This is a genomic window from Streptomyces sp. SS7, assembly GCF_037993025.1.
GTDB lineage: Bacteria > Actinomycetota > Actinomycetes > Streptomycetales > Streptomycetaceae > Streptomyces.
Window position 1 is genome coordinate 3,639,774 of sequence record NZ_CP141223.1, and the last position, 452,538, is coordinate 4,092,311.

General features: G+C 70.5%; 443 protein-coding genes, 4 tRNA genes, 12 pseudogenes and 2 riboswitches (2 of these 461 running past the window's edge). Of the genes and pseudogenes, 152 read left to right on the top strand and 307 right to left on the bottom strand.

Translation table 11 applies throughout. The features are described 5' to 3' along the window. Window positions 1-230: the 3' portion of an aldehyde dehydrogenase family protein gene (locus U5640_RS16585; RefSeq protein ID WP_340376566.1), read on the top strand. It extends 670 nt beyond the left edge of the window; 230 of the gene's 900 nt are visible here — the last part of the coding sequence; its start codon lies beyond the left edge, outside the window; the stop codon is at window positions 228-230. Between the two features lie 414 nt (window positions 231-644). Here the strand turns inward: U5640_RS16585 and U5640_RS16590 are convergent, their stop codons facing one another. Then, window positions 645-1,052 carry a hypothetical protein gene (locus U5640_RS16590; RefSeq protein ID WP_340376567.1) on the bottom strand — a complete coding sequence of 136 codons (408 nt, stop codon included), beginning with the start codon at window positions 1,050-1,052 and terminating at the stop codon, window positions 645-647. Between the two features lie 59 nt (window positions 1,053-1,111). Between U5640_RS16590 and U5640_RS16595 the strand changes: the two genes are divergently transcribed. Next, window positions 1,112-1,819, top strand: coding sequence for a uridine kinase (locus U5640_RS16595; protein WP_340376568.1), 708 nt, complete (start codon window positions 1,112-1,114; stop codon window positions 1,817-1,819). Between the two features lie 227 nt (window positions 1,820-2,046). Here the strand turns inward: U5640_RS16595 and U5640_RS16600 are convergent, their stop codons facing one another. Continuing rightward, a complete protein-coding gene (locus tag U5640_RS16600; protein ID WP_340376569.1) occupies window positions 2,047-2,829 on the bottom strand; it encodes a SigE family RNA polymerase sigma factor in 783 nt (260 codons plus the stop codon). 564 nt (window positions 2,830-3,393) lie between these two features. Here U5640_RS16600 and afsQ1 point away from each other — a divergent pair. The 4 genes and pseudogenes from afsQ1 to U5640_RS16620 all read left to right on the top strand — a co-directional run bounded on the left by afsQ1 (window position 3,394) and on the right by U5640_RS16620 (window position 7,378). Continuing rightward, entirely contained in the window at window positions 3,394-4,071 is a 678-nt protein-coding gene (gene afsQ1, locus U5640_RS16605; RefSeq protein WP_199844574.1) for a two-component system response regulator AfsQ1, read from the top strand. Further along, window positions 4,068-5,573: pseudogene (locus U5640_RS16610) on the top strand (HAMP domain-containing sensor histidine kinase); the annotation flags it as partial. The gene afsQ1 and the pseudogene U5640_RS16610, both read left to right, overlap by 4 nt. A gap of 924 nt (window positions 5,574-6,497) precedes the next feature. Further along, window positions 6,498-7,049 (top strand): VanZ family protein, encoded by a 552-nt coding sequence (locus U5640_RS16615; protein ID WP_340376570.1) that lies wholly within the window; start codon window positions 6,498-6,500, stop codon window positions 7,047-7,049. A gap of 128 nt (window positions 7,050-7,177) precedes the next feature. Continuing rightward, window positions 7,178-7,378, top strand: coding sequence for a PspC domain-containing protein (locus U5640_RS16620; RefSeq protein WP_067248775.1), 201 nt, complete (start codon window positions 7,178-7,180; stop codon window positions 7,376-7,378). A gap of 101 nt (window positions 7,379-7,479) precedes the next feature. Here the strand turns inward: U5640_RS16620 and U5640_RS16625 are convergent, their stop codons facing one another. From U5640_RS16625 to U5640_RS16725, 21 genes and pseudogenes are all read right to left on the bottom strand, one after another. Beyond that, complete coding sequence (locus U5640_RS16625; RefSeq protein ID WP_340376571.1) at window positions 7,480-7,857, bottom strand: ATP-binding protein; 378 nt, start codon at window positions 7,855-7,857, stop codon at window positions 7,480-7,482. A 138-nt stretch (window positions 7,858-7,995) separates the two neighbouring features. Next, window positions 7,996-8,532 (bottom strand): annotated as a pseudogene (locus U5640_RS16630) (adenosine deaminase); the annotation flags it as partial. An 87-nt stretch (window positions 8,533-8,619) separates the two neighbouring features. After that, the gene (locus tag U5640_RS16635) at window positions 8,620-9,834 is read right to left on the bottom strand and encodes a tyrosine-type recombinase/integrase (RefSeq protein WP_340376572.1); all 1,215 of its coding nucleotides are present in this window, start codon (window positions 9,832-9,834) and stop codon (window positions 8,620-8,622) included. A gap of 53 nt (window positions 9,835-9,887) precedes the next feature. Continuing rightward, window positions 9,888-10,076 (bottom strand): helix-turn-helix domain-containing protein, encoded by a 189-nt coding sequence (locus U5640_RS16640; protein WP_340376573.1) that lies wholly within the window; start codon window positions 10,074-10,076, stop codon window positions 9,888-9,890. A 7-nt stretch (window positions 10,077-10,083) separates the two neighbouring features. Beyond that, complete coding sequence (locus U5640_RS16645; RefSeq protein WP_340376574.1) at window positions 10,084-10,527, bottom strand: cell division protein DedD; 444 nt, start codon at window positions 10,525-10,527, stop codon at window positions 10,084-10,086. After that, entirely contained in the window at window positions 10,524-10,772 is a 249-nt protein-coding gene (locus tag U5640_RS16650; RefSeq protein WP_340376575.1) for a hypothetical protein, read from the bottom strand. Before U5640_RS16650 ends, U5640_RS16645 begins: the two co-directional genes overlap by 4 nt. Before the next feature lie 144 nt (window positions 10,773-10,916). Continuing rightward, a complete protein-coding gene (locus U5640_RS16655) occupies window positions 10,917-11,123 on the bottom strand; it encodes a hypothetical protein (protein WP_340376576.1) in 207 nt (68 codons plus the stop codon). Window positions 11,124-11,131: 8 nt separating this feature from the next. Continuing rightward, entirely contained in the window at window positions 11,132-12,928 is a 1,797-nt protein-coding gene (locus U5640_RS16660) for a DNA polymerase (protein ID WP_340376577.1), read from the bottom strand. Window positions 12,929-13,440: 512 nt separating this feature from the next. Further along, window positions 13,441-14,121 (bottom strand): FAD-dependent thymidylate synthase, encoded by a 681-nt coding sequence (gene thyX, locus U5640_RS16665; protein WP_340376578.1) that lies wholly within the window; start codon window positions 14,119-14,121, stop codon window positions 13,441-13,443. Between the two features lie 72 nt (window positions 14,122-14,193). Further along, window positions 14,194-14,628: a hypothetical protein gene (locus U5640_RS16670; RefSeq protein ID WP_340376579.1), complete on the bottom strand. Its 435-nt coding sequence runs from the start codon at window positions 14,626-14,628 to the stop codon at window positions 14,194-14,196. Between the two features lie 160 nt (window positions 14,629-14,788). Next, the gene (gene nrdJ, locus U5640_RS16675) at window positions 14,789-16,840 is read right to left on the bottom strand and encodes a ribonucleoside-triphosphate reductase, adenosylcobalamin-dependent (RefSeq protein WP_340376580.1); all 2,052 of its coding nucleotides are present in this window, start codon (window positions 16,838-16,840) and stop codon (window positions 14,789-14,791) included. Then, a complete protein-coding gene (locus tag U5640_RS16680; RefSeq protein WP_340376581.1) occupies window positions 16,837-17,400 on the bottom strand; it encodes a hypothetical protein in 564 nt (187 codons plus the stop codon). Before U5640_RS16680 ends, nrdJ begins: the two co-directional genes overlap by 4 nt. After that, the gene (locus U5640_RS16685; protein ID WP_340385152.1) at window positions 17,397-18,206 is read right to left on the bottom strand and encodes a metallophosphoesterase; all 810 of its coding nucleotides are present in this window, start codon (window positions 18,204-18,206) and stop codon (window positions 17,397-17,399) included. Before U5640_RS16685 ends, U5640_RS16680 begins: the two co-directional genes overlap by 4 nt. 528 nt (window positions 18,207-18,734) lie before the next feature. Beyond that, the gene (locus tag U5640_RS16690) at window positions 18,735-19,136 is read right to left on the bottom strand and encodes a DUF3310 domain-containing protein (RefSeq protein WP_340376582.1); all 402 of its coding nucleotides are present in this window, start codon (window positions 19,134-19,136) and stop codon (window positions 18,735-18,737) included. Beyond that, complete coding sequence (locus U5640_RS16695) at window positions 19,133-19,333, bottom strand: hypothetical protein (protein ID WP_340376583.1); 201 nt, start codon at window positions 19,331-19,333, stop codon at window positions 19,133-19,135. Before U5640_RS16695 ends, U5640_RS16690 begins: the two co-directional genes overlap by 4 nt. Then, the gene (locus tag U5640_RS16700; RefSeq protein ID WP_340376584.1) at window positions 19,330-20,031 is read right to left on the bottom strand and encodes a topoisomerase; all 702 of its coding nucleotides are present in this window, start codon (window positions 20,029-20,031) and stop codon (window positions 19,330-19,332) included. Before U5640_RS16700 ends, U5640_RS16695 begins: the two co-directional genes overlap by 4 nt. A 344-nt stretch (window positions 20,032-20,375) precedes the next feature. Then, window positions 20,376-20,828 carry a hypothetical protein gene (locus tag U5640_RS16705; protein WP_340376585.1) on the bottom strand — a complete coding sequence of 151 codons (453 nt, stop codon included), beginning with the start codon at window positions 20,826-20,828 and terminating at the stop codon, window positions 20,376-20,378. 34 nt (window positions 20,829-20,862) lie between these two features. After that, entirely contained in the window at window positions 20,863-21,678 is an 816-nt protein-coding gene (locus tag U5640_RS16710; RefSeq protein WP_340376586.1) for an AAA family ATPase, read from the bottom strand. Window positions 21,679-21,704: 26 nt separating this feature from the next. Further along, window positions 21,705-22,490, bottom strand: coding sequence for a PD-(D/E)XK nuclease family protein (locus U5640_RS16715; RefSeq protein ID WP_340376587.1), 786 nt, complete (start codon window positions 22,488-22,490; stop codon window positions 21,705-21,707). Beyond that, entirely contained in the window at window positions 22,487-22,990 is a 504-nt protein-coding gene (locus U5640_RS16720) for a hypothetical protein (RefSeq protein WP_340376588.1), read from the bottom strand. The genes U5640_RS16715 and U5640_RS16720 overlap by 4 nt, the downstream gene beginning before the upstream one ends. 410 nt (window positions 22,991-23,400) lie before the next feature. After that, on the bottom strand, window positions 23,401-23,904 hold the full coding sequence (locus tag U5640_RS16725) for a hypothetical protein (RefSeq protein ID WP_340376589.1): 504 nt from the start codon (window positions 23,902-23,904) through the stop codon (window positions 23,401-23,403). Between the two features lie 510 nt (window positions 23,905-24,414). On the opposite strand from U5640_RS16725, the gene U5640_RS16730 reads away from it, so the two are divergent. From U5640_RS16730 to U5640_RS16845, 24 genes are all read left to right on the top strand, one after another. After that, window positions 24,415-24,732 (top strand): HNH endonuclease, encoded by a 318-nt coding sequence (locus U5640_RS16730; protein WP_340376590.1) that lies wholly within the window; start codon window positions 24,415-24,417, stop codon window positions 24,730-24,732. Between the two features lie 84 nt (window positions 24,733-24,816). Then, complete coding sequence (locus U5640_RS16735) at window positions 24,817-25,116, top strand: hypothetical protein (protein WP_340376591.1); 300 nt, start codon at window positions 24,817-24,819, stop codon at window positions 25,114-25,116. Window positions 25,117-25,188: 72 nt separating this feature from the next. Then, window positions 25,189-25,368, top strand: coding sequence for a hypothetical protein (locus U5640_RS16740; RefSeq protein WP_340376592.1), 180 nt, complete (start codon window positions 25,189-25,191; stop codon window positions 25,366-25,368). Beyond that, a complete protein-coding gene (locus tag U5640_RS16745; RefSeq protein ID WP_340376593.1) occupies window positions 25,365-25,796 on the top strand; it encodes a hypothetical protein in 432 nt (143 codons plus the stop codon). Before U5640_RS16740 ends, U5640_RS16745 begins: the two co-directional genes overlap by 4 nt. Window positions 25,797-25,808: 12 nt before the next feature. After that, on the top strand, window positions 25,809-27,374 hold the full coding sequence (locus U5640_RS16750) for a hypothetical protein (protein ID WP_340376594.1): 1,566 nt from the start codon (window positions 25,809-25,811) through the stop codon (window positions 27,372-27,374). A gap of 12 nt (window positions 27,375-27,386) precedes the next feature. Next, on the top strand, window positions 27,387-28,805 hold the full coding sequence (locus U5640_RS16755) for a phage portal protein (protein WP_340376595.1): 1,419 nt from the start codon (window positions 27,387-27,389) through the stop codon (window positions 28,803-28,805). Window positions 28,806-28,846: 41 nt separating this feature from the next. Next, the gene (locus U5640_RS16760; protein WP_340376596.1) at window positions 28,847-29,368 is read left to right on the top strand and encodes a hypothetical protein; all 522 of its coding nucleotides are present in this window, start codon (window positions 28,847-28,849) and stop codon (window positions 29,366-29,368) included. Between the two features lie 61 nt (window positions 29,369-29,429). Further along, window positions 29,430-30,524: a hypothetical protein gene (locus U5640_RS16765; protein ID WP_340376597.1), complete on the top strand. Its 1,095-nt coding sequence runs from the start codon at window positions 29,430-29,432 to the stop codon at window positions 30,522-30,524. Window positions 30,525-30,528: 4 nt separating this feature from the next. Beyond that, the gene (locus tag U5640_RS16770; RefSeq protein ID WP_340376598.1) at window positions 30,529-31,095 is read left to right on the top strand and encodes a hypothetical protein; all 567 of its coding nucleotides are present in this window, start codon (window positions 30,529-30,531) and stop codon (window positions 31,093-31,095) included. Between the two features lie 12 nt (window positions 31,096-31,107). Next, window positions 31,108-31,437, top strand: coding sequence for a hypothetical protein (locus tag U5640_RS16775; protein WP_340376599.1), 330 nt, complete (start codon window positions 31,108-31,110; stop codon window positions 31,435-31,437). After that, window positions 31,434-31,841 (top strand): hypothetical protein, encoded by a 408-nt coding sequence (locus U5640_RS16780; RefSeq protein ID WP_340376600.1) that lies wholly within the window; start codon window positions 31,434-31,436, stop codon window positions 31,839-31,841. Before U5640_RS16775 ends, U5640_RS16780 begins: the two co-directional genes overlap by 4 nt. Further along, window positions 31,838-32,224 (top strand): hypothetical protein, encoded by a 387-nt coding sequence (locus U5640_RS16785; RefSeq protein ID WP_340376601.1) that lies wholly within the window; start codon window positions 31,838-31,840, stop codon window positions 32,222-32,224. The genes U5640_RS16780 and U5640_RS16785 overlap by 4 nt, the downstream gene beginning before the upstream one ends. 79 nt (window positions 32,225-32,303) lie before the next feature. Further along, window positions 32,304-32,885, top strand: a complete 582-nt coding sequence (locus tag U5640_RS16790) for a hypothetical protein (protein ID WP_340376602.1) — start codon at window positions 32,304-32,306, stop codon at window positions 32,883-32,885. Window positions 32,886-32,960: 75 nt separating this feature from the next. Then, window positions 32,961-33,215, top strand: a complete 255-nt coding sequence (locus U5640_RS16795; protein WP_340376603.1) for a hypothetical protein — start codon at window positions 32,961-32,963, stop codon at window positions 33,213-33,215. Beyond that, window positions 33,215-33,622 carry a hypothetical protein gene (locus U5640_RS16800; protein ID WP_340376604.1) on the top strand — a complete coding sequence of 136 codons (408 nt, stop codon included), beginning with the start codon at window positions 33,215-33,217 and terminating at the stop codon, window positions 33,620-33,622. The genes U5640_RS16795 and U5640_RS16800 overlap by 1 nt, the downstream gene beginning before the upstream one ends. Window positions 33,623-33,690: 68 nt before the next feature. Continuing rightward, the gene (locus tag U5640_RS16805; protein WP_340376605.1) at window positions 33,691-39,183 is read left to right on the top strand and encodes a transglycosylase SLT domain-containing protein; all 5,493 of its coding nucleotides are present in this window, start codon (window positions 33,691-33,693) and stop codon (window positions 39,181-39,183) included. 16 nt (window positions 39,184-39,199) lie between these two features. Then, window positions 39,200-40,189: a phage tail domain-containing protein gene (locus U5640_RS16810; RefSeq protein ID WP_340376606.1), complete on the top strand. Its 990-nt coding sequence runs from the start codon at window positions 39,200-39,202 to the stop codon at window positions 40,187-40,189. 30 nt (window positions 40,190-40,219) lie between these two features. Then, entirely contained in the window at window positions 40,220-41,434 is a 1,215-nt protein-coding gene (locus U5640_RS16815; RefSeq protein WP_340376607.1) for a siphovirus ReqiPepy6 Gp37-like family protein, read from the top strand. Next, window positions 41,434-42,510, top strand: a complete 1,077-nt coding sequence (locus U5640_RS16820) for a hypothetical protein (RefSeq protein WP_340376608.1) — start codon at window positions 41,434-41,436, stop codon at window positions 42,508-42,510. Before U5640_RS16815 ends, U5640_RS16820 begins: the two co-directional genes overlap by 1 nt. A gap of 15 nt (window positions 42,511-42,525) precedes the next feature. Further along, window positions 42,526-44,052, top strand: a complete 1,527-nt coding sequence (locus U5640_RS16825) for a hypothetical protein (RefSeq protein WP_340376609.1) — start codon at window positions 42,526-42,528, stop codon at window positions 44,050-44,052. Between the two features lie 9 nt (window positions 44,053-44,061). Continuing rightward, a complete protein-coding gene (locus tag U5640_RS16830) occupies window positions 44,062-45,042 on the top strand; it encodes a CHAP domain-containing protein (RefSeq protein WP_340376610.1) in 981 nt (326 codons plus the stop codon). Window positions 45,043-45,051: 9 nt separating this feature from the next. After that, on the top strand, window positions 45,052-45,315 hold the full coding sequence (locus U5640_RS16835) for a hypothetical protein (protein WP_340376611.1): 264 nt from the start codon (window positions 45,052-45,054) through the stop codon (window positions 45,313-45,315). A gap of 65 nt (window positions 45,316-45,380) precedes the next feature. Continuing rightward, window positions 45,381-46,205, top strand: a complete 825-nt coding sequence (locus U5640_RS16840; protein WP_340376612.1) for a LysM peptidoglycan-binding domain-containing protein — start codon at window positions 45,381-45,383, stop codon at window positions 46,203-46,205. A gap of 17 nt (window positions 46,206-46,222) precedes the next feature. After that, window positions 46,223-46,537 carry a hypothetical protein gene (locus tag U5640_RS16845; protein ID WP_340376613.1) on the top strand — a complete coding sequence of 105 codons (315 nt, stop codon included), beginning with the start codon at window positions 46,223-46,225 and terminating at the stop codon, window positions 46,535-46,537. Between the two features lie 137 nt (window positions 46,538-46,674). Here U5640_RS16845 and U5640_RS16850 read toward each other — a convergent pair whose 3' ends face one another. The 28 genes from U5640_RS16850 to U5640_RS16985 all read right to left on the bottom strand — a co-directional run bounded on the left by U5640_RS16850 (window position 46,675) and on the right by U5640_RS16985 (window position 61,901). Continuing rightward, entirely contained in the window at window positions 46,675-46,845 is a 171-nt protein-coding gene (locus tag U5640_RS16850; RefSeq protein ID WP_340376614.1) for a hypothetical protein, read from the bottom strand. A gap of 156 nt (window positions 46,846-47,001) precedes the next feature. Then, entirely contained in the window at window positions 47,002-48,810 is a 1,809-nt protein-coding gene (locus U5640_RS16855; RefSeq protein WP_340376615.1) for a DUF6884 domain-containing protein, read from the bottom strand. 322 nt (window positions 48,811-49,132) lie between these two features. Continuing rightward, window positions 49,133-49,411, bottom strand: coding sequence for a hypothetical protein (locus U5640_RS16860; RefSeq protein ID WP_340376616.1), 279 nt, complete (start codon window positions 49,409-49,411; stop codon window positions 49,133-49,135). 12 nt (window positions 49,412-49,423) lie between these two features. Then, complete coding sequence (locus tag U5640_RS16865; protein WP_340376617.1) at window positions 49,424-50,794, bottom strand: DUF3987 domain-containing protein; 1,371 nt, start codon at window positions 50,792-50,794, stop codon at window positions 49,424-49,426. Window positions 50,795-50,809: 15 nt separating this feature from the next. Continuing rightward, the gene (locus tag U5640_RS16870) at window positions 50,810-50,998 is read right to left on the bottom strand and encodes a hypothetical protein (protein WP_340376618.1); all 189 of its coding nucleotides are present in this window, start codon (window positions 50,996-50,998) and stop codon (window positions 50,810-50,812) included. 108 nt (window positions 50,999-51,106) lie between these two features. After that, window positions 51,107-51,400, bottom strand: a complete 294-nt coding sequence (locus U5640_RS16875) for a hypothetical protein (protein WP_340376619.1) — start codon at window positions 51,398-51,400, stop codon at window positions 51,107-51,109. Then, window positions 51,393-51,623, bottom strand: a complete 231-nt coding sequence (locus U5640_RS16880) for a hypothetical protein (protein WP_340376620.1) — start codon at window positions 51,621-51,623, stop codon at window positions 51,393-51,395. Before U5640_RS16880 ends, U5640_RS16875 begins: the two co-directional genes overlap by 8 nt. 5 nt (window positions 51,624-51,628) lie before the next feature. Continuing rightward, window positions 51,629-51,970 (bottom strand): hypothetical protein, encoded by a 342-nt coding sequence (locus U5640_RS16885; protein WP_340376621.1) that lies wholly within the window; start codon window positions 51,968-51,970, stop codon window positions 51,629-51,631. After that, window positions 51,967-52,305: a histone-like nucleoid-structuring protein Lsr2 gene (locus U5640_RS16890; RefSeq protein ID WP_340376622.1), complete on the bottom strand. Its 339-nt coding sequence runs from the start codon at window positions 52,303-52,305 to the stop codon at window positions 51,967-51,969. The genes U5640_RS16885 and U5640_RS16890 overlap by 4 nt, the downstream gene beginning before the upstream one ends. After that, entirely contained in the window at window positions 52,302-52,589 is a 288-nt protein-coding gene (locus U5640_RS16895; protein WP_340376623.1) for a hypothetical protein, read from the bottom strand. Before U5640_RS16895 ends, U5640_RS16890 begins: the two co-directional genes overlap by 4 nt. 181 nt (window positions 52,590-52,770) lie before the next feature. Then, window positions 52,771-53,211, bottom strand: a complete 441-nt coding sequence (locus U5640_RS16900) for a hypothetical protein (protein WP_340376624.1) — start codon at window positions 53,209-53,211, stop codon at window positions 52,771-52,773. After that, a complete protein-coding gene (locus U5640_RS16905; protein ID WP_340376625.1) occupies window positions 53,212-53,697 on the bottom strand; it encodes a hypothetical protein in 486 nt (161 codons plus the stop codon). Between the two features lie 2 nt (window positions 53,698-53,699). Beyond that, a complete protein-coding gene (locus U5640_RS16910; RefSeq protein WP_340376626.1) occupies window positions 53,700-53,978 on the bottom strand; it encodes a hypothetical protein in 279 nt (92 codons plus the stop codon). A gap of 12 nt (window positions 53,979-53,990) precedes the next feature. Next, window positions 53,991-54,203, bottom strand: a complete 213-nt coding sequence (locus U5640_RS16915) for a hypothetical protein (protein ID WP_340376627.1) — start codon at window positions 54,201-54,203, stop codon at window positions 53,991-53,993. Between the two features lie 71 nt (window positions 54,204-54,274). After that, window positions 54,275-54,664 (bottom strand): hypothetical protein, encoded by a 390-nt coding sequence (locus tag U5640_RS16920; protein WP_340376628.1) that lies wholly within the window; start codon window positions 54,662-54,664, stop codon window positions 54,275-54,277. A gap of 63 nt (window positions 54,665-54,727) precedes the next feature. Beyond that, a complete protein-coding gene (locus U5640_RS16925; RefSeq protein ID WP_340376629.1) occupies window positions 54,728-54,982 on the bottom strand; it encodes a hypothetical protein in 255 nt (84 codons plus the stop codon). After that, on the bottom strand, window positions 54,979-55,440 hold the full coding sequence (locus tag U5640_RS16930; RefSeq protein ID WP_340376630.1) for a hypothetical protein: 462 nt from the start codon (window positions 55,438-55,440) through the stop codon (window positions 54,979-54,981). Before U5640_RS16930 ends, U5640_RS16925 begins: the two co-directional genes overlap by 4 nt. Further along, on the bottom strand, window positions 55,437-55,811 hold the full coding sequence (locus U5640_RS16935; protein ID WP_340376631.1) for a hypothetical protein: 375 nt from the start codon (window positions 55,809-55,811) through the stop codon (window positions 55,437-55,439). Before U5640_RS16935 ends, U5640_RS16930 begins: the two co-directional genes overlap by 4 nt. A gap of 2 nt (window positions 55,812-55,813) precedes the next feature. Continuing rightward, on the bottom strand, window positions 55,814-56,008 hold the full coding sequence (locus tag U5640_RS16940; protein ID WP_340376632.1) for a hypothetical protein: 195 nt from the start codon (window positions 56,006-56,008) through the stop codon (window positions 55,814-55,816). A gap of 9 nt (window positions 56,009-56,017) precedes the next feature. Then, the gene (locus U5640_RS16945; RefSeq protein ID WP_340376633.1) at window positions 56,018-56,362 is read right to left on the bottom strand and encodes a hypothetical protein; all 345 of its coding nucleotides are present in this window, start codon (window positions 56,360-56,362) and stop codon (window positions 56,018-56,020) included. Further along, on the bottom strand, window positions 56,362-56,529 hold the full coding sequence (locus U5640_RS16950; protein WP_340376634.1) for a hypothetical protein: 168 nt from the start codon (window positions 56,527-56,529) through the stop codon (window positions 56,362-56,364). Before U5640_RS16950 ends, U5640_RS16945 begins: the two co-directional genes overlap by 1 nt. A 95-nt stretch (window positions 56,530-56,624) precedes the next feature. After that, complete coding sequence (locus U5640_RS16955; RefSeq protein WP_340376635.1) at window positions 56,625-56,912, bottom strand: hypothetical protein; 288 nt, start codon at window positions 56,910-56,912, stop codon at window positions 56,625-56,627. Window position 56,913: 1 nt separating this feature from the next. Next, the gene (locus tag U5640_RS16960; protein ID WP_340376636.1) at window positions 56,914-57,213 is read right to left on the bottom strand and encodes a hypothetical protein; all 300 of its coding nucleotides are present in this window, start codon (window positions 57,211-57,213) and stop codon (window positions 56,914-56,916) included. A 70-nt stretch (window positions 57,214-57,283) separates the two neighbouring features. Further along, window positions 57,284-57,520: a hypothetical protein gene (locus U5640_RS16965; protein ID WP_340376637.1), complete on the bottom strand. Its 237-nt coding sequence runs from the start codon at window positions 57,518-57,520 to the stop codon at window positions 57,284-57,286. A gap of 86 nt (window positions 57,521-57,606) precedes the next feature. Then, a complete protein-coding gene (locus U5640_RS16970; protein ID WP_340376638.1) occupies window positions 57,607-57,831 on the bottom strand; it encodes a hypothetical protein in 225 nt (74 codons plus the stop codon). Window positions 57,832-57,856: 25 nt separating this feature from the next. Beyond that, window positions 57,857-58,153, bottom strand: a complete 297-nt coding sequence (locus U5640_RS16975; RefSeq protein ID WP_340376639.1) for a hypothetical protein — start codon at window positions 58,151-58,153, stop codon at window positions 57,857-57,859. Between the two features lie 2,116 nt (window positions 58,154-60,269). After that, a complete protein-coding gene (locus tag U5640_RS16980; protein WP_340376640.1) occupies window positions 60,270-60,626 on the bottom strand; it encodes an Lsr2 family protein in 357 nt (118 codons plus the stop codon). A gap of 90 nt (window positions 60,627-60,716) precedes the next feature. Continuing rightward, window positions 60,717-61,901, bottom strand: coding sequence for a helix-turn-helix domain-containing protein (locus tag U5640_RS16985; protein ID WP_340376641.1), 1,185 nt, complete (start codon window positions 61,899-61,901; stop codon window positions 60,717-60,719). A 135-nt stretch (window positions 61,902-62,036) separates the two neighbouring features. Here U5640_RS16985 and U5640_RS16990 point away from each other — a divergent pair, with 135 nt between their 5' ends. The 4 genes from U5640_RS16990 (at window position 62,037) to U5640_RS17005 (ending at window position 64,598) form a co-directional block, all read left to right on the top strand. Continuing rightward, window positions 62,037-62,411, top strand: coding sequence for a hypothetical protein (locus tag U5640_RS16990; protein WP_340376642.1), 375 nt, complete (start codon window positions 62,037-62,039; stop codon window positions 62,409-62,411). 484 nt (window positions 62,412-62,895) lie between these two features. Further along, window positions 62,896-63,408, top strand: a complete 513-nt coding sequence (locus U5640_RS16995; protein ID WP_340376643.1) for an NUDIX hydrolase — start codon at window positions 62,896-62,898, stop codon at window positions 63,406-63,408. Between the two features lie 162 nt (window positions 63,409-63,570). Continuing rightward, on the top strand, window positions 63,571-64,059 hold the full coding sequence (locus U5640_RS17000) for a hypothetical protein (protein ID WP_340376644.1): 489 nt from the start codon (window positions 63,571-63,573) through the stop codon (window positions 64,057-64,059). A 122-nt stretch (window positions 64,060-64,181) separates the two neighbouring features. Beyond that, window positions 64,182-64,598, top strand: a complete 417-nt coding sequence (locus U5640_RS17005; RefSeq protein ID WP_340376645.1) for a hypothetical protein — start codon at window positions 64,182-64,184, stop codon at window positions 64,596-64,598. Window positions 64,599-64,673: 75 nt separating this feature from the next. Here the strand turns inward: U5640_RS17005 and U5640_RS17010 are convergent, their stop codons facing one another. The 3 genes from U5640_RS17010 to U5640_RS17020 form a co-directional block, all read right to left on the bottom strand. Continuing rightward, window positions 64,674-65,387, bottom strand: coding sequence for a hypothetical protein (locus U5640_RS17010; RefSeq protein ID WP_340376646.1), 714 nt, complete (start codon window positions 65,385-65,387; stop codon window positions 64,674-64,676). 41 nt (window positions 65,388-65,428) lie between these two features. Beyond that, complete coding sequence (locus tag U5640_RS17015; protein ID WP_340376647.1) at window positions 65,429-66,361, bottom strand: hypothetical protein; 933 nt, start codon at window positions 66,359-66,361, stop codon at window positions 65,429-65,431. Window positions 66,362-66,614: 253 nt separating this feature from the next. Next, window positions 66,615-67,418, bottom strand: a complete 804-nt coding sequence (locus U5640_RS17020) for an adenosine deaminase family protein (protein WP_340376648.1) — start codon at window positions 67,416-67,418, stop codon at window positions 66,615-66,617. 113 nt (window positions 67,419-67,531) lie between these two features. Between U5640_RS17020 and U5640_RS17025 the strand changes: the two genes are divergently transcribed. Continuing rightward, window positions 67,532-68,293, top strand: coding sequence for an alpha/beta hydrolase (locus U5640_RS17025; RefSeq protein WP_340376649.1), 762 nt, complete (start codon window positions 67,532-67,534; stop codon window positions 68,291-68,293). A gap of 148 nt (window positions 68,294-68,441) precedes the next feature. On the opposite strand, the gene U5640_RS17030 is transcribed toward U5640_RS17025, so the two are convergent. After that, window positions 68,442-69,404, bottom strand: a complete 963-nt coding sequence (locus tag U5640_RS17030) for a LysR family transcriptional regulator (protein WP_067248785.1) — start codon at window positions 69,402-69,404, stop codon at window positions 68,442-68,444. Window positions 69,405-69,467: 63 nt separating this feature from the next. On the opposite strand from U5640_RS17030, the gene U5640_RS17035 reads away from it, so the two are divergent. After that, on the top strand, window positions 69,468-70,748 hold the full coding sequence (locus tag U5640_RS17035; RefSeq protein ID WP_340376650.1) for an MFS transporter: 1,281 nt from the start codon (window positions 69,468-69,470) through the stop codon (window positions 70,746-70,748). A 146-nt stretch (window positions 70,749-70,894) separates the two neighbouring features. Beyond that, window positions 70,895-71,920 (top strand): sigma-70 family RNA polymerase sigma factor, encoded by a 1,026-nt coding sequence (locus U5640_RS17040; RefSeq protein ID WP_340376651.1) that lies wholly within the window; start codon window positions 70,895-70,897, stop codon window positions 71,918-71,920. Here the strand turns inward: U5640_RS17040 and U5640_RS17045 are convergent. The 9 genes from U5640_RS17045 to U5640_RS17085 all read right to left on the bottom strand — a co-directional run bounded on the left by U5640_RS17045 (window position 71,804) and on the right by U5640_RS17085 (window position 82,242). Then, window positions 71,804-72,157, bottom strand: coding sequence for an STAS domain-containing protein (locus U5640_RS17045; RefSeq protein ID WP_340376652.1), 354 nt, complete (start codon window positions 72,155-72,157; stop codon window positions 71,804-71,806). The two genes, U5640_RS17040 and U5640_RS17045, sit on opposite strands and share 117 nt — an antisense overlap. Window positions 72,158-72,340: 183 nt before the next feature. Next, complete coding sequence (locus U5640_RS17050; protein WP_340376653.1) at window positions 72,341-73,624, bottom strand: thymidine phosphorylase; 1,284 nt, start codon at window positions 73,622-73,624, stop codon at window positions 72,341-72,343. Window positions 73,625-73,715: 91 nt separating this feature from the next. Then, window positions 73,716-74,108: a cytidine deaminase gene (locus U5640_RS17055; protein ID WP_133912759.1), complete on the bottom strand. Its 393-nt coding sequence runs from the start codon at window positions 74,106-74,108 to the stop codon at window positions 73,716-73,718. Continuing rightward, window positions 74,105-75,367: an ABC transporter permease gene (locus tag U5640_RS17060; RefSeq protein WP_340376654.1), complete on the bottom strand. Its 1,263-nt coding sequence runs from the start codon at window positions 75,365-75,367 to the stop codon at window positions 74,105-74,107. Before U5640_RS17060 ends, U5640_RS17055 begins: the two co-directional genes overlap by 4 nt. Next, a complete protein-coding gene (locus U5640_RS17065; protein WP_340376655.1) occupies window positions 75,367-76,482 on the bottom strand; it encodes an ABC transporter permease in 1,116 nt (371 codons plus the stop codon). Before U5640_RS17065 ends, U5640_RS17060 begins: the two co-directional genes overlap by 1 nt. Then, window positions 76,479-78,089, bottom strand: a complete 1,611-nt coding sequence (locus U5640_RS17070; RefSeq protein WP_067248806.1) for an ABC transporter ATP-binding protein — start codon at window positions 78,087-78,089, stop codon at window positions 76,479-76,481. Before U5640_RS17070 ends, U5640_RS17065 begins: the two co-directional genes overlap by 4 nt. Before the next feature lie 262 nt (window positions 78,090-78,351). Further along, window positions 78,352-79,404, bottom strand: coding sequence for a BMP family ABC transporter substrate-binding protein (locus U5640_RS17075; RefSeq protein ID WP_340376656.1), 1,053 nt, complete (start codon window positions 79,402-79,404; stop codon window positions 78,352-78,354). A 242-nt stretch (window positions 79,405-79,646) separates the two neighbouring features. Continuing rightward, complete coding sequence (locus U5640_RS17080; RefSeq protein WP_340385154.1) at window positions 79,647-80,717, bottom strand: BMP family ABC transporter substrate-binding protein; 1,071 nt, start codon at window positions 80,715-80,717, stop codon at window positions 79,647-79,649. A gap of 283 nt (window positions 80,718-81,000) precedes the next feature. Further along, window positions 81,001-82,242: an amidohydrolase gene (locus U5640_RS17085; RefSeq protein ID WP_340376657.1), complete on the bottom strand. Its 1,242-nt coding sequence runs from the start codon at window positions 82,240-82,242 to the stop codon at window positions 81,001-81,003. A 273-nt stretch (window positions 82,243-82,515) separates the two neighbouring features. On the opposite strand from U5640_RS17085, the gene U5640_RS17090 reads away from it, so the two are divergent. Continuing rightward, window positions 82,516-83,178 (top strand): class I SAM-dependent methyltransferase, encoded by a 663-nt coding sequence (locus tag U5640_RS17090; RefSeq protein WP_340376658.1) that lies wholly within the window; start codon window positions 82,516-82,518, stop codon window positions 83,176-83,178. Window positions 83,179-83,316: 138 nt separating this feature from the next. Here U5640_RS17090 and U5640_RS17095 read toward each other — a convergent pair whose 3' ends face one another. The 4 genes from U5640_RS17095 to U5640_RS17110 all read right to left on the bottom strand — a co-directional run bounded on the left by U5640_RS17095 (window position 83,317) and on the right by U5640_RS17110 (window position 88,474). Next, window positions 83,317-84,426 carry a hypothetical protein gene (locus U5640_RS17095; protein WP_340376659.1) on the bottom strand — a complete coding sequence of 370 codons (1,110 nt, stop codon included), beginning with the start codon at window positions 84,424-84,426 and terminating at the stop codon, window positions 83,317-83,319. Window positions 84,427-84,473: 47 nt separating this feature from the next. After that, on the bottom strand, window positions 84,474-85,412 hold the full coding sequence (locus U5640_RS17100; protein ID WP_340376660.1) for an N-acetylneuraminate synthase family protein: 939 nt from the start codon (window positions 85,410-85,412) through the stop codon (window positions 84,474-84,476). 13 nt (window positions 85,413-85,425) lie between these two features. Then, window positions 85,426-86,640, bottom strand: a complete 1,215-nt coding sequence (locus tag U5640_RS17105) for an N-acylneuraminate cytidylyltransferase (RefSeq protein WP_340376661.1) — start codon at window positions 86,638-86,640, stop codon at window positions 85,426-85,428. Window positions 86,641-87,148: 508 nt separating this feature from the next. Next, window positions 87,149-88,474 carry a DUF6716 putative glycosyltransferase gene (locus tag U5640_RS17110; RefSeq protein WP_340385156.1) on the bottom strand — a complete coding sequence of 442 codons (1,326 nt, stop codon included), beginning with the start codon at window positions 88,472-88,474 and terminating at the stop codon, window positions 87,149-87,151. 228 nt (window positions 88,475-88,702) lie between these two features. On the opposite strand from U5640_RS17110, the gene U5640_RS17115 reads away from it, so the two are divergent. The 5 genes from U5640_RS17115 to U5640_RS17135 all read left to right on the top strand — a co-directional run bounded on the left by U5640_RS17115 (window position 88,703) and on the right by U5640_RS17135 (window position 93,801). Next, window positions 88,703-89,689: a glycosyltransferase family 2 protein gene (locus U5640_RS17115; protein ID WP_340376662.1), complete on the top strand. Its 987-nt coding sequence runs from the start codon at window positions 88,703-88,705 to the stop codon at window positions 89,687-89,689. Beyond that, window positions 89,689-91,026 carry a polysialyltransferase family glycosyltransferase gene (locus U5640_RS17120; RefSeq protein WP_340376663.1) on the top strand — a complete coding sequence of 446 codons (1,338 nt, stop codon included), beginning with the start codon at window positions 89,689-89,691 and terminating at the stop codon, window positions 91,024-91,026. Before U5640_RS17115 ends, U5640_RS17120 begins: the two co-directional genes overlap by 1 nt. A gap of 111 nt (window positions 91,027-91,137) precedes the next feature. After that, window positions 91,138-92,136, top strand: coding sequence for a glycosyltransferase family 2 protein (locus tag U5640_RS17125; RefSeq protein WP_340376664.1), 999 nt, complete (start codon window positions 91,138-91,140; stop codon window positions 92,134-92,136). Beyond that, window positions 92,129-92,542 carry a GtrA family protein gene (locus U5640_RS17130; RefSeq protein WP_340376665.1) on the top strand — a complete coding sequence of 138 codons (414 nt, stop codon included), beginning with the start codon at window positions 92,129-92,131 and terminating at the stop codon, window positions 92,540-92,542. The genes U5640_RS17125 and U5640_RS17130 overlap by 8 nt, the downstream gene beginning before the upstream one ends. After that, on the top strand, window positions 92,539-93,801 hold the full coding sequence (locus U5640_RS17135) for an NAD(P)/FAD-dependent oxidoreductase (protein ID WP_340376666.1): 1,263 nt from the start codon (window positions 92,539-92,541) through the stop codon (window positions 93,799-93,801). The genes U5640_RS17130 and U5640_RS17135 overlap by 4 nt, the downstream gene beginning before the upstream one ends. A 58-nt stretch (window positions 93,802-93,859) precedes the next feature. On the opposite strand, the gene U5640_RS17140 is transcribed toward U5640_RS17135, so the two are convergent. The 3 genes from U5640_RS17140 to U5640_RS17150 are packed head-to-tail and all read right to left on the bottom strand — an operon-like array spanning window position 93,860 to window position 99,262. Beyond that, on the bottom strand, window positions 93,860-95,545 hold the full coding sequence (locus U5640_RS17140; RefSeq protein ID WP_340376667.1) for a hypothetical protein: 1,686 nt from the start codon (window positions 95,543-95,545) through the stop codon (window positions 93,860-93,862). Window positions 95,546-95,549: 4 nt separating this feature from the next. Continuing rightward, window positions 95,550-97,883 (bottom strand): glycosyltransferase, encoded by a 2,334-nt coding sequence (locus U5640_RS17145; RefSeq protein ID WP_340376668.1) that lies wholly within the window; start codon window positions 97,881-97,883, stop codon window positions 95,550-95,552. After that, window positions 97,880-99,262: a glycosyltransferase family 29 protein gene (locus tag U5640_RS17150; protein ID WP_340376669.1), complete on the bottom strand. Its 1,383-nt coding sequence runs from the start codon at window positions 99,260-99,262 to the stop codon at window positions 97,880-97,882. Before U5640_RS17150 ends, U5640_RS17145 begins: the two co-directional genes overlap by 4 nt. Before the next feature lie 312 nt (window positions 99,263-99,574). Here U5640_RS17150 and U5640_RS17155 point away from each other — a divergent pair, with 312 nt between their 5' ends. Next, window positions 99,575-100,684: an acyltransferase gene (locus tag U5640_RS17155; RefSeq protein WP_340376670.1), complete on the top strand. Its 1,110-nt coding sequence runs from the start codon at window positions 99,575-99,577 to the stop codon at window positions 100,682-100,684. 26 nt (window positions 100,685-100,710) lie between these two features. Here the strand turns inward: U5640_RS17155 and U5640_RS17160 are convergent. Beyond that, window positions 100,711-101,368, bottom strand: a pseudogene (locus U5640_RS17160) (TetR/AcrR family transcriptional regulator C-terminal domain-containing protein). A 70-nt stretch (window positions 101,369-101,438) separates the two neighbouring features. On the opposite strand from U5640_RS17160, the gene U5640_RS17165 reads away from it, so the two are divergent. Next, window positions 101,439-102,758, top strand: coding sequence for an FAD-dependent monooxygenase (locus tag U5640_RS17165; protein WP_340376671.1), 1,320 nt, complete (start codon window positions 101,439-101,441; stop codon window positions 102,756-102,758). Between the two features lie 9 nt (window positions 102,759-102,767). Here the strand turns inward: U5640_RS17165 and leuE are convergent, their stop codons facing one another. After that, window positions 102,768-103,406 carry a leucine efflux protein LeuE gene (leuE, locus tag U5640_RS17170; RefSeq protein WP_340376672.1) on the bottom strand — a complete coding sequence of 213 codons (639 nt, stop codon included), beginning with the start codon at window positions 103,404-103,406 and terminating at the stop codon, window positions 102,768-102,770. 30 nt (window positions 103,407-103,436) lie between these two features. Then, window positions 103,437-105,017 (bottom strand): methylmalonyl-CoA mutase family protein, encoded by a 1,581-nt coding sequence (locus U5640_RS17175; protein ID WP_340376673.1) that lies wholly within the window; start codon window positions 105,015-105,017, stop codon window positions 103,437-103,439. A gap of 62 nt (window positions 105,018-105,079) precedes the next feature. On the opposite strand from U5640_RS17175, the gene U5640_RS17180 reads away from it, so the two are divergent. Continuing rightward, on the top strand, window positions 105,080-105,922 hold the full coding sequence (locus U5640_RS17180) for a L,D-transpeptidase family protein (protein ID WP_340385158.1): 843 nt from the start codon (window positions 105,080-105,082) through the stop codon (window positions 105,920-105,922). Between the two features lie 217 nt (window positions 105,923-106,139). On the opposite strand, the gene U5640_RS17185 is transcribed toward U5640_RS17180, so the two are convergent. The 8 genes from U5640_RS17185 to U5640_RS17220 all read right to left on the bottom strand — a co-directional run bounded on the left by U5640_RS17185 (window position 106,140) and on the right by U5640_RS17220 (window position 113,272). Next, complete coding sequence (locus tag U5640_RS17185) at window positions 106,140-107,237, bottom strand: hypothetical protein (RefSeq protein WP_340376674.1); 1,098 nt, start codon at window positions 107,235-107,237, stop codon at window positions 106,140-106,142. Then, window positions 107,237-107,896 (bottom strand): RNA polymerase sigma factor, encoded by a 660-nt coding sequence (locus U5640_RS17190; protein ID WP_340376675.1) that lies wholly within the window; start codon window positions 107,894-107,896, stop codon window positions 107,237-107,239. The genes U5640_RS17185 and U5640_RS17190 overlap by 1 nt, the downstream gene beginning before the upstream one ends. A gap of 326 nt (window positions 107,897-108,222) precedes the next feature. Next, entirely contained in the window at window positions 108,223-108,993 is a 771-nt protein-coding gene (locus tag U5640_RS17195; protein ID WP_340376676.1) for a hypothetical protein, read from the bottom strand. 96 nt (window positions 108,994-109,089) lie between these two features. Next, complete coding sequence (locus U5640_RS17200) at window positions 109,090-109,725, bottom strand: RNA polymerase sigma factor (protein WP_340376677.1); 636 nt, start codon at window positions 109,723-109,725, stop codon at window positions 109,090-109,092. Window positions 109,726-109,886: 161 nt separating this feature from the next. Next, window positions 109,887-110,339 (bottom strand): hypothetical protein, encoded by a 453-nt coding sequence (locus tag U5640_RS17205; protein WP_340376678.1) that lies wholly within the window; start codon window positions 110,337-110,339, stop codon window positions 109,887-109,889. A gap of 120 nt (window positions 110,340-110,459) precedes the next feature. Next, window positions 110,460-110,852, bottom strand: coding sequence for a hypothetical protein (locus U5640_RS17210; protein WP_340376679.1), 393 nt, complete (start codon window positions 110,850-110,852; stop codon window positions 110,460-110,462). Window positions 110,853-110,999: 147 nt separating this feature from the next. Further along, complete coding sequence (locus tag U5640_RS17215) at window positions 111,000-111,551, bottom strand: hypothetical protein (RefSeq protein WP_340376680.1); 552 nt, start codon at window positions 111,549-111,551, stop codon at window positions 111,000-111,002. 128 nt (window positions 111,552-111,679) lie between these two features. Further along, window positions 111,680-113,272, bottom strand: coding sequence for a glycoside hydrolase family 20 protein (locus U5640_RS17220; RefSeq protein WP_340385160.1), 1,593 nt, complete (start codon window positions 113,270-113,272; stop codon window positions 111,680-111,682). Window positions 113,273-113,545: 273 nt separating this feature from the next. Here U5640_RS17220 and U5640_RS17225 point away from each other — a divergent pair, with 273 nt between their 5' ends. The 6 genes from U5640_RS17225 (at window position 113,546) to U5640_RS17250 (ending at window position 118,545) form a co-directional block, all read left to right on the top strand. Next, complete coding sequence (locus U5640_RS17225) at window positions 113,546-114,100, top strand: 2-oxo-4-hydroxy-4-carboxy-5-ureidoimidazoline decarboxylase (RefSeq protein ID WP_340376681.1); 555 nt, start codon at window positions 113,546-113,548, stop codon at window positions 114,098-114,100. Between the two features lie 253 nt (window positions 114,101-114,353). Then, window positions 114,354-114,734 carry a succinate dehydrogenase, cytochrome b556 subunit gene (gene sdhC / locus U5640_RS17230; RefSeq protein ID WP_079061657.1) on the top strand — a complete coding sequence of 127 codons (381 nt, stop codon included), beginning with the start codon at window positions 114,354-114,356 and terminating at the stop codon, window positions 114,732-114,734. A 5-nt stretch (window positions 114,735-114,739) separates the two neighbouring features. Continuing rightward, the gene (locus U5640_RS17235) at window positions 114,740-115,222 is read left to right on the top strand and encodes a succinate dehydrogenase hydrophobic membrane anchor subunit (protein ID WP_340376682.1); all 483 of its coding nucleotides are present in this window, start codon (window positions 114,740-114,742) and stop codon (window positions 115,220-115,222) included. 19 nt (window positions 115,223-115,241) lie between these two features. Beyond that, the gene (gene sdhA / locus U5640_RS17240; protein ID WP_340376683.1) at window positions 115,242-116,999 is read left to right on the top strand and encodes a succinate dehydrogenase flavoprotein subunit; all 1,758 of its coding nucleotides are present in this window, start codon (window positions 115,242-115,244) and stop codon (window positions 116,997-116,999) included. After that, the gene (locus U5640_RS17245) at window positions 116,999-117,760 is read left to right on the top strand and encodes a succinate dehydrogenase iron-sulfur subunit (protein ID WP_055632035.1); all 762 of its coding nucleotides are present in this window, start codon (window positions 116,999-117,001) and stop codon (window positions 117,758-117,760) included. Before sdhA ends, U5640_RS17245 begins: the two co-directional genes overlap by 1 nt. 167 nt (window positions 117,761-117,927) lie before the next feature. Continuing rightward, window positions 117,928-118,545 carry a Uma2 family endonuclease gene (locus tag U5640_RS17250; RefSeq protein WP_340376684.1) on the top strand — a complete coding sequence of 206 codons (618 nt, stop codon included), beginning with the start codon at window positions 117,928-117,930 and terminating at the stop codon, window positions 118,543-118,545. Window positions 118,546-118,552: 7 nt separating this feature from the next. On the opposite strand, the gene U5640_RS17255 is transcribed toward U5640_RS17250, so the two are convergent. From U5640_RS17255 to U5640_RS17275, 5 genes are all read right to left on the bottom strand, one after another. Beyond that, on the bottom strand, window positions 118,553-118,996 hold the full coding sequence (locus U5640_RS17255) for an SMI1/KNR4 family protein (protein ID WP_340376685.1): 444 nt from the start codon (window positions 118,994-118,996) through the stop codon (window positions 118,553-118,555). Between the two features lie 18 nt (window positions 118,997-119,014). Continuing rightward, window positions 119,015-120,499, bottom strand: a complete 1,485-nt coding sequence (locus U5640_RS17260; protein WP_340376686.1) for an FAD-binding protein — start codon at window positions 120,497-120,499, stop codon at window positions 119,015-119,017. 170 nt (window positions 120,500-120,669) lie between these two features. After that, window positions 120,670-120,933, bottom strand: a complete 264-nt coding sequence (locus tag U5640_RS17265) for a TM2 domain-containing protein (RefSeq protein WP_055632039.1) — start codon at window positions 120,931-120,933, stop codon at window positions 120,670-120,672. A gap of 292 nt (window positions 120,934-121,225) precedes the next feature. After that, complete coding sequence (locus tag U5640_RS17270; protein WP_340376687.1) at window positions 121,226-121,627, bottom strand: DUF2752 domain-containing protein; 402 nt, start codon at window positions 121,625-121,627, stop codon at window positions 121,226-121,228. Next, complete coding sequence (locus U5640_RS17275) at window positions 121,620-122,081, bottom strand: NINE protein (protein ID WP_340376688.1); 462 nt, start codon at window positions 122,079-122,081, stop codon at window positions 121,620-121,622. The genes U5640_RS17270 and U5640_RS17275 overlap by 8 nt, the downstream gene beginning before the upstream one ends. Window positions 122,082-122,258: 177 nt before the next feature. Between U5640_RS17275 and U5640_RS17280 the strand changes: the two genes are divergently transcribed. The 4 genes from U5640_RS17280 (at window position 122,259) to U5640_RS17295 (ending at window position 124,552) form a co-directional block, all read left to right on the top strand. Beyond that, the gene (locus U5640_RS17280) at window positions 122,259-122,669 is read left to right on the top strand and encodes a VOC family protein (protein ID WP_340376689.1); all 411 of its coding nucleotides are present in this window, start codon (window positions 122,259-122,261) and stop codon (window positions 122,667-122,669) included. 169 nt (window positions 122,670-122,838) lie between these two features. Further along, complete coding sequence (locus U5640_RS17285; protein WP_340376690.1) at window positions 122,839-123,246, top strand: hypothetical protein; 408 nt, start codon at window positions 122,839-122,841, stop codon at window positions 123,244-123,246. Next, the gene (locus U5640_RS17290; RefSeq protein ID WP_340376691.1) at window positions 123,243-123,761 is read left to right on the top strand and encodes a DCC1-like thiol-disulfide oxidoreductase family protein; all 519 of its coding nucleotides are present in this window, start codon (window positions 123,243-123,245) and stop codon (window positions 123,759-123,761) included. Before U5640_RS17285 ends, U5640_RS17290 begins: the two co-directional genes overlap by 4 nt. Window positions 123,762-123,781: 20 nt before the next feature. Further along, on the top strand, window positions 123,782-124,552 hold the full coding sequence (locus U5640_RS17295; RefSeq protein WP_340385162.1) for a TetR family transcriptional regulator: 771 nt from the start codon (window positions 123,782-123,784) through the stop codon (window positions 124,550-124,552). Between the two features lie 91 nt (window positions 124,553-124,643). Here U5640_RS17295 and U5640_RS17300 read toward each other — a convergent pair whose 3' ends face one another. Continuing rightward, window positions 124,644-127,049: an MMPL family transporter gene (locus tag U5640_RS17300; protein WP_340385164.1), complete on the bottom strand. Its 2,406-nt coding sequence runs from the start codon at window positions 127,047-127,049 to the stop codon at window positions 124,644-124,646. 168 nt (window positions 127,050-127,217) lie between these two features. On the opposite strand from U5640_RS17300, the gene U5640_RS17305 reads away from it, so the two are divergent. After that, the gene (locus U5640_RS17305) at window positions 127,218-127,907 is read left to right on the top strand and encodes a response regulator transcription factor (protein ID WP_340376692.1); all 690 of its coding nucleotides are present in this window, start codon (window positions 127,218-127,220) and stop codon (window positions 127,905-127,907) included. Continuing rightward, on the top strand, window positions 127,904-129,361 hold the full coding sequence (locus U5640_RS17310; protein ID WP_340376693.1) for a HAMP domain-containing sensor histidine kinase: 1,458 nt from the start codon (window positions 127,904-127,906) through the stop codon (window positions 129,359-129,361). Before U5640_RS17305 ends, U5640_RS17310 begins: the two co-directional genes overlap by 4 nt. 62 nt (window positions 129,362-129,423) lie before the next feature. On the opposite strand, the pseudogene U5640_RS17315 reads toward U5640_RS17310, so the two are convergent. The 6 genes and pseudogenes from U5640_RS17315 to U5640_RS17340 all read right to left on the bottom strand — a co-directional run. Then, window positions 129,424-129,674: pseudogene (locus U5640_RS17315) on the bottom strand (IS5/IS1182 family transposase); the annotation flags it as partial. Window positions 129,675-129,786: 112 nt separating this feature from the next. After that, window positions 129,787-130,503 carry an SIMPL domain-containing protein gene (locus U5640_RS17320; protein WP_340376694.1) on the bottom strand — a complete coding sequence of 239 codons (717 nt, stop codon included), beginning with the start codon at window positions 130,501-130,503 and terminating at the stop codon, window positions 129,787-129,789. 562 nt (window positions 130,504-131,065) lie between these two features. Further along, complete coding sequence (locus U5640_RS17325) at window positions 131,066-131,467, bottom strand: ATP-binding protein (protein ID WP_340376695.1); 402 nt, start codon at window positions 131,465-131,467, stop codon at window positions 131,066-131,068. Between the two features lie 118 nt (window positions 131,468-131,585). Beyond that, window positions 131,586-133,139, bottom strand: coding sequence for an ABC transporter substrate-binding protein (locus U5640_RS17330; protein ID WP_340376696.1), 1,554 nt, complete (start codon window positions 133,137-133,139; stop codon window positions 131,586-131,588). 186 nt (window positions 133,140-133,325) lie between these two features. Beyond that, the gene (locus U5640_RS17335) at window positions 133,326-134,888 is read right to left on the bottom strand and encodes a metallophosphoesterase (protein ID WP_340376697.1); all 1,563 of its coding nucleotides are present in this window, start codon (window positions 134,886-134,888) and stop codon (window positions 133,326-133,328) included. Window positions 134,889-134,890: 2 nt separating this feature from the next. After that, window positions 134,891-135,130, bottom strand: a complete 240-nt coding sequence (locus U5640_RS17340; protein ID WP_340376698.1) for a hypothetical protein — start codon at window positions 135,128-135,130, stop codon at window positions 134,891-134,893. Window positions 135,131-135,221: 91 nt separating this feature from the next. On the opposite strand from U5640_RS17340, the gene U5640_RS17345 reads away from it, so the two are divergent. Then, complete coding sequence (locus tag U5640_RS17345; protein WP_340376699.1) at window positions 135,222-136,523, top strand: D-alanyl-D-alanine carboxypeptidase; 1,302 nt, start codon at window positions 135,222-135,224, stop codon at window positions 136,521-136,523. On the opposite strand, the gene U5640_RS17350 is transcribed toward U5640_RS17345, so the two are convergent. Then, complete coding sequence (locus tag U5640_RS17350) at window positions 136,477-137,394, bottom strand: YihY/virulence factor BrkB family protein (RefSeq protein ID WP_340376700.1); 918 nt, start codon at window positions 137,392-137,394, stop codon at window positions 136,477-136,479. The genes U5640_RS17345 and U5640_RS17350 overlap by 47 nt on opposite strands. 122 nt (window positions 137,395-137,516) lie before the next feature. Between U5640_RS17350 and U5640_RS17355 the strand changes: the two genes are divergently transcribed. Further along, the gene (locus tag U5640_RS17355; RefSeq protein WP_340376701.1) at window positions 137,517-138,272 is read left to right on the top strand and encodes a decaprenylphospho-beta-D-erythro-pentofuranosid-2-ulose 2-reductase; all 756 of its coding nucleotides are present in this window, start codon (window positions 137,517-137,519) and stop codon (window positions 138,270-138,272) included. Window positions 138,273-138,275: 3 nt separating this feature from the next. Here U5640_RS17355 and U5640_RS17360 read toward each other — a convergent pair whose 3' ends face one another. The 5 genes from U5640_RS17360 to U5640_RS17380 form a co-directional block, all read right to left on the bottom strand. Continuing rightward, window positions 138,276-138,854, bottom strand: a complete 579-nt coding sequence (locus tag U5640_RS17360) for a 2'-5' RNA ligase family protein (protein WP_340376702.1) — start codon at window positions 138,852-138,854, stop codon at window positions 138,276-138,278. Window positions 138,855-139,035: 181 nt separating this feature from the next. Then, window positions 139,036-140,049 carry a tryptophan--tRNA ligase gene (gene trpS / locus U5640_RS17365; protein WP_340376703.1) on the bottom strand — a complete coding sequence of 338 codons (1,014 nt, stop codon included), beginning with the start codon at window positions 140,047-140,049 and terminating at the stop codon, window positions 139,036-139,038. Between the two features lie 108 nt (window positions 140,050-140,157). After that, window positions 140,158-141,612: a glycine hydroxymethyltransferase gene (locus U5640_RS17370; protein ID WP_340376704.1), complete on the bottom strand. Its 1,455-nt coding sequence runs from the start codon at window positions 141,610-141,612 to the stop codon at window positions 140,158-140,160. A gap of 31 nt (window positions 141,613-141,643) precedes the next feature. Continuing rightward, window positions 141,644-141,733: riboswitch (ZMP/ZTP riboswitch) on the bottom strand. Between the two features lie 191 nt (window positions 141,734-141,924). After that, the gene (locus tag U5640_RS17375; protein ID WP_340376705.1) at window positions 141,925-142,899 is read right to left on the bottom strand and encodes a helix-turn-helix domain-containing protein; all 975 of its coding nucleotides are present in this window, start codon (window positions 142,897-142,899) and stop codon (window positions 141,925-141,927) included. A gap of 141 nt (window positions 142,900-143,040) precedes the next feature. Beyond that, window positions 143,041-143,574 (bottom strand): 2,4'-dihydroxyacetophenone dioxygenase family protein, encoded by a 534-nt coding sequence (locus tag U5640_RS17380; protein WP_340376706.1) that lies wholly within the window; start codon window positions 143,572-143,574, stop codon window positions 143,041-143,043. Between the two features lie 219 nt (window positions 143,575-143,793). Here U5640_RS17380 and U5640_RS17385 point away from each other — a divergent pair, with 219 nt between their 5' ends. Then, window positions 143,794-144,645 (top strand): hypothetical protein, encoded by an 852-nt coding sequence (locus U5640_RS17385; RefSeq protein WP_340385167.1) that lies wholly within the window; start codon window positions 143,794-143,796, stop codon window positions 144,643-144,645. A 34-nt stretch (window positions 144,646-144,679) separates the two neighbouring features. Here the strand turns inward: U5640_RS17385 and U5640_RS17390 are convergent, their stop codons facing one another. Continuing rightward, on the bottom strand, window positions 144,680-145,468 hold the full coding sequence (locus U5640_RS17390) for a DUF3050 domain-containing protein (RefSeq protein ID WP_340376707.1): 789 nt from the start codon (window positions 145,466-145,468) through the stop codon (window positions 144,680-144,682). A gap of 222 nt (window positions 145,469-145,690) precedes the next feature. Here U5640_RS17390 and U5640_RS17395 point away from each other — a divergent pair, with 222 nt between their 5' ends. The 6 genes from U5640_RS17395 to U5640_RS17420 are packed head-to-tail and all read left to right on the top strand — an operon-like array spanning window position 145,691 to window position 153,576. Then, window positions 145,691-146,287 carry a hypothetical protein gene (locus U5640_RS17395; RefSeq protein WP_340376708.1) on the top strand — a complete coding sequence of 199 codons (597 nt, stop codon included), beginning with the start codon at window positions 145,691-145,693 and terminating at the stop codon, window positions 146,285-146,287. Window positions 146,288-146,315: 28 nt separating this feature from the next. Continuing rightward, window positions 146,316-148,463: an aminodeoxychorismate synthase component I gene (gene pabB / locus U5640_RS17400; RefSeq protein ID WP_340376709.1), complete on the top strand. Its 2,148-nt coding sequence runs from the start codon at window positions 146,316-146,318 to the stop codon at window positions 148,461-148,463. Further along, complete coding sequence (locus U5640_RS17405; RefSeq protein WP_340376710.1) at window positions 148,460-150,001, top strand: benzoate-CoA ligase family protein; 1,542 nt, start codon at window positions 148,460-148,462, stop codon at window positions 149,999-150,001. The genes pabB and U5640_RS17405 overlap by 4 nt, the downstream gene beginning before the upstream one ends. Before the next feature lie 32 nt (window positions 150,002-150,033). Further along, window positions 150,034-151,608 (top strand): AMP-binding protein, encoded by a 1,575-nt coding sequence (locus tag U5640_RS17410; protein ID WP_340376711.1) that lies wholly within the window; start codon window positions 150,034-150,036, stop codon window positions 151,606-151,608. Next, window positions 151,605-152,783, top strand: a complete 1,179-nt coding sequence (locus U5640_RS17415; protein ID WP_340376712.1) for an FAD-dependent monooxygenase — start codon at window positions 151,605-151,607, stop codon at window positions 152,781-152,783. Before U5640_RS17410 ends, U5640_RS17415 begins: the two co-directional genes overlap by 4 nt. A gap of 10 nt (window positions 152,784-152,793) precedes the next feature. After that, complete coding sequence (locus U5640_RS17420; RefSeq protein WP_340376713.1) at window positions 152,794-153,576, top strand: aminotransferase class IV; 783 nt, start codon at window positions 152,794-152,796, stop codon at window positions 153,574-153,576. A 76-nt stretch (window positions 153,577-153,652) separates the two neighbouring features. On the opposite strand, the gene U5640_RS17425 is transcribed toward U5640_RS17420, so the two are convergent. After that, a complete protein-coding gene (locus U5640_RS17425; RefSeq protein WP_340376714.1) occupies window positions 153,653-154,138 on the bottom strand; it encodes a carboxymuconolactone decarboxylase family protein in 486 nt (161 codons plus the stop codon). A gap of 65 nt (window positions 154,139-154,203) precedes the next feature. On the opposite strand from U5640_RS17425, the pseudogene U5640_RS17430 reads away from it, so the two are divergent. After that, a pseudogene (locus U5640_RS17430) lies at window positions 154,204-154,296 on the top strand (MFS transporter); the annotation flags it as partial. Window positions 154,297-154,397: 101 nt separating this feature from the next. Here U5640_RS17430 and U5640_RS17435 read toward each other — a convergent pair. The 5 genes from U5640_RS17435 to U5640_RS17455 form a co-directional block, all read right to left on the bottom strand. Next, a complete protein-coding gene (locus U5640_RS17435) occupies window positions 154,398-155,387 on the bottom strand; it encodes a malate dehydrogenase (RefSeq protein ID WP_340376715.1) in 990 nt (329 codons plus the stop codon). Window positions 155,388-155,694: 307 nt separating this feature from the next. Next, entirely contained in the window at window positions 155,695-156,603 is a 909-nt protein-coding gene (locus U5640_RS17440; protein WP_340376716.1) for a DUF2690 domain-containing protein, read from the bottom strand. Between the two features lie 283 nt (window positions 156,604-156,886). After that, window positions 156,887-157,339 (bottom strand): helix-turn-helix transcriptional regulator, encoded by a 453-nt coding sequence (locus tag U5640_RS17445; RefSeq protein ID WP_340376717.1) that lies wholly within the window; start codon window positions 157,337-157,339, stop codon window positions 156,887-156,889. A gap of 217 nt (window positions 157,340-157,556) precedes the next feature. Then, the gene (locus U5640_RS17450) at window positions 157,557-158,030 is read right to left on the bottom strand and encodes a DUF3017 domain-containing protein (RefSeq protein WP_340376718.1); all 474 of its coding nucleotides are present in this window, start codon (window positions 158,028-158,030) and stop codon (window positions 157,557-157,559) included. Continuing rightward, complete coding sequence (locus U5640_RS17455) at window positions 158,020-158,874, bottom strand: bifunctional methylenetetrahydrofolate dehydrogenase/methenyltetrahydrofolate cyclohydrolase (RefSeq protein ID WP_340376719.1); 855 nt, start codon at window positions 158,872-158,874, stop codon at window positions 158,020-158,022. Before U5640_RS17455 ends, U5640_RS17450 begins: the two co-directional genes overlap by 11 nt. Before the next feature lie 257 nt (window positions 158,875-159,131). Here U5640_RS17455 and U5640_RS17460 point away from each other — a divergent pair, with 257 nt between their 5' ends. Continuing rightward, window positions 159,132-159,743: a hypothetical protein gene (locus tag U5640_RS17460; RefSeq protein ID WP_340376720.1), complete on the top strand. Its 612-nt coding sequence runs from the start codon at window positions 159,132-159,134 to the stop codon at window positions 159,741-159,743. Window positions 159,744-159,823: 80 nt separating this feature from the next. On the opposite strand, the gene purH is transcribed toward U5640_RS17460, so the two are convergent. After that, window positions 159,824-161,401 carry a bifunctional phosphoribosylaminoimidazolecarboxamide formyltransferase/IMP cyclohydrolase gene (purH, locus tag U5640_RS17465; protein WP_340376721.1) on the bottom strand — a complete coding sequence of 526 codons (1,578 nt, stop codon included), beginning with the start codon at window positions 161,399-161,401 and terminating at the stop codon, window positions 159,824-159,826. Next, complete coding sequence (gene purN, locus U5640_RS17470; RefSeq protein WP_340376722.1) at window positions 161,398-162,030, bottom strand: phosphoribosylglycinamide formyltransferase; 633 nt, start codon at window positions 162,028-162,030, stop codon at window positions 161,398-161,400. The genes purH and purN overlap by 4 nt, the downstream gene beginning before the upstream one ends. 306 nt (window positions 162,031-162,336) lie before the next feature. Between purN and U5640_RS17475 the strand changes: the two genes are divergently transcribed. After that, window positions 162,337-163,119 (top strand): hypothetical protein, encoded by a 783-nt coding sequence (locus U5640_RS17475; RefSeq protein WP_340376723.1) that lies wholly within the window; start codon window positions 162,337-162,339, stop codon window positions 163,117-163,119. Between the two features lie 181 nt (window positions 163,120-163,300). On the opposite strand, the gene U5640_RS17480 is transcribed toward U5640_RS17475, so the two are convergent. Further along, window positions 163,301-164,926: a DUF6350 family protein gene (locus U5640_RS17480; RefSeq protein WP_340385169.1), complete on the bottom strand. Its 1,626-nt coding sequence runs from the start codon at window positions 164,924-164,926 to the stop codon at window positions 163,301-163,303. Window positions 164,927-165,118: 192 nt separating this feature from the next. Between U5640_RS17480 and U5640_RS17485 the strand changes: the two are divergent. Beyond that, window positions 165,119-165,913, top strand: a pseudogene (locus U5640_RS17485) (RNA polymerase subunit sigma-24); the annotation flags it as partial. Window positions 165,914-165,987: 74 nt separating this feature from the next. Here U5640_RS17485 and sucD read toward each other — a convergent pair. The 7 genes from sucD to U5640_RS17520 all read right to left on the bottom strand — a co-directional run bounded on the left by sucD (window position 165,988) and on the right by U5640_RS17520 (window position 175,283). Then, window positions 165,988-166,872, bottom strand: a complete 885-nt coding sequence (gene sucD / locus U5640_RS17490) for a succinate--CoA ligase subunit alpha (protein WP_340376724.1) — start codon at window positions 166,870-166,872, stop codon at window positions 165,988-165,990. Window positions 166,873-166,893: 21 nt separating this feature from the next. Further along, a complete protein-coding gene (sucC, locus tag U5640_RS17495; protein ID WP_067248994.1) occupies window positions 166,894-168,072 on the bottom strand; it encodes an ADP-forming succinate--CoA ligase subunit beta in 1,179 nt (392 codons plus the stop codon). A gap of 426 nt (window positions 168,073-168,498) precedes the next feature. After that, the gene (locus U5640_RS17500; RefSeq protein WP_340376725.1) at window positions 168,499-168,957 is read right to left on the bottom strand and encodes a hypothetical protein; all 459 of its coding nucleotides are present in this window, start codon (window positions 168,955-168,957) and stop codon (window positions 168,499-168,501) included. 147 nt (window positions 168,958-169,104) lie between these two features. Next, entirely contained in the window at window positions 169,105-170,046 is a 942-nt protein-coding gene (locus tag U5640_RS17505) for a hypothetical protein (protein ID WP_340376726.1), read from the bottom strand. Window positions 170,047-170,185: 139 nt separating this feature from the next. Next, on the bottom strand, window positions 170,186-171,349 hold the full coding sequence (locus tag U5640_RS17510; RefSeq protein WP_340376727.1) for a VWA domain-containing protein: 1,164 nt from the start codon (window positions 171,347-171,349) through the stop codon (window positions 170,186-170,188). Continuing rightward, on the bottom strand, window positions 171,346-173,817 hold the full coding sequence (locus U5640_RS17515; RefSeq protein WP_340376728.1) for a DUF5682 family protein: 2,472 nt from the start codon (window positions 173,815-173,817) through the stop codon (window positions 171,346-171,348). Before U5640_RS17515 ends, U5640_RS17510 begins: the two co-directional genes overlap by 4 nt. Window positions 173,818-174,152: 335 nt before the next feature. Then, a complete protein-coding gene (locus tag U5640_RS17520) occupies window positions 174,153-175,283 on the bottom strand; it encodes an AAA family ATPase (protein WP_340376729.1) in 1,131 nt (376 codons plus the stop codon). Window positions 175,284-175,440: 157 nt separating this feature from the next. Between U5640_RS17520 and U5640_RS17525 the strand changes: the two genes are divergently transcribed. Both U5640_RS17525 and U5640_RS17530 read left to right on the top strand, forming a co-directional pair. Next, complete coding sequence (locus tag U5640_RS17525; RefSeq protein WP_340376730.1) at window positions 175,441-176,802, top strand: SWIM zinc finger family protein; 1,362 nt, start codon at window positions 175,441-175,443, stop codon at window positions 176,800-176,802. Between the two features lie 41 nt (window positions 176,803-176,843). Then, window positions 176,844-178,472, top strand: a complete 1,629-nt coding sequence (locus U5640_RS17530; protein WP_340385171.1) for a DUF5691 domain-containing protein — start codon at window positions 176,844-176,846, stop codon at window positions 178,470-178,472. 117 nt (window positions 178,473-178,589) lie between these two features. Here U5640_RS17530 and U5640_RS17535 read toward each other — a convergent pair whose 3' ends face one another. Beyond that, window positions 178,590-179,006, bottom strand: a complete 417-nt coding sequence (locus U5640_RS17535; protein ID WP_340376731.1) for a cobalamin B12-binding domain-containing protein — start codon at window positions 179,004-179,006, stop codon at window positions 178,590-178,592. A 353-nt stretch (window positions 179,007-179,359) separates the two neighbouring features. Here U5640_RS17535 and U5640_RS17540 point away from each other — a divergent pair, with 353 nt between their 5' ends. Both U5640_RS17540 and U5640_RS17545 read left to right on the top strand, forming a co-directional pair. Next, complete coding sequence (locus tag U5640_RS17540; protein WP_340376732.1) at window positions 179,360-180,274, top strand: alpha/beta fold hydrolase; 915 nt, start codon at window positions 179,360-179,362, stop codon at window positions 180,272-180,274. Window positions 180,275-180,504: 230 nt separating this feature from the next. Next, window positions 180,505-182,064 carry a M23 family metallopeptidase gene (locus tag U5640_RS17545; RefSeq protein ID WP_340376733.1) on the top strand — a complete coding sequence of 520 codons (1,560 nt, stop codon included), beginning with the start codon at window positions 180,505-180,507 and terminating at the stop codon, window positions 182,062-182,064. Window positions 182,065-182,162: 98 nt separating this feature from the next. Here U5640_RS17545 and pcrA read toward each other — a convergent pair whose 3' ends face one another. Further along, window positions 182,163-184,658 carry a DNA helicase PcrA gene (gene pcrA, locus U5640_RS17550; protein WP_340376734.1) on the bottom strand — a complete coding sequence of 832 codons (2,496 nt, stop codon included), beginning with the start codon at window positions 184,656-184,658 and terminating at the stop codon, window positions 182,163-182,165. A 419-nt stretch (window positions 184,659-185,077) separates the two neighbouring features. Here pcrA and U5640_RS17555 point away from each other — a divergent pair, with 419 nt between their 5' ends. Together U5640_RS17555 and U5640_RS17560 are read left to right on the top strand one after the other, a co-directional pair. After that, window positions 185,078-186,157: an NlpC/P60 family protein gene (locus U5640_RS17555; RefSeq protein WP_340376735.1), complete on the top strand. Its 1,080-nt coding sequence runs from the start codon at window positions 185,078-185,080 to the stop codon at window positions 186,155-186,157. A gap of 96 nt (window positions 186,158-186,253) precedes the next feature. Continuing rightward, window positions 186,254-187,288 carry a tellurite resistance/C4-dicarboxylate transporter family protein gene (locus tag U5640_RS17560; protein WP_340376736.1) on the top strand — a complete coding sequence of 345 codons (1,035 nt, stop codon included), beginning with the start codon at window positions 186,254-186,256 and terminating at the stop codon, window positions 187,286-187,288. On the opposite strand, the pseudogene U5640_RS17565 reads toward U5640_RS17560, so the two are convergent. Beyond that, window positions 187,266-187,620 (bottom strand): annotated as a pseudogene (locus U5640_RS17565) (hypothetical protein). The gene U5640_RS17560 and the pseudogene U5640_RS17565 overlap by 23 nt on opposite strands. A 516-nt stretch (window positions 187,621-188,136) precedes the next feature. On the opposite strand from U5640_RS17565, the gene U5640_RS17570 reads away from it, so the two are divergent. Continuing rightward, entirely contained in the window at window positions 188,137-189,219 is a 1,083-nt protein-coding gene (locus U5640_RS17570) for an NlpC/P60 family protein (protein ID WP_340376737.1), read from the top strand. Window positions 189,220-189,282: 63 nt separating this feature from the next. On the opposite strand, the gene U5640_RS17575 is transcribed toward U5640_RS17570, so the two are convergent. Together U5640_RS17575 and U5640_RS17580 are read right to left on the bottom strand one after the other, a co-directional pair. After that, complete coding sequence (locus tag U5640_RS17575) at window positions 189,283-190,029, bottom strand: response regulator transcription factor (protein ID WP_340376738.1); 747 nt, start codon at window positions 190,027-190,029, stop codon at window positions 189,283-189,285. Then, complete coding sequence (locus U5640_RS17580; RefSeq protein ID WP_340376739.1) at window positions 190,026-191,318, bottom strand: PspC domain-containing protein; 1,293 nt, start codon at window positions 191,316-191,318, stop codon at window positions 190,026-190,028. The genes U5640_RS17575 and U5640_RS17580 overlap by 4 nt, the downstream gene beginning before the upstream one ends. A gap of 179 nt (window positions 191,319-191,497) precedes the next feature. Between U5640_RS17580 and U5640_RS17585 the strand changes: the two genes are divergently transcribed. Next, window positions 191,498-193,150: a PspC domain-containing protein gene (locus U5640_RS17585; RefSeq protein WP_340376740.1), complete on the top strand. Its 1,653-nt coding sequence runs from the start codon at window positions 191,498-191,500 to the stop codon at window positions 193,148-193,150. After that, on the top strand, window positions 193,137-193,415 hold the full coding sequence (locus U5640_RS17590; RefSeq protein ID WP_340376741.1) for a hypothetical protein: 279 nt from the start codon (window positions 193,137-193,139) through the stop codon (window positions 193,413-193,415). The genes U5640_RS17585 and U5640_RS17590 overlap by 14 nt, the downstream gene beginning before the upstream one ends. Before the next feature lie 7 nt (window positions 193,416-193,422). On the opposite strand, the gene U5640_RS17595 is transcribed toward U5640_RS17590, so the two are convergent. Then, window positions 193,423-193,956, bottom strand: a complete 534-nt coding sequence (locus U5640_RS17595) for a DoxX family protein (RefSeq protein WP_340376742.1) — start codon at window positions 193,954-193,956, stop codon at window positions 193,423-193,425. 158 nt (window positions 193,957-194,114) lie between these two features. Beyond that, window positions 194,115-195,404, bottom strand: coding sequence for a hypothetical protein (locus U5640_RS17600; RefSeq protein ID WP_340376743.1), 1,290 nt, complete (start codon window positions 195,402-195,404; stop codon window positions 194,115-194,117). A 202-nt stretch (window positions 195,405-195,606) separates the two neighbouring features. On the opposite strand from U5640_RS17600, the gene U5640_RS17605 reads away from it, so the two are divergent. Next, window positions 195,607-196,530 carry a DUF4429 domain-containing protein gene (locus U5640_RS17605; protein WP_340376744.1) on the top strand — a complete coding sequence of 308 codons (924 nt, stop codon included), beginning with the start codon at window positions 195,607-195,609 and terminating at the stop codon, window positions 196,528-196,530. Between the two features lie 26 nt (window positions 196,531-196,556). Here the strand turns inward: U5640_RS17605 and U5640_RS17610 are convergent, their stop codons facing one another. Then, a complete protein-coding gene (locus U5640_RS17610) occupies window positions 196,557-197,351 on the bottom strand; it encodes a class II aldolase/adducin family protein (protein WP_340376745.1) in 795 nt (264 codons plus the stop codon). A gap of 148 nt (window positions 197,352-197,499) precedes the next feature. Here U5640_RS17610 and U5640_RS17615 point away from each other — a divergent pair, with 148 nt between their 5' ends. Then, a complete protein-coding gene (locus tag U5640_RS17615; protein WP_340376746.1) occupies window positions 197,500-197,988 on the top strand; it encodes a pyridoxamine 5'-phosphate oxidase family protein in 489 nt (162 codons plus the stop codon). A gap of 34 nt (window positions 197,989-198,022) precedes the next feature. Here U5640_RS17615 and guaA read toward each other — a convergent pair whose 3' ends face one another. Next, window positions 198,023-199,603 carry a glutamine-hydrolyzing GMP synthase gene (gene guaA / locus U5640_RS17620; protein ID WP_340376747.1) on the bottom strand — a complete coding sequence of 527 codons (1,581 nt, stop codon included), beginning with the start codon at window positions 199,601-199,603 and terminating at the stop codon, window positions 198,023-198,025. A gap of 324 nt (window positions 199,604-199,927) precedes the next feature. Here guaA and U5640_RS17625 point away from each other — a divergent pair, with 324 nt between their 5' ends. Both U5640_RS17625 and U5640_RS17630 read left to right on the top strand, forming a co-directional pair. After that, window positions 199,928-200,209: a chorismate mutase gene (locus tag U5640_RS17625; RefSeq protein ID WP_067249054.1), complete on the top strand. Its 282-nt coding sequence runs from the start codon at window positions 199,928-199,930 to the stop codon at window positions 200,207-200,209. Between the two features lie 676 nt (window positions 200,210-200,885). Further along, window positions 200,886-201,929, top strand: coding sequence for an LPXTG cell wall anchor domain-containing protein (locus U5640_RS17630; RefSeq protein WP_340376748.1), 1,044 nt, complete (start codon window positions 200,886-200,888; stop codon window positions 201,927-201,929). A 99-nt stretch (window positions 201,930-202,028) separates the two neighbouring features. Here U5640_RS17630 and U5640_RS17635 read toward each other — a convergent pair whose 3' ends face one another. The 9 genes and pseudogenes from U5640_RS17635 to U5640_RS17675 all read right to left on the bottom strand — a co-directional run bounded on the left by U5640_RS17635 (window position 202,029) and on the right by U5640_RS17675 (window position 219,262). Beyond that, the gene (locus U5640_RS17635) at window positions 202,029-203,816 is read right to left on the bottom strand and encodes a GMC family oxidoreductase (protein ID WP_340376749.1); all 1,788 of its coding nucleotides are present in this window, start codon (window positions 203,814-203,816) and stop codon (window positions 202,029-202,031) included. Window positions 203,817-203,913: 97 nt separating this feature from the next. Then, window positions 203,914-205,674, bottom strand: coding sequence for a succinic semialdehyde dehydrogenase (locus tag U5640_RS17640; protein ID WP_340376750.1), 1,761 nt, complete (start codon window positions 205,672-205,674; stop codon window positions 203,914-203,916). A 175-nt stretch (window positions 205,675-205,849) separates the two neighbouring features. Then, window positions 205,850-206,608 (bottom strand): annotated as a pseudogene (locus U5640_RS17645) (serine/threonine-protein kinase); the annotation flags it as partial. A gap of 64 nt (window positions 206,609-206,672) precedes the next feature. Beyond that, entirely contained in the window at window positions 206,673-208,328 is a 1,656-nt protein-coding gene (locus U5640_RS17650) for a serine/threonine-protein kinase (RefSeq protein ID WP_340376751.1), read from the bottom strand. Between the two features lie 51 nt (window positions 208,329-208,379). Beyond that, window positions 208,380-210,173: a protein kinase gene (locus U5640_RS17655; RefSeq protein WP_340376752.1), complete on the bottom strand. Its 1,794-nt coding sequence runs from the start codon at window positions 210,171-210,173 to the stop codon at window positions 208,380-208,382. A gap of 59 nt (window positions 210,174-210,232) precedes the next feature. After that, window positions 210,233-212,113, bottom strand: coding sequence for a protein kinase (locus tag U5640_RS17660; protein ID WP_340376753.1), 1,881 nt, complete (start codon window positions 212,111-212,113; stop codon window positions 210,233-210,235). 170 nt (window positions 212,114-212,283) lie between these two features. Then, window positions 212,284-215,073 (bottom strand): protein kinase, encoded by a 2,790-nt coding sequence (locus tag U5640_RS17665; RefSeq protein ID WP_340376754.1) that lies wholly within the window; start codon window positions 215,071-215,073, stop codon window positions 212,284-212,286. Window positions 215,074-215,227: 154 nt separating this feature from the next. Next, complete coding sequence (locus U5640_RS17670) at window positions 215,228-217,348, bottom strand: serine/threonine-protein kinase (protein WP_340385173.1); 2,121 nt, start codon at window positions 217,346-217,348, stop codon at window positions 215,228-215,230. 207 nt (window positions 217,349-217,555) lie between these two features. Next, complete coding sequence (locus U5640_RS17675) at window positions 217,556-219,262, bottom strand: glycerol-3-phosphate dehydrogenase/oxidase (RefSeq protein WP_340376755.1); 1,707 nt, start codon at window positions 219,260-219,262, stop codon at window positions 217,556-217,558. A gap of 260 nt (window positions 219,263-219,522) precedes the next feature. Here U5640_RS17675 and U5640_RS17680 point away from each other — a divergent pair, with 260 nt between their 5' ends. Next, window positions 219,523-220,731 (top strand): nucleotide sugar dehydrogenase, encoded by a 1,209-nt coding sequence (locus U5640_RS17680; protein WP_340376756.1) that lies wholly within the window; start codon window positions 219,523-219,525, stop codon window positions 220,729-220,731. Window positions 220,732-221,374: 643 nt separating this feature from the next. Here the strand turns inward: U5640_RS17680 and U5640_RS17685 are convergent. The 4 genes from U5640_RS17685 to U5640_RS17700 all read right to left on the bottom strand — a co-directional run bounded on the left by U5640_RS17685 (window position 221,375) and on the right by U5640_RS17700 (window position 226,252). Beyond that, window positions 221,375-222,499 (bottom strand): GuaB3 family IMP dehydrogenase-related protein, encoded by a 1,125-nt coding sequence (locus U5640_RS17685; RefSeq protein ID WP_340376757.1) that lies wholly within the window; start codon window positions 222,497-222,499, stop codon window positions 221,375-221,377. A 104-nt stretch (window positions 222,500-222,603) separates the two neighbouring features. After that, on the bottom strand, window positions 222,604-224,109 hold the full coding sequence (guaB, locus tag U5640_RS17690; protein ID WP_340376758.1) for an IMP dehydrogenase: 1,506 nt from the start codon (window positions 224,107-224,109) through the stop codon (window positions 222,604-222,606). Between the two features lie 155 nt (window positions 224,110-224,264). Continuing rightward, window positions 224,265-224,852 (bottom strand): sigma-70 family RNA polymerase sigma factor, encoded by a 588-nt coding sequence (locus U5640_RS17695; RefSeq protein ID WP_067249722.1) that lies wholly within the window; start codon window positions 224,850-224,852, stop codon window positions 224,265-224,267. Window positions 224,853-225,640: 788 nt separating this feature from the next. After that, window positions 225,641-226,252: a response regulator transcription factor gene (locus U5640_RS17700; RefSeq protein WP_003948568.1), complete on the bottom strand. Its 612-nt coding sequence runs from the start codon at window positions 226,250-226,252 to the stop codon at window positions 225,641-225,643. Window positions 226,253-226,631: 379 nt separating this feature from the next. Here U5640_RS17700 and U5640_RS17705 point away from each other — a divergent pair, with 379 nt between their 5' ends. Further along, window positions 226,632-226,961 (top strand): WhiB family transcriptional regulator, encoded by a 330-nt coding sequence (locus tag U5640_RS17705; protein WP_055638477.1) that lies wholly within the window; start codon window positions 226,632-226,634, stop codon window positions 226,959-226,961. Window positions 226,962-227,044: 83 nt separating this feature from the next. On the opposite strand, the gene U5640_RS17710 is transcribed toward U5640_RS17705, so the two are convergent. Continuing rightward, the gene (locus U5640_RS17710; protein ID WP_340376759.1) at window positions 227,045-228,055 is read right to left on the bottom strand and encodes a LysR family transcriptional regulator; all 1,011 of its coding nucleotides are present in this window, start codon (window positions 228,053-228,055) and stop codon (window positions 227,045-227,047) included. An 81-nt stretch (window positions 228,056-228,136) separates the two neighbouring features. Between U5640_RS17710 and U5640_RS17715 the strand changes: the two genes are divergently transcribed. From U5640_RS17715 to U5640_RS17725, 3 genes are all read left to right on the top strand, one after another. Then, entirely contained in the window at window positions 228,137-228,805 is a 669-nt protein-coding gene (locus U5640_RS17715) for an MOSC domain-containing protein (RefSeq protein ID WP_340376760.1), read from the top strand. 96 nt (window positions 228,806-228,901) lie between these two features. Then, on the top strand, window positions 228,902-229,675 hold the full coding sequence (locus U5640_RS17720) for an SDR family oxidoreductase (RefSeq protein WP_340376761.1): 774 nt from the start codon (window positions 228,902-228,904) through the stop codon (window positions 229,673-229,675). A gap of 90 nt (window positions 229,676-229,765) precedes the next feature. Further along, window positions 229,766-230,470, top strand: a complete 705-nt coding sequence (locus U5640_RS17725; RefSeq protein WP_340376762.1) for an ester cyclase — start codon at window positions 229,766-229,768, stop codon at window positions 230,468-230,470. Window positions 230,471-230,564: 94 nt separating this feature from the next. Here the strand turns inward: U5640_RS17725 and groL are convergent, their stop codons facing one another. From groL to U5640_RS17745, 4 genes are all read right to left on the bottom strand, one after another. After that, the gene (groL, locus tag U5640_RS17730; RefSeq protein WP_340376763.1) at window positions 230,565-232,190 is read right to left on the bottom strand and encodes a chaperonin GroEL; all 1,626 of its coding nucleotides are present in this window, start codon (window positions 232,188-232,190) and stop codon (window positions 230,565-230,567) included. Window positions 232,191-232,335: 145 nt separating this feature from the next. After that, entirely contained in the window at window positions 232,336-232,644 is a 309-nt protein-coding gene (groES, locus tag U5640_RS17735) for a co-chaperone GroES (protein WP_039652762.1), read from the bottom strand. 213 nt (window positions 232,645-232,857) lie between these two features. Beyond that, window positions 232,858-233,634, bottom strand: a complete 777-nt coding sequence (locus tag U5640_RS17740; RefSeq protein WP_340376764.1) for a polysaccharide deacetylase family protein — start codon at window positions 233,632-233,634, stop codon at window positions 232,858-232,860. Beyond that, the gene (locus tag U5640_RS17745; protein WP_340376765.1) at window positions 233,631-234,563 is read right to left on the bottom strand and encodes a polysaccharide deacetylase family protein; all 933 of its coding nucleotides are present in this window, start codon (window positions 234,561-234,563) and stop codon (window positions 233,631-233,633) included. The genes U5640_RS17740 and U5640_RS17745 overlap by 4 nt, the downstream gene beginning before the upstream one ends. A 121-nt stretch (window positions 234,564-234,684) precedes the next feature. Here U5640_RS17745 and U5640_RS17750 point away from each other — a divergent pair, with 121 nt between their 5' ends. Further along, complete coding sequence (locus U5640_RS17750; protein ID WP_340376766.1) at window positions 234,685-235,896, top strand: methyltransferase domain-containing protein; 1,212 nt, start codon at window positions 234,685-234,687, stop codon at window positions 235,894-235,896. 19 nt (window positions 235,897-235,915) lie between these two features. Here U5640_RS17750 and U5640_RS17755 read toward each other — a convergent pair whose 3' ends face one another. From U5640_RS17755 to U5640_RS17770, 4 genes are all read right to left on the bottom strand, one after another. Next, window positions 235,916-237,178, bottom strand: a complete 1,263-nt coding sequence (locus tag U5640_RS17755) for a sigma-70 family RNA polymerase sigma factor (RefSeq protein WP_340376767.1) — start codon at window positions 237,176-237,178, stop codon at window positions 235,916-235,918. A gap of 47 nt (window positions 237,179-237,225) precedes the next feature. Beyond that, window positions 237,226-237,582, bottom strand: coding sequence for a YciI family protein (locus U5640_RS17760; RefSeq protein WP_340376768.1), 357 nt, complete (start codon window positions 237,580-237,582; stop codon window positions 237,226-237,228). 166 nt (window positions 237,583-237,748) lie between these two features. Then, window positions 237,749-239,092, bottom strand: coding sequence for an endo-1,4-beta-xylanase (locus U5640_RS17765; protein ID WP_340376769.1), 1,344 nt, complete (start codon window positions 239,090-239,092; stop codon window positions 237,749-237,751). Between the two features lie 81 nt (window positions 239,093-239,173). Then, on the bottom strand, window positions 239,174-240,223 hold the full coding sequence (locus U5640_RS17770) for a LacI family DNA-binding transcriptional regulator (protein WP_340376770.1): 1,050 nt from the start codon (window positions 240,221-240,223) through the stop codon (window positions 239,174-239,176). Window positions 240,224-240,351: 128 nt separating this feature from the next. Between U5640_RS17770 and U5640_RS17775 the strand changes: the two genes are divergently transcribed. From U5640_RS17775 to U5640_RS17785, 3 genes are all read left to right on the top strand, one after another. Next, window positions 240,352-242,670, top strand: a complete 2,319-nt coding sequence (locus U5640_RS17775) for a glycoside hydrolase family 3 N-terminal domain-containing protein (RefSeq protein ID WP_340376771.1) — start codon at window positions 240,352-240,354, stop codon at window positions 242,668-242,670. A 75-nt stretch (window positions 242,671-242,745) separates the two neighbouring features. Beyond that, window positions 242,746-244,254, top strand: coding sequence for a M48 family metallopeptidase (locus U5640_RS17780; RefSeq protein ID WP_340376772.1), 1,509 nt, complete (start codon window positions 242,746-242,748; stop codon window positions 244,252-244,254). Continuing rightward, a complete protein-coding gene (locus tag U5640_RS17785; protein WP_340376773.1) occupies window positions 244,251-245,192 on the top strand; it encodes a hypothetical protein in 942 nt (313 codons plus the stop codon). Before U5640_RS17780 ends, U5640_RS17785 begins: the two co-directional genes overlap by 4 nt. Before the next feature lie 332 nt (window positions 245,193-245,524). On the opposite strand, the pseudogene U5640_RS17790 reads toward U5640_RS17785, so the two are convergent. From U5640_RS17790 to tsaB, 4 genes and pseudogenes are all read right to left on the bottom strand, one after another. After that, window positions 245,525-245,761: pseudogene (locus tag U5640_RS17790) on the bottom strand (hypothetical protein); the annotation flags it as partial. Next, window positions 245,758-246,873 (bottom strand): tRNA (adenosine(37)-N6)-threonylcarbamoyltransferase complex transferase subunit TsaD, encoded by a 1,116-nt coding sequence (gene tsaD / locus U5640_RS17795; protein WP_340376774.1) that lies wholly within the window; start codon window positions 246,871-246,873, stop codon window positions 245,758-245,760. The pseudogene U5640_RS17790 and the gene tsaD, both read right to left, overlap by 4 nt. Then, window positions 246,866-247,402, bottom strand: coding sequence for a ribosomal protein S18-alanine N-acetyltransferase (gene rimI / locus U5640_RS17800; protein WP_340385175.1), 537 nt, complete (start codon window positions 247,400-247,402; stop codon window positions 246,866-246,868). Before rimI ends, tsaD begins: the two co-directional genes overlap by 8 nt. A gap of 29 nt (window positions 247,403-247,431) precedes the next feature. Beyond that, window positions 247,432-248,085, bottom strand: a complete 654-nt coding sequence (gene tsaB / locus U5640_RS17805; RefSeq protein WP_340376775.1) for a tRNA (adenosine(37)-N6)-threonylcarbamoyltransferase complex dimerization subunit type 1 TsaB — start codon at window positions 248,083-248,085, stop codon at window positions 247,432-247,434. Window positions 248,086-248,205: 120 nt separating this feature from the next. Here tsaB and U5640_RS17810 point away from each other — a divergent pair, with 120 nt between their 5' ends. Further along, the gene (locus U5640_RS17810; protein WP_340376776.1) at window positions 248,206-248,757 is read left to right on the top strand and encodes a hypothetical protein; all 552 of its coding nucleotides are present in this window, start codon (window positions 248,206-248,208) and stop codon (window positions 248,755-248,757) included. A gap of 136 nt (window positions 248,758-248,893) precedes the next feature. After that, entirely contained in the window at window positions 248,894-249,073 is a 180-nt protein-coding gene (locus U5640_RS17815) for a hypothetical protein (protein WP_340376777.1), read from the top strand. Window positions 249,074-249,480: 407 nt separating this feature from the next. Here the strand turns inward: U5640_RS17815 and tsaE are convergent, their stop codons facing one another. From tsaE to U5640_RS17840, 5 genes are all read right to left on the bottom strand, one after another. After that, complete coding sequence (tsaE, locus tag U5640_RS17820) at window positions 249,481-249,993, bottom strand: tRNA (adenosine(37)-N6)-threonylcarbamoyltransferase complex ATPase subunit type 1 TsaE (protein ID WP_340376778.1); 513 nt, start codon at window positions 249,991-249,993, stop codon at window positions 249,481-249,483. Next, entirely contained in the window at window positions 249,959-251,215 is a 1,257-nt protein-coding gene (locus U5640_RS17825; RefSeq protein WP_340376779.1) for an alpha/beta hydrolase, read from the bottom strand. Before U5640_RS17825 ends, tsaE begins: the two co-directional genes overlap by 35 nt. Window positions 251,216-251,351: 136 nt before the next feature. Further along, window positions 251,352-252,518 (bottom strand): alanine racemase, encoded by a 1,167-nt coding sequence (gene alr, locus U5640_RS17830; RefSeq protein WP_340376780.1) that lies wholly within the window; start codon window positions 252,516-252,518, stop codon window positions 251,352-251,354. A 527-nt stretch (window positions 252,519-253,045) separates the two neighbouring features. Next, entirely contained in the window at window positions 253,046-254,500 is a 1,455-nt protein-coding gene (locus U5640_RS17835) for an NAD(P)H-hydrate dehydratase (RefSeq protein WP_340376781.1), read from the bottom strand. Between the two features lie 47 nt (window positions 254,501-254,547). Continuing rightward, window positions 254,548-255,315, bottom strand: coding sequence for a helix-turn-helix domain-containing protein (locus tag U5640_RS17840; RefSeq protein WP_340376782.1), 768 nt, complete (start codon window positions 255,313-255,315; stop codon window positions 254,548-254,550). Window positions 255,316-255,554: 239 nt separating this feature from the next. On the opposite strand from U5640_RS17840, the gene U5640_RS17845 reads away from it, so the two are divergent. Further along, a complete protein-coding gene (locus tag U5640_RS17845) occupies window positions 255,555-256,220 on the top strand; it encodes a DUF4097 family beta strand repeat-containing protein (RefSeq protein WP_340376783.1) in 666 nt (221 codons plus the stop codon). A gap of 113 nt (window positions 256,221-256,333) precedes the next feature. Here the strand turns inward: U5640_RS17845 and U5640_RS17850 are convergent, their stop codons facing one another. The 3 genes from U5640_RS17850 to U5640_RS17860 all read right to left on the bottom strand — a co-directional run bounded on the left by U5640_RS17850 (window position 256,334) and on the right by U5640_RS17860 (window position 259,051). After that, complete coding sequence (locus U5640_RS17850) at window positions 256,334-256,705, bottom strand: holo-ACP synthase (RefSeq protein WP_340376784.1); 372 nt, start codon at window positions 256,703-256,705, stop codon at window positions 256,334-256,336. Window positions 256,706-256,732: 27 nt separating this feature from the next. Further along, on the bottom strand, window positions 256,733-258,133 hold the full coding sequence (locus tag U5640_RS17855) for a S41 family peptidase (protein ID WP_340376785.1): 1,401 nt from the start codon (window positions 258,131-258,133) through the stop codon (window positions 256,733-256,735). A gap of 222 nt (window positions 258,134-258,355) precedes the next feature. Continuing rightward, entirely contained in the window at window positions 258,356-259,051 is a 696-nt protein-coding gene (locus U5640_RS17860; RefSeq protein ID WP_340376786.1) for a PH domain-containing protein, read from the bottom strand. Between the two features lie 213 nt (window positions 259,052-259,264). On the opposite strand from U5640_RS17860, the gene U5640_RS17865 reads away from it, so the two are divergent. Then, window positions 259,265-259,552: a hypothetical protein gene (locus tag U5640_RS17865; RefSeq protein ID WP_340376787.1), complete on the top strand. Its 288-nt coding sequence runs from the start codon at window positions 259,265-259,267 to the stop codon at window positions 259,550-259,552. A gap of 5 nt (window positions 259,553-259,557) precedes the next feature. Here U5640_RS17865 and U5640_RS17870 read toward each other — a convergent pair whose 3' ends face one another. After that, entirely contained in the window at window positions 259,558-260,163 is a 606-nt protein-coding gene (locus U5640_RS17870; RefSeq protein ID WP_340376788.1) for an NAD(P)H-dependent oxidoreductase, read from the bottom strand. Window positions 260,164-260,277: 114 nt separating this feature from the next. Between U5640_RS17870 and U5640_RS17875 the strand changes: the two genes are divergently transcribed. After that, window positions 260,278-261,114, top strand: coding sequence for a helix-turn-helix transcriptional regulator (locus U5640_RS17875; protein ID WP_340376789.1), 837 nt, complete (start codon window positions 260,278-260,280; stop codon window positions 261,112-261,114). A 271-nt stretch (window positions 261,115-261,385) separates the two neighbouring features. On the opposite strand, the gene U5640_RS17880 is transcribed toward U5640_RS17875, so the two are convergent. After that, window positions 261,386-261,790, bottom strand: coding sequence for an ATP-binding protein (locus tag U5640_RS17880; protein ID WP_340376790.1), 405 nt, complete (start codon window positions 261,788-261,790; stop codon window positions 261,386-261,388). 116 nt (window positions 261,791-261,906) lie between these two features. Between U5640_RS17880 and U5640_RS17885 the strand changes: the two genes are divergently transcribed. Further along, on the top strand, window positions 261,907-262,743 hold the full coding sequence (locus tag U5640_RS17885) for a helix-turn-helix transcriptional regulator (protein ID WP_340376791.1): 837 nt from the start codon (window positions 261,907-261,909) through the stop codon (window positions 262,741-262,743). A gap of 8 nt (window positions 262,744-262,751) precedes the next feature. Beyond that, window positions 262,752-262,931 carry a DUF397 domain-containing protein gene (locus tag U5640_RS17890; protein ID WP_340376792.1) on the top strand — a complete coding sequence of 60 codons (180 nt, stop codon included), beginning with the start codon at window positions 262,752-262,754 and terminating at the stop codon, window positions 262,929-262,931. Here the strand turns inward: U5640_RS17890 and glmS are convergent. After that, window positions 262,914-264,761: a glutamine--fructose-6-phosphate transaminase (isomerizing) gene (glmS, locus tag U5640_RS17895; RefSeq protein WP_340376793.1), complete on the bottom strand. Its 1,848-nt coding sequence runs from the start codon at window positions 264,759-264,761 to the stop codon at window positions 262,914-262,916. The genes U5640_RS17890 and glmS overlap by 18 nt on opposite strands. Before the next feature lie 498 nt (window positions 264,762-265,259). On the opposite strand from glmS, the gene U5640_RS17900 reads away from it, so the two are divergent. Both U5640_RS17900 and coaA read left to right on the top strand, forming a co-directional pair. After that, window positions 265,260-266,513 carry a hypothetical protein gene (locus U5640_RS17900; RefSeq protein WP_340376794.1) on the top strand — a complete coding sequence of 418 codons (1,254 nt, stop codon included), beginning with the start codon at window positions 265,260-265,262 and terminating at the stop codon, window positions 266,511-266,513. A gap of 66 nt (window positions 266,514-266,579) precedes the next feature. Then, the gene (coaA, locus tag U5640_RS17905) at window positions 266,580-267,548 is read left to right on the top strand and encodes a type I pantothenate kinase (protein ID WP_340385177.1); all 969 of its coding nucleotides are present in this window, start codon (window positions 266,580-266,582) and stop codon (window positions 267,546-267,548) included. 13 nt (window positions 267,549-267,561) lie between these two features. Here coaA and U5640_RS17910 read toward each other — a convergent pair whose 3' ends face one another. From U5640_RS17910 to U5640_RS17930, 5 genes are all read right to left on the bottom strand, one after another. Continuing rightward, window positions 267,562-268,137, bottom strand: a complete 576-nt coding sequence (locus tag U5640_RS17910) for a hypothetical protein (protein WP_340376795.1) — start codon at window positions 268,135-268,137, stop codon at window positions 267,562-267,564. Then, a complete protein-coding gene (locus tag U5640_RS17915) occupies window positions 268,134-269,519 on the bottom strand; it encodes a hypothetical protein (protein ID WP_340385179.1) in 1,386 nt (461 codons plus the stop codon). The genes U5640_RS17910 and U5640_RS17915 overlap by 4 nt, the downstream gene beginning before the upstream one ends. Before the next feature lie 65 nt (window positions 269,520-269,584). Further along, window positions 269,585-270,418, bottom strand: a complete 834-nt coding sequence (locus U5640_RS17920; RefSeq protein WP_340376796.1) for an ABC transporter ATP-binding protein — start codon at window positions 270,416-270,418, stop codon at window positions 269,585-269,587. After that, complete coding sequence (locus U5640_RS17925) at window positions 270,415-271,278, bottom strand: zf-HC2 domain-containing protein (protein WP_340376797.1); 864 nt, start codon at window positions 271,276-271,278, stop codon at window positions 270,415-270,417. Before U5640_RS17925 ends, U5640_RS17920 begins: the two co-directional genes overlap by 4 nt. After that, window positions 271,275-271,835, bottom strand: a complete 561-nt coding sequence (locus U5640_RS17930) for an RNA polymerase sigma factor (protein ID WP_340376798.1) — start codon at window positions 271,833-271,835, stop codon at window positions 271,275-271,277. The genes U5640_RS17925 and U5640_RS17930 overlap by 4 nt, the downstream gene beginning before the upstream one ends. Before the next feature lie 293 nt (window positions 271,836-272,128). Between U5640_RS17930 and U5640_RS17935 the strand changes: the two genes are divergently transcribed. Both U5640_RS17935 and U5640_RS17940 read left to right on the top strand, forming a co-directional pair. Then, window positions 272,129-273,067, top strand: a complete 939-nt coding sequence (locus U5640_RS17935; protein WP_340376799.1) for a DUF389 domain-containing protein — start codon at window positions 272,129-272,131, stop codon at window positions 273,065-273,067. 153 nt (window positions 273,068-273,220) lie between these two features. After that, a complete protein-coding gene (locus tag U5640_RS17940) occupies window positions 273,221-274,003 on the top strand; it encodes an SAM-dependent methyltransferase (RefSeq protein WP_340376800.1) in 783 nt (260 codons plus the stop codon). Window positions 274,004-274,695: 692 nt separating this feature from the next. On the opposite strand, the gene glmM is transcribed toward U5640_RS17940, so the two are convergent. From glmM to rplM, 3 genes are all read right to left on the bottom strand, one after another. Further along, window positions 274,696-276,054, bottom strand: a complete 1,359-nt coding sequence (gene glmM / locus U5640_RS17945; RefSeq protein ID WP_340376801.1) for a phosphoglucosamine mutase — start codon at window positions 276,052-276,054, stop codon at window positions 274,696-274,698. A gap of 175 nt (window positions 276,055-276,229) precedes the next feature. After that, on the bottom strand, window positions 276,230-276,751 hold the full coding sequence (gene rpsI, locus U5640_RS17950) for a 30S ribosomal protein S9 (RefSeq protein ID WP_067249178.1): 522 nt from the start codon (window positions 276,749-276,751) through the stop codon (window positions 276,230-276,232). A gap of 44 nt (window positions 276,752-276,795) precedes the next feature. Then, window positions 276,796-277,239, bottom strand: a complete 444-nt coding sequence (rplM, locus tag U5640_RS17955; RefSeq protein WP_055632362.1) for a 50S ribosomal protein L13 — start codon at window positions 277,237-277,239, stop codon at window positions 276,796-276,798. Between the two features lie 340 nt (window positions 277,240-277,579). Between rplM and U5640_RS17960 the strand changes: the two genes are divergently transcribed. Both U5640_RS17960 and U5640_RS17965 read left to right on the top strand, forming a co-directional pair. Next, a complete protein-coding gene (locus tag U5640_RS17960; RefSeq protein WP_340376802.1) occupies window positions 277,580-278,452 on the top strand; it encodes a hypothetical protein in 873 nt (290 codons plus the stop codon). Between the two features lie 96 nt (window positions 278,453-278,548). Beyond that, window positions 278,549-280,558, top strand: a complete 2,010-nt coding sequence (locus tag U5640_RS17965) for a glycosyl hydrolase family 28-related protein (RefSeq protein ID WP_340376803.1) — start codon at window positions 278,549-278,551, stop codon at window positions 280,556-280,558. Between the two features lie 6 nt (window positions 280,559-280,564). On the opposite strand, the gene truA is transcribed toward U5640_RS17965, so the two are convergent. The 31 genes from truA to rpsJ form a co-directional block, all read right to left on the bottom strand. Further along, a complete protein-coding gene (gene truA / locus U5640_RS17970; protein WP_340376804.1) occupies window positions 280,565-281,422 on the bottom strand; it encodes a tRNA pseudouridine(38-40) synthase TruA in 858 nt (285 codons plus the stop codon). A gap of 129 nt (window positions 281,423-281,551) precedes the next feature. Next, window positions 281,552-282,046 carry a 50S ribosomal protein L17 gene (gene rplQ / locus U5640_RS17975; protein WP_340376805.1) on the bottom strand — a complete coding sequence of 165 codons (495 nt, stop codon included), beginning with the start codon at window positions 282,044-282,046 and terminating at the stop codon, window positions 281,552-281,554. 85 nt (window positions 282,047-282,131) lie between these two features. Next, window positions 282,132-283,154: a DNA-directed RNA polymerase subunit alpha gene (locus tag U5640_RS17980; protein WP_003966937.1), complete on the bottom strand. Its 1,023-nt coding sequence runs from the start codon at window positions 283,152-283,154 to the stop codon at window positions 282,132-282,134. A 119-nt stretch (window positions 283,155-283,273) separates the two neighbouring features. Then, window positions 283,274-283,678 carry a 30S ribosomal protein S11 gene (gene rpsK, locus U5640_RS17985; protein ID WP_010354218.1) on the bottom strand — a complete coding sequence of 135 codons (405 nt, stop codon included), beginning with the start codon at window positions 283,676-283,678 and terminating at the stop codon, window positions 283,274-283,276. Window positions 283,679-283,744: 66 nt separating this feature from the next. Then, a complete protein-coding gene (rpsM, locus tag U5640_RS17990) occupies window positions 283,745-284,125 on the bottom strand; it encodes a 30S ribosomal protein S13 (protein WP_055632357.1) in 381 nt (126 codons plus the stop codon). 217 nt (window positions 284,126-284,342) lie between these two features. Next, on the bottom strand, window positions 284,343-284,456 hold the full coding sequence (gene rpmJ, locus U5640_RS17995; RefSeq protein WP_004984509.1) for a 50S ribosomal protein L36: 114 nt from the start codon (window positions 284,454-284,456) through the stop codon (window positions 284,343-284,345). Between the two features lie 75 nt (window positions 284,457-284,531). Beyond that, the gene (infA, locus tag U5640_RS18000; RefSeq protein ID WP_003948620.1) at window positions 284,532-284,753 is read right to left on the bottom strand and encodes a translation initiation factor IF-1; all 222 of its coding nucleotides are present in this window, start codon (window positions 284,751-284,753) and stop codon (window positions 284,532-284,534) included. A gap of 259 nt (window positions 284,754-285,012) precedes the next feature. Next, the gene (gene map / locus U5640_RS18005) at window positions 285,013-285,849 is read right to left on the bottom strand and encodes a type I methionyl aminopeptidase (RefSeq protein ID WP_340376806.1); all 837 of its coding nucleotides are present in this window, start codon (window positions 285,847-285,849) and stop codon (window positions 285,013-285,015) included. Between the two features lie 103 nt (window positions 285,850-285,952). Further along, window positions 285,953-286,615 carry an adenylate kinase gene (locus U5640_RS18010; protein WP_340376807.1) on the bottom strand — a complete coding sequence of 221 codons (663 nt, stop codon included), beginning with the start codon at window positions 286,613-286,615 and terminating at the stop codon, window positions 285,953-285,955. Then, the gene (gene secY, locus U5640_RS18015) at window positions 286,615-287,928 is read right to left on the bottom strand and encodes a preprotein translocase subunit SecY (RefSeq protein ID WP_340376808.1); all 1,314 of its coding nucleotides are present in this window, start codon (window positions 287,926-287,928) and stop codon (window positions 286,615-286,617) included. Before secY ends, U5640_RS18010 begins: the two co-directional genes overlap by 1 nt. A 246-nt stretch (window positions 287,929-288,174) precedes the next feature. Then, a complete protein-coding gene (gene rplO / locus U5640_RS18020) occupies window positions 288,175-288,630 on the bottom strand; it encodes a 50S ribosomal protein L15 (RefSeq protein WP_003974249.1) in 456 nt (151 codons plus the stop codon). Window positions 288,631-288,632: 2 nt separating this feature from the next. Then, the gene (rpmD, locus tag U5640_RS18025; RefSeq protein ID WP_055632353.1) at window positions 288,633-288,815 is read right to left on the bottom strand and encodes a 50S ribosomal protein L30; all 183 of its coding nucleotides are present in this window, start codon (window positions 288,813-288,815) and stop codon (window positions 288,633-288,635) included. Further along, on the bottom strand, window positions 288,815-289,420 hold the full coding sequence (gene rpsE / locus U5640_RS18030) for a 30S ribosomal protein S5 (RefSeq protein WP_009190144.1): 606 nt from the start codon (window positions 289,418-289,420) through the stop codon (window positions 288,815-288,817). Before rpsE ends, rpmD begins: the two co-directional genes overlap by 1 nt. A 39-nt stretch (window positions 289,421-289,459) precedes the next feature. Further along, window positions 289,460-289,843 carry a 50S ribosomal protein L18 gene (gene rplR / locus U5640_RS18035; protein WP_055632352.1) on the bottom strand — a complete coding sequence of 128 codons (384 nt, stop codon included), beginning with the start codon at window positions 289,841-289,843 and terminating at the stop codon, window positions 289,460-289,462. 3 nt (window positions 289,844-289,846) lie between these two features. Then, the gene (rplF, locus tag U5640_RS18040) at window positions 289,847-290,386 is read right to left on the bottom strand and encodes a 50S ribosomal protein L6 (RefSeq protein ID WP_055632351.1); all 540 of its coding nucleotides are present in this window, start codon (window positions 290,384-290,386) and stop codon (window positions 289,847-289,849) included. Window positions 290,387-290,410: 24 nt separating this feature from the next. Then, on the bottom strand, window positions 290,411-290,809 hold the full coding sequence (gene rpsH / locus U5640_RS18045; protein WP_055632350.1) for a 30S ribosomal protein S8: 399 nt from the start codon (window positions 290,807-290,809) through the stop codon (window positions 290,411-290,413). A 214-nt stretch (window positions 290,810-291,023) separates the two neighbouring features. Beyond that, window positions 291,024-291,209 (bottom strand): type Z 30S ribosomal protein S14, encoded by a 186-nt coding sequence (locus U5640_RS18050; protein WP_003956452.1) that lies wholly within the window; start codon window positions 291,207-291,209, stop codon window positions 291,024-291,026. Between the two features lie 5 nt (window positions 291,210-291,214). Next, the gene (gene rplE, locus U5640_RS18055) at window positions 291,215-291,772 is read right to left on the bottom strand and encodes a 50S ribosomal protein L5 (protein WP_055632349.1); all 558 of its coding nucleotides are present in this window, start codon (window positions 291,770-291,772) and stop codon (window positions 291,215-291,217) included. Next, a complete protein-coding gene (rplX, locus tag U5640_RS18060) occupies window positions 291,772-292,095 on the bottom strand; it encodes a 50S ribosomal protein L24 (RefSeq protein ID WP_055632348.1) in 324 nt (107 codons plus the stop codon). The genes rplE and rplX overlap by 1 nt, the downstream gene beginning before the upstream one ends. A gap of 2 nt (window positions 292,096-292,097) precedes the next feature. After that, entirely contained in the window at window positions 292,098-292,466 is a 369-nt protein-coding gene (rplN, locus tag U5640_RS18065) for a 50S ribosomal protein L14 (RefSeq protein ID WP_003998823.1), read from the bottom strand. Window positions 292,467-292,566: 100 nt separating this feature from the next. Continuing rightward, the gene (rpsQ, locus tag U5640_RS18070; protein ID WP_067249205.1) at window positions 292,567-292,851 is read right to left on the bottom strand and encodes a 30S ribosomal protein S17; all 285 of its coding nucleotides are present in this window, start codon (window positions 292,849-292,851) and stop codon (window positions 292,567-292,569) included. Further along, the gene (gene rpmC / locus U5640_RS18075; protein WP_023547377.1) at window positions 292,851-293,075 is read right to left on the bottom strand and encodes a 50S ribosomal protein L29; all 225 of its coding nucleotides are present in this window, start codon (window positions 293,073-293,075) and stop codon (window positions 292,851-292,853) included. The genes rpsQ and rpmC overlap by 1 nt, the downstream gene beginning before the upstream one ends. Beyond that, window positions 293,075-293,494, bottom strand: coding sequence for a 50S ribosomal protein L16 (gene rplP, locus U5640_RS18080; protein ID WP_030788270.1), 420 nt, complete (start codon window positions 293,492-293,494; stop codon window positions 293,075-293,077). The genes rpmC and rplP overlap by 1 nt, the downstream gene beginning before the upstream one ends. A gap of 5 nt (window positions 293,495-293,499) precedes the next feature. After that, window positions 293,500-294,324 (bottom strand): 30S ribosomal protein S3, encoded by an 825-nt coding sequence (rpsC, locus tag U5640_RS18085; RefSeq protein WP_340376809.1) that lies wholly within the window; start codon window positions 294,322-294,324, stop codon window positions 293,500-293,502. Beyond that, entirely contained in the window at window positions 294,324-294,671 is a 348-nt protein-coding gene (gene rplV / locus U5640_RS18090; RefSeq protein WP_004571827.1) for a 50S ribosomal protein L22, read from the bottom strand. The genes rpsC and rplV overlap by 1 nt, the downstream gene beginning before the upstream one ends. A gap of 45 nt (window positions 294,672-294,716) precedes the next feature. Next, entirely contained in the window at window positions 294,717-294,998 is a 282-nt protein-coding gene (rpsS, locus tag U5640_RS18095; protein ID WP_023547380.1) for a 30S ribosomal protein S19, read from the bottom strand. A gap of 12 nt (window positions 294,999-295,010) precedes the next feature. Continuing rightward, on the bottom strand, window positions 295,011-295,847 hold the full coding sequence (rplB, locus tag U5640_RS18100) for a 50S ribosomal protein L2 (protein WP_007494772.1): 837 nt from the start codon (window positions 295,845-295,847) through the stop codon (window positions 295,011-295,013). Window positions 295,848-295,885: 38 nt separating this feature from the next. Then, window positions 295,886-296,305, bottom strand: coding sequence for a 50S ribosomal protein L23 (gene rplW, locus U5640_RS18105; protein ID WP_340376810.1), 420 nt, complete (start codon window positions 296,303-296,305; stop codon window positions 295,886-295,888). Continuing rightward, window positions 296,305-296,958, bottom strand: a complete 654-nt coding sequence (gene rplD, locus U5640_RS18110) for a 50S ribosomal protein L4 (protein WP_067249214.1) — start codon at window positions 296,956-296,958, stop codon at window positions 296,305-296,307. The genes rplW and rplD overlap by 1 nt, the downstream gene beginning before the upstream one ends. A gap of 8 nt (window positions 296,959-296,966) precedes the next feature. Beyond that, complete coding sequence (rplC, locus tag U5640_RS18115; protein WP_007384065.1) at window positions 296,967-297,611, bottom strand: 50S ribosomal protein L3; 645 nt, start codon at window positions 297,609-297,611, stop codon at window positions 296,967-296,969. 17 nt (window positions 297,612-297,628) lie between these two features. Further along, window positions 297,629-297,937, bottom strand: a complete 309-nt coding sequence (gene rpsJ, locus U5640_RS18120; protein ID WP_003948644.1) for a 30S ribosomal protein S10 — start codon at window positions 297,935-297,937, stop codon at window positions 297,629-297,631. Between the two features lie 473 nt (window positions 297,938-298,410). On the opposite strand from rpsJ, the gene U5640_RS18125 reads away from it, so the two are divergent. Continuing rightward, window positions 298,411-300,429 carry a hypothetical protein gene (locus tag U5640_RS18125; RefSeq protein ID WP_340376811.1) on the top strand — a complete coding sequence of 673 codons (2,019 nt, stop codon included), beginning with the start codon at window positions 298,411-298,413 and terminating at the stop codon, window positions 300,427-300,429. Between the two features lie 202 nt (window positions 300,430-300,631). Here the strand turns inward: U5640_RS18125 and U5640_RS18130 are convergent, their stop codons facing one another. The 6 genes from U5640_RS18130 to U5640_RS18155 all read right to left on the bottom strand — a co-directional run bounded on the left by U5640_RS18130 (window position 300,632) and on the right by U5640_RS18155 (window position 307,625). Then, window positions 300,632-301,771 carry an acyltransferase gene (locus U5640_RS18130; protein WP_340376812.1) on the bottom strand — a complete coding sequence of 380 codons (1,140 nt, stop codon included), beginning with the start codon at window positions 301,769-301,771 and terminating at the stop codon, window positions 300,632-300,634. Window positions 301,772-301,968: 197 nt separating this feature from the next. Further along, complete coding sequence (gene tuf / locus U5640_RS18135; protein ID WP_055632341.1) at window positions 301,969-303,162, bottom strand: elongation factor Tu; 1,194 nt, start codon at window positions 303,160-303,162, stop codon at window positions 301,969-301,971. A gap of 169 nt (window positions 303,163-303,331) precedes the next feature. Continuing rightward, complete coding sequence (fusA, locus tag U5640_RS18140; RefSeq protein ID WP_067249221.1) at window positions 303,332-305,458, bottom strand: elongation factor G; 2,127 nt, start codon at window positions 305,456-305,458, stop codon at window positions 303,332-303,334. Between the two features lie 39 nt (window positions 305,459-305,497). Beyond that, complete coding sequence (gene rpsG, locus U5640_RS18145) at window positions 305,498-305,968, bottom strand: 30S ribosomal protein S7 (protein WP_030788318.1); 471 nt, start codon at window positions 305,966-305,968, stop codon at window positions 305,498-305,500. A 3-nt stretch (window positions 305,969-305,971) separates the two neighbouring features. Continuing rightward, entirely contained in the window at window positions 305,972-306,343 is a 372-nt protein-coding gene (gene rpsL / locus U5640_RS18150; RefSeq protein ID WP_003948652.1) for a 30S ribosomal protein S12, read from the bottom strand. Between the two features lie 253 nt (window positions 306,344-306,596). Next, window positions 306,597-307,625, bottom strand: a complete 1,029-nt coding sequence (locus U5640_RS18155) for a glycosyltransferase family 2 protein (protein ID WP_340376813.1) — start codon at window positions 307,623-307,625, stop codon at window positions 306,597-306,599. Between the two features lie 127 nt (window positions 307,626-307,752). On the opposite strand from U5640_RS18155, the gene U5640_RS18160 reads away from it, so the two are divergent. Next, the gene (locus tag U5640_RS18160) at window positions 307,753-309,030 is read left to right on the top strand and encodes a glycosyltransferase family 39 protein (protein ID WP_340376814.1); all 1,278 of its coding nucleotides are present in this window, start codon (window positions 307,753-307,755) and stop codon (window positions 309,028-309,030) included. Window positions 309,031-309,049: 19 nt separating this feature from the next. Here U5640_RS18160 and U5640_RS18165 read toward each other — a convergent pair whose 3' ends face one another. Continuing rightward, the gene (locus U5640_RS18165; RefSeq protein WP_067249226.1) at window positions 309,050-309,538 is read right to left on the bottom strand and encodes a DUF1707 and DUF4190 domain-containing protein; all 489 of its coding nucleotides are present in this window, start codon (window positions 309,536-309,538) and stop codon (window positions 309,050-309,052) included. Between the two features lie 375 nt (window positions 309,539-309,913). Here U5640_RS18165 and U5640_RS18170 point away from each other — a divergent pair, with 375 nt between their 5' ends. Further along, window positions 309,914-310,783: a peptidoglycan-binding protein gene (locus tag U5640_RS18170; RefSeq protein ID WP_340376815.1), complete on the top strand. Its 870-nt coding sequence runs from the start codon at window positions 309,914-309,916 to the stop codon at window positions 310,781-310,783. Window positions 310,784-310,898: 115 nt separating this feature from the next. Here U5640_RS18170 and U5640_RS18175 read toward each other — a convergent pair whose 3' ends face one another. From U5640_RS18175 to U5640_RS18220, 10 genes are all read right to left on the bottom strand, one after another. Further along, window positions 310,899-314,795, bottom strand: a complete 3,897-nt coding sequence (locus U5640_RS18175) for a DNA-directed RNA polymerase subunit beta' (protein WP_340376816.1) — start codon at window positions 314,793-314,795, stop codon at window positions 310,899-310,901. Between the two features lie 94 nt (window positions 314,796-314,889). After that, complete coding sequence (rpoB, locus tag U5640_RS18180) at window positions 314,890-318,375, bottom strand: DNA-directed RNA polymerase subunit beta (RefSeq protein ID WP_340376817.1); 3,486 nt, start codon at window positions 318,373-318,375, stop codon at window positions 314,890-314,892. Between the two features lie 548 nt (window positions 318,376-318,923). Then, window positions 318,924-319,307, bottom strand: a complete 384-nt coding sequence (rplL, locus tag U5640_RS18185; RefSeq protein ID WP_340385182.1) for a 50S ribosomal protein L7/L12 — start codon at window positions 319,305-319,307, stop codon at window positions 318,924-318,926. A 149-nt stretch (window positions 319,308-319,456) separates the two neighbouring features. Continuing rightward, window positions 319,457-319,987, bottom strand: a complete 531-nt coding sequence (gene rplJ, locus U5640_RS18190; RefSeq protein ID WP_340376818.1) for a 50S ribosomal protein L10 — start codon at window positions 319,985-319,987, stop codon at window positions 319,457-319,459. 296 nt (window positions 319,988-320,283) lie between these two features. Then, the gene (locus tag U5640_RS18195; protein WP_340376819.1) at window positions 320,284-321,168 is read right to left on the bottom strand and encodes a hypothetical protein; all 885 of its coding nucleotides are present in this window, start codon (window positions 321,166-321,168) and stop codon (window positions 320,284-320,286) included. Window positions 321,169-321,317: 149 nt separating this feature from the next. After that, window positions 321,318-322,043, bottom strand: coding sequence for a 50S ribosomal protein L1 (gene rplA, locus U5640_RS18200; RefSeq protein WP_340376820.1), 726 nt, complete (start codon window positions 322,041-322,043; stop codon window positions 321,318-321,320). Window positions 322,044-322,125: 82 nt separating this feature from the next. Beyond that, complete coding sequence (gene rplK / locus U5640_RS18205) at window positions 322,126-322,560, bottom strand: 50S ribosomal protein L11 (protein ID WP_055631380.1); 435 nt, start codon at window positions 322,558-322,560, stop codon at window positions 322,126-322,128. 166 nt (window positions 322,561-322,726) lie between these two features. After that, the gene (gene nusG / locus U5640_RS18210) at window positions 322,727-323,599 is read right to left on the bottom strand and encodes a transcription termination/antitermination protein NusG (protein ID WP_340376821.1); all 873 of its coding nucleotides are present in this window, start codon (window positions 323,597-323,599) and stop codon (window positions 322,727-322,729) included. Window positions 323,600-323,679: 80 nt separating this feature from the next. Continuing rightward, a complete protein-coding gene (gene secE, locus U5640_RS18215; protein WP_067249250.1) occupies window positions 323,680-323,967 on the bottom strand; it encodes a preprotein translocase subunit SecE in 288 nt (95 codons plus the stop codon). 107 nt (window positions 323,968-324,074) lie between these two features. Then, window positions 324,075-324,147: transfer RNA gene (locus U5640_RS18220), tRNA-Trp, on the bottom strand. A 216-nt stretch (window positions 324,148-324,363) separates the two neighbouring features. Here U5640_RS18220 and U5640_RS18225 point away from each other — a divergent pair. Continuing rightward, on the top strand, window positions 324,364-325,590 hold the full coding sequence (locus tag U5640_RS18225; RefSeq protein ID WP_340376822.1) for a pyridoxal phosphate-dependent aminotransferase: 1,227 nt from the start codon (window positions 324,364-324,366) through the stop codon (window positions 325,588-325,590). Window positions 325,591-325,734: 144 nt separating this feature from the next. Next, window positions 325,735-326,766: an adenosine deaminase gene (locus tag U5640_RS18230; RefSeq protein WP_340376823.1), complete on the top strand. Its 1,032-nt coding sequence runs from the start codon at window positions 325,735-325,737 to the stop codon at window positions 326,764-326,766. Between the two features lie 49 nt (window positions 326,767-326,815). Here the strand turns inward: U5640_RS18230 and U5640_RS18235 are convergent, their stop codons facing one another. The 6 genes from U5640_RS18235 to U5640_RS18260 all read right to left on the bottom strand — a co-directional run bounded on the left by U5640_RS18235 (window position 326,816) and on the right by U5640_RS18260 (window position 329,346). After that, window positions 326,816-327,871, bottom strand: coding sequence for a UDP-N-acetylmuramate dehydrogenase (locus U5640_RS18235; protein WP_340376824.1), 1,056 nt, complete (start codon window positions 327,869-327,871; stop codon window positions 326,816-326,818). A gap of 40 nt (window positions 327,872-327,911) precedes the next feature. Then, complete coding sequence (locus U5640_RS18240; protein WP_067249261.1) at window positions 327,912-328,340, bottom strand: MaoC family dehydratase; 429 nt, start codon at window positions 328,338-328,340, stop codon at window positions 327,912-327,914. Window positions 328,341-328,345: 5 nt separating this feature from the next. Next, window positions 328,346-328,798 (bottom strand): MaoC family dehydratase N-terminal domain-containing protein, encoded by a 453-nt coding sequence (locus tag U5640_RS18245; RefSeq protein ID WP_340376825.1) that lies wholly within the window; start codon window positions 328,796-328,798, stop codon window positions 328,346-328,348. Between the two features lie 101 nt (window positions 328,799-328,899). Then, complete coding sequence (gene rpmG, locus U5640_RS18250; protein WP_003948671.1) at window positions 328,900-329,064, bottom strand: 50S ribosomal protein L33; 165 nt, start codon at window positions 329,062-329,064, stop codon at window positions 328,900-328,902. Window positions 329,065-329,154: 90 nt separating this feature from the next. Then, window positions 329,155-329,227: transfer RNA gene (locus tag U5640_RS18255), tRNA-Met, on the bottom strand. A 46-nt stretch (window positions 329,228-329,273) separates the two neighbouring features. Beyond that, a tRNA-Thr gene (locus U5640_RS18260) sits at window positions 329,274-329,346 on the bottom strand. 356 nt (window positions 329,347-329,702) lie between these two features. Here U5640_RS18260 and U5640_RS18265 point away from each other — a divergent pair. Both U5640_RS18265 and U5640_RS18270 read left to right on the top strand, forming a co-directional pair. Further along, complete coding sequence (locus U5640_RS18265) at window positions 329,703-331,004, top strand: amidohydrolase family protein (RefSeq protein ID WP_340376826.1); 1,302 nt, start codon at window positions 329,703-329,705, stop codon at window positions 331,002-331,004. Window positions 331,005-331,070: 66 nt separating this feature from the next. Next, window positions 331,071-331,727, top strand: coding sequence for an SDR family oxidoreductase (locus tag U5640_RS18270; RefSeq protein ID WP_340376827.1), 657 nt, complete (start codon window positions 331,071-331,073; stop codon window positions 331,725-331,727). Between the two features lie 26 nt (window positions 331,728-331,753). On the opposite strand, the gene U5640_RS18275 is transcribed toward U5640_RS18270, so the two are convergent. After that, window positions 331,754-331,975, bottom strand: coding sequence for a hypothetical protein (locus U5640_RS18275; RefSeq protein ID WP_340376828.1), 222 nt, complete (start codon window positions 331,973-331,975; stop codon window positions 331,754-331,756). Between the two features lie 98 nt (window positions 331,976-332,073). Between U5640_RS18275 and U5640_RS18280 the strand changes: the two genes are divergently transcribed. Next, window positions 332,074-332,346, top strand: a complete 273-nt coding sequence (locus U5640_RS18280; RefSeq protein WP_340376829.1) for a hypothetical protein — start codon at window positions 332,074-332,076, stop codon at window positions 332,344-332,346. Window positions 332,347-332,406: 60 nt separating this feature from the next. On the opposite strand, the gene U5640_RS18285 is transcribed toward U5640_RS18280, so the two are convergent. From U5640_RS18285 to U5640_RS18295, 3 genes are all read right to left on the bottom strand, one after another. Beyond that, window positions 332,407-332,802: a peptidoglycan-binding domain-containing protein gene (locus U5640_RS18285; protein ID WP_340376830.1), complete on the bottom strand. Its 396-nt coding sequence runs from the start codon at window positions 332,800-332,802 to the stop codon at window positions 332,407-332,409. A 94-nt stretch (window positions 332,803-332,896) separates the two neighbouring features. Next, on the bottom strand, window positions 332,897-333,433 hold the full coding sequence (locus U5640_RS18290; RefSeq protein ID WP_340376831.1) for a hypothetical protein: 537 nt from the start codon (window positions 333,431-333,433) through the stop codon (window positions 332,897-332,899). Between the two features lie 137 nt (window positions 333,434-333,570). After that, window positions 333,571-333,652: transfer RNA gene (locus tag U5640_RS18295), tRNA-Tyr, on the bottom strand. Window positions 333,653-333,878: 226 nt separating this feature from the next. On the opposite strand from U5640_RS18295, the gene U5640_RS18300 reads away from it, so the two are divergent. Continuing rightward, on the top strand, window positions 333,879-334,367 hold the full coding sequence (locus U5640_RS18300; RefSeq protein ID WP_340376832.1) for a YajQ family cyclic di-GMP-binding protein: 489 nt from the start codon (window positions 333,879-333,881) through the stop codon (window positions 334,365-334,367). Between the two features lie 104 nt (window positions 334,368-334,471). Here U5640_RS18300 and U5640_RS18305 read toward each other — a convergent pair whose 3' ends face one another. Next, on the bottom strand, window positions 334,472-334,738 hold the full coding sequence (locus U5640_RS18305) for a GlsB/YeaQ/YmgE family stress response membrane protein (protein ID WP_340376833.1): 267 nt from the start codon (window positions 334,736-334,738) through the stop codon (window positions 334,472-334,474). Between the two features lie 165 nt (window positions 334,739-334,903). On the opposite strand from U5640_RS18305, the gene U5640_RS18310 reads away from it, so the two are divergent. After that, on the top strand, window positions 334,904-336,154 hold the full coding sequence (locus tag U5640_RS18310) for an APC family permease (protein ID WP_340376834.1): 1,251 nt from the start codon (window positions 334,904-334,906) through the stop codon (window positions 336,152-336,154). An 82-nt stretch (window positions 336,155-336,236) separates the two neighbouring features. Here the strand turns inward: U5640_RS18310 and U5640_RS18315 are convergent. Further along, window positions 336,237-336,518 (bottom strand): annotated as a pseudogene (locus tag U5640_RS18315) (YccF family protein); the annotation flags it as partial. Window positions 336,519-336,645: 127 nt separating this feature from the next. Here U5640_RS18315 and U5640_RS18320 point away from each other — a divergent pair. Next, window positions 336,646-337,047, top strand: a complete 402-nt coding sequence (locus U5640_RS18320; protein WP_340376835.1) for a YccF domain-containing protein — start codon at window positions 336,646-336,648, stop codon at window positions 337,045-337,047. Window positions 337,048-337,067: 20 nt separating this feature from the next. Beyond that, complete coding sequence (locus tag U5640_RS18325; protein WP_340376836.1) at window positions 337,068-337,532, top strand: transposase; 465 nt, start codon at window positions 337,068-337,070, stop codon at window positions 337,530-337,532. On the opposite strand, the gene U5640_RS18330 is transcribed toward U5640_RS18325, so the two are convergent. The 13 genes and pseudogenes from U5640_RS18330 to U5640_RS18390 form a co-directional block, all read right to left on the bottom strand. Further along, complete coding sequence (locus tag U5640_RS18330) at window positions 337,522-337,902, bottom strand: hypothetical protein (protein ID WP_340376837.1); 381 nt, start codon at window positions 337,900-337,902, stop codon at window positions 337,522-337,524. The genes U5640_RS18325 and U5640_RS18330 overlap by 11 nt on opposite strands. A gap of 164 nt (window positions 337,903-338,066) precedes the next feature. Next, window positions 338,067-338,209, bottom strand: a pseudogene (locus tag U5640_RS18335) (YccF domain-containing protein); the annotation flags it as partial. Continuing rightward, window positions 338,206-339,072: a zinc metalloprotease HtpX gene (htpX, locus tag U5640_RS18340; protein WP_340376838.1), complete on the bottom strand. Its 867-nt coding sequence runs from the start codon at window positions 339,070-339,072 to the stop codon at window positions 338,206-338,208. The gene htpX and the pseudogene U5640_RS18335, both read right to left, overlap by 4 nt. Before the next feature lie 187 nt (window positions 339,073-339,259). Next, complete coding sequence (locus U5640_RS18345) at window positions 339,260-340,843, bottom strand: NADH-quinone oxidoreductase subunit N (RefSeq protein ID WP_340376839.1); 1,584 nt, start codon at window positions 340,841-340,843, stop codon at window positions 339,260-339,262. Next, a complete protein-coding gene (locus U5640_RS18350; protein ID WP_340376840.1) occupies window positions 340,840-342,414 on the bottom strand; it encodes an NADH-quinone oxidoreductase subunit M in 1,575 nt (524 codons plus the stop codon). The genes U5640_RS18345 and U5640_RS18350 overlap by 4 nt, the downstream gene beginning before the upstream one ends. A gap of 6 nt (window positions 342,415-342,420) precedes the next feature. After that, window positions 342,421-344,415, bottom strand: coding sequence for an NADH-quinone oxidoreductase subunit L (locus U5640_RS18355; protein ID WP_340376841.1), 1,995 nt, complete (start codon window positions 344,413-344,415; stop codon window positions 342,421-342,423). Continuing rightward, window positions 344,412-344,816: an NADH-quinone oxidoreductase subunit NuoK gene (nuoK, locus tag U5640_RS18360; protein WP_340376842.1), complete on the bottom strand. Its 405-nt coding sequence runs from the start codon at window positions 344,814-344,816 to the stop codon at window positions 344,412-344,414. The genes U5640_RS18355 and nuoK (U5640_RS18360) overlap by 4 nt, the downstream gene beginning before the upstream one ends. Next, window positions 344,816-345,517 carry an NADH-quinone oxidoreductase subunit J gene (locus tag U5640_RS18365; protein WP_340376843.1) on the bottom strand — a complete coding sequence of 234 codons (702 nt, stop codon included), beginning with the start codon at window positions 345,515-345,517 and terminating at the stop codon, window positions 344,816-344,818. Before U5640_RS18365 ends, nuoK (U5640_RS18360) begins: the two co-directional genes overlap by 1 nt. Beyond that, entirely contained in the window at window positions 345,514-346,116 is a 603-nt protein-coding gene (locus U5640_RS18370) for an NADH-quinone oxidoreductase subunit I (RefSeq protein WP_340376844.1), read from the bottom strand. Before U5640_RS18370 ends, U5640_RS18365 begins: the two co-directional genes overlap by 4 nt. Next, window positions 346,116-347,084 carry a complex I subunit 1 family protein gene (locus U5640_RS18375; RefSeq protein WP_340376845.1) on the bottom strand — a complete coding sequence of 323 codons (969 nt, stop codon included), beginning with the start codon at window positions 347,082-347,084 and terminating at the stop codon, window positions 346,116-346,118. Before U5640_RS18375 ends, U5640_RS18370 begins: the two co-directional genes overlap by 1 nt. Further along, window positions 347,081-348,364, bottom strand: a complete 1,284-nt coding sequence (locus tag U5640_RS18380; RefSeq protein WP_340376846.1) for an NADH-quinone oxidoreductase subunit C — start codon at window positions 348,362-348,364, stop codon at window positions 347,081-347,083. The genes U5640_RS18375 and U5640_RS18380 overlap by 4 nt, the downstream gene beginning before the upstream one ends. Continuing rightward, complete coding sequence (locus tag U5640_RS18385) at window positions 348,361-348,984, bottom strand: NADH-quinone oxidoreductase subunit B family protein (protein WP_340376847.1); 624 nt, start codon at window positions 348,982-348,984, stop codon at window positions 348,361-348,363. Before U5640_RS18385 ends, U5640_RS18380 begins: the two co-directional genes overlap by 4 nt. Further along, the gene (locus tag U5640_RS18390) at window positions 348,975-349,370 is read right to left on the bottom strand and encodes an NADH-quinone oxidoreductase subunit A (protein WP_340376848.1); all 396 of its coding nucleotides are present in this window, start codon (window positions 349,368-349,370) and stop codon (window positions 348,975-348,977) included. Before U5640_RS18390 ends, U5640_RS18385 begins: the two co-directional genes overlap by 10 nt. A 209-nt stretch (window positions 349,371-349,579) precedes the next feature. On the opposite strand from U5640_RS18390, the gene U5640_RS18395 reads away from it, so the two are divergent. The 9 genes from U5640_RS18395 to U5640_RS18435 all read left to right on the top strand — a co-directional run bounded on the left by U5640_RS18395 (window position 349,580) and on the right by U5640_RS18435 (window position 360,099). Continuing rightward, complete coding sequence (locus U5640_RS18395; protein ID WP_340376849.1) at window positions 349,580-350,755, top strand: sensor domain-containing protein; 1,176 nt, start codon at window positions 349,580-349,582, stop codon at window positions 350,753-350,755. A gap of 130 nt (window positions 350,756-350,885) precedes the next feature. Then, entirely contained in the window at window positions 350,886-352,286 is a 1,401-nt protein-coding gene (locus tag U5640_RS18400) for a sensor domain-containing protein (protein ID WP_340376850.1), read from the top strand. Window positions 352,287-352,484: 198 nt separating this feature from the next. Next, window positions 352,485-353,156, top strand: a complete 672-nt coding sequence (locus U5640_RS18405; protein WP_340385184.1) for a response regulator transcription factor — start codon at window positions 352,485-352,487, stop codon at window positions 353,154-353,156. Between the two features lie 274 nt (window positions 353,157-353,430). After that, complete coding sequence (locus U5640_RS18410) at window positions 353,431-355,383, top strand: 2-oxoacid:acceptor oxidoreductase subunit alpha (RefSeq protein ID WP_340376851.1); 1,953 nt, start codon at window positions 353,431-353,433, stop codon at window positions 355,381-355,383. Further along, complete coding sequence (locus U5640_RS18415; RefSeq protein ID WP_340376852.1) at window positions 355,373-356,425, top strand: 2-oxoacid:ferredoxin oxidoreductase subunit beta; 1,053 nt, start codon at window positions 355,373-355,375, stop codon at window positions 356,423-356,425. The genes U5640_RS18410 and U5640_RS18415 overlap by 11 nt, the downstream gene beginning before the upstream one ends. Window positions 356,426-356,565: 140 nt before the next feature. Next, window positions 356,566-357,420 carry an SDR family oxidoreductase gene (locus U5640_RS18420; RefSeq protein WP_340376853.1) on the top strand — a complete coding sequence of 285 codons (855 nt, stop codon included), beginning with the start codon at window positions 356,566-356,568 and terminating at the stop codon, window positions 357,418-357,420. A 131-nt stretch (window positions 357,421-357,551) separates the two neighbouring features. Next, complete coding sequence (gene rarD / locus U5640_RS18425; protein WP_340376854.1) at window positions 357,552-358,499, top strand: EamA family transporter RarD; 948 nt, start codon at window positions 357,552-357,554, stop codon at window positions 358,497-358,499. 39 nt (window positions 358,500-358,538) lie between these two features. Beyond that, window positions 358,539-359,003: a VOC family protein gene (locus U5640_RS18430; RefSeq protein WP_340376855.1), complete on the top strand. Its 465-nt coding sequence runs from the start codon at window positions 358,539-358,541 to the stop codon at window positions 359,001-359,003. Window positions 359,004-359,157: 154 nt separating this feature from the next. After that, the gene (locus tag U5640_RS18435; RefSeq protein WP_340376856.1) at window positions 359,158-360,099 is read left to right on the top strand and encodes a M28 family metallopeptidase; all 942 of its coding nucleotides are present in this window, start codon (window positions 359,158-359,160) and stop codon (window positions 360,097-360,099) included. A 25-nt stretch (window positions 360,100-360,124) separates the two neighbouring features. Here U5640_RS18435 and U5640_RS18440 read toward each other — a convergent pair whose 3' ends face one another. Then, window positions 360,125-360,913 (bottom strand): hypothetical protein, encoded by a 789-nt coding sequence (locus U5640_RS18440; protein ID WP_340376857.1) that lies wholly within the window; start codon window positions 360,911-360,913, stop codon window positions 360,125-360,127. Between the two features lie 398 nt (window positions 360,914-361,311). Between U5640_RS18440 and U5640_RS18445 the strand changes: the two genes are divergently transcribed. The 3 genes from U5640_RS18445 to U5640_RS18455 all read left to right on the top strand — a co-directional run bounded on the left by U5640_RS18445 (window position 361,312) and on the right by U5640_RS18455 (window position 363,603). Further along, the gene (locus tag U5640_RS18445) at window positions 361,312-361,455 is read left to right on the top strand and encodes a hypothetical protein (protein WP_340376858.1); all 144 of its coding nucleotides are present in this window, start codon (window positions 361,312-361,314) and stop codon (window positions 361,453-361,455) included. Between the two features lie 415 nt (window positions 361,456-361,870). Then, complete coding sequence (locus U5640_RS18450) at window positions 361,871-362,395, top strand: DUF6668 family protein (protein ID WP_340376859.1); 525 nt, start codon at window positions 361,871-361,873, stop codon at window positions 362,393-362,395. Window positions 362,396-362,412: 17 nt separating this feature from the next. Then, window positions 362,413-363,603, top strand: a complete 1,191-nt coding sequence (locus tag U5640_RS18455; protein WP_340376860.1) for an amidase — start codon at window positions 362,413-362,415, stop codon at window positions 363,601-363,603. On the opposite strand, the gene U5640_RS18460 is transcribed toward U5640_RS18455, so the two are convergent. From U5640_RS18460 to U5640_RS18475, 4 genes and pseudogenes are all read right to left on the bottom strand, one after another. Beyond that, window positions 363,593-364,597: an ABC transporter permease gene (locus U5640_RS18460; RefSeq protein WP_340376861.1), complete on the bottom strand. Its 1,005-nt coding sequence runs from the start codon at window positions 364,595-364,597 to the stop codon at window positions 363,593-363,595. The two genes, U5640_RS18455 and U5640_RS18460, sit on opposite strands and share 11 nt — an antisense overlap. Further along, a pseudogene (locus U5640_RS18465) lies at window positions 364,584-365,523 on the bottom strand (ABC transporter ATP-binding protein). Before U5640_RS18465 ends, U5640_RS18460 begins: the two are co-directional and overlap by 14 nt. 64 nt (window positions 365,524-365,587) lie before the next feature. Further along, window positions 365,588-366,889: a DUF2092 domain-containing protein gene (locus tag U5640_RS18470; protein ID WP_340376862.1), complete on the bottom strand. Its 1,302-nt coding sequence runs from the start codon at window positions 366,887-366,889 to the stop codon at window positions 365,588-365,590. 261 nt (window positions 366,890-367,150) lie between these two features. After that, window positions 367,151-368,161: a polyprenyl synthetase family protein gene (locus U5640_RS18475; RefSeq protein ID WP_340376863.1), complete on the bottom strand. Its 1,011-nt coding sequence runs from the start codon at window positions 368,159-368,161 to the stop codon at window positions 367,151-367,153. Window positions 368,162-368,597: 436 nt separating this feature from the next. Next, window positions 368,598-368,795: riboswitch (cyclic di-AMP (ydaO/yuaA leader) on the top strand. 3 nt (window positions 368,796-368,798) lie between these two features. Here U5640_RS18475 and U5640_RS18480 point away from each other — a divergent pair. Continuing rightward, window positions 368,799-369,269 (top strand): transglycosylase SLT domain-containing protein, encoded by a 471-nt coding sequence (locus tag U5640_RS18480; RefSeq protein ID WP_340376864.1) that lies wholly within the window; start codon window positions 368,799-368,801, stop codon window positions 369,267-369,269. A gap of 12 nt (window positions 369,270-369,281) precedes the next feature. On the opposite strand, the gene U5640_RS18485 is transcribed toward U5640_RS18480, so the two are convergent. Beyond that, complete coding sequence (locus U5640_RS18485; protein ID WP_340376865.1) at window positions 369,282-370,106, bottom strand: HAD family hydrolase; 825 nt, start codon at window positions 370,104-370,106, stop codon at window positions 369,282-369,284. A 273-nt stretch (window positions 370,107-370,379) separates the two neighbouring features. Here U5640_RS18485 and fahA point away from each other — a divergent pair, with 273 nt between their 5' ends. Both fahA and U5640_RS18495 read left to right on the top strand, forming a co-directional pair. Beyond that, window positions 370,380-371,591, top strand: a complete 1,212-nt coding sequence (gene fahA, locus U5640_RS18490) for a fumarylacetoacetase (protein ID WP_340376866.1) — start codon at window positions 370,380-370,382, stop codon at window positions 371,589-371,591. A gap of 196 nt (window positions 371,592-371,787) precedes the next feature. Then, a complete protein-coding gene (locus U5640_RS18495; protein WP_340385186.1) occupies window positions 371,788-372,726 on the top strand; it encodes a M56 family metallopeptidase in 939 nt (312 codons plus the stop codon). 397 nt (window positions 372,727-373,123) lie between these two features. On the opposite strand, the gene recQ is transcribed toward U5640_RS18495, so the two are convergent. The 15 genes from recQ to U5640_RS18570 all read right to left on the bottom strand — a co-directional run bounded on the left by recQ (window position 373,124) and on the right by U5640_RS18570 (window position 391,371). Continuing rightward, window positions 373,124-375,169, bottom strand: coding sequence for a DNA helicase RecQ (recQ, locus tag U5640_RS18500; RefSeq protein ID WP_340385188.1), 2,046 nt, complete (start codon window positions 375,167-375,169; stop codon window positions 373,124-373,126). Window positions 375,170-375,356: 187 nt separating this feature from the next. Beyond that, entirely contained in the window at window positions 375,357-377,006 is a 1,650-nt protein-coding gene (gene nuoN / locus U5640_RS18505) for an NADH-quinone oxidoreductase subunit NuoN (protein WP_340376867.1), read from the bottom strand. Continuing rightward, window positions 377,003-378,574, bottom strand: coding sequence for an NADH-quinone oxidoreductase subunit M (locus U5640_RS18510; protein ID WP_340376868.1), 1,572 nt, complete (start codon window positions 378,572-378,574; stop codon window positions 377,003-377,005). The genes nuoN and U5640_RS18510 overlap by 4 nt, the downstream gene beginning before the upstream one ends. Window positions 378,575-378,579: 5 nt before the next feature. Beyond that, window positions 378,580-380,493, bottom strand: coding sequence for an NADH-quinone oxidoreductase subunit L (gene nuoL, locus U5640_RS18515; RefSeq protein ID WP_340376869.1), 1,914 nt, complete (start codon window positions 380,491-380,493; stop codon window positions 378,580-378,582). Window positions 380,494-380,508: 15 nt separating this feature from the next. Next, the gene (nuoK, locus tag U5640_RS18520) at window positions 380,509-380,808 is read right to left on the bottom strand and encodes an NADH-quinone oxidoreductase subunit NuoK (RefSeq protein ID WP_067249406.1); all 300 of its coding nucleotides are present in this window, start codon (window positions 380,806-380,808) and stop codon (window positions 380,509-380,511) included. Next, window positions 380,805-381,659 carry an NADH-quinone oxidoreductase subunit J gene (locus U5640_RS18525; RefSeq protein WP_340376870.1) on the bottom strand — a complete coding sequence of 285 codons (855 nt, stop codon included), beginning with the start codon at window positions 381,657-381,659 and terminating at the stop codon, window positions 380,805-380,807. Before U5640_RS18525 ends, nuoK (U5640_RS18520) begins: the two co-directional genes overlap by 4 nt. Next, window positions 381,656-382,306, bottom strand: a complete 651-nt coding sequence (nuoI, locus tag U5640_RS18530; RefSeq protein WP_340376871.1) for an NADH-quinone oxidoreductase subunit NuoI — start codon at window positions 382,304-382,306, stop codon at window positions 381,656-381,658. Before nuoI ends, U5640_RS18525 begins: the two co-directional genes overlap by 4 nt. Beyond that, a complete protein-coding gene (gene nuoH, locus U5640_RS18535) occupies window positions 382,299-383,660 on the bottom strand; it encodes an NADH-quinone oxidoreductase subunit NuoH (protein ID WP_340376872.1) in 1,362 nt (453 codons plus the stop codon). Before nuoH ends, nuoI begins: the two co-directional genes overlap by 8 nt. Continuing rightward, complete coding sequence (locus tag U5640_RS18540; protein ID WP_340376873.1) at window positions 383,657-386,161, bottom strand: NADH-quinone oxidoreductase subunit G; 2,505 nt, start codon at window positions 386,159-386,161, stop codon at window positions 383,657-383,659. The genes nuoH and U5640_RS18540 overlap by 4 nt, the downstream gene beginning before the upstream one ends. Continuing rightward, entirely contained in the window at window positions 386,158-387,504 is a 1,347-nt protein-coding gene (gene nuoF, locus U5640_RS18545) for an NADH-quinone oxidoreductase subunit NuoF (protein WP_340376874.1), read from the bottom strand. Before nuoF ends, U5640_RS18540 begins: the two co-directional genes overlap by 4 nt. Further along, window positions 387,501-388,376, bottom strand: coding sequence for an NADH-quinone oxidoreductase subunit NuoE (gene nuoE, locus U5640_RS18550; protein ID WP_067249420.1), 876 nt, complete (start codon window positions 388,374-388,376; stop codon window positions 387,501-387,503). Before nuoE ends, nuoF begins: the two co-directional genes overlap by 4 nt. Further along, window positions 388,373-389,695 carry an NADH-quinone oxidoreductase subunit D gene (locus U5640_RS18555; RefSeq protein WP_340376875.1) on the bottom strand — a complete coding sequence of 441 codons (1,323 nt, stop codon included), beginning with the start codon at window positions 389,693-389,695 and terminating at the stop codon, window positions 388,373-388,375. Before U5640_RS18555 ends, nuoE begins: the two co-directional genes overlap by 4 nt. Further along, on the bottom strand, window positions 389,692-390,447 hold the full coding sequence (locus U5640_RS18560) for an NADH-quinone oxidoreductase subunit C (RefSeq protein WP_340376876.1): 756 nt from the start codon (window positions 390,445-390,447) through the stop codon (window positions 389,692-389,694). The genes U5640_RS18555 and U5640_RS18560 overlap by 4 nt, the downstream gene beginning before the upstream one ends. Then, entirely contained in the window at window positions 390,444-390,998 is a 555-nt protein-coding gene (locus tag U5640_RS18565; protein WP_055635348.1) for an NADH-quinone oxidoreductase subunit B, read from the bottom strand. The genes U5640_RS18560 and U5640_RS18565 overlap by 4 nt, the downstream gene beginning before the upstream one ends. A gap of 13 nt (window positions 390,999-391,011) precedes the next feature. Continuing rightward, entirely contained in the window at window positions 391,012-391,371 is a 360-nt protein-coding gene (locus U5640_RS18570) for an NADH-quinone oxidoreductase subunit A (protein ID WP_007383963.1), read from the bottom strand. 743 nt (window positions 391,372-392,114) lie between these two features. Between U5640_RS18570 and U5640_RS18575 the strand changes: the two genes are divergently transcribed. Then, window positions 392,115-392,912 carry a C40 family peptidase gene (locus U5640_RS18575; protein WP_340376877.1) on the top strand — a complete coding sequence of 266 codons (798 nt, stop codon included), beginning with the start codon at window positions 392,115-392,117 and terminating at the stop codon, window positions 392,910-392,912. A 77-nt stretch (window positions 392,913-392,989) separates the two neighbouring features. Here the strand turns inward: U5640_RS18575 and U5640_RS18580 are convergent, their stop codons facing one another. Next, entirely contained in the window at window positions 392,990-394,300 is a 1,311-nt protein-coding gene (locus U5640_RS18580) for a geranylgeranyl reductase family protein (protein WP_340376878.1), read from the bottom strand. Between the two features lie 97 nt (window positions 394,301-394,397). Between U5640_RS18580 and U5640_RS18585 the strand changes: the two genes are divergently transcribed. Both U5640_RS18585 and U5640_RS18590 read left to right on the top strand, forming a co-directional pair. Further along, on the top strand, window positions 394,398-394,913 hold the full coding sequence (locus U5640_RS18585) for a GNAT family N-acetyltransferase (RefSeq protein WP_340376879.1): 516 nt from the start codon (window positions 394,398-394,400) through the stop codon (window positions 394,911-394,913). 144 nt (window positions 394,914-395,057) lie between these two features. Next, a complete protein-coding gene (locus tag U5640_RS18590) occupies window positions 395,058-395,390 on the top strand; it encodes a PASTA domain-containing protein (protein ID WP_340376880.1) in 333 nt (110 codons plus the stop codon). Between the two features lie 4 nt (window positions 395,391-395,394). Here U5640_RS18590 and U5640_RS18595 read toward each other — a convergent pair whose 3' ends face one another. The 4 genes from U5640_RS18595 to U5640_RS18610 are packed head-to-tail and all read right to left on the bottom strand — an operon-like array spanning window position 395,395 to window position 400,135. Continuing rightward, the gene (locus tag U5640_RS18595) at window positions 395,395-396,090 is read right to left on the bottom strand and encodes a demethylmenaquinone methyltransferase (RefSeq protein ID WP_340376881.1); all 696 of its coding nucleotides are present in this window, start codon (window positions 396,088-396,090) and stop codon (window positions 395,395-395,397) included. 43 nt (window positions 396,091-396,133) lie between these two features. Next, window positions 396,134-397,360, bottom strand: a complete 1,227-nt coding sequence (locus U5640_RS18600; protein WP_340376882.1) for an acyltransferase — start codon at window positions 397,358-397,360, stop codon at window positions 396,134-396,136. Continuing rightward, window positions 397,357-399,720 (bottom strand): glycosyltransferase, encoded by a 2,364-nt coding sequence (locus U5640_RS18605; RefSeq protein ID WP_340376883.1) that lies wholly within the window; start codon window positions 399,718-399,720, stop codon window positions 397,357-397,359. Before U5640_RS18605 ends, U5640_RS18600 begins: the two co-directional genes overlap by 4 nt. 19 nt (window positions 399,721-399,739) lie before the next feature. Beyond that, window positions 399,740-400,135: a hypothetical protein gene (locus U5640_RS18610; protein WP_340376884.1), complete on the bottom strand. Its 396-nt coding sequence runs from the start codon at window positions 400,133-400,135 to the stop codon at window positions 399,740-399,742. 308 nt (window positions 400,136-400,443) lie between these two features. Between U5640_RS18610 and U5640_RS18615 the strand changes: the two genes are divergently transcribed. Continuing rightward, the gene (locus tag U5640_RS18615; RefSeq protein ID WP_340376885.1) at window positions 400,444-401,481 is read left to right on the top strand and encodes a chitinase; all 1,038 of its coding nucleotides are present in this window, start codon (window positions 400,444-400,446) and stop codon (window positions 401,479-401,481) included. A gap of 95 nt (window positions 401,482-401,576) precedes the next feature. Here U5640_RS18615 and U5640_RS18620 read toward each other — a convergent pair whose 3' ends face one another. The 5 genes from U5640_RS18620 to U5640_RS18640 all read right to left on the bottom strand — a co-directional run bounded on the left by U5640_RS18620 (window position 401,577) and on the right by U5640_RS18640 (window position 407,623). Next, window positions 401,577-402,236 (bottom strand): hypothetical protein, encoded by a 660-nt coding sequence (locus tag U5640_RS18620; RefSeq protein ID WP_340376886.1) that lies wholly within the window; start codon window positions 402,234-402,236, stop codon window positions 401,577-401,579. 20 nt (window positions 402,237-402,256) lie between these two features. After that, the gene (mqnC, locus tag U5640_RS18625) at window positions 402,257-403,456 is read right to left on the bottom strand and encodes a cyclic dehypoxanthinyl futalosine synthase (RefSeq protein WP_340376887.1); all 1,200 of its coding nucleotides are present in this window, start codon (window positions 403,454-403,456) and stop codon (window positions 402,257-402,259) included. Window positions 403,457-403,529: 73 nt separating this feature from the next. Further along, window positions 403,530-404,321: a prepilin peptidase gene (locus tag U5640_RS18630; protein WP_340385190.1), complete on the bottom strand. Its 792-nt coding sequence runs from the start codon at window positions 404,319-404,321 to the stop codon at window positions 403,530-403,532. A 34-nt stretch (window positions 404,322-404,355) separates the two neighbouring features. Next, window positions 404,356-406,044 carry a protein kinase gene (locus tag U5640_RS18635; RefSeq protein ID WP_340376888.1) on the bottom strand — a complete coding sequence of 563 codons (1,689 nt, stop codon included), beginning with the start codon at window positions 406,042-406,044 and terminating at the stop codon, window positions 404,356-404,358. A 730-nt stretch (window positions 406,045-406,774) separates the two neighbouring features. Then, window positions 406,775-407,623: a menaquinone biosynthesis protein gene (locus tag U5640_RS18640; protein ID WP_340376889.1), complete on the bottom strand. Its 849-nt coding sequence runs from the start codon at window positions 407,621-407,623 to the stop codon at window positions 406,775-406,777. A 285-nt stretch (window positions 407,624-407,908) separates the two neighbouring features. Between U5640_RS18640 and U5640_RS18645 the strand changes: the two genes are divergently transcribed. Together U5640_RS18645 and U5640_RS18650 are read left to right on the top strand one after the other, a co-directional pair. After that, the gene (locus U5640_RS18645; protein ID WP_003974443.1) at window positions 407,909-408,112 is read left to right on the top strand and encodes a cold-shock protein; all 204 of its coding nucleotides are present in this window, start codon (window positions 407,909-407,911) and stop codon (window positions 408,110-408,112) included. A 369-nt stretch (window positions 408,113-408,481) separates the two neighbouring features. Beyond that, complete coding sequence (locus U5640_RS18650; RefSeq protein ID WP_340376890.1) at window positions 408,482-409,183, top strand: methyltransferase domain-containing protein; 702 nt, start codon at window positions 408,482-408,484, stop codon at window positions 409,181-409,183. Between the two features lie 7 nt (window positions 409,184-409,190). Here the strand turns inward: U5640_RS18650 and chvE are convergent, their stop codons facing one another. From chvE to U5640_RS18680, 6 genes are all read right to left on the bottom strand, one after another. After that, a complete protein-coding gene (gene chvE / locus U5640_RS18655; protein ID WP_340376891.1) occupies window positions 409,191-410,285 on the bottom strand; it encodes a multiple monosaccharide ABC transporter substrate-binding protein in 1,095 nt (364 codons plus the stop codon). A gap of 333 nt (window positions 410,286-410,618) precedes the next feature. Next, the gene (locus U5640_RS18660; RefSeq protein ID WP_340376892.1) at window positions 410,619-411,110 is read right to left on the bottom strand and encodes a peptidylprolyl isomerase; all 492 of its coding nucleotides are present in this window, start codon (window positions 411,108-411,110) and stop codon (window positions 410,619-410,621) included. 278 nt (window positions 411,111-411,388) lie between these two features. Beyond that, complete coding sequence (locus U5640_RS18665) at window positions 411,389-411,679, bottom strand: barstar family protein (RefSeq protein ID WP_340376893.1); 291 nt, start codon at window positions 411,677-411,679, stop codon at window positions 411,389-411,391. Between the two features lie 3 nt (window positions 411,680-411,682). Then, complete coding sequence (locus tag U5640_RS18670) at window positions 411,683-412,279, bottom strand: hypothetical protein (RefSeq protein ID WP_340376894.1); 597 nt, start codon at window positions 412,277-412,279, stop codon at window positions 411,683-411,685. A gap of 175 nt (window positions 412,280-412,454) precedes the next feature. Then, complete coding sequence (locus U5640_RS18675) at window positions 412,455-414,380, bottom strand: AMP-binding protein (RefSeq protein WP_340376895.1); 1,926 nt, start codon at window positions 414,378-414,380, stop codon at window positions 412,455-412,457. Window positions 414,381-414,639: 259 nt separating this feature from the next. Beyond that, window positions 414,640-415,998, bottom strand: coding sequence for an acetyl-CoA C-acetyltransferase (locus tag U5640_RS18680; protein ID WP_340376896.1), 1,359 nt, complete (start codon window positions 415,996-415,998; stop codon window positions 414,640-414,642). Between the two features lie 102 nt (window positions 415,999-416,100). Between U5640_RS18680 and U5640_RS18685 the strand changes: the two genes are divergently transcribed. Continuing rightward, entirely contained in the window at window positions 416,101-417,426 is a 1,326-nt protein-coding gene (locus U5640_RS18685; protein ID WP_340385192.1) for a 3-oxoacyl-ACP reductase, read from the top strand. Continuing rightward, complete coding sequence (locus U5640_RS18690; protein ID WP_340376897.1) at window positions 417,426-418,313, top strand: MaoC/PaaZ C-terminal domain-containing protein; 888 nt, start codon at window positions 417,426-417,428, stop codon at window positions 418,311-418,313. The genes U5640_RS18685 and U5640_RS18690 overlap by 1 nt, the downstream gene beginning before the upstream one ends. A gap of 35 nt (window positions 418,314-418,348) precedes the next feature. On the opposite strand, the gene U5640_RS18695 is transcribed toward U5640_RS18690, so the two are convergent. From U5640_RS18695 to U5640_RS18740, 10 genes are all read right to left on the bottom strand, one after another. Continuing rightward, entirely contained in the window at window positions 418,349-418,702 is a 354-nt protein-coding gene (locus tag U5640_RS18695; RefSeq protein ID WP_340376898.1) for a hypothetical protein, read from the bottom strand. Window positions 418,703-418,772: 70 nt separating this feature from the next. Next, complete coding sequence (locus U5640_RS18700) at window positions 418,773-419,435, bottom strand: TetR/AcrR family transcriptional regulator (RefSeq protein ID WP_340376899.1); 663 nt, start codon at window positions 419,433-419,435, stop codon at window positions 418,773-418,775. Between the two features lie 38 nt (window positions 419,436-419,473). Further along, window positions 419,474-419,797 (bottom strand): DUF4229 domain-containing protein, encoded by a 324-nt coding sequence (locus U5640_RS18705; RefSeq protein ID WP_340376900.1) that lies wholly within the window; start codon window positions 419,795-419,797, stop codon window positions 419,474-419,476. A 102-nt stretch (window positions 419,798-419,899) separates the two neighbouring features. After that, window positions 419,900-420,424, bottom strand: coding sequence for a GNAT family N-acetyltransferase (locus tag U5640_RS18710; RefSeq protein WP_340376901.1), 525 nt, complete (start codon window positions 420,422-420,424; stop codon window positions 419,900-419,902). A 16-nt stretch (window positions 420,425-420,440) separates the two neighbouring features. After that, complete coding sequence (locus U5640_RS18715) at window positions 420,441-421,109, bottom strand: UdgX family uracil-DNA binding protein (RefSeq protein ID WP_340376902.1); 669 nt, start codon at window positions 421,107-421,109, stop codon at window positions 420,441-420,443. An 85-nt stretch (window positions 421,110-421,194) separates the two neighbouring features. After that, window positions 421,195-422,358, bottom strand: coding sequence for an aminofutalosine synthase MqnE (gene mqnE, locus U5640_RS18720; RefSeq protein WP_340376903.1), 1,164 nt, complete (start codon window positions 422,356-422,358; stop codon window positions 421,195-421,197). Between the two features lie 49 nt (window positions 422,359-422,407). After that, window positions 422,408-422,863 carry an Lrp/AsnC family transcriptional regulator gene (locus tag U5640_RS18725; RefSeq protein ID WP_340376904.1) on the bottom strand — a complete coding sequence of 152 codons (456 nt, stop codon included), beginning with the start codon at window positions 422,861-422,863 and terminating at the stop codon, window positions 422,408-422,410. Between the two features lie 119 nt (window positions 422,864-422,982). After that, window positions 422,983-423,639, bottom strand: coding sequence for a UbiX family flavin prenyltransferase (locus tag U5640_RS18730; protein ID WP_340376905.1), 657 nt, complete (start codon window positions 423,637-423,639; stop codon window positions 422,983-422,985). A 67-nt stretch (window positions 423,640-423,706) separates the two neighbouring features. Beyond that, entirely contained in the window at window positions 423,707-424,609 is a 903-nt protein-coding gene (gene mqnP, locus U5640_RS18735; RefSeq protein WP_340376906.1) for a menaquinone biosynthesis prenyltransferase MqnP, read from the bottom strand. After that, entirely contained in the window at window positions 424,606-426,063 is a 1,458-nt protein-coding gene (locus tag U5640_RS18740) for a menaquinone biosynthesis decarboxylase (RefSeq protein ID WP_340376907.1), read from the bottom strand. Before U5640_RS18740 ends, mqnP begins: the two co-directional genes overlap by 4 nt. A gap of 89 nt (window positions 426,064-426,152) precedes the next feature. Between U5640_RS18740 and U5640_RS18745 the strand changes: the two genes are divergently transcribed. Next, window positions 426,153-426,521, top strand: coding sequence for a PLD nuclease N-terminal domain-containing protein (locus U5640_RS18745; protein WP_340376908.1), 369 nt, complete (start codon window positions 426,153-426,155; stop codon window positions 426,519-426,521). 24 nt (window positions 426,522-426,545) lie between these two features. Here U5640_RS18745 and U5640_RS18750 read toward each other — a convergent pair whose 3' ends face one another. Further along, on the bottom strand, window positions 426,546-426,668 hold the full coding sequence (locus U5640_RS18750; RefSeq protein ID WP_340385194.1) for a DUF397 domain-containing protein: 123 nt from the start codon (window positions 426,666-426,668) through the stop codon (window positions 426,546-426,548). Further along, the gene (locus U5640_RS18755) at window positions 426,631-427,527 is read right to left on the bottom strand and encodes a helix-turn-helix transcriptional regulator (RefSeq protein WP_340376909.1); all 897 of its coding nucleotides are present in this window, start codon (window positions 427,525-427,527) and stop codon (window positions 426,631-426,633) included. The genes U5640_RS18750 and U5640_RS18755 overlap by 38 nt, the downstream gene beginning before the upstream one ends. A 140-nt stretch (window positions 427,528-427,667) precedes the next feature. On the opposite strand from U5640_RS18755, the gene U5640_RS18760 reads away from it, so the two are divergent. Then, complete coding sequence (locus U5640_RS18760) at window positions 427,668-428,249, top strand: hypothetical protein (RefSeq protein WP_340376910.1); 582 nt, start codon at window positions 427,668-427,670, stop codon at window positions 428,247-428,249. Here U5640_RS18760 and U5640_RS18765 read toward each other — a convergent pair. The 3 genes from U5640_RS18765 to U5640_RS18775 all read right to left on the bottom strand — a co-directional run bounded on the left by U5640_RS18765 (window position 428,246) and on the right by U5640_RS18775 (window position 430,456). Further along, window positions 428,246-428,902, bottom strand: coding sequence for a hypothetical protein (locus tag U5640_RS18765; RefSeq protein ID WP_340376911.1), 657 nt, complete (start codon window positions 428,900-428,902; stop codon window positions 428,246-428,248). The genes U5640_RS18760 and U5640_RS18765 overlap by 4 nt on opposite strands. Before the next feature lie 122 nt (window positions 428,903-429,024). Then, on the bottom strand, window positions 429,025-429,990 hold the full coding sequence (locus U5640_RS18770; protein WP_340376912.1) for a 2-oxoglutarate and iron-dependent oxygenase domain-containing protein: 966 nt from the start codon (window positions 429,988-429,990) through the stop codon (window positions 429,025-429,027). Next, entirely contained in the window at window positions 429,983-430,456 is a 474-nt protein-coding gene (locus tag U5640_RS18775) for a nucleoside deaminase (RefSeq protein ID WP_340376913.1), read from the bottom strand. Before U5640_RS18775 ends, U5640_RS18770 begins: the two co-directional genes overlap by 8 nt. Window positions 430,457-430,632: 176 nt before the next feature. On the opposite strand from U5640_RS18775, the gene U5640_RS18780 reads away from it, so the two are divergent. Beyond that, window positions 430,633-432,738 carry a hypothetical protein gene (locus U5640_RS18780; RefSeq protein ID WP_340376914.1) on the top strand — a complete coding sequence of 702 codons (2,106 nt, stop codon included), beginning with the start codon at window positions 430,633-430,635 and terminating at the stop codon, window positions 432,736-432,738. Next, window positions 432,738-434,291: a hypothetical protein gene (locus U5640_RS18785; protein WP_340376915.1), complete on the top strand. Its 1,554-nt coding sequence runs from the start codon at window positions 432,738-432,740 to the stop codon at window positions 434,289-434,291. Before U5640_RS18780 ends, U5640_RS18785 begins: the two co-directional genes overlap by 1 nt. A gap of 13 nt (window positions 434,292-434,304) precedes the next feature. On the opposite strand, the gene U5640_RS18790 is transcribed toward U5640_RS18785, so the two are convergent. The 8 genes from U5640_RS18790 to hemL form a co-directional block, all read right to left on the bottom strand. Beyond that, window positions 434,305-434,652, bottom strand: a complete 348-nt coding sequence (locus U5640_RS18790) for a hypothetical protein (RefSeq protein ID WP_340376916.1) — start codon at window positions 434,650-434,652, stop codon at window positions 434,305-434,307. A gap of 60 nt (window positions 434,653-434,712) precedes the next feature. Beyond that, window positions 434,713-435,795 carry a c-type cytochrome biogenesis protein CcsB gene (ccsB, locus tag U5640_RS18795; protein WP_340376917.1) on the bottom strand — a complete coding sequence of 361 codons (1,083 nt, stop codon included), beginning with the start codon at window positions 435,793-435,795 and terminating at the stop codon, window positions 434,713-434,715. After that, window positions 435,792-437,531: a cytochrome c biogenesis protein ResB gene (locus tag U5640_RS18800; RefSeq protein WP_340376918.1), complete on the bottom strand. Its 1,740-nt coding sequence runs from the start codon at window positions 437,529-437,531 to the stop codon at window positions 435,792-435,794. The genes ccsB and U5640_RS18800 overlap by 4 nt, the downstream gene beginning before the upstream one ends. Before the next feature lie 3 nt (window positions 437,532-437,534). After that, the gene (locus tag U5640_RS18805) at window positions 437,535-438,308 is read right to left on the bottom strand and encodes a cytochrome c biogenesis protein CcdA (RefSeq protein ID WP_340376919.1); all 774 of its coding nucleotides are present in this window, start codon (window positions 438,306-438,308) and stop codon (window positions 437,535-437,537) included. Between the two features lies 1 nt (window position 438,309). Continuing rightward, entirely contained in the window at window positions 438,310-438,897 is a 588-nt protein-coding gene (locus tag U5640_RS18810) for a TlpA disulfide reductase family protein (RefSeq protein WP_340376920.1), read from the bottom strand. Window positions 438,898-438,963: 66 nt separating this feature from the next. After that, on the bottom strand, window positions 438,964-440,256 hold the full coding sequence (locus U5640_RS18815; RefSeq protein ID WP_340376921.1) for a hypothetical protein: 1,293 nt from the start codon (window positions 440,254-440,256) through the stop codon (window positions 438,964-438,966). 170 nt (window positions 440,257-440,426) lie between these two features. Beyond that, window positions 440,427-441,131 carry a histidine phosphatase family protein gene (locus tag U5640_RS18820; protein WP_340376922.1) on the bottom strand — a complete coding sequence of 235 codons (705 nt, stop codon included), beginning with the start codon at window positions 441,129-441,131 and terminating at the stop codon, window positions 440,427-440,429. Continuing rightward, window positions 441,128-442,447 carry a glutamate-1-semialdehyde 2,1-aminomutase gene (gene hemL, locus U5640_RS18825; protein WP_340376923.1) on the bottom strand — a complete coding sequence of 440 codons (1,320 nt, stop codon included), beginning with the start codon at window positions 442,445-442,447 and terminating at the stop codon, window positions 441,128-441,130. Before hemL ends, U5640_RS18820 begins: the two co-directional genes overlap by 4 nt. 339 nt (window positions 442,448-442,786) lie before the next feature. On the opposite strand from hemL, the gene U5640_RS18830 reads away from it, so the two are divergent. Continuing rightward, window positions 442,787-443,413: a hypothetical protein gene (locus U5640_RS18830; protein ID WP_340376924.1), complete on the top strand. Its 627-nt coding sequence runs from the start codon at window positions 442,787-442,789 to the stop codon at window positions 443,411-443,413. Between the two features lie 313 nt (window positions 443,414-443,726). On the opposite strand, the gene U5640_RS18835 is transcribed toward U5640_RS18830, so the two are convergent. Further along, on the bottom strand, window positions 443,727-444,659 hold the full coding sequence (locus tag U5640_RS18835) for an oxidoreductase (protein WP_340376925.1): 933 nt from the start codon (window positions 444,657-444,659) through the stop codon (window positions 443,727-443,729). 80 nt (window positions 444,660-444,739) lie between these two features. Between U5640_RS18835 and U5640_RS18840 the strand changes: the two genes are divergently transcribed. After that, window positions 444,740-445,360 carry a TetR family transcriptional regulator gene (locus tag U5640_RS18840; protein WP_340376926.1) on the top strand — a complete coding sequence of 207 codons (621 nt, stop codon included), beginning with the start codon at window positions 444,740-444,742 and terminating at the stop codon, window positions 445,358-445,360. 218 nt (window positions 445,361-445,578) lie between these two features. Here the strand turns inward: U5640_RS18840 and U5640_RS18845 are convergent, their stop codons facing one another. Further along, the gene (locus U5640_RS18845) at window positions 445,579-446,196 is read right to left on the bottom strand and encodes a TetR family transcriptional regulator (protein WP_340376927.1); all 618 of its coding nucleotides are present in this window, start codon (window positions 446,194-446,196) and stop codon (window positions 445,579-445,581) included. 348 nt (window positions 446,197-446,544) lie between these two features. Between U5640_RS18845 and U5640_RS18850 the strand changes: the two genes are divergently transcribed. The 4 genes from U5640_RS18850 (at window position 446,545) to U5640_RS18865 (ending at window position 449,750) form a co-directional block, all read left to right on the top strand. After that, window positions 446,545-446,967 (top strand): hypothetical protein, encoded by a 423-nt coding sequence (locus tag U5640_RS18850; protein WP_340376928.1) that lies wholly within the window; start codon window positions 446,545-446,547, stop codon window positions 446,965-446,967. 104 nt (window positions 446,968-447,071) lie between these two features. Next, entirely contained in the window at window positions 447,072-447,476 is a 405-nt protein-coding gene (locus tag U5640_RS18855) for a zinc-binding dehydrogenase (protein WP_340376929.1), read from the top strand. Between the two features lie 89 nt (window positions 447,477-447,565). Then, entirely contained in the window at window positions 447,566-448,471 is a 906-nt protein-coding gene (locus U5640_RS18860) for an NADP-dependent oxidoreductase (protein WP_340376930.1), read from the top strand. A 292-nt stretch (window positions 448,472-448,763) separates the two neighbouring features. Further along, window positions 448,764-449,750, top strand: coding sequence for a hypothetical protein (locus tag U5640_RS18865; RefSeq protein ID WP_340376931.1), 987 nt, complete (start codon window positions 448,764-448,766; stop codon window positions 449,748-449,750). 404 nt (window positions 449,751-450,154) lie between these two features. Here U5640_RS18865 and gdhA read toward each other — a convergent pair whose 3' ends face one another. Further along, window positions 450,155-451,519, bottom strand: a complete 1,365-nt coding sequence (gene gdhA / locus U5640_RS18870) for an NADP-specific glutamate dehydrogenase (RefSeq protein WP_340376932.1) — start codon at window positions 451,517-451,519, stop codon at window positions 450,155-450,157. 263 nt (window positions 451,520-451,782) lie between these two features. On the opposite strand from gdhA, the gene U5640_RS18875 reads away from it, so the two are divergent. Beyond that, on the top strand, window positions 451,783-452,538 hold the 5' portion of the coding sequence (locus U5640_RS18875) for an SAM-dependent methyltransferase (protein WP_340376933.1). Its footprint extends 42 nt past the window's final position; only the first 756 of its 798 coding nucleotides appear in the window; the start codon lies at window positions 451,783-451,785; its stop codon lies beyond the right edge, outside the window.

Consider the following 452,538-nt stretch of genomic DNA (forward strand, 5'->3'; position numbering starts at 1 on the left):
CGCTGGCCGCGCACCAGGACGTCAACGCGATCGACCTCGCGGGCGCGGACGAGGTCCTGGCGAAGGAACTGGAGATCGCGGCGGCCGACAACCTCAAGCGGGTCCTGCGTCCACAGCCTGTGGACGACTGGACGGCGACCCCGGGCATCGACCGTATGACGGCCTTCCTGGAGACAAAGACGGTCTGGCACCCGACGGGCTCCCTGGGCGCAGGAGGCTCGTCCTACTGACCCCCGCCCGGCCTCCGGGGGGCACGGGGCACCGCGCGTCTTTCCTGGGGGGTGCGGGGAACCGCGCGTCTTTCCTGGGGGGTGCGGGCAGCCGCGCGTCTTTCCTGGGGGCGCGGGAGCCGCGCGCCTTCCGAGGGCGCGGGGAACTGCGCACCTTTCTGGGGGTGCGGGCAGCCGCGCATCTTTCTGGGGGCGCGGGGAACTGCGCGTCTTTCCTGGGGGCGCGGGGAACTGCGCATCTTTCTGGGGGCGCGGGGAACTGCGCATCTTTCTGGGGGCGCGGGGAACTGCGCATCTTTCTGGGGGCGCGGGGAACTGCGCACCTTTCAGGGGGCGCGGGGAACTGCGCACCTTTCAGGGGGCGCGGGGAACTGCGCGGCCAGTCACCACCGGCCGCGCGGTTTTCCACCCCCCTCAGCCCCCCACCACCTTCGCCACATCCCCCAGCACGGGAACCGCCCCGAGCGACCGCGCCTGAGCCACCGGCGCGGTCAGCATCTGCGAGGTCAGCGGCTGGAAGTCGGCGACCTGCGTGCCGACGCCGTTGTCGAGGGGGTCCACACCCGTGCCCGCCAACGGGTTGGGCTTGAGGCCGGTGAGCGCGCCGGTGACGTGGGGCAGCGCCGCGAGCGTGCCCCGCACCCCGGTCTGGGGGTCGACGTTCCCGAGCGAGGTCGGCCGGGTCCGCAGCACGTCGACGACGGGTTCGCCCGGCGCAGCCGACGCGGCACCGGCACCCGCGCCCAGCGCCACGCCGGCGGTAGCGAGGGCGGCGAGCACACGCCGGCCGGTGGGGTTCTGTGGGGAAGCGTGTCGAGCCATGAGTGCTGCCACCTTCTGCTGCGCAACGTGATCGGACCGCCACAAAGCGTAGGCGAGGTGTGACGCGCGCTTCAAAGCCGACCCGCGGGGTCGTACCGGGGCCGAAGGATGCCGCACACTGGTGTCCCGTGAGCTCCCAACCGCCCATACCGACCCGAGTCGTGCTGCTCTGCGGCCCTTCCGGCTCCGGCAAGTCCCTTCTCGCCGCCCGCTCCGGCCTGCCCGTGCTGCGGCTCGACGACTTCTACAAGGAGGGCGACGACCCGACCCTGCCGCTGGTCGACGGGAGCTCCGACATCGACTGGGACCACCCCGGGTCGTGGGACGCGGACACGGCCGTCGCCGCCATCGTGGAACTGTGCGCGTCGGGCCGTACCCAGGTACCGGTCTACGACATCTCGCTCAGCGCCCGCACCGGCACGGAGGCGGTCGAAGTGGGGCGGACCCCGCTGTTCATCGCCGAGGGCATCTTCGCCGCCGAGATCGTCGAGCGGTGCCGTGAGCTGGGGGTACTGGCCGACGCGCTGTGTCTGAGCCGGGGCCCGGTGAAGACGTTCCGCCGCCGTTTCCTGCGCGATCTGCGGGAGGGCCGCAAGTCGGTGCCGTTCCTGCTGCGCCGGGGCTGGCGGCTGATGCGGGCGGAGCGCACCATCGTGGCGCGGCAGACCGCGCTCGGCGCGTACGCCTGCGACCGCGACGAGGCGATGGGCCGGCTGGCGTCCGCGGCGGCGGGCCGCTGCGCACCGGCCGCGCGCACCACCGCCTGAAAGGTTCACTCGAACGAGGGACCGGCGCAGGCGGGCGGAAACGGGCCGAGCCTACGGACACATGAAAGCGGGACTGGATGGACCCCCCGGCCCTCCAGTCCCGCTTCCCCCGTTCCCCCCACGCCACCCCCCAGTGGCGTTCCCCCGTGTTGCGCGGCACCGCTGCCCGGCTTCCCCCGTCGGACCCCGGTACCGCTCCCCCCGTTTCCCCCGTTCCCCCGTGACCCTCAGGCGACAAGCTCCCCGAAGGCGTCCTCCTCGTCACGGCCGAAGCTGAGGACCTGGTCCTCGCGCAGCCGGCGGAGCGACCGCCAGATGCTGGACTTCACCGTGCCGACACTGATGTCGAGGATCTCCGCGATCTCCGGGTCGGTGCGGCCCTCGTAGTAGCGCAGGACCAGCATCGTCCGCTGGAGTTCGGGCAGCCGGGCCAGCGCCTGCCACAGGACCGCGCGCAGTTCGGTGCCGCGCATCGCGTCCGTGTCGCCGGGCGTCTCCGGCAGCTCCTCGGTCGGGTACTCGTTCAGCTTGCGGCGGCGCCACGCGCTGATGTGCAGGTTGGTCATCGTCCGCCGCAGATAGCCCCCGACGGCGGCCTTGTCGCTGATCCGCTCCCAGGCGCGGTACGTCGAGAACAGTGCGCTCTGCAGCAGGTCCTCGGCCTCGAAGCGGTCGCCGGTGAGGTGGTAGGCGGTGGCGTACAGGGAGGCGCGGCGCTCCTGGACGTAGGCGGTGAACTCCGCCTCCGTCAGCGAGCGACGCTCCCCCGTGTCCTCCCTGTACGCGGCTCCCCCGTGAGCCTGTTCCCCCGTGTCGACCACCGTCATGAACCCGGTGTGCTGACGCCCGGTGCCGCGAGCGCACCCCCGCCCTCCCCCACGCTCGAATCCGCTCGCGCGGGAGGGGCCCCCATCGACACCGGACTTCTCGGAACCCCGGCCGACGTTCACGTCGTGGAGACGCGTGACGACTGCGACTGCGGTGGTGCTCTTACCGTGCAGCGTGTTCATCTCGCGCCCCCCGTCGTGGACTTCCGGTGTTTCGTTCTTTGCGTTCTTGCCTGTGCCCAAAAGACTGCCGGGGCCACTTCATCGCCGTGTCCGCCGACTGTCACAGACCTGTCACAGGGGTCCGTCATGCCGACACCACAGGGTGTGCACAGTCGTCGGGGGTACGGTCGTCGGCTCGCTGCAGTGGGTGTACGCACCGACACGGCACGGCGCCGGGCGGCCCCGTGACAGCCCGGCGGCCCCGGACGGACCGGTGGCAGCCCGGCGGGGCTGGTCGTCCTGAGTGGTCTGGTGCCGTGTCCGCGGCTCGGCCGCGATGGCCGGCCGGTGTCCTCCGATCTCGCCGCACGCCTGGGTCCGCGGACCCGCGGCGAGCTGCTCGCCCAGGTCGAAACCGCAGGTCTGCGGGTACGCGGCCGACCTGACAGGACCCCCGGCACCGGCGTGCGCGGGGCACCTCCGACCCCCTCCGCACCGCCCGCGCCGCGGAATGCATCTCCCTGTGGCGTCCCAGCCCCGACCCACAGGTCGAACGACAGCCCCCTCATGGGCCAGAATGAGCCCGTGCCTTCCCTGTTGCTGATCGAGGACGACGACGCCATCCGTACGGCCCTGGAGCTCTCACTGACGCGCCAGGGGCACCGTGTGGCGACCGCTGCGAGCGGTGAGGACGGTCTGAAGCTCTTGCGTGAGCAGCGGCCGGATCTGATCGTGCTGGATGTCATGCTGCCCGGCATCGACGGGTTCGAGGTGTGCCGGCGCATCCGGCGCACCGACCAGCTGCCGATCATCCTGCTCACCGCGCGCAGCGACGACATCGACGTGGTGGTCGGGCTGGAGTCCGGTGCCGACGACTATGTCGTCAAACCCGTCCAGGGCCGGGTGCTGGACGCCCGGATCCGGGCCGTGCTGCGCCGCGGGGAGCGCGAGTCGAACGACGCGGCGGCCTTCGGCAGCCTGGTCATCGACCGCGCGGCGATGACCGTGACGAAGAACGGCGAGGACCTCCAGCTCACCCCGACCGAGCTGCGGCTGCTCCTGGAACTGAGCCGGCGGCCGGGGCAGGCGCTGTCCCGGCAGCAGCTGCTGCGGCTGGTGTGGGAGCACGACTACCTCGGTGACTCGCGGCTCGTCGACGCCTGTGTCCAGCGGCTGCGGGCCAAGGTCGAGGACGTGCCCTCGTCCCCGACGCTGATCCGTACCGTCCGCGGGGTCGGCTACCGCCTGGACGTCCCTCAGTGACGGAAACGCAGGAGGCGCACGGCGGCTGGTCCGCGGTGCGCAGGGGTCATCTGTCACGGCTCAGGTTCACCAGCCTGCGCCTCAGGCTCGTCGTCGTCTTCGGCGCGGTCGCGCTGACCGCCGCCGTGTCCGCGTCCGGCATCGCCTACTGGCTCAACCGCGAGGCCGTCCTCACCCGTACCCAGGGCGCGGTGCTGCGGGACTTCGAGCAGGAGATGCAGAACCGGGCGGGCTCGCTGCCGGGGCATCCGACGCAGGACGAGTTGCAGCACACCGCGGGGCAGATGGCCAACAGCAGCCAGCGGTTCAGTGTGCTGCTGGTCGGCGAGGACGCGAACGGCCGGACGGTGTACGGCAACTCCGGCGGACTGAGCGGCTTCTCGCTGGACGACGTGCCGAAGTCGCTGCGGACGGCGGTGAACCGCAAGCAGGACGTCACCGACGGCAACAAGTCGCCGTACCACCTGTACTGGCAGCGGGTCGTGGAGCACGGCACGCCCTATCTGGTGGCCGGTACGAAGGTGATCGGCGGCGGGCCGACCGGGTACATGCGCAAGTCGCTGGAGCCGGAGGCGAAGGACCTCAACTCCCTGGCCTGGTCGCTGGGGATCGCCACCGGCCTCGCGCTGATCGGCGCCGCGCTGCTCGCGCAGGCCGCCGCCACGACCGTACTGAAGCCGGTGCACCGGCTGGGGGTCGCGGCGCGGCGGCTCGGCGAGGGGCGGCTGGACACCCGGCTGCGGGTGTCGGGGACGGACGAACTCGCCGATCTGTCCCGGACGTTCAACCGGACGGCGGAGGCGCTGGAGAAGCGGGTCGACGACATGGCGGCGCGGGACGAGGCGTCCCGGCGGTTCGTCGCCGACATGTCGCACGAGCTGCGCACCCCGCTGACCGCCATCACCGCCGTCACGGAGGTGCTGGAGGAGGAGCTGGACGCGGAGTCCGGCAGCATCGACCCGATGATCGAGCCGGCCGTACGGCTGGTGGTCAGCGAGACCCGGCGGCTCAACGACCTCGTCGAGAACCTGATGGAGGTCACCCGCTTCGACGCCGGTACGGCGCGGCTGGTCGTGGACACGGTCGACGTCGCCGACCAGATCACCTTCTGCATCGACGCGCGCGCATGGCTGGACGCGGTCGACCTGGACGCCGAACGGGGCATCCACGCGCGGCTGGACCCGCGCCGGCTGGACGTGATCCTCGCCAACCTCATCGGCAACGCGCTCAAGCACGGCGGTTCCCCGGTGCGGGTGTCGGTGCGCGAGTCGGCCGAGGACGTCGTCATCGCGGTGCGCGACCACGGGCCGGGCATCCCCGAGGAGGTGCTGCCGCACGTCTTCGACCGGTTCTACAAGGCGAGCGCCTCGCGGCCGCGCTCCGACGGCAGCGGGCTCGGTCTGTCGATCGCCCTGGAGAACGCCCACATCCACGGCGGCGAGATCACCGCCGCCAACTCTCCCGAGGGCGGCGCGGTGTTCACGCTGCGGCTGCCGAGGGACGCGTCGGAACTGGTGGACCTGGGCGACCAGGCGGCGCGGGGCGGACCGGCCGGGCCGGGGGGTCCGGGCGCCGCACAGGGCGCGAAGGCCGGGGAGGTCCGGGAGGTCCGGGAAGGACAACAAGGGGGACGCCTGATGAACGTACGCCGTCTGCTCGCGCTTCCCCTGCTCGCCGGTCTGCTCACCGGCTGCGGGATCCGGGCCACCGAGGTGCCGACCGACTTCGGGGCCGCGCCCTCCCGGGTGCGCTGCTCGCTCAGCGAGCCGGACGTGACGACGCAGTCCGCGCGGGCGGGCGTGCCGGTGCAGGTGTTCCTGCTGTGCGGTTCGTCGCTGGTGACCGTCGACCGCTCGGTACGGGTCACGGACGGGGCGGCGGACGCCCAGCGGCGGGCGCTGGTGGCGCAGGGCCTGCTCGACCAGCTCGCCGAGTCTCCGTCGGCCGCCGAGAAGGAGGCCGGGTACACCACCGACGTGCGCGGGGGGATGACGGTCGGCGGTCCGGGCCCGAAGGACCCCGAGGACGCGCTCCGGCTGAGCGTGGCCCCGGACACCCTCACCTCGTACGCGCTCGCCCAGCTGGTGTGCACCTTCTCCGACTCGGCGGCGGCCGAGGGCGACGGCTCGGTCGTCCTGGGCGGCCCCGGTTCCGATCTCCTGCGCCGCTACGCGTGCACGGACGAGGTCCGCTCCCGGCCCGGCAGCACCGAACCGCCGTCGTCGCCGGTCACCGGGGGCTGAGCGGCGGCCGGCTCGTGCGGTCCGCCGCCGGTGTGGCGGACGCCTCACGGTGGCGCCGGCGGCGGTGTCGCCGCAGGTCACCGTCGGGCGGTGGGGGTGCGGCCGGCGGGGAGCAGCAAGGGCTTGCGGGAGTGCGGGCGGGGAGCCGGAACCGATCGCGCCGGGGGGTGCGTCTAGGGGGTCGTGCAGCGTCAAGGCTCCATCGGCGGCAGCGCCGCGTTCCGTCTCCGTGCGACCGGGGTTGTCCTCCTGGCCGCACATCTCGTGTTCGTGGCCTGGGTCACGCTGCGCCCCCGGGACGTGCCCTGGGTGCTGCCGACCAATCTGCATCCGTTCGCCGGGATCCGCGCCGACCTGAGACTGGGCTGGCCCGAGGCGGCCCGGCGGATCGGCGGCGGGCTGGGGCTGCTGGCCCCGCTGGGTGTCCTGTTGCCGCTGGTGCACGGCCGGCTCCGGGTCTCTCCGCTCGTCTCCCTGATCCGTACGGTCGCGGCGGGTGCCCTGTTGTCGCTGGCGATCGAGCTGCTCCAGACCGGGGTTCCCGGGCAGGTCGTGGACGTGGACTCGCTGCTGCTGAACACCGTGGGGGTGGCGCTCGCGCATGCCGCGGTGGTGCCGGCGGCCCGGGTGTGGCTGCGCCGCAGGGGGGAGCGCCGGAGGCCGTCGGCGGCCTTGTCCGAGGACGCGGCTCAGGGTCGGACCCCGAGGATTCCCAGGGTCGGCATCGCTCCGTAGGAGAAGGATTCTCGGGGTCGGGATGGCTCCGGAGAGTGACGCTTCGCGCTCTTCGGCTCCGTAGCGTTGAGGGCAGATGGGACGGCCGCAGGGGCCGCCTCTCCACCGACGCTCATGAAGGAGCCCAGATGTCCAGCCTCGCCCGCCCCACCCACGGCCGCATGATCGGCGGAGTGTGCGCCGCGCTGGCCCGCCGCTTCGGTACCTCCGCGACCACCATGCGTGTGATCTTCCTGCTCTCCTGTCTGCTGCCGGGCCCGCAGTTCCTGCTCTACATAGCGCTGTGGATCATGTTCCCCTCGGAGGACAAGGCGCGCGCGGCCTGGTGACCCGAGTGCACGGTGTGCACACCCGGGTCCGCTGGAGAACGCCGTCGGGGCGCGCCCGTCACTCACGGGTGCGCCCCGACGGTGTCATGTCGTCACCGGGTTCAGCCGATCGGCAGCCCGTTCACCGGCATCCCGTGGGTGGGCAGACCCTGGACCGGAAGCCCGCCGAGCAGCCCGGCGGCCGGCTTGGTCGGGCCGTGCGAGAGCGCCTGCTCGGCGGCCGGCTGTACGGCGGCGAGGCCTGCGGCGAGGGCCGGCTGGGCCTGCGAGAGCTGGGCCTGCTCCAGGGCCTTGCCGGTACCCGGCACCGCCTTGGTGACGTTCGTGACGTTCTCCAAGGGCAGCGAGCCGGTGACCGTCTCCAGCGCCTGCGAGGCGTCGGGGACGGCCGGGGCGGCGTGGGCGGCACCCGCGCCGACGGCGGCGATGGCGGCACCGAGGGCGGCGACGCCGAGGGTCTTGGCAGCAGACTGCTTCATGAAAATGCGTCCTCGAATGGGATACGGGGAACCGATCGGTCCACGACCGTAAACACGGAAAGGGGGAGGCCGCAAACATCGAAATGCGGACGGATGGCGGACACGCGCCCGCATCTCGCACCCGGGGAAATCGCGCGGTCAGTCCCCCTTGGGCAAGGAAGCGCTGGTGGAAGCCGTCTGCTGGAACAGCCATTCGGACTTGAGCTCGGCATAGCCAGGCTTGATCACGTCATTGATCATGGCGAGACGTTCATCGAAAGGAATGAATGCTGACTTCATAGCATTGACCGAGAACCATTGCAGATCGTCGAGCGTGTATCCGAATGCGTCGACAAGGTGCTCGAATTCCCGGCTCATGCTGGTGCCGGACATCAGCCGGTTGTCGGTGTTGACCGTGGCCCGGAAGTGCAGCCGCCGCAGCAGACCGATGGGGTGCTCGGCATAGGAGGCGGCCGCGCCGGTCTGCAGGTTGGAGCTGGGGCACATCTCCAGCGGGATGCGCTTGTCGCGGACGTAGGAGGCCAGCCGGCCGAGCTTCACGCTTCCGTCGGCGGCGACCTCGATGTCGTCGATGATGCGGACGCCGTGCCCGAGCCGGTCGGCGCCGCACCACTGGAGGGCCTGCCAGATGGAGGGCAGACCGAAGGCCTCACCGGCGTGGATCGTGAAGTGGTTGTAAACGAACCTAGACGCTCTCACCTGCGAAAACGCCGAACCCCGCTCTGACTCTCATCACAGAATCAGCACGGGGTTCGAGAGTCATCACGCGGCTTCGACTGCCATCACGACCGGCTTGACCGCCATCACCGTACGAGCGTGCTCCAGGATGGCCACCTCGACGGCATCCATCGTCCTCACGTGAGCATCCTTCAGCAAGTGTGCGTACGTCGTCTCAGTGACCCGAGTGGACTTGTGCCCCATCCACTGAGCCACCTCGTACAGCGGCACACCGCCCGCGATACAGACGGACGCGAAGTAGTGGCGGAGGCTCTTGGGCGTGTACTCGCTGCCCTCCAGGCCGGCCTTCTTCAGAGCCTTCGTCCAGTGATCGGCGTACGACTTGAACGAGATCGGGTGATCCCGGTACTTCGGACTCTCGAAGAGCCAACCATGCTCCCCCCAGGTCCCGAACTCCTCGGCGTGCCGCTCAACGGCCTGTTGGACGGTGTAGCTCAGCGGGGTCAGACGAGCCTCACGGGACCACTTCAGCTCGTCTTTGAAGGCTGCACCGCGGCTCTTGCCCTCGTTCTTCCCGTGGGTCGTGAGCTGCTGCCAGAGCTTCAGCATCCCAGGCACCGCCTCAAGCGATGTGCGGCTCACTGCCAGGCTCTCGCCAACTCGGGCACCCGAACCCGCCTGGATCCAGACCGAGGCCCGCAGAGGGCCCCACATGGCCTCGAAGAGCGCCTGGACCTCCCCAGTGGTGGGGATCTCCGTGGGCTTGACCTGACGAGCGATCGGAGTTGCTCGCCCTCGCTGTCTCTGACCCAGGGCCGGGTTACGAGGGATTATCTCCATCTCGTGTGCATACCGAAAAACAGTCTTCAGGACGACCATTCGGTGATGCGCCGTGGAGGCCGCATAGTTCTCGTCCTGCTTCCGCTTCCAGTCCGCTATGTCCTTGGACGTGACGCCACCGATGGGACGCCCGCCGAACGGCTTCTCGAAGTGGTTGCGATACGTCGAACGGTAGGACACCAGGGTGGACGGCTCCCGAGTGCCGGCGGCAATCCACTCCTCCCACACGTCAGAGAACAGGCGGCCGGTCTGCTTCGGGTCGATGTACGTACCGACCTGCTTGTCTCGCTCGACCTTCTTGGCGAACTCGTCGGCCTGGTCGTACAACTTGAAGGAGGCTTCGAGCTGCTTTCCGCCACGTCCGCCAGGAGCCCGGTAGCGAACCTTCCAGGGCTTGTGTCTGCAAGTCGGCTTCTTCTTCTTAGGGCAAGCACAGTCTTCTTTCCAGATGCTAGCCATGCCGAGAAACCCCCCACTGGGATTAAGTACCTTGGTGCTGACTCTCAAAACAGTTACATGCCGTCCGACTGAGCGTCAACCCATTGTTCTACGGCCCGAGTTCGGAAACGGACGTGCTTCCCGACCTTTACCGCAGGCAGACCCCATCGACGGTACGAGCCCATCAATGTCCGCTTGCTCACGGCAAGCAGCTCCGCCACCTCATCAGGGGTAAGGAGCTGATTCGAACCACCAGCAGACACAGTATTCCTAGCTGTTCCGAGGATTGAGAATCCGAGCTTCGGTTATTCGACCTTCGGTGTCATTCAAACGCCAGACGACGCGATGAACACCAGCTGCCTCAAGGCGAGGCATGCAGCGGTAGCAGGGGGCGCGGGTGACGTAGACGGTCCCGCCTTCGAGGTCTTCGCGCCTCGCATGAATCAGAAGGTTCTCTTCGGCATGCAGGGCGATGCAGTTGGAGTAGTCGCCCCCGGCCGGGAACTCGTCGTAGGACAGCCGTCCACGGGGGCAGGCCCCATCTTCGAGGCAGCCGGGCTTGCCGGGCACTGAGCCGTTGTGCCCACTCATCACCAGGCGCCCTCTGCGGTCGTACAGAACTGCTCCGACCTGAGACCGCGTGCAGTCTCCGCTGAGGGAGACTGCATCGGCCACTCGTAGGCGCCTCTCCTCCTTGGGGAGGCGCTTACTCACTCGTCGTCCTCCGCCAGGTGGTGAACGACCTCCACGGCCGGCGCCATCTCGGACACCCAGTAGTCCTGTGCCATCTCCTTGGCCATCTCGTAAGGGATGCCCGAGTTCAGGGCGGCCCGGAGCACGGTGCCGGCCACTTCGGCTACGGCGACTGCTGTGAGGGCTCGCTTCTCCAGCTCGGCCACGGCGAAGTCACTTTCGATGGACTTCATGACGGACTCAAGATCCTCGGGCTTGTCGTTCACTCGCACCTCTCCACGGCGTTGTTATCTGCGCATTCGGCACACAGGCCGGTTTGTACGTCGTCAAGGCTGAACAGCCCCACGGCGTCCTGGAGCTGGCACCACTCGCACAGCTCGATGTCTTCCAGCTCGGCTTCGTACAAGGGCTCACATCACGACGTAGGCGACAGGGACGGGGTTGGTGCCGGCCGTTTCGGTCCAGACGCGAGGCTCTTGGGCGTCGATCTCCGTTGCGGCCTCCTCGTAGGTGCCGGCGGCACAGCAGCCGCATCCGGGGTCACGGACGACGACGGGAATATCTCCGTGCTCCTTCAGTACCTTTTCGGCGTCCTCGATCAGTTCACTCAGCTTCAAACCGTCTCCTAGTGCTTGCTGTCTTCGAGGTCGAGAATTGAGCCCCATGAGCGCTCTCCGATCTCGCCCTCTGCGGGGACCAGGACGCCCTTGACCGTGAATTCCATGATCTCGGCGGCCTGCTTGGTCAGTTCTTCGGCTCGGCCCTTGGGGAAGGAAAAGACGATCTCGTCATGAATCACGAGCCGAATCCAGGGGGTGAATCCGGCCTTGTCGAGGTTGATCACAGCGCGGGCTGTGATATCCCGAGAGCCTGACTGGATGTAGTAGTTCAGGGCTGCGTATGCCCGAGTCCTGTCCACCGGGAGCCGGCGGCCGGTGACGGTGTAGATGTGGCCGTACCGTCTGGCCTCGGCCATGAGCTTCTTCGAGAGCTTCCCGACCCATGTGTAAGTCGAGTTGAAGGCGTCGATGGTCCTGCGGGCAACTTCTTCGGTCACGGCCGCGTTCGTCATCAGAGCCTTCCAGCCCCCGCCGAAGACGGTTAGGAAGTTCGCTTGCTTTCCGGTCTTGCGGCTCACTTCAGCGGCGTCGGCCGTGATCTGGTGGAGATCCTTGTCATTGAGGAATGCGTCCATCATGACGGGGTCTCGCGACTCGGCGGCGAGGAAGCGGAGTTCCATGTTTCCGAAGTCGATGGACACACTTACGTGCCCTTCTTCCGCGAGGAACATGCTGCGGACGTATCCCGTTCCTGCTGGGAACGTCTGGGCTGGCACGCTGCCCGTGATGCTCATGCGGGCCGTTCGAGCCTGGATTGAATTAATGGACGGGTGTACCCGCCCCTCGGCGTCCCTTCCGTTGAGCGCGTTTTCGAACCAGGTCTTCCGCCACTTTGCGGCCTTGGTCGCCTTCTTGACGGCTTCGGCCAACGGATGGTCGATGGAGTCCAGGACTTCGGCGTCCATCGAGATGTTTCCCTTGGCGGTCCGCTTCGTGAGCTTGAAGCCGAATCGCTGGAATGCCTCGATGAGTTGCTTATCCGAGTTGACGTTCTCGATTCCCCAACTACGGGCTACCTCGACCCACTTGTCTTCCTCGGCCTTCAACTCTGCGATACGCATTTCTGCATACGCTTCGTCGACCAGGTAGCCGGTCCGTTCCATCTTGGCCGTGACATGGGCCAATCGGTGTTCCCAGCCGATCAGCCCCTTCTTCTTCGAGCGCGCCGGCACCAGAGGAAGAAGGATGTGGAGCAGGCGGAACGCAAGGATCGGATCCATGCCCGCGTACAGCAGGTAGTCAGGGTCGAAGGTCTTGACGAGAGGCCAGATGGCTTCTTTCTTGACCTTGTACCTCTTGGCTATCTGGGTCATGGAGCCCTTGACCTCAGCAGCCAAAACCGCGTCGATGTAGAACTTCGTCAGCTCTTCGAGCTTGAGACCGGGCCCCGCCTCCTTGACCTGCCGGGGGTCGACCAGGTGAGCGAGGATCTTGGTATCGAACATCTTCGGGGCCAGCTCTTCGAGCGGGACACCGAGGCAGTGTTCGCTGACGTGCTGGTCGAAGGTGCCGTTGTGGGCGATGAGCCAGCGGGCCTTGCGGAGGGCCCAGATGCCGGCGGCCTTGAATTCGGGATGGGTCTCGACCGGCAGAACCCAACTCTCACGGGCGTTGCCGAACTGGGCCAGGCGGATCCGGAAGCCGCGGCCGGCGTTCCACCAGTCGAGTCCTGTTGTCTCCGTGTCGTAGCCCAGGACCGGGTTCGCGACGACGAAGTCAATGAATTTATCGAGGTCCCACGTGGTCTCAGCTACGTTGATCCGTACCGGCTGGTTCTTGATCTTGTAGGTTATGACCTGCATTAAGACCTTTCAGTTGTCTCCTTGCACACGTGTTCTCGGGCTGCGTCTACGAGGTCGAGCAAAAGCACTTCGTTCTCGTCGCAGCAGTCACAGCCGCCCTGGCCGAATGACTCATCACAGAGGAAGCAGAAGAGTTCAACTCCGCCGTTGTCCCACCCGATGACTTGGACCAGGCGCAGGTTCATCACCGGTGCATCACGCACCGCGCCGGCGCTTCCCCGGCCTTGGCGTATGTCCAGAGGCCACAGGGGGCCTGGAACCATGCGTACTGTGCGAGGGCCAGGGCGATGACGATCACGGCTGTTGCGAGGATCTTCACTCGCCCTCCCCGAGCAGGAATCGGAGCGTGACGTCACTCAAGCCGTTGACGGCATAGACCTTGATCTCCGCGTCCGGGTACCAGCCGAGCAGTCCCTTCAGGATGTTGCGAACGTTCCGCTCGTCCGTGGCGAATCGGAACCGGCCTCCGTGGTTCCAGCCGTATTCCGATGACTCGATGATGAACTGAGGTATCAGGGGGCAACCCTTCCGTGCGTGTCGAATGCAGCTGCCGTGAACGGCATCTGTTCCTCGAAGGCAGCTTCCATCTGGTCGGCAACCATCTGGATTTCGAGCTGGGGGAAGCTCGGCACCTTCGCGTTCTCCCTCTTGGTGCGCAGGCTGAGGAAGTGCATGAGGCTCCGCGCATTGCAGGTGACGTAGAAGGACGTGTAGATGTTCACGGGAAGCACCATGCGGGCGACTTCTCGGGCGACGTCCATTTCCAGAAGCCGCTTGTATGTGCTGTACGCCTCGGCGCTGATCCGCTTCAGGTCACCGCTGACGGTCATCCACTGCTTGTAGGTGCCGAGTTCGAACTGATAGGCACCGGGCTTTCCTACCTGGCGTAGGGGCCGACCGTCGGCCGGGACGTAGAAGGTCGGCGCGAGTTCCTTGTAGCGTCCTGACTCTTCGTTGTACGAAAATCCAGCTCTGTGACGAAAGAATTCGCGGGCGACGAAGATCGGAGCCTCGACGTAGAACGTGAACCGGGTGTGCTCGAACGGGCTGCCGTGCCGGTCCCGCATGAGGTAGTTGATCAGAGGTTCCACGGGGAGGTTGAGGTCCAGGCCGTCAGAGCCGATGGTGGAGACTCGGGCTGCTGCGGCCACATCGAAGTCGGTTGCATCGGACTTCATGAGGTCGACGTACATGTCAGAGCGGAACTGCATGGATCTCCAGGGGAAGGGGGGCCGGACTTTCCCGGCCCCCGTCGCGACGTCTGGCTAGCGGGCCTTGAAGGACCCGTCCTTCTGCCGCCACAGCGGCTCGCACTTGTCGCTGTCGTCCTGCGAGTTGCAGAACATGGCAGCCCAGTTGGCCTTCTCGACGAGGCTGCGGCCGTGCGGGCAGTCGTCATCCGCGACGGCCGGCTTCTTGGGCTGGACCTTGCCGCCCTGGAACTTCTTCGGCGCCGATCCGCCACCGGGGTTGCCTGCGCTGCCCTTGAACTGGCTGCGGGCGTACTCCGCGGCCTTGGCGGTGAGGTCGATCAGGCCCTCGGACTTCAGCGCGGTCAGCAGCTCGGCGCCGCGCTTCGCGGTCTCCTCGGCGCTGTGGCCCCAGACGGTAGGGGTGAGCCATTCCGCGTCGTAGCCGCTGGCAGCCTTGAGGGTGAAGCCGATCTTGAAGGGGGCAGGTCCGGCGGTGGGATCGGTCATAGGCGTGTTCTCCTTCGTCGGGGTCGGGTTTTCCGAGGGCTCATCCCAAGGGGACTTCTCCTCGAATGGGTCGGGGTAGGTCAAATGCTTTCCTCTCCTCATTTCTGATACTGACTGAGTCGCGTCACCGACTCAACTTTTTAGTTAGTGAGGAATGCCACTAGATTGGGCACGCTCCGCTCGCACAGATTTCGTCGTACGAGGTGTCCGTCGACTCCTGGCCCAGCTCGGCCACCAGGCGCTCGTACTCTGCGCGCGTGATGCGCTCGTAAGGGGCCTGGGCACGGCTCAGCTCGGGGAAGATCGTGCTTCCCTTCAGCCGGGGCATGAACTCCCGCAGGATGCTCGCCACGTCCTTGGTCGTGTACTGCTCCGGGTCCACGGAGGCCGTGTAACTCACCGCCTGGTCGGCCCAGTACCGCTGATACATGGCCTGCATGCTGAGCATCTGCTCAAGCGTGAGCTGGCCCGCATGCTCGATGACGGACGGGTCCTTCACCTGGTCGACGAGCGCATCCTTCGTCGGGATCGAGACGACGGCAGTGTTCGCCGCATAGATGCAGTCCTCGACCTGGTAGCCCTTGCTCCGGTAGTCCTCCACCTTTCGCTTCTCCTCCGGCTCCACCAGAGAGAAGCGGATACGACGAAGGAAGTAACTGCTGAAAGGAGCATGGATGCCTTCCCCCGAGGCGCCGGCCACCTTTGAGGTTGTGCCGGTCGGCGCTACCACCCTGGTCTTGATCGGGACCGGTACACGCAGTTGCCTGGCGTACTCGGCCGCAGCCTTGTCCACCTCGCGGGCCCACAGCGTCAGGTCGGTCTCGACTTCCCAGTCGTCCGGGGCCTCCGAGTAGCGGATGCCTCGCTTGGCCAGGTAGTCAGCGAGGCCCAGGTGCCCCACGCCGATCCTTCGGTACCTCGCGATGGCAGCAGCCGACTTCGGATCGTGGACCGGCGCGAACGTCGCCCTCAGCAGGTACCGCGTCATGAGCCGGTGAGCCTCGTCCAGCCCATCGAAGTCCGGCTGGCCGTTGTCGTTGACGAACTCCCCGAGGTTGACCGAGCCGAGACAGCATGGCTCGCCGGGAAGCAAGAGCGCTTCGCCACAGGGATTCGTCGTGAAGACGCCATCGACCTCCCCCTCAGCCGACAGAGAGGAGTTCCAGAAGCCTGGCTCACCGTTCTTCACTGCCCCGTCAGCGAGGGCGTTGAGGATGTGACTGGCGTCTTCGTCACCGTCGTACAGGGCTTTGAGGAAGCCGTCGTCTACCTCCACGCTGATGTTCGTCGTCCAGTGCTTCGACTGGTCGGCCTTGCAGGCCATGAACTCGTCGATGGCAGGGTCCGCCCAATGCATGATCGACATGCGGGCCGATCGCCTCACGCCACCGGAGACGATACATCGGGCAATCTCGTGATCGATCTCCATGGCATCCATGCCGGTGAGCGGAGTCCCGATCAGACGAACCAGGCCGGCGGGATCCTCGTCGTCGATCTCCACACGGCTGGCCAGGGTCTTCCCGACCTCGATCAGCATCTCGGCGAACGGCGCCGGGCCGCTCGCAGTCCCCCCGAACTTCCGGAGGGGAGCGCCCTTCGGCCGGACTCGGGAGACGTCGTAGACCCTGTCCACATGCCTGGTCGTCGGGTTGTGCGCGGTCCGGATCAGGTCGGCCAGAGCGTCAGCCCAGCCCTGCCGACTGTCCTCGACGGGGTAGGAGCCAGCCCAGCCCGCCGCGTACTGCTCGGAGAGCAGGCCCGCGGCCTTCATCTCCTCGTAGTCCTTGTGCCAGACGTCGCAGACGATGTGAACCTTCACCGGGATGGCGACGGCCGGGAATTCGTCCAGGTAGCGGGCCGAGTAGTTCGAGCCGACTCCTCCGCCTTCGGCGAGGCGAAGCAGGGTGAACGTGAAGTGCTCGGCCGGGTCCTGCGGATTCCATCCCGATGCCCAGCAGTTGTTGAGAGCGAAGGGCGTGACTCCGCTGGCCTTGAGGTGGCGGCCGGCCGGAAGAATCTTCCAGGACTCGATCAGCTCGACCAGGCGGTCACGCTCGCCCGGCTCGATGTAGCGGGGATCGACGAGGCTGAGGTTCCCGTCGACAACCCGGCGGACCGTCTCAGGCCAGGTCTCCAGCTCCCCGTTCGGCTTCTCACGGCGGTAGGTGCGCTCATAGACGGTCTGCGCGGTCTCGGTCTTCCAAGCGGTCATGCAGCTCCCTTTGCAGTTCTGATCGTTCGGTTCATGGCGAGTGCCAGTGCGTCAACGGCTCGGTAGGCGCGTCGCTCCTCGGCGTCGTCGGCCGGGGGCAGTCCGTAGACGAACTGGCGCATGAGCAGCTCCCGGTAGTCCGGGCTCAGCCTGTTCAGGGCCTTCGAGGCATCCATGCGCGCGGACATGATGTTGTCGGCGATGGTGCAGCGGGTGAGGTCGTCTTTCCTGCCGATCTGGGCACTGACCTCGTTGTCGGTGTAGATGAAGGACCGCAGGACTCCCCGGACCTCTTCGGGGGTGTAGTAGTACTGGTCGTCCATGAGGTCGCGGTAAGCCCGCTCCTTGGCGGCGTAGCGTCTGCCGGCGGTCCAGAACACCTTCCGGATCAGGTCTTCGTCGTGCTGGTACCGAGCGAGGATGTGTCGCTCTTCCAGGGCGTGAACGAGGATTTCTTGCTTCACGTCGTCGGCCTCGACGACAGCCCACTTCCCTGCGATCTCCCGTGCGACCCTGCCCGCCAGTTCGCCGAGTCGTTCCCAGTCCAGCTCTTGTGTCACGCCGCCCCCTTCGCCGCGAACGTCCCGCGCACCCCGCGCTTGATCTCTCCGAACCGCTGTCCCTCGACCACGAACGAGCCGTCGTCCTCGACCGGGATGGCGTGAGGAACCGCGTTGTACTTGCCGACGTAGAACAGGCCAAAGCCTCTCTGCCAGTTGGCCGGGCCGTTCTTGAGGTAGCCGGCCTTCCTCACGTCCATGAGGTGACCGACCTCGAAGCCGTAGATGGTCTTCAACTTGCCGTTGTGGCCGGTGGTGTGGGGCGAGACGGCCAGCCGGTGAGTGTGGCCCATGACCAAGCTCGTGCCTGCCTTCACGGCCTTCAGTCGGGCCGTGGCGCCCGGTACCTGGTTCATGCCGGGGCTCTCGTGCCCGTGGATGGCGACCCATCCGGGCGCGAAGTTGTAGTAGGGCTCTACCAGGTCCCAGCCGTGTGCATCGAGCTGAAGCAGGGTCTCCATCCGGTAGGCCACGTCCTCATGCCCGAGGGCCGGCGCCTTGCTGATGAGGTACTTCTCGGGGCGCTCGTCGTGGTTGCCCTTGAGGATCTTCTTCGGGCCGGCGAACACCTCGCTGACGGGCTGGATGAAGTTGTCCACGCTGTACTGCGAGTCCCGGATCACTCCGCCTGCGAACTCGGCCCTGGTCCCCGCGGACCAGCGTGAGGGGGCCGGGTAGTCGACACAGTCACCGATCTGGATCACTTCGTCAGGCTGATATTCGCCGATGAACTGGATGAGGTTCTTCAGAGCCCGCTTGTCCTCGAAGGGCATTTGCAGGTCGCTGACGACAACTATTCGCTTCAGGTGCCACGCTCCAGGTAACTCACAGCCTTAAGAAGCAAGACTGGATCGTCTTTCAGCTTTCCGATTGCCGTATTACATAGACCGCAGAGAAGCCCTCGAACGCGGCCGGTCCTGTGGCAGTGATCAACGGCAAGCCTTCTCTTACTGCTCTCAGACGGAATGGCGCAGATTGCGCATCTCCCTCCCTGCCGCTCTAGCATCGCTTCGTATTCTCGGGCGGTGATGCCGTACGCCCTTTTGATGTGAGCGGTATAGATAGCCTTGGAAGGGTTCACGCGGTCTGATGAATGGCGGAGCTTCTTTGAGCACTCGGGACAGTACTTGCGCGGGCGGCCCCTACTGGCTTGGTCACCGATGGTGCCGCATTCCTCGCAATTGAATGTCGCTCCCCTTATGCTTTTCGCCGCCTTGTTGCGCGCCGAAATCCTCTCCTGCGCACACTTCGGGCAATATTTCCGGGGCCGTCCTCTTACCGAGGTCTGGACGCCTATCGCTCCGCAGTCCTCACAGGCGTACTGCCTCACTCGCTTACTCGTCCTCCACGCGCTTCAGCTCGAATTCGATGTACCGAGCGGCCTTCTGCAAGTCCTGTGTGGCGTCGCCTTTACGGCCGGCGCGCATGATGTACTTCAGCGCGTTGCCGAGGTTGAAGTTGAAATGCTGCGTGATGTCGATGACTTCGATGCCGTTGGGAAGCCACGTGTAGTGACTCGGATGGTTGACCGGATCGTTGTCCGAGTTGTCGGCGGAGAACAGAGAGATTTCCTGGGGCGAGAAGCCCAGGGTTTCGCCGCTGGCGAACGTCAGCTCGTAGGGGAACGCCTCTTCCGGTACGACCTTCGTGACGATGGCACGCGCGTCCTGGAACCGCTCGGCGTATTTGGTTCCAGGCTTGGAGACGATGACTACCTCGCCGACCTCGTATGTCACGCGGCCTCCAGCTCGTCATCCCGGAAGAACGCCCCCAGCGTCTGGAATCCGGCCTCCGGGTGATCGAGTAGCACGGAAGTGGCTTCCTCGGTCTGGGCGTAGTTCACGCGCTCGATGATTCCGGTCAGGCCGGCCGTTCCATCTGACACGGAGGACTTCACGCGAACCCGTGTTCCGGGCTCCCACTTGCTCTTCACAGGCCGATCCTTTCTCGCAGGGCCTTGGGGCCGTGCACGTGCATGAATGAATTGGAGTCGTGACCGTCACCGAGGATGATGACCTTCGAGTTGAGCGCCAGATCGGTGGCGCGCTTCTCTGCGGCTTCTCGGCCGGGATCGTCGTCGTCGGCAACCTGGAAGACTGTCTGGAAGCCGAGGTAGGCAGGAGTGAAGTAAGGGCGCCAGGCCGAAGTGCCCTGGTATCCGGTGGCCGGGACGGCTGCCACAGCCCACGCCATCGCATCGAATTCACCTTCCGTGTTCACGATGAATGGGCTCGTCGTGATGAGTGCGAAGGTGTTGAACAGGCGTGGACAGTCGCCGGGGATCGTCAGGTACTTCCCGTGCTTGTGATGGGTCTCCTTGCGGAGCGGGGCCAGGTAATTTCCGGCCTCGTCCTTCACGCACTTGTCCTGGATGCAGCGGAAGCGCAGCGTGGCGACGCCATGAGTCCCGCCCGCCGGCCTGAGGTACGGGATGACCAGCGATCCCGTGTACTGCTCATGGCCCGTAAGAGCCGAACCGACGTAGCCGATTCGGAACTTCTCCGCGACGCTGCCCAGTCCGCGGGCCTCCATGTACGCCTCTGCGGGGCTTCCCTTGTACTGCTGGAAGTACGTCTTCGCTGCTTCCACCGAACCGGGAATGTGCAAACGTTTGTGCTTCTCTGAAGCCAATGCCTTCCTCGCGCTGGATTACGTCGTAAGAGTCCTCGGATACATCGCACACGAAACAGGACCAACGCTGTTTCTCTGTGTTGACCGAGGCGCTTGGGTTCTCTTCGGCATGTAGCGGGCAGAGGATCTTTTGCCACCCTGCCCGCTCCTTCACCTCGATGCCGTAGAAGTGCTTCAGCACTCCGGCGATCGGCGGCTTAGCGATCACTTGCCGGGGCCGGGGACGGCTCACCGACCTTGCGGGTAGTGACCGGGAAGTCGTACTTCCGGTACATGGAGACCATGAGTTCCTTCTCACCACGCCACTTGCGGTAATCGAAACTGGCGGACTTCTCAGCCACGGGTCATCCGGCCTTTCGCACTCGGCGTTCCTCTTGGAGGAGACGCTTCAGGTCGTAGTTCTCGCGTACCAGCTTCAAGAGCTGATCGAAGGGCATGACCGAATACGCTTCCCCGACGCTCTTGAACCGCGCCTTGATGACGACGGCCCCGTTTGTCGCGTGGGGGTTGTGATCCAGCTCCCGCTTCAGCTCACGCATGAATTGCGCGAGGTCGAACTTCTGGACGTTCTTCATCTCGAAGAGGAACGCCATGGGGGCGAGGGTGATGTCTCCACGGTCATTCACCCCATACAGGGTTCCGTGTCGCTGGATCTCTTCCGGATCGATGTCCGGGAAAGTCTCCCGGAGATGATCAAGGCCCTGCTTTTCCCAGCGGTAGCCCTTGTCCTTATTGGCCCTGGCGGTCGAACTCATCGCCCCCCTTCCCTTACTTTCAACATAGATCAGCTCCGTCACCGACTCAACTTTTGCGTCAAAGAAAATGTGTGACCTAGAACTCAGAGGAGATGTCGGTCAGGCGCATGTTCGCGTTGTTGAAGTCGTAGCTGCTGAACGTCTGCCCAGAGCTGTCCTCGAAGCCCTCGCGGTTCTTCACGGGCGAGACGTGCAGAATCCTGCCGTCCATGCCGTCGATTTCCTTATGGATCGTCAGAATCACGGAGGGAACCCGGCCGATCTTGCCCTTCACGCCGGACAGCGGGATCGGCTGTAGCCCGTCCGAGAACTCGCCCACGACGTGATGCAGGCCGAGGACATGGGCGTTGGTGTCCCGAGCCATCTCGCTCAGGTACTCGCACATGGCTTCCAGGCCGAACACGAACGACTCGGCGTCAGGCGTCGAGCCGCCGTCCACGTTGGTGATGTTGTCCACCACGATGAGATGCGGGTCCATCCCGAACACCTCGAAGTAGCAGGCGAGGTCACGTTCGATGTCCCCCGGCGTCGGCCGGGCCTCGAAGTTCCACCGGATCCACCAGCGCTTCCCGAGGTCGACGTGATACTCCCCGAACTCGTCGTGCACCAGCTTCCGCTTGATGTCCCTGACGTTCTGGCCGGTGATGATCGCCGTGGCCCTGGTCAGCTGAGTCGCGGCGTTGCTGTCGGCCGAGAAGTAGAGGACGGGCATATTGCCCGCCAGCGCGAGGTTCGCGGCGAAGATCGACTTGCCCGTGCCGGGCCCCGCAGCAACGAGCGACAGTTCGCCCCGCCGGAACTCGACCTCAAGCCTCCGCAGCCCAGTGAACGGCGAGTGGATCGGCTCGCCGGCCTCGCCTCTGGCCTGCTCGCTCTGGATCAGCGAATACATACGCACCCTCCCATGTCGTCACCCACTCAACTTTTGCTTGAAAAAAATGTGCACGCGTGTGCCACGTCGCAAAAACGGCAGTCGTAGCCAGGGTTGGCGGGGAAGTTCCCGGCCTTCACCCCGGCGTCCATCGCGGCGTACCGCTCACCCAGCTCGTCAGCGCTCACCTGGTTCAGCTTCACCGGCCGGGAAAGCCGTCCGTCCTTGGCGAGGTACCAGTCAGCATCGTTGACCTCCACGTCGTACAGCTCCCTGACCGCGATCCCGTACGTCTGGAGCTGGAACCGCGACTTCGTAGAGCCTGTCTTGAGGTCCCGAGGTCGTACGGCGTCCTTCACCGTGACGAGCTGGTCTATGTAACCGCGGACCTTCACGCCTCCCAGCTCGACCATGAAGTACAGCTCAAGTCCCGGCGTCCCATCCGGCGTCGTCCAGATGGCCGGCCTGTTCTCGGTGGCCCACTCGACATAGCGGGCCGTCTGCTGCTGGCCCAGGGCATAGCGCCGCTCGATGTCCTCACCGCCGCTGTAGCGGCCGGCGGACAGCCAATGGTCGGTGTTGCTCTCCTTGTCGAGGGCCTTGTTCGTCTCGTCCTCGTACTCGTCCGAGAAGATCGCCACGGCTTCCTCTGCACCCATGGCCCGATCGGCTCTCTCGAACGCCTCAGCAGCCGAGTGGAAGGCCCTGCCGTGAATGGACCAGGCCGCCGGTCGCGGTTCAACGCGCTCCACGCGCTGAAGGTAGAACCGCCATCCGCACTTCTCGTACTGCTCGGTCTGGCTGACCGACCTGGGCTGAGTCTCGATACTCAAGCAGATACCGCCTTCGCATAGCGAACGATCTTGAATGAATTGCTGCCTTCGATCCAGGCGTGTGGGTGGTCGAAGCTCTCACGCTCCAGATCGGTGAAGGACCGCGCGTTCAGGTCTACCTCAAGGGCCAGCGCTCGGGCGCGGCCATCGTCGTCCACCTGGTCGGAGGTGATGAGGTCTACGTACTCGACACCCGTCCCAGGCTGCCCAGGAAGGTGGGCATGCGTACTGATGATCAAGAGCCCCCAGGTTTCGTCATCCTCCGTGCACTGCATCTGAGTGCTTCGATTGATCAAGTCATGCAGTTCGGCACGCAGTTGAAGCTCCCTCTCAACAGATGCAAGGAACTCACTGAGAGTGCTGCCCCGCCTGAGCCCGTAGAGGTCTGGAAGCGCGTGCTCGTGTGGCACATCTTCCTTGGCACGTACGTGATGCGTGTTACCCCCGAGGACCACCTTCGGAATGGCTCCCGAGTCCTCAATCCCCAGCTCAAGCGCCACAGCGCCCCCCACAGTCCCCACCCCGAAGGGCCCGTACACGTACACAGATGCGGAGCCCGTGTGTTGCTCCTGTGAATCAACGTAGCAAGGTTAGAGAGCGGTTAACACCCCGAGTTTTCGCAGGTGAGAGGGCTTCGCGTACAACCTTTTCATCCGTTACAGGTTGTGTTGATCACTACCGGGAAGTAAGACGATCTCGGTGGGGATCAATCGGACAGAGTGGCACACGGCGGAACCATGGCATCCACTTACCATCACAGAAAGTAATGGCCAAGAGAATGCAAAGCCACATCCCAACCGGTCGGTCTGGCCGACCGGCCGAACAAAAAACCTCCCCTGGCCGTGTCGGCGGGGAGGTGTCAACCAATCCAGGAAAGGTGTAAACCAATCTAGTCGCGTAGAGCGAGCCGCTAGCCCTCCGCGCCAGGCTCAGCAGGAAGCTCCAGGGCGGCACGGTGCCTCTCGTCCTCCAGGAGATCGCGCCCCTCGGGCCAGCGAATGACCATGCGGCCGTCTGACTCAAGCCGGGGTTCCAACACCCAAGGCTCTCCGGGAACGTCCGGTCGCAGATTGAGGACCACGTTGCCTTCACGAATCAGGGCCTCAAAGCGCTCTGCCCCCTTGGCCTCCGCATCGCTGAGCGTCTTATCGCCAAGTCGACTGCGCAGAAAATAGAAGAGATCCCGCGCGCGATTAAGGCGCATGAAATCAATCCGTCGCGTTTCATCATTCGGCCACACGTGTTCAAGAATCTCCTGCGCCTGACTCTTGAATGGAGCACGCCGAATACCCATGAGCTTGAGCCGCTTATTAACTGCCTGGAACGAAACGTCAAACATCGCGGCAATTTCCTTATCGGATTTGCCGTTTCTGTAGAGTTTCAGCAGCTCGGGATTAGCCGGCAGCTTGGTCATGGACGTCGGTCTCCATCGTGCAAGGTTCGTGGACATGGCGCGTCGATCGTGCCTGAAGGTACTTCCAACTCGTCACCGTTTCAAGTGTCTTACTCGCGCTGACCTGGGGAGACGTGTTCAGAAAAGTTGAGTCTGTGACGTCCGTCTCACTCTGACTCATGGGTGTCAGCGGATCCACCTTTTGTCACCGACGTCTTTAGTGAGAGAGCGAGTAGAGCGAGCGAACGGACAGCTCAGAGAGATTTTTCGAAAGAGTGTTCGATGACAATTGACACACCCAAGGAATCGCCCTCTTTGGGGCAAAAGGGAATCGCAACGTTGTTGCGAAAGTGGATGCCGCCTACCCACGACCGTGCAACTTCAAACCAAGTGAACATCAGGTGAACGAGCCCTCACGGGTTCTCCTGTTGACCTCCCTGTTGAGATCCGTCTCCAGGAAGCGGGTCCAGGAGCGGCCCCGGCCGCCAGATCAGCAACCGGCCGGGGCCCCAGACATTGAAGGAGGGGAGCATGCCCAGAGCAAAGAGCGTCTGTCTTCGCAGTGGGTGTGTGTCCCCCACGGTTCGCGATGGCCGCTGCGCGGATCACCAGATTCGGAAGAGCTGGGATCGGGTCTCAGCCCGCAACGCCAGCAGGCCAACCGACTGGTCCAAGCGAAGGGCGCGGGTCCTGGCGCGCGACCGCTTCCGCTGCCAGCTCTGCGGAGCCAGAGAGCGGCTGGAAGTCGATCACATAGTCCCCGTGGCCCGAGGGGGCACATGGGAGCCAGACAACCTCTGGGTGCTGTGCAAGCCGTGCCACAAGCGCAAGACCTACAGCGAGAAGTAGTGACAGGTCCCTCCCTGGAACCTTCAAGATCACCCCTTTCCTAGGAGGCCCTTAATGGCACGAGGCGTAATTCCTGTCACTGGCGTGGACCGATCGGGCGTACTGCTGCCCAATCCCACGACCGGGGACCCGACCAACAACCACACCGTGGGCAACAACGGCCGCGTAGTTCTGCTCGTGCAGAACAGCGGCGGCACGGTGGCTCGAACCGCGACCTTCCACCTCGCTCGGACTGTGGACGGCTTCAGCGTCACTCCCCGGACCGTGAGCGTGGCGGCCGGGGCCACCAAGGCATGCGGTCCCTTCAACCCCAACGACTACGGCGATGACCTCCTCGTCGACGTGGACCACGCCGAGCTGAAGATCACCGCGATTCGGGTCTGACCCCCACGCGACCGAGCCCGCCCCTCGACTCCGGGGGCGGGCTCAATTCATTCATTCACGAACGGAGAGCGCATGAGCGCCTGCACCGGCCACTGCGATGACTGCCCCTACACCTTCTGCACCCCGCCGGCGCCGAAGGCGCCGAGGCCCAGCAAGGCACAGGAGCGCCGCGGCTGGCGTCAGGACGCGCTCTTCGAGCTGGAAGACCTCGGAGACATCTGGGGCATCGACACGAGCAAGGTGAGGCTGTGACTCGCGGACCACGGCCGAAGGACAACGCAGTCCGGCGTAACAAGCACGAGCACGCCCAGCAGCTCAGCAGCACTGCCACCGAGGGCCGTGCCCTCCCTGCTGGCCTCGGGATCAAGACGGCTGGAGCACGCCGCTTCTGGAAGACGTGGGCGACCTCGCCGCAGGCCGGTAAGTGGGCTGAGACCGACTGGGCCGAGTTGGAGATCACGACCAAGCTCGTGGACGCCCTGTTCCAAGGCGATCTGAAGTTGGCCGGTGAGATCCGTCAGCGCGTCGCCAAGTGGGGCGCCACCACAGAGGACAGGGCCCGCCTCCGCATGTCCTTCGACGAGGACCAGGACCAGGACGAGACCGCCGGCGACGAAGCCGCAGCCGTCGCATCGACCACAGACATGGATGAGGAGCTGTACCGACTCCTAAGCGAATAGAGGTGACCGCCCTTGCAGACAGGCAATCTGCCCGCAGGGGTCCCGGCACCGAATGAGACGCTCGGGTACGAAATCATCCGCTGGGCACAGAAATACATCGTCCAGCCTGATGGCGAACGAGCGGGTGAGGCTTGGCGCTTCACCAAGGAACAGCTTCGCTTTGTTCTGTGGTTCTACGCCATCAACCCGGATGGCAGTTGGCGCTACAGCGCCGGCACTCTGCGGAGGGCCAAGGGCTGGGGTAAGACGCCCCTGCTGGCTGCTCTCGCTATCGTTGAATTTATCGGCCCTTGCCGATTCTCCCACTTCAACGCTTACGGCCTCCCAGTGGCCAAGCGTGTTCCGCTGCCCACGGTGCAGATCGGCGCTACCGCGCTGGACCAGACTGACCAGACGCTTGAGATGATCCGAGGAATGCTCTCGGAGTCTCCAGCCGAGAAGGAATTCGGTCTGGACATCGGCAAGTCCGTGATCCAGTTCAAGTCTGGCAAGCCTGGCACGATCAAGCCGAAGGCGACAGCAGGACGAACGAATGAAGGTAACCGCCCGACTTTCGCCCTGATGGATGAAGTCCATCACTGGGTCGGAAGCAACGGTGGCCCTGACTTCTACCAGGTCATCAAACGAAACATTGAGAAGACCGCCTCTGCTGGTTCTCGATGGGTCACGACGACCAACGCGTACAACCCGAATGAGGATTCGGTCGCTCAGCAAATCCACGAGTCGGACATGGTCCGTCAGGGGTTCTGGCTGTACGACTGCCTTGAGGGTGACATCGAGCATGAGGAGCTGCGGGACGAAGCCAAGGTCCGTGCCGCGCTCAGGCAGGCGTACGGAGACGCGACCTGGGCCGACATTGACGGCCTGACTCGCACGATCCTCCACGACCGTACGACGCCGGACAGCACCTACCTGCGGTTCTTCTGCAACAGGATCGCCGAGTCCTCTGACGGCTGGATGAGCCGTTCCGAGTGGCTGGCCTGCCAGGACGACCAGGACCCCATCAAGCCCGGCGATCAGATAGCCGTCGGGTTCGACGGCTCGATCCGCGGCGACGCGACGGGCCTCGTCGGGTGCCGGCTCAGGGACGGAAAATTCTTCGTCCTCGGCCTATGGGAAAACCCCAGAGACCCGAATCAGCCTGACTGGGAAGTCGATGTCCTGGCGGTCGAGGCCGCCGTGCACACGGCTTTCAAGACGTACCGCGTCGAGTGGTTCTACGGTGACCCTCCCTACTGGCAGGAGAATCTAGGACGCTGGGCGCTGGAATACGGCGATGACTACGTATTCGAATTCTGGACCAACAAGCCCACGCGCATGGTCCAAGCCGTTGAGAGGTTCCGCACCGCTTCCATGGTCCAAGACCTGAAGCACGACGGAGACGAAGACCTCACCCGGCACATTCTCAATGCGGTGACACGTGAAGTCCCTCAGGGAATCCTGATCACCAAAGACTCTCCCCGCTCGAAAAAGAAGATCGACTTGGCGGTTTGTGCGGTGCTGGCATTCGAGGCCCGTGCGGACGCGATTGCTGACGGACGACTCAAGCAGAGGAGGCGGCGCGTCGTCGGATTCTAAGTGAGGTAATGCATGATCGTACCGCCCAATGGCTATACCGCCATGTCTCCGCCTTCCACTCCGAAGGAGTGGTTGCAGTACCTGTACGGGAAGCTGCCAGCTCCCAATTCGCCCGCCCGGATCTATTCGCGGTACTACGAGGGAGAGCAGCAGAAGCTAGCTTTCTCCCAGGCGCGATTCAAGTCCGCCTTTGCCGATGTCTTCGAACAGTGGCGAGACAACTTCTGCGGGATGATCGTCGATTCGACGAATGAGCGTCTGCATGTCGACTGCTTCCGTCTCCCTGACTCCCCCGGCACGGACAAGGACTCTCGCGAGTTCTGGCAGCGCTCCAGCATGGATGCCTTCTCCAACAGCGTCCACCTGGACGCGCTGATCCAAGGCGTCTCGTACGTGCTCGTGTGGGCGGACCGCAACGGCGATCCGACCATCACCCCCGTCTCGGGCGAGCAGATGGCCGTGCAGTACAAGGCCGGCTCGCTGACGGAGCTGGAGGCCGCGGCCCGCTTCTACCTGGACTCATGGGGCCGGCAGATAGCCACGCTGTGGACGGAGCGGTACGTCTACGAGATCCCCGTGGGTGAGACCGACTGGGAGAAGGGCACTGCTGCCCCCAACCCGCTCGGCGTGGTGCCGGTGGTCCCGTTCGCCAACAGGGTTCGGCTCGTTGGTGACCCGTACTCCGACCTGAAGAACGTCATCCCGATCCAGGACGCGATCAACAAGACGCTCATGGACGCGCTCACCGCATCCGAGTTCGCGGCCTTCCCCCAGCGCTGGGTCACGGGCCTGGAAATCCAGGAGGACGAGAACGGCAACCCCATCGAGCCGTTCCAGGTCGCGGTGGACAAGTTGCTCCAGGCCGAGGACCCCGGAGCCAAGTTCGGGTCCTTCTCCCCTGCTGACCTCAGCAACTATGCCGCGCTGGTCTCCCTCCTCCTTCAGCACATGGGCGCGGTCAGCCGGACCCCCCATCACTACTTCCTCGTCAACAGCGGCTCCGCCCCCTCGGGCGAGTCCCTGATCTCTGCTGAGGCCGGTCTCGTGGCCAAGGTCAGAGAACGAATGCTTCATTTCGGTGAAGCATGGGAGCGGGTTATCCGACTGTGTTTCGCGGTCAAGCGCGATAAGCGCCGACTCGCATACGGCATGGAGACCGTATGGAAGGACCCCGAATACAGAACGGAAGCCCAGCACATTGACGCCCTGCTCAAGCTGAAGCTGCTCAATGTTCCGGAGGAACAGCTTTGGTCTGACGCGGGTTACTCCGCTGCCCAGATCGAGACCTTCCGCGAAATGCGTAAGGAAGACGCGAAGGCAGCAGCAGAGGTTCAGAAGCTCGGACCTCAGCCGGAAACGGCACCGAGCGGCGCTAAGCCGCCTCAGGGCAATGCGGGCAACGTGAACCGCAAGCTCCACGAAACCAAGTAACGACCCGCCGAAATGGCGTGTCCATCCGAAATGGAATCACCATGAGCGACGAGCAGAACCCCAAGGGCCCCGACGACCAGAAGCCGGACAACGCGCCGGCGCCCACCGTCGAGTCTCTTCAGGCAGAAGTGGACAAGTGGAAGGCACTTTCCCGCACGAACGAGAAGCGGTGGAACGAGGCGTCCACAGAGCTGGACACCTTCCGGCAGGCGCAGATGACCGAGCAGGAGAAGGCCATCGAGGCCGCAAAGGCCGAGGCCCGTACGGCTGCGCTCTCCGAGGTCGGTACCTCGCTGGTTGAGGCGGAGATCCGCGCTCAGGCCGCGACTGCCGGCGTCACCGTGTCCACCGAGTTCCTCGACCTGAACCGATTCCTTGGGGAGAACGGCCGTGCTGACGCCGACAAGGTCAAGTCGTTCATCTCGTCCCTCCCGAAGCCCACTGCCAATCCGGAATTCCCTCAGCTCATGGGGGCCGGACATCACCAGGCAGGCGGCAACGACATTTCCACAATGGACCCGAATGAACTCGCAGACATCATCGCGGGCGGGTCGTTCCTCTAAACCCCTTACTTGAGAAAGCCCTTCGGTTAGCCGAGGGGCTTTTTTCATGCCCGGAGGCACCATGGCGCTTACCACGCATCATTTCAATCTCGACCCCAAGCAGGTCACCATCGCGGCTCTCGGTCTGCTCGACCGACAGCTGACTCTCGGAGGCATTCCGGCCCGATACTCGGAACTCAACTTCACCGGCGGGCTCGGTGACGTGATCAACGTGAACCGAGAGTCCCGAGGAATTCCGGTCGTGTCGCAGGGCATTTCTTCGCCGATCACCAACCCGATCACCGGCGACAAGAACGTGTTCGCTGCGGCCTCCGACCGGCCGCTTCCGACCGCCGACCGTAAGGCGCCGAACGGCTTCATCAACGAGTCCCGGTTCCCGGTCCAGCTCACCACGCTCGCCCAGAACGCTTCGACGCTCAGCATGGAACAGGTCGCGTTCGACCTCCGCCAGTTCGGCTCTCAGGTCCTCTCGAAGCTGACCCGAGGCTTCGCCGAGTACTTCGACGACACCACCGCGGCTTTCATCAAGGCGAACGTCACCCGGTCCGGCCTGACCACCGGCCAGAAGAACGCCATCGGCGGCGACGTGGCGGTCTCCATCCCGACTGCGGACGGCACCGCAGCGAACATGGCTCAGCGCGCTCTCGGCATCCGTACCGCACTGGTCGACGCCCGCATGGCGCTGAACATCGCCGACGTCCCCCAGTCCGAGCGGTTCCTGATCGCCGGCCCCGAGGTCGAGGCGATCCTTCTCAAGGACCCCGAGTTCGTGGCCGTGGACTACAGCGGCGACACGAACGCCCTGCGTCGGGCCGTCGTGGGCCGCATCTACGGCTTCGACATCGTGATCCACAACAGCTTCAGCCTGGAGATGTACCTCTTCCACCGGAGCGCTCTCCTCCTGGTCTCCGCGTGCCCCGCGATCCCGATGGGTGCCGTCAACGGCTCCACGCAGGACATCAACGGCATCGCCACCCGCATGCTCATCGACTACGACTTCGGGAAGAAGGCCGACACCATCGGCCTGGACACCATGTACGGTCTCGCGACCGTCAAGGAGGACCCCGACTTCAGCGTCCGAGGCACGGCCATCGGCGAGAAGTTCGTCAGGGGCCTGAAGATCAGCATCACCGAGACCGCTCCGTCGGGCGGCTGACCCGATGGCCTTCGTAACGACGGATGACGTGACGGCCCGCCTGGGGCGGGCTGTTGCCGACGACACGGAGGCCACCCGGATTGCGGCGTTCATCGAGGACGCCACCGCTCTGGTACTCGACTGGTGCGGGACCGACTTCGAGCAGCACCAGGACGAGACGTTCACGCTCCCCATCGCGGGGAGCGAGGTCGAGATCCCTCCTCGCTACCTCCCCGGCCTGAATATCGCGACCGTCGAACTCGACGACTACGAGCTGATGGCAGCGGACTGGAAGCTCGTGGGACGCGTCCTCTTCCTGCGCTACGGCATCACGGCTGGCACGGTCACCCTCACTGCTTCGTGGGGGTGGCCGGCCGTCCCCCATGTGATCAAGCAAGTCATCTGCGCTGAAGTCGTCCGATGGCTCGCTGTCTCTCCCGGAACGGTCCTGGAGAAGACCGGCGAACTCGAAGTCCAGTACTCCCAGACGGCCAACCATCCGGGGCTCTCCCAAGCAGCCAAGGACAGCCTGAGGCGCTACAGGAAGCGGGCTCGAAGCCTGGACCTGTGGCGTCACGTGACCCCCTTCTGACCTGGAGGTCACATGGCCCTGTTCAACGACCCGATTGAGATCCACCGGGCTCCCCTGGTCGGTGACACCTACGGCAAGCATCGCGACTGGGACCAGGCCGTGAAGGTCTGGGAAGGCGTTGGGGCCGCGCTCCCCTACCGGCGCTCGTACAAGCCCGACGCAGCAGTCAGGGAGACGAGCCGTACCCGGATCACGGTCTACCTCCCGGGAACTGTCGACTTCGACTCGGCCGATCGTCTCTTGATCGGCGGTGAGTGGTGGGAGTCGGACGGTGAGCCGTGGCCCTGGCGGCTCGGCTCGCGCCAGTACACGCAGCTCTACGCGAAGCGGGTGACGAAGTGACCGATCGCCCCATCTCCGAGCCGAAGCGCGGTAGACGCTGGACGAAGTCAATCCGGGATGGCGTCCTCTTCGAAACAGACGTCGGCTTCATGCTGCAAGAGATCCAACACGGCGGTAAATACCGGGAGTTGGCCGCTTATCACGCGGCGAAGATTGCCGCTCAGATCATCAAGGCGGCTCCCCGAGGTCCGCACAAGTTCACCGACGAATACTCGATCAAGAAGAACATCCACGCCAACGTGGAGAGGAACGTATCCGGCTGGATCGGTTACGTGACGATCGAGGAAAACCCCAAGGCTCGACACGCCTTGCTCCAAGAGCGCGGATACCGCACTCGCGATGGCAAGCGCCACGCAGGCCGCTTTTACATCAAGGGTGTCCTGGAGAGGCAGCGTGTTGAATGAAGGTTGACCCGATACCCCTCGTCGTCGACTACCTCAAGACCTGCCCCGGTATCCCGGTGGACGCGCCCACAGGCACGATGGTCGGTCGAGAGCCCGGCGATACCACGCTCTACATCCTGCACAGCGGCGGATACCGCCTGGTCCGCAACGCGATGGACAAGGCCGATATCTGGTACGACGCCTATCACCAGGACCGAGCCTCAGCCGCCGACCTGGCGTACCTGACCCGTGAATTTCTCCTTGAGGATCTGCCCGGCAAGGTGATCAACGGTGTCCAGATTCTCGACGTAATGGAAGTCTCCTCACCTCGCTACATGCCCGACGAAACCTCTCTTGAGGACGTGTACGGGGGCGAGGTCTCCATTTTCTACGTCGAAGCCTGACAGCCCGACCGAGCTAAACGGCTCGGCCTGACGGCCCCTACGGGGGCCGTTTTTGTTTTCCCTTCTTCAAGGAGCATGCATGGCCAATGACGCATCCAAGATTCGGTTCGCGCCGAATGGCGCCCTGTTCGTCGCGCCGGCCCCCAACGGTGGTGGTGGCACGACCCTCCCGACCGCCGTAGGCGACGGCGGTACGACTGCCCCGTCCGGCTACAAGTCCTTCGGCTACGTGAACGAGTCCGGTGTCACCATCACGCCGCAGATCAACACGGACCCGGTCACCGTCTGGCAGTCCGCGGTGCCGGTCCTCTACAACGTCAAGGACGCCTCGTTCAGCATCAAGGCAACCTTCTCCGAGGTCTCGAAGATCACCACTGAGGCATTCTTCGGTGCCACCTGGGTCCAGCAGGGCACGGCTGAGCTGTGGAAGCTGGACCTCTCCAGCGTTCCCGAGCTGACCGAGCTGTCGATCGTCGTCGACTGGCAGGACAAGGGCAAGAACTTCCGCTGCGTGATCCCGCGCGCGATGGTCTCGGACCGAGGCGCGATCACCCTTCAGCGGACGGCCAACCAGGAGTTCGAGCTGACCTTCGAGGCCCTCGACTATCAGGGGTCCCTGGGCTACATGCTCACCGACGACTCCAACGTGGACGACGCCTGATCTTCCGCCCCTGCCGGGGAGGGCTAAATTCCCCGGCCTCTCTCACCCCACCCCCTTTGCTTCCCTGGAGTCCCCATGTCTGTTGAGACTGTCGCCGCCGCTGAGTCCGAGGCCAACGAGGAGCCTCGCGTCATCGAGCACAAGGGCGTTGAGTACACGATCCCCGCTCCGCTCGACTTCCCCCTCGAAGTCGTCTACGCAGAGAACGAGGTCGAGATCGTCCGCCTGATCCTGGGCGAAGGCCAGTGGCCCAAGTACCTGGCCACCAAGCCGACCATCCGCGACTTCCAGGAGTTCTCTGAGAAGGTCAACGGTACGCCGGGAAACTGATGCTGGCCGCCCGCACCATACGGGAGCATCCCGAAGAACTTGAGGCTGATCTCTTGGAGTTCTTCGGGATCGATCTCCTCGACTTTTGGCGCGGACGGCTTTCCCTGCGTCGCATCGCCGTTCTCGTGAAATCACTCGGGCGCCGGCATGGCCGGTCCAGCCTCGCGGCCGTTCTCGACGAGTCCGCCGAATGGGCCACTTCTGACTATCTGCTCGCGCGTATCTCTGACGCGCTGGAGATGAGCAACTTCCTCTTCATCAAGGCGAATTCTGCTGATGACAACAAGCTCACTCCTCCCGATCCCATTCCCCGGCCTGGCGTCGATTACGAAGCCGAACAGCCGGAATTCGATTACTCCTCCGGTGAGGAGGTGGCGGGCTTCTTCGCCCAGATGAGCAAGCTCTAGGGGGCGAAATGAGCACGACTCCGCAGGGAATCAAGGTCGGTAACGCGTACATCGAGATCAATCCTCAGATGGACCAGGACCAACTTGCCCGGCAGCTGGCCAAGTTCGAGGAAGCGGTCAGGACCACCTACAAGCGGCAGTCGGACGTCACGAAGGCGTACGCCCGCCTTCAGGTCCAGCTCGAAGAGTGGGTCACGAAGAAGTACGGGGACCAGGCGAAAGCCCGCCTGGCCGTCGTCGCCGACGGCATCAAGGCCCGGAAGAAGCTGTCTCAGACCGAGTCCGCCGTTCTGCTCCAGGCCCTCGCCGAGGTCGAGAAGGCCGAGGTGGCGAGCGAGAAGCGCAAGACGGCCGTCAAGCAGGCCGCTGCCCGCCGCAAGGAGCGGATAGCCCTCGCTGCTCGTGACCTTGAGATCAAGTACGGGCAGGACGTTGCCAACGCCTTCACGGCCCAGATCGCCACCATGCAGGCCGGAAAGAAGAAGCTCACCCTCACCCAGATCGCCGAGACGAAGCGATGGGCTGAGCTGGAACAGGCCGAGATCCGCAAGGTTGCAGCCGCTCAGCGCCAGGCCCAGCAGGCTGCCATTCGTGGCGCACAGGTCGAGGCGGCCGAGAAGACGGCCGCGGCGACGAAGGCTCAGGCCGCGTACACCCGCACCTTCCAGCAGGTGAAGGCCCAGCTCCTCGAACAGATGCAGTTGGAGAAGATGCGGGAGCGGGCCCGCCTCGAAGGCGAGCTGGCGATTCAGACCGCCTCCGCTCGCACTGCTGCCATGCAGCTGGCCAACGCCCGGTCGAGTCTGGCTCAGCTCTCCACCCTCGCGACGCGAAGCACCACCACCGTGGCGTCTCGCTTCAAGAAGGTCGGCACCGAGATAGAGAAGGTCGGCACGACCGCCACCGAGCTGGGCAACACGCTGATGAACAGCGTCGTCACGCCGCTGGCTGCGGCGGGTACCGCTCTCACTGTCTGGGGCCTCAAGGCGGCCGACAACTTCCAGAACACTCAGACGTCGCTGAGGAACATGGGGCTGGCGCTCAAGGACGCCAACGACCTCATGAACAACCTGACGTCGTACGGCCTCAAGACGCCGTACTCGATCGGCGACATGCTCACGTACGGCACGCGGATCGCTCGTGCGGCCGGCGCCCACAACAAGGACTTCACCAGCGCCGATCCGAAGCGTCAGGCCAAGGGCTCGGCGGACGTCTCTCACGAGGCTCAGAGCATCGTCCAGATGATCGGTGACCTCGCGGCGCGAGGCGGCATCACGGACTCGTCCATGGTCCAGCGCGGCTACTACGCGATGGAAAAGCTGATGGACGCCGACCGCGTCTCGCTGCGGGACATGAAGCAGCTTGAATACGCGATCAACATGCCGGTCCAGGAACTCGCTCAGCTCCTGGGCTTCAAGGACGGCCAGTACACACAGAAGGAAGTCGACGAGTACAAGGCCGTCAACCCTGGCTTCCAGGCGAAGGCCGGCGACGTCTTCCCGGCCTCCGGTCAGATGCTCCGCGTCATGGCGAACGCCAAGACCACCGGTGGCGTGCGCGGCCAGGACATGGTCAAGAACCTCCTGTCCTACTGGAACGGCGACAAGGCGATTCCCGGCGGCAAGCCGGACAAGTCGCTGAAGGGCTCCGCCGAGCTGCTCGGTACCGCGACGTTCGGTAGCCGCCTGTCGAACATGAAGGAAGCCAGCCAGCAGGGCCTTCGCAAGATGTTCCAGGAGTTCAACCCGAAGACGGGTGAGCTGGAGTACACCGGCCTCGGCGAAGCCATCATGGGCAAGCGCGTCCAGGTCAAGGGCAAAGACGGCAAGGTCCGTAACGAGTGGCGTGGCGGTCTGCTCAACCAGGTCGCTGGCATCGGCTCCGACCTCATGGGCGAGAACGGCAACGGTGCTGTCCCCCAGCTCATGAAGGGCACCGTCGAGGGCCTGGGCACGGCAATCGACTGGATCAAGAAGTTCGCTGACGAGCTGGAGAAGCACCCCGAAGTAGTCGAGGCCGTCAAGCAGTTCGGCAAGCTCGCTGCCGTCGTAGCTCCGCTGGCTCTCGCCTTCGGTGCCACAGCGAAGATCTTCGGCAAGCTGATCAAGCTGTTCTCTCCGCTGGTCTCCCTGGGCAAGGGCGTCGTCTCTGGCCTGGTCGGCGGAGGCAAGATCGTGGGCCAGGTGGCGCGCGGCGTCCAGTCGGCATCGCAGGGAAACGGCTTCCTCAACGGCTACCGCGCACAGCGCGGCGTCTACAACCAGGGGGATACCCGGAGTCTCGGCCGCCGGGCCGTGGACCGTGTTCGAGGCAACAACTCCCAAGAAGAAACGTTGCGCCTCAACGCCACTCAGTACGAGGAGGCGATGCGGAAGGCCAAGGATTCGGTTGCCGACCTGAAGCGCAAGATCAATGAACTGAACCGGCAGAACCTTGACAAGGTCGCGAAGGAGGCGGCTGGCAAGGACACCAGCGTCCAGGCCGCCGCGGCGAAGGCCGAGAAGGCGACGGACAAGGCCGCGAAGGCAGTCCGCAACCTGAACAACGCCAAGCTCAATGCCCTCCGTGAGCAGGTGGCCGGCAGCACCGCCAAGGCCAACGGCCTCACCTCCGCGACGGGCAAGGCGAGTTCGGCCGTGAAGGCGCTGAACGGCAAGAGCCTGAAGAACCTCAAGGGCCAGTTCAAGGACGTCGAGGACGCAGCGGACAAGGCGTACAAGAAGGCGTCGACCCTCACGGGCGAGATCAAAACGCTGAACGGCAAGACGCTGGGCGGGGTCACCAAGGAGGTCAACAACCTCAAGGACGCCCTGAGCAAGACCAACGAGAAGGCGGTCGCGCTCAACCTGGCGCTCGACAACGTGGACAACCACAAGGGCGGCAGCAGCAAGAAGCCCAAGAAGCCCAAGAAGAACGCCAAGGGCGGCATCATGCCGGGCTACGCGCCCGGCGTCGACAACATCCCGGCCATCCTCAGCCCGGGTGAGGCGGTTCTTCGTCCCGAGGTCACTCACGCTCTCGGCGCTGAACGAATCAATCTGTGGAACAGCATGGCTGTCCGAGGCCAGTTGACCCGGAAGTTCGCGAAGGGCGGTGTCGTCGGCAAGCTCGGCCTGGACAAGCTGATCGACCTCATGAAGTTCCGGGACCTCAGCCCGGACATCCTCTCGTCGTTCGCGACGATGCGGATGGACAGCTCTTCGAAGGAGATCGGCGGGACAGCGCAACAGGGAGTCGTCGGCTCGGGCACCAGCGCCTCGAAGTTCGTCGGCGTCGACCTGGCGGAGAAGTTCACCGGCATCTTCGACTTCGTCACTCAGGACAGCTGGAAGTTCCTGAAGAAGCTCCCCAGCGGTATCGGTCAGATCGTCGGCATCCTCGGTGGGGCTCTGGCCCCGATGTCCGGTCAGTACTTCTGGGATGACGTGTGGAAGGGGAAGGGCAACGTCCTCGAACGAGGCGGGGCCTACCTCAACGACATGTTCTCGATGAAGACGCTGAAGGGGTTCGTCGAGAACCTGTTCGGAGGCGTCTGGGACTCGATCAAGAGCATCTGGAACGTCGGGTCCGACCTGGTCACTGACCCCGTCGGGACCGTCGAAGGCGCCGTGTCCGGTGTCTGGGATCTCGTCTCCGCCGAGTACGGCGGCATGGTCGACATGGTCAAGGGCCTGCGGGACATCGTCAACAGCCCACTCGACTACGCCAGTCAAGTCCTACGAGATACGTACTCGACCGCCAAGGAAGCCCTTCCGAACACGGAGGGGCTTTTTGATTTCTCGGGCTCGGGGCTGTCCTCGAAGAAGCCGGACATCTCCGCTCTCGTCGACGGACAGATGAGCACACCCGCCCCTACCGGGGACTCGGTGACTCGCTGGACACCTCAGGTCAAGAGGGCCCTGGCCCAGCTCGGGCTTCCCCAGTCGTACGCCAACCTGGTTCTTCACCGCATTCAGGTGGAGTCGGGAGGCAACCCGAAGGCCGTCAACAACTGGGACAGCAACGCGAAGATCGGCCAGAACTCGCGCGGTCTCATGCAGACCATTCCAGCGACCTTCGCCGCCTACGCCGGCCCGTACCTCAAGCGCGGCATCTACGACCCGATGGCGTCCATCTACGCCGGTCTCAACTACGCCGTGCACCGCTACGGCTCGAACTGGCCCAAGGCCCTGTCAGGGATCAAGGGCTACGCCTCGGGCACGAACGGCGCGGCACGCGGTTGGGCATGGGTCGGCGAAGCAGGCCCGGAACTCGTCCGCTTCAACGGCGGTGAGACCGTCCTGAACAACCAGGACAGCATGCTCGCCACGGTCAAGGTGCTCCGGGGCTACGCCTCCGGTACCGGGACCACGCGCACCACTGGTGTGGCCGCGGACGCCGAGAAGGGCGTGTCCTCGCTCAACAGCGCGGTGAAGAAGCTCTACGAGATCATCAAGCAGGCGTTCACCTCTGGCCGTATCGGCTCGGGGACCGCGAACAGCCTGAACAAGTGGCTCGACAAGGAGAACAAGCAGCTCCAGGCCCTCGTGAAGCAGCGTACGGACCTCGCGCCGAAGCTGAAGGAAGCGAACACCAAGCTGGCTGCGGTCAAGAAGGACGAAGCCGAAATGGCGTCGTCGATCGCGGACAAGTCCAAGGAACAGCGCTCGCTGACCTCGGTCTTCAACACCGACGGTGTCTCGGTCTCCTCAGCAGTTTCCGGCCTGAAGGAACGGCTGGCAGCGATCAAGAGCTTCCAGGCCAACGTTTCCACGCTGGTGAAGCGCGGCTTCTCGAAGGACATCATCTCTGAGATTGCCCAGGCCGGCCCCGAAGAGGGCGGCGCCATGGCGAAGGAGCTGCTGAACGCAACGTCCGCTCAGGTCACCGACCTGAACAAGACGTACGCGGCCATCGGTACTGCCTCGGATTCTCTCGGGAAAACGGTTGCGGGTAGCTACTACTCCGCCGGGAAGAAGGCGGCTCAAAGTCTTGTCGACGGCCTGACGGCCAAGGACAACAAGCTGAAGAAGCAGATCGAGGGCCTGGCCGATGAGATCACCAAGACCCTCAAGAAGAAGCTGCACTTCAACTCGAAGACGCCGGTTTCCTCGGGCCTTGCCTCTCTCCTCACCTGGCTCACCGGGGAATCACAGGCCGTCAAGGGCGGCGGGTCGACCAGCAAGAAGAAGACGACCCGGGTCACCACGTCCTATTCGACTGATTCCAAGGGCCGGAAGGTGACGACCGTTACCACCACGGTTACTGACCCGACAAAGGGCACCACAACCACCACGACCGAAAGGACCGTTGGCGGCAAGACCACGAAGACCACAAAGGTGAGCAAGGTGAAGGGCTACTACACCGGTACCCTCTCGGCTTCCCCTGGAATGGCTCTCGTTGGTGAGCGTGGCCCGGAGCTGGTCAATTTCAATGGTGGTGAGCGCGTCCACAACGCCCGACAGACGGCAGAAATAATGGGCCCTCGCTACGAGATCCACATTCACGAAGCCAAGTCTGAGAACACCACTCAGGCGGTCCTTCGGGCGATGAAGTACGCAGAGGTGATGGCCGCCATGTAATCGACAGGAGTGCTCAATGCCGATTCCCGCAAGGCCACTAGTTCCGGTAAACGGGGCATTCAATCAAAAGCCGAGTGTCCCGGTTCCGGAGGATTGGCAGAACACATACGTGTCGATCAGGGGCAACAACGGTCAGGGGGAGGAAATCCCCCTGACCGGCTTCCTGACCGCTGCCTGGCCGGCCATCATGCTCCAAGCGGGCGCGACCGGCCTTGACCTGCCCCCCTTCGAGCTGCACAGCGACGACTCCCCGAACCTGGACGGCTCCATGTTCAGGGGCGCCAGGGCCGCAGCCCGGCAGATCCTCTTGCCTGTCTTCGTCTACGGCATCGACCGCAAGACGCTGCGCAGCTTCAAGCGCCGACTGGCCAATGCCCTGAATCCCAAATCGGGTTACTGCGTCCTGACGTTCATCGAGTCGAGCGGCATCGCTCGACGAATCCAGTGCTACTACGCCGGCGGTATGGAAGGAAACGAGTCCGCGGACTCCTCGGGCTTCCGATGGATCTCCTACGGAATCCAGCTCGTGTGCACCGACCCATGGTTCTACGGAGACACAGAGATCGGCGCGAACTGGTCCTTCGGATCTGCTCAGCCGTTCCTCGGAAGCCACTTCTTCCCACTCACACTCGGCAAGGGAACTCCGTCCAACGGAACCCTCACGATCACGAATACGGGAGACATCGAAGCCTGGCCCGTCTGGACGATTACCGGCCCCATCAAGAGTTTCGAGTTCACAGGGCCTGACGGAACGAGCTGGGGGATTCCAGCTCAGGCCGGAGGCGCTGACGTTCTTCAGGCCGGCCGGACACTCACCGTGGATTGTCGCCCCGGATACAAAACCCTCCTGGACGACCAGGGAACGAATTATTTCCCGCTCATGTCGTCCGGTCCCTCTCTCTGGTCGGTGCCTCCCGGCACCTCGACCGGACAAGCCGAACTCGTCTCCGGTAGCGGAACGCCAACCGTGAAGATGACTCTCTTTCCCCGATATGCGACGTACTGACATGAGGTGTGCATGGGTTATCGAGTGGAGGTGCGCGACGCTGCACTCAACCGCATAGGCATTATCGACACCTGGATCTCGATGGATCTGGTGGTCCGGTATTGCCAGCAGGGCTCTTGGCAAATCCTCGTGGGGGCGGGTACGCCACAGGCTGACCTTCTCCAGAAGGGCGGCGGGGTCGCGATCTATCAGGATGACGTCGACCTCCCGATCCTCACGGGACAGATCGAGTCGTTTCAGCACTACTGGACCAACAGCCAACACACCTCGCTCGGCTCGCTCTACTTCGGCGGGAAGTGTGACAACAAGCTCGCGTACAACAAGCTCGCCTTCCCCGATCCGACGAAGGCCGCCACACAGCAGTGGCAGGCAGACGACAGCGGCCGGAAAGTCGCCGGGAAGGCCGGTCACCTCATCTGGTCCGAGCTGAACCAGGCGATGGGCCCCGGTGCCCTCACCAACCGCCAGGTGGCCGGCGTCGTCATCGGCGACGACGTCACGTTCGGCAAGGACGTCTCAGACAACGTCCAGTGGGACGTCATCGGCACGAAGCTCGAATCCTGGATCGACACCACGACCACCGGATACCGCTTCCTGTACGACCCCAACGAGAAGGCCGTCAACCTTCACCTCTTCACCCCTCAGGACCTCTCCGCGGACGTCCGCTTCAGCAGGGAGCTGGGCAACCTACGAGAGTTCACCTGGTCCCTGACGGCTCCGACCGTCACACGCGTGATCGTGGCCTGCCAGGGCGCCGGCAAGAACAGGTACCTGTACCAGCAGATCGACACCGACTCTGAGGCCGAGTGGGGCCTTCAGATCGAAACCTTCCTCGACCGGCGGGACCTGCCCATCAAGGCGGACCCGACGACGGGCCTGCCCGTGAAGGCCGACCTCTCCGTGACAGACGAAGACTTCGAGACGGCCAAGCAAGCCGTGCTCGACGCAGCCACCGAGGCACTCACCACCGGGGCCAAGAACGGAAATTTCCAGCTCTACCCGATCGATACCCCTCACATCAAATTCGGCCGAGACTACTTCGTCGGCGACATCGTCACTGTTTCCGTTGACGGCGTCGAATACACAGACATCGTGCGCGAGGTGTCCATCACCGTGGACCAGGGCGGACAGACCGAAACGGTGTCCCCGTCCATCGGTGAACAGGGCTCGGGTAACCCACTCAATCTCTACAAGACGGTTTTCGACATGCGTGAAAAGCTGCGCAGGCTAGAGGCGAGGATGTAATGGCAAACGAGATAAGTTACCCGTTCACCGCCGATAGCGCTGGTGGCGGTGCCCAGATGGTGACACAGGCTCAGTGGCAATACCTTTCACGACAGTTCGCCAAGGACCGCGTTGACTTCCGGCTTTCCACTGCCAGCCTCGCTTCATCAGACCTCCCGTTCTATGCCCAGGTGGTCAACGGAACCACGGTTTCCCTTACTCCGGGCAGAGCGGTGGTGGGCGGTTTCTATTACCAGCTCACTGCTACACAGTCGGTCACGATCGCCGCCAACACAGGCTCCCTTGCCCGCATAGACATGATCGTCCTTCGCGCGGACATGTCAGCCAGCGCAGTCAACCTGAAGGTCTTGCAGGGCCAGCCGGCCGCTTCACCGAAGTGGCCCACCCTCACCAAGTCCTACGGCGGCTCATGGGAGATGCCCCTGTACCTGGTCAACGTCCCCGCCAACAGCGGGGCGCTCTCCCTGACCAGCGTCATGCCCTTCGACCTCCCGGAACACGTTGCAGCACCGTGGAATGTCACCACGACCGCCGCAATGCACCAGGCGGGCACATTCGTCGTCGACATGGACAACAACAACACGGACACTCAGACCGAGTATTTCGTCGGCCGAGACGCGACCGCAGTCACACGCGACCTCGGAAAGCCCAGGACGTACACCCCGACCCTGACCAACGTAAACGCCGACCTGCCGACCGCGAACAAGACAGGGCGCTGGCGGTGGATCGCTCCGGGAATGGTCTACGTATCCATGTCCCTGGTCAATGACTACGAAGACACAGGAATTGTGGCCACCACGAGCAGTATCCGCGTCTCGCTCCCGGTACCGGCTTCCGGAGCAACAGGACAGCTTCTTCGAGGACTCATCTCCAATCCATTCAACGGCGGCAACCTGCCCAACCTGATGGAAATTCACGCCATGAGCGGAAAGTCCACCTCGGCACAGACCATTGCCACCCTGTACTACCCGAACTCGACAAACCTTGCTGAGGGCCTCGACGGCCTTCGCGCCATTCCACCTCGATCGGTTCTCACCATTTCCGGAGTGTACGAAGCGAACACCTTCGGCAACTAATTAGGAGGGTGCCTCATGGCACGAAACCTGTTCGGCGGGACAGCGGACAGCGTTGCCGAGGATGCAACCGGTGCCCGAGTGGCCGGCGCAGTAGGAACCGTCTGGAACGGTCCCAGCGCGGGCGCAGTGCAGCTCACCGACCTCACCGACGAGAGCGGGGCACCGCTCGACCATCTCACGGCCGACTCCAACGGCTACGTAGCAGCATTCTTCGGACCCGACGGGTACGAACGTGTCTGGGTCGACTTCGGGGCCGGGAAGGTCGCGCTGGTCTCCGTCACGGTCGGCGAACGACTCGACTCCCACCTCGTTGCCGTCGATCCCCACGGGGACAGGGCGTACGCGGACGGGGCTTTCGTCAAGGCGAGCACCGCCGGTTGGGTGGCGAGCGCCAACGCCATTCAGTCCGCCTCGAAGGGCGTCAGGGTCCCCCCGGCCTGGGGCGAGTTCTGGAGACCGAAGCGGGACGCCGCAAAGCTGGGAACCGGCAAAGCGACTGTCGCCGTTGTGGGCGGCTCCTCGGCCGCGGGCTTCTACGCCAGCAACCTCTTCACTAAGAGCTGGCCGGGCGTCCTCGCCACCAGCCTGCAAAGCGTCTTCGGCGATGGCGGAACCGGCTTCTACAGCGCTCTCATCAGCACTCAGGGCATCGGTGGAACCGACTCCGCAGCCATCACCCAGTGGACCGCCAGCGGCGGCCTGATCACTCAGACCGGCACCTGGAGCATCGGCGGAAATCAGGCCGGCCCCGGCTGGGGCTACCTCTACAGCAACACCAACGGGAACACCCTGACCTTCACCGTGCGAGGCACTACGGCCACGGTCTACACCCTCGGCTCCGACGGAACTCACTCCCCCTGGTCCTACTCGATCGACGGCGGCACAGCAGTGGCCGTCACGGACACCGGGACGACCGGCCTGGCGGTCCTCACGAAGACCATCACTGGCCTGTCCAGCGGAACGCACACGGTCAAGCTGACCCACACCGGAACGTCTTCTCAATACCTCGCTGTCTGCGGTGTCTCGGGCGAGAACAGCACGGGCGTGGTGGTCAACAACTTCGGCAAGCGCAACGCGTCAGCGAGTCACTACGTCACCCCGCTGAAGATCGGCTGGAGCGGAGGACCGAACTACCCGGCTGACTGCGTGGTCTACATGGTCAGCCCCGACGACATCATGAACGGCGTCTCGGCCGACACCTGGGCGTCCAACGTCCGACAGCACCTCTCGTACATCCGGGACGGCTCGACCGCCGTAGGCAACACGGACCTCGTCATCGTCCTGCCTCACATCGGAGCTTCCGACTTCTCGAACAACCGCTACCAGGACTTCGTGAACCGCGCTCACGGCTTGGCCGTCGCCTTCGAAGCCGCTCTCATCGACCTCTGGGGAATCGGGCGGAACTCGTGGAACTACTGGAACAGCCTTGGCTATTGGGCCAACACGGCATCTCCGGGCGCCGCCGGCACTGACGCCTACTTCATGTCCGACGCAGGCCACTCCTATTCCGCAGGAGTAATCAATTCGCTCCTCGCGAGCTAAGGAGGAATCATGGGAAACCCCCAGATGCCGCAGGTAATTGCGGTGGCCAAGTCCCAGGTGGGCTACAAGGAGGGTTACGCCGAAGGCGGTTGGACGAACGTCACGAAGTACGCGGCGGAAGTGCCTGGCCTCGGCTGGGCACAAGGCCAGTCCTGGTGTGCGATCTTCACGAGCTGGGTCGCCATGCGTGCGGGCGTTGCCAGCCTCTTCCCGCGAACCGCCGACTGCTCAGCGGCCGTTACCTGGTTCAGCAGTGCCAGCCGTTGGTCCTGGTACCCCGCTGTGGGCGCTCAGGTCATGTACGGAACCAGCGGCCAGGACCACACAGGAATCGTCTACGCATACGACGCCACTTACATCTGGACCATCGAAGCCAACACGAACGACAACGGCAGCTCCGAGGGCGATGGGGTCTATTTCCGTAAGCGCAAGAGGTCCGATGCGAACGTTTATGGATACGGGCTCCCGAACTATTCGGAAGGTATCACCACTGCCGAAGTCGCCAAGAAGGGTGTAGCCGGGTACAACTACGCGGTGTCCAGCCTCGGGCCTGGCCCGGCCTCTCTGGAGCCCGGTGGACTCATGACGACCAACCTCGTGGCCGACACGCTCTCGGTCAACGGCTCAGCCCATGCCGGCCGCCTGTTCGTTCAGCAGAACGACACCACGACCGTGGGCCTTGAGGTCATCTCCGCGTCGTCCTCGGCAACCAGCCTGGCTCTGTTCAAGGACGCCAACGGCAATGTGGTCTTCGAGGTCACAGGGGCCGGAAACCCGGTCTCCCGCGCGACCCACTACTTCCCGGCCGCGCTCCAGCTCGGCGCCACCGCCGCGGATCTGGGCGGCAGCGCCGGCGCGGTCATCTCGATGAAGAACGCCACGACCGCACCCACCACCAACCCGAGCGGCGGAGGCATCCTCTTCGCTTCTGGTGGCGCCCTCAAGTGGAGAGGCAGCAGCGGCACCGTCACGACCATCGCGCCTGCGTAAGGAGAGCCAATGGAGATTCAGGCTCTCTTCGCATACGCGGGAATGGGCGCTACCGCTATCGCAGCCCTCGTAATGACGAAGGCAGCATGGCGGCTCAATACGGCGAGGGTATGGAAAGAGGAGGCCGAAGCTCAAAAGGCGAGGGCTGACCGTCTCATGGAAGACCTGACGGAAATCAAGGAGCGGCTGACTCGGATCGAGGACGAGAACAAGCGTCTCGTCCAGATTCTGATGTCTCTCGACCCTGCACGAATCGCCGCTCTTCACGACTGACACAAGCCTATTCAGGGGCCGGTTATCTGACCGGCCCCTTTTTCATGCCCTGAAGGGGGTTCCTCATGAGTGGTGCCGCAGAGCTGATTCGCATAGCGAAGGCAGAAGTCGGCTACAAGGAAGGCTTCTCCAACGGCCACTGGGACAACAAGGAGAAGTACGCCGGCCAGGTTCCCGGCATGGCATGGGTAAGTGCTGGTGGCTACCCGTGGTGCGCCCTCTTCGTCTGCTGGGCCGCACTGAAGTCGGGGAACAACGACCTCTTCCCGCGTACTGCGTCCTGTGCCTACGCGCTCGACTGGTTCCGGCAGAAGGGCCGGTTCAGCGAGTACCCGGCCATCGGCGCTCAGGTCCTTTTCGGCCCGAACGGCGGGACTCACACCGGCATCGTCTACGCCTATGACTCGACCTACGTCTACACCGTCGAGGGCAACACCAACACCAGCGGTTCCCCGGAGGGCAACGGCGTCTATCTGCGCAAGCGCGCTCGACGCGACGCCTACACCTACGGCTACGGACTGCCCAAGTTCCCCGAGGGCGTGACCACCGCGGACCCTGCACTCAAGGGCAAGCCCGGCTTCACCTACGCGGCAAAGGCCACCGGGCCGGCGGCCAAGCACGCGGCCCCGAAGTCGACCGTAAAGAAGGTCGTCGTGAAGTCCGGCATGACGCTCTCCTCGATCGCCGTCGCAGCAGGCGTGACTCTCGCTTCGATCCTGACTGCCAACCCGAGCATCAAGGACCCCGACACCATCCGCCCCGGCCAGACCATCACCGTTCCTGCGAAGCCGTCGCCGACCGCGACGAAGAAGGCCACCCCGAAGGCCAGTGCCAAGCCGACCAAGAAGGCGACTCCCAAGGCCAGCGCCACCAAGTCCACCTGCAAGTGAGCCCCATAGGAGTCTCCATGAAGGAATTCATTGCTCGGCATGCCGTCCGCCTGGTCGGCCTGCTCGCTTCGATCACTCCCGTCCTGGTCGCGCGATACCCCGGCGTCCCGTGGGAAGCCCTGGTGGGTGTCGGCGCCGCGTTCCTCGGTCTGGGCGAGGTCGCCCAGCGCAAGCACGACACCAAGACTGCCGCCGCATGGGCCCTGGCCGAGGCTGGCCAGGTCGCCCTTCGGGAGATCGAGAAGCTACAGGACAAGGCCGCCACCGAGCTGCACGAGGAGCCGACCACTGCTGTCCCGCCGACTTACACGGCCTGGCAGCCCACGAACTGAGGTAGAGGGGTCTACCTCGGGTGAGAGATGAATCGCCCCCCAGCTTTCGGGCTGGGGGGCTTTTCTGCGTTCCGGCTATGATGCAACTGTGCGGCCCTGGATGATTCCACCTTCCAGGGCCGCTCTTCGTGGACGCGTCAGAACCGGGTCAGAACTCCATCAACGTAGCCGAGGGGCACGACGTCGGTGTGAGGCTCCAGCCCCTCAGGGTCGTCGCTGCGGTAGTGATACCTGCCTCGCTCGTCCTCGATCAGGGCCATGGGTTCCGCACCGCACTGTCGGCACTTCCAGACCTCGAACTCAGCCATCTGCGCCGAGGGATGCAGATCGCTCGGCCTGAGTACAGTCGCCAAATTTCTCCTCCCAACTTCCCTTACTGCTCAGATTCTGCCACTTACTGGCCAGATAAGAAAAGCGCCCTTGTACGGGGCGCATTCTTCTCTGCTGAGGCATATCGGATGGATTCACTTGCCCGTCCTCCGGTACTCCTCGCAACGGCGCTTCCAGTACGCCTTGGCCTGGTCCGTGTTCCCTTCCTCAGCCAGTTCGAGGAAGTTCGCCGGCACCTCGTAGCCGCCAGGCGGCATGGTCGCGGGTTCCTGGTCCTGGTGCTCGTTGTCCCTGGCCCAGAAGACCTGACTGGCCAGCGTGCACGTCTTGACCGACTCCCCCGTCTTGAAGTCGCTCAGGTCGTACTTGCCTTCTCCGATGTAGACGACCCTGACCTTCTGCCAGCGCTTCGGCTGAACGGCGTTGACCCCAGCCTTGCCGCCGTACCAGATGACCGGCTCGTTGCTACGGCCCCGGCTGGGGAGGTTCGGGATGTTGCGGAACTCCCCCCGGCTGTACTCCTCGGGCCAGTACAGCTCATCCGCAGGCTTCCCCCGGTCGTCGTACTCGACGAAGCCCTCAGGGGCCTCAGCGGGGATGGCCCACACATTCGACATGCTGTGAACCTGAGCGACTACCCGCCCCGTCTCCGGGTCCTTCAGGTGGTTCGTGCCGCTCTCGGACTCCGACCACTTCAGACCGACCAGAGGCCCGTTCTCGTTCACAGGCTGCTTGGCGAGCCCCCCGAAGTAGAAGAACCGTCGCTCGCCGCCCCAGGAAACGAAGTCACTCAGGCGCCGCTTCTCCCACTGCCTGACGGGCTCTTCCTGGTCCTGGTCGTTGTCCAGGGCCTCGCCCTCGTAGATGCCGGCGAGCTGCTTGAGCTGCTGTCCGATGCCTCCGGTTAGCGGCGCCTCTGCGTCCGGCCAGATTTGCCGAGCCGCCTTCACATACCTCTCTCCACCAAGGACGGTGACCTTCGCGTTCTTCATCCCCAGCTCCTCGACCTGCTTCTTCACGAATCCGAGCCGGACACTGCCCTTGTCGCCCATCTTCACGTCGTAATCCTCGATCTCCTCAGTGAGAGGGATGAGCCCGTACTTCGCACTGAGCACCATCGTGGGGCCGTCCATGACCTCAGCGGCCAACCGGCAGGCGGTGAAGTAGTTCCCGGTGTACCTCTCGTCCGCAGGGATCTTCCCCGGCTTCTGCGACTTCTTTCCGCCGCAGGCGATGACGACCAGGCGCTTCGGCTGCTCCTCGAAGCCTCCCCGGCCGTGAATTGCCTCCATGAAGCCCGCGGCTGTCAGCATCCCGTCGTCGTCCTTCTCGGGGGCCTGGTCCTCGTCGATCTCCAGGTACCCCGCGATGAGCCGCTGCGTCTTCTCGTGCGGCTCGGTGTAGTTGTCGAGGAACTTCTTCGCCGCCCGGCTGACTGCGCTGTGGTCGTGGTACTTCAGCCTGTCCATCTTCCGCAGCAGGTAGCCCAGAGCCTCGAAGCGCACCCGGCCGGACACGCCCGTGTTCGTCCATGCCATCTGGGATATGTCTTCCTCGACCTTCCCCGTCATGCTCTTGTCAGCGTTGAAGCCGCTCTTGTAGGGCGCGGGGAAGTGTCCAGCGAGGCTCTTCGGCATCTTGATCTCGTGCCGGATCTCTCGCGGGTCGTCCGGCTCGTAGTCCAGTTCATGGCGGCTCAGCACGGTCTTGGAGGCCATGACGTCGTTGCCGTTGTCGCTGTCGAGCCAGTTCCGGGCCTGCCTGATCAGCACTCCCAGGGCCGCGTTCGTGAGGGGGATGGTGCTTGATCGGTTCGAGTTGCCCATGCCCGTGGCCTTGCAGGCGTCCATGAGGTCGCGTTCGGCCTGCGTCTCCGCGTCCAGGGTCCGCGTCGCCCACTTCCGGAGCTGGGCGGGGACGTGGACCTCGATCTTGTCCGTCATGCTGATCTCCACTTCGGGTTCATGACTGTCGTTAAGAATGTTGAGTGCGGGTACATCGATGCGCCCCGTGCATACGTCGCAGTCGCATTCGTGGTGCATGCAGAAGCAGGCGAGTTCATCGCAGAGCCGGTCTGGACCGCGCCCATTCCCCTGGTCGAACCAAGTTGGATAGACCACGTGCTCACGCTCGTACGGATGGCCGTGCGGGAGGGGCCGGCCCATACAGTCGGCCCGAGAGTTGTCAGCGTTTTCCGGCACAAGAAAGGCCGCCCGGCACTTAGTGCACTGAAGGCGGCCTTCCGGTCGTTTCCTCAGGGTGTGTCTACTCAACCCAGACTTCCGTTTCACTGACGATGCGGATGCGGCTCGCGTCGCCGCCGGCCGCCTGTAGCGCCACCTTCATCACCTCCGGGTGAACACGGAGGACGGACACGCGCCCGTTCTGGGCGCGTGCACGGCTCCGAGTGACAGCCCTGCGCCGGCTGATCAGCTTGCGTCGTGTCTCCCGCTCTTCGCGGTCCAGCCGAAGCCATTCCTCCGCCGCACGCTGGGCGGCAGTCGAGGTCATCTTGCCGAAGTCGATGGGCTGTTCCTGGTGCATGGTGGGGCTTTCCTACAGAAGGGCCATGATCGGATTTGCGACAGGCGGAGTCGGCACCACGGCCGCAGCGTCCTTGCGCTGCTTCTTTCGCGGCTTGGATTCCTGTCCGATGACCACTCTAAGCTGAGGCTTGGTAGAAAGTGGAATCTTCTGTTCCGAATCGGAGGATTCCGGGATCTTGGTTTCAGCATCCTCGATCAGCCGATACATGATCGGCTTTGCCCCGCGTCCGGGCTGTTGCAGCTTGTAGACCTCGATGTCATCCATGCTCGCAACGGCCTCTTTAAGGCCCGCGGCATTGGTCCGCGTTCCCAGGGCTCGAAGCAGGATGGTGCTGGACGCCTCCCCGCCATGGCGACCGAGAATCTCCCTGACCAGGTCTTCCGTGGTCTTCATGGGCTTGGTGGACTGTTCGGCGGCGTCACGAACCAGCTGCTCGACACTCGCCATGCTCTTCTGCACGAAGGCCCAAGCTGCCTCGACGGCTCGCCTACTGATCTTCGTCTTCTTCTCGGTCACCGCGAGCACCGCCGCGATCCGATGAACCTGCTCGGCAGCCCGCTCCACGTAGACCGAGATCATCTCAGGCATCTCGGCCGCACGCTCTTCGACCTGGGCCCGGATCTCGTCGTACCGCTTGCCGGCCGCCTTGTCGAACGAGATGACACGTCGCTCCTGGGTGGCCCACTTGAAGGCATCCCTCAACGGCTTGGCATCGGGGAACACCGGCTTGTGGTCGTAGGGCAGGATCTTCGACCGCTCGACGATCACCGGCAACAGCCGGTTGTACGAGCCGCCCAGGGCCTCGCTCGAAGAGACGTACTTCGCCCATTCACCAGGGGTTATATGGGCGTGAAACCCAAGGAGGGGCTGAACAACGGTTACCTTGCCTTCCTTCTTGGTCTCGTTCGAGATCGCCTTTCCGTCCCAAGCCGTCCGGAAGAGCGTGCTGAACCGTCTGCACGCCTTCTGGGACTTGATGAGACCGGCCCACTCCTCCTCAACGACCAGAGCGCGACCGTCCATGCCCGTCTCGCTGCCCATCGTTTCCAGCTCCAGCTTGGCGAGCATGTTGACCAGGGCCGGCCCCGTAGAGATGCCGTCCTTGATTCGCGCCTCCAGGTAGCCGCCGATGACCGGGTGCAAGATGCCCTTGGCAGTTCCGAGGGCGTACCCCTTGCGTCCCAGGGCCGAACGGCCCGCAAGCACCGTCCAGACCACCACCGGACGGCCGTTGTCCAGGCGCACCTTCCGGCTAATCGCCGACGAGTACATGGACAAGCACGCGGCCCACACTCCAATCGGGTCCGCCTCACTCGACGGCATGGCCGCCTCAACGGCCTCGCCCAGGGGGCCGTACTTCATCGCCTCGAACGTGGTCACTTCCTGACTCCTCTCTTACGCGGACTTCGCGGCGAGCTGGCTGCTGCCGAGCGCTTCCGCGAACCAGGCCCGGAACTTCGTTCCGTGCTCCTCGCACACGTCGTACTCGTCGCCGAAGATTTCGAGCTTTCCGACCGCATCGCGCTCCTCTCCCTTCTTGTCGCACGGGTCGCACGTCACCGTCTTGATAACCTTTGTCGCCATTCCAAAAGGCTCCTTTGCGAATAGTTTCGAACGCTCGCCATTCCACTGCGAGCACCCATGACGAAGGGCCGGGAATTCCACTCCCGGCCCTTCGTTAAAGGTGTTCGTTCAGTTGGCCATACGTCGAGCCGCCGCTATCTCGGCACAGGTACGCTCGCCGTCGCGACGCAATTTCTCCACCCATTCCGGGTGAACGAACGTGTTGTCGTCGGGCCACCGCGGCTCGACTCCGTCCAGCCAGTTCGACCAGATTTCTGCTGTCTGCTCAGCCGCAGACGGGTGGTCGATTTCCCATAGCAGGGTGCGGAGTGCATGCGCGCGGTCCCCTCGCGGCTCAAACCCCGACCATGCGCTGTAATTCCTCGCGACGAGTTCACGGATGCGCTGAGCTTCTTCAGACACAGAGGACCCCCTTCAGCGCCATCCGGCCGGCCTGCCACTCCTTGGACGCGTGAGCCACCAGGAGCCGGGCGACCTCGCGCGGTTCGGCGTAGGCGCCGGCCAGGTGTCCGCAGTCGTGGAACACGGCGGTCAGAGACGCGAAGCTCTCGTCCCAGTCCGGCCGTTCAGCGGCGGCCCTGGCCCTGTCTTCCACGAGGGCGACGTCAAGCCAGAAGGTCTTCATGGCGCTCACTCGGCGGCCCCGAACTTCGCACGCTCCTTGTTGGGCATGTCCACGGGCGCCCACCACTTGAAGTAGGCGAAGCCCGCGAGGCTGCGGACGAACCGGGCCGGGAGAGGGACGATGCTGACCAGGCCCCGGTACACGAGCATGTCCAGCTCGGCGTCATCCGGGGTGTAGCCGATCGGGTCCTTCCCGGTGGCGTAGTAGTCGTGGCCTTCGAGGGCTTGCCCCTCTGCGGTGATCAGGGTCATGGCGTACTTCTCACTGCCGGGCGTCCACTCGACGACCACCCCGAGGTTGGTGAGACCGTCGGGGACCAGGCCCACGGCCACATGGGTGTGCTTCACGCATGTCCTTTCGCTTCGTTGTATGCCTCGATGACAGCCCGCGGAATGCGGCCTCGTGTGCCGACGAAGAATCCGTTCTCTGGGCCCCACTTGCGCATGTCCTTCATGAGCCAGGCCCGATGCGCCGCCTCTTTCGCAGACTCACGGCGCTGGCGGTCCCATTCCTCTTGCTGGGCCCGCCGCTGGGCCGCGCGCTTCTCCCGCTCCACATGAGCCGGGTAGTACGAATTGAAGTAACGCACTTCGGGCGGTGTCACTTCTCGCATGTCGTCCGGCTCTCTCAGTCGAGAGAGCACCATGAATTCTCGGACCAACGCGGGGTCCGGCTCGGTCACCTGACGCACTGCCCGATGTAATGAATCGAATAGGTCGTGCCGAACGGGATGTCGCTCAGCGCGAAACATCTTGCGGCCGACAACGCGGACTTCTCCGACTCGGCGAACACAACATGCCGAATGGTGTCGGGCAACTTCACGTCACACTCGACAACTACGTCCAGTTCCCCATGCTTCTCGGCACATTTCTTGTGACTGTGCTCGGTTTTCACAGTCACTTCGTGCTCGCCTTCAATGTCCGGCGACCACTCGATATAGGCCCAATGGGCTCCCTGAGGGCTCACGACTTCCTCATCTCGTTGAGGCACCGTTCCACCTTGCCCTCGGCAGCCATTCGGGCGGCCGAATAGTGCATGTGGGCGTGCAGCCTGGCAGTGAGGATGTCGAGAAACACCGTGCTCTCACTTCCGCGGAGAATGGCGTCTGCCGCTGCTTCCGCATACCACTGGTTCGAGGTGTATGCCATCACTCCGCCTTGAAGTCGATGGTGTCGATGATCGGGACGTACAGCCATCGGTCGGGGTCACGGGTACTGCGCTTGTGTGCGGCCAGAGAGGACTTCTGGCAGGCGTCGCACATGAACTCGTTTCCGAATGGCGTCTTCACGAGCGGGCCCCGACTCTCCGGGGAAAGCGGCTCCCCGGTTACCTGGGAACGCTTGTGGCATCCCTTGCAGACGCCTCCCCCGTCGATGCGCTCGAAGACGGTCACTGTCTTCGTGCTCCACCCCAACTTGCCCGTGTAGGTACGGGTCACGAGCCCGTGAGAAAGGGCCTCCGCCTTACGGAAAGCGTCCTTCCAGCGACCACCCCCAAGGATGTCAATCGGTGCCCCTCCCCACACCTCACACGTGTTGTGGTCATCGGTCTCGTTGGGGCATGCGAATACGTCGTATCGCCAACTCATTTATGCAGCCTTCCGAATGTCGGTCCAGTCGTAGAGCGCCAGAGGCGAGGGAACACCGTTCTCGACTTCGGTAACCGTCAGCCAGAAGTAGAGGCTGTGCCTCTTCTTCAGCTCCGCTTCCACGAACAACTTCGCCCGACCCTCGGCCTCAGCGCCGTTCTTGCCGTCCGCAACGACGGTCCATTCGGGGTCCTCGACCCCGTCGAACGCTGGTCCGCCGGCCCGAATGTCGAAGGTCCATACACCGTCCAATTGATGGCGGTGCGGTTCCGCACACTCGGTCTTGTGGTCCGCTATCGCGTCCTCGGCGTAGTTCACGTAACCGAAGACCCGAAGCATCGCCGCGTAACGCTCGGCGTCTTCACAGCTGTAGAACTCGATATCAGCAGCGCACCCAGAAGTGGTCACCGCCTCCACGAACGCCTCAGCGGCAGCGAGCTTCCGACCGAGTTCCTTGCGAACCCTCTTGGGATACTTGCGGGACATGACTACTTCTCCATTTCCAGAAGCATGCGGGCCTCTTCCACGAAGAGGACCCAGGTGTGTTGGGCGTCGAACGCGTAATCCGTATCCATCTCGTCGTAGTCGCCCATTTCCCAGTCCGCACAGGGCTGGTCATTGGGGTAGGGGTCGTAGGTCTTCAGGTTCTCCCTGAAGAACTCCTCACGGTCCTTCTCCCACTGCCCGTGAGCCTTGATCAGCCTTTCCAGCAAATCCACTTGCTCGGCACGCTGGCGCTTCATTCGCTTGGTGAACTTGCGAGACATCGCCATTTCCTCTCAGTCTTCGCCAGTCGTAATGACATCGACGAGCCATTCGTTATGGATTTCCCAGTGGCATCCCGGTGCAGGGCGCTCGCCGCGCCCGCCGCGCACGTTGTAGAGAATGCGGCCCCCACAATCGGCGCACGCATATGGCTTGCCGTCGATGTGCCGAATCGGCCCGCCGCATTTCAGACAGGGCACTACGTTCTTCGGAATCTGCTCGGACATTGCTTTCCTATCTGTCGGTTGCCCGTAGCGAACGGCCGGGAATTCCCGGCCGCCACCAAACAGGAACCGCGTCAGACGGAAACGGGCTCGGCCTGCTCCTGGTCCTCGTTGTTGAACGGGTCCGCGTCCGTCTCGTCGGGGACCGCGTAGCTCTGCCAGGCATCGGCCCCCTTGTGGTGGCCGGCCGCCCGAAGAACCTCGGTGAGGGCCTGCATCTGCCGGTCGTTGAGGCGGTCGCCTTCGTCGTAGGCCAGGCCCGTGTCATCGAAGACATCGGCGAAGTGCTGAGCGGCGACCACCACCAGCTCACGGCGGCGGCTCGTCGCAACCAGCTCCTTCACCTGTCCACTCAGCGCGTTCATGTCCTCGTGAAGGTGCGAGTTGGAGTGCACGAGAGCGGTGAGAGCGAGGTCTCGCATCTGTCGGCCTATGAGCCAGTTGGTGATGAACGGGATACGCATCGGGATCCTTTCGGGCATGAAAAAAGACCAGGGGAGTCCTGGCCTCGAAGGGGGAAGGGAAAGTCAGCTACTCAGGCGAGGGCTGGGCTCGATCAGGTAGGGACGCGATTCCGCGTAACGCTCGCAGAACTGCTGAAAGTCCAGCTCGGCCGCGAAGGGGAAAGCATCCCCATAGCCGTTGTCTTTGGCGAACGCGGACGAGTGCAACGGCCGGAGAGGCGGCCCATACTTCTCCTGCCACGGGTACCAGATGGAAATCTGGTTGGGCGCACACACCTCGAACACCGTGTCGTTGATGACGTGACGCCATTCGTTCACTCGGCCTCACGCTCCTTCAGGTTGTCGAACACCGCGATGGCCGTCATGCCGATCAGCCCGGCCTCAGGGCTCTTGTCGGTCATCCATCCACCACCGGCCATGAACTCGGAGAAGGCCATGTTGGAGTTCCACTCACCGCGCTCTCGCTTGAGCCTGAAGGCGACCCCCGCGGCCCGCTCCATGGCGTTCCCCGCGAACTCGATACGGTCCAGGTCGCTCCACTTCGCCGTGCCGGCGTGGTTCGTCACGTACTGCTCAGCAGCCTTGCGGGCGGCCTCCATGTCGAAGAGCACGTAGGCGCCGCACACTTCACAGGTCACGTCCTTGAGCTTCGAGGCGTAGACCGGCGAAGCCTCGAACACTCGCTTGTCACACGGAGTCATGTGTCCCGAGAAGGTGACGTGGACTTCCCCCGGGGTCGACTCACACCAGGCAACCTGAAACTCGACCTTGCTCACTTGCTGGCCTCCTTGATGCGGGTGGTGATCACGCTGTAGTCCGCCTGTCGACGCTCCACGTCGACAGGCGCGGGGCCGTCGAGGAACCCGCGCAGCAGCGCGGCCGTCTCGCCGTGATAGCCGATTCCCTCGTAGGAGTAGGCGGCATTGCCCATGTAGATGTTGGCTTCGGGGTAGTACGGGCCGCACTCAGCCGCCCAAGTGCCGTTCGCCCGGATCACAACGCGGTCGTACTCGTGCGAGGTTTCCAGGCCCTTGCGGTACTGCTCTTCCGCATATCCGGGAACCCTGCCGTCAAACTCCGTAGCGAAGTTCTCGGGGTTCAGGAAGTCCTCGGGCGGGAGGGCGTTGAGTTCGGAGTAGGGGCGCATTGTCAGACTTCTTTCTTGCTGAAGTGCTGGAACGTACGGATTGCCTGACGGCGTGAGAGCGTGCGGCCATCAGGCAACGAGCCCTTCAGGTGGTGCATCACGCTGTACCGGCCGGGAATGTGGTGCCGTCCCCACTTGCGGTAAATACGACCAACCGTGATCCCCTTGAACGGATTCACGAGAATGAGATTTCGCATGATTTCCCCTTAGGGGCGGACGTCGACTACGCCGAACTTCTCTACGGCATAGGCTTCCATGACGGTGAACATGAGCCGCAATTCCGTGTCTCCGAAGTCGATCACGTCGATTTCTTCCCACGTGGACGGCGTGCCGCCCTGCGAGTTGTCCCAGTTGTTGAACCAGTAGGTTCCCTCATCGGTCATCCGAGAGACACGGATCACCGAACGCTCACGCTCGTGCCATTGGAGCTGGTACTGTTCGCCGCCCTCCTTTCGCTCCCAAATGTGAAGCGAGTTGTAGCCGTAGTTGCCGCCACGGATGGCGAGCGGGTAGGCGTAGGGTTTGCTTTCCGGCTTCTTCTTACGAGGCATCACGTCGCCTCTTTCACAGTGGACTGGCAGGTGCGGGTGAAGGTCGCGAACTGGGAATCGGTGATCAGCCCGGACTCTCGCCACTCGGCAAGAAAATCGGTCTGCCCCTTGATCACGGGGACAGCGGCCTTTCCTCGGTTACCCTTTTCGAATTCGGTCTTACGCATCAAACCGCCTTTCTCAGGGAGTTGGGTTCTGTGTTGTCCGCACAGAGGCCGCGACGCAGGCCGGACCAGCGGCCGGCCTGGATCACGCTCACTGCCTACGGCCAGACTCGGGTGGGGTTCTTCAGAGGCCAGCCGCGCTCTATCAGCTCCTCGGAGAAGCTGAGGTGTTCGGCCCTCTTGCGGTTGACTAGCCGTACGGCATGCCAGTCCGTTGGCACCTCCGTCACGAGGCGCAGGATTTCATCCTTGAAGACGGTCATCTCGGCGCACTCGCTGTGATTCGGTCCGTCGAAGCTGCACACCATGAGCCATTTGAGATTGACGACGAACTGACAGCCGCACGGCCAGGAATTCCACCCGTGCCGAAGTTCTTTGGGCCCCATCTCAGGCCCTCCATTCCGCACGGCAGGGCTCGCACTCCCAGGTACCTTCGACCCAGGTCTTCGCGCACGAGTAGCAGTAGCCCTTATAGGCCCGCTCTCGACGCTCACCCTCGGCCTTGTTGATGGCGTCCAGGTGCGCTTGCCACACGGGCTTCTGCTCCTGGCACTCCCAGCACATGTAGCCGTACAGGGTCTTGCGCCTCTCGCGCTTACACAGCCAACAGGGCTCGTTGCGGTCTTTCATCATGTAGGCCGCCCACTCGTCTTCCTCGCGAGTCGACGGCAGGAAGTACACAGGCATGGTTGTCCTCTCGAAAGCGAAAGGCCCGTGAGCCATTCCACTGCTCACGAACCTTTCACCGACTCAACTTTTACGGCATGAAGAAGTTCGTCGGGTTGGACGGACCGAACAGGCCCGACCCGTCGAGCTGCCACTCGAACCACGCCACCTGATCACGCTCGAACAGGATGTCGCTGACCATCCGAGCGCTGACCTTGTGCCAGTCCGCGTCACCCTTGGACATGGCCCACCAGTCCTCACAGAGCTGGAGCGTGGTCCTCTTGCGCAAGTGCTCCATGAGGAGCTGCGCGTTCACGTGCTGTGCCATTGCGGCCTTTCGCACTACACCGGTTTCGCCCTAACGCTTACCGGATTCCACCGCGCCCCGAAGGGCGCGATAGGACCCGCCAAGTGTCAGACCAGGTCGAGAACGCAGGTGGCGGGGTTCTCGATCTGGTGCTGATACGTGCTGAGGTAGACCGCCGGCCGGGAGGGAACGACTCGCGAACGGACCTGGAGCCCTCGTGCCATCCAGTCCTGTGCGAGCGTCCCGGCTTCGTCTCCGAGGACGGTGTCAACCTCGTGCCAGACCGAGTGCTCTTCGTCGAGCACGGACACCTGAATCCAGAGCTTGAGCATGTGTGTTCTCCGTAGGTGTGGGCGGTCAGCGGGTCTCGGCGAGCCAGGAACAGGCGAGTTGGAAACCTTGCTCGCAGTCGTCAGCCTTGCTCTCGGTGAACCCATCGTTGAAGGCGCTCACGTGGGTCACGTTTCCGGCCTGGTCGACGACGAAGGACATCCCGCGCCCGTTGCCCTGCTTGCCCGCGTCCCAGTAGCAGTTGACCGAGTCTTCGGACACACACGGCTTGAGGTCGAGGGCGGAGTTCTGTCCGTAGGCAGTGCCGCCCGCGAAGGCGGCGACGGCCGCAACTGCGGCCAGGACGATTCCACGCTTACGCATGGGGTTCCTCGCTTCCAGAGAGGGAGCACGCCCGTTTTCGGGCATGCGTAGTACCCGACGCGGGCTTGACCCCGCGCCGGGTCAGCGCTGATTACCCCCAGCACCAGGGGAGTTGAGCGGTCACAGACGAGTGGAGATTCCACCCGTGGGCATCATGCGGGAGTGCTCACGCTTGGGACGCCCGGCCGGAAATCGGTACCCCGCCGCAGCACCTTCGGACACTTCCCCAACGGGGTTGCCCTTCTGGTCGACGTAGGCAACGCCCTTGCCGTCAACGTCCCTCAGGTCAACGCGAATGTCCATCCCGCCACCCATGTTGAGGTGACGGACAGCAGCGGCACGGGAGGCGTGAAGCCACCCGATCCGACGCTCGAACGCTTCGCGTCCGTCCTTCGCAGCAGCCGCCTTAGCGGCTCGCTTGCGTGCATTCTCCTTAGCACCCATCGGGCACCTCTCATTCGTACAACCGCATCCAACGTCACCGACTCAACTTTTGAGTGAAAAGAAACGCCGCGCCCGCCGCCGTAGCGACGAACGCGGCACGTGCCCACGCCGGAGCGTGGGCACGCCTAGCCACCCGGCGCACTAGGTGCGACGGGTGACGAACTCTGTGCGGGTTTGCATCCGACCGACACCCCTCCGGGGGCGCACGGGAGCACCAGGGACCGCAGCAATGCGCACACAAGGGTTCGGCTACATCCGGGGCGGGTCTCTCGTACCCAATCAGTCGCGCGGCGACCGATCACCCCTGCCTACTTCCTTGGGTGTCCTCCCTCACGTGTCCCTATGTAGCGTCAACCGGCACCTTGCCGCCCACGCCCCCGCTAGGGCGTCCCGTACGTGGCTGGATAGGCCACGGGTAGGGCAGGAGTAACCGCGACACCTCCCTAGGCCCGTACCGCGCATATTCCACTTGCGCCGTACACGCCATCCTTGGGATGGACACGCGAGACAGGGTCCCTGTCACCCTGTGTCGGAATGCCTCTCCGTCACAGAGTGACCGTGTGTGGTGGCCCCCGCTGTTGAGCGATTGAACGTGCGCTCATGTCCGCCTCCGTGTGTGTCGTGGGTGCGCCGCCACGGGGTGTGGCGACAGGCAGAACACTCCAGGATTTCCGTCACCGACTCAACTTTTGATTTCGGCGACAGAGTGAGCGACACAATTAATTAATTCAGACATCAGGGTAGGTATCACCCTGGATCAATTCGGGCAATGCAGGCTAGATAGGGGTGAATACCTGTGATGGGCGTCACATATAGGGGTGCTCATAAATACCCACAACATGGACACGTCTAGACCAATTCTAGGCAGTGGTCTAGCCCAATATGGAGTGGTGGTTTAGACCAGTGCGTTATGAGCCTGTTATTGAAAACGGCTGTTTGTAATCATCTTGCACACCCAAGCGTTATGAATTCGTGTCCGAATGCAGAGCGACCGCACTCATTGGATTCCCCGCAATGCGGGTCAATTCAGGCACTTACCCAATCTAACAATTCGCTATTCGCATTAGCAGGTCTAATCCATTTGCTATTTGCGATTCACGAATGCGTGGGCGCGAATGAATTTGCTATTCGCTGATGCGTGCTTTGCATTACACGCTGAATATCTGAGAGTCAGTCAGGGGTGCCCCCGCATGACTGTATTCATGAATTAATTCCCCCTCGAATTCATTCATTCACTCGGCTGTTTAGGCTGAATAGGGGGTAATCCATATATACATTCAGAAAGGACCCACCGGGGGTGCTGTCCTTCCAGCGTGTACGAGTATTAAATTTTCGAAGCTCTGTGCGTCCCGTAGACGGCCGCATAGCGGATGCTACCACACCAGGCCCCAACTGGCCCCTTCCAGGCCCGTACAGAGGCTCACAGTGGCTCGGAGGCCGGCCAACTGGCCTCGTCGCCCCCCCCACTCCCCCGCGATGAATGAATGAATTGGGTCAACAGGTGTGAGCTGGGCCTCAGTTGAGGTCGTGGACGTCAGAACATGCCCAGATTGACACCGACATCTTTTTTGGTGGGGGTTATATGCCCTCGGACGTACCCAACCGGGTTGGCTAGCCCCCTCCTCCAGAGAGGGGGCCCGCAATTCATTCACGGATAGCTTGTCTCAGGGGATCAGCCATTGGCCTTTTCGTAGGCTTCCTTCACAGAAGCCGGCACTCGACCCCGATCATTCACTTCGTGGCCATTTTCCTTGGCCCAGGCCCGGATCCTGGCTGTGTCTGCGCTGTTGGACGAAGCTGAGTTGCGAGACTTCTTCGCCGTGGCAGCAGAGTTCACGGAGCCTCGCACCCGTCGAGCGCTCTCGGCGCTCAAGTAGGGGTGTAGAAGCTCCAGCAGCCGGTCATGACTGGCCGAGGTGAGGTCGATTTCAACCCCAGCCCCGTCGATCAGGAGTGTGTGCGTCGTGATGTCCTCGGATTCCTCGCCGGTGACATCGTCTGTGTAGGTAATAACCTGTTTCTGGGCCATGCGCAGATTGTAGGGCCAACCTGGGCCCCTATTAGAACCAGAAGAGGCCCCGGCTTGACGGCCAGGGCCCTTCACGGTTAGCTCGGGCTGCTAACCAGCCAGACCAGCCCTCTTGGCCATGGTCATCAGCTTGGGACGCGCCCTCTGGTGAAGAACGAAGAGCACTCGGATTACCTCTCGGGCCATGGGATGGACCTCGGTCATCTGAGGTGCGATCAGGAAGGCTTTCTCAAGCGCCTCTTCCGCGCCGGCGTAGTCCTTCGTGTCGAGCCGAGCCCGAGCGATGTCGATGAACAGACGTCCCAGGCGGTTGGGCGTCAGAGTCTTCGGCGGAGTAGCAAGCAGAGCAGTGCCCATCTCGGCCGCCTTGTCCGGCTTCCCCAGCTCGATGTGCGCGGCCAGCTCGTACAGGGCCGTGTTCTCCTGCCCGAAGGTCAGGTTGTGCCACAGGACATCGTTCGGGATGTCTCTGGCGTACTGATGAGCCTTCCGAAGGTGGTCCGCGGCGGCCTGCTTGTCCTTGTGCCGAGAGGCCAGGACGATTCCTCGGAGGTGCAGGGAGCCCAGGGAGAGCGCTCGGGCCGGGGTGTCCCCGTTGGACGCGCTCTCGTACTTGCTGATGGCCCTCTCGACGATGGCAAGGCCATCGTCATACTGCCCGGCTGACTGGTAGGTGCCGGCCTCATTCCACGCCGCTGCCACCTCGGCTTCAGGATTCCACGTCTGCTGTGCCGCCCACGCCTGACGAGACACGATCATGTCGGCAAGGTCCGGCATTGCCAGCCGGTGAGCTGCCGCGTAGGCGCAGCCGTAGACGTCTGACACCTGAGTCCATGCACCGGCCTCCCCGGAGGCAGCCATCAGGGCCGTCGAAGTGACTTGCCCCAGGAGTTTCGGCAGCATGCCGAGCAGTTCCAGGTACTTGGTCTCTGCCCGCAGCTTCATGGCCTTGCCGACGTCGGCCGCCAATTGTGCGGGGTCAGGTACATCTTCCTTCGGGAGGGTGTACCTCCGCACTGCACCCCGGAGATCGTTGAGAAGGTCAGCCTGTTCGGATGGCCCAAGGTAGGGCTGTCCGTAGATGCGCTGGACCTGGACCTTCAAGACTTTGGCGATCCCAGCCACCACGGGAGGGGTGGCCGGCCGAAGTCCGACCTCGATCTTGCTGAGGTACGACAGGGAGATGCCAGCCTCACGAGCTAGCTTGCCCTGTCCGATGCCACGGGCCTTGCGCAGTACAGCGATGTTCTCGCCGGGTGCCGGGGTGCTCTCCATGGATTCACTGTTCCACGTCAGGCGCGCGACGTCCCGTCAGTTGCCTTGCGCTGCAACCCCGTTGTGCAACTCTTGTGTTAACTGATCTTGGTCTCTCGTAGTTGTCTAATCACAGGCAGCGAAGGGAGAAGCGTGGTGACGAGCGTGACGGATGAACTCGTGGGTGCAGGTGCTGAGGCCGGCACCTCGACCATCCCCGTGAAGGCGATCTCAGACGCCATCGACAAAGCATGGGCGATGAGCATCAGCACGTCTACCCGAGTGGAGATCGACGCCACGACGAACACACTCGTGGGATACATGCACCGGCTTCAGGGACAAGCCCTCGGCGAGGACCAGGACCGGGCCGCGTTGCAGATGCTTCGCATGGTCGAACGCCACCTGTCCATGGAAAAGAGGCCGACCAGCCGCACCCCGGCCCACGACGCCTTCGGCTACCTGAAGGACACCATCGTCTTCGCGTCGACTCTGCTGTCCCTCTACCAGAAGACTCATGAGCGAGACACGTAGGCGCTGGTGGCAAGGGCTCTGCTGGATGTGCAGGAAGCCCGACCAGCTAGTGACGTTCATCGGCCCCGTGACGGCGAACGGCATCAGCGCGCCATCCTTCGCCTGCGCAGACTGCATCGATTGGTCTCTCACGTACGTCCGCGCGTATGCGCACCACTGGGACCAGCGTCCCGCCTCATGACACCCGCTCTCGGCCGGCGTCCCCCGTCGTCGGTCGGGAGCGGGGCAAGACCTCCCCTCACCTGGAAACCGAGATCCGCATAATTTCGCGCCCTGGTGAGGGGAGCCCCTACCGAAAGCGAGCGAATGGCTTGTCCCGCTTCACAGGGCGGTTCCTGCGCTGGATGCCCTGAGTGCAACGTGGAGATCTATCTGCCTGCCCAACAGCCGTACCTCGGTGAGGGAGATCCAGGCGGAGACCTGGACGGGCACGAACAGCCCAGGCAACACCCGGAGTGACGTCCCCCGTAGATTGAGGAGCTGCATGCACAGGGACAGTGAGTTCCAGAGTCCCCCGCCCCGCCGTACCGGCGCGCTCGCCATCATCCGGAACGAGATGAAGGGCGTGCTCCTGGTCCAGAAGAGTTACAGAAACGGAGAGTGGGGGCTTCCCGGAGGCTTAGCCCACGCCGACGAGTACCCGCATCGTGCCTGGATGCGGGAGGTGGGGGAAGAGACCGGCATCTACATGACGCCCGGACGGCTCCTCGTGGTGGACTGCATGCCCCGCAACGAGGAGACCGGATCGAAGGAAGGCACCAACTTCGTGTTCGACGGGGGCACGGTGCCGAGTGACACCGAAATCCGGCTCCCTGACCCTGCTCCCGGCGAGTCCGAGCCCGAGCTGACCGACTACCGGTTCACCCCGCTTCATGAGCTGGGCCGATTCGTGGCCCCATACACGGAGCGCCGTATCCGGGCTGCCGTCGCTGTGCTGGAGTCTGACGACGCGCACGCGGCCTACCTCGTTGAGGGCCGGCCGGTCGTCAGCAGCTAGCGAACAAGCCCCCTGCATTGGCCGATGCCCCTTCGGGGCGCGGAGACTCCGGTTCGAGTCCGGACAGGGGGACTGCTCGCCCTGTCCGTCTGTGACGGTGAAAGACGGACAGGGCGGGTGCACTGCACTGCACCACAACTCTCTTATCTGAGGAGTGTGAGCATGACTGCACCCGTGATGGAAGCGGTGTCGGCGAGGTCGCTCGTCGACCCGGCGTTCTTCGCGCGGCTGAGCCGCCGAGTGGCCAAGAACAGCGGCCTGGACCAGGAGATGGCCGAGCGCACCACGGACCAGGCCCTCGCGTACCTCGCGACGTGCGCCCAGAAGCCCGAGGGCGCGGCCTCGCTCTTCATGAGCAGCGCCGTGGACCCGGCGTGGCACTCGTTCATGGAGTACACGCGGCCGTACGACGACTTCTTCGCCGGTCACGGCTGGCGGAAGGTGCACCACAACCCGTGTGACGGTGGCCCGGACGGAAAGCAGGTCTACCCGCCGGCCGCGGAAGTCCTCCCCCTCACGGTGGCAGCGATCGAGGCCGCCGGGTACCGCGTCGACCCCGACCTGTGGGTGGCCGGCGTGGACTGCGAGGACACCTGCGGCGACGACGGCGGCGGCGGCAACCCGCTGCCCAGCTGCGAGCACAGCATCTGATCCGAGCAAGATCGCCTAGGTGAAGCCAGCCCTCGCCCCTAGAGTGTCCGGGCGAGGGCTGGCCCCTGTCGTGGACGAGAACGAGGAGAGCGATGGCGCGCGATATAAGCGGAGAGGGACGGGTGACGATCTTCCCCTTCCTGCACGACTGGAGCACTGGATCCCGCTGCGTTCTCGCCTATACGACGACTGAGACAGGCACCATCGGAGCCGTGGGGGTCATCCCCATTGAGGGCAATGTGTTCGAGCCAGGAGACCTCTTCGCCATGGCTGGCCGACATGGCTTCATCGGTGAGTGGAAGGGGTCACACGAGCAACGCTGTGGCTGCTGGCTCGCGTGCACTGGCTACAGTGCTCGGTCAGTACCGAAACCGGGCACCATCGACGTTCAAGCCGAGTGGTCAATGGACATGGTCAAGTCCGTCAAGTTGGACAGTCCGTACTACGGGCACTTGCGAGTGGTGGCCGGCCGCTTCCATCTTCAGGACGAAGAGCTTCTGGCCCAGGCCCGTGCGCTCGTTCCTCTGCCTGTTGCATGAATGAATTAGGCTCGGCCAGGCCGAGAGGCCAGAAACCCCCCGCAGCTCGAATGCGGGGGGTTTCGTCATGCCCTGCTATATGGCCAGGGGCAACATGCCGTCCGCAGGCTGGCCGACCGACTTCTCGGCCACCTTCGCCTGTCGCTCCAGGTAACGCCTGGCCGTGCGAGGCGCCCGGTTCAAGACCTCACCCAGGTTGGCCGGGTTCACTTCCCTCCCGTCCGCGTTCAGGCAGGCAATCGCGGCCTGAACCTCTTCCTCGGTGAGTCCAGGACGGCCACGCCTCCGACGCGGCTTGTCGCTCTCGTCGTCCCCGGCCTCAAATTCGTCTTCAGGCTCGTCGACCTCGACTACGGAAGCGGTCGACTCAGGAGCAGCGGCCATGTGAAGCATGTGGAATGCGACCAGCGGCGGAATGGCCGAAACGGCGCCGACCAGGAGCCAGGACGTACCCATGTAGTCCTGCTCGATCAGGTGGGACACATCCTGTGCGGCCAAAGCGAGGCCGAGAGCGGCCACAGCTCCGGCCAGAGCGCTTCTGCGGTTCGGCAGTTTCAGCCGCTTGGACACGTCCGCGATGACCGCCGAGCATGCCGCGTAGACGGACACGCAGACCGGCATGAGAGCGGCCACATTGAAGGTCCAGTCCCAGATGGTCACGGAGTCCCACCCGGCCACTTCGGCGAGGTGTATTTCACCGGGGATGGACATGAGGAGAGCGGTCAGAAGGACGATGGGACGCCCGTACTTGAACACGGCCTTCGCGTACGGAGGCAGGTCGATGGACACAGTGGACACAACTGTCCCCTTCAGTTGGGTGGATGGTTTTGTCAGGCGGTCGCGAAACCGCGTCGGGACGTGCCCTTGACGGTTCCGGCCGCTCGGCGCTCACGGATCTGAGCGAGCAGAGAGGCCGCCTCGGAAGACTGGCCAACGGTCGCTGGCGCGGCCGACTGGGAGGCCGGGGCCAGACCAGCGCACTGGCCACAGATTCCGGTCTGCTGGCCACGAGGCAGCGGGTTGAAGCACTTGCCACACTCAGCCAGAGAGATGGCCACCACAGGGACGGGCGGCATCTTGCGGACGAGCCGGTTTTCGACCAGGCGAGCCGGGCTCTTGACCACAGCCGGAAGGCCGTCGGTCAGCTCGTTCCGAAGCTGGAGTTCCGACGCGCCACGGGCCAGCCACTCAGCAGCGAGCGGCGCCAGGCGGAGGACATCGGACGGCCGCAGAGCAAGCGCCGGCACAGCGATGCCCATGCGGTTGAGGACGCCAGCAGCTCGGCCAGTCTCCTCGTCGTTGCTCTGCGGAGCATCGCCCCCCGTCCCCTCAGCGGCCGACTTCTCGGCCTCCTCGGACGGCTCGGGGGTAGGGGGGTTCTTTCCCTGGTTTCTTTCCCCGAAGGGGTTGAGCCCGGAGCGCCGCGCTTCCGGGTCACCGGACTTCGGAGTCTCGTCCTTCGGAGCCTCGGACTGCGGAACGTCGAAGACCTCGACGGCCGTCGACCAGTGACCGCGCCCGTTCTGCTCACGGGTGCAGATGATGTAGCCAGCGGCCTGCAATTCCTTCATGGCGTTCGTGACGCGGCGCTGGCCCTCGGCCACGTCGGCAGTCAGCTCCTTCACTGTCGCGGCCGTGCGCTCAGGCTGCGAGAGAAGGAGGCCCAGGAGACCGCGGGCGGTCAGGCTGAGCTTGCGGTGCTGGAGGATGGCATTCGGGACAATGGTGAACCCGAACGCGTGATTGGTACGCTTGACCTGCATCGAAGACCTAGACCTCTTCGGTTGCACAGACCCCCGCGAGGTTGCCGCCTCAAGGGGGTCGCTTATTGGTGATGTAGTTGAGTGGGTGACGGTTGAGTCGGTGAGGACCGTAGCATGATCGACCGGCTTCCGGTCAACCCCTTACCGCGCAACCTGCCGGACTGATGTCGCTCTAGACCGTCGCGGGCACTCCGCGCCCTCGCAGGCTTGCGCCACCCCGCCGGCCCTCCGACTTTCCGGCCTGGCTGATCCCTCAGGACCCCCTCACGACTGCCAGCACAGAGCCAGCACCACACCCCGTCAAGCCGGGTTTCAACGGGTACGAACGAGTACGGCGGTACTGGGAGTCAGACAGGCCATACACCCGCTCTGAACTGCGAAAACATGAAAAAAGGCCCCCGAAGGGGCCTTGATCGATGTTCTCGTGGTTGTTCTCCCGCTTCAGGTACTCGAAGGCGTCGAGGTGGCGGGTGGGCGGGAAGCCGGCCTCGGCGCCCGCGATGTCGAAGCCGACGACGCCGAGATCCCGGTAGCGGTTGGCGAGTTCGGCGATCTCCAGGGCGCGGGCGGCGTGCCGCATCGCGGTGAGCAGGGCGCCGACGCGGATACGGCGGCCGTTGCGGCGGGCGTTGCGCTCGCCTTCCCGGAAGCCCTCGTCGACGGCCTCGACGACTTCCTCGAGGCTCAGTCCGGCTTCGAGGTGCTGCTCGGGGGCGTAGCGCACCTCGGCATAGACGACACCGTCCTCGGCGAGGTCCTCGGCGCACTCCCGCGCGACCCGGACCAGGGCGTCGCGGGTCTGCATCACACCGACGGTGTGCGAGAAGGTCTCCAAGTACCGTTCCAGGGAGCCGGAGTCGGCGGCCTCCCGGAACCAGAGGCCGAGCTTGTCGGGGTCGCTCTCGGGGAGGTGGGCGTACCCGGTCTCCCGGGCGAGGTCGACGATCGTGCCGGGGCGCAGCCCGCCGTCGAGGTGGTCGTGCAGCAGAACCTTGGGCGCCCGCCGGATCTGGTCCGGGTTGGGAGTGATGCCCGCCTGGATGCTCTGGCTCGTCATTTCCGCACTCTAACTCCTACGCGCGTAGATCGCCCGCCGCACCCCGCCGCCGATACGCAATGGTGACCGCCCGGACGGGTGGAGTACACCACCGCTTCTGACACTGTTCTGTCATGGCACAGCAACTGACGCCGGCTCGGACGGCCAGGCTGGGGAAGGCGATCGGACCGGAGCCGACGGCGGTGAGCGGGGTGGTGCTGCTGCTCCCGGGCGGCGAGGAGGTGTCCGAACGCAGACCGTCCCCGATGTGGGCGGCCGCCTCCGTGCGCGGCCTCGGGCGAAGACTCACGCGGGCCGGCCGGGAGGAAGGGCTGGTCACCCATGTCGTGCACTACCGCTACCGCGGCTGGAACGGCGGCGCGGCGCATCTCGCCGCGGACGCCACCTGGGCGGCGGACGAGGTCGTACGGCGCTACGGGGACGTTCCCGTGTGCCTCGCCGGGACCGGGATGGGCGGCCGGGCCGCGCTCCGGGCCGGGGGCCATGAGGCCGTCAACTCCGTACTGGCCCTCGCCCCTTGGCTGCCGCAGGAGGACGTGGCGGCGCCACCCGAACCGGTGAAGCAGTTGGTGGGGCGGCGGGTGATGGTGGTGCACGGGACGCACGACGACCGCAGCGACCCGGAGTTGTCCTTCCGGCTGGCGGCGCGGGCGAAGAAGGCGAACCGGGACGTGTGCCGGTTCGAAGTGCACGCGGACGGGCACGGGTTGCATCAGTACCGGGACGAAGTGCTGGCGCTGGCCGAGGACTTCGTGATGGGGGTGTTGTTCGGGAAGACGTTCTCCCGGCCTGTCGAGGACGCGCTGGCGGCTCCGCCGCCGTTGGGGTTGCGGATGCCGTTGGCGGCGGGGTTCGGGAAGTCGCTGCGGAGGTAGGCCGGGCCGGTTCTCGGGTGCGGGTGCGGGTGCGGGTACGTGGGGGCCGGTCGCACAGTTCCCCGCGCCCCGAGTGGGCCGCCGCTGGTGCCGTGACCGGAAAGGTTTGCCGGGCGCCGCGAGCCGGTGAACCTTTCCGCTCACGGCACTAGGTCGGCAGCAGGTTTCCGCGTCTGGAGAGCAGGAATCTCTTGAAGGCCGCCACCGGGGGTGTGTCCGGGTGGCCGTCCAGCCAGGCCACGCCGATCTCGCGGACCGCCCGGGGGGCCGTGACCGTCAGTTCGACCACACCCGGGCGGGCCACCGCCGGCGGGGGCAGGAGGGCCACGCCCAGGCCCGCCGCCACCAGGCCCCGCAGGGTCTCCGCCTCCTCGCCCTCGAAGGCGATGCGGGGTTTGAAGCCGGCCTCCTTGCAGAGGTCGTCGGTGATGCGGCGCATGCCGTAGTTGGGTTCGAGGGTGACGAAGGTTTCGTCGGCCGCCTCGGCGAGGCGGATGCGCCGGCGCGAGGCCAGGCGGTGGTCGGCGGGGACGACCAGGCGGAGCTTCTGCTCGTCGAGGCGGCGGGCGACCAGGTCGGGGGCGTCCGGGACCGGCGAGGTGAGGCAGAGGTCGAGCTCGCCCGCCCGCAGGCGCTCCAGCATCGCCTCGCCGTAGTTCTGGACGAGGCTGAAGCGGACCCGGGGGTGATCGGCGCGGAAGGCGTGGATCAGACCGGGGACGGTCTCGGCGCCCATCGTGTGCAGGAAGCCGAAGGCGACCTTGCCGGTGGCGGCGTCGGCGTCGGCGCGGACCTCCTCGGCGGCCTTCTCGATCTCCGCGAGGGCACGTTCGACCGAGGCGAGGAAGGTGCGGCCGGCCGGGGTGAGGGAGACCGTGCGGCCGCGACGGGCGAAGAGGTCGACGCCCAGGTCCTGTTCGAGACGGACCATCGCCCGGGACAGGGTCGACTGCGGGACCCCCATCTCCTGCGCGGCCCGGGTGACGTGCTCGGTGCGGGCGACCCCGGCGAAGTGGGCGAGCCGGGGCGCCAGCAGCCTCGACATGTCAGTCATGTCTTCTGTGTCACTGGACGGTGACAGATGAGCCCGTGACCTCTGCTGATGCACCATGGGAACGATTATGAAGAGTCTGTGCATTGGACGGATGAACGGGGGCGTCCGTAGTTTCGAGGCATGTCTCCCGCCAGTACCGGGGCGTCCACCGTCGTGGGCGCCGCCTCCTCCGTCCCCGTCGTCGACGACACCCGTATGACCCCCGGCGGCCCCGGCTACCGCCGGATGAGCCTCGCGCTCTTCCTCGCCGGGGTGGCGACCTTCGCCCTGCTGTACTCCACACAGGCGCTGCTCCCGCTGATCTCCGGTGACTTCGGGGTGGCGGCGAGCGAGGCGAGCTGGACGGTGGCGGCGGCGACCGGCGGACTCGCGCTGTTCGTGCTGCCGATGAGCGCCCTCTCCGAGCGCTACGGCCGCCGTACGGTGATGACGGCCTCGCTGGCGGTCGCGGTGACCGTGGGACTGCTGGTCCCCTTCGCGCCGTCGTTGGGCGCGCTGGTGGTGCTGCGGGCGGTGCAGGGCGCGGCGCTGGCCGGGCTCCCGGCGTCGGCGACCGCGTATCTGGCCGAGGAGGTGCGCCCGAGGGCCCTGGTCACGGCGATCGGGCTGTTCGTCGCGGGCAACAGCGTCGGCGGGATGAGCGGCCGGGTCATCACCGGCTGGGTCGCGCAGGAGTGGGGCTGGCGGGTCGCCGTCGCGGTGATCGGTGTGCTGGCCGTGGGCTGCGCGATCGCGTTCCGGCTGCTGCTGCCGGCGCCCCGGCACTTCACGGCGGGCTCGCTGCGGCCCCACGTCCTGGCCCGCACGGTCCGTGAGCACCTGGCGAACCCGCTGCTGTGCCGGCTGTACGCGATCGGCGCGCTGTTCATGACCGTCTTCGGCGGGGTGTACACGGTCGTCGGCTACCGGCTGACCGAGGCGCCCTTCTCGCTCCCGCAGGGCATCGTCGGCTCGATCTTCCTGGTGTACCTGGTGGGTACGGTGTCGGCGTCGACCGCGGGCCGGCTGGTGGGCCGGCTCGGGCGGCGCGGGGCCCTGTACCTGGCGGCCGGGACGACCGCGGCGGGTCTGCTGCTGTCCCTGGCCGACTCGCTGCCGATGGTCCTGCTGGGCCTGGTCCTGATCACGGCGGGCTTCTTCGCGGGGCACGCGGTGGCGTCCTCGGCGGTCAGCAGGACGGCCACCACGGGCCGCGCCCAGGCCTCCGCGCTCTACCAGTCGGCGTACTACATCGGCTCCAGCACCGGCTCGACGGTCGGCGCGCTCGCCTTCCACTCCGGCGGCTGGGCCGGCACGGTCGGCGTGGGCGTCCTGGCGGTCCTCGGGGTCGTGGCCATCACGGTGCTCGGCACCCGCGCGGCCCGCGTCGCAGCGCGCCGGAATCCGGTGCCCGCCCACTGAGCCCGCCGGTCCACCCGGACGACGTTCAGCGGTCCTGACCTGTGGGTTCGTCGGCTCGGCAGGCCGTTGTCAGTGGCCTGGGGTAGCTTCCGAAGTGCTGGGGCGCACAGGCGCGACAGGACGGCCACAGGGGTGGGTGGACCAGGATGAGTGACGGGACGGCGGGCGCCGCGACGGTCGAGGATCTCGATGTCCGGCTGGAGCGGCACCGGGTCGAGCTGACGGGCTACTGCTACCGCATGCTCGGTTCGTCCTTCGAGGCCGAGGACGCGGTGCAGGACACGCTGGTGCGGGCCTGGCGGAGCTACGACCGGTTCGAGGGCCGCTCCAGCCTGCGCTCGTGGCTGTACCGGATCGCGACGAACGTCTGTCTGGACATGCTGACGGCGGGCAACAAGCGGGCCCGTCCGATGGACCTCTCGGAGTCGACCCCGCTCGCCCGGGCGGCCCTGTCCCCCCGCCCCGACCACACCTGGCTGGAGCCGATGCCGGACGCGCGCGTGCTGCCCACGGTGGAGGACCCGGCGGAGGCGGCGGTGGCCAAGGAGTCGGTGCGGCTGGCGTTCATGGCGGCGCTCCAGCAGCTGCCGCCCAAGCAGCGGGCGGTGCTGATCCTGCGCGAGGTGCTGGCGTGGCGGGCGAGTGAGGTCGCCGAGCTGCTGGACACCACGGTCGCCTCGGTCAACAGCGCGTTGCAGCGGGCGCGGGCCACGCTGGCCGAGCGGGCGCAGGCGGGCGCGGACGCGGCGGTGTCGGACCCGCTGGACGAGGAGCAGCGCAAGCTGCTGGAGCGCTATGTGGCGGCCTTCGAGGGGTACGACATGGCCGCCCTGACGGCGTTGCTGCACGAGGACGCCATCATGACGATGCCGCCGTTCGACCTGTGGCTGACGGGCCACGACGACATCACGGGTTTCATGACGACGATCGGCTCGGCCTGCGAGGGCTCGCGGCTGCTGCCGGTCCGGGTGAACGGGCTGCCGGGCTTCGCCCAGTACAAGCCGGACCCGGAGAAGGGCGGCTTCAGCCCCTGGGCGATCCAGGTGCTGGAGATCTCAGACGGCCGCCTCACCGGGTTCCACTTCTACCTCGACACCCAGCGCTGGTTCCCCCTCTTCGGCCTCCCCCTCCACCTCGACGGGGAGTCCGACGAGGTCGAGCAGGGCGCGTAGGCCGGGGTCGGGCCCGCGCAGCCGTATCCGCCCTCCGGCCCGGCGGGCGGCGAGCTGGAGCCGGGCCAGCAGCTCGACGACGGCCAGCCCCGGCGGCCCGAGCCCGCTGACGTCACAGACGACAACCCCGCCGTCCCCGGCCGCCAGCAAGACCCGTACGGCGTCGGCGAGCCCTGCCACCCGATCGCGGGTGACAGGGCCGGTCAGGGCGAGTACGGGCGGTGTCGTGGGGTCCACGTGCGGTAGACCCCGGTGGGGCGCTCAACTCATCGCGGCGCGACGGCGACCTCAGTTCAAGGCAAAGACACCGGTGTCGATGTCCGGGTCGAAGGGGGGCGGGCAGCGCCGCCTTCTCGCCGCACTCGACGGAGATGAGGACGCGGTATGTGCCCTCTTCCCTCCGCAGGGGGACACCCCGGGTCAGGCGATGCGTTCCAGCACCACCGGGGACGCCGTGAACGCCGTGCCGGCGGGGGCGATGTCGTAGGAGCCGGTCACCGCCTGGAGGGCGTAGTCGAAGCGCTCCGGGGTGTCGGTGTGCAGGGTCAGGAGGGGCTGGCCCGCGGTGACCGTGTCGCCGGGGCGGGCGTGGAGTTCGACGCCCGCGCCCGCCTGGACCGGGTCCTCCTTGCGGGCGCGGCCCGCGCCGAGGCGCCAGGCGGCGATGCCGATGTCGTAGGCGTCGAGGCGGGTGAGGACACCGGAGGAGGGGGCCGTGACGACGTGCTGTTCGCGGGCCACCGGCAGGGCCGCGTCCGGGTCGCCGCCCTGGGCCGCGATCATGCGGCGCCAGACGTCCATCGCCGAGCCGTCGGCGAGCGCCTTCGCCGGGTCCGCGTCCTTCACGCCGGCCGCGTCGAGCATCTCGCGGGCGAGGGCGAGGGTCAGCTCCACGACGTCCGCCGGGCCGCCGCCCGCGAGGACCTCGACCGACTCTCGGATCTCCAGGGCGTTGCCGGCGGTCAGACCGAGCGGGGTGCTCATGTCGGTGAGCAGCGCGACCGTCTTCACGCCGTGGTCGGTGCCGAGGCCGACCATGGTGGAGGCCAGCTCACGGGCGTCCTCGATCGTCTTCATGAAGGCGCCGGTGCCGACCTTCACGTCGAGGACCAGGGAGCCGGTGCCCTCGGCGATCTTCTTGGACATGATCGAGGAGGCGATCAGCGGGATCGCCTCGACGGTGCCGGTGACGTCGCGCAGCGCGTACAGCTTCTTGTCGGCGGGGGCGAGGCCGTCGCCGGCCGCGCAGATCACCGCGCCGGTGCTGTCGAGGACGGAGAGCATCTCCTCGTTGGAGAGCAGGGCGCGCCACCCGGGGATGGACTCCAGCTTGTCGAGGGTGCCGCCGGTGTGACCGAGGCCGCGGCCGGAGAGCTGCGGGACGGCGGCGCCGCAGGCCGCGACGAGCGGGGCGAGGGGCAGCGTGATCTTGTCGCCGACGCCGCCGGTGGAGTGCTTGTCCGCGGTCGGGCGGGACAGGGACGAGAAGTCCATGCGTTCCCCGCTCGCGATCATGGCGGCGGTCCAGCGGGCGATCTCCCGGCGGTTCATGCCGTTGAGCAGGATGGCCATCGCGAGCGACGACATCTGCTCGTCGGCGACCTCGCCGCGGGTGTACGCGTCGATGACCCAGTCGATCTGCTCGTCGCTGAGTTCGCCGCGGTCCCGCTTGGTGCGGATGACGGAGATGGCGTCCATGGCCATGGCGTGCGTTCCTTCCGAGGGTCCAGAAAGTGTGCGGCCCCCCTGAGCGTGTCCAGCGATTCAGAGGGGCCGTACGGAGGTGCTTGGTTGCTTACTTGGTGAGGTGGTCCGGGCCGAAGGCCTGCGGAAGCATCTCGGCGAGGGGCAGGATGCCGGCCGGGGTCTCCAGCAGGAGCTCGGCGCCGCCGAACTCGTACAGCAGCTGGCGGCAGCGGCCGCACGGGACCAGGATCTCGCCCTTGCCGTCCACGCAGGTGAAGTGCGTGAGCCGGCCGCCGCCGGTGTTCTGCAGCTCGGAGACCAGCCCGCACTCGGCGCACAGGCCGAGCCCGTAGGAGGCGTTCTCGACGTTGCAGCCGGAGACGATCCGGCCGTCGTCGACGAGGGCCGCCACGCCGACCGGGTAGCCGGAGTACGGGGCGTACGCCCGGGACATGGCGTCCCGGGCCACCGAACGCAGCTTCTCCCAGTCGACCGGGGTCACTTGCCCTGTCCCTTCCGGTACGGCAGTCCGTCCGCCTTGGGCATGCGCAGGCGCTGGGCGGACAGCGAGAGGACCAGCAGGGTGACGACGTACGGGGTGGCGGTGACGACCTGGTTGGGGACGTCGTCGGTGCTGACGTACCAGACGAACATCAGGGCCGAGACCGCGGCGGTGATGAAGGCCGGGACGTACTGCTTCTTCCAGGCCAGGTAGGCGACGCCGACGACCAGCAGGATCGCCAGCAGCAGGATCAGCGCGTGGACGTTGGTGGCGCCGCCGCGCAGGTTGAGGCTGTCGGTGTAGCCGAAGAGCCCGGCGCCGAGGGCGAGGCCGCCCGGCATCCAGTTGCCGAAGATCATCGCGGCGAGACCGATGTAGCCGCGGCCGGCGGTCTGGCCGTCGAGGTAGACGTTCGACGCGACGATCGACAGGAAGGCGCCGCCGAGGCCGGCGAAGCCGCCGGAGACGATCACGGCGATGTACTTGTACTTGTAGACGTTGACGCCGAGGGACTCCGCGGCCACCGGGTTCTCGCCGCAGGAGCGCAGGCGCAGACCGAAGGAGGTGCGCCACAGGACGTACCAGGTGCCCGGGACGAGGGCGACGGCGACGACGGTGAGCGGCGACAGGTTGGTGATCAGACCGCCGACCAGACCGGCGAGGTCGGAGATCAGGAACCAGTGCTTGTCGTTGAGGGTCTCCAGCCAGCCGGACAGGCCGGGGACGTCGAAGGTGCCGAGCGACTCGATCGGCGGGGACTGCTTGGAGGAGCCCTGCGGGGCGTCCTCGAAGGTGAACTTCGACAGATAGCGGGTGACGCCCAGGGCGAGGATGTTCAGGGCCACACCGGAGACGATGTGGTTGACCTTGAAGGTGACGGTGGCGATGGCGTGCAGGACGGCGCCGAGCGCGCCGCCGACGATGCCGAAGGCGACGCCGGTCCACGGGCCCCACTGGTAGCCGGCCCAGGCGCCGAACCAGGTGCCGAGGATCATCATGCCCTCGAGGCCGATGTTGACGACGCCGGCCCGCTCGGCCCACAGACCGCCCAGACCGGCGAGGCCGATCGGGACGGCGGCGCGCAGGGCGGTGGACATCTGGCCGGTGGACGTGATGCCGTCCGCGCCGGTGATCAGACGGACCACCGAGGTCAGGATCAGGACGCCCGCGATGACCAGCAGGAGGACCGGCAGCGACATCCGGCGGCCGCCCTTGCCGGGCTGCCCGGACTTCGGCTTCGCGATGGTCGCGGTGCTCATCAGACCGCCACCTCCTTCTTGGTGTTCGCGGCGGCGGCGAGTTCCTCACCGACGCGCTTCTGCTGGCGGCGCAGGCCCCAGGTGCGGACGACCTCGTAGGAGATGACGACCGCGAAGACGATCAGGCCCTGCATGATCATCGCGATCTCCTTCTCGTACGGCTCGGGAGTCGCGTAGTCGAGGGCGGGGGACGCCTTGTCGAGGAAGGCCCACAGGAGGGCGGCGAGGGCGATGCCGCCGGGGTTGTTGCGGCCGAGCAGGGCGATGCCGATGGCGGTGAAGCCGACGCCGGTCGGGAAGCTCAGGCTGTAGGTGTGGGCGTCGCCGAGCAGCAGCGGCAGACCGGCGAGGCCGGAGACCGCGCCGGAGACGATCATCACGGTGAGGATCATGCGCTTGGCGTCGACGCCGGAGGCGGCGGCGGCCGACTCGGACTCGCCGGTGGCGCGCAGGTCGAAGCCGAAGCGGGTGCGGTTGAGGACCAGCCAGTAGACGATGCCGAGCGCGACGGCGAGGAAGACCAGACCGTAGATCTCGCCGACGTCGGCGCCCAGGTTGATGCCGGGGACCCAGCCGGACTTCTTCATGATGCCGGTGGTCTTGTTGTCGCCGACGAGCTGGCCGAAGACGTCGGGCAGGGTGAGGTAGGCGATGAGGCTGGTGGCGATCGCGTTGAGCATGATCGTCGCGACGACCTCGCTGACGCCCCGGGTGACCTTCAGGACGCCCGCGACGCCGGCCCAGATGCCACCGGTGAAGGCGGCGACCAGCAGCAGCAGCGGGACCTGGAGGAAGGCCGGCAGGTCCATGTGGGCGCCGACCACGGCGGTCATCATCGCGGCGAGGCGGTACTGGCCGTCGACGCCGATGTTGAACAGGTTCATGCGGAAGCCGAGGGCGACCGCGAGGGCGGCGACGTAGTACAGCGACGCCTGGTTGATGATCAGGACCTGGACGTCGGAGTAGCCGATCTGCTCCAGCATGAGCGTGTACGGCTCGATCGGGCTCTTGCCCGAGGCGATCAGCACGACCGAGGTCAGCAGGATCGCCGCGACGAGCGCCATGACCGGTCCGGCCACGGCGAGGAGCACGCGCTCCTTGTCGAACTTCTTCATCGGGCCTCGTCCTCCGGGGCGCTCGCTTCCTCGACGTGCTCAAGGTGTCCGGTGGCGGCACCCGTCATGGCCGAGCCCAGTTCCTCCGGGGTGATGGTGGCGGGGTCGGCGTCGGCGACCAGCCTGCCGTTGTAGATCACGCGCAGGGTGTCCGACAGGCCGATCAGCTCGTCCAGGTCGGCGGAGATCAGCAGCACGGCCAGGCCCTCGCGGCGGGCCTCGCGGATGCGGTCCCAGATCTGCGCCTGTGCGCCGACGTCCACGCCGCGGGTGGGGTGGGCGGCGATCAGGAACTTCGGGTTGTGGCTCATCTCGCGGCCGACGATCAGCTTCTGCTGGTTGCCGCCGGAGAGGGAGGCGGCGGTGACGTCGATGCCGGGGGTGCGGACGTCGAACTCCTCGACGATCCGGCGGGTGTCGGCCTGGGCTCCCTTGGGGTTCAGCCAGAAGCCCTTGGCGTTGGGCGTCTCGGTGACATGGCCGAGGATGCGGTTCTCCCAGAGGGGGGCCTCCAGGAGCAGGCCCTGGCGGTGGCGGTCCTCGGGGATGTAGCCGACGCCGGACTCGCGGCGCTTGCGGGTGGGCCAGGGGGTGATGTCCTCGCCGAGGAAGGAGATCGTGCCGGCGTCGGCGTTCTTGGTGCCGATCAGGGCGTCGATCAGCTCGGTCTGGCCGTTGCCCTCGACTCCGGCGATGCCCATGACCTCGCCGGCGTGGATGGTGAAGCTGACGTCGTCCAGGACGCGCTTGATCTCGCCGCCCTCGGGGGCCAGCGTGATGCCGCCGGTGGGCTCGGCCTCGGTGCCCATGGAGGCGCCGCCGCTGGCGTAGACGGTGAGGCCCGCGACCGTGAGGACGGCCTGGTCGGTGACCGTGGACTCGGCGGTCTCCGGGGTGGGCAGCTCGGAGCCGACCATCATCTCGGCGAGCTGGCGGGGGGTGGTCTCGGACGGGACCGCCGTGCCGACGGTCGTGCCGCGCCGGATGACGGTGATGTCGTCGGCGACGGAGAGGACCTCGCCCAGCTTGTGGGAGATGAAGATGACGGAGAGGCCCTCGGCCTTGAGCTCGCGCAGGTTGGCGAAGAGCGCGTCGACCTCCTGCGGGACCAGGACGGCGGTCGGCTCGTCGAGGATGAGGGTGCGGGCACCGCGGAAGAGGACCTTGAGGATCTCCACGCGCTGGCGGTCGGCGACACCCAGGTCCTCGACGAGGGCGTCGGGGCGTACCCCGAGGCCGTAGCGGTCGGAGATCTCCTTGATCTTCTTGCGGGCGGCGCCGCCGATGCCGTGCAGCTTCTCGCTGCCGAGCACCACGTTCTCCAGGACGGTCAGGTTGTCGGCCAGCATGAAGTGCTGGTGGACCATGCCGATACCGCGGGCGATGGCGTCGGCGGGGCTGGAGAAGCTCACCTGCTGTCCGTCGACGGCGATGGTGCCCTCGTCCGGCTTCTGCATGCCGTAGAGGATCTTCATCAGGGTCGACTTGCCGGCGCCGTTCTCCCCGACCAGGGCGTGCACGGTGCCCTTGCGGACGGTCAGGTGGATGTCGTGGTTGGCGACGACACCGGGGAAGCGCTTGGTGATACCCGCCAGCTCTACCGCGATCGTCGACTGTGCGGTGAGCGGAGGGCTGCTGGACGCGTCGATGGCGCACTCTCCTTGGGAAAGGGGCCGCTCTACGCGCGTAGCGCCCCTGCTTTAAATAGTGCCCGGACCTGATCGCTCATTTTCGGTCACGATCCGTTCCGAGCATTCTGCCGCGAAGGGGGCACGAGTACGCCGTGGTTCCCGTGCCCCGTTCCGTGGCCGTCACGCTGTCATCACAGCGCACCGTTGGCCAATGCCTCTGACCGGTACGATCCCCGGATCAGGAGGTCTTGACGGTGATCGTGCCGCTCTTGATGCCCTCTTCGGCCTTCTTGATCGCGGCCTGGATGTCGGCGTTGTCGGCGAAGGTCGGGTTGGAGTTCGACACGCTCACGCCGCCGTTCTCCAGGCTGCCGCGGACCACGCCCGTCTCGGGCTTGCCGTCCTCGACCGACTTGGCCAGGCCGAAGACCGCGCCCTGGACGTTCTTCATGGCGGAGGTCAGGATCGAGTCCTTGTACGCCTTGAGCGCGTCCTGCTTGTACTGGTCGGAGTCGACGCCGATCGCCCACACCTTGTTGGCGTTGGCGGCCTTGATGACACCCTGGCCGGACAGACCGGCGGCGGCGTAGAGGACGTCCGCACCGGCGTCGATCTGGCCGTCGGCGGCGCTCTCGCCCTTGTCCGGGGAGGAGAAGCCACCCTCGGCGGCGGTCTCGGTCAGGTACTGCGACTTGACCGTGACGCCCTTCTTGGTGTCCTCGACGCCCTGCTTGAAGCCGGCCTCGAACTTGTGGATCAGCGGCACGTCCACGCCGCCGATGAAGCCCACGACGTTCGACTTGGTGGCCTTGGCGGCCGCGACACCGGCGAGGTAGGAGGCCTGCTCCTCGTGGAAGACCAGGTCGGCGACGTTGGCGGCCTTGATGGTCTCGTCGTCCACGATGCCGAAGGTGGTCTTCGGGTACTTGGCCGCGACCTCCTTGACGGCCGGCGCGTAGGCGAAGCCGACGCCGATGACCGGGTTGTAGCCGGCCTTGGCCAGGCTCTCCAGGCGCTGCACCTTGTCCGCGTCGGACTCGTTGTCCTGCGGCTCGACCGCGGTGGACTTGTAGCCGAACTCCTTGTCGGCCTGCTCCAGGCCGGCGGTGGCGGCGTCGTTGAAGGACTGGTCGCCCTTGCCGCCGACGTCGTACGCGAGCGCGAGGCCCAGGTTCTTCTTGCTGCTCTCGGACGAGGAGGACGACGTGGACGAGCTTCCACAAGCGGAAACGGTCACGGCGAGAGCTGCGGTGGCAACACCCGCAGCCGCGATTCGGGACACCCGGCGCATGGAACGAGACTCCTTTGTGCAAGCGCCCAAACCAGGCGCTGGTTCCGCCGCAGCGTAACGCGCGTAGACCGGGAGGAAAAACCCTTCTGTCCGGTCCGTTATCGAGCTGTGGCCACAGTTGTAGTCCAGGTTACGTACAGCAGAACGCCCCCTGCGGGACGCAAGGGGCGCTTGGGCTGCAACGACGCCCGGAAGGGCGTAAGAGGCGGGCGGGGCCGGCGTTACGCGGCCCCGCCGGGGTGTTACTTGGTGTTGACCGTGACCTTGCCGTCGATGATGTCCTGCTTGGCCTTGTCCACCGCGGCGACGACGTCCGTCATCGCCTTGTACTTCGGGTTGGAGTCGGCGAATCCGACGCCGTCGTTGGAGAGGCTGCCACGGACCACGCCGGACAGCGGCTTGCCCTCGTAGACGGACTTCACGAGGTCGTAGACCGCGCCGCCGACGTTCTTCAGCGCCGAGCCGAGGATGTAGTCCTTGTACGTGGCGAGCGCGCTCTGGTTGTACTGGTCGGAGTCGACGCCGATGACCCAGACCTTCTTGGCGGCGCCCTCGCTGATCACGCCCTGACCGGACAGACCGGCCGCGGCGTACAGGACGTCGGCACCCGCCTCGATCTGGCCGCTCGCCGCGTCCTTGCCCTTGTCGGGGCTGGAGAAGCCGCCCTCCTGGGGCGTCTCCGTGAGGTACTGCGACTCGACCTTGATGCTCGGGTTGACCGACTTGGCGCCCTGGACGTACCCGGCCTCGAACTTGTGGATCAGCGGGATGTCCACGCCTCCGATGAAGCCGATGTGCGCCTTCTTGGAGGCCTTGGCGGCGGCGACGCCCGCCAGGTAGGAGGCCTGCTCCTCGTGGAAGACCATGTCGGCGACGTTCGTCGCCTGGACGCTCTCGTCGTCGATGATCCCGAAGGTGGTCTTCGGGAACTTGGCGGCGACCTCCTTGACGGCCGGCCCGTAGACGAAGCCGACGCCGATCACCGGGTTGTAGCCGGCCTGGGCCAGCTGGGTCAGCCGCTGGATCTTGTCCGCGTCGGTCTCGTTGTCCTGCGGCTCGACGTCCCGGCCGCCGATGCCGAACTCCTTCTCGGCCTTCTGCAGACCGGCGTAGGCGGCGTCGTTGAAGGACTGGTCGCCCTTGCCGCCGATGTCGTACGCGAGACCGATGCCCTTGCCCGAGTACTTCCCGGACGACGACGAAGCCGAGTCGTTCGCCTTGGAACCGGTGCTGGACTCACCGCAGCCGGTGGCCGCGACCGCGATGACCGCTACGGCCACCGCTGCCTGGGAGAATCTGCTCCTCCGAGATATCAGACGCACAGCAAGTACCCCTTCGCATCCCCACGGCGCCGTGACCGGCCCGCTTTCCCCTTGGTGGCGCCGTTCCGGGGGGCTCCCCAACAAGCCGAACCGGGTGGCGATTTCGGCGACAGTAACGCGCGTAGAAGGGGAGGGGAACGGGGTTGCTCGCTCCCGTTATCGATTCGTGCCGACCTTGGGGTGCAAGCGCGTCCTGGGCGTTACGGACGGGTGACACAAGGGGACGAAGAGGCACCTTCCGGTCACCCCGTCGTCCCCGCGGTCGGATACCGCCTCACGCGTCCCGCGTCGCCGCGTCCAGCAGGGCGGCGGCCGTGAACAGCTCCACGCCGACGGTGATCGCGTCCTCGTCGGCGTCGAAGTCGCCCTGGTGCAGATCGCGCACCGTGCGCTCGCCCGGCGGACGCACGCCGAGCCGGGCCATCGCGCCCGGGACCCGCTCCAGGTACCAGGAGAAGTCCTCGCCGCCGAGGCTCTGCTCAGTGCCCTCCACGGCGTCCTCGCCGCGCCGGGCGACCATCGCGTCCTGCAGCAGGGCGGCGACCGCGCCGTCGTTGACCACCGGCGGGACGCCCCGGACGTAGTTGATCTCGGACTTGGCGCGGTGCAGGTTGGCGACCTCGTCGATCGCCGCCACGACGATGTCCGGGGCCTGCCGCCAGGCCTCGATGTCCAGGCAGCGCACGGTGCCGGACAGCTCGGCGTGCTGCGGGATCACGTTCGGGGCGTGGCCGCTCTCGATCCGGCCCCAGGTGACCGCGAGGCCCGCCCGGGTGTCGACCCGGCGCGCGACCAGCGCGGGCACGTCGGTGACGACCCGGGCCGCGGCGGTGACCAGGTCGGTGGTGAGGTGGGGGCGGGCGGTGTGGCCGCCGGGGCCGTCCAGGGTGATCTCCAGCCGGTCGCAGGCGGAGGTGATGGCGCCCTCGCGCAGCCCGATCACCCCCGCGTCGACGCGCGGGTCGCAGTGCACGGCGATGATCCGGCCGACGCCGTCCAGCGCGCCGCACTCGATGGCGTCGGCGGCGCCGCCGGGCAGCACCTCCTCGGCGGGCTGGAAGATCAGCCGCACCGGGCGCGGGAGGCGGCCCTGCCGGTGCAGTTCGGCGAGCACGAGACCCGCGCCGAGGACGACGGTGGTGTGCACGTCGTGGCCGCAGGCGTGGGCGCGGTCGGGGACCGTCGAGCGGTAGGCGCACTCGGTCTTGGTGTCCGGGATGGGCAGCGCGTCGATGTCCGCGCGCATCGCGAGGACGGGCACGCCGGAGACCGGCTGCCCCTCCTCGATCCCGATGTCACAGATGAGACCGGTCCCGACGCTGAGCACGCGCGGCTTGAGGCCTGCCTTCTCCAGGCGGGCCTTGATCGCGGCGGTCGTGCGGAACTCCTGGTTGCCCAGCTCCGGGTGCATGTGCATGTCGCGCCGGAAGGCGACCAGCTCCGCACGGAGGGCTTCGGGCAGCGTGCCGGGCAGGGCGGCGCGCTTCGCGGGATCGGCCTCGGACTCTCGGGACATCAGTTGCTTCACCCTCTGAAGGGTAGGACGCCGAAGCGGTCAACTGACCCGATCAACAAAATTTCAACCTGTTGGAGGAAGAAAAGTTGGCCGCGCGACGCATGGTTGCCGTAGAGGGTGGGTAGACTCGCCGAATTTTCATCCGGCGCCGTCCCTCTTCCTAACCTCACCCATACCATGAGGAACGGCTGGGGCGCCTGCCGTGTCCACGTTCCGGAATCGTTCATCGGACGTTCGTACGAGCCGCCGCGCTCGCCGGTAGTGTGCGCGCCCATGACCGACCTGGACGCCGACTTCCTGCACGCCGCCCGCACCTCGTACGACGCGATGGCCGAGGCCTACACCGAGGAGTTCGCGGACGGGCTGGAGCACCGGCACCTGGACAGAGCGCTGGTCACCGGCTTCGTGGACCTGGTGAAGGAGCGCGGGGGCGGCGAGCCGGTGGCGGACGTCGGCAGCGGGCCGGGGTACGTGACCCGGCGGCTGCACGCGCTCGGGCTGTCGGTGTTCGGGGTGGACGTGTCGCCGCGCATGGTGGCGCTGGCCTCGCGGGCGCATCCGCACCTGCGGTTCCACGTGGGCTCGATGACCGGGCTCGACCTGCCGGACCGCTCCCTCGCCGGACTGCTGGCGCTGTACTCCGTGATCCATGTGCCGGACGCCGAACTCCCTTCCGTACTACGGGAGTTCCGCCGTGTGCTGGTCCCCGGCGGACATCTGCTCCTCGCCTTCCAGACCGGACGGGGCGAGGAACTGCACGTCACGGAACGCTTCGGGCACGAGGTCTCGCTGCGGTACTGGTTCCGGGACCCGGAGGTGGTGGCGGGGCTGCTGGGGGAGGCGGGCTTCGAGGTACTGGCGCGCGTGGTGCTGGCCCCGGAGCAGGGCCGCACGTATCCCCGGGCGTACCTCCTGGCGAGGGCGACCGGCGTGTAGCGGCGCGGGGGTGGAGGTCGCGGCCGATGGGTGGGTGCCCCCCTGGGGCGCGGGCGCTTCAGGGGCGCGGGCGCTTCAGGGGCGCGGGGAACTGCGCGACCGGCCACAACCAACCCGCAGCCGGGTGACGGGCCGCCGCTACGGCATCACCGCCGCCAGCCGATGCACGTCCCGCGCCGTCCCCGTGACCCCCGACAGGAAGCCCTGGGCCCTCGGGGACGCGTGTTCCGTCAGCCAGGTGGGGTCGATGTCGCAGACCGCCACGCGGACGTCGGTGCCGGAGAGGGCGAGGGGGAGGGTGTGGACGACGGTCGACGGAAAGCTGAGGACCGTACGGCCGATCGGGCCACGGCGGGCGATCAGTTCCAGGGGGAGGTCGGGGCGGACCACCTCCAGGCCCGTCTCCACGGCCAGCCGGTGGAGTTTGTCCGCGCTCTCGCGGCGGTGGGCGAAGTAGCGGGCCGCGCCATGAGCCCGGGCGAGTGCCCGGACGGCCTCCAGGTAGCGGTCGGCGTCCACCACACCGGTCTCGACCAGCGAGGTGCCGACCATGTCCGCGCCCTTGGTGACGCGCGGCGGCCCGAAGCGGGCCCGGGTCCAGGTGAAGGTGTTGGCGGTGACCGTGACGCCCTCGGGGACGTCCTGGACCGGCATCGCGGAGAAGACCTCGACCCGGGTGTCGGCCGACGGGGTGAGGCGGCGGCGGGCCGAGGAGGACACCGGGGCGAAGAGGAGGTCGCGGGGGCCGGGCCGGCCGCCCTTGCGGTGCCAGCGCACGAGGCGTTCGCCGCGGGCGAGCTGGCCGACGAACTCCATGGTCGCGGTGCCGTCGTCGACCACGACGAGATCGGTGGCCCTGGTGATGGTGAGAAGGAGCTGGACGTACCGGGAGAAGGGATCGCCCATGACGACCCGCCGGGCCCGGCGCAGCAGCGGGGCGAGCCCGCCGATCGTGCGGAAGGGGGCCGTGGTCCCGCCGCGGGCCTCCTCCCAGCGCACGGCGTGCCCCTCGTCGCGGGCCAGCTCGGCCATGCGCCGCAGCTGTCCGCGGGTCATCGGGTCGGTCGGGGACAGGACGACGAGGGTGAGCTCCGGGCCGGACGCCTCCGGGGCGGGCGACTGGGCGGCCGACTGGGCGTGCGGCCGGGTGTGCGCCCACTCCAGCACGTTCAGGAGCTGCACCGGGCTCTCGACGAAGGCGAGGGTGTGGGGGGTGGTGCCGGTGTCGATGCCGGCGCGGGGGCTCATCCTCGTACGACCGTCCCGTAGTGGTGGGTGTCTCGGACCCTGGTGGCTCAGACCGCGACCGGCTCGCCCGCCGCCGCGGCGATCTCCGCCTCCGCGACGACACCGCTGACGCGGCGGAGCTTCTTCATGGGGCCGAGCTCGGAGTCGTAGACCTTCTTGACGCCGTCGCCGAGGGAGGCCTCGATGGTGCGGATGTCACGGACCAGGCGCGTGAGGCCCTGGGGCTCGACGGAGGCGGCCTGGTCGGAGCCCCACATCGCGCGGTCGAGGGTGATGTGGCGCTCGACGAAGACGGCGCCGAGGGCGACGGCGGCCAGTGTGGTCTGCAGGCCGGTCTCGTGGCCGGAGTAGCCGATCGGGACGTTCGGGTACTCCTTCTCCAGCGTGTTGATCACGCGGAGGTTGAGCTCCTCGGCCTTGGCCGGGTAGGTCGAGGTGGCGTGGCACATGACGATGTTCTCGCTGCCGAGGACCTCGACGGCGTGGCGGATCTGCTTCGGCGTCGACATGCCGGTGGAGAGGATGACCGCGCGGCCGGTGGCGCGCAGGGCGCGCAGCAGCTCGTCGTCGGTGAGGGAGGCGGAGGCCACCTTGTGGGCGGGGACGTCGAACTGCTCCAGGAAGGCGACGGCCTCGGTGTCCCACGGGGAGGCGAACCAGTCGATCCCCTTCTTCTTGCAGTACGTGTCGATCTGGCGGTACTCGTCCTCGCCGAACTCCACGCGGTGGCGGTAGTCGATGTACGTCATCCGGCCCCAGGGGGTGTCGCGCTCGATGTCCCACTGGTCGCGCGGGGTGCAGATCTCGGGGGTGCGCTTCTGGAACTTGACGGCGTCGCAGCCGGCCTCGGCGGCCACGTCGATCAGCTTGAAGGCGTTCTCGAGGTCGCCGTTGTGGTTGATGCCGATCTCGCCGCAGATGTAGACCGGGCGGCCGGGGCCGACCTCGCGGGAACCGAACGTGCGCAGACGGGAGTTGGTGCTCATGGCGGAACGTTCCTTACCTGGTGGAGGTGGAGAGGGAGGGTCCGAGGATCCAGCCGGCGATCTCCCGGATCGCGCCGTCGCCACCGGGGACGGTGGTGACCGCGCGTGCGGCGCCGCGTACGACGTCGTGGGCGCTCGCGACCGCCACCGGCCAGCCCACGAGGGCGAAGCAGGGGAGGTCGTTGACGTCGTTGCCGACGTAGAGCACGCGCTCCGGCGCGATGCCCTGTTCCTCGCACCACTGCTTGAGTGCGAGGTCCTTGCGGTCGATGCCGTGCAGGACCGGGAGCTTCAGCTTCCGGGCCCGGGCCGCGACGACCGGGTTCTGTTCGGTGGACAGGATCAGGAGCGGGAGGCCGCTCCTGCGCAGGGCGGCGATGCCGAGGCCGTCGCCGCGGTGGACGGAGACGAACTCCCGTCCGTCGGAGTCGATCAGCACCCGGTCGTCGGTCTGGGTGCCGTCGAAGTCGAGGACGATCGCGTCGATGTCGTCCGCGGTCGGCAGACCGTCGGGGCGGTCGGCGTCGAAGAGGGGGGCGAGGGCGCGGGCCCGGGCGAGGTCGTGCGGGTCGTCGACCTCCAGGACCCGGGCGGGGTCGGTGCGGACGAGTTCCGTACGGCCGAAGAAGCGGTGCCGGTGCTCGCGGAAGCCGGCCGCGTCCATGGCGTAGGCGGCCCCGGTCTCCAGGAAGTCCTGGGGGCGGTCCTGGCGGCGCGGGCGGAAGGACTTGTCGTGGTTGACGCCGTGGCCGCCCTCGCCGCTGTCGTCGGCGTGGCGCCAGACGAAGCCGTGGAAGGGGGCCACGGTGACGGCCGTGTCCGCGCCCTGCTCGACGACCGCGCCGGCGACCCCGTCGACGTCCTCGCGGACAAGGAAGGGGCTGGTGCACTGCACGAGCAGGACCACGTCGACCGGGCTGCCGTGCAGGGCCTCGTGGGCGTCCATCGCGTGCAGGACGGCCGCCTCGGAGGTGGCGGTGTCGCCGGCGATGGCGGCCGGGCGCAGCACGACCTCGGCGCCGGCCTCGCGGGCCGCGGCGGCGATGGCCGGGTCGTCGGTGGAGACGACGACGTCGGTGACGAGCCGGGTGGCCCGGCACTCGCGCACGGCCCGGGCGACCAGCGGGACGCCGCCGACGGGGGCGAGGTTCTTCGCGGGCACACCCTTGGAGCCGCCGCGCGCGGGGATCACGGCGAGCACGCGGCGCCCCGCTGGGGAGTCGGACATGGGGGCTTCTCCTAGCGGTGAAGGACGATCACTCACGCCGCTCCCTCCCGGGGACGACGACCGAGCCCGACCACGGGGGCGGGGCGAGGGACGGGCGTGGCGGCGAACCCGAGGCGCCGGGCGGACATGGCGGCAGCCCCCCGGCGACGGGCGGACGTAGCGGCAGACCCCCGGCGACGGACGGGCGTGGCCGCGGACCCGCGGCTGCGGGCCGAGTCGCCGGCCAGCCCGAGCCCGCGAGCCGACGCCACGGCAGACCCGAGACACCAAGTCGGCCCGGCGGCGGACCCGAGCCCGCGAGCCGACGCCACGGCAGACCCCGGACGCCGGACGGACGTAGCGGCGAACCCGAGGCGACGGACGGGCGTAGCGGCAGACCCCCGGCGACGGGCGGGCGTGGCCGCCGACCCGCGGCTGCGGGCCTCCCCGGCACCAGACGCCAGCCCCGGGGCGGGGCAGCTCAAGGCCTGGGCGGCTGGTGTTCCGGCTGCCGCCGGACGGCTCCCGCTCACAGCTCCCCCATGCGGCGGATCACGGGGGCCACTCGCTGTACCCCGTGCCGGTAGGCGCCGCGTGCGGCGCGGCGGACGATCTGGCGGACCGGGCCGGGGTCCCTGTCGGAGGCGGGGGCGCCGGGCAGGGGGCTGCCGTCGGGGCCGAGGTGGTGGCGGGCGAGGATGCCGGGCAGATAGCCGGGCGCGGTGGCGGGCGTGTACCAGGGGGTCAGGGGCGGCAGTCCGCCGGGCCTCTCGAGCAGCTTGGCGATGCGCTCGCGGGCGGCGTCGAAGGCGGTGGCGTACGAGCCTCCCCCAGAGGGGGTACCCCCGGCCGCGACGCCCTGCCGGGCGACCCACTCCTCGTCGGGGGCGGGCCGGTGGCCGGCGTCGAGCTGGTCCCAGGAGGCGAGACAGCCGGAGCCGACGAAGTGGTGGTTGCCGAGGGCCTCGCGCACCCCGAGGTCGCTGAGGACGACGGTGGGGACACGGCGGTGGAGGGCCTCCAGGGCCGCGGTGGAGCTGACCGTGACGAGCAGGTCGGTGCGGTCGAGAACCTCGCCCATGTTGCCGTACACCAGGCGGAAGTTGGCCGGCGGGTCGAGCCGCTGGACCAGCTTCTGGTACGGCAGTTCCTCGATGTGCGTGGTGTGCTCGCCGGGCTGGGAGCGCAGCTTCAGCAGCACCTCGCGCTCGGGGTGCAGACGGGCGTGCCGGACGAGCCGGTTCAGCAGGTACGTACGGTCCTTGCGGCTCTCCGGCACGGACGGCTGCGCGGCGAAGACGACCGTGTAGGGGTCGTGCTCGCCGGTGTAGGCGGCGCCGCCGAGGAACGGCAGGGCGACCTCGGTCACCGAGGAGGAGTCGGCGCCGACCCCGTCGTAGACCGCGCGGAACCGTTCGGCGTCCTGGCGGGAGTTGGCGAGGACGAGGTCGGCACCGTGCCGCAGCAGCAGGCCGTCGGCGAGCTTCTCGTAGACGACGCCGACATAGCCGGTGACGACGACGGGGCGGTCCGCCCGGCCCTCCCAGACCCGCTTCAGGCCGTGCAGGACGGCCTGGACGCCGCCGCCGACGAGCGCGAGGACGAGGACGTCGTACGACTCCCGCGTCATGGCGCGCAGGAACTCGACGGCGGTGACCTCGCGCAGGGAGTCGGCGTGCACGCCCACCTCGGCGAGCTGACGCGGGGTGGGGGTGGCGCGGCCGCGCAGGAGGTACCCGTCGAGGACGGGGACGACCGGGTCGGCTTGCACCCCGCTTCCGAATCCGGGCACGATCCTGGAGGCGGTCAGCGCACCCCATTTCCATCGGGTGTCCGAGTCCGCGAGGACGGCAATCCGTGGGGGGGGTCGCAGTACTTGCTGGCACGCCGAAGACGCTAGAAAGCAAAACCCAGGGTTGGCCCAACCTCGATTCAACGAAAAGTTAACAGCAGCCCACCGGTGGCCGAACTGGCTCTCCGGGAGCGGTGCCGCACGCCCGGTGCACCATTCCGACACATTGAGTTCACCGCCCGTCTCCTCAACGGAAAGTTCCGTTGTCGGGGGCCCTCCTAGGATTTCGCCGTGCCAAAGCTTTCCGTGATCGTGCCGTTCTACAACGTCCAGCAATACGCGCCGGACACCCTCAGAAGCCTTCGTCTCAACGCCCGTCCGGACTTTGAGTTCGTCCTGGTGGACGACGCGTCGAAGGACGAAACTCCGGCCCTTCTCGAACGGGCCGTCGAGGAGCTTTCCGAGGTCGCCCGGGTGCGTTACGTCCGCCATGAGGAGAACGGGGGGCTGGCCACCGCGCGCAACACCGGACTCGACGCGGCGAGCGGCGAGTACCTGACGTTCCTGGACGGCGACGACTGGCTGGCGCGCGGGTATCTGACCGAGCTGGTCACCGCGATCGAGACGCTGGGCTGCGACTTCGTCCGGACGGACCATGTTCAGGCCACCGGCCGGGCGCGCACGATCGTCCGGCATCCGCTCGGGCGGCGCGAGGAGGTGATCAGTCCCCGGGAGGCGATCCTGCCGGTCGACCGCTCCACGTCCGTCGACTACGCCTACGCCTGGGCCGGCGCCTACCACCGCCGCCTCCTCGACCGCGGGCTGCTGCACTTCACGCACGGGCTGCGCACCGCCGAGGACCGGCCGTGGATCTGGAAGCTGCACCGGGAGGCGGAGTCGTTCGCGGTGCTGAACCTGCACGGCGTCTTCTACCGCCGCGGGGTCGCCTCCTCGCTCACCCAGATCGGCGACGCCCGTCAGCTCGACTTCATCCGCGCCTTCGACCAGGTGATCGAGGAGACCGCCGGGGACCGGGAGGCGGACCGGCTGCTGCCGAAGGCGGTGCGCACCTACTGCGCGATCATCGCCCACCATCTCGCGGAGATCGACAAGTTCGAGCCCGCCGTGGCCAAGCAGCTGCGCACGATGAGTTCGGCGGCCATACGGCGGATGCCGCAGGAGCTGCTCACCGACGTTCTCGACACCATGGACCTGCGCCGCTCGGCCAAGCTGCGGCGGCTCAGGCGCCAGATCACCAGCGCGAAGGCGGCCGCCTGATGGCACGCACCACCGGACAGACCACCCAGATCTTCTGCGCCTCCACGCTGTACGGCGCGGCCACCCTCGCCGCCGCCCTGGACGCCGGCTGCTTCCCGGCGGCCGGGCGGCGGCTGCTGCTGGTGTGCAACAACACGACGAACCCGGAGACCTCCCCGGCTCTCGACGAGATGCCGGGCTTCGCGCCCCTGCGCGACCGCTTCGAGAAGGTCCTGTCCTGGAACGAGGCGATCAGCCCCTTCCACCCGGGCGCCTGGACCCCGCGTCCCGACGACGTCCCGCTGTTCGAGCGGTACCTGCGGCTGCTGTGGGGGCTCGGCGCGGACCGGGTGGAGATCGTCCTGGAGTCCCTCCAGGTCAACCCGGCGCAGGCGATCGCCCAGGTGTTCCCGGGCGCGCCGGTCGAGGTCTACGCCGACGGCCTGATGAGCTACGGCCCGACCCGTAACAAGCTCGACCCGCTGATCGGCACCCGGGTGCGCCGGCTGCTCCACCTGGACCTGGTCCCGGGGCTCGTGCCGCTGCTGCTCACCGAGTTCGGGGTGCCCGCCGCCACGGTCCCGTCGGCCGCGTTCCTGAAGGTGCTCGGGCAGGTCGCCGACGCCGTACCCGGTCTGCCGCCGCTGCCGGACGACTCGGCGCTGCTGCTCGGGCAGTACCTCTCCGCGCTGGACATCATGTCCGCGCAGGAGGAGGAGGACCTGCACGTACGGATGATGCGGGGGGCGGTGGCCCGGGGGCACCGCTCGGTCGTGTTCAAGCCGCATCCGTCGGCCCCGGCCCGCTACAGCCGGATCCTGGAGACGGAGGCGGCAAGGCTGGGGGTGGACCTCACGGTCCTCGACGTGCCCGTGCTGGCCGAGGTGCTGTTCCAGCAGGCGCGGCCCGCGCTGGTCGTCGGCTGTTTCTCGACCGCGCTGTTCACCGCGTCGGCGTTCTACGGGCTGCCGGTGGCGCGGGTCGGCACCGGGCCGCTGCTGGACCGGCTGACGCCGTACCAGAACAGCAACCGGGTGCCGGTGGTGCTCGCGGACGCGCTCCTGCCGGACCTGGAGGAGCAGGACGCGATCATTTCGGCGGACCTGCTGACCGGACTGCCGGCCGCCGTCGGATTCGTGATGCAGCCGCAGATTCTTTCGGGTCTCCGTCCCGAGGCGGAGAATTGGCTGCGCGGCCATCTCGGTCCGCGCACCCAGCGTTACTTCAAGCGCAAGCGGCTGACTTCCCTGGGGCTTCCGGGCGGTATCCCGGAACGGCTGGCGTTCCTTCCGCACAACTCCACGGCCCGCCGGGTGGTACGGCGGGCGAAGGCACTGCGGAAGGTGATCAAGCGGTGATACTCCACCACTCGGTCCAATAAACCCGAAAAGATGAAGAGCAATGGGGAAGCCCGCTTTCGGACGGACGGAGTTGGGCCGCGGTTCACCCACGCTCCATAGCTTCCCCGAATGCTGCAAACAGCGCTCTCCCACCAACCGGTCGCCGTCCCGGCACCGGAACACCGGCCGCTGATCTCCTACGTGCTGCCGGTCTACAACGAGCAGGACGGCATCGCCGCCTTCCACACCGAGCTGACCGCAGCCCTCGCCGGCCGCACCGAGCTCGACTTCGAGATGGTGTACGTCAACGACGGCTCCGCCGACGGTTCGCTGGCGATCCTCAGGGCGCTGGCCGAGCAGGACGGCCGCGTGCGCATCGTCGACTTCGCCCGCAACTTCGGCCACCAGATCGCCATCACCGCCGGACTGGACGTCGCCCGGGGCGACGCGGTGATCGTCATGGACACCGACCTCCAGGACCCGCCGCGGGTCAGCCTGGAGCTGGTGGACGCATGGCGCGAGGGCGCGGAGATCGTGCACGCGCGCCGCCGCAGCCGCCAGGACACCGCGTTCAAGCGGACCACCGCCCACCTCTACTACCGCGTGCTGCGCTCCTCCACCGAGGTCGACATCCCGCTCGACACCGGCGACTTCCGCCTCCTCGACCGGCGGGTCGCCGACGAGCTGCGCAAGTACCGCGAGAAGAGCCGGTTCGTGCGCGGGATCGTCGCCTCGATGGGCTACCGGCAGACCGAGGTCGCCTTCGACCGCGACGAACGCTTCGCCGGCGAGACCAAGTACCCGCTGCGCAAGATGGCCAAGCTCGCCATCGACGGCGTGACCAGCTTCTCCACCGTGCCGCTGAAGATGATCACGCGGCTCGGTTTCGTTGTCCTGGCCCTGTCCACGGCCGGCATCGTCTACGCCCTCGCGATGAAGTTCTTCCGCCCCGACATCACCGTCTCCGGCTGGACGATGCTGATGGTCGTCGTGCTGTTCCTGGGCGGTGTGCAGATGCTCTCCCTCGGGGTCATCGGCACCTACATAGGCCGCATCTACAGCGAGGCGCAGGGCCGTCCGCTGTACCTGGTGCGCGAGGTGATCGGCGGTTCCCCAGCCGATGACTGAGACCACGGCCGGGATCCAGGCGCGCCCCTCCTCCCGGACCGTGCGCCAGCTGGTCCGCTACACCCTGATCGGCGGCAGCGGGGTCACCCTCGACCTCGTCGTCTTCCTGCTGCTGCACAACGGGGCCGGGATGGACGAGCAGTTCGCCAACGCGATCAGCACCACGCTCGCCATCACCAACAACTTCGCCCTCAACGCCCGCTTCACCTTCGAGGCCCGGGACCGGCTCGTCGTCCGCTTCCTGCGCTTCTACGCCGTCGGGCTGACCGGCATCGCCCTCACCGACCTGCTCTTCCTCGCCTTCACCGACGGCCTGGGGATCAACGCCAACCTCGTCAAGGTGGGCTCGATGCCCCTGGTCCTGGCGCTCCAGTTCGTGCTCAACAAAAAATGGAGTTTCGCGTGAACCTCGGCATCATCGGCGCCGGCGCCACCGGCCTCACCGCCGCCTGGGACGCCGTGCGCGCCGGGCATCAGGTGACCATCCTGGAGGCCGCCGGTGAACTGGGCGGGCTGGCCGCCTCGCTGGAGGTGGGCGGGGTGCCGCTGGAGCGCTACTACCACCACATCTTCCGCAGCGACAGGGCGATGATCGCCCTCATCGGGGAGCTGGGGCTCGGGGACGCGCTGCGCTTCCACAGGCCGACCACCGGGATCTACCGGGGCGGGAGGCTCATCGACTTCACCACCCCGTTCGACATGCTCCGCTTCCCGGAGTTCTCGCCGGTGGACGCGGTGCGCTTCGCGGGGTCGTCCGCGGTGCTGAAGGCCGTACGGAACGGCGAGCGGTACAACGACCTCACCGCGCTCGCCTGGCTGCGCAGGAGGGCCGGGAAGAAGGCCACGGCGGCCATCTGGGAGCCGCTGCTGAAGGGCAAGTTCGGGGACCGCGCCGAGCAGGTGTCGATGGCCTGGCTGTGGGCCCGCATCCACTGCCGGACCTTCGAACTCGGCTACGTGGACGGCGGGTTCGAGCGGGTGTACGCCGCCCTGCGGGACGGGATCGAGGAGCGCGGCGGGAAGGTCGAGTTCGGCAAGGCCGTCGAGACCGTCCGGCAGGAGGGCGACACGCCGGTCGTGACCTGCGCGGACGGCTCGACGTACCGCTTCGACCACCTGATCGTCACCACCCCGCAGCCCGCCTTCGCCAAGGCCGCGGGGCTGCCCGCCGAGGACACGGTGTGGAAGAACCAGTACCTGGGCGCCACGTGCTTCGTCCTCGAGACGGACCGCAGTGTGATCCCGTACTACTGGCTCAACATCAACGAGCCGGACTTCCCTTTCCTCGCGGTGGTCGAGCACACCAAGATGATCGACCCGTCGGTCTACGGCGGCCGGCACATCCTCTACGTCGGCAACTACGTCGAGCGCGAGGACTGGCGCTTCACCACCGACCCCGGTGAGCTGCTGAACGCGTTCGTGCCGTACCTGAAGCGGATCAACCCCGCCTTCGACCCGGCCTGGATCAAGGACTGGCACTTCTCGAAGGCCGGCTTCGCCCAGCCCGTGGTGACCCCGCGGTACCGGGCGCTGATACCGCGCCACGAGACCCCGATGAGCCGGGTCACGCTGGCGACGATGGCCCAGATCTACCCGCAGGACCGGGGGCAGAGCTACTCGGTGGAGATGGCCCGGAAGGTGACGGCCTCGCTCGGGCTGCGCTGACCGGTTCCGAACCTACGGAAGGGGCCCCGGTGCACACCGGGGCCCCTTCCGCGCGCGGCTACTTCAGCTTGCACACCACCAGCGGTGTCCTCGGCCTGAGCGGCGGGCACGCGTACGTCGCCTGTACGCGCCTGCGCAGGTCCGCGTCGACGGAGGCGAGCCGGAACCAGGCCCGGTCCAGGATCGCGTAGGGCGCCGGGTCGTGGTCGACGCAGTCGGCGTTCTCCTTGAAGGACTTCAGGTCGGCCACGTCCGGGATGAAGCGGGTGCGCTGCAGGAACGTGGCGATCGGGTAGCGGCACCGGGCCGGGTGGTCGACGTAGTAGACCGTGTCGCCGAAGGCCAGGTAGAGCACCTTGGCGCCCGCCGGGAGCTGTGCGCGCAGCTGGTCGGCGTCCCTCTGCTTGGTCTCGGCGTTGCGGTGGAACGTGGTGTTGGTCGCGGACACCTTGCCGTACTGGGCCAGGTGCGGGGAGCTCGGCCAGATCGGTCCGGCGAGCAGGACGACCCCGGCGAGCGCGACCGGTGCGAGGGAGCGCCGGGGCACTCCGGTGAGCCGGGTGTCGGCCAGCGCGGCCAGCAGGGCGAGCAGCCCGAGGGCCCACAGCGTCGCGGGGCGCTGGAGGCCGTGCGGCAGCCGGGTGTAGAGCGCGGGCAGGGTGCCGTAGAGCAGGGACACCGCGCCGAAGCACCACGGGGGCCGCGCGGATCCGCCCACCGCGAGGCCCCAGACGGCGGCGGCGAGGACGGTGAGCTGGACGGCGTGGTACGGGAACCAGTTGCCCTGGACGATCACCACGGCCAGCGAGCCGAAGCCGATGAGCACGGCGATCGTCAGCAGTTCCAGACGGCGGGCGCGGCCCTGGACGCGGGTGAGGAGGAGCAGCAGGGCGCCGGGAAGGAGCAGCAGCACCGGGGTGAGGACGGACCGGTCCGCGAGGAACTCGAAGGACCGGTGCAGGACGAAGCCCGGGCGGATGCCGGTGCGGCTGAGGGCAGACTGGTTGATCAGCGGCATGTCGTGCGTCCACTGGAGCTCGTGCGAGCCGGCCAGGACGCTCAGTCCGAAGAGCGCGAGGGCGCCGGGTACGGCGACGGCGGCGACGCGGATCGCCCGGCCGCGGTCGGCGGCCCACAGGATCAGGACGCCGAAGGCGGCGGTGGAGGCGGTGGAGTACTTCATCATCACCGCGAGGCCGAGCGGCAGCGCGGCGAGCAGGGCGGCGGGCCAGGCCCTGCGGACCCCGAGGGCGGCGGCGACGCCGAACACCGTCAGGACGACCGCCGTCCACTCCGGCTGGAGGAAGTCGGTGCGCGGGGCGAGGGCCAGGACGAGTCCGGTGGTGCCCGCGGTGAGGGCGGCCTCGCGCGGGGTGGTCCGGCGCAGGAGTGCGGTGTACAGGGCGAGGGCCGCGGCCGCCACGACGAGGGCGCCCTCGGCTTCGATGATCGTCTCCCGGACGGCCGTGCCGCCGGAGGTGGGCAGGTCCAGCAGGGCGATGAACCAGCGGTAGAAGAAGGGGCGGTGGGTGAAGACCTCGGACGGGGAGTAGCCGGCCTCGCCGCCGAGGCGCAGGGCGGCGAGCACGTACTGGAGGTCGCCCGTCAGGCGCCGGGTGAGGACCGTGTACACGACGGCCGCCGCGGCCGGGGCCGCGACCACCGGCCACCACAGGGGTGACCGGCGGGCGCGGGGGGCGGGCGGCGCGTCGACCGGGGCGGTCGTCGTCGCCGGGGGAGCCATGGGGTCAGCCGCCCAGGATCGTGCGCAGGTCGGCGGAGTTGGCCTCGGTGACCTTCCACAGTTCCTGCTGGCGGCCGTGCACGTCGGCGACCGTGCGGTCGTGGTCGGCGAGCAGGTCGCGGGAGCGTTCCACGAGGAGCGCGGCGAGGTTGCGGTCGTGCACCGAGACACCCCACTCGGGGCGGTCGATGTCACGTAGGAAGTACGCCATCTTGGGGTGCGAGATGAGGCTGATGATCGGGGTGCCGCAGCCGAAGGGGATCATGCCGGCGTGGCCGCGCATGCCGATGACGAGCCTGGTGCGGGCGTACAGGTCGCGAATGCCGTCGTTGTCGAAGTCGTACATCGGGATGACGGGCAGCGAGACGCCGTGTTCGCGGCGCAGGTCGAAGGCGATCTTCTCGTCGTCGAGGGAGTGCGCCACGCACTGGACGTCGGCCAGCTCACGCAGGCCCTCGACGGCCTTGGCCATCTGGGCGAGGAAGTAGCCGTAGTCGTGGCCGAAGCGCAGGCCGGCGCGGTCGTAGGCGGCGTTGACGAGGATGGTGTCGTCGCGGCGCACGGGGTCCTGCCAGCCGTCGACGAGTTGGCGGGTGACGGTGGTCGGGCAGGGCTGGAAGCGGACCTTGTCGTGGAGGTGGGCGGGGAGCATCGCCCGGACCTTCTCGATGGAGCCGTGGTTGCGCAGACCGAAGAACGCGGACTTCTCGACGAGGAGGCGCAGCGACTCGCGGAAGCGGTGGGCGCGGTAGGACTGGCCGTCGAAGGCGTTGAAGCCGACGGCGTAGACCGCGATCGGGACCTCGATGCCCTTGAGCATCTCGTCCGGGACGTTCCACTGCCAGGCGCTGTTGCCGTTGGGCATGGTGTCCGGGATGAAGAGACCGCCGCCGCCGATGACCAGGCCGCGGCGGGCGTTGACGCGCTCCAGGGCGTTCCGGTCGAAGAGGCGGTGGGCGTGCACGGAGTGCCAGCGGCGGGAGGTGGTGTCGCGATCGAAGCCGAGCCGGACGCTCTCCGGGAGCAGCTTGTCGCCGGCGTTGCCCTGGCGGTCCATGTAGAACGCGACGTGGGCGAGCTGGTCCTCGGGGCGGCCGGCGGGCTGGGCCGGGATGCCGGTGGTGCGCTGGTGCCAGATGCGGCTGGCGCGGTGGGTGGGGTCGACGGTGAGGCCGGCGGTGGCGTACTCGCGGGCCTGGGTGTCCTCGCCGTGGACCCAGGCGATCTGGGCGAGCCGGGAGAAGGCGGTGGCGGCCCGGTTGGGGGCGGCGCTCGCGAGGTGGAGCTGGGCCTTGGCCTCCTCGTAGCGGGAGACGCTCATCAGGGCGTTGCCGTACACCTCGTGCGGCCAGGCCTCGTCGATGGGCAGGTGGACCTGCTCCAGGATGTCGACGGCGGCCTGGAAGTCGCCGGCGCCGATGTGGGCGAGGGCGACCTTGCGGGCGGTGTCGGCGTCGCCGGTGCGCTCGACGTGCGGGGTGCCGTAGTGGACGAGCAGGTCGTGGTGGAGGGTGTCGCCGGCCTCCAGGTAGGCGGCGTGGAACTCGGCGTCGGTCAGCTCGAACTCGGCCCAGCGCTCCTGGGCGAGTCCGTAGCCGGCCTCGCCGCCCTGCCAGGGCTTGTGGCGGCCGGTGAAGTGCAGCACGGCGACGTCGTCGGGGACCGGGAGGTCGCCGGAGAGGCGGCGCTTGACGTAGTTGTACCGGGGGTCGAGGTCGACGAAGTCGCCGTCGAGGAGGGCGTTGAGGATGCCCTGGTCGTGCTTGTCGAGCTCGTACGTGCCGCTGCGGCCGATCGCGTCGATCTTCGCGCAGAACGCGTCGCTGAGGTACTCCTTCTGGATGACGAGGAGACCGCTGTTGAGCATGCGGGTCTTGTCGCCGTAGAAGAACTGCGGGACGGCGGCGAGGCCGTGGCGCAGCGTCAGGAGTTCGTCGACGGGGCCGAGGACCACCATGTCGGTGTCCAGGGTGATCACGGTGTCGTAGTCGCGGACGCGGAAGACGTCGAGGATGAAGTAGGCCTTGCGGACCAGGTAGTTGTCCTGGTCGCCCTTGACGTAGGAGTCGTAGTGGTCGGCGTCCACCCGGCGGAACCCGACGCGCGGGTGCAGGTCGCGGATCGCGGCGACGGAGGCGGGGCGCAGGCCGTCGTGGAGGACGAGGAAGTCCTCGCAGAGGTGGGGGTTGGACAGGGCGAGGGAGCGCAGCAGGACGAGGAAGCCGGGGAGGTAGTTCTCGTCGACGAAGCTCGCGAAGGCGATGCGGCGCTTGCCGGTGAGGGCGGAGGCGTCGGTGGCGGGGGCCGCCGGGGCGGGGGCCGGTGTGGAAGTGGTCATCGCAGGGAAATCCTCATGCCGGAGACGCTCTGGGCCCGTTCCATGACCCACGTCTTCTCGCTGCCGTATTCGTGCACGTTGGTGATGGCCAGCTTCATCGCCTCGGGGAGGCGGTAGGCGCCGCTCTCGTAGAAGTCGAAGCCGATCAGGTCGAGCGTGGGGCTGACGTCGAGGAAGTCGAGCAGCCAGAGCATGTTGAAGCCGGAGGTGGGGATGGCCGCGAACTGCTCGGTGGTCCAGCCGCCGATGGCGCGCACGGGCCAGCGCAGCGACTCGTCGTTGACGCAGGTCTGGGCGCCGGGGACCAGCTTGTTGCGGACCGAGTACTTCCAGTCGGGCGAGCTTCCGCTGAACACGAGCCGGGTGTCGACGGGCTTGTCCCAGTTGTAGTGGTGCTTGTGGATGGTGACGTGGATGTCGGTCCTGCTGCCGGTGTGCGCCGGGTCGATGCGGTACGAGTTGAAGCGCACGACGAGGTCGTAGGCGTCGATGTCGTGGCCGAGGCCGCTCTCGCCGACCGTGCCCGAGTTGGCGACGAGGCAGATCGACTTGCCGGCGATCCGGTTGCGGAACTCGCCGAGGCTGAGCCACTGCACGCCCCCGAACAGGGGGTCGGGCACCGGGCCGCGCATCCGGTTGCGGCGGGTGTCGGCGTACAGGGCCAGGGCCCGGGTCAGCTCGGGGGTGGGGCGGCTCTGCCGGGCGGTGGCGAGGTCGAGGTAGTGCGCGAGGGCCTCCTGGACCTCGTCCTCGCGGGCGCCCTCGCGGTCCATGGCGAGGAGCGCGCCGGCCAGCCGGGCCTCGGCGCCGCCCTGGTCGCCTGCGGCGTGCGCGGCGAGGCCGTCGGCCCAGGCGTCGGTGGCGGGTCCGGCGGCGAAGCGGGTGGCCTCGGGGACGGTGCGCTCCAGCAGGGTGAGCAGTTCGGTGCGGGCCCGGGTGGCGGCGTGGATGCCGTCGACGCGGGCGCGGACGCCGAAGCCGTCCTCCTTGGTGAGGTCGAGGTAGCGCTCGTAGGCCTCGGCGGCCTCCTCGGGCAGGCCGAGGGCCTCCAGGATCCGGCCGCGCAGCCGCCAGCCGGCGCGGGAGCCCCGGCGCAGGTGGAGGATGGTGTCGGTGATGGTCAGCGTGAGGTTCAGCTCGTCGTCGTAGGGGCAGACGACGGCCTTGTTGCCGACGTTGAGCAGGGCGTCGAGGACGTCGTTGCCGAGGGTGCCGCCGCTGCCGGTGGCGGCGGCCCTGGTGCGCCGGAGCAGGCTGCCGGCGGTGGGCGCGGGCGCGGACTGGTCCTGGACCGCCCAGGTGGCGAGGAGTTGGCGGAGCGCCTCGGCGACCGCCTGGCGGCGGGGGTCGAGGCTGCCGACGAGCTTGCCGCTGTGCACGGAGCAGGCGCGCAGGCAGTCGTCGAGCGAGACCGGGGATGGCGCTGACGAGGGCCTCTGCGGCCTGGCGTCTGACCCTCTGCTGCGGACCCTCGTCATGGTTCTCCTGGTCTTATGAAAAGCGTTTTGACGTACTGAAACCTGGTGAGGTTGGGAGAACGTAAGAAAGGAAAACGACGCTCAGGTGAACCCCTCGGAACAGAGGAGCGAATGCTGGGGCCGTCGAACAGAAGTTTCGCGGGTGACGCCATAGGGTCCACATAGACGGCACTCATCCGCATTCCCAGGGACACTCGCGTGACACAGACGGTCGTGAACACGACACAGGGGAGCCTCACGGTCGCCACCCCGGAGGCGGCCCCGCGCGGTGGCCGGCTGCGCGCGCTGGACGGCCTGCGGCTGATCGCGGCCCTGATGGTGGCCTGCTACCACTACGGCGGCCGGGGCGGCGACATCACCCGCGCCTGGGGCACCTCGGCGGCGCAGGTCTTCCCCACCCTGCACACGCCGTTCGCGTACGGCTGCCTGGGCGTCCAGGTCTTCTTCGTGATCAGCGGCTTCGTCATCTGCATGAGCGGCTGGGGCCGCCCGCTGCGCTCGTTCTTCGCCTCCCGGGTGGCCCGGCTGATGCCCGCGTACTGGGTGGCGGTGCTGCTGGTGACGGCCGTCTTCGCGCTGCCGGTGGTCGTCTACGACGCCGTCTCGCCCAGTGACGTCCTGGTCAACCTGACCCTGCTCCAGCAGCCGCTGGGCGTGGACCGGGTGCTGGGCGTGGACTGGACGCTGTGGGCGGAGGTCCGCTTCTACGCCCTGTTCGCGCTGTGCGTGGTGCTGCCGGGCGCGAACCGGCGCCGGGTGATCCTGTTCTGCGCGGGCTGGATCCTGGCGGCGGCGATCGCGCAGGGCGCGCACCAGCCGCTGCTCGACATCGTCCTCATGCCGGAGTACGCGCCGTTCTTCGTCGGCGGGGTCGGCCTGTACCTGGTGCACCGTGACCGCCGTGACCCCTACGCGTGGGGCATCACCGGGGTGAGCTTCCTCGTCGGCCAGCACTACGCGGTCCGCAGCCTGTGGAACGTCTCCGACCCGCACGCCTTCGCCCACCGCACCTCGTACGGCATCATCGCGGTCGTCGCCTTCGGGTTCGTCGCCGTCGCGGCGATCGCGCTGGGGTGGCTCGACCGGGTGAACTGGGGCTGGCTGACGGTGGCGGGCGCGCTGACGTACCCGTTCTACCTGGTGCACGAGCACCTGGGCTGGGTCGTGGTCGCGGCCCTGCACCGCCGGCTGGGCGTCCCCTCCGCGGCCACCTTCCTGCTGACGGTCGCGGGGATGCTGGTGCTGGCGTACGCGATGAACAGACTCGTGGAGGAGCGGCTGACGCCGAGGCTGCGGAGGGCACTGGCGGCGCCGCGCCAGTGAATTCCGGGTGAATCACGGGGCCTTTCTCAGGAAACTCCGCAGCGCGCCCCGATTCCCGCGATGACGATCTCCAGTCCCTCGTCGAAATGCGTGCCGTAATCGGCGAAGATCTCCGCGCCGGCCCGCGCGGCCAGCGGGAAATCGGCGAGCAGCCGGGCGCGCTCCTCGACGTCGTACCCCCTCCCGCCGTTCGCCGGGCAGCGGCTGTACGCCCTGCTCCTCGATGACGAACCCGATGGTGTACGCGTACGCGGTCGAGGTCGCCCGGACGGCCTGACCGAGGCCGAACCCGGCGGCCGTGAACAGCCGCAGGTTCTCCTCCATCTCCCGGGCGTGCCCGGTGCCCGTGAAGCGTGAGCCGCTGAACACCCGCGCGCCGTCGCGGTAGGCGAGGAGGGCCTCGCGCAGCCCGCGGTTGACCTTGCGGAGCCGCTCCTGCCAGGAGTCGGCCGGGTCGAGGGCGGTTCCGGCGACCATCCGCCGGTACATCTCGGTGGCCATCTCGTCCAGCAGCGCCTGTTTGTCCTTGAAGTGCCAGTACAGGGCCGGCGCCTTGACGTCGAGCTCCTTGGCGATGGCGCGCAGGGTCAGCCCGTCCAGGCCGGTCTCGTTCAGCAGCGTCAGGGCGGTGGCGGCGACGCGCTTGCGGTCGAGGGGGGCCCTGGGGGCTCGATCGGTGGTCACGGTTGACAGCTTAACGCCGTTAAGGGCACAGTCGTCGACGACAGCACTTAACAGCGTTAAGGAGATGGGGATGCGGCAGACGGACGTACTGATCGTGGGTGCGGGTCCCACCGGCCTCGCCCTCGGCATCGACCTGGCCCGGCGCGGCGTGGACGCGCTGGTGGTGGAGCGCGGCGCGACCCTCGCCCCCGGCTCCCGCGGCAAGGGCCTGCAACCGCGCACCCTGGAGATCTACGAGGATCTCGGCGTCCTCGACGCGGTCCTCGACGCCGGTGGCCCTTACCCGGTCGGCATGATCTGGCAGGACGGCGAGCAGGCCGGCGAGCACCGGATGTTCGACCCGGCCGAGGCCGGCGAGGAGGGCTCCCGCTTCACCGGCCCCTGGATGCTCCCGCAGTGGCGCAACCAGGAGATCCTGCGGGCCCGGCTGACGGAACTCGGCGGCGCGATCGTCTTCGGGCACGAGCTGACGGAGATCGAGCAGGACGCCGAAGGGGTCACGGCGCGCTTCGCCTCCGGCGGGCCGGTGCGCGCCCGGTACGCGGTCGCCGCCGACGGGGGCCGCTCGGCGGTGCGCCGGGCGCTCGGCATCGGCATGACCGGCGAGACGGTCGACCCGGACCCGCTGCTGGTGGCGGACGTACGGATCACGGGTCTGGAGCGGACCTGGTGGCACGTCTTCCCGCCGGCCGGGGAGGGCACGGGCTTCCTGGCGCTGTGCCCGCTGGCCGGGACGGAGGACTTCCAGCTGGCGGCGCAGTTCCCGGACGGCACCGACCTGGCGCCCCTGCTCGGTCCGGGCGGCGTCCGCGAGGTGATCGCCGCCCGGACCCACCTCGCCGCCGAGGACGTGACGGAGGTCCGCTGGTCCTCCTCGTTCCGTCCGCGCGCCGCCCTGGCGGACCGTTTCCGCGAGGGCCGGATCTTCCTCGCCGGGGACGCGGCGCACGTCCACTCCCCGGCCGGCGGCCAGGGTCTGAACACCAGCGTCCAGGACGCCTACAACCTGGGCTGGAAGCTGGGGGCGGTCCTGGGCGGGCGGGCCCCGGCGGCCCTCCTGGACACCTACGAGGAGGAGCGCCGCCCGAACGCCGCGGCCATGCTGGGCCTGTCGACGGCGATCCACCGGGGCGAGGCCCGCCGGGGAGCGAAGACCCGCCAACTGGGCCTGCACTACCGCGCGTCCTCCCTCAGCGAGGAGACCCGCCCGGCCCCGGGCCCGATCCGGGCGGGCGACCGCATGCCGGATCTGACGCGGAACGGCACCGACTGGACGGTGGTGCAGCAGGAGGACGGGGTGTTCCTGGTCCGCCCGGACGGCCATGTGGGCTGGGCGGGCACGACCGAGCGGGACGCGAGGGAGTACCGGGCGCGCGTCGGCTTTTTCTAGGGCGCGGCCTCAGGCACTCGCGAGCGACAGCTTCACCGCGAACCCGAGGAACAACGCCCCGGCCGCCGAGGTCACGCCCGCGGCCAGCCGCCTGCGCCGCCGGAACGCGTCCGCGAGCCTGGTCCCACTGAAGATCAGCAGCGTGAGATACAGAAAGCTCGCCAGCTGCGCGAAGGCGCCGAGGACGACGAACGACAGGGCCGGACAGGCGTATCCGGGATCGACGAACTGCACGAAGAAGGCGACGAAGAACAGGATCGCCTTGGGGTTGAACAGGCTCACGACCAACGCCCGGCGGAAGGGCCGCTCGTCGGCGACGGCGGCCTCCCCCCCGGCGGGGACGCGCGTCCGCACCATCCCCCACGCCGCCCGCAGCATCCCGACGGCGAGCCAGCTCAGATAGCCGGCGCCGGCGTACTTCACGATCCCGAACAGCACGGCGTTGGCCTGGAGCAGCGAGGCGACCCCGGCCGCCGACAGCGTCATCAGCACGGTGTCCCCGCACCACACCCCGGCCGCGGCGGTGTAGCCCGCCCGCACCCCGCGCCGGGCGGCGACGGAGAGGACGTACAGGGAGTTGGGTCCCGGAAGGAGGACGATCAGGACGAGGCCCGCGAGATAGGTGGGAAGGTCGACGACTCCGAACACGAGGACGAGTGTCGCACGGAGGTTCCCAGATCAGAACGCGTCGGCCGGGACGTACGTCCCCCACACCTCCCGCAGCGCGCCGCACACCTCGCCCACCGTGGCCCGGGCCCTCAGCGCCTCCTTCATCGGGTACAGGACGTTGTCCCGGCCCCCGGCCGCCTTCCGCAGGGCGGCCAGGGCCGTCCCGACCGCCGGGCCGTCGCGCCCGGCGCGCAGCCGCGCGAGCCGCTCCGCCTGCCGGGCCTCGATGGCCGGGTCCACCCGGAGCGGCTCGTACGGCTCCTCCTCGTCGAGCCGGAAGCGGTTCACGCCCACCACCACCCGCTCGCCGGAGTCCGTCTGCCGGGCGATCCGGTAGGCGTTGCGCTCGATCTCCTCCTTCTGGAAGCCGCGCTCGATCGCGGCGACCGCGCCGCCGAGGTCCTCGACCCGGCGCATCAGCCCGAGCGCCGCCGCCTCCACGTCGTCGGTCATGCTCTCGACGACGTACGAGCCCGCGAAGGGGTCGACCGTCGCGGTCACGTCCGTCTCGTGGGCCAGCACCTGCTGGGTCCGCAGCGCCAGCCGCGCGCTCTTGTCCGAGGGCAGCGCGAGCGCCTCGTCGTAGGAGTTGGTGTGCAGGGACTGGGTGCCGCCCAGGACGGCGGCCAGGCCCTGGACGGCGACCCGCACCAGGTTCACCTCGGGCTGCTGGGCCGTCAGCTGGACCCCCGCGGTCTGGGTGTGGAAGCGCAGCATCAGCGACTTCGGGTCGCGCGCCCCGAACTCCTCCCGCATCACCCGCGCCCAGATCCGGCGGGCGGCGCGGAACTTCGCGACCTCCTCCAGGAGGGTCGTGCGGGCCACGAAGAAGAAGGACAGCCGGGGGGCGAAATCGTCGACCTCCATGCCCGCCGCCACCGCCGTTCGGACGTACGCGATACCGTCCGCCAGGGTGAAAGCGATCTCCTGCGCCGGGGACGCGCCCGCCTCCGCCATGTGGTAGCCGGAGATCGAGATCGTGTTCCACCGCGGCAGCTCGGCCCGGCAGTAGCGGAAGATGTCGGCGGTCAGCCGCAGGGAGGGCTGGGGCGGGAAGATGTACGTCCCGCGCGCGATGTACTCCTTGAGGACGTCGTTCTGGACGGTGCCCGTCAGCCGGTCCCCCGCGATGCCCTGCTCCTCCGCCACCAGCTGGTACAGCAGCAGGAGCAGCGCCGCCGGGGCGTTGATCGTCATCGAGGTGGACACCCGGTCCAGCGGGATCCCGCCGAACAGCACCCGCATGTCGTCGAGGGAGTCGACGGCCACGCCCACCTTGCCGACCTCGCCGTGGGCGAGCGGGGCGTCGGAGTCGTGGCCCATCTGCGTGGGCAGGTCGAAGGCCACGGACAGGCCGGTCGTGCCGTGCGCGATGAGCTGCCGGTAGCGGGCGTTGGACTCGGCCGCCGTGCCGAAGCCCGCGTACTGGCGCATGGTCCAGGGGCGGCCGGTGTACATGGACGGGTGGACGCCCCGGGTGAAGGGGTAGCCGCCCGGTTCGCCCAGCTGTTCGGCCGGGTCCCAGCCGTCCAGGGCCGCGGGCCCGTACACCGGCTCGATGGGCAGTCCCGACTCCGACGCGCGCACCATGCCCACCACCATGCCGCTCCGTTCGCCCGGCGTCATCCGGGGGGAACATCTCAGGCATGCGGATGCGGAGATCGATCATCGCCCTGGCCGGCACGGCGGCCCTGGCGACCCTGTGCGGCTGTACCGTGCGGACCCCGGGCACCCAGGACGGCAGGGCGCGCCCGCCGGTCCGGGCCGGCGTCACCGGCACGACCCCCGACCCGGACCCGAGCGGCACCGCCCCGGACGACAAGCCGATCGCGGCCCGGACCCCCGGCACCCCGTCGCCCGCCCCAGCCGTGCTGTACCGGCGCGGCGACTCCGGGCGGGACGTGCGCGAACTCCAGGCCCGGCTGCGACAGCTCGCCTGGCTCTTCGAGGGGCCGACGGGCCGGTACGAGGCGTCCACCGAGGAGGCGGTGAAGGGGTTCCAGGGCAAGCGCGGGCTGCCGCGGACCGGGACGACGGACACCGTCACCTGGGACCGGCTGGTGGGGATGACGCGTGAACCGGGGCAGTGGGAGCTGTATCTGATGGGCGGTCAGCCCGCCGCGGAGCCCGACTCCCGGTGTCTGACCGGACGGGTGCTGTGCATCGACAAGACGAGCCGCACCCTGCGCTGGATGATCGACGGACGGACCGTGTCGACGATGTCCGTGCGGTTCGGCTCCCAGTACACGCCCACCCGCGAGGGGGTGTTCCAGGTCTACTGGAAGTCCCGCGGCCATGTGTCGACGCTCTACCACACGCCGATGCCGTACGCGATGTTCTTCAGCGGCGGCCAGGCGGTGCACTACTCGTCCGACTTCGCGGCCCGGGGCTACGCGGGCGCCTCGCACGGCTGTGTGAACGTACGGGACGAGGCGGCGGTCTCGGCGTTGTTCGCGCAGGTCCGCAGCGGCGACAAGGTCGTGGTGTCCTGGTGAGTTCGGGGCGCGGGCGGGACCGGGGGAACGTGTCCCGCCCGCGCCAGGTGCACGAGCCGTAGGTACGGGGGGAACCCCGGCTGCGTGCGAAGGCCGATGACCAGTCGGCTCACTTGTTACTGCGTCGCGGCTCCCGAAAACGTCACACCCGGCGCGAAAAAACTTCAGAGATCTGCGAAGTCGCAGGTCAGATGGGGTGTGTGGGAGTCGGGGGGAGTCAGTGGCGGCCGGTGCCGCCGTGCCCGCCGTTGCCCCCGTGGCCGCCGCCGTTTCTGTGGCCGCCGCCATTTCCGTGGCCGCCGCTGTGGCCGTCCGAGCCGGTGCCGCCGTCGTGGTCGCCGTCCCGGCCGTACCCCGTGCCGGCCGCGGCGCCCGGGCCGGCGGAGAGCCCGGCCGAACCTTCGTCGTAGGTGCCCCGGCCGGTGCCGCTGTCGTGGTCGCCCCAGGAGTTCCCGTGGTCCGAGTCGTCCTGACCGCCGCCCCCGTTCCGGCCGGGGCCGCCGTCCAGGACGTACGCGCAGTACGTCGGCACCCGGGACCGGCCGCCGGCCAGGCCCTCCAGGGTGCGGCGACGCTCGGTGCCCAGCGGCCGGCCGGCCTCGACGTCCCGGCAGGACGAGGTCACGCCCTGCGGCCACCCGCCGCGGGCGCCGGGTGCGGTGGCGGAGCCGTCCGTGCCCTTCGCCCTCCCGGTGGTGTCGCGGTCGGCACCGCCGTCGGGCGCCACCGCGTCCGGGGCGCCGTCGGAGGTCTCCGATGTCTCGGAGGTCTTCGGGGAGGGCGAGGCCGACTGATGGTCGGGGCTCGCGGCGCCGGAGACGGAAGCGCCGGGTTCGGGCCCGGCCCCGTCGAAGGGGCTCGGGAGCACTCCGCTGCCGGCGGCGACCGCGACCCCGCCGAGCATGCCGGCGGCCACGACGGCGGCCAGCCCGAGCCTCAGCGGGCGGCTCAGGCGGCGGTGTGCCCGTTCGCCGTTGCGATCGGCGCCGGTGCGGCCGCCGATACGGACCAGTCCGGCGTCGCCCGGATACGCCGACGGGTGTGACGTGGGCGACTGCTGTGACGTGAGGGACAGCGCAGGGGACTCACGGGCCGCCCGGGCCTCGCTGAAGGCCTTCAGGGCGGCCTCCTCACCGGGGAGCTCCTCGTCGGCCCGCAGCGGTTCGGCGCCCAGCGCGGAGAGTGCGGCCAGCGTTCTGGCGAGGCGTTCGGCCTGGTCCTGGGCTTCCGGGGCGACAGCGTTCTCGGGTGACTCACCGCGCAGCAGACGCTCCGCCGTCTCACGGTCGAGCCACCTGTCCTGCTTGTCGGCCATCACATGTCCTTCTGCGTCCGCGCGCTCGGTTGCGTCACACTCGCGGACGTTACCGCGCGCGAACGCGGCCCTCGCTGCGGAGGCAGGGCATCGAGCACCCCGGCGGTCTCCGGATCGTCGCCGAGCATCTCGGCGAGCTTCTTCAGGCCGCGGTGCGCGGCGGTGCGGACGGCGCCGGGGCGCTTGCCGAGGGTCTCGGCGGCGGTCTTGGCGTCCAGGCCCATCACGACCCGCAGCACGACCGCCTCGGCCTGGTCCTGCGGGAGCCGGGAGATGAGGTCGAGGGTGCGGCCGGTGGCCAGCGCCTCGATGGCCTCGCCGGCGGTGTCGCACTCGGCGGCCCGGCCGGTCAGCTCGGTCTCGTCGCCGCCGATCGCGGGGCGCCGGCCGCGCATCCGTATGTGGTCGAGCGCGCGGTTGCGGGCGATCCGGGCGGCCCAGCCGCGGAAGCGGTCCGCGTCGCCCCCGAAGCGCTCCAGGTCCCGGGCGATCTGCAGCCACGCCTCGGAGGCCACGTCCTCGGCGTCGAGGTCGCCGACGAGTGTGCGCACGTACCCGAGGAGCCGCGGGTGCACCGCGCGGTACACAGCCCGGAAAGCGGTCTCGTCCCCGTTCTGTGCCGCAAGCACCGCGGCTGTCAGCTCCGCGTCGTCCCCCACGTCGTGGTTCCTCGGTCGGTCGATGGTCGCGGTCGAGACCGCTGGTCGGTGCGGTGGACCGCAGGTCGTCGCGGTGGTCTGCCGCTTGGCCCGTCCGGCGCGAAAGGCACGTTACGACCTGAAAGCACCGCCCGTCCATGTCCGTACAACATGCAACTGACTCGTGATCCCGTCGGGGACGGTCCCGCACGGTACCCGGGGTGTGACAGAAAACGCACGCCCGGCGCTGAAGGAAGTACGGGCCGCCGCGCGGTCCGTGCCGCGCGACGGCCGGGGTCTCTCCTGTGGGGGGTGGCGACCCCGGTCGTTGCCTCGGCAGCGTGAGGCTACTGCTTCCCGGCGCTGCCCTTGGGGGTTTTCGCGGCCTTCTCCCGGCCCTTGCCGGTGGTGCCGTTGCCCTTGCCGTCGTTGTTGCCGTCGTTGTTGCCGTTGCTCCCGCCGTCATTCCCGCCGTCGTCGCGGGCCGGCGCCGTCTGGGCCGCGCAGTACGCCTCGACGTTCTCCTCGCCGCCCGCCGCCGTCACCAGCCGCTGCCAGGCCGTGGAGTCCAGCGCCCTGCCCCGGCCCTCGACCCGCTCGTAGGCGCGGCAGCGGGCCGCGGTGTCCTGCGCGGTCACCGGGCGGTCCCGGTCGGCGGGGGCCGAGGGGGCGGCCGGGGACGGGGTGGGCGACGGCGCGGCGGAGCGGCCCTCGGACGGGGGCGCGGACCGCTCCGGACGCCTGGCCTCGGCCGTGTCCTGCCCGGCGGACCCGATCGCGGCGAACGCGACCCCGCCGAGGACGAGGCTCGCGACGGCGACGGAGAGCGTCGCCCGCAGCGAGCGGGCGGTGGACCGGCGGGTCCGGGGCCGCCAGTCGTCGCGCCGACGGGTACGGGCGGTGTGCGCGCCCGCGTCCCGGGCGGCCCGGAAGGCGGCCACGGCCCGCTGCTCGCCCTCGCTGCCCGCGGGCGGCGCGACGGGACCGCCCGCGATGCGCAGAACCTCGGCGAGCAGAGCCTCCAGCTCCTGGTCGGCCGCGTCCGCCGCAGGACCCGTGCCGGCCGGGCGCGGACGCCGAGGGACCGGCTCCCCGCCGTCGTTCAGCCGTTCACCCATGTCCGTTTCCGTCTCTGTCCTGTGCGTACGTCTGTGCGTGCCGCCGATCCCCATGACTGTCCGGGTGGCCGTGGCCGGCCGTGCGGCCGTGGCCGTTCATGTCGCATCCCCCAGCGTGCGGGGTCCGTCATCCGTCACACCGTCGCCGTTCGCGTCCGTCACACCGAGCTGGCGGGCCAGGCGTTTCAGGCCGCGGTGCGCGGCCGTGCGGACCGCGCCGGGGCGCTTGCCCAGGACCCGTGCCGCGGCGGGACCGTCCAGTCCCACGACGACCCTCAGCAGCACGGCCTCCGCCTGGTCCCGCGGGAGTCCCCGGACCAGTTCCAGCGCCCGCGCGGTGGAGAGCGACTCCAGCGCCTGGTCGTGCGTGGTGTGCGGACCGGGCAGGTCCATGGCCACCTCGTGCTCCAGCGCCGCCGCCCTCGGCCGCACCCGCAGCCGGCGCAGATGGTCCAGGGCCCGGTGCCGGGCGATGGTCGCGGTCCAGCCGCGGAACCCGGCGCCGTCGCCCTTGAACCGCCCGAGATCGCGGGCGATCTCCAGCCAGGCGTCGGAGGCCACGTCCTCGGCGTCGTCCCCGACGATCCCGCGCAGATAGCCGAGCAGCCCCGGCTGGACGATCCGGTACGCGACGGCGAACGCGGTCTCGTCGCCGTCCTGGGCCCGCGCCACGGCCGCGCCCAGCTCCCCGTCGTACGCCTGTGCGCGCCGGGGTTCCCCTCCCTGGCCCAAGACTGTCCTCGTTCGTACGGAATTCGCTGGGGGTGGACCCTCACGGTCTTCAGCGCCGGGCCGCACAGAAATGTCACAGGGTGGGCCGTCCGCCCCGGTCGCGGACCGGCCCCGCACCCGGCCCTCCTGCACCGCGTTCTGCACCGCGTCCAGCACCGCGTTCAGACCGTCACCCGGCGGGAGCGGCCGTGCAGGGTGAGGTAGAAGGTCCGCAGGGACTCCTCGGGGGCGCCCGTCTCGAAGCGGTTGACGACCTTGCCGAGCGGGTTCCAGACCCGGCCGTCGGGCATCCGCACCCCGACCGGCTGCCCGAACCAGCCGCGCTGCGGCTCGTCCAGGTCCACCCAGGTGGCGCCGGCGCGGCGGACGAGCACCTCACCGACGTACGCGCCCAGTCCCACGAGCGTGTCGTGGGCGCGCGCCCGGTCGGCGCCGCCCTTGCGCAGCCCGTCGGCCAGGAAGTCGACCAGGCGCAGGCTGGCCGGGGAGTAGTCGAGGGGCAGCCGGTGCCGTGCGGTGGCGCGCTCGACGAACGCGCCGGCGCACGCCCGCATGTCCGCCGCCCCCGTCCCGCACGGGTCCGTCCCGCGCCGTTCTTCCGTCGTGCCGCCCATGGGCCGCCACCCTCCGCTCGGCCCGCCGGGCCCGCTCGGTCCGCGGGGAACCGGCTCGGCTCCCCGCTGTCCCAGCGGCCGGCGGCGCCGGAGCGTCACGGGTTGCGGACGTGTCGTCGGTCACGTGCGCAGGGCGTCCCGGCAGAGCAGCCGGAGCGATCCGTGGCCGCCGAAGCACCGGCGGGCCTCGTCGATGGGGTCCCAGAGGCGGCCGTCCGGGGTGCGGACCCAGTGGTCGCCGCCGGCCGCCCACCACTCGGCTCCGCCGTGGCGGACGATCACCTCACCGGCGTACGCCCCGAGTCCGCGCAGCACGTTCTCGACGGCCGGGTACGGGGTGTTTTCGGCGCGCAGGTCCTCGATCAGCCGGTCGACGCGCCACAGGCTCTGCGCGGAGTGGTCGAGGTACAGGCGGGCGCCCTCGCGCAGCGCGGACAGCGTGTCGGCCGCCCAGCGCACCGGCTGCACGGCGGCCTGGGGCCGGGCGGGGAACGGGTGAGTCGTCGTGGTCATGTACGGGAAAGCGTGGCGGGGTCATGATCCGTCACGCGGTTTCGGGCACCTTCCCGGAACCGGCCCGGAACCCGCACAGGAGTGAGGGTCGTGCGGTCGTACGGGCCCCTTCGGTGAGGAGCGCGCAGCGGTCGGCTCCCCGCCGGGTCAGGCGCGCCCGCGGGCTCGGCGGGAGACCACCGCCCGCAGGATGCGGCGGCCCTCCGTGGAGACGTCCAGGGCGCGGCGCAGGCCGGCCGGGCCGTGGGCCGCGAGGAGTTCCAGGACGGTGACCTGGCGGCGCAGCTCGGCCGCGACCAGGGGCGGCATGCCCTCCGTGCGGCCCGCGCGGCGGGAGTCGACGGAGTCGGCGTCCTTTGCCGGGTCGAGGAGACGGTGGATCTGGAGCGAGGCGACGGAGCAGGCGTCGGCCCAGACCCGTATCTCGGCGGGGGCCCGGCGGGCGGGGGCGGCGTCGAGCATCCGGCGGGCGAGCAGCACCGCCTCGCCGCCGTTCTCGCCGGACTCCAGTTTGGCGCGTATCTGTTCCAGCCCGCTGTCCCAGTCCGCGTCCGCACCGGTCTCGGCGAGGCTCGCCCACAGCGGCCGCAGGATGCCGTCGTCCCCGCCGAGCAGCGGCACGCACCGGTCCAGACAGGCCAGCCCACTGGCGGCCAGTCCGCGTTCGTCGGCCTGAGCGATCAGTTCCACCAGGCTCATCCACGTCTCCCTCGCCGGCGCGCCACCCTCACGGAGCCCGCACCTTCCCTTACTGCGTGCAACGGAGGAAGACTGTCACAGAGTGGATTTTCAGCCAAGGGGTGATCGACAGGCCGAAAAGCCCCGCCTCAGCCCAGCCGCCCCGCGAGTGTCCTGAACTGTGCCCAGCTGAGGGCCGGGGTGCGGGCGTCCCACAGCTTCTGCGCGGTGGCCCGCAACGGCATCCGGATCCCCGCCGCGACCTGGTCCTGGGTCTGGGAGTTCGCGAGGTCGCACCAGACGGAGAAGGACCCGCCGAGGATCTGGGCGTCGTACGCCGAGGACACCGGCGTCGTCCCGCGCAGCACCCGCGGCGTCCACTGCTCGTAGATCCGCCGGCCCGTCGGATAGACGAAGGTCTGCGGCTCGCCGAGGACGTAGTACAGGTACTCGTCGTTGTAGTTGAGCACCTTGCGCCCCGCGCTCAGGTACGCGGTCGGCACCCGCGCCCCGATCTCCTTGCCGGTCCAGTACGCGACCACCAGGTCGGAGGCCGGCTTGACGGTCGTGTCGCGGAAGAACCCGTCGTTCCAGACCCGCATGGTCCGGCCATGGGCCCGGACCGTGCCGGCGCGGTCGTTGAGCCACCCGGTGGCGAGGTCGGCGACGCCCGCCCCGGAGCCGTAGCGCTGCCGTGCGGCGGCGGCGAGCTGCGGGAAGGAGGCGGCCGGGTTGGACACGGTCAGCGCCTGGTACTCGTCGCCGCCGAGGTGCCACTGCGTGCCCGGGAAGAGGCTCGCGTACTCGTTGAGCAGGTCGTCGAGCAGCTTCGCGGAGGCGTCCTTGGAGATGTCGATGGCCCCGCGCGTGGCGACGCCGTTGACGTTGCGCAGCTGGAGCTCGGGGTGGGCGGCGAGGACGGCCCCCAGGTGCCCGGGCGAGTCGATCTCGGGCACGACGGTGATGTGCCGGGAGGCGGCGAGGTCGACGATCCGCTTCACCTGCGCCTTGGTGAGGTGCTGCGCGGCGACGATCTCGGGATGGGTGTCGGACTCGATCCGGAAGGCCTGGTCGTCGGAGAAGTGCAGGGCGAACTGGTTGTACTTCAGGTCCCCCAGCTCCCGGACGCGGTCCTCGATCCAGCCCGGCGAGAAGTACTTGCGGGCGATGTCCAGCGAGAAGGCGCGCTGCGGCTTGGCCGGCGCGTCCCTGACGACGCCCTCCGGCGCGGTGCCGCCGCCTCGGACCTCCTGCTTGAGCGTGCGCGTCCCGTAGAACACCCCGACGTCGGAGGGGCCGCCGACGGTGACCCGCCCGTCCCGCACGGTCAGGGTGTACGACTGGGTGCCACCGCTCCCGCCGAGCGTCAGCCGCAGATCCCCGGAGCGGTTGTCGCTCCGCTGCCCGGCGTACGACATGCCCAGCTCACCGGCGATCAGCCGGCCCTCGTCGGCAAGCCGCGGGTCGGTGACGACGACCCGGTGCCCGGCGGCGGGCCGCCAGCCGGGTCCGCGCGCCGCCGTGAAGCGCTGGACCGCCGGGATCGTGCGCGGGGCGGTGGACAGCGGGTACGTGCGGCTCGGGCGGGGGCTGGGGGACGGCGCGGCGGCGACGGACCGCTCGCCGCCGGACGCGGCCCGGGAGGTCTGGCCCGCCGCCGACGCGGCGGGTGCGCCGTCGTCCCCGTCGGAGGCCCACAGCCCCACGCCGACGCCGAGGGCGGCGACCAGACCGCCGGCTATCAGGGCCCGCAGGGCCACCTGCTCCCGGACCTTCTTCCGCGGCGCCGCACGCCGATGCCTGTGCCTGCTCACCCGGCCAACCGTACGTCGCCCGGGTGACGGGGGCGCGCCGACCGGGGCATCGCACGCGTCACCGAACGGTCACCGAGAGAGTCCACCAGCGGCTTCGAAACTCTCTCGTTCGAGTGAAATTCGGGCAAGCGTCGGACACCGGATGACCACTCCCGATAACGTTGCGCCACACCTTTCACCGCATCCCCTGCCACATCACTCGTGACGCGAGGATCCACGCTGCCTGCGCACCGTCTTCCCCACCTCACCGGCCGCCTTCCGATACCGGCGCAGACCCGGACACCCCCGGCCACCCCGGTGGACACCTTCAACACCGTCCCGGCCGAAGAGGCCCTCGCCTCCCTCCTCGCCTGCCTGCACAGCCCCTGCTGGGCGCGCAGGGTCGCGGACCACCGCCCCTACCCCACGGTCGACGCCCTCCTCGCCGCCTCCGACGAGGCGGCCTACGACCTCACGGCCGCCGACCTTGCCGAAGCCCTCGCGGCGGAATCCCTCCCCGCCCTCCCGGCGGATGCCTACGAGGCCGCCCACCTGGCCCTGGACGCGGCCCACGCGGCCTACGAAGCCCGCTTCGGGCACGTGTTCGTCATCTGCCTCGACGGCGTCCCTGCGGCCGAGACCCTGGACGTCGTCCTGGAGAGCATCCGGTCACGATTGACGAACGATCCGGAGGACGAACGGGTGGCGGCAGCAGAAGAACTCCGCCGCCTCGCGAGGCAACGCCTACTGGAGACGCTCAGGGGCGCGGGGCTGTAGTCGATGTGCGGCTACCGCCGCGTGGGCGCGACCAGCCACAACGATCCCGCACCCGGCAGATAACAGCACAACCCGCCACACACGCCGCACGGCTCACCCATACGCGTGCCAGTTTGATCACACAGGTAGGCCCGCTGTAAGCCCAGCGCCGCAGCGTGGCTACGATGCTGGGGGCCGGTGGACCGTACCCGGCCGGGCCCGTCCGACAGCACAAGCCGGCAGGCCCCAATCCCCGCTCCCGGAGGGTTCTTCCGTGCCGGCTGGAACGCTGTACCGCGGCCGGGAAGGAATGTGGTCCTGGGTGGCTCACCGAGTCACCGGCGTCCTCATCTTCTTCTTCCTGTTCGTTCACGTGCTGGACACCGCTCTCGTGCGTGTCTCCCCCGAGGACTACGACAAGGTCGTAGCCACGTACAAGACGCCGATCGTCGCCGTGCTCGAGTACGGTCTGGTCGCCGCCATCCTCTTCCACGCGCTCAACGGCCTGCGTGTCATCGCCGTCGACTTCTGGTCGAAGGGCCCGCGCTACCAGAAGCAGATGCTGTGGAGTGTCGTCGGCATCTGGGTCGTGCTGATGCTCGGGGCGATCTACCCCGTCCTCGGCCACGCCGCTCGTGAACTGTTCGGGAGCTGAGACCGATGGCCACCACTGAAACCACCGCGTCCGGGATCGGTCCCGTCGAGGGCCCCTCGATCTACAACGTCGACAACCCGGCGCCCCTCATCGAGGCCCCGCGCCAGCGCACCAGGAAGACCCCGCGCTCGACCCGCGGCAACTTCGAGATGGCCGCGTGGCTGTTCATGCGGCTGTCCGGCGTCGTGCTGGTCGTCCTGGTCATCGGTCACCTGCTGATCCAGCTCGTGCTGGACGGCGGCGTGTCGAAGATCGGCTTCGCGTTCGTGGCAGGCCGCTGGGCGTCCCCGTTCTGGCAGGTCTGGGACCTGCTGATGCTGTGGCTCGCGATGCTGCACGGCGCGAACGGCCTGCGCACGGTCATCAACGACTACGCGGAGCGCGCGAACACCCGGCTGTGGCTGAAGGGCCTGCTCTACACCGCCACGGTGTTCACCATCCTGCTGGGCACGCTGGTGATCTTCACCTTCGACCCGAACATCCGCTAGGCACGGGGTTACGAGACTCATGAAGATCCACAAGTACGACACCGTCATCGTCGGCGCGGGCGGCGCCGGCATGCGCGCCGCCATCGAGTCGACGAAGCGCAGCCGCACCGCCGTGCTCACCAAGCTCTACCCCACCCGCTCCCACACGGGCGCCGCGCAGGGCGGCATGGCCGCCGCGCTGGCCAACGTGGAGGAGGACAACTGGGAGTGGCACACCTTCGACACGGTCAAGGGCGGTGACTACCTGGTCGACCAGGACGCCGCCGAGATCCTGGCGAAGGAGGCCATCGACTCCGTCCTCGACCTGGAGAAGATGGGCCTGCCGTTCAACCGGACCCCGAACGGCACGATCGACCAGCGCCGCTTCGGCGGCCACAGCCGCAACCACGGCGAGGCCCCGGTCCGCCGCTCCTGCTACGCGGCCGACCGCACCGGTCACATGATCCTCCAGACGCTGTACCAGAACTGCGTGAAGGAGGGCGTGGAGTTCTTCAACGAGTTCTACGTCCTCGACCAGCTGATCACCGAAGAGGACGGCGTCAAGAAGTCCGCCGGTGTGGTCGCCTACGAGCTGGCCACCGGCGAGATCCACGTCTTCCAGGCGAAGGCCGTCATCTACGCCTCCGGCGGCTGCGGCAAGTTCTTCAAGGTGACGTCGAACGCCCACACGCTGACCGGTGACGGCCAGGCCGCGGTCTACCGGCGCGGGCTGCCGCTGGAGGACATGGAGTTCTTCCAGTTCCACCCGACCGGCATCTGGCGCATGGGCATCCTGCTGACGGAGGGCGCCCGCGGTGAGGGCGGCATCCTCCGCAACAAGGACGGCGAGCGCTTCATGGAGAAGTACGCGCCGGTCATGAAGGACCTCGCGTCCCGTGACGTCGTCTCCCGCTCCATCTACACGGAGATCCGCGAAGGCCGCGGCTGCGGTCCCGAGGGCGACCACGTCTACCTGGACCTGACGCACCTCCCCCCGGAGCAGCTGGACGCCAAGCTCCCGGACATCACCGAGTTCGCACGCACCTACCTCGGCATCGAGCCCTACACGGACCCGATCCCGATCCAGCCCACCGCGCACTACGCCATGGGCGGCATCCCGACCAACGTCGAGGGTGAGGTCCTGGCGGACAACACCACCGTCGTGCCGGGCCTGTACGCGGCCGGCGAGGTCGCCTGCGTCTCCGTGCACGGCGCCAACCGCCTCGGCACCAACTCGCTGCTGGACATCAACGTCTTCGGCCGCCGGGCCGGCATCGCCGCGGCGGAGTACAGCCAGAAGACCGCGACGTTCGTCGAGCTGCCGGAGAACCCGGCGCAGCTCGTCGTGGACCAGATCGAGCGGCTGCGCAGCTCCACGGGCACCGAGCGGGTGGCGACCCTGCGCAAGGAGCTGCAGGAGACCATGGACGCGAACGTCATGGTGTTCCGCACCGAGCAGACGATCAAGACGGCGGTCGAGAAGATCGCGGAGCTGCGCGAGCGCTACAAGAACGTCTCGATCCAGGACAAGGGCAAGCGGTTCAACACGGACCTGCTGGAGGCGATCGAGCTGGGCAACCTGCTCGACCTGGCCGAGGTCATGGCGGTGTCGGCCCTCGCCCGCAAGGAGTCCCGCGGCGGCCACTACCGCGAGGACTACCCCAACCGCGACGACGTCAACTTCATGCGGCACACCATGGCGTACCGCGAGGTCGGCGACGACGGCACGGATTCCATTCGTCTCGACTACAAGCCGGTCGTCCAGACCCGCTACCAGCCGATGGAGCGTAAGTACTGATGGCAACCCCTGTTCTGGACAAGGTCGAGGCGGAGGCCGCGGCGTCCCCCTACATCACGGTCACCTTCCGGATCCGCCGCTTCAACCCCGAGGTCTCGGCCGAGGCGGTCTGGGAGGACTTCCAGCTGGAGATCGACCCGAAGGAGCGTGTCCTCGACGGTCTCCACAAGATCAAGTGGGACCTGGACGGCACCCTGACGTTCCGCCGCTCCTGCGCCCACGGCATCTGCGGCTCGGACGCGATGCGGATCAACGGCAAGAACCGCCTCGCCTGCAAGACGCTGATCAAGGACATCAACCCCGAGAAGCCGATCACGGTCGAGGCCATCAAGGGCCTGACGGTGCTCAAGGACCTCGTGGTCGACATGGACCCGTTCTTCCAGGCGTACCGCGACGTCATGCCCTTCCTCATCACGAAGGACACGAACGAGCCGACCCGCGAACGCCTCCAGACGGCGGAGGACCGCGAGCGCTTCGACGACACGACGAAGTGCATCCTCTGCGCGGCCTGCACGTCCTCGTGCCCGGTCTTCTGGAACGACGGCCAGTACTTCGGCCCGGCGGCCATCGTCAACGCGCACCGCTTCATCTTCGACTCGCGTGACGAGGCCGGCGAGCAGCGCCTGGAGATCCTGAACGACCGCGACGGCGTCTGGCGCTGCCGCACCACGTTCAACTGCACGGACGCCTGCCCGCGCGGCATCGAGGTCACCAAGGCGATCGCCGAGGTCAAGAAGGCGCTGATCACGCGCCGCTTCTGACCCGCGGTCCCGTAGGTCCACGAGGGCCCCGTCTTCCGGTTTCGTCACCGGGGGCGGGGCCCTCGGGCGTTCAAACACCACGATCGGGTGAACGTGATCAAGAGGGACATCCGGGCGGCGTCCGGCCTACGATGATGCTCTCGACACCAGCCCCAAGGAGGCACGCGATGTCCGCTGCATCCGTCGAGCAGCCCTTCGACGACGAGCCGTTCTCCCTCACGGCCATCGCCGACGAGATCATGGAGCGCCATCCGGGCTACCGCGTCGAGATCATCGGAGGTCACCTCCTCGTGACACCGTCACCGGATGCCCCGCACGCCCGCGCACTGACGAAGCTCATGCGCCCCTTCATCACAGCAGGGCTCGACGACGGGGAAACAGAGGTCCTGCAGAACGTCGGTCTGTGGTTGCCGACCGGCGAGGAGGACTACGCCATCCCCGACCTGGTGATCGTGGACTCCGACATCGACGACCACCTGGTGGAGAACAACGCGTACGATCCGGCCCCTTTCCGCCTGGTCCTGGAAGTGACCTCCGGCAACTGGAAGGACGACCTGAGGACCAAGGTCGCCGCGTACGCCCAGGCCAGGATCCCGGTGTACGTCGTCGTCGACCGCAAGCACGAGCGCGTCCACGTCCTCACCGAACCGACCGTGGGCGGCTACGACAAGCACCAGTTCTACGCCCCCGGCCAGTCCCTCACCCTCCCCGCGTCCATCGGTGCCGAGGTCACCCTGGACGTGACGGAGATCCTCGCGGCGGGCCGGCCCAGGAAGAGCGACTGACCCCGCGTCACCAGGACGCGTACCACTCCGGGTCGCCGGTGGCCAGGCGGCGGCGCAGATAGTCCTCCAGGTCGTTGGCCACCCAGCGGCGGCTGTCGCTCTCGTGCTCCCAGACGAAGACGTCCGGCCGCTCGGGCTTCACGACGAAGCCGAAGAGGTCGCCCCCCGCGCTCTCGCCGAAGAGCAGCAGCGGATCGAACGGCATGTACAGCTCCCGGAAGTCGGCCGCACTCCTGAACTCCAGGTTCCGGTCCACGACTTCGCCGACGGAACAGACGATCCCGGTGCCGTACTTGTCCCGGGCCCCGTCCGCCGCCCTCCAGAACTCCTTCAGCGCTGCGGGCAGCGGGTGCCCCAGCACCACTTCGGCCACCCGCATCTGCTCCTCGCATCCGGGACCGTCGGCGAGGTCCACGTCCGACGACAGCGAGGAGATCAGCTCGGTCCACATACGGTGATCCTTCATGGTTCAGAAGACGCCCTGACCCGGGGTCAGGATTCCGTTCGGATCGTACGTGTGCTTCGCCCGCGCGAGGGCGGGCCAGGCGGCGCCGAAGTGGGTCCGCCAGTCGTCGCGGGTGAGCCGCATGCCGCCCACCGGGTAACGGGTGCCGCCGGCCGCGACGACGGTGTCGTAGGCGGCGCGGTTGGCCGCCAGGGCACGGTCGACGGCCGCGGCGTCGTCCGGCGGGACGGTGCGCAGGAAGTCGAAGAGGTGGAAGACGTCGTCGTCGGGGGTGCGCAGCAGCGGCGTCCTGAAGTGCTTGCGGAGCAGGGGATAGAAGAGGACCACCCCGCCGGGTCCCAGGGTGTCGGGGGTGAGCGCGTCCAGCAGCGGGGCGGCGAGGGCCGCGGCGGACCGGCCGGGGAACATCAGGTCGAGCCAGGGGTGGGCGTACGCCCACAGGCCCGACTCCTTCAGCACGGCGACGAAGGGCGCGATGCGGTCCAGGAAGTCGTAGTAGGTGCGGTCGGTACGGCTGACGGTCGCCGGGTCGTGGCGCAGGCCCCGCAGCAGGACCGTGTCGTCGGGCGCGGGGCCGACCGGTGGACCGTAGGCCGCGGCTTCGAGGACGTACACCCGGAACGCGCCCCCGGCGTCCGCGGAGACCTGGCCCTCCACGTAGGCGAAGCGGCCCTCCCGCACGAGGAGGCGCTGGTCCTCCAGGAAGGTGTCCAGGTCGTCGTAGGTCAGCAGGTAGTGGCGCACGGTCGCGGGCGCGGGGACGAGCCGTACGGTCGCCTCGACGATGACCGCGCACTGCCCGAGCCCCGCCAGCACGGCGTGGAAGAGGTCGGGGCGGTGGGTGGGCGAACAGCGGACCAGTTCACCCGCGCCGGTGACGACCCGGAGCTGGGTGACGTTGTCGACCTGGGCGCCGTGCTGGTGGCCCTGGCCGCCGAGGCCGCCCACGGACAGGGTGCCGCCGACGGAGAGTTCGAGGTAGTCGGTGAAGACGGGCGGGGTGAGGCCGTGGGCGAGGGTGGCCCGGGCGACCGCGCTCCAGCGGGCGCCTGCGCCGACGGTGACCGTGGTGCTCGCCGAGTCCAGGGCGCCGATGCCGGCCAGGGTCGCGGTCTCGATGACCAGGCCGCCGCGCGTCTGCGCCTGGCCGAAGGCGGCGTGCCCCTGGCCGCGCGGCGCGACGGGCAGCCGGTGGTCGTTGCAGAACCGGATCATGGTGACGACGTCACGGACCGAGCCCGGGCGCAGGACGGCCGAGGGGCGGTGGTGCACGAGGTGGCCGAAGTCGTCGGCCGCGGCGGTGAGCGAGGCGTCGTCCGTGACGAGGGTGCCGTCCAGCCGGGGAATCCTGGCGAGGCCGGCCGGCGGGGCGCCGGTCTCCTGCGCGGTCGCGGCCCAGCTCCGGGCGGTGGGGTCGAAGCCGATGACGGTGGCTCCGGCGAGGGTGACTCCGTGTAAGACGGTGCGCCGTGACGGGGTGCGGGACATGCGGATGCCACCTCTCGAGCCGCGCGAAGTCCTCAAATCCGCGCCAGCCTAGGACAGTGGGCCGCCGTCGTGCGGGGTTTTCGCGCCCCGGGTCGCGCCGGGGGTACGGCGAGGGCCCCGCTCCTCGAAGACTCGCAGGAGGGGGCCCTCGCCGTGTGCGGCGCCCGGGCTCAGCCGCGCAGGACGCGGCCCTGGCTGTCGGTGCGGTCGTTGCTCGTGAGGAACAGGATGCCGTCGATCAGGGCCCAGAAGCCCAGGCCGCCGCAGGTCAGGAGCTGGGCGATGCCGACGCCGACCGAACCGACGTAGAAGCGTCCGATGCCGAGGGTGCCCAGGAAGAGCTGGAGGATACCGGCGACGATCTTCGACTTGTCGGAGTACGGGCGGCCGAGCGGGTCGACGCCGTAGGGGGCCTCGGGGGTGGGGACGGTCATGAGAACTGCTCCTGGGACGACTTCGGGTGACCGGGCCTGCCGGCTCCGGACGGGGACTCCAGGAGGGATGCGACGTACTGCTCCTGCGCGTCGACGATCGTCGACGACCACGTCCGCGCACGGCGTGACCGCGCTCGAACGTCCCCCTGGTCAGGCGAGAGTAAAGAGACCAGTGGGGCGAAAGGGAGTAGCGGGGACTGATCGTTCCTGTTCTGTGATCAAAATCCGCCAACGCCGCAATGTTTTCGGACGTCAGGCGAATGACGGGGCACCCAAAGGGGTGGAAACGGGCCTAGAAGATGTTCCGGACGATCATCCAGGTCACCGCGACACCGAGCACGGCGACCACCCCACGGCCGCTGAGCCCCGGTCGCCAACTGCGGCCGTGCAGGCCCTCCCAGGCCCAGCGGGCGAGCAGGGCGAGGGCGAAGGGCGAGGCGAGCAGCAGGACCCGGTTGTCCAGCCAGGCCTGGTGGTACTGACCGTGCATCAGGTCGTACACCATGCGGGTACCGCCGCAGGCCGGGCAGAGCAGACCGGTGACCAGCCGGAACGGGCACTGCGGCAGCAGATGACCCGGCTGGTGGGGGTTGGTGCCGTAGAGATGGGCGGAGCCCGCCGCGCCGGCGGCCAGCACCGCGAGGGGTGCCGCCGCGGGGTGGCGCAGCGCGGACGGGCGCTCCGCATCAGCCACGCAGGACCCGCCCGTTGCCGTCCGTGGTGTTGTTGCCCGTCAGGAGCATGATCCCGTCGATCAGCGCCCAGATGCCGAAGCCGCCGCAGGTGAACAGCTGCGCGAGGCCTATGCCGACGTGGCCGATGTAGAAGCGGCCCACGCCCAGGGTGCCCAGGGTCAGCTGGAGGACACCGGCGACGATCTTGGACTTGTCGGAGTAGGGGCGCCCGTAGGGGTCGTAGCCGTACGGCGCCTGGGGGTCGCCGGTGTAGGTGCCGGGCGGCACATAGCCGGGGGCGGGGTAACCGGCCTGCGGGGGGTAGCCGGGCTGGGTCTGGCCCGGCTGCGGGTAGCCGTAGGGGCCGGGCTGACCGCCGGGCTGGGCCGCGCCGTACGGGCCGGGCGCGCCGGCGTTCGGGTAGCCGTACCCGGGCTGGGGCGGCTGGTAGGGCTGCTGCGGCTGTTCGGACAAGGCGAGTTCTCCCCGTGGTCGGATGAGCGGAACATCTGCGTGCAAGGTGGGTGCACGTCATCTTGCAGCAGAAAACAGGACCCGGAGAAGCCGGGGGTGGTCAAGACGGTGGTCAAGGAGGGACATCGTCGATCAGCAATCACCGATTCCCGGAACCCGGCCACCTATTCTGACGGTATGTCAGATGGAGAGTCCTACGAACTGCTCGGGTTCGACAACGTCCTGCTGCCCGTCGGTGACATCGGCGAGGCCGTGCGGTTCTACGAGCGGGCCGGCTTCGCGGTGGCGTTCCGGTTCGACGAGGGCGGGATCGCGCTGCTGAAGGTCGGGGCCGAGACACCCGGGATCCTGCTGCGGCGGGAGGAGGCACTGGGACACCGGCCGCCGCCCTGGGCGGCGCCGCGCGTCTGGCTGGAGGTGCCGGACGCGCGGGTGGCGGCACGGCGGCTGGCCGACGCGGGGATCGCGCCCCTCGATCCGCCGTTCTCCGTGGCGACGGGCTGGACCGTCGAGGTCGCCGACCCCTGGGGGAACGTCCTCGGGTTCGCCGACTACACCAAGCGGCCGGAGCTGGCCCGGAGACAGTGAGCCCCATGGGGCCGCGAGGCCGCGAGGCCGTGGCCGTGACGCAGCGACCGTGACGCAGCGGCCGTGACACCGTGACGCAGGTCCCATCCCCCGGTTATTGAACACGTTCAAAACTGGGCTACAGTCATCCCTGTCAGCGTTTTGAACGCGTTCAACAAAGGGGGACGCCATGGATCGCACCGTCATCGCCTACGTCATCTACCTGGCCGTCAGCATCGGTCTGACCGTCTGGGTGGCCCGCACCCTCAGCCAGAACGGAAGGGTCTTCCTCGCCGATGTCCTCAAGGGCGACGAGAAGCTCGCCGATGCCGTCAACCACCTCCTGGTGGTGGGCTTCTACCTCGTCAACCTCGGCTTCGTCGGCCTCTACCTGAGCGGCGACGACGCCATCGAGGACACCCGCGGCGTCTTCGAGGCCGTGTCGACGAAGCTGGGCGTGGTGCTGCTGGTGCTCGGCGCGATGCACCTGGGCAACGTGTACGTGCTCAACCGGATCCGGCGGCGGGGGGTCATGGAACGGGAGCAGCTCCCGCCGGTCGCCCCGCAGGGCTGGACCGCCCCGCAGGCCGGGGCGTGACCGCCGTGACCGCGGCGGCCTCGCCCGCGGACCGGGACACCACGGGGGTCCCGGTCCGCCGGCTCACCGTCCTGTACGACGCCGACTGCTCCCTGTGCGCCTTCGTCCGCGACTGGCTGGTCCGGCAGCCGCAGCTCGTCCCGCTGGAGCCGGTCGCGGCCGGATCCGCCGAGGCGGCCGCCCGCTTCCCCGGCCTCGACCACCGCGCCACCCTGGAGGAGATCACCGTCGTCGGCGACGGCGGCCAGGTCTACCGGGGCGCCGCCGCCTGGATCGTCACGCTGTGGGCGCTGCGCGAGCACCGGCCGCTCGCCCACCGGCTGAGCACCCCCGCGGGTGCGAAAGTCGCCAAGGCCGCGGTCCTGGCCGCCGCCAAGTGGCGCGGGGCGCGGCGCACGGAGGCCGGCTGGGGCGGCGGCGCGTACCACGGGACGGACGGCTGGTCCTTCGACCCCCGGCACGGCTGGACCTACACCCCGCCCTCCTGTGCCGACGGCTCCTGCGCGACTGACTAGGCTCTCTGTCCGTGTCCGCCATGAACGAGCCCGCCGACGAGGGCCGCGCCGAGCCCGCTCCCCCGGCCGAGCCCCGTGAGCCGTCCCCCGCGACCGGCTCGAAGTCCGAGCAGACCCGCGCGCTGATCCTGGAGACGGCGATGCGGCTGTTCCAGGAGCGCGGCTACGACAAGACGACGATGCGGGCCATCGCCCAGGAGGCCGGGGTCTCGGTAGGGAACGCCTACTACTACTTCGCCGGCAAGGAGTGGCTGATCCAGGGCTTCTACGACCGGCTCGCGGCCGAGCACCGCGAGGCGGTCCGCGAGCTCCTGGCGACGGAGACCGCCCTGGAGGCCCGGATGGCGGGGGTGCTGCGCGTCTGGCTGGACGTGGCGACGCCGTACCACGAGTTCGCGGTGCAGTTCTTCAAGAACGCCGCCGACCCGGACAGCCCGCTCAGTCCCTTCTCGGCGGAGTCGGAGCACGCGCGCGTGGAGGCGATCGCCGTCCACAAGGAGGTCCTCGCGGGCTCGAAGGCGAAGGTGCCCGAGGAACTGCGCGAGGTGCTGCCCGAGCTGATGTGGCTCGCGCAGATGGGCCTCGTCATGTACTGGATCTACGACCGGACGGAGGGCCGCGAGCGCAGCTACCGGCTCGCGGAACGGGGCGCTCGCCTCACCGCGCGCGGTGTGGCACTGGCCCGGTTCCGCGTCCTGCGGCCCCTCGTCCTGGAGATCCACGAACTGTTCACGGACTTCCTGCCCGGCATGACCAACGCCCTGCCGGACCCGCAGAGGAAACGCGGCTGACCGCCAGGGCCGGTCGTTTGGATCATGCCGCGCGTCGCGGGGTGGCCGAGAGGCCACGTCTGCCCAGCCGACCTGATCCGAACGACAGGCCCTAATTGACCTCCGACATCTCCGCCAGTTCCACGTCGTACACCAGCGGCTCGTCGGCGACGGTCACCTGGCGGGCCTGGGTGGTGTACGACGCCGCCGTCGCCGACAGCAGATAGGTGCCCGGCGCCGGGACGGAGAGGATGTAGGAGCCGTCGGCCAGCGAGGTCACCCGGTCCAGCGGGCGGCCGCCCTTGGACAGCAGGGCCACCGAGGCGTGCTCCACCGGATCGCCGGCCACGTCGCGGACGAAGCCGTGGACGACCGTCGCGGGACCGTCCGACGGGCCGGCGGAGGCGGTGGCGTCCTCCTCCTTCGGCTCGACCGCGAGATGCGGCAGCCGCTTGTCCAGCCAGGCGGGCAGCCACCAGTTGGAGGCGCCCAGCAGATGCATCGCGGCCGGCACCAGCGCCGTACGGAGGACGAACGCGTCGAGGGCGACGGCCGCGGCGAGACCCACGCCGGCCATGGCCGCGCCCGAGTCCCCGCTGAGGACGAACGCGAGGAACACACAGACCATGATCAGGGCGGCGGAGTTGATGACCCGGCTGGTCTCGGCGAGGCCGACGCGCACCGCCCGCGCGTTGTCGCGCGTGTGCACCCACTCCTCGTGCATCCGGCTGACCAGGAAGACCTGGTAGTCCATCGACAGGCCGAACAGCAGGGACAGCATGATGACCGGCAGGAAGGCGTTGATCGGCCCCTCCTTGCCGAGGCCGAGCAGCTCCAGGCCCCAGCCCCACTGGAAGACGGCGACCAGGACGCCGAAGGAGGCGGCGGCCGCGATCAGGTTCATCAGGGCGGCGGTCAGCGGGACCACCAGGGAACGGAAGGCGATCAGCAGGAGCAGGAAGCCCAGTCCGATGATCGTCGCGACGAAGAGGGGCAGCCGGTCGCCGGTGACGGTCGCGAAGTCCTTGGAGACCGCCGTGACCCCGCCGACGTGCGCCTTCACCCCCGCCGCGGGGATGACGTCGTCGCGCAGCCGGTCGATGAGGGTGTCCGTCTCCCGCGACTGGGGCGAGGTCGTGGGGACGACCTGGATGACGGTGACGCCCCCCGCGGGCGGCAGCGCGGCCGCCTGGGCCACGCCCGGCGCGTCCTCGATGCCCCGGACGAGCGCGGTCGTGTCGGTGCCCTCCACGACGACCTGCAGTGGACCGTTGAAGCCCGGTCCGAAGCCCTCGGCCAGCAGGTCGTAGGCCTTGCGCGTGGTGGTGGAGGCGTCGTTGTTGCCCTGGTCGGTGGCGCCGAGGCGCAGCGAGAACACCGGCAGCGCGAGGACGGCCATGACGACCAGCGCGAGCGCGGCGACCGTCCGGGGGCGGCGCTGCACCTGAACCGACCAGCGGACCGCGGGGCCGCTGGTCCGCTCCTCCTCCGGGCCCTCGGCGGCGAGGCGCCGCCGCTGCTTGCGGCTGAGCACCCGCGGGCCGAGGAAGCCGAGCAGGGCCGGCAGCAGGGTGGTGGCGGCGAGGACGCTGAGGACGACCGTCAGCGAGGTGCCGACGACCACGCCGTCCAGGAAGCGCAGGTCCGTCACCAGCATGCCGGCCAGGGCGATGCAGACCGTGCCGCCCGCGAACAGCACCGCGCGGCCGGAGGTGTTGAGGGCGGTGACCGCCGACTCCTCCGGTGCGACGCCGCGCAGGAGGCCCTTGCGGTGGCGGGTGACGATGAACAGGGCGTAGTCGATGCCGACGCCCAGGCCGATCAGGGACGACAGCAGCGGCGCCAGGTCGGGGATGTCGGTGACATGGCTGAGCAGCTGGGTCGAGAACAGTCCGGTGCCCACGCCGAAGACCGCCACGGCGAGCGGCAGCAGCATCGCGAAGAGCGAGCCGAAGGCGAGGAACAGCACGATCGCCGCGGCGACCAGACCCACCATCTCGGCGAGGCCGGTGGGCGGTTCCTGGACGCGCTGGATGGCCTGGCCGCCGAGTTCGACCTCCAGGCCGGCGCGCTCGGCGTCCCGCGCGGTGTCGACGACGTCCTGGACGAGTTCCTTGGGCACCGCGTTCGCCTGGTCGGCGAAGGTGATCTGGGCGTACGCGATGCGCCCGTCCCGGCTGATCTGCCCCGCGCCCCGCTCACCGGCGTAGGGGCTGGTGACCCCGCCGACGCCCTTCATGTCCGCGATCCGCTCCAGCGCGGGCTGGATCCGGGACCGCACGTCCTGGTCGCGGACGCTGCCCCCGTCGACCTTCCAGACGACGGTGTCGGTGTCGCCCGCGCGCGCGGGGAACGCCTTCTCCATCAGGTCGTACGCCTTCTTGGAGTCCGTGTCGGGGAGGGAGAACACGTTCGCGTAGTCCGTGCCCGCCGTCGAGGCCGAGAACCCCAGCCCGAACAACGCCCCCACCCACAGCAACAGGACCACCAGCCGATGCCGGTAGCACCAGCGTGCCAATGCCGCCACGATGCGCAACTCCTCACTCAAAGGTCGACGGATCCCCCGGGTCCTGTCCCCAAGGATCGGGGGCGGCGCGCCCGCGGGGACATCGCGGGACCATGACTCTCAAGGAACTCCAAAGGGGGAACCGGCCCGGTCGCCGGCGGGGCCGTCGATACTGGGGGCATGTCGACCGCCCCCGGCACCGTGCTGGTCGTGGAGGACGAGCCGAGCATCGCGGACGTCCTCGCCATCGCGCTGCGCTACCACCGCTTCGAGGTCATGACCACGGGCACGGTCCGTGAGGCCCTCGCCCTCGCCGACCGCACCCGGCCCGACGTCGCGCTGCTCGACGTCATGCTGCCCGACGGCGACGGCCGGGCGCTCGGGCGGGAACTGCGCGGGCGACGGCCGGACCTGGCGCTGGTGTTCCTCACCGCGCGCGACGCACCGGCCGAGATCGTCGGCGCGCTGGGCTTCGGGGACGACTACGTCACCAAGCCGTTCGACATCGACGTGGTGATCGCCCGGATCACCGCGGTGCTGCGCCGCACCCGCCCGGCGGACGTCCTGCCGCAGCGCCCCCCGCTGCGCTACGGCGACCTGGAGCTGGACGAGACGACGTACAGCGTGCACCGCGCGGGCCGCTCGGTGGAGCTGACGCCGACGGAGTACGCGCTGCTGCGCTTCCTGGTGCGCAACGGCGGCCGGATCGTGCCCAAGGAGCAACTCCTGCGCCATGTCTGGCAGTACGAGCACACCCCGCCGGAGTCGACGGTGGTCGAGACGTACATCAGCTATCTGCGGCGCAAGCTGGACACGCTGGGCCCGCCGGTGATCACCACCCGGCGGGGCGTGGGGTACGGACTGGCATGAGGACGGCGCGGGCCCTGCGGTGCGGGCGGGGCATGCACTCGCTGCGGGTGAAGCTGACGCTGGCGAACGTGGCGCTGCTGGCGATCGGGATCGTCACGGCGACCGCGGTGAGCCTGATGGGGATGCGGCACTACCTGCTGGACCAGATCGACAACGAGCTGGTCAAGACCCGGGACTCGATCGCCGGTACGGGGCTCACCCTGCGCAAGCTGGACTCGCTGTCGGCGCTGAGCTTCCTGCGCGACCGGACGGCGCCCGGGGAGGGCGACGAGGAGTCCGCTGCGGACACGGTGTTCACCGCCGTGGACGCCACCGGCCGGGCCGTGTCCCTCTTCGGTGTGCCGCCCACCGCGGCCCAGAGCGATCTCGCCGAGGCGGTGCGCGACCCGCACGCGCTCACCGTGGCCGCCGACCCGGGCGACCTGAGCATGCGCGGTGCGTCGTACCGGGTCACGGCCACCCGGCTCGGGGACGGCACCTACGTCCTGATGGCGACCTCCACCGAGGCCCTGCACCAGGGCATCGCCAAGGCGCTCCGGCTCGATCTCACCGTCGGGACCCTGCTGCTGGCGCTCCTCGCCTGTCTGACGCTGTTCAGCGTGCGGCGGCGGATGCGGCCGCTGGAGGACATGGTGGAGACGTCGTCGGCGATCGCGGAGGGCGATCTGACCCGCCGGGTGCCCTCCAGCCGGGAGACCAGCCTGGAGGTGGAGCAGCTGCGGCTCGCCTTGAACTCCATGCTCCAGCAGGTGGAGGCGGCGTACCTCACGCGCGAACGCAGCGCGGGCCAGCTGCGCCGGTTCGTCGCCGACGCCTCGCACGAGCTGCGCACCCCGCTGTCGGCGATCCGCGGCTATCTCCAGCTGTACGACCAGGGGATGCTGCGCGAGCCGGAAGAGCGCAGACGGGCCTGGGACCGGATGAACGGCGAGGTGGACCGGATGGGCCGGCTCGTCGACGAACTGCTCACGCTGGCCCGGCTGGACCAGCGGCCCGAGCTGCGGCTGCGGAACGTGGACGTGAGCCGGCTGGTACGGGACGCGGCCGAGGACCTGCGGGCGCAGCAGCCCGGCCGGCCGGTCACGGTCCACGCGGACGGCGCGCTGCTGGTGCGGGCCGACGAGTCGGGGCTGCGGCAGGTCCTGGGCAACCTGGTGGCCAACGTCCGCACGCACACGCCCGCGGAGGTCCCGGTGCGGCTCGGGGTGGAGCGCGCGGACGGGATCGTACGGCTGTCGGTGCGGGACGAGGGACCGGGCCTCGCGGCGGAGGACGCGGCGCGGGTCTTCGACCGCTTCTTCCGCGCGGGCGGCGGCGCGGGCAGCGGCCTGGGCCTGGCGATCGTGCAGGGGGTGGTCCGGGCCCACGGCGGCGAGGTGAACATCCACACGGCACCGGGCGAGGGCCTCGGGGTGACGGTGGAACTCCCGTCCCGCCCGAAGACCTGCGTCTGACCACCGACGACCTGGGGGTCGAGGGACGGCGGAGAGGGGTGGGCTGGGTTCTGTCTCCTTGGTCAGGGTCGGGTCCAGGTGAGGATGCCCGCGAGTGGCGGGCAGTCTGGTGGGCGATCGCGAGCTTGTCGGTTCGTGTGGCCGGGCCGCGGCACTGCTTGAGGCGGTTGATGCACCGCTCGACGGTGTTCCGCTGCTTGTATGCCTGGCTGTCGAAGCCGGGCGGACGGCCACCGGGGCGGCCCCGCCGCAGGCGATGCCCGATTTGGTCGGACGGCTGCGGGATGACCGCACGGATGCCCCGTCGCCGCAGGTGGCTGCAGACGCACGGCGGTCGACGCCAGCCACCCGGCAGGCTCCGCACTCCGGGCACTCCGCCTCGGACACCATGCCGGCGTGGACTCGAACAGCTCCGGACGTGGGTTCTACAGCTGTGGTGGTGTCATGGTGAATCGGGCGTTGACGGCGGCGTAGATGTGTTGGCGTTGGGGTTCGAGGTCGAGTGGTGCGGCGGTGCCCTGTTGGGCTGCGCCGTAGGCCATGGAGCGCATACGGGTTCCGGGGGCGGGTGGGTAGGGCTGTGCGTCTTCGGCTCCGATGTCGGCGAGTTCTACGAGTGCTGCGAGGGTGGTGCCGAGTGCTTCGGCGTATTCGCGGGCTCGTTGGACTGCTTCTTCGACGGCTTGTTGACGGGCTTGCTTGTGGGCGGGCGAGTCGGGGCGCAGGGCCCACCAGGGGCCGTCGACTCGGGTGAGTTCGAGGTCGGCGAGGCGGGTGGTGAGTTCGCCAAGGGCGGTGAAGTCGGTGAGTTCGGCGGTGATGTGGACACGGCCGTGGTAGGCGTGGATGCGTTCGCCTCGGCCGTGTTCCTTGAGTTCGGGGGTGATGGAGAAGGAGCCGGTCTCCAGTCGTTCTACGGCGTCTCCGTAGGTCTTGACGAGGTCGAGGGTGGTGGTGTTGCGGCGGGTGAGGTCGTCGAGGGCGGCGCGGCGGTCTTTGCCGCGGGAGGCGACGGTGATGCCGATGCGGGCGATTTCGGGGTCGACTTCGAGGCGGGCTTCGCCACGGACGGCGATGCGGGGGGCGTCGGGGGTGCCGTAGGGGACGGCGGGGCGGGGGGCGTCTGCGGGCGGGGTGGTCATACGTCCCACTCTGTCAGTTCTTGAACCGTTGGAAGTCCCTGAAGGAGTCCGCTGCGGGCGGGGCGGCCGCTCCGGCGGCGGGGAGCACAGCGGCGGCGGCACTACTTCAAGGAAGTACCCCGACAGGGCCGGCAATGCGCCCGATCCAGGGCACACCGCTGACGCCAATCCGGGTATTGCGATCTGGGACAAGCCTTATGTGCAGGGGAAGTTGGCTCTGCAGCCGGCTCGCGGCGGCCAGCGAGAAGGCCCTGGTCCTCGGCCCGGAGTCGACACCCGTCCGGTCGGGCCCGAGCGGAGGCGGGGTTCTGTGATCTGCCACAGCCGGGCCAGAGCCCCCATGACCGACCGCTCAGTGTGGAAGGCCTCGCGCTCGCGGGCGTCCGGCTCAGGGCCGCCGTGCCGATGAGCGGCGGGCGCGGGCCGCAAGAGGCTGCGGGACGTTGCGTTGGTGTTGGTGGTGCGAGCCCGTCCCGCGGCGACCTCTCGCGATGCCCTGTCACGGTCTGGTACTCGAACGCTCCGAGAAGCACCGCTCTCCCGGAACGCTCATAACCAGGGATCAGGTGGGTGTGAGGATCAGGGCCCATACCGTCTTGCCGTGGTGGCCTCTGCTCCAGACGCCCCACGTGGTGGCGAGGTGGGCCACCAGGTGCAGGCCCCGGCCGTGTTCCTCCCACTCGCCGACCGCCCGGGGCCGGGGTTCGCTGCGGTCCTCGTCGGAGACCTCGATCAGGCAGGAGCCGTCCGCGAGTGCGGTGACCGCCACCTCGAACTCCCGCTCGCGCAGCGGTCCGTGACGGATGACGTTGGTGGCCAGCTCGGACACCACGAGGACCGCGTCGGTGACCGCCCGGTCGTCGGGGCCGTGCCCCCAGTCGGCCAGATGGTCCCGCACCCGGCGCCGGGCCAGCCCGACGGACGCCGGGTGCCGGGGCAGCCGGAAGGAGTTGCGTCTCAGCACGTCTGCTCCTCACCCCGCGCACGGCTCCGTCACATCGCACCCCGACGGGTGACTGCCCGCGCGGGTGGGGACGCATGCCCGAACGGACCGGATCCGCGGGGCGGATGGGTCCGGGGTGTCAGATCCGGTCGAGGGACCACAGGCGGAACACGCCGTTGCCGTCGGCGAGGTAACGCCCGCCGCCGACGCTCGCGTCGGAGACGACGTACTCCTTGCGCTGCCACAGCGGGATCACCGGCACGTCGTCGGCGACGGTCTGCTGGAGGTTCTTGAAGTCGTCGGCGACCTGGCTGCGGTCGGCGTACCGCTGGCTGTCGGTGATGTACCGGTCGACGGCCTTGTCGCTGTAGCCGGTGTTCATCGTGGAGCCGGTGCCGACGAGCGGGCCCGCGTAGGTGTCGGGGTCGGGGTAGTCGGCGACCCAGCCGACGGCGTACGCGTCGAGCTTGCCGCTCGCCCACCGCTTCTGGAAGTCGGTCCACTCGTATCCCTTGACGTTCACCTTGAACAGTCCGGAGGCCTCCAGCTGCCGCTTGAGCTCCTGTGCCTCGGCCGCGGCGGCACCGCTGCCCAGTCCGTAGCCGTAGGTGAAGCCGACCGGAATGCTGACGCCTGCCTGTTGCAGGAGCGTGCGGGCCTTCGCCGCGCTCTGCCTGGGGTAGGTGTCGAAGAAGGACGTCGTGTGGCCCGTGAGGCCGGCCGGGACGAGCGAGTACAGCGGTTCGACCGTGCCGTCGTACACGGTCGCGGCGAGCTGTTCGCGGTCGACCAGCCAGGCCATCGCCTTGCGCACGTCCACCGAGTGCAGCGGCGAGGACGCGCGGGTGTTCAGGTACAGGTTGCGGGTGTCGGAGCTGTCGGCCTCGCTGACCCGCATCCCGGGGTCGCTGGCGTTGAGGGAGGCGAGGACGGCGGGCGGCAGCTGCCGGGACGCCACGTCGACCTCCTTGGCCTTCCACGCCTTCTCCAGGGCGTCCGGGTCGCCGTAGTAGCGCAGTTCGACGGGCGAGCCGGTCTTCGCCGCGCCGCGGTAGCGCGCGTTGGGTGCGAGGTCGGCCCGCTTGCCCTTCGTGTACGACGTCAGCGTGTACGGGCCGGTGCCGTCGACGGCGGTGCCGGTGCGCAGGCCGTCGGCCGGGTAGCGGGTGTGGTCCACGATCGAACCGGCGCCGGTGGCCACCTTGAACGGGAAGGTGGCGTCCGGGGTCGTCAGATGGAACGTGACCTTCAGGCCGTCCGTGTCCACCGACTTCAGGGTGGACAGCAGCGAGGCCGGACCGACATCGGCGTTGATCTTCTTGACCCGGTCGAAGGAGAACTTCACGTCCTCGGCGGTCACCTTGCGGCCGCTGGGAAAGGTCAGGTCGTCCCGCAGCTCGCAGATGTACGTCGTCAGGCCGCCCTTCGGGAAGGAGCAGCTCTTGGCGGCGTCCGGGACCGGTGAGACGCCGCCCGGCTCGTACGTCAGCAGCGACTGGAAGACGTTGTTGAACAACGCCCACGACCCGGCGTCGTAGGCGCCCGCCGGATCGAGTGAGGTGATGGTGTCCGTCGTGCCGACGGTGATGGCGGCTCCGCCGTCCTGCTGCGACGGCAGCAGCTGCCAGCCGCCCACTCCGGCGACGGCGAGAACCAGCAGTGCCACGAGGATCCGCATGCGAACCGAGCGCATGGTGATGTCCTGCCTCCCCCGGGCCACAGGAAGGCCCAGTACTACACAGAAAGCCACCCCCCTTGGTGGCGGGGCTCACCTAACCACACGTGTTTCAGCGGGCGGAAGAGGCTTCTGGGTAGGTGAGAAAGAACTTACCGACGCCGTGTTTCCAGCCGATTTCACAGCGAACTCCCAGACTCCGCCTCACGCCTGACGGGACGCCAGTTCGATCACCGTGACGTCCGAGGGCGCGCCCACGCGGGTGGGCGGCCCCCAGGCACCGGCGCCCCGGGAGACGTAGAGCTGGGTGTCGCCGTAGCGGTCCAGGCCGGCCAGGGTCGGGTTCGCCGCCGCGGCGATCAGGTTGCCGGGGAAGAGCTGCCCGCCGTGGGTGTGGCCGGAGAGCTGGAGGTCGACGCCGTGGCGTACGGCGTCGTGGATCTGGACGGGCTGGTGCGCCAGGAGCACGCACGCGCGTGTGGTGTCCCGGTCGCCGAGGGCCTTGCCGAAGTCGGGGCCCTGGCCCTCGCTCTCCCCCGCGATGTCGTTGACGCCGGCCAGGTCGAACCAGGGGAGTTCGGTGCGCTCGTTCTCCAGGGGGTCGATCCCGAGGCGGCGGACCTCCTCGACCCACTGGGCGGCGCCGGAGAAGTACTCGTGGTTGCCGGTGACGAAGAAGCTGCCGTGCCGGGCCCGCAGCCGGGCGAGCGGGGCGGCCGCCGGACCCAGGTCCTTCACGCTGCCGTCGACGAGGTCGCCGACGACGGCGATCAGGTCGGGCTGGGTGCCGTTGATCGTGTCGACGACCTTCTGCGCGAAGCCCCGGCCCAGCACCGGTCCGAGGTGGATGTCGCTGACGACCGCGATCCGGTAGCCGTGGGCGGCGCGCGGAAGCTTGGCCAACGGGACGGTGACCCGCTTCACCTCCGGCCCGCGCAGCACCCCGTAGGTACCGGCGCCGACGGTCCCCACGGCCACCGCGGCGGCCGCGCCGCCGACCACCCGGGAGACGAAGAGCCGCCGCGAGGGCGCACGGCTTTCAGCCGCTCCCGCCCCGCCACCCGGCTCCGCCGCCTCCGCCCGGGGCGACGGCCCGCCCGCGGCGGGAGCGGGTCCCGCAGCCGCCTGCCCGACCGCAGCAGGAACGGGTCCCGACGCCTCGGCCCGCCCGCCCGACGCACCCGCCTGCCCAACCACCGCGTCGGACTGACCGGCCGCCACATCCACCCGCCCTGCCGGCGCACCTGCCCGCCCGGCCGCCACATCCGCCTGTCCGGCCGCCGCGTCAAGACGCCCGGCCGCCGCGTCCGGCCGTCCCGCTTCGGCGTCCGCCCGGGGGGTCGGGGTGCCTTCCTGTACGGCGCGTGGGCCTTGGGCTGCCGGGGCCGCTGCCGCCGCCGGCTCCCGCTCCCGCTCCGGCTCGCGTGTCGGGCGCCCGGCGCCGGCCCGTCGGTCCAGGTAGCGGCGTAGCAGCGGTCGTACGATCTCGCCCGCGACGACCCCCAGCAGCAGGTAGATCGACAGGGCGAGCCACAGGAAGCCCGGCCAGGCCAGGGTGCGCTGGAGCCAGAAGGGGGCGCCGGTGCGCTCCGCCACGAGGGCGCCGATCGCCAGGGCCCAGCCGCCCGCGATCAGTACGGCGCCGCAGCGGCGCACCCAGCCGGGGCCGGGCGTGGTGTCACGGAAGAGCCTGCGCCACAGGTACCAGTTGGCGCCGACGAGGACCGCCAGGACGAGCAGCGCGAGCAGCGCGAAGAGGATCACCACGGCTATGACGCCCGGCGCAGTGCGCGCAGACCGCGCAACCCGATGACACCGATGGCCGTCCCCAATACGAAGGAGACGACGGCGAGCGTCAGGTGCACCCAGAAGTACGCGGTGGGGTGCCCGTCGTCGAAGGCGAGACCGCTGCCGTCCTTGACCAGATTCTTGACGAAAGTGACCCAGATGACCCAGCTCCACACCCCGAAGGCGAGCAGGAACCAGGAGAGGGGGCGGCTGAGCTTCATGGGTTCAGTATCGTCGTCGGGTGTCCGGTTCGATGACCGGGGTGGGGAGGGTGGCGGGACTTCCCGTCGCCTGCCCGGTACGTTCTCCGTCGTGCCCGCACCCATGAAGCAGACCGTCAGGCGATCCCTGCTGGTCACCGCAGCGTCCCTCACCTCTCTCGCGCTGGCCGCGCCCGTCTCCCTCGCCGCGCCGAAACCGTCCCCCTCCACGAGCCCGACTCCCTCGGCCACTCCCCCGGCGACCATGTCCACGGTCGGCGGCGCCCGGCTCGGGCAGGCCGGGACGCAGGTGGCGCTCGCCGGGGGCGCGCCGGTGGTGCCGAAGGACCTCACCGCGCGGTCGTGGATCGTCGCCGACGCCGAGTCGGGCGAGGTGCTGGCGGCGCACAACGCGCACTGGCGGCTGCCCCCGGCGAGCACGATGAAGATGCTGTTCGCGGACACCGTGCTGCCGAAGTTCCCGAGGACCACCCAGCACAAGGTGGTGCCGCAGGACCTGGAGGGCATGGGGGCCGGCTCCAGCCTGGTGGGCATAAAGGAGAACGAGACGTACTCGGTGCACGATCTGTGGCTGGGGGTGTTCCTGCGCTCCGGCAACGACGCCGTGCACGTGCTGTCGTCGATGAACGGCGGGGTCGCGGGCACGGTCAAGGAGATGAACCGGCACGCCGAGGAGCTCCAGGCCCTCGACACGCACGTGGTCTCCCCCGACGGCTACGACGCGCCCGGCCAGGTGTCCTCCGCGTACGACCTGACGCTGATCGCGCGTTCGGGGCTGCAGAAGAAGGACTTCCGGGAGTACTGCTCGACCGTCTCGGCCAAGTTCCCCGGCGAGACGAAGAAGAACAAGAAGGGCAAGAGGGTCCGGGGGACCTTCGAGATCCAGAACACCAACCGGCTGCTGGCCGGCGACTACGACATCTCGCAGTACCCGGGCATCGCGGGGGTGAAGAACGGCAACACGACCAACGCGGGCGCGACCTTCACGGGGGTGGCCGAGCGGAACGGGCGGGTGCTCCTCGTCACCGTGATGAACCCGGAGAAGAGCGACCACAACGAGGTCTACAAGGAGACGGCCAAGCTGTTCGACTGGGGTTTCGCGGCGGCCGGGAAGGTGACGCCGGTGGGCGAGCTGGTCCCGCCGCGGGGGGCGGCTCCCAGCGCGCAGGCCAGCGCGCAGCCGGGCGCGAACCCGTCCTCCGGCGCGTCCTCGGGGGCCGCCCGGGGCGGCACCTCGCAGCAGCCGGTGGCGAGCGCGGTGGCCGACGACGGCGCGCGCGGCATGTGGACCGCGCTGGGCATCACCGGCGGGGCGCTGGTGCTGCTGGCCGCCGGGGCCTACGTCGTCAACCGCCGCTGGCCCCTGCCGGATCTGGTACGCCGCCGCCGCTGACGTCTTCGTCGAACGCGCTGTCGGGTGCGCTGCCCGTGGCGGTCCAGGATGCGCTGTACAGGACCAGTTTCGAGGTGAGGTTGATCCACAGGAGCAGGGCGATCGGGACACCGAAGGCGCCGTACATGCTCTTGCCCGCCACGTTCTGCAGATAGCCGCTGAGCATCAGTTTGAGCAGTTCGAAGCCGACCGCGCCGATCAGCGCGGCGACGATCAGGCGGCGGCGGGTGGGCTCGACGCCCGGGAGCAGGGTCAGGACGTAGAGGAGGAGCAGGAAGTCGGCGAGGACGGCGATGGTGAAGGCGGCGATCCGCAGCAGGATGCCGCCCCAGCCCGCCTTGTCGATGCCGAGCGCGTCGATGATCCGGCCGACCAGCGCGGAGGCCACGGTGGAGATGGCGAGGGTGACCAGGACCGCGCCGCCGAGCCCGACCAGGATGCCCGCGTCCTTGCCCTTGCTCAGGACCGGGTTCTCCTCCTGGTCGGGCAGCTCCCACACCGCCCGCAGACAGTCCCGCATCTGACCGACCCAGCCGATGCCGGTGAGCAGCAGCAGGGCGCCGGCGATGAGGCCGACCGTGCCGGCGTTCTGCACGAGGTCGTGGATGTCGAGCTGGTCGGAGATCCCGGGGACCTGGTCGGCGATCTTGTTCTGGAGTTCCTGCTGCTGGGACTCGCTGAGCGTGGCGGCGGCGATCGCGGCGGCCAGGGTGAGCAGCGGGAACAGTGCGACGAAGCTGATGAACGTCATCGCGGCGGCGAGCCGGGTCCATTTCACCCGGTCCAGACGTTCGTACGACCGCCACGCGTGCGTGGCCATGAGGCGGGTGACCCACGGCCCGATGCCGGGAAGCTGCTTCAGCCAGTCCATGCTCCGACTCTGCCCTGCCCGGCGGGAATGACGCGAAGGGATGGGGGCGCGGGTACCTCGGATGCTGTGGGCCGTTTCAGGTAGAAAAGGGATGTTTCCCCTCTGAAGCCCCAGGAGTTGCCGTGCAGGACGCCTTCGGTCTCCCCCAGTCCCTCCTCGTCCTCGGCGGTACGTCGGAGATCGCGCTGGCGACCGCGCGCCGGCTGATCGCCCGCCGCACCCGCACGGTGTGGCTGGCCGGACGCCCCTCCCCCGCCCTGGAGTCGGCCGCCGACGGCCTGCGCGCGCTCGGCGCCGACGTCCGTACGGTCGCCTTCGACGCGCTCGACCCCGGTAGCCACGAGAGCGTCCTCGGCGAGGTGTTCGCCGCGGGCGCCATCGATCTCGTCCTGCTGGCCTTCGGTGTCCTCGGCGACCAGGCGCACGACGAGCGCGCCCCCGCGGCGGCGGTGCGGGTCGCGCAGACCAACTACACCGGCGCGGTGTCGGCCGGCCTGGTGAGCGCCCACGCGCTCCAGACGCAGGGCCACGGGGCGCTCGTCGTGCTCTCCTCCGTCGCCGCGGAGCGGGCCCGCCGCTCGGACTTCATCTACGGCTCCAGCAAGGCCGGCCTGGACGCGTTCGCGCAGGGGCTCGGGGACGCGTTGCAGGGGACCGGCGTGCACGTCATGGTCGTACGGCCCGGGTTCGTGCGGACACGCGGAACGGCGGGGCTGCCGCAGGCGCCGCTCGCGACCACGCCCGGGCAGGTGGCGGCGGCGGTGGAGCTGGGGCTGCGGCGACGCTCGGAGGTGGTGTGGGTGCCGGGGGTGCTGAGGGTGGTCATGGCGGGGCTGCGGCATGTCCCTCGGGGGGTCTTCCGGCGGCTGCCCGTCTGAGCCTCAGCGGGTCGGCAGGGTGCCCCGGTCCGCGTGTGCCGTCTGCGGCGGGATCATCGGGCCGCCGAAGGTGTACGCGCGCAGTTGCCGCCAGACCCCGTCGGACCCCTGTTCGTGCAGGGCGAAGCCGGTGCAGGACCAGGCGGCCTCGTAGCCGGAGAGGTCCTCGAAGGCCCGGTCCATGGCCTCCTCGTCGATGCCGTGCGCCACGGTGACATGCGGGTGGTACGGGAACAGCAGCTCGCGCACGAGCGGACCGGAGGGGTCCCGGACGAGCTGCTGGAGCCGGGCGCAGACCTCGGCGCCCTCGACGACCTTCAGGTAGACCACCGGCGACAGCGGGCGGAAGGTGCCGGTGCCGCACAGACGCATCGGGAAGGGGCGGCCGGTCGCGGCGACCTCACCGAGGTGGGCGTCGACGGCCGGCAGGTCGTCCGCCTCGATCTCCGTCGGCGGCAGCAGCGTGACATGCGTGGGGATGCCGTGAGCAGCGGCGTCGCCGAAGCCCGTGCGCCGCTCCTGGAGCAGGCTGCCGTGAGGCTCCGGGACCGCGATCGACACGCCGATCGTTACGGTCCCCACGTCGTCTCCTGTCGTCAAACCGGTGGTGGTGTCGTGCCGGGTTCGTACTCAGTCGTCTCAGTCGTACGGCTATCGACTGTACGGCCACGGCTGTGCTCTGGGCAGGCGCAGAGGAAGTGATGTGCAGCGCTCTGCCCGGAGGAACGGGAGTGCGGTGCGCCCCGGGTGCTCCCGAGCGCCTTCAGTGCTTCGCGGGCAGGAAGCCGACCCTCTCGTACGCCCGGGAGAGCGTCTCCGCGGCCACGGCGCGGGCCTTCTCGGCGCCCTTGGCGAGGAGCGAGTCCAGCGTCTCCGGGTCGTCCAGGTACTGCTGCGTGCGGTCCCGGAACGGGGTGACGAAGTCGACGACGACGTCCGCGAGGTCAGTCTTCAGGGCGCCGTACATCTTGCCCTCGTACTCCTGCTCCAGCTGCGCGACGCTCTTGCCGGTGAGCGTGGAGTAGATGGTGAGCAGGTTGCTGACGCCCGGCTTGTTCTCGGTGTCGTAGCGGACGACCGTGTCGGTGTCCGTGACCGCGCTCTTGACCTTCTTCGCGGTGGCCTTCGGGTCGTCGAGCAGGTTGATGAGGCCCTTCGGCGTGGACGCCGACTTGCTCATCTTGATCGACGGGTCCTGGAGGTCGTAGATCTTCGCCGTCTCCTTGAGGATGTACGGCTTCGGGATGGTGAAGGTCGCGCCGAAGCGGCCGTTGAAGCGCTCGGCGAGATCGCGGGTCAGTTCGATGTGCTGGCGCTGGTCCTCGCCGACCGGGACCTCGTGGGCCTGGTACAGCAGGATGTCCGCGACCTGGAGGATCGGGTACGTGAACAGGCCGACGCTGGCGCTCTCGGTGCCCTGGCGGGCGGACTTGTCCTTGAACTGGGTCATCCGGGACGCCTCGCCGAAGCCGGTGAGGCAGTTCATGACCCAGGCGAGCTGGGCGTGCTCGGGGACGTGGCTCTGCACGAAGAGCGTGCAGCGCTCGGGGTCCAGGCCGGCCGCGAGGAGCTGGGCGGCGGCCAGCCGGGTGTTGGCCGTGAGGTCCTTCGGGTCCTGCGGGACCGTGATCGCGTGCAGGTCGACGACCATGTAGAAGGCGTCGTGGGACTCCTGGAGGGCCACCCACTGGCGCACGGCGCCGAGGTAGTTGCCCAGGTGGAACGAGCCGGCGGTGGGCTGGATGCCGGAGAGCACGCGGGGTCGGTCTGAGGCCATGTCCCTCATTGTCTCAGAGAGCGGTGAGTGGTTTCGGTGCGTGGGGAGCCGCGGCGCCGTCGAGGCCGGTCACGCGGCTCCCCACGCCCCTGAAAGGCAGGGAACGGCTCAGCCGAGGTCGATCTCCGGGTACAGCGGGAAGCCCGCGACCAGGTCCGTCGCCCGCTGCGAGATCTCGTCCGCCACCTTCGCGTCCAGGACGTGGCTCGCCTTGCTCGGCGCGCCGGACTTCGTCGTGCCCTGCTCGGTGGTGGTGAGGACGCGGTCGATCAGGCCCGCGACCTCGTCCATCTCCGCCGTGCCGAGGCCGCGGGTGGTCAGGGCGGGGGTGCCGATGCGGATGCCGGAGGTGTACCAGGCGCCGTTCGGGTCGGCGGGGATGGCGTTGCGGTTGGTGACGATGCCCGAGTCGAGGAGGGCGGCCTCGGCCTGGCGGCCGGTGAGGCCGTAGGAGGAGGCGACGTCGATCAGGTTGAGGTGGTTGTCGGTGCCGCCGGTGACCAGGGTGGCGCCCCGGCGCGTCAGGCCCTCGGCCAGGGCGCGGGAGTTGTCGACGATCCGCTGGGCGTAGTCCTGGAAGGCGGGCTGCCGGGCCTCGGCCAGGGCGACGGCCTTGGCGGCCATCACGTGCGGGAGCGGGCCGCCGAGGACCATCGGGCAGCCGCGGTCGACCTGGTCCTTGAGGGAGTCGTCGCACAGGACCATGCCGCCGCGCGGGCCGCGCAGGGACTTGTGGGTGGTCGTGGTGACGATCTGGGCGTGCGGGACCGGGTCGAAGTCGCCGGTCAGGACCTTGCCGGCGACCAGGCCCGCGAAGTGCGCCATGTCGACCATGAGGGTCGCGCCGACCTCGTCGGCGATCTCGCGCATGATCCGGAAGTTCACCAGACGCGGGTAGGCGGAGTAGCCGGCGACCACGATCAGCGGCTTGAACTCCCGGGCCTGGGCGCGCAGGGCGTCGTAGTCGATGAGGCCGGTCGCCGGGTCGGTGCCGTAGGAGCGCTGGTCGAACATCTTGCCGCTGATGTTCGGGCGGAAGCCGTGGGTGAGGTGGCCGCCCGCGTCCAGGGACATGCCGAGCATGCGCTGGTTGCCGAAGGCCTGGCGCAGCTCCGCCCAGTCGGCCTCGGTCAGGTCGTTGACCTGGCGGGCGCCGGTCTTCTCCAGGAAGGGGACCTCGACGCGGTCGGCGAGGACGGCCCAGAAGGCGACCAGGTTGGCGTCGATGCCGGAGTGCGGCTGGACGTAGGCGTGGCGGGCGCCGAAGAGTTCGCGGGCGTGCTCGGCGGCGAGCGCCTCGACCGTGTCGACGTTGCGGCAGCCGGCGTAGAAGCGGCGGCCGACGGTGCCCTCGGCGTACTTGTCGCTGAACCAGTTGCCCATCGCGAGGAGGGTGGCCGGGGAGGCGTAGTTCTCGGAGGCGATCAGCTTGAGCATCTCGCGCTGGTCCTGGACCTCCTGGCCGATGGCGTCGGCGACGCGCGGCTCGACGGCGCGGATCACGTCGAGGGCGGCACGGAAGGCGGTGGACTCGGTGGACAGGCGTGCGGAATCGGCAGACATTCGGGACCTCCGGACATGCGTTCGGCGTTCACGGTTCGGCCCAGGCGCACGGCACTCTGCTGCTCACGGGCCGCTCCCCGATGGTCCGTCCCATCCCAGCGCGCCAGTCACGACCCGCCGTCAGCCTACCCGGCACGGGTGGCCGAGAAGGCGCCGCGTCCACCATCCGGTGGTGGCGGCCGGCTCACGGGGGCCGTCGAGACGGGCGGGCAGGGGTGATCTCAGCAGGTGATCCGAAGGGGATCGAGGGGCCCGCAGCTGCGGGCGATCGCCGGTGACCCTTGCGTGGTGATGCGCACGGCCGGCAGACGTTCACTGTGTCGGTCGGACCGCGCGGGGCGGGCGGCTCTCGCCGGGGGTCCGGCCGAAGCGGCTCCGGAAGACCCGGGTGAAATGTGCTTGGCTGGCGAAGCCCCAGCGATGGGCGATCTCGGCGATCGTCAGGTGGTGGGAGGCCGGATCGGCGAGCTCCTCGCGGGCCTTGTCCAGCCGCAGTTCCAGGATGTGGCGGGAGGGGCTGACCCCGGTCGGCCGGAAGACGCGGCTGAGGTGGCGGACGGAGATACCGATCGCTTCGGCGACCCGCTCCGCGCTCAGTCCGGGGTCGGCCAGATGCCGCTCCACGTAGTCCTTGGCCACCGCCAGCCGGGCCGGCGGGGCGGGCGTCCCCGAGCCGCCGCCGAGGCTCGGCGCGGTCAGCGTCCGGATCAGGTCCAGCACGGTGGCCTCGGTGTCTGCCGCGTCGTCGTTCCGCCGTCCCGTGGCCCAGTCGGCCAGCACCGCTCCCAGCGTCGAGACCAGCGCCCCCTCGGCGGCGGAAGCACGGCCGAACAGCATCGGCGCCGTCGGCTCCCTGGAGGTGCACCGCAGGGCGAACGTCTCGCGGGGGATGTCCACGAGCAACTGGCGCATGGGGGAGGGGAACCCGAACAGGTACGACCGGCGCGGGTCATAGAGGATCAGGTCGCCCGCTTGGGGGGTGAGACAGCCGCCCTCGTGGAAGAACACCCCCTGGCCCGCCGTCAGCAAGGAGACGAAGACGGAGTCCTTCGGCAGCGCCCGACAAGCCCGCCGGGTCCGCTCGATGACGTGTTCGTTGCCGGCGATGTCGGCCAGCCGCAGGTCGCCCAGCCCGACGTTGGTCTGCGTGGCCAGCAGACCCTGCGGGGAGTAGGACGAGCAGGAAAGGCCCACCAGGGCCCGTCGGTTGTGCTCTTCCCAGAAAGCGATGCGGTCCTCGGGGCCGACCGACTGCGTGGACACGCGGGAGACGACGAATTGGCTCAACGGAATCTCCTTCGCCGCTCTCCCCGGGCCATGAGGGTATCCGCTGCCACGGGCCCCGTCACGGGCCGCGGCCCGCCCCCTCGGCCGAGACGGTCACAGCACGCTCGCCCCGGGAAACCCGGCCGTGCCGAGGGATCAGGGTCACCGGAAGAGCGAGTCGACGTAGTCCGCGCCGATGCCGACCTTCTCGTAGTGGGTGCGGCACAGGTCGATGTAGTCGTGGACGTCGAAGTAGCCCTCTGGCTCTCCGTTCTCGTCCAGACAGATCAGCGGCCCCTTGACGATGAAGAACGCCTTCATCGGCTCGTCGCTCTCGTACGCCACCAGGGTGTGTCCCTCACCCGGCGACTCGTAGACGAAGTCACCGGCCTGTGCTGTCCAGGGCCGCTCCAGATAGCCCCACTTGCCGGAGATCGTGTAGGCGAAGACCTCGTGCGGGTGGTAGTGCCGGTTGACCAGGCCCGCTTCCTTGGCGCGCAGGATGTCGGCCCAGGAGTTGTCCTTGACGTTGATCCACAGCGGCCGTGATCCGACGGTCTCGCTCAACGGTGCGTAGTACCGGTCGTCGTCGGTGGCCACCTGGGACAGGTACACCTCGGGCAACGCGTCGGGTTTGAGGGAGTTCTGGATCGGTTTGAGGCCTTTCCAGAATTCGGACCTGGCTTCCTCGGGCATGCTCGGCTCCCTTTTCGTCGTGGTTGGCCGACAGTGAACCCGAGAACCGGGGAGAGGGTCTTTCCTCCGGGAGACATCGAGGATTGCCTGTTCGGGACATGCCTGCGCTGCTCGCTCAGCACGGGTTCTGAGCAGGCATGCCCAGAGATCGGTGAGAGCGCGGGCCCACCGGCCCCCCATGAGGTGTCGGTCGCCTACAGTCCGTTCGTGCTGTTCGGAATGGTGTGCGCGCTCGGCGCGGCGGTCTGCTTCGGTGCGGCGACGGTGCTGCAGGCGGTGGCCGCGCGCGCCGCGTCGGGTGGGGGCGGCGGGGAGGCGGCGCTGCTGCTGCGGGCGCTGCGGCAGTGGCGGTATCTGGCGGGTCTGGGGCTGGACGGGCTGGGGTTCGTCCTCCAGATCGCCGCGCTCCGGTCGATCCCGATCTACGCGGTGGCGGCCGCGCTGGCGTCGAGCCTCGCGGTGACGGCGGTGGTGGCGGCCCGGTTGCTGCGGGTGCGGCTGAGCCGGGGCGAGTGGGGTGCGGTGGCCGTGGTGTGCGCGGGGCTCGCCATGCTGGGGCTCGCCTCGGGCACGGAGGGCGGGGAGAGCGGACCCGCGGCGCTGGTGTGGGTCATGCTCGGCACGGCGGTGGGGGTGCTGCTGCTGGGCGCCGCCGGGGGGCGGCTTCCGGTGCGGGGGCGGGCGCTGGTGCTGGGCGTGGGGGCCGGTTTCGGGTTCGGGGTCGTCGAGGTGTCGGTACGGCTGATCGACGCGCCGTCCCCGGCGGACCTCGTCACCGATCCGGCGGTGTACGCGCTGCTGCTGGGCGGTGGCGCCGCGTTCCTGTCGCTCACCTCCGCGCTCCAGCGGGGCTCGCCGACGACGGCGACCGCCGGGATGGTGATCGGCGAGACGCTCGGGCCCGCGCTGGTGGGCGTGGTGTGGCTGGGCGACCGCACCCGGGAGGGCCTGGAGTGGCTCGCGGTGCTGGGGTTCCTGGTCGCGGTGGCGGGCGCCCTGGCCCTGGCCCGCTTCGGGGAGGCCCCGGAGGAGCCCGGGGCTCAGGCGCTTTCCCCGGGGGACGCCCCTTAGGTTCCTGCGTGGTGCGGGCGCGCCCGGCGGTGGGTCAGGTCATCGCCGCGGTGATGCCGTCCCACAGGCGGGACCTGGCCTCCAGGGCGACGGTGACGGTCTCCACGGCCTCCTGCCAGCGGCTGTCGTCGGTGCCGCAGAGGTCGCTGACCATCTGGAGGGCCATGGGGGTGTGTTCCTCGCCGTCGACCTCGATGTGACGGGCGAGGTAGTCGCGGAAGAGGGGGAAGCGGTCCGTGCCCTCCTCCTTGACGACCTGGTCGAACATGTCCGGGATCAGGTCCTCGCGGGAGAAGGCGAACACGGCGGCCCGGCAGTGCAGCGGGCTGTGGGCGATGATCTCGAAGGTCGCCGTGACGAACTCCGCCGCCGCGGCGGGCACCCGGGCGACGCGCAGGGCCGCCGGCAGATCGTGCCCCTCGCCGATGAGGCCGAGGAAGGTGTCGACGCGGGTGGTGTCGGCCCCGGCCTCGGTCATGGCGGCCCGGTACAGCTCGAAGTGGCTGGTGAAGCCGCCGTTCAGCTCGTCGCTCTCCTCGACCAGCACGATGTCGTTGATGAGCCGGCGGGCCACCGCCGAGCCGCGGGGCACCCAGGGCACGTCCACGCAGGTCAGCTCACGCTGGAGCGACGTGAGCAGGGACATGAAGTCCCACACCGCGAAGACGTGGTGGGCCATGAACGTCCTGAGGTGGTCCGGCCCGGATATCCGCTGGTAAATGGGGTGGGCTGTTACTTCTTTTCTGGCGGATTCCAGCACGGAACGAGCCCGTTCGATTCCCTCTTGTCCCCCGGCGGCCAGTTTCCAGTCGTACCTGGACATGAAGATCTCCTTCGATCTCGGACCGCGATCGTCCAACCATCCGAGCGTCGACGGCAAGCACTTTCCTGAATCCGGCGGGAATCACCCTCGATATGCCCCGACAGATGGCGGCAAGGGACCTGAAACGCCGCCAAAGAGCCGCGATTCGGACAGTCACAGGACGGACACAAAAAAATCATTGAATCTTTGAACGCGCTCGGTCCAGGGTGCGTACTCCACCCCGTGAGCAGTAATCCCGTCACCGTGACCGTGGCCTATCACGTGGTGCCGGGCCGTGAGGCCGACTTCCACACCTGGGGGTGGGCGATGCTGGGCGCGAGCGCCCGCCAGCCGGGTTTCCTCGGGGGCGGCGTCCTTGTCGATCAGGAGGCGGAGTGGCACGTCGTCTATCGATTCGCCACCGAGGAAACGGCTCTGGCCTGGGAGGTCTCGCCCGACCGGGTCCAGTGGGACGTCCGCACCCACGGCATCGCCGAACGGGCGGACCGCCATAGCGTGCAGGGGTCGAAGCAGTGGTTCGACACCCAGGGCCCCCCGCCCCCACCCCCCGGCCCACCTGCTCCGCCGACCCCGCCGGCGAAATGGAAACTGTGGTTCGTGAATATGAGCGCGGTGTTCCCACCGGTGCTCCTGTTCAATCTGATCGTGCTGCCCTATCTCGGCGGCCTCAATCCGTTCATTCGCACGCTGTTGCTCTGCCTGTGTGTGACGGCTCTCGTCACCTGGATTCTCATGCCGCGCCTTCAGCGTTTCTTCAAGAAATGGCTTTACCCACCGCTCCAGGCGCTGCGTGGGCGGCACAAACGACGGACCGTATAGGTTCGTGAACGACGAAGGAGGTGGGCGGGTGAAGACCCTGCTCATCGACAATTACGACTCGTACACGTACAACCTGTTCCAGCTGATCGCCGAGGTCAACGGCGAGGAGCCGGTGGTGATCCGCAATGACGCCGGCGATGCCGACGGGATCGACGCGTTAGACGTTCTCGGCGGTTTCGACAATGTGGTGGTCTCGCCCGGTCCGGGGCATCCGGGAACGCCCCGTGACTTCGGCATCAGCGCCCGGGTGCTCGCCGAGGCGGCCGTGCCCGTGCTCGGGGTCTGCCTCGGTCACCAGGGCGTCGCGCTCGGGGAGCGGGGCCGGGTGGCGCCCGCCCCACAGCCCCGGCACGGGCATCTGACCCAGGTGCGGCACGACGGCCGGGACCTGTTCCAGGGACTGCCCCAGCAGTTCACCGCGGTCCGCTACCACTCCCTCGCCGTGCACGAGCCGCTGCCCGCCTCCCTGGAGGCCACCGCCTGGGCCGAGGACGGCGTCCTCATGGGCCTCCGGCACCGCGAACGGCCGGTGTGGGGCGTGCAGTTCCACCCGGAGTCGGTACTCACCGAGTACGGCCACCGCATGCTGGTGAACTTCCGCAACCTCACCGCCGAGCGGGCCCGCCGCCCCCGCACCAAGAACACCGCCGTGCCCCCGTCCCCCGTCACCTGGCCGGCGATCCCCCGCCCCCGGCAGGGAAACCTGCCCGCCTACCGGCTGCACACCCGCCGGATCGCCGGAGCGGTCGACACCGAGGCCGTCTTCAGCCGGCTGTTCGCCGACTCGCCTCGGTCGTTCTGGCTGGACAGCTCCCGCGTGGAGAAGGGCCTCGCGCGTTTCTCCTTCCTCGGCGACGACAGCGGCCCGCTCGCCGAGTTCGTCCGCTACGACGTCGAGGCCGGCCGGTGCGAGATCGAACGGACCGGCCGGCCCCCGCGCAAGATCGCCGCGAGCGTCTTCGACTACCTCAAGCGGCAGCTGGCCAACCGCCGGGTCGACGCCACCGGGCTCCCCTTCGACTTCACCGGCGGGTACGTCGGCTACTTCGGCTACGAGACCAGGGCCGACTGCGGCTCGCCGGGCCGGCACCGCGCCGAGACCCCGGACGCCGCCTGGCTGTTCGCCGACCGGCTGATCGCGGTGGACCACGAGGAGGACTTCACCTACGCGGTCTGCCTCGCCGAGGACACCCCGCAGGCCGCCCGCGAGGCCGCCGACTGGCTGGAGCACACCGTCGCCCAGCTCACCTTCGTCGCCCCCGGCGGCCACCGGCCGCCGCCCGCCCCGGCCCGGCCCGACCTCGACGCCGCCGAACCCTGGCTGACGCGCGACCGGACGACGTACCTCTCCGACATCGAGGCCTGCCAACGGGAGCTGCGGGCCGGCACCAGCTACGAGATCTGCCTCACGAACGCGGCCCGGCTGCCCGCCCCGCCCGAGGCGTACGCCTTCTACCGGGAGCTGCGGCGCGTCAACCCGGCGCCCTACGCGGCCTTCCTGCGGTTCGGCGACCTAGACGTGGCCGGCGCCTCGCCGGAGCGGTTCCTGCGGATCACCCGGGACGGTGTCGCCGAGACCAAGCCGATCAAGGGCACCGCGCCGCGCGGCGCCGATCCGCTGGAGGACGCCCGGCTCCGGGACGCGCTGGCGGCGGACGCCAAGACCCGCGCCGAGAACCTGATGATCGTGGACCTGCTCCGCAACGACCTGGGCCGGATCTGCCGGACCGGGACCGTGCGGGTGTCCCGGCTGATGGCCGTCGAGACGTACGCGACCGTGCACCAGCTCGTCTCCACCGTCGAAGGCCGGCTGCGCGAGGGCACCGACGCCGTGGACTGCGTGCGCGCCTGCTTCCCCGGCGGCTCCATGACCGGCGCGCCGAAGCTGCGCACGATGGAGATCATCGACGGGATCGAGACCGAGGCGCGGGGCGTGTACTCCGGCGCCCTCGGCTACCTCGGGTGCAGCGGCGGCGCCGACCTCAACATCGTCATCCGCACCGCCGTGCTCGCCGACGGCCGGATGCACCTCGGAGCGGGCGGCGCGATCGTCCTCGACTCCGACCCGGTCGCCGAGTACGACGAGATGCTGCTGAAGACGGCCGCGCAGATGCGGGCCTACACGGGCGCCGTCCCGCTGACCGCCCCGGACGCCCTGGAAGAGGGCGCCCGATGACCACTCCCCAGCTCGTCCCGGCCCCCCTCGCCACCGCGTCCGCGCCGTCCCCCGACGCCAATCTCGCCGTCCGGCTCGCCCGGCTGGCGGAGCGGGAGGGGTGGGGTGGGCGGGCCGCGTTCCACCAGGGGCACCGGACCTGGACGCACGGCGAGGTGCACGGGCTCGGGGCGCGGGCGGCCGGGGTGCTCGCCGCCCACGGCGTGCGGGCCGGGGACCGGGTGCTGCTCGCGCTGCCCGACTCGATCGCCTGGGTGGCAGCCTTCCTCGGCGCCGCCCGGCTCGGCGCGGTGGCCGTCCTGGTCAACCCCGAACTGCCCGCCCCCGACCACGCGTTCATGGCCGCGGACACCGGTGCGGTGCTCTGCGTGACGGGGCCGGGGCTGGAGGACGACCGGTTCGCCGGGCGCGCCTGCCTCGGCGCCGACCAGCTGCTCGCGCTCGCCGCCACCGCACCGGCCGCCGACGGCCGGCCGGTCGGCCCCGGCAGCCCGCTCTACCTCCAGTACACGTCCGGCACGACCGGCCGGCCCAAGGGGGTCGTGCACACCCACGCCGACCCGGTGGCCTACCACGAACTCATCGGCCGGCCGCTGCTGGGCATCACCCCGGACGACGTCACCCTGTCGGTGTCCAAGCTGTTCTTCGCCTACGGCTTCGGCAACGCGTTCGTCTTCCCCCTGTTCTCCGGCTCCTCGGCCGTCCTGGTGGACCGCCGCCCCACCCCGGCCGCCGTGGACGAGCTGGTCGCCCGGCACCGGGTGACCCTGCTGTACTCCGTGCCGTCCGCGTACGCGGCCCTGGTCGCCGACCGGGGCAGCGGCCACGAGGCCTGCTTCGCCTCCGTACGGGCCGCCGTGTCGGCCGGCGAGGGCATGCCGGAAGGGCTCGGCGGGCGCGTCGCCGACCTGCTCGGCGCGCCGGTCCTGGAGCAGATCGGCTCCACCGAGGCCGGACACGCCTTCTGCGCCAACAGCCTCGGCCACAACCACCCGGGCACCGTCGGCCGCCCCGTGCCCGGCTTCGAGGTGGAGCTGCGCGACAAGGCCGGGCGCCCCGTCCCGGACGGGGCGGAGGGCGAGCTGTGGGTCCACGGGCCGACGGTCACCCCTGGATACCTCCACCGGCCCGAGGACAACGCCCGCACGCTCGTCGACGGCTGGCTCAACACCCACGACCGGGCGCGCCGCGAACCGGACGGGACGTACACGCACCTCGGCCGCGCCGACGACATGGAGATGGTCGGCGGCATCACCGTCTCCCCGCTGGAGGTGGAGGCCGTGCTGCGCACCCATCCGGCGGTGAAGGAGGTCGCGGTCGCGGCCGTCACCGACGCGGGCGGGGCGGGCCGGCTGCGCGCCTTCGTCGTCCCGGCGCGGACCCCGGCGCCGCCGGGCCTCCAGGAGGACCTGCTGCGGCTGGCCCGGGAACGGCTCGCCGCCTTCAAGGTCCCCCGCAGCGTCAGCCTCGTCCCCTCCCTCCCCCGCACCCCCACCGGCAAGCTCCGCCGCCATCTGGTCCGCCAAGGGGCCTGGTGACCGTGCCCAGCACCGCAGAGAGGAACCGTCACATGCCTCAGCAGCCCGTTCTCGCCGACCGCGGGTTCTACCTGGGCCCGATGCTGCGCCGGGCGGCCGAACGGCACGGCGCCGTGTTCGTCACCCTGGACCGCCCGCTGGACACCCACCCCGACCTCGGCACGGCCCTCAGCTACACGACCCTGGCCGACGTGGTCGAGGAGCTGTCGGGGTGGCTGTGGGAGGCGGGTGTGCGGCCGTCCGAACAGGTCGTCGTCCACAAGACGGACAACGTCGACATCGTGCTGCTGACCTGCGCGCTCTCCCGGATCGGCGCGGTGCCGGTGCTGCTGTCGCCGGGGCTGGCGGGCGAGGTGGTGGGCAAGCTGCTGGCCCGGCTGCAGCGGCCGTGGCTGGTCACCGACGGGGCCAGGCTGGACGGCCCGCTGTCGGGCCTGGACCTCGACGCCCTGGTGCGGCGCACGCTCACCGTGGCCGACACGCCCGACGCGGAGTCGCTGCGGAAGTACGCCGGCGCGCCGACGCCCCGGCCGGTGCGGCTGCACCCCCGGGAGCCCGCCCTGATCACCCACAGCTCGGGCACCACGGGGGTGCCCAAGCTCGCCGTGCACTGCGCGAACACCATGTGGAACCGGCTCGTGCCGCAGAAGGCGATGGGCTGGCCCACCCGCGGGGAGGTGGCTGCGCTGCACATGTCGTTCGTGCACTCGCGCTTCTACCATCTGCTCGGCGTCCTGCTCCACTTCGGCAGCCCGCTGCTGCTGATCACCGACCCGGACCCGGCGTCCGTGGGCCCCTTGCTGGTCCGCCACCGCCCGGGGATCGTCGAGACGCACCCCAACACGTTCGTGCTGTGGGAGGAGCTGGCCGACGCGCCGGGCGCGCCGCTGTCGCGGGTGAAGTCGTACGGCTCGACGTTCGACGCGATCCATCCGCGCACGGTGCGGCGGCTGCTCGACGCCTCGAAGCGCCGCTCGCCCTGGCTGATCCAGCTGTACGGGCAGAGCGAGAGCGGTCCGGTGGCGTTCCAGTGGTTCACCCGGCGTTCGGTGGCGCGCGCGGACGGCCGCCGGGTCGGCACGGGCATCCCCGGCTTCACCCGGGTCCGGGTGACCGGGCCGGACGGCGAGCGGCTGCGGCCCGGCACGCCCGGCCGGATCGAGGCCCGCACCCGGGGCCGCATCCTCACCTATCTGGGCATGCAGGAGCAGTACGACCGTCAGCTCACCGACGGCTGGTGGCAGATGGGCGACATGGGCTACCGCAGCCGACTGGGCGCGCTGTACCTGATGGACCGCGAGGTGGATCGGATCGACGCCGTGCACAGCAACCTCGAGGTCGAGGACACCCTGATGGACCGCCTGGAGGAGCTGCGTGAGGTGGTCATCGTGCCGGGCGCGGACCGTGAGCCGGTGCCGGTGGTGTGCGTACGCGGGGAGCGGCCGCTGGACCCGGAGCGCTGGCGGGAGGCCACGGCCGATCTGCCGAAGATGGCAGAGCCGAGGCAGTGGCGGTTCGAGGAACTGCCGATGACGGCCACCTGGAAGGTGAAGCGCCTGGAGATCACCCGCATGCTGGCCGAGGCGCGAGAGAGCGTCCACGCGTGAACCCCGTGATCGTGGTGGGCGCGGGTCCGGTCGGCCTGTCGGCCGCGCTGGGCCTGCGGGCGCGCGGGCTGCCCGTCACCCTGCTGGAGGCGGACCCCGAGGACCGCGCACGGCCGGGCAGCCGGGCCCTGTTCGTGCACCGGGAGACCCTGCGGCTGCTGGACGGCATGTCCCCGGGCCTGGCCGCCGAGATCGCGGAGTTCGGCCGTACCTGGCACACCCGCCGCACCCTGTACCGGGGCCGCGAGGTGTATGCGCGCACCTTCCCGCCCCCGTCCGGGCTGCCGCCGTTCACCAGCCTGCGCCAGGTGGACACCGAGCGCTTCCTGCGCGGGGCGTGCGAGCGGGCGGGCGTGGAGTTCGTCTGGGGGACGCGGATCACGGGTGTCTCCGCCTCGGACCGGGGTGTCGTCCTGACCGGCGAGGACGGGCGCGCGTGGAGCGCCGGGTACGCCGTCGCCGCCGACGGGGCGCGCTCGGCGGTGCGGCACGCGCTGGACATCCCGATGGAGGGCACCCGGGGCGAGGGCTTCCACGTGGTGGTGGACGTCGCGGACGTGCCGGGCGCCGAGCTGCCGCTGGAGCGGGTCTTCCACTACGAGCATCCGGGGGTCGGCGGCCGCAGTGTGATGCGGGTGCCGTTCACCGGCGGCTTCCAGGTGGACCTGCAGTGCTTCGACGACGACCGGGAGGAGGAGTACGGCACGGAGGACGCCGTACGCCGCTGGCTCCCCTCGGTCGTGGGCGACGGGTACGACGGGCGTGTCCTGTGGGTGTCGACGTACCGCTTCCTGCGCAAGGTCGCGGCCTCCTTCACCGACCCGCACCGGCGGGTGCTGCTGGTGGGGGAGGCGGCGCATCTGTTCCCGCCGTTCGGGGCACGCGGGATGAACAGCGGGATCGCCGACGCTGCGGCCGCGGCGGAGGCGATCGCCGCCGGAACCGTCGCCGCCGTGGACGGCTTCGCGGACGTACGCCGGGCCGCCGGGCTGTTCAACAGCGAGGCGGCCGGGATCGCTCTCGGCCATCTGCGTCCGCACCGGCGGATCGTCCGGCTGCGGCAGCGTGCGGCGGCGGCGCTCGCGCCCGTGCTGCCCTCGTGCGGATCATGGCTGGAACACGCCCCGTACGGTCCGCGGCACGGGGCGCCCGCGGTGGCGGGCGGCACGTACTGAGGAGGACGGGATGAGTGCGCCGGGACTGCTGAGCTGGTCGCCGGACGGCGGGCTGACACCGGTCCCGGCGGCCGGGGGCCCGCTGCTCGCCGCGGACTCGTGGCTGGTGCGGGAGGGCCGGGTCCGGGCGTACGACCGTCACCGGGAGCGTTTCCTGCGGGCCTGCGCGGAGTGCGGCGGGCCGGAGCCGCGCCGGTCGGCGGAGTTCTGGCGGGAGGTGACGGCCGCGCTGCCGCGCACGGGCGAGTGGTTCCCCCGGGTCGAACTCACGGCGGGGTCGAGGGAGTTGCGGTTGCTGCTGCGGCACGCGCCGCCGCTGGGCGCGGAGATCCGGCTGTGGGCCGTGGGCCAGCGGGACCCGCGCACCGCGCCCCGGCGCAAGGGCCCCGATCTCGACGTGCTGGCCGAGGTGCGGGCGCGGGCGGTCGGGGCCGGCGCCCAGGAGGCGGTGCTGGTCGGGCCGTCCGGGGTGGTGCGGGAGTCGCCGACGGCCGGGGTGCTGTGGTGGGAGGGGGACACCCTGTGCCTGCCGCCGTCGCGGCTGCCGCTGCTGCCCTCGGTGACGACGGCGCTGGTCCTGGAGCGGGCCGTGCGCGAGGGCTTCCGCGTCGACCGCCGGGAGCGGACGGTGGCCGAGCTGGACGGCCGCGAGGTGTGGACGGTGAACGCCCTGCACGGACTCCGCCCGGTGACGGGCTGGGCGGGGGCGGACATCGAGGCCGGCCCGGCGGAACGGGCGCCGGAATTCCGGGAATGGCTGGAGGGTTTGCGGGAGCCGCTGCCGGGAGCGTAAATGCGGAAAAACATCGGGCATCGACGCGGGGAAGTCGATGCCCGAATTGAGCGCACCTTTTTCGGCGATTACTTCTTCACTTCTTCGCGGGCTGATAAGCCCCCGGGACCATACGCGTGGCGATCGCGATGCGGTTGTACGCGTTGATGACGGTGGCCGCCCAGATCAGCGCGGCGAGCTGCGCCTCGTCGAAGACCCCGGCCGCCTCGGCGTAGACGTCCTCCGGCACGTGCCCGTCGGCGACGAAGGTCACGGCCTCGGTCAACGCCAGTGCGGCGCGCTCCCGTTCGGTGAAGAAGGGGGTCTCCCGCCAGGCGCTCAGGGCGTAGATCCGCTGCTCGGTCTCGTCGGCGGCACGGGCGTCCTTGGTGTGCATGTCGAGGCAGAAGGCGCAGCCGTTGAGCTGCGAGGCGCGAATCCTGAGCAGTTCCAGGATTTCCGGTTCGACTTTCGCGTCCTGTGCCGCGGCGACGGCGGCGGCGTGCAGGGAACCCATCGCCGAGGAGACGTCGGGGGTGATTTCCTTCAGGGCCACACGGGATATCCGGTCAGGGTTGCTCATGAGGTCGACTATATCCGCGAATTCGCATTCCGGGGCCGCTTCGGGGCCGGCCGGCCAGTACCTCCGTCAACTCCCAGCACCTCCAGGAGGTCAAGGGGTTCCGGCCCGCCGTCACCGGGATCGCGATCCTGCCGCTGATCGTGGGCATGGCCCTGGTCATCTCGTCCGGCACCGGCCGTCCATGCCCACCCTGACCCCGCGGACGCGCACGGGCCCCGCTCCGCAACCGGAACGGGGCCCGTGGCCGTCACGGAACCTCTCAGATGAGGCCGAGGCTGCGCACCGCCTCGCGCTCCTCCTCCAGCTCCTTCACCGACGCGTCGATCCGCGCCCGCGAGAACTCGTTGACGTCCAGGCCCTGGACGATCTCGTACACGCCGTCCTTGGTGGTGACCGGGAAGGAGGAGATCAGGCCCTCCGGGACGCCGTAGGAGCCGTCCGACGGGATGCCCATGGAGGTCCAGTCGCCCTCGGCGGTGCCGTTGACCCAGGTGTGCACGTGGTCGATCGCGGCGTTGGCGGCGGAGGCGGCCGAGGAGGCGCCACGGGCCTCGATGATGGCCGCACCGCGCTTGGCGACGGTCGGGATGAAGTCCTCGGCGAGCCACTTCTCGTCGTTGACGACCTCGGCGGCGTTCTTGCCGGCGACCGTCGCGTGGAAGATGTCCGGGTACTGGGTGGCGGAGTGGTTGCCCCAGATGGTCAGCCGCTTGATGTCGGCGACCGTCGAGCCCGTCTTCTTCGCGAGCTGGGTCAGCGCGCGGTTGTGGTCGAGGCGGGTCATCGCGGTGAAGCGCTCGGCCGGTACGTCCGGGGCGGCGGCCTGGGCGATCAGGGCGTTGGTGTTGGCCGGGTTGCCGACCACGAGGACCTTGATGTCGTCCGCGGCGTGGTCGTTGATGGCCTTGCCCTGCGGCTTGAAGATGCCGCCGTTGGCGGAGAGCAGGTCACCGCGCTCCATGCCCTTGGTGCGCGGGCGGGCGCCGACGAGCAGGGCGACGTTGGCACCGTCGAACGCGACGTTCGGGTCGTCGGTGATGTCGATGCCCTGGAGCAGCGGGAAGGCGCAGTCGTCGAGCTCCATGGCGGTACCCTCGGCGGCCTTGAGCGCGGGGGTGATCTCCAGCAGGCGCAGCTTGACCGGCACGTCCGCGCCGAGCAGCTGGCCGGAGGCGATGCGGAAGAGCAGGGCGTAACCGATCTGGCCGGCCGCGCCGGTGACGGTGACGTTCACGGGAGTGCGGGTCATGGCGTTCTCCGTATGACAGCTGTCGGTGGGGCGTCCCTGCCCCGGATGGGACGTACAAATGATCGATCTCTTGGTATCAAGAGATCGATCCAGCGGTCAGGCTATCGCGCATCCGGTATCCCGGACCGCCAGGGCGGTGTGGCCCGGCCCACAGACCCGCCCCCGGCACGGTCGAAGGCGGCCGCCGGTCCGGGAGAGGTGGGACCGGGCGGCCGCCGGGTGGGGGTACCGGGTCGTGCCGGACTCCCGTGGGGGTACCGTTCGCGTGCCCACGGCGGAGGCGGCTATTCCTGTACGCCGGACTTTTCTATCCGGTGCACCCCCGCGCCCCCGAGGCCAGCACCGCACAGGCCCTCGCCCCCTCGGGATCGCGTACGGCGATCATGGGCGTGTAGACGATCGTCTCGCCGGTGCCGGTGAGGGTCCCGGTCTCCTCGTGCGCGCCGACGGTCACCCGGACCACGTCCCCCGGCACCGCCCCCGTGATCCGGCCCCAGGCCGCGCCGCACGTCTCGCTGTAGCGGACCTCGACCACGGCCGTCCCGACCACCGCGCTCCTCGCCGTGGTCACGAGGTCACCGGTGCACCCCATCCGTTCGGCGTCCTTGCCCGTGCAGCCGACGCCCGCGCAGCGGACCCCCGGCGGCAGGGCCGGGCTCGTCCGGGCCGACGGCGAGGGCGGGCCGGAGGCGCCGGCCGTCCGCCCCGGGACCACGGCGTGGGTCAGCAGGAACGCGCCCGCGGCGAGGACCAGCACCCCGGCCGCCGCGGCGAGGTACCGCACCGGCCGCCGCGTACGCGCCCTGCGCCCCGCTCCCCCGGCCGGAGGTGCCGGCCGGGGCCGCGGGCCCGCGCCTGCGGCCGGCCGGGGCGGCGGCCCGAACGCCCCCGCGGCCCGGGCCCGGACGACCCGCGCGTCGTCCACGGTCCGTTCCTGGCGCAGCCGCGCCGTGCTCCAGGCCCGGTCGGCCGACGTCCAGACCGCGACGAGATCGGCCGACGGGGTGCCGGTGGCCTCGGCGAGGGCCACGACCGCGCCCCTGGGGGCGAGCAGCCGGCCGTCGAGGTACTTCTCCCACGCGGTCCTGCTGTACCCGGTCCGGTCCGCGACCGCGCCGACATCCAGCCCCGCGCGGTCCACCACCCGGCGCAGCAGTTCGGCGAACTCCCTCATCTGTGGGTCGAGTTCGTCCGGCAGGTCCCGCCAGCGAGCCATGGAGCCCCCTCCCTCCGCCCGGCGCCCTTTCGGTCACGTCAGGGGGTGTTGCGAAAGTCCCGCACAGCACCCACGGCGCCACGGCACGCCCTCTCGGCGCACCGGCCGAAATCCCGAGTACATCCCGTACGAGGGCTTTCGTCCGGCACTCCGAGAGCACGCACCGGACACCGCGGGCACCGCACAGGACTTTCGCGACACCCCCTAGCCCCGATGTCCAGACGATTCCGGACACAAACCCGAACGGCCGGCGTATCGGCACGAGGGCGGCACGGGACGCTGCTCAGCCGAAGGCCACGGCCCCGCCGACCACGGCCAGCAGCAGGGCGAGCAGCAGCAGGACCGCGAGGAGGAGGAGCCGTCCGGCGGAGCGGGCCGGCCCGGGTGGCTCGTCCGGCCGCTCCCACCAGGGGACGGTGGGGTTGTCCTCGTACACCTCACCGGGGTTCGCCGGGGCCGGGCGCGGCCAGGCCTCCACGGCCAGTTCCCAGCGCACGACGTGCCGTTCGGCGTCCGCGCCGGTCACTCCGGCGACCCGGCACAGCGCGGCGACGGCCTGCCGGGGCGGCGGCTGGACGGCGTTGAGATAGCGCTGCCAGGACGACTTGCTGTACGCGGTGCGGGCACCGAGCGCGGCGAGGCTCAGGCCGGTGCCGTCCTTGAGCTGCCGCAGCAGCTCCACGAAGTGCCGTACCTCCGGCGGCAGCCCGTCCGGCAGCGGCTGCCAGGCGCCCATCCCGCCCACCTCCTCCTCGGTCCCCTGGACGGGACGACACCGGACGCCCGCCCGGTTCCCGCCCCGGCCGTCGGGCGCGGCCCAGCCACGGAACGGTCACCTCCGTGCCACAGCCCACGGCACCCTGTTGAACGGCCGCTTCCCGCTGGGGCAGCGTGGAGACGCACCACGGCCCGTCCTTCCCGGGGGAGAGGACGGGCCGTGTGAGGTCTCGGGATCAGCTGCTGACGGTGAAGTGCAGCGTGTCCTTCAGGAAGGGGATCTGGAGCCAGGGATCCGGCTGGGCCATCAACGCCAGCAGCACGATCACCGCCCCCAGCACCCCGTACGTGGCGATGTCGGTGAACCGCGACCGCACCGCCAGCATCCCCACCCCGGGCAGCAGCCACCGCAGTACCGCGCCGGTCAGCAGACCGACGCCGATCATGATGGTGCCCGCCCGGAACTGGTCGAGCGCGGTCACCAGCAGACCGACGGCGACCAGCGTCAGCACGGCGATGATCGGCCACTGCCGGGCCGCCAGCGCGTCGCCGGCCGCGGCCCGCCCCGCGCCCTCGGGGCGCGCGGTGTCCTTGGTGAACAGCGGGAAGCGCCGGGTGTGCCGGCGGGGCACGCCGTCCGCGTCCGGCGCGCTGACGGGGTCCCGCACCTCGATGTCCTCGGCCTCGCCGGGGGTGTCGTCAGCCGGCACTGCGCTCCGCCGCCTCGACCACGTTGACGAGCAGCTGGGCACGGGTCATCGGGCCGACTCCTCCGGGGTTGGGGGAGATCCAGGCGGCGACCTCGCGGACGTCGGGGTGGACGTCGCCCTTGATCCTGCCCTCGGCGTCGCGCGAGACGCCGACGTCGAGGACGGCCGCGCCCGGCTTGATGTCCTCGGCGCGGATCAGATGGGCGCTGCCCGCGGCGGCCACGACGATGTCCGCGCGCTTGAGGTGCGCGGAGAGGTCACGGGTGCCGGTGTGGCACTGGGTCACGGTGGCGTTCTCGCTGCGGCGGGTGAGCAGCAGCGGCATCGGGCGGCCGATGGTGACCCCGCGGCCGACGACCACGACCTCGGCGCCCTTGATCTCGACGCCGTAGCGGCGCAGCAGGGTGAGGACGCCGTTCGGGGTGCAGGGCAGGGGGGCGGGCTCGTTGAGGACGAGGCGGCCGAGGTTCATGGGGTGCAGACCGTCGGCGTCCTTGGCCGGGTCCATCAGCTCCAGGATGCGGTTCTCGTCGATGCCGCGGGGCAGCGGGAGCTGGACGATGTACCCGGTGCAGGCGGGGTCGTCGTTGAGCTCGCGGACGACCGCCTCGATCTCCTCCTGCGTGGCCGTGGCGGGCAGTTCGCGCTGGATGGAGGCGATGCCGACCTCCGCGCAGTCGCGGTGCTTGCCGGCGACGTACTTCTGGCTGCCGGGGTCCTCCCCGACCAGGATCGTGCCGAGGCCGGGCGTCACACCCTTCTCCTTCAGCGCCGCCACACGGGCGGCCAGTTCTGACTTGATCTCGGCCGCGGTGGCCTTGCCATCGAGAATCTGGGCGGTCATGACTCCATCCTCCCGGATGACGGGCTCCCGGTTCCAATCCGGCCCCGGCCGGCCACGGCCCGCGGCGGGCGCGAGCGGCGGGACAAGTAACGCGAGCGGCGGGACAAGTAACTGGACAAGAAACCGGATATTGCTCAACGATTGACGTCACAGTGCCGTGGGCAGTACCGGGGGGACGCACCGCATCTCTGAATCTTCCTCCGCAGTGCGCCGCCCGCAGTCCCCCGCACTCGACGACCTACGGAGGAAGAAGCGCCATGAGTTTCGGCGACCCGAACAACCCCTACGGCCCGCCCCAGCAGCCGCCCGGCCAGCCTCCCCAGCAGCCCGGCTATCCGTCCTACCCGACCGCTCCCCAGCCCGGGTACGGCTACCCGACCGCTCCGCAGCCGGGCCAGGGCTACCCGCAGGCGCCGCCGGTCCCGCAGGGCTACGGCTACCCCCTGCAGATGCCGATGCAGATGCCGGGGCTCGTCACGACCGCCCGGGTGCTGCTGTTCATCCTGTCGGGCTTCCAGTTCCTGGCCGCGGTGATCTTCGGCATCCTCGTCGCGGTGGCGAGCAGCGCGGAGAACGACACGGGCCTGGTGAGCGGGGTGGTCGCCGCGGTCGCGGTGCTGATGCTGGCGCTCGGCGGCCTGTCGGTCTTCCTGGGCGTGAAGATGCGCAACGGCCGCGGCGGCATCCGCATCGGCACGATGATCTACGCGTCGCTGATGATCCTGGGCAGCCTCGTCAACATCGGACAGGGCCTCTCGCAGACGGCCGCCGCGGGCGCCCTCGGCGGCATCGTCTCGCTCGCCTTCGGCATCACGATCCTGGTGGCCATGATCAAGGGCGGCGCCTGGTTCAACCGGCCGCGGTACTGAGTCGTTCCTCGCCGGGGCCTCAGCGGGGCCCGACGCGCCGGGGCCGGGTCACGACGTGACCCGGCCCCGGCGCGTCGCGGTCAGTGGAAGAAGTGCCGCGTCCCGGTGAAGTACATGGTGATGCCCGCCTTCTGCGCGGCCTCGACCACCAGCTCGTCCCGGACCGAACCGCCGGGCTGCACGATGGCCTTGACCCCGGCGGCACCCAGCACGTCGATGTTGTCCGGGAACGGGAAGAACGCGTCCGAGGCGACGTACGCCCCGCGCGCCCGCTCCTCGCCGGCCCGCTCGACGGCGAGCTTGCAGGAGTCGACCCGGTTGACCTGGCCCATGCCGACGCCGACGGAGGCACCGTCCTTGGCGAGCAGGATGGCGTTGGACTTGACGGCCCGGCAGGCCCGCCAGGCGAACGCCAGCTCGGCCAGTTCCGCGGCACCGAGCGCCTCGCCGGTCGCGAGGGTCCACTGGGCCGGGTCGTCGCCCTCGGCCTGGAGGCGGTCGGTGACCTGGAGCAGGACACCGCCGTCGACGGGCTTGACCTCGACCGGGGCGGCGGGGGCGCCCGGCGCCTTCAGCACCCGGATGTTCTTCTTCTTGGCGAGGGCTTCGAGCGCCCCCTCCTCGTAGTCGGGCGCGACGATGACCTCGGTGAAGATCTCGGCGACCTGCTCGGCCATCTCCTTGCTGACGGGCCGGTTGACGGCGATGACTCCGCCGAAGGCCGACAGCGGGTCACAGGCGTGGGCCTTGCGGTGCGCCTCGGCGACATCCGCGCCGATCGCGATGCCGCAGGGGTTGGCGTGCTTGATGATCGCGACGCACGGCTCGTCGTGGTCGTACGCGGCCCGGCGCGCGGCGTCGGTGTCCGTGTAGTTGTTGTACGACATCTCCTTGCCGTGCAGCTGCTCGGCCTTGGCGAGGCCGGCACCGCTGCCGTCGACGTAGAGCGCGGCGGGCTGGTGCGGGTTCTCGCCGTAGCGCAGGGTGTTCTCCCGCGCCCAGGTGGCGCCGAGGAAGTCGGGGAAGCGCGACTCGTCGACGGGGGCGTAGGAGGAGGCGAACCAGGAGGCGACCGCCACGTCGTAGGCGGCGGTGTGCTGGAAGGCCTCGGCGGCGAGCCGCTTGCGGGCGGCGAGGTCGAAGCCGCCGCCCTGCACCGCGGCGAGGACGTCGCCGTAGCGGGCGGGGCTGGTGACGACGGCGACCGACGGGTGGTTCTTGGCCGCCGCACGGACCATCGACGGACCGCCGATGTCGATCTGCTCCACGCACTCGTCGTCGGAGGCGCCGGAGGCGACGGTCTCGCGGAACGGGTAGAGGTTGACGACGACCAGGTCGAACGGCTCGACACCCAGCTCGGCGAGCTGCTCGCGGTGGCTGTCGAGGCGCAGGTCGGCGAGGATGCCCGCGTGGACCTTGGGGTGCAGCGTCTTGACGCGGCCGTCCAGGCACTCGGGGAAGCCGGTCAGCTCCTCGACCTTGGTGACGGGGACGCCGGCGGCGGCGATCCGGGAGGCGGTGGAGCCGGTCGAGACCAGCTCGACACCGGCCTCGTGCAGCCCACGGGCCAGCTCCTCGAGTCCGGTCTTGTCGTACACGCTGACGAGCGCGCGCCGGATCGCCCGCTGGGAGCTGCTCTCTGCGGTCTGGGCGGTCACTGGATAACTACCTTTCGTCCCTCAATGCGATAGCCGTTGCGGGCGAGCCGCCCCACGACCTCGACGAGCAGCCTTCGCTCGACGTCCTTGATGCGCTCGTGCAGAGCGCTCTCGTCGTCCTCGTCCCGGACCTCGACCACGCCCTGGGCGATGATCGGTCCGGTGTCGACACCGTCGTCGACGAAGTGGACGGTGCAGCCGGTGACCCGGGCCCCGTACGCCAGCGCGTCACGCACACCGTGCGCGCCGGGGAAGCTGGGCAGCAGCGCGGGGTGCGTGTTGACGAACCGCCCCCCGTACCGGGCCAGGAACTCCTTGCCCACGATCTTCATGAACCCGGCGGAGACGACGAGGTCGGGCTTGTGCGCGGCGACGGCCCGGGTGAGGGCGGCGTCCCACTCCTCCCGGCTGCCGTGGTCCTTGACCTTCGTCACGAAGGTGGGCAGGCCGGCGCGCTCGGCGCGGGCGAGCCCCTCGATCCCGTCCCGGTCGGCTCCGACGGCGACGATCTCGGCCCCGTAGGCCTCGGCGCCGGTGGCGGCGATCTCGTCGAGGAGTGCCTGCAGATTCGTACCGGATCCGGAGACCAGCACGACGAGGCGCTTGGCCACGGACGGCTTGGCGGCCACGGGGAGAACCCTTTCTCGGGGAAGCAGCTGCGCACGGCCGGCGACGCCGGTCGGTCCGACCTGCGACTTGTACGTTCGTACGAATGCATCGCGCCCCCCGATACGGGGAAGCCTACGAAGCAGCCGACCGTCAGCAACGATACCGGCACACGAGGCGGCCCCCACGGGACGGGGGCGTGGCCGGAAGGTAGCGTCTGCGAGGAGCGGGACCGGGAACGCGGTGCCCGTGCGGTGCGTTCCCACTCCGAGAGCTCACCGAAAGCCGAAGCTGGACCGTCGTATCACCTAGGGGAAGACGCACACTTGATGCCGGACCGCAGCCTGCGACTCCACCCGCTCCCCCCGCAGCCCGTGCCGGGAGAGCGCGGCGCCCTGCTGCGTGAGCGCCCGTCATCACCTCCCGGGTCCGACAAGCCCCGCGGCTCTTCCGGGGGCGACGAGGACAACCCCTTCGCTCCTCCCCCCGAGGGCAGCCCCGACCGCCCCTGGCAGCCCCGCCGTCCGGCGAACGGCGGCGGCGAGGACCCGGCCCCCTGGGGCCCGCCGCCGGCCGGGGGCGGCTCCCCCGACGGCGACCGCTCCCCCTGGGGCGGCCACTGGAGCGACCAGCAGCCCGGCCGCTCCGACGGCGGCTTCGGCGAGCGCCCGGGCGGCGGCGGCCCGGAGGGCCCGACGCCTCCGCCCAACCCCCGCTGGGACCCCACCGACCCGGCCCAGCGCCGCGCCCGGTACGCGCTGCTGTCGGGGATGTGGGCCTTCTTCTTCGCCCTCTTCGGCTGGCCGTACGTGGCCCTGCTGCTCGGCGCCCTCGCAGTGAACTGGGGCATCAGCGCCCTGCGGACCAAGCCCCGCACCCCCGACCCCGACACCCCGGCCGCCCCCACGGGCCGCCCGCAGACGACCGCCGCCATCAGCGGCCTGGTCACCGCCTCCCTGGCCCTCGCGCTGGTGGCCATGACCTTCACCGCGCAGCTCGTCTACCGCGACTACTACACCTGCACCAAGGACGCCCTCACCAGCGAGGCCCGGCAGTCCTGCAGCGACCTCCTCCCGAAGGAACTGAAGGGCATCCTGGGCGCGAACGCGTAGGGGCACCGCCCGGCGACACCGATCCGGCCCGTACGTCCCTGCGGCCCGTGCGGCGCCCGAGGACGAGGCCCGGTCAAGGGTGATCGGGGGTCCGGGCGGCGGAATGCCCCGGCGGTGGCAGGACAGGCGGCGGGGGCGAAGCCCTTGCCCGGCCCGTGCGGTCTCCGAGGACGAGGCCCGGTCAGGGGCGATCCGGGGTCCGGGCGGCGGAATCTCCCGGCGGAGGCGGGACGAGCGGTGCGGGTGGGGCAAGCGGCGGAGGCGGGACAGACGGCGGGGGCGAAGCGAGCGGTGTGGGTGGGGCAGACGGCGGGGGTGGGGCAGACGGCAGTGGGGCAAGTGGCTCGTCCTCGTCCGCCGCGTCGCGAAGGGCAGCCCACCGCGCCTCCCGGGCTTCCTTGCCGTGCCACTCCGGATCCGCCCCGTCTGCCTCCACCGCATCGAAGTCGTACGGCTCCGCCACCGCTTCCCGCGCCTCGCCACGCCCCTCCTCCGGAGCGACCACAGCCGCCATCCCCGCGCCGGTCCAGGAGAACTCCCTGACCCCCCGCCCCCGCCATCTGCGCACCCACAGCCCCACCGGCACCCCCACCCCCACCACCCACGCCGCGGCCGCCGCCCCCACCTGCCAACCGACCGGCCCGAACCGGGCCATCGCCCCCACTCCCAGCGGCCCACCGGCCAACGTCCCGAGCACACCCACCACCACGGCGCACCCCACCCCCGCCGAGGCCACGGCCCCCACGGTCCGCCACCGCGACCACGCCTCCACCGGCGCCTCGGCCACCCCGCCGCTGGACCCGGCCCCCGCGGTCCCCACGCGCACCCCCACCACGACCCCGGCCAGCACCGGCACCACCCCGGCCGCCCAGTTCCACACCGTCCCAGGCCCCGCCTCCGGCACCGCCGCCAGCAGCGGAAACGGCGGCAGCAAGGGCGCCGGATCGGACCCCAACGGCGACACCACGTGCCCCACGCCCAGCACATAGCCGGGGCCCACCGCATAGGCCGCCCCCCACACCGCCGCGTTCGGCACCAGCGCCAGACACAGCAGCAGCACCGCGAACCGCCCCGACCACCCCTCCGTGAGCTGGAGGAAGGCCCCCCGGGCGGCGCCCGCGTGCCACACCGACGACACCGCCACCAGCAACGCCCCGCCCCCGACCAGGGCCACGGCGCCGGCCTGCGCCGCCCGCGCGGCCACCGCGATCCACCGCGGCCCCTCCCGCCGGGGCACCGCCCGCCCGAACAGTTCCACAGGCCTCCCGCACGCCGACCACACCCCCGCCCCCGCCGCGACCACGGCCACCGCCGGCACACCCGCCGCGGTCCAGCCCCACGAGGGCCGCAGCGCACCCCCGGCCGCGTACCAGGCCACTCCCAGCCCCACCACGAGATAACCGGCCACGACCCCCACCCAGGCGGTCCGCGGATCGACCGGCCCACGCCTGACCCCGCCCCGGTCCGCGCCCCCGCTCTCCCCGTCCCCGCCCACTTCTCCCTCTCCCTCCACCGCGTCCCGAGCGGCCCGGTGCACCAACCACACCGGAAGCATCAGCAGCAGCAACGGGGTCACCCCGACCGGTGCCGGCACCCCGGACAGCGTGTCGGTGCGCACCAGTTCCGCCCCGTGCGCCAGCAGCCACAGCGCGGCGGCGACATGCAGCGCCCCGCCCGGTCCGCTGTCCGGATACGGCGAGCTGATCCACAGCACCATCACCAGCACGGCGAACACCGCGAGCCCCAGCCCGGCGGCCAGCACCCCGCCGAGCACGGAGACCACGAGCCCCGGCGAGCGATCACGCATACGGGAGGAGAGCGAAGGCGGCGTCACGCCCGCCATGGTCCCAACGACACGCGCTTTACGGGCGTAACAGGCGAACCTTCGCCGTGTCACTCAATATACGTTTATGTTCTTTTTCGTACGAAGCAGCTCCCGGCCACGCCGCAAGCCCGAGGCGTACGCGTGAAGAACCCGACTCCACCCCGCACCCCCCGGCTGACACCCGCTCAGGCCTTCGACGCGCTCTACGCGTTCTGCGCCCCGGCCCTCGTCCGCCAGACCTATCTCCTCTGCGGCCGCCGCGAACTCGCCCGCGAATCCGTCGAACGGGCCTTCCAACTCGCCTGGCAGCGCTGGCCCGAGGTGGCCGTCGACCGTGACCCGGCCGGCTGGGTCCGGGCCGCCGCGCACGAGTACGCGCTCTCCCCCTGGCACCGGTTCCGCCCCCGCTTCCGGCACCCCGAACCCCCGCCCGCCGACGCCGCCGACCGCGCCCTGCTCGCCGTACTCCTCGCGCTCCCGGCGTCGTACCGCCGGACGGTCCTCCTCTACGACGGTGTCGGCCTCGATCTGCCGGAGACGGCGGCGGAGACGGAGGCGAGCACACCGGCGACCGCGAACCGCCTGCTGCACGCGCGGGAGGCCCTCGCCGCGTCGCTGCCCCAGCTGGCCGATCCGGCCGCGCTGCACGAGCGCCTCGCCGAGCTGGCCTCGGCGCAACGTCTGCGCGCGGCCCGCCCCGCGACCGTCCGGGCGGGCGGCGAGGCCCGCGCCCGCTTCTGGACCCGGGCGGCGATCGCCTTCACGGTGGCGATCATCGGCGCGACGGCCCTGACCGTGCACTCGGCCCCCACGCGGTACGACCCGCCGGTCCCCCCGGGCGCGACGGTCCGGGGAGTCCCCCCGGAGGCGGCCCCGGGCACCCTGTCGAAGAAGCAGACGGCGCTGCGGAAGAAGCTCCGTGCGAACCCGGCGAACGGCCCCGAACGCCTCGCCCCCCAACCGCGCTGACGGCCCCGGAAAAACGCGGTGGGCCCGCCCCCATCAGGGGGAACGGGCCCACGAACGTACGGCTGCGAGGCCGTTCAGCCGGCGAGGATCTCGCGCGCCAGCTTCGCCGTCTCGGTCGGCGTCTTGCCCACCTTGACGCCGGCGGCCTCGAGGGCCTCCTTCTTCGCGGCGGCCGTACCGGAGGAGCCGGAGACGATGGCGCCGGCGTGGCCCATGGTCTTGCCCTCGGGCGCGGTGAAGCCCGCGACGTAGCCGACGACCGGCTTCTTCACGTTCTCCTTGATGAAGGCCGCGGCACGCTCCTCGGCGTCGCCGCCGATCTCACCGATCATCACGATCAGGTCGGTGTCGGGGTCGGCCTCGAACGCGGCGAGCGCGTCGATGTGGGTCGTACCGATGACGGGGTCGCCACCGATGCCCACCGCCGACGAGAAGCCGATGTCACGCAGCTCGTACATCATCTGGTACGTCAGCGTGCCCGACTTCGAGACCAGGCCGATACGGCCCGGCTTGGTGATGTCGCCCGGGATGATGCCGGCGTTCGACTGACCGGGGGTGATCAGACCCGGGCAGTTCGGGCCGATGATCCGGGTCTTGTCGCCCTTGGACACGGCGTACGCGTAGAACGCGGCCGAGTCGTGGACGGCGATGCCCTCGGTGATGACGACCGCGAGCGGGATCTCGGCGTCGATGGCCTCGACGACGGCGGCCTTGGCGAAGGCCGGCGGCACGAAGAGCACGGACACGTTGGCGCCCGTCTTCTCCATGGCCTCGGCGACGGTGCCGAAGACCGGGATCTCGGTGCCGTCGATGTCGACGGACGTGCCGGCCTTGCGGGGGTTCACGCCACCGACGATGTTCGTGCCGTCGGCCAGCATGAGCTTGGTGTGCTTCATGCCCGTGGCACCGGTCATGCCCTGGACGATGACCTTGCTGTCCTTGTTGAGGAAGATAGCCATGGCTGTGGTGTCCCTCGTCCCTTACTTCGCAGCCGCGAGCTCGGCGGCCTTGTCGGCCGCGCCGTCCATGGTGTCCACGCGCTGGACCAGCGGGTGGTTGGCGTCGGAGAGGATCTGACGACCCAGCTCGGCGTTGTTGCCGTCCAGACGCACGACGAGCGGCTTGGTGACGTTCTCGCCGCGGTCCTCCAGGAGCTTCAGCGCCTGGACGATGCCGTTGGCGACCTCGTCGCACGCGGTGATGCCGCCGAAGACGTTGACGAAGACGGACTTGACGTCCGGGTCGCCGAGGATGATCTCCAGGCCGTTCGCCATGACGGCGGCGGAGGCGCCGCCGCCGATGTCGAGGAAGTTGGCGGGCTTGACGCCACCGTGGTTCTCACCGGCGTACGCGACCACGTCGAGGGTGCTCATGACGAGACCCGCGCCGTTGCCGATGATGCCGACCTCGCCGTCGAGCTTGACGTAGTTGAGGTTCTTGGCCTTGGCGGCGGCCTCCAGCGGGTTCGCGGAGTCCTTGTCCTGGAGCGCCTCGTGCTCGGGCTGACGGAACTCGGCGTTCTCGTCCAGGGAGACCTTGCCGTCCAGGGCGATGACGTCACCGGAGGCGACCTTGGCCAGCGGGTTGACCTCGACGAGGAGCGCGTCCTCGGCGACGAAGGTCTTCCACAGCGTGACCAGGACGTCGGCGACCTTGTCGGCGACCTCGGCCGGGAACTTGGCGGCCGCGACGATCTCGCGGGCCTTCTCCGGGGTGACGCCCTCGTTGGCGTCGATCGGCGTCTTGGCGACGGCCTCCGGACGGGTGGCCGCCACCTCCTCGATCTCCATGCCGCCCTCGACGGACGCGATGGAGAGGAAGGTGCGGTTGGCACGGTCGAGGAGGAAGGAGACGTAGTACTCCTCCACGATCTCCGGAGCCGTCTCGGCGATCATCACCTTGTGGACCGTGTGGCCCTTGATGTCCATGCCGAGGATGTTGGTCGCGTGCTCGACCGCCTCGTCGGCGGAGGCGGCGAGCTTGACGCCGCCTGCCTTGCCACGGCCGCCGACCTTCACCTGGGCCTTGACGACGGACTTGCCACCGAGACGCTCGGTGGCTGCGCGGGCCGCCTCAGGCGTGTCGATGACTTCACCGGCCAGCACCGGTACATCGTGCTTGGCGAAGAGGTCCCTCGCCTGGTACTCGAACAGGTCCACGCGCTTCCGTCCCTATCAGTGATCTCGCGGTTCGTTGGATGCGTGGGCGTGCCGCGATGGGCAACGTGACGTCCGCATGTGTCACAGGGGAGGCGCACACGGTGTCCGAGCGCGCGGCATGTCCGTCTCGCAGGTTATCGCTGCTTGCGGGGGGCCTCTAAATCGCGGGTCACACCTGAGCGGTGATACCTGTCACATGATGTCGCGTTCACTGGCACGCAGTGTCGCGCAGGCGGGACCTCACCGGGTGGGGGTCGACCCGGTGAGGCCCCCTGACCAGCCCTTTCAAGGGCCGCGGGCGAGCGATCCCCGCCCCGACGGGGACCTCTCACCCTCCTCCGCGAGGCGCGAACCGGACAGTCCGACGGCTTTCGGCCATCCGGGCCGTCACCTCACGAAGTACTTTCGGGGAGCGCGGGACGGCGCTCAGGCTCCGTACGCCGGATCGCCCGGCTGCCCGGTCAAGCCGTGCGCGCACCGCTCTCCGGCAGCGACGCCCGCCTCGGCGTGCGGCCGCACCTCCTCGACCATGCCGTACGCCGTTCCGTCCGTGTCCAGGGGGGCGAGGGGGGCGGTGTGCACCGCCGGAACGGCGGGCGCGGCGGGCGCGGCGGGCGCGCGGTGCACCGCCGGAACGGCGGGCGCGGCGGGCGCGGCCAGGGCGGCGAGGGCGGAAGCCCTGGGGGCGAAGGAGGAGGCGGGCCGGTGGCCGGCCGCCCGCAGCGCCTGGTCGGCTCGGGCCGCCCGGGCACCCAGGATGACCTGGACGGCACCGCTCCTCGCCCTGGCCGCGGCCCGGGACCGGATGTGGGTGACGGTGGCGGTGTCCGGGAGCGTCGAGGTCATGTCGGCGACGGCCGGGAAACGGCGAATGTTCTTGTCCATGCGTACGTCAGATCCTTATGGGGGTTCCGAGATCTCGGAAGGCTGAGGGACGTTCCGGCGCCCGGGCGCGACGGCTCGGGGCACGGGTGGGCAGACCTGTTCCACCCCCGCGCGGCAGGTCTGCGACGAGGGAAGGGCCGCCCGGACCTAGCCGGGGAAGACCGGAACGTCCCGGTGCGCGTCCCGGGTCCCGGCCGCGTCCGACCGCACGACGACGCCGGACACCGGCGGCACCGGCATCCGGTGGGACACCGTCACGGCCTGGGCGTCGGCGTGCCGCGACGCGCCGCCGTCGAGCGCGGAGGAACCGCCCAGCAGACCGCTCGGCTCACCGCCGCCCGGGGCCCGGTGCGTGGGAGCCTGCCCGGCGCGGGCGGGCGCCGGGTCGTGGTGCGAGGCCGCGCGCAGGCCGGCCGGGGCGCCGGGGGCGGCGGGGCCGGCGGGCGACACGGGTCCGTACGACGCCGCGGCCGCGTCGGCCGCCTTGTGCCGCTGGGAGACGTGCCGGGACCGGTGTCCGTCGGGCGACGAGGTCACCGGGGAGTCCGGCGCGGGTGCCCGGATCACCGGCACGGGAAGCGGAAGCGGAAGCGGCTGCGCCGGGAGGGAGGGCGGCTCGGAGGCGTCGGGCAGCTCCGCCGGATCCGGCAGTCGTCCCAGGTCGGTGAGGACCGGCAGCTCCACCGGGAGGGGCAGCGCCGCGGAGACCTGCGCCACCTGCCCGGTCACCGCCGTCACGACCTCCTGCACCGGCCGCAGGACCCGCTCGACATGCACGACCGGGAGCGGGAGCGAAACCGGGAGCGTCAGCTCTACTGGTGCCGGAGTCGTGCGCGGTGCCGGTGCCGGAGTCGTGCTCGGTGCCTGAGCCGGTGCCGGTGCCGGTGTTGCCGGTGCAGGGGCCGACGGCGTGGCCGTCGCCCTCGTCACGGCCGTCGGTGTCCCCTCCGCCGCCTGCGCCCGCCCTCCGCAGAGGAGGCCGAGCGCGAGCAACCCGCCCACCAGCAGCGCCAGTTGCAGCGCACGCCGCCCGGCCGTCCCGCGCAGCACGCGCGGAGCGAAACCGGGCACGACGGTGGGCGAGCTCAAGAAGGGAGGGTCCTTGCGTGCGAGGGAATGTGCGCCGATCCTTGCACGCGGGTGCCGTGCTGACGCAAGCCCGCTGTCACCGATGGCTGGTCATGTCATCCATGTCCTTTTTGCGCTGTCCCCTGTGCCGACGCGGACGTCACACGGTGTCCGGCACGGGGAGCGGACGCCTCTCGATCGCCGCCGCCATCACCTCCGGGAACAGGTCAGGGGTGCAGGCGAACGCCGGTACGCCCAGCGCCGCGAGCGCGGCGGCGTGCTCCCGGTCGTAGGCCGGAGCCCCCTCGTCCGAGAGCGCGAGCAGCGCCACGAACTGCACTCCCGACGCCTTCATCGCCGCGACCCGCTTCAGCATCTCGTCGCGTATGCCGCCCTCGTACAGGTCGCTGATCAGCACGACGACCGTCTCGGCGGGCCGGGTGATCCGCGACTGGCAGTAGGCGAGCGCCCGGTTGATGTCCGTACCGCCGCCGAGGCGGGTGCCGAAGAGGACGTCGACCGGGTCGGCCAGCCGGTCGGTGAGGTCGACGACCGCCGTGTCGAAGACGACGAGCCGGGTGTCCAGGGACCGCAGGGAGGCGAGTACCGCCCCGAACACCGAGGCGTGGACCACCGAGGCCGCCATCGACCCCGACTGGTCGACGCAGAGGACGACCTCTTTCTTCAGCGACCGTGCCGCCCGCCCGTGTCCGACCAGCCGCTCCGGCACGACCGTCCCGTGCTCGGGCAGGTAGTGCCTGAGGTTGGCGGCGATGGTGCGGTTCCAGTCGATGTCGTGGTGGCGTGGCCGGTGGACGCGGGCGCCGCGGTCGAGGGCGCCGGTGAGAGTGGCCCGGGTCCGGGTCGCGAGCCGCCGCTCCAGGTCCTCGACCACCTTGCGGACGACGGCCCGTGCCGTCTCCTTCACCGTCTCCGGCATCGCCTGGCTGAGCGAGAGCAGCGTGCCGACGAGATGGACGTCGGCCTCGACCGCCTCCAGCATCTCCGGCTCCAGCAGCAGCGCCGACAGCCCGAGCCGGTCGATGGCGTCACGCTGCATCACCTGGACGACGGAGGTGGGGAAGTACGTCCGGATGTCCCCGAGCCAGCGCGCCACGGACGGCGCCGACGCCCCGAGCCCCGCCGAACGGTCCCGCCCCGTCGCGGGCCGCTCCGCCTTTCCGTAGAGCGCGGTGAGCGCCCCGTCCATCGCGGCGTCCCGCCCGGACAGCTGACGCCCGGTGCCGTCCGCCGCGTCCCCGCCGAGCACCAGCCGCCATCGCCGCAGCCGCTCCTGAGCCGCGTCGCCCGCCTCGACCGTCATCTGCCCACCCCCGCCAAGTCGCCGTCGAAGCCGCTGTCCAACCCGCCGTCCGAGTCGCCGTCCGAGTCGCCGTCAGCGCTGGTGTCGAGGCCGCCGTCCAGTCCCAGCAGCAGGCGTACCACCGGCAGCACCGCGTCGGCCCGCTCCTCGTCCAGCCCGGCGGCGAACCCGGGCCCGCCCGCCCCCGGCCGCATCGCGCCCGCCCGCTCCCCGGGCCCCCGCCGGACCAGTTCGCCGAGCGTCCTGCGCACCCCCGGCTCGTACGCCGAGAACGTCCGCCGCAGCAGTGGCAGCACATCCGTGAACGCCTCGGCCGGCACCCCCGTGAGCCAGCCGTCGACCAGCGCGAGCAGCCGCTCGTCGTGCACGAGGAGCAGTCCTCCCCCCGCTCCGCCGCCGACGAAGCCCTCGATCCACGCGGCCGCGTCCCGGGGCGGTGTCCCGGGCGACAGTGCGAGCCCCATGAGCCGGGCCGCCTCCTCCTGACCCACCTCCCCGTCGTCGAGCAGCAGCCGCACCGCCCGCCCCCGTACGACGCCCGCGACCCGGTCCCGCCCCGACAGCGCCCGCAGCACGGCTCGCCAGCGCGCCCGCAGTGCACCGTGGCGCGCGAGCGGGCCGTCCGTCGCCGGGGCGGCCCCGTCGCCGCCGTCCGGGGCCGCCGTTTCCTCCAGCAGCCCCACCGACCCGTGCACCGCGTCCACGTGCCGCCGCATCTCCTCCGCCGCGTCGGCGTCCAGACCGGTGCAGGCCGGGGCCAGACCGACGAAGATCCGTTCCGCGAGGCCGGTGGCGACCTCCGCCAGCGCGCGGGTGTCGGTACCGCGTACGTCGCCGTAGCGCAAGGAGCGGACCAGGGCGGGCAGCGCCTCGGCGAGACGGCCGACGTCCGTGTCCAGCGCCGCCCGGTCGGCGAGGACCCGCATCACGACGGACAGCGCGTCGGGGAGAGCGGCCGCCAGACAGTGTTCGGCGAGGGCGGTCACCTCGGCGAGGTCCCGCGCGCACACCGCGTCCGCCTCGGCCTTGGCGGTCGCCGCGGCGCTTACGGTCGTCCCCCACACGCCGGCCTCGGCGACCCGCACGGACAGTTCCGGTTCCCAGCGCAGCCGCCAGGTCTCCCGGAAGGTCCCGGTACTGCCCCGCGACGCCACCGGCTCGCCCCATGCGACGCCCAGCAGCCGCAGCCGGTGCAGGAGTCTGCTGCGCCCGGCGTCGGTGTCCTTGCGCAGATCGAGCTCCGCCTCCCGCTCCGCCGCCTCCGGTTTCAGCCGCAGCCGGCGCTGGGCCCGGTCGAGGTCCCGTTGCAGGGGCACGGCCGGCGCGCCGGAGGGCACCTCCCCGAGCACGTCCCCGATCACCAGCCGGTCCCGCACCAGCGCCAGCGGTACGTCCGACCCGTCGCCCAGTACGGCCCGTACCGCGTCGGTGGTCTCCGCCGGACCGGGCAGCGGCCGGCCGCGCAGCGCGGCGAGCGTCTCGGCGAGCCGGACCGCCTCGATGACATGCGCCGGGGACACGATCCGGTCCTCCGCGCGCAGCAGTCCGGCCACCTTGGTCAGCCATCGCTCGACCGGCCGGTCCGGCGCCCCGAACAGGTGCGCGTACCAGCCGGGCGAGTCGACGCCCGCCCCGTACCCCCCGTCCCGGGCCAGCCTGCGGTGGGTCCACGGCACCCAGGTCAGCTCGGACCTGACCTTGGCGAGCCCCCGCAGCAGGGCCCGGTCGTCGGCGACGGCCGCCTTGCGGCGCAGGGCCGGCACATGCCAGGCCCCGCACACCACGGCCACCCCGCCGTCTCCGTACTCCCTTTGTGCCGACCGCACCTGGAGCCGCATGTGCGCCTCCCGCACGAGGTCGCGGTTCCCCTCCGTGCCCTCGTACGCCTCCCGTACCGCCGTCATCGCCTCCTCGACGGCGGCGAAGGGTGCGAGCGGGTCCCCTCCGCCCGCTCCCCGGTGCTCGACGACGTCCTCCCACCAGCGTTCGGCGTCGTCGTACCCCGCGGCCTCGGCGAGCGCGCCGAGCGGGTCGATGCGCAGTGCGCCGCCCGGCGGGTCGCTCCCTTCCTCCACGGCCGGTCCGTCCTCGGCCTCCGCCCGGTCTTCCCACGCGAGGGTGTGGGCGGCGGGGAGGTCGATGAAGCGGGCCGGAACGCCCTGCTCCAGCGCCCAGCGCAGCGCCACCCACTCGGGGGAGAACTCGGCCATCGGCCAGAACGCGGAGCGTCCCGGCTCGTCGACGGCATGGGCGAGCAGCGCGACCGGCGGCCGCATGTCCCGCCCGGCGGCGAGGGGGATCAGCGGGTCGGCCTCGGGCGGGCCTTCGATCAGCACGGTCCGGGGCCGGGCGGCCTCCAGCGCCGCCCGCACCGCCCGCGCCGATCCGGGTCCGTGATGCCGCACCCCGAGCAGCAGCGGCCACCGCGCGTCCTCGCCAGACCGCTCGCCCCCCTGAATCCCCGTCATCCGCTCGCCCCCTGTCATCCCGTCGCGTCGTCAGATCCGCCGTCACCAGACCCGCGTCATAAGACCTGGGCCGTCAGATCCGCGTCATCAGACCCGGGCCGTCAGACCCGGGCCGTCAGACCCGGGCCGTCAGACCTGGGCCGTCAGACCCGGGCCGTCAGACCTGGACCCTCAGATCTGGACCCTCAGATCCGGGCCATCAGATCCGGATCACCACACCAGTCGTCACACACGCGGCCAGCGGGAGTCCTTCTCGTCGTTCATGCGGTTCATGTGCTCACCCTCCTTCCGTGCCGGTCGCAGCCGCGGCCATCTCGAGTCCTCGTCGTTCCGGTTCACTCACTCACCTCCCTGCAGGCGCGGTAGAAGTCGCCCCAGCCGTCGCGTTCGCGGAGTACCGTCTCCAGGTACTCCTGCCAGACGACCCGGTCGGCGGCCGGATCGCGGACGACAGCGCCGAGGATTCCCGCGGCGAGGTCGCCGGGCCGCAGCACACCGTCGCCGAAGTGCGCGGCCAGGGCGAGGCCGCCGGTGACGACGGAGATGGCTTCGGCGGTGGACAACGTGCCGCTGGGAGACTTCAGCTTGGTTCGGCCGTCGCCGGTGACGCCGTCCCGCAGTTCACGGAAGACGGTCACCACACGACGGATCTCGTCGACCCCGTGCGGCACGGCCGGCAGCTCGAGGGAGCGGCCGATCTGGTCGACACGCCGCGCCACGATGTCGACTTCGGCGTCGACGCTCGCCGGCAGCGGCAGCACCACCGTGTTGAAACGGCGGCGCAGAGCGCTGGACAGTTCATTGACCCCGCGGTCCCGATCGTTGGCAGTGGCGATCAGGTTGAAGCCGCGTACCGCCTGAACCTCCTGCCCCAGTTCAGGTATCGGCAGCGTCTTCTCCGACAGGATGGTGATGAGTGTGTCCTGTACGTCGGCGGGGACGCGAGTCAATTCCTCGACGCGCACCGTCGTCCCCTCCCCCATGGCGCGCATGACGGGACTGGGCACGAGGGCGTCCGGGCTCGGGCCGTGCGCCAGCAGCTGCGCGTAGTTCCAGCCGTAGCGGATGGCCTCCTCCGGGGTGCCCGCCGTGCCCTGCACCAGCAGGGTCGAGTCACCGCTGACCGCCGCGGCCAGGTGTTCGGACACCCAGGTCTTGGCGGTTCCGGGCACGCCGAGCAGGAGCAGGGCGCGGTCGGTGGCGAGCGTGCTGACGGCCACCTCGACGATGCGGCGCGGGCCCACGTACTTCGGTGTGATCGCCGTGCCGTCGGGCAGGGTGCCGCCGAGGAGATAGGTGGCGACGGCCCACGGCGACAGCTTCCAGCGAGCCGGGCGCGGCCGGTCGTCCTGGGCGGCGAGCGCGGCGAGTTCATCGGCGAAGGCGTGTTCGGCATGCGGCCGCAACGCCTGCGCGGGCTGGGTCTGACCGGGTTTCACGAACGTCGGGTCTACGGACACGGACATGGCTGAGGTCCCCCTCCAGCTCGGCCGGTTCGGGTCTGGTGTCCACCGTGCACCACCCCACTGACAATGCGTCGTGACCTGCGAAAACGCCGTGGAGCGGGGAGGCGTCGGGCCCGCGCGGGGCCGATTGTCAGTGGGAGGACCTACCGTCGACGACATGACTCAGCAGGAGGTGCGCTGGACCGCGGACCAGGTGCTGGCACTGGCGCCTGATCCCGCGTCACGCAAAGCGGGGAGCAAACTCGGCGTGGCCGGGGCGTGGTTCCAGGCGGGCAGGTCGCGGGAGGGGGCGGTGTGGGGGGTGTGCGGCGGCAGCGGCGGCGCGCGGTACCGCACGGTCGTCGACACCCCGGCCGCGCCCGGCACCCCCGGACCGGGGTTCTCGTGCACGTGCCCGAGCCGCAGGTCCCCGTGCAAGCACGCCCTCGGTCTGCTGCTGCTCCGGTCGGCCGGGGAGGCGGCCGTCCCGGTGGCGCCGGCGCCGGACTGGGCCGAGAGGTGGATCGCGCGACGACAGGGGCGTACGGAGGAGAAGGGGGAGGTGGGCGCGGCGGGTCCCTGCTCCGGACCGGCCGATCCGGAGGCGGCGCGCCGCAGGGCGGAGCGGCGCGCCGAGCGGATCACCGCGGGGGCGACGGAACTGGAACAGCGGCTGGCCGATCTCCTGCGCTCCGGCCTCGCCGCGGCCGAGCAGGCGGGGTACGGGCTGTGGGAGGAGACGGCGGCCCGCATGGTCGACGCCCAGGCCCCCGGACTGGCGGCGCGCGTGCGGGAGTTGGGGGCGATCCCGGGGTCCGGACCCGACTGGCCGGTCCGGCTGCTGGAGGAGTGCGCCCTGCTCCACCTCCTCGACCAGGGCTGGCTGCACCGCGAGCGGCTCCCGGAGACCCTGGCCGCCACGGTCCGCTCCCGCGTCGGCCTGACCTCCCGGCCGGCCGGCCCGCCACTGCGCGACCACTGGCTGGTCCTCGCCCAGCACGACACGCCCGACCCGAAGCTGACGACCCGCCGGATCTGGCTGCACGGCATCGCCTCGGGCCGCACGGCCCTCGTCCTGTCCTACGGCGCCGCGGGCCGCGCCCCCGACCTGGCCCTGCCGGTCGGTCTGGCCCTGGACGCGGAGCTGTCCGTCCATCCCGGCCCCGGGCGACGACGGGCGGCGCTGGGCGAGCAGTTCGCGCCACCGGCGCCGACCACGGCCCGCCCGCCGGGCCTGACGACGGCAGGGGCGGCCGCCTCCTACGGCGCGTCACTGCGCGACGACCCCTGGCAGGAATCCGTCCCGGTGACCCTGGACCGCGTCGTACCGACCCCTGACGGCGCGTCCTGGCAGCTGGCCGACGCCGACGGCGACACGGCCCTGCCGCTCACCCCGGCGGCCGCCGCCCGTCCCGGCCTGTGGCGGCTGGTCGCGCTCTCCGGCGGCGCCCCGGTGACGGTGTTCGGCGAGTGCGGCCACCGGGGTTTCACCCCGCTGACCGCCTGGCCGCCCGGCCCGGGAGAGGCGGTACCGCTGTGACCGAGACGGAAGGGACACCCCTGCACGCCACCTCGCCTCACATCGCCGCACCCGCTCCCGCGCCCCTCGCGGACACCGCTCCCGGCTGGGAGGACCTGGTCACCGCCGCCCTCCTGGGCACGGATCGCCGTCCGCCTCCCGGGTCCGTCACGGGCCGTCCGGCGCCGTCCGCGCTGCTGGACGCGGCGGCGGCCGAGACCGTACGGCGCCGGGCCGGGCTGCGTCCGGGACGGGCCGCGACCCGCCCCGAACCGGCCCCCGCCGATCCGCGCCCCACCCTGCCCGCTCCCGCGGCCCGCAGACTCGCCCTGCTGCTCGCCGACCGCCCCGGCACCGCCGGAACCGGGCGCAGGGGGACCGCACCGGACCTCGTGGAGCTGCTGCCCCAGTGGCTGGCGACGGCGAACGCGCACGGGTACGCCCCGCCCGCCGAGGCCCTGCCCGCGCTCCTCGACGCGGCACGCGGGCGTACCGACCTGCGGCCGGCCGCACTGAGGTTCGCGGGCCCGCGCGCCCTCTGGCTGGCCCGGCTGAACCCGGAGTGGCGGTTCGCGCTGCGCGCCGCGCCGGGCGGGGACGCCGCGCTGCCGCGCCCGGAGGAGACCGGGCGCATCGAGAAGCTGTGGCAGGAGGGCCTGTTCGCCGAGCGGGTCGCCCTCCTCGCCTCGCTGCGTTCCCGCACCCCCGACGCGGCCCGCGCGCTGCTGGAGTCGACCTGGCCGACGGAGCGCGCGGAAGACCGGCTGATGTTCCTCGACTCGCTGCGGGCGGGCCTCGGTGAGCGGGACGAGCCGTTCCTGGAAGCGGCGTTGGCGGACCGCAGCCGCAATGTACGGGCGATCGCGGCCGAGTTGCTGTCGGCGCTGCCGGGTTCGGCGCTCGCCGCGCGGATGGCGGTGCGGGCGGGCGCGTGCGTGGCCCTCGACCATACCGGCGACACGCCGACGCTCGTCGTCGAGGCGCCCCATGCGTGCGACGCGGAGATGGAACGCGACGGCGTCGCCCCCAAGGCCCCGTCGGGGCGGGGCGAGCGGTCGTGGTGGCTCGGCCAGTTGGTGGAGGCGGCCCCGCTCACCGCCTGGCCGGCCCGGCTGGGCGGGCGGACACCGGAGCGGATCGTCGCGCTCCCGGTGGCCGACGACTGGCTGGGCGAGCTGCACGCGGCCTGGTGCCGGGCCGCCGTACGGCAGCGGGACGCGGCCTGGTCGCGGGCGCTGCTCGGACCGCCGTCCGCGCCCGGGGCGGGCGGTCCCGGCGCGGTGTCCCTGGCCGAGCGGGCCAAGCTGCTGGCCACCCTGCCGGTGGGCGAACGGGCGGAGTGGGTGGCCGGTTTCATCGCGGCGCACGGGCTGTCGGAGGCGTTCCAACTGCTCGGCGTGTGCGCGGTGCCGTGGGCCGCGCCGCTCGGGCGGGCAGTGGTCGACGCTCTCAACATCGCGCGCGACGCGGGAAGTTACCCGTGGAGTTTCAGCGGGGTCATGGGTCTCGCCGAACGCTGTCTGGACCCCTCGGAGGCCTCCCGGCTGGACGCGCTGCTCGCCGTACCCGACGAACCGGAGGACGCGTCCCCCGGGGCCGGGGGCTACTGGGCGGAGGCGTTCCAGCGCCTGGGGACGACCCTGCGGCTGAGGGCGGTGATGGCACAGGAACTGGCCGGGGTGCCGTCGTGAGGGCGCCGCCCCGGCCGGCCGGCCGTCGCCGGGACCGGCCCGGATTCCCGGCCTGCATGCCCGACCCAGATGGCCGACCCAGATGGCCGACCCAGATGCGCGGCCTAGATGCGCGGCCTAGATCTCGGTCCGCTGTCCGACGTTCTCGCGGACCCAGTCAACGATCGTCGCCATGGTCGTGCCGGGGGTGAAGATCGCCGCGACGCCCTTCTCCTTCAGCGGGGCGATGTCCGCCTCGGGGATGATCCCCCCGCCGAAGACCAGGATGTCCGCGGCGTCCCGCTCGCGGAGCAGTTCGATCACCGCGGCGAAGAGCGTGTTGTGCGCGCCGGACAGGACGGACAGTCCGATCGCGTCGGCGTCCTCCTGGATCGCCGTGTCGACGATCTGCTCGGGGGTCTGGTGGAGCCCGGTGTAGACGACCTCCATGCCGGCGTCGCGCAGTGCCCGGGCGATCACCTTGGCGCCGCGGTCGTGGCCGTCGAGTCCCGGCTTGGCCACCACCACACGGATCGGGCCGGATGCCACACCCATGACTGCCTCCCAGAAGCGACTCCGCCCGCTCTCGACGGCCGGGACACCCCGTGCCACCACCCGGGGAAGTGAACGAACGTTACCGCCAGCATCCCGCAACCGGCCGTTTCGTGGCATGGGCCAACGGGAAAATCACACGATGGGACAGTAATGGGAGCCGCACACGAGGTCGCCGTACCGCCGCGCCGCAGACCGCGCGCCGCGGCGGTACGGCGCATCGGTACAGACGCGACGGACCCCCGGGGCCGAAGGACCCCGCCGGCCGCCCGGCAGCCGACCTCCTCCGCCACGGCTCCCACGAGGGCACACGGGGGACAGAGACGTCCTCGGAGTGTGCCGACAGGAGGTCGGCGATGCAGGTCACCAGGGTGCTGCAGCCCTTTCTTCCGCTCTACCGGCGTCTGCTGCCGGACCTTCCGAGCCTGCCGAACATCCCCGGCAGGCTGGCCGGGCTCTCCACGGCCCTGCTGAAGGCCACGGTCCTGGACCTCGCGATCCTCGCCGGCCACCTGCTGCTCTACCCCTCCGGCATCGCCCCGGAGCGGCGTCCCGCCGCGCTTCCGCCCGGAGAGAACACCGCATCGAACAAAAGTGGCACCACGTGCCCCACCCAGCTGCCCACCCCGGCCCCGCTCCCGGTGGTCCTGCTGCACGGCTTCATCGACAACCGCTCGGTCTTCGTCCTGTTGCGCCGCAGCCTCGCCCAGCACGGCAGGCATCGCGTGGAGTCGCTGAACTACTCGCCCCTGACCTGCGACATCCGTACGGCAGCCGAGCTGCTCGGGCGGCACATAGAGGAGATATGCGAGCGCACCGGCAGCACCCGGGTCGATGTCGTGGGGCACAGCCTGGGCGGTCTGATCGCGCGCTACTACGTGCAGCGGCTGGGCGGTGACGTCCGGGTCCGTACCCTCGTCACGCTGGGTACCCCGCACACGGGCACCAAGGCGGTGCCGCTGGCGAACGCGCACCCGATCGTGCGCCAGATGCGCCCCGGCTCCGCGGTCATCGAGGAGCTGTCCCGGCCCGCGTCCGGCTGCCGTACGCACTTCGTCAGCTTCTGGAGCGACCTCGACCACCTGATGGACCCGCTGGAGACGGCCCGGATCGACCACCCCGACCTGCTCGCGCAGAACGTCCGGGTGACGGGGATCGGCCATCTCGCCCTGCCCGTGCACCCGGCGGTCGCGACCGGCATACGGCAGGCCCTCGACACCTCGGAGCCGGCCACGGCCGGCCCGCGCGCCGGCGGTCTGACGGTGGCGTGAGACCGGCCCGGCAACCGTTCGAAGGGATTCGATAGACGTTCGAGACCCACCCCGCCTCGAACAATCTTCGAACATAAGGCCAAACCCGCGTCCGCCGTCCCCCGAAACACGGCCGATTGCCCCTTTCCTTCGAGCACGAAACCTGCGGAAGATTGTCGCGCCCGCATACCGACGGGTACAGTCGCCGCACTGCTCTGGCAGCCCCTGTTGTCGAGGCGAGAGAGAAGTTGGTGAACGACCGTCACCCGTCGGGGACCACGACCACCCCGGCTCCGGCTTCCGACGCCGACTCCGCGCCCTACGCGTCGTACGGCACCCAGGAAGCCTCGTACGACGGCTTCTCCGAGTACCACGGCTATGACAGCGGCTATGACACCGGCGCCCAGCACACCGGCCACTTCGCGGCGGACCCCCACTACGGCGGACACCCCGGCGACGGCACGGGCACCGGCCTCGGCGACAGCTCCTACGGCACCGGGCAGTGGAACGTCGGCGCCCAGCCGACCATGGTCGACACCGGCGGCCACCAGCTCCACGACACGAGCGGCCACCAGGTCCTGAACTACGACCCGTACGCGGCCCAGCACCACGCCGCCTACGACTCGGGCGCCTACGACACGACCGGCTGGACGACCGGCCACCAGCAGCTCCCGCTCGTCCCGCCGCAGACCTCGGCGTCCGACGCCAGCGGTCAGTGGGACGCGAACGCCTGGCTCCAGCCGGACCAGTCCGGCAACCCCGCCGACCAGACCCAGCACTGGGAATGGGGCACCCAGACCTTCGAGACCGGCACCTACGACGCCACGCAGTGGAACTCCGACGGCGACGGCGGGACCGGCGCCTCCGACACGTACGAGCAGTCGGCCGAGGTCCCCTTCGACCAGCAGCCCACCGCCACCTTCGAGTCGATCTCCCCCGACGAACAGGGTTTCGACGACGGCGAGTTGTCCGCCACCGGTGAGCTGCCCGCCGTGTCCGCACACCCCCTCCTGGACGACCAGGAGGAGATCGTGCCGGCGCCCGCCACCCGCGCGGCCGCCCGCAACGCGAGCCGTTCCCGCCGCCGTACGCCCCCGAAGCGCTCCGCGCTGCTGACGGTGGCCGTGCCCTCGGCCTGTGTGATGGGGGTCGCCGGGATCGCCGCCGCCTCCGTGGGCACGCTGACCGGCGGCGACGACAAGGACACCACGGCCACCGCCTCCGACGCGCAGCCGGTGAAACCGTCCGCCGCCAACAACAAGCTGGACGCCCAGCTCACGACCCTCAGCGCCGAGGCCGACAACTTCGCCGACCGGGCCAGCCGGACGCAGGAACGCATCGACCTCAAGGAACAGCAGGCCGCCGAGAAGAAGAAGGCGGCTGCGGAGGCGGCCCGCAAGGAGCGGCTGCGCCCGAAGTACGCCCTCCCGGTCGCCCAGCGCGGACTGAGCGCCTACTTCGGCCAGGCCGGCGTCAACTGGATGTCCCAGCACACCGGCATCGACTTCCCCGTCTCCTACGGCACGACGGTGATGGCGGCGACCGACGGCACCGTCCGGACGCAGTGGAACAGCGCCTACGGCAACATGCTGATCGTGACGGCGAAGGACGGCACGGAGACCTGGTACTGCCACCTCTCCACCTACCGTGTCGCCTCCGGTTCGACGGTGAAGGCCGGCGACCCGATCGCGTACTCCGGGAACTCGGGCAACTCCACCGGTCCGCACCTGCACTTCGAGGTCCGCCCGGCCGGCGGTTCGCCCATAGACCCGCTGCCGTGGCTGCGCAGCCACGGGCTGGACCCGACGTAACACCCAGGACTGTCTGCCCCGAGCCCCCGCCCTACCGGCGGGGGCTCACTCGTGGGCGCCGCCTGGCCCCACCCCGTGAGCCGCTACAGCGTGGGCCCCTAGAGCTTCTCGACCGGCGCGTACCGCAGCAGGAGCCGCTTGGGCTTGCTGTCGCCGAAGTCGATGGTCGCCTCCGCGTTCCCTCCCGTGCCCTTCACACCGACGACCGTGCCCAGCCCGAACTGGTCGTGCGTGACGCGGTCACCGACGGCCAGCGCGACCACCGGCTTCTCCGTCGCGCCCCGGCGGGTCGCGAAGCCGGAGGCGCCGGCCGCCGAGGAACGCGAACGGGACGAGGACAGCGAGGCCGCCACGCCGGAGACCGGACCGGAGGACACGGGCGCGCTCGCCCCCTTCCGCTTCCAGTCCACATGCGTCGCCGGGATCTCCTCCAGGAACCGGGAGGGCGGGTTGTACGACGGCTGGCCCCAGGCGCTGCGCAGCGAGGACCGCGTGAGGTAGAGCCGCTCCCGGGCGCGCGTGATGCCGACGTAGGCCAGTCGGCGCTCCTCCTCGAGCTCCTTGGCCTGGCCGAGGGCGCGCATGTGCGGGAACACGCCGTCCTCCATGCCGGTGAGGAAGACGACCGGGAACTCCAGGCCCTTGGCGGTGTGCAGGGTCATCAGGGTGATGACGCCGGAGCCGTCCTCGTCCTCGTCGGGGATCTGGTCGGAGTCGGCGACGAGCGCGACCCGCTCCAGGAAGGCGGCGAGACCACCGGTGGCCGCGCCCTCCCCCTCGGCCTGCTCCTGCTCGAACTCCAGGGCCACGGCGGCGAGTTCCTGGAGGTTCTCGATGCGGGTCTCGTCCTGCGGGTCGGTGGAGGCCTGCAACTCGGCCAGATAGCCGGTGCGTTCGAGCACGGCCTCCAGGACGGTCGCGGGGCCCGCGCCGGACTCGACGATCGTCCGCAGCTCCTCCATCAGCACGTTGAACCGCTTCACCGCGTTCGTGGAGCGCGCGGCCATGCCGTACGCCTCGTCGACGCGCTTGAGGGCCTGCGGGAAGCTGATCTTCTCGCGCTGGGAGAGGGCGTCGATCATCGCCTCGGCTCGGTCGCCGATGCCGCGCTTGGGCACGTTGAGGATCCGGCGCAGCGGGACGGAGTCCTCCGGGTTGGCGAGGACCCGCAGGTAGGCCAGGACGTCCCGGACCTCCTTGCGCTCGTAGAAGCGGACACCGCCGACGACCTTGTAGGGCAGGCCGACGCGGATGAAGACCTCTTCGAAGACCCGGGACTGGGCGTTGGTGCGGTAGAAGACGGCGACATCGCCGGCCTTGGCGTCGCCCGCGTCGGTGAGGCGGTCTATCTCGTCGGCGACGAACTGCGCCTCGTCGTGCTCGGTGTCGGCGACATAGCCGGTGATGCGCGCGCCCGCGCCCGCGTTGGTCCACAGGTTCTTCGGACGGCGGGACTCGTTGCGCTCGATGACGGCGTTGGCGGCGGACAGGATCGTCTGCGTGGAGCGGTAGTTCTGTTCGAGCAGGATCGTCGTCGCGTCCGGGTAGTCCTCCTCGAACTGGAGGATGTTGCGGATCGTCGCGCCGCGGAAGGCGTAGATCGACTGGTCGGCGTCACCGACGACGCACAGTTCGGCGGGCGGGACGTCGTACTCGTCGGGCGGGACGTCGACGGGGTGCTCGAAGGTGCCGACCAGCTCCCTGACCAGGGCGTACTGGGCGTGGTTGGTGTCCTGGTACTCGTCGACGAGGACATGACGGAAGCGGCGGCGGTAGTGCTCGGCGACATCGGGGAAGGCGCGCAGCAGATTGACCGTCGTCATGATCAGGTCGTCGAAGTCGAGCGCGTTGGCCTCGCGGAGCCGGGACTGGTACATCGCGTAGGCCTGGGCGAGGGTCTTCTCGAAGCCGTCGGCGGCCTGCGCGGCGAAGTCCTCCTCGTCGATCAGCTCGTTCTTCAGATTGCTGATCTTGGCGCTGAAGGACTTCGGCGGGTAGCGCTTGGGGTCGAGGTCCAGATCGCGGCAGACCAGGGCCATCAGCCGCTTGGAGTCGGCGGCGTCGTAGATCGAGAACGACGACGTGAAGCCGAGCTTCTTGCTCTCGCGGCGCAGGATGCGTACGCACGCGCTGTGGAAGGTCATCACCCACATCGCGTTCGCGCGCGGGCCGACGAGCTGCTCGACGCGCTCCTTCATCTCGCCCGCGGCCTTGTTGGTGAAGGTGATCGCGAGGATCTGGCCCGGATGGACGCCGCGCTCGGCGAGGAGGTGGGCGATGCGGTGGGTGAGCACCCGGGTCTTGCCGGAGCCGGCGCCGGCGACGATGAGCAGGGGCGTGCCCGCGTGGACGACGGCCGCGCGCTGGTTGTCGTTGAGCCCCTCCAGGAGGGCGGCCGCGTCGATCGCCGGGCGGGGGGCGCCGTCGCGGTAGTACACGTCCCGGTTCGGGGGCGCGTCGAACTTCCCGCCGAACAGATCGTCCGGAAGCGACTCCGGGCCGTGATCGTCCTCGGGCGGCGGCGGGGGTTCCTCCTCGTGGCCGGCGGGGGCCTGGAGGTTCGCCAGGAAGCTGTCGTCAAAGAGGCTGCTCATCGCTCTCCGAGTCTAGGGCGCCCCACCGACAACGCGTGGCCGTCCCCCGAACATCCCCCGCCCTCACCTTCCGAGGCGGCGATATCACAGCACGTGACCCCGCGTCTCGCCTTTACGCAAGATAACGAAAACGTATCGGGCATATCGCCCGGCAACCTTCACAGAAGCCACACGAGTTGGCTACCGTTCCGGGCAGGCCACACGGATCCCCACCGGCGAACCCCGCCGTGCCGGACGGCCTCCGCCGAGCCCGACGCGCCCCCCGTGCGGCAGCCGGAGCCGGGGACCCACCGAGACCCCCGGGGTGAATCGCCCGACTCCCCAGCGGGAGACGGCCGTAGGGCGCCCTCCCGCACCATCCGCCCGAACCCTCCCGCACCGCCCACCCGGTCGGCGGACGATGGAAGGAGTCGCCTCCCTTGGCGTCGCAGCACCGCAAGCCGCGCTTCTGGGGCAGCCGCGTGGCAGGCATACGCACGCCCAGCCTGGCCACCGCCGCCCTCACCTCCGTGGCCCTGCTGTCCCAGTCGGCGAACGCCGCCCCCTCCGACGGCCAGCCGAGCCTGGAGGAGGTCGAGAAGAAGCTCGACGACCTCTACCGCCGGGCCGGGTCGGCGACCGAGAGGCACAACGGCGCCACGGAGGGGACGACCAGGCAGCCCAAGCGGGTGGACGGTCTCCTCGACGACGTCGCCCGGCGCACCCGGAAGCGCGACGAGGCGCGGGAGGAACTCGCCTCCTCCGCCACCGCCCGGTACCGCCCCGGCGCCTCCGCGCCCGACACGGCGATGTTCCCGCCGGCGGACTCCCCGCAGGACCACGTCGACCGGACACAGCTCATGGACCGGCTGACCGACCGCCAGAAGGGCGCCGTCGACGCCTACGTCACCGAGCAGGCGGCGACGACGCGCGAGCGGCAGGAGGCCGCCGAGAGCCTCGCCCCTCTCGGCGACGCCGAGAGCGAGCTGAAGACCGCCAAGGCCGCCGTGCAGAAGAAACTCGGCGACGCGCGCGTGCTGCTGGCGCGGCTGACCGCCCGGGAGCAGGCGCGGCCGGCGGAGATCGAGCAGCAGAGCCGGGAAGAGGCCGCACGCAAGGCGCCCGCCCCTCCGTCCACCTCCTCCTCGGACTCCTCGTACACCGGCCAGGCCGAGAAGGCGCTCGCGTTCGCCCGCGCGCAGATCGGCAAACCGTACGTCTGCGGCGCCACCGGCCCCGACTCCTACGACTCCTCCGGCCTCACCCAGGCCGCCTGGAGGGCCGCCGGCGTCTCGCTGCCGCGCACCACCTACGACCAGGTGAACGCCGGCACCGCCGTCTCCCTCGCCGACGCCCGCCCCGGTGACCTGGTCTTCTTCTACGACGACATCAGCCACGCCGGCATCTGCCTCGGCAACGGCATGATGATCCACGCCCCGAAGCCGGGCAGTTACGTCCGCGAGGAGTCGATCTACTACGACGGCGAGTCGAACATCCACAGCGTGGTCCGCCCGGCCTGAGCGGAGCCCGCCGCCGGCACGCGCGTGCAGGTCGTTTTTCGCGACTACGCGCGTGTGCCGCCGCCGGAGCCGCCTCGCGTCCTTAGCATCGGGCCCATGCCCGGCACCTCCTCCCTGCGCGCCTGGTGGGCGCGGCGTCCGCCGGCGGCCGGCGCCGCCGTGCTGGCCACCGGCGTCCTGTCGATCGGACTGCGCCTGGCGGGGCACGAGGTCCTGTCCCACGTCGCGCTGGCACTGGCCGGCGCCGCCTGGGTGGCGCTGGCCGCCGACTTCGTCGTACGGCTCCTGTGGGAGCGCCGGCGCTGGCTCGCGGAGGCCGGCACCCCGGGCGGGCTGACCGCCGTGGCCGCCACGACCGTGCTCGGCACGGGCGTCTCGGCCCTGGGCCGGCCGAACCTGGCCTGGGCTCTGCTGACGCTGTCGGCCCTGCTGTGGCCGGTGCTGATGGCAGGTTTCCTGCGGCAGGTCGTCCGGCGCCTCATGAGCCACCGGGCCCGCGGGATGCCCGGAGCCGTGTTCCTGTGCTGTGTGGCCACCCAGGGGCTCGCCGTGCTGGGCGCGACCCTGGCGAAGGCCGAGGCCCTGTCCTGGCCGGCGCACACCGCGCTCGTGCTGTTCTGGCTCGGCCTGGTGCTCTACGTGGGCGTGCTCGCCCTGTTCGACCGGCGGCAGGTCACCGAGGGCGCGGGGGACCAGTGGGTGGCCGGCGGGGCGCTCGCCGTCTCGGCGCTCGCGGGGGCGCGGCTCATCGACGCGGACCACGCGCTGTACCTGTGGAACGCCGACGACCGGGGCGTCCTGCGCGGGACGACGGTGGCGCTCCTCGTCCTCGCCCTCGTCTGGTACGCCGTCCTGCTCGCCGCCGAGGTGCTCCGGCCGCGGCCGCGCTACGACGTACGGCGGTGGGCGACGGTGTTCCCGATGGGGATGACGGCCGTGGCGGCCATGTCCGTGGCGACCGCCGCCGGCGTCCCGGGGCTGAAAGGGCCCGGGAAGGTGCTGCTGTGGGTCGCGGTGGCCGCGTGGCTGGCGGTCGCCGCGGCGGCCCTGATCGCCGGGTCCGGCAGGTCCGTCGGGCTCGGCGGGTCCGGTGCGTCCGGCGGGTCCGTCAGGTCCAGAGGACGGCGATGAAGATGTTCGCCACGGTCAGCAGGCCGACCAGGCCGAACAGCGGCTTCTCCACCTTCTCGTCGTCCCGCTTCACATAGACCAGGCCGAGGATCACGATCAGCAGCGCCAGCTTCACGCCGATCTTGATGTTGTTCAGGGGCTGGTCGTCGGCCTGGTTGAGGCCGACCAGGATCACACCGGTGACGAGCATGGTCGCCGCGCCGTGCAGCATCGCGGGGACGAACCGGGCCGTTCCCCCCGCTCATCGCCTTCATCTGGGTGAGGAAGCCACCCAGGAGCGCGGCGATGCCGATGATGTGCAGACCGACGACGAGATGGATGAGTACGTCCATGAGACCGGATGCTAATCAGCCCGGCCCCGGCCACCCGACACCGGCCCCCACCACCCGGCGCCACCCTCCCCGAGCGACGGCACTCGCATATATGCGTCCATAGCATCCCACTGCGCCGGGCTGCCCGGGAATCGCGGCATCGATCATCGCGCCGCGCGAACCCGACGCCCCGGCCCGGCCCGCCGCGCAGAAACTGTCAGCCGGTGGTCCGCTCGTGCCTTTTCCGCACATCGGGCCACCGACCCGACGCCGTCGGGCCTAGCGTCCTGCCCCAGGTGACCGGCTCCCCACCGCCGCCCGGACCAGGGGCGGCAGTCGGACACCACCGCCGAGAAGGTCCGGCGGTGTCCCGCTCCCCCTGTGCGGGCCGCCGCCGGACACGTCAGCGCCTCCCTCGGTCGTCCGTCCGCTCCCCCGACGGCCGAGGGGCCGCCTGACAGCCGTGCGGCCCGTCAGACGACGGTCGGGCAGCCCCCACGGCCGAGGCGGTCGTACGAAAGGACGTGCAAGTCCCACGTGGCAGCGCACCGCAAGCCCCGACAGCGCTCGCTCGGCGGCCAGACGGCCCGTACGGCGTTCACCCTCGCCCTCGCGGGCGCGGCGACCGCCACGGCCTTCGACGGAACCGGCCAGGCCGAGCCCCAGCTGACCACCGCACAGGTCAAGGTCAAGGTGGACAGGCTGTACCAGGAGGCGGAGACGGCCACCGAGCGGTACAACGGCGCGCAGGAGAAGGCCACCGCCGCCGAGCAGCGCCTGCGGACCCTGCGGGACGAGGCGGCCCGCAAGGAGGAGAAGCTCAACTCGGCACGGGAGGCGCTGGGCACGATGGCGGCGGCGCAGTACCGCAGCGGCGGCCTCGACCCCGCCGTGCAACTGGCTCTCTCCGACGATCCCGACCAGTACCTGGACGGCGCCGCCTTCGCCGAACGCGCCGGCGACCGCCAGTCCGCCGCCGTCACCCGCGTGCGCCGGCAGTTGCGCGAGATCGAGCAGCTGCGCGGCGCCGCCCGTCTCGAACTGTCCTCGCTCAAGGCCCGCAAGGCGGAGCTGAAGGAGCACAAGAAGACCGTCACCGACAAGCTCGCCGCGGCCCGCAGCCTGCTCTCCCGGCTCACGGCGGCGGAACGGGCCCGGTTCGCGGCCGACATGGGCGGCGGCACCGCGACGGCCGACCGCGCCTCACGCGGCTCCGCCGGCGCCCGCGCCCCTCTCCAGACGCCCGGCACGGCCACCGCCTCCGCACCCGACTCCCGGGCGGCGGCGGCCGTCTCCTTCGCCTACTCCAAGCTGGGCAGCCCCTACGTCTGGGGTGCCACCGGCCCGAACGCCTTCGACTGCTCGGGCCTGGTCCTGGCCGCCTACCGCTCCGCCGGGGTCTCGCTGCCCCGCACGACCTACGCCCAGATCGGCATCGGCCGACGCGTCTCCCGCTCCGAACTGCGCCCCGGCGACCTGGTCTTCTTCTACTCCGGCATCACCCACGTCGGCCTCTACATCGGCAACGGCCGGATGATCCACGCCCCGAACCCCTCGGCCCCGGTACGCATCGCCCCCATCGACGAGATGCCCTTCGCGGGCGCGACCCGGGTGGTGTGAGGAGACCGCCTGGTGGGTCGTGGTGGGGTCGTGATGGGTCATGCCACGTCATGACCGCGGGGGTCACACCAGGCGGCGGGCCGTCGCCCAGCGCGTCAGCTCATGACGGTTGGACAGCTGAAGCTTGCGGAGCACCGCCGATACATGGGACTCGACCGTCTTCACCGAGATGAACAGCTGCTTGGCGATCTCCTTGTACGCATAGCCGCGGGCGATGAGGCGCAGCACCTCGCGCTCGCGCTGGGTGAGCCGGTCGAGGTCCTCGTCGACCGGCGGGGCGTCGGTGGAGGCGAAGGCGTCCAGGACGAACCCGGCGAGGCGCGGCGAGAAGACCGCGTCGCCCTCCTGCACCCGGAAGATCGAGTCGACCAGATCGGTACCGGTGATCGTCTTGGTGACATAGCCGCGGGCACCTCCGCGGATCACCCCGATCACATCCTCCGCCGCGTCCGAGACGGACAGGGCGAGGAAACGCACCGGCTGTTCGGTGTCGGCCATCAACGAGGCACAGCGGCGGAGCACTTCGACCCCTCCTCCGCCGGGCAGATGGACGTCGAGCAGCACCACCTCGGGCCGGGTCGCGGTGATGACGGTGACGGCCTGGTCGACGTCCGCCGCCTCGCCGACGACCTCGACGCCCGTCTGCTCGGTCTGGCCGATCTCGGCCTGCACACCGGTGCGGAACATACGGTGGTCGTCGACCAGCACCACCCGCACGCGCCGCCCGCCCGTGCTCTCGCCGGAAGTCCGCCCAGGCTCGGACGTGCCCCCCGCTGCCGCCGCCGCGTTCGTCTCGGTCGGGTCGCTCATGACGTCTTCTCCACCCTCTCCATCTCCAGCTCGACCTCCGTGCCGCCACCGGGCACCGCCCGCAGCCGGGCCGTGCCGCCGTTGCGCTCCATACGGCCGATGATCGATTCTCTAACGCCCATGCGGTCGGCGGGTATCGAGTCCAGGTCGAAGCCGGGGCCGCGGTCCCGGACGGACACGAAGACCGTCCTGCCCTCGACTTCGGCGTACACCTGCACGGCGCCCCCCTCGCCACCGTACTTGGCGGCGTTCACCATCGCCTCGCGCGCGGCCTGCATCTGTGCCCCGACCCGGTCGTCCAGTGGGCCGTCGCCGACGACCACGACCTCGATGGGGACGCCGTGCTTGTCCTCCACCTCGGCGGCGTTGCGCCGGACCGCCTCGGCGACCGTGGTCGGCTCGTCCTCCTCGTCCTTGCCGGTGCCCTCCGGTTTGTAGAGCCAGGTGCGCAGGTCGCGTTCCTGGGCGCGGGCGAGACGGCGCACCTCGCCCGCGTTCTCCGCGTTGCGCTGGATCAGGGTCAGGGTGTGCAGCACGGAGTCGTGGACATGGGCGGCGACCTCGGCCCGCTCCTGGGCCCGGATACGCATCAGACGCTCCTCGGAGAGGTCCTGGGTCATCCGGACCAGGTAGGGCCCGGCGAGGAGGGTGATGCCGACGAGGACGGCGAGCGCGGCCTGGAGGACCGAGCCGAGGTGGGCTGCTGAGCCCTGGAGGACGAAGATGCCGGAGACACCGGCGGTGACGAGGAGGACGCCGGCGCCGGCCCGCAACAGGGTGAGCGTGCGGCGTCTGCGTCCGACCTCGACCCAGCGGGCCCGGCGGGCGTTGTCCGCCTGACGCCAGACGAGGGCGACGCCCGCGCCGACCAGGACGGCGGGCAGGAGATAGGCCTTGGCGCCGCTGCCCAGGTTCACATTGCCGACGAAGACCAGGGCGACGACGACCATCAGGAGCAGGGCGACGATCTGGCCCCGGTCCGGCTTGCGGGGGACGAGTCTGCGGCGGCCGTCGGGCGCGGTCTCGGTGGAGACCAGGGACGGCGGCCTCTGGTCTCCGACGCCCCCGACGCCGAGGGGCACGAAGAACCAGAAGGCCGCGTAGAGCAGGGCGCCGAGACCGTCCGCCATGAACAGGCCGACGAAGACGAGCCGCACCCATACGACGGGCAGCCCGAGATGCCCGGCGAGCCCCCGCGCCACGCCACCCAGCCAGCGTCCGTCGCTGCTGCGGTAGAGCTTGCGCGGCGGCCGCGGTTCGACGAGTGGCGCTGCTGCGGCTTCCGGCATGCCAACGATGGTCACACAGCGTGCGGGGCCGGGCATCAGGGTTCGCCCCCGAGACGCCCCTGATCTTCGGCCCGGGCGCAGGTCGAACACCTCCCGGGCGTCGGCTCAGGGCCGATATCAGGGTCCGACCAGGGTCGTTCCGACTGCCGCCGGGGCCGCGGGCCCGCCACCATGGACCCATGGAAAATCACCAGCACGCCGCGGACGCCGTGCCCGACGGGGGCACCGCGCCCGACGCGGCCGCCCCGTCCACCGGTGCCCACGACGCCGCAGGTGAGAATCCTCGCGCGCACGACCGGGCGGGCCCGCCCTCGCACGAGGACAGCGGAGACAGCGGAGACAGCGGAGACGGCGGACCCAGCGCGGACACCACAGACCACAGCGACCACAGCGACCACAGCGACCACAGCGACCACAGGAAACACGAACACAGGGGAGCGGACGGTATGTCCGAGGGGCCGGGCCGGGGCGACGAGGCCCTCACCGCCGCGGCGCAGTCGACCGCCCGGCCGGGTGCCGAAGGTGCCGAAGGGGCCGCGGCCACCGAAGGGCCCGAGGGGCCCGGCCGGTTCCGGCGCGACCGGCGGTACAAGATGCTGGCCGGGGTGTGCGCGGGGCTGGGGCGGCATTACGACATGGACCCGGTGATCTTCCGGATCACGCTCGCGGTGCTCTCCGCGACGGGCGGCATCGGTCTCCTCTTCTACGGTTTCGCGTGGCTGTTCGTCCCCTACTCCGACGACGAGCAGCACGAGGTGCGCAAGCTGCTGACCGGCCGGGTCGACGGCCAGGCCCTGGCGGCCGTGCTGTTCGCGCTGGTCGGCTGCGGGGTGTTCCTGTCGATGCTGAACAACGGCAGTGTGCTGACCTTCGCCGTGGTGCTCTCGCTCCTGCTCGCGGGGGCCGGGTACTGGTCGCGGCACCGGGGCTCGCCCGACCCCGATCCGCTCGCGGCGCAGGCCGTCGCCGACGCCCCGCCGGAGGCCCAGGCACCGCCGGTCCCGGCTGCCTATCCCTCCTGGTGGCGGGACCCCATCGTCAAGGACGGCACCCATGACGGCGGCACCGGCTATCTGTGGGGTCCCCAGGATTCCCGGCAGCGGGACGTCGCGGCGGCGGTCAATGTCGGCCTCAGCGGCCACCCGGGCGCCCGCGCGCACATACGCGTCCCGCCCGGCCGCTCCCCCGCTCCGCGCGGCCCGCGCTGGACGGGCGGCTGGGTGTTCCTGCTGGCCCTGCTCGCCGGTGGGCTCGTCACCCGGCTCACCTGGGACGACCATCCGCTGGGCACCAGCCTGCAGGCCGGGCTGGCCACCGCGCTCATCGTGCTCGGCGCGGGGATGGCGATCAGTTCGTTCCTGGGGCGCACCGGCGCGGGGTCGGTGTTCCTGGCGTTGGTCACCGCCGGCCTGCTGGCGGCTTCGACGGTCCTGCCCAGGGACGTGAGCACGCACTGGGTCGACCGGACCTGGCGGCCGGCGGCGGTGTCGGAGGTGCGGGGTGCCTATGACCTCGGCACCGGTGACGCGACGCTGGACCTGTCCCGGCTGGACGTGGCCCCGGGACAGACGGTCCGCACGAACGCGGAGGTGGGGGTGGGCCGGCTGCGGGTGATCGTGCCGCCGGACGCGACGGTGAGGCTGAGCATCGACGTGGGGCTGGGCGATGTCCAGCTGCCCGGCGAGAACAAGGAGGACGTGGACGTGGAGCCCGGCAAGCACAGGGCGGTGACGCTGCCGGCGGTACCGGGCGGCAAGGACACGGCCGGGACGCTCGACCTGGACCTTCAGGTCGGGGTGGGACAGGCGGTGGTGAGCCGTGCTGCGTCATGAGTTCCAGCCCGGCAGGCTGATCGCGGGCGGGTTCTTCACCCTCGCGGGGGTCGTCTACGCAGGTGACGCGGGCGGGCTCTGGGAGACGCCCTGGTTCGCGGTCATCCCTCTCGTCGTGGTCGGCCTCTGCCTGGCCGGCGTGGCGGGGATGGTGGCCCGGTCCCTGCGCAGACGGCGCCGGACCGGCCGGGACACCGCACCCGCCACCGGGACCGCACCCGCCCCCGGGACCACGGGAGCGCGTCCCGGCGGTGGACCGGGGTGAGGCGAGGTCAGTCCAGGCCGCCCGCCCGTTGCCGGCGCCGGCTGTGCCAGAGCGCGTCGAGCGAGAGGTAAGGGGCGCCCGCGAGGACGAGGGGGAGCCAGGCCATCAGGTAGATGAGGTCGTTGCCGTAGTAGTACGGGTCCGAGGCCCAGCTGACCGTGAGCCAGAGGGAGAGGGAGATCAGCGCGCCGCCGAGAGCGGCGAGCCGGGTGAGGAGGCCGAACAGGGCGCCGAGGCCGACGGCGAGCTCGCCGAGGGCGATGGCGTAACCGAAGCCGACCGGGTTCTTCAGGGCCAGGTCGACCAGGGCGGGGATGGCCGAGGAGTCACGGACGGCACGCATGGTGTCGCCGATCGAGCCCGCGCCGCCGTCCTTCATGAAGGCGCTGTCGGTGAGTTTGTCGATACCGGCGTAGATGAAGGTGACGCCCAGGAAGATCCGCAGAGGAAGGAGGGCGTAGTGGGTGGCGGTGTCCCGCCAGCCCCGGCCGCCGCCCTGGAGGTAGGGGGGATAGGTGTCCGTCCGCATGCCGTGAGTCATCGCCCGTGGCCGCCTCTCGCCCTGAGTGGTGGTACCCCTCAACAGACCATACGTACGAAATGGGGGGTGCGCTCAATTGTCCGCACAGCCGGTGGGTCCCCCTGGTTTCACTCCGCCCGAGCGTTCACTTCGGGCGGGCGGTTGTCGGGCGGGCGGCTCTACTCGGTGACGTCGATCAGGTAGCGGTTGGTCTCCACGCCCGCCGCGGTGACGACCTGGACCTCCAGCCGGCCGGGTTCGACGTCGACGGGGACGGGGACGGTGAGGACGGCGTCGGTGGGGTTGCTGAAGCCGCCGGCGACCGGGACCAGGGGGACATGGACATGGACCGGGCCGATGCGGACGACCATGCGGGAGAGGCGGTCGGCGGTCTGGGCGCCGGGCGGGACGAAGCCGGCGCCGCGGATCTCGATGTCGTCGCCGGTGCGGATGGGGGCGTCGAGGTCGCCTGCCTCGCGGGAGCGGACGACGGAGAGGATGACGGGGCGGCCGCCCTCGGCGTACTTGCCGGCGAGGTAGGTCGCGGCCGAGACCAGCACCACGACCGCGAGGCCCCAGGGCAGGTCGGGGAGCTGGTCCGGGCGGCGGGCCAGGCGGACCGCGGCGAAGGCCAGGGCGACGGCGCTGATGACGACGTACTGGATGTCGGCGAAGGTGCCGCGGCCGGAGTCGTCGGTGAGGAGGTCGGCGGCCCGGGGGCGGTGGGCACGGACCTTCTGGAGCCGCTGGGCCAGGACCCTCAGGCCCACCACCCGGCGGACGAGGACCGCGATGCCGCAGACCACGGCGAGGACGGTGACGACACCGGCGCCGCGGGCGAGGTCGAGGCCGGAGATGAGGGCGTCGCGTTCGGTGTGGCTCGAGGCGGCGGCGAGGCGGCCGACGAGGACGAGGACGGCGTAGGAGAGGAGGAGGACCCAGGCGGCGGCGACCGCGCGGGAGGTGGAGAGGCGGTTGTCCTCGCCGATGACGGGGGCGAGGACGCCGCCGCGGGCCCGGTGGAACCAGGAGGCGGTGGTGAGGGCACCGGCCACGAGGAGCGCGGCGAGGAGTCCGGCGGTGCGGGCCGAGGTCCAGCCCGCGCCGATGGCGGTGACGGCCTGGACGAGGAGGAGCAGCACGACCGCCGCCCAGACGGTGGTGGCGGTGCGCAGCCAGAGGCGGGACAGCCAGGCCCCGCCCTCGGCGCGGCCGCGTTCGGCGACGAGTTCCGCCGATTGGGTGAGTTCCTCGGAGACCCACTGGCGGGAGGCCGAGACGGAGTGGGCGACGGCGGCCGGGAGACCCTGACCGGCGGCGAACTCGTCGCGCTGGCGCAGGAACGCGGCGACCGCGCGCCGGTGTCCCTCACGGGCGCCGTGCGGGCAGTCCCCGCAGGTGCAGCCGCCGTCGTGGGGGCCCGCGCCATTGCCCGGGTGCGCACCCTGTCTCGCCTCCTGTACCGCCACGTCCGACGCCCGCCTTCCCCGTGACCCGAACGAGCGGCGGCCCGTGCGGGACCCGTTGTGGATCCCGGCCGCCGCACTGCTGACAACTCCCCCGCGATGACAGCGAATTGTGCCCTACCGCACACGGTCCGGTTTCGGCAGGTCTGGTCGGAGCGGGTGAAGAAGGGAGGGGTCGTGTTGACCGGCTGCCAGAATTGTCCGTATGGCCGAGATCATCCAGCGTGACGGCGGCTGGGCCTTCGACGGTACGGCGGTGCGGATCACGCCGGGGCTGCACCGTTCCGTGCCGCTGTTCCGGCGGGCGTACGGGGAGATCGTCGTGCCGTTGGAGGCGGTCGCCGGGGTCGTGTACCAGCCGGAGCGGCGGCGGGGGCGGCTGCGGATGCGGCTGAGGGAGGGGGCGGATCCGCTGTTGCAGGCGACGGGCGGGCGGCTTCCGGAGGGGGCGGATCCGTACCGGCTGCTGGTGGACGTGGACCGTTGCGGGCTGGCGGAGTACGTCGTGGAGGAGATCCGGCACGCGCTGCTGCTGGACCAGGTGCCCAAGGAGCCCGCCCGGTCCTATCTGCTGCCGGGGCCGCCGGTTCCGGTGTCGGTGCGTTCGTCGGACGGCACGGTGTCCTTCGACGGGTCGCGGGTGCGGATCGACTGGGCGGACACCTCGGACCGGGTGAAGCGTGCGCGGGGGCCGCTGATCCTCGGGGTGGGGGATCTGCTGCGGCTGGAGTGGTTGCCCAACTCGGGGCGCGAGGACGGCTTCCTGCGATTCGTCACCCGGGAGTCGGTGTGCGCGGGGCTGCCGGCCGAGAAGGATCCGTACGCGCTGGATCTGTGGGGCGGTGTGCAGCGGGATCTGCTGACCGCGCTGGTGGCGACGGCGGTGACGGCACGGCTGCCGCACCCCTCGGTGCGGGCGGACGCCCGGGGCGCGGACCGGCGGCGGTGGGCGGCGGCCGTTCCTTCCCGGGCCGACCCGCATGACGCGCTGTTGCGCAGGCTGCGGGAGCTGGGTGAGCTGTACCGGGAGGGGGTGCTGACGGACGAGGAGTTCGCGCGGACGAAGGCCGTGCTGCTGCGCGGCTTCCAGGAGGGGGCTGGTGCCCCGACAGGCAACGTTTGCCCGTGACGGGGCTTGCGTTGCCTGTCGGGGCACTAGCTCAGCAGGTCCGGTTCGCTGCGGCTGATGTCCTGCCAGAGGGGCTGGTAGTTGATCCAGGCCACGAGGTCGCCGCCGAGTTGTTCGCGGGTGGCGACGGCCGCGCGGTGGTCGATCAGCAGGGGGCGGCCTGCGGCGCGGGCGGTGAGCTGGACCTTGCTGGAGCGTTCCATGGACAGGAACCACCAGGCGGCCGCGTCGACCGAGTCCCCGACGGTGAGCAGGCCGTGGTTGCGCAGGACGAGCGCCTTGCGGGAGCCGAGGGCGCTCGCGATGCGCCGGCCCTCCTCGGCGTCCACGGCGACCCCGGTGTAGGCGTCGTAGAGGGCGTGGTCCTCGTAGAAGGCGCAGCTCTCCTGGGTGAGGGGGTCGAGGAGTTCGCCGAGGGCGGCGAGGGCGCGGCCGTACACCGAGTGGCAGTGGGCGACGGCGACGACGTCCGGGCGGGCGGCGTGGACCTGGGCGTGGACGGTGAAGGCGGCCTGGTTGACGTGGTAGCCGCCCTCGACGACCTGGCCGTCGGAGTTGGCCAGAACCAGGTCACTGACGGTGACGTGCTTGAACGGCATGCCGAACGGGTTGACCCAGAAGCAGTCGCTGTACTCCGGGTCGCGGGCGGTGATGTGGCCGGACACGCCGTCCTCGAAGCCGAGGCGGCCGAAGATGCGTACGGCGCCCGCCAGGCGTTCCTTGCGGTGCCGGCGCTCGTCCTCGACCGAGTCGTGCATCGGCGGCATCGCGAAGTTCAGCCGGTCGGTGGGCAGCGGGGCAGGCGGCGTGGGCCCGTGCATCGGTCCTCCAGCACTGGGTGGGTGTACGGGCGGAAGTTACCCTCGGTCAGCGCAGGAGAACAGGGTTGTTATGCAAAGATGACGTGCGTCCGGCGAACACGACAGGAATACGACAGAAGATGTCCTGTATCGCGTTCACACTCCGGGTATGACAGCGAACACCACAGCGGTCGGCTGGGCGGCCTTCGTCGCGGCCGAGCCCGCTCTCGCGCGGACCGTCGAGGAACGGTTCGGCGCGTTCACCCATCACGTCCTGGCCACTCTGCGCAAGGACGGTTCTCCGCGGACCACGGGACTGGAGGTCCGGTTCCTGGACGGGGAGCTGTGGCTCGGCATGATGCCGGACTCGGTCAAGGCGCTCGATCTGCGGCGCGATCCGCGTTTCGCGCTCCAGGCCAACCCGGGCGAGGGCACGGGGATGGGCGGCGGCGACGTACGGATCGCGGGGCGTGCGGTGGAGGTCGCGGATCCGGCGGTGAAGGGGGCGTACCGCGAAGAGGTGGAACCGCCGGAGCCGTTCCACCTCTTCCGCACCGAGCTGACGGAGGTCGTCAGGACCTACGTCGAGGACGAGACGTATCTCGTCGTGCAGGTCTGGCAGCCCGGTGCGGGGCTGCGCGTCGTCAGGCGCAGGTGATCCCGGGGAGGGACCGCACGCCGGTCCCGGGGACCTACTCCCACTCGATGGTGCCCGGGGGCTTGGAGGTGACGTCGAGGACGACGCGGTTGACGTCCCGCACCTCGTTGGTGATCCGGGTGGAGATCTTCGCGAGGACGTCGTACGGCAGCCGTGACCAGTCGGCGGTCATGGCGTCCTCGGAGGAGACGGGGCGCAGCACGATCGGGTGGCCGTAGGTGCGGCCGTCGCCCTGGACGCCGACGCTGCGGACGTCCGCGAGCAGGACGACCGGGCACTGCCAGATGTCGCGGTCGAGGCCGGCGGCGGTGAGTTCCTCGCGGGCGATCGCGTCGGCGTCGCGGAGGAGGTCGAGACGCTCCTTCGTCACCTCGCCGACGATCCGGATGCCGAGGCCGGGCCCGGGGAAGGGCTGGCGCTGGACGATCTCCTCCGGCAGGCCGAGCTCCTGGCCGACCATGCGGACCTCGTCCTTGAAGAGCTTGCGGAGGGGCTCGATGAGCTTGAACTCCAGGTCCTCGGGGAGGCCGCCGACGTTGTGGTGGGACTTGATGTTGGCGGTGCCGGTGCCGCCGCCGGACTCGACGACGTCCGGGTAGAGCGTGCCCTGGACCAGGAACTCCACCGCCGGGCCCTCGTCCGCGACGATCTCGGCCTGGGCCTGCTCGAAGACGCGGATGAACTCGCGCCCGATGGTCTTGCGCTTCTCCTCGGGGTCGGAGATGCCCTTGAGCGCGGTGAGGAAGCGCTCCTCGGCGTCGACGACGACCAGCTTGACGCCGGTCGCGGCCACGAAGTCCTTCTCGACCTGCTCGGTCTCGCCCTTGCGCATCAGGCCGTGGTCGACGTAGACGCAGGTCAGCTGGTCGCCGATGGCGCGGGCGACCAGGGCCGCGGCCACGGCGGAGTCGACGCCGCCGGAGAGGCCGCAGATGGCGCGCTTGTCGCCGACCAGGTCGCGGATCGCGGAGACCTGCTCCTCGATGACGTTGCCCGTGGTCCAGGTGGGCTTCAGGCCGGCGCCGCGGTAGAGGAAGTGCTCCAGGACCTGCTGGCCGTGCGTGGAGTGCATGACCTCGGGGTGGTACTGGACGCCGTAGAGCTTCTTCTCGTCGTTCTCGAAGGCGGCGACCGGGACGACGTCGGTGGACGCGGTGACGGTGAAGCCCTCGGGGGCGGCGGAGCAGGCGTCGCCGTGCGACATCCACACGTGCTGCTCGGCCGGGGTGCCCTCGAAGAGGGTGGAGGACGTCCGGGAGACGTGCAGATCCGTACGGCCGTACTCGCGGGAGCCGGTGTTGTCGACGGTGCCGCCGAGGGTCTGCGCCATCAGCTGGAAGCCGTAGCACATGCCGAAGACGGGGACACCGGCCTCGAACAGCTCGCGGCCGAGGCGGGGGGCGCCCTCCTCGTACACGGACGAGGGGCCGCCGGAGAGGATGATGGCCGCCGGGTTCTTGGCGAGCATCTCCTCGACCGGCATGGTGCTCGGCACGATCTCGCTGTAGACCCGGGCCTCGCGGACTCGGCGGGCGATGAGCTGGGCGTACTGCGCGCCGAAGTCGACGACCAGGACGGTGTCGGGGGCGGTGGCAGCGGGAGTCGCTGTGGACACGGGGGCCTTCCGGCGGTGGGGCGGGGGTCTGTGTGTACGCCGATTCTACCGAGGCGGTCGTCGGAACGGTCCCGTCCCCGGGGGCTCCGCCCCCCGGGCCCCGGGCAGGGCACGGGCGGCTGTGGCATACTCCCCTCCATGCGCAAGCTCCCGACCTTCCTCTTTACCTATGGCGACCGGCCCACCGGCTGCCATGGTCGTGCTGCTTGAGCCACTGACAAGCGACTTCCCAGGCGCCCCGGGCCGACAAGGTCCGGGGCGCCTGGCGTTTTCCGGGGTTGTCGGTCCGGGGCCCATCCGACACCCACCCCACCAGGAGTCCCCATGACCGCCCTCGACGTGACCGGCGCCCGTACCCCCGAGGCCGCCGATGTGATCACCGGTGCGCGGGAGCGCATCGACGCCCTCGACGACCGGATCATCGGGCTGATCCAGGAACGGGCGGCCGTGTCCGCCGTGATCCAGGAGGCCCGCATCACCTCCGGCGGCCGGCGCGTGAACCTCTCCCGCGAGATGGACGTGCTCGGCCACTACAGGGAGGCGCTGGGCAAGCCCGGTACCGCCCTCGCGATGACCCTGCTGGAGCTGTGCCGGGGTCGTATCTGAGTTCGGGCGCCGTCTCACCCGTACGGCGCGTGACCGCCGCCGGGCCCGTTTCGTTGGTCCCGGTGTCCGTTCCAGCCAGGTGCGGGCCCGGAAGTACCACGCGTGGCTCACTGGAGCGATGAGGCGGACGGATCGTGCCGTGCGTCGTGGGACCTCGCTCCAGGTAAGTGACCGGACGGCAGGGGACAGCAGCCCGGTCACCCAAGAGAACGGTCGGCCCCGGGGACGCCCGGGGCCGGTCGGCGGACTTGGCAAAGATGCACAAGAACCGGGTCGAAAGGTTGCGGGCGCCGCGTTCATCCAGCACGATGCAGAAACAGCCCTCACCGCTCCGAGTCCCGTCCCGGCCGATGCTCTTGTCCGGTTGTGTCCCGGATGACTTTCAGAGGTCCAGACCAACAGTGCGGCGCAATCCCCCGGCGCCGCCTCCCAGGCACCGGCGCTGCCCTGACGCCGGTGCTGACGAAAGAAGGGCCCCGCGGATCCGCCCCACGGGGCCCTTCGTCGTACCCGGCACCCCCGACCACCAGATGAGTGACGCAGATCACATAAGAATCTTGTGAAGTCAGGACAACGATTCACAGGATTCACGGGTCACAGCAGGCGAAACAAGGGTCACGCCTGCGCCCCACATTCGCAGAAGGCCTCCCCCGACAGTCGATCTCCCGAGGTCTTCATGAAGCTCCGCCGGACTCTCCTCACCGCCGCCGCGACAGCCGCGATGGTGCCGCTCACCCTGCTCTCCGCGCCGGGAGCGTTCGCCGAGGAGTCCGGCTCGCCGTCGGCGAGCGCCTCCGAGTCCGGGACCGCCGCCGCGCCGGACCAGGACGCCGTGGACACGTCGAGCCCGTCCGGCTCCGCGTCCGGCACCGCCTCCCCCTCGGCGACCCAGTCGCAGACGGGCAGCGCCTCCGGCTCCCCGTCGGGCTCGGCCTCGCAGTCCTCCTCTTCCTCGGCGAGCGCCTCGGCCTCCGCGAGCGCGTCCACGAGCGAGAAGCCGTTCGACCCGTTCACCGACTGCAGGGCCTTCGAACTGGACGAGAACCTCACCGCGCAGATCAAGGGCCTGCCGAACAAGATCGTGGCCGGTTCCGGCTGGCACGACTTCACCTTCAAGGTCAGGAACGACTCCGGCCAGGACCTGACGAACGTCTACATCGACGCCTTCCTGGAGTACGGCGACGACAACGACGCCTGGCTGTCCGAGGGCCTCGCCGTCATCCAGGTCAAGGAGGACGGGAAGTGGACCGACGGCTTCCAGGACTCCTACGAGGACGAGAACGGCAAGCAGGTCAACGTCACCGGCTCCTTCGTCGGACTGCTCGACACCCTGGAGAAGCACAGCTCCAGCACGCTCGACCTGCGCGTGAAGGTCAAGGCATCGGCCCCGGCCGGCTCGTCGTTCGCGCTGAGCGAGGCGATCTACGCGGGCAAGGACGCCACCTGCCACGGCAACGGTGACTTCTACGACGTGAAGATCCTCGCCGCCGGCAGCGACGCGGGTGACGTCGACGACGCCGAGCCGAACGGCGAGAAGCCCGACACCGACGACGGCACCCGCGCCCAGGGCGGCGCCAAGCCGATCGACGGCACTCTCGCCTCCACCGGCTCCGACTCCTCGCTCCCCGTCATCGGGCTCGTCGGCGGTGTCGCCGTCCTCGCCGGTGCGGGAGCGGTCGTCGCGGTCCGGCGCCGCAGGACCACCGGCGCGCACGCGTAAGGCGCCGCCCGGTACAGCGAGAGGGACCTGTGCTCGGAGGGGGGTGCAGGTCCCTTTCGCTTGCCCGCGGACCGCCTGCCGGGAGCCGGGTTCCACGGTCTACGGCCGCTGCTTCTTGGGGGGCACCGCCGGCATCCCCAGGAACGGCAGGCGCAGCGCGCCGAACGCCTCCGCCGGGACCGCCGGGATCTGCGGCTCCACCGGCTTCAGGCGCTCGTACGCCGCTCCCTGCGCCGGACGCGGGTCCGCCTCGCCCTTGTTGGGCCAGTACGACATCGCCCGCTCGGCCTGGGCGGTGATCGTGAGGGAGGGGTTGACGCCCAGGTTCGCCGAGACCGCGGCGCCGTCGACGACCGAGATGCCGGGGTGGCCGTAGAGACGGTGGTACGGGTCGATGACCCCGGTCTCCCGGGAGTCGCCGATCGGACAGCCGCCGAGGAAGTGGGCGGTGAGCGGGGTGCCCACCAGCTCGCCCACGTTGGAGCCGGCGAAGCCGTTGATCTCGGCGGCGAGCGCGGCGGCCGCCTCGGAGGCGGCCCTGATCTGCTTGGGGTTGGGCGCGCCGTGGCCCTGGCGGGCCGTCAGCAGCCCCTTGCCGACGCCCGTCTGCTTCAGGTACGTCGTCAGCGAGTTGTCCAGCGACTGCATCACCAGGCCGATGATGGTCCGCTCCGACCAGCGCCGGTTGGACAGCGAGCGCAGGACGAGCAGGGGGTGCCGGGCGGCGTTGGCGAGCCAGCCGGCCACCCGGGAGGAGCCCTCCGCGTACGGGACCTGGAGGATGGACAGGCCGCCCATGGAGTTGGAGCCCTTGCCGTAGCGGACCGGCTCGATATGGGTGTTCTCGTCCGGGTGGATGGAGGAGGTGATGGCGACGCCGCGGGTGAAGTCGGCCTTCGGCGCGCCGGTCGCCCGGCGGTAGCGGCGGTCGTCGGTCTGGGCGCCGACCAGCGCCTCGGAGTTGGTGCGGGTCAGCTCGCCGAGTCGGTCGGACAGGTACGGCAGTTGTCCGTTCGCCTTCATGCGGTGCAGCAGGGTCTGGGTGCCGTAGGTGCCGGCCGCGAGGACGACCCGGCGGGCCTTGAAGGTGCGGCCCCCGGCGCGGCGGCGCTCGTCGGTCGGGAGGGTCGCCACCGCGTACCCGCCCTGGGAGTCGTCCGTGACCGACACGACCGTGGTCATGGGGTGGACGACCGCGCCCGCCCGCTCGGCGAGGTACAGGTAGTTCTCGTTGAGGGTGTTCTTCGCGCCGTGCCTGCAGCCGGTCATGCACTCGCCGCACTCGGTGCAGGCGTTGCGGTCGGGGCCCGCGCCGCCGAAGTAGGGGTCGGCGACCCGCCCGCCCGGTTTCGCCCGCGCGGCGCCGTCGGCGTCCTCGCCGTCGCCGAAGAACACGCCGACCGGTGCGAGGTGGAAGGTGTCGGCGACGCCCATCCGCTCGGCGGCCGCCTTCAGGTGCACGTCGGAGGGGGTCGTCGTGGGGTTGAGCCGTACGCCGAGCATGCGGCGCGCCTGGTCGTAGTACGGGCTCAGTTCCTCCTGCCAGTCGGTGATGTCCCGCCACTGGGGGTCGTCGAAGAAGGCCTTCGGCGGGACGTAGAGGGTGTTGGCGTAGTTCAGGGAACCACCGCCGACGCCCGCGCCCGCCAGGACCATGACGTTGCCGAGGAGGTGGATGCGCTGGATGCCGTAGCAGCCGAGTCTCGGGGCCCAGAGGTAGTTCCTCAGGTCCCAGGAGTTCTTGGGCAGGGCCTCGCGGGTGAAGCGGCGGCCGGCCTCCAGGACGCCGACCGTGTAGCCCTTCTCCGTGAGGCGCAGGGCGGTCACGGAACCGCCGAAGCCGGAGCCCACGACGAGGACGTCGTAGTCGTAGGTGTCCTGGGGCACGGGGGTCTCCTCGTTGCTTTCGCGTGCGGGCCGGTTGTGGCTGGTCGCGCCCGGGCGGCGGAGCCGCATATCGATACAGCTCCGGGCCCCTGGTCGGCTACCTGAGCCTCAGTGCCTTCATCACCCTCAGGCTCGTGCTCATGAAGGCCGCGTACTTCTCGTCGTCCATCCCCAGCGCCGGCGCCATCGGCAGCAGCCGCTGCTGGGCCACCGTCTGGGCCTCCGTGTACTTGAGGATGCCCTCCGAGCCGTGGCGGCGGCCGAGGCCGGAGTCCTTCATGCCGCCCATCGGGGACTGGACGCTGCCGTAGGCGGGGGCGTAGCCCTCGTTGACGTTGACCGTGCCGGTGCGCAGGCGGGCGGCGACCTCGGCGCCGCGGCGGCCGTTCCTGGTCCAGACGGAGGAGTTCAGGCCGTACGGCGTGGAGTTGGCGAGGGCGACCGCCTCGTCGTCGGTCGTGAAGCGGTAGATCGAGACGACCGGGCCGAAGGTCTCCTCGCCGCACACCGCCATGGGCTCGGTGACGCCGTCGAGGATGGTCGGCTCGTAGAAGTAGGGGCCGATGTCGGGGCGGGCCACTCCGCCCGCGACGACCTTCGCGCCCTTGGCCACGGCCTCCTCCACGTGCCGGGTCACGGTCTCCAGCTGGCGTTCGCCGACCAGGGAGCCCATGTCGGCGCCGTAGGCCAGGGAGTTGCCGAGGCGCATGCCCCTGGTGCGGGTGGCGAAGCGCTCCAGGAAGGCGTCCGCGACCGACTCGTGGACGTAGAGCCGCTCGATGGAGATGCAGAGCTGGCCGGCGGAGGAGAAGCAGGCGCGGACGGCGCCCGCGGCGGCCTTCTCGATGTCGGCGTCGTCGAGGACCAGCATGGCGTTCTTGCCGCCGAGTTCGAGGGACACGCCGACCAGCCGGGCGGCGGCGCCCTGGGCGACCTCGCGGCCGGTGCGGGTGGAGCCGGTGAAGGAGACGTAGTCGGCGTGCCGGACGACCTCGGGGCCGACGACCGGGCCCTCGCCGAGGACGACCTGGAAGACGTCGGCGGGCAGCCCGGCCTCGATGAGGAGGTCACGGGCCCACAGCGCCGTCAGGCAGGTCTCCGTGTCCGGCTTCATGACGACCGCGTTGCCCGCGACGAAGGCGGGGAGCGCGTCGCCGACGGAGAGCTCCAGGGGGTAGTTCCAGGGGGCGATCTGGCCGACGACCCCGCGCGGGTGGCGCAGTTCGGTCACCTTGGTGAGGGTCGGCATGGCGCCGGCGTGCCGCTTGGGGCGCAGGTACGCGGCGGCCCGGCGGCCGTAGTGACGGGCGGCGATCGCGACGGCCTGGACCTCCTCATGGGCGTGCAGGCGGGCCTTGCCGGTCTCCAGCTGGATGAGGTCGAGGACCTCGGCCTGACGGGCCAGGACCAGGTCGTGGAAGCGAAGCAGGACGGCGGCGCGCTCCCGTACGGGAGTCCGCGCCCACACGGCCTGGGCGGCGCGGGCCGCCTCGTAGGCCTTCACGACGTCCTCGGGGGTGGACTCGGGCAGGTCGGCGAGCTTCTCGCCGGTGAACGGCGTGTGGTTCGCGGTGCGGCCGGAGCCGACGACGCCCTTGGTCAGCTGGGCGACGAGCTGGGGGGTGACCACGTCGGCGGCGGTGCGGACGCCCGCGGGGGCGGGGGCGAGGGGGTTGGTGCCTGCCGGGGCCGTAGCTGCCGGGGCGGTACCTGTCGCCGTTTCCGCCGTCCCTGCCGCCGTGTCCGCCGTCCCTGCCGCCGTGTCCGCCGCCTCTGCCGGGGTCGTCGTACCGGCCGTGGTCGTCGTGCCTGCCGTGTTCGTCGTGCCGCTGCTGTCCGGGGCCTGCGAGTCCGTCATGACGCGCAGGGTATGCCGCGGGAAGGACTTTGGGTACCCGCGGGTAACGGGGATTCACCGACCGTCCACACGGCGCCAGTGTCCACTGGCAACGAAGCCGCTGATCAGGGCGCCGATCGGGGGGCGGCGCGGTTCAGCGGCTCTCCAGCTCCAGGGGGGCGCGGGACGCCGTGACCACGGCCTCCAGCTCCGCCGCGACCTGTGCCGCCTCCGGCCGGCCGTCCGGGTCCGGGCCGAGCAGCCGCCGGACGAGCGGGTCCAGCGGACCGGCGTCCGCCACGGCGGCACGGAGCAGGGCGCCGAGCGACCACAGGTCGGAGGCCGGGCCGGCGTCGTGGCCCGCCCTGCGCTCGGGGGCGGCGAAGTCCGCGGAACCGGGGAGGGCGCCGGCGGGCGGCTCCGGGGTGGCGGCCAGGCCGAAGCCGGTGAGGACGACCCGGCCGTCGGAGCCGAGCAGGACGTTCGCCGGCCTCACCTCGCGGTGGACGATGCCGACGGAGTGCGCGGCGCGCAGGGCGCCGAGGACGGCGAGGCCGATACGGGCGGCCTCGGCGGGGTCGAGGGGGCCGCGGGCGAGCGCCTCGTGCAGGGACTCGCCGCGGATCAGCTCCATCACGATCCACGGCGGTCCGTCGCCGGCCGCCTCGGGCGCGCCGTCCTCCTCCACCACGTCGAGGATGGCCACGGCGGAGGGGTGGTCGACGAGGGCAGCGGCCCGGGCCTCGTGGTGGAGGCGGTGGGCGGCCCTGCGGCGGTCCTCGTCCCCCGGGTCGCCGGGCAGCCGGGGCTGCTTGACGGCGACCTCGCGGTCCAGGAGTCCGTCGTGGGCCCGCCACACCGTGCCCGTGGCACCGGAGCCGATCCGTTCGAGCAGCCGGTAACGCCCGGCCGCGACAAGGTCGTTGACGCCTATGGGAGCGCCGTCGTCACTCATGCCCCATGACTACCACGAGCACCCGCCTCCAAGCCGTCCACCGATGCCGGATGCCTATGGATGACTACGGCTTGTCGAGGTCCAGGTTGGCGATCGCCGTCCGTGCCACCTCGCGGCCCCGCGCGGTGAAGTCGCCCTTGCCCGGGTAGCCGATCAGCAGCTTGTACATGTCGCCGGCGCTGGACCGGTAGTAGAAGATCCGCAGCTCGCGCGGGCGCGGGTCCTGACTGTCGTCGGTGGTGTAGACCACGGTGTTCCCGGCGGCGGGCCTGCCGTCCCGGTACCGCGCGTTGCCGTCGGTCGTCGTGTGCGGCTTCTTCGGCATGTCGAGCTCGTAGCTGCCGGACTCCTTGAAGTCCCCGTCGTCGGCGTACATCTCGGCCGCCGCCGAGGCCTTGATGTTCCTGCCCGTGTCCTCCGCCTTGCGCGCCACCTCCAGCACGACCGAGACCGCGCCGCTCGGATCGGTGTAGGCGACCCAGTGCTCGTCGTCCCTGCGGTCCTTGTCCGGCTCGCTGCGCACATAGGTGCCGGGCACGGCGAGGGTGGCGGTGACGTCCTTCTCGTGATGCCGGGTCCAGCCGTCCGGCAGCGGTCCGGCGAACGGATCGGCGATCAGCACGTACGCCGTCGCGGCCGCCGCGAGCACCACGGCCGCGAGCGCGGTCCACGCCGTACGGCCCGGGCGGCGCCGGCGCTCGGGCACCCCGGTCGTCGCCGGGGCGGGCGCGTCGGCCGCGAGCGGCGACGCGGGGAGCGGCGCGGGCGGGTCGGCGGCCGCCTCCAGCAGGGCCCGCACCTGTGCGGCGCCGGGGCGGCGGGCCGGGTCCTTGTCGAGCAGTCCGTTGATGGCGTCGGCGAGCGGGCCCCGTGCGGCGGCCGGCGGGGCGGGCACGGCGTGCAGGACGGACTGGAGGGTGGCGGCCGTGTTGCTGCGGCGGAACGGCGACACGCCCTCCGTGGCCGCGTACAGCACGACGCCGAGCGACCACAGGTCGCAGGCCGGTCCCGGGCGCCGGCCGAGCACGCGCTCGGGCGCGATGTACTCGGGCGAGCCGACGAAGCCGCCGGTGTCGGTCAGGCTGGTCTCGCCCTCGATCTGCGCGATGCCGAAGTCGGTGAGGACGATCCGGTCGTGGCGGCCGAGGAGGATGTTGTCCGGTTTCACGTCCCGGTGCAGGATGCCCGCCGCGTGCGCGGCCTCCAGCGCGGCCAGCACCTCCAGACCGGTCCGGGCGGCCTCGCGGGCGCTGAGCGTGCCCTCCTGCAGGACGCTGCCGAGCGAGCGGCCGTGGACCAGCTCCATCACGATCCAGGGCTGTCCTTCGACGACGGCGACATCGTGCACGGTGACCACCGCGGGGTGGTCGAGCCGGGCCGCCGCCCGCGCCTCGCGGCGCATCCGCTCGAAGGCGTTGGACCGTTCCCGTTCGGGAAGATGGTCCGGTACGCGGGGCTCCTTGACGGCGACCTCGCGGTCCACGGTCTCGTCCTTGGCCCGCCACACCGTGCCCATGCCGCCGTGTCCGAGCCTGGCGAGCAGCCGGTACCGGCCGGCTATGAGCCGCCCGACGCCGGGCTCGCCCTGCGGTGCGGACGCCTCCGGGGCGGACGGGAGCGGTGCGGACGGGAGTGGGGCGGACGCACGCGGTGCGGGTGGTTGCAGAACAAAACTCGTCGTGTCGTCGGGCTCGTGGCCGACACCCCCGTGGTGGCTCATGGGTCCATCCCTATCGCGCCATGCGGGCCGGTTTCCACCGGAGAACGGCAACTACCGTGTCACGAACGTGTCGACCGCGACGTCGAAGTACTCCCGTGCCTCCCGCACCTTCCCGACGGGTGCCGACACCCACACGTCGTACAGCCGCCCGCCCTCCTCCCAGCACAGGTCGTAGGTGTGCCGGGGGCCCTCCGCCGCGCTGAAGCCGTCCCAGGTGAACTGCCAGAGGGCGGCGGGGTCCCCGCCGTGGGTGGTCTCGGTGACCGTGCCGTCGTGGTAACCGGGGTTGGTGTCGGGCCCCTTGGCGGCCGCGCGGCGCATCACGCCCAGCGGGCCGCCCGACTGCGGGGCGGAGACCTTGATGCCGAGCCGGAAGGTCTGCCCCGGGGACAGGTAGAAGACGCGCTCGCCCTGCGGCGCGCGCGTGAAGTCCTCCGGCACGGCGAGGGCGAACCCGGCGGGGTCCTCGGCGACGCGGTAGCCGGAGGGGGCACTGGGGCGCTCGTCGGAGGCGGGGCTCGCGGCGCCCGGGGCCGACGCGGACGGGGTGCCGCCGGGGCTCGCCGAGCCTCCGGCGGCCGGGCCCGTGTCCGGGCCCGTCGTCTCCCGGGACGCCGACCCCGTGGGCCTCGGGGACCCCGTGGAGCCGGTATGTCCCGGGGGACGCGCGGAACTGGTGGGGCTCGTGGGTGAGTTGGCGCCGCCGTCGCGGTTCACCAGCAGCGCCGCCGCCGACACGCCCGCGCCCGCCATCGCGGCGACCAGGAGCGCGGCGATCAGCACACCCCGCGAGGAACGCTCCTGCGCGGCCTGCGACTCCGGGCCCGGCCGGGTGTGCGCGGCCCCCGGCCCGGTCCGCTCCGACGGCCGGGACTGCTCCGCCCGTGACTCCTCCGGCGGCCGCGGCTGGTCCGACCGCGCGGACGGCCGCCGGAACCGCCCGGTCGCCCGGGAGCGGGCCGGCAGGTCCTCCCGGGTGGGCGTGTACCCGGAGCCCACGGGCTCCGGCGTACGCCCGGTGTCGAGGAAGGCGCGCAGCAGCCGCTCCGCTTCCGCCGGTGCGAGCCGCCGTTCCGGATCGCGCTCCAACAACCCCCGAACGACTGGCAGCAGCGGGGCCGCCTCGGCGGGGGTGCGGATCTCGGCGAACACGACGGCGTGCAGGATGCCGCCCAGGGAGTCGCGCCGGAAGGGCGACTCGCCGCTCAGCGCGGTGCACAGCAGCGCGCCCAGCGACCACAGGTCGGACTCGGGGCCGGTGCGGGCGCCGGACATCCGCTCCGGGGCGGTGTACTCGGGCGATCCGACGAAGGAGCCGGTCTCGGTGAGCGTGGTGGCGCCGGCGACCTGCGCGATGCCGAAGTCGGTGAGGACGACCCGGTCGCTGTCGTCCTCCAGCAGGACGTTCGCCGGCTTGATGTCCCGGTGCAGCACCCCGGCCGCGTGCGCGGCGCGCACGGCGCCGAGCAGGGCGACGGCGATCCGGGCCGCCTCCTCCGGGGCCAGCGGGCCGTGTCCGGCGATCCGGTCGGCGAGCGAGCCGCCCTTGATCAACTCCATGACGATGTACGGCCGTTCGTCGTCCTCGACGACGTCGTGCACGACGATGATGTGCGGATGGCTCAACTGGGCCACCGCGCGGGCCTCGCGCAGGGTCCGGTCGCGGCGGCCGCGCGCCTCCTCGGCGGACAGCGTGTCGTCCTGGATCAGCTCCTTGACCGCGACACGCCGTCCCAACAGCTCGTCCGTGGCACGCCACACGACGCCCATGCCGCCCCGCCCGAGCCTCGCCTCGAGCCGGTAGCGGCCCGCGATGACGCGGACGGCGTCCCCCTCGGTCCCCATGGGCCCATCATGCCCCACCGGATGTCCCCGCTCCGGGTGGCCGACCGGCCAACCCCCCGTCAGGAGGCGCCGGGTTCCCGCCAGCTCTGCAGTACGGCTTTGAACTGTTTGGCGGTAGTGGCCCAGTCGTTCGCCGGGGAGGACATGTAGATCACGTACTCCGAGCCGTCCCGGGCGATGTACGTCTCCTCGACGGCCCGGCGCGGCCCCGGGAACTCCGAGTCCTTGGCCAGCGCGGTCCAGGTGTACTCCCACTCGGAGCCGTCGCGGTCGCGGTAGAGGTTCTTCTCCAGCTTGACCGTCTTGTAGTCCACCAGCCGCTGGAGCTGTGCCTCGAGGTCCTTCTGGTGGGCGTACGGGTCGTTGTAGTCGGGCGACGTGTCCAGGGCGATCCGGACGAAGTGCTCGCCGCCGTCCGGGGAGTAGTCGATCTGCTTGAGGTCGCCGTCGTCCTGGTAGACCGACCGCGTCCAGCTCTTGTCGGGCAGGGAGAGCCCGAAGCCCAGCTCGTCGTCGATCTTGGTCCAGGTGTCGGGCACGCCGCCCTGGCTGCCGGGGCTCGCGTCGGCCGACGGGCTCGACGAGGCGGAGTCCTGGGGCGCGGGGGACGCGCCGACGTCCTCCCGGCCCTGGCCCCAGTTCTGGAGCGCCATGGCCGTCCCCCCGCCGACCAGCGCGGCGACCACGACCACCAGCGCGAGCGTCCGCAGCCGGCGGCGGCGCGGGGGCTCGGCGGCCGGCACGGGGCCGAGGTGGACGGGGCCGGAGTGCCCGGGATGGGGCACGGGACCGGAACCGGTGCCGGAGTACGGGAGGCCGCTGCCGGAGTACGGCAGACCGGCGGCGGTCGGCCCGGCGCCGCCGGGGACGCGCGTCGACGCCTCCGCCGAACCGGGTCCCGTCGGGTTCCCGGGTCCCGTCGGGTTCCCGGGTCCCGAGGGCGGCCCGGCGTGCGCCCCGGAGGCGTACTGCGCCCCCGAGTCGTACGACGGGTACGACGAGCCCGTGCCGCTCGTCCCGCGGTCGGATCCGCCGTACGCGGCCGGGCCCTGGGGGCGGCCGGGGCGGGTGTATCCGCCGGGTCCGCCGTACTGGGTGGGCACGAAGGCCTGCGCCGCGTCGGGGCGGCGCCCCTCGGCGGCCTCGGCGAGGAGCTGCTCGGCCGCGGACGTGGAGGGGCGGCCGGCCGGGTCCTTGCACAGGAGCGCGGCGATGACGGGGGCGAGCGGACCGGCGTGCTGCGGCTCGGCGGCCTCGTCCTCGACGACGGCCTGAAGGGTGCTCAGCGCCGAGGTGCGGCGGAACGGCGAGCGCCCCTCCACCGCCGTGTACAGGGTCGCGCCGAGCGCCCACAGGTCGGAGGCCGGCCCCGGGTCGTTGCCGCGGATGCGCTCCGGGGCGAGATAGTCGACGGAGCCGACGACCTCCCCCGTCCGGGTGATCGTGGTGTCGCCCTCGATCTGGGCGATGCCGAAGTCGGTGAGCAGGACCCGGCCGTCGTGCGAGATGAGCACGTTGCCGGGCTTGACGTCCCGGTGCAGGACCCCGGCGGAGTGCGCGGCGCGCAGGGCGCGCAGCACCCACAGACCGACGCGGGCCGCCTCGGCCGGCTCGATCCGGCCGTCCTCCTTGACGGCGTCGGCCAGCGAACGGCCCTCGACCAGCTCCATCACGATCCACGGCCGGCCGTCGTGTTCGAGCACGTCGTGCACGGTGACGACGGCGGAGTGGTTGATCCGCGCCGCGGCGCGTGCCTCGGCCCGGGTGCGCGCGAGCAGGACCGGCTGGTCACTCTCGGTGACGTAGAGGGCGGCGGTCAGCTCCTTGATCGCGACCGCACGGTGCAACAGCTCGTCGTGCGCCCGCCACACCCGACCCATGCCACCGCTGCCGATGGTGTCGGCGAGCCGGTAGCGGCCCGCGAGGAGCAGGCCCTGCATCTGATTCACGTTGCCCCGCAATGCTCTTGACAGGCTCAGGGTAAAGACCGGGATGCCTCCGGGGAACCAGGGGGGTGCCAAGGAGACAGCACTGTGACGGTTGTCGCTTCTGCGGCGGGTCCGGGAACCGGCCGGACCGCGTGGCCCGCCCGACGGCCGAACGCGCTTGCTCAGCCGCTGTACTGGTACGTGGCCGCCGCCTGCTCGTAGAGCCGGGTGACCTCGTCCCGCTCGGCCTCGGGCCCGCGCACCTGGACGACGTGGTAGCGGCCGTCGATGAGGATCGCGAGGTTGCGGACGTACAGCTCGCGGCCGCCGTCGGACCAGGTGAACTGCCCTTCTGCCATGGTGCGGGTGCCCACGGTCGTGGTCCGCAGCCCGGAGGCGGTCGCCCAGCTGGAGTCGCGGTACGGCTGCAGCTCGCTCTCCTTCTCCCGCTGATAGACCATCGGGTCTCCGCCGTTGGCGGAGGCGCTGTCCCGCCCCGGTACGACGATCAGCTCGAAGTCGCCGTGGGAGTACACGATCTGGCCGCGCCCGTTCTTGCCGGTGCGGCTCCAGCCGTCGGCGACGGCGATCCGGAAACCGGCGGCGTCCTTACGGAGGGTGAAGCCGTCGGCGGCGTCCGTGCCGGAGCCGGTCTGGGTCTCGGTGGCCTCCGCGCCGCTCCCGCCGCCGGGCGAGGTCTGGTCGGGCCGCGGCTCGCTGCTCGCGTCGGGGGCCTGACCGGCGGGTGCGCTCGCGGAGGCGGTGGCCCCGGTGTTCTGGGTGCCGCCGGTCGCGTTCGCGCCGTCCTTGTCGGCCTTGGGCATGAACAGGACGGCGTAGGCGACGGCTCCGGCCAGCAGCAGCAGGATCAGCACCAGCAGGGTGCGGCCGAGGCTGCGCGGGGAGCGGCCCTCGTCCTGCCGGGCCCGCTTGTGGCGGCCGTGCGGGGCGGGCAGCCCGGCGCGTCGTCTGCGCACCAGTTCGCCCTTGCGGCGCACGATCGGCAGCCGGCGCGGGTCGGTGGGCGGCGCGGCGACGACGTACGTGCCCGCCTCCGGCTCGGGCGCGGAGCGCACCAGCGAGCGCAGCCAGCCGCGCAGTTCCTCGAAGTCGAGGCGGTCGGTGGGGTCCTGGCGCAGCAGCGACTCGACGACCGGCCTGAGCGGTCCGCACTCCTCGGCGAAGGCGGGCGGCTCGGCGCACACCATCTGCACCAGCTCCGCCGTCGACTCCTCCGGATAGGGCGCGTGTCCCTGTACGGCCCGGAAGAGCAGGGCGCCGAGCGCCCACAGGTCGGTGGCGGGGCCGATCGGCGCGGCGAGCTGCCAGTTCTCGTGCACCGGTCCGGCCTGTTCGGGTGCCCAGCGCTCGGTGACGGGTCCGACGACCGCCATCCGGGCCTGCCGGGCGCGCTCGGCGGCGAGCGCGGTGGCGGGGCCCCCGCGCACGCCGTGGCCGGGCGCGCCGGCGGCCGCGGGATCGCCCCAACGCGCCCCGGAGCGCCCGTCACCGGCCGCTCCGCCGGGCTGGGCCGGGACGGGGACGGGCGGCTGCCCGGCGGCCGCCGGGACGGGCGGATACCCTCCGGGGGCGGGCGTCGGGCCCGGTGCGGTGTGCGGTGCGGGGGCGCCTCGTACGCCATAGGGGTCGGCGATCTGTCCGGGCGGGCCGGAGGGTGCTCCGGTGGTACCGCTCAGGGCGTGCGGGGTGCCGCCGGGGAGCGCGGTGTTCGTGCCGGGCGCGCCGTACGGGGAGGCGGTCACGGGGCCGTGGTCGTCCTCGGCGGGGGTGCGGGCCCCCGGCAGGGCGGTGCGGCCGCTCTGCTGGGACTCCTGGACGCGGGCGGCGGCGCGGGCGCCCGCGCGGTAGGCGGCGATCGCCCCGGCGCGCGCGGCGCGGATGTCCCCGCCGGTCTCCAGGGGCGCCCGTCGGGCGACCTCGCCCGACGCCCCGGCGCCGGTCGCCGGCTCACCCGTCGGCCCCGGCAGCCCGCCGGCCGCCCGCGCCTCGATGGCGGCGCGCCGCGCGGCCTCGGGATCCTCGGCCCCGGCGCCGCCCACGGACCCGCCGCCCGAAGCCCCGAGTGCGCCACCGGCGGTTCCCCCCGGGGGCGCCCCGGCGAATCCGCCGGCGGTCCGGCCGGAGGCCCCTCCGGCGGGAGCGCCCGCAGTGCCTCCGGCGAAACCACCCGAAGTACCTCCGGGGCTCCCCGGCGCGCTCCCGGGCGCGCCTCCCGGCGCACGGCCCGTGCTGCCGCCGGGCCCGCCGGCAGCGCCCGGTGCCGCGGGGTGCGCGGTCGTGGCGGGGGACGCCTGGAGGGCCGCGCCCGTCCCCGGTTCCTCCCGGGGCACCGGGTCGTAGCCGCACAGCGCCTCTTCCGCCGCGCCGACGGCGAGGCCGGTCAGCATGACCCGTCCGTCGTCGCAGACGAGGACGGTGCGGGCGGTGATGTTGCGGTGCACCCAGCCGTGCGCGTGCAGCACCCGCAGGGCCGTGAGCACGTCGGAGGCGACCTCGGCGGCCCGGTACGGGGTCAGCGGCTGCTCGGCGAGGAGCGCGGCGAGCGGCCGGGCGGCCACCAGCTCACTCACTATCCACAGCGAACCGCCGTCGGCGAACACGTCGAAGACCTGGTCGAGCCGGGGGTGGTCGGGGATGCCGGCCGCCGCCTGCGCGGCCTCCACGGCGCGCCGTACGACGGGATCGGCGGGCCGCCGGGTGCTCGCGCCCGCGCGTGCGCCGGGGACGCGCCCGGCGCCGCCCCGGTGCTCACGCGCCGTGAACCCCTCGGGCAGCCCCCCGGCGTCGAGCACCTCGGCCTCGACGACCTCGGGCAACGGAACCTGGCGGACCAGGACTTCCTGGCCGCTGTAGGTGTCGAAGGCCCGGGTCTCGGTGAGTTCGTACTCGTCGGAGGGGGGCAGCGGCAGGCGGTAGCGGTCGGCGAGTACCCGTCCCGCGTAGTCGTCCACATGGCCTCCCCCGGCCGGCCCGGTCGGTCACATCCGTTCACCGTACGACCCGTTGCAGCCGTATCCGGCCACGGAGCTGGATGCACACGGTCCGCAGCCCTTCACGATACGTGCCGGAGGCAACTCTCCGAGAGGGGATGCCCCATCCGGACCGCTACTTCTTGGGCGTGAAGGTGTCCGTGAGGGTCTGCCAGGTGCTCTTGCGCAGCTCGGTGGACCAGGTGCCGGCCTTCGCCGTGTACATCAGCGCGTACCCCTGGCTGTCGCTGACGACGAACCCGCGGTCGACGACCCGGTACGCGGTGCCGCCCTCCGCATAGGTGAACTCCCAGTCGGCCGTGTTCCAGCCGCGGTAGTTCACCGCCTGTATGCGGATCTTGCGGTAATTCGAGCGCTGCATGTAGCGCTCCTGGTTCTTCCAGTCGGCGACCGGGTCGTCCTTGGGCGTGGTCGTCCAGGCGACCAGCAGCCGCTGTCCGTCAGGGCCGGTGAAGCGGTCGCCGGCGGCGCCCGACGTCTGGAACTTCCAGCCGGTGGGCAGCCCGATGGAGTAGCGGGTCCCCTCGTGCGTCGTCGCCGCCCGGCTGTCGTCGGTGGCGGACACGTCGGAGCCGGAGCCGCCGGCGGCCGTGGTGTTGCCGGGCGTAGAGCCGGAGGCGCCCGAGCCGGACCGGGGGGTGGACCCGTCCGCGCGGCTGCCGTCGCTGTCGTCCCCCTTGGTCTCGGCGCTCGCGCCGGCGCCGCCGGTCGCCACGGTGCTGCCGCCGCTCTTCCCGGAGCCGCTCGCGGTGTCGTCGTCACCGCCGCCGAGGGTGAGGGCCAGCACGGTGCCGAGCACCGCGAGCACCACCACCACGGCGATGATCACCAGGGTGCGCTTCGGCACCACGTCGGTCAGCGGCGCCTTCGGTACGGGGCGCGGCGGCAGGTCCGGCGGGGTCATCACGGGCCAGCCCGAACTCCGGCCGCCCGTCGCCCCGTTCGTCCCGGCCCTCCCGGCGGAGCCGGAGGCTCCGGTGGGCGGCACGGCGGGCGTCACCGCGGTGGGTGCGGAGCCGGCCGTCGCGGAGGCGGCGGCCGGGGCCGTGGCCGTCCTGGCGGTGGGCGCGGTCGCGGTCGCAGCGCCGGTGTGCCGGACCTCGTCCGTGCCCACGGAAGGGGACACCGTGGTGGCGGACGCGGTGGGGGCGGAGGCCTCCCGGGCGCCCGAAGCGGCCGTGGTCGCGCCGGACTTGGCGCGGGAGGCGGCGGCGGTGGAGGCCGCTCCCGCGGCGACGGCGGCCTTCTTGCGGACGGAGCGCAGCGCGCCGCGCAGCTTCTCGCCCGCCTCCCCGGCCGAACTCCCCCTGTTCTCGGGGGCGTCCGGCTGGACCGGGATCGGCACGAGCCGGGTGGCGTCGGCGGGCGCGGCCTCCTTGGGGTCGGGCGCGTGGATCACGTCGTTGAGCATCGCCCGCGCGCCGGCGTCGTCGAGCCGCCGCTGGGGGTCCTTGGTGAGCAGCCCGTAGATGACGTCCCTGAGGGGGCCGGCGTTCTTCGGCTCCTCCAGCGGCTCGGTCATCACCGCGGTGAGGGTCGCGATGGCGGAGCCCTTGTCGTACGGCGGGGTGCCCTCGACCGAGGCGTAGAGCAGACCGCCGAGCGACCACAGGTCGGCGGCGGGGCCGGGCTTGTGGCCGCGGGCGCGCTCCGGGGAGATGTAGGAGGGGGCGCCGACGAGCATGCCGGTGGAGGTGATGGACGGGTCGCCCTCGACCTGGGCGATGCCGAAGTCGGTGAGCACGACCCGGCCGTCCTCGGCGATCAGCACGTTGGACGGCTTCACGTCGCGGTGCAGGATGCCCTCGCGGTGCGCCGAGCGCAGCACGTCGAGGATCGCGAGGCCGACCTCGGCGGCGCGCCTCGGTTCCAGCACGCCGTCCTCACGGATGACCTCGGCGAGCGACTTGCCCTCGACGAGTTCCATCACGATCCACGGCCGGTCGTCCTCCTCGACGACGTCGAAGACCGTCACCGCGCTGTTGTTGCGGATCCGGGCGATGGCCTTGGCCTCGCGCAGGGTCCGGGTGATCAGCCGGCGCTTCTCGTCCTCGTCGATGTTCCCCGGGAACCGCAGCTCCTTGACGGCGACCGTCCGGCCGAGGGTCTCGTCCTCGGCGCGCCACACCGTCCCCATGCCGCCGCGGCCGAGTACGCCTCCCAGCCGGTACCGCCCGGCGAGGAGACGTGCGCTCTTGTCCTGACGGGATGCTCCCGCCCGCTCCGCCTCCGACATGCGTCCCCTCATGCAACCCGCCCTGAAAGAGCCTCCATTGTCCCTCACCCGACAAGTGCCCGACGCCCAGGGTGCCCCTGGCGCTCCCGGAGGTGGGGAGCATTTCGGCCAGAGGGCGCGGCGCAGTCCGGCCAACGCCCAGGTGGCACCGGGGCGCAAGGCCCGCCCCCGACGTGAACAGGCCTTGTGCCGAACGGAGTTCGACGGTCAGAGCGGCACGATGTCCGGTGCCCCGAGCCGGGCCGCGTCCGCCGTCAGGTCGTCGGGCTGGAGCTGCGACTCGCGCTCCGCCTCCACCCGCTTCTCGTAGTGCTCGACCTCTCGCTCGATCTGGTCCTTGTCCCAGCCGAGCACGGGCGCCATCAACTCGGCCGCCTCGCGGGCGCTGCGCGTGCCGCGGTCGAAGGTCTCGATGGAGATGCGGGTGCGCCGGGTCAGGACGTCGTCCAGGTGGCGCGCCCCCTCGTGCGAGGCGGCGTAGACGATCTCGGCGCGCAGATAGTCGTCGGCGGCCTGGAGCGGTTCGCCCAGGGAGGGGTCGGAGGCGATGAGGTCGAGGACCTCCTCGGCCATCGCCCCGTAGCGGTTGAGGAGGTGCTCCACCCGCACCACGTGCAGCCCGCTGCGGGCGGCGATGCGCGCTCGCGCGTTCCACAGGGCCCGGTAGCCCTCGGCGCCGAGCAGCGGCACCTCCTCGGTGACGCAGTCGGCGACCCGCATGTCGAGCCCGTGCACGGCCTCGTCGACGGCGTCCTTGGCCATCACCCGGTACGTCGTGTACTTGCCGCCGGCCACGACGACCAGTCCGGGCGCGGGGTGGGCGACGGTGTGCTCGCGCGACAGCTTGCTGGTGGCGTCCGACTCGCCGGCCAGCAGCGGCCTGAGTCCCGCGTAGACACCCTCGACGTCGTCGCGGGTCAGCGGCACCCTGAGGACGGAGTTGACGTGCTCCAGCAGGTAGTCGATGTCCGCGCTGGAGGCGGCGGGGTGGGCCTTGTCGAGGTCCCAGTCGGTGTCGGTGGTGCCGACGATCCAGTGCCTGCCCCAGGGGATGACGAACAGCACGGACTTCTCGGTGCGCAGGATGAGGCCGGTGGAGGAGCTGATGCGGTCCCGGGGCACCACGAGGTGGATGCCCTTGGAGGCACGGACGTGGAACTGGCCGCGCTCGCCGACCATCCCCTGGGTGTCGTCGGTCCACACCCCGGTGGCGTTGACGATCTGCCGGGCGCGGATCTCGTACTCGCCGCCGCCCTCCACGTCCGTCACACGGGCCCCGACGACCCGTTCGCCCTCGCGCACGAAGGCCGTCACCCGGGCCCGGTTGGCGGCCTTCGCCCCGTAGGAGACCGCGGTGCGCACCAGGGTGGCGACGAAGCGGGCGTCGTCCATCTGGGCGTCGTAGTACTGCAGGGCGCCGACCAGTGCGTCCTTGCGCAGGGCGGGGGCGACACGCAGGGCGTGACGGCGGCTCAGATGACGGTGCAGCGGCAGGCCCCGGCCGTGGCCGCGGGCCATGGACATCGCGTCGTAGAGCGCGACGCCCGAGCCGGCGTACCACCGCTCCCAGCCCTTGTGCTGGAGCGGATAGAGGAACGGGACGGGTTTGACCAGGTGCGGTGCGAGCCGCTCCAGCAGCAGTCCGCGTTCCTTCAGGGCCTCGCGGACGAGGGCGAAGTCGAGCATCTCCAGATAGCGCAGTCCGCCATGGACCAGTTTGCTGGACCTGCTGGACGTGCCCGACGCCCAGTCACGCGCTTCGACGAGGCCCGTGGACAGGCCCCGGGTCACGGCGTCGAGGGCGGTACCCGCGCCGACCACTCCGCCTCCCACGACCAGCACGTCCAGCTCACGCTCGGCCATGCCCGCCAGTGACTCGGCTCGCTGTGCCGGCCCCAGTGTCGCTGTCCTCACCGCTGCCTCCCGCTGTCCGTCGCGCCGGCCGCACCTTCAGGGCGAGGCCCACTCGGTGTCCCCCTGCCCAAAATTCTGACCGCCTTGCCCGACTTCAGCCACCACTCACCCCCAGCCTGTGGACAACTCTCACGGAACACAGTCGATCAATCCCGCATAACGGTCATATTTACTCCTAGTCTGACATTGCGCTCGCCCATCCTGTCCACAGGGCTTGCGCACCTGTCCCGCTTCGGTTACTGGGAAGGACGGCCCACGCCATGCCCGCAGATCTCGCCGTCATCGGACTCGGCCCGCTCGGCCTGCCCCTGGCCCAGGCCGCGGTGGCCGCCGGCATCCCCACCCTCGGCTACCGGACCGGACCGGAGACGGGCCCCCTCAGCGCCGCCGAGCTGCGCCGGATGCTCTCGGGGGGCTTCCGGACCGCCACCGACCCGGCCGGGCTGAGCCGGGTGCGCACCGCCGTCATCTGCGCGCCCACCCCGCGCGACGCGGCCGGCGGCCTCGACCTCGGCCAGGTGGAGGCCGCCGCCCGCGCCCTCGGCGCCCAGTTGCGCCCGCACACCACCGTCATCCTGGAGTCACCGGTCCACCCGGGGACGACGGAGGACTTCCTGCGCCCGCTCCTCGAAGAGACGTCCGGCCTGCGCGCGGGCCGCGACTTCCACCTCGCCTACTCCCCCAGCCGGGTCGACCCGGGCAGCCGCGCCTTCACCCCCGCGAACACCCCGAAGGTCATCGGCGGCCTCACCCCCGCCTGCACCGAGTCCGCCGCGGCCTTCTACAGCCGCCTCACGGACAAGGTGGTACGCGCGCGTGGAGTCCGGGAGGCCGAGACGGTCCACCTCCTGGAGACCAACTTCCGGCACGTCAACATGGCCCTCGTCAACGAGATGGCCGTCCTCTGCCACGACCTCGGCGTCGACCTGTGGGACGTCGTCCGCTGCGCCGAGACCAAGCCCTTCGGCTTCCAGGCCTTCCGCCCCGGCCCCGGCGTCGGCGGCCACGCGGTCCCGCTGGACCGCGCGGGCCTGCCGGGCAGCCCCCTGCGCATGGTCGAACTGGCCCAGCAGGTCAACAGCCGTATGCCGCGGTACGTCGTCCAGCGCGCCGCCGCCCTGCTCAACGAGCACGGGAAGTCGGCCCGGGGCGCCCGGGTCCTCCTCCTCGGCGTCACCTACAAACCCGACCTCGCCGACCTGACCGGCACCCCGGCCCACGAGATCGCGATCCGTCTGATGGAACTCGGCGCCGCGGTCAGCTACCACGACCCGCACGTCCCCGCCTGGAGCGTCCTCGACCGCCCGGTCCCCCGCGCCGACTCCTTCTACGAGTCCGCCGCCGACGCCGACCTCACGATCCTCCTCCAGCACCACCGCACGTACGACCTCCAGGGCCTCTCGGTGAAGGCCCAGCTGCTGCTGGACACACGGGGGGCGACCCCCACGGGGGCGGCGCACCGGTTGTGAAGGGGGCGCGTGCGGGGCCGGTGGACTCCCGGGATGGTGGCATGCGGGGTCCGGCGCCAGTACGGTGGGAACAGGTGGAGCCCACCGCAGCGGGTACTGCGGCAGGCTCCTGGATGGATCACGGAGTGTCCGCCCCTACTGTGTATGGGGGCGGCCGCTCACCATCCGAAAAGGGTGGAGCCCACCGCAGCGGTCACTGCGGCAGGCTCCTGGATGGATCACGGAGTGTCCGCCCCTAGTTGGTGTGGGGGCGGCCGCTCACCATCCGAAAAGTCGCAAGATCCACCTCCTCTTGAACTGGACCATCCGAAGACGGATCCGGTCCCAGCGGGTGGGCTTGCGGTGGCGTCCCACGGGCGCCCCCTTCCACGATGCCGCCCAGTGACCCGGTGGACGGCCCGTTCAGGAACTCGGGCCGGGCCCCGAGGGCCGGGGTCCGGAACGATGTCCTTGGAAGGGGGCAACCCCACACAACTGGGGCGCCGAGACGGACGCTATCGCCCGCGCCCCCCTGACCAGCCCGAATTCACGCTGAACGCAACCGCGCGCCCCCGCCCCGCCCCACACGCCCTCGGGCCCGTCCGGGCATGCCGAAGGGCCGGTCGCCCGGGTGGGTGACCGGCCCTTCGTGGTGTCCTACGGGTTACCGGCGGTGCTGCGAGTCCGCCACCGTCACCTCGACGCGCTGGAACTCCTTCAGCTCGCTGTAACCGGTGGTGGCCATGGCGCGGCGCAGGGCGCCGAAGAGGTTCATCGAGCCGTCGGGGGTGTGCGACGGGCCCGTGAGGACTTCCTCGATGGTGCCGACCGTGCCGAGGTCGACCTTCTTGCCACGCGGCAGCTCGTCGTTGACGGCCTCCATGCCCCAGTGGTGGCCCTTGCCCGGCGCGTCGGTCGCACGGGCCAGCGGGGAGCCCATCATCACCGAGTCGGCGCCGCAGGCGATCGCCTTGGGCAGGTCGCCGGACCAGCCGACCCCGCCGTCCGCGATCACGTGCACGTACCGGCCGCCGGACTCGTCCATGTAGTCGCGGCGCGCGGCCGCCACATCGGCCACCGCGGTCGCCATCGGGACCTGGATGCCCAGCACGTTGCGGGTGGTGTGCGCGGCGCCGCCGCCGAAGCCGACCAGGACGCCCGCCGCGCCGGTGCGCATCAGGTGCAGGGCCGCCGTGTAGGTGGCGCAGCCGCCGACGATCACCGGGACGTCGAGCTCGTAGATGAACTGCTTCAGGTTCAGCGGCTCGTGCGCACCGGAGACGTGCTCCGCCGAGACCGTCGTACCGCGGATGACGAAGATGTCCACGCCCGCGTCCACGACGGCCTTGGAGAACTGGGCCGTGCGCTGCGGGGAGAGCGCGGCCGCCGTGACCACACCGGAGTCGCGCACCTCCTTGATGCGCGCGCCGATCAGCTCCTCCTTGATGGGGGCGGAGTAGATCTCCTGGAGGCGCCGGGTCGCCGTCTCCGCGTCGAGGTCGACGATCTCGTCGAGCAGCGGCTGCGGGTCCTCGTACCGGGTCCACAGGCCTTCGAGGTTGAGCACACCGAGCCCGCCGAGCTCGCCGATGCGGATCGCGGTGGCCGGGGAGACGACCGAGTCCATGGGGGCGGCCAGGAAGGGCAGCTCGAAGCGGTAGGCATCGATCTGCCAGGCGATCGAGACCTCCTTCGGGTCCCGCGTACGGCGGCTGGGGACGACGGCGATGTCGTCGAAGGCGTACGCCCGGCGGCCGCGCTTGCCGCGCCCGATCTCGATCTCAGTCACGTCTGTGGCCTTTCCCTGATGCGTTCAGCGTCTTCCAGTATCGCCGACGGGCACGACAAGGGCGGCCCCGGTGCGCCCGGGACCGCCCTGTGCTCGGCTGCCGACTACTTGTTGCGGCTGTAGTTCGGCGCCTCGACCGTCATCTGGATGTCGTGCGGGTGCGACTCCTTCAGCCCCGCCGACGTGATCCGCACGAAGCGGCCCTTCGTCTCCATCTCCTCGATGGTGGCGGCGCCGACGTAGCCCATGGTCTGGCGCAGACCGCCGACGAGCTGGTGCAGCACGTTGGCGAGCGGACCGCGGTAGGGGACCTGCCCCTCGATGCCCTCGGGCACGAGCTTGTCGTCGGAGGCGACCTCGGCCTGGAAGTAGCGGTCCTTGGAGTAAGACCGGCCCTGGCCGCGGGACTGCATGGCGCCCAGCGAGCCCATGCCGCGGTACGACTTGAACTGCTTGCCGTTGATGAACAGCAGCTCGCCCGGGGACTCCTCGCAGCCGGCGAGGAGGCTGCCCAGCATCACGGTGTCGGCACCGGCGGCGAGCGCCTTGCCGATGTCGCCGGAGTACTGCAGACCACCGTCGCCGATCAGCGGGACACCGGCGGGACGGGCCGCGAGTGAGGCCTCGTAGATCGCGGTGACCTGCGGGACGCCGATGCCGGCCACCACGCGCGTGGTGCAGATCGAACCGGGGCCGATGCCCACCTTGATGCCGTCGACACCGGCGTCGATGAGGGCCTGCGCGCCGTCGCGGGTGGCGACGTTGCCGCCGATCACGTCGACGTTCACGCTGGACTTGATCTTCGCCATCCAGCTGAGGGCGTTGCTGTTGTGACCGTGCGAGGTGTCGACGACCAGGAAGTCCACGCCGGCCTCGGCCAGGGCCTGGGCCCGCTCCAGCGCCTCGGGGCTGGCGCCGACGGCGGCACCGACGATCAGCCGGCCCTCGGAGTCCTTCGCCGCGTTCGGGTACTTCTCGGCCTTGACGAAGTCCTTGACCGTGATCAGACCCTTGAGCAGGCCCTGGTCGTCGACGAGCGGAAGCTTCTCGATCTTGTGCTTGCGCAGCAGCTCCATGGCCTCGACACCGGTGATGCCGACCGTGCCGGTGACCAGCGGCATCGGGGTCATGACCTCGCGGACCTCGCGGGTGCGGTCGCTCTCGAAGGCCATGTCGCGGTTGGTCACGATGCCGAGCAGCCGGCCCGCCGGGTCGGTGACCGGGACACCGCTGATGCGGAACTTGGCGCAGAGCGCGTCCGCCTCGGCGAGCGTGGCCTCCGGGTGGACGGTGATCGGGTCGGTGACCATGCCGGACTCGGACCGCTTGACCAGGTCGACCTGGTTGACCTGGTCCTCGACGGACAGGTTGCGGTGGAGGACGCCGACGCCGCCGAGGCGGGCCATCGCGATCGCCATGCGGGACTCGGTCACCTTGTCCATGGCCGCGGACAGCAGCGGGATGTTGACCCGGACGTTGCGGGAGATTCGGGACGAGGTGTCGACCGCGTTGGGGAGCACCTCGGACGCTCCCGGCAGCAGCAGCACGTCGTCGTAGGTCAGCCCCAGGGTCGCGAATTTGGCGGGCACTCCGTCGACGTTGGCAGTCATGACACCTTCCCCAAATGGCCTTGATCGGTGCGGATGTCCATGCTAACGGGAAGTGAACCTCCCGAATTCCACGGTGGGACGCCGCTCCTGGCTTCGTATGTTCGTACGGAAATCCCGGCGCGCTCGTTCATACGCCGCCGAGGTATGCGTGTTTTCTACTGTTCGGCGAGAGCCCGCAGCCGGCTCAGCGCCCGGTGCTGGGCGACCCGGACCGCTCCGGGTGACATTCCCAACATCTGACCGGTCTCCTCGGCGGTGAGGCCCACCGCGATCCGCAGCAAGAGCAGCTCCCGCTGGTTCTCGGGCAGGTTGGCCAGGAGTTTCTTGGCCCATTCGGCGTCGCTGCTGAGCAGGGCGCGCTCCTCCGGGCCGAGGGAGTCGTCGGGGCGTTCGGGCATCTCGTCGGAGGGGACCGCCGTGGAGCCGGGGTGCCGCATGGCGGCCCGCTGCAGGTCGGCGACCTTGTGCGAGGCGATCGCGAACACGAACGCCTCGAAGGGCCTGCCGGTGTCCCGGTAGCGGGGCAGGGCGAGCAGGACCGCGACGCAGACCTCCTGGGCGAGGTCCTCGACGAAGTGGCGCGCGTCACCGGGGAGCCGGGAGAGCCGGGTGCGGCAGTAGCGCAGGGCGAGGGGGTGGACATGGGCGAGCAGGTCGTGCGTGGCCTGCTCGTCGCCGTCGACGGCGCGATGGACGAGCGAACCGATCGTCCCCACGGCAGTGACCGCCTCGTCGTCGCGCATCGGTCCATGGTGCACCGCGGCCGACGCGTCCGCGGCACCGTGCTCGTCGTTGTGCACCGAAGCGTTATGAGCAGGTGCGCCGGAACTCATCCCCTGCGCCCTCCCCTTCCGCTCGACCGACTCGTCCCCGAGAGACTCCACATCTCAAGGATGCGGCATCGGCGGCGAAACGAGCAGCGGGCACCGGGCGACGCCCGGCGCGACCCTCGCCCGCGGACCCGGACACGAGTGTCCCGACCCCGTCTGAACAGGGAGGTTCCCTCATGCCCCCGCTCCTTCCGACCGACCGGACACCGACCGCACACCACCCGCCGGGACGACGACATCCACCGAACGGCCCACCGGCCGGTCCGGGGCGGGTGCCCGGTTTCGGTGCGGGCGACCCCGATCTCCCGGCGACACGCTTCCGGCACGGGCCTGCGGCTGCGGCGGCGCCGGCAGCGACTTGCCGCAGCAGCACGGCAGCGGCCGACGGGCTTCGGTGAGTGAGCGAGGGGCAAACCGTGGGGTGCCCGCGCGCGGACGACGAGACGGCCGAACGGTTCTTGCGCCCGGGAGGGCGCCGACCCCGCGGGTGAGCCGGACCCCGCCCCGCGGACCCGCCCCGCGGACCCGCACACGGGGCCCGTAACGCGGGACACCACAGCGGGCCCGCACCACGGAAGCCGGAGACCGGCCCGCACCACGGAACCCAGCGACGGCCCCGCACCACGAAATCCCTGGACCGCCCCACAGGACGGAGCACCGGACCTGCCCCGCCCGCCCCGAGGGCGTGACGCCGGACGGTGCTAGCGGACCAGTCCCCACCGGAAGCCCAGGGCCACCGCGTGGGCACGGTCCGAGGCGCCGAGTTTCTTGAACAGGCGCCGGGCGTGGGTCTTGACGGTGTCCTCGGAGAGGAACAGCTCGCGGCCGATCTCCGCGTTGGAGCGGCCGTGGCTCATGCCTTCGAGGACCTGGATCTCGCGCGCGGTGAGCGTGGGCGCCGCGCCCATCTCGGCGGAGCGCAGCCGGCGCGGGGCCAGCCGCCAGGTCGGGTCGGCGAGCGCCTGGGTGACGGTCGCCCGCAGCTCCGCGCGGGAGGCGTCCTTGTGCAGATAGCCGCGGGCGCCGGCGGCGACCGCGAGGGCCACGCCGTCCAGGTCCTCGGCGACGGTGAGCATGATGATGCGCGCACCGGGGTCGGCGGACAGCAGCCGCCGTACGGTCTCGACGCCGCCCAGTCCGGGCATGCGCACGTCCATCAGGATGAGGTCCGAGCGGTCGGCGCCCCAGCGGCGGAGGACTTCCTCGCCGTTGGCCGCCGTCGTCACGCGCTCGACGCCGGGCACGGTCGCGACCGCGCGGCGGAGCGCCTCTCGGGCAAGCGGGGAGTCGTCGCAGACGAGGACGGAAGTCATGGCCGCCCTCCGCAGCTGATGCGCGTCACCTTGTGCCTCCAGGCTGGTGGGAAATCGTCACCTGTGCGGTCGACCGTCTCGGACGCCTGCCCGAGCGTTTGTGTTTTCAACCGCCTCGCACTCTCAACGATGGTCACTCGAAAGAGTTACGGGGCCGCGTGCAGACTTCGGCACTCTACGTGAGGGCGTGGACACGGTGGAGGGTGCCGCGCTGACCCTCAAGCTTTCATCACAACCCATGCCCCATTCAGCCCTATTTCTTCCCTTTAGCTGGTGTCTGAGGCTAGATTCGCAATGAGTCATATTTTCATCTCCTTAGATCGTAGTTGTACGGTCGTGGGCACCGTATCCGCTCAGAACGGCTACAAGGGGTCACGCAATGGCAGATTTCTCCCGCCTTCCCGGACCGAACGCGGACCTGTGGGACTGGCAGCTCCTGGCTGCCTGCCGCGGGGTGGACAGTTCGCTCTTCTTCCATCCGGAGGGTGAGCGCGGGGCGGCTCGGAGCGCTCGAGAGAACTCGGCCAAGGAGGTCTGCATGAGGTGCCCGGTCCGAGCGCAGTGCGCCGCGCACGCGCTCGCCGTACGTGAGCCGTACGGCGTGTGGGGCGGGTTGACCGAGGACGAGCGCGAGGAGCTGATGGGCCGGGCGCGCAATCGCCTGGTGTCAGCGTCGACGGGCGCGAGGGACGCGTCGTCGGACACATGAAGAAACGCACGTGAAGGAACCCTGAAGGAACGTTTCTGCAAGGCCGAGGCCGGACGGCGGGTACGCGCGCGTGCCCGCCGTTCCTACATGCCCCGAGTCGCCCGCGTGGCCTGCGTGGCCTGAGCCGCGTGCGTGGCCTGAGTCGCGTGCGTGGCCTGAGTCGCCCGCGTGGCCCGAGTGGCCCGCGCCGCCCGTTCCAGCCGCTCCAGCGTCGCCGCGACCGCCGGCACCTGGGCCAGGTCGGGCAGGGTGAGCGCGACGATCTCCCGCCGCACCGCCGGTTCGAGGGTGACCGCGCGCGCTCCCCGGGGCCGTACGGACTCGATCGCGAGCTGGGGCAGGACGGCCACCCCGAGACCGGCGCCGACCAGCCCGACCACCGCCGGGTAGTCGTCGGTCGCGAAGTCGATGCGGGGGGTGAAGCCCGCCCGCTCGCACACCTCCACCAGCTGGCCCCGGCAGCGCGGGCAGCCCGCGATCCACGGCTCGGCGGCGAGTTCGCCGATGGCGACGGCCGGTGTGTGCGCCAGCCGGTGCCCCTCCGGTACGAGGGCGACGAGGCGGTCCGTCAGCAGCGGCCGTACGACCAGGTCGTCCCACTCCTCGGCGGCCCCCTCGGCCGGACCCGCGCCCGGCACGCGCGCGTAGCGGAACGCGAGGGCGATGTCGCAGTCGCCGGCCCGCAGCGCGTCGACCGACTCCGGCGGTTCGGCCTCCTCCAGGGAGACCCGGGTGCCGGGGTGATCCGCGCGCAGGGCGGCCAGGGCGGTGGGGACCAGGGTGGAACTGCCGCTGGGGAAGGAGACCAGCCGGACCCGGCCGGCGCGCAGCCCCGCGATCGCGGCGACCTCCTCCTCGGCGGCGGTGAGGCCGGAGAGGATCCCGGCCGCGTGCCGCACGAGGGCCTCGCCCGCCTGGGTCAGGCGCATCTCCCGGCCGCTGCGGATCAGCAGGGGGGTGCCCACGGAGGCTTCCAGCGCCTTCATCTGCTGACTGACGGCCGGCTGGGTGCAGCCCAGCTCGCGCCCGGCCGCCGAGAAGGAGCCGGTGGCGGCGACGGCGCGCAGGACGCGGAGATGACGGGCCTCGATCATCTTTCGAGCATAAGGGAATCTTGGGCGAAGAGACGAAAAATGCGTAGACCCTTTGAGGTTCGGTGGCCTACCGTGGCGGCCATGAGGCTGCTCTCCGTCAACGTGGGCCGGGCACGCGCCGTCCCGTACACCGATCACCCGCAGAAGCTGACGGGCATCGACAAGCGTCCGGTCGAGGGACCGGTGCGGATCTCGGCACCGGGACCGAAGGGCGTCGCCGGGAGCGGACTGGAAGGGGACGACATCTGCTCCCTGAACCACCACGGCGGGAACGACCAGGCGGTGTACGCGGTCGCGCGCGAGGACCTCGACGGCTGGGAGCCCGAGCTGGGCCGGGCGCTGCCGGCCGGCGCGTTCGGCGAGAACCTCACCACGCGCGGCCTCGACGTCTCCGGGGCGCGGATCGGCGAACGCTGGCGGATCGGCCCGGACGTGGTGCTGGAGGTGACCTCCGGGCGGATCCCCTGCCGTACCTTCCAGGGCCACCTGGGCGAGGAGAAGTGGGTCAGACGGTTCACGGAGAGGGCGGCGACCGGCGCGTATCTGCGGGTGATCGAACCGGGCGAGGTCCGCGCGGGGGACGCGATCGAGATCGTGCACGTACCGGAGCACGAGGTGACGGCCCGGATGCAGTTCCAGGCCGTCACCACCCGTCGTGACCTGCTGCCCCGGCTGCTCGCGGCCGGCGAGGCGCTGCATCCCGAGGCGCTGGAGCAGGCGCGGAAGTACGTGGCGAGGTACGGCGCCTGAGCGGCGGTCACGGCGGCGGCGCGCACCGGTCCTTCACGGTCGGGAGGCCGTGTGCGCGGAACGGACCCGCACAGTCCGGGTCACTACGCTGCTGCCATGACAACGGCTCTCATCACGGGTTCGACCGCGGGCATCGGCGCCGCGTTCGCCCGCAGACTGGCGGCGGACGGGCATGATCTCGTCCTCGTCGCCCGGGACACCAAGCGGCTGCGCGAGCAGGCGACCGAGTTGCACGACCGGCACGGCGTCGAGGCGGAGGTGCTGGTCGCCGATCTCGCCACCGACGCGGGCATCGAGGCGGTGGCTTCGCGGCTCGGCGACCGCAAGAACCCGGTCGACCTGCTGATCAACAACGCCGGCTTCGGCAACAAGGGCCGCTATCTCGACGTACCGATGGCCGACGAGCTGAGGATGCTCAAGGTGCACTGCGAGGCGGTGCTGCGGCTGACGTCGGCGGCGGTGACCTCGATGCGCGAGCGCGGGCGCGGCGGTGTGGTGAACGTGGCCTCGGTGGCGGCGTTCCTGCCGCGCGGGACGTACGGGGCGTCGAAGGCGTGGGTCGTGCAGTTCACGCAGGGTGCGGCGAAGGATCTGGCGGGCAGCGGCGTACGGCTGATGGCGCTCTGTCCGGGTTTCGTGCGCACGGAGTTCCACGAGCGGGCCGGGATGGGCACGGACAACATCCCGGGCTGGATGTGGCTGGACGCGGACAAGCTGGTCGCGGCGGCGCTGGACGACATGGCGCGCGGGAAGTCGCTGTCGATCCCCGACCCGCGCTACAAGACGCTGATGGGTCTGGTGAAGGTGACGCCGCGTGCGCTGCTGGGCGGAATCAGTTCCCGGACCGGGCGGAAGTACGGGCCTCAGTGACCGGAGTCCCGGTACACAGGTGACGTCGGCGCTCCGGTGGGAAAATGGGCTTGTCAGAAGACCGGACCCAGGGGGACCGGAGGCGGCGTCATGACATTCGTGCAGCTCATCGACTGCAGGACCAGTCGGTTCGACGAGATGGACCGGCTGATGGACACATGGGTCGAGCAGACCAGGGGGAAGCGGACGGCGACGCACGCGGTGGTGGGCAAGGACCGCTCGGACGCGTCGCACTTCATCGAGATCGTGGAGTTCCCTTCGTACGAGGAGGCGATGCGGAACTCGAATCTGCCCGAGACCGACAAGATCTTCCGCGAGCTGGTGGCGCTGTGCGACGAGATGCCGACGTTCACGGATCTGGACGTCGTCCGGGACGAGAAGCTGTACGCGGCGACCGCGCGCCGGATGTTCGAGACGATCGGCACCCGGGGTGAACTGCCTCCGCTCGACGGTCTGATCGCCCAGGACTACCACGACCACGACCCGGCCAACGAGCAGGACACCATGGGGATGGACGCGATGCGGCGCGAGGTCTTGTGGCGGGCGGGCTTCGACTTCGCCTTCGAGGTCGAGGACCAGATCGCGCAGGACGACCGGGTGTGCAACCGTTGGACCTGGCGCGGCACCCACAAGGGCGACTTCATGGGCCTCGCGGCCACCGGCAAGCAGGTCACCATGACCGGGACGACCATCTTCCGCTTCGATGCGGACGGAAGGATCGCCGAGGCCTGGTGGCAGTACGACCGGCTGGGGCTGATGGCCCAACTGGGCGCCCTGGACGAACTGGAGGGCTGAGCCCGGCCCCCACCCGAACCACATTCCGCCCGCGAAGGGGGAAGCCCCCGTTCCGCACCGGAACGGGGGCTTCTTCGCGCGGGGGCGGTGTGCCTCAGTGCGAGTGGCCGTGGTGGCCGCCCGCGGCGGCCGGCTCTTCCTCTTCCTTCTTCTCGACGACCAGGGTCTCGGTCGTCAGCAGGAGGGAGGCGATGGAGGCGGCGTTCTCCAGGGCGGAGCGGGTGACCTTGACCGGGTCGATGACGCCGGCCTTGACCAGGTCGCCGTACTCGCCGGTGGCGGCGTTGAAGCCCTGGCCCTTGTCGAGCTCGGCGACCTTGGAGGTGATGACGTAGCCCTCCAGGCCGGCGTTCTCGGCGATCCAGCGCAGCGGCTCGACGGCGGCCTTGCGGACCACGGAGACACCGGTGGCCTCGTCGCCGGTCTTGTCGAGGTTGCCCTCGAGGACCTTGACGGCGTGGACCAGCGCGGAGCCGCCACCGGAGACGATGCCCTCCTCGACCGCGGCGCGGGTCGCGGAGATGGCGTCCTCCAGACGGTGCTTCTTCTCCTTCAGCTCCACCTCGGTGGCGGCGCCGACCTTGATCACGCACACGCCGCCGGCCAGCTTCGCGAGGCGCTCCTGGAGCTTCTCGCGGTCCCAGTCGGAGTCGGTGTTCTCGATCTCGGCCTTGATCTGCGCGACGCGGCCGTGCACGTCGGCGGAGTCGCCGGCGCCGTCGACGATCGTCGTGTCGTCCTTGGTGATGGTGACGCGGCGGGCGGAACCGAGGACGTCGACGCCGACCTGGTCGAGCTTGAGGCCGACCTCCTCGGAGATGACGGTGGCACCGGTGAGGGTGGCCATGTCCTGGAGCATCGCCTTGCGGCGGTCACCGAAGCCGGGGGCCTTGACCGCGACCGCGTTGAAGGTGCCGCGGATCTTGTTCACGACCAGGGTCGACAGGGCCTCGCCCTCGACGTCCTCGGCGATGATCAGCAGCGGCTTGGAGGAGTTGGTCTGGATGACCTTCTCCAGCAGCGGCAGCAGGTCGGCGATGGAGCCGATCTTGCCCTGGTTGATGAGGATGTAGGGGTCCTCGAGGACCGCCTCCATGCGCTCCTGGTCCGTCACGAAGTACGGCGACAGGTAGCCCTTGTCGAAGGCCATGCCCTCGGTGAAGTCCAGCTCCAGACCGAAGGTGTTGGACTCCTCGACGGTGATGACACCGTCCTTGCCGACCTTGTCCATCGCCTCGGCGATGAGCTCGCCGACCTGCTGGTCCTGGGCGGACAGCGCGGCGACGGCGGCGATGTCCGCCTTGTCGTCGATCGGGCGCGCGGTGGCGAGCAGCTCGTCGGAGACGGCCTTGACCGCGGCGTCGATGCCCTTCTTCAGGGCGGCCGGGGAGGCGCCGGCGGCGACGTTCTTCAGGCCCTCGCGGACGAGCGCCTGGGCCAGCACGGTGGCGGTGGTGGTGCCGTCACCCGCGATGTCGTTGGTCTTGGTCGCCACCTCCTTGACGAGCTGGGCGCCGAGGTTCTCGTACGGGTCGTCGATCTCCACCTCGCGGGCGATGGTGACGCCGTCGTTGGTGATGGTCGGGGCGCCGAACTTCTTGTCGATGACGACGTTGCGGCCCTTGGGACCGATCGTCACCTTGACCGTGTCGGCCAGCTTGTTGACGCCGCGCTCGAGGGCGCGACGGGCGTCCTCGTCGAACTTCAGGATCTTCGCCATGACAGCGGCAGCCCTCTCGGAAATCTGTGGGCGGAAAACGTGGGGTGAAAAGGCACTGCGCCCCGGGCGCCCGGCTTCTTGTGTGGTGGCGGGAGCCAGGGGCGCAGCATCATGCTTCAAGCACGCAGTGTGCTCGGGTGAAGAACTACTTCTCGATGATCGCGAGCACGTCGCGAGCCGAGAGGACGAGGTACTCCTCGCCGTTGTACTTCACCTCGGTGCCGCCGTACTTGCTGTACAGGACGACGTCGCCGACCTTGACGTCGAGCGGCAGGCGCTCGCCGTTCTCGAAGCGGCCCGGGCCCACGGCGAGGACGGCGCCCTCCTGGGGCTTCTCCTTCGCGGTGTCCGGGATGACCAGGCCGGAGGCCGTGGTCTGCTCGGCGTCGAGCGGCTGGACCACGATGCGGTCCTCAAGCGGCTTGATGGCAACCTTGGAGCTGGCGGTCGTCACGATCCGACCTCCCCCTTCGGAGATCTCACGGGGTTAACTGTCTGAGGTGGCGACCAGGTGGATCCGTCGTCGCGGGTGCCGGACCTGCCCGTCGCGTTGTTGGCACTCTCCAGTGGGGAGTGCCAGAGCCGAGACTATGACCGCGATTAGCACTCGGTCAAGCGGACTGCTAATCCCGTGGCGCGTCGGGACGATTTCCCGGCTCGCGCACCCCTACAGGTAGTCCTCCAGCTTCCCCACCGTCAGGCCCCTTTCCCGGAGCACCCGCAGGAGTGCCGTGGTCCGTTCGCGCAGGCTCGGGCCCGTGGACTCGTCCGGGTCGAGGGCGACGATGTCGCCGGGGCGCAGGCCGGGAGCGCCGTGCGGGTAGGTGAGCCCGGCGGGGCCCAGCGCGGCACGCCAGAGGACGACGGCCGTGATGCCGCAGTCGGCGGCGGCGCGCAGGGTGGTGGTGTCGTACGTGCCGTAGGGCGGGCGGAAGAGGCGGGGGCGCACGCCGAAGCGGGCGTGGAGCTTGTCCTGCTGGCCGCAGATCTCGGCACGCTGGCCGGCGTACGGCAGTCCGCGCAGGGCCGCGTGGTCGAGGGTGTGGTTCTCCAGGGTCGCGCCGACGGAGCGCAGCCGGGCGAAGTGGCCGTAGCCGGGGCCGACCACGCTGTCGGTGAGGAACACGCTGACGGGCAGGCGGAGTTCGCGGACCAGGTCGATGAAGCGGGGGTCGCGTTCGGCGCCGTCGTCGTAGGTGAGGAAGACGACCTTGTCGTGGGTGGGGACGCGGTCGACGACCGGCGGGAGCGGCTCCTGGCCGGAGCGGCCCGGGCGGGCGGGGCGGCCGGGTCCGCCGGGGCTGCCCGGACCGTGGGAGAGGGGGCGCACCCGCTGGGCGGCCTTCTTGCCCAGGCGTTCGATCGGGTCGACGGACTGGGCGCAGCCGGTCAGCGTCGTCACGGCCAGCGCCAGGAGTACGGCGATCAGCGCGCGTGTCCTCACAGGTAGTCCTCCAGGCGTGCCACCGCGTACCCCTGGGCCGTGACCTTGTCCAGGAAGCGGCGGACCATGTCGGACATGGTGCCCTTCCACTCGCCCCGGCCGCGGAAGTGGCTCAGGACGATGTCGCCGGGGTGGAGGTCGCGGTCCCCCTCGCGGTACTCCCAGTGGTCGACGAAGACCTCCTCGTCCCACAGCGGGGCGAACTTCACCCCGCAGGCCTTCGCGGCGACCAGCGTGTCGCGGTCGTAGTTGCCGTAGGGCGGCCGGAAGAGGACCGGGCGCCTGCCGTAGCGCTCGCCGAGGACGGTCTGCATGCCGCAGATCTCGTGCTTCTGCCGGCGGTAGGACAGGCCGGGCAGAGAGGGGTGGTGGAGGGTGTGGTTGTTCAGGGTCACCCCGGCGGCCTGCATCTTCTTGAAGTACGGGTAGTCGTCGCTGATGAGGTAGTCGCTGAGGAAGGCGGTGTACGGGATCCTCAGCTCGCTCATCATCCGCAGGAACCGCGGGTCCTTCTCGGCGCCGTCGTCGATCGTGAGGAAGACGACCCGGTCCCGGGTGGGGACCGAGGTGAACACGGGCGGGAGGCCGAGTTCCTCGTGGCCCTGCACCTCGAAACCGTCCCGGGTGGTGATCCGGGGCTTCCTCGCGGGCGGGGGCGGCGCAGGGAGCGGGACCTGCTTCAGACCCCAGCGCCGGGCGGCGGCGACCCGGGCCGTCTGCTCGGCGCGCAGCCGTTCGGCGTACGAGTGCAGTGCCCGGACCGGGGGCGCGGCCTCGCCCGCCTGCTGGCCGGGTGCCGGGGCGCCGCCCTCGGGGTCGCCGCCCTCGGCGCAGCCCGCCACGATCGCGGTGAGAACCAGGAGCGCGATACCGCCGCGCAGTGCGGCGAGAGAAGCGCCCTTTTTGTCATTTTGTACGACTGCTCCCATGGCGCCGGATCTTCCCAGCCCCGTCCCCGCACCCCGCCCCGACACCGCCGCCCACCGCCGACGGTCCCCCGACCGGCCCACACGAGCACCGCACCGGACCGACCCGCCCCCCCGTCCGACGATGACCGACAATGACCCCGTGACCGACCTCGCCCCCCTCCTCACCCCCGAAGGCCTCGCTCTGCTCGACGCCGTGCGGGGGACCGACCCCTCCGACGAACTCGCCGTCGCCACCCGGCTGCGCCGGGAGCATCCCGCCGCGCTGGTGTCGGCGGCGCTCGGGCAGGCGCGGCTGCGGCAGCGGGCGGTGGCGAAGTTCGGGCCCGAGGACGCCGGGCGGATGTTCTTCACGCCCCACGGAGTGGAGCAGTCGACGCGGGCGAGTGTGGCGGCGTACCGCGCCGGACGCCTCAAGGAGCTCGGCGTGGCCTCGGTGGCCGACCTGTGCTGCGGGATCGGCGGCGACGCGATCGCGCTGGCCCGGGCCGGCATCCGGGTGCTCGCCGTGGACCGCGACCCGCTGACGGCGGCGGCCGCCCGGGCCAACGCCGAGGCGCTCGGCCTCGCCGATCTGATCGACGTACGGGAGGCGGACGTCACCGAGGTGGACACCGCGGGCTTCGACGCCGTGTTCGTGGACCCCGCGCGGCGGGGCGGCCGCGGGCGGATCTTCGACCCCGAGGCCTACTCCCCGCCGCTGTCGTGGGCGGTGGGCGCCGCCCTGGCCGCGCCCCGGGCCGCGCTGAAGATCGCGCCCGGCGTGCCGCACGAGGCGATCCCGGCCGAGGCCGAGGCGGAGTGGATCTCGGACGGCGGGGACGTGAAGGAGGCGGTGCTCTGGTTCGGCACCGAGCCGGGGACCGTGCGCGCGACACTGCTGCCGGGCCCGCGGACCCTGCGCGGCACCGGTCTGCCGAACCCGGACGTACGGCCCCTCGGCCGCTATCTCTACGAGCCCGACGGCGCCGTCATCCGCGCCCATCTGGTCGCGGAGGTGGCCCAGGAGCTGGACGGCGGGCTGGTCGACGAGACCATCGCGTACGTCACCGCCGACACCCTCCGGCCGGTCCCCTACGCCACCGCCTACGAGATCACCGACCGACTGCCCTTCAATGTGAAGAAGTTGAAGGCGCTGCTGCGGGAGCGGGAGGTCGGCATCCTGACCGTGAAGAAGCGCGGCTCGGCCGTGGAGCCGGAGGAGCTGCGCCGCAAGGTGCTGCCGAAGGGGCACGGGCCGCACGCGGTGACCGTGTTCCTCACCCGGGTGGCCGGGGCCCCCACGATGCTGCTCGGGGCCCCGGCCACGGACGCCACGGCCGCCGGCGCCTGCTGAGGCCGGGACGCGGCCGGGGTCACGCCCCGCAGGTGGCCGCCCGGGCCAGCAGCAGCTGACGCTCCCGTTCGTTGCGGGCCAGGGCCGCCGCCCGCTCGAACTCGGCCCGCGCCTCCGCCGTACGCCCGAGGCGCAGCAGGAGGTCGCCGCGGACGCTGGGCAGCAGGTGGTAGTCGCTCAAGGCGGATCCGGCGGCCAGGGTGTCGACGATCTCCAGGGCGGGGCCCGGTCCGTCAGCCATGGAGACGGCGACCGCGCGGTTGAGCTCGACGACCGGGGACGGGGCGCGGGCGGCCAGCAGGGCGTAGAGGGTGGCGATGGCGGTCCAGTCGGTGTCCTCGTAGGTGAGGGCGTGGGCGTGGCAGGCGGCGATGGCGGCCTGGAGGGCGTACGGGCCCGGGGCCCCGGTGGAGGTGGCGCCGGCCCGGTCCAGGGCGGTGATGCCACGGCCGATGAGCATGCGGTTCCAGCGGCGCCGGTTCTGGTCCTTCAGGAGGACGGGGGTGCCGTCGGGGGCGGTGCGGGCGGCGGTGCGGGCGGCCTGGAACTCCAGCAGGGAGACCAGGCCGTGCACCTCGGGCTCCTTGGGCATGAGCGCGGCGAGCTGCCGGGCCAGGCGCAGCGCGTCCTCGCACAGTGCCGGGCGCAGCCAGTCGTCGCCCGCGGTGGCCGCGTAGCCCTCGTTGAAGATCAGGTAGATGACGTCGAGGACCGAGCCGAGCCGGGCCTCACGGTCGGGGCCGTACGGCACCTCGAAGGCGATGTTCCGGGTGGCGAGGGTCCGCTTGGCCCGGACGACGCGCTGGGCGACCGTGGGCTCGGGGACCAGGTGGGCGCGGGCGATCTCGGCCGTGGTCAGACCGCCGAGGAGGCGCAGGGTGAGGGCGGTGCGGGCCTCCGGGGACAGCACGGGGTGGCAGGTGGTGAAGACGAGCCGGAGCAGGTCGTCGTCGATGGCGTCCGGGTCCGGCGGTTCCTGCGGCGGGGGTGCGTCCTCCAGGGTGCGGCCGATCTCCCGGAGCTTGCGGGCGTAGTTCTCCCGGCGGCGGACGAGGTCGACGGCGCGGTGGCGGGCGGCGGCGGTGAGCCAGGCGCCGGGCCGGTCGGGCACGCCGTCCCGGGGCCACTGCTCCAGTGCGGCGACCAGGGCGTCCTGCGCGAGTTCCTCGGCGATGCCGACGTCCCGGACGACCCGGGTGACGGCGGCGACGACCCGGGGGAACTCCAGGCGGAAGACGGTCTCGATGGCGGGCCGGGGGTCGATGGCGGGCTGTGGTTCCACAACCCACCATCGAACACCCTGCCCGCGGGTCCGCACAGCGGACGGGCTCATCCCTCGGCGATCTCCCGCACCTCGCAGGTGACGGTCCAGGACTCCTCGTGCACCTTCAGGAACCGGGTGGTCCACTCGAGGGCCTCGGCGCGGTCCTTGCACTGCATGATCGCGTACCCGCCGACGACCTCCTTGGCCTCGGTGAACGGCCCGTCGGTGACGGAGATCCGGCCGCCTTCCCAGTGCACCCGGGTGCCCTGCGCGGACGGCAGCAGCCCGGCGGTGTCGAGCATGACGCCGGCCTTGGTGACCTCCTCGATCAGCTCGCCCATCCGCTGCATCAGCTCGGGGCTGGGGCCCTCGGCGGGGACGGAGTTCTCGTCGATCTTCACGAGCGACAGATAGCGCGGCATGGTGGCTCCTCATGACTCACGGCGACCGGGTCCTTCCCGGCCTCTCACCCCTGCGTCGAACGGGGGACGGCCGGATCGACACCCTCGCCGAATTTTCCCGGAGATTCCTTCGGGACGCGCGTCCGCGCAGGTGAGCCCGGCCTCCCTCGCGAAGACCTCACAGTGCTCAGCCCAGGGTCACCGTCGGCACGGGATTGCTGCCGCTCCAGCTCGCGTTGAACCCGAAGCTCACCGAACCCCCGTCCGGCACGGTCCCGTTGTACGAGGCGTTCGCACAGGACACGGCCGCCCCCGACTGGGTGCAGGTGGCGTTCCAGGCCTGGGTTATCTGCTGCCCGGCGCCGTACGTCCAGGTCACCTTCCAGGACGACAGCGAGGCACCCGAGCAGGAGATCGTCACGTTCCCGGTGAACCCGGTGTTCCACTGACTGCCCACGCCGTACGACGCCGTGCACGCGCCGGTCGGCGGGGGCGTGCCCGTCCCGCCGAGCGCCTCCGCGATGCCGTAGTAGGCCGGTTTCGGCGCGTAGTTCGCGTCGTACGGCGTCGCCGCGCCCTGCCCCGGGAAGGTGCTCTCCACCCAGGAGTCGGAGTCGGTGAAGCCCCAGACGGTGAGGTTCACACAGCGCGCGACCGCCACGCAGGCGGCGGTGACGGCCTTGTAGTCGGCCTTCTGCTGGGCGAGTTCGGCGCTGTCGGAGGGCAGGTTCATCCGGATGTCCAGCTCGGTGATCGCCACGTCCACGCCGAGGTCGGCGAAGCGCTGGATGTTCTGCTGGAGCGTCGAGGGGACCTGCCCGAGGACGAGGTGCGCCTGGAGGCCGACCCCGTCGATGGGGACGCCCCGCTCCTTCAGCGACTTCACCAGGTTGTACAGGGCGGTCGACTTCGCGTTGACGCCCTCCACGTTGTAGTCGTTGACGTAGAGCTTCGCGGCCGGATCGGCGGCCCGCGCCCAGGTCAGCGCCTTGGCGATGTAGTCGGTGCCGAGGCCGTTGTACCAGAGGGTCGGGCGGTAGGTGCCGTCCTCGTTGAAGGGCTCGTTGACCACGTCCCAGGCGGCGATCTTCCCCTTGTAGCGGCCCACCTCGGTGCCGATGTGGTTCTGGAGCAGGGTGGTGAGCTGGGCCGGGGTCCAGCTGCCGTTGGTCAGCCAGTTCGGGTTCTGGCTGTGCCAGACGAGGGTGTGGCCGCGCACCTGCTGGTTGTGCGCCTGGGCGAAGGCCACGATCTGGTCGGCCTCGGCCCAGTTGAAGGAGCCCTGGGCCGGCTCCACCGATTCCCATTTCATGGCGTTGCCGGGGGTCAGCGAGGAGAACTGCGCCCCGGCGAGGTCGCCGTAGGTGCCGGTCAGCTTGGAGCCGGTGACCGCCGTGCCGACGACCTTGCCCTTGGCGGTGCCGAGGTCGCGCAGGGGGGTGTCGGCCGCGTGGGCGGCGGGTGCCGTGAGCAGCAGCGCGAGGCCGGCCACGAGGGAGGTCAGGGACAGGCCTGTTCTCAGAGATCTCATGCGGGTGCCTCCGAAAGTTTCGGCCGTGCAACCGATTGACTTCGGTGGAGTGTGGAGGCGCCCACCACACCCGTCAATACGTCAACTTCCGGCCACGGGCGGCGCGGCGGTGCTCGTGCGCACCACCAGACTCGTCGCCAGCTCCACCCGGGTGGCGGCCGGCGCCTCCGGCGCCGTGGACCGCCCCAGCTCCAGCACCAGCCGGGCGGCCGCCTCCGCCATCTCGGTCAGCGGCTGCCGTACGGTCGTCAGCGGCGGCCCCACCCAGCGCGCCACCGGCAGATCGTCGAAGCCGACCACACTGACGTCCTCCGGGATGCGCAGCCCCAGCTCCCGGGCGGCCTCGTAGACGCCCAGGGCCTGGAGGTCGTTGCCGGCGAAGACGGCGGTGGGCCGGTCGGGGCGGTCCAGCAGCTCACGGCCGAGCCGGTAGCCGGTCTCGTGGTGGAAGTCGCCGGTCTTGATCAAGCCGGGTTCGACGGGCAGCCCGGCGGTCTCCAGGGCGGCCCGGTAGCCGTCGATCCGGGCCCGGCTGCACATCATCTGCGGGGGCCCGCTGATCGCCCCGATCCGCCGGTGCCCGAGCTCCACCAGATGCCGGGTGGCGGCCAGGCCGCCCTGCCAGTTGGTGGCCCCGATCGAGGGCACGTCCGCGCCCGGGTCGCCGGCCGGGTCCATCACCACGAATGGGATGGTGCGGCTGGTCAGCAGCGCCCGCTGGGACTCGTCGAGGCCGGACAGCACCAGCACCACCCCGTGCGGGCGCCGGGCGGCGACCTGGTCGGCCCAGGTCCGGCCGGGGGTGAGCCGGCCGGCGCTCTCGCTCAGCACCACGCTCAGCCCGGCGTCGCGCGCCACGTTCTCCACCCCCCGGATGACCTCCATCGCCCAGGCGCTCTCCAGCTCGTGGAAGACCAGGTCGATCAGGGGCGACCGGGTCGCCTCGGCCCGCCGTCGCCGGTAGCCGTGGGCGCGCAGCAGCTCCTCGACACGGGTGCGGGTCGCGGGCGCGACGTCGGCACGGCCGTTGAGGACCTTCGAAACAGTCGGGGCCGAGACACCGGCCTCGCGGGCGATCTCCGCGAGTGTGGCGGTCTGCGGACGCGTTTCAGCGGGCTCGGAGCGTGTCATGGCGGCGATCGTATCCCCGCGCGGCCTCTTGACTAACCCCTCGCAGCGCCATAGGTTCCCGGAACATTCGAAGTGTGTTACGAAACATTCGAATCCTTCGGGACAGGATCCCCCGGGACAGGAGTTTCATGACCACCGCCCCCTGGCGCGACCGCGCTCTGAGCGCCACCGCCCGAGTCGACGACCTGCTCTCCCGGATGACCCTGGAGGAGAGGACCGCCCAGCTGTACGGCGTGTGGGTCGGCGCCTCGACGGACGGCGGGGGAGTCGCCCCGCACCAGCACGACATGACCGACGACTACGAGTGGGACGACCTGATCACCCGGGGGCTCGGCCAGCTCACCCGCCCCTTCGGCACCGCCCCCGTCGACCCGTCGACCGGCGCCCGCGCCCTGGCCGCCGCCCAGCACCGGATCGCCGCGGCGGGCCGCTTCGGCATCCCGGCCCTCGCCCACGAGGAGTGCCTGGCCGGGTTCACCGCCTGGCGCGCCACCGCCTACCCGGTCCCGCTGGCCTGGGGCGCCGCCTTCGACCCGCCACTGGTCGAGGAGATGGGCCGGGCGATCGGCCGCGACCTGCGCGCGGTCGGGGTCCACCAGGGCCTGGCCCCCGTCCTGGACGTCGTCCGCGACCCGCGCTGGGGACGGGTCGAGGAGACGATCGGCGAGGACCCGTACCTGGTGGCCACCATCGCCACGGCCTATGTCCGGGGACTGGAGTCCGCCGGGGTGGTCGCCACCCTCAAGCACTTCGCCGGGTACGCCTCCTCCGCCGGCGCCCGCAATCTGGCCCCGGTGCGGGCGGGCACCCGCGAGTTCGCGGACGTCACGCTCCCCCCGTTCGAGATGGCGCTGCGCGAGGGCGGCGCCCGCTCGGTGATGGCCGCCTACACCGAACGCGACGGCGTCCCCGCCTCCGCCGACCCGGAGCTGCTGACCCGCCTGCTGCGCGAGGAGTGGGGGTTCACCGGCACGGTCGTCGCCGACTACTTCGGCATCGGCTTCCTCCAGACCCTGCACCGGGTCGCGGGCACCCCCGCCGAGACGGCGCGCCTCGCGCTGGAGGCCGGCATCGATGTCGAACTGCCCACGGTGAAGCACTACGGCGAGGCGCTGGTCGCCGCGGTCCGGGCGGGCGAGATCCCCGAGGACCTGGTCGACCGGGCGGCCCGCCGGGTCCTGCTCCAGAAGTGCGAACTGGGCCTGCTGGACGAGGACTGGCAGCCCGAGCACCCGGAGTCCGTGGACCTCGACCCGGCCACGAACCGCACGCTGGCCCGCCGGCTGGCGGAGGAGTCGGTGGTCCTGCTGGACAACCCCGCCGGACTGCTCCCGCTCGCCCCCGACACCAGGATCGCGGTGGTCGGCCCACGGGCGGCGGACGCCCTGGCGATGCTCGGCTGCTACTCCTTCCCCTCCCATGTCCTGCCCCACCACCCCGGGGTGGAGACCGGCATCGAGATCCCCACCCTGCTGGAGTCCCTGCGCACCGAACTCCCGGACGCCAAGGTGACGTTCACCGAGGGCTGCCCGGTCTCCGACCCCGACCCCTCCGGCTTCACCGAGGCCATCGCGCGCGCCTCCGAGGCGGACGTGTGCGTGGCGGTGCTCGGCGACCGGGCGGGCCTGTTCGGCCGGGGCACCTCCGGCGAGGGCTGCGACGTGGCCGACCTGACCCTGCCCGGCGTCCAGGGCGAACTGCTGGACGCGCTGGTCGCCACGGGCGTCCCCGTGGTCCTGGTGCTGCTCACCGGCCGCCCCTATGCGCTCGGCCGCTGGCACGGCCGGCTCGGCGCGGTCGTCCAGGCCTTTTTCCCGGGGGAGGAGGGCGGCCCGGCGGTCGCCGGCGTGCTGTCGGGCCGCCTCAACCCCTCCGGCCGCCTCCCGGTCAGCGTGCCGCGCCTGCCCGGCGGCCAGCCCTGGACCTACCTCCAGCCGCCCCTGGGCCTGGCCGGTGAGGTCAGCAGCCTGGACCCGACCCCGCTGTACGCCTTCGGCCACGGCCGCTCGTACACCTCCTTCGCCTGGGAGGACTTCACCGGCGGCGGCCCGCGGACACCGGCTACCGAGATCGGCACGGACGGCTCGTACGACCTGTCCGTCACCGTCCGCAACACCGGGCCCCGGCCGGGCACCGAGGTCGTCCAGCTGTACTTGCACGACCCGGTGGCGAGCGTGACCCGCCCCGACGTCCGGCTGATCGGCTACCAGCGGCTCGACCTCGCCGACGGCGAGTCCGCCCGGGTCACCTTCCGCTTCCACACCGACCTGTCCGCCTTCACCGACCGCGCGGGACGCCGGGTCGTCGAACCGGGCGAGCTGGAGCTGCGGCTGGGCACGTCCAGCGCGCTGGTGCGGGGGACGGCCCGGCTGCGGCTGACGGGCCCGGTGCGCGAGGTGGGGGCCGACCGGCGGCTGCGCTGCGGGACGGAGGTCGTACGAAACTGAGGTGCGCCCGGTGGGTGCCCGTGTGTCACAATCCGCCCACCTCCTGCAACCCGGCGCGCGACGGGAACCGCTCCCATGGACACCTCCATACCGGAACCGCCCCCGCGGCACACCGCCGCCCGGCAGTGGCTGCTGGCCGCCGCGCTGCTGACCGTCGGGCTGCTGCCCACGGCCGTCGTCGGCGCGGCCCTGCTCACCGCCTGTCTGCTCTGGGGCCGGGACTGGTCGGCGGCCGCCCCGGTGCTGCTGTTCGGGGTCGGCATCACCGGCGCCGTCGCCCGGGACCGCGGCCCGCTGCCCGGCCGGGCCGTGCGGCCCGACGACGAACCCGAACTGGCCTCGCTCGTCCGGGACGTGGCCGACCGCCTCGGCTTCCGCGCACCCCTCCTGGTCCGGATCGTCCCGGCCGTCGAGGCCTCCCTCGGCCGGGCCCGGGTCAGCGGGGTGCGCACCCACGTCCTCTTCCTGGGCCTGCCCCTGGTCCGCACCCTCACGGAGGCCGAGCTCGCCTCCGTCATCGCCCATGAGCTGGCCCACCACCGCCATGTGGACAGCCGCCGCGCCACCCTCCTGCGCTACGCCCGCGCCCGCGTCGCCGACCGGCTGGACGCCCCCGTCCGCCCCCTGGCGCCGCTGGCCGCGCCCCTTCTGCGCGCCTCGCAGCCCGACTTCTGGCAGGCGGAGACGGCCGCCGACGCCGACGCGGCCCGGATCGCCGGCACCGACACCACCGCGGAGGCGCTGCGCCGGACCGTCCGGCTGCACGCGGTCTTCGAGGGCCTCGGCGAACCCTGGCTGGCCGACCTCGCCGAACGGGACGCCTGGCCCGAGGACTTCTACGACGCCCTCGACGCCGCGCTCGCCGACCCGCACGTGGCCCGCCGCGCCGCCCGCGCCGCCGCCGACGAGGACGCGATCGACCCGTACGCGGCGGCCGACCACCCGCCCGAGCCGGTCCGCCTGGCCGCGCTGCCGACGCTCGCGGGCACGGGAACGTACGGCGGCTCGCCGGTCCCCCTGCGCGAGGCGCAGGAGATCGCCCGCTGGTGCGTCCGGCGCCTCACCCACCAGGACGGCGAGGGCGAGGACGACCTGGAGGCGGTACGGCTGCTCGGCCTGCCCGCCGACGAACTGCGCGGCCTCGACGACGACTCCCGCACCGCCCGGCTGTTCAGGGCCACCGGGCACGACACGCCGGAGGCGGCGGTCACCGCGGCCCTGGACGCGCTCGCCGACGGCAGCTGGCCGGGGCTGGCCCGCCGGCTGGAGCCCGGACTGCGCCGGGTCCCCCGCGCCGTCCGCCCCCTGCTGGCCCGCCGGGTCTGCACGGCGGCGACGGCCGGAGCGCTGGCCGAGGTCCTGGAGACCGCCGGCTGGACCCCCGCCGGCCGCTGGACACACACGGTCCTGACGTCCCCCGACGGCCGGACGGTGGACCTCGACGACCTGCTCGCCGAGGCCTTCACGACCGCGGACCCGACCGCTGCCCGCGCCCTCCTGCGGAGCACGGACAGCACGAAGGCGAGCACGAAGGCGAGCACTGCGGAGAGCACCGAGGAGAGCACGAAGGAGACGCCCGCATGAGCACCCCCCTGCGCACGGCCCTCCTCGGCATCGCCGTCACCGTCGCCGGATACGCCCTGTTCGCCGGCTGGCTCGGCCTGCGCGCCGACGCGTACCTGGACGCCCGGGACGGGGCCACGGCCCGGACGACCGGTGTGGTCGTCGAGGACGGCATCGGCGACGACCTGGATGTCCGCGTCCGCTGGACCGACGGCACGGGCCGTACCCACGTGCAGCGCTTCGGCGTCTACGACACCGGCCGCTACGCCGAGGGCGAGGACTTCCCGGTCGCCTACGACCCCACCGCCGGTGACTCCCGGGGCTTCCCGGCAGACCCGGAGGAGACGGCCGAGGAGGACGACCTGCTGGCCCCGGTCTTCCTGGGCGCCGCCGTGGCCCTGCCGCTGACCCTGGTCTGGCCCGTGCGGGGCCTGCGCTTCCGGCTGGCGGCCCGCCGGCCCGGCCGGCCGACGACGGCCCGGGTGCGCACCGGCATCCGCCGGGCGGCCTGGCGCGCGTCGAGGGGCACCTGGCTGGAACTGACGTACCCCGAGGGCCGTACGCGCTGGCAGCGGGTCATGTGGCACCCCGCCCTGCACGAGGCGCCGGCCGAGCTCCCGGTCACCGTGCACGGCACCGGCCGCCGCACCGTCGCGGCCCTGCCCGACGGCACCCGGCTGGTCCCGCTGGGCCGGCCGCGCGACCATCCCCCGTCCGGCGCCGTCCTCGACGACGACGCGATGCGCACCGACCTCCGCGACGCCTTCGTCCTGCCGCCCGGCACCGCGGCCGCACCGCCCTGGCACGAGGCGGCCGCCACCGCCGGCCTGGGGAGCCTCCTCGGCCTCGTCCTGGGCCTGGTGATGACGGGCCCGACCCTGACCGGCACCCTGTCGTCCGTCCTGGCCTGCGCGACCCTGACCGGCTCGGTGTGGCTCCTGTCGGCGCCGCAGCCCTAGTGCCGTCCCGGGGGCCGTCAGCCGTCCGTCCGTTCGGCGCCCGTGGCGAAGAAACGCTCCACGTACTCCCCCGGCGGCAGGGTGCTCGTGCGCATGAGGGAGAAGACCTCCGTGCCCTCGCCGGGGGCCGTACCGAGGGTGAAGACCTCGGCGAACCGGACGTACTCGACGCCGTCCAGGCCCTCGCAGTACTCGGCCGCCTCGGCCTCCGCGCGGGCGACGGCCTCGTCCTGGGAGCCCGCGGTCCACAGGGTGACGCGCTCCTCGTAGACGCCGAGGGGGCCGTGGCGGAAGACGCAGCGGACGGCGTACCAGGACCGCTCGACCGGCGTGAAGCGCCAGCGGTGGACCGGACGGGTCACCAGGTCGGGCGCCGGGTCGGGGAGTTCGGGGAGCGCGGCGTCGTCCTCCGCGTCCCACCACGTGATGACGAGGACCCGGTCCTGCGGGGCGCGGAAGGTCTCGCGGCGCAGGGGGCGCTCCGCGAGCCGCCGGCCCTCGGCCCAGGCGAGCAGGTCGGCGCCCCGGCCCTGGACCGCCCGGGCCTCCCACATCAGTGCGACCGTCATGAGTAGAGGTTGTCCTTGGCGACCTCGTGCACATGGTCGTGACCGTGGCCGTGGTCCCGGGCGGGCCCGGAGCCGGGGACGTGCGGGTCCGTCACCGGCAGGGAGGAGTCCGCCGAGAGGTCCCAGCCGGACGCCGCACGGCCCCGGGCGACCATCTCCGCGCCCAGGGCGGCGACCATCGCGCCGTTGTCCGTGCACAGCTTGGGGCGGGGCACCCGCAGCCGGATGCCCGCCTTCTCGCAGCGCACCTGGGCCAGGACCCGCAGCCGGGAGTTGGCGGCGACACCGCCGCCGATCATCAGGTGGTCGACGCCCTCGTCCTTGCAGGCCCGGACGGCCTTGCGGGTCAGGACGTCCACGACCGCCTCCTGGAAGGAGGCCGCCACGTCCCGCACCGGCACCTCCTCGCCGGCCGCCCGCTTCGCCTCGATCCAGCGGGCGACGGCGGTCTTCAGCCCGGAGAAGGAGAAGTCGTACGCGGGGTCGCGCGGACCGGTCAGACCGCGCGGGAAGGCGATGGCGCCGGGGTCGCCCTCGCGGGCGTAGCGGTCGATGACCGGCCCGCCGGGGAAGCCCAGGTTCAGCACGCGCGCGATCTTGTCGAAGGCCTCGCCCGCCGCGTCGTCGATGGTGGCGCCCATCGGACGGACGTCGGAGGTGATGTCGAAGGACAGCAGCAGGGAGGAGTGGCCGCCGGAGACCAGCAGCGCCATCGTCGGCTCGGGCAGCGGACCGTGCTCCAGCTGGTCGACGCAGATGTGGGAGGCGAGGTGGTTGACGCCGTAGAGGGGCTTGCCGAGGGCGTAGGCGTACGTCTTCGCCGCCGAGACCCCGACCAGCAGCGCGCCGGCCAGGCCGGGCCCGGCGGTGACGGCGATGCCGTCGAGGTCCTTCGCGCTGACGCCCGCCTCCTTCAGCGCCCGGTCGATGGTGGGGACCATCGCCTCCAGGTGGGCGCGGGAGGCCACCTCGGGGACGACCCCGCCGAAGCGCGCGTGCTCGTCGACGCTGGAGGCGATGGCGTCGGCCAGCAGGGTGGTGCCCCGGACGATGCCGACGCCGGTCTCGTCGCAGGAGGTCTCGATGCCGAGGACGAGGGGTTCGTCAGCCATGGGTGTCGGTTCCTTGGTCGTCTTCTTCGTGGCGCAGGGACGCCGCTTCTTGGCGCAGGGAGGCCGCCGGGTCGGTCAGGCGCATGACCAGGGCGTCCACGTTGCCGGGCTGGTAGTAGCCGCGCCGGAAGCCGATCGCCTCGAAGCCGAAGCGTTCGTACAGCTTCTGCGCCCGGACGTTGTCGACCCGGCACTCCAGCATCACCTCGGCGCAGTCGAAGGCGGTCGCCGCCCTCAGCAGCTCGGTGAGCAGCCGGCTGCCGAGGCCGGTGCCCCACTGCTCGCGGGCGACGGCGATCGTCTGGACGTCGGCGCCCCGGGCGGAGCCGGTGTCGGACTCCGTGCCGGCGGAGGCGAGCCCGGCGTAGCCGACGACCCGTCCGTCCTGTTCGGCGACGAGATAGCGGCGGGTCGCCTCCGCCCCCCGGGCGTGCGCCAGCTCGGACCAGAACATGCCCCGGGACCAGGCGTCCTCGGGGAAGAGGTCCTTCTCCAGTTCCAGCACGGAATCGATGTCCCACCAGCGCATCTCGCGCAGGCGCGCAGTCACGGCGTCGGTCACTTGGGGGTGACCACCTTGTAGTTCTTGGGGACCTGGGCGTCCGGCCGGCGCAGGTACAGCGGGCGCGGGGCGGGCAGTTCCCGGCCGGCCGCCAGCCGTTCGGCGGCGAGGGAGGCGAGGGCCGCCGCCGAGACGTGCTCGGGCGCGTGCACGTCGGGGAAGGTGTCCGGGTACAGCAGCGCGCCCGCGCCGACGGCCGGCAGCCCGGCGACCCGGTCGGCGATGTCGGCGGGCCGGTCCACGGCGGGTTCCGTGACCCGGGTGCGGGAGTCGTCGTAGCGCGCCCAGTAGACCTCCTTGCGCCGGGCGTCGGTCGCCACGACGAAGGGTCCTTCGAGGTCGGAGGCGTACGCGAGGCCGTCCAGGGTGCACAGCCCGTGCACCGGGACGCCGAGCGCGAGGCCGAAGGTGTCGGCGGTCATCAGCCCGACGCGCAGGCCGGTGTAGGGGCCGGGGCCGACCCCGACGACGATCGCCGTGACGGCGTCCAGGGCACGCCCCGCCTCGGCGAGCAGCCGGTCGACGGCCGGCAGCAGCAGCTCGCCGTGCCGGCGGGCGTCCACCTGACCGGAGGAGGCGATGACGTCCGTGCCGTCGTGGAGCGCGACGGTGACGGCGGGGGTGGCGGTATCCAGAGCGAGCAAGAGCACGCAAACAGCCTACGGCTCCCGGGCGCCTGTGTCGGATGTCCGGGCGGAGCCCGTGACGGCTGCTACGGTCGCCAGGAAACAGGACATAACACAATTTTTCTTTTCATGGGGTGGTCGCCGGTGGCAGTCCGCAGCTCGACCCTCGTCGCCGGGCTCACGGCGGCGGCCGTGGCGACGGTCGGGTTCCTCGCCCACCAGGCCTCCACGAACGTCCCCCCGGGGCTCGCCCGGTCCGCCGGGGCCGCCACCCCCGCCGCCGCCCGCAAGGCGCCGCGCGACCGGGTGCACCCCACCGCGCTGCCCGGGAACTCGGGCACGGGCCGGCGGGTCGTGTACTCGCTGGACGACGACCGGGTGTGGCTGGTCGGCATGGCGGGCAACGTCGAGCGCACGTTCCACGTCACCCCGGGCCGGGTCGACCCGCCGCCCGGCGGTTACGCGGTGACCTCCCGCTCGGGCGCGGTCACCGGCACCGACGGCACCCCGGTGGAGCACGTCGTCCGGTTCGCCACGGTGGACGGTGTGGTCATCGGCTTCAGCGCGGCGGTGAAGGCCTTCGTCCCGGCGCCGGACGCGCCTGTGCGCACGGGCGGCATCCGGCAGACCCGGCCGGACGGGGACGCGATGTGGGACTTCGCGACGATCGGGCAACGGGTCGTGGTGATCCGGTGACGCCGGCCGCGATCCGGCGGGAAGGTTTCCGACAACCGGTCGGCAAAATGTTGCGTACGGCGTCTTGTGCGTGGTCACATGGTATCCCAGGGCTGGTTAGGTCTACCTAACCAGCCCCCTGTCCCCGGGAGGTGCCATGCCGGCCGACGAGCCCCAGACCACCGAGGCCAGGCCGCCCCGGCCGTTCACGCTCGCCGGGGTGTCCATGCGCGAGCTGCTCTCGTCGTGCGCCGCGGCCGAGGCCGTCTCGACACCCCCGCGCCTGCCCGACCCGGCCGGCACGGGAGAGCCCACGGAGCACCCGCGGGCGGCCTGACCCGAGGGGTCGCGCGCGCCTGACCCGGCTGGGGCCGCGAGCACGGCACAGCGGGCGGAGCACGCCCGGGCCGCGAGCACGGCACAGCGGGCGGAGCACGCCCGGGCCGCGAGCACGGCACAGCGGGCCGGGCACGCCCGGGTCGCGAGCACGGCACAGCGGGCCGGGCACGCCCGGGTCGCGAGCACGGCACAGCATGGGTGCCGCCCAGCCAGGCGAGCACGCTCAGCATGGGTGTACGCCCGGGTCGGCCGAGCACAGCTCAGCGTGCGAGGCAACACCCAGGTCGCGAGGACGCTCAGCATGGGTGTACGGCCGGGTCGGCCGGCACGACTCAGGAAGCGAGGCACACTCAGGTCGGCCGGCACGGCTCAGCGGGCGTAACACGCCCGGGCCGCGAGCGGGGCTCAGGTCGCGAGGACGCTGAGGTCGGTGCTCGTCCAGCGGGCGCCGAGGCCGGTGACGGTCACCTGGCGCACCTCGTCCGTGGTGTCGCCGACGGCCCGGTGGATGCGGACCTGGAGCCGTTCGTCGGTCAGCTCCTCGACCTTGCCCTCGCCCCACTCCACGACGATCACGGACTCGGGCAGGGACACGTCGAGGTCGAGGTCCTCCATCTCGTCGAGCCCGCCGCCGAGGCGGTAGGCGTCGACGTGGACGAGCGGCGGCCCGTCCCCGAGGGAGGGGTGGACGCGGGCGATCACGAAGGTCGGCGAGGTCACGGCCCCGCGCACCCCGAGCCCCTCCCCCAGCCCCCGGGTGAGGGTCGTCTTGCCCGCGCCGAGCTCCCCGCTGAGCATCGCGAGGTCGCCGGCCCGCAGCAGCTTGGCCAGTCGGCGGCCCAACTCCCGCATCTGTTCGGGGGAGGTGACGGTCAGCTCGATCTCAGCCGGGTTGCGCGGTGCCGCTGGTGCTTCCATAGCCCCCCACGGTAGCCCCTGCCGGGACGGCACCCGCGCGGGTGAGGAGGTCGGCGAGGCGGTCGGTGACCACTTCCGGGTGTTCCAGCATCACGAGGTGCCCGGCGTCCGGGACGAGCACGAGTTCGGCCTCGGGCAGCAGGTCGGCGATCGCCTCGCTGTGCTCGCTGGGTGTGACGAGGTCCCCGATGCCCGCCAGCACGAGCACCGGCATGGCGGTGAACAGCCCGAGCGCCTCGATCTTGTCGTGCTCGGTGAAGGCCGGGTAGAACTCGGCGACGACATCGATCGGCGTCCCCTCGATCATCCGCTCGGCGAACCGGGCGACGGCCGGATCGACGTCCTTCGAGGCGAACGAGTACCGCTTGATGATCCCCCCGAACAGATCGGCGGTGGCCCGCCGCCCCTTCTCCACCAGCGCGGCCTGCTGCCCGAGCGCCTTGAGCACCCCGGGGAGCACCCGCCGTACGGCGTTGACCCCGGCGACCGGCAGCCCGAAGTTGACCTCGCCGAGCCGGCCGGAGGAGGTCCCCACGAAGGCGGTGGCGACCACCCGCTCGCTCAGGAACTCCGGGTACTGAGCGGCCAGCGCCATCATGGTCATCCCGCCCATGGAGTGCCCGACCAGCACGATCGGCCCCTCGGGCACGGCCGCGTCGATCACGGCCCGCAGGTCCCGCCCGAGCTGGTCGATGGTGAGCGGTACGCCGTCCCGGAGCTGGTCCGCCCCGCGCGCGGACCGGCCGTGGCTGCGCTGGTCCCAGTGCACGGTCCGGACGACCCCGCGCAGCGCCGCCCGCTGGAAGTGCCAGGAGTCCTGTGTGAGGCAGTAGCCGTGGCTGAAGACGACGGTGACCGGAAGGGGCGCCTTGCGCCCGAACAGCCGGCGCCGCCGCCCCGCGGGCCCGCCCTGCGGCTCGACGTCGTCGACCTCGTAGTACAGCTCGGTGCCGTCGTCCGCGATCGCCTTGCCGGGGGTGCCGCGCAGTCCGCCGTACGGCCCCGCCGAGTCCAGGGCGAGCCGGGCCTTGGCCCGCATCCCGCGGCCCACGGTCATCCGCTCGATGGCGACCCCCGCCGCGGCGCCCGCGGCGATCACGCCTATCGCGGCGCCGGCGATACCGGTCGCCCGGCGCCAGCCCCCGGCCGCCCCCGTGGCGGAGACGACGGCGACGGCCGCCGAGGCGGCGTCCGCCACTGCCTCCGCACTGCTCTCGCTCACGTACCGCTCCTCCAGTCCACAAGGTGCTCGTCCAACAAGGTGCTTACACGGTGCTCGTCCACAGCGTGCCCGCAGCCTGTGTCACGGCTGTCGGAAGCTGCCGAAGCAATGTCCTACCCGCGGGTTACCCGCTTCGTCACTCGTTCACATAGACGCGTGGAACGCGTGTTCCGATGCGCGTGACGATTTCGTACCCGATGGTTCCGGCCGCCTGCGCCCAGTCCTCGGCGGTGGGCTCGCCGCGGTCGCCCGGCCCGAACAGCACGGCCTCCGCGCCGGCGCCCGGCTCGTCCCCGCCGAGATCGACGACGAACTGGTCCATGGCGATCCGCCCGGCGACCGTGCGCCACTTGCCGGCCACGAGGACGGGTCCGGTGCCGGAGGCGTGCCGGGGGATGCCGTCGGCGTACCCCAGCGGCACCAGGCCGAGGGTGGTCGTGCCGGGGGTCACGTAGTGGTGCCCGTAGCTGACGCCGTGTCCGCCCGGCACCTGCTTGACCAGCGCCAGCGAGGCGGCCAGCGTCATCACCGGGCGCAGCCCGAGGTCGGCGGCCGAGCCGAGCTGGGGGCTGGGCGACAGGCCGTACATCGCGACGCCCGGCCGGACCAGGTCGAAGTGGCTCTCGGGGACGGTGAGCGTGGCGGGCGAGTTGGCGATGTGCCGCACCTCGGGCCGTACGCCCCGTGCCTCGGCGTGCGCGACCATCTCCCGGAACAGCGCGAGCTGGGCGGCGACGGACGGGTGCCCGGGCTCGTCGGCGCAGGCGAAGTGCGACCACAGCCCGGTGATCCGCAGCAGCCCGCCCTCCTCGGCCTCCAGCGCGGCGGCGACGAGCCGTTCCCAGTCCTCGCCCGGCTGGCAGCCGTTGCGGCCGAGGCCGGTGTCGGCCTTGAGCTGCACCCGCGCGGGCCTGCCCGCGGCGTGCGCGGCGAGCACGACCTCCTCCAGGGCCCACAACCCGCTCAGGGACACGTCGAGATCGGCCTCGACGGCCTCCCGCCAGGGCCCTCCGGGCGTCCAGAGCCAGCACATGATCCTGACGTCGGCCGGCAGCGCCCCGGACCGGCGCAGGGCGAGCGCCTCCTCGGGGGTGGCGGTCCCCACCCACCCGGCCCCCGCCTCCACGGCGGCGCGGGCGCAGGCGAGGGCGCCGTGCCCGTACCCGTCGGCCTTGACCACCGCCATGAACGCGGCCCCCGGCGCCTTGGCGCGCAGGGTCCGCACATTGGCCCGCAGCGCGCCCAGGTCTATCTCGGCACGGGCGCGCGGCGGGGCGGAAGGGGTCACGGCGTTCTCACTCATCGCCGCCCAGTGTCTCAGAGGCCCCGCGGAGCACCGGAGTGCCGGGCCGCACCGACCCGCCCGCCTTTCGCCGCCGCACGCCGTACGTCCCACGCCCCTCGCATCCGCCACGTCCGGCACGTCCGGCACGTCCGCCCCGTCCGGCAGGTCGTACGGGCGCACCCGCGCCGGTGGCCGGCCCGAGCGGTATGCCGCGCCACCGGCCGGTACCCCGCCGCCGGGCGGGGCGCCTTGCCGGAAGCCCGTGCGGAGACGCCGCGGCACCGGCCCGGTCCCACACCCGCCGCACCTCCGTCCCCGCCGCCAGGTACCTTTCGACGCCCCCTCGTCCCGCACACCCGCCACCCGTCCGGAATCGCGTCCGCCACGTCCCACCTCCCTGAGGTGGGACGCCCCGCGCCGGGAGCCCCTGCGGAAGCGCTGCGGCACCGGCCCGGTCCCCCGCCGCCAGGCACCTTGCCGGGAGCCCGTGCGGAAGCGCCGCCGCGTCGGCCGTGTGCCGCGACGCCGTCGCCGCCAGGTGCCGCTCAGCGCCCCCCGTCCCGCACATCCCGCCACGCGTCCGGGATCGCGTCCGCCACGTCATGGGCCCCCACCGGCGCGCCCCGCGCCGCCAGCCGGCCCGCGAGTCCGTGCAGATACGCCGCGACACTGCCCGCGTCCAGCGGCGACAACCCCGCCGCCAGCAGTGACCCGGCGAGCCCCGACAGCACGTCCCCGCTTCCGGCCGTGGCCAGCCAGGGCGTGCCGGTCGCGTTCACCCGCACCGGTCCGCCGCCCGGGGCCGCGGGGTCCGCGACCAGGGTGGTCGACCCCTTCAGCAGCACGGTCGCCGCGTACCGCCCGGCCAGCTCCCGTACGGCGGCCAGCCGGGCCCCTTCGACCTCCTCCCGGGTCACCCCCAGGAGCGCGGCGGCCTCCCCGGCGTGCGGGGTCATCAGGGTCGGCGCGCCGCGCCCCCGTACCGCCTTCCGCTCCGCGAGCCGCAGGCCGTCCGCGTCCAGCAGCACCGGCACGTCGGTCGCCAGCACCTCGGCGACGGTCGCGGCGTCCTCCCCGGCGCCCGGCCCCACCACCCACGCCTGGACCCGTCCCGCCTTCTGCGGCCCCCGGTCCGACACCAGCGTCTCGGGGAACCGCGCGAGCACGGCCTGCCCGGCGGGCCCGACGTACCGTACGGCCCCCGCGCCGCCCCGCAGCGCCCCGGCGACGGCCAGCACGGCGGCCCCGGGGTAGCGCGCGGACCCGGCGGCGATGCCCACCACGCCCCGCCGGTACTTGTCGCTCGCGCCCCCCGGTTCGGGCAGCAGCGCGGCGACGTCCGTGTGCTGGAGCGCCTCCAGCTCGGCCCCCGCCGGCAGGACGTCCCCGAGCCCGATGTCGACGAGGCGCACCACGCCCGCGTGCTCCCGCGCGGGGTCGATCAGCAGCCCCGGCTTGTGCGTCCCGAACGTGACCGTCACATCGGCCCGTACGGCGGTCCCGCGCACCTCCCCGCTGTCCGCCTCCACCCCGCTGGGCAGGTCGACGGCGACGACGACGGCCCCCGACCGCTCGGCGGCCTCGACCAGCGCCGCCGCGTCGGGCCGCAACCCGCCCTTGCCCCCGATCCCGACGATCCCGTCCACGACGAGGTCGGCCCGCAGGACGACCTCCTCGGCCGCCTCCACCCCCACCACGGCGCCCCCGGCCCGCCGCAGCGCGGCGAGGCCCCCGCCGTGCGCCCGGTCGGGCGCGAGCAGCACCGCGCTCACCCCGGCTCCCCGCCGGGCCAGCCGCGCCCCGGCGTACAGGGCGTCACCGCCGTTGTCCCCGCTGCCCACCAGGAGCACGACCCGCTGTCCGGACACCCGCCCGAGCGCCTGCGCGCAGGCGACGGCGAGTCCGGCGGCGGCCCGCTGCATCAGCGCCCCTTCGGGCAGCCGCCCCATCAGCTCCCGCTCGGCGCTCCGGACCGTGTCCACAGAGAAGGCAGTACGCATGCCGCAAGTCTCACATCAACCTCCTTGGGTGTCGCGCCCGTTGCCCGTCAGCGCGGGGGACCGGGCTCGGCGGCGTCGGCCGGTGCCGTGTCCTCGCGGGCCGTCCCGGCCTGCGCGTAGAGGATGTCGCGGGCCTGCTCGGCGGCGCGGACCATGCTCTCGCCCACGAAGTCGACGAAGCGGGCGATGTTCTCCAGCCGCACGGCGGCCGGCGTGTCGGGGCCGAGGACGCTGACACCCCGGCGCGCGGTCTCGGCGAGCTGGGTGTGGGACCGGGCGCTGGCGATCATCCCCTGGTACCAGACGTCGGTGTCGACGACGTAGCGTTCGCGGCGGCCTTCCCCGCGCTCGCGGCGGATGAGGCCCATGTTCTCCAGGAGCGCGACCGCCTTGGAGACGGACGCCGGGCTGACCTGGAGCCGCTGGACGAGTTCGGACGCCGTGAGGCTGCCCTCGTCGGTGGTGTAGACGCAGGCCAGCACCCCGGACGCCATCCGGGGCAGACCCTGCTGCATGAAGATCGTCGTGAATGTCTCCTCGTACGCCCGTACGGCCTCGGCGTCCCGCCCGTGGGGCGGCGCGGGCCGGTCCGCGGGCCGGGGGACGCTGCGCCTGCGGCGGTGGGCGCGGTGTTCGGCGGCGCGGTGGGCGAGGTCGGCGCGGTAGCCGGTGGGGCCGCCGTTGCGCAGGACCTCGCGCGTGACGGTCGAGGTCGGGCGGTCCAGGCGTCTGGCGATCTCCGCGTAGGCGAGGCCGTCGGCCAGCCCCAGCGCGATCTGCTGACGCTCCTGCTGGGTGAGTCTGCCTCCCGGCATCGCGGCCTCCTTCGCGGTCCGTACCACCCGAAGCATAGCCTTCACGCCTCACTCATTGCAACGACAAGATCCGGAACCGTTGCATTGAATACACAACCGTTGCAACGATTTACCTGCCTCTACCTGCACTGATAATGATTCATCGCAACGACAATGTTGCCGCACTCATGAACGCAACGTAGCTTTTCCCTCATCGGAAACCCAGAGACGACACCGACGACACAGCCAAGGAGCACACCATGCAGAAGTTCGACACCCCCGCCCCGGTCTCCGCGATCCTCGACGTCCCCGCGGGCCGCATCCAGTTCATCGCCGCCGACCGCGCGGACACCACCGTCGAGGTCCGGCCCGCGGACCCCTCCAAGAGCCGCGACGTGAAGGCCGCGGAGGAGATCGAGGTCGGCTACGGCGACGGCGTCCTGCGGATCGAGGCCGCCCCCGCGAAGAACCGGGTCCTCGGCAACGCCGGGTCCGTCGAGGTGACCGTCCAGCTCCCCGCCGGTTCCCGGGTGGAGGGCAGGGCCGCCGCGGCCGAACTCCGGGGCGTGGGCCGGCTCGGCGACATCGCCTTCGAGGGCGCGTACCGCCGGATCAAGATCGACGAGGCCGCGGGGGTCCGCCTCACCGCGGTCGACGGCGACGTCGAGATCGGCCGCCTGAACGGCCCCGCGGAGATCAGCACCGCGCGGGGCGACATCCGGATCGCCGAGGCCGTACGCGGCTCCGTCGTCCTGAGCACCCGGTCGGGCGACATCTCGGTGACCGCGGCCGCCGGGGTCTCGGCCGTCCTGGACGCCGGCACCGGCCACGGCCGGGTCAGCAACACCCTCAAGAACGACGGCGCCGCCGCACTCGACATCCGCGCCACCACCTCCCACGGCGACATCACCGCCGCCGCCGGCTGATCCACGGCCCACGGAGCACGGTCGGTTCGCCGGGCCCACCGGGTACAGGCTCGGCACCGACCGCCATGACGAACGGCCGCCATGACGAACGACCACCATGGCGGTCCCCCGCGCTATCCCTCCGCGATCACCACGGCCGAGGCCACCCCGGCGTCATGGCTCAACGACACATGCCACCCCCGCACCCCCAGCTCCGCCGCCCGGGCCGCCACGCTCCCCCGCACCCGCAGCCGCGGCTGCCCGCTCTCCTCCACGAACACCTCGACGTCCGTCCACAGCAGCCCCGGCGGCGCCCCCAGCGCCTTGGCCAGCGCCTCCTTCGCCGCGAACCGTGCCGCCAGCGAGGCGACCCCCCGCTGCTCCCCGCTCGGCAGCAGCAACTCGCGCTCGACGAAAAGCCGCCGGGCGAGCGCGGGCGTCCGCTCCAGCGACGCCGCGAACCGTTCGATCTCGGCCACGTCGATACCGACCCCGATGATGCTCATGCCGAGCACTCTAGGGCGGGGCACAGGTCAGCTCGTGGTGCCGCCGTGGTCCCGCAGGACGTTCACAGCCCTGTCGAAGGCGGAGTCCCTCTTCTTGTCGAACTCCTCCTTGGTGAAGACCGGCTCGGTGAGGTGCGGCGGAATGCCCGTACCGTCGAAGGTCCTGCCCGACCGGGTCAGGAACTCCTCGTTCGGCAGCCAGGCCGACATGCCGTTGGGGAGCTTGCGTGCCATGACGTCCGAGAAGACGCCCTGTGTGGGCTGCCCGATCCGGACCGTCCTGCCGGGCCGGCCCATGAGGGCCTGGGTGAAGGTCTCCCCCGCGCTGAAGGTCGAGCCGCCGGTCAGCACGGCGACCGGCCCGGTGTGACGGGGGCCCTGGGCGGGCGTGACGTACACGGGCTCCGGGCGGGTGTGCCGGGTGGGGTCGGCGGGGTCGTTGCGCGCCCGCTTGGCATAGGCGAGGTAAGGGGTGTCGGTGAGGCGCCGGGCGATGTGGATCCCCAGGGCGTCGGAGCCGCCGCCATTGATGCGCAGGTCGATGATCAGGCCCTTCGGGCGCTGGGAGCGGTCCCGGCCGAGGACCGTCTCGAGTGCCCTGTCGAGCTCGGCCAGCTGGGCGGCGTAGGAAGTGTCGTCGCCCGCGTACCCGCCGAAGCCGGAGATCCGCAGATAGCCCTGCCCGCCGGGGAGGTCGGCGTAGGTGATCCGGCCGTGGGCGAAGTCCTGGAGGTTCCGGGCGTCCTCGAGGTCGCGCTCCACGATGAACTTCTTGACCCGGGCGTCCAGTTCCCCGGTGGGCACGACGGTGCCGGGGCGGACCCGGGAGAAGATGCGGTTGCCGTCCTGGACGACGACGTGGGCGTCGTGGAGCGGCTCGACCATCTCGCCGAGGACGGCGTAGAGCTCGTCCCGCGTCGTCCCGGCGTGTACGCGGGGACGGTACCGGTCGCGGACCTTGTGCCAGTCGACGCCCTTCGACGCGAAGAAGGGGTAGTTCTCCTCGAAGGTCTGCCAGAAGACGTCGAAGGTCGCGACGGGGTCCTCGGCCGTCGGGCGCGCGCAGGCCTCGGGCAGCGCCGGGATGCGCCGGAGGTTCCGGCTGCCGACGGAGGCGTCCGCCCGCAGGGAGGCGTGGTCGCGGTCCCCCTCGGCGCGCACGGTCAGGACGACGCCGTCGGGCGTGGTGTAGGTGCCGGGACCGGTCCGCTGCGCGGAGTCACCCTCGGTACAGCTGACGGCGGTGGTCTGGTACTCCTGGAACGCTCCGTTCCGGATGGATAACACCGTGCCGTAGCCGTCCACGCGCCAGAATCCGTCGGTGGTCGGCTGTTGGGCGTGGGCGTGGGCGGCGGGCGCGGCGTGGGCGGCGGGCGCGGCTTGGCCGGCGAGGGCCAGCGCGACGGCGGTGGCCGTGAGGATGCGCACGATCTTGCCTTCTCTGTGGGCGGCTTGCTCGGGACAGCCCCACCGTCGCCGACCCGGCGTCCTCCCGGCCATCCGGCTGTCCGGTCGATCCGGGGTGGGGCCAGCCCCCGCTGCCTACCGGCGGCTTCCGGGGCGATCACGTCGCGGCGCCGGCGCGCGCGGCAAGCCGACAGGCCGTCCCCGTTACGGAGGGAAAGGTCGTCCTGCTGCCGTGAAACGCCGTCAGTGCCGCGCGGCGAGCCTCTCGCCCAGCCGGTCCAGGAACAGGAAGAGGACGGCGAGGCAGAGCAGCGGGAGGCCCAGGAGCAGCAGCCACGGGTGCGTCGGCCGGTCGGTGAAGAGCAGCCAGGTGAAGACGACGAACGCCGCGCCGGCGACGACCATGCAGCCGACGACCGCCCGCCCGAAGGCCGAGCGCCGCCGCGCCCTGCGCCCGATGAGCGCTTCCAGCTCGGACCGCGTCCGCGGGGCCAGGTACCCCAGCCGTACGGCGGTGGCGGACAGGTCGGCGACCTCGCCGACCGGGTCGTCCACCTGTTGCTCGTCGAGCTGGAAGAGCCGGATCCGGCGCCCTTGGGTGTCGTACAGGTACGCCGGCCAGCGAGGGCTGCCGCCGCGTCGGCCGCCCTCGACCCGGATGCCGTAGATCTCGGACCAGGCCCGGGTGCGGGTCCGCAGCGGTCCGCGTGCGGTGACGCCCTCGGCGGTGACGGACGTCCGCGCCCGCCATTGCTCCAGCGCCGCGCGGGTGCCGATGACGGCCCAGAACGCCGGGGTCACGAGGTCCGAGAGCCTGATGCCCGGCGCCGTCAGCCGCAGCAGGCCCACCCCGACCACCACCGTCGCGGCCACCAGGCTGCCGTACACCACCGGCGCCGTCCGCCGTCTGCGGTACTCCCGCCCGATCCCCTCGCCCATCCCGGCTCCCCCCGCTCGGCGGCAGGTTACAGCTGCCGGCTCGCACCGCACGTGCGCGGCAGGCCTACTCGACCGTCACCGACTTCGCCAGGTTGCGCGGCTGGTCCACCTCGTTGCCCCGGGCCGTCGCCAGCTCGCAGGCGAACACCTGCAACGGCACGGTGGCCACCAGCGGCTGCAGCAGCGTCGGCGTCGCGGGGATGCGTACGAGGTATGCCGGCGAGGAACCCCGAACAGATCCCTCAGCCGCGCAAGCGTCAGAGCCCTCCCGCCGGGCCGCGCATCAAGTCGCTCTGGGCCTCCTGGGCCCCGGCTCTCGGCCTGCGGTCGGTCGCCCTGATGTCCGCGGTCTGGGTCTCGCTCGGCGCGATCCTCACCGCCCACGAGGCGCGCGCCGAGAACCCGAACTGGCATGACGTGATCAGCTTCTGGATCTTCTGGTTCCCGTTGGCCGCCCTGACGGTGGCCCGCCACCGGGCCCGCCGCCACAGACAGGCCTGAGCCGGTCACGCCGGATACGGGACGGCCTCCCGCGCCGAGCGGAGCGCGAAGGCCCACCAGGCCAACTGGTCGAGGAGGGTCTTGGCGTACCCGGCGGCCCCGGTGTCGAGGGGTCGGCCGTCCTCCCACGCGGTGAAGTAGTTCGGGAAGGCGAGACCGTCACGGATCGTCACCGCGTGCAGTTCGGTCAGCACGTTCTCCAGGTGCAGCACGGCGTGCCGGCCGCCCGCCGCGCCGCCGTAGCTGACGAAGGCGACGGGCTTGGCCGTCCACTGGGTGAAGTGCCAGTCGATGGCGGCCTTCAGGGACGCGGGATAGCTGTGGTTGTACTCCGGTGTGACGAGGACGAACGCGTCGGCGCCCTCCAGCGCCGAGGTCAGGGCGGCCATCCCGGCCGGACGGGGATAGTCGTCGCCGGCGAACTTGGGCGACGCGGCGGGCAGCTCCCACGGGATCTCTACGTCGGCCAGATCGACGACGTCGACCTCGAACCCGCCGTGCGTCCGCGCCTGTTCGGCGACCCACGCCCCCACGACCGGCCCGAACCGCCCTTCCCGGACGCTCCCGACGACGACGACCAGCTTGTGCTTCTTCTCGTTCTGGTTCTCCATGTCCACCACGATCGGCCGCGCCCCGTACGGCAGCCAGACCGCGCCGAGGCTGGCCCCCGCAGGGCCAGGCTGAGCCCTCCACGACCGGCGGGAGGGCGCCGTAGGGTCGACGGCATGGGGACACCACTGGGGGACTTCGTACGGGCCAAACGCGACAGCATCCAGCCGGAGTCGCTGGGGCTGCCGGACCACGGCCGCCGCCGTTCGCCGGGGTTGCGCCGCTCGGATTTGGCGGCCCGGGCCGGTATCAGCGTCGAGTATCTGACCCGGCTGGAGCAGGGCCGTGACCGCAACCCCTCCCCGGCCGTGGTGAACGCGCTCGCCGACGGCCTGAGCCTCGCCCCCTCCGAACGCGAGCACCTGCGCTACCTGGCGAAGATCACAGGCGGCGCCTGCCCCTCGCACACCCGCCCGGCGCCCCCGCCCCGCGAGGTGCGCGCCTCGGTCCTGGACACCCTGCGTCTCCTCGAACCGGGCATCGCCGTGGTGACCAACCGCCTGGGCGACCTTCTCGCCCGCACCGGCGCCTTCGAGAAGCTGGCCGAGGGGACGGGCCTGCTCGACGGCGACGCCCCGAACCTCACCCGCTATGTCTTCACGGACCCCCGGGCCCGGGCGTTCTTCGCCGACTGGGACGCCGTGGCCGACGAGCAGGCCTTCGATCTGTGGCTCGGCCCGTCCGTGGAGAACACGGAGTGGTTCGCCACGGAACTGGCCCCGTCGGCGGGCCCGGAGTTCACCCGCCGACTGCACCACCATCGGGTCCCGCCCCGTGGGACCCTCCGCCTGAACCACCCCTCCGGCCCCGAACTCCGTCTCCGCCGCGAGACTCTGGAGATCTCCTCGGACGCGCAGCAGATGAGGGTCTTCCTCCCGGCGGACGAAAAGACCGCCCAGGCACTCGAACAGCTCGACGACCGCTCCCGGAACGGGCTCAGAGCCGTCTCGTGACCCCGAAGCGGTGTCAGGAGAAGGAAGAAGACGGGGCGAACTCCCACGACCGGACGGCCGGCGTCACGGAGGCGCTCTTCGCCCTGCTGGACTAGGAGAACCAGCTACTGCGTCTGGAGGCCGCGTACGGCCTCGCCCTCCGCGACGACCCCCGCACCGACGAGGCCTACGACCGGGCGGGGCCGTTCGGCCCCGGCTTCGAACACGACCACCGGCTCTCCGCCCACTGGCACTACCGGTGGCGCCACCGGCCCGACCCGGACTGACGCGCTCAGGCGGCGACGAGTTCACACCACACGTACTTGCCCCGGCTGCCATGCCGGGACATCGGCTGCCAGTGCCAGAGGTCGGAGCAGGCCCGCACCAGCGCGAGGCCGCGCCCGCTCTCGGCCTCCTCGTCCAACTCGCCCAGCTGGCCAGGCGGTTCGGGCGGCTCCGGGTCGGCGTCCCAGGCCCCGATCTGCAACACCCCCGCGCTCCACCGCACCCTCAGCGCGGCGGGCCCCTTCTGATGCCGTACGGCATTGGAGACCAGCTCGGCGGCGAGGAGCTCGGCGGTGTCGAGGTGGGCGGTGAGTCCGTGGAGCGTGAGGATCACCCGGAGCGTGTGGCGAGAAACGGTGACGGCTCGGGGGTCGTTGGGGATGTAGAGGGAGTACTCCCAGGGTTCGGACATGCGGCGACCTCAACTCCGTTTCGTAGAGTGTGCATTGCGTCACCGACGGTAGACCTTTGTTTTATGACCGGGCAAGCTGATCCCGTAATCTGACCCCGAACGAGAAGGAGCAGTCTTTGGGAACCAGGCGCGAACCAACGGCCCGCCAAAAGCGCCTGGGGGTCGAGCTGCGCAGGCTTCGCGAGGCGGCGGGCCTCAGCGCCCGCGAGGCGGCAGCGCTGCTCGGCGTGAACTCCGTCCAGATCAGCCAGATCGAGTCCGCCATCGCGGGAGTGAGCGAAGAGCGGCTGCGTCGACTCGCATCCCACTACTCCTGCACAGACGGGGAGTTCGTCAAAGCCCTGGTGACGATGGCCAACGACCGAACGCGCGGCTGGTGGGAGGAGTACCGGTGGCTGCTGCCCACGTCGTTCCTGGACCTCGCCGAGCTGGACCACCACGCGACGTTCCGGAACGAGGTGGCCATCCTCCATGTACCGGGGCTGTTGCAGACCGAGGGATACGCACGAGCCATCTTCTCGGCCCGGATCCCTGAACTCACCACCGAAGAGCTGGAGTTGCGGATCCGGCATCGCATGACACGCCAGGAAGCCACCTTCCCGTACCAGGTCCTGATCCATGAGGCAGCGCTTCGCATCAGGGTCAGCGACCGCGCCACATCCCAGGCGCAGCTCGCCCGCCTCCTCGAACTTTCGGAAGCGGATCACATCACCTTGCGAGTCACGCCCTTCGACCTGGACGGCTTCGCCATCGCCTCCAGCACAATGACCTACGTCGGCGGCCTCGTACCCAAGCTGGACACCGTCGTCCGCGACGCGCCCCACGGTTCGGTGTTCCTCGATTCCGAGGCTCAACTCAACGTCTATCGAACACGCTTCCGTAAGGTGGAGGCCGTGTCACTCACACCTGGAAAGTCCCGCGAACTCATCCACAGGCTGGCGAAAGAGCTGTGAGGTACCCCATGAACAACTGGCGGAAGTCCTCCTACTCGGGCGAGGGCGACGGCAACGACTGCGTAGAGATCGCCACCACCCCCACCCACACCTCCGTACGGGACTCGAAAGCCCCGGCCCGGGCAACGCTCACCTTCCCGGCCGAGGCTTTCGACACCTTCCTGACCGGTCTACTCGACCGTCACTGACTTCGCCAGGTTGCGCGGCTGGTCCACCTCGTTGCCCCGGGCCGTCGCCAGCTCGCAGGCGAACACCTGCAACGGCACGGTGGCCACCAGCGGCTGCAGCAGCGTCGGCGTCGCGGGGATGCGTACGAGGTGGTCGGCGTACGGGGCGACCGCCTCGTCGCCCTCCTCCGCGATCACGATGGTCCGCGCGCCCCGCGCCCGGATCTCCTGGATGTTGGAGACGATCTTGTCGTGGAGGACGGACCGGCCGCGAGGTGAGGGGACGACCACGACGACCGGGAGGTCCTCCTCGATGAGGGCGATCGGACCGTGCTTCAGCTCACCGGCCGCGAACCCCTCGGCGTGCATGTAGGCGAGTTCCTTGAGCTTCAGCGCCCCTTCGAGGGCGACCGGATAGCCCACGTGCCGCCCCAGGAAGAGCACGGTCCTCTTGTCGGCGAGGGAGCGCGCGAGGGCCCGTACCGGCTCCATGGTCTCCAGGACGCGTTCGACCTGGCCGGAGATCCGGGCGAGCTCGTGGATGACGGCGCGGATCTCGTCGGCCCACTTGGTGCCGCGGACCTGGCCCAGATACAGGGCGACGAGATAGCAGGCGACCAGCTGCGTCAGGAACGCCTTCGTCGAGGCGACGGCGACCTCGGGCCCGGCGTGGGTGTAGAGGACGGCATCGGACTCGCGCGGGATGGTCGAGCCGTTGGTGTTGCAGATGGCCAGCACCTTCGAGCCCTGCTCCCTCGCGTGCCGGAGCGCCATGAGGGTGTCCATCGTCTCGCCGGACTGGGAGATGGCGATGACGAGGGAGCGGGGGCCGAGGATGGGGTCCCGGTAGCGGAACTCGCTGGCGAGTTCGACCTCGCAGGGGATGCGGGTCCAGTGCTCGATGGCGTACTTGGCGATGAGGCCGGCGTGGAAGGCCGTACCGCAGGCGACGATGACGACCTTGTCGACCTCGCGCAGCTCGGAGGCGCCGATGCGGACCTCGTCGAGGGTCAGCGAGCCGCTCGCGTCGATACGGCCGAGGAGGGTGTCGGCGACGGCCTTGGGCTGCTCGGCGATCTCCTTGAGCATGAAGTAGTCGTAGCCGCCCTTCTCGGCGGCGGAGGCGTCCCAGTCGACGTGGTACGAGCGCACGTCGGCGGGCTGCCCGTCGAAGCCGGTGACGGTGACACCGTCCCGCCGCAGTTCGACGACCTGGTCCTGGCCGAGTTCGATCGCCGAGCGGGTGTGGGCGATGAAAGCGGCGACGTCGGAGGCGAGGAAGGCCTCACCCTCGCCGACGCCGACGACCAGCGGCGAGTTGCGGCGCGCCCCGACGACGACGTCGGGCTCGTCGGCGTGCACGGCGACGAGGGTGAACGCCCCCTCCAGACGGCGGCACACGAGCCGCATGGCCTCGGCGAGGTCGGCGGTGACGGAGAACTCCTCGGCGAGGAGATGGGCGACGACCTCGGTGTCGGTCTCGGAGGACAACGCGTGGCCGCGCTCGGCGAGTTCGGCGCGCAGGCGGGCGAAGTTCTCGATGATCCCGTTGTGCACGACGGCGACACGGCCGGCGTTGTCGAGATGAGGATGGGCGTTGGCGTCGGTGGGCCCGCCATGGGTGGCCCAGCGGGTGTGCCCGATGCCGGTCGGGCCGGTCGGCAGCGGCCGGGCCCCCAGCTCCTTCTCCAGGTTCACCAGCTTGCCCGCCTTCTTCGCGGCGGCCAGCCCGCCGTCGGCGAGCACCGCGACGCCCGCCGAGTCGTAGCCCCGGTACTCCAGCCGCTTCAGCCCGGCCATGACGACCTCGAGCGCCGACTGAGACCCCACGTATCCCACGATTCCGCACATGCGCGGCAGCCTAGAGTCGAAACCCCCGCCGAACACGCCTCTGCGTGCCCGATTCCGGATATTCCACCGGGGGTAGGAGTGCCTGACCGAAGCCGGGTAGTCACACAGAAATCCCTTGCCTCACCTGGAACGCACATATTTGCACTGACCAGACAGGCTTGGCCGGAACATGACCACTCCGGGTGGGCGCACAAACAGTTCAGCGACCGGGGGAACACTGGGTCGCGACGCCACGGGGGAAGCATCGGCTCCCACCGCGATCGCGCATGCCCGCGATCCGCCGACCCCCGTCGACGGCCGCGCGACTCCTTTCCCCCTACCAGGGGGTAGGCACGTGCATTCCAGGCCGCCGGGGTTCCTCAGATGGAGACCGCCCGCCAACCGATCCGGCCGCTCGGCCCGGATCGTCACACCCGTCGTCCTCGCCGCCGCGCTCGTCGCGGGCATAACTGCCACCCTCAGACGCGGGCAACCGACAGACAGGAAGAAGAACCGACGATGACCAGGCAGCGCGAGGCATACGCCGCGTTCTACGAGGGTGACTTCGGCCTCAGTGAGCTGACCGCGCGGCTGTCCGCCGCGTCGGCGCCCCCGGACCGGGCCCGGGCGCTGGCCCTGGCGGCCGACGTGGCAGCCCTCTGCGAGGGCGAGGGCGCGGTGGAGCTCGGTGTCGACGCGGGATGCCTGCTGGAATCCCCGCTTCCGGACGACGTGATCCGCACGGCGTGGCTGGCGGCCACCCGGCACCGGTTCGACCCCGCGGGCCACGACCTCACCATGCGCGAGTGGCTGGGCCTCCTCACGGAGCGCTGGCCGGCCCGGGCCCGCAAGGGAAACGGGCCGCGTTTCCTCTCGCGGCCATCGGTCGACGAGGAGAGCCTGCGCGCGACGGTCGTACGCGAGATGGGCATCACCGTCCTGCCCGACCGAACTGCCGCGGCGGCCCTGGAGAACGTCGCCGAACAGGCCGACGCCGACCTGGGACTGCGTCTGTTCCTCCGAGCGGTCAAGGCGTATGCCGTGCCCGTCGGGAAAGACGCGTACGACCGGCTGATGCGACTCGACGAACAGCTCGGGTATCCAGGGCCCGTGGTCTACGACGGCCTGAACGTCCTCTGGCCGCCCCTGGACACGGGGCGCCGCGACGCCAGGGGCGACTTCGGCTTCTCCAGCCTCACCGCATGGTTCGCGGGCGGCTGGCACCACGACGCCACACCGGAGGAAGCCGTACGCCAGGCGGCCGCCGCGGACCACGACGGCCAGACACCCGGAACCCAGGCGGCCTTCCTGCTGGAGGACACGCTCCGGCTGCTGGACTCACCCCTGTCCTCCAGGGCCCTCACCGACCTGTGGCTGACCGCCACGGACCGGGGGTACGCCATCGACCGGCTGAGCATCGACGGCCGCGACTGGCTCCGGGGGATCGCGGACGTCTGTCGGGAGCGTCTGCGGGAAGTGGCACCCGAGTACATTCCGGCCCCGCCGGCACCGGTCACCGAGCCGGTCGACGACGTGCTGCGCGAGCTCCATGAGGCCGGGCTCCCGCACCCCGCAACGGCGGCGCTGGAACAGGTCGTGTCCCAGGTCGACCCCGACCTCGGCTTCCGGCTCTTCCTGCGGACGCTGTCCGCCCAGTCCATCCCGCTGAGCGAAGCGCAGTACGCCCGCTATCGCCGCCTCGCCGCCCGCTTCGGCGACCCCCGGGGTCACCTGACCGACGAGGTGGAACAGCTCGTCGGTCCAACAGCGTGACACACCCCACCCGCCACCCCGTTCAAACTCCGTTAACAATGGACTGTGATCTCACCGGTCTCCGCGATGCCCCGGAGCGCCCACCGGCACAGGCCGGAGGCGACTCCCTACGTCGATCTCACCCGCCGCGAGTGGAGCGCGCTGCGCCACAAGACGCCGCTGCCGCTGACCGCCGAGGAGGTCGAGAGACTGCGCGGCCTCGGTGACGTCATCGACCTCGACGAGGTGCGGGACATCTATCTGCCGCTGTCCCGGCTGCTCAACCTCTACATCGGCGCCACCGACGGGCTGCGCGGCGCGCTGAACACCTTCCTCGGTGAGCAGGGCTCCCAGTCCGGCACGCCGTTCGTCATAGGCGTCGCGGGGTCGGTGGCCGTCGGCAAGTCGACCGTCGCCCGGCTGTTGCAGGCGCTGCTCTCCCGCTGGCCCGAGCACCCGCGCGTGGAGCTGGTCACCACCGACGGCTTCCTCCTGCCCACCCGGGAGCTGGAGGCCCGCGGCCTGATGTCGCGCAAGGGCTTCCCGGAGTCGTACGACCGCCGGGCCCTGACCCGGTTCGTCGCCGACATCAAGGCGGGCAAGGACGAGGTCACCGCCCCCGTCTACTCCCACCTGATCTACGACATCGTCCCCGACCGCCGGCTGACCGTCCGCCGCCCCGACATCCTCATCGTCGAGGGGCTCAACGTCCTCCAGCCCGCCCTCCCCGGCAAGGACGGCCGCACCCGCGTCGGTCTGGCCGACTACTTCGACTTCAGCGTGTACGTCGACGCGAGCGCCGAGGACATCGAGCGCTGGTACCTCAACCGGTTCCGCAAGCTGCGCGCCACCGCCTTCCAGAACCCGGACTCGTACTTCACGAAGTACACCCAGGTCTCCGAGGAGGAGGCACTGGACTACGCGCGCGCTCAGTGGCGCACCATCAACCAGCCCAACCTGGTCGAGAACATCGCCCCCACCCGGGGCCGCGCCACCCTCGTCGTCCGCAAGGGCTCCGACCACAAGGTCCAGCGGCTGAGCCTGCGCAAGCTGTGACGGACGGCCCCGGTCAGCGTCTCGGGCCCGCCGCCGCGTAGGCCACGGTGCCCGTGACCGCGAGGGCCAGCGCCGTCCAGGTGGCCGCCGGTGCGCCCGCGGGCAGCAGCAGCCAGCCCGCCACCCGTGTCGGCACCCCCGTCGGCGGCGGTGCGAAGAACGCGTACGCCAGCCAGGCGAACGGCAGCGTCCACGCGTACGAGCCGCCCCACAGCGCCGCCCCCAGGGCGCCCAGGCCCAGCAGGCCCGCGCTGTCCCGGACGACGAACGCGACCCCGGCCAGGTCCGCCCCCGCCGTCGGCGTGCACAGCGGCACCGCCGCGACGACCGCCCCGGCCAGGAGCACATGGGCCGCCCGGCGCGGCGCCCAGCGGATCGCCGCCGTGCGGTCCAGCGCCGGGTCCTGCCCGCCGAAACCGGTGGAGGCCGCCATCGCCCCCACGGCGAGGACGAGCAGGGGCAGCCGCGGATCGGCCGGACCGCCACCGCCGTCGCGGGCCAGGGCCCACGCGCTCGCCGCGCCGACCAGCAGCGCGGCGAGCGCGGCGGGGACCTGGCGCGAGCGGGCGTACAGCGTCAGCCATCTCACCGCGACGCACCGCCGCTCTTGCGGAGCGCTTCGAGCGCGTCCCCCTCGCAGGAGAGCGCGGCGGTGCGCATGGCGTCGATCCGGGCGCGCTGCTCGGCCTCGGGCAGCGTCCGGAACTTCTGCCACACCGGTCGGGCCTCGCCGTCGATGTAGCGTCGCAGCTTCTCGGACCCCTGGGGCAACGACACGGGGTCTCCGAGGACCCAGCCGACCGCGACGGTACGCGCGACGTCCTCGCCCCCCGTGCTGCTCCAGCCGACGGGGGAACACCCCGGCACCAGGCCCTTGCCGACCAGGGCCCGGGTCATGTCCTCGCCCTTGGCCCCGGCGATGCCGGCGTCGTCGAAGTCGAGGGGCACGGTCCTGCCGGACCACTTCGGCGTGCTGCCCTCCGGCAGCACCGCGGCGCTCTCCCGGACCGAGACCGGCGCCCGGTCGCCCAGGGCGGCATGCAGCAGGCTCAGCGCCTTCTTTCCGGGGCCGGCGACATCGGCGAGGCGCCCCTGCTGGGTCCGCGTCACGCACACGGGGCCGTCGCACACCGGTTCCGCGGCGGTCCTGTCGACGACGAACAGCCGGTCGGGGTCGGTGGGCAGGACGAGCAGGGCGAGGGCCGCGCCCGCCACGACGGGCGCCACGGCGAGCAGGCGGGTGCGCCGCCGCGCGGCGACCAGCAGCGCGAAGCCGGTCACGGCCATGCCGAGCAGCCACAGCGTCTGCCCGAGGTGCGCGGCGGCGGAGAGCGTGGTGAACGGGTCGCGCACGTCCTGCACGGCCGGGGACAGCAGCGAGAGCCGGTTCGGCTCGGTCACCGGGATGCCCGCCGGCGTGTCCCGCTGCGTCCGGCCCCACGACAGCTGCATGAGGACCGTGAAGGCGAAGGCACCCACCGTCACCAGGGGCGGCGTGAGCACGGACGGCAGGGCCCGCGCGGCCCCCATGCCCAGGACGGACCCCGCGACCAGGGAGAACGCCCCGATCAGCGAGATCGGCAGCCACCCGAGGTGGGTGTACGAGGTGTGGGCGAGCACCTGGACCCCGCCCAGGAGGACGAGCAGCGCGAAGGCCGAAGCCAGGGCGGCCGCCGTGGTGCCTGCCAGCGCGGCCGCGCGGTGCCGGGCGGGCCGCGGTGTGCTCGTCAGCAGCTCGGACATCTTCGAGCGGTGGTCGCGCAGGCCCTGGAGCGCGCCGGCCCCGACGGCGAGCGGCCACAGGTAGAACAGCAGGGCGCGCAGCCACAGGGCCATGGTCGTCCACTGGGCCGTCCAGGCCGTGGTGCCCCCGCCGAGCGTGCCCTTCAGCAGGTACAGGAACCCGAGGGCCGTCGTCAGGACCGCGCCACCGGCCCAGGGGGCGACCGAGCGTCTCAGCTCGATGCGCACGACGCGCGGGAGGCGGAGGAAGCGGGGGACGCGGGGAACACGCGGGACGTGTGCGACAGGCGGGTTCACCAGGCTCCCCTTCCCTGCCCGGGGGCCTGGAGCAGCGCCGAGTAGCCGCGCTCCAGAGGGCTGTCGCCCACGTCCTCGGGGCCGCCCGCGGCCGCCAGGTCGTCCGGGGTGCCCTGGAAGACCAGGCGGCCCTCGGCGAAGAGCACCACGTCGGTGCAGGCGGCGGCCACGTCCTCCACCAGATGGGTCGAGACGAGCACACAGGTGTCGGTGCCCAGCTGCTGGAGCAGTTCACGGAAGCGCAGCCGCTGCGCCGGGTCCAGCCCGACCGTCGGCTCGTCCAGCAGCAGGATCGCCGGATCGTTGACGAGGGCCTGGGCGATGCCGACCCGGCGCACCATGCCCCCCGAGAGGGTTCTCATCCGGTCGTCGGCGCGGTCCGCCAGGCCGACCCGCTCCACGGCGCGCTGCACCGCGGCGGGGATGTCCGCCCCGGGGACCTCCTTCAGCCACGCCATGTACTCGACGAACTCGCGGACCGTGAACCGCTTGTAGTAGCCGAACTCCTGCGGCAGATAGCCGATCCGGCGGCGCAGCGCCCGCACGTCGCCCGTGCCGCCCACGGACTCGCCGAGCAGCTCCAGGCCGCCCTCGGTGGGGCGCAGGACGGTGGCCAGCGTCCGGATGAGGGTGGTCTTGCCCGCCCCGTTGGGGCCGAGGAGGCCGTGCACGCCGGTGCCCAGCGACAGGTCGAGGCCGTCGACGGCCATCCGTCTGCGACCGACCCTGACCTTCAGCCCGACGGCCCGGATCTCATGGGCGTAGGGCGTCGGCGCGAGGTCGGCCGCGCTCACCGCGGACGTCATGGAATGTTCCCTTCCGGTGGTCATCGATGGGCTCCCAGCGCGGTGTACGCGCCCCTGCGGGCGATCACGACACCGATGCCGAGAGCGAGGAGCAGCCCCCACACGGGCAGGCCGCCCGTCCCCAGGGCGAAGGCCGTACGGCCGCCGGCGGCCAGGGTCGGCGCCACGATCACGGCGGCCCACACGGCGGCCAGCGCGACGGCGGCGCGGGTCACCCCGACCGCGCCGCCGAGCGCGAGCGTCGCCGCCGTGAACGCCAGGCAGGGCAGCAGCCACTGAGCCGCCGTCACCCCCGTCGCCCAGCCGCCCACCAGCAGCGCGGGGACGACCACGCCGAGCACCGAAGCGGTCCGGCGCAGCACCAGGGGGAGCCCGGCCCGGGGCGCCGAGGCGGTCAGTTCGTACGCCGGGTCCAGACCCCGTGACCAGGACGCCGCGACGCCGAGCACGGGCAGGACCGGCGCGAACAGCAGCACCAGCGACACCTGACCGGAGCCCGAGCGGGACCCGGACCCGGCCCCGGCCCAGGAGCCGAGGCCGAAGCCGGTCCGTTCGAGCAGCAGCGCCAGCAGCGTCACGCCGACGACCATGGCCACCCACGGCACCATGGCGGGCGTCAGCCAGCCCGACAGCCAGGCCGGCCGGTGCCGTCGGCGCGGCATCGGGGCGGTGGCCGCCAGTTCGGGCGCGAGGCCGGACCACACGGAGTCGACCAGCGAGGCGACCGCCGGGACCCCGGTGGCGACCGCGGCCGCCAGCCGGTCGCGGCAACCCCGGCAGTTCTCCAGATGGGCCTCCACCGCCCACACCTCGTCGGCGGCGAGGTCCGTGTCACCGCGCGCGTATCCCTCGATGATCCGCGCCGACGCGTGTTCCACGCTCATGCCAGCGCCCTCCGCATCTGGATCCTGGCCCGGCGGGCACGGGTCTTGACCGTGCCCTCGGGCAGCCCGAGCAGGACCGCGGTCTCCTTGACGGACAGTCCGTCGAGCACCAGGGCCTGCAGTACCTGTCTCAGTTCCGGCGCGAGGCGGCGCAGCGCGTCGCCGACGTCCCCGCCGACGCTCGCCGCGAGCGCCTCCTCCTCGGCGGCGGGTGCCGCACCGGGTGGCGCGGCGGCCGGCGGCGGCTCCGCGTGGTGGGCGCGGCGCCGGAACGCGTCGACCAGACGGCGCGCGGCGATCGTCCACAGCCAGCCGGTGGCCGACCCGCCGACCGCGGCCCCGCTGAACGCGCCCGCCGCGCGCCACACCGCCAGATACGTCTCCTGCATCACCTCGGCGACGACCTGCTCGTCCGCGCAGCGGCGGCGCAGCCGCACCGCCAGCCACGGCGACGTACGCCGGTACAACTCCTCGAACGCGGCCCGGTCGCCCTTGGCCACCAGCCGCAGGAGACGTGCCTCGTCCGCCTCGTGCAGCGTTGCCCTGACTGATCTCACACCCGCTAGACGCGGGCGCCCGTCCGCAAGTTTTCTCCTGCGCGTGATCCCCGTCACACGGGGCGGGGACTGGCGGGACGGGGCCGCCGACTAGGGGGTGTTGCGAAAGTCCTGTGCGGTGCCCGCGGTGTCCGGTGCGTGCTCTGGGGGTCCCCCCGGCCGAAGGCTGGGGGAGTGCCGGACGAAAGCCCTCGTACTGGACGTACTTGGGATTTCGGCCGGTGCGGCGGGAGTACGTGCCGGGCGCCGTGGGTGCTGTGCGGGACTTTCGCAACATCCCCTAGCCTGCCCCCGTGCTGCATCTGCGTCTGATCACCCCGCCGGAGAAGACCGACGACGTGCTCCGGCTGATCGAGAACACCGTCGGCGCCACGCACCTCGTGGTGCTGCGGGGTGCGGCCCGCAATCCCGCCGGGGACGTCGTCACCTGCGACGTGGCCCGTGAGGCCGGTGACGCACTGCTCACCGAGCTGCAGGCGGCGGGCGTGGACCGGACCGGTTCGATCGCCGTCGAGAACATCGACCTGACCCTGTCGCTGCGCGCCGACAAGGCCGAGGCGGAGGCACCGGGCGAGGGCGCGGACGCGGTCCTGTGGGAGCACCTCACCGACGCCACCCACGAGGAGTCGACGCTCTCCGTCACCTACCTCGCCTTCATCACCCTGGCCACGATGATCGCGGCCTGCGGTGTGGTGCTGGACAACGCGGTCCTGATCGTCGGCGCCATGGCCGTGGGCCCGGAGTTCGGGCCGCTCGCCGGGATCTCCACCTCGATCGTCCGGCGCCGTCCCCGCCTGGCCCTGCGGTCCCTGAACGCCCTGCTCGTCGGCTTCGCGGTCGCCATGGCCGCCACGGTCGTCTTCAGCCTCTTCATGGACGCCCTGGGCCTCTTCAGCCAGGCCCAGCTGGACGCCGACCGCCCGCAGACCGGTTTCGTCTACGCCCCCGACGCCTTCTCCTTCATCGTCGCCGTGCTGGCCGGAGCGGCCGGCACCCTCTCCCTGACCTCGGCCAAGTCCGGCGCCCTGGTGGGCGTGGCCATCTCCGTCACCACGGTCCCGGCGGCGGCCAACGCGGCGGTCGCCCTCGGCTACGGGGACATGAAACAGACATGGGGGTCGACGGAACAGCTCCTGCTGAACCTGCTGGGCATCGTCCTCGCGGGGACCCTGACCCTGCTGGCCCAGCGGGCATGGTGGCAGCGGCACCGGCCCTCGGTGCGGACTGGCTGAAACCGCACGTCGGGCGGGGGCGGGTGATCCCCAACTTGCTTGTGATGCAGGGCAGTTCACATAGGTTGACTCTGCAATCAATCTGCAGGCAACTCTGCGAGCGACTCTGCAGTCACCGCTGCGCTCACCCATCCGTGCCGCCAGGAGACCGTCATGCCACACACCCGTATCGACACGTCCAAGCCGCACTCCGCCCGCTTCTGGAACTACTTCGTCGGCGGCAAGGACAACTACGAGGTCGACCGGGAGATCGGCGACCACATCAAGGAGATCTTCCCGGGGCTGGTGGACGTCGCCGTGACCAGTCGTCACTTCCTCGGCCGCGCCGTCCGCCACCTCGCAGGCGAGCAGGGCATACGGCAGTTCCTCGACATCGGCACCGGTCTGCCGACCGCCGACAACACCCACGAGGTGGCCCAGCGCACCGCGCCGGACGCCCGGATCGTGTACGTCGACAACGACCCCACCGTCCTGGCGCACGCCCACGCCCTGCTGAGCAGCAGCCCCGAGGGCGCCACCGCCTACCTGGACGCCGACCTGTACGACCCCGAGGCCGTCCTGGAGGCCGCCAAGGGCACCCTGGACTTCTCCCGCCCGATCGCCCTGATGATCCTCAACACGCTGGGCCATGTCGCCGAGTACGCCCAGGCACGCGACCTGGTGGGCCGGCTCATGGCCGGGCTCCCCTCGGGCAGCTATCTGGTGATCAGCGACAGCACCGCCACCAGCGAGGGCATGATCGCCGCGTCCGAGGCCTACAACAAGAGCGGTGCGGTCCCCTACCACGTGCGCACCGTCGCCGAGATCGCCGGCTTCTTCGAGGGGCTGGACCTGGTGGAGCCCGGGGTCGTCCAGGTCACCGAGTGGCGCCCGCAGCCGGACGCCCCGGCGGGCCCGCGGGTGGACGCGTACGGCGCGGTGGGCCGCAAGCCGTAAAAGGCGACGGGGCGCGTACGCCCACGTACGCGCCCCGAGCAGACGGCGACCGAAAGAGGCGGCCCCGAAGGACACGAGCAACCGCACACCCAGCCACCCCACACCCACAGCCCCCGGCCCACCCCGCCCCCGAACACCGGCCCCGGCCCCGGCCCGGCCCTCAGACCCACACCCCGCCCGGGCCCCGGCCCAGCCTCAGACCCACACCCCGCCCCGGCCCCTGCCTCAAGCCCGACCCCCGGCCCGGCCCCGGCCCGGCCTGGCCTCAAACCCAGCCCCTGGCCTCACAGCCAGCCCCGGACCCGGTCTCATACTTGGACCCGCACCGGGCCACGACCGGCCCCGGCCCGGCCTGGCCTCAAACCCAGCCCCCGGCCTCAGGCCCACACCCCGCCCCGGAACCGGCCTCATACCTGGACCCGCACCGGGCCACGAACCGGCCTCATACCTGGACCCGCACCGGGCCACGAACCGGCCCCGGCCGCAAACCCGCACCCCGCCCCGGCCGCAGACCCAGCCCCCGGCCTCAACCCCGGACCCGCACCGGGCCCGGACCCGGCCCGACCTCTGACTCGGCCCCCGGCCTCAGACCCCCAGCCCGCCCCGGCCGCGGAACCGGCCTCAGACACAATCCCCGCCCCGGCCCCGGCCTCAGGCCCCCGACCGAAACCGGCCCCGCCCCCGTCCGCCCCCTACCCCAGCGCGGATTTCACCGCGTCGGCCAGTCGGCCGGCGACGGCGCGAGCCTGTTCGATGTCGGCGGCCTCGACCATCACCCGGACCAGCGGCTCGGTGCCGGAGGGGCGCAGGAGGACCCGTCCGGTCGACCCCAGCTCCCGCTCCGCCTCGGCGACGGCGGCCGACAGCTCGTCCGAGTCCCCGACCCGCGACCGGTCCACGTCCGGCACATTGACCAGCACCTGCGGCAGCCGCTCCATCACGGAGGCCAGCTCCCGCAGCGACTTCCCGCTCTGGGCGACCCGCGCCGCCAGCATGAGCCCGGTCAGCGTGCCGTCACCGGTCGTCGCGTGGTCGAGGATGATCACGTGCCCGGACTGCTCGCCGCCGAGGGCGTAGCCGTGCTCCTTCATCTCCTCCAGGACGTACCGGTCGCCGACCGCGGCCTGGACGAGGCGGATCCCCTCCCGCTCCATGGCGAGCTTGAACCCGAGGTTGGACATGACGGTGGCGACAACGGTGTCTGACCGCAGCACGCCCCGCTCCCGCATGGCGAGCGCCAGGACGGAGAGGATCTGGTCGCCGTCGATCTCCTCGCCCGTGTGGTCCACGGCGAGGCACCGGTCGGCGTCGCCGTCGTGCGCGATGCCGAAGTCGGCCCCGTGCTCGACGACCGCGGCCTGCAGCTTGCCGAGGTGCGTCGATCCGCACCCGTCGTTGATGTTCAGCCCGTCCGGCTCGGCACCGATCGTCACGATCTCGGCCCCGGCCCGGGTGAAGGCCTCCGGGGACACCCGCGCCGCCGCGCCGTGCGCCTCGTCGAGGACGATCTTCAGCCCGTCGAGCCGGTTGGGCAGCACGGCGATGAGGTGGGCGACGTACCGGTCGAAGCCCTCGTCGTAGGAGCGCACGCGTCCGACGCCCGCGCCGGTGGGCCGCTCCCACGGCTCACCGTGCGTGTGGGACTCGTACACGGCCTCGATCTTGTCCTCCAGCTCGTCGGCGAGCTTGTGGCCACCGCGCGCGAAGAACTTGACGCCGTTGTCGGGCATGGCGTTGTGGCTGGCGGAGAGCATCACGCCCAGGTCCGCGCCGAGCACACCGGTGAGGTAGGCGACGGCGGGCGTCGGCAGCACGCCGACCTTCAGCACGTCCACGCCGGCGCTCGCGAGACCCGCGACCACGGCGGCCTCCAGGAACTCTCCGGACGCACGCGGGTCCCGCCCCACGACGGCCACCGGCCGGTGACCCTCGAAGGTGCCCGCCTCGGCGAGCACATGCGCCGCCGCGACGGACAGGCCGAGCGCCATCTCGGCCGTCAGATCCGCGTTCGCGACCCCGCGCACCCCGTCCGTACCGAAGAGTCGTCCCACTTGTCCTCCTGAGGAAGCGTCAATGACCGAAGGGGCAATTACACCGGATAGCGGCATCCGTCACACAAGCCTTTGAGCATCTTGTGCCGTTATACGCCCCTGGCAGAGATAAAACGAACGCCCCGACAGCACTGTGGCGTGCCGCCGGGGCGGTCGTACGAGCAGGCAGCTGTGATTAGCGCTTGCTGTACTGCGGAGCCTTGCGGGCCTTCTTCAGACCGGCCTTCTTCCGCTCGACCGCGCGGTCGTCGCGGCGCAGGAAGCCGGCCTTCTTGAGCGCACCGCGGTTGTTGTCGACGTCCGCCTCGTTCAGCGCGCGGGCGACACCGAGACGGAGCGCACCGGCCTGACCGGAGACACCGCCACCCGCGATGCGGGCGATGATGTCGTAGCGGCCCTCGAGCTCGAGAACCTTGAACGGCTCGTTGACTTCCTGCTGGTGCACCTTGTTCGGGAAGTAGTCCTCGAGGGTGCGACCGTTGATCTTCCACTTGCCGGAGCCCGGGACGATCCGGACGCGGGCGATGGCGTTCTTGCGACGGCCCAGGCCGGCGGCCGGCTGCGGGTCGCCGAAGCGGGAGGCGAGGGACTCCGAGGTGTACTCGCCCTCGACGGGCACCTCGGACTCGGTGGTGTAGCTGTCGATGTCGACGAGCTCAGTCTCTTCGAGCGGCTGCTCGGCAGTGGTCTCGGCCACGGTGATTCCTCAGATTCTCTTGGCTTGGTTTGGTCTGGCCGCTGTTACTGCGCGACCTGGGTGATCTCGAACGGCTGCGGCTGCTGCGCGCCGTGCGGGTGCTGGTCACCCTTGTAGACCTTCAGCTTCGAGAGCATCTGACGGCCCAGCGTGTTCTTCGGGAGCATGCCCTTGACGGCCTTCTCGATGGCCTTCTCCGGGTTCTTGTCCAGCAGCTCGTCGTAGCGGACGGAGCGCAGACCACCCGGGTAGCCGGAGTGGCGGTACGCCATCTTCTGGGTCCGCTTGTTGCCGGACAGGTGCACCTTGTCGGCGTTGATGATGATGACGAAGTCACCGGTGTCGACGTGAGGGGCGTAGATCGGCTTGTGCTTGCCGCGCAGGATGGAGGCGGCGGTGCTGGCGAGACGGCCCAGGACAACGTCCTGAGCGTCGATGACGTGCCACTGGCGCGTCACATCGCCGGGCTTGGGGCTGTACGTACGCACGGTTCGTAGCCTTCGCTTCGAGTGAGTGGTCCTGACAAGGTCACCGAAGACGATCACGACAGCCCTGACCGCACTGCGGTGACGCAAACCGCGTGCTGGTCGCTGGTCATCGGCCCGGTGGACCGGTGTAAGGGCCCGTCCCGTGAGAATGAGCAAGCCAATACACAACGAAGATGCAGGATACCCGTGTCGCGAGGGTGGGGTCAAAACGAGGCCGGAACAGGGCCCGGCCCGGGCCCGTACAAGGCCCCGGCACGGCAAACACGACATCTCCGGGTGAGAAGGTTTCAAAGGCAGTTGGAGCGGAACGCGGCGTGTCCACCCGTCTAAGATGCGGCCCATGAGCTATGGGCAGGGGGGACCTCAGTCCCAGTGGGATCCGTGGAAACCGAACTCCCAGCAGCCGTGGACCGGTGGCAGTGACGGCCCGTCCCCGGACTGGGCGGCACTCGCGGACGCGTCCGAGAAACGCAACAGACGCCGCAAGGTGTTCCTCATAGTCGGGGGTGCGCTGGCCACGGTCGGCGTCGGCGCGGCCGTGACCATGGCGGTGGTGGACAGCGGCGGCAGCGACGAGGCCAACCGGCCCACGTCCTCGGTGCCCGCCACCGGCCTGCCGAGCGCGTCCGGCACGCCGTCCTTCGCGCCCACCAGCGCGCCGCCGGCCCTGAACCCCAAGGAGTTCGTCTCCAGCAAGGCCAAGGACAAGGCGGAGAACAGCCCGGAGCTGATGTTCCCCGGCACCCAGCTCACCATGGGCTCCAGCGTCTACAAGAAGGGCCCGACGGCGGACAGCACCGACTGCGCCACGGGCGCCCAGGGCACCCTGCCCAAGGTCTTCGCGGCGAACGGCTGCACCCGGCTGATGCGGGTGACGTACACCAAGGGGAACACCGCGGTGACGGTCGGTGTGGCGGTCTTCGACACCGAGGCCCAGGCCCTGAAGGTCAAGAGCCAGGCCGACAGCAAGAGCATCGTCAAGGCGCTCGCCGGCAAGGGCGTGAAGGCCTTCTGCAACGCCGCGATCTGCCGCTCGACGACCAACTCCTACGGTCGTTACGCCTACTTCACGATCACGGGCTTCACCGACGGCAAGGACGTGACCACGAAGGACACGGCCGTCTTCGCCATGGGCGACGACCTCGCCGAGTTCGCGTTCCAGCAGATCAACCGCCGTGGCCAGACCCAGGCCTCGGCGGCGGCCGAGGGCTGACCCGGCCGACCGTCAAACGGGCCAATCGGACGTGCGACACTCCCCCCAAGTGATCATCTGATCATCCGGTCACGGATCCCTGGGGGGAACCACGCCATGAGCGCCACGACCCGACGCAGCCTCCTCGCCGGCGCCGCCGGCCTCACCGGCGCCGCCCTCGCTACCTCGATCGTCATCGCCCAGACGGCCTCGGCCACCGGCACCGGCGCGGGCTGGCTCAACGTGAAGGACGCGCCGTACGGGGCCCTCGGCGACGACAGGAACGACGACGCGCCCGCCATCCAGAAGGCGATCGACGCGGCCGGCCAGGGCGACACCGTCTACCTCCCGCCCGGCGCGTACCGGCTCACCTCCCCGCTCCGCCTCCGTCTCGGTGTCACCCTGCGCGGCGACTGGCACCCGCGCTCCCCGGCCGAGACCGAGATGACCGCCTCCTACCTGCGCCCCGGCCTCGGCACCTTCACCGGCGAGGCCCTGATCGTCATCGGCCCGGCCCCGGCACAGGGGACCTCCACCGCCACGGGGTACGGCGGCGGCGCCCGCCTGTACGGCCTGGCGCTCGACGGCCGCGACCAGCGGTCCACCACCGGAACCGCCGTCGACGGCATCCGCGTCATCCCCGGCGTCCAGGACCTCGGCCTGGAGAAGGTGACCGTCTGGCGCTTCACCGGCCACGGCCTGAACGCCCAGAACGCCACCGCCCTGCAGCTCACCCAGGTCCACTGCGTCGACAACGAAGGCCACGGCTTCACCTGGGCAGACGCCACCGGCACCGGCGGCGGCCTGGTCGACGCCGACCTGTTCCAGTGCCACGCCGAGGGCAACGGGGGACACGGCTTCGACATCCTCAACCCCGACGCGGCCACCGTGGTCGACTGCCGCTCCGAGGCGAACGGCCGGCACGGCTACCACGTCACCGGCGTCAGCCACGCACTGGTGATGATCGGCTGCACCAGCGACCGCAACGGCCGGGACGGCTTCCACCTCGCCACCTCCCCCGGCGGCCGCTTCCTCCAGCTCCTCGGCTGCCTCGCCGGGCGGGACGGCAGGGAGACCGCGACCTCCCTCATCCCCTACTCCGGCTTCACCGTCACCGGCGAGGCCGCGGAAGGCGTCGTCCTCACCGGCTGCTCCGCCACCACCGGCCGCGGCGACGACGACACCGGGGCGGACTCCCCCGCCTACGGCCTCACCACCTCGGCGCTGAACCCCGTGAGCAACGTCTCGGTGGTCGGCGGCCAGTACGTCGGGACCACGGCCCCCTTCCAGGACCTCGGAGCGGTCCTCGTCCGCCACAGCGGTGTGATCTCCGGCACCCACCGGGACACCGGCATCGAGTGGGACCGGCATGACGTCCACATGATCTCCGGAGCCGCCGGCACCCGGCGCGACCTGGAGTTCTGGTCCCGCGGCAGGGCCCGCCGCTGGACCCTGCGCACCACCGACGCCACCGAGTCCGGCACCGGCGACGGCTCCGACTTCGCGCTCGTCCGGCACGCCGACGACGGCACCGTCCTCGACACGCCCCTCACCGTCAGCCGCGCCAACGGCCGGGTCTCCCTCACCACCCCCGGCCTCACGGTCACCACCACCGGCGGCCCCGGCGGCCCGGGCGTCCACCTCGTCCAGCAGCGGCAGAGCGCCCAGGGCTACGCGGTCACCGGCACCGGCAGGACCTCCCGCGCCTTCCAGTCCCGGGCCGCCGGAGACTCCGTCAACCGCTTCTCGATGGAGATCGACGGCACCCAGACCTTCGGCCCCGGCGGCGACACCGGCCGGGACACCAGCTGGGGGCGCCTCGGCCCCGCCCAGATCGGCAGCGCCGACGCCGACCTCGTCGTGGGACGGGCCGGGAAGGGCATCAAGGTCAAGGAGGGCAGCAACGCCAAGATGGGCACCGTCACCCTCGCCGGCACCACCCCGGTCACCGTCCCCACGACCGCCGTCACCGCCGCCAGCCGCATCTTCCTGACCGTCCAGTCCCCCGCCGGCACCCCCTCCGGCGTCGCCTACGTCGCCTCCCGCACCCCCGGCGCGTCCTTCTCCGTGAAGGGCATGCCCGGGGACACCTCGACGGTGGCCTGGCTGATCATGGAACCGGCGTAGGAGCGCTCAGCAGCATCCCGCAGCCCCCGGCAGCGTCCGCCGGTTCCTGGCCTCCTTGTTGCGGGCGGCCAGGAGCTCGTCGGCCGGGTAGCCGACCTCCTCCAGCGTCAGCCCGTGCGGCCGTACGACATGCACGGCGGAGTCCCGCACCCCGGCGGCCAGCACCTTCCCCGGCCACTCGGCGCCCCGGTGCCCGTCCCCCACGAACAGCAGCGCCCCGATGAGCGAGCGCACCATGTTGTGGCAGAAGGCGTCGGCCCGCACGGTGGCCGTGATGATCCCGTCGTCGCCCTTGACCAGGCTCAGCTCCTGGAGGGTCCGGATGGTCGTGGCCCCTTCCCGCCGCTTGCAGTAGGCGGCGAAGTCGTGCTCGCCGAGCAGCCGCAGCGCCGCCTCGTTCATCGCGTCGACGTCGAGCGGCCAGTCGTGCCAGAGCACATGGCCCCGCAGCAGCGGATCCACGCCCCCGGGGTTGTCCGTCACCCGGTACGCGTACCGCCGCCAGACGGCCGAGAACCGCGCGTTGAAGCCATGGGGCGCCTCCCTGAGCGCCCACACCCGCACGTCCCGGGGCAACCGCCCGGCGAGCCGCTTCAGCAGCTTCTCGTGGTGCTCACGCCACACGCCCTCCGGCAGATCGACATGGGCCACCTGCCCCCGCGCGTGCACCCCCGCGTCGGTGCGGCCCGCCACGGTCAGCTCGAAGGTCTCCCGGGACCGGGTGACGGTCCGCAGCGCGTCCTCGATCTCCCCCTGCACGGTCCGCCGCCCGCCGGCCTGCTTGGCCCACCCGGAGAACTCGCTCCCGTCGTAGGAGAGATCGAGACGGACACGGACGTACCCGGGCTGTACTTCGTCACTCACACCGAGATCCTCTCAGCAACACAAAAAAGCGGGCCCGTCCCTCGAAAGGAACGGGCCCACCGATGCGCCCCTCCAGGGGCGCGGGGAACTGCGCGACCGGTCACGACGGACCGGCAGCCGAAGGACCGCTTACGCGTCCTTGGACTCCTCGGCGGCGTCCTCGGCGACCTCGTCGGCCTTGGTCTCCTCGACCTTGGCCTCCTCGGCCTCCTTGACCGCACGCTTGGTGGCGGCCTCGGCCTCACCGGTCGCCTGCTGCGCCACGGTCAGCGCCTCGACCAGCTCGATGACAGCCATGGGCGCGTTGTCGCCACGACGGTTACCGATCTTGGTGATACGGGTGTAGCCACCCGGGCGGTTCTCGTAGCGCGGGCCGATCTCGGTGAAGAGCGTGTGGACGACGCTCTTGTCCGTGATGACCTGGAGCACCTGACGGCGGTTGTGAAGGTCGCCCTTCTTCGCCTTGGTCACCAGACGCTCGGCGTACGGCCGCAGACGGCGGGCCTTCGCCTCGGTGGTGGTGATACGGCCGTGCTCGAAGAGCGCCTTCGCGAGGTTCGCGAGCAGCAGCTTCTCGTGCGCGGCACTGCCGCCCAGACGGGCACCCTTGGTGGGCTTCGGCATCTTTCTTCTCCTGTGTGTCTGCCCCGGCCGTGTCAGGTACCGGGGTCAGGAACCCGATGAGCGGATGCTCACCGGCAACGACCGATCAGTACTGCTCGGTCTCCACGAAACCCGCGTCCGCGTCGTCGTCGGCGCCGAAGGCGTCGGCGGCGGCCGTGGGGTCGAATCCGGGCGGGCTGTCCTTGAGGGCCAGGCCCATGCCGGCCAGCTTCGCCTTGACCTCGTCGATGGACTTCGCACCGAAGTTGCGGATGTCCAGGAGGTCGGCCTCGGAACGCGCGACGAGCTCACCCACGGAGTGGATGCCCTCACGCTTGAGGCAGTTGTACGACCGAACGGTGAGCTCCAGCTCCTCGATCGGCAGCGCCAGATCGGCGGCCAGGGCGGCGTCCGTCGGGGACGGGCCCATGTCGATGCCCTCGGCGTCGATGTTCAGCTCGCGGGCGAGACCGAACAGCTCGACCAGGGTCTTGCCCGCGGAGGCCATGGCGTCACGGGGACGCATCGCCTGCTTGGTCTCGACGTCCACGATCAGCTTGTCGAAGTCGGTGCGCTGCTCGACACGCGTGGCCTCGACCTTGTACGTGACCTTCAGAACCGGCGAGTAGATCGAGTCGACCGGGATGCGCCCGATCTCCTGACCGACCTGCTTGTTCTGCACGGCGGAGACATAGCCGCGGCCGCGCTCGACCGTCAGCTCCATCTCCAGCTTGCCCTTGCCGTTGAGCGTGGCGAGGACGAGGTCGGGGTTGTGCACCTCGACACCGGCCGGGGGCGCGATGTCGGCGGCGGTGACCAGACCCGGGCCCTGCTTGCGCAGGTACATCACGACCGGCTCGTCGTGCTCCGAGGAGACGACCAGCTGCTTGATGTTGAGGATCAGGTCGGTGACGTCCTCCTTGACGCCCGGCACGGTGGTGAACTCGTGCAGGACACCGTCGATACGGATCGACGTGACCGCCGCACCCGGGATCGACGACAGGAGCGTACGGCGGAGGGAGTTGCCGAGGGTGTAGCCGAAGCCCGGCTCCAGCGGCTCGATCACGAACCGGGAGCGGAACTCGTCGACGACCTCTTCGGTCAACGAGGGACGCTGAGCGATCAGCATGATGTGTTCCTTCAGTCAGGGGCGCCCGCTATTTGACGCCCGACTCCGTACTGCAAGGGTACGGGCGGTACGACCCTTTCAGGGAGCCGTACCGCCCGTACTCTCAGGACGACCGTGCGTCAGACGCGGCGGCGCTTCGGCGGACGGCAGCCGTTGTGCGGGGTGGGGGTGACGTCCTGGATGGAGCCGACCTCGAGGCCAGTGGCCTGGAGGGAACGGATCGCGGTCTCACGACCGGCGCCCGGGCCCTTGACGAAGACGTCGACCTTGCGCATGCCGTGCTCCTGCGCGCGACGGGCAGCCGACTCGGCGGCCATCTGCGCGGCGAACGGCGTGGACTTGCGCGAGCCCTTGAAGCCGACGTGGCCGGCGGAGGCCCAGGAGATCACGTTTCCGGCCGGGTCCGTGATGGACACGATCGTGTTGTTGAACGTGCTCTTGATGTGCGCCTGGCCGTGGGCGACGTTCTTCTTTTCCTTGCGGCGCACCTTCTTGGCAGCGCCCTGACGACCCTTGGGGGGCATCTATTACTCCTACGGGAGGTGGTCGGTCCTACAGCGAAGACCGCTGGACGGCGAGTCCGCTGCGGACTACTTCTTGCCCGGCTTCTTCTTGCCGGCGATGGCGCGACGCGGGCCCTTGCGGGTACGAGCGTTCGTGCTGGTGCGCTGACCGCGGACAGGCAGACCACGACGGTGACGGAGACCCTGGTAGCAGCCGATCTCGACCTTGCGGCGGATGTCGGCCTGGATCTCGCGACGGAGGTCACCCTCGGTCTTGATGTTGTTGTCCACGTACTCGCGGATGGCGACCAGCTGCTCTTCGGTCAGATCGCGAACACGGGTGTTCGGGTCGACGCCGGTCGCAGCCAGCGTCTCCTGCGAGAGGGTCCGGCCGATGCCGAACACGTAGGTGAGGGCGACCTCCACGCGCTTGTCGCGCGGGATGTCAACACCGGAAACGCGTGCCATTCAATGGCTCCTGGTGATCTTCGGAGGTCTTCCGCAGAACCGGATCCCAGCCGCCGGCCTCTTCTCTTCGAAGACTTGGTACGACTGGGTCCCCGGCCTCCGAACCGGGGGTGTCAGGCAAGAAGAAACCCCCGCCTGGGCCCTGCGTATGAACATATTCAGCTCGCGTCGCGCGAAGTCTCTGCGATGTCGTTGCAGAGGGTGAGATCGGCTGCGATCAGCCCTGGCGCTGCTTGTGGCGCGGGTTCTCGCAAATGATCATGACCCGACCGTGACGGCGGATCACCCTGCACTTGTCGCAGATCTTCTTGACGCTCGGCTTGACCTTCATGGGATGTGAGGTTCTCCGGGTCAGTTGCCGACAACCCCGCACGCCCGTCAGGGCGCCCGGGGACATGGGCAAGATCTACTTGTACCGGTAGACGATCCGGCCACGCGTCAGGTCGTACGGAGACAGCTCCACCACGACCCGGTCGTCAGGGAGGATACGGATGTAGTGCATTCGCATCTTGCCGCTGATGTGTGCCAGGACCTGGTGGCCGTTCTGGAGCTCGACCTTGAACATGGCGTTCGGCAGAGACTCGACGACAGTGCCCTCGATCTCGATGGCACCTTGCTTCTTGGCCACGCTTCGCCCTTCGAATCGACTACCTTGATCGACTCTGTGTGAGCGCATGCAGACATGCGGGTGCACGAGAGCCGACGAGTCAGTCTACGTCAGGGCCCCGAGAAACACGAATCGAGAGAGTCTGCCCCACCCGAAAGATCCGTAAGCTTCGGACTTCCGTCAGAACAGCCCACCAAAAGGGGCGCGGGGCTGCGTCCATATGCGGCTCCGCCGCGCGGGCGCGACCAGCCCCCACCAAACCGCACCCGCACGACCGAGCTCAGCCCAACGGATCGGCGGCGGCAGCAACCCCGTGCTCCGCCAGCTTCGCCTTACCACCGTCCGGGGCGGTCAGCACCAGCGGCCCCTCCTCCGTGAGGGCCACGCTGTGCTCCCAGTGGGACGACCAGGTGCCGTCGGTCGTGATGACCGTCCAGTCGTCCTCCAGCACCTCGGTGCGCGGGGTGCCCAGGGACACCATCGGCTCGATGGCGAGGCAGAAGCCGGGCACCAGCTTGGGGCCCTTGCCGCGGCGCCGGTCGACGTAGTTCAGCAGGTGCGGGTCCATGTGCATCTCGGTGCCGATGCCGTGGCCGCCGTAGTCCTCGATGATGCCGTAGCGCCCGCCGCCGGGCTTGGGCTGACGGCGGATGTACGTCTCGATGGCACGCGAGACGTCGACGAGCCGGTTGCCGAGCCTCATGGCCGCGATACCGGCCCACATCGACTCCTCGGTCACCCGGGAGAGCTCGATCAGCTCCGGGGCGTGACCGGAGCCCACGAACGCCGTGTAGGCCGCGTCGCCGTGCCAGCCGTCCACGATCGCGCCGCAGTCGATGGAGATGATGTCGCCGTCCTTGAGGACCACCTCGTCGGACGGGATGCCGTGCACCACGACGTCGTTCACCGAGGTGCAGATCGTCGCGGGGAAACCGCCGTAGCCGAGGAAGTTCGACTTCGCCCCGTGCTCGGCCAGCACCTTGCGCGCGACCTCGTCCAGGTCCTTGGTGGTGGCCCCCGGCACCGCCGCCTCCCGCGTCGCCGCGTGGATGGCGGCGACCACCAGGCCCGCCGTACGCATCTTCGCGATCTGCTCGGGGCTCTTGATCTGCACCATGGGGGCCTGCGCTCTCCATCACTCGGTCGGGGGATCGGGTACTGCCTACACAACAGTACGGCCGTGGGGTCCAGGGGACTCCACGGCCGTACGGGACGGACGACTACGCGTCGTCGCCCTCGCGCTTCAGCGCCGCCAGCGCGCGATCGGTGACCTGCTCCACGGGGCCCATGGAATCGATGGTCACGACCAGGCCCTGGGCCTTGTAGTAATCGATGATCGGCTCGGTCTGCGTGTGGTAGACCTCCAGCCGCGTCCGGACGGTCGCCTCGGAGTCGTCGTCCCGCTGGTACAGCTCGCCGCCGCAGACGTCACAGACGCCCTCGGTCTGCGGCTTCTTGTACGACACGTGGAAGACGTGGGCGGAGTCGTTGCGGCAGATGCGCCGGCCGGCGATCCGCTTGACGACCTCCTCCTCGGGGGCCTCCAGGTCGAGTACCGCGTCCAGCTTGATGCCCTCGGTGGTGAGGAGCTCGTCCAGGGCCTCGGCCTGCGAGACGTTGCGCGGGAAACCGTCCAGCAGGAAGCCGCGCTCGGCGTCCGGCTGCTCCATGCGGTCCTTGGCCATGGCGATGGTCACCGTGTCCGGCACCAGTTCGCCCTTGTCCATGTAGGACTTCGCGAGTTTCCCGAGGTCGGTCTGCCGGCTGATGTTGGCGCGGAACAGGTCGCCCGTGGAGATGTGCGGAACGCTCAGAGTCTCGGCCAGACGAGTGGCCTGCGTACCCTTCCCGGCACCCGGCGGCCCGACGAGGACGATTCGCATCAGCGGAGGAACCCTTCGTAATTGCGCTGCTGGAGCTGGCTCTCGATCTGCTTCACCGTCTCGAGGCCGACACCCACGATGATCAGGATGCTGGTCCCGCCGAAGGGGAAGTTCTGATTTGCCCCGAAACCAACCAACGCCATCGTCGGCACGAGAGCGATCAGACCCAAGTACAGCGAACCCGGCCAGGTGATCCGGTTGAGCACGTACGACAGGTACTCAGCGGTCGGTCGGCCAGCCCGGATGCCCGGGATGAAGCCACCATACTTCTTCATGTTGTCGGCCACTTCCTCGGGGTTGAAGGAGATGGCCACATAGAAGAAGGCGAAGAAGACGATCAGCAGGAAGTACATGCTGATGTAGATCGGGTGGTCGCCCTTGGTCAGGTTGGTCTCGATCCAGGTCTTCCAGCTGGAGGTTCCGCTGGAGAACTGTGCGACCAGGGCCGGGATGTAGAGCAGCGACGAGGCGAAGATGACCGGGATCACACCGGCCTGGTTCACCTTGAGCGGGATGTACGTCGAGGTACCGCCGTAGGACCGGCGGCCGATCATGCGCTTGGCGTACTGCACGGGGATCCGGCGCTGGGCCTGCTCGACGAAGACGACCAGGGCGACCATCACCAGGCCGACCGCGACGACGGTGCCGAACTCGATCCAGCCGTCCGCCAGGGTGCCCGACTTCTTGATGGCCCACAGCGCGGACGGGAACGTCGCGGCGATCGAGATGAACATCAGGATCGACATGCCGTTGCCGATGCCGCGGTCGGTGATCAGCTCACCGAGCCACATGACGACGCACGTACCGGCGGTCATGCAGATGACCATCACGACGGTGGAGAAGATCGCGCGGTCCGGGACGATCTGGCTGGCGACGGTGCAGCCGGAGAACAGGGCGCCACTGCGGGCGGTGGCCACCAGGCCGGTGCCCTGGAGGATGGCCAGCGCCACGGTCAGGTAACGCGTGTACTGCGTGATCTTCGCCGTGCCGGCCGAGCCCTCCTTCTTGAGGGCTTCCAGACGCGGGATGACCACGGTCAGCAGCTGGAGAATGATGCTCGCCGTGATGTACGGCATGATGCCGAGGGCGAAGATGGTGATCTGCAGCAGCGCGCCGCCGCTGAACATGTTCACCAGACCGAAGAGGCCCTGGTTGCCCGACGCCTCGTCGACGCAGCGCTGTACGGACGTGTAGTCGACGCCGGGGATCGGGACGTGCGTACCGACCCGGTAGACCACGATGATCCCGAGCGTGAAGAGCAGCTTCTTGCGCAGGTCGGGCGTCCTGAACGCCCGGGCGAACGCGGTGAGCACGGTGCCTCCTGCGACCCCCGCGCATCTGCGTCAAGGGTGACGGTCTTGAAGGTCCAATAAGAACAACGACATGAGTAACGGCCGACTGCCGCTCAAGGTGCCCCCTTGGGGAAACCTTGTGAAAAGTGGGCAGTGCTGGTCACCTTACCCGCGACACAGCTTCCCTAGGAACGACCAACCGGGGATACCCCATTTGTGGGGTATCCCCGGTCGGGATCGCTCAAGTCATCGAGACGCCTGATGTGGTCAGACGAGCTCGGTGACGGTACCGCCGGCGGCGGTGATCTTCTCCTTGGCGGAGCCGGAGACGGCGTCGACCGTCACCTGCAGCGCCACGGAGATCTCGCCCTGGCCGAGCACCTTGACGAGGCTGTTCTTGCGAACGGCACCCTTGGCGACGAGACCCTCGACGGTGACCTCGCCACCCTCGGGGTACAGCGCGGCCAGCTTGTCGAGGTTCACGACCTGGAACTCGGTCTTGAACGGGTTCTTGAAGCCCTTCAGCTTCGGGAGACGCATGTGGAGCGGCATCTGGCCACCCTCGAAGCGCTCCGGAACCTGGTAACGGGCCTTCGTGCCCTTGGTACCACGACCGGCCGTCTTACCCTTCGACGCCTCACCACGACCGACACGGGTCTTCGCGGTCTTGGCGCCCGGGGCGGGACGGAGGTTGTGGATCTTGAGCGGGTTGTTCTCCGCCATGATCAGTCGACCTCCTCGACCGTCACGAGGTGGCGGACGGTGTGCACCATGCCGCGGAACTCGGGACGGTCCTCCTTGACGACCACGTCGTTCAGGCGCTTCAGCCCGAGCGAGCGCAGGGTCTCACGGTGGTTCTGCTTGCTGCCGATGTACGACTTCGTCTGCGTGATCTTGAGGCGAGCCATTACGCACCCGCCCCCGCACGCGCACGAAGCAGAGCCGCGGGGGCGACGTCCTCGAGCGGCAGACCGCGGCGGGCCGCGATCTCCTCGGGACGCTGCAGGCCCTTCAGGGCCTCCACGGTCGCGTGCACGATGTTGATCGCGTTGTCGGAGCCGAGCGACTTCGACAGCACGTCGTGGATACCGGCGCACTCGAGCACGGCGCGCACCGGACCACCGGCGATCACACCGGTACCCGGGGACGCGGGCTTGAGCAGCACGACGCCGGCAGCCTTCTCACCCTGGATGGGGTGGGGGATGGTGCCCTGGATACGGGGGACCTTGAAGAAGTGCTTCTTGGCCTCCTCAACACCCTTGGCGATGGCGGCCGGCACCTCCTTGGCCTTGCCGTAACCGACACCCACGGTGCCGTCACCGTCGCCCACCACGACCAGCGCGGTGAAGCTGAAGCGACGACCACCCTTCACAACCTTGGCGACGCGGTTGATCGCGACGACGCGCTCGACGTACGCGGTCTTCTCGGCGGCAGCAGCGCCGCCGTCACGGCCCTTCCGGTCCCGCCGCTCGCCGCCACCGGCACCGCCACCGCGGCGCTGGGGTCCAGCCATTGGAATTACCTCTCTCTTTTTCCGCTAGCTACGGCAGGCTCAGAACTTGAGCCCGGCTTCGCGGGCGGCGTCCGCCAGGGCGGCGATGCGCCCGGCGTACTGGTTGCCACCACGGTCGAATACGACAGCCTCGACACCGGCGGCCTTGGCACGCTCGGCGACCAGGGCGCCGACCTGCTTGGCCTGCGCGGACTTGTCGCCCTCGCCACCGCGGACCGACGTGTCCAGGGTGGACGCCGACGCCAGGGTGTGACCCTTGATGTCGTCGATCACCTGGGCCACGATGTGGCGGTTCGAGCGGGTAACGACCAGACGGGGACGCTCCGCCGTACCGGAGATCCGCTTGCGGATCCGGATGTGACGGCGCTTGATCGCGGCGCGCTTGTAGGCGTCGCCCTTCAGGATCTTCTGCCCGTATGCCATGGCTTACTTACCCGCCTTTCCGACCTTGCGGCGGATGACTTCGCCCTCGTACTTGACGCCCTTGGCCTTGTACGGGTCGGGCTTGCGCAGCTTGCGGATGTTGGCCGCGACCTCGCCGACCTTCTGCTTGTCGATGCCCTCGACCGAGAAACGGGTCGGGGCCTCGACCTTGAAGGTGATGCCCTCGGGGGCCTCGACCAGGATCGGGTGGCTGTAACCGAGCGCGAACTCGAGGTTCGAGCCCTTGGCGGTCACGCGGTAACCGACACCGCTGATCTCGAGCTTCTTCACGTAACCCTGGGTCACGCCGGTGATCATGTTCGCCACCAGCGTGCGGGACAGGCCGTGCAGGGCCTTGCTCTGACGCTCGTCGTTGGGGCGGGTCACCTGGAGAGTGCCGTCCTCGCCCTTGGCGATGTCGATCGGTGCCACGACGGTGTGGGTCAGCGTGCCCTTGGGGCCCTTGACCGACACGGTCCGGCCGTCGATGGTGACGTCCACGCCGGCGGGAACCGCGATGGGGAGCTTGCCGATGCGCGACATAGCTGTTTCCTCCGTTCCCTTCTGCTACCAGACGTAGGCGAGGACTTCCCCACCCACGCCCTTCTTGCCGGCCTGCTTGTCGGTGAGGAGCCCGTGCGACGTGGAGATGATCGCCACGCCGAGGCCGCCCAGCACCTTCGGCAGGGAGGTGGACTTCGCGTACACCCGGAGACCGGGCTTGGAGATCCGCTTGATGCCCGCGATGGAGCGCTCACGGTTCGGGCCGAACTTCAGCTCGAGGGTGAGGTTCTTGCCGACCTCGGCGTCCTCGACGCGCCAGCCGGTGATGAAGCCCTCCTGCTGGAGGATCTCCGCGATGTGAGACTTGATCTTGGACGCCGGCATCGTCACGGAGTCGTGGTACGCCGAGTTCGCGTTCCGCAGACGCGTCAGCATGTCTGCGATCGGATCAGTCATGGTCATGAATTGGCCTGTGGCCTCTCTCGCCGGGGTTTCCTGGTGCGCCATCCCTCTCCCCGATCCGAGACGGGACGGGTGCGGCGCGGTGGACCTACGGCGTAGTAAGTCGTACGGGCGACCGTCAGGCGCCCAACCCTCCAAGCCTAAGCCATGAAGAGGTGGGCGCCTGACACGCCCATTGCTTACCGAGAGCCTCCGGAACCCCTAAATAAGGGGTTTACCAGGAGCTCTTGGTCACGCCCGGCAGCTCGCCACGGTGAGCCATCTCACGAAGGCACACGCGGCAGAGGCCGAACTTGCGGTACACGGAGTGCGGACGGCCGCAGCGCTGGCAGCGGGTGTACGCGCGCACACCGAACTTGGGCTTGCGAGCAGCCTTAGCGATCAGAGCCTTCTTCGCCATCTCGCTCACGCCTCCTTGAACGGGAAGCCGAGGTGACGAAGGAGCGCGCGGCCCTCAGCGTCGTTGGTCGCCGTGGTGACCACGGTGATGTCCATACCCCGGACACGGTCGATCTTGTCCTGGTCGATCTCGTGGAACATGACCTGCTCCGTGAGACCGAAGGTGTAGTTGCCACGGCCGTCGAACTGCTTGGGGGACAGACCACGGAAGTCGCGGATGCGCGGCAGCGCGAGCGACAGGGTGCGGTCCAGGAACTCCCACATGCGGTCGCCACGGAGCGTGACGTGGGCACCGATCGGCTGACCCTCACGCAGCTTGAACTGCGCGATGGACTTGCGGGCCTTGGTGACGGCCGGCTTCTGACCGGTGATCTGGGTCAGGTCGCGGATCGCGCCCTCGATCAGCTTCGAGTCACGGGCGGCGTCGCCGACACCCATGTTGACCACGATCTTGACGAGGCCCGGGATCTGCATGACGTTCTCGTACTTGAACTCGTCACGCAGCTTGCCCGCGATCTCCTCGCGGTACTTCGTCTTGAGACGCGGAGTGGTGGTGGTAGCCATCAGATGTCCTCACCCGTCCGCTTGGCAACGCGGATCTTGTTGCCCTCGTCGTCGAAGCGGTAACCGACACGCGTGACGACCTTCTGGCCGTCCTTCTCCACGACCAGCTGGACGTTGGAGACGTGGATCGGGGCCTCGGTCGTGACGATGCCACCGGCCTGCGAGCCCTTGGCGGTCGGGCCGGCCTTGGTGTGCTTCTTGACCCGGTTGACACCCTCGACCAGGACGCGGTCCTCGCGGGGGAAGGCCGCGATGACCTTGCCCTGCTTGCCCTTGTCCTTACCGGTGATGACCTGGACCAGGTCGCCCTTCTTGATCTTCATGCTTACAGCACCTCCGGCGCGAGCGAGATGATCTTCATGAACTTCTTCTCGCGCAGCTCACGGCCGACCGGGCCGAAGATGCGGGTGCCGCGAGGGTCGCCGTCGTTCTTCAGAATGACGGCGGCGTTCTCGTCGAAGCGGATGTACGAGCCGTCCGGACGGCGGCGCTCCTTGACGGTGCGAACGATGACCGCCTTGACGACGTCACCCTTCTTCACGTTGCCACCGGGGATCGCGTCCTTGACGGTGGCGACGATGACGTCACCGATGCCCGCGTAGCGGCGACCGGAGCCACCGAGCACACGGATGCAAAGGATTTCCTTCGCACCAGTGTTGTCGGCGACACGCAGTCGCGACTCCTGCTGGATCACGTCTATCTCCTGTTTGTCTGCCGGTTCCCCGGGAGCCGCTCAGTCGAGCGGCTCCCGGAGCCTGGCGGAACTGTCCTGCGAGGGATGCCCCGCAGGAGACTTACTTGGCCTTCTCGAGGATCTCGACGACGCGCCAGCGCTTCGTCGCGGACAGCGGCCGGGTCTCCATCAGGAGGACACGGTCGCCGACACCCGCGGCGTTCTGCTCGTCGTGCGCCTTGAGCTTGTTCGTACGGCGGATGACCTTGCCGTACAGCGCGTGCTTGACGCGGTCCTCGACGGCGACGACGACGGTCTTGTCCATCTTGTCGCTGACGACGAGACCCTCACGGGTCTTGCGGAAGCCGCGCGCCTCTGCGTTCTCAGTCACGTTGTTCTCGCTCATCAGGCGTTCTCCACCGTTTCGATGCCCAGCTCACGCTCGCGCATCAGGGTGTAGATCCGCGCGATGTCCTTGCGGACCGCCTTCAGACGGCCGTGGTTCTCGAGCTGACCCGTCGCCGCCTGGAAGCGGAGGTTGAACAGCTCTTCCTTGGCCTCGCGGAGCTTAGCCAGAAGCTCCTCGTTGCCCAGCTCGCGCAGCTCGGACGCCTTGGTGCCGACCGACATCACGCTTCACCTGCCTCGCGCTTGACGATCCGGCACTTCATCGGCAGCTTGTGGGCTGCGCGGGTGAGGGCCTCACGGGCGATCTTCTCGTTCGGGTAGGACAGCTCGAACATGACCCGTCCCGGGTGCACGTTCGCGATCCACCACTCCGGCGAACCCTTACCGGAACCCATGCGGGTCTCGGCAGGCTTCTTGGTGAGGGGACGGTCCGGGTAGATGTTGATCCAGACCTTGCCGCCACGCTTGATGTGGCGGGTCATCGCGATACGGGCCGCCTCGATCTGGCGGTTGGTCACGTACGCCGGCGTGAGGGCCTGGATGCCGTACTCGCCGAACGCGACCGTCGTACCGCCCTTGGCCTCACCACGACGCTTCGGGTGGTGCTGCTTGCGGTGCTTGACCCTACGGGGGATCAGCATGTCGGTCAGGCCTCCGTTCCGGTGCTCTCAGCCGGAGCGGCGGCGGGAGCCTCGGCCTTGGGGGCCTCGGCAGCAGCCTGCTGCGGCTTACGACCGCGACCGCCACGCTCGCCACCGCGGCCACCGCGGGCCGGGCGGTCGGCGCCGCCACGGGCCGGGCGGTTGCCGGCGCGGGCAGCGGCGTTCTCGGCGCGGACCTCGGCGATGTTCTTGACGTCGCCCTTGTAGATCCAGACCTTCACACCGATGCGGCCGAAGGTCGTCTTGGCCTCGAAGAAGCCGTAGTCCACGTTCGCGCGGAGCGTGTGCAGGGGCACACGGCCCTCGCGGTAGAACTCCGAGCGGGACATCTCGGCGCCGCCGAGACGGCCACCGCACTGGATCTTGATGCCCTTGGCGCCGGCCTTCATGGCGGACTGCATGCTCTTGCGCATGGCCCGACGGAAGGAGACGCGGGAGGAGAGCTGCTCGGCGACGGCCTGGGCCACCAGCTGAGCGTCCGTCTCCGGGTTCTTGACCTCGAGGATGTTGAGCTGGACCTGCTTCTTGGTCAGCTTCTCCAGGTCGCCGCGGATACGGTCGGCCTCGGCGCCGCGGCGGCCGATGACGATGCCCGGACGCGCGGTGTGGATGTCCACGCGGACACGGTCACGGGTGCGCTCGATCTCCACCTTCGAGATGCCGGCGCGCTCCATGCCGGACGTCATCATCCGACGGATGGCGACGTCTTCCTTGACGTAGTCCTTGTACGACTTGTCGGCGTACCAGCGGGACTTGAAGTCCGTGGTGATGCCGAGCCGGAACCCATGCGGGTTAACCTTCTGGCCCATTACCGGGTCCCTTCCTTGCTGCTGACGACCACGGTGATGTGGCTGGTCCGCTTGCGGATCCGGTAGGCGCGGCCCTGGGCGCGCGGCCGGAACCGCTTCAGGGTCGGGCCCTCGTCGACGTATGCCTCGCTGATGACCAGCGAGGAGGCGTCCGTGTGGTCGTAGTTGTGCGCGGCGTTGGCGATGGCGCTGTCGAGCACCTTGCCGACGGGCACGGAGGCTGCCTGCGGAGCGAATCGCAGAACAGCCTGGGCCTCCGTGGCGTCCATGCCACGGATGAGGTCCACCACACGGCGGGCCTTCATGGGCGTGACGCGGATGTACCGCGCCTGGGCCCTGGCTTCCATGGTTGTCCCTTCAGAGTTACTTACGTGTCTGAATGCGATCCGCTGCTAGCGGCGCTTCGACTTCCGGTCTTCCTTGACGTGACCCCGGAAGGTACGCGTCGGCGAGAACTCGCCGAGCTTGTGACCGACCATCGACTCGGTGACGAACACCGGGATGTGGGTCTTGCCGTTGTGCACCGCGAGCGTGTGGCCGAGCATGGCCGGCACGATCATGGAGCGACGGGACCAGGTCTTGATGACGTTCTTGGTGCCGGCTTCGTTCTGGGCGTCCACCTTCTTGATCAGGTGGTCGTCGACGAAGGGCCCCTTCTTGAGACTGCGCGGCATCTAAACCCGCTCCTAGCGCTTCTTGTTCGTCTTGCGGCGGCGGACGATGTACTTGTTCGAAGCCTTCTTCGGCGAACGAGTACGACCCTCCTTCTGACCCCACGGGGAGACCGGGTGGCGACCACCGGAGGTCTTGCCCTCACCACCACCGTGCGGGTGGTCGACCGGGTTCATCGCGACACCACGGACGGTCGGGCGAACGCCCAGCCAGCGCTTGCGGCCGGCCTTGCCCCAGTTGATGTTGCTCTGCTCGGCGTTGCCGACCTCGCCGACCGTGGCGCGGCAGCGCTGGTCGACCAGGCGGATCTCACCGGAGGGCATGCGGAGATGGGCCATCGAGCCCTCCTTCGCGAGCAGCTGCACGGAGGCACCGGCGGAGCGGGCGAACTTGGCGCCGCCACCGGGACGGAGCTCGATCGCGTGGATCGTGGTACCGACCGGGATGTTGCGGAGCGCCAGGTTGTTGCCCGGCTTGATGTCGGCCCCGGGACCGTTCTCGACGCGGTCACCCTGCTGCAGGTTGCGCGGGGCGAGGATGTAGCGCTTCTCGCCGTCGGCGTAGTGCAGCAGCGCGATGCGCGCGGTGCGGTTGGGGTCGTACTCGATGTGCGCGACCTTCGCCGGCACGCCGTCCTTGTCGTGACGACGGAAGTCGATCACTCGGTAGGCGCGCTTGTGTCCGCCACCCTGGTGGCGAACGGTCACACGACCGGCGTTGTTACGGCCGCCCTTGCTGTGCAGGGGGCGGACCAGCGACTTCTCCGGCGTGGACCGCGTGACCTCGACGAAGTCGGCGACGCTGGAGCCACGACGGCCCGGCGTAGTCGGCTTGTACTTGCGGATTCCCATTTTTCAGTCCTCGTCCGATATCGGACGATCCGACCCGCTTACGCGGTCGGACCGCCGAAGATGTCGATACGGTCGCCCTCGGCAAGGGTCACGATCGCTCGCTTGGTGGCGGCGCGCTGACCGAAGCCGGTCTTGGTGCGCTTGCGCTTGCCGATGCGGTTGATCGTGTTGACCCCGGTGACCTTGACCGAGAAGACCGCCTGGACGGCCTGCTTGATCTGGGTCTTGTTGGCGTTCGGGTCGACGATGAACGTGTACTTGTTCTCGTCGAGGAGCGCGTAGCTCTTCTCCGACACGACCGGCTTCAGCAGCACGTCACGGGGGTCCGTGTACGCCTTGCTGGGCGCGGTGACGACGGTGTTCTTGCCCTCGGAGGCGTGGCGCCTCGCCTTGGCGACGCGCGCGGCCTTCGCGGCCTTGGCGGCCTTCGAGGCGATGGAGGGGTGACGGATGGCCATCAGACCTCAGTCCCTTCGGTGTCGTTGGCCTTCGGGCCGGCGACGAAGGACTCGAGAGCGGCCTGGGTGAAGACCACGTCGTCCGAGACGATCACGTCGTACGTGTTCAGCTGGCCCGGCTCCAGGATGTGCACCTGGGGCAGGTTGCGGGCGGACAGCCACGCGGCCTCGTCGCTGCGCTCGGCGACGAGCAGCAGGTTCTTGCGCTCGCTGATCTTGCCGAACAGCGTCTTCGCGGCCTTGGTGGAGATGTCGCCGTCGACCACGCCGGTGACGACGTGGATGCGGTTGTGGCGGGCCCGGTCGGTGAGGGCGTGACGCAGGGCGGCAGCCTTCATCTTCTTGGGGGTCCGCTGCGAGTAGTCGCGCGGCACGGGGCCGTGCACGACGCCACCGCCGGCGAACTGGGGCGCGCGGGTCGAGCCCTGACGGGCGCGGCCGGTGCCCTTCTGGCGGTAAGGCTTCTTGCCACCACCACGGACTTCGCCACGGGTCTTGGTCTTGTGCGTGCCCTGGCGGGCAGCCGCGTTCTGCGCGACGACGACCTGGTGGATCAGCGGGATGCTGACCTTCTCCACGCCGAAGATCTCCGCGGGGAGCTCGACGCTACCGGTCTTCTCGCCGGCAGGCGAAAGGATGTCAACAGTGCTCATCGGTTACCTCAGGCCCCCTTGGCCGCGGTGCGGACCAGGACGAGGCCGCCGTTCGGACCGGGGACGGCGCCCTTGATGAGCAGCAGACCCTTCTCCGCGTCAACGGCGTGGACGGTCAGGTTCTGGGTGGTGACACGCTCGTTGCCCATGCGACCCGCCATGCGGAGGCCCTTGAACACGCGGCCCGGGGTGGCGCAGCCACCGATGGAACCGGGCGAGCGGTGCTTGCGCTGGGTGCCGTGACCGGCGCCGAGGCCCTTGAAGTTGTGACGCTTCATGACACCGGCGAAGCCCTTGCCCTTGCTCTTGCCGGTCACGTCGACCTTGATGCCGGCCTCGAACACCTCGGCGGTGATCTCCTGGCCGAGGGTGTACTCGCTGGCGTCAGCGGTACGGATCTCGACGAGGTGGCGGCGGGGAGTGACGTCGGCCTTGGCGAAGTGGCCCTTGAGGGGCTTGTTCACCTTGCGCGGGTCGATCTCGCCGAAGGCGATCTGGACGGACTCGTAGCCGTCCGCGTCGTTCGTACGAACCTGGGTCACGACGTTCGGGCCGGCCTTGACGACGGTGACCGGAACAACACGGTTGTTCTCGTCCCACACCTGCGTCATGCCGAGCTTCTCGCCCAGGATGCCCTTGATCTGCTTAGCCATTCTCAGATCACCGACCCTCAGAGCTTGATCTCGATGTCGACACCGGCCGGGAGGTCGAGTCGCATCAGAGAGTCAACGGTCTTGGGCGTCGGGTCGAGGATGTCGATCAGGCGCTTGTGCGTGCGCATCTCGAAGTGCTCGCGCGAGTCCTTGTACTTGTGCGGCGACTTGATGACGCAGTACACGTTCTTCTCAGTGGGCAGCGGCACCGGGCCCGCGACCGACGCACCAGTGCGGGTCACCGTCTCGACGATCTTCTTCGCCGAGGAGTCGATGACCTCGTGGTCGTAGGCCTTGAGCCGGATGCGGATCTTCTGTCCCGCCATGGCTACTCAGTAGTCCTTTGTCTTCTTCGCTCTGGAGCCCGCCGGCTTCCGTTTCCTCCGACCCACGCGGTCGGGCGTGTCGCGCTCCCGCTGACAAAGATGTCCCTTGTTCGAACATCCCTACGGGAATGCACACGGCCCTTCCGGTACCGCAGGCCGGGGGCGGAAGGCCCACCGGGCGCCTGGCCGCTGCCGCACTGCGCTTCCCGAAAGATTCCCGTACGTCCGCCCCAGCGCTGCCGTGAGGCAGTTAGGGCGACGAGTACTGTGGGACTCGCTTCCGGTCCTCCCGGCGGGAGGCGCACAGCATCAACACTCGACCGAGCAACCCCGCTAGTCTGCCATACGGGGCAGGGCCTCCGCCAATCGAGCCGGAGACAATACCCCGGACGTGACGCAGGTCAAACCAAGCGGGCCGCCGGCCCCGGCGATGTCCTTACACTCCCCTTACATTCTGACCAGGGGGCTGGATCATGACATCGACGTCGCCACCGCACAGATCACCGAGCCGATCCCGCAGACGGGCCGCACGCGCCGCCGTGGTCGCCGGTGCGGCGACCCTGCTGCTCGCCCTCGTGCCCGTGCCGGCCCAGGCGCACCGGGACGGCTGCCACCGCTGGCACTCCTGCCCGTCGGACACGGGTTCGTACGTCTGCGGCGACCTCGGCCACGACACCTACTGCGGCGGGACGGGCGACAGCGGTACGTCGCCGTCCGCGTCGCTGGACCTCACCGCCCCGCGCCGCCCGAAGGTGGTCCGGCCGCACGCGGGCCGGGGCGGCAGGGTCGCCCTGACGGTCACGGCGGAGCGCGGGTCCCGCATCGAGGTCGCCGAGACGGACGAGTACGGCCAGCCCGGTGACGTCGTCGCGAAGGCCACCGCGACCGGCGGCGCCCAGACCGTCGACTTCACCGCCGCGAGCGGCTCGCACACCTACACCGTCACGGCCACCGACGCCGCCGACAACACCAGCGACCCGGTCGACGCGTTCACGCTCGATGTCGACGCGGAGGCCCCGGCCGTCAGCGGCTTCACCGTGGGTGCGGCCGACGCGGCGACCGCGAGCTCCGCGGTGGCCTTCACCTCGGAGGACGGAGCGGCGTACAGGCTGACCGTCGTCGGCCGCGAGGAGGCGTTCACCGGCACCGTCGGGGACGGCGCGGACACCCTGCTCACGCTCCCGGACGGCGACTACACGGTCCGGCTGGCGGTGACGGACGAGGCGGGCAACGTCGGCCGGGCGGAACGGAAGCTCCACGTGGAGCTGGCGGGGCTGGTCCCCCGGGTCGGCGCCGAGCACCGGCGCGGGTCGGGCGACGTCCGGTACACGATCACCGCTCCCCCGCACGCCGACGGCACCCTCACCGCCGACGACGGGGTGGCGCACGCCTTCACCGCGGACGACGGGGGTCTGGCCACGGTGGACCTGCGGCTGCCGGACGGGCACCACGCGGCGCCCGTCGTCGCCGTCACCGACGCCTACGGGCGCACCGGCCGCGCCACGGGCGAGGATCTGACCGTCGACACGGTCGCCCCCGCGCTGAAGGTCGTCTCCGACGGCGAGCGCGCGTCCCACGGGGAGCTGGCCCTGGCGGTCACCACCGAGGCCGGCGCCGAGGTGCGGGTGGCCTACGGCTCGGCCGCCGCCCGCAAGGCGTTCACCTCCACCGGGAAGCCGGGCTCCGTGACCCGGGCTCTGGGGCCGGGCAGCTACACGGTCACGGTCGTCGCCGAGGACGCGTACGGCAACACGACCTCCCGACGGCTCACCGTCGCCGTGGACGACCGCTGGACGGCCGGTGACTGGCTCGCCCTGCTGCTGAAGGCCGTCCTCCCGCTCCTGCTCCTCGCGGGCGCCGCCCACGTCCACCGCCGCGGCCGTCCGGCCCGTGCGGCGCGCCGGGCCGCCCGGGCGGCGGCCGCCCACGAGGGCCTGCTGCGCGACTGGACGCGGGAGCGGGAGCGGCTCGTCGAACTGGCCGAGTTCGCGGCGGAGTTGGGGGAAGAAGAGGGGTCCTCCGGGCGCTGGCTCGCCGAGTGGGGCAGGCGCCGGCGGGACGAGTCGGTGTGGTGGGTGACCGACGCGGATCTGGTGCAGCCCGACAGCACCGGCCAGGCCGGCGCCGCACGTGACTCCGGAACGCTCGTGATCACCGCGCAGCGCGTGCTGTTCTGCGGCCGGAACCGGCGCGAATGGCTCTTCTCCAAGCTGGAGCAGGTCCAACACCTGGGTGAGGACACCACGTTGATGCGGGTGGACAACCGCTCCAACGTCTCGGGGGTCCGCTACCGCCGCGACCCGGCGCGGACACGCCTGGCGATCGAGGCCGCCCTCGCGGACGCCCCCAGCGGGCAGGCTCCCGAGCTGGGCACGGGGCGGGGCGCCCTGCTGCGGCGGGTGCGGGCGGCGGTCGCCGCGCACGACACCCACCGCCCGGCCGTCCCCGACCCGCGCCCTGAGACACCGGCCCCGGCGGGAGCGGTGCCGTGACCCGTCAGAACACGCCGACATCTTCCCCGCACCGCGCCGACCACAGCGCCGGACGAGGTGACGCCGCCGTACACCCAGCGCTGCCGCACGCGCCCTGACCCGTCACCACACATCGACGGCAACCCGGCACCACGTCGACCGCGGTGCCGGTCGCGGCTTCCGGCCGGGGAAGGACGAAGACCGGCAGAGTGACGCCCGCGTCTCACGTCTGCGCACGCGCCCTCGTGAACGCGGCGTCCAGCCCCCTCCTCACCGCCTCCGCCACCGGCCGCTCCACCCACCGGTGCACCGCCCAGCTCAGGGTCAGGAAGCCCGTGAGGACCATCGCCACCAGCAGCCGGGCGTCCATCGTGTCGCGCAGGCGGTTGATCAGGGTGGTGCCGGCCGCGTAGTGCAGCAGATAGAGCGGGTACGTCAGACTGCCCGCCGTCACCAGCCACCGCCAGCGGACCCGGTCCAGCAGACCGAGCGCCACGGCGACCATGAGCAGCAGGAACACGGTGAAGATCAGGACCGCCCCGCGCCAGCTGCCCACGTGTTCCACCTCGTCGATCCGCTGGCCCAGTTCCCTCTGGCCCATCAGCCAGGCCATCGCGAGGACGCCCCACAGGAGCAGGTCCTGGCCGAAGCGGTGCATGAGATAGAGGGCGAGGCCCGCGATGAAGTACCAGGAGGCCTCCGGGTCGGCGATCAGCTCCAGGAGGGGCAGACGGGCGACCGGGGCCAGCATCGCCGCCGCGCCCCAGACGCAGCAGAACAGCACCACCCGGCGGTAGGTGAGCCCGGCCCACACCACCGCGAGGAAGAGGAGGTAGAAGCGGAGTTCGGACCAGAGCGTCCAGTACACGCCGTCGACGTTCCGCACGCCCGAACCGGACTGCAGCATGGTCAGGTTGAGCAGGACGTCCCGCGGGGCGAGGCGCTCCCAGACACCGGGTACGGCCGCCAGGACGGCCGTGGTGAACAGGACCGCGAACCAGTACGCCGGGTACAGGCGGATCACGCGGGAGACGAAGAACTGGCGCGGGGTGCGGCCCCAGCAGGACATGCAGATCACGAAGCCGCTGATCACGAAGAAGATCTCGACGCCGATCCAGCCGTAGGCCGCGAAGTGGAAGACCGTCGGCATGATGTCGGACACCGGGCGGTCCCAGACCTGGTTGCCGGGCTGGTTCACCCGGCGGGTGCCCGCGTAGTGGTGGACGGCGACCATCAGGGCGGCGAGGAGCCGGATGCCGTCGAGGGCGTACAGGCGTGGCCGCCGGCGGCCGGGTGAGGGGGGCGCCGCCGTGGGCGCGGGCTGCGGCTTCGCGGGTCGTCGTATGAGAGGCAGGGCAGACATCGGCGTCAGGCTAGGCCGCTCACAGAAGGCTCATGGGTGACACCGGGCAACGTTCGTCCACGATTCACCCACCGCACACCCGTACGAAAGGCGGCCACCGGGCAGGCGGCCGGGCACGCGAAAGGGCCCGTACGACCGGAGTCGTACGGGCCCCTTCAGAGGCTCAGCTCAGGCTGTGCCACCGATCAGGCGCAAGATCACTTGTTGATCTTGGTGACCTGGCCGGCGCCGACCGTCCGGCCACCCTCACGGATGGCGAACTTCAGGCCCTCTTCCATGGCGACGGGCTGGATGAGCTCCACCTTCATCTCGGTGTTGTCACCCGGCATGACCATCTCGGTGCCCTCGGGGAGGGTCACGACGCCGGTCACGTCCGTCGTACGGAAGTAGAACTGCGGACGGTAGTTGTTGAAGAACGGGGTGTGACGGCCACCCTCGTCCTTCGACAGGATGTAGGCCTGGGCCTCGAACTCGGTGTGCGGGGTGACCGAACCGGGCTTGATGATGACCTGGCCGCGCTCGACGTCCTCGCGCTTGATGCCGCGGAGCAGCAGACCGACGTTCTCACCGGCCTGGCCCTCGTCGAGCAGCTTGCGGAACATCTCGATACCGGTGACCGTGGTGGTGGTCTTCTCGGTCTTGATGCCGATGATGTCGACGGTCTCGTTGACCTTCAGGACACCACGCTCGATACGGCCGGTGACGACCGTACCGCGACCGGTGATCGTGAAGACGTCCTCGATCGGCATGAGGAACGCCTTGTCGACGTCACGCTCGGGCTGCGGGATGGACTCGTCGACGGCCTTCATCAGGTCGAGGACGGAGTTCGTCCACTCGGAGTCGCCCTCCAGCGCCTTCAGCGCGGAGACGCGGACGACCGGCAGGTCGTCGCCCGGGAACTCGTACTCGGAGAGGAGCTCACGGACCTCGAGCTCGACGAGCTCCAGGATCTCCTCGTCGTCCACCATGTCGGCCTTGTTCAGGGCGACGACGATGTACGGAACGCCGACCTGGCGGGCCAGGAGCACGTGCTCCTTGGTCTGCGGCATCGGGCCGTCGGTGGCGGCGACCACGAGGATCGCGCCGTCCATCTGCGCGGCACCGGTGATCATGTTCTTGATGTAGTCCGCGTGACCCGGGCAGTCGACGTGGGCGTAGTGACGGGTCTCCGTCTGGTACTCGACGTGCGCGATGGAGATGGTGATACCACGCTGACGCTCTTCGGGCGCCTTGTCGATGTTGTCGAACGCGGTGGCCTCGTTCAGGTCCGGGTACGCGTCGTGCAGCACCTTGGTAATGGCGGCCGTGAGGGTCGTCTTACCGTGGTCGATGTGACCGATGGTGCCGATGTTGACGTGCGGCTTAGTCCGCTCGAACTTCGCCTTCGCCACTGGGGTCCTCCTGTGGAGTGTGCTGTACGCCTTGGTTCATCGGCGCCAGGTGATCTTTGCTGTTAAGTCCCGGGCCCCGGGTCATTCCGCCACGAATGCGGAGGAACGACCCGCGAGGCTCCGGGGTCAAGCCTAAAGCGTGTGCGCGCGGTGCGTTAAACGCGGTGCGTTACTCGCCCTTGGCCTTCGCGATGATCTCCTCGGCGACGTTCCGCGGAACCTCGGCGTAGGAGTCGAACTGCATCGAGTAGCTTGCGCGACCCGACGTCTTGCTGCGGAGGTCGCCGACGTAGCCGAACATCTCCGACAGGGGCACGAGGCCCTTCACGACGCGGGCACCCGCACGCTCCTCCATGGCCTGGATCTGACCACGGCGGGAGTTGATGTCGCCGATGACCTCACCCATGTAGTCCTCGGGCGTGGTGACCTCGACGGCCATCATCGGCTCGAGCAGCACAGGGCTGGCCTTGCGCGCGGCCTCCTTGAAGGCCTGCGAACCGGCGATCTTGAAGGCGAGCTCGGAGGAGTCGACCTCGTGGTAGCCACCGTCGATGAGCGTGACGCGGACGCCCGTCATCTCGTAGCCCGCGAGGATGCCGAACTGCATGGCCTCCTGCGCACCGGCGTCCACCGAAGGGATGTACTCCTTCGGGATACGGCCACCGGTGACCTTGTTCACGAACTCGTACGACGCGTCGCCGCCCTCGATGGGCTCGATCGCGATCTGCACCTTGGCGAACTGGCCGGTACCACCGGTCTGCTTCTTGTGCGTGTAGTCGACCCGGTCGACCGCCTTGCGGATGGTCTCGCGGTAGGCGACCTGCGGCTTGCCGACGTTGGCCTCGACCTTGAACTCACGGCGCATACGGTCGACCAGCACCTCGAGGTGCAGCTCGCCCATGCCACCGATAATGGTCTGGCCGGTCTCCTCGTCCGAGTGGACCTGGAAGGACGGGTCCTCCTCGGCCAGGCGCTGGATCGCGATGCCCAGCTTCTCCTGGTCGCCCTTGGACTTGGGCTCGATGGCGACCTGGATGACCGGCGCCGGGAAGTCCATGGACTCCAGGATCACCGGGGCCTTGTCGTCGCACAGCGTCTCACCGGTGGTGGTCTGCTTCAGGCCCATGACGGCGACGATGTCGCCGGCGCCGACCGCGGCGATCTCCTCACGCTTGTTGGCGTGCATGCGGTAGATCTTGCCGATGCGCTCCTTCTTGCCCTTGACGGAGTTCAGCACGGCGGTGCCGGACTCCAGGCGGCCCGAGTAGACCCGGACGAAGGTGAGCTTGCCGAGGTGCGGGTCGCTCATGATCTTGAACGCGAGGGCGGCCAGCGGCTCGTCGTCGGACGGCTTGCGCTTGACGACCTCTTCCGCGTCGTTCACGGCGTGGCCCTCGATGGCCTCGACGTCGAGCGGGGAGGGCAGGTAGCGCACGACCGCGTCGAGCAGGGGCTGAACACCCTTGTTCTTGAACGCGGTACCGCAGAACACCGGGGTGACCGTGGTGTCCTTGGACTTGCCGGACGCGATGGTGATACGACGGATCGCGGCGTACAGCTGCTCCACGGAAGGCTCCTCGCCCTCCAGGTACAGCTCCATGATCTCTTCGTCGTTCTCGGCGACGGCCTCGACGAGCTTGCCGCGGTACTCCTCGGCAGCCTCGACGTGGGTGTCCGGGATGTCGACGATGTCGTACATCTCGCCCTTGGTGGCCTCGGCGGACCACACGAACGCCTTCATCGTGACCAGGTCGACGACGCCCTTGAAGTCGGCCTCGGCACCGATCGGAAGCTGCATGACGAGCGGCTGCGCACCGAGGCGGTCGCTGATCATGTCGACGCAGCGGTGGAACTCCGCACCGGTGCGGTCGAGCTTGTTGACGAAGCAGATGCGCGGGACGCCGTAGCGGTCGGCCTGACGCCACACGGTCTCGGACTGCGGCTCGACGCCGGCGACGCCGTCGAACACCGTCACGGCACCGTCGAGCACGCGCAGCGAACGCTCCACCTCGACGGTGAAGTCGACGTGGCCCGGCGTGTCGATGATGTTGATCGTGTGGTCGACGTCCTCGAGCGGCCAGTGACAGGTGGTGGCAGCAGAGGTGATCGTGATGCCACGCTCCTGCTCCTGCTCCATCCAGTCCATGGTGGCAGCGCCGTCGTGGACCTCACCGATCTTGTACGAAACGCCGGTGTAGAACAGGATCCGCTCGGTGGTGGTCGTCTTGCCCGCGTCGATGTGGGCCATGATCCCGATGTTGCGGACCTTGGCCAGGTCAAGTGAAGTGGTAGCCATAAGGCTTCAGTCTTCTCTCGGTCTCGATGTGGGTAGCGACTACCAGCGGTAGTGCGCGAAGGCCTTGTTGGACTCGGCCATCTTGTGGGTGTCCTCGCGCTTCTTCACAGCGGCGCCGAGGCCGTTGGACGCGTCGAGAAGCTCGTTGAGCAGGCGCTCGGTCATGGTCTTCTCGCGACGGGCGCGGGAGTAGCCGACGAGCCAGCGCAGCGCCAGGGTGCTCGCGCGGCCGGGCTTGACCTCGACCGGGACCTGGTAGGTCGCGCCACCGACACGGCGGGACTTGACCTCGATGGTCGGCTTGATGTTCTCGAGAGCGCGCTTCAGCGTGATGACCGGGTCGTTGCCGGTCTTCTCGCGCAGGCCCTCCATGGCGCCGTAGACGATGCGCTCGGCGGTGGAGCGCTTGCCGTTCAGCAGCACCTTGTTGATGAGCGACGTGACAAGAGGAGAACCGTAGACCGGGTCGATGATGACCGGGCGCTTCGGGGCAGGGCCCTTACGAGGCATTTCTTACTTCTCCTTCTTGGCGCCGTAGCGGCTGCGGGCCTGCTTGCGGTTCTTGACACCCTGGGTGTCGAGGGAGCCGCGGATGATCTTGTAGCGAACACCCGGCAGGTCCTTCACACGGCCACCACGCACGAGCACGATGGAGTGCTCCTGCAGGTTGTGTCCCTCACCCGGAATGTAAGCGGTGACCTCGATCCCGCTGGTCAGACGCACACGCGCGACCTTACGCAGGGCCGAGTTCGGCTTCTTCGGGGTGGTCGTGAACACACGCGTGCAGACGCCGCGGCGCTGAGGGGAACCCTCGAGTGCGGGCGTCTTGTTCTTCTCGACCTTGTCCTGCCGGCCCTTACGGACCAGCTGCTGGATCGTAGGCACTACTTCTCCGGTTTCTGTGTGCCGATGTGTACAGCTAACCTGGAACTTCTCCGACCCACGCGGTCGGGTGTGTCGAATCCCGCGGACTTCCGCCGCCAGGCAGCGGGAAGCTCGGATTACGGTGGCCGCTCTCGGCCCCGGCGCGGTCTGACGGCACGCACGAAGGCCAGGGCACACCCCAGGCACAAGGTCTGAGCGTACCCAGCGCAATCACTCCGGTCAAAACAGAAGCCGTACGCCCGACACGCGGCGGTTACGTTCGCGAACCCGATCGCTGCTGTGGTACCGGGGTTTCCCCGCCCTTCGCCTGCGTGTCCCCCGCGGTGTCCCGCGCCGTGTCGCTGCCGACGAAATACGTGGGGCGGTTCTGTACGGCCGTGTAGATGCGGCCCACGTACTCGCCGAGCAGGCCCACGCAGATCAGCTGGACCGCGCCGATGAACAGGACGCCGATGAACAGCGAGGTCCAGCCGGGGACCGTGTGGTCCAGGAAGTGCGCACTCAGGGTGTACGCCATCAGCCCCACGCACACCAGGAACGCGAAGCCGCCGAGCCAGGTGGCGATGCGCAGCGGGGCCGCGGAGAACCCGGTGACGCTGTCCACGGCGAGCCGGATCATCCGGCCCAGCGGGTACTTGCTCTGCCCGGCCGGGCGCGGGGCGCGCTCGTACGTCACCTGCCCGCTGGGGAAGCCGAGCCAGGGCACCAGGAGCCGGTAGACGCGCTGCTGGTCGGGCAGCGCCTTGAGGGCGTCCACGGCGGGCCGGCCGAGCAGCCGGAAGTCACCGGCCTGGGAGGGCACCGCCGGCCCGGCCAGCCGCCGCACCAGCCGGTAGTACAGCCCCGCGGTCCACCGCTTGAAGCCGGTGTCGCTGGCCCGGTCGGCGCGGATGCCGTACACGATGTCGAGCCCCTCGCCCCGGGCCAGGGCGAGCATCTCGGGGATCTTCTCCGGCGGGTCCTGGAGGTCGGCGTCGATACTGACGACGTAGGCGCCGAGGGCGCGGTCCAGCCCGGCGGTGAGGGCGGCCTGGTGGCCGGAGTTGCGGCGCAGGCCGATGATCCGCAGCTCGGGCCAGCCGAGGCGGAAGGCGGCGAGAAGCTGGGCGGTGCGGTCGGTGGAGCCGTCGTCGACCGCGACGACCTCATAGACCTCGCCGAGACCGGCGAGGACCGGACGCAACCGGCTGACCAGCGCCGGAAGGACCTCTTCCTCGTTGTACATGGGTATGACGACCGACAGCACGGTCGCACCGCTCACGGCATCCGGCTCGTTCGTCACGCGCCCTCTCCCTCACCTGTGACGCACATGTGCGACTCTGGTGCGATCTTATGACCACGCTTCACGGTCGTCCGGACCACGGCCCCGACCCCGCCGTCCCGCGATCGTCCTAGGGGGGACCCCAGTCATGAGCACGGCCCGCAGCGACGCGGCGACGGACTCCGCCACGCCCGACGAGGGGCGGGAGCGGCCGCCGGGGCGCCGCCGGCTCGCCCTGCCGGACGGTCTCCGACCGTACCTCCTGCCGCTGCTCCTGTACGGCGTGACGAAGCTGGTCGGCCTGACCGTCTTCGCCTCGCTGCTGGAGTGGGCCGGCGACTACCAGAAGAAGGACCCGCGCTTCGGCGGCGGCGCCCACTGGTGGGACGTCCTGGCCACCTGGGACGGCTGGTGGTACCTCCAGGTCGCCGAGAAGGGGTACGACCCCCGGCCGCTGCAACCGCTCGCGCCGGGCGGGCTGTTCACCGTCCAGCAGAACTCGGTGGCGTTCTTCCCCCTCTACCCCGGGCTGATCAGGGGCGTCTCGGAGATCACGGGCCTCGGTCTGTACGGCTCCGCGATCCTCGTGTCCGTCGTGGCGTCCTTCGTGGCCGCGGCCGGGATCTACGCCGTGGTCGCGGCGCTCGCGGGCGTGCGGGCGGGCACGATCGCGGCCGGGCTGTGGGCCGTGGTGCCCGGCGCCGGTGTGGAGTGGGCGGTCTACTCGGAGTCGGTGTTCGTCGCGATCGCGGCCTGGTGCTGCTACTGCGTGATGCGGGGGCGCTGGGTGGCGGCCGGGCTGCTGGCCTTCCTCGCCGGACTGAACCGGCCGACGTCGGCGGCGCTCATAGGGGCCGTGGGCCTCGCCGCGATCGTGACGCTGGCGCGGCGGGAGAGCAGGCGCGAGCAGGGGATCTCCGGTCCGGTGTACGCGATGGTCGCCGCGCCGCTCGGACTGCTCACCTATGTCGCCTGGGTCGGGCTGAGCATGGGCGACCTGACCGCCTACTTCACCCTCCAGCGCGAGGGCTGGGCGCACTACTTCGACTTCGGCAAGTACACCCTGGACGTCCTCGGCAACACGGCGGTCGGGCACAACGCCTACCTGTTCGCCTTCTCGGTGCCCGACCTGCTGTGTGTGCAGATCGTGCTGGCGCTGCCCTTCCTGATCGCGCTGATGCTGCGCAAGAGGCCGCCGCTGGTGCTGGTCGCCTATGCGCTGGCGTCGATCGTGACGGTCCTGGGCACCCAGCAGATGTTCGGCAACACGGGCAGGTACCTGCTGCCCGTGTTCCCGCTGCTGCTGGCCCCGGCGGCGGCGCTGAGCCGGCTGAAGTGGCCGAGCCTGGCGGTGTTCTTCGCGACGGCGTCGCTCGCGTCCGGGTGGTACGCGCACTATGTGATCTTCGAGCTGGGCATCCCGTAGGACGCCCGGGTCGGGCCCGTCAGGGGGAGGACGAGACCGCCGCCATCATGATGACCATCAGGAAGAACGCCCAGCCGGCCACCGACAGATAGCCCAGGATCAGGCCGGCCAGGGCGAACCCGTCGCCGCCCTCGCCGGAGCGGCGGATCTCGGCACGGGCCTTGTGCCCGAGGATCACGGCCGGGATGCCGGTGAGCCCCATGGACATGGTGGTGAGCACACCGCAGACCATCGAGCCGACCGCCTTGCCGTTGGTGGGCGGGGGCGGGGCGGGCAGGAACGTGCGCGGGACGGGCGGGCCGTAGGCGGTCGGCGCGGCGAGCACCGACGGGACGGCCATCGGCCCCTGCGGGAGGTCGGAGATGACCAGTTGCAGTTCGCCGACGGTCCGGGCCTGGTAGGCGCGCTGCACCCGCTTCTCGAACTCGTCCTGCTGGAGGCGGCCCTCCCCGAAGCCCGCCCTGAGCACGTCCACCGCGCGCTCGCGATCGGCGTGCGACGCGAGCATCGAAGCGCCGTTGGGCACCTGTCCCTGCGGCTGCCATGGCGACGGATACGACACGGGCACCTCCCCCCGGACGGCTGATTGCCTCCATCAGCCTCCATCATCTCTCAACGCGTCGCGGCCGCCCACGGTTCCGCCGGCAGCGGCACCGTCTGCGCCGCCCCGGCGCTCGACCCACGGCGGAGCCGGGCCCGTCGCACGGATCACGCCGTACTTTGCGGCGGCAAAGTCCCGGCCGGGGCGCGGTCCTGCCGGGTGGCCGACGCTCCCGCAAGCCCCTCCCAATGCCCCGAGCCACCCCGGCGGCCGGGGTTTTTTCCTGCCCCCCGGGCCCGATATGTCCCCCATCGAAGCAAGCTCCCCAGGGAGGCACCACCCATGTCCCACCCTCTCTCCGCCGACGCCCTCGTCGCCGCTCTGGACGCCGAGGGCGTCACCGTCGTCGAACACACCGGCTGGCGGACCCACAACCGCAACCACAAGGGCAGCTGGGGCCCGGTCAACGGCGTGATCATCCATCACACCGTCAGTTCCGGGACCACCCGCTCCGTCGAGATGTGCTTCCACGGCTACCCGGCCCTGCCCGGCCCCCTGTGCCACGGCGTGATAGCCAAGGACGGCACGGTCCACCTCGTCGGCAACGGCCGTGCCAACCACGCCGGCAGCGGAGACGGGGCCGTCCTGGAGGCCGTCGTCGCCGAACGGGCCACCCTGCCCCCACCCCACCGCAACGACACCGACGGCAACGTCCACTTCTACGGCTTCGAGTGCGTCAACCTCGGCGACGGCAGAGATCCCTGGCCCGAGGTCCAGCTGGAGGCCATGGTCCGGGCGGCCGCCGCGCTGTGCCGGGCGCACGGCTGGAGCGAGCGCTCGGTGATCGGGCACAAGGAGTGGACGAACACCAAGGCCGATCCGCGGGGCTTCTCGATGGCGAACTTCCGCTCCCGGGTCGCCGCCCGGCTCGGACAGCCGGTCCCACCCGGCCCGCCCACCCCCGCCCACCAGCCCTTCCCCGGCACCGACTGGTTCCGCGCGAGCCCGAGGTCGGCGATCGTCACCGCGATGGGCCGGCGCCTGGTCGCCGTCGGCTGCTCCGCCTACACGAGCGGCCCCGGCCCGCAGTGGACCGAGGCCGACCGGGCCTCGTACGCCAAGTGGCAGCGCAAGCTCGGGTACACCGGCTCCGCCGCCGACGGCTGGCCGGGCGCCGCCTCCTGGGCCGCGCTGGAAGTCCCCCACGTCTGAGAAGCGAGCCGCCACGTCAGAGGCACCGTGGGACACGCCGAAGCGCCGAAGGGCGGTCACCCCGTGGGCAACGGGGTGACCGCCCTTCGACGCGTGCTGCTCGTGCTACTCGTTCTTACTGGTTGTACGGACCGTAGTCGTAGTCCTCCAGCGGGACGGCCTGGCCGGAGCCGGTGCCGAACGGCGAGTAGTCGATGTCGTCGTAGCCGACGGCCGAGTACATCGCGGCCTTCGCCTCCTCGGTCGGCTCCACCCGGATGTTGCGGTAGCGGGACAGACCCGTACCGGCCGGGATGAGCTTACCGATGATGACGTTCTCCTTGAGGCCGATGAGGCTGTCGGACTTGGCGTTGATCGCCGCGTCCGTCAGGACTCGGGTCGTCTCCTGGAAGGAGGCGGCCGACAGCCAGGACTCCGTCGCGAGCGAGGCCTTGGTGATACCCATCAGCTGCGGACGACCGGAGGCCGGGTGACCGCCCTCCTGGACCACACGACGGTTCTCGGTCTCGAACTTCGAGCGCTCGACCAGCTCACCGGGCAGCAGCTCGGCGTCGCCGGACTCGATGATCGTCACGCGGCGGAGCATCTGCCGGATGATGATCTCGATGTGCTTGTCGTGGATCGACACGCCCTGCGAGTTGTACACCTTCTGGACCTCGCCGACCAGGTGGACCTGGACGGCACGCTGACCCAGGATGCGCAGCACGTCGTGCGGGTTGGTGGCACCCACGGTGAGCTTCTGGCCCACCTCGACGTGCTCGCCCTCGCTGACCATCAGACGGGCACGCTTGGAGATGGGGTAGGCCATCTCGTCGCTGCCGTCGTCCGGGGTGACGACGATCTTCTTGGTCTTCTCGGTCTCCTCGATCCGCACCCGGCCGGAGGCCTCGGAGATCGGGGCGACACCCTTCGGGGTACGGGCCTCGAAGAGCTCGACGACACGCGGCAGACCCTGGGTGATGTCGTCACCGGCCACACCACCGGTGTGGAAGGTACGCATCGTCAGCTGGGTACCGGGCTCACCGATGGACTGGGCGGCGATGATGCCGACCGCCTCACCGATGTCGACCAGCTTGCCGGTGGCCAGCGAGCGGCCGTAGCACATGGCGCAGGTGCCGACGGCGGACTCGCAGGTCAGGACCGAGCGGGTCTTGACCGTCTCCACGCCGTGCCGGACCAGCTCGTCGATGAGCACGTCGCCGAGGTCGGTACCGGCCGGGGCCAGCACCTTGCCGTCGACCACGATGTCCTCGGCGAGGCAGCGGGCGTACACGGACGTCTCGACGTTGCCCGTCTTGCGCAGGACGCCGTCCTCGCGCTCGGCGATCGCCAGCTTGAGGCCGCGCTCGGTGCCGCAGTCCTCCTCGCGGATGATGACGTCCTGCGAGACGTCCACCAGACGACGGGTGAGGTAACCCGAGTCGGCGGTACGCAGGGCGGTGTCCGCCAGACCCTTACGGGCACCGTGCGTCGAGATGAAGTACTCGAGCACGGACAGGCCCTCACGGAACGAGGCCTTGATCGGACGCGGGATGGTCTCGTTCTTCGCGTTCGACACCAGACCACGCATACCGGCGATCTGCCGCATCTGCATCATGTTTCCTCGGGCACCCGAGTCAACCATCATGAAGATGGGGTTCGTCTTGGGGAAGTTCTCGTTCATCGCCTCGGCGACCTCGTTGGTCGCCTTGGTCCAGATCGCGATGAGCTCCTGCGTGCGCTCTTCCTTGGTGATCAGACCGCGCTCGTACTGCTTCTGGACCTTCTCGTCCTGCGCCTCGTACCCGCGGACGATCTCCTTCTTCGCCTCGGGAACGACGACGTCGGAGATGGCCACGGTGACACCGGAACGGGTCGCCCAGTAGAAGCCGGCCGCCTTCAGGTTGTCGAGCGTCGCCGCCACGATGACCTTGGGGTAGCGCTCGGCCAGGTCGTTGACGATCTCGGAGAGCTGCTTCTTGCCCACCGAGTAGTCGACGAACGGGTAGTCCTCGGGCAGCAGCTCGTTGAAGAGCGCACGGCCCAGGGTGGTGCGCAGGCGGAACGTGTCCCCCTGCTGCCACTCGGGCTCGCCCTCCTCCTGCGCCGGCGGGGTCCAGCCGCGCGGCGGGATGGTGCCCACCGGGAAGCGGATGTCGATCGCCGACTGCAGCGCCAGCTCACCGGCGTCGAACGCCATGATCGCCTCGGCCGTGGAGCCGAAGGACCGGCCCTCGCCCTTGGTGTCGCGCAGCTCGCCGTCGGTGGTGAGGAAGAACAGACCGAGGACCATGTCCTGGGTCGGCATCGTCACCGGACGGCCGTCGGCGGGCTTGAGGATGTTGTTCGAGGACAGCATCAGGATGCGGGCCTCGGCCTGCGCCTCCGCGGACAGCGGCAGGTGCACGGCCATCTGGTCACCGTCGAAGTCCGCGTTGAACGCGGTGCAGACGAGCGGGTGGATCTGGATGGCCTTGCCCTCGACCAGCTGCGGCTCGAAGGCCTGGATGCCGAGGCGGTGCAGGGTGGGCGCACGGTTCAGCAGCACCGGGTGCTCGGCGATGACCTCTTCGAGGACGTCGTACACCACGGTGCGGCCGCGCTCGACCATCCGCTTGGCGCTCTTGATGTTCTGCGCGTGGTTCAGGTCGACCAGGCGCTTCATCACGAACGGCTTGAAGAGCTCCAGCGCCATCGCCTTCGGCAGACCGCACTGGTGCAGCTTGAGCTGCGGACCGACGACGATCACGGAACGCGCCGAGTAGTCGACACGCTTGCCGAGCAGGTTCTGACGGAAACGGCCCTGCTTGCCCTTCAGCATGTCGCTGAGGGACTTCAGCGGGCGGTTGCCGGGGCCCGTCACCGGGCGGCCGCGACGACCGTTGTCGAAGAGGGCGTCAACAGCCTCCTGAAGCATGCGCTTCTCGTTGTTGACGATGATCTCGGGCGCGCCGAGGTCGAGGAGCCTCTTCAGACGGTTGTTGCGGTTGATCACACGGCGGTACAGGTCGTTCAGGTCGGAGGTCGCGAAGCGGCCACCGTCCAGCTGCACCATCGGACGCAGGTCCGGCGGGATGACCGGGACGCAGTCCAGCACCATGCCCTTGGGGCTGTTGCTGGTCTGCAGGAACGCGGAGACGACCTTCAGGCGCTTGAGCGCACGGGTCTTCTTCTGGCCCTTGCCGGTCCGGATGATCTCGCGGAGCTTCTCGGCCTCCTCGTCGAGGTCGAAGGACTCCAGGCGCTTCTGCAGCGCCGCGGCACCCATCGAACCGTCGAAGTACGTGCCGAAGCGGTCGCGCAGCTCGCGGTAGAGCAGCTCGTCGCCCTCGAGGTCCTGGACCTTGAGGTTCTTGAAGCGGGTCCACACCTCGTCGAGACGGTCGATCTCGCGCTGGGTGCGGTCGCGCAGCTGCTTCATCTCGCGCTCGGCGCCTTCGCGCACCTTGCGGCGCACATCGGCCTTGGCGCCCTCGGCCTCCAGCTCGGCCAGATCGGTCTCGAGCTTCTTGGCGCGGGCCTCCAGGTCGGCGTCGCGGCGGTTCTCGACCTGCTGGCGCTCCACGGAGACGTGCGCCTCCAGGGAGGGCAGGTCGCGGGTGCGGCGCTCCTCGTCGACGTACGTGATCATGTACGCCGCGAAGTAGATGACCTTCTCGAGGTCCTTGGGAGCCAGGTCGAGCAGGTAGCCCAGCCGGCTCGGGACACCCTTGAAGTACCAGATGTGCGTGACGGGCGCGGCCAGCTCGATGTGGCCCATCCGCTCACGGCGCACCTTGGCGCGGGTCACCTCGACGCCGCAGCGCTCACAGATGATGCCCTTGAAGCGGACGCGCTTGTACTTGCCGCAGTAGCACTCCCAGTCCCGGGTCGGACCGAAGATCTTCTCGCAGAAGAGTCCGTCCTTCTCGGGCTTGAGGGTGCGGTAGTTGATGGTCTCGGGCTTCTTGACCTCGCCGTGGCTCCACTGACGGATGTCGTCAGCGGTGGCCAGACCGATCCGGAGCTCGTCGAAGAAGTTGACGTCGAGCACTATGCGTCAATCCCTCTCAGGGTTGTAAGTCTTGGGGTCTGAAACGGGGGTCCCGGGGCCGGAGGCCTTCTGGATGAAGGCCTCCGGACTCCCGTCAGACCTCTTCGACGCTGCTCGGCTCGCGCCGGGACAGGTCGATGCCGAGCTCCTCCGCAGCGCGGAAGACGTCCTCGTCGGTGTCACGCATCTCGATGGACATACCGTCGCTGGACAGCACCTCCACGTTCAGGCAGAGCGACTGCATCTCCTTGATGAGCACCTTGAAGGACTCGGGGATGCCGGGCTCGGGGATGTTCTCGCCCTTGACGATGGCCTCGTAGACCTTCACGCGGCCGGTGACGTCGTCGGACTTGATGGTCAGCAGTTCCTGGAGGGCGTACGCGGCGCCGTAGGCCTCGAGGGCCCACACCTCCATCTCACCGAAGCGCTGGCCACCGAACTGCGCCTTACCACCCAGCGGCTGCTGGGTGATCATCGAGTACGGACCGGTCGAACGGGCGTGCAGCTTGTCGTCGACCAGGTGGTGCAGCTTCAGGATGTACATGTAGCCGACCGAGATCGGGTCCGGGAACGGCTCACCGCTACGGCCGTCGAACAGCCGCGCCTTGCCGGACGGGAGCACCATGCGCTCGCCGTCGCGGTTGGGGATGGTGTGCTGGAGCAGACCCGCCAGCTCGTCCTCACGGGCGCCGTCGAAGACCGGGGTGGCGACGTTGGTGCCCGGGGCGACCTGGTCGGCGCCGATCACCTGGAGGCGCTGCGCCCACTCGTCGGCGAGACCGGAGACGTCCCAGCCGCGGCTGGCGAGCCAGCCGAGGTGGATCTCCAGGACCTGTCCCGGGTTCATTCGGGACGGCACACCGAGCGGGTTGAGGATGATGTCGACCGGGGTCCCGTCCTCGAGGAACGGCATGTCCTCGATGGGCAGGATCTTGGAGATGACACCCTTGTTGCCGTGACGGCCGGCGAGCTTGTCACCGTCGGTGATCTTGCGCTTCTGCGCCACGTAGACGCGGACCAGCTGGTTCACGCCCGGGGGCAGCTCGTCGCCCTCCTCGCGGTCGAAGACGCGGACGCCGATGACCTTGCCGATCTCGCCGTGCGGCACCTTCAGCGAGGTGTCACGGACCTCACGGGCCTTCTCACCGAAGATCGCGCGCAGCAGACGCTCCTCCGGCGTCAGCTCGGTCTCACCCTTGGGCGTGACCTTGCCGACGAGGATGTCACCGGCGACGACCTCGGCACCGATACGGATGATGCCGCGCTCGTCGAGGTCGGCGAGGACCTCCTCGGAGACGTTCGGGATGTCCCGGGTGATCTCCTCGGGGCCGAGCTTGGTGTCACGGGCGTCGACCTCGTGCTCCTCGATGTGGATCGAGGAGAGGACGTCGTCCTGGACGAGGCGCTGCGACAGGATGATCGCGTCCTCGTAGTTGTGACCCTCCCACGGCATGAACGCCACGAGCAGGTTCTTGCCGAGGGCCATCTCGCCGTTCTCGGTGGCCGGACCGTCGGCGAGGACCTGGCCCTCGATGATCCGGTCGCCCTCGTTGACGATGACCTTCTGGTTGACCGAGGTGCCCTGGTTGGAGCGGGCGAACTTGGCCAGGCGGTACGTGATGTACGTGCCGTCGTCGTTGGTCGTGGTGATGTAGTCCGCGGAGACCTCCTGGACCACACCCGCCTTCTCGGCCTTGACCACGTCGCCGGCGTCGACGGCGGAGCGGTACTCCATGCCGGTGCCGACGAGCGGGGACTCGCTCTTGATGAGCGGCACGGCCTGACGCATCATGTTCGCGCCCATGAGGGCACGGTTGGCGTCGTCGTGCTCGAGGAACGGGATCATGGCGGTCGCGACCGACACCATCTGGCGCGGCGAGACGTCCATGTAGTCGACGTCGTCACCGGGGACGTAGTCGACCTCGCCGCCACGGCGGCGGACCAGGACGCGGTTCTCGGTGAAGCGCAGGCCCTCGTCGAGCGTGGCGTTGGCCTGCGCGATGACGAAGCGGTCCTCCTCGTCGGCCGTCAGGTAGTCGACCTCGTCGGTGACCTGGCCGTCGACGACCTTGCGGTACGGGGTCTCGACGAAACCGAACGCGTTGACCCGGCCGTAGGAGGCGAGCGAGCCGATCAGACCGATGTTCGGGCCTTCGGGGGTCTCGATCGGGCACATGCGGCCGTAGTGCGAGGGGTGCACGTCACGGACCTCGAAGCCGGCCCGCTCGCGGGAGAGACCACCGGGGCCGAGAGCCGACAGACGGCGCTTGTGGGTGAGACCCGACAGCGGGTTGTTCTGGTCCATGAACTGCGACAGCTGGCTGGTGCCGAAGAACTCCTTGATGGAGGCGACGACCGGCCGGATGTTGATCAGGGTCTGCGGCGTGATCGCCTCGACGTCCTGGGTCGTCATGCGCTCGCGCACGACGCGCTCCATCCGCGCCAGACCCGTACGGACCTGGTTCTGGATGAGCTCGCCGACGCTGCGCAGACGACGGTTGCCGAAGTGGTCGATGTCGTCGGTCTCGACGACGATCGTCTGACCGCTGTCGCCGACCGTCTCGGTCTCGCCGGCGTGCAGCTTGACCAGGTACTTGATCGTCGCGATGACGTCCTCGACGGTCAGGACACCGGCGTCCAGCGGCGCGTCCGCGGCCAGCTTCTTGTTGACCTTGTAGCGGCCGACCTTGGCGAGGTCGTAGCGCTTGGGGTTGAAGTAGAGGTTCTCGAGCAGCGTCTGCGCGGCCTCACGCGTGGGGGGCTCGCCCGGACGGAGCTTGCGGTAGATGTCGAGCAGCGCGTCGTCCTGGCCCTGGGTGTGGTCCTTCTCCAGGGTGGCGCGCATGGACTCGTACTCGCCGAACTCCTCGAGGATCTGCTCGGTCGTCCAGCCGAGCGCCTTCAGGAGGACGGTCACGGACTGCTTGCGCTTGCGGTCGATGCGGACGCCGACCATGTCGCGCTTGTCGATCTCCATCTCCAGCCAGGCACCCCGGGACGGGATGATCTTGGCGGAGAAGATGTCCTTGTCGGACGTCTTGTCGATCGAGGAGTCGAAGTAGACACCCGGCGAACGGACCAGCTGCGACACCACGACACGCTCGGTGCCGTTGATGACGAACGTGCCCTTGTGGGTCATGAGCGGGAAGTCGCCCATGAAGACCGTCTGGGACTTGATCTCGCCGGTCTCGTTGTTGGTGAACTCGGCCGTCACGAAGAGCGGGGCCGCGTACGTGAAGTCACGGTCCTTGCACTCGTCGATGCTGTTCTTCGGCGGCTCGAAACGGTGGTCGCGGAAGGTCAGCGACATCGACCCGGAGAAGTCCTCGATCGGGGAGATCTCCTCGAAGATCTCCTCGAGGCCGGACTTGGTGGGGACGTCCTGACCGTTGTCCAGAGCCTCCTCGACCCGACTCTGCCAAGCGGTGTTGCCGAGCAGCCAGTCGAAGCTCTCGGTCTGCAGCGCGAGCAGGTTCGGAACCTCGAGAGGCTCCTTGATCTTTGCAAAAGAGATGCGCAGCGGGGCGGTGCTGGCGGCGTTGTTCGTATTCGCGGTCGAGGCGTTGCGCGAGGCGGCCAAGAGGGGGTCCTTCCGAGGGCTCGGACTCACTACGCGCGTACCGGCCCCTCTCCTGCACACGGAGACAGAAAATCCCAGGTCAGGGATGATCATGTCGTCGATGTCAAGTGAGGGCAGACCCCTGGTGACGGACAGGGGACAGCTAACAGGCAGCGCAAAGGGTCAGTGTAGCCAGTCGGCACACTGATGTCCAGTCTCGTTTTTCAGAGACCCTTGCTGCCCTCAACGCCTGCGCCACATGCCTGCCTTCAACGCGTTGATACTGCCCTCTTCGCCGTCGATCCATGCCTCGGATTCGGATCCTTGTGACGACGCGTCCTGAGAATTGCGCGCTCCGTGCGGTTCGTCAAGGCCCCCCTGCGTAGAACCCGGGCCGCGGGAGACACGACGAAGATCACCATACCCCCCGCCGTCACGGGTGCAAGGCAACCGTGGCCGACCTCCGGCAACGCCGAAGAGCGACCACCCGGATGGATGATCGCTCTTCGGCGCTTAGGCGTTACAGGCTCGCTGAGCCCGAGTTCCGGGCCTGGTGGGCCCGGAGGGTGTTACTTGACCTCGACGGAGGCGCCGGCACCCTTGAGGGCCTCGGCGGCCTTCTCCGCGGCGTCCTTGGCGACCTTCTCGAGAACGGGCTTGGGGGCGCCGTCCACGAGGTCCTTGGCCTCCTTCAGACCCAGCGAGGTCAGCTCACGCACGACCTTGATGACCTGGATCTTCTTGTCACCGGCGGCGGTCAGGACGACGTCGAACTCGTCCTTCTCCTCCTCGGCCTCGGCGGGGGCGGCCGGGCCGGCCGGGCCCGCGACGGCGACCGCGGCGGCGGCGGTGACGTCGAACTTCTCCTCGAACGCCTTCACGAACTCGGAGAGCTGGATCAGGGTCATGTTCTCGAACTCGGCGAGCAGTTCGTCCTGGGTGAGAGCCATGATGGCTTTCCTTCCACTAATGTCGGCTGGTGCCGGATGTACATGTCTGGCGGGCGTGCGCCTTGCGGCGTTTACTGCGTAGACGTTCGGCCCGCTACGACCCCCTGCGTCAGGCGGGCTGCCTGGCGACGGCGGTCATTACGCGAGCCGAGTTACTCGGCACCGCCCTGCTCGGCCTGCTTGGCACGAAGCGCCTCCGCGGTGCGGACGAACTTCGACGGGAGCGCCTGGAAGACCTGAGCAGCCTGCGTCTGCTTGCCCTTCATGGCACCCGCCAGCTTGGCGAGCAGAACCTCGCGGGACTCGAGGTCCGCAAGCTTCTTGATCTCATCGGCGGACAGCGCCTTGCCGTCAAGGACACCGCCCTTGATGACGAGGTTGGGGTTGTCCTTGGCGAAGTCACGAAGACCCTTCGCCGACTCCACCGGGTCACCGGTGACGAAGGCGACCGCCGTCGGACCGTTGAACAGGTCGTCGAGCGTCGTGATCCCGGCCTCGTTGGCCGCAATCTTGGTCAGCGTGTTCTTCACCACGGCGTACTGGGCGTTCTCACCGAGCGAGCGGCGCAGCGTCTTGAGCTGCGCCACGGTGAGACCCCGGTACTCGGTCAGCACGGCGGCGTTCGAGCTACGGAACTGCTCCGTGAGCTCGGCCACCGCGGCAGCCTTGTCGGGCCTTGCCATAGAGCGTCGGCCTCCTTCCGGGTGATGAGGACCGCTCGGAAGGGGCTGGGACAGACGAAACGCCCCGGCGCAGGCGCACGGGGCGTAGCTCGACCGGACGAGAACCGTCGAAGGACGGGATTCGGGCCGGGAGCACTTCCACAGTCACCTGCGCGGGTCGTCCGCATGTCAAGCGGATCCTTCGGCCACCGGACCCTCTTCCGAGAGCACGGCAACGACCAGCGGTCTTTGGCTTCGGTGGAAGCGTACGGGAGACGGACGGTGTCAAGCAAATCCGCCCGTACGGGGCCGCCGGCTCAGCCGCCCGACTGCTGCCTGACCAGCTCGGTGAAGTCGGCCGTGTCGCTCGCCGGGGGCTCCTCGACCGCCACCTCGGTGCCGTAGTCGCTGTAGTACGCGGTCTGGCTGTACGCGCCCGCCGCGGTCTCGCCCTTCTCGACCTTCTTGACCAGCAGGTCCTGGTCGTCGACCCAGATGTCGACGGTCTCGGTGGTGACGCCGGCCTGCTCCAGCGTCTTCTTGAGGTCGTCGAGCTGGCTCCGGCTGAGGCTGGAGTTCTTCTCGGCGAGGTCGGCCACGTCGACCGTCCCCGAGTAGTGCGTGGTCCGCTGTCCGCGCACCTTCTCCTCGCCGACCTTGCGGACGTCCCCGGAGGCCAGCAGGAGCTTCACGGACTGGTTCGGCGTGGTGTTCTGCATCTGGTCCTTCAGATACGCCCCACCGCTGCCGCCGACGGTCTCCAGGTCGTCGTAGGCGTACTTGATCCAGTGCTTGCCGCCGGACTGCTCGGCGAAGGTGTCGCCCATCCGTGCGTAGTAGGCGTCGGGGAGGTAGCGGGCCTCCATCGAGTCGCTGCCCATCTGGCGCATGGTGTCGGCCATCGTGCCGCCCGTGTACGTGATGGTCAGCCGCCCGGTGAGCCCGTCGCCCCAGGCGAGGGAGCCGTCGGCCGTCATGGACATCACCGAGCCCATGGTGGTCGTCGACTCGACCTTGGCGGAGTCGGCGCCGTCGGTGGACTTCTCGGCGGTCCGCAGCGCGGCGACGGGGTCGAACCTCGCCCCCTCCGAGTCTCCGGAGGAGCTCCCGGAGCCCCCCGAGGCCTGGCAGGCCGTCACCCCGGCCAGCAGGCCCATCGCCGCGATGGACAGTCCCGCGGTCCGCACCGCTGTGCGCTTCATCCGCCCCACCCCCATGAGAGTCCCGTGACTGCACGGTAACGCACCGCACCGACAGCCGTCCGGGGAAAAACCCCTGTGCTCCCAAGGGACGAGCCCCGCACCTCGAAAGGTTGCGGGGCTCGTCGCCGACCGAAAAGGAACCGTCAGGTTCAGACCGCGGCCGGGTCCTCCTCGACGAGGAGGTTGCGGGTGCGGTTCGGGTCGACCAGGATGCCGGGGCCGATCGTGGTGCTGATCGCGGCCTTCTTGATGTAGCGACCCTTCGCGGCGGACGGCTTGAGACGGGTGATCTCCTCGAGCGCCGCGGCGTAGTTCTCCACCAGCTTGGTGTCGTCGAAGGACGTCTTGCCGATGATGAAGTGCAGGTTCGAGTGCTTGTCGACGCGGAACTCGATCTTGCCGCCCTTGATCTCGGTGACGGCCTTGGCCACGTCGGGGGTGACGGTGCCGGTCTTCGGGTTCGGCATCAGACCACGGGGACCGAGCACGCGGCCGAGGCGGCCGACCTTGCCCATGAGGTCCGGGGTGGCAACGACGGCGTCGAAGTCCAGACGGCCCTTCGCGACCTCGTCGATCAGTTCGTCGGAGCCGACGATGTCGGCGCCCGCGGCCTCCGCGGCCGCAGCACGGTCACCGGTCGCGAAGACCAGGACCCGGGCGGTCTTGCCGGTGCCGTGCGGCAGGTTCACGGTGCCACGGACCATCTGGTCGGCCTTGCGCGGGTCGACACCCAGACGGAAGGCGACCTCGACGGTGCCGTCGAACTTGGAGGTGGAGGTCTCCTTGGCGAGACGGACGGCCTCGAGCGGGGCGTAGAGCTTCTCCCGGTCGACCTTGGCGTCCGCAGCGCGGAGAGACTTGCTGCGCTTGCTCACTACTGCTCCTGATGTGTCTGAGGAGTCGTGGTACGGGCCGAGCAGGCCCTGCCACTACTGCTGAAGTACGGGGTGGTGAAGGTCAGCCCTCGACCGTGATGCCCATGGAACGGGCGGTGCCGGCGATGATCTTCGCGGCGGCGTCCAGGTCGTTGGCGTTCAGGTCGGGAAGCTTGGTCGTGGCGATCTCACGGACCTGCGCCTCGGTGATCTTGGCGACCTTGGTCTTGTGCGGCTCGCCCGAGCCCTTCTCCACACCGGCGGCCTTGAGGATCATCTTCGCGGCCGGCGGGGTCTTGGTCACGAAGGTGAAGGAGCGGTCCTCGTAGACCGTGATCTCCACCGGGATGACCCAGCCACGCTGCGACTCGGTCGCCGCGTTGTAGGCCTTGCAGAACTCCATGATGTTGACACCGTGCTGACCGAGCGCGGGGCCGACCGGCGGGGCCGGGTTCGCCGCACCGGCGTTGATCTGGAGCTTGATGAGCCCCGTGACCTTCTTCTTCTTGGGAGGCATTACTCTCCAGGTCCTTTCATTCGGGTCCATGCCCGCGCCAGGGAACCAACCGAACGCAGGCATACCGCACAACGATAACGGGTATAGATGCGCGGCCAAAAACCGAGCAGGTCAGACAAGCCGTGACAGCCCGCCTGACCTGGTCGGAAGTTCTCTTGGGAAGAAGCTAGTTCTTCTGGATCTGGTCGAACGACAGCTCGACCGGGGTCTCGCGTCCGAAGATCTCCACCAGACCCTTGACCTTCTTGGAGTCGGCGTTGATCTCGTTGATCGTGGCCTGCAGCGTGGCGAACGGGCCGTCGGTGACGGTGACCGAGTCGCCCACCTCGAAGTCCAGCACCTGGACCTCGACCTTGCGCTGCGGAGCCGGCTTGCCCTCGGCCTCGGCGGCCTCGCGGGCGGCCTTCTCCTCGGCCTCCGGGGCGAGCATCTTGACGATCTCGTCCAGGGTCAGCGGGTACGGGTCGTAGGCGTTGCCCACGAAGCCGGTGACACCCGGGGTGTTGCGGACGACGCCCCAGGACTCGTTCGTCAGGTCCATGCGGACCAGGACGTAACCCGGGAGCTTGTTCTGGCGGATCGTCTTGCGGTCGCCGTTCTTGATCTGGACGACCTCTTCCTGCGGCACCTCGGCCTGGAAGATGTAGTCCTCGACGTTCAGCGAGACGGCGCGCTGCTCCAGGTTGGTCTTCACGCGGTTCTCGTAGCCGGCGTAGGTGTGGATCACGTACCACTCGCCGGGAAGGGTGCGCAGCTCCTCGCGCAGGGCGACGACGGGGTCGACGGGCTCGGCCGGCTCTTCTTCCTCGGCCTCGGCCTCGGCCTCGGCGTCGTCCTCGACCTCGTCCTCGGCGTCGTCCGCCTCTTCGGTGTCCTCGGCGTCCTCGTCCTCGACGTGGAGCGCTGCTTCCTCCGCGGCCTCGCCCGCCTCATCGTCGGCAGCCTCGAACTCGTCCACCTCGTCCGCGCCCTCGACGATGTCGAGCTCGTCGTCGACCTCGTCGGGCTCGATGGCGTCGTTCAGGTTCTGGTCAGACACGGTGGCTGCTTCTTCCTGGATACAGAGGGGTGGAACATGCGAAAGGGGCGCCGGATACCTCGGCGCCCTTCGCTCTCGGCTCAGCCAAAAACGTACTTGGCGGCGTGGCTGAGTCCATAGTCAATCACGGTCACCAGCCCGATCATGACGACCACGAAGACGATCACCACGGTCGTGTACGTCGTCAGCTGTCCGCGAGTGGGCCAGACGACCTTGCGGAGCTCCGCGATGATCTGGCGGTAGAAGAGAGCGAGGCGCTTCAGCGGGCCCTTCTTGGCGCGCTTTCCGCCCTTCCGCCCCTTCTTCTTGGCCTCAGGCAGCTCGTCCTGGGCATCAGGCGTGTCGATGGAGCCCACGGCATCCGCCATTCGTCCTCACCTGTTCCCGGGTCGTGGCCGTGCCGCGCCCGGTCTGAGCCGCACGGCGGTGCATTGCTGTACGTACATGCGCACACATCCTGGCAAGGTGTGTGTAGCAGGGCCGGAGGGACTTGAACCCCCAACCGCTGGTTTTGGAGACCAGTGCTCTACCAATTGAGCTACGACCCTTTGTGTGTCCCCCAACGTACCGCATCCGACCGGATGCTCGGTGTGCACCGGCAGTGGCACGGCTGTTGAAGGCCAACGACGGATGAGTGTACGTGGTCCTGGGCGTGAGGTCGAACGGAAAGTGGTCTTGGGCGAAATCAGTCTGATGTTCAGCCAGTTGCCCAGTGGGTGAAACCCGTGTGCCGGGCGGGTTTCCGGTCTGAAACCATGGGTCGTATGAGCGCTGCAACCCCTCCCACCGAGCGCCGGGTCTCCGCCCGAGTCGGCGCGATCTCCGAGTCCGCCACCCTCGCCGTGGACGCCAAGGCCAAGGCCCTGAAGGCCGCCGGGCGTCCGGTGATCGGCTTCGGCGCCGGAGAGCCCGACTTCCCGACCCCGGACTACATCGTCGAGGCGGCCGTAGAGGCCTGCAAGGACCCCAAGTACCACCGCTACACGCCGGCCGGTGGTCTGCCCGAGCTGAAGGCCGCGATCGCCGCCAAGACCCTGCGCGACTCCGGCTACGAGGTCGACGCCTCGCAGATCCTGGTCACCAACGGCGGCAAGCAGGCGATCTACAACGCGTTCGCCGCGATCCTCGACCCGGGCGACGAGGTCATCGTCCCGGCGCCGTACTGGACGACGTACCCCGAGTCGATCCGTCTCGCCGGCGGTGTCCCGGTGGAGGTCGTCGCCGACGAGACCACCGGCTACCGGGTCTCGGTCGAGCAGCTGGAGGCGGCACGCACCGAGAAGACCAAGGTCGTGCTGTTCGTCTCCCCGTCCAACCCGACCGGAGCGGTGTACAGCGCCGCCGAGGCCGAGGCGATCGGCCGCTGGGCCGTCGAGCACGGTCTGTGGGTGCTGACGGACGAGATCTACGAGCACCTGGTCTACGGCGACGCGGTGTTCACCTCCCTGCCGGCGCTCCTGCCCGAGCTGCGCGACAAGTGCGTCGTCGTCAACGGGGTCGCCAAGACGTACGCGATGACCGGCTGGCGCGTCGGCTGGATCATCGGCCCGAAGGACGTCGTCAAGGCGGCGACGAACCTGCAGTCGCACGCCACCTCGAACGTCTCGAACGTGGCCCAGGTCGCCGCGATCGCCGCCGTCTCGGGCGACCTGTCGGCGGTGGAGACGATGAGGGAGGCGTTCGACCGGCGTCGCAGGACGATCGTGCGGATGCTGAACGAGATCGACGGCGTGCTCTGCCCGGAGCCCGAGGGCGCGTTCTACGCGTACCCGTCGGTGAAGGCGCTGCTCGGCAAGGAGATCCGGGGCCGGCGCCCGCAGACCAGCACCGAGCTGGCGGAGATCATCCTGGACGAGGCCGAGGTCGCGGTCGTCCCGGGTGAGGCCTTCGGCACGCCGGGCTATCTGCGGCTGTCGTACGCGCTGGGCGACGAGGACCTCGTCGAGGGCGTGAGCCGCATCCAGAAGCTGCTGGCGGAGGCCAGGGACTGACGTCCGGCCTCCGGCCACGGGGGTCCTCTCCGGGGGGTTCCGATCCCGCATGACGGATCGGAACCCCCCGTTGTTTTGTGCGAGCAAGACCACGTTCGGGCAATCGGCTACCGGGACGACACGGCCGTACGGCAGGATCGGCGGATGGAGCGTGTACGTGATGTCTCTGAGCTGCCCAAGGCCCATCTGCACCTGCACTTCACCGGTTCGATGCGGCCCTCGACCGTGCTGGAGCTGGCCGACAAGTACGGCGTGCGTCTGCCCGACGCGCTGACCGAGGCGCTGACCGGCGGGGAGCCTCCGAGACTGCGGGCCACGGACGAGCGTGGCTGGTTCCGCTTCCAGCGCCTGTACGACGCCGCCCGGTCGTGTGTGCGCCGCCCCGAGGACATACAGCGCCTGGTGCGGGAGGCGGCGGAGGAGGACATCAGGGACGGCTCGGGGTGGCTGGAGATCCAGGTCGACCCGACGTCGTACGCGCCGCGGCTGGGCGGGCTGATCCCGGCGCTGGAGATCATCCTGGACGCGGTGGAGTCGGCCTCGCGGGACACCGGGCTCGGCATGCGGGTGCTGGTCGCGGCGAACCGGATGAAGCATCCGCTGGACGCCCGGACGCTGGCCCGGCTGGCGGTGCGCTACGCGGACCGGGGCGTGGTCGGTTTCGGGCTGTCGAACGACGAGCGGCGGGGCATGGCGCGCGACTTCGACCGGGCCTTCACCATCGCGCGCGACGGCGGTCTGCTGTCGGCGCCGCACGGCGGTGAGCTGACCGGTCCGTCGTCGGTACGGGACTGTCTGGACGATCTGCACGCCACCCGGGTGGGGCACGGCGTCCGGGCGGCGGAGGACCCGAGGCTGTTGAAGCGGCTCGCGGAGCGGGGCGTGACGTGCGAGGTGTGCCCGGCGTCGAACGTGGCGCTGGGGGTGTACGAGAAGCCCGAGGACGTACCGCTGCGGACGCTGTTCGAGTCGGGCGTGCCGATGGCGCTGGGCGCCGACGACCCGCTGCTGTTCGGCGCCCGGCTGGCCGCCCAGTACGAGATCGCCCGGCAGCACCACGGCTTCACCGACGAGGAACTGGCGGAACTGGCCCGCCAGTCGGTACGGGGTTCGGCGGCCCCGGAGGACATGAAGACCAAACTGCTGTCGGGCGTGGACGACTGGCTGGCTTCCTGAACGACAGCACTACGGCACTGCAGCTCTGCAGCACTACGGCTCTGCAGCTCTACAGCTCTGCGCCGACCATCACCGGTTCGTTGACGAGGGTGATCCCGAACGCCTCCCGCACCCCGGCGACGACCTCCCGGGCCAGTGCCAGCAGGTCCTCCGTGGTGGCGGTGCCACGGTTGGTGAGGGCGAGGGTGTGCTTGGTGGAGATGCGGGCGGGTCCGTCGCCGTAACCCTTGGTGAAGCCGGCCTTGTCGATCAGCCAGGCGGCGGACGTCTTGGTGTGCCCGGGGCCCGCGGGGTAGGCGGGCGGCTCCGCGTCCTCCCCCAGCCGCTCCTTCACGCGCGCGTGGAAGGCGGCGAAGTCGGCTTCGGTGAGGATCGGGTTGGTGAAGAACGACCCGGCGGACCAGGTGTCGTGGTCCTCGGGGTCGAGCACCATGCCCTTCCCGGCGCGCAGCTTCAGCACGGTCTCCCGGGCCCGGCCGAGCGGCACCCGGTCGCCCGCCTCCACCCCCAGCGCCCGCGCGGTCTCGGCGTACTTGACCGGGGCCGACAGCCCGTCGGCGTCCTCCAGGACGAAACGGACCCGCAGGACGACATACCGCTCGGGGTCGGCCTTGAAGCGGCTGTGCCGGTAGGCGAAGGCGCACTCCTCGTTGGTGAGGGTGACCGTCTCGCCGGCGCGACGGTCGTAGGCGACGACCTCGGTGAGGGTGGTGGAGACCTCCTGGCCGTACGCCCCCACGTTCTGGATCGGGGTGGCGCCGGCCGAGCCGGGGATGCCGGCGAGGCATTCGATCCCCGCCAGGCCGGCCTCGACGGTCCGGGCGACGGCGTCGGTCCACACCTCGCCCGCCGCCAGCTCCAGCGTCGTACCGACGAGTTCGAACCCGCGCGTGGCGATGCGCAGGGCGGTGCCCGCGAAGCCCTTGTCCCCGATGACGAGGTTGGACCCGCCGCCGACCACGAGCAGCGGCGTGCCCGCGGCGTCGGCGGCGCGCACGACGTCGATCACCTCGGCGTCGCTGGTCGCGGTCACCAGCCGGGCGGCGGGCCCTCCGAGCCGGAAGGTGGTCAGCGGGGCAAGCGGGGCGTCGTAAGTCTCCAGCACGCGCCCAAGCCTACGAGAACCCTTACGGGACCTCGGACGCCTATCCGAGCCGTACGACCGCCCGGGACATCCCCAGGACCTTCTGACCGCCGCTGGTGACCAGCAGATCGACGCGCACGGTGTTGTCGTCGAGCTTGGCCGCCACCTTGCCGGCGACCTCGATCACCGCGCCCTGCTCGTCGTTGGGCACGACGACCGGTTTGGTGAAGCGCACGCCGTAGTCGACGACCGCTCCCGGGTCCCCGACCCAGTCGGTCACGACCCGGATCGCCTCGGCCATGGTGAACATGCCGTGCGCGATGACGTCCGGCAGTCCCACCTCCTTGGCGAACTTCTCGTTCCAGTGGATGGGGTTGAAGTCCCCGGAGGCCCCCGCGTACTGCACGAGCGTGGCCCGGTCCACCCTGAAGGTCTGCGCCGGGAGTTCGGTGCCGACCTCGACGTCCGCGTAGGCGATCTTCGCCGTCATGACCCTCACGCCTCCTCGGCCGCGCGCGCGACCAGCTTGGTCCAGGCGGTCACGACGTGCTCGCCCGCCTCGTCGTGCACCTCGCCGCGGATGTCCACGATCTCGTTGCCCGCCATGGACTTGATGGCCTCGATGGTGGAGGTGACCGTCAGCCGGTCGCCGGCCCGCACGGGGCGGCGGTAGGCGAACTTCTGGTCGCCGTGCACCACGCGGCTGTAGTCCAGGCCGAGCCGGGGGTCCCGGACGACCTCTCCCGCGGCCTTGAAGGTGATGGAGAACACGAAGGTGGGCGGGGCGATCACATCGGCGTACCCGAGCGCCTTGGCGGCCTCCGGGTCGGTGTACACCGGGTTGGTGTCCCCCACGGCCTCGGCGAACTCACGGATCTTCTCGCGGCCGACCTCATAGGGGTCGGTGGCGGGGTAGGTCCGCCCGACGAAGGACTGGTCGAGCGCCATGGGCTCGGCACCTCCTGCTTGCTCTACTGACCGGTACTGGTCACTCAACGACGCGAGGCCGCCCCCGATCACTCGGGGACGGCCTCGCATACGAGCCTGATTTATCGCGTCTCGCGGTGCGCGGTGTGCGCGTTGCAACGCGGGCAGTGCTTCTTCATCTCCAGTCGGTCCGGGTTGTTACGCCGGTTCTTCTTGGTGATGTAGTTCCGCTCCTTGCACTCCACGCAGGCCAGCGTGATCTTCGGGCGGACGTCGGTGGCAGCCACGTGAGTGCTCCTTGACGAACGGATGGGATTGGTTTAACGCAAGAAAGAGTAGCCGATCGAAGGACCGACCCCACAATCGGCTACTGCGTGTAGCGGTGACCGGACTTGAACCGGTGACACAGCGATTATGAGCCGCTTGCTCTACCGACTGAGCTACACCGCTTTGATGTGATCCGTTCCCGTCTCGCGACGGGAACCTCTCACACCAGAGCCCCAATACGGAATCGAACCGTAGACCTTCTCCTTACCATGGAGACGCTCTGCCGACTGAGCTATTGGGGCGAGCGATGAAGACATTACACGGTCCGCAGCCGTTCACCCAAATCCGTTTCGCACCCCTCCGGAGGGCCGCGCGGACCCGCCCGCCGAACGCCCCCACCGCCGGTCCCCGCAGCCCCGCGTGCCGCCCCTGCACCACCGCCGACCACCCCGGCCACCGCGTCCACGGCAACCCCACCGGTACGACTATTGCGCTCCTCCCCGACCGCACCGGAGCGTCGCCCTAGGCTCGACTCACTCTCCGTGACCTTGCGTCCCACGCGCGGTCCCGGGTCGCCCTCGCCCCGCCGAGCAGCACGACACCACCGACCGCGAGCCCCGGGACCCGAGCCGCCGGACCCCGAGCCCTCTGGAGCGCGATGCCCGACAGCCGGCCCGAGCCACCCCCGCCGTCGTCCTCCCCGTCCGGCCCCCCGGGCGGCACGCCGGACGCGGGCGCGCTGCTGCTGTGCGGGGCGCGGCTGACGGACGGCCGGACCGTGGACGTACGGCTGGCCCGCGGCCGGATCGAGGCGGTCGGCACGGCCGGCAGCCTCACCCCGGGCCCGGCCCGCTCCGGTGCGGGCGCCCGCACCACCCGGGTCGACCTCTCCGGCCACCTCCTCCTCCCGGCCCCCGCCGAGCCGCACGCCCACCTCGACACGGCCCTCACCGCCGACCTGGACGGGCCCGTCCCGTACGGCGCCGAGGACGTGCAGCGGCGCGCGACCGAGGCCGCCCTGCTCCAGCTCGGGCACGGCGCGACCGCGCTGCGCGCCCAGGTGCGGGTGGGTGACGTCCAGGGCCTCGGCGCGCTGACCGCGGTCCTGCGGGCCGCGCGGTCGCTGAGCGGGTTCGCCGAGCTGACGACGGTGGCGATGCCCCGGCTGCTGACCGGGGTGGCCGGGGCGGACGGCCTCGCGATGCTGCGGGACGCGCTGAAGATGGGCGCCTCGGTGGTGGGCGGATGTCCCGACCTCGACCCCGATCCCACCGGATACGTGGAGGCCGTCCTGGAGGTCGCCTCCGAGCACGGCTGCCCGGTCGATCTGCACACCGACGCCGTCGACCCGGCCCGCCTCGCCCGCCTCGCCGCGATGGCCGGCGGGCTGCGCCCCGGGGTCACCCTCGCCCCGTGCGGCGGCCTCGGCCGGCTCTCCCCCGGCACGGCCGCCCGTACCGCCGACCGGCTGGCGGCCGCCGGGGTGACGGTGGTGTGCCTGCCGCAGGGCGGCTGCGGCGCCGCGGAGCACCACGGCACGGCGCCCGTACGGCTGTTGCGCGCGGCCGGGGTAAGGGTGGCGGCGGGCAGCGGGGCCCTGCGCGATGTGTCCAACCCGGTCGGGCGCGGGGACCCGCTGGAGGCCGCCTACCTCCTCGTCTCCCGCCACGGTCTGCGCCCCGAGGAGGCCTACGAGGCCGTGAGCCGCTCCGCGCGCGCGGCCCTGGGCCTGCCCGAGATCCGGGTCGAGGCCGGTTTCCCCGCCGACCTGCTGGCCGTCCGCGGCGACCGGCTGGCGGGCGCGCTCTCCCTCGGCTACAGCCGCGTCGTGATCCACCGCGGCCGGGTGGTGGCCCGGACCAGCGCGGTCCGGGAGTACGGCGACGCGGCGGCGCCGGCTGCCCCGTCGGCACCGCTGGACCGGGGGCTGCCCCGGCAGGGGCGGGGGGAGTCGTCGTAGGCCCGTCGGGTCGGTCGCGCGGGAGCGGCACGGCGGAGGGGGACGCCCGGGCGTACGGTCGGAAGCATGCGCATTGTCATCGCTGGTGGTCATGGTCGGATCGCGCTGCGGCTGGAGCGGTTGCTCGCCGGGCGTGGTGACGAGGTCGCGGGGATCGTCCGCAAGGCCGAGCAGGCGGAGGATCTGCGGGCGGCGGGTGCCGAACCGGTCGTGCTGGACCTGGAGTCGGCGTCGGTCGAGGAGGTCGCGGAGCGGCTGCGGGGCGCGGACGCGGCGGTGTTCGCGGCGGGCGCCGGTCCGGGCAGCGGGGTGGCCCGGAAGGGCACCGTGGACAGGGGCGCGGCGGTGCTGTTCGCGGACGCGGCGGTCCGGGCTGGCGTACGGCGTCTCGTGGTGGTGTCGTCGATGGGCGCGGACCCGGACCACCCGGGCCAGGAGGTCTTCGACGTGTACCAGCGCGCCAAGGGCGAGGCGGACGCGTACGTACGGGGGCTGGACTCGCTCGACTGGACGATCCTGCGCCCCGGGCTGCTCACCGACGATCCGGGCACCGGGCTGGTGCGGCTGGAGGCCCGTACGGGCCGCGGCCCCGTCCCGCGCGACGACGTGGCGGCCGTGCTGGCGGAGCTGGTGGACACCCCGGCCACGGCCGGCCTCACCCTGGAGCTGATCAGCGGCTCGGCACCGGTGTCGGTGGCGGTGAAGTCGGTGGCGGGGAACTGAGGTCGGTCGGTGGCCGGGAACCCAGGTCAGAAGAGCGGGAGCTGCCCGGGGAACTCGGGCAGGGTGTAACCGTCCAACGACGGCTGTACGGCGCCCAGTTGCGCCCTGCTCCGGGACCCCGGGCAGGAGACGAGTTCCCCGTTCTCCCGCGCGCCCGGCGGGTCGTGCCGGGCGAACCGTCCGGCGACGACGGCGATCTCGCGACGGCACTCGGGACAGACTCTGCGACGGCTCGATCCGCTGGACATGGGGCAAGTCTGCCGCAGTGGGCCACCCGGGTAGCGGGGCGCGGCACACGGCCCGCTCACCGCGCGGATCGGCCGACACGTCCCTAGCATCCGGACATATGGTACATACCTTCGAGGAACTCGTGGCGATGCAGCGTCTGGCCGACGAGACCCACACACGGGTCGAGGAGCTGCGGGACGCCTACGGCCCTCCGACGGCGACGCCCTGGTCGGAAACCCAGACCGAGACGTACGAGACCGCCTGGAGGGCCTGGCGCGACCTCGCCCGTGACGTCCAGGCCGCGGTGACGGTGTACGCCAAGGACGAGGGCAGACCGCGCAGCGACGTGGAGGCGGAGGTGAAGCAGGCGGCGAAGACGAACGGCTCCTGACCACCGGCTTCCCGGGCTTCCTCGTCAGCTCCGTCGGCTCCGTCGGCTTCGTCGGCTTCGTCAGCAGACGAAGTCCGGCGAGTTGGCCCAGAGGACGAGGAACGACCAGGTCTGGGGCCCGATGACGCCGTCCACGCCGATGCCGGCGCAGCGCTGGAAGCGCAGCGTCGCCCGCTGGGTGAGGGGCCCGAACTGCCCGTCCACGGCGAGGTCGCGGCCGGTGAGGGAGTGGTTCAGGTAGCACTGGGCCTGCCGGACGGCACTGCCCGAGGAACCGAGTTTCAGGGTCGGCCGGGTCTTGGTGAAGTTGCAGACGTCCACGAACCCTTGGGTGACGGCCCCTACGGGCTGGGCTGCACTCTGCTGGGGCGCACCGAGCTGGGGCGCGGCCAGGGCCGGCGTCCCCGCGAGCACGAGCGCGGCGAGCAGGGTCCCACTGGTGAGCATGCGTCGCATGTACAGCACCTCCAAATGAGACATCCCCTGTACCACCGTGCACTCCAGCCCCACGGGTCGCATCTCAGCGCCTGCGCGGGGGCCTGGAGCCGGGTCAGGGAACGTCGGTGACGTCCTCGCAGCGCACCGCGTGGTCGGCGAGGCCCGCCCGGCCGTCGCAGGAGTCGGTCTGCGCGCCGCCGTCCAGGAGGTCGTCGGCGGGGCCCGCGAAGAGCGCGTCGTCCCCGGCGCCGCCGCGCAGCAGGTCCCGGCCGCCCGCGGCGCCGACGGCCGTGTCCCCGCCGAAATCCACGTCGTCGCCGCAGAGTTGGTCGTCCCCGCCGCGACCGTCGATCACGTCGTCGCCCGCGACGGTATGCGCGGGGTCGCCGACGAAGCTGTAGCCGACGAGCAGTTCGTCCGCCGCGCCGCCGTGGAGCCGGTCGTCGCCGCCGAGGCCGCAGATGACGTCGTCGCCCCCGCCCCCGTCGACGACGTCCGCCCCCGGGGAGCCGACGATGACGTCACTGCCCGGCGTACCGGTGAGGGTTCCCGCGCCGGTGAGGGTGCGGGCAGGCCGAGGCAGGTGGGATAAGCGGCGACCGCGGCGGTCAGGGGACCCCCGGCGTGAACAGCGCCGCCGAGACGACACCCGCCATCAGGAACCGAGCCATGCCGGACCTCCGGGGTCGAAGGGTGCGTGCAGGAATCCTCCCCTTCCCCACCACGACATGACGAAGGGCCCGTTACCTGCTGTGTCAGCAGGTAACGGGCCCTTCGCTCTCAGCGTGGCGGCGCCAGGATTCGAACCTGGGAAGGCTGAGCCGGCAGATTTACAGTCTGCTCCCTTTGGCCGCTCGGGCACACCGCCGGGGTTTTGCTGCCGTTCGAACCGCTTTTCGGCGGTGCTCCCTGGCAACGACGTAAACAATACCCGATACCGAGGGGTGCTCCGCCACCTGATTGATCTCCACCCCGACGACCAGGGGTGGCTAGGCTTGTCCGGATGCGGTCCGGGATCACACCGGGCTCGGCGATCGCTCCCACGCACGCCGATCCGCAGCTCACACGCACCCCGATACAAGGAGCCACAGGACATGGCCGACTCCAGTTTCGACATCGTCTCGAAGGTCGAGCGGCAGGAGGTCGACAACGCCCTCAACCAGGCCGCCAAGGAGATCTCGCAGCGCTACGACTTCAAGGGCGTGGGCGCCTCCATCTCCTGGTCCGGCGAGAAGATCCTCATGGAGGCGAACTCCGAGGACCGGGTGAACGCCGTTCTCGACGTCTTCCAGTCGAAGCTGATCAAGCGCGGGATCTCGCTGAAGGCGCTGGACGCGGGCGAGCCCCAGCTCTCCGGCAAGGAGTACAAGCTCTTCGCGGAGATCAAGGAGGGCATCTCCCAGGAGAACGCCAAGAAGGTCGCGAAGCTCATCCGCGACGAGGGCCCCAAGGGCATCAAGGCCCAGGTGCAGGGCGACGAACTGCGCGTCAGCTCCAAGAGCCGTGACGACCTCCAGGCCGTCATCGCCCTGCTGAAGGGTCAGGACTTCGACTTCGCGCTGCAGTTCGTGAACTACCGGTAGCCCGGCCGCCGTCCGGCCGCTCCCGGTGACGACGAAGGGCGGGCACCCCACGGTGCCCGCCCTTCTCGCCGCCCGAAGCCGCGCTCCGTCGCGCTCAGTCGCGCTCAGTCGCGCGAGTTGCCGAACAGCAGCCGGTAGACGATCAGCAGCACGAGCGACCCGCCGATCGCCGCCACCCAGGTGGCACCGTCGTAGAAGTCCTTGGAGATCGGGTGGTCCAGCCAGCGGGCCGAGATCCAGCCGCCGATGAAGGCGCCCGCGATGCCGATGAAGGTCGTTCCGACGAACCCGCCCGGGTCCCGCCCCGGCAGCAGGACCTTGGCGATGACTCCGGCCAACAGTCCCAGGATGATCCAGCTGATGATGCCCATGTCCTGAACCTGCCCTTCCGCGCCGTGCCCGTGCCGCCCGGCCACTGTGATCTCGCTCGCTCCGCGAATCGCGTACGTGTCGCGTTCACTCGGGTTCGTGTCGTGTTGTCGTGGACGACGCACCTACGACATCCGGTGGTTCCGCCGGTCAGTAGGGTGCGGCCCATGACACCGTCCGGATCTCCCGCCGCACTGCGGCGGACCCTGGGCGTCGGCGACGCCGTGGTCATCGGCCTCGGCTCGATGATCGGCGCCGGCGTCTTCGCCGCCCTCGCCCCCGCCGCGCGCGCCGCGGGCTCCGGACTGCTGCTCGGACTCGCCCTCGCCGCCGTGGTCGCCTACTGCAACGCCATGGCGTCGGCCCGGCTCGCCGCTCTCTACCCGGCCTCGGGCGGCACCTATGTGTACGGGCGTGAACGCCTGGGGGAGTTCTGGGGCTACTTGGCCGGCTGGTCGTTCGTGGTGGGGAAGACGGCCTCCTGCGCGGCCATGGCGCTGACGGTCGGGGCCTACGTCTGGCCGGCGCAGGCGCACGCGGTGGCGGTCGCCGCCGTGGTCGCCCTGACCGCCGTCAACTACGGCGGCATCCAGAAGTCTGCCTGGCTGACGCGGGCGATCGTGTCGGTGGTCCTCGCGGTCCTCGCCGCCGTGGTCGTGGTGTGCCTGGGCTCCGGCGTGTCGGACGCCGGGCGCCTGGACGCCGGGACCTCGGGCGGCCCGGGCGGTGTGCTCCAGGCCGCGGGTCTGCTGTTCTTCGCGTTCGCCGGGTACGCGCGCATCGCGACCCTCGGCGAGGAGGTGCGCGACCCGGCGCGCACCATCCCCCGCGCGATCCCCCTCGCGCTGGGCATCACCCTGGTCGTCTACGCGTGCGTGGCGGTCGCCGTGCTGTCCGTGCTGGGCTCCGGAGCCCTCGGGCGGGCGGAGGCACCGCTGGCCGACGCCGTGCGGGCGGCGGGCGTGCCCGGGATGGTGCCGGTGGTGCGGGCCGGGGCGGCCGTGGCCGCGCTGGGCTCCCTGCTCGCGCTCATCCTGGGCGTCTCCCGCACCACCCTGGCCATGGCGCGCGACCGCCATCTGCCCGGCGCGCTGGCGGCCGTTCACCCGCGCTTCCAGGTGCCCCACCGGGCCGAGCTGGCCGTCGGCGCGGTGGTGGCGGTGCTGGCCGCCACGGTCGACGTGCGGGGCGCGATCGGCTTCTCGTCCTTCGGCGTGCTCGCCTACTACGCCGTGGCCAACGCCTCGGCCTGGACCCTGGACCGCTCCCCGACCGCGCGGGCGCTCCCCGCGCTGGGCCTCCTCGGCTGTGCGGCCCTGGCGTTCGCCCTCCCGCTGACGTCCGTGGTGACGGGGGCGGCCGTACTGACGGCGGGCGCGCTCGCGTACGGGGTACGGCGGCGGCTGGGCGGGCGGTGAGGGGCCCACGGGCCACAGGGGCGGGCCGGCCACCGAGGGCAGGGCTCAGGGGTTCCGCGGTCTGTCGGCCGCCCGTGACGCGTCAGCGCCCGGCGAACGGCTGGTCCGTGGGCACGATCTCGCGGCCCAGCGGGAACAGCGAGACCGGGATCAGCTTGAAGTTCGCGAGGCCGAACGGGATACCGATGACGGTCACGCGCAGGGCGAGCCCGGTGACGATGTGCCCGAGGGCGAGCCACCAGCCGGCGAGGACCAGCCAGAGCACGTTGCCCACGCAGGAGGGCGCGCCGGCGTCCCGCCGTTCGACCGTGGTGCAGCCGAAGGGCCAGAGCGCGTAGACGCCGATACGAAAGGCGGCGATGCCGACGGGATCGTCTCCGTGCGTTCCCGATCACGCCACAAGGACGCTCCGGTTCTGCCTGCAGGCGTGACCTGCTGATACTGGTGGTAGCAGGACAGTACGGGCGGACCCACCTGGAGAGGTGTCGATCATGAAGCTGTTCAACCTGCTGCTGAACATCATCTGGCTCGTCTTCTGCGGCATCTGGATGGCGATCGGCTACGTCATCGCCGCGCTGATCTGCTTCATCTTGATCGTCACCATCCCCTTCGGCATCGCGTCCCTACGCATCGCCGGCTTCGTCCTCTGGCCCTTCGGCCGCACCACAGTGGAGCGGCCGGGCGCCGGAGCCGGCTCGTTCATCGGGAACGTGATCTGGGTGATCTTCGCGGGCTGGTGGCTCGCCCTCGGGCACATCGTCACCGGGCTCGCCCTGTGCGTGACCATCATCGGGATCCCGTTCGGCTGGGCCAACCTGAAGCTGATCCCGATCTCTCTCATGCCGTTGGGGCGTGAGGTTGTGCCGACAGATCAACAGTTCGGCCGAAGCTGAGACGCATCCTCGGACCGTGTTTGACACTGCTGCCGGCCGTCCACGTCGTCGCGGCGAGCGTCCAGGACCGCGACGGCGCGAAGCGGCCGTCGCTGTGGACCGGGCTCGACCATCCCGGTGTCAGGAAGGTCTGGGCCGACCAGGGCTTCGCCGGCCGCTCGGTCGAGTGGGTCGCACAGATCCTCGGCCGCGAGCTTGAGATGGTCCTCAAGGCCCCTGACCTGCGCGGTTTCCAGGTCCAGCCCAAGCGGTGGGCGGTAGAGCGCACCCTCGCGTGGCTTACCGCCCACCGGCGCCTCGCCCGGGACTACGAGACCAGCCCGGCCCACTCCGAGACGATGATTCGATGGGCCATGATCGGCGTCATGGTCCGCCGCCTTACCCGAGGCCGACCGGCAACCGGACCAGGCCCACGATCGCTCTCCCGCGCTGAGGCCCACAGGCTCAACCGTGGTGCGGCCGAAGGCTCGTCGCTCACTTCATGAACGCAATCACCAGCGGGTCCGACTCTGGCGCGACGTAGTCGTATGTCGGGAAGTCGACGTGGCAATGATCGCTTGCACCCGCCTCGGAGGCGAAGCCCTCAAGGTTGTCGGCGAGGAGGTCGAGAGCTTCCCGACCTCCCTTGATCCTCAGGACCTGGGCTTCCGTGACGATCGAAACGGTGGCCCGCTCCGGATCCTCCCGAAACGCGATCTCCGACAGCGACCTCTCGTAGGGAGAGGGGCGCGGGTTCTCCGAGAGATCACAGCTTCCGGCCTTCCCCCGCAGCAGCTGCCCGAACGCCAGCAGTCCTTGACGCGTCCCGGAGAGCTCGAGCTCTTTCGTTTCCCCGCTGTACAGAACCTGCAACATCACATCCCCTCCAACCCGCCGATCGTACCGATCATCAGAAGGGGATCGCCCCGCTGGCACTTCCCTGATGTGATCACGGAAACTGCGCTCGCGGACGTCGCACAGGTCCCTCTCCCGGAGATCCGGCTGCTGCCCTCGATGGTCATCGAAGGGCGGGTCGACCCGAGCGCGATGCTGAACGCAGAAGGACGATCCCGAAAGGTATGCCGATGATCGTGACGCAGAGCAGCAGGCCCGCGAGGAGGCAGGCGAGGAACAGCCAGAACCCGCTCAGGACGAGCCAGATGAGGTTCAGGATGGTCTTCACTGGTGGCGACCTGCCATTTTCTCGAGCCGGGCGATGCGTTCCGCCATCGGCGGGTGGGTCGAGAACATCTTGGTGAGGCCCTGGCCCGGTCGGAACGGGTTCGCGATCATCATGTGGCTCGCGGTCTCGATCCGGGGCTCGGGGGGAAGCGGGAGCTGTTGGGCGCCCCTCTCCAGTTTGCGCAGGGCGCCGGCGAGGGCAAGCGGGTCGCCGGTGAGCTGGGCCCCGGAGGCGTCGGCCTCGTACTCCCGGGAGCGGCTGATGGCGAGTTGGATCAGGCCGGCGGCGAGCGGGCCGAGGATCATGATCAGCAGCATGCCCAGGAGACCGGGGCCGTCGTCGTCGTCGTCGGAGCGGCCGATCGGGATCAGCCAGGCGAAGTTGACCAGGAACATGATCACGGAGGCGAGGGCGCCGGCCACCGAGGAGATGAGGATGTCGCGGTTGTAGACGTGGCTGAGCTCGTGGCCGATGACCCCGCGCAGTTCGCGCTCGTCGAGGATGCGCAGGATGCCCTCGGTGCAGCACACCGCGGCGTTGCGCGGGTTGCGGCCGGTGGCGAAGGCGTTGGGTGCCTCGGTCGGGGAGATGTACAGCCGGGGCATGGGCTGGCGGGCCTGGGTGGAGAGGTCGCGGACCATCCGGTACAGGGCGGGCGCCTCGAACTCGCTGACCGGCCGGGCGCGCATCGCGCGTAGCGCCAGCTTGTCGCTGTTCCAGTACGCGTACGCGTTCGTCCCGAGGGCGATCAGGACCGCGACGACGAGTCCCGCCCGGCCGAAGAAGCTGCCGATGACGATGATGAGCGCGGACAGTCCCCCGAGGAGTACTGCCGTCCTGAGCCCGTTGTGCCGGCGGTGCACGGTACGCCCTCCAAATCGCGCAGCAGGGGAACCCTTTGCTTGCTGGTGTTCCGTCTCTCCGGTGCCCACTGGAGTCGTGGTGTCACGTCCAGTGGACCCTCCCGTACTGGTCAACGCCAGGTGGGAGCCACTAGTTCCCTTGTGCGTACGGGCAGGGGTGTGGGCCGTAGGGGTGACGGCGGGGTGCTCAGAAGAGGGCGGTGTCGGTGAAGCGCAGGATCAGCTGGGGCGCTCCGGACAGGACGAGGCCCACGGCGGCGGTGAGGGTGATCGCGACGGTGAGGGGGGCGGGGACCCGGTGCCTGACCGGTGCGCCTTCGGTTCCGGTTCCGGTTCCGCCTGCGGTCCCGGCCTCGGTCTCGCCTGCGGGGGCGCGGAACAGCAGGGCCGTCCACCGGAGGTAGTAGTACAGGGCGATCACGACGTTGACGGCCATGACGACCGCGAGCCAGCCCAGGCCCGCGTCGACGGCCGCCGAGAAGACGGTGACCTTCGCGAAGAGGCCGATGACGCCCGGCGGCAGTCCGGCCAGGCACAGCAGGAAGAAGGCCAGGAGGAGCGCGGAGAGCGGGTGGCGGGCGTGCAGGCCCCGGTAGTCGGTGAGGCGGTTGCGCGGGCTCGTACGGCCCACCAGGGCGGCCACCGCGAAGGCGCCGAGGTTCACGGCGGCGTACATGAGGGCGTACGCGACGGTGGAGCCCACGGCGTGCTCGGCGTCGTCGGTGTACGCGGCGGCGGCGATCGGTACGAGGAGGTAGCCGGCCTGGCCCACGGAGGACCAGGCGAGCAGGCGTACGGCGCTGTACGCGCGCGTGGCCTGCTGGCGCAGGGCGCCGACGTTGCCCACGGTCATGGTGAGGGCGGCCAGCGCGGCCAGGGCGGGGCCCCAGACATCGGCGTAGGAGGGCAGGCCGACGACGGTGACGAGGATGAGGCCGGAGAAGCCGACGGCCTTGCCGACGACCGACAGGTAGGCGGCGATCGGCAGGGGGGCTCCGATGTAGGTGTCGGGGACCCAGAAGTGGAAGGGGACGGCGGCCGTCTTGAAGGCGAAGCCGACCAGGGTGAGGACGACGCCGGTCTGGGCGAGGGTGTGGAACTGCCCGTCGACGTGCTGGATGCGGTCGGCGATCCGGGTGAGGTAGAGGGTGCCGGTCGTGGCGTAGAGGAAGCTGATGCCCATCAGGCTGACGGCGGTCGCGGTGACCGACGAGAGGAAGAACTTCAGTGCCGCCTCGGCGGACCTGCGGTCGCCGTGCCGGATGCCGACGAGGGCGAACGCGGGCAGGGAGGCGACCTCCAGGGCGACGACCAGGGTGGCGAGGTCGCGGGAGGCGGGCAGCAGGGCGGCGCCGGCGGCGGAGGAGAGCAGCAGGAACCAGAACTCCCCTTCGGGGAGCCGGCCGCGCGCGTCCTTCAGGGCGGTGACCGACAGGAGGGCGGCCAGCAGGGCTCCGCCGAGGACCAGGAACTGGATGACGAGGGTGAAGCGGTCGGCCGTGTAGCTGCACGCGCGCGCGTCGCCGGTCAGGCAGAACGTGGAGCGGTCGCCGTCCAGGAGGGGCAGCAGGAGGGCGGTGGAGGCGGCGAGTCCGGCGACGGACAGCCAGCCGAGGAGCGGCTTGCGGGCGTCGGCCAGGAACAGGTCGGCGACGAGGACGACGAGGGCGACGACCGCCGCGAGCAGGGGCGGGGCGATCGCGAGCCAGTCGACGGACTGGACCAGTGACGCGGCCAGAGGCTGGGCGAGGTGCTGGGCCGGGGAGCTCATCGGGTGCCTCCTGCGAGGAGCTGCTGCACGGCCGGGTCGGTCAGGCCGAGGAGGGTCTTCGGCCACAGGCCGGCTACGACGGTGAGGACGACGAGCGGGGTCCAGGCCGCGAACTCGTACGACTGGACGTCGGCGAGCTTCGGCGCGTCCTGCGGGTGGGCGCCCATGCAGACGCGGCGGACGACGACGAGCAGGTAGGCGGCCGTGAGCAGGGTGCCGAACGCGGCGATCGCGGTGAAGGTGAGGAAGGCGGGGCGGCTGAGGCCGGCCGCGGGGTCGAACGCGCCGAACATGGCCAGCATCTCGCCCCAGAATCCGGCGAGGCCGGGCAGGCCCAGGGAGGCGACGGCGGCGAAGGCGAGCAGTCCGCCGAGGCGGGGGGCCTTGCCGTAGAGCGCGGCGCCGGTCTGTTCGGCGAGGGCGTCCAGGTCGGTGGTGCCGGTGCGGTCCTTCAGGGCGCCGACCAGGAAGAAGAGCAGGCCGGTGATGAGGCCGTGGGCGATGTTGGCGAACAGGGCGCCGTTCACGCCGGTCGGGGTGGTGGAGGCGATGCCGAGCAGGACGAAGCCCATGTGGCCGACCGAGGAGTAGGCGATGAGGCGCTTGAGGTCGCCCTTGGCGCCCTGTTTGGCCAGGGCGAGGCAGGCCAGGGAGCCGTAGATGATGCCGACGACGGCGAAGGCCGCCAGGTAGGGCGCGAAGGTGTGGAAGCCGTCGGGCGCGATCGGCAGGAGGATCCGTACGAACCCGTACGTGCCCATCTTCAGCAGGACACCGGCCAGCAGGACCGAACCGACCGTCGGTGCGGCGGTGTGGGCGTCGGGCAGCCAGCTGTGCAGGGGCCACATCGGGGTCTTCACGGCGAGTCCGATGCCGATCGTCAGAACCGCGATGACCTGCACGGACGTACTCAGCGACCGGCCGTTGTCAGTGGCGAGTGCGACCATGTCGAAGGTGCCCGCCTTGATGCCGATCAGGAGCAGGCCGAGCAGCATGACCACGGATCCGAGCAGCGTGAACAGGATGAACTTCATCGCCGCCCGGGTCCGGCCCTCGCCGCCCCAGCGGGCGATGAGGAAGTACATCGGGATCAGGACCGTCTCGAAGGCGAGGAAGAACAGCAGCAGGTCGAGGACGGCGAAGGTCGCGAGGGTGCCCGACTCCAGGACGAGCAGCAGTGCGACGAAGGCCTTCGGGGTCGGCCCCGAAGGTGTCCTGAAGTACGAGTAGAGCGCGCAGAGGAAGGTCAGCAGCGCGGTCAGGACCACGAGGGGGAGGGAGATGCCGTCGATGCCGAGGTGGATGCGCACGTCGAGTGCCGGGATCCAGCTGATGTCGGTGCTCGCCTGCATCTTCGACGGGTGGTCGTGGTCGAAGCCCAGCGCGAGGACGATCGCGGCGAGCAGGATCACGCCGGTGACCGTGACGCCGTGCCGGAGCACAGCCTGCTCGGGGGACTTCCCCTTCAGTCCGGGCGGGGCGGGCAGCAGGGCGGCGGCGGCGCCGAGGAGCGGGCCGACGACGACGAACGCCAGAAGAAACTGCATCACGGACTCGTTGATATCGATCACGCCTGCTCACGCTCCCGAGGCGACGAGGAGGACGGCGACCGCCAGGACGACGGTGCCGGCGAGCAGCGCGCTCACATAGGTCTGGACGTTGCCGGTCTGGGCGCGCCGTACGGCCGCGCCGAGCCAGCGGGGCAGGGCGCCCGCGCCGCGTACGTAGGTGTCGACGACCTCGCGGTCGAGGAACCGGACGAGGTCGGCGGCGCCCTGGACGGGGCGGACGAACAGCGCCGCGTAGACGGCGTCGAGGTGGAAGCCGACGGCCGCGTGCCGGTGCAGCGGGCCGAGCAGCAGCCGCCCGGGGTCGGCCGGGTCGGGTGCCGAGGCCAGGTCGCCGTAGGCGGGGGCGTGGGTCGCGATGGCCTCGGCCTCGACCTGGCCCGCGTCGCCCTCGGGGTGCGCGGCGACCGCGCCCAGGGGGGCGACGGCCGCGAGGGGCCTGAGGTGGCGCCAGGCGGCGTACGCGAGGAGCGCGCCGGCCAGGGCCACGCCCGTGCCGAGCACGGAGGTGGTGACGGTCGGGGCGAGGTCGTTGCCGTCGAACCAGTCGGGGAGCGTGCGGTAGGCGAGCGCGCCGAGGCCGAGGGAGGGGACGGCGAGGACCCAGAGCACGACGGTCATGCTCAGGGGCTGGCGGCCGTGGTCGGGGGCCTCGGCGCCCCGGCCGTGGAAGGCGAGCAGCCACAGCCGGGTGGCGTAGGCGGCGGTGAGGAGGGCGGTCGTCAGTCCGGCGACGAGGACGAGCCAGCCGGCGGCGCCGGGGGCGTGCTCGGTGTGGCCGGTGGTGACGTGCTCGGCGGCGCCGAGGACGGACTCCTTGGAGAAGAAGCCGCTGAACGGCGGGATCGCGGCGAGCGCGAGGAGGGCGACGGTCATCGTCCAGTAGGCGTCCGGGATGCGCTCGCGCAGCCGGCTCGTCCGGGACATGGCGGCGAGCGAGTTGGTGCCGGCGGCGTGGATGATCACGCCGGCCGCGAGGAACAGCAGGGCCTTGAAGGCGCCGTGCGAGAGGAGGTGGAAGACGGCGGCCGAGCGGTCGCCGACGGCGAGGGCGCCGGTCATGTAGCCGAGCTGGCCGATCGTCGAGTAGGCGAGGACGCGTTTGATGTCGTCCTGCGCGAGCGCGGCGAGGCCGGAGCCGACCATGGTGACGGCGGCCATCACGGCGAGGACGACCATCGCGGCCTGGGATGCCTCGAAGACCGGGAGGAGCCGGGCGATGAAGTAGACACCGGCGGCGACCATCGTCGCGGCGTGGATCAGCGCGGAGACGGGGGTGGGGCCGGCCATCGCGTCGGGGAGCCAGGTGTGCAGCGGGAACTGCGCGGACTTGCCGGCCACGCCCGCGAGGAGCAGCAGGGCGACGACGGTCGGGTGGTCGAGGCCGCCGTGGGCGACGGCGTCGAGGACCTTGGTGATCTCGAAGGAGCCGGCGTCGGTGGCGAGGGCGAACAGGCCGATGAGGAACGGGACGTCGCCGAGCTTGGTGACCAGGAAGGCCTTGAGGGAGGCGGCGCGGGCCTCGGGGGTCTCCCAGTAGTGGCCGACGAGGAAGTAGGAGCAGATGCCCATGACTTCCCAGCCGACCAGCAGCACGATCAGGTCGCCGGTGTAGACGACCAGGAACATCGCGGAGGTGAACAGGGAGACGAGCGCGGCGTACGAGGGGTAGCGCGGGTCCTCGCGGAGGTAGCCGGTCGAGTAGATCTGCACACAGGTGGCGACGGTGCCGACCAGGACGGCCACCAGGGCGGCGAAGCCGTCGACGTACAGGGAGAGCTCGATGGGGACCGAGCCGGTGGGGGTGAGTTCGGTGGCCGCAGTGAGCGCGGCGTCGCCGCCCTGGCGTACGGCGACGACGACGGCCAGGGCCAGGGCGGTCAGGGTCGGCAGGACCGCGAGGGGGCGGACGAACCCGGGGGCGTTGCGCCCGAGGAGCAGTCCGGCGACCGCGCCCAGGAAGGGCAGGAGGGGGACGAGGACGGCGAGGGTGGTCGTGGTCACGCGGCGGCCTCGGCCTTCTCGGTGCCCGGCCCGGTCCCGGCGGCGTCGGTGTCGTCGTCGGTGTCGGGGTTGTCGCTCTCGTGGCCCTCGGCGGTGTCGCGGAGCCGGTCGATGTCCGAGGTGCCGCGGGTGCGGTACACGGCGAGGACGATCGCCAGGCCGATGCCGATCTCGGCGGCGGCGATGGCGATGGTGAACAGGGTGAGGGCCTGTCCGGAGTGCAGGGTCTCCTCGGCGGCCCGGCTGAGCCAGACGTCGAAGGCGACGAGGTTGAGGTTGACGGCGTTGAGCATCAGCTCGACGGACATCAGGACGAGGATCGCGTTCCTGCGGGCGAGGACGCCGTACAGGCCGGTGCAGAAGAGGAGTGCGGCGAGGACGGCCGGATAGGCGAGGTGCATCAGCGGGCGCCTTCCTGTTCGGCCGAGGTGCCGGAGATTTTTTCGCCACTTTCCGTGACCGGTGGGGAACTCTTGGTGACGCCCCGGGCGTTCATGGGAGGAGAGCCGGCATCGGGCTCCGTCTTCGCCCTGCGGGACAGGACGATCGCGCCGACCAGGGCCGCGAGGAGGAGGACGGAGAGGGCCTCGAAGGGAAGGACCCAGTTCTGGAAGAGGCTCGCGCCGGTGACCTCGGTGGAGCCGGCGGGAGGGCCGTCCAGGTCGATCCAGGTGGTGCGGAAGGCGTCGACGACCACCCAGACGAGCGCGGCGGCCGCGGCGACGGCGACCGACAGGGCGGCCCAGCGGTTTCCGGAATCGGCGTCCGGGGAGCGGCCGATGGGGGCCTTGGTGAGCATCAGACCGAAGAGAAGGAGGACGACGACGGAACCGACGTAGATGAGGACCTGCACCCAGGCGATGAACTCGGCGGTGAGCAGGAGGTATTCGACGGCGAGACCGCCGAGGGCGACCACCAGCCACAGGGCGGCGTGGACCAGCTGCCGGGTGGTGACGGTGATCAGGGCGGCGCCGAGGGTGGCCAGGCCGACGAGGACGAAGGCGATCTCGACACCGGTCGGGGACAGGAAGCCGTGCGGTGCCTCGGCCAGGACGGCCGTGGCGGCGGAGGAGACGGAGGACGCCGAGGAGAGGGGGGTCACGACTCCCCTCCCTCGGAGTCGGTGGACGCCGGGGACTCGGTGGGCGCCGCGGGCTCGGGCTCGGTGGGCTGTGCCTGGGCGGCGGCCAGTTTCTCCGCCGTCTTGCGGGCGGCGGCGATCTCCTTCGGCTCCTCGGCGGCGGGGTCGAGGGCGGGCGGGGCCGGGACCGTCCACATCCACTCGCGGAGCTTGTCGCGCTCGTGGGTGAGTTCGCGGATGTCGGTCTCGGCGTACTCGAACTCCGGGGACCAGAACAGGGCGTCGAAAGGACAGACCTCGATGCAGATACCGCAGTACATGCACAGGGAGAAGTCGATGGCGAAGCGGTCGAGGACGTTGCGGCTGCGCTCGCGGCCGCCCGGCGCGGCGGGCGGGACCGTCTCCTTGTGGGAGTCGATGTAGATGCACCAGTCGGGGCACTCACGGGCGCAGAGCATGCAGACCGTGCAGTTCTCCTCGAACAGGCCGATCACACCCCGGGTGCGGGGCGGGAGTTCCGGCTGGGCGTCCGGGTACTGCTCGGTGACGGATTTCCTCGTCATCGTGCGCAGGGTGACGGCCAGGCCCTTGGCGAGGCCGGAGCCAGGAATGGGGGCCACTAGGAGATCACCACCTTGACGACGCCGGTGAGGGCGATCTGGGCGAGGGAGAGGGGGACGAGGAGGGTCCAGGACAGCTTCTGGAGCTGGTCCTCGCGCAGCCGGGGATAGGTGACACGCAGCCAGATGACGACGAAGGCGAGGACGGCCGCCTTCAGCAGGGTCCACACCCAGCCGAGGCCGTCGGCGCCCCAGGGGCCGTGCCAGCCGCCCAGGAAGAGGACGGTGGTCAGGCCGCACAGGACGACGATTCCGGCGTACTCGGCGAGGAGGAACAGGGCGAACCGCAGACCGGTGTACTCGGTGTACGCGCCGAAGATGATCTCGGAGTCGGCGACGGGCATGTCGAAGGGAGGGCGCTGGAGCTCGGCGAGGCCGGCGACGAAGAAGACGATCGCGCCGACGATCTGCCAGGGCAGCCACCACCACTCGAAGGCGTCGACGATGCCGGACAGGGAGACCGTGCCGGCCGCCATCGCCACCGAGGCGGCGGTGAGCAGCATCGGGAGTTCGTAGGCGAGGAGCTGGGCGGCCGTGCGCAGACCGCCGAGGAGGGAGAACTTGTTGGCGCTGGCCCAGCCGGCCATGAGGGAGCCCAGCACGCCGATGCCCATCACGGCGAGCACGAAGAACACGCCCGCGTCCAGGACCTGGCCGACGGCGCCCTCGCCGGGGCCGATCGGGATCGCGAGGAGGACGAGGAGGTAGGGCAGGAGGGCGACGGCGGGAGCGAGCTGGAAGATACGGCGGTCCGCGCCCGTGGGGACCACGTCCTCCTTCTGCGCGAACTTCACACCGTCCGCGATGAGCTGGGCCCAGCCGTGGAAGCCGCCCGCGTACATCGGGCCGAGGCGGCCCTGCATGTGGGCCATGACCTTGTGTTCGGTCTGCCCGACGATCAGGGGGAAGGTGAGGAAGACGACGAAGACGATCAGGAGTCGCAGGGTGACGTCGAGAACGTCGTTCACTGCGGGCCTCCTGACGGGGGTTCGTGGGTGGGGACTTCGGGGTTGGCCTCGGGGTCCGGGCCGGGGGCGGCACCGGGTTCCGCGGACGCCTGCTTCGGCCTCACCTCGGGCGCAGACGCGGGCTCGGGCCTGGGCGCCGGCTCGGGCCTCTGCTCCAGCTCGGGCTCGGGCGCCGGCCTGGGCTCCCGATCGGGATCGGGCGCCGGCCTGGGCTCCCGATCGGGCTCGGGCGTCGGCTTCTCCTCCAGCTCGGGACCGGGCTCAGGCGTGGGCTCCGGCTTCGGTTGCTGGTCGGGCGTCGGCTCCGGCTTCTGGTCGTCGAAGGCCGGGCGGGCGTGGTGCCAGGGGGCGTCGGAGCTGCGGGAGGAGCCGGTGGCGGGGGCCGCGCCTTCCGGGGCCGCCGGTCCTGCGGGGGGCGGGCCGGAGGGCTCCTCCGGGGAGTTGGGGGCTTCGGCCGGCTGCGTGACCTCGGCGCGTTGGGAAGCAGAGCCTCCGCTCGCGGTTCTCGTGCGGCGGGCCGTGGACGGAGGCGGGGCCGTCTCCGAAACCGCGCCGGCTTCCGGGGCCGCTTGACTGGCGGAGCCCTCGGCGGCGGAGCGGGTGCGGCGGGGCGGGCGTTCGCCGGGGGCCGGACGGGCCGGGCGGTCGCCCGCGGCGCGGCCGGCCGCTGCCCGGGCGGGGCGGGCCGGGGCAGGCGGGAGCTGGCCCTTGAGGGGGCCCCAGTCGTTCGGGTCGGGGACGCCTGGGGGCAGCATCTGGCGGCGCTTGGGGCCGGCGTGTGCCGCACCCGCCGCGGGCTCTCCCGGTTCCTTGGCGCCGGGCCAGGCCTTGGCGACCCGGGCCGCGAGGACGAAGTCCTTGCGCAGGGGGTGGCCCTCGAAGTTCTCGGGGAGGAGGAGGTGGTGCGGGTAGGGGTGGCCCTCGAAGGCGACGCCGAACATCTCGCGGGTCTCGCGCTCGTGCCAGCCGGCGCCCGCGTAGACGTCGACGGCGGAGGCGAGGACCGGAGCCTCGTGCGGGACGGTCGTGCGCAGGAGCAGCCGGCGCACGGGGGCAAGGGCGACGACGTGGGCGGCGACGCGGAAGCCGGTGCCGGGTTCGTCGACGGCGCTCAGCCAGTCGAAGTAGGTGCAGGAGAGTGTGTCGCGGGCGGTGCGCAGCGCGGCGGTCCAGGAGGCGGGCGGGACGTCGACGGTCAGGACGTCGTAGGACTCCTCGGCCGTGGCGTCCGCGCCGAACAGCTCCTCGACGGGGGCGGGCAGCCAGCCGGTCGTGGTCATCCCGCGTTCCCCTCTGCGGTGGGCGGCTTCACGAGGCCGCTCTGGAGGGCGGCGGCCGAGGGACGGGGGGTGCCGTAGCGCTCGTGCAGGGACTCCCGGGCGATCTTCTCCTGGAGTTTGAGGATGCCCTGGAGGAGGGCCTCGGGACGGGGCGGGCAGCCGGGGACGTACACGTCGACGGGGATGATCTGGTCGACGCCCTTCGTCACGGAGTACGAGTCCCAGTAGGGGCCGCCGCAGTTGCTGCACGCGCCGAAGGAGATGACGTACTTCGGCTCGGGCATCTGCTCGTACAGGCGCTTCACCGCGGGAGCCATCTTGTCGGTGACCGTGCCGGAGACGACCATCAGGTCGGCCTGGCGGGGGCCCGGGGCGAAGGGGATGACGCCGAGGCGGATGAAGTCGTGGCGGGCCATCGACGCGGCGATGAACTCGATGGCGCAGCAGGCGAGGCCGAAGTTGAAGACCCAGAGCGAGTAGCGGCGGCCCCAGTTGAGGACGACCTTCATCGGCTCGGGGGCGAGGCGCGCGAGGGCGCCCAGGCGCTTCGGCTCCGGAAGGAGGACGGGTGCGGAGGCGCTCGCTTCGGCGGAAGCGGTCGCCTCGGGGGTCACGTCCATGTCAGGACGCCCTTCTTGTATGCGTACAGCAGGCCTACGGCGAGGAAGCCGAGGAAGATGAACATCTCCACGAGGGTCGTGGCGCCGTAGCCGGGGGCGGCGAAGACCGTCGCCCAGGGGAACAGGAAGATCGAGTCGACGGCGAAGATGACGTAGAGGAAGGCGTAGACGTAGTAGCGGACCTGGGTGTGGGCCCAGCCCTCGCCGACGGGGTCGACACCGCACTCGTACGTCAGGAGCTTCTCGGGGGTCGGGACGACCGGGCGCAGCAGGCGTCCGGCGCCGAAGGCGACAGCCACGAACAGCACACCGACCACGGCGAGCAGTCCGACGACCGAATAGGACCGGAAGTATTCCGCCGCGATCTCGACGGTCGGTTCCCGCACGTCCGTCCCCTCGCTCCCTGACCTCAGCCTCTGCGGCTTCTTCGGCCCCTCGGGCCACTTCGACGATCTGTACGCACGGAGTCTAGGCCCTGATAAAGGGACGGTAAGCAGCCCGTCACGCCTTGGGCCGTGGGGCGGGGGTTTTCCCCAGGAGACCGGGGCGGGGAACCTCATGGCGCCGGGGCGTACGGCGCGGCACGCTAACGCCTATGACCACTTCCCACCAGCCCGACGACGAGATGCCGCCGGTGAAGCCCGCGCTCGACATGCAGACGTGGAAGGAGATCGCTCATCTTCTGGCGAACCTGCCGATGTCGTTGTTCGGGTTCGTCTATGTGATGACGGTGTTGTTCACGGGCGCCTCGCTGACCCTCACCGTGATCGGGTTGCCGCTGCTGGCGCTCGGGCTGGCGGGGGCGCGGCTGGCGGGCCGGTTCGAGCGGGGGCGGGCGCGGCTGCTGCTGGGGGTGCGGGTCGACGAGCCGAGCCCGCTGCCGTTCCACCGGGCGGGCGGGCCGCTCGCGCGGATGTGGCTGATGCTGAAGGACCCGGTGGCCTGGCGCACGGTGCTCTACGACTTCGTCCGGCTGCCCTGGGGCATCCTCACCTTCGCCCTCGTGCTGCCCGGCCTGTTCGTGCTGTGGCCGATCCTTCCTTACCTCGCGCGCGGGCTGACCAATGTGGACCGGGCGATGGTGCGAGCGCTGCTGTCGCCGTCCGACGAACTGGAGCGGCGGATCGCGGAGCTGGAGTCGGACCGGGGGGTTGTGGTGGACACGGCGGCGGCGGATCTGCGGCGGATCGAGCGGGATCTGCACGACGGGGCGCAGGCCCGGCTGGTCAATCTGGCGATGGGGCTGGGGCTGGCGAAGGAGAAGCTCCAGGAGGGGCGGGCCGACGACGTGGTGGCGGCGATGGTCGAGGAGGCGCACGGCGAGGTGAAGCTCGCGCTGCAGGAGCTGCGGGATCTGGCGCGGGGCATCCATCCGGCCGTGCTGACCGACCGGGGGCTGGACGCGGCGCTGTCGGCGGTGGCCTCGCGGTGCACGGTGCCGGTGAAGGTGACCGTCGATCTGGGGTCCAGACCGGCGCAGGCCATCGAGGGGATCGCCTATTTCACCGTCTCGGAGCTGCTCCAGAACATCAGCAAGCACAGCGGGGCCCGGTCGGCGTCGGTGGATGTGTGGCGGACGGACGAGCGGCTGCTCATCCAGGTCGGGGACGACGGCCGGGGCGGCGCGCGGCTCGACGCGGGGACGGGGATGCGGGGCCTCGCGGAACGGCTGGACGCGGTGGACGGGGTGTTCGTCGTGGAGTCGCCGGTCGGCGGCCCGACGACGGTGACGGCGGAGCTGCCCTGGCGGGAGCGGCAGCCGCGGGGGTAGGGAAAACCCCCCGCTCCATAGGCCGACGGACTCCATGGCCGCGGGCGGCCCCGCCGGGGAGGGTGGAGACAGGACAAGGAAGCTGCGCGACGAGCGGAGCGGGTGGAGACGAGCAGAACGGACGGCGCCGATGGCCACGCGGTACGGGCACTACGAGGCTTACGAGTCGTACGGGGACGAGTACGGCGACCGGTACACCGCCGGGCACGCGTACGGGGACCGTCAGGCGCGGCGGAGGCGGCTGCCGGCCGCGCTGCTCGAACCGGTCAGCGGGCGGCACTGGCGCGAGCTGGCCTATGTGCTGCTCGGCTTCCCGCTGAGCGTCACGCTGTTCGTCTTCACCGTGACCATGCTGTCGGTCGGGGCGGGGCTGCTGGTGACGTTCCTCGGCATCCCGGTGCTGGCGGCGGGGCTGGCGGCCTGCCGGGGGTTCGGGTCGCTGGAGCGGGCACGGGCGCGGGGGCTGCTGGGGCTTCAGGTGAGCGACCCGGAGCCGTTGCGGGTGCCGGGGCGGGCCGGGCGGGACGGGCCGATGGGGTGGATGGGGGCGGTGCTGAAGAGCGGGAGCTCGTGGCGGCATGCGCTGTTCGTGCTGGTGCAGTTCCCGTGGGCGGTGTTCTCGTTCTGTGTGACGGTCACCGTGTGGACGTTCGGCTGGGCGATGCTGGCGTATCCGCTGTGGTGCTGGCTGTTCCCGATGTACGGCGGGCAGGACGGGCTCCAGCTGTACGGCGACGCGCACCACCGGGTGTATCTGGACAACCCCTTCGAGATCACCGTCACGGCGTCGGTGGGGCTGCTGGTCACGCTGGCGACGCCGTGGATCGTGCGGGCGCTGACGACGGTGGACCGGCTGCTGGTGCACGGGCTGCTCGGGCCGTCGCGGCTGGCGTCGCGGGTGGTGGAGCTGGAGTCGGACCGGGGTGTCGTGGTGGACACGGCGGCGGCGGATCTGCGGCGGATCGAGCGGGATCTGCACGACGGGGCGCAGGCGCGGCTGGTGGCGCTGGCGATGGATCTGGGGCTGGCGAAGGAGAAGCTGCGGGAGGATCCGCAGGCGGCGGCGCGGATGGTGGGCGAGGCGCACGGTGAGGTGAAGACGGCGCTGCAGGAGCTGCGGGATCTGGCGCGGGGCATCCATCCGGCCGTGCTGACGGACCGGGGGCTGGACGCGGCGCTGTCGGCAGTGGCCTCGCGGTGCACGGTGCCGGTGCGGGTGGAGGTGGACCTGGGCTCGGCGCGGCCGGTGGCGGCGATCGAGGGGATCGCCTATTTCACGGTGTCGGAGCTGCTGCAGAACGTGAGCAAGCACAGCGGCGCCCGCTCGGCTTCGGTGGAGGTGTGGCGGGCCGGGGACCGGTTGATGGTGCAGGTGGTGGACGACGGGGTGGGGGGTGCGCGGCTCTCCGCCGGGTCGGGGCTGGCGGGTCTGGCGGAGCGGTTGGACGCGGTGGACGGCGTACTGGTGGTGGATTCACCGGCCGGGGGTCCCACCCGGGCGGTCGCGGAGCTTCCCTGGCGAGCGGCCTGAAACCGACCTCGGACACGCACGGAGGAAACGCCCCCGGGCTCCCCCCTTGCAGCGGCCTCGACCACCCACTTTTCCCGGTCTCCGTCGCTTTCACGCCGTCCTCCCCCGCCGTCGGCCCGTTGACAGGTGCGGGACGCCTCTTTGCTGGAATGCTGGAGGTGTTCGACTTGACGGGTGGACGGCTGGGGGGCCGGGAGCGTGGAGGACAGGGTGCGGGTGGTCATCGCCGAGGATTCGGTGCTGCTGCGGGAGGGGCTGACCCGGTTGCTCACCGACCGGGGGCATGAGGTCGTGGCCGGGGTCGGGGACGCCGAGGCGCTGCTCAAGACGGTCACCGAGCTGCACGACGAGGGGGCGCTGCCCGATGTCGTCGTCGCCGATGTGCGGATGCCGCCCACGCACACCGACGAGGGGGTGCGGGCCGCCGTACAGCTGCGCAAGGCGCATCCGGGGCTCGGGGTGCTGGTGTTGTCACAGTATGTGGAGGAGAGGTACGCCACCGAACTGCTGGCCGGATCCAGCCGTGGCGTGGGGTATCTGCTGAAGGACCGGGTCGCCGAGGTGCGGGAGTTCGTGGACGCCGTGGTGCGGGTGGCCTCCGGGGGTACCGCGCTCGATCCGGAGGTCGTGGCGCAGCTGCTGGGGCGAAGCCGGCAGCAGGACGTGCTCGCGGGGCTCACCCCGCGTGAGCGGGAGGTGCTGGGGCTGATGGCCGAGGGACGGACCAACTCCGCCATCGCGCGTCAGCTGGTCGTCAGCGACGGGGCCGTGGAGAAGCACGTGAGCAATATTTTCCTGAAGCTCGGGCTGTCGCCCAGTGACGGGGATCACCGTCGAGTTCTAGCAGTTCTCACCTATCTCAACTCGTGACGGAGTGGCACTGTGGCTCGACGATGACCCGCTGGTGATCACAGGCGTGCCGGATGTCGTTCCTCGCGTGAACCGGGGAACTCGGACGGTGCGTCTACCAGGGCGACACCGTGGGGCGGGAAATCATGACAAGTCGGGGTGCCGGGCCGTCTCAGGGCAGTGACCGTCATACGAACGGCCGAGGGAAGGTGACCCTTACAGACGTAGGGTTGATCCAGGGAGGGGCCTTCGCGAAGACCCTCCGGGACAGCCACCTCGAGGGAGGTCCAGTTCAGTGACCAGTCGGGTCAGCAGCGCAACGGGACAGACGGGGCAGGCCGAGCAGGCCGACGGGACCGTCGTGGGAGAACAGCGCAGACCGGACGCGACGGCGAAGGACGTACGCCGTCTCGACCGGGTGATCATCAGGTTCGCGGGTGACTCGGGTGACGGTATGCAGCTCACCGGTGACCGGTTCACGTCGGAGACGGCGTCGTTCGGCAATGATCTGTCCACCCTGCCGAACTTCCCGGCCGAGATCCGCGCGCCCGCCGGCACGCTCCCCGGCGTCTCCTCGTTCCAGCTGCACTTCGCCGACCACGACATCCTCACCCCGGGCGACGCGCCCAACGTGCTGGTCGCGATGAATCCGGCGGCCCTGAAGGCCAACATCGCCGACGTGCCGCGCGGCGCGCAGATCATCGTCAACACCGACGAGTTCACCCCCCGCGCGCTGCAGAAAGTGGGGTACGCGGCCTCGCCGCTGGAGGACGGCTCCCTCGACGGCTACCAGCTCCACCCGGTCCCGCTGACCACACTGACCGTCGAGGCCCTCAAGGAATTCGACCTCACCCGCAAGGAGGCCGAGCGCAGCAAGAACATGTTCGCGCTCGGCCTTCTGTCATGGATGTACCACCGCCCCACCGACGGCACCGAGAAGTTCCTGCAGACGAAGTTCGCCAGGAAGCCCGACATCGCGGCCGCCAACATCGCCGCGTTCCGGGCCGGCTGGAACTTCGGCGAGACCACCGAGGACTTCGCCGTCTCCTACGAGGTCGCCCCGGCCGCGAAGGCCTTCCCCGTGGGGACCTACCGCAACATCTCCGGCAACCTCGCCCTCGCCTACGGGCTCATCGCCGCCTCCCGGCAGGCCGATCTGCCCCTGTTCCTGGGCTCCTACCCGATCACCCCGGCCTCCGACATCCTGCACGAGCTGAGCCGCCACAAGAATTTCGGGGTGCGCACGTTCCAGGCCGAGGACGAGATCGCCGGCATCGGCGCCGCACTCGGGGCGGCCTTCGGGGGCTCCCTCGCCGTCACCACCACCTCCGGACCCGGCGTCGCCCTGAAGTCGGAGACCATCGGCCTGGCGGTCTCCCTGGAGCTGCCGCTGCTGATCGTCGACATCCAGCGCGGCGGCCCCTCCACCGGCCTGCCGACCAAGACCGAACAGGCCGACCTGCTCCAGGCCATGTACGGGCGCAACGGCGAGGCCCCCGTGCCCATCGTCGCCCCGTGCACACCCGCCGACTGCTTCGACGCCGCCCTGGAAGCCGCACGGATCGCCCTGACCTACCGCACCCCCGTCTTCCTCCTCTCCGACGGCTACCTCGCCAACGGCTCCGAGCCCTGGCGCATCCCCGAGCAGGACGAACTGCCCGACCTGCGGGTGCAGTTCGCCTCCGGGCCCAACCACACCCTCGACGACGGCACCGAAGTCTTCTGGCCCTACAAACGCGATCCGCACACCCTCGCCCGGCCCTGGGCGATCCCCGGCACCCCTGGCCTCGAACACCGCATCGGCGGCATCGAGAAACAGGACGGCACCGGCAACATCTCCTACGACCCGGCCAACCACGACCTCATGGTCCGCACCCGCCAGGCCAAGACCGACGGCATCGACGTCCCCGACCTCCGGGTCGACGACCCGGACGGCGCCCGCACCCTGGTACTGGGCTGGGGATCCACCTACGGGCCGATCACCGCCGCCGTACGACGGCTGCGGGCAGCCGGGGAGGCCATCGCCCAGGCCCACCTGCGCCACCTCAACCCCTTCCCCGGCAACCTCGGCGAGGTCCTGCGGGCCTACGACAAGGTCGTCGTCCCCGAGATGAACCTCGGCCAGCTCGCCACCCTCATCCGGGCCAGACACCTCGTCGACGCCCACTCCTACAACCAGGTGAACGGCATGCCGTTCAAGGCGGAGCAGCTCGCCACGGCGCTCAAGGAGGCCATCCATGACCACTGAGCCACTCCACCTCGTGCCCAAGGCCGAAGGCCGCCAGACCATGAAGGACTTCAAGTCCGACCAAGAGGTCCGCTGGTGCCCCGGCTGCGGCGACTACGCCATCCTCGCCGCAGTCCAGGGCTTCATGCCCGAACTCGGACTGGCGAGGGAGAACATCGTCTTCGTCTCCGGCATCGGCTGCTCCAGCCGCTTCCCGTACTACATGAACACGTACGGCATGCACTCCATCCACGGCCGCGCCCCCGCCATCGCCACCGGGCTCGCCGCGAGCCGCCGCGACCTGAGCGTCTGGGTCGTCACCGGCGACGGAGACGCCCTGTCCATCGGCGGCAACCACCTCATCCACGCCCTGCGCCGCAACGTCAACCTCAAGATCCTCCTCTTCAACAACCGCATCTACGGGCTCACCAAGGGCCAGTACTCCCCCACCTCCGAAGTCGGCAAGATCACCAAATCGACGCCGATGGGATCGCTGGACGCCCCCTTCAACCCCGTCTCCCTGGCGCTCGGCGCCGAAGCCTCCTTCGTCGCCCGCACGATCGACTCCGACCGCAAACACCTCACCGAGGTTCTGCGCCAGGCCGCCGCCCACCCCGGCACCGCCCTCATCGAGATCTACCAGAACTGCAACATCTTCAACGACGGCGCCTTCGACGCGGTCAAGGACAAACAGCAGGCCCAGGAAGCCGTGATCCGGCTGGAACACGGGCAGCCGATCCGCTTCGGAACCGACAACGACAAGGGCGTGGTACGGGACCCGGCGACCGGCGACCTCCGCATCGTCACCGTCACCCCCGACAACGAAGAGGACGTCCTGGTCCACGACGCACACGCGGCGACGCCCACCACCGCCTTCGCCCTCTCCCGGCTCGCCGACCCCGACACCCTCCACAACACCCCCATCGGCGTCCTCCGCTCCGTCGAGCGCCCGGTCTACGACACCCAGATGGCCGATCAGCTCGACACCGCCGTCGAACAGCACGGCAAGGGCGACCTGGCCGCGCTGCTCGCGGGCGGGGACACCTGGACGGTCGTCGGCTGAGCAGTACCGAGAGGGATCACGCCAGGTCAGCGGCACTTACCTTGAGGTATGTACCTTACTTTGAAGTGGGTACTTTCACTTAGTTAGCGCTCACCCTAGGGTGGGTGGCAGACCCGCTACCCCCCTAGGAGTTCCCAGCCATGAGCATCGTCGTCACCGGAGCCACCGGAAAGCTCGGCCGCCACGTCGTGGAGCAGCTGCTCGAGAAGGTTCCGGCCGAGCAGATCACGGCCGTCGTGCGCGACGAGGCCAAGGCCGCCGACCTCGCCGCGCGCGGTGTGCGGCTCGCGGTCGCCGACTACAACGCCCCCGAGACCTTCGACGGCCTGTTCGCGGCCGGCGACAAGGTGCTGCTGATCTCGGGCAACGAGTTCGACAAGGGCCGCCCCGCCCAGCACCAGGTCGTCATCGACCGGGCGAAGGCCGCCGGGGTCGCGCTGCTGGCGTACACCAGCGCGCCGGGCACGCTGAGCGCCGCGCTGGCCGACGACCACCGCGCCACCGAGGCGGCGCTGACCTCCTCGGGCGTGCCGTACGCGCTGCTGCGCAACGGCTGGTACCACGAGAACTACACCGAGCAGCTCGCCCCGGTCCTGGAGCACAACGCGGTCGTCGCGGCCGCCGGTGAGGGCCGGGTGTCCTCCGCCTCCCGCGCGGACTACGCGGCCGCCGCCGTGGCCGTGCTGACCGGCGAGGGCCACGAGAACAAGACGTACGAGCTGGGCGGCGACGAGGCGTGGAGCTTCGCGGAGTACGCGGCCGAGCTGAGCCGGCAGACCGGCAAGGAGATCGTCTACAACGCGGTGCCCGCCGAGGTGCTCGTCGGCATCCTGACCGGCGCGGGGCTCCCCGAGCCGTTCGCCGCGATCCTGGCCGGCGTGGACGCGTCGATCGAGAAGGGCGAGCTGGTGGTCGCCAGCGGCGACCTCTCGCGCCTGGCGGGCCGCCCGACCACCCCGCTGGCCGAGGCGATCACGGCCGCGCTCAAGGGCTGACGGCCCGGAGCTCCTCACCCCCGCCTGTCATGACCGTATGGCGATACGGACATGACGGACGGGGGTCTTCGGCGTTACCGTCGTGGACGCGTGCGGGAAGGCGCGCGAGGACGCGAGAAGGAGGGGCGCCCGTGGCCGGGTCGTCGAAGGGTGAGGGCCGGATAGGTCTGCTGAACGGCTTCGCGGCGTACGGGATGTGGGGGCTGGTCCCCCTCTTCTGGCCCCTGCTGAAGCCGGCCGGAGCGATGGAGATCCTCGCCCACCGCATGGTGTGGTCCCTCGTCTTCGTCGCCGCGGCCCTGCTGGTCGTACGGCGCTGGGCGTGGGCCGGGGAACTGCTGCGGCAGCCGCGCCGGCTCGCTCTGGTGGTGATCGCGGCGGCCGTCATCACCGTGAACTGGGGGGTCTACATCTGGGCGGTGAACTCCGGGCACGTGGTGGAGGCGTCCCTCGGCTACTTCATCAACCCGCTGGTCACCATCGCCATGGGTGTGCTGATCCTGAAGGAGCGGCTGCGGCCCGTGCAGTGGGCGGCGGTGGGGATCGGTCTGGCGGCGGTGCTCGTGCTGACCGTGGGATACGGCCGTCCGCCGTGGATCTCCCTGTGTCTGGCGTTCTCCTTCGCCACGTACGGCCTCGTGAAGAAGAAGGTCAACCTCGGCGGGGTGGAGTCGCTCGCCGCGGAGACCGCGATCCAGTTCCTGCCCGCGCTGGGCTACCTGCTGTGGCTGTCGGCACACGGCGGCGCCACCTTCACCTCCGAGGGCGCCGGTCACGCGGCCCTGCTCGCCTCGACCGGTGTGGTGACCGCGCTGCCGCTGGTGTGCTTCGGGGCCGCCGCCATCCGGGTGCCGCTGTCCACGCTCGGACTGCTGCAGTACCTGGCGCCGGTGTTCCAGTTCCTGCTCGGGGTCGTCTACTTCGGCGAGGAGATGCCGGCCGAGCGCTGGGCCGGGTTCGGGCTGGTGTGGCTGGCCCTGGTGCTGCTGACCGCGGACGCGTGGCGCGCGGCGCGGCGGCCCAGGGTGGCGGTCGAGGTGCCGCCGGTCGCCCAGGTGCCGTCCGCGATTGACGCGTGAGCGGAGCCGCGGGCTGGTTGAGTGGTCCGCATGACCCGTATGACTGAGACACCCGCACCCGTCCACTGGAAGCTGGTCGTCGACGCCGCCGATCCGCACGCCCAGGCCGACTTCTGGGCCGGGGCGCTGCACTACGCGGTGGAGGACAACAGCGCGCTCATCGAACGGCTGCTGGCCGCCGGTGCGCTGCCGGGGGCGGCGACCGTGGAGTTCCACGGCCGCCCGGCCTTCCGGGACCTGATCGCCGTACGGCATCCGGAGGACCCCTTCGACGCGGACAGCGGGACCGGGCTGGGGCGGCGGCTGCTGTTCCAGCGGGTGCCGGAGGCGAAGACGGTGAAGAACCGGCTGCACCTCGACCTGCACCCCGGCGCGGAGCGGCGGGCCGACGAGGTGGAGCGACTGCGGGCGCTGGGGGCGAGCGTGCTGCAGGAGGTGAAGGAGCCGTCCGGGGCGTGGGTGGTGATGACGGACCCCGAGGGCAACGAATTCTGCGTGCACTAGGCGGACCGGGGCGCCGAATTCCGCTGGGGCGTCCGGAATGTGAACCCCCTTTCCCGATAGCGCTCTTGACGCGCCGTTGGTGAAGCGTTCACCATCCTGGAACCCCATTCACTGTGGAATCCTTGTGGTTCCCACGGAATTCGGAGCCCCCCACATGAAGCTCTCGGTTCCCGGGCGTACGGCGGTCGCCTGCGCTTGCTCGATTGTCATGCTCCTGACCGTAGGGGCGGCAGCCGACGCGGCCCCCGCCCCCCTGGCCGCCGCTCCCGACATCCCCGTGGCGAACGTCAAGGCCCACCTCGCGCAGCTCCAGTCGATAGCCACCGCCAACGGCGGCAACCGCGCCCACGGCCGGGCCGGCTACAAGGCCTCGCTGGACTACGTGAAGGCCAAGCTGGACGCCGCCGGGTACACCACCGTCGTCCAGCAGTTCACGTCCTCCGGCCGCACCGGCTACAACCTCGTCGCCGACTGGCCCGGCGGCAACACCGACCAGGTCGTCATGGCCGGCGCCCACCTCGACAGCGTCACCGCGGGGGCGGGCATCAACGACAACGGCTCCGGTTCCGCGGCCGTCCTGGAGACCGCCCTCGCCGTCTCCCGGGCCGGCTACCAGCCGACCAGGCACCTGCGGTTCGCCTGGTGGGGCGCCGAGGAGCTCGGCATGGTCGGCTCCCGGTACTACGTCAACAACCTCTCCTCCGCGAACCGCGCCCGGATCAGCGGCTACCTCAACTTCGACATGGTCGGCTCGCCGAACCCCGGCTACTTCGTCTACGACGACGACCCGACCATCGAGAAGACCTTCAAGGACTACTTCGCCGGCCTCGGCGTGGCGACGGAGATCGAGACCGAGGGCGACGGCCGCTCCGACCACGCGCCGTTCAAGAACGCGGGCGTCCCGGTCGGCGGGCTGTTCAGCGGCGCGGACTACATCAAGACGGCGGCGCAGGCGGCCAAGTGGGGCGGTACGGCCGGGCAGGCCTTCGACCGCTGCTACCACTCCTCCTGCGACACCAGCGCGAACATCAACGACACCGCCCTGAACCGCAACGCGGACGCGCTCGCCTACGCGGTGTGGACCCTGTCGTCCTGACCCGTCCGGCCCACCGGGGCGGGGTTCACGACCTGCGGGCGCGTTCCGCCAGCCGGAGCATCCGGGCGCGGGCCGACTCCAGTTCCTCGACGTCGTCGGCGGCCGGGCCGTCCTCGGTGGTCAGCTCCGTCCACAGGCCGAGGAGTTCGTTGCCGAGGTTGAGGCCCTGCAAGGGGTCGCGCACGGCACGCCAGGCCGCCGCCGCGCTCTGGACGTTGCCGTACGCGGCCTCGCCGTCCCGGGCCCGGCGGCGGATCCGGGCCAGGTCCAGGGAGACGTGGAAGGCCCGCAGCGGGTCGCCCGCCAGATAGGCGATGTACGCGCCGAGTTCCCGGAGCCGGAGCACCTCGGGGTGTTCCGGCCCCAGCGTTTCCGAGGCCTCCAGCACCGTCCGCTCGGCGAGTACGGCGGCCACGTCGATACGGCCGGCCCGCACGGCCTCGTTGATCTGCGCCATCGGCTCCCCGAGCAGCGCGGGGGCACCGTCGGTCCCGGGGAGGGTGCGGGGGTCGTCACCGAGGACCGCTTCCGCGACGGCGTCGAAGCCACGCGCGGGGGTCGGCTTGGGGTCGGGGTCGAGTGCGGCGGCCGACTCGGGGTCGGGGGTGAGGGCGAGGAGGGGCTTCAGCTCCGGCTCGGCGGGGGTCGCGGAGGCGGCCTCCGGAAAACGGTGCGGGGCGTGCTCCGCGGCGCGGTCCTCGTACCGGTCCCGGTACCGGTCCTGGTCCGGGGCGGCGGGCGTCCCGGCCTCCGGGAAAGGGGACGGCGCGTGCTCCGGAGAGGCGGGCACCGCGCCGTCCGGACGGAGGTCCATGGCCGGGGGCGGACCGAAGACTCCCGTCGGAGCCACGACCGTCCCGGGGGCCTGCGCCGGGGGCACCGGCGGGAGCGGAGGGAAACCGTCCTGCGGCTCTTCCGGTGCCTGCACCTGCCGCAGCACGTGCGTGGGCTTGTCCGGCCGGGTTTCTGCGGGGGCGTGCGCCGGGGCTTCGGGGGCGGGGTGCGCCGGGGCCGGGGCGAGGGGGGCCGGAGCCGCCGACACCGGGGCGGCCGGGGCGGCCGGGGCCGCCGGAATCGCCGGACCGCTTACGACCGGGAGGACCACCGTGGGCGCGGCCGGGGGGGACCGAGACCTCCGGGGCCGGGGCTGCCGTGGCCACCGGGGCCGGGGCCGCCGGAGCCGCCGGGCCGCTCACGACCGGGAGGGCCACCGTGGGCGCTGCCGGAGAGACCGGGGCCGCCGACACCGAGGCCGCCGCCGAGGGCATCTGGGTCGCGGACACCGTCGGTGCCCGCAGGGGCTCGGCCGTGAAGTGGCTGGAGCCGTCCGTCTCGATCCGCAGGGGGACGACGTAACCGATGCGCTCGTCGTGGACGGTGGCGAGGACGGGGTGCCCGGTGGCGAGGGCGATGCGGTGCAGCTGGCCCAGGACGGCGTGCTGGATCTCCTCGCCGTCGGCCGCCGCGACCGGCACGCCCCCTATCGTCGCCGGGCCGCCCGCGCGGACGTGGACGTCGAGCGGCGCGGCCACGACGGCGGACCATCCGGCGCGGTTCTGTTCCCGCTTCTTCTCACGACTGAGTCGAGACATCGGTTCCTCACTCGGATGCGTCGTCACGCTCCGGGTCGTCCAGGTGCGCGTACGCGTGCACGTACTGTTGAGTCTCTCTGTTCGCTCCCGGCCGGTGCGTCACCACGACGTCACAGCCTCGTTCCAAGGACCCGCGCCGGGCTTGCCGGGGGCGCCCACCAGAAGGAGGCGGTACGGCCATGGGGACGACCGGGACGACTCAGGCACCGGCGGGGCGGCCGGGGCCGGAGATCTGGCTGCGCGGTCCGGTTGCCGTACCGGAGCCGCCACCGGGACCGTACCGCTCGGCAGCCGCTCCGCGCCGCTTCTCCTGGCTGGCCGCGCACGGCGGGGCGGGCGCCTCCACGCTCGCGGCGGTCTACGGCGGCCACGACTGCGGACGGGACTGGCCCGCCCTCGGTGATCCCCCGTCCGTCCTGCTCGTGGCGCGGACACACGCGACCGGCCTGGAGTCGGCCCTGCGCGCCCTGGACGTCTTCCGGCGCGGCGAGGCCCCGCAGGGGCTCGACCTGGACGCGCTGGTGCTGGTCGCGGACGCGCCGGGACGGCTGCCGCGGCCGCTGGCGCAGCGGATCCGGCTCATCGAGTCGGCCGTCGCCGTGCACCGGGTGCCGTGGGTGACCGAGTGGCGCCTCGGTGACCTGGGGGGCGGGCCGCCCCGGGAGACGGAGGCGCTGGCCCGGCTCACGGGAGTCGGGCGCTGAACGGGGGCGCCGGGCGGGTGCCGTCGGCGGTCGCCATCGCCTCGGCCGTACGGGACGGGCGGCTGCGGGCCGTGGACACGGTCACCGAGGCACTGGCGCGGATCACCCGAATGGACCCCTCGCTGAGTTCCTTCGCGGAGGTGTGGGCGGGGGCGGCGGTCGAACAGGCGCGCGCGGTGGACGCGCGGGTGGCGGCGGGTGGACGGCTGCCGCTGGCCGGGGTGCCGATCGGGGTCAAGGGGCGGCACGGGCTGCGGGCGGCGGGGCCGCTGCTCGCCGCGGGCTGTGTGCCGGTCGGGGCGACGGCGGTGCCCGGTCCCGGTACGCCGTGGCAGACCTGGGGTGTCGGCGCGCACGGCCGTACCGTCAACCCGTGGCGGGCGGACCGTACGCCGGGCGGGTCCTCGGCCGGGTCGGCGGCCGCGGTGGCGGCCGGTCTGGTACCGCTGGCGACGGGCAGCGACGGCGCGGGCTCGGTGCGGATCCCGGCGGCCTGGTGCGGGGTGATCGGCCTGAAGACGACGAACGGCCGGCTGCCGTCCCCGGACCGCACGGGCCTCGCGGCCCCGGGCGTACTGGTGCGGTACGCGGCGGACGCGGCGGCGTACTGGCGGGCGATGACGGGGGCGACGGCCGAGGGGACGACGTCCTCGCCGGTCACCGTCGCGCCGCCCGGGGGCACCGGCGGGCGGACGCCGGTCACCGCCGTCTTCTCCCCCGGTCTCGGGTTCGCCTCCGCCCGTCCCGATCCCGAGCCGCTGGCCCTCGCCCGGGCCGCCGTCGGGCGGCTCGTCGCCGCCGGTGTCGTACGACTGCTGCCGGACGAGGAGGCCTTACGGCTGGAGGATCCCGCGCCGGCCTGGCTCGCGCTGCGCGGACCGGGGTCCGACGGACTGGATGAGGCCGGGCGGATCCGGGAGGTCAACGATCGGCGGCTCGAAGCGCTGTTCGCCCGGGCCGACCTGCTTCTGACGCCGACCACGCCGAACGCGGCGCACGGTCACGACGGGCCGGGTGAGCGGTTCTCCACCGCGCTGACCTGGGCGTTCAATCTGAGCGGGCATCCTGCGGCGAGCCTTCCGGCGGGCTTCGGGGCCGACGGCTGTCCGGTGGGGGTGCAGCTCGTCGCCGCGCGAGGACGCGAGGAGACGCTGCTGGCGGTGATCGGGGCGGCGGAGGGCACCGGGGCCCTTGCCCCTATGCCGTGACGTCCTTCGTGGTGAACCGAGCCCAGGCCGCCGAGCCGAACACCGCCACGTACAGGCCCTGCAGACCGAGGTTCTTCACCAGGTCGTCCCAGTAGACGGGGTCGCGGACCAGGTCGGCGAAGGACAGCCAGTAGTGGGAGAAGAGATACGGCTGGATCGCGTGGAGCTGGGGGATCTGGTCGAGGATCTGGACCGTGATCAGCAGGCCGACGGTGGTCGCCATGGCGGCGATCCCGCTGCCGGTCAGCGTGGAGACGAACAGACCGAGCGCGGCCAGGCCGGTCAGTGAGGCCGCCACGGCCAGGGCGATCAGCAGGGCCCGGCCCAGCCCGTCGGCGAAGCCGATGGTCGTACCGGAGATGGTGGTGACGTCTCCGAGGGGGAACAGCAGCGCGCCGACCGTCAGCGCCGAGAGCGCGACCACCAGCGTGGCCACCACACAGAAGGCCAGCACGGTCGCGTACTTGGTGAGCAGCAGACGGGTGCGGCCGGCCGGGGCGACGAGGAGGTAGCGCAGGGTCCCCGCGTTCGACTCGCCGGCGATCGCGTCGCCCGCGATGACGCCGATGGCCATCGGCAGGAAGAACGGCAGGGTCGCGGCCAGCGCGGTGAAGACCAGGAACAGGCCGTTGTTGGTGACCTGGGCGATGAAGGCCGGGCCGCCGTCCCCGCCGGGTCCCCCCGGGCCGCCGGCGGAGCCGTCACCGGTCTCGATCTTCACCGCGATCCCGATCAGCACCGGTACGGCCGCCAGGACGCCGAGCAGTGCGAGGGTGCGCCAGCGTCGGAAGGTGATCAGCAGCTCGCTGCGGAGCAGACCGAGCGACCACCAGGGGCTCGGACGGCGGACGGGGACGGCCGGCACGCCGTCACCCTCGCTCTCCTTGCTCTCCTTGTCCGCTTGGCTCTCGTTGGTCGCCTTGCTCTCCTTGCTCGCCTTGTCCTCCGGTCGTGCCTCCTCCGGTCGCACCGGTGTCGGCTCAGCCCGCGACATCGAAGCCCTCCCCCGTGAGTGCCACGAACGCGTCCTCCAGGGAGGCGCGTTCGACGGTGAAGCCCCGGACCCGGACGCCGGCCGTCACCAGCGCGGCGTTGACCTCGGCGAGGTCGCGGTCCGGGGGCTCGGCGGCGACCCGGTCCTCCTCGGTGGTCACGTCGGCGGCGCCCTGCTCCTTCAGCACCCGAGCCGCCTCGGCGGTGTCGGGCGTGGTCACCACCAGCCGACCACGCGCGCCCGCCGCCAGTTCCGTCACCGGGCCCTGGGTGATCAGCCGGCCCTGTGCCATCACCGCCACATGGGTGCACACCTGCTCGATCTCGTCGAGCAGATGGGAGGAGAGGAAGACGGTCGTGCCGTCCGAGGCCAGTTCCCGCACCAGGGAACGGATCTCCCGCATGCCCTGCGGGTCGAGGCCGTTGGTCGGCTCGTCGAGGACGAGGAGCCGACGCGGCTGGAGCAGGGCGGCGGCCAGGCCCAGCCGCTGTTTCATGCCGAGCGAGTACGCCTTCGCCTTCTTCCCGGCCGCCGCCGTCAGCCCGACCCGCTCCAGCGCCGCGGCGACACGGGCCCGCCGGGTGCGGGGGTCGGCGGTCGGGTCGGCGGCGTCGTAGCGCAGGAGGTTGTCGCGGCCGGAGAGGAAGCCGTACAGCGCGGGGCCCTCGATCAGCGCGCCGACCTGGGGCAGCACGGTGCGCGCGGCCCGGGGCACGGGCTGCCCCAGGACGCGCGCCGCGCCGGACGTGGGCTCGATCAGGCCCATCAGCATGCGGATCGTGGTGGTCTTGCCGGAGCCGTTGGGACCGAGGAAGCCGAAGACGCTGCCCGCCGGGACCGTGAGGTTCGAGGTGGTCCACGGCGAGCTGGCCACCGTGATAGCGCTTGGTGAGGGCGTGGGTGTGGATGACGGGTTCGTCACCCATGGGCTCCCCCTTCGTTCGCTTCCCGGGCCTGCGGACTCCGACTCCTCGACCCCTCGGCCGCGCCTTACTTCGCGGAGTTCGCCGCCTTCACCAGGGCGTCCTTGGTGACGGCTCCGACGTAGATCTTGCCGTCGTCCGTGACCAGGGCGTTGATCAGCCGGGTGGAGAAGACGGTGCCGGAGCCGAACTTGCCGCTGGCCTTGTCGCCGAAGGAGCCGAGGAAGCCGCTGAGGGCGCCGCCCGCGTCGGAGCCCAGGGCGGAGTTCAGCTCGGAGTCGGAGGGGACGCCCTTGCCGCCGGTCTCGATGACGGCGACGGAGGTCCAGCCCTCGCCGAGGACGTCGAAGCCCTCGGGTCCCTCGCCGGCGCCGGTGGGGCCGTCCGCCCCGCCGAGGCCTTCCAGGTCCTTGGGCAGGTCCTTGGGCAGCTCCCCGGGCAGGTCCTCGCCGGACGCGCCCGGCTTGCCCGAGTCCTTCGCCGCCTCGTCGGCCTCGGTCACCTTCGCGCCCTTGGGCGGGGTGAAGTCGAAGGTGGAGGCGGCGGGCGCGGCGAAGGTGACCTGGGTGAAGCCGGCGTCCACGACGGCGGCGCCGCCGCTCGCCGGGGTCAGGGTGAACTTCAGCGGCAGGCCGGTCTTCGCGTCCACCGCCACGCTGATCGCGCCGACCGTGGAGCCGGACTGCTTCGGCTTGATCAGCAGCTTGTAGGCGTCGCGGCCCGCGACGTGGACCGTGCCGTCGACGGTGACCGAGGTGGTGTCGTCGACCGCCTTGAGGGCGTCCTCGGTGAGGCCCTTAGGGGTGGCCGGCGGCTCCGCCTTCTCGGCGCCCTTGCCGCCGCTCTCGTCGGTGGTGGCGTGGTAGACCTCGTTGGTGGCGCTGTCGTAGCCCCACACGTCCTTGCCGTTGTGGATGACGCTGTACTCGGCGGCGTCCTCGACCAGGGAGAGCTTCTGCCGGTCGGGGCCGTCGGAAGCGACCCGCAGGGTGTGGGTGCCGGAGGCGAGTTCGGTGAGCTTGGCCGAGGGGTCGGCCGACGATCCGTCACCGCCGTTGCCCGCGACGCCGGAGAGCAGTCCGCTCTCCAGACCGCCGAGGTCCGGCAGGCCCAGGTCGGTGGTGATCTTCACGGTGCCGGACAGCTGCTGGACGTCCGAGGCCGCGATCTTGTCGAGGAGCTGCTGGGCGGTGATCTTCGGCAGGTCGGGGTCGCCGGAGTCGGCGAGCGCCGGGACCAGGCCGATCGTCGCCGCGGCGACGCCGATCACGGTGACCGGGACGACGTACCGCACGGCCTTGCGCCGTCCGACGCGCAGGTCGTCCGTCTCCCCGGCGGTCGTGCTGTCGTCGGATGCGTTCGGTGCCATGTGTGCCTTACCTCCGTCGTCGGCGGCGGCTGGTCATCTCCCGGAGAGCGTCCCCACCCCGTGCCGCCATTCTCACCCGAATCGGTGAGGAGTGGTGTTCTCCGTGGTTCCCATCTGACCAAATCCCACGTGAGGAGGCGTCACCCCATGGACTCAACTCCGCGTACACCTGCGGTATGACACGAGGGTCGCGAGGGGTGCTCCGCCCCCTAGGGGGTGGAGTACGACGAGCGGGCAGGGGTGCGGGGGTGCCGGGAGGCGTCAGCCGGCGCGGTGGACCACCGCGTCGCAGAGCCCCATGAGGGCCGCCTTGGCGTCGCACTCGGCGAGGGGGGCCAGCGCGGCGCGGGCCTCCTGCGCGTAGCGCACGGTGTCACGGCGGGCCTGCTCCAGCGCCGGGTGGGCGCGCAGGGCCGCGACCGCCTCGGCGAGCCTGGCGTCGTCGCTCAGATCGGAGTCGAGGAGCTCGCACAGCGCGATGTCCTCGGGCAGCGCCTGCTGGGCCGCCCGCTCGCGCAGCCGCAGCACCGGCAGGGTGGGGACGCCCTCGCGCAGGTCGGTGCCGGGCGTCTTGCCCGACTCGTGGGAGTCGGAGGCGATGTCGAGGACGTCGTCGGCGAGCTGGAAGGCGACCCCGAGCCGCTCCCCGTACTGGGTGAGCACGTCCACCACGGTCTCGTCGGCGCCCGACATCATCGCTCCGAAGCGGCAGGACACCGCCACCAGGGAGCCGGTCTTGCCGCCGAGGACGTCGAGGTAGTGGTCGACCGGGTCGCGGCCGTCGACCGGGCCGGCGGTCTCCAGGATCTGGCCGGTGACCAGCCGCTCGAACGCCTCCGCCTGCACCCGCACCGCCTCCGGGCCGAGGTCGGCCAGGATGTGCGAGGCGCGCGCGAAGAGGAAGTCGCCGGTGAGGACGGCGAGCGAGTTGCCCCAGCGGGCGTTGGCGCTGGGCACCCCGCGCCGCACCGCGGCCTCGTCCATCACGTCGTCGTGGTACAGCGTCGCCAGGTGGGTGAGCTCGACGACGACCGCGGAGGGGACGACCCCCGGCGCGTACGGGTCACCGAAGCGCGCGGCGAGCATCACGAGCAGTGGCCGGAACCGCTTCCCGCCGGCCCGCAGCAGGTGCTGGGCCGCCTCCGTGATGAACGGGACCTCGCTCTTGGTGGCCTCTAGCAAGCCTTCCTCGACAGCCGCCAATCCGGCCTGGACATCGGCTTCCAGAGCCTGGTCCCGCACGCTCAGCCCAAACGGCTCGACGACGGTCACGAGGAGTCTCCTGTCTGCTGGTGTCTATCGGCGGCTACGCGGTTTGTCGATAGGTCTCTGCGCTCACTCAAGTCAGCGTATCCGGTCAGGTTTCGATCACCGCGAGCCCCCACGGTTACAGCCCGGACAGGCCCTATGAGAAGGGGCACCCCTTAAGCCGCCATCTGGGTTTATTGCCCGTTTCACCCCTCTTGCGGACCCCGGTGAGTTGCCTCACTCACCCAGCCGAACCGACCTCCTTCCGGTTCCCCTCCCCCGCGCCCCGACACCTCGGTCGGCACGGGCGAGTTGAGGGTTTGCAGCCACAAAGGATCAAGCGCCCCATAGGCCACGGATCAAGGTCAATAGGGGTTAACCATGAATTCGCCACTTGTTCCGGACATGTGCTCTCGCATACGTTCCCGGCCTGTCGGGCGGACGCCTAATCCTGCCGCCGCCCGTACACCCACCGAGAACACCACGGCAGGAGCGGGGGAACCAGGTAAGTCGCCGCACCGGTCAGCCGGGCCGTGCCTTTGGGCATGCTCAGGACAGACCGGTACGGCTTGGGGTGAAGTCGTGTCCGCGAGGGCACGGCCGGGCAGCTCCCGCCCGAACCCGACAGCTCACCTCGCAGGCGACGGAGAGGAACTTCGCCATGCCTGCTCAGCCCCGCCGTGTCCGCCGACTCGCCCGCACGCTCGCCGTCGCCGCCACCGGCGTCACCGTGCTCGCCCTGCCGATCCTCGGCGCGACCACCGCCTCCGCGGCCACACCGGCCGTGGCCACCGCCACCAGCCTCGGCTACGCCAACAACCTCGACGGCTGGATCCGCGCCTCGCTCCAGGTCATGGCGCAGCACGGGATCCCCGGCACCTACAACGGCATCTACCGCAACGTGATCCGGGAGTCCTCGGGCAACCCGTCCGCCATCAACCTCTGGGACTCCAACGCGGCCGCCGGCACCCCCTCCAAGGGGCTGCTGCAGATCATCGACCCGACCTTCAACGCGTACCACGTCTCCGGCACGTCCTGGGACCCGTACGACCCGGTGGCCAACATCACCGCGTCCTGCAACTACGCGGCCGCCCGCTACGGCTCGATCGACAACGTGTTCGGCGCGTACTGAGCCGGCCCACCGCTACCGGTAGAGACGTTCGAGGACGACGGCCACGCCGTCGTCCTCGTTCGACGTCGTCACCTCGTCGGCCACCGCCTTCAGCTCCGGATGGGCATTGGCCATCGCGACCCCGCGGGCGGCCCAGTCGAACATCGGGATGTCGTTGGGCATGTCCCCGAAGGCGATGGTGTGCCCGGGCCCGACGCCCAGATGCTCGGCGGCCAGGGCCAGCCCCGTCGCCTTGGTGATCCCGCACGGCTGGAGCTCCACCGTGCCCGGCCCGGACATGGTGACGGTGGCGAGCGAGCCGACCACCGCGCGGGCCGTGGCGGCCAGTTCGTCGTCGGAGAGCGTCGGATGGCGCAGCAGCACCTTGCTGATCGGCTCGCACCACAGGTCGTCGCGGCGCTCCACGCGCAGGGCGGGCAGGGTCGGGTGCGGCATCAGATAGCCCGGCTCGATCAGCGTGAGCCCGTCGACACCGTCCTGGTCCACGGCCGCGTACACCTGTCCCACCTCGGCCTCTATCTTGCCGAGCGCGGTCTCCGCGAGTTCCCGGTCCAGGGTGACCGACCACAGCAGACGGTCCCCGCCGGCGTCGTACAGCTGCGCGCCCTGTCCGCACACCGCGAGTCCCCTGCTGTGCAGGCGGTCCAGGAGCGGTCGCACGCGGGGCGCGGGCCGGCCGGTCACCACCAGATGGCGAGCGCCGGCCGCCGCCACCCGCGCGAGCGCGTCCAGCGACCGGTCGGAGAACGTGTCGTCGCCGCGCAGCAGCGTCCCGTCCAGGTCCGTGGCGACGAGGGAGTACGTGGTGCGCTCGGCATATGCGGTGGGTGCGGCCATGATCAGAGAATACGGATCCCGCACCCCCCGGACTCGACGTGCACCGGACCAGGACGGAGTCCGGCCCCCTTGTGTCAACTCCCCTTCTCTTGTTGACCGATCACTCACCGATCGCGGGTGAACACGGGTCCGGGAAACGTCTTTGCGGCATATCGCCGGGGCAACGACCCGTGCCGCTCGCCCGGGGCCGGACGTAACGTGTGGCCCGGCCGCCCGCACCCGCGGAGCGGACGCGAGCACGACATGGTGAGCACGAAAGAGAGGCAGTACCCGATGCCCCCCTTCGACATCCCCGAGGGCGACCCCTTCGGCGCGCACAACCTTCCCTACGGCGTCTTCTCGCTCCCCGCCGCGGCGGAGCGGACCGTCGGCGTCCGGTTCGGCGACCACGTCCTGGACGCGGGCGCCGCGGCCCGCGCGCTCGGCTCGCCGCACGCCGCCCTGCTCGCCCGGCCGACCCTCAATCCCCTGCTGGCGGCGGGCCGCGCCACCTGGGCGGAGGTCCGCAGCACCCTCACGGCGGCCGTCACCGACCCCGCGCACCGCGCCGCCCTCGCACCGCACCTGCACGCCCTGTCCTCGGTGACCCTCCATCTGCCCTTCGAGGTCGCGGACTACGTCGACTTCTATGCCTCCGAGAACCACGCCCGCAACGTCGGCCGGATCTTCCGCCCCGACGCACCGGACTCGCTCACCCCGAACTGGAAGCACCTGCCGATCGGTTACCACGGCCGCTCCGGCACGGTGATCGTCTCCGGCACGGACGTCGTCCGCCCCTCGGGCCAGCGCAAGGGCCCGGCGGACCCCGCCCCGGTGTTCGGACCGTCCGTCCGCCTCGACATCGAGGCCGAGGTCGGCTTCGTGGTGGGCGTGCCCTCGGCGATGGGGAAGCCGGTGGCCGCGGGCTCCTTCCGGGACCACGTGTTCGGCCTGTGCCTGCTCAACGACTGGTCCGCCCGGGACGTCCAGGCCTGGGAGTACGTCCCCCTCGGTCCGTTCCTCGGCAAGTCCTTCGCCACCTCGGTGTCGGCCTGGATCACCCCGCTTCAGGCGCTGGAGGAGGCCCGGGTGGCGCCGCCCCGACGCTCCCACCCGCTGCTGCCCTACCTGGACGACACCGACGCCGAGCCCGCCGGCTACGACCTGCGCCTCTCGGTCGCGATCAACGGGCATGTCGTGTCCGAGCCGCCCTTCGCCTCGATGTACTGGACCGCCGCCCAGCAGCTCGCCCACATGACCGTGAACGGCGCCTCCCTGCGCACCGGGGACCTCTACGGCTCGGGCACCGTCAGCGGCCCGGACCCGGAGCAGCGCGGCTCCCTGCTGGAGCTGACCTGGAACGGCCGCGACGCCCTGGAACTCCCCGACGGCAAGCGCACCTTCCTGGAGGACGGCGACGAGGTGACCCTGTCGGCGTGGGCCCCCGGCCCCGGCGGCCTGCGGGTGGGGCTCGGGGAGGTGAGCGGGCGGATCGTGGCGGGATGACGGCCTGCTCCCGGCAGGCTGACGTCGGCGGTCGGCGCCGTCATACTGGCGGCAGGCGCGGTCCTCGTGCCGCTCCCGCACGTCGTTCGCACCACCGGCCGGACCTCCGCTCCCGGAGCACGGCCCCGCCGCACCCAGTGCGTCCCTCGCCCGTCCTCTCCGACCAGGATCCGGAGCCCCTGGCATGACCGATGGCATGACCGTCTGCCTGCTCCTGCTGAGCGCCGTCGCGGTGACGGCCGCCGTGCCGGTGCCGCGTGCGCTGACCCGGGCGAAGTGGCCGGAGCGGGAGCCGGTGGTGGCGCTGTGGGTGTGGCAGTGCCTGGTCGCCACGGTCCTGCTGTGCTGCCTGACGGCGCTGGTGCTCGGTGCCGCCGCCGTCTTCCACACCGTCCGCGCCCAGGTGTTCGCGCCCGCGCCGCCCGCGGTCACCGAGGCGTACGACCTCTCCGCCGCCCCGCCCTGGGCCGCCGCGCTCACCCTGCTGCTGGCCTGCGGGGCCGCCTGGACCACCGCGATGCTGGCCCGGGAGCTCGTCGAGGCGCGCCGACGCCGCGGCCAGACCCGCGCCCATCTGCGGGAACGCGCCCCCGAGCTGCCCGCGGGCCTGCCGTCCGCCCGGGGCCCGCTGCTCGTGCTGGAGGACGAGTACCCCGACGCCTGGTGGATGCCCGGCAGCCCGCCCCAGCTGATCGTCACCACCGGGGCCCTGCACCGCCTCACCTCCCACCAGCTGGACGCCGTCCTGACCCATGAGCGCGGCCATGCCCGCGCCCACCACGACTGGCTGCTGCACCTCTCGACCGCCCTGGCCACCGGATTCCCCCGTATCCCGCTCTTCGCCCATTTCTGCGACCAGACCCACCGCCTGGTCGAACTCGCCGCCGACGACACCGCCTCCCGTCGCTGCGGTCACCTGACCACCGCCCTGGCACTGATCGAGCTGAACCAGCACCGGGGTGTCCTGTCCTGCGCCTCCAGTCACCGGCTCCTCGGCGAGCGCGTCGACCGCCTCCTGGAGCCGCCGCCCCGGCTGGGCCGCAGACACCGGGCGCTGACGACGGCGGTGGCCGGGCTGGTGCCGCTGCTCCCGCTGCTGATCGCCTTCGCACCGGGTCTCAACGCCCTGGCGTGAGAGGCGGGGCGCCGCGCCCTCCGCCGCCCTCGACGTGCTGCGCGCACTGCGGCCGGGCGCCGCCGCGCTGTTCACCGGCTTGCTCGACGCCTCCCCGAACCGGACCCCGACCTCGCCGTCCGTGTCGAGGCCGATCACTCGGGCGCTGGTCCCGGTCGATGCCGTGGCGCCGCCGACCCGGGCCCTGACCGGGGTGGGTGCGGCCGGCCTGGCCTCACCGGGGCCGGCCCCGGACGCCCCGTGCGCGCGGTGCCGACTACGGCGCGCCGGAGCGCGGTGCCGACTGCGGCGCGCCAGGGACCGTCGGCTGCCCGGCCCCGCTCACCACCCACCCCGTGGCCGCGCCGGCCGACCCGGTCCGGCAGCCCGGCGGCCGCCGTCCCGGTCTCGCCGGGCGCTATATCCAGTCGTCCGGCTCGGGCTCCATGTCCATCTCGGGCCAGTCGTCGTCGGAGCGGGACTCGGTGCCGGGCCCGGTGCCGGCGCCGCCCGTCTCACCGGCACCGGCACCGGCACCGGCACCGGCACCGGCGCCCGGAGGCCGCGCGCCGTCCAGTTCCGCCAGGACCGCGACGACGCCCTCCCCGTACGTCGCGAGCTTCTTCTCGCCGACCCCGCTGATGCCGCCCAGCTCCCGCACCGACGTCGGCCAGGCGGTGACGATCTCCCGGAGGGTCGCGTCGTGGAAGATGACGTACGCCGGGACGCCCTGCTCGCGGGCCTGTTCGGCGCGCCAGGCGCGCAGTGCCTCGAAGGCGGGTTGCAGCTGCTCGGGCAGCTCGGCCACGGCCGCCCTGGCCTTGCCCTTCCCCCCGGACGAGCCGGACGTCTTGGGTGTCACCGGCTTCTTGGGCTCCTTGCGCAGCGGTACCTCCCGCTCGCGCCGCAGGACCTCCCCGCTGGACTCCGTCAGCACCAGGGTGCCGTACTCCCCCTCGACCGAGAGGAGCCCCTGGGCCAGCAACTGCCGGATGACGCCCCGCCATTCGCCCTCGGCGAGGTCCTCGCCGATGCCGAACACGGACAGCTGGTCGTGGTCGAACTGGATGACCTTGGCCGTGCGCCTGCCCAGCAGGATGTCGACGATCTGCACCGCGCCGAACTTCTGCCCGCGTTCCCGCTGGAGCCGCACCACCGTCGACAGCACCTTCTGGGCGGCGATGGTGCCGTCCCAGGTCTCCGGCGGGGCGACGCAGGTGTCGCAGTTGCCGCAGCCGGCCGCCGAGGGCTCCTGCCCGAAGTAGGCCAGGAGCTGACCCCGACGGCACCGGGCGGTCTCGCACAGCGCCAGCATGGAGTCCAGATGGGCGGTGGCCCGCCGGCGGAACGACTCGTCGCCCTCGCCGGACTGGATCAGCTTGCGCTGCTGGATGACGTCGTTGAGGCCGTAGGCCATCCAGGCCGTCGAGGGGAGGCCGTCCCGTCCCGCGCGGCCGGTCTCCTGGTAGTAGCCCTCGATCGACTTGGGCAGGTCGAGGTGGGCGACGAAGCGGACGTCCGGCTTGTCGATGCCCATGCCGAAGGCGATGGTCGCGCAGACGACGAGGCCCTCCTCGCGCAGGAACCGCGCCTGGTGCGCCGCGCGGGTGCCGGCGTCCAGGCCCGCGTGGTACGGGACCGCCTCGACGCCGTTCTTCGAGAGGAACTCGGCGGTTTTCTCCACGGAGTTGCGCGAGAGGCAGTACACGATGCCCGCGTCGCCCGCGTGCTCCTCGCGCAGGAAGCCCAGGAGCTGCTTCTTGGGGTCCGCCTTGGGCACGATCCGGTACTGGATGTTGGGGCGGTCGAAGCTCGCCACGAAGTGCCGGGCGCCCGGCATGTTCAGCCGCTGGGTGATCTCCTGGTGCGTCGCGTGGGTGGCCGTCGCGGTGAGCGCGATGCGCGGGACGTCCGGCCAGCGCTCACCGAGCAGGGAGAGGGACAGATAGTCCGGGCGGAAGTCGTGGCCCCACTGGGACACGCAGTGCGCCTCGTCGATCGCGAAGACCGAGATCTTGCCGCGCGAGAGCAGATCCCGTGTGGAGTCCAGCCGCAGCCGCTCCGGCGCCAGGTACAGCAGGTCCAGTTCGCCCGCGAGGAACTCGGCCTCGACCACGCGCCGCTCGTCGAAGTCCTGGGTGGAGTTGACGAACCCGGCGCGCACACCGAGCGCCCGCAGGGCGTCCACCTGGTCCTGCATGAGGGCGATCAGCGGCGAGACGACCACACCCGTGCCCGGTCTGACCAGGGCCGGGATCTGGTAGCACAGCGACTTTCCGCCGCCCGTCGGCATGAGGACGACCGCGTCCCCGCCGGCCACCACATGCTCGATGACCTCTTCCTGCTCGCCGCGGAAGGCCTCGTACCCGAAGACCCGGTGCAGCGTGGCCAGGGCCTCGCTCTCAGTCCGCCCCGGTGTCCCGGTGATCCCTGTCATCTCGCCGATCCCGCCCGTCCCGCCCATCGCCTCGTCCCCCGTACGTCGTCCCTCGACCGCTGCTTCCACGATAGGGGTCAAGACCGACACCGCCGGAGTTATCCACAGGCTCGCTCGGGTCACCCTGGGCACATCACACCTCACTCGCACACACGAACGGGCCCGGCTCCTCGGAATCCGAGGGGCCGGGCCCGCCGTACGCGCGGGGCGCCGGTCAGCGCACGAACACCCCGGCCTGGTTCGCCAGGTCCAGGAAGTACTGCGGCGCCACGCCGAGCACCAGGGTGACCGCGACACCGACGCCGATGGCCGTCATCGTCAGCGGCGACGGAACCGCGACGGTGGGGCCCTCGGGCTTCGGCTCGCTGAAGAACATCAGCACGATCACCCGGATGTAGAAGAACGCGGCGATCGCCGACGAGATCACACCGACCACCACCAGCGGCCCGGCGCCGCCCTCGGCGGCCGCCTTGAACACGGCGAACTTCCCGGCGAACCCGGAGGTCAGCGGGATACCGGCGAAGGCCAGCAGGAACACCGCGAACACGGCCGCGACCAGCGGCGACCGCCGGCCGAGACCCGCCCACTTGGACAGGTGCGTGGCCTCGCCGCCCGCGTCGCGCACCAGGGTCACCACGGCGAACGCGCCGATCGTCACGAAGGAGTACGCGGCCAGGTAGAACAGCACGGACGAGACACCGTCCGGGGTGGTCGCGATGACACCCGCGAGGATGAAACCGGCGTGCGCGATGGACGAGTACGCCAGCAGCCGCTTGATGTCGGTCTGGGTGATCGCGACGATCGCGCCGCCCAGCATGGTGACGATCGCGACGCCCCACATGACCGGCCGCCAGTCCCAGCGCAGGCCGGGCAGGACGACGTACAGGACCCTCAGCAGCGCGCCGAAGGCGGCCACCTTGGTCGCCGCGGCCATGAAGCCGGTGACCGGGGTGGGGGCGCCCTGGTAGACGTCCGGCGTCCACATGTGGAACGGCACGGCGCCGACCTTGAACAGCAGGCCCATGACGATCAGCGCGGTGCCGATGAGCAGCAGCGCGTCGTTGCCCATGGTGTCGGCGAGTGCCGGGTTCACGTTCTTCACCGTGCCGTCGACGACCTGGGAGATCGTCCCGTACGACACCGAGCCGGCGTAGCCGTAGAGCAGGGCGATGCCGAAGAGGGTGAACGCGGAGGCGAACGCGCCGAGCAGGAAGTACTTGACCGCGGCCTCCTGCGACATGAGCCGCTTGCGGCGGGCCAGGGCGCACAGGAGGTAGAGCGGCAGCGAGAAGACTTCCAGGGCGATGAAGAGGGTCAGCAGGTCGTTGGCCGACGGGAAGACCAGCATGCCGGCGACCGCGAACAGCAGCAGCGGGAAGACCTCGGTGGTGGTGAAACCGGCCTTGACCGCGGCTTTCTCGCTGTCGCTGCCGGGCACGGAGGCCGCCTGGGCGGCGAAGGAGTCGACCCGGTTGCCGTGGGCCTCTGGGTCGAGGCGGCGTTCGGCGAACGTGAACAGGCCGACCAGGGCGGCCAGCAGGATCGTGCCCTGGAGGAAGAGGGCCGGTCCGTCGACCGCGATCGCGCCCATGGCGGCGATGCGGGCCTTCGTCGTGCCGTACCCGTCGGCCGCGAGGGCGACGACCGCGGCGAACGCGGCGGCCAGCGCCACGACGGACACGAACAGCTGTGCGTAGTAGCGGTGCTTGCGCGGCACGAACGCCTCGACGAGCACCCCGACGATCGCCGCACCCACGACGATCAAGGTGGGCGACAATTGCCCGTATTCGATCTTCGGCGCGTCGATCTTGGCGATCGGCTCGGCCGCCGTTGTCCACAGGCTGTGGACGGCTGTTGCGCTCACTTGGCCGCCTCCACCTCGGGCCGGGGGTCCTTCTGATGTACGTCGGAGAGGGTCTGCTGGACCGCCGGGTTGACGATGTCCGTGAGGGGCTTCGGATAGACCCCCAGGAAGATCAGCAGCACGATCAGCGGGGCGACGACCGCGAGCTCGCGCGCGCGGAGGTCGGGCATCGCGGAGACCTCGGCCTTCACCGGGCCCGTCATCGTCCGCTGGTAGAGGACGAGGGTGTACAGCGCGGCGAGCACGATGCCGAAGGTGGCGATGATGCCGATCGCCGGGTACCGCGAGAACGTGCCGACGAGGACCAGGAACTCACTCACGAACGGTGCGAGCCCGGGCAGCGACAGGGTCGCCAGACCGCCGATCAGGAAGGTGCCGGCGAGGACCGGGGCGACCTTCTGCACCCCGCCGTAGTCGGCGATGAGCCGCGAGCCGCGCCGGGAGATCAGGAAGCCGGCGACCAGCATCAGGGCGGCCGTCGAGATGCCGTGGTTGACCATGTAGAGGGTGGCGCCCGACTGGCCCTGGCTGGTCATCGCGAAGATGCCCATGATGATGAAGCCGAAGTGCGAGATCGAGGCGTAGGCCACCAGCCGCTTGATGTCGCGCTGGCCGACGGCGAGCAGCGCCCCGTAGACGATGCTGATCAGGGCGAGGACGAGGATCGCGGGCGTCGCCCACTTGCTGGCCTCCGGGAACAGCTGGAGGCAGAAGCGGAGCATCGCGAAGGTGCCCACCTTGTCGACGACCGCGGTGATGAGGACGGCGACCGGGGCGGTGGACTCCTGCATGGCGTTGGGCAGCCAGGTGTGCAGCGGCCACAGGGGCGCCTTCACCGCGAAGGCGAAGAAGAAGCCGAGGAACAGCCAGCGTTCGGTGCTGGTCGCCATGTGCAGCGAGCCGCTCGCGCGGGCGTCGGCGATCTCGGTGAGCGAGAAGCTCCCGGCGACCACGTACAGCCCGATCACCGCGGCCAGCATGATCAGACCGCCGACCAGGTTGTACAGCAGGAACTTCACGGCCGCGTACGACCGCTGCGTGGACGCCGCCTGCTCGCCGTGCTCGTGGGCGCGGTCGCCGAAGCCGCCGATGAGGAAGTACATCGGGATGAGCATGGCTTCGAAGAAGATGTAGAAGAGGAAGACGTCGGTGGCCTCGAAGGAGAGGATCACCATCGCCTCGACGGCCAGCATCAGGGCGAAGAAGCCCTGGGTGGGCCGCCAGCGCGTGCTGCCGGTCTCCAGCGGGTCGGCGTCGTGCCAGCCCGCCAGGATGATGAACGGGATCAGCAGCGCGGTGAGCGCGATGAGCGCGACCGCGATGCCGTCCACACCGAGTTCGTAGCGGACGCCGAAGTCCGCGATCCAGGCGTGGGACTCGGTGAGCTGGTAGCGGCTGCCGTCCGGGTCGAAGCGGACCAGGACGGCGATCGCCAGGGCGAGGGTGCCGAGCGAGACGAGCAGGGCCAGCGATTTGGCGGCGTTGCGCCGGGCGGCCGGGACGGCGGCCGTGGCCACCGCCCCGATCGCCGGGAGCGCGGCCGTCGCTGTCAGCAGAGGAAAGGACATCGGTATCAGACCGCCCTCATCAGCAGGGTCGCGGCGACGAGGAGCGCCGCACCGCCGAACATCGAGACCGCGTACGACCGCGCGAAGCCGTTCTGCAGTCGGCGCAGCCGTCCGGAGAGGCCGCCGACCGAGGCCGCCGTGCCGTTGACGACTCCGTCGACCAGGGTGTGGTCGACGTAGACCAGGGAGCGGGTGAGGTGCTCGCCGCCGCGGACCAGGACGACGTGGTTGAAGTCGTCCTGCAGCAGGTCGCGGCGGGCGGCCCGGGTGAGCAGCGACCCGCGCGGGGCGACGGCCGGGACCGGGCGGCGGCCGTACTGGGCCCAGGCGACGGCGACGCCGATGACCAGGCAGACCATGGTCGCTCCGGTGACCGTCGCCGCGCTGAGCGGGGAGTCGCCCTCGCTGTGCCCGGTGACGGGTTCGAGCCAGTGCAGGAAGCGGTCGCCGATGCTGAAGAACCCGCCCGCGAAGACCGATCCGACGGCCAGCACGACCATCGGGATCGTCATGATCCTGGGCGACTCGTGCGGGTGCGGCTCATGGCCCTCGGCGTCGGGCTGCCAGCGCTTCTCACCGAAGAACGTCATCAGCATCACGCGCGTCATGTAGAACGCGGTGAGGGCCGCGCCGAGGAGGGCGCAGCCGCCGAGGATCCAGCCCTCGGTGCCACCCTTGGCGAACGCCGCCTCGATGATCTTGTCCTTGGAGAAGAAGCCGGACAGGCCCGGGAAGCCGATGATGGCGAGGTAGCCGAGGCCGAAGGTGGCGAAGGTGACCGGCATGTACTTCCGCAGGCCGCCGTACCTGCGCATGTCGACCTCGTCGTTCATGCCGTGCATCACCGAGCCGGCGCCGAGGAAGAGCCCGGCCTTGAAGAAGCCGTGCGTCACCAGGTGCATGATCGCGAAGACGTAGCCGATCGGGCCGAGGCCGGCGGCCAGCACCATGTAGCCGATCTGCGACATGGTGGAGCCGGCCAGGGCCTTCTTGATGTCGTCCTTCGCGCAACCGACGATCGCACCGAAGAGGAGCGTGACCGCTCCGACGACGGTGACGACGAGCTGGGCGTCGGGCGCGCCGTTGAAGACGGCCGCGGAGCGGACGATCAGATAGACGCCCGCGGTCACCATCGTCGCCGCGTGGATGAGGGCGGAGACCGGCGTCGGGCCCTCCATGGCGTCCCCGAGCCAGGACTGCAGCGGTACCTGGGCGGACTTGCCGCAGGCCGCGAGGAGCAGCATCAGGGCGATGGCGGTCAGCCTGCCCTCGCTCGCGTCGCCCGCGGCACCCGGCTCCCCCTCGGAGCCGAGCAGCGGCCCGAAGGCGAAGGTCCCGAAGGTGGTGAACATCAGCATGATGGCGATCGACAGGCCCATGTCGCCGACGCGGTTGACCAGGAAGGCCTTCTTCGCCGCGGTGGCCGCGCTGGGCTTGTGCTGCCAGAAGCCGATGAGCAGGTAGGAGGCGAGACCGACGCCCTCCCAGCCGACGTACAGCAGCAGGTAGTTGTCGGCGAGGACGAGCAGCAGCATCGCCGCGAGGAAGAGGTTGAGGTAGCCGAAGAAGCGGCGGCGCCGCTCGTCGTGCTCCATGTACCCGACCGAGTACACGTGGATCAGCGAGCCGACGCCCGTGATCAGCAGCACGAACGTCATCGACAGCTGGTCGAGGCGGAAGGCGACGTCCGCCTGGAAGCCCTCGACCGGGATCCACGTGAACAGGTGCTGGGTGAGCGTCCGGTCGTCGGTGCTCCTGCTGAGCAGGTCAGCGAAGAGGACGACACCGAACACGAAGGAGACGGCCGCGAGGAGCGTGCCGATCCAGTGGCCGACGGCGTCGAGCCGGCGGCCGCCGACCAGGAGGACGGCCGCTCCGAGCAGGGGCGCCGCGATCAGCAGCGCGATCAGGTTCTCCACGATTCTTCCGACCCCTTACAGCTTCATCAGGCTGGCGTCGTCGACCGAGGCCGTGTGGCGGGAACGGAACAGCGACACGATGATCGCGAGTCCCACCACGACCTCCGCTGCGGCGACGACCATCGTGAAGAAGGCGATGATCTGGCCGTCGAGGTTGCCGTGCATCCGGGAGAAGGTGACGAACGCGAGGTTGCAGGCGTTGAGCATCAGCTCGATGCACATGAACACGACGATCGCGTTGCGCCTGATCAGCACGCCGGTCGCGCCGATCGTGAACAGCAGGGCGGCGAGGTAGAGGTAGTTGACGGGGTTCACTTCGACGCCTCCTCGATCCGCCGGGAGTTGCGCTCCAGGTGCGGCGGCTCGCTCCCGCCGCGCTCCAGCCGGTCCTCAGCGCGCTGTTCCAGCGCCTTGAGGTCGCTGAGCGCCTGGGTGGACACGTCGCGGATCTGGCCGCGTTCGCGCAGGGTGCTGCTGACCGTGAGGTCCGACGGGGTGCCGTCGGGCAGCAGGCCCGCGACGTCCACGGCGTTGTGCCGGGCGTACACGCCGGGCGCGGGCAGCGGCGGGACGTGCTTGCCTTCGCGGACGCGCTGTTCGGCCAGCTCGCGCTGGGTCTTCGCGCGCTCGGTGCGCTCGCGGTGGGTGAGCACCATGGCGCCGACGGCGGCCGTGATCAGCAGGGCGCCGGTGATCTCGAAGGCGAAGACGTACTTGGTGAAGATGAGGGCGGCGAGGCCCTCCACATTGCCGTTCGCGTTGGCCTGGGAGAGGCCGGTGAACTGCGTCAGGGAGGCGTGGCCGATGCCGCCGACCAGCAGGACGCCGAAGCCGAGGCCGCACACCAGGGCCAGCCAGCGCTGCCCCTTGATGGTCTCCTTCAGGGAGTCCGCCGCGGTGACGCCGACGAGCATCACCACGAACAGGAACAGCATCATGATGGCGCCGGTGTAGACGACGATCTGCACGATGCCCAGGAAGTAGGCCCCGTTGGCGAGGTAGAAGACCGCCAGGACGATCATGGTGCCGGCGAGGCAGAGCGCACTGTGGACGGCCCTCCTCATGAAGACCGTGCACAGGGCGCCGATCACGGCGACGGTGCCGAGGACCCAGAACTGGAACGCCTCTCCGGTGGAGGTGGAGTAGGCGGCGAGCTGTGCGCTCATCGGCGGGTCACCTCCTCCGAGGCCGGCTCGCCCTCGCCGAAGGTGGAGGCGGCCTCCTGCGGGACCTCGCCCTGGGAGACGGCCACCTGGCGCTCGGTGCCGGGCGCGGCCTCGGTCACCAGGCCCCGGTAGTAGTCCTGCTCGTCGGTCCCCGGGTAGATCGCGTGCGGCGAGTCGACCATGCCGTCCTCGAGGCCGGCCAGCAGCTGCTCCTTGGTGTAGATCAGGTTGGCGCGGCTGGAGTCGGCGAGCTCGAACTCGTTCGTCATCGTGAGCGCGCGCGTGGGGCAGGCCTCGATGCACAGGCCGCACAGGATGCAGCGGGCGTAGTTGATCTGGTACACGCGCCCGTACCGCTCGCCCGGCGAGTAGCGCTCCTCGTCGGTGTTGTCCGCGCCCTCGACGTAGATCGCGTCGGCGGGGCAGGCCCAGGCGCACAGCTCGCAGCCGACGCACTTCTCCAGACCGTCCGGATGGCGGTTGAGCTGGTGCCGTCCGTGGAACCGCGGGGCGGTGGTCTTCTTCTGCTCCGGGTACTGCTCGGTCAGCCGCTTCTTGAACATGGCCTTGAAGGTCACGCCGAAGCCGGCCACGGGGTTCTGGAAGCCGGGGTTCGTCTGCCCGGTCTCCTTCGGCTCCTCAGCCATCGGACGCCTCCTTTCCATCCAGTGATCCGTCACTGACAGTATCCGACCCGCCACTGACAATCAGCTCCCGCTCCCTGCGCGGACGGCGCCGGGGCACCGCGGGAAGCTCCTGTCCGGGCAGCGGCGGTACGGGGAATCCGCCCGCCATCGGGTCGAAACCGGCGGGCTCGGCGGGGGCCTGGGCCGCCTTCGCGCCGCCGCGGAACATGTCCACGACGAAGGAGAGCAGCAGCAGGGTCAGGACACCGCCGCCGACGTAGAGGGCGATCTCGGCGAAGTCGTAGTTCTCGTTGCGCAGGGTCCGGACGGTCGCGACGAGCATCAGCCAGGTCACCGACACCGGGATGAGGACCTTCCAGCCGAGCTTCATCAGCTGGTCGTAGCGCACGCGCGGGAGCGTGCCGCGCAGCCAGATGAAGAAGAACAGCAGCAGCTGGACCTTGACGACGAACCAGAGCATCGGCCACCAGCCGTGGTTCGCGCCCTCCCAGAAGCCGCTGATCGGCCAGGGGGCCCGCCAGCCGCCCAGGAAGAGCGTGGTGGCCACGGCCGAGACGGTCACCATGTTGACGTACTCGGCGAGCATGAACATCGCGAACTTGATCGACGAGTACTCGGTGTTGAAGCCGCCGACCAGGTCGCCCTCGGACTCCGGCATGTCGAAGGGGGCGCGGTTCGTCTCACCGACCATGGTGACGATGTAGAGGATGAACGAGACCGGCAGCAGGATGATGTACCAGCGGTCCGTCTGCTGCTCGACGATCGTCGACGTCGACATCGACCCGGAGTAGAGGAACACCGAGGCGAACGCGGCACCCATGGCGATCTCGTACGAGATCATCTGCGCGCACGAGCGCAGACCGCCCAGGAGCGGATAGGTGGATCCGGAGCTCCAGCCCGCCAGGACGATGCCGTAGATGCCGACCGAGGCGACGGCGAGGATGTACAGCATCGCGATCGGCAGGTCGGTGAGCTGCATCGTGGTGCGCTGGCCGAAGATCGAGATCTCGTTGTCCGCGGGGCCGAAGGGGATCACCGCGATCGCCATGAAGGCCGGGATGGCCGCGACGATCGGCGCCAGGACGTAGACCACCTTGTCGGCGCGCTTGACGATGAGGTCTTCCTTCAGCATCAGCTTGATGCCGTCGGCCAGCGACTGGAGCATGCCCCAGGGGCCGTGCCGGTTGGGGCCGATGCGCAGCTGCATCCAGGCGACGACCTTGCGCTCCCAGACGATGGAGAACAGCACCGTCACCATCAGGAAGGCGAAGCAGAACACCGCCTTGACGACGACCAGCCACCAGGGGTCGCGGCCGAACATCGAGAGGTCTTCAGCGGCGAAGTACGGGCTCATGCCTCCACCTCCTGGGGGGCCTCGGCGGCGGGCGTCGCCGGACCGATGCGGACGAGGGACCCGGGCCGGGCCCCGGTGTCGGAGGCGACGCCGCCGCCGGCGGAGTTCAGCGGGAGCCACACCACCCGGTCGGGCATCTCGGTGACCTGCAGCGGGAGTGCGACGACACCCCGCGGGCCGGTCACGGCGAGGACGTCGCCGTCCTTCACCCCGGCCTCCGCGGCCGTCGCCGCCGACACGCGTGCGCGTGCCGCGTGCCGTGTGCCGGCGAGCGCCTCGTCGCCGTCCTGCAGCCGCCCCTGGTCCAGCAGCAGCCGGTGTCCGGCGAGCACCGCCTCGCCCGCGGCGGGCCTCGGCAGGACGCCGGCGGTCTCCCGGGGTTCGGTGGCGCGCGGCCCGTCCCAGGCGCCGAGCCGGTCCAGCTCCGCGCGCGTGGTGCGCAGGTCCGGCAGGCCCAGGTGGACGTCCATGGCGTCGGCGAGCATCTGGAGCACGCGCGCGTCGGACGGGGCCGAGCGGCGGGTCATCTGGTCGGGCTTGAGCGCGGCCTCGAAGAAGCGGACCCGGCCCTCCCAGTTGAGGAACGCGCCCGGCTTCTCGGCGACCGCGGCCACCGGCAGCACGACATCGGCGAGCCGGGTGACCTCGCTGGGCCGCAGCTCCAGCGACACCACGAACCCGGCCTCGGCGAGCGCCTCACGCGCGCGCGGCGGATCGGGCAGGTCGGCGACCTCCACCCCCGCGACGAGCAGGGCCTGCAGCGCCCCGGAGACGGCGTCCTCGATGATCTGGCCGGTGTCCCTGCCGTGCCGGTGCGGGAGCTCGGCGAGACCCCAGGCGGCCGCGACCTCCTCACGTGCGCGCGGGTCGGTCGCCGGACGCCCGCCCGGCAGCAGCGAGGGCAGCGCACCCGCCTCGATCGCGCCCCGCTCCCCAGCCCGGCGCGGGATCCACACCAGCGAGGCCCCGGTGGCGTCGGCGGCCCGTACGGCGGCCGTCAGACCGCCGGGCACACTCGCCAGCCGCTCCCCCACGACGATCACCGCGCCCTCGCCGCGGAGCGCCTCGGCGGCCTTGCCGCCGTCCTCCTCCAGGCCGACCCCGCCGGCCAGCGCGTCCAGCCACTCGGTCTCGGTGCCCGGAGCGGCCGGCAGCAGGGTGCCGCCCGCCTTCTCCAGGCCCCGGGTGGCGTGCGTGGCCAGCGAGAACACCTGCTGCCCGTGCTTGCGCCACGCCTTGCGCAGCCGCAGGAAGACGCCGGGCGCCTCCTCCTCCGACTCGAAGCCGACCAGCAGGACGGCGGGCGCCTTCTCCAGCGAGGCGTACGTGACGCCCGTACCGTCGAGGTCACGGCCGCGGCCGGCGACCCGGGCCGCCAGGAAGTCGGCCTCCTCGGCGCTGTGCACGCGCGCGCGGAAGTCGATGTCGTTGGTGTCGAGCGCCACGCGCGCGAACTTGCTGTACGCGTACGCGTCCTCGACGGTGAGCCGGCCGCCGGTCAGGACGCCGGTCCGGCCGCGCGAGGCGAGCAGCCCCTGCGCGGCGATCTGGAGCGCCTCCGGCCAGGACGCCGGTTCCAGCTCGCCCTCGGCGTTGCGCACCAGGGGCGTCTCCAGGCGGTCGCGCTGCTGCGCGTACCGGAACCCGAAGCGCCCCTTGTCGCAGATCCACTCCTCGTTGACCTCGGGGTCCGGGGCCGCCAGACGCCGCATGACCTTGCCGCGCCGGTGGTCGGTGCGGGTGGCACAGCCGCCGGAGCAGTGCTCGCACACCGAATGCGAGGAGACCAGGTCGAACGGGCGGGAGCGGAAGCGGTACGCCGCCGAGGTCAGCGCGCCGACCGGGCAGATCTGGATGGTGTTGCCGGAGAAGTACGACTCGAACGGGTCGCCCTCGCCGGTGCCGACCTGCTGCAGCGCGCCCCGCTCGATCAGCTCGATCATCGGGTCGCCCGCGACCTGGTTGGAGAACCGGGTGCAGCGGGCGCACAGCACGCACCGCTCGCGGTCGAGCAGCACCTGGGTCGAGATCGGGACCGGCTTCTCGTACGTCCGCTTGCGGCCCTCGAACCGGGACTCGGCCTGGCCGTGGGACATCGCCTGGTTCTGCAGGGGGCACTCGCCGCCCTTGTCGCAGACCGGGCAGTCCAGCGGGTGGTTGATGAGGAGCAGCTCCATCACGCCGTGCTGCGCCTTCTCCGCCACGGGCGAGGTGAGGTGGGTCTTCACCACCATCCCGTCCGTGCAGGTGATGGTGCAGGACGCCATCGGCTTGCGCTGGCCCTCGACCTCGACGATGCACTGGCGGCAGGCGCCGGCCGGGTCGAGGAGGGGGTGGTCGCAGAAGCGGGGGATCTCGATACCGAGCTGTTCGGCGGCCCGGATGACCAGGGTGCCCTTGGGCACGCTGATCTCGGCTCCGTCGATCGTCAGCGTGACGAGATCCTCCGGCGGGACCGCCGCCTCTCCCCCTCCCGTGGGAGCGCTGGTGGTCACGGTCATGCGTTCACCTCCGGGCGGTCGGCCCAGGCCGTCGACTTCGCCGGGTCGAAGGGGCAGCCCCGGCCGGTGATGTGCTGCTCGTACTCCTCGCGGAAGTACTTGAGCGAGGAGAAGATCGGCGAGGCGGCGCCGTCGCCGAGGGCGCAGAACGACTTGCCGTTGATGTTGTCGGCGATGTCGTTCAGCTTGTCGAGGTCGGAGAGCGCACCCTTGCCCGCCTCGATGTCACGGAGCAACTGCACGAGCCAGTACGTGCCTTCGCGGCAGGGGGTGCACTTGCCGCAGGACTCGTGGGCGTAGAACTCGGTCCAGCGGGTGACGGCGCGCACCACGCACGTCGTCTCGTCGAAGCACTGGAGTGCTTTGGTGCCGAGCATGGAACCCGCGGCACCCACTCCTTCGTAGTCCAGAGGGACGTCGAGGTGCTCGTCGGTGAACATCGGGGTCGAGGAGCCGCCCGGCGTCCAGAACTTCAGGCGGTGGCCCGGTCGCATGCCGCCGCTCATCTCCAGGAGCTGGCGGAGGGTGATGCCGAGCGGGGCCTCGTACTGGCCGGGGCGGGCGACATGGCCGCTGAGCGAGTAGAGCGTGAAGCCCGGGGACTTCTCGCTTCCCATCGCCCTGAACCATTCTTTGCCTCGGTGCAGGATCGCGGGAACCGACGCGATCGACTCGACGTTGTTCACCACAGTCGGGCACGCGTAGAGGCCCGCGACCGCAGGGAAAGGAGGGCGCAGCCGCGGTTGACCACGGCGGCCTTCGAGCGAGTCGAGCAGCGCGGTCTCCTCACCGCAGATGTACGCGCCGGCGCCGGCGTGCACGGTGAGTTCGAGGTCGAGGCCGCTGCCCAGGATGTTCTCGCCGAGGTAGCCCGCCGCGCGGGCCTCGCGCACGGCCTCGTGCAACCGCCGCAGAACGGGGACGACTTCACCCCGCAGATAGATGAAGGCATGCGACGACCTGATGGCGTAGCACGCGATCACGATGCCCTCGATGAGGCTGTGCGGGTTCGCGAAGAGGAGCGGGATGTCCTTGCAGGTACCCGGCTCCGATTCGTCGGCGTTGACAACTAGATAGTGCGGCTTTCCATCCCCCTGGGGGATGAACTGCCATTTCATCCCCGTCGGGAATCCCGCGCCGCCGCGCCCGCGCAGACCGGAGTCCTTGACGTACGCGATCACTTCGTCGGGGGACATGGCGAGCGCCTTGCGGAGTCCCTCGTACCCCTCGTGCCTTCGGTAGACGTCCAGTGACCAGGACCTCTCCTCGTCCCAGAAGGCCGACAGCACGGGTGCGAGCAGCTTCTCGGGGCTGCTGCCTTTCAGCTCGGGTGCCAAGGTCATCCCTCCCCCTCCTCGGCGGCAGGCCCTGCCGGGTGGGCGGGGTCGGAGGCCGACGTGTCCTGTGGCGCGTCATGTGAACTGAGGTGCTCGGCCGGCGAGGGCTCGTGCACCGGCCTGTCCTGCGGCTCGTCGTACGGGCCGCCGTCCCGTGGATGGACCACGCGCGCGGGTGCGGCCTCTCCCCTTGCCAGGCGAAGGCCCACCAGCGACGCCGGTCCCGCACTGCCGCTCGCCTCGACGGCCCCCGGCCGCTCGTCGGGGAAGCCGGCCAGAATCCGCGCGGTGTCCTTGAAGGTGCACAGCGGCGCCCCGCGCGTGGGCGACACGGTGGCTCCGCCCCGCAGGTCGTCCACCAGGCGCTTGGCGCTCTGCACGGTCTGGTTGTCGAAGAACTCCCAGTTGACCATCACGACCGGCGCGAAGTCGCAGGCCGCGTTGCACTCGATGTGCTCCAGGGTGATCTTTCCGTCGTCGGTGGTCTCTCCGTTGCCGACGCCGAGGTACTCCTGGAGCGCCTCGAAGATCGCGTCGCCGCCCATCACCGCGCAGAGGGTGTTGGTGCAGACGCCCACCTGGTAGTCGCCGCTCTCGCGGCGGCGGTACATGGTGTAGAAGGTGGCGACCGCGGTGACCTCGGCCGTGGTCAGGCCGAGGACGTCCGCGCAGAACCGCATCCCGGTGCGCGTGACGTGTCCCTCCTCCGACTGCACAAGATGCAGCAACGGCAGGAGCGCGGACCGGGAGTCGGGGTAGCGCGCGACGATCTCGCGCGCGTCCGCCTCCAGCCGGGCCCGGACGTCGTCCGGGTAGGCGGGCGCGGGCAATTCGGGCATGCCCAGGCTGACGCCCCGCTCGGAAGAAGAGGTGGTCACCGGTCGACGCCTCCCATCACGGGGTCGATGGACGCGACGGCGACGATCACGTCGGCGACCTGGCCGCCCTCGCACATCGCCGCCATCGCCTGCAGATTGGTGAAGGACGGGTCGCGGAAGTGGACCCGGTAGGGGCGGGTGCCTCCGTCGGAGACGACGTGCACCCCGAGTTCGCCCTTGGGTGACTCGACCGTCGCGTACGCCTGTCCGGGCGGGACGCGGAAGCCCTCGGTCACCAGCTTGAAGTGGTGGATCAGGGCCTCCATGGAGGTGCCCATGATCTTCTTGATGTGGTCGAGGGAGTTGCCGAGGCCGTCCGGACCCAGGGCGAGCTGGGCGGGCCAGGCGATCTTCTTGTCGCCGACCATGACGGGGCCGGGCTCGAGCCGGTCCAGGCACTGCTCGACGATCCTCAGCGACTGGCGCATCTCCTCCAGGCGGATGAGGAAGCGGCCGTAGGAGTCGCAGGAGTCCGCGGTCGGGACGTCGAAGTCGTACGTCTCGTAGTCGCAGTACGGCTGCGCCTTGCGCAGGTCGTGGGGCAGGCCGGTGGAGCGCAGGATCGGGCCGGTGGCGCCGAGGGCCATGCAGCCGGCCAGGTCGAGGTAGCCGACGTCCTGCATACGGGCCTTGAAGATGGGGTTCCCGGTGGCGAGCTTGTCGTACTCGGGGAGGTTCTTCTTCATCTTCTTCACGAACTCGCGGATCTGGTCCACCGCGCCGGGCGGCAGGTCCTGGGCGAGTCCGCCGGGGCGGATGTACGCGTGGTTCATCCTGAGGCCGGTGATGAGCTCGTAGATGTCGAGGATCATCTCCCGGTCGCGGAACCCGTAGATCATGATCGTGGTGGCGCCGAGCTCCATGCCGCCGGTGGCGATGCACACCAGGTGGGAGGACATGCGGTTCAGCTCCATCAGGAGCACCCGGATGATCTTGGCGCGTTCGGTGATCTGGTCCTCGATGCCGAGGAGCTTCTCGACGCCGAGACAGTAGGCGGTCTCGTTGAAGAAGGACGTCAGGTAGTCCATGCGCGTCACGAACGTGGTGCCCTGGGTCCACGTGCGGTACTCGAGGTTCTTCTCGATGCCGGTGTGGAGGTAGCCGATGCCGCAGCGGGCCTCGGTGACCGTCTCGCCCTCGATCTCCAGGATCAGACGGAGCACTCCGTGGGTGGAGGGGTGCTGGGGGCCCATGTTGACGACGATGCGCTCGTCGTCGGCGCGGGCCGCGGACTGGACGATCTCGTCCCAGTCGCCACCGGTGACCGTGTAGACGGTGCCCTCGGTGGTCTCGCGGGGAGAAGCGTGCGACGTGCTCACGAGTACGACCTCCGCTGGTCCGGAGCCGGGATCTGGGCGCCCTTGTACTCGACGGGGATGCCGCCGAGGGGGTAGTCCTTGCGCTGCGGATGGCCCTGCCAGTCGTCCGGCATCATGATCCGCGTCAGGGCCGGGTGACCGTCGAAGACGATCCCGAAGAAGTCGTAGGTCTCGCGCTCGTGCCAGTCGTTGGTCGGATAGACCGGGACCAGGGACGGAATGCGCGGCTCGGCGTCGGGAGCGCTGACCTCCAGGCGGATCAGCCGGTTGTGGGTGATCGAGCGCAGGTGGTAGACGGCGTGCAGCTCGCGGCCCTTGTCGTTCGGGTAGTGGACACCGCTCACCCCGGTGCAGAGCTCGAAGCGCAGGGCCGGGTCGTCGCGCAGGGTGCGGGCGACGCGCAGCAGGTGTTCGCGCTCGATGTGGAAGGTGAGCTCGCCGCGGTCGACGACCGTCTTCTCGATCGCGTTCTCGGGGACCAGTCCCTGTTCCTCCAGGGCGCCCTCGAGTTCGTCGGCGACCTCGTCGAACCAGCCGCCGTAGGGCCGGGCGGCGGCGCCCGGGAGGCGGACGGAGCGGACCAGGCCGCCGTAGCCGGAGGTGTCGCCGCCGTTGTCGGCGCCGAACATCCCGCGCTGGACGCGGACCTCCTCGCCGCCCTGGCCTCGCTGGCCGGGGAGGTTGGAGGCGGAGAGGTCCTTCTCGGGGTTCACGCCGTCCGGCGCACCGCCGGTGCCGTTCGCGTCGCTCACCGCAGCAGCCCCTTCATCTCGATCGTGGGCAGGGCCTTGAGCGCCGCCTCCTCCGCCTCGCGGGCCGCTTCCTCCGCGTTCACGCCCAGCTTGGAGTTCTGGATCTTGTGATGGAGCTTGAGGATCGCGTCCATCAGCATCTCGGGGCGCGGCGGACAGCCGGGGAGGTAGATGTCGACGGGGACGATGTGGTCGACGCCCTGGACGATCGCGTAGTTGTTGAACATGCCGCCCGAGGACGCGCACACGCCCATGGAGATGACCCACTTCGGGTTCGGCATCTGGTCGTAGACCTGCCGCAGCACCGGCGCCATCTTCTGGCTCACCCGGCCGGCGACGATCATGAGGTCCGCCTGGCGGGGTGAGCCGCGGAAGACCTCCATGCCGAAGCGGGCCAGGTCGTAGCGGCCCGCGCCGGTGGTCATCATCTCGATGGCACAGCACGCGAGGCCGAAGGTGGCGGGGAAGACGGATGCCTTGCGCACCCAGCCCGCGGCCTGTTCGACGGTGGTCAGCAGGAAACCGCTCGGCAGCTTTTCTTCGAGTCCCATGACTAAAGGCCCCTCAGTCCCATTCCAGGCCGCCGCGCCGCCAGACGTACGCGTAGGCGACGAAGACGGTGAGCACGAAGAGCAGCATCTCCACGAGCCCGAAGACACCCAGGGCGTCGAAGGTGACGGCCCAGGGGTAGAGGAAGACGATCTCGATGTCGAAGACGATGAAGAGCATCGCCGTCAGGTAGTACTTGATGGGGAAGCGCCCGCCGCCGGCCGGCGTGGGGGTCGGCTCGATTCCGCACTCGTAGGCCTCGAGCTTGGCGCGGTTGTACCGCTTAGGCCCGATCAGCGTGGCCATGACCACGGAGAAGATCGCAAAGCCTGCCCCGAGGGCTCCCAGTACGAGGATGGGCGCATAGGCGTTCACCGCTCCTCGCTCCTCTCAGTCGGCACTGACTGCTGGCGATGGCACTGGGCTCACATCCGCCTCACGCATCCCACGAACCCCGCGTGTCCCAACGAAGATCGCGAACATGTGAAGCAGGTCACAAGCCCAACTGCCACGCATCCTATGCCCGCCGCTCTGTGATCTGCGACACGGGGTATTGCACAAGCTTTGTGATCTCCACCACCTGACGAAGGATCATGAAGTCATATCGGCGGCGATCTTCGTACGGGAAGCGCCAGAGTGATCACAAGAAGTGACATGTGCGCTCGTCGCCGCAGGCCGCAAGGGGCGTCTCTATATCAAGAGACTTCCCTTGCATGCAAATTGGCGATGGACGTCCGGGCTTGATAGAGCGCCGCGTTCACACATCGGAGGGAGGTGCGGGGCGAGGTGTGGACGCGTGCACGCGTTCACGAGCGGGACGAAGGTGATCTACGCGCGTGACGCGGTCATTCCGGTGACCGTTCCGTGACCTCCGCCACATCGATGAGAGACCCATGAGAACCGGGCTTGGCCAACGATCCTCACCGATGGTAGGTCGAGGGCAATTCGGACGTAACAACGAAAGGCCATGATCACAGGCCTGAACACCCTTGTCCACAATGTCCGTTACGGCGTCAATAAAGAGTGGCGCGCAGGGTATTTGGGGCTCGCGTTGAACAAATGTGGCGCAGCACACGTTTCTTGAAGGTATGGAGGAGCCCCTGATACCGGTTGGACTCATGTCCCACACCGCTCACATACGCAGCCACCGGAAGCCCCGCCGCAGCGCGTCGAACATCGCGATGCGGGCCGGAGTCGCCAGTGGTGTCCTCGGCACGCTGGCGGTCGCCACGGCGGCCGGATCGGCCAGCGCCGCCGAGCCGGTGACCCAGACGCTCGAACTGCCCGTGTTCACGGGCGACCTGGCCGCCCAGGTGGCGCAGTCCGCCCAGGCGACGCAGCAGGCCGCCGCGAACTACCAGCTCGAGGCCGAGCGCGACGCGGCCGCCGCCGCGGCGGCCAAGGAGGCCGCGAAGGACCTCGCCGCCGCCAAGAAGGCAGCGGCGAAGAAGAAGGCGGAGGAGGCCCGTGTGGCCGCCGCGGAGGCCGCCTCCCGCAATGCCGGGCGGACCGTGCTCGCCACGTCCACCGGCAGCAGCTCCACCAGCACGTCGACCGCGACCGGTTCGGCCGCGGCCGTCATCGCCTTCGTGAAGGCGCAGATCGGCGACGCCTACGTCTCCGGTGGCACCGGCCCCAACTCGTGGGACTGCTCGGGCCTGGTGCAGGCCGCCTTCCGCCAGGTCGGCATCGACCTGCCGCGCGTCTCGCAGGACCAGTCGATGCAGGGCACCCAGGTCTCGCTGGACAATCTGCAGCCGGGCGACATCCTGTACTGGGGTGGCCGGGGCAGCGCGTACCACGTGGCGGTCTACGTCGGCGACGGCATGTTCGTCGGCGCGCAGAACCCGTCCACGGGCGTGGTCGAGCGTCCTCTGTCGTACGACCCGCCGACCGGCGCGGTGCGGGTGCTCTGACCGCACCCCGCACCTCTCACGCGTAAGGGCCGCAGCCGCTCGGGGGCAGCGGCCCTTCGCGTCGTCCCCGGACGCCGTCAGGCCTTCGGGGCCACCTTGCTCAGACCGTTGATGATGCGGTCCATCGCGTCGCCGCCCGTGGGGTCGGTCAGGTTGGCGAGCATCTTCAGGGTGAACTTCATCAGCATCGGGTGGGTCAGCCCGCGCTGCGTGGCGATCTTCATGACCTTCGGGTTGCCGATGAGCTTCACGAAGGCACGGCCGAGCGTGTAGTAGCCGCCGTAGGTGTCGGCGAGGATCTGCGGGTACCGCCGCAGGGCCAGTTCGCGCTGGGCGGGGGTGGCGCGGGCGTGCGCCTGGACGATGACCTCGGCGGCGATCTGCCCGGACTCCATGGCGTAGGCGATGCCCTCCCCGTTGAAGGGGTTCACCAGGCCGCCGGCGTCGCCGACGAGCAACAGGCCCTTGGTGTAGTGGGGCTTGCGGTTGAAGGCCATGGGCAGGGCGGCGCCGCGGATCGGGCCGGTCATGTTTTCGGGGGTGTAGCCCCAGTCCTCCGGCATCGACGCGCACCAGGCCTTGAGGACCTCGCGCCAGTCGAGCTCCTTGAAGGAGTCGGAGGTGTTGAGGACACCGAGGCCGACGTTGCTCGTGCCGTCGCCCATGCCGAAGATCCAGCCGTAGCCCGGCAGGAGGCGGTCCTCGCCGGGGCCGCGGCGGTCCCACAGCTCCAGCCAGGACTCGAGGTAGTCGTCGTCGTGGCGCGGGGAGGTGAAGTAGGTGCGGACCGCGACGCCCATCGGCCGGTCCTCGCGGCGGTGCAGGCCCATCGCCAGCGACAGCCGGGTGGAGTTGCCGTCGGCGGCGACCACCAGCGGGGCGCGGAAGGTGACTTCGCGCTTCTCCTCGCCCAGCTTGGCGTGCACGCCGATGATCCGGCCGGTGCGGTCGTCGACGATCGGGGCGCCGACGTTGCAGCGCTCGTACAGCCGGGCCCCGGCCTTCTGGGCCTGGCGGGCGAGCTGCTCGTCGAAGTCGTCGCGCTTGCGGACGAGTCCGTAGTCGGGGAAGGAGGCGAGATCCGGCCAGTCGAGCTGGAGCCGCACCCCGCCGCCGATGATCCGCAGGCCCTTGTTGCGCAGCCAGCCGGCCTCCTCGGAGATGTCGATGCCCATGGCCACGAGCTGCTTGGTGGCGCGCGGGGTGAGGCCGTCGCCGCAGACCTTCTCACGCGGGAACTCGGTCTTCTCCAGCAGGAGAACGTCGAGTCCGGCCTTGGCGAGGTAGTACGCGGTCGTGGAGCCGGCCGGCCCCGCGCCGACGACGATGACGTCGGCGGTGTTCGCGGAGAGCGACTCGGAGGCGGACTCGGAGTGGGGCTCGGTCACGGCGGGATCTCCCCAAGTTCGTAATCTGCGTGCCGGCCGGCACTGGACATGGGCAGTCTATTCAGCAGAATTGATCACCCGGCTGAAGGGCTGCCCCGTGAACCGAGCTCTCCCCGTAGTACGGCTGCGTGTCCCCACGGACGAGGACGCGGTCGCATGGCACCGGATCTTCGACCACCCGGACGTCATGGAGTTCCAGGGCCACCGGTCCGCCGAGCTCTCCGTCTACGAGGAACTCACCGCCCGCCAGCGCCGGCACGACGCCGAGCACGGGTTCTGTCTGTGGACCATGCTGGACCGCGAGGACCGGGTCATCGGCTTCACGGGGGCGCAGCCGTGGCCGGCGGACTGGGGCCCCAAGGGCGAGATCGAGATCGGCTGGCGGCTCGGCCGGGAGCACTGGGGGCAGGGGTACGTGACGGCGGCCGCGCAGATGACGCTGGAGCGGGTGCGGGCGGCCGGTGTGCCGACGGTGGTGGCCATGGTCGACGCGCGGAACGCCCGGTCCATCGCCGTCACCCAGCGCCTCGGGATGCGGCTCGCGGAGGTCTTCACCTCGCCGGAGCGCAAGCGCACCGGGCACTGCTACCGACTGGACCTCCAGCCCCGCTGACCCCCGCCGTCCCGGCGCCGGTGACGCTGGGTGGCGAAACGTCACGGATGGACACGCAGCGCTTCCGGACGGCACACCTGTGCGGTTACCCTTCCAGTATCGCTGGGGGTGACATCTGTGCTCATTCCACCCAAGACACCCGAAGTGCGTGTGCCACGGTTCGTCGGTCTGATGGCCGTGGACGCGCGCGAGAAGGCCACGGCACAGGGCGTGCTGCTGGCCGCACCGGACCGGCCCGACTTCCACCGGGCCGTCGTCGACTACGTCGTACGGCAGTATCCGCCGCCCGGGGCGGAGGTGCCGCGCGGGGCCGTCGTCACCGTGTGGTTCGACTTCGCCGAGGGCGAGGGCGGCGGAGGCGCGGGCGTACGGGAGCCGCGCGTGCCGAGACCGGGCGGAGGCGGCCTGGAGCGCGAGCTGGACCGCCCCAGGGACCCGTTCGAGCCGGTCGGCGCCTCCGACTCCCTCGCGCTCTGAGGGCTCAGTCCTGCTTGAAGCCGCGGTGGAGGGTCACCACGCCGCCCGTGAGGTTGCGCCAGGCCACCCGGGACCAGCCGGCCTTGCGCAGCAGCTCGGCGAGCGCGGGCTGGTCGGGCCAGGCGCGGATGGACTCGGCGAGGTAGACGTAGGCGTCCGGGTTGGAGGAGACCGCGCGGGCCACCGGGGGCAGGGCGCGCATCAGGTACTCGGTGTAGACGGTGCGGAAGGGCGCCCAGGTCGGGTGCGAGAACTCGCAGATCACGACCCGTCCGCCGGGCCGGGTCACCCGGTACATCTCACGCAGGGCCGCGTCGGTGTCCTGGACGTTGCGCAGGCCGAAGGAGATGCTCACGGCGTCGAAGGTGTCGTCCTTGAACGGCAGCCGCGTCGCGTCCCCGGCCGTGAACGGCAGCCAGGTGTGCTTCTTCTTGCCGACCTGGAGCATGCCGAGGGAGAAGTCGCAGGGGACGACGTACGCCCCGGTCGCCGCGAACGGCAGGGAGGAGGTGGCCGTGCCCGCGGCGAGGTCCAGGACCTTCTGCGCCGGGCGGGCGTCGACCGCCTTCGCGACCTCCTTGCGCCATCTGCGGTCCTGGCCGAGCGACAGCACGTCGTTGGTCAGGTCGTACCGTTCCGCCACGCGGTCGAACATCGAGGCGACTTCGTGGGGCTGCTTGTTCAGGGAAGCACGGGTCACCTCGCCATTCTTGCAGCACGGCCCCGGCGGGCCGCCGACACCCTCAGGGCAGCAGCCTCGGCTTCTTCTTCGCCGCCACGTCCTCCACCCACCCGGCCAGCAGGACGAAGAGGGCGATCAGCAGCCAGCCGACGCCGAACATGAACCACTGGCTCTCCAGCGGCAGGTACCTCTCGAACGCCGGGACGTTCCAGAACCGGTCGATCAGCGGGACGGCCAGGATCAGGGCGATCTCGTGCCAGAGGTAGACCGTGACCGCGCGCGCGTTGAAGACGGTGACGATCCGGTTCGTGCGGCGGAAGCGGGTCAGCCACGCGAAGTCGATGCCGAAGTACGCCTTCGCCCACATCAGCAGCAGCACACAGCCCGCCGACCAGAAGGCCTGCGCGAGGGGGTTCTCGTCCAGGTCGTAGGTACCGAAGTCCGCCTGGTGCGCGAAGGCGTACCAGCCGCCGAACCCGACCGCGGCGAGCGAGAGCACGACCACGAGGGCGGGCGTCAGCCTCTGGAGCACTCCGTCGCGGTGCGCGAAGCCGAGCATCCAGCAGAAGAGGTACGTCGACAGGTCCCACAGGGCGCTGCCCAGCCGGTTGTCGGGGCCTGACCAGACGAACTCCAGGACGAGCACCGGCGCGAGGGACAGCGCGAGGACCGGGAGCGGCGCCAGCCGGAAGGCCCGCAGCAGGAGCGGGGAGAGCAGGACGAACCAGAGGTAGGTGCGCAGATACCAGAGGATCTCCCAGGCCTGCTCGCCCCAGGCGTTGCCCGGCGGGTCGCCCAGCGGGACGATCCAGTACACGATCTCCCAGGTCGGCATCCAGTCGTGGATCAGCATCGCCGGCACGACGAAGACGCCCCAGAACCAGAAGGGCGGCAGCAGCCGGCGGAGCCGGCTCCTGATCACCTTCAGGGCCGGGCGCTCCAGCGACTTGGCCATGAGGGTGCCGGCCAGGCCGAACATGATCCCCATCGAGGGGAAGACCATGCCGGCCCAGGCCCAGCCGAAGGTGTGATAGGTGACGACCCTGATCAGGGCCAGGGCTCTGAGGGCGTCGAAGTAGCGGTCTCGCTGCGGCGCCGCGGGCTCGGTCTCGGTCTCCGCGGCCGCCGGCTCCGGTTCCACCGCCGGCAGCGGAGCCGGTGCCTCGGCCACCTGCGCGTACTCGACGTACTGAGGCTGCTCGCCGTACCCCTCATAGGCGTACGGGTACGGCGGCACCTGCTGCCCGAGCTGGTCGTACCCGTACGCCTGCTGCTGCTCCCAGCTCATCCGCTCACCCCCGCCGGGGTGCCGACCTCGCCGGTCCGCTTCAGCTTCTGCCAGCGCAGGCGGCCGCCGGTGAGGGCGGTGATGCAGGAGTGGATGAGGACGAGGTACATCATCTGGCGGTAGGCCAGCTGCTGGAGCGGCATCATCAGCAGGTAGCGGTACTTCTCCCGGTCGAGGCGGAAGGCGTACGCCGCGCAGGCAAGCTGGATACCGAGGACCGCGCACCAGGCCAGCAGGGCCGCCCGGAAGTCGACGAAGATCATCGAGTAGACGGTGAACACGTCGATCAACGGGGCGAACACCGGCGTGACGATCTGGAAGAGGACGACCAGTGGCATGCCGACGCGGCCGAAGCGGCCCGAGGGACCCTGGTCCGTCAGCGACTTGCGGTGTTTCCACAGCGCCTGCATGGTGCCGTAGGACCAGCGGTAGCGCTGCGACCAGAGCTGCTTGAGCGAGCCGGGCGCCTCGGTCCAGGCCTTGGCGTGCTCCTGATAGACGACCTGCCAGCCCGCGCGGTGCATGGCGATGGTGATGTCGGTGTCCTCGGCGAGGGTGTCCTCGCTCATGCCGCCGACCTCCAGCACGGCGTCACGGCGGAACGCGCCGATCGCGCCGGGGATGGTCGGCATGCAGCGCAGCAGGTCGTACATCCGGCGGTCGAGGTTGAAGCCCATCACGTACTCGATGTGCTGCCAGGCGCCGATGACGGTGTCGCGGTTGCCGACCTTGGCGTTGCCCGCGACGGCGCCGACCTTCGGGTCCGCGAACGGCTGCACCAGCTGGTGCACGGCGTCCGGCTCGAAGACGGTGTCGCCGTCCATCATGATGACGATGTCGTGACCGGCGTTGCGGACACCGTTGTTCAGGGCGGCGGGCTTGCCCGCGTTCTCCTGCCGGACGACCCGGACGTTGCGCATGCCGAGCGAGGCGGCCGCGTCCCGCGCGATCTCGGAGGTACCGTCCGTGGAGCCGTCGTCGACCACGATGATCTCGATCGGATGGGTGCTCTGCGCCAGCGACCGGAGGGTGTGGGCGATGCACTCCTTCTCGTTGTACGCCGGGACGATGACGCTCACCGGCCGGGTGACCGTCGGTCCCCAGCCGAAGCGGCGCTTGTTGCGCAGCCGGTGGTGGCGGCGGGCCAGGACGAGCATCATCCCGAACCGGCCCATGACGGCCACGCCCACCACCATCAGCCCGACCGACAGCGCCGGGACCGTCCACTCGGCGAGGGCGACCGCGCCGATGAGGGCCTTGCCCTCGTAGAGGGTGAGCCCGGTGGCTTCGCGGTGGGCGGCCTGGAGGGGGTTGCGGGCCTCCGCCGCGGCGGGCTGCCCGCCGCCCGCGTCCTGCTGACCGCCGGGCTGCTCTCCCTCCAGCCGGCCCGCCTGCTGTCCGGCCTGCCGACTCGCCGCGGCCCCCGCCCCCGCGGCGGATCCGGACGCCTGCTGCCCGCTCGTGCCGGTACCGCCGCTCCGGTCCTCCAGCACCCCGCTGATGGTGGTGAAGGTGTAGCCCTTCGCCCGCATCTTCTCGATGTACTTCGGCAGCGCCTCGATGGTCTGCGACCGCTCACCGCCCGCGTCGTGGAAGAGGACCGAGGCACCCTCGTCGTCGTCCGGCGTGGCCCACTTGATGATCTTCGAGACGCCCGGCCTCTTCCAGTCGTCGCTGTCGGTGTCGACGAAGACGCTGGTGTAGCCGTCCGCGCCGAGCTCCTTGTAGACGGGCCAGCTGTAGTTGTCGATGGCGTCCGTCTCGGAGGAGTACGGGGCGCGGAACAGCGTGGTGGTGATGCCGGCCGCGCCGGCGAGCGCGAGCTGGGTCTGCTGCATCTCCCGGTTGACGCGGGCGTCGCTCTGGTACGAGAGGTCGACGTGGGTGAAGGTGTGGATGCCCACCTCGTTGCCCTGCTCGACCATCGTCTTCACGATGGCCGGATAGCGGGAGACCATCGAGCCCACGACGAAGAAGGTGCCGGGGACGTCGTACTTCTGAAGGATCTTCAGGACCTTCGGCGTCCAGGTCGGGTTGGGGCCGTCGTCGAAGGTGAGCGCGATCGTCTTGTCCGGGACGGACACCGTCGTCGCCCGGCCGCCCCGGAAGGTGAGGATCGGGCCGCCGTCGAGGACCGTGTCCGGGACCTCGCCGGCCCCGGCGCCGGTGCGCACCCGCTGGTCGCCGCCGACCTCGGCGCGCAGATAGCCGTCGAGGAGCATCACGCTGGTCAGCGCGAGCAGGAGCAGCAGGGCGAGGATGACGCGCGGTTTCTGCAGCGCCGCGGCCTTGCCCGCTGCCCGCTTCATCCGGGTGGGGGCGCGGCGGCGCCCGCGGGAGGGTGTCGTGATGGTGGTCATGGCGGTGGTGGCGGTCCCGTCAGTTGGCGGAGGCGGAGGCGGAGGCGGACGGGGAGGCGGTACCGGTGGGCAGCGCGGAGCGGCCGGCGCCGCCCGGACCACCCAGCTCGTATCCCACGCCCCCGTTGGGGCGGATGCCGCCGGAGGGGCCCTGCCGGTTCTGGCCGCCGCCGAAGGGCAGCAACGAGGACGGGGTCAGGGACGTGCCCCAGCCCATGAAGGCCGCGCCGAGGACGGTCGCGTAGGCGAGGCAGCCGACACCCAGGAGGATGCCGACGCGCCGCAGCAGCTTGGACCTGCGTCCGGAGTTGTCCACGAACACGGGACCGTCGACGGCGTTGCCACCGCGTTTGCGACGGCGACCGCGAACGGCGTCATGACGGTCGACGGCGGACTCGGAAGACTCGGAATGCATTCCCCGGATATTAGGGAGTCTTTTTGTGCCGGGAACCCGAAACCCCATGTGAAAGTCCCATGAGAAACCCCCCGACCTGTCTCTTTCCTGAGAGTCCCACAGAAATCCTGCGCGAGGGGCCGCCTGCGAGGGAGGGTTGAATGCCCCCTTTTGCGGGGGCGATTGTCCGTTTTTGCCGTGCCGTGTCCGTGAGACCCCTGTCCGTTCACTGTCCCGAATTTGTGCGGCCTCATGTGAGACATTTTCCTTTGGAATACGTACTTCTATTTTCCCCTGAGACGCACATCACGAGAGCGGGTGCATGTCACATGAGGAGTTTCCTGATGCCGGTGACGGGGCTCGGTTGCCTGTTTGCTCTGGCCACGACGGGGTGCTCCACGGGGTCCGACGGCACGTCGGGCGCGGCACCCGAACCGCCTGGTCGCAACTCGTCGTCCCCGTCCGCGAGCGCCTCCGGCAACGCTTCGTCCGGTACCTCCTACGCGCCCTACGTCAGTGCGTCGGACGCCTCCGCCGGCGACTCCGCCGGCTCGCCGGGGACGTACAACCTGGCCTTCGTGATCTCCGACGGCCGCAGCTGTACGGCGAAGTGGAACGGCACGGAGGCCGTCGACGACGCGGCGGTCACCTCCCGTATCGCGGCGCTGACCGCTTCCGGCGCCACGGTCCGCGTCTCCTTCGGCGGGGCCTCGGGCAAGGAGCTGGCGTCGAGCTGTGACAGCGCGTCGGCGCTGGCCGAGGCGTACGGCGAGGCCCTCGACGCGGCCGGCTCCTCCCGGGCCGACTTCGACATCGAGGGCGACGAGCTGACCGACTCCGCCTCCGTCGCCCTGCGTTCGAAGGCGATCGCGCTGCTCCAGGCGGACCGGTCCGACCTGGAGGTCTCCTTCACCCTGCCGGTGATGCCGTCCGGTCTGGACGACGACGGGATCGCGCTGCTGGAGTCCGCGAACACGTACGACGTGCAGGTCTCCACGGTCAATCTGATGACGATGAACTACGGCGAGTCGTACACCGGGGACATGGGCTCGTACGCGATCACCTCGGCGAAGGCGGCGCAACGGCAGCTGCGGAACGTCTTCGGGACGTCGGACGAGACGGCGTGGAAGGGGATGGCTCTCACGTCGATGATCGGCACGAACGACGTCGACGACGAGACGTTCACCCTGTCCGACGCGGCGCAGGTGCGGGAGTTCGCGGAGGAGAAGGGGATCGCGTGGGTGTCGATGTGGGCGACGTTCCGGGACCGGCAGTGCGAGGACGGGACGGACACGGCGGACGCGTTGACCGATTGCAGCGGGGTGGCGCAGAGTTCGGGGGCGTTCGCGGAGGCGTTGGCGGGGTAGCGATCGGGGGGTCCGCCGTACGCCGGGTGCGGGTGCGGGTGCGGGTGCCTTGCGGTCGATCGCGCCGTTCCCCGCGCCGCTGAGGGCGAAAGCACCTACCTGGACCGGTACAGCAGCCGTCCCTCGATCACCGTCGCCACGCAGCTCGCCGCGCCCTTCGCCGTCAGGGCCGTCTCGTCCTCCGCGTCGAAGACCGCCAGGTCGGCTCGGGCGCCCACCTCCAGGGGGCCGTGCACCGTGCCCGCCAGGTCGTGGCCCTCGGCGAAGGGGTCGAGGTCGGGACGGTCGCCCAGGAGCAGGCCGGGGGCGCCCGTCACCGGGACGACCCGCAGGCCGGAGCGGGCCACCGCCTGGGCCACCAGGGGGTCGGTGAAGCGGGCGCCCGGGGCGGCCAGGGCGGTCGTGCCGTGGCCCAGCATCCGCTGCAGGCCGCGGCGGACGCTGCCCGACCAGCGGGTCTCGGTCAGCTCCAGCGCGGCCAGGTCCTCACCCCACAGCGGGAGTTCGCCCAGTGCGTCGTACTCGCGCGGGTCGGGGTGGTAGCAGCGGCGCAGCAGCCACGCGGCGTGCCACTGGCGCAGCCCGGGGGTGAGGACGCCGGGCCAGCGGCGGACGCGGGCGCCGGGGGCCGCGGCGGCGACCTCGTCGTACGGCCCGAGGGCCGCGATCCGGCCGCCGTCGACGGCGACGGCGCCGTCCGGGACGGGTGCCGCGCCGGCCGGCAGGAGCAGGGGCGCGGCGTGAATCGTCAGCATGCGGGCTGTGGGTGCGGCGGCTAGTTGGAAGCGAGCAGCTTCAACTCGGGGTGGGCGGTGCCGCCTTCGATGGCCGTCGAGGAGATGTGCGACATCACGCGCTCGTCGACCGGGTCCTTCGCCGGGTCGTCGTGCACGACGAGGTGCTCGTACGTGGTGGACCGCTGGGCGGGGACCCGGCCCGCCTTGCGGATCAGGTCGATGATCTCCAGCCGGTTGGAACGGTGCTTGGCGCCTGCCGAGGAGACGACGTTCTCCTCCAGCATGATCGAGCCGAGGTCGTCGGCGCCGTAGTGCAGGGAGAGCTGCCCGACCTCCTTGCCGGTGGTGAGCCACGAGCCCTGGATGTGCTGGATGTTGTCCATGAACAGGCGCGCGACGGCGATCATCCGCAGGTACTCGAAGAGGGTCGCCTGCGTGCGGCCCTTCAGGTGGTTGTTCTCGGGCTGGTAGGTGTACGGGATGAAGGCGCGGAAGCCCCCCGTCCGGTCCTGTACGTCACGGATCATCCGCAGGTGCTCGATGCGCTCGGCGTTGGTCTCGCCGGTGCCCATGAGCATGGTGGACGTCGACTCCACGCCCAGCCGGTGCGCGGTCTCCATGATCTCCAGCCAGCGCTCGCCGGACTCCTTCAGGGGCGCGATGGCCTTGCGGGGGCGCGCGGGCAGAAGTTCCGCGCCGGCGCCGGCGAAGGAGTCGAGACCGGCCGCGTGGATGCGGGTGATGGCCTCCTCGACGGACACGCCGGAGATCCGGGCCATGTGCTCGACCTCGGAGGCGCCCAGCGAGTGGATCACCAGCTGGGGGTAGGCCTCCTTGATGGCGGAGAAGTGCTTCTCGTAGTACTCAACGCCGTAGTCGGGGTGGTGGCCGCCCTGGAACATGATCTGGGTGCCGCCGAGTTCGACGGTCTCCGCGCAGCGGCGCAGGATGTCGTCGAGGTCGCGGGTCCAGCCCTTGGCCGTGTCCTTGGGGGCCGCGTAGAAGGCGCAGAACTTGCACGCCGTGACGCACACGTTGGTGTAGTTGATGTTCCGCTCGATGATGTACGTCGCGATGTGCTCGGTCCCGGCGTACTTACGGCGGCGTACGGCGTCGGCGGCGGCGCCCAGGGCGTGCAGGGGCGCGTCGCGGTAGAGGACGAGCGCCTCCTCCGGGGTGATGCGCCCGCCCTCGGCGGCACGGTCGAGCACAGACTGGAGGTCGGCCTTCTCGGTCACCGGAAGCGTCCCTTTCGTCAAGGGGTGAGGACGGACCGAACCAGCCTACGCCAGCGATTTCGCGCACCTGTCCTCAGGCCGCGTACGCGCCGATCAGCACCCCCGTGAAGGCCCCCGTGAGCATGAACGGGCCGAAGGGGACGGTGGTACGGCGGGTGGCGCGGCCGGCCACGGCGAGCGCGAGGCCGTAGAGCGCGCCGAGGACGAAGGCGGCGAGGGTGCCGAGCATGAGGGTCGGCCAGCCGTACCAGCCGAGGACGGCGCCGGTCGCGAGGGCCAGTTTCACGTCGCCGAACGCCAGGCCGGCCGGGTTGATCAGGTGCAGGAGGAGATGGCCTGCGGCGAGGGCGAGGGAGCCGAGCAGGGCCGTCGTCCAGCGCCCGGCGTGTTCGGGGAGCACGGCGGTCACCCCGAGGAGGGCCAGGGCGGTGGCGGCGAGGGGCAGGGTGAGGGGGTCGGGGAGGCGCTGGACCCGTACGTCGACGACCGCGAGGAGCACCCCGGCCGGGGCCAGCAGCAGCCAGACGGCCAGCTCGGGGCGGGTCCCGGTGGCCGCGGCGAGGGCCGCGCAGAGGACGGCCGTGACAGTGGGCAGAAGGAGCGCGCCGGGGGCGTACGACGCGCCGGGGGGCGTGCAGCCCCGGCAGCCGCCCCGCCCGAGCCACCCGCGCACGGGATGGCCCTCGGGGCAGGTGTCGTACCACCCCTGGTCGGCCCGCTCCACCGGCACGGAGAGGCGGTACGCCGGCCTCGGCAGGAACGCTCCCGCCAGCGCGCCCCACAGGGCGGCGACGACGACCAGGGTGAGGGTGCCGGGAGGAGCGGTCGTCGGGAAGGTCACGGCCAGCGGCGTCGGGAGCGTCATCGGGGACGGCGTCGGGAGGGTCATCGGCAGTCCCCTACCCCTGGCCCACCTTGGACAGCCGGGCCGTCGGATTGCCCTCCGCGCTGCTGTCCGAGGTGTAGGTGAGGTCGTCGCCGGTCGGGGTGAAGCGGATCGTGTGGGGCTCGGGGTTGCAGCCGGCGTGGTTGGACTTCGCGCCCACCGAGTCGGCGACGACCTCTTTCGCCGTCACCTTCTTCAGCGTCAGCACGTCCACGCAGACCGTGCCGAGGACGTCGGTCTGCCGCAGCTCGCCCATCTTCGCGCCCACCGCGACCTGGCGCAGCGTCACCCGGAAGGTGCCCACGGGGAGCGTGCCGCCGAGGCCGGTGCCCTCGCCCTCCCAGATGCCGGCGTACCGGGCCGGCAGGGCGCCGGACGCCTCGCTGTCCGTCGGGCTGCTCGACGCGCCGGTGGGCGCCGGGCTCGACGCGGCCGTGGGCGTCACGGAGGTCGCGCTGCTGCCGGCGTCGGCGTTCGTGTCGTCGCCGCGGCCCGGCAGCAGGTCGAAGACGACCACCGAGCCGACCGTCACCGCCGCCAGCGCCCCGGCGACCGCCAGGGCCACGGTGCAGCTCATCCGGCGTCCGCGCCCGCCCTCCCCCGGCGCAGCCGCGGCCGACACGGTGACGGACACCTTCCCCGGACCGCCGCCGGTCTCCCGCACCACGGGCGCGTCCACCGGTGTCGACGGAACCGCGTCCATCAGCGGCGGCGGCCCGAACTCGCCCGAGGTCACCGGCCGCTGGGCCGCCACGGCCACCCGGCTGAACCCCACCGGCCCGGAGGCCGGCTCCCGCGCGTCCGTCGCCTCCAGGTTCAGCAGCTGTACGGCGCTCCGCCCGACCTGCTCCACCAGCGCGCCGGGCAGCCAGCCGCCGGCCATGAGCCGCGCCGCGCCCTCCGGGGCGAGCCGCCGGGCCAGTTCGCCGGGGGCCGGCCGGTCCGCGGGGTCCTTGGCGAGGCAGTCCTCGACGACCTCCCGCAGCGGCCCCGGTGCCAGCTCGCCGAGCGCGGGCTCCTCGTGGACGACCTTGTAGAGCAGGGCGGCGGAGGAGTCGCCGGGGAAGGGCGGTGCACCGGTCGCGGCGTACGCCAGCACGGCGCCGAAGGAGAAGACGTCGGACGCGCCGGACACGCCCCGGCCGAGGATCTGCTCGGGGGCCATGTAGCCGGGTGAGCCGACGGAGACGCCGGTCGAGGTGAGCGAGGCGGTGCCGTCGGTCGCGCGGGCGATGCCGAAGTCGATGAGCAGCGGCCCGTCCACGGTGAGCAGCAGGTTGGAGGGCTTGACGTCCCGGTGCACCAGCCCCAGCTCGTGCACGGCCGCCAGCGCCTCGGCGAGGCCCGCGCCGAGCGCCCGTACGGTGTGCTCGGGCAGCGGGCCGTGGGCGGCGACGGCCGCGGCGAGCGAGGGGCCGGCCGCGTAGGCCGTGGCGACCCAGGGCACGGCCGCCTCCGGGTCGGCGTCCAGCACCGGAGCGGTCCAGGCGCCGCCGACCCGGCGGGCGGCCTCGACCTCGCGCCGGAAGCGGGTGCGGAACTCGTCGTCGAGGGCGAGGTGCGGATGCACGATCTTCACGGCGACCGTGCGGCCCCCGGCGCTGCGGCCGAGGTAGACCCGGCCCATCCCGCCGGAACCGAGCCGGCCGAGCAGCCGGTAGGGCCCGACGGCTGTGGGTTCGTCGGCTCCGAGCGGCTGCATGACGTTCCCCTTCCCCCGTGGTGCACATGCGGTCGCACGAGCGCTTCATCGTCGTGCCCTGACGACACCCGGCGCAATGCCGATCCCGCCCGCGATCCCCGACGATCCCGCGCACGGGTCCGGCACCGGGTCCACGCCGCCGGTGACCTCTGCCGATCCGGCGCACGGCCTGGCCGCCGGTCACCCCTGCCGATGCGGCCACCGGGCCACGCCACCGGTGACCTCCGCCGATCCGGCGCACGGCCTGGCCACCGGTCACCCCTGCCGATGCGGCCACCGGGCCACGCCACCCGTCACCCCTGCCGATCCCGCCACCGGTCGGCGCCGCCGGTCCCGCCGACAGCGGGACCGGTGGTGGGGGCTGGTCATGCGGACCGGCTGCGGGACCGGGCGGAATCGCCATGGTGGCGGTAGCGGGGTCGGGCGCGGGGATCTGCCGTGGAGACCGGCGGCGGGGCCTGGCGCGGGACCGGCGGCGGGACTGAGCGCGGGACCGGCGGCGGGGCCTGGCGCGGGACCGGTGGCGGGGCCTGGCGCAGGACCGAGCGCAGGACCGGGCGCGGGACCGGTGGCGGGGCCTGGCGCAGGACCGGCGGCGGAGACCAGTGGCACCCGGCGCCGATGTCCAGCACGGCCCCCGTCACGGTCTCGCCGCCGGCACCGAGGCCGGTCCCCTGTTGTCCGTGCCGCCGCAGCCGGCCCCCGCGCCACGGACCCCCGTACAGCGCCCTCACGCCGACAGCAGTTCCACCCGTACGTCCGCCGGAAAGCCGGTGGTCGGGCCCACCCGGCGGGCGAACTCGGCGACCGCTCGCAGTTGGGGGGTGCCGAAGCGGAAGTCGAGGGTGGTGAAGTAGCGCTCCAGGACCCGCTCGTCGAAGGCCTCCCAGCGGGCCGCCTGCTCGGCGACCTTGCCGACCTCCTCCAGGGAGAGGTTGCGGGAGGCGAGGAAGGCCTGGTGGACCTCGCGGGTGATCACCGGCTGCCGTTCCAGGTAGTCCCGGCGGGCCGCCCAGACGGCGAAGACGAACGGCAGCCCGGTCCACTCCTTCCAGAGCATGCCGAGGTCGTGCACCTGGAGGCCGTAGCGCGGCCCGTCGAGCAGGTTGGCCCGCAGCGCCGCGTCGCCGATCAGGACGGCCGCCTCCGCCTCCTGCATCATCAGGCTGAGGTCGGGCGGGCAGGTGTAGTAGTCGGGCCGTACGCCGAAACGGTCCGCCAGCAGCAGCTGGGCCAGCCGCACGGAGGTGCGCGAGGTGGAGCCGAGGGCGACACGCGCCCCGTCCAACTCGTCCAGCGGGACCTTCGAGACGATCACGCAGGACATGACCGGGCCGTCGCAGCCGACCGCGATGTCGGGGAAGGCGACCAGGTCGTCGGCGTTCCTGAGGAACTCGACGAGCGTGATGGGGCCGATGTCGAGGCCCCCCGCCACCAGCTGCTCGCTGAGCTTCTCCGGGGTGTCCTTGGTGAGCTCGAAGTCGAGGAGCGTGCCCGTACGCGCGAGCCCCCAGTACAGGGGCAGGCAGTTCAGGAACTGGATGTGGCCTACGCGCGGCCGGGTGCGAGAATTGTCCACATCGCGAGACTAGCCCCGGTGGAGTACCCTTCGAACTCCGACCCCCCGGGTCAACCCCTTCACCGGATGTTCAAACATCCGGGTGACGTGATCTTGACCTCTATTGCTTTCGGCTGCCCGCATGCTAGGCTCGCCGCAAGTTGCAGTTTGGTTTCCCTTGCAGTACAGAGCCTGCGGAGCATGTAACCGCGGGCTCTTGACATTTTCAGACGTATGCATTGTGCGGCACTGCTTTCACCTTGCAGGTTCTGGAGCAGGGCAACCCTTTGGGCCCAAGGAGGGCTTATGGCTACCGGAACCGTGAAGTGGTTCAACGCCGAAAAGGGCTTTGGCTTCATCGCCCAGGAAGGCGGCGGCCCCGACGTCTTCGTCCACTACTCCGCGATCAACGCGCAGGGTTTCCGTTCCCTCGAGGAGAACCAGCAGGTCTCCTTCGATGTGACGCAGGGCCCGAAGGGTCCGCAGGCGGAGAACGTCACCCCCGTGTGACGATCCTCCCCCCTGTGATCGCAATCTGAAAGCAGTACCCAAGGAGCCCCGCGCCATCCGGCACGGGGCTCCTGCCTTTCCCCCGGTGAATTCCCGGTGAATTCCCGGGGCGCCCCCCGTCCGCTCCCCCTCCTCCTGGCCCCTGAGGACCCGGTGATGCCGGCCCGTCCGAATACGGCCATTCGTCCGCGAAGCTCACTCGTCCGGGTGGTGAGCGGGGTGATCGGCCTCTCCTTCGGCGCGCACGGAACTCCTGGCGTACGGCTTTACGGACGGCGTACGCCGGTGAACGCGACGCCGGGCGCGGCTGGCCTGAAAGCACCCCCGGGCACCTGTCGCCGTCAGTGGCCTTGGCTAGGGTCCCCGGCCATGACCGACGCCACCGAGGCCATCGACGCCCCGGCCACCCCAGCCACCTCCGCCCCGGCCACCCCCGACTTCGTCGCGGCCACCCGCACCTTCTACGACGCCATCGCCGAGGACTACGCCGAGCGCTACAGCGACGAGCTGGTGCCGAGGCCGCTGGAGCGGGCCGTGCTCACGGCCTACGCGGAGCTCGTCGGCCCCGGCGGCCGGGTGGCGGACCTCGGGTGCGGGCCCGGCCGGACGACGGGGTTCCTCGCCCGCCGGGGCCTCGACGTCTTCGGGCTGGACCTGTCGGAGTCGATGCTGGCGATCGCCCGGCGCGAGAACCCGCGGATCCGCTTCGAGCAGGGCTCGATGCTGAAGCTGGACGAGCCCGACGGGCAGCTGGCCGGGGTGGTCTCCTTCTACTCCTCCATCCACACCCCGTGGACCGAACTGCCCGCCCTCTTCACCGAGTTCCACCGCGTGCTCGCCCCCGGAGGCCCTCTCCTCCTCGGCTTCCAGGTCGGCGACGAGCCCCGGCACTACGACCGGCCCTGGGGCCACCCGGTGGCCCTGACCTTCCTGCGCAGGCGCCCGGAGGAGATGACCGAGCTGCTGACGGCAGCCGGCTTCGTCCCGCTGTCGTGCACGGTACGGCAGCCGGAGCCCGCCCTCGACGAGAAGACCCCGCACGCCTTCCTGATCCTGCGCAAGGCCGTCTGAACGGCGCCTACTTGAGCTCGGCGGCGGTGTAGTAGCCGCCGGCGACCAGGACGTACTCGTAGTTGGACTTGTCCACGCTGGTGGGCTGCAGGAGGTAGGCGGGCACCGGCTTCACGCCGTTGTCGTAGTCCCTTCTGTTGTTCAGCCGGGGCGTCCTGCCGCTGAGGATCGAGTCGACCATGTCGGAGGCGACCTCGCCGAGCTGGCGCACGTCCTTGTAGACGGTCTGCGACTGCTCGCCCTTGATGATCGACTTCACGGAGGCGAGCTCGGCGTCCTGCCCGGTGATGATGGGGTACGGCTTGCTGCCGGTGCCGTAGCCGTACGCCTTCAGCGCGGACAGCACCCCCATGGAGATGCCGTCGTACGGCGAGAGGACCGCGTCGACCCGCTCGCTGACGTAGTACTGGGAGAGGATGCCCTTCATCCGCTTCTCGGCGGTGGGCCCGTCCCAGCGCAGCGTGGTGACCTTCTCCATCGTGGTCTGGCCGGACCGGACGACCAGCTTCTTGCTGTCCAGGTACGGCTGGAGCAGCGCCATCGCCCCCTGGAAGAAGTACTTGGTGTTGTTGTCGTCGGGAGAACCGGCGAACAGCTCGATGGTGAACGGCCCCTTGCCGTCCTCCAGGCCGAGCTGCTCGATGATGAAGCGGGCCTCGAGCCGGCCGACCTGCTCGTTGTCGAAGGACACGTAGTAGTCGACGTTCTCGGTGCCGAGGATGAGCCGGTCGTAGGAGATGACGGGGATCTTCGCGGCGGCGGCCTGCTTGAGCACGCCGTTCAGCGACTTGTTGTCGATGGCCGCGATGATCAGCGCGTCGACCCCCTTCTTGACGAGGTCGGCGATCTGCGCGACCTGCTTGTCCGGGTCGTCGTCGCCGTAGACCAGCTGGGTCTCGTAACCCTGGCCCTTGAGGTCCTGGACCATGCTCTTGCCCTCGGTGAGCCAGCGCTCGGAGGTCCGGGTCGGCATGGCGATGCCGATGGTGCCGCCCTTGGTCCCGTTCCCGGAACTGCCCCCGCTCAGCTGCCCGCACGCGGACAGAGTTAAGGCGGAGGCCGCTCCGGCGAGGACGGCCAGGGCGGATCGTCGGTTACGCATGCTGATCGTTCCTTGTTCTTCTCGTCGTTGAGAGAGGATGACGGCGCATCAGATGCAGGCGAGGGAGCGGCGGTGCGGGGGGACTCATCCTTCAAATGTTCGAAATACCGTCACCTGATCGAAAAATAGTTGGCGCGACACTAGGAGCGGGGGCAGGGAGTGTCAACGGGGTGAACTCGAACGGTTACAGAAAGACGCGACGCGGGAACGGCCGTAAACGGCTGCGGCGGGCGGGTCCCGGTGAGGGGAACCCGCCCGCCGCAGCTCACAGCAGGTGTCACAGACGCCTCAGGCGTCACACCTGCCTCAATTGACTCGGGTGTGGCGTACGTCTCAGACGGTGCCGGAGGCCGCGATGGTGATCTTGGCCGAGGTGCGGCCGGAGTCGCTGCCGAGGCCCTCGATCGTCTTGACGACGTCCATGCCCTCGACGACCTCGCCGAAGACGACGTGCTTGCCGTCCAGCCAGGAGGTCACGATGGTGGTGATGAAGAACTGCGAGCCGTTGGTGTTGCGGCCCGCGTTGGCCATGCTCAGCAGACCCGGCTTGGTGTGCTTGAGGTTGAAGTTCTCGTCCTCGAACTTCTCGCCGTAGATGCTCTTGCCGCCGGTGCCGTTGCCCGCGGTGAAGTCACCGCCCTGGAGCATGAAGGCCGGGATGACGCGGTGGAAGGACGAACCGGCGTAGCCGAAGCCGTGCTGGCCGGTGGCCAGCTCGCGGAAGTTGCGGGCGGTCTTGGGCACGACGTCGTCGTACAGCTTGAAGACGATGCGCCCGGCGGGCTCGTCGTTGATGGTGATGTCGAAGTAAACGTTCTCGCTCATGGACCCCATAATTCCTCGCTTCGGCCGCCTACCGGTAATCGGCGAGGCGGCGCGGCGCCGGGAGCGGCCCCCGGTCCGCTCGGACGGCGGGACCCGGCCGGGACGGGCAGGGGCCCGAAGCGATCGAACAGGCCCGGCGTCACCTTGTCCGCCGGCACAAGGTGGTCGCCCTCCAGATGCCCGACGGGAAGGGTGTGCACCACGGCGGGCCGCAGCGAGACCAACGAACGCCCCTCCGGGCGACACAGGGCTTCGCCGCCGGGGAGCGAGCTCGAACGCTACTCGAATGTCACCGTGAAGCGGTCCTGCCGTCCGAATGCCTCATCCTGCGCCTGGACACGAAGCAGGACATCGCGAATCTCCGCGAACTCACCTTGCCCCAGCATCCTTGCGCTCAGCTCCGAGTCCTTCCAGACGATCTCGACGGGTCGCTCCACGTCCACCGTCAGGCAATCCCACAGGGCACTCAGATTCGCCCCGTAGTAGGGCCCGAAACCTGGTAGTCGTGACACGACGGCGTGAAAATCCCCCTGGGACCGGATGTCTGCGCCATCAATGGCGAGCCTCATTGACTACACCGGCTTGCCCGGAGTGCCGTTCGGCGGCCAGTACGCGAATCCGTTGCCGTCGTACCAGCCCAGGCGGGTGGTGCCGCAGCCGGTGCTGTGGAAGTCCAGGAAGTCGTAGTCGACGGCCTTGATGGACCTCTTGGGAAAGGTGACGGAGAACTCGGTGGTGAGCGTGCCCTTCGCGGGGAGTGTGCCGAGGGAGAGGGCGGAGGAGTTCCACAGCGGCAGGGATCCGTTGGTCTCCGGGTTCCAGTGCAGGGCCGCCTTGTGCCATCGGCCCGTGCCGACGCGCCACTGGACGAGCGGGGCCGGGCCCCGGTTCTTCATCAGGTTGCCGAGGGCGAAGACGACGGTGGCCTTGTTCAGCTTCACGTTCTCCGTGTTGTGCACCCGGATACGGGCGTGGAGGGCCACCCCGGCCCGCCGAGCGGTGGGCACCGCCGAGCCGGCCGCGTCGGAGGCCGTCACCGCGCCGTACCGGCAGGCGTACGCGGCCGGGGCCGACGTGGCGGCTACGGCGGGGTGGGAGCCGACACCCAGAACGACGCCGACCGCGGCGACGAGCGCCGCGGCTCTGAAGGGAACGGTGGTGTTCAACATGTCCTCCTCAAAAGACCGATCCCACCGCCGCTCCCGGCCAACCGTCAACGATCTTTCCCGAATCATGGGCGGTTCCTGACCTGCGCCATCACCGGGCCGCCAAAGTAGGACATGTCACAGGGGGCGCGGCAACCGGGCGGGCGCCCCTGGGGCGGCGATCGTCCTGGCGGCCGTCCTACTGCGGGTACAGCCCCTCCACCTCGTCCGAGAAGTCGCGCAGGATCGTCTCGCGGCGGAGTTTCATCGAGGGGGTCAGGTGGCCCGCCGTCTCGGTGAAGTCCACCGGGAGGACGGTGAAGCGGCGGATGGACTCCGGGCGGGAGACCAGTTTGTTGGCCTCGTCGATCGCGCGCTGGAGCACGGCGTACAACTCCTCGTCGCCGAGCAGCAGTTCCACCGGGACCGGGTGCTTGCCGTTCATGTTGCGCCAGTGGGTGAGGCCGTCCGGGTCGAGGGTCAGGAGGGCGGAGACGTAGGGGCGGTCGTCGCCGAGGACCAGGGCCTGGGAGATCAGGGGGTGGGAGCGGAGCCAGTTCTCCAGGGGGGCGGGGGCCACGCTCTTGCCGCCCGCCGTGATGATCATTTCCTTCTTGCGGCCGGTGATCGTCAGGTAGCCCTCGTCGTCCAGTGCGCCCAGGTCGCCCGTCGGCAGCCAGCCGTCGGGGGCGGCGGGGACGACTCCGCCCGCCGCCGGGTCCCAGTAGCCGCGCAGGACGTGGTCGCCGGCGATGAGGATCTCGCCGTCGGCGGCTATCCGGATCTTCGTGCCGGGCAGCGGCCAGCCGACCGTGCCCAGGCGGGGTTTGAGGGGCGGGGTGACCGTGGACGCGCCGGTCGTCTCCGTGAGGCCGTAGCCCTCGTAGATCTCGATGCCCGCGCCCAGGTAGAACGAGGAGAGGCGGCGGCCCAGCGGGGAGCCGCCGCAGATGGCGTGGCGGACCCGGCCGCCCATGGCGTTGCGGATACGGCGGTAGACCAGCGGGTCGTAGAAGGTGCGGGCGGCCCGCAGGGCGGCGCCGGGGCCGGACGCGGTGCCGGTCTTCTGCGCCTCGACGGCCTCGCCGTAGCGGCGGGCGACGGACACGGCCCGGTCGAAGGTGGTGAGGCGGCCGCCCGCCTCGGCCTTCGCCCGGGCCGTGTTGAACACCTTCTCCAGCATGTAGGGGATGGAGAGCAGGCAGGTGGGTCTGAAGGCCGCCAGGTCCGGGAGGAGTTCGTCGGCCTTCAGGCTCGGGGCGTGGCCGAGGCGGACCCGGGCGCGGATGCAGGCGATCGCCACCATCCGGCCGAAGACGTGGGACATGGGCAGGAAGAGGAGGACGGAGACGTCCTCGCCCCGGCTGTCGCCCTTCGACTTGAAGACCGGGTAGAGGAGTTCGATCGCGTTGTCGACCTCGGCGAAGAAGTTGCCGTGGCTGAGCGCGCACCCCTTGGGGCGGCCGGTGGTGCCGGAGGTGTAGATGAGGGTGGCGAGGGTGTCGGGGCCGAGCACCCCGCGCCGTACCGCCACTTCGCCGTCGGGGACGTGGACACCGGCCTCGCCGAGGCGCTCCACGTGCCCCTTCTCCATCACCCACATGTGCTGGAGGTCGGGCAGCCGGTCGCGCTCGGGGCCGAGGGCGGCGGCCTGGGCGAGGGTCTCGGTGACCAGGGCGACCGCGCCGGAGTCCTGGAGGATCCAGCGGGTCTGGAAGACGGAGGAGGTGGGGTAGATGGGGACGGTGACCAGGCCGGCCGCCCAGGCGGCGAAGTCGAGCAGCGTCCACTCGTACGTCGTACGGGCCATGACGGCGATCCGGTCGCCCGGCATCAGCCCTTCCGCGATCAGCCCCTTGGCCACCGCGTGCACCTGGGCGGCGAAGTCCTCGGCCGTGACGTCGGTCCAGGTGGCGTCCCGCTCCTTGCGGCTGAGGACGACCGCCTGCGGGGCGGCGGCGGCGTTGTCGTAGGGCAGGTCGGCGAGGGAGCCGTGGGTGACCGGCTGGGCGAACGCCGGTACGGCGGCCTCGCGCACATGACCGTCCAGCCGGCGCGTCTCGGGTTCCACGAGGGCGGGGGGAGCGTCGGCGAAGTCGGTCGAGGTGGCGTAGGGCGTGGACACGGGCGGCTCCCTTGGCGTGCAGCGCGAAAGAACTGCTTGCTGCAAAGACGTACGTGCCTCGGGTATGGAGGCGTTCATCTGGATGGCCCCGAAGAAAGGGGTTACCGACGGTTAGGTAGGGGATCGTACGGCGTTGGCGTGGGGGGCTTGTGCGTGTTCGGGGATGATCCGGGGTCAGGGCTGTGCAATGTCGGGGTGAGGTGACAGGGGTTCGGGCGCCCGCCCCGACCTCCGGTTCGATCGTTCTCCGGCGGGCCGGTCAGGGGCGTTCGAGCACGGCCGTGACGCCCTGGCCGCCCGCCGCACAGATCGAGATCAGCCCCCGTCCCGGGACTCCCCGTTCGGCGAGCAGTTTGGCCAGGGTCGCGACGATCCGGGCGCCGGTGGCGGCGAAGGGGTGGCCGGTGGCGAGGGAGGAGCCGGCGACGTTGAGCTTGTCGCGGTCCACCGGGGCCAGGCCCTGCTTCTCCCAGGCGGCGAGCGTGGCCAGCACCTGGGAGGCGAAGGCCTCGTGGACCTCCACCAGGTCGAAGTCCTCGATGCCGAGACCGGCCCGCTCCAGCATGCGCGGTACGGCGTAGGCGGGGGCCATCAGCAGGCCGTCCTCCCCCTTGCCGACGTCGCCGTGGACGAAGTCGACGGCTGCCGTCTCGTACACCGTGAGGTAGGCGAGCGGTTCCAGGCCCCGGACCTCGGCCCACTCCTCGGAGGCGAGCAGGACGACCGCCGCGCCGTCGGTGAGCGGGGTCGAATTGCCCGCCGTCATGGTGGGGTTCGGCCCGTCGGTGCCGAACACCGGCTTCAGTGCGGCGAGTTTCTCCACGGTGGAGTCCGGGCGCAGGTTCTGGTCGCGGGTCAGCTCGCGGAAGGGGACGACCAGATCGCCGAAGAAGCCCCGTTCGTACGCGGCGGCCAGCCGCTGGTGGCTGGTGGCGGCCAGTTCGTCCTGGGCCTCGCGCTCGATGCCCCAGGCGCGGGCGGTGACCGCCGCGTGCTCGCCCATGGACAGGCCGGTGCGCGGTTCGGCGTTGCGCGGGATGTCGGGGACCAGGTGGGAGGGGCGGATCCGGGCGAGGGCCTTGAGGCGGCCGGCGGTCGTCCGGGCGCGGCGGGCCTGGAGCAGGATGCGGCGGAGGGCGTCGTTGACGCCGAGCGGGGCGTCGCTCGCGGTGTCGGCGCCGCCCGCGACGGCCGATTCGGTCTGGCCGAGGGCGATCTTGTTGGCGGCGGCGATGACGGCCTGGAGGCCGGTGCCGCAGGCCTGCTGGATGTCGTAGGCGGGGGTGCGCGGGTCGAGCCTGGAGCCGAGGACGGTCTCCCGGGTGAGGTTGAAGTCGCGGCTGTGCTTGAGGACGGCGCCGGCGACGACCTCGCCGACGACACCGGGCACGTCGAGCCCGTAGCGGGTGGCCAGGCCGTTGACCGCGGCCGTGAGCATCTCCTGGTTGGAGGCGGTGGCGTAGGGGCCGTCGGAGCGGGCGAAGGGGGTCCGGCTGCCGCCGATCACCGCGACGCGGCGGGCGCGCGGGGGTTCGAACGCGGGTTTGCGTGCGCCCCTCAGATAGGTCACCTTCGACGGCTCCGAGGTACTCGCCCGCGACGGCTCCGAGGTACTCATCTCGACCTGCTCCTCACCCTTGACCTAGACTTACCCCGGGTAACCTTACTCCGGAGTAAGCAACTTTTTCAGTCAGCCGAGCCCGTGGGAGACGAGACGAACATGGCCGACCGCTATCTGAGTTTCACCGCCACCGCACCCGGCCGCTTCCTCACCCGACGGCTCGGGCTTCCGCAGCCGGCGGCACTCAGGCGCTGGTCACCCGAACGTCCGTTCCTCACAGGCGCCTTGCATCACCTTACGGCCGGGACGTCCGCCCTCGACCTCACTCCGGTCCTCGCCCGCACCGGTCTCCCCCTCGGCACCGCCGACCCCGCCGCCGTGGTCCTGGACGCGACCGGGGTCCGGGACGTCGACACCCTCGCCGAGGTGCACGCGGCCCTGCACCCGGTGGTCCGGTCGGTCGCGGCGAGCGGCCGGATCGTGGTCCTCGGCTCCCCCCTCGACGCCGACGACGACCACCACCGGGCGGCCGTGCAGCAGGCCCTGGAGGGATTCACCCGCTCCCTCGGCAAGGAGATCGGCCGCGGCCGGACGGTGAACCTCCTGCGGCTCACCGACGCCGCCGCCGCCGAGTCCACCCTGCGCTTCCTGCTCTCCCCCAAGTCGGCCTACGTCAGCGGCCAGGTCATCGAGGTCGGCACGCGGCAGCAGCCCTCCCCGGGCCGGACCGACCGTCCCCACGACTTCCCGGACCTCCCCCTCGCCGGCCGCACCGCCCTCGTCACCGGCGGCGCGCGCGGCATCGGCGAGGCCGTCGCCGAGACCCTCGCCAGGGACGGCGCCGAGGTCGTCGTCCTCGACGTCCCGCAGGCCGAGCAGGACGCCCGGCGGGTCGCCGAACGGCTGGGCGGCAGGGCCCTCGCCCTCGACATCACGGCCGCCGACGCGGGCGAGCGGATCGCCGCCGAACTCCCGGACGGACTCGATCTGCTGATCCACAACGCGGGCGTCACCCGCGACCGCCGGCTGGTCAACATGCCCGCCGAGCGCTGGAGTTCGGTCCTCGACGTCAACCTCGCGAGTGTGCTGCGCACCACCGACGCGCTGCTCGCCAAGGGCACCCTGCGCACCGGCGGGCGGATCGTGGCGACCGCCTCCATCGCCGGGCTCGCGGGCAACGCGGGGCAGACCAACTACGGCGCGAGCAAGGCGGGCGTGGCCGGGCTGGTCCGTGCCCTCGCGCCGCGCGCGCTCGCCGAGCACGGGGTGACGGTGAACGCGGTCGCCCCCGGCTTCATCGAGACCGCCATGACGGCCGCGGTGCCGCTGTTCATCCGGGAGGCGGGCCGCCGGATGAACTCCCTCGCGCAAGGCGGGCTGCCCGCCGACGTCGCCGAGACCACCGCCTGGCTCGCGCACCCGGCGTCCGGCGCGGTCAACGGACAGGTCGTACGGGTGTGCGGCCAGAGCCTGCTGGGGGCGTGATGGCGGCGGTCACGACCCTCTCCTCCTCCCCCGCCCTCGTCCCGCTGCTGGCCCGCGGGGCCCTGCGCTCGCCGTTCAAACGGCCCGCGCCCGGCGCCGACTTCACCGGCAGCCGGCTGGTCCTGCCCGGACTGCGTGTCGACCTCACCCGGCTGGCGGCCTACGAGCGGGTGTGCGGCTTCCCCACCGGCGAGGACGCCCTGCCGCTCACCTACCCGCATGTGCTGGGCTTCCCGCTGGCCATGAGCCTGATGAGCGGCCGGGACTTCCCGCTCCCGCTGCTCGGTCTCGTCCACACCTCGATCGACATCACCCGGCACCGGCCGCTCGCCGCCGCCGGGACGTACGAACTCTGCGTGTACGTCGACCGGTTGGCGCCGCACCGGCGCGGCACGGAGGCGTTCGTGGTGACGCGGCTTCGGGAGGCGGACGCGCTCGGGGAGGCGGACGCCGTCGTATGGGAGTCGACGAGCACGTATCTGGCCCGGCACCGTACCGGGCGGGAGGCGTCGGCTCCGCCCGCCGACTCGGAGCCGGGGGGCGCCGCGCCCCTCCCCCTCCTCGACGAGTGGCGGCTCGCCGCCGACGTCGGCCGGCGTTACGGGGCCGCCTCCGGCGACCGCAACCCCATCCACCTGCACCCGCTCACCGCGCGCCTCTTCGGTTTCCCGCGCGCCATCGCCCACGGCATGTGGACCGTCGCCCGCTGTCTCGCCGCCCATGGCACCCCGCCGGCCGTGCGGGTCCGGGCGGAGTTCCGGGCGCCGGTGCTGCTGCCGGGGACGGTGGCGTTCGCCTCGGACGGCGTACGGTTCGAGCTGCGCGGGACGGGGGAGGCGGCGGCGCGGCTCCATGTGAGCGGACGGGTGGACCGGCTCACGTTCTGAGCGGACGGGTGCACCCGGGGCGGACCACCGACACGTCAGGGGCGGTGGACGGAGACTCCGCCGACCAGGCCCCAGGCCTCGATACGGACCGTCGGGCCGTTCGGCTCGGTGGGGCCCGTGTCGCGGACACCGCCGAGGCGCAGGCCCCGGACCTCCACCCGGACGTCGGGGCGGACCTTGAGGGAGACGCCGCCGATGAGGCTCAGCTTGGTGATCCGCAGCTCGGCGCCGTCCGGGATGTCCACGTCCGTCAGGTCGACATCGGCTCCGCCGACGAGGGAGACGGTCAGGGTGCGCTCGTGCAGGGTGGCGCCGTCGAGCCGGTGACCGCCGATGAGGCTGATCTTGATGTCCGTCTTCTGCGTCTTGTCCGCGCTGGGCTTCGTCATGGGAAGAACAGTAGGAGCGGCGGGCGGGGGCGGCCCAGTGCCGCGCGTCCTGCGCCCCGCATGACAAGTGTCATGTCAGGGACACGTCGTCGGCGGGCGGCGGGGACCAGGACCGGCCGTGCGTCAGGTCGCCCAGACCCGCCCACGCGAAGTTCATCAGGGTGGCCGCGGCCTGCCGGGCCGTGACGCCCTCGCCGGCGTTGGCCCAGACGGCGAGCGACTCGGCCGCGCCGACGAGCGCCTCGGCGAGCCCGGCGACCTCCCGCTCGGGAAGATCGGGGTCACGATGGGCCTCGCGGGCCCCCACGGCTATGAGGTGGGTGACGAAGGCGACGATCTCCTCCCGCATCGCGGCGGCCTCGGCGGCGAAGGCCTCGCCGTGCGTGCGGGCCTGGAGGTGCACGACGGACCAGGCGTGCGGATGGGCGGCGGTGTGCACGAAGAACGCCAGCAGACCGTCCCAGAGCCGGCGGTCGGCCGGCAGATCGGTACGGACGCCCGACCGCACCGCGTCCACCAGCGCCCGCGCCTCACGGCGGATGCAGGCGATGAAGAGGTCTTCCTTGGAGTTCAGGTACAGGTACACCAACGGCTTGGAGACGCCCGCCAGTTCGGCGATCTCGTCCATGGACGCGGCCATGTACCCGCGCTGCCCGAAGATCTCCACGGCGGCGTCCAGCATCTGCTGCTCACGGACCGCGCGTGGCATCCGTTTGGTCTTCACGGCACCCATGGGGCCAGCCTAGTTGGACCGGCCGCAAGTGAACTCCGTCAGGAGGGCTGACTCTGGGTCGAGGACGTGGACCGGGCCTGCGCCTCGGCCGCGTCGACCGCCTCGTCCTCCTGGGTGCGGTTGGCCTCCAGGTTGGCCTTCATCCGGTCCACCCGCTGCACGACGCTCACCGAGGCCCGGTCGCGCTCCGCGCGCAGGACGACGAAGCTGATGGGCGCGGAGACGACCAGCGCGAGCAGGACGATCCACATGCCGTTGGAGTCGCCGAGGCCGCGCGGCAGGACACCGGCGTAGACCAGGCCCCAGACGGCCAGGAGGCAGCCGGCGAAGACGCCGAGGCGCATCAGCGTGTAGCGCAGCATCTCAATCCACTCTTCCTTGTCCCTGTCCCGAAAGGGCCCCAAAAGGGGCCGTCGTCCAGTGAAGCACGCCGGGCCGCCGGTCCTGCACGGGGGTGCGGGCGGTCAGGTGAGCGGCAGCAGCATGGTGATGTCGTCGCGGTCGTCGCCGGGAGCGACCCGGATGGCGCCGGGGACCCGGCCGGCCTCGCGGTAGCCGCAGGAGCCGTAGAACCGCTCCAGGCCCAGCCCGCCCCGGCAGGTGAGCCGGATCGCGTCGATGCCCTCGAAGGCGCGCGCGGCGTCGGCGGCGGCCGCCAGCAGGTCGCGGCCGTAGCCCCTGCCCTGGTGGCGGGGGTGGACCATCACCGTGTAGAGCCACACCCAGTGGGTCATCAGCCGGTGCGTGTTGAAGGCGAAGAACGCGGTCGCGGCCACCTCGCCGGACTCGTCCCGCCCGACGAGCAGCCGGTGGCGCCCCTCGGCCATGGCCACGAGGTGCCTCACCAGTTCCGGCCGCACCTCCTCACGCCCCACCGGCGGCACGAACCCGACGGCCCCGCCCGCGTTGGAGACGTCGGTCCACAGGTCGAGCACCCCGTCGCGCAGGGCGGGGTCGACGGGCGGATCGAGCGTGAAGGTAAGGGCCACATCGCCATCGTACGTCTTACCGTCCGGTGTTCTGCGCCAGAGCCCGTGCCGCCACCTCCAGATCCGCGACCAGTCCCCGGTAGGCGGCCTCCCGGTCGTCGGCGCGCAGGACCGACGACGGGTGCACCGTCGGCACCAGCCGCTCCCGGCGTCCGTGGATCTCCTCCTCCAGGACCGTCCCGCGCACCTCGGTCACCCGGAAGGAGGAGCCGAGCAGCGCCTTGCCGGCGGTGGCGCCGAGCACGACGATCAGTTCCGGGCCGACGACCGCCAGCTCGGCCGCGAGCCAGGGCCCGCACGCGGCCGCCTCGCGCAGGGTGGGGGCCTTGTGGATACGGCGCTTGCGCGGTTCGGCCCGGGTGAACTTGAAGTGCTTGACGGCGTTGGTGACGTACGCGTCCGCGGGGTCCAGGCCGGCCTCCTCCAGCGCGCGGTCCAGGAGCTTTCCGGCCGGGCCGACGAACGGTCTGCCCCGGCGGTCCTCCTGGTCGCCGGGCTGTTCCCCGACGAGCATCACGCGGGCGTGGGCGGAGCCCGCGCCGAAGACCGTCCGGGTGGCGTCCCGGTGCAGGGGACAGCCGCGGCAGTCGGCGGCTGCCCGCCGCAGCGCGGTCAGCCCTCCGTGGTCGGGGACGAAGGGTGCCGCGGTGTAGGCGTCCTCGGGGGCTTCGGCGCGGGAACTCACGGCCTCCGAGTAACCCCGTGCCGTCGAGTCCAACCCGAGGGCGTGGGGAACCGTCCGACCGGCCCCCCACGGCCCGCGCGCGAGGTCAGACCCGCATCGCCTGCGGCGACTCCCGGCGCAGGGGGTCCGGGCCGTCGTACTCGCGGATGATCTCGTAGCGCGTGTTCCGTTCCACCGGGCGGAAGCCCGCGTCGCGGATGAGGTCGAGGAGGTCCTCGCGGGTCAGCTTGTTGGGGGTGCCGTAGTTGTCGGCGTCGTGGGTGATCTTGTACTCGACGACCGAGCCGTCCATGTCGTCCGCGCCGTGCTGGAGCGCGAGCTGCGCGGTCTGGACGCCGTGCATGACCCAGAAGACCTTGACGTGCGGGACGTTGTCGAACAGCAGCCGGGAGACCGCGAAGGTCTTCAGGGCCTCCGCGCCGGTCGCCATCTGGGTGCGGGCCTGGAGCCGGTTGCGGACCTTGCCGTCCTTCATGTCCACGAAGTCGTGCTGGTAGCGCAGCGGGATGAAGACCTGGAAGCCGTTCGTCTCGTCCTGGAGCTCACGCAGGCGCAGCACGTGGTCGACCCGGTGGCGGGGCTCCTCGATGTGGCCGTACAGCATGGTGCACGGGGTCTTGAGGCCCTTCTCGTGCGCCAGGCGGTGGATGCGGGACCAGTCCTCCCAGTGGGTGCGGTGGTCCACGATGTGCTGCCGGACCTCCCAGTCGAAGATCTCCGCGCCGCCGCCGGTGAGGGACTCCAGACCCGCGTCGATCAGCTCGTCGAGGATCTCCGAGGCCGACAGCCCGGAGATCGTCTCGAAGTGGTGGATCTCGGTGGCCGTGAAGGCCTTCAGGGAGACGTCCGGCAGGGCCGCCTTCAGCTCCCGCAGCGAGCGCGGGTAGTAGCGCCAGGGCAGGTTCGGGTGCAGGCCGTTGACGATGTGCAGCTCGGTGAGGTTCTCGCTCTCCATCGCCTTGGCGAGCTTCACCGCCTCCTCGATGCGCATCGTGTACGCGTCCTTCTCGCCCGGCTTGCGCTGGAAGGAGCAGTAGGCGCAGGAGGCGGTGCACACGTTGGTCATGTTGAGGTGCCGGTTGACGTTGAAGTGCACCACGTCACCGTTCTTGCGGGTGCGCACCTCGTGGGCGAGGCCGCCGAGCCACGCCAGGTCGTCCGACTCGTACAGCGCGATGCCGTCCTCACGGGTCAGCCGCTCACCGGCCCTGACCTTCTCCTCCAGCTCGCGCTTGAGCCCGACGTCCATGCCCACACCTTTCCTCGACCAGCGACTGACCCACCGTACGCCTACCGCTTCAGACCTCCTCGGGAAGCTCCCCGACCCGGTTCTCCCACTTCGTGGAGAGCACGATGGTGGTACGGGTCCGGGAGACGCCCTTGGTCCCCGACAGCCGCCTGATGATCTTCTCCAGGCCGTCCACGTCGTTCGCCCGCACCTTGAGCATGAACGAGTCGTCGCCGGCGATGAACCAGCAGTCCTCGATCTCGCCGAAGTCCCGCAGCCTGCTCGCCACCTCCTCGTGGTCGGCGGCGTCGGAGAGGGAGATGCCGATGAGGGCGGTGACGCCGAGGCCGAGCTGGGCGGCGTTCACCGTGGCGCGATAACCGGTGATGACACCGGCCGCCTCCAGCCGGTTGATGCGGTCGGTGACGCTGGGTCCCGACAGGCCGACGAGGCGCCCCAGCTCCGCGTAGGAGGCCCGGCCGTTCTCCCGCAGGGCCTGGATGAGCTGCCTGTCCACCGCGTCCATGCGAATCGAAGCCTTCCTGAAGTGATGAGAGGTACTACGACGTACTGCCACGTACTGCGACATTGCGACCTGATGCGACGTCCTGCGGACGTCCTGCGACGCACTGAAGACGATGCCGCTCAGGCGTCCCGGGTTCCGGATCCGCCGCCCAGTTCGCCCTCCCACCGGCGGTAGAGCCCGTGCGCGACACCCGCCGCGTCGAGCACCCGTCCGGCGACGAAGTCGACCAGGTCCTGGATGTGGGTGGCGCCCGCGTAGAAGGCGGGCGAGGCCGGGACCACGGCGGCGCCCAGGTCGTCCAGGGTCACCAGCTGACGCAGGGTCTGCCCGTTCAGCGGGGTCTCCCGTACGGCGACGACGAGCGGCCGGCGTTCCTTGAGCGTGACGGAGGCGGCCCGCTGGAGCAGGTCCTTGGACAGCCCGAGCGCGACCCCGGCGACACAGGCGGTCGAGGCCGGGACGATGATCATCCCCCTCGTGCGGTACGACCCCGAGGACGGCCCCGCCGCCAGGTCCCCGGCGGCCCAGTACCGCACCGCGCTGACGTCGGCGTCGAAGGTGCCCGGCTTGCCGTCGGCCCCCCGCCCGAGCCATTCCCGCAGGTCGTCCCGCCAGTGCGCGTCCCGGAAGGAGATCCGGGTCTCGTCGAGCAGGGTGAGCCGCGAGGCCCGGCTGACCACCAGGTCCACGCTCTCGCCCCCGGCGAGCAGCGCCCGCAGCACCGCGGCGGCGTACGGCGTACCGGACGCCCCGGACACCCCCACGATCCAAGGCACGCGCTGCGTTTCTCCTGCGTTCACACCTTGAGCGTACCGGTGGGCAGCAGGGTCTTCAGGACGGGACCTACACCGTGAGCCCGCGCATCAGGAGGTCGGCGAGCGCACAGACGAACAGGCTGATCCCGATGAAACCGTTCGTCGAGAAGAACGCCCTGTTCAGACGGGACAGATCATGGGGGCGCACGATGGTGTGCTCGTAGACGAAGGCACCCGCGACGATCACCAGTCCGAGCCAGAAGAAGGCACCGGCGCCGGTGGCGAGGGCGTACCAGACGAACAGGGCCGTGGTGACGGCGTGGCAGAGGCGCGCCCCCTGAACGGCCGCGGGGATGCCGAAGCGGGCCGGGACCGACATGACGCCGATCTCGCGGTCCGTCTCGACGTCCTGGCAGGCGTAGATCAGGTCGAAACCGCCGATCCAGATGCCGACGGCGAGACCGAGGACGACCGCGTCCCAGGACCACTCACCGGTGATGGCCAGCCAGCCGCCGACCGGCCCCATCGCCTGGGCGAGCCCCAGGATGGCCTGCGGGAAGTTCGTGAAGCGCTTCCCGTAGGGGTAGACCACCATCGGGATCACGGCGACCGGCGCGAGGGCGAGGCAGAGCGGGTTGAGCATCGCCGCCGAGCCGAGGAAGACGGCCACCGCGATCAGCGCGCCGGTCCAGGCGTGCTTCACCGACATCGCCCCGGTGACCAGCTCACGGTGGGCCGTGCGCGGGTTCCGGGCGTCGATCTCGCGGTCGATGATCCGGTTGACGGCCATGGCGAAGGTGCGCAGGCCGACCATGCAGACCGTCACCAGGAGCAGCCGCCCCCAGTGGATGTTCCTGTCGAGCTGGAACATCGCGGTCAGCGCGGCGATGTAGGCGAAGGGCAGCGCGAAGACCGAGTGCTCGATCATCACCAGCCGCAGGAAGGCCTTGGTGCGTCCCGGCTGCGGGAGCGCTGCGGAGGCGGAGCTCACAGGCCGTACTCCTTCCAGCGGCGGTCGACCTTCGCCGCCGTGTCGGGGTCGGGCAGGACCATGTCCGGCCAGCCCCCGTCGCGCGTGTAGCCCTCCTCGGGCCACTTCTTCGTCGCGTCGATGCCCGCCTTGCCGCCCCAGAACTGCTGGTAGGAGGCATGGTCGAGATGGTCGACGGGGCCTTCGACGATGCTCAGGTCACGGGCGTAGTCCGTGTTGCCGAGGGCCCGCCAGGCGACCTCGTGCAGATCGTGGACGTCGCAGTCGGAGTCCACGACCACGATCAGCTTGGTCAGGGACATCATGTGGGCGCCCCAGACGGCGTGCATGACCTTCTGCGCGTGCTTGGGGTACTTCTTGTCGATCGACACGATCGCGCAGTTGTGGAAGCCGCCCGCCTCGGGGAGGTGGTAGTCCACGATGTCCGGGACGATGATCTTCAGCAGCGGCAGGAAGAACCGCTCGGTCGCCCTGCCCAGCGGCCCGTCCTCCGTCGGGGGGCGGCCGACGACGATCGACTGGAGCAGGGGGCGCCGGCGCATCGTGACGCAGTCGATCGTCAGCGCGGGGAACGGTTCCCGCGGGGTGTAGAAGCCGGTGTGGTCGCCGAAGGGGCCCTCGGGGAGCATCTCGCCCGGCTCCAGCCAGCCCTCCAGCACGACCTCCGCCTGCGCCGGCACCTGCAACGGCACGGTCTTGCAGTCGACCATCTCGATCCGCTTGCCCGCGAGGAACCCGGCGAACAGGTACTCGTCGATGTCACCGGGGAGCGGCGCGGTGGAGGCGTACGTCACGGCGGGCGGGCAGCCGAAGGCGATCGCGACCGGCAGCCGCTCCCCGCGCCGGGCCGCCACCTGGTAGTGGTTGCGGCTGTCCTTGTGGATCTGCCAGTGCATGCCGATGGTGCGCCGGTCGTGGCGCTGGAGCCGGTACAGACCGAGGTTGCGGATACCGGACTCGGGGTCCTTGGTGTGGGTGAGGCCGAGGTTGAAGAACGAGCCGCCGTCCTGCGGCCAGGTGAAGAGCGCCGGGAGCTGCTCCAGGTCGACGTCGTCGCCGTGCAGGACGACCTCCTGCACCGGGGCGTCCCCGGACTTCACCTTCTTCGGCGGTACGTGGGTCATCGCGCCGAGCTTGCCGAACGCCTCGCGGACCCCGACGAATCCGTGCGGCAGCTCGGGCCGCAGCAGGCCGCCGATCTTCTCGCTGATCTCGCCGTACGACTTCAGCCCGAGCGCCTTCAGCAGCCGCCGGTCGGTGCCGAAGACGTTCATCGCGAGGGGCATCGACGAGCCCTTCACGTTCTCGAAGAGAAGCGCGGGACCGCCGGACTTCTGGACGCGGTCGACGATCTCCCCGACCTCCAGATACGGATCGACCTCGGCCTTCACGCGCTTGAGGTCGCCTTCCCGCTCCAGTGCCCTGAGCAGGGAACGAAGATCGTCGTAAGCCATGTGTCCCAGTATCGGCCACCCGCTACCCTGACCCCGTCACCGGGGGCCGTCCCGTGGCCCGTCGCCGTCTTCTGGGGGAACCCGCCGCCATGCTCAGGTATCTGCCGTTCCTGCTGGTCCTGGCGCTGTGGATCTACGCGTTCATCGACTGCCTGAACACTCCGGAGAACGAGGTGCGGGGCCTGCCGAAGGTGGCGTGGGTGCTGATCATCCTGCTCTTCGGCGAAGTGCTGATCGGTCCCGTGGCCTGGCTGGTGGCGGGCAAGGTGCGCGCCGCGCCCGGCCGGGGCGGCAGGACGTGGGTGGCCCCCGACGACAACCCCGAGTTCCTCAAGTCGCTGAAGGACGAGCAGGCCAGGAACGACGAGCGGCTCCTGAAGAACTGGGAGGACGACCTGCGCCGGCGCGAGGAAGAACTGCGGCGCCGCGAGTCGGGCGAGGAGCCGAAGGAGAGCTGAGCGGGGTTCGCGCGGCGGATCTCGCTACGGCTGATCGCCCAGGGACGCCACGAAGGCGGCCCAGGCGCTCCGCGGGACGAGGAGGACGGGGCCGTCGGGGGTCTTGCTGTCACGGACGGGGACGACGGAGGTGGATTCGGGGGCGATTTCGAGGCAGTCGCCGCCGTTGGCCCCGCTGTAGCTGCTCTTGATCCAGGTCGCCATAGTGCCCATACCCTTCCATCACGCCACAGATCAGGGCGGCGGAGTCAGAGGCTGACAATGCATCGGCCCTGAGCACATCATAGGTCTGGCTGTGCGCGAGAAAGATGGCCGGATCGTCGCTGAAGTGGCCCCGGTCCAGCGATTCCGAGTACACCCACTCCTGCCCGTCGGGCAGCCTGATCAACGACATCGAGGTGTCGGGCCGGTCGATGTCGGGGCGTCCGGACGGGACCACCTGGATGCGCACATTGGGGAGTTCCCCCGCCCGCAGGAGATGTGCGCACTGCTCCCGCATGACCTCGCGCCCGCCCACCACATGCCGCAGGCAGCTCTCGTCCAGCACGACGATGTAATAGGGCCCGCCCTTGGCGTAGAAGCGCTGTTGGCGGCTGAGTCGGGCCCGGACGCGCTCGTCCACATCGTCGGCGTGGGACAGGCGGCGGGCAAAGAGCGCGGCTGCGTAGTCGGCGGTCTGCAACAAGCCGGGCACCACGTGCGCCTGATAGGCCCGCAGGGACACGGCCTCCGCGTCCATCCGGGCCCGGCGCTCGAACCAGTCCGGATGCTCCACCTGCGGATACCAGTCGATGCGCCCCCACAGCCGCCGCAACGCCCCGCCCGTGCGCAGCAGTTCGTCGCAGGTCCGGGCGAACGGCTCCTGCGGCACCCGCGTCCCCGCCTCGACCCTCGCCACCAGCGAGCGGTCGCAGGGGATCGCCTTCGCCAGCGCCTCCTGCGTGAGCGAGGCGCCCTCCCGGAAGTGGCGCAAAAGCTCGCCGAACAGCGCGGCGTTGGTGGTCACGCTCCTCGCCCCCTCTCCCCCCGCCCCCTCCGTGACAAATGCCCTTGTCACACGTCGGGCATTGATACGCACCGTGCCCGACCGCCACGCTCGACACACCCAGGGTGACCAAGTCGGTACGGAGAGGGAACGGACAGGCCATGACCGAGCACATCGAGAGCGGGTTCGAAACAGGAACGGTCGTCTACGACCCCGGATCGGACACCGTGGGCGAGTACCAGGGCAAGGCCGGTCCCTACGCCCTGCTGCGCCCCCTCGGCGGCGGCCGGGAGTGGGAGGCCCGCCCGGACCTGATCCGCCCCGCCACCCCCGCCGAACGGCTCAGCGCGAGCCTGCGCGCGGCCAACTCCCGTTCACTGCACGGCGGCCCGCCGGTCCCCGTCCGCGACTGCGCCGCCTGCGCCGACCTGGCCGGGCTGCGTGACGCGGCCCGCGCGCGGCGCGACCGCAGCGCGGAGACCGACGCGAACGTCCTGCTCCGCCGCCATCAACGCCGGTACCACACGGCCTTCCTGGGCCTGCCGGAGTACACGTCGGCCCCGGACGTCCCCGCCGGGGCCGAGTACGAGACGTCCTGCACCCACTGCCCCGCCGCCTCCGGCCCGCGCCCCGGCCGCGCCGAGACCGAGGAGTGGCAGAGCGGGCACGCCCGGGAGACCGGGCACACCCGCTACCGCCGCGCCGTCGCGGATTACGCGGTGCTGGACCGGTCGGACTCCTAGACGGTCCTCAGCCGGAGCAGGAACTGGCAGCCGCCGGAACGGCCGTCGGCGTCGATGCCCACGGTCACCGGGCTGCCCGCGAACGCCGAGCGGTACTGGCCGGCGGGGAGCGCGTTCACGCACTGCCCGCCGTCGCCGTCGGCGTAGAACTGCACGTCGAGGACCACGTCGGAGCGGCCCGACACGGTGAAGGTGAGGTTGCACCAGCCGGGCCGGTTGTCGGTGTCGACCCGGACGCTGGGACCGAAGGTCCTGAACCGCTGGATCGGTATGCGGTAGGTGCCCTGGCTTCCGCACTGCCCCGCGTCGCCGCCGGGGCTCGCCTGGAAGCCGTACGTGAGGGACGCGCCCGCGAGGGTGTTGTCCGGGTCGTAGACACCGAAGGCCAGCTGACAGCCGCCCGGCCGGTTGTCGGTGTCGAAGCGGATCGCGCGGGTGAAGTCGGGAGACGTGCCCCACTGCTGTCCCGTCGTCCCGCCGCACTGACCGGCGTCGCCGTCGGGGTTGAACTGGATGCCGATCTCCGCGGCGGCGGCGAGCGTGCCGGTTTCCGACGCGTGCGCGGCCGTACCGGAGAGGCCGGCGATCAGCGCACCGGCGGCGAGCACACCCGAGATCGCTCTCAGGCGCCCGGTCAGGCATAACTTCCTCACGATGGGGTCCCCTCCCTAGAAGGCATGGTGCATCGCAACCGCTCCTTGTGAAGCTGCTGTGAAGATTCAGTATGGGTGCGGAGGAGAGGGGAGGCCACGGCGGTAACGGGCCATTCCCCGAGTCACTCCACCGTGATCGAGTCCAGCTTCCCCCGCAGATACACATGCGAGTCGACCGCCTCGTACGCCACGCGCCCCACCGGTGCCGGCACGGACTCCACGATCGTCCCGGGCGTGCACTCGCCGAAGTAGACGAGGGACATGAGTTCCTCGGCGGGCTCGTCCGCCGGGGGCGGGAGCACCCGGTGCCGGCCCGACCTCCACCGGTCGCCCGTCCAACGGGCCATCAGATCGCCGATGTTGACGGTGAGGGCGGCCGGGTCGAAGGGCGCGTCCTGCCAGCCGCGCTCCTCCGTCCAGACCTGGAGTCCGCCCTTGCCCGCCTGCCGGTCGAGGATGGTGACCGTGCCGAAGTCGGTGTGCGGGCCGATCCGGAACTGGCCGGGCTCCGGCTCGCCCACGACGTCGGTGCCGGGGTACCAGTTGATGTTGAAGCCGTAGGTGGGGTGGTCCATGTGGCGGGAGAAGAAGTCCGGCTCCAGGCCGAGGGCCTCGCCCAGCAGGGACAGCAGCTGCTTCTCCAGTCCCGCCATCCGCGCCAGGTACTCCTCGCAGAGCCCCTTCAGCTCCGGCACCTCCGCGGGCCAGACGTTCGGCGCGTACCACTCCGCGTCGACCACCGGGTCGGCGAACGGCTCGTCGGTGGCGAAGGTCAGGGACTCCTTGAGGTCCGGCGGGGTCTCGGTCCCCTCGGAGTAGCCGTTCGCCTCCGCGCCGGGCCCGAGCCAGCCCCGGCCGCCGACCTTCACGGCGTACGGCTGCTTGACCTCGGCCGGCAGCGTGAAGAACGTCCGGGCCGCCGCCCGGATGCGGGAGCGGAGGGACGGGTCCACGCCATGGCCGGTGACCAGCAGGAAGCCGGCGGTCTGCAGGGCCTCGTCGACGGTGCGGGCGACGGCTCCGCGGGCCTCCGCGTCCCCGTCGAGCCAGGGCCGGAGGTCGACCGTGGGAATACGCGGCTCAGACACCGATGTCCTCGTTCCAGAGCGCCGGGTTCCGCTCGACGAAGTCGTGCATCATCCCGACGCAGCCGGGGTCGTCGAGCAGCACGATCTCCACGCCGTGTGCGGCGAGCCAGTCGTGACCGCCGTGAAAGGTCGTGGCCTCGCCCACCACGACGCGCGAGATGCCGAACTGCCGGACCAGGCCGGAGCAGTACCAGCAAGGGGAGAGGGTGGTCACCATGGTGGTGCCGCGGTAGGAGCGCTGCCGGCCCGCCGCCCGGAAGGCGGCCGTCTCCGCGTGCGTCGAGGGGTCGTCGTCCTGGACGCGCCGGTTGCGGCCGCGGCCGAGCAGGGTGCCGTCGGGGCCGTAGAGCGCGGCGCCGATCGGGATGCCGCCCTCGGCGAGCCCGGCGCGGGCCTCGGCGACGGCCGTGGCCAGCCAGGTCCGGGCCGTCGGCTGGTCCAGGGTCACCTGATCCACAGGGTTCATGGCTCCACTCTCGTGCGACCGGAACCCCGGGGCAACGCCGCGCGCGCCGTGTCGAGAGCGGACCGGTGGTGAGCCGAACCGGGGCGGGCGGCGCAATTCGGGCACCACGCGATCTGGCACACACCAACCACCGCTCCTTACCCTGGAGTTGAGTAACCGGCCCTGGGGGAGGTGCGGTGCGCGGACGGTTGTACGGGCGTGGTGCGCTGTTCGATGTGGAGCCGCCCGGGCTGGTGCCCCGGCTCGTGGGACTGAGACCGTACGCCCATGAGGGCGAGAAGGCCGAACACCCCACCGGGCCACCGCTGCTGGTCCTGGCCGGCGGGCGGGGAGTGGGCAAGAGCGCGGTGCTGGCCGAGCTGGTCGACGCCTACACCGAGCGGCTGCGGGGCGGCGAGTCCCGCAAGCGCACCCCGCTCGCGCTGATCGACTGCGAGGACGAGCAGTTCGCCGGCCCGCCGCACGAGGAGAGCCCCGAGTCCTGGTCGCCGGTGTGGCAGGCGCTGCTGGTGCTGGCCGAGCAGCTCACCGAGCCGGTGAAGGCCGCCGGAGCGCTCTCCTTCCCCCGGCTGACGGCGGGCCTGGTCGCGGTACGGGCGAGCGACTGGAGCGGGCGCAGCGACTCGGACCGGATCCGCCGGGAGCTGACCCGGATCCTGCTGCTGAACGACCGCCGGACGCACTTCACGCTCGCCGGACGCTGGGCGGCGAAGGTCGCCTCCAAGGTGATCGCGGCGGCCAGCGGCGGCGGGCCGTTCGTCGCGGCGACCGTCGAGGCCACGCTGGAGGCGCTCTCCGAGGGCTTCACCTCGCACAAGGAGCACAAGCCCGCCCTCTGGTACCGCGCCTACCCCAACGCGGGCGGCAACCCGCAGCGCGGACTGCTGCTGCTCGCCGGGAACTTCCGGGCCGGCGGCACCTCCCGCGAGCACGCCGAGCGCTGGCTGGTGCGGGCTCTGCTGGCCGACCTCGCGGAGGGGTACGCGGGGCTCGGCTCGCATCTGCGGCGGCTCGGCCGGCCGCTCGTCCTGCTCGACAACGCGCGCGGCGGCCCCGGCCCCGGGCTGCTGGACGCCGTCCTGCGCGACCGGGCGGACGGGGTCGTGGACCCGGTGGTGTGCGTGGCGACCGTACGCGGCACGGCCCATCCGGTGCTGCCGGACGCGGTACGGCGGGAGCTGCCCGAGGTGGCCCGCGCGACGGAGTGGGAGCCGGGGCCCGCGCCCTCCTCGCGGGCGCTGCTGGTGCCGCTGCCGCCGCTGTCCCCGGACGACACCCTGCACATGGTGGGGGCGATCTGCCACGACGTCGAGTTCCCGCCCCAGCTCCCGCACGCCACGCACCGGCTGACCGGCGGCAACCCGCTCGGGATCGTGCTGCTCGCCACCGCCGCGCGCCGGCACCCGCGGGAGGCCGTCTCCCTGGGGCGGCTGCTGACCGCCAGGGTGAGGCTGACCGAGGAGCAGACCGACGGCGGCCGGCCGCTCTACGCCGAGCTGCTGCGGCGGCTGGTCCCCGCCGACCGGCTCGCCGAGCTGACGGTCCTGGCGGCCGCGCACGACCACGACTCCGCCGTGGCGCTCGCCCACGCCCGGCTGCCCGCGGACTTCGGCTCCTCGGGCGTACGGTCCCTGCGGGCGCGGCTGGCCGAGGAGGGGCTCGCGGCCGAGCCGGGCCAGTTCGTCGGCGACCCGTTCGTGCGCACCCTGCTGCTGCTCCGGCTGCACCACCGTCGCGCCGACCACGCGAAGTGGCGCGAGGTCCACGAGACGCTGATCCGGCACCACACCCGTGAGGACGGCACCCCGGACCACGCCCGCTACCGGCTCCACCACGAACTCGCCCTCGGCGGCACGGCCGGCGCGGTCGCCCATCTGCGCGACACGTTCCCGGTGCGGGACACCCGCGACTGGCTCGACACCCTGCGTTTCCTCGCCACCGCGCCCTACTTCCACGCGCACGACGCCGACGGCCGGGACACGGACGGCCACGACGACCTGCGCACGGCGATCGCGCTCGGCCGCACCGACGCGGACGCGCAGCCCCCGGAGGGCGTCGACGCCTCGCTCCACCTGCGGATACGACGGCTGCTGCACGCGGTGTGGCAGGTGACCGACCCGCTGGTGCTGCCCGACGCACGGGTCTGCGGGCGGCTGGAGTACGAGCTGCTGCAACTGTCCGACCTGCGGCCCGCCGGGGGCGCAGTGCTGTTCGCGGCCTCCCGGTCCTGGCCCCGGGACGCCCTCGCGGGCCGGCCGCTGCGGACCGACGGGGAGGGCTGATGGCCGCGGGAGACAGAAGCGCACTCGGACGGTGGCTGCGGGACGTCTGGGAGATCCGGCTGTACCGCTACACGGCCCTGCTGCTCACGGCCGCCCTGGTCACCGGCGTGTTCTTCGGCGTACGGGCGCTGACCGGCGAGGACCGCTCGTGCGCGCCCGGGGTGGCCCGGCCGCCCGGCGCCGACGAATGCGTGGGGGTGGCGACCGGGGCGTACGACTTCGGGCACCGCCGGCTGCGGGACGTCGTCCGGGCGATCTACGCCGAGAACGACCGGCTGAAGGAGGGCACCTATGTCACGGTCGCGCTGATGCTGCCGTACACCGCCACCACCCCCTCGACGCTCAGCGACATCCAGCACGAGGTGCAGGGCGCCTACCTGGCCCAGTACCAGGCCAACCACAGCTCCAACGGGCAGGCGCCGGCGATCCGGCTGGTGCTGGCGAACCCCGGTGCCACGAGCGCGCACTGGAGGACGACGGTCGACCAGCTGGAGCGGATGGCGAGGGGTGGCGACCGGCTGCGCGCGGTCGCCGGGGTCGGCCAGAGCACCGACGACAACAAGAAGGCCGTCGCGGAGCTGACCCGGCGGGGCATCCCGGTGGTCGGCGCCTCCATCACCGCCGACGACCTCGCCAACGGGCAGCACGGCGAGGACCCGTTCCCCGGACTGGCCCGGGTCTCCCCCACCAACACCGACGAGGCCCGCGCGCTGGCCGCGTTCGCGAAGGTCGACGCGGGGCGGGCGCTGCTGGTGTACGACAAGCCGGGCGATCCGTACACACGGACGCTCCAGACGTCGTTCGCCGCGCTGCTCAAGGGCTCGCCCTACGAGCCGCAGCCCTTCACGCCGCCCGCCGACCGGACCCGGGAGGGGACGACCGCGAACACGTTCCGGCAGATCACCCACCTGGTGTGCGACACCTCGCCGCGGACCGACACGATCCTGTTCGCCGGCCGGCACACCCAGCTGCGCCAGTTCATCAACGCGCTCGGCACCCGGGGCTGCCAGGAGCGGAGCTTCACGGTGCTGACCGGGGACGAGGGCTCGTACCTGACCGGGGACAAGAAGCTGGACCGCGGCGCCCTGCGCCACCGGCTCTCGGTGCGCTACACCGCCCTGGCGCACGGCGACGCCTGGGCGCTGGACAAGGCGCGGACGGGCGGTTCGGCGGCGGACCTGAAGGTGCTGACCGATCTGCTCGCCCGCTCCGGGAACGCCCCGGTGGGCCCGATCGGGACCGTCGACCTCGCCGACGGCCAGCTGATCATCGCCTACGACGCGCTGACCCTGGCCGTCCACGGTATCCGCGAGGCCACCCCCGACGGCGCGAGCGCCCCGGCCCTGGCCGACGTCGGCCTGCAGTGGCCGCAGGTGAAGGGCTCGCTGCGGGTGAGCGGGGCGAGCGGCTGGATCTGTCTGGACGTCCACGGCAATCCCTACGACAAGGCCGTGCCGATCGTGGAACTCCACCCCGACGGCGGTTCGGTCTTCGTCCGGATCGCCTGGCCGGAAGGAAAGCCTCCGGCGAAGGAATGCCTGCCGCCGTCGTGAGGGCGGCACCTGCTCATGCGCGCCTCAGCGTGGCGCCCAGGTGTTCCAGGCGGGCCCGCCACTCCGGTTCACGTCCCTCTTCTCCCGGGAACGCGCCGGTGAACCGCAGGACCGCGGCGTCGTCCCCGTCCCGCTCCAGGTGGAAGCGGATCCGGCCGGCGCCCTCCAGCGTGTACTCGGCGACCCGGTCCACGTCCCACGCCGTGACCCGGCCCTTCACCGGCCCGCGCAGCACGACCGCGCCGCCCAGCCGGGGTTCGAGCCGGTCCACCCCGGTCCACCAGGACGCGATCCCGTCCGGCGTGCTCACCGCCGGCCAGACCGTCTCCATGGCGACCGGGAGACGTACCAGGAGGTGCATGCCTCCAGCGTGGACCCGGCCCGCGGAATCCGCAGGCCGGGATCATGGGCGAGCGGGGGGTCAGACCCCGGCGTACGAGTGCTTGCCGGTCACGAAGATGTTGACGCCGTAGTAGTTGAAGAGCCAGCAGCCGAAGGCGATCATGGCCAGGTAGGCGGCCTTGCGGCCCTTCCAGCCGGCCGTGGCGCGGGCGTGCAGGTAGCAGGCGTAGGCGACCCAGGTGATGAAGGACCAGGTCTCCTTGGGGTCCCAGCCCCAGTAGCGGCCCCAGGCGTCGCCCGCCCAGATCGCGCCCGCGATGATCGTGAAGGTCCACAGCGGGAAGACGGCCGCGTTGACGCGGTAGGCGAACTTGTCGAGGGACGCGGCGGCGGGCAGCCGGTCGAGGACCGAGTTGGCGAACGCGCCGGGCTTGCCGCCGGTCGCCAGCTTGTTCTCGTAGCTGTCCTTGAAGAGGTAGAGGATCGTGGCGACCGCGCCGACGTAGAACACCGCGCCGCAGAAGATCGCGGTGGAGACGTGGATGTACAGCCAGTACGAGTGCAGGGCCGGGACCAGCTGGTCGCTCGCCGTGTAGAGGACGGTGACCGCGAGACCGAGGTCCAGCAGGACCGTGGTGATCAGGAACAGGCCGAGCCAGCGGACGTTCTTCTTCAGCGCCAGCAGGCCGAGGTACACACCGACGGCCACCGTGGAGAAGGTGATGTTGAACTCGTACATGTTGCCCCACGGCGCCCGCTCCACCGAGGCCGCGCGGGCGATCACTCCGCCCAGCTCGACCAGGAACGCGAGCACCGTGAGGGAGATCGCGATCCGGCCGTACATGTCGCCCTGCTCGTCGCCGCCGTGCGCGCCGGGCCCGTCGGGCAGGTCCCGCGCGCCGGCCGCCGAGCGCACCACGACCTGCGGGCGCTCCAGCACGGCGGTGCCGCCGTCCTTCTTGACGGTGACGGCCGGGCCCTTCGCCCTGGCCTGCGCCGTGGCGGTGAGCGCGGCGGCGGTCCGGCCGACCTTGCTGCGGCTGCCGAAGAGCCACTCCGCGATGTACGCGAAGAAGGCCAGGGTGTAGACGGCCATCGAGGAGTAGATCAGCGTGTTGCTGATACTCGCGAGGTGTTCGTTGGTGGCGGCGGCGAGAGTCACTTCTCAGCCCCTTCGGCAGGTACGACTTCGGGTTCGGGGGTGTCGGGGTGTTCGGGGGCTCCGGGAGCCCGGTCGTACAGGACGCCGGCGAGGTCGCCGAGTTCCTCGGGGAGCTTCGCGGACTCGCTGCGGCCGAGGCCGGCCATCTCGACGACGGTGACGCCGTCGGCGCCCCGCACCGCCCGCACCCACACCCGGCGGCGCTGGATGAACAGCGAGGCGGCCAGACCGAAGATCGCGGCGACCGCGCCGCCCAGCGCCCAGCCGCTGCCGGGCTGCTGGGTGATCTGGAAGTTGGCCCACTGCCTGGTGCCCTCGTAGGTGACCGAGCCGGCGCCGTTCGGCAGTGTCATGGTCTCGCCGGGCTTGAGGTTCTCCCGCAGCTGGGCGCCCTTGGAGTCCTTGAACTCCTTCATGTTGGTCTTGTTCATCTGGTACACGCTCTGCGGGATGCCCGAGTTGACCCCGAGGTCGCCGTGGTACGGCGCCAGGTTCAGGACCGGGTTGTCCAGCGCCGGGAAGGTCGAGGCGGTCTCGCTGCCGGCGGTGTACGTCGGCAGGAAGAAGGCCGAGATGCCGAGCTGCTCGGTGACGCCCCGGGCGTTCCGGTAGCCGTCGAGGACCCTGATGACACCGCTGGAGGTGACGTTGGAGTCCAGCGGCAGCAGCGGCACCGCGTCGTCGAACACGACGTTCCCCTTGCCGTCGCGGACGGTGATCACCGGGGCGTAGCCGTGGGCGGTGAGGTAGATCTTCGAGTCGTCGATCTCCAGCGGGTGGTTGACCCTGATGACGTCCCGCTGGTCCTTGCCGTAGGCGCCGACGCTGTAGGTGACGGCCGCCTGGAAGGTGCGCGCGGTGCCCCGGTTGGGGCCGGTCCTCTCGTACGTCCCCTCGAACTTGTCCAGGGTGAAGCTGAACGGGTTCAGGTCGTCGACGCCGAAGAGGTTGCCGGACTTGAAGTCGTCGTAGGCGATCAGGGTGTTGGAGAAGCCGCTGCTGCCCTCGACGAGGAGCTTGTTGCCCTCGGCCTTGAAGAGCTGGCCCCAGGCGAAGGCGACCAGCATCACGATGAGCGCGATGTGGAAGGCGAGGTTGCCCACCTCGCGGAGGTAGCCCTTCTCGGCGGAGACCGCGTCACCGGCGATGGGGGCACCTCCCACGTCCTTAAGACTGTGGGGGAGGGCCCGGAAGCGGCGCTTCTTCAGCAGGGCGAGGGCGGCCTCACGGACCTGCTCCGGCTCGGCGTCCGTCCGCCACGTGGTGTACGCCGGCAGCCGGGTCAGCCGCTTGGGGGCGCCCGGCGGGCGGCTGCGCAGCTGGCCCACGAACTGCCAGGTGCGGGGCACGATGCAGCCGATGAGGGAGACGAACAGCAGGATGTAGACGGCCGAGAACCACACCGAGCTGTAGACGTGGAACAGGCCCAGCTTCTCGTAGACCGGCGCGAGCGTCGGGTGCGCCTTGGCGAAGTCGGCGACCTTGGTGGCGTCCTGGCCGGTCTGCGGGATCAGCGAGCCGGGGATCGCGCCCAGTGCCACCAGCAGCAGGAGCAGCAGGGCGACCCGCATGGAGGTCAGCTGACGCCAGAACCAGCGGGCCCAGCCGACGACCCCGAGGCCGGGCACGTTCGCCACGGTGTCGGTGGGCGCCGTGGAGAGCTGGGAACCGGCCGCGCCGAGGTCCCCCTCCTCGGGGCCTGCCGCCGTCTCGTCGCTTGTCGTGGTCTTGCTCATGGATCAGATCCCCACAGTGAAGCCGGCGGACCAGGACTGCATGTCCTGCACGATGCGGTCCCACACACCGGTCAGCAGCAGCAGTCCGGTCACGATCATCATCGTGCCGCCTGCCCGCAGCACCCAGACGTAGTGGCGCTTGACCCAGCCGAAGGCGCCGAGCGCCTTGCGGAAGGCCACCGCGGTCAGGACGAACGGGACGCCGAGCCCGAGGCAGTAGGCGACGGTCAGTATGGCACCGCGGCCCGCGCTCCCCTGGTTGGAGGAGAGGGCGATCACGGAGGCGAGGGTGGGGCCGATGCACGGGGTCCAGCCGATGCCGAACAGCGCGCCGAGCAGCGGGGCGCCGACCAGTCCGGTGGCGGGCCGCCGGTGGAAGCGGAACTCCCGGGCGGTCATCCAGGGCATCAGGCCCATGAAGAAGACGCCCATGGCGATCATGAGGACGCCCAGCACCTTGGACAGGACGCCCTGGTTCTCCTGGAGCGTCTGGCCGAAGTAGCCGAACAGGGCGCCGCTGGAGACGAACACGGCGGTGAAGCCGAGGACGAACAGGGAGGCACCGGCGACCATCCGCCCGCGCCGGGCCTCGGCCAGGTCCGTGCCGGTCACCCCGGTGACGTAGGAGAGGTAGCCGGGGACGAGCGGCAGGACGCAGGGCGAGAAGAAGGAGACGAGCCCGCCGAGCAGGGCGATGGGCAGGGCGAGGATCAGGGCGCCGCTCAGGACCGTCTGGTTCGGACCGGTGACCTCGGCGAGGGTGGTGAGCGCGCTCACGTCACTTCTCCGCGAGGACCGGGGCGATCATCTTGCGCAGCTTCTCCTCGCTGAGCGCGGCCAGCGAGCGCGCGGCGATCCTCCCCTCGCGGTCGATGACGAGCGTGGAGGGGATGGCCTGCGGGTTGAGCGTGCCCTTCTTGAAGCGGAGCATCAGCTTGCTGCTCGGGTCGTACAGGCTGGGGTAGGTGACCCCGAAGCCCTTCTCGAAGGCGCGGGCGCTCTGGACCTTGGGGTCGGCGACGTTGATGCCGACGAACTGCACGCCCCGGGCGGCGAGGTCCTCGGAGACCTTCTGGAAGTTGGGGGCCTCGGCGCGGCAGGGCGCGCACCACGACCCCCACACGTTCACGACGACGACCTTGCCCTTGTACGAGGAGAGCGCGAGCTGCTGGTCGTCGATGGTCTTGCCGGACAGGTCGGGGGCCGCGTCACGCTTGCCCTGCGCGACGGTCGAGATGCCGTCCTTGCCCATGATGAATTTGGTGTCACCGCCACCGCCGGAGACCCCTCCGGCGGCGCAGGCGGACAGCAACAGGGTCGCCGCGGCGGCGACGGCGAGGGACGGAAGCGTGCGGCTGGCACTCATGTGAAAAGTTTCGCATGCCCGTTCCGGGGATCTTGCGCACCCCCCTTGCGGGTGGAAAACCGCATTTCAGGCGGCGGATTCCGAGGGGCTGGGGGAGCTCGTGGAGTCCTTCATGAACTCCTTCCAGCCCCCGGCCGGCCGCTGGCCGACGTCCAGGGTGCGCAGCTTGTCGAGCACCTCCGGCTTCTGTACGTCGATCCAGTCCACGAACTGGCGGAAGGAGACGAGCCGGACGTCGGCGCCGCTCTCCTTCTCGGCGGCGATGTGCTTGAACGCCTCCTCGACGGCGTCCATGTAGATGCCGCCGTTCCAGTGCTCGAAGTGGTTGCCGACGAAGAAGGGGGCGCGGTTCGACTCGTACGCCCGCCGGAACCCCTGGATGTACGCCTGGGCGGACTGCCTGCGCCAGCCCGGGTAGTTGTGGCTGGGGGCGTTGGTGGAGTTGACCGACTGGTTGGCGAGCATGTTGTAGTCCATCGAGAGGACCTCGAAGCTGCGGCCGGGGAAAGGTATCTGCTGCAACGGCAGGTCCCAGAGCCCCCGCTTCTTCTGCGGCCACACCTGGCGCCCGCCCGGCGAGGAGGCGTCGTAGCGCCAGCCGAGGGCCTTGGCGGTGGGCAGCAGGTTGTCCTGGCCGAGGAGGCAGGGGGTGCGGCCGCCGACGAGTTCCTTGTCGTAGTCGAAGGGCAGCGCGGCCAGATCGGTCCAGCCGGTGTTGGTCCGCCACTCCTTCACGAACTTCTTCGCCTGGTCTATCTCGCTGCGCCACTGCGCGGGCGTCCAGTTGCCGACCGAGCCGGAGCCGCCGCAGAAGTGCCCGTTGAAGTGGGTGCCTATCTCGTGCCCCTCCAGCCACGCCCGGCGGACGTTGGTGAGGGTCATCCTGACGTGCTCGTCGGTGAGGTAGCCGATGTCGGAGGCGCCGACGGGGTTGTTCGGCGGGTCGTAGAGCCGCTTCTTCGACTCGGGCAGCAGATACAGCCCGGAGAGGAAGAAGGTCATGGCCGCGCCGTGCTCCTTGGCGAGGTCCAGGAAGCGCGGGAACAGACCGTTGCCGACCTCGCCCGCGCCGTCCCAGGAGAAGACCACGAACTGCGGCGGCTCCTGGCCCGGCTCCAGCGGCACCGGCTTGACGGGCTGGTGGGGCTGCTTGCCGGTGAAGGAGGTGGAGCCGTCGCCGATCGGCTTCGCGGTGGCACCGGCGGACGGCTTGGGCGAGCCCTTCCGGCCGGAGCCGTGCTTGCCGCCGCCCGCCGGGGAGGGGTCGGTGCTCGTCAGGCTTCCGCAGCCGACGAGTCCGGCAGCGGCGGCGGCCCCGGCGCCGAGTCCGAGTGCTCCCCTTCGGGTGATGGCGCGCATGGCAGATCCCGTTCGTCGCGTCCTCTGGTGTCACCCATTCAGAGCACACGACGAACAGACGGGTTCCGCTCATACGTCCGGATTCGGTAACAGTGAACGCTCAGGAAGCACCCAGACACGGCCGGAATGCGTCGGTCGGCGCGGACGCCAGGCGCCGGCCGGCGCGGACGCTACGCGCCGAATGCCTTGCCCTGCCCCGGCGCCGCGCCCTTCACCGGCTTGGCACCGGCCCGCAGATGGGCCGGTACGAGGTCGATGGCGGGCTCGCTGTAGCCGACCGAGACGATCCGGTCGCCCCGGTAGGTGAAGGTCGTCAGCGAGGCGAGCGTGCACTGGCGCTTGCGCGGGTCGTGCCACAGCCGGCGCCGCTCGACGTAGGACCGGACGATCCAGATCGGCAGCTGATGGCTCACCAGCACCGCCTCGTGGCCGCGCGCCGCGTCCTTGGCGGCGTCCAGCGCCCCCTTCATCCGGACGACCTGGTCGACGTACGGCTCGCCCCAGGACGGCTTGAACGGGTTGACGAGGTGCTTCCAGTTCTCGGGGTTCTTCAGCGCGCCGTCGCCGACCCCGAAGGTCTTGCCCTGGAAGACGTTGTCCGCCTCGATGAGGCGCCCGTCGGTGGCGAGGTCGAGCCCGTGCGCCTTGGCGATCGGGGTCGCCGTCTCCTGCGCCCGCTCCAGCGGCGAGGCGACGACGTACGTCACGTCACGGGAGGCGAGGTGCTCGGCGACCCGGTCGGCCATCTGCCGGCCGAGCCCGGAGAGGTGGTAGCCGGCGAGACGGCCGTAGAGGATCCCGTCCGGGTTCTCGACCTCGCCGTGCCGCATCAGGTGGACGACGGTCAGGTCGCTGTTGCTGTTCGGGCTGGTCATGCTGCTGTGGCCTCCGCAGCCGCTCGGGCCGCCGCCGGAAGGGCGTCGGCGATCCGCTGGATGGCCCGGTCGTCGTGGGCCGTGGAAACGAACCAGGACTCGAAGGACGACGGCGGCAGATAGACGCCGTTCGCCAGCAGCGAGTGGAAGAAGGCGGTGAACCGGAAGGACTCCTGCGCCTTGGCGTCCTCGTAGTTGCGCACCGGCCGGTCGGTGAAGAACACCGAGAACATGTTGGAGGCGCTCTGCAGCGTGTGCGCGACGCCCTCCTTCGTGAGCGCCTCGGAGACCAGCGCGCGGATCTGCTCGGAGGCGGCGTCGACCCTGGCGTACGCCGCGTCGTCGAGGAGCCGGAGCTGGGCGAGGCCGGCGGCGGTGGCGACCGGGTTCCCGGACAGGGTGCCGGCCTGGTAGACGGGCCCGGCGGGCGCGAGGTGCGCCATCACGTCGGCGCGCCCCCCGAAGGCGGCGGCGGGGAACCCGCCGCCCATGACCTTGCCGAAGGTCATGAGGTCGGGCCGCACGCCGTCGATGCCGAACCACCCGGCGCGGCTGGTGCGGAACCCGGTCATCACCTCGTCGGAGACGAAGAGCGCGCCGTTGGCCCGGCAGGCGTCCTTGAGTCCCTGGTTGAAGCCGGGCAGCGGCGGGACGACGCCCATGTTGCCCGGGGAGGCCTCGGTGATCACACAGGCGATCTCCCCGGGGTGCCGGTGGAAGGCCTCCTGCACGGCCTCCAGGTCGTTGTACGGCAGCACGATGGTGTCGCCGGCCTGGGCGCCGGTGACGCCGGGGGTGTCGGGCAGCGCGAACGTGGCGACCCCGCTCCCCGCCGCGGCGAGCAGCGAGTCGACGTGGCCGTGGTAGCAGCCGGCGAACTTGATCACCTTGGTCCGCCGGGTGAACCCGCGGGCGAGGCGGATCGCGGACATGGTCGCCTCGGTGCCGCTGCTGACGAGCCGCACCTGCTCCAGGGGCTCGATCCGCGCGACCATCTCCTCGCCGAGGGCGACCTCGCCCTCACCGGGCGTACCGAAGGAGGTGCCGCGCGCGACGGCCTCCTGCACGGCGGCGATCACCTCGGGGTGGGAGTGCCCGAGGATCATGGGGCCCCAGGAGCAGACCAGGTCCACGTACTCCCGGCCGTCGGCGTCGGTCAGGTACGGGCCGCTGCCGGACACCATGAAGCGGGGCGTTCCGCCCACGGCACGGAACGCGCGGACCGGCGAGTTCACGCCGCCCGGGGTGACGGCGGCCGCTCGGTCGAACAGCGCCTGCGAGACAGGCGCATCGTATGAATAGGGCAGTTCGCTCATGACCTGCGGCTTCTCCGACCTTCTCCGACTTGCTGGACTCCGGTGTGCCAGTGACTCCCCAGAGTAGGCCAGTGGGCGTGCGGGCCCGCGGGGCAGGAAGGCTCCGCCCCCTCCCCCACCCGCCGTCATCTGAGAAACTGAGACGGACCGAGCCTGCTGTGAGACGGACCGAGGCTGATAGACGTAGCTCACCATGACCGGGTGTCGAGGGCTGCGAAGATCCTGCGGACAGGTGTTTCAACGCACGTTTCGGCGGGCGGCCGTGGGGGAGGTCACTGACACGATGATCGGGTTGCGCGGCCGGGGCCACGCGTCCTAGAAAAGCAGTCGGGTGGAGATATGCATCGCGGTGGCGGACTGGGCGAGGGGACTGATGACCTGGGTCCTCGACGTGCCCGGCGGGGAAGGCACCGGCGCAACGTGGAGGAAGCCAGCGAAGGACGCGACGAAGCACGTCAGGGGCAGGGCATGAGCCCGGGCATGGACGAGGGTGTACCGAATGGAGCCGGGAGCAGGAATGGTGGTCGGGTGGGGGTGACGTACAAGTACTTCGGCGCGCCGGACGGTGCGACGGCGGCCCGTGTCCCGATCTCGATGCGCCCCGAGGAACTCGGCGGCGACGAACTCGGCATGAACGGCATGTTCACCAAGATCAAGCCGGAGACGATGGCCGCGATGGTCCTCACGGGCATCGAAGGCGTCCCCCTGCACAAGGTCCCCCCGCTCGAGCTGGTCGTCCTGCACCCCGACTACGCGGTCGTGAAGCTCCCCATGACGGTCGTCGACCCCCTCCGCGACATCGGCGAGGAGGCGGTGGGCGCGGCGGCCTTCATCTGGTCCACGGTCCCGGACCGCGGCGGCCCACGGGACGCGTTCAACGTCTACCAGCTGCTGCACGAGTGGCAGGACTTCTCGCACCGGCTGCATGAGGCGGGGCATCAGCCTTATTGCCTGGTGTGGCCCTGACCTGGGATTTCCTGCGGATTGGGCGGAGCTTTGGGGCTCCGCCCTCATTGTGTGCCGGGAGGCGCCGTCAGGCGGCCAGGGCACATTCGACAGCACCTCGCGCACATCCTCGTAGCGAAGAACGAGATACGCGGACACGCCGAACGACGCCATCATCCGCACCACGCCTTCGCCGTCGCGCGCCTGGGCCAGTTCCTCGACCGGGTCGAAGCCGCTGCGTGGTGTCTGCGCATCTGCAGCGGCACCTTCGGCGTTACCGTCATGGTCTGTCCACTGTCCTGGCTGTTGTGGAGCACTCTGTGTCGGCGCCGCGTCAGACCGACAAGGCGGCCGCATAGGTCACGCCGGTCAGGTCCTCCGAGAGCTGCCACAGTCGCCGCGCGGTCTCCGGGTCCTCGGCCGCGGGGTCGGGATGGAGCGTCGTGGGATGTCCCCGCAGGTGTCGGAAGCCGTCGGGACCGAAGAGCTGTCCACCCTCGACAGTGGGCGCGGTCGCCGCGTACAACGTGGCCAGGGCGCCGGACGCGGCGTCCTGGGCGACCAGTGCGCGGCCGAGTGTGACGAAGGTCCGCAGGAGGCCGGTCGGGCCACTGGTCATCAGGTTCGTGGCCGAGAAGCCGGGTTGGGCCAGCAGGCTGCGCACCGGGCTGCCCGCCGCGCGCAGGCGACGGTCGAACTCCAGGGCGAACACGACCTTGGCGAACTTGGACTGCCGGTAGAACCGCATCGGCGCGTACGACGTGGCGCCGGTCAGGTCGTCGAAGGGGATCCGGGCGCCGTGGTGCAGGGCCGAGGTGACGGTCACCACCCGCGGATCGCGGCCGGCGCGCAGCAGGTCCAGCAGGAGGCCGGTGAGGGCGAAGTGGCCCAGATGGTTGCTGGCGAACTGCACCTCCTGCCCCTGCCGGTTCAGCGTGCGGGGCGGCGCCATCACGCCGGCGTTGTTGACCAGGACGTCCACGCCGGTCCCGCGGTCATGCATCCCGGCGGCGAATGCCCTGACGGAGTCCAGGTCGGCCAGGTCCAGACGCCGTACTTCCAGGCGCGCACCGGGCCGGGCATCGCTGATCGCCGCGGCGGCTCGACGCCCCTTGTCCTCGTCGCGCACCGCCAGCACGACGTGCGCCCCGTGCCGGGCGAGCTCTCGGGCGGTGGCCAGACCGAGGCCGCTGTTGGCGCCGGTCACAACGGCCGTCCGGCCGTTCAGGTCAGGGATTCTGTCAGCGGTCCACTTGTTATCTGCCATGGTTCCCAGGCTGCCATTGATGGCTCAGTGTGTCAAACTTTTCCTGGTGAGACTGAACTAGCGCGATGTAGCATGTGGTGGTGGATACGACCAGAGCTCCCGCGGTCAACCTGGCCGAGCGCAAGCGTCAGCTCGTACGCGACGAACTGACCCAAGCCGCCGTCCATCTGCTGGCCAACAAGGGATTCGAGGAGACGACGGTCGACCAGATCGCGGCCGCCGTGGGAATGTCGCGCCGCACGTTCTCCCGCTACTTCGAGTCCAAGGAAGACGTCATCGTGCACATGCTGGCGGGAGCCGGCACCCAGCTGTGCGCGGAACTGCGCGCCAGGCCCGCCGACGAGTCACCCGCGGTGGCATTGCGTCACGCTCTGTCGGTGTTCACCGCGATGATGGCCGGCGATCCGGCGAAGACACGGACCCTGACCAGGCTGATCCTCGACACCCCGGCCCTGCTGGCCCGCTTCCTGGAGCGGCAGACGCACTGGCAGGACGAGATGACGACGATCCTGGCCGAACGCACCGGCCTCGCCCCGGAGGCCGACCTGTGGCCGAGGCTCGCCGCCGGTGTCGCACTGACCGCGTTCAACGCGTCGCTGCGTCGCTGGTCAGAGGGCGGCAGCGTCGATATGGACGAACTGGTCGACGAGGCTTTCACGGCCGTCGCGCCGACTCTCGACCTCGCCATCGGCGCGAACTGACTCCCGAACCCCGGCTGTCCCATGCGGTGTCCGCGCCCCGTCCGCCCCCCTCGTCGGGGCCGGACACCGCATGCCCATGGCCCATGAGGGGCCCATGAGGGGCCCATGAGGTCCCCTTCCCGAGGGGCGAGCGGATCCTCCTCGTGCGGGCGCGGACGCGGCACGGTGATGCGCTCGGCCTCGGCAGCGGGATCGACGCCTGCCGGGCCGCGGTCAGTTCAGCTCGGGGCTGTGCCGAGGTCGAGCGCCGGGGCGATCATCGCGAAAGCCTGGTCGACCAGCTCGTCCATGGCCTCGGCGCCGTCGCTGTCCACCCAGCGGCGCAACCCGGTGTGGAACGCGGTGAGTGCCACACCAGCGGCAAGGGCAAGGCGCATGTCGGCGTCAGGATCCAGCCCGGTGCGGTGCGCGAGGATGCCGGTCATCTCGTCCTGCCAGTGCGTCTGCCGCTCCAGGAAGCGGGCCAGCAGGGCCGGGGTGCCGAGGATCAGCCTGCTCACGTGCAGTGTCTTGTCCGGATAGGCGATGCTCAGCGAGGTGAGAACCGACAGGGCGTGGCGGAGCGCTACCGCGGGCGGCTCGACGGCGGGCCGGTCGCGCAGTTCCGCGCACATCCGCGCGCTGGGCCCCGCGATCATCTGTACCACCACGTCTTCCTTGGACTGGAAGTAGCGGGAGAACGTGCGCCGTGACATCCCCACGGCGGCCACGATCTGGTCGACCGTCGTCTCCTCGAAGCCCTGATCAGCCAGCAACGTCACCGCAGCCTCGGCCAGTTCGCTGCGTACGAGCTGACGCTTGCGCTCCGCGATGTCGGCCGTTGGGGCTGCGTTCATATCCGCCACGACTCCGATGCTACCTTGCGCTGATTCAGGCTCGCCAGGACTACCTTGACTCAATGTGTCATCAGTGACAGCCTAGGAAACATGCCAGCGAGCAAAGGGGCCATGCATCGGTGTCCCCACGTGAGGGCCGTCACGGGTATCGGCGACGGCCGACCCGGCGCCGGTCCCGGCTTGGTCAGGGTGTTCGCCGCCGACGTTCACGCCGACGGGCTGGTGGAAGTCCGCGGCGTCCGCGCTGGAACTCGGCAACAGGGGCCGGTGAGGGCATGCGGGAGCGGAGGCGCGCGGGACTCCAGGCCCTCTGTCCACCCCCGGGAAAAGCATCAGGAGGCCCGCGTCATGGAAGCGATCGTCTGCCGCGAGTACGGCTCGGCGAGCGAGGGGGCCGGAGAAGTGCTGGGGCGGATCCATTCCGCGGCGGGGAACCCGCTCGACACCCGGAAGCTGCGTGCCGAGCCGTACCTGTATCAGCGCCCGGTCACCGGGTTGCGCCGGCCGAGGAAGCACGTCCTCGGCGGCGATGTCGCCGGGCGGGTGGAGGCCGTCGGCTCGGGCGTCACCAGGTTCCAGCCAGGTGGCGAGGTGTACGGGTCGATCCGGCCCGGTGGGTTCGCCGAGTACGCGGCGGCCTCCGAAGACCTCCTGGTGCACAAGCCGAGCGCACCTGTCTTTCGATCAGGCGGCGGCCCTGCCCGTCTCGGGACTGACGGCGCTGACCGGAACTTGGCGGTCCGCAAGGCGTCGAGCCGGGGCAGCGGGTGAGCGGGTGCTCGTCATCGGCGTGTCGGGCGGTGTCGGGACGTGCGCGGTGCAGCCCGCCAAGGCGATGGGCGCCGAGGTCACTCCGATCGCTCGGCGCGGACCACGTGATCGACTCCACGAAGACGGATCTCACCACGACCGGGCGACGCTACGACGTGATCCTTCAGGCGGGGGGAACCGATACGGCATCGACACTCAGACGCCTCGCCGCACCGAAAGGCACGGTGGTCCTCCTGAGCGGAGAGGCGTCCGGCCGCATCGTCGGACCGATCGGCCGCGTGGTGAAGGGCCTGGCGTTGTCCCCGTTCATCGGCCAGAAGGCGCTGGCGCTCGCGGTCATGCCCACCGCCTCGGACCTTGAGCAGCTGAGCGAGGTCGTCACGGCCGGGAAGCTCACACCCGTCATCGACCGGACCTACCCGCTGCGCGACACGGCCGACGCGATGGCCTATCGCCACATGGGGCGCGCCCGCGGAAAGGTCATCGTCACGGTCACCGAGGCCGCCTGAGCGCCCCGCAGCATGGCGCCCACCCACCGCCCACTCAACTATCGACTCCCAATTACTCGATTCCATAAAGGACTTGGAGGTCCATTTCGATGCGAGCAGTGACTTATCACGAGTACGGCGACCCGTCGGTGCTGAGGGTCGAGGAGGTGCCCGAGCCGCACGCCGGTCCGGGCGAGGTCCGGATCCGGGTCGAGGCCGCCAGTGTCAACCCGATCGACTTCAAACTCCGGGCCGGGTACCTGAAGGAGATGATGCCGCTGCAGTTCCCGAAGATCCCGGGCCGGGACGGAGCCGGAGTGGTGGACGAGGTCGGTGACGGCGTGACGGGTGTCGCCGTCGGCGACCGGGTGTTCGGGAACTCGGCCGTGGGGACCACGGCCGAGTACGCGGTGCTCTACGAATGGGCGCCGGTACCGGACGCGTGGACGATGGAGCAGGCCGCGGCCGTGGGGGTGGCGGCCGAGACGTCGGTCCGCGTGCTGAACGAGCTGAAGGTCGGTGCGGGCAGCACGCTGCTGGTCGAGGGTGCCTCCGGTGGTGTCGGCAGTGCCTTGGTCCAGTTCGCCGTCGCCCGGGGAGCCACCGTGATCGGCACCGCCGGCGAGGGCAACCACGCATACCTGCGCTCGCTCGGCGCCACGCCCACGACCTACGGGCCCGGGCTGGCGGACCGCGTGAGCGCGCTCGCTCCCGCCGGTGTGGATGCCGTCGCCGACGTGGCGGGCGCCGGCTCCCTGCCGGACCTCGTCAAGATCGCGCCCACTCCGGCAGCCGTCGTCTCCATCGCCGACCCGGCCGCTCAGCAGCACGGCGCCCGTCTCTCGGTCTCACCCGACGTCCCCACGCCGGACTCGCTGGTGGAGGCCGCGGACCTGGGGGCGGCCGGAGCGTACGTCCCGCACATCGAAGCCACCTACCCTCTCGACCGGATCGCCGAGGCCCACGCCCGCAGCCAGGCCGGCCACGCCCGGGGCAAGCTCGTCATCACGATCTGAGCAGGCCGCACGGCCCCGGCGATCGGCACCGCCCTGCTCGACCGGATCGCCGCCTGCGCCAAGACCTCCCGCGTCACCGGCCACCTCACCTCGGCCACGGCAAAGCCACAGCAGCACCTGCTCCGGCCTCGAAACCCGGACGCTCGTGATCGCACACCGACGCCGACCCATCCCCCTTACCCCGTTTCGACCTGGCTGGGCATGATGCCGTGCCCATCGCATCCACATCCCACCTGCACACCTGCCTGCCCGGGCCGCCGACACAACGGCCCATGTCCCAGATTGGTTCATGATGGACAGACGAGCATTCCTGACCGTCGGCGGCGCTGCCGCCGGACTGGCACTTCTCGGTTCCGCTCCGGCCGCCGGGGCCGCACCGGCGACGACACATTCCGGACCAGCCGAACGCCGCGCCGGTGTCTACCCGGATGTCGCGGACACCAGCCACGCCTCCAAGAGGGCAGTGGCCTTCTTCCGCAGCTACTTCACGGCCAAGAGCCTGCGTGACTCCGACGCCTTCATGGAGCACTTCCTCCGGTCCCAAGTCGGCTACTACGACGCCGTTCTCGGCGGCAGCGTCGTCGTGACCGACTGGACCATCATGAAGGAAGCGAACACCCAGGCCATGAACAGCTGGGCACCGGGCGCGCTGGCCTACCCGCTGCGCATCTTCGGCGACACCAACAGCGCCATCGTTCACTTCGTCGACACACCCGAAATGTTCGGGACGGAAATCCGCGTGTTTTCCACGTTCGACTTCAAGGACGGCAGGATCACCCGCCAGGTCGACTACTGGGACGGACGACGCAATCCCGTCATCACCGGCCGTGCCCCGGTCGACCAGTACCCGCGCACCCTCGGCGTGGACAAAGTACGGCAGAACGCATCCCGGGTCATCGACAGGGTCGCCCGTCAACTGGGCGCCGCGATGGCGGCGGGCGACGCCGCACGGAGCGCAGCGCTGTTCTCCGCCGACGCCGTCTTCGAGGACCTGACCACCAGAGCCGGCCTGGAGGGACGGCTGGCGATCGGCCGCTACCTCCAGCGAGCGCTGCCCCAGCTTCCCTACGGGCCCGGGGCGGTGGTCCGCCACGTGCTCGGCAGCGCACAGGGCGGCGGCTACGAATGGGTTGTGAACGGCAGGCCGGAACTGAGCGGCCTCACCGCACTGCAGCTCGACAGCGCGGGCAGGATAACCCGGCTCAACACCGTCTGGGACGGCTCGCGGCACAGTGACTCGGCCATGCGGTCCCTGGCAGCCCTCTCCATCGAGGACTGACACAGCTGTCCCGCCCGAGCCGAGAACGGTGATCATTGACGGTTCTCGGCATCGCCGGCCCCGGCGGTCGGCACGTCCCGCCCTTCGGCCGCTCCCGGGAAGGGGCGCCCGCGGCCCGAAGAACTGCGGGCTGCCCCCGCCGACCCCGGCCGGCCGGGGTCGGCGGGCAACAGCCGTTCGCCGACGCACCGACGGACGCGGTCATGGCCGAAGACCATCGGGGCTGAGGGGCCGTCAGCCCGTGGCAGGACGGCTGAGGCACGCCGCCCGCACACGACGGCCGACGCACGCCGCCCGCACACGTCGCTCTCGTCCGGCCCTGACCCGCGCCCTCGGCCGGAGTGACCTCCGGCCGGGAGGGGTCGGCTTCGCAGGGTCAGGGCCCGCGGCGGTCGTCCCCGAGGTCAGATCACGCCGAGGTCCAGCATGGTGTCCGCCACCTTGAGGAAGCCCGCGATGTTGGCGCCGACGACGTAGTTGCCGGGGGCTCCGTACTCCTCGGCCGTCGTGCGGCAGGTGGTGTGGATGGTGGCCATGATGGCCGCGAGGCGGCGGTCGGTGTCCTCGAAGGTCCAGGAGTCGCGGCCGGCGTTCTGGGCCATCTCCAGGGCCGAGGTGGCGACCCCGCCGGCGTTGACCGCCTTGCCCGGGCCGAAGGCCACGTCCGCGTCCTGGAAGAGCCGTACGGCACCGGGGGTGGTGGGCATGTTGGCGCCCTCGGCGACCGCCACCACCCCGCCGGCGAGCAGCGCGCGGGCCGCGGTCTCGTCGAGTTCGTTCTGGGTGGCGCAGGGCAGCGCGACCGTGCACGGCACGTCCCAGACGGAACCGCCCTCGATGTAGCGGGCCCGGGGCACGGCCTCGGCGTACTCCTTGATCCGGGCCCGGCGGACCTCCTTGATGTCCTTGATCACGTCGAGGTCGATGCCTTCGTCGTCGACCACGTAACCGCCGGAGTCGGACAGGGCGACGACCCGCGCGCCGAGTTCGTGCGCCTTGCGGGCCGCGTAGATCGCGACGTTGCCGGAGCCGGAGACGACGACCCGCCGGCCGTCGAGGTCCTGGCCGCGGGCGGCGAGCATCTCGGCGACGAAGTACACGGTGCCGTACCCGGTGGCCTCGGTGCGGACGTGGGAGCCGCCCCAGTTCAGGCCCTTGCCGGTGAGGACACCGGACTCGTACCGGTTGGTGATGCGCTTGTACTGGCCGAAGAGGTAGCCGATCTCGCGCGTCCCGACCCCGATGTCCCCGGCGGGCACGTCGGTGTGCTCGCCGAGGTGGCGGTGCAGCTCCGTCATGAACGACTGGCAGAACCGCATGATCTCGCCGTCGGAGCGGCCCTTGGGGTCGAAGTCGGCGCCGCCCTTGCCACCGCCGATGGGCAGACCGGTCAGGGCGTTCTTGAAGATCTGCTCGAAGCCGAGGAACTTCACGATCCCGAGGTTCACGGACGGGTGGAAGCGCAGCCCGCCCTTGTAGGGGCCGAGGGCGCTGTTGAACTCCACCCGGAAGCCCCGGTTGACCTGGATCCGGCCCTCGTCGTCCACCCACGGCACACGGAAGACGAGCTGGCGCTCCGGCTCGCACAGCCGCTCCAGGACCCGGTGACGGGTGTACTCGGGCCGGCGGGCGAGGACCGGTTCCAGGGACTCCAGCACCTCGCGTACGGCCTGGTGGAACTCGGACTGGGCGGGATCCCGCGCCAGGACGGCGGCATGGACCCCGGCGGTCAGGCGCAGGTCCTCGGCCGGTGCGTGCTGGACGGTCATGGGCGTACCTCCTTGTACGGCGTTGCACGGGGATGTACGGCGGATCGCACGGCGGGTACTCAGCGAACCGTCGGACCACCACCCACGACGAGGGTCCCGCCGCCCGCCCCGCGGCCACGGCACGGCCTTCACGGGCGCTCGCCGTTTCCTCCGGACGGGTGGCGCCCAACAGGCCCATCGGAGGGGAAAGGCCACCTCCACCCCCGTGCCAGAATGACGATCTGACAGTCACTCACCATGGTTTCGGGATGGAGCCAGGCAGCATGACCTCTCCCAGGATCGACACGAGCAAGCCCCACCCGGCCCGGATGTACGACTACTTCCTCGGCGGGAAGGACAACTACGAGGTCGACCAGGCGGCCGCCGAGCAGTTCATCAAGGCGGCCCCCGAGGTGCGGGCTGCGGTGCGGTCCAACCGGAGCTTCATGCAGCGCGCCGTGCGGCACGTGGTCGAGGAGGGCGGCATCCGCCAGATCCTCGACATCGGCACCGGTCTGCCGACCGAGCCCAACGTGCACCAGATCGCGCGCGCCGTCGCCCCCGGCACCCGGATCGCCTACGTCGACAACGACCCGATCGTCAGCGCCCACTCCCGGACCCTGCTGGACGACGACGACGAGAACACCTCCGTCGTCCTCGGCGACCTGCGCGACCCCCGGGCCGTCCTCGACCACCCCGACGTCCGCAAGGTCATCGACCTCGACCGGCCCCTGGCGCTGATGCTGGTGGCGATCCTGCACTTCGTCACGGAGGCGGAGGACCCGGACGCGATCCTCGCCACCCTGCTCGACGCGCTGCCGACGGGCTCGTACCTGATCCTCTCCCACGCCACGGTCGACGTCTTCGAGGAGGGCGGGCGCACGGACGCGGTGAAGGTCTACAACAGCGCCACCGCCAGCATGAACCCCCGCAAGCACGCGCGCGTCCTGGAGTTCTTCCGCGACTGGACCCTGCTGGAGCCGGGCCTGGTCCTGGTCCCGGACTGGCGCCCGACCGAGCCCGTCGACCCCGCCCTGCCC

Coding starts and splice junctions, on each gene's coding strand:
- U5640_RS16590 (WP_340376567.1), bottom strand. CDS start 1,052: ATGGCTCGACACGCTTCCCCACAGAACCCCACCGGCCGGCGTGTGCTC.
- U5640_RS16600 (WP_340376569.1), bottom strand. CDS start 2,829: ATGAACACGCTGCACGGTAAGAGCACCACCGCAGTCGCAGTCGTCACG.
- U5640_RS16620 (WP_067248775.1), top strand. CDS start 7,178: ATGTCCAGCCTCGCCCGCCCCACCCACGGCCGCATGATCGGCGGAGTG.
- U5640_RS16625 (WP_340376571.1), bottom strand. CDS start 7,857: ATGAAGCAGTCTGCTGCCAAGACCCTCGGCGTCGCCGCCCTCGGTGCC.
- U5640_RS16635 (WP_340376572.1), bottom strand. CDS start 9,834: ATGGCTAGCATCTGGAAAGAAGACTGTGCTTGCCCTAAGAAGAAGAAG.
- U5640_RS16660 (WP_340376577.1), bottom strand. CDS start 12,928: ATGCAGGTCATAACCTACAAGATCAAGAACCAGCCGGTACGGATCAAC.
- thyX (WP_340376578.1), bottom strand. CDS start 14,121: ATGTACGTCGACCTCATGAAGTCCGATGCAACCGACTTCGATGTGGCC.
- U5640_RS16670 (WP_340376579.1), bottom strand. CDS start 14,628: ATGACCGATCCCACCGCCGGACCTGCCCCCTTCAAGATCGGCTTCACC.
- nrdJ (WP_340376580.1), bottom strand. CDS start 16,840: ATGACCGCTTGGAAGACCGAGACCGCGCAGACCGTCTATGAGCGCACC.
- U5640_RS16710 (WP_340376586.1), bottom strand. CDS start 21,678: ATGTATTCGCTGATCCAGAGCGAGCAGGCCAGAGGCGAGGCCGGCGAG.
- U5640_RS16725 (WP_340376589.1), bottom strand. CDS start 23,904: ATGACCAAGCTGCCGGCTAATCCCGAGCTGCTGAAACTCTACAGAAAC.
- U5640_RS16730 (WP_340376590.1), top strand. CDS start 24,415: ATGCCCAGAGCAAAGAGCGTCTGTCTTCGCAGTGGGTGTGTGTCCCCC.
- U5640_RS16740 (WP_340376592.1), top strand. CDS start 25,189: ATGAGCGCCTGCACCGGCCACTGCGATGACTGCCCCTACACCTTCTGC.
- U5640_RS16755 (WP_340376595.1), top strand. CDS start 27,387: ATGATCGTACCGCCCAATGGCTATACCGCCATGTCTCCGCCTTCCACT.
- U5640_RS16760 (WP_340376596.1), top strand. CDS start 28,847: ATGAGCGACGAGCAGAACCCCAAGGGCCCCGACGACCAGAAGCCGGAC.
- U5640_RS16765 (WP_340376597.1), top strand. CDS start 29,430: ATGGCGCTTACCACGCATCATTTCAATCTCGACCCCAAGCAGGTCACC.
- U5640_RS16770 (WP_340376598.1), top strand. CDS start 30,529: ATGGCCTTCGTAACGACGGATGACGTGACGGCCCGCCTGGGGCGGGCT.
- U5640_RS16775 (WP_340376599.1), top strand. CDS start 31,108: ATGGCCCTGTTCAACGACCCGATTGAGATCCACCGGGCTCCCCTGGTC.
- U5640_RS16785 (WP_340376601.1), top strand. CDS start 31,838: ATGAAGGTTGACCCGATACCCCTCGTCGTCGACTACCTCAAGACCTGC.
- U5640_RS16790 (WP_340376602.1), top strand. CDS start 32,304: ATGGCCAATGACGCATCCAAGATTCGGTTCGCGCCGAATGGCGCCCTG.
- U5640_RS16795 (WP_340376603.1), top strand. CDS start 32,961: ATGTCTGTTGAGACTGTCGCCGCCGCTGAGTCCGAGGCCAACGAGGAG.
- U5640_RS16800 (WP_340376604.1), top strand. CDS start 33,215: ATGCTGGCCGCCCGCACCATACGGGAGCATCCCGAAGAACTTGAGGCT.
- U5640_RS16805 (WP_340376605.1), top strand. CDS start 33,691: ATGGACCAGGACCAACTTGCCCGGCAGCTGGCCAAGTTCGAGGAAGCG.
- U5640_RS16810 (WP_340376606.1), top strand. CDS start 39,200: ATGCCGATTCCCGCAAGGCCACTAGTTCCGGTAAACGGGGCATTCAAT.
- U5640_RS16820 (WP_340376608.1), top strand. CDS start 41,434: ATGGCAAACGAGATAAGTTACCCGTTCACCGCCGATAGCGCTGGTGGC.
- U5640_RS16825 (WP_340376609.1), top strand. CDS start 42,526: ATGGCACGAAACCTGTTCGGCGGGACAGCGGACAGCGTTGCCGAGGAT.
- U5640_RS16830 (WP_340376610.1), top strand. CDS start 44,062: ATGGGAAACCCCCAGATGCCGCAGGTAATTGCGGTGGCCAAGTCCCAG.
- U5640_RS16835 (WP_340376611.1), top strand. CDS start 45,052: ATGGAGATTCAGGCTCTCTTCGCATACGCGGGAATGGGCGCTACCGCT.
- U5640_RS16840 (WP_340376612.1), top strand. CDS start 45,381: ATGAGTGGTGCCGCAGAGCTGATTCGCATAGCGAAGGCAGAAGTCGGC.
- U5640_RS16845 (WP_340376613.1), top strand. CDS start 46,223: ATGAAGGAATTCATTGCTCGGCATGCCGTCCGCCTGGTCGGCCTGCTC.
- U5640_RS16850 (WP_340376614.1), bottom strand. CDS start 46,845: ATGGCTGAGTTCGAGGTCTGGAAGTGCCGACAGTGCGGTGCGGAACCC.
- U5640_RS16855 (WP_340376615.1), bottom strand. CDS start 48,810: ATGACGGACAAGATCGAGGTCCACGTCCCCGCCCAGCTCCGGAAGTGG.
- U5640_RS16860 (WP_340376616.1), bottom strand. CDS start 49,411: ATGCACCAGGAACAGCCCATCGACTTCGGCAAGATGACCTCGACTGCC.
- U5640_RS16870 (WP_340376618.1), bottom strand. CDS start 50,998: ATGGCGACAAAGGTTATCAAGACGGTGACGTGCGACCCGTGCGACAAG.
- U5640_RS16880 (WP_340376620.1), bottom strand. CDS start 51,623: ATGAAGACCTTCTGGCTTGACGTCGCCCTCGTGGAAGACAGGGCCAGG.
- U5640_RS16900 (WP_340376624.1), bottom strand. CDS start 53,211: ATGAGTTGGCGATACGACGTATTCGCATGCCCCAACGAGACCGATGAC.
- U5640_RS16905 (WP_340376625.1), bottom strand. CDS start 53,697: ATGTCCCGCAAGTATCCCAAGAGGGTTCGCAAGGAACTCGGTCGGAAG.
- U5640_RS16910 (WP_340376626.1), bottom strand. CDS start 53,978: ATGTCTCGCAAGTTCACCAAGCGAATGAAGCGCCAGCGTGCCGAGCAA.
- U5640_RS16915 (WP_340376627.1), bottom strand. CDS start 54,203: ATGTCCGAGCAGATTCCGAAGAACGTAGTGCCCTGTCTGAAATGCGGC.
- U5640_RS16920 (WP_340376628.1), bottom strand. CDS start 54,664: ATGCGTATCCCGTTCATCACCAACTGGCTCATAGGCCGACAGATGCGA.
- U5640_RS16935 (WP_340376631.1), bottom strand. CDS start 55,811: ATGCGCCCCTACTCCGAACTCAACGCCCTCCCGCCCGAGGACTTCCTG.
- U5640_RS16940 (WP_340376632.1), bottom strand. CDS start 56,008: ATGCGAAATCTCATTCTCGTGAATCCGTTCAAGGGGATCACGGTTGGT.
- U5640_RS16945 (WP_340376633.1), bottom strand. CDS start 56,362: ATGCCTCGTAAGAAGAAGCCGGAAAGCAAACCCTACGCCTACCCGCTC.
- U5640_RS16950 (WP_340376634.1), bottom strand. CDS start 56,529: ATGCGTAAGACCGAATTCGAAAAGGGTAACCGAGGAAAGGCCGCTGTC.
- U5640_RS16955 (WP_340376635.1), bottom strand. CDS start 56,912: ATGGGGCCCAAAGAACTTCGGCACGGGTGGAATTCCTGGCCGTGCGGC.
- U5640_RS16960 (WP_340376636.1), bottom strand. CDS start 57,213: ATGCCTGTGTACTTCCTGCCGTCGACTCGCGAGGAAGACGAGTGGGCG.
- U5640_RS16965 (WP_340376637.1), bottom strand. CDS start 57,520: ATGGCACAGCACGTGAACGCGCAGCTCCTCATGGAGCACTTGCGCAAG.
- U5640_RS16970 (WP_340376638.1), bottom strand. CDS start 57,831: ATGCTCAAGCTCTGGATTCAGGTGTCCGTGCTCGACGAAGAGCACTCG.
- U5640_RS16975 (WP_340376639.1), bottom strand. CDS start 58,153: ATGCGTAAGCGTGGAATCGTCCTGGCCGCAGTTGCGGCCGTCGCCGCC.
- U5640_RS16980 (WP_340376640.1), bottom strand. CDS start 60,626: ATGGCCCAGAAACAGGTTATTACCTACACAGACGATGTCACCGGCGAG.
- U5640_RS16985 (WP_340376641.1), bottom strand. CDS start 61,901: ATGGAGAGCACCCCGGCACCCGGCGAGAACATCGCTGTACTGCGCAAG.
- U5640_RS16995 (WP_340376643.1), top strand. CDS start 62,896: ATGCACAGGGACAGTGAGTTCCAGAGTCCCCCGCCCCGCCGTACCGGC.
- U5640_RS17000 (WP_340376644.1), top strand. CDS start 63,571: ATGACTGCACCCGTGATGGAAGCGGTGTCGGCGAGGTCGCTCGTCGAC.
- U5640_RS17015 (WP_340376647.1), bottom strand. CDS start 66,361: ATGCAGGTCAAGCGTACCAATCACGCGTTCGGGTTCACCATTGTCCCG.
- U5640_RS17020 (WP_340376648.1), bottom strand. CDS start 67,418: ATGACGAGCCAGAGCATCCAGGCGGGCATCACTCCCAACCCGGACCAG.
- U5640_RS17025 (WP_340376649.1), top strand. CDS start 67,532: ATGGCACAGCAACTGACGCCGGCTCGGACGGCCAGGCTGGGGAAGGCG.
- U5640_RS17030 (WP_067248785.1), bottom strand. CDS start 69,404: ATGGTGCATCAGCAGAGGTCACGGGCTCATCTGTCACCGTCCAGTGAC.
- U5640_RS17035 (WP_340376650.1), top strand. CDS start 69,468: ATGTCTCCCGCCAGTACCGGGGCGTCCACCGTCGTGGGCGCCGCCTCC.
- U5640_RS17040 (WP_340376651.1), top strand. CDS start 70,895: ATGAGTGACGGGACGGCGGGCGCCGCGACGGTCGAGGATCTCGATGTC.
- U5640_RS17050 (WP_340376653.1), bottom strand. CDS start 73,624: ATGGCCATGGACGCCATCTCCGTCATCCGCACCAAGCGGGACCGCGGC.
- U5640_RS17060 (WP_340376654.1), bottom strand. CDS start 75,367: ATGAGCACCGCGACCATCGCGAAGCCGAAGTCCGGGCAGCCCGGCAAG.
- U5640_RS17065 (WP_340376655.1), bottom strand. CDS start 76,482: ATGAAGAAGTTCGACAAGGAGCGCGTGCTCCTCGCCGTGGCCGGACCG.
- U5640_RS17075 (WP_340376656.1), bottom strand. CDS start 79,404: ATGCGCCGGGTGTCCCGAATCGCGGCTGCGGGTGTTGCCACCGCAGCT.
- U5640_RS17085 (WP_340376657.1), bottom strand. CDS start 82,242: ATGTCCCGAGAGTCCGAGGCCGATCCCGCGAAGCGCGCCGCCCTGCCC.
- U5640_RS17090 (WP_340376658.1), top strand. CDS start 82,516: ATGACCGACCTGGACGCCGACTTCCTGCACGCCGCCCGCACCTCGTAC.
- U5640_RS17095 (WP_340376659.1), bottom strand. CDS start 84,426: ATGAGCCCCCGCGCCGGCATCGACACCGGCACCACCCCCCACACCCTC.
- U5640_RS17100 (WP_340376660.1), bottom strand. CDS start 85,412: ATGAGCACCAACTCCCGTCTGCGCACGTTCGGTTCCCGCGAGGTCGGC.
- U5640_RS17105 (WP_340376661.1), bottom strand. CDS start 86,640: ATGTCCGACTCCCCAGCGGGGCGCCGCGTGCTCGCCGTGATCCCCGCG.
- U5640_RS17120 (WP_340376663.1), top strand. CDS start 89,689: ATGGCACGCACCACCGGACAGACCACCCAGATCTTCTGCGCCTCCACG.
- U5640_RS17125 (WP_340376664.1), top strand. CDS start 91,138: ATGCTGCAAACAGCGCTCTCCCACCAACCGGTCGCCGTCCCGGCACCG.
- U5640_RS17130 (WP_340376665.1), top strand. CDS start 92,129: ATGACTGAGACCACGGCCGGGATCCAGGCGCGCCCCTCCTCCCGGACC.
- U5640_RS17140 (WP_340376667.1), bottom strand. CDS start 95,545: ATGGCTCCCCCGGCGACGACGACCGCCCCGGTCGACGCGCCGCCCGCC.
- U5640_RS17145 (WP_340376668.1), bottom strand. CDS start 97,883: ATGACCACTTCCACACCGGCCCCCGCCCCGGCGGCCCCCGCCACCGAC.
- U5640_RS17165 (WP_340376671.1), top strand. CDS start 101,439: ATGCGGCAGACGGACGTACTGATCGTGGGTGCGGGTCCCACCGGCCTC.
- U5640_RS17175 (WP_340376673.1), bottom strand. CDS start 105,017: ATGGTGCGCGCGTCGGAGTCGGGACTGCCCATCGAGCCGGTGTACGGG.
- U5640_RS17180 (WP_340385158.1), top strand. CDS start 105,080: ATGCGGAGATCGATCATCGCCCTGGCCGGCACGGCGGCCCTGGCGACC.
- U5640_RS17185 (WP_340376674.1), bottom strand. CDS start 107,237: ATGGCCGACAAGCAGGACAGGTGGCTCGACCGTGAGACGGCGGAGCGT.
- U5640_RS17195 (WP_340376676.1), bottom strand. CDS start 108,993: ATGGGTGAACGGCTGAACGACGGCGGGGAGCCGGTCCCTCGGCGTCCG.
- U5640_RS17205 (WP_340376678.1), bottom strand. CDS start 110,339: ATGGGCGGCACGACGGAAGAACGGCGCGGGACGGACCCGTGCGGGACG.
- U5640_RS17210 (WP_340376679.1), bottom strand. CDS start 110,852: ATGACCACGACGACTCACCCGTTCCCCGCCCGGCCCCAGGCCGCCGTG.
- U5640_RS17215 (WP_340376680.1), bottom strand. CDS start 111,551: ATGAGCCTGGTGGAACTGATCGCTCAGGCCGACGAACGCGGACTGGCC.
- U5640_RS17235 (WP_340376682.1), top strand. CDS start 114,740: ATGGCCACCACTGAAACCACCGCGTCCGGGATCGGTCCCGTCGAGGGC.
- sdhA (WP_340376683.1), top strand. CDS start 115,242: ATGAAGATCCACAAGTACGACACCGTCATCGTCGGCGCGGGCGGCGCC.
- U5640_RS17245 (WP_055632035.1), top strand. CDS start 116,999: ATGGCAACCCCTGTTCTGGACAAGGTCGAGGCGGAGGCCGCGGCGTCC.
- U5640_RS17250 (WP_340376684.1), top strand. CDS start 117,928: ATGTCCGCTGCATCCGTCGAGCAGCCCTTCGACGACGAGCCGTTCTCC.
- U5640_RS17255 (WP_340376685.1), bottom strand. CDS start 118,996: ATGTGGACCGAGCTGATCTCCTCGCTGTCGTCGGACGTGGACCTCGCC.
- U5640_RS17260 (WP_340376686.1), bottom strand. CDS start 120,499: ATGTCCCGCACCCCGTCACGGCGCACCGTCTTACACGGAGTCACCCTC.
- U5640_RS17265 (WP_055632039.1), bottom strand. CDS start 120,933: ATGACCGTCCCCACCCCCGAGGCCCCCTACGGCGTCGACCCGCTCGGC.
- U5640_RS17280 (WP_340376689.1), top strand. CDS start 122,259: ATGTCAGATGGAGAGTCCTACGAACTGCTCGGGTTCGACAACGTCCTG.
- U5640_RS17285 (WP_340376690.1), top strand. CDS start 122,839: ATGGATCGCACCGTCATCGCCTACGTCATCTACCTGGCCGTCAGCATC.
- U5640_RS17295 (WP_340385162.1), top strand. CDS start 123,782: ATGAACGAGCCCGCCGACGAGGGCCGCGCCGAGCCCGCTCCCCCGGCC.
- U5640_RS17305 (WP_340376692.1), top strand. CDS start 127,218: ATGTCGACCGCCCCCGGCACCGTGCTGGTCGTGGAGGACGAGCCGAGC.
- U5640_RS17310 (WP_340376693.1), top strand. CDS start 127,904: ATGAGGACGGCGCGGGCCCTGCGGTGCGGGCGGGGCATGCACTCGCTG.
- U5640_RS17320 (WP_340376694.1), bottom strand. CDS start 130,503: ATGACCACCCCGCCCGCAGACGCCCCCCGCCCCGCCGTCCCCTACGGC.
- U5640_RS17330 (WP_340376696.1), bottom strand. CDS start 133,139: ATGCGCTCGGTTCGCATGCGGATCCTCGTGGCACTGCTGGTTCTCGCC.
- U5640_RS17340 (WP_340376698.1), bottom strand. CDS start 135,130: ATGAAGCTCAGCCGCCCCCTCTCCTGGTTCCTGCTCGCCTTCGGGGTG.
- U5640_RS17350 (WP_340376700.1), bottom strand. CDS start 137,394: ATGGACTGGCTGAAGCAGCTTCCCGGCATCGGGCCGTGGGTCACCCGC.
- trpS (WP_340376703.1), bottom strand. CDS start 140,049: ATGGCCTCAGACCGACCCCGCGTGCTCTCCGGCATCCAGCCCACCGCC.
- U5640_RS17370 (WP_340376704.1), bottom strand. CDS start 141,612: ATGTCTGCCGATTCCGCACGCCTGTCCACCGAGTCCACCGCCTTCCGT.
- U5640_RS17380 (WP_340376706.1), bottom strand. CDS start 143,574: ATGCCCGAGGAAGCCAGGTCCGAATTCTGGAAAGGCCTCAAACCGATC.
- U5640_RS17385 (WP_340385167.1), top strand. CDS start 143,794: ATGGTGTGCGCGCTCGGCGCGGCGGTCTGCTTCGGTGCGGCGACGGTG.
- U5640_RS17390 (WP_340376707.1), bottom strand. CDS start 145,468: ATGTCCAGGTACGACTGGAAACTGGCCGCCGGGGGACAAGAGGGAATC.
- U5640_RS17405 (WP_340376710.1), top strand. CDS start 148,460: ATGACCACTCCCCAGCTCGTCCCGGCCCCCCTCGCCACCGCGTCCGCG.
- U5640_RS17410 (WP_340376711.1), top strand. CDS start 150,034: ATGCCTCAGCAGCCCGTTCTCGCCGACCGCGGGTTCTACCTGGGCCCG.
- U5640_RS17420 (WP_340376713.1), top strand. CDS start 152,794: ATGAGTGCGCCGGGACTGCTGAGCTGGTCGCCGGACGGCGGGCTGACA.
- U5640_RS17425 (WP_340376714.1), bottom strand. CDS start 154,138: ATGAGCAACCCTGACCGGATATCCCGTGTGGCCCTGAAGGAAATCACC.
- U5640_RS17435 (WP_340376715.1), bottom strand. CDS start 155,387: ATGACCCGCACTCCCGTGAACGTCACCGTCACCGGCGCGGCCGGCCAG.
- U5640_RS17440 (WP_340376716.1), bottom strand. CDS start 156,603: ATGGCTCGCTGGCGGGACCTGCCGGACGAACTCGACCCACAGATGAGG.
- U5640_RS17445 (WP_340376717.1), bottom strand. CDS start 157,339: ATGGGCGCCTGGCAGCCGCTGCCGGACGGGCTGCCGCCGGAGGTACGG.
- U5640_RS17455 (WP_340376719.1), bottom strand. CDS start 158,874: ATGACCGCCCAGATTCTCGATGGCAAGGCCACCGCGGCCGAGATCAAG.
- U5640_RS17460 (WP_340376720.1), top strand. CDS start 159,132: ATGAGTTTCGGCGACCCGAACAACCCCTACGGCCCGCCCCAGCAGCCG.
- U5640_RS17475 (WP_340376723.1), top strand. CDS start 162,337: ATGCCGGACCGCAGCCTGCGACTCCACCCGCTCCCCCCGCAGCCCGTG.
- U5640_RS17480 (WP_340385169.1), bottom strand. CDS start 164,926: ATGCGTGATCGCTCGCCGGGGCTCGTGGTCTCCGTGCTCGGCGGGGTG.
- sucD (WP_340376724.1), bottom strand. CDS start 166,872: ATGGCTATCTTCCTCAACAAGGACAGCAAGGTCATCGTCCAGGGCATG.
- U5640_RS17500 (WP_340376725.1), bottom strand. CDS start 168,957: ATGGACAAGAACATTCGCCGTTTCCCGGCCGTCGCCGACATGACCTCG.
- U5640_RS17510 (WP_340376727.1), bottom strand. CDS start 171,349: ATGACGGTCGAGGCGGGCGACGCGGCTCAGGAGCGGCTGCGGCGATGG.
- U5640_RS17515 (WP_340376728.1), bottom strand. CDS start 173,817: ATGACGGGGATTCAGGGGGGCGAGCGGTCTGGCGAGGACGCGCGGTGG.
- U5640_RS17520 (WP_340376729.1), bottom strand. CDS start 175,283: ATGTCCGTGTCCGTAGACCCGACGTTCGTGAAACCCGGTCAGACCCAG.
- U5640_RS17525 (WP_340376730.1), top strand. CDS start 175,441: ATGACTCAGCAGGAGGTGCGCTGGACCGCGGACCAGGTGCTGGCACTG.
- U5640_RS17535 (WP_340376731.1), bottom strand. CDS start 179,006: ATGGGTGTGGCATCCGGCCCGATCCGTGTGGTGGTGGCCAAGCCGGGA.
- U5640_RS17540 (WP_340376732.1), top strand. CDS start 179,360: ATGCAGGTCACCAGGGTGCTGCAGCCCTTTCTTCCGCTCTACCGGCGT.
- pcrA (WP_340376734.1), bottom strand. CDS start 184,658: ATGAGCAGCCTCTTTGACGACAGCTTCCTGGCGAACCTCCAGGCCCCC.
- U5640_RS17560 (WP_340376736.1), top strand. CDS start 186,254: ATGCCCGGCACCTCCTCCCTGCGCGCCTGGTGGGCGCGGCGTCCGCCG.
- U5640_RS17575 (WP_340376738.1), bottom strand. CDS start 190,029: ATGAGCGACCCGACCGAGACGAACGCGGCGGCGGCAGCGGGGGGCACG.
- U5640_RS17580 (WP_340376739.1), bottom strand. CDS start 191,318: ATGCCGGAAGCCGCAGCAGCGCCACTCGTCGAACCGCGGCCGCCGCGC.
- U5640_RS17585 (WP_340376740.1), top strand. CDS start 191,498: ATGGAAAATCACCAGCACGCCGCGGACGCCGTGCCCGACGGGGGCACC.
- U5640_RS17595 (WP_340376742.1), bottom strand. CDS start 193,956: ATGACTCACGGCATGCGGACGGACACCTATCCCCCCTACCTCCAGGGC.
- U5640_RS17605 (WP_340376744.1), top strand. CDS start 195,607: ATGGCCGAGATCATCCAGCGTGACGGCGGCTGGGCCTTCGACGGTACG.
- U5640_RS17610 (WP_340376745.1), bottom strand. CDS start 197,351: ATGCACGGGCCCACGCCGCCTGCCCCGCTGCCCACCGACCGGCTGAAC.
- U5640_RS17615 (WP_340376746.1), top strand. CDS start 197,500: ATGACAGCGAACACCACAGCGGTCGGCTGGGCGGCCTTCGTCGCGGCC.
- U5640_RS17625 (WP_067249054.1), top strand. CDS start 199,928: ATGACCGCCCTCGACGTGACCGGCGCCCGTACCCCCGAGGCCGCCGAT.
- U5640_RS17630 (WP_340376748.1), top strand. CDS start 200,886: ATGAAGCTCCGCCGGACTCTCCTCACCGCCGCCGCGACAGCCGCGATG.
- U5640_RS17640 (WP_340376750.1), bottom strand. CDS start 205,674: ATGACGGACTCGCAGGCCCCGGACAGCAGCGGCACGACGAACACGGCA.
- U5640_RS17650 (WP_340376751.1), bottom strand. CDS start 208,328: ATGAGCCACCACGGGGGTGTCGGCCACGAGCCCGACGACACGACGAGT.
- U5640_RS17655 (WP_340376752.1), bottom strand. CDS start 210,173: ATGGGGACCGAGGGGGACGCCGTCCGCGTCATCGCGGGCCGCTACCGG.
- U5640_RS17660 (WP_340376753.1), bottom strand. CDS start 212,113: ATGCAGGGCCTGCTCCTCGCGGGCCGCTACCGGCTCGCCGACACCATC.
- U5640_RS17670 (WP_340385173.1), bottom strand. CDS start 217,348: ATGTCGGAGGCGGAGCGGGCGGGAGCATCCCGTCAGGACAAGAGCGCA.
- U5640_RS17680 (WP_340376756.1), top strand. CDS start 219,523: ATGCCCGCAGATCTCGCCGTCATCGGACTCGGCCCGCTCGGCCTGCCC.
- guaB (WP_340376758.1), bottom strand. CDS start 224,109: ATGACTGCCAACGTCGACGGAGTGCCCGCCAAATTCGCGACCCTGGGG.
- U5640_RS17695 (WP_067249722.1), bottom strand. CDS start 224,852: ATGCGCGACGACGAGGCGGTCACTGCCGTGGGGACGATCGGTTCGCTC.
- U5640_RS17700 (WP_003948568.1), bottom strand. CDS start 226,252: ATGACTTCCGTCCTCGTCTGCGACGACTCCCCGCTTGCCCGAGAGGCG.
- U5640_RS17705 (WP_055638477.1), top strand. CDS start 226,632: ATGGCAGATTTCTCCCGCCTTCCCGGACCGAACGCGGACCTGTGGGAC.
- U5640_RS17710 (WP_340376759.1), bottom strand. CDS start 228,055: ATGATCGAGGCCCGTCATCTCCGCGTCCTGCGCGCCGTCGCCGCCACC.
- U5640_RS17715 (WP_340376760.1), top strand. CDS start 228,137: ATGAGGCTGCTCTCCGTCAACGTGGGCCGGGCACGCGCCGTCCCGTAC.
- U5640_RS17720 (WP_340376761.1), top strand. CDS start 228,902: ATGACAACGGCTCTCATCACGGGTTCGACCGCGGGCATCGGCGCCGCG.
- U5640_RS17725 (WP_340376762.1), top strand. CDS start 229,766: ATGACATTCGTGCAGCTCATCGACTGCAGGACCAGTCGGTTCGACGAG.
- groL (WP_340376763.1), bottom strand. CDS start 232,190: ATGGCGAAGATCCTGAAGTTCGACGAGGACGCCCGTCGCGCCCTCGAG.
- U5640_RS17745 (WP_340376765.1), bottom strand. CDS start 234,563: ATGGGAGCAGTCGTACAAAATGACAAAAAGGGCGCTTCTCTCGCCGCA.
- U5640_RS17750 (WP_340376766.1), top strand. CDS start 234,685: ATGACCGACAATGACCCCGTGACCGACCTCGCCCCCCTCCTCACCCCC.
- U5640_RS17760 (WP_340376768.1), bottom strand. CDS start 237,582: ATGCCGCGCTATCTGTCGCTCGTGAAGATCGACGAGAACTCCGTCCCC.
- U5640_RS17765 (WP_340376769.1), bottom strand. CDS start 239,092: ATGAGATCTCTGAGAACAGGCCTGTCCCTGACCTCCCTCGTGGCCGGC.
- U5640_RS17770 (WP_340376770.1), bottom strand. CDS start 240,223: ATGACACGCTCCGAGCCCGCTGAAACGCGTCCGCAGACCGCCACACTC.
- U5640_RS17775 (WP_340376771.1), top strand. CDS start 240,352: ATGACCACCGCCCCCTGGCGCGACCGCGCTCTGAGCGCCACCGCCCGA.
- U5640_RS17780 (WP_340376772.1), top strand. CDS start 242,746: ATGGACACCTCCATACCGGAACCGCCCCCGCGGCACACCGCCGCCCGG.
- U5640_RS17785 (WP_340376773.1), top strand. CDS start 244,251: ATGAGCACCCCCCTGCGCACGGCCCTCCTCGGCATCGCCGTCACCGTC.
- tsaD (WP_340376774.1), bottom strand. CDS start 246,873: ATGGCTGACGAACCCCTCGTCCTCGGCATCGAGACCTCCTGCGACGAG.
- rimI (WP_340385175.1), bottom strand. CDS start 247,402: ATGCGCTGGTGGGACATCGATTCCGTGCTGGAACTGGAGAAGGACCTC.
- U5640_RS17815 (WP_340376777.1), top strand. CDS start 248,894: ATGCCGGCCGACGAGCCCCAGACCACCGAGGCCAGGCCGCCCCGGCCG.
- tsaE (WP_340376778.1), bottom strand. CDS start 249,993: ATGGAAGCACCAGCGGCACCGCGCAACCCGGCTGAGATCGAGCTGACC.
- alr (WP_340376780.1), bottom strand. CDS start 252,518: ATGAGTGAGAACGCCGTGACCCCTTCCGCCCCGCCGCGCGCCCGTGCC.
- U5640_RS17835 (WP_340376781.1), bottom strand. CDS start 254,500: ATGCGTACTGCCTTCTCTGTGGACACGGTCCGGAGCGCCGAGCGGGAG.
- U5640_RS17840 (WP_340376782.1), bottom strand. CDS start 255,315: ATGCCGGGAGGCAGACTCACCCAGCAGGAGCGTCAGCAGATCGCGCTG.
- U5640_RS17845 (WP_340376783.1), top strand. CDS start 255,555: ATGCAGAAGTTCGACACCCCCGCCCCGGTCTCCGCGATCCTCGACGTC.
- U5640_RS17850 (WP_340376784.1), bottom strand. CDS start 256,705: ATGAGCATCATCGGGGTCGGTATCGACGTGGCCGAGATCGAACGGTTC.
- U5640_RS17860 (WP_340376786.1), bottom strand. CDS start 259,051: ATGGGCGAGGGGATCGGGCGGGAGTACCGCAGACGGCGGACGGCGCCG.
- U5640_RS17865 (WP_340376787.1), top strand. CDS start 259,265: ATGCCGGCGAGGAACCCCGAACAGATCCCTCAGCCGCGCAAGCGTCAG.
- U5640_RS17870 (WP_340376788.1), bottom strand. CDS start 260,163: ATGGAGAACCAGAACGAGAAGAAGCACAAGCTGGTCGTCGTCGTCGGG.
- U5640_RS17875 (WP_340376789.1), top strand. CDS start 260,278: ATGGGGACACCACTGGGGGACTTCGTACGGGCCAAACGCGACAGCATC.
- U5640_RS17880 (WP_340376790.1), bottom strand. CDS start 261,790: ATGTCCGAACCCTGGGAGTACTCCCTCTACATCCCCAACGACCCCCGA.
- U5640_RS17890 (WP_340376792.1), top strand. CDS start 262,752: ATGAACAACTGGCGGAAGTCCTCCTACTCGGGCGAGGGCGACGGCAAC.
- glmS (WP_340376793.1), bottom strand. CDS start 264,761: ATGTGCGGAATCGTGGGATACGTGGGGTCTCAGTCGGCGCTCGAGGTC.
- U5640_RS17900 (WP_340376794.1), top strand. CDS start 265,260: ATGACCAGGCAGCGCGAGGCATACGCCGCGTTCTACGAGGGTGACTTC.
- coaA (WP_340385177.1), top strand. CDS start 266,580: ATGCCCCGGAGCGCCCACCGGCACAGGCCGGAGGCGACTCCCTACGTC.
- U5640_RS17920 (WP_340376796.1), bottom strand. CDS start 270,418: ATGACCACCGGAAGGGAACATTCCATGACGTCCGCGGTGAGCGCGGCC.
- U5640_RS17925 (WP_340376797.1), bottom strand. CDS start 271,278: ATGAGCGTGGAACACGCGTCGGCGCGGATCATCGAGGGATACGCGCGC.
- U5640_RS17940 (WP_340376800.1), top strand. CDS start 273,221: ATGCCACACACCCGTATCGACACGTCCAAGCCGCACTCCGCCCGCTTC.
- U5640_RS17960 (WP_340376802.1), top strand. CDS start 277,580: ATGAGCTATGGGCAGGGGGGACCTCAGTCCCAGTGGGATCCGTGGAAA.
- U5640_RS17965 (WP_340376803.1), top strand. CDS start 278,549: ATGAGCGCCACGACCCGACGCAGCCTCCTCGCCGGCGCCGCCGGCCTC.
- rplQ (WP_340376805.1), bottom strand. CDS start 282,046: ATGCCGAAGCCCACCAAGGGTGCCCGTCTGGGCGGCAGTGCCGCGCAC.
- U5640_RS17980 (WP_003966937.1), bottom strand. CDS start 283,154: ATGCTGATCGCTCAGCGTCCCTCGTTGACCGAAGAGGTCGTCGACGAG.
- rpsK (WP_010354218.1), bottom strand. CDS start 283,678: ATGCCCCCCAAGGGTCGTCAGGGCGCTGCCAAGAAGGTGCGCCGCAAG.
- rpsM (WP_055632357.1), bottom strand. CDS start 284,125: ATGGCACGCGTTTCCGGTGTTGACATCCCGCGCGACAAGCGCGTGGAG.
- rpmJ (WP_004984509.1), bottom strand. CDS start 284,456: ATGAAGGTCAAGCCGAGCGTCAAGAAGATCTGCGACAAGTGCAGGGTG.
- map (WP_340376806.1), bottom strand. CDS start 285,849: ATGGTGCAGATCAAGAGCCCCGAGCAGATCGCGAAGATGCGTACGGCG.
- U5640_RS18010 (WP_340376807.1), bottom strand. CDS start 286,615: ATGCGAATCGTCCTCGTCGGGCCGCCGGGTGCCGGGAAGGGTACGCAG.
- rplO (WP_003974249.1), bottom strand. CDS start 288,630: ATGGCGGAGAACAACCCGCTCAAGATCCACAACCTCCGTCCCGCCCCG.
- rpmD (WP_055632353.1), bottom strand. CDS start 288,815: ATGGCTCGCCTCAAGATCACGCAGACGAAGTCGTACATCGGCAGCAAG.
- rpsE (WP_009190144.1), bottom strand. CDS start 289,420: ATGGCTGGACCCCAGCGCCGCGGTGGCGGTGCCGGTGGCGGCGAGCGG.
- rplR (WP_055632352.1), bottom strand. CDS start 289,843: ATGGCATACGGGCAGAAGATCCTGAAGGGCGACGCCTACAAGCGCGCC.
- rplF (WP_055632351.1), bottom strand. CDS start 290,386: ATGTCGCGCATCGGCAAGCTCCCCATCGCGGTTCCCGCCGGCGTGGAC.
- rpsH (WP_055632350.1), bottom strand. CDS start 290,809: ATGACCATGACTGATCCGATCGCAGACATGCTGACGCGTCTGCGGAAC.
- U5640_RS18050 (WP_003956452.1), bottom strand. CDS start 291,209: ATGGCGAAGAAGGCTCTGATCGCTAAGGCTGCTCGCAAGCCCAAGTTC.
- rplE (WP_055632349.1), bottom strand. CDS start 291,772: ATGGCTACCACCACCACTCCGCGTCTCAAGACGAAGTACCGCGAGGAG.
- rplX (WP_055632348.1), bottom strand. CDS start 292,095: ATGAAGATCAAGAAGGGCGACCTGGTCCAGGTCATCACCGGTAAGGAC.
- rpsQ (WP_067249205.1), bottom strand. CDS start 292,851: ATGAGCGAGAACAACGTGACTGAGAACGCAGAGGCGCGCGGCTTCCGC.
- rpmC (WP_023547377.1), bottom strand. CDS start 293,075: ATGTCGGTCGGCACCAAGGCGTCCGAGCTGCGCGAGCTGGGCAACGAG.
- rplP (WP_030788270.1), bottom strand. CDS start 293,494: ATGCTGATCCCCCGTAGGGTCAAGCACCGCAAGCAGCACCACCCGAAG.
- rpsC (WP_340376809.1), bottom strand. CDS start 294,324: ATGGGCCAGAAGGTTAACCCGCATGGGTTCCGGCTCGGCATCACCACG.
- rplV (WP_004571827.1), bottom strand. CDS start 294,671: ATGGAAGCCAGGGCCCAGGCGCGGTACATCCGCGTCACGCCCATGAAG.
- rpsS (WP_023547380.1), bottom strand. CDS start 294,998: ATGCCGCGCAGTCTCAAGAAGGGGCCCTTCGTCGACGACCACCTGATC.
- rplB (WP_007494772.1), bottom strand. CDS start 295,847: ATGGGAATCCGCAAGTACAAGCCGACTACGCCGGGCCGTCGTGGCTCC.
- rplW (WP_340376810.1), bottom strand. CDS start 296,305: ATGGCCATCCGTCACCCCTCCATCGCCTCGAAGGCCGCCAAGGCCGCG.
- rplD (WP_067249214.1), bottom strand. CDS start 296,958: ATGAGCACTGTTGACATCCTTTCGCCTGCCGGCGAGAAGACCGGTAGC.
- rplC (WP_007384065.1), bottom strand. CDS start 297,611: ATGGCTAAGCAGATCAAGGGCATCCTGGGCGAGAAGCTCGGCATGACG.
- rpsJ (WP_003948644.1), bottom strand. CDS start 297,937: ATGGCGGGACAGAAGATCCGCATCCGGCTCAAGGCCTACGACCACGAG.
- U5640_RS18125 (WP_340376811.1), top strand. CDS start 298,411: ATGACATCGACGTCGCCACCGCACAGATCACCGAGCCGATCCCGCAGA.
- U5640_RS18130 (WP_340376812.1), bottom strand. CDS start 301,771: ATGTCTGCCCTGCCTCTCATACGACGACCCGCGAAGCCGCAGCCCGCG.
- fusA (WP_067249221.1), bottom strand. CDS start 305,458: ATGGCTACCACTTCACTTGACCTGGCCAAGGTCCGCAACATCGGGATC.
- rpsG (WP_030788318.1), bottom strand. CDS start 305,968: ATGCCTCGTAAGGGCCCTGCCCCGAAGCGCCCGGTCATCATCGACCCG.
- U5640_RS18160 (WP_340376814.1), top strand. CDS start 307,753: ATGAGCACGGCCCGCAGCGACGCGGCGACGGACTCCGCCACGCCCGAC.
- U5640_RS18165 (WP_067249226.1), bottom strand. CDS start 309,538: ATGCTCGCGTCGCACGCCGATCGCGAGCGCGCGGTGGACGTGCTCAGG.
- U5640_RS18170 (WP_340376815.1), top strand. CDS start 309,914: ATGTCCCACCCTCTCTCCGCCGACGCCCTCGTCGCCGCTCTGGACGCC.
- rplJ (WP_340376818.1), bottom strand. CDS start 319,987: ATGGCAAGGCCCGACAAGGCTGCCGCGGTGGCCGAGCTCACGGAGCAG.
- U5640_RS18195 (WP_340376819.1), bottom strand. CDS start 321,168: ATGAAGCGCACAGCGGTGCGGACCGCGGGACTGTCCATCGCGGCGATG.
- rplK (WP_055631380.1), bottom strand. CDS start 322,560: ATGCCTCCCAAGAAGAAGAAGGTCACGGGGCTCATCAAGCTCCAGATC.
- secE (WP_067249250.1), bottom strand. CDS start 323,967: ATGGCGGATGCCGTGGGCTCCATCGACACGCCTGATGCCCAGGACGAG.
- U5640_RS18225 (WP_340376822.1), top strand. CDS start 324,364: ATGAGCGCTGCAACCCCTCCCACCGAGCGCCGGGTCTCCGCCCGAGTC.
- U5640_RS18230 (WP_340376823.1), top strand. CDS start 325,735: ATGGAGCGTGTACGTGATGTCTCTGAGCTGCCCAAGGCCCATCTGCAC.
- U5640_RS18240 (WP_067249261.1), bottom strand. CDS start 328,340: ATGACGGCGAAGATCGCCTACGCGGACGTCGAGGTCGGCACCGAACTC.
- U5640_RS18245 (WP_340376825.1), bottom strand. CDS start 328,798: ATGGCGCTCGACCAGTCCTTCGTCGGGCGGACCTACCCCGCCACCGAC.
- U5640_RS18265 (WP_340376826.1), top strand. CDS start 329,703: ATGCCCGACAGCCGGCCCGAGCCACCCCCGCCGTCGTCCTCCCCGTCC.
- U5640_RS18270 (WP_340376827.1), top strand. CDS start 331,071: ATGCGCATTGTCATCGCTGGTGGTCATGGTCGGATCGCGCTGCGGCTG.
- U5640_RS18275 (WP_340376828.1), bottom strand. CDS start 331,975: ATGTCCAGCGGATCGAGCCGTCGCAGAGTCTGTCCCGAGTGCCGTCGC.
- U5640_RS18280 (WP_340376829.1), top strand. CDS start 332,074: ATGGTACATACCTTCGAGGAACTCGTGGCGATGCAGCGTCTGGCCGAC.
- U5640_RS18285 (WP_340376830.1), bottom strand. CDS start 332,802: ATGCGACGCATGCTCACCAGTGGGACCCTGCTCGCCGCGCTCGTGCTC.
- U5640_RS18300 (WP_340376832.1), top strand. CDS start 333,879: ATGGCCGACTCCAGTTTCGACATCGTCTCGAAGGTCGAGCGGCAGGAG.
- U5640_RS18305 (WP_340376833.1), bottom strand. CDS start 334,738: ATGGGCATCATCAGCTGGATCATCCTGGGACTGTTGGCCGGAGTCATC.
- U5640_RS18310 (WP_340376834.1), top strand. CDS start 334,904: ATGACACCGTCCGGATCTCCCGCCGCACTGCGGCGGACCCTGGGCGTC.
- U5640_RS18320 (WP_340376835.1), top strand. CDS start 336,646: ATGAAGCTGTTCAACCTGCTGCTGAACATCATCTGGCTCGTCTTCTGC.
- U5640_RS18330 (WP_340376837.1), bottom strand. CDS start 337,902: ATGTTGCAGGTTCTGTACAGCGGGGAAACGAAAGAGCTCGAGCTCTCC.
- U5640_RS18345 (WP_340376839.1), bottom strand. CDS start 340,843: ATGAGCTCCCCGGCCCAGCACCTCGCCCAGCCTCTGGCCGCGTCACTG.
- nuoK (WP_340376842.1), bottom strand. CDS start 344,816: ATGCACCTCGCCTATCCGGCCGTCCTCGCCGCACTCCTCTTCTGCACC.
- U5640_RS18380 (WP_340376846.1), bottom strand. CDS start 348,364: ATGACCACGACCGGCTGGCTGCCCGCCCCCGTCGAGGAGCTGTTCGGC.
- U5640_RS18385 (WP_340376847.1), bottom strand. CDS start 348,984: ATGGACGTGACCCCCGAGGCGACCGCTTCCGCCGAAGCGAGCGCCTCC.
- U5640_RS18395 (WP_340376849.1), top strand. CDS start 349,580: ATGACCACTTCCCACCAGCCCGACGACGAGATGCCGCCGGTGAAGCCC.
- U5640_RS18400 (WP_340376850.1), top strand. CDS start 350,886: ATGGCCACGCGGTACGGGCACTACGAGGCTTACGAGTCGTACGGGGAC.
- U5640_RS18415 (WP_340376852.1), top strand. CDS start 355,373: ATGACCACTGAGCCACTCCACCTCGTGCCCAAGGCCGAAGGCCGCCAG.
- U5640_RS18420 (WP_340376853.1), top strand. CDS start 356,566: ATGAGCATCGTCGTCACCGGAGCCACCGGAAAGCTCGGCCGCCACGTC.
- U5640_RS18430 (WP_340376855.1), top strand. CDS start 358,539: ATGACTGAGACACCCGCACCCGTCCACTGGAAGCTGGTCGTCGACGCC.
- U5640_RS18435 (WP_340376856.1), top strand. CDS start 359,158: ATGAAGCTCTCGGTTCCCGGGCGTACGGCGGTCGCCTGCGCTTGCTCG.
- U5640_RS18440 (WP_340376857.1), bottom strand. CDS start 360,913: ATGGACCTCCGTCCGGACGGCGCGGTGCCCGCCTCTCCGGAGCACGCG.
- U5640_RS18450 (WP_340376859.1), top strand. CDS start 361,871: ATGGGGACGACCGGGACGACTCAGGCACCGGCGGGGCGGCCGGGGCCG.
- U5640_RS18460 (WP_340376861.1), bottom strand. CDS start 364,597: ATGTCGCGGGCTGAGCCGACACCGGTGCGACCGGAGGAGGCACGACCG.
- U5640_RS18470 (WP_340376862.1), bottom strand. CDS start 366,889: ATGGCACCGAACGCATCCGACGACAGCACGACCGCCGGGGAGACGGAC.
- U5640_RS18480 (WP_340376864.1), top strand. CDS start 368,799: ATGCCTGCTCAGCCCCGCCGTGTCCGCCGACTCGCCCGCACGCTCGCC.
- U5640_RS18485 (WP_340376865.1), bottom strand. CDS start 370,106: ATGGCCGCACCCACCGCATATGCCGAGCGCACCACGTACTCCCTCGTC.
- fahA (WP_340376866.1), top strand. CDS start 370,380: ATGCCCCCCTTCGACATCCCCGAGGGCGACCCCTTCGGCGCGCACAAC.
- U5640_RS18495 (WP_340385186.1), top strand. CDS start 371,788: ATGACCGTCTGCCTGCTCCTGCTGAGCGCCGTCGCGGTGACGGCCGCC.
- recQ (WP_340385188.1), bottom strand. CDS start 375,169: ATGGGCGGGACGGGCGGGATCGGCGAGATGACAGGGATCACCGGGACA.
- U5640_RS18510 (WP_340376868.1), bottom strand. CDS start 378,574: ATGTCCTTTCCTCTGCTGACAGCGACGGCCGCGCTCCCGGCGATCGGG.
- U5640_RS18525 (WP_340376870.1), bottom strand. CDS start 381,659: ATGAGCGCACAGCTCGCCGCCTACTCCACCTCCACCGGAGAGGCGTTC.
- nuoI (WP_340376871.1), bottom strand. CDS start 382,306: ATGGCTGAGGAGCCGAAGGAGACCGGGCAGACGAACCCCGGCTTCCAG.
- nuoH (WP_340376872.1), bottom strand. CDS start 383,660: ATGAGCCCGTACTTCGCCGCTGAAGACCTCTCGATGTTCGGCCGCGAC.
- U5640_RS18540 (WP_340376873.1), bottom strand. CDS start 386,161: ATGACCGTGACCACCAGCGCTCCCACGGGAGGGGGAGAGGCGGCGGTC.
- nuoF (WP_340376874.1), bottom strand. CDS start 387,504: ATGACCTTGGCACCCGAGCTGAAAGGCAGCAGCCCCGAGAAGCTGCTC.
- U5640_RS18565 (WP_055635348.1), bottom strand. CDS start 390,998: ATGGGACTCGAAGAAAAGCTGCCGAGCGGTTTCCTGCTGACCACCGTC.
- U5640_RS18575 (WP_340376877.1), top strand. CDS start 392,115: ATGTCCCACACCGCTCACATACGCAGCCACCGGAAGCCCCGCCGCAGC.
- U5640_RS18600 (WP_340376882.1), bottom strand. CDS start 397,360: ATGAGCTGGGAGCAGCAGCAGGCGTACGGGTACGACCAGCTCGGGCAG.
- U5640_RS18605 (WP_340376883.1), bottom strand. CDS start 399,720: ATGACCACCATCACGACACCCTCCCGCGGGCGCCGCCGCGCCCCCACC.
- U5640_RS18610 (WP_340376884.1), bottom strand. CDS start 400,135: ATGCATTCCGAGTCTTCCGAGTCCGCCGTCGACCGTCATGACGCCGTT.
- U5640_RS18615 (WP_340376885.1), top strand. CDS start 400,444: ATGAGGAGTTTCCTGATGCCGGTGACGGGGCTCGGTTGCCTGTTTGCT.
- U5640_RS18620 (WP_340376886.1), bottom strand. CDS start 402,236: ATGCTGACGATTCACGCCGCGCCCCTGCTCCTGCCGGCCGGCGCGGCA.
- U5640_RS18630 (WP_340385190.1), bottom strand. CDS start 404,321: ATGACGCTCCCGACGCCGCTGGCCGTGACCTTCCCGACGACCGCTCCT.
- U5640_RS18635 (WP_340376888.1), bottom strand. CDS start 406,044: ATGCAGCCGCTCGGAGCCGACGAACCCACAGCCGTCGGGCCCTACCGG.
- U5640_RS18645 (WP_003974443.1), top strand. CDS start 407,909: ATGGCTACCGGAACCGTGAAGTGGTTCAACGCCGAAAAGGGCTTTGGC.
- U5640_RS18650 (WP_340376890.1), top strand. CDS start 408,482: ATGACCGACGCCACCGAGGCCATCGACGCCCCGGCCACCCCAGCCACC.
- chvE (WP_340376891.1), bottom strand. CDS start 410,285: ATGCGTAACCGACGATCCGCCCTGGCCGTCCTCGCCGGAGCGGCCTCC.
- U5640_RS18660 (WP_340376892.1), bottom strand. CDS start 411,110: ATGAGCGAGAACGTTTACTTCGACATCACCATCAACGACGAGCCCGCC.
- U5640_RS18665 (WP_340376893.1), bottom strand. CDS start 411,679: ATGAGGCTCGCCATTGATGGCGCAGACATCCGGTCCCAGGGGGATTTT.
- U5640_RS18670 (WP_340376894.1), bottom strand. CDS start 412,279: ATGTTGAACACCACCGTTCCCTTCAGAGCCGCGGCGCTCGTCGCCGCG.
- U5640_RS18680 (WP_340376896.1), bottom strand. CDS start 415,998: ATGAGTACCTCGGAGCCGTCGCGGGCGAGTACCTCGGAGCCGTCGAAG.
- U5640_RS18685 (WP_340385192.1), top strand. CDS start 416,101: ATGGCCGACCGCTATCTGAGTTTCACCGCCACCGCACCCGGCCGCTTC.
- U5640_RS18690 (WP_340376897.1), top strand. CDS start 417,426: ATGGCGGCGGTCACGACCCTCTCCTCCTCCCCCGCCCTCGTCCCGCTG.
- U5640_RS18695 (WP_340376898.1), bottom strand. CDS start 418,702: ATGACGAAGCCCAGCGCGGACAAGACGCAGAAGACGGACATCAAGATC.
- U5640_RS18700 (WP_340376899.1), bottom strand. CDS start 419,435: ATGGGTGCCGTGAAGACCAAACGGATGCCACGCGCGGTCCGTGAGCAG.
- U5640_RS18705 (WP_340376900.1), bottom strand. CDS start 419,797: ATGCTGCGCTACACGCTGATGCGCCTCGGCGTCTTCGCCGGCTGCCTC.
- mqnE (WP_340376903.1), bottom strand. CDS start 422,358: ATGGACGTCGGGCTCAAGCGCGAGCTGGAGGAGAAGGTCAGGGCCGGT.
- U5640_RS18725 (WP_340376904.1), bottom strand. CDS start 422,863: ATGGACGCGGTGGACAGGCAGCTCATCCAGGCCCTGCGGGAGAACGGC.
- U5640_RS18740 (WP_340376907.1), bottom strand. CDS start 426,063: ATGGCTTACGACGATCTTCGTTCCCTGCTCAGGGCACTGGAGCGGGAA.
- U5640_RS18745 (WP_340376908.1), top strand. CDS start 426,153: ATGCTCAGGTATCTGCCGTTCCTGCTGGTCCTGGCGCTGTGGATCTAC.
- U5640_RS18760 (WP_340376910.1), top strand. CDS start 427,668: ATGACCGAGCACATCGAGAGCGGGTTCGAAACAGGAACGGTCGTCTAC.
- U5640_RS18775 (WP_340376913.1), bottom strand. CDS start 430,456: ATGAACCCTGTGGATCAGGTGACCCTGGACCAGCCGACGGCCCGGACC.
- U5640_RS18785 (WP_340376915.1), top strand. CDS start 432,738: ATGGCCGCGGGAGACAGAAGCGCACTCGGACGGTGGCTGCGGGACGTC.
- U5640_RS18790 (WP_340376916.1), bottom strand. CDS start 434,652: ATGCACCTCCTGGTACGTCTCCCGGTCGCCATGGAGACGGTCTGGCCG.
- U5640_RS18800 (WP_340376918.1), bottom strand. CDS start 437,531: ATGAGCAAGACCACGACAAGCGACGAGACGGCGGCAGGCCCCGAGGAG.
- U5640_RS18810 (WP_340376920.1), bottom strand. CDS start 438,897: ATGAGTGCCAGCCGCACGCTTCCGTCCCTCGCCGTCGCCGCCGCGGCG.
- U5640_RS18815 (WP_340376921.1), bottom strand. CDS start 440,256: ATGCGCGCCATCACCCGAAGGGGAGCACTCGGACTCGGCGCCGGGGCC.
- U5640_RS18820 (WP_340376922.1), bottom strand. CDS start 441,131: ATGACCAGCCCGAACAGCAACAGCGACCTGACCGTCGTCCACCTGATG.
- hemL (WP_340376923.1), bottom strand. CDS start 442,447: ATGAGCGAACTGCCCTATTCATACGATGCGCCTGTCTCGCAGGCGCTG.
- U5640_RS18830 (WP_340376924.1), top strand. CDS start 442,787: ATGCATCGCGGTGGCGGACTGGGCGAGGGGACTGATGACCTGGGTCCT.
- U5640_RS18835 (WP_340376925.1), bottom strand. CDS start 444,659: ATGGCAGATAACAAGTGGACCGCTGACAGAATCCCTGACCTGAACGGC.
- U5640_RS18845 (WP_340376927.1), bottom strand. CDS start 446,196: ATGAACGCAGCCCCAACGGCCGACATCGCGGAGCGCAAGCGTCAGCTC.
- U5640_RS18850 (WP_340376928.1), top strand. CDS start 446,545: ATGGAAGCGATCGTCTGCCGCGAGTACGGCTCGGCGAGCGAGGGGGCC.
- U5640_RS18860 (WP_340376930.1), top strand. CDS start 447,566: ATGCGAGCAGTGACTTATCACGAGTACGGCGACCCGTCGGTGCTGAGG.
- U5640_RS18865 (WP_340376931.1), top strand. CDS start 448,764: ATGGACAGACGAGCATTCCTGACCGTCGGCGGCGCTGCCGCCGGACTG.
- gdhA (WP_340376932.1), bottom strand. CDS start 451,519: ATGACCGTCCAGCACGCACCGGCCGAGGACCTGCGCCTGACCGCCGGG.